The organism is Terribacillus sp. FSL K6-0262 (assembly GCF_037977385.1).
Taxonomy (GTDB): domain Bacteria; phylum Bacillota; class Bacilli; order Bacillales; family Amphibacillaceae; genus Terribacillus.
Window position 1 is genome coordinate 2820761 of record NZ_CP150277.1, and the last position, 461373, is coordinate 3282133.

Consider the following 461373-nt stretch of genomic DNA (forward strand, 5'->3'; position numbering starts at 1 on the left):
CCGCGATATTGCGGGAAAAGCTTCGGTCAATGTCTCCTTGATCAATTATTATTATAAAAGTAAGCAAGGGCTTCTGGAAGCATCCGTCGTGCTGTATTACGAAGAATATCTTGCTGTGCTGGAAAAAACGGCCCAAAAACGGGGGCAGGAATCTCCCAGTATCTATCTGAAACAATTAATTGAAGCAATTATACAATATAAACTCTCGCGGAATCAATTCACGGCTTTCATTCAAAGGGAGCTGATGCTGGATTCCGTATTCGTCAGGGAAATGGCTGTGACGTATTTGGCTAAGGAAAGCCATACACTGAAACAAGCCTTCAGGGACTACCTGGAGTCAAACGGGATCCGGGAACGGGAAGGGGTCTATTTATATATGCAGCTGTCGGGAATGCTGTCTGCCCCGTTCACCATGAGCAAGGAAATGAAAGGCATGCTGGTGACAGAAGAATCACGGCACTATTTCTGCAGCATGTATACTTCCAGTATCCATCATTGGATCGATACGCTTGCCACGGTTTCTCCGGCCTCATTAAGAGCGGTATCAGCCAATTGACGCACAATAGAGGGAAAATCATGGAAAATACCTGAGAAATTTGAAAAAATTTAGCCATATTTGCGGTTTACATGGTATCATATTAGTATTAAAAATAGATAACGATTATTAGGGTATTACTCCTTTTTCCCGAGTATTGGTTAGGAGGCTGGACATTGCTTTACATCGTCGGAGGAATTATTCTAATCATCGCCTTGATCATCTTGGGCCTGATTATGAGAAAGCGAGTTTATGATGAAGTGGACCGGCTTGAAAGCTGGAAAATGGATATAGCGAACCGCAATGTATCGGAAGAATTAGCGAAAGTGAAAGCGTTGAACCTATCTGGAGAAACACAGGAAAAATTCGAATCATGGAAGGAACGCTGGGATCATATCGTAACAAAAGAGCTTCCCGATACAGAAGAGGCTCTTTTTGATGCGGAGGAGGGTGCCGACCGCTACCGTTTCACGAAAGCCAAACAGCATCTGCAGCAAGTGGAAGTCACGCTCTCCCGGATAGAGGATAAGATTGAAGGCATGTTCCGTGAATTGGACGAACTGCTTGCTTCCGAAGAGGAAGCCCGTAAACAAGCCGAGGCACTGCAGCCTGCTTTGCAGGCACTCAAGCGCACCATTTCGCAGCATCGCCATCAATATGGCAAAGCGGATGTTCGTTTTGAGGCGGCAATAGCCGAGCAGAGCACGCAGCTTGCTGCTTATCATTCACTCATCGAATCCGGCAACTATTTCGAAGCTAACCAGCTGATCACGGATGTGAAAGCGAAGACGGAATCGCTGGAAGAGGAGATCGAAGCTTTCCCGCAGGCTTATAAGCAAGTGAAGCAGGAGCTTCCGGCACAGGTGGCGGATTTATTGGGCGGCATCCGTGAAATGAAGCAGGACGGCTATCGGATCCATCATCTTGGTTTCGAGGATGAACTGAAGGCAGAGAAGGAACGATTGAATCAGCTGGTCAAACAGCTGGAAGCAGGAGAGGCAGAAGAAATACAATTATACATTCCTGCGCTGGAAAATCGCATCAAAGAGATGTATCAGCTTCTTGAGAATGAAGCTGTTGCCAAGAATTATGTCGACTCAAAATTCGAGCAATATGTCCAAGCCGTCGAGAAAAAGACAGAGGCATATATGAAGACAAAAGAAGAAATCGATCTGCTTCGGGAATCCTATTTCTTTACGGATAATGATGTCGAATTTCATCTGAAGCTGGAGTCCAAGATTTCCAGGCTCGTCAAGCAGCTCGAGGCGCTGCAGCAAGAGATGGATGATGATCGTGTATCCCATACGAAGCTCAAAGAGGAATTGGAAACAGGATTCCGTGAATTGAGTGCCATTGAGGAAGAACATGAGGAAATTCGCGGTAAAATCAAGACATTGCGCAAAGATGAACTGGAAGCCAAAGAGAAAATTGCCGATATGCGCCAGAAGCTATACGATGTAAATCGAAAGCTGCAAAAGAGCAATATCCCAGGTGTACCGCAGGAAGTTTGGAAGATGGTCGAAGAGAGCCAGGAAAAAACGTCCCTTACGATGGAGGTGCTCGAAGCGCACCCGCTCGATATGGCTGAGGTGCGGACACATCTGCAGCAGGCAGAGGAAATCAGCAATGCCACTATCGAACAAATCGAACATTTGCTGGAGCAGGCTTATCTTGCAGAAGTGGTGATTCAGTATTCCAATCGCTATCGCAGTCAATATCCGATTCTTGCTGCAGAAATGGCGGAAGCAGAGAAGCTGTTCCGCGAATATCAGTACGAGCAAGCTTTGGAGCGGGCCGCCCGAGCTTTGCAGGATATAGAACCGAAGGCGCTGGAGCGCTTGGAGAAACATATCAAGATTCCCAGCTGATACATAAAGCAATCCCTTGCTACTTGCGAGGGATTGCTTTATTTTAGTAAAAGATAGTTTGAAGAGAGGGAGATGGACAAATGATATACTTTGATAATAGTGCAACAACCAAACCGCATCCTGACGTGCTTTCCAGCTACACGGAAGCAGCACAAACGTATTTCGCCAATCCATCATCCCTGCATCGTTTAGGGGGCAGTGCCGAACAGCTGCTGACAGCATGCCGTAAGCAGGCTGCCCAGCTTCTTCGCGTCGGGGAGGATGAGATTCTGTTTACTTCAGGCGGTACAGAGGGGAATAACCTTGCAATCAAAGGAACGGCTTATCGGAAGAAGCGATTGGGTAATCACATCATCACGACCGCCGTAGAGCATCCTTCCGTATTGGAGACTTGTGCGGAATTGGAGAACCAAGGGTTCAAGGTGACATATGTCGATGTGGATACTTTCGGCTATGTGACAGCTGAAAAAATTGAAGCAGCCATCACGGATGAAACCATCTTAGTCAGTGTGATGCATGTGAATAATGAACTTGGTACCATCCAGCCGATCAAGACTATCGGTCAGATGCTGACAGCATATCCTAAAATCACGTATCATGTGGACCATGTACAAGGGGCTGGAAAAGTGGCACTCGATATCAAGGGGAGCCATATCCATCTTTGTACGCTGTCTGCTCATAAATTCCATGGCGTAAAGGGCAGCGGCATCCTTTATAAGGATAGGAACACGCATATTGCAGCTCAGTTATCCGGAGGGGGCCAGGAACAGGCCTTGCGTTCCGGAACCGAAAATGTGCCTGGTATCACAGCCATGGTAAAGGCTCTGAGGCTGGCAATGGAAGAGCTGCAAAATCATCCTGCCAAGCTTTTCGAACTGAGGGAAAAGCTTTTTGGCGGCTTGGAGAAAATGGATGGAATCGTGCTGCATTCCCCGCCTGCAGGGGCTCCGCATATCGTGAATTTCTCGGTTCCGGGAGTGAAACCTGAGGTGCTGATCCATGCACTGGGCGAAAAAGATATCTATGTATCGACCAAATCGGCTTGTTCCTCGAAGAATAGTGATGCCAGCGCTGTCCTGCTCGCTTGCGGGTTGCCGGATGAACAGGCTGAATCTGCTATCAGGGTGAGCTTTTCCTATGAAAATACGCAGGAAGAAGTAAGTTATTTCCTGCAGGTTCTAAAAGAAACATTAACACATTTAAAGAAAGTGATGAGATAAGATATGCAGTATGACCATATATTGATTCGTTATGGGGAAATGGCCCTTAAGGGCAAGAATCGCAAGCATTTCACCAAGCAGCTTGAATATAACGTCAAGGATCAAATAAAACCTTACCCAAACGCCAAAGTCGAACGTACACGTGATCGGATGTATATCCACCTTCACGGGGAAGATCATGAACCGATTGTGGAAGCATGCCGTCATATATTCGGCATACACAGCTTCAGCCTGGCAATCCGGACCGAAAACGAGGAGCTGGCGATCAAACAAGCTGCCCTGCAGCTATTGCTCGATAATCCGGCAGGAACCAGTTTTAAAATATCCTGCCGCCGGCCGAATAAACGTTTTCCGATCGACTCGCAGGAAATGAATCAGCGTATCGGTGCATATGTGATGCAAAACAGCGAAGGTTACCCTGTCGATGTCCATCACCCAGGTGTAGAGATCACGGTGGAAATCCGCGAACGGGCGACATATGTGACAGGTCAGAAGATAAAGGGGCCGGGCGGTTTGCCGGCAGGAAGCTCAGGCAAGACATTGCTGATGCTTTCTGGCGGAATCGACAGCCCTGTTGCCGGTTATTTGGCGATGAAGCGCGGGGTCGAGATAGAAGCTATCCATTTCCATTCACCGCCTTATACAAATGAGCGTGCGAAACAGAAAGTGATTGATTTGGCGCAAACGTTGTCCAAGTTCGGTGCAAAAGTGAAAATCCATGTTGTGCCATTCACAGAACTGCAGGTGAAGATCCATCAGGAGATACCGTTTGGCTACAGCATGACAGTCATGCGCCGGATGATGCTGCGGATCAGTGAGCGAATCGCAGAAAAACATGGCATCTTGTCCCTGACTTCCGGTGAAAGCCTTGGCCAGGTGGCCAGTCAAACGATGGAAAGCATGCACACGATCAATGAAGTGACGAACTATCCTGTGCTGCGCCCGCTCATCACGATGGACAAGTCCGATATCATCGAAATCGCGAAACAGATCAATACCTATGAGATCTCGACACGCCCATATGATGACTGCTGCACCGTTTTTGTACCGGAAGCACCAAAAACAAAGCCGCGGCGTGAAAAGGTGCATTTGTATGAAGGGACAATCGATTTCTCTGCTGAATTCGAACGGGCCGTCGAAGGAACGGAGATTATCACGGCCTCTCCGTCGGAGGAAGCGCCGGCGCCATTCGCTGATTTGCTGTAAGAACTTCCCAAGTAAATAATCTGTATGTTCTCCTCCTTGTCGGCACATGCTACATGTACAAGGAGGTGACATCAAATGGCTAACAACAATTCAAGCAACCAGTTAGTAGTACCTCAAGCGCAACAAGCTCTAGATCAAATGAAATATGAGATCGCACAGGAATTCGGTGTACAGCTTGGCGGAAACGAAACTTCTCGTGCCAACGGTTCTGTTGGAGGAGAAATCACAAAGCGTCTTGTACGTACAGCACAAGAGCAATTAAGCAGATAATTTCATAAGTATGGCATAAAGGGGCAGCATCCGCTGCTCCTTTTCCGTGTAGAAACAAAAGGGAAAGTGCATCCTATCGAAGAAGGAGGAGAAGAAGGAATGTGGATAGCCATCAGTGTCATGATAGGGCTCTTACTATTGCTTCTAGTGGCAATTACGGCTAAAGTGACTTTTCATTTTCAGTATGATTCGTCTGATTGGTCCATCCAAATCCGCATTTTCGGCATCTGTGTACAAACATGGCGATTGGAGCAGCAATCTTCCATCGAGCCTGCTTCCTCTGAGGATTTGAATCAGCAGCTTGTCGATTTATTTGCCGATTTACAAAAAATCAGGGATTCTTTTCCTTATCTTCTCAGAATCACTCGAAATGCAGAGCTACGGCAATTACGCTGGCATACAAGGATCGGCATGTCCGATGCAGCTTCTGCCGGCACACTTGTTGGCTTGATTTGGACAGTCAAAGGAATTGTCAACCAAGTCATCCGTTCGAATTTCCGTATAGGGGAACCATTTGATATCCAGGTACAGCCGATTTTCAATAATTCGACTTTCCATACTAGCTTTCAATGCATAGTGTCCATCCGTACCGGGAAAGCTATGCATGCCATTATATCCAATGCCAGAGGAAGATAGGAGGAGCGAGCAGTATGGCAGATCACCCGATTCAAGGATTAATGAAAACCGCAATGGAAAACCTGAAGGAAATGATTGATGTCAATACGATAGTCGGCGATCCAGTGGAGACTCCGGATGGGAGTATCATTCTGACTGTATCCCGCGTAGGCTTTGGTTTTGCAGCCGGGGGAAGCGAATTCGATGCAGCTTCCCAAGGTAAGAGTGAGCAGACGGAGCTGCCATTTGGAGGAGGGAGCGGAGGCGGTGTATCCATAACCCCGATAGCTTTCCTCATTGTCGGTCATAAAGGAGTCAAGATGATCCACCTGGATGAACAAACCCATCTTTATGAAAAACTGATCGAAGCAGCGCCAGCTGCAGTGGAAAAAATCCAGGAAATGCTCAAACAGAATCCGAAGCAGAAAAAGCAGCAAAAATCGCAGCGATTCGATGATGAAACAATATATTGACTAAAAGCCGCCTGTTGGTGGTTTTTTTAGTTTATAATCGGACTTCATTCCGTTATAATTTAAGGATAATGAGCTTGAAACGACGAAAGCGAAAAGAGAGAAGGTTATATTTGAAACAGAAGATAAATCTGCGGACGCAGATGACAGCATTGGTATTCATTGTCGTTATTCTGGCGGTGACGACGACATTCGTCATGATCGGAATAGAGACGAGCAACAATATCAAATCCCAGGAAAGGGATCGCGTGCTGCAAACTGCCAAGCTGATAGCAGTCGACCCGGTCATTGTAAAGGCAACGGACGAGCAGGATTCCGACACACTTCAGCAATTTACCAAACAGGCTATGGGGATCACGGATGCAGACTATATCGTGGTGATGAACATGGACAGCATCCGGCTGAGCCACCCCGACCCGGATGAAATCGGCAAACGTTTCGCAGGAGGGGATGAAACGCCTGCGATACAAGGAAAAGAGTTCGTTTCAAAGGCAAAAGGAACGCTTGGATTGAGTTTGCGGGCATTTGCTCCCATTTATGATGAACAAGGTGAGCAGATCGGGGTTGTAGCTGTCGGTATCACGATGAATGAACTGAATGAGATCATTCGCAACAACCGCATTCCATTATACTTGGCCACTGTGCTGAGTCTGCTGATCGGTCTGATCGGTGCGGTCCTGCTTGCAAGGAAGATAAAACAAATCATGCACGGGATGGAGCCTGATGAAATTGCCGCCCTGTTGAGTGAACGGATTGCGATGCTGGAATCAATCAAGGACGGGATGTTAGCTGTGGATACCGCCGGAAAGATCCAGATGGTCAACAAAGAAGGGAAGAGACTGCTGGAAGAGATGGGGATCAAAGGAGAGCTGAAGAACCGGCATGTGGATGATGTGCTCCCGGTTACCAAGCTCCATCAAGTGATTGCCTGGAATAAACCGCTGATCGGGCGCCAAGTGGAGCATAATGGTTTGACGCTGGTCATGAACGAAATCCCAATCCAGATCAAAGGCAAGACAGAAGGAGCGATTGCAACTTTCCTTGACCGGACCGAATACAATCATCTCAACGAGAAGCTTACCGATACGATGCTTTATGCCGATGCTCTCCGGGCGCAGACACATGATTTCATGAACAAACTGCATGTGATCCTTGGTTTGCTGGAATTGGAGGATTATGATCAGCTGGAACGGTATGTGAAAAATGTGGCCGGTAAGGAGAGATCCGCGACCCTGGCCATGATCCATCAAGTGAAAAACCCCATTCTGGCCGGATTCCTGCTCGGCAAGAAGAGCTATATGGCTGAAAATGGTGTCCAGCTTGAGGTCAGCTGCCGGGATACCATACCGAATACATCGGAAAAAACAAATCAAATGCTGATCACCATACTCGGCAATCTCATGAACAATGCTGTGGATGCTGTCGAACAGCAGCCGGAAAAGCGTGTCCAGATTTCCATGAAGTACACGGATGGGCTGCTCTTTCTGGAACTTACTGATACTGGAAAAGGAATCAGCGAAGAACAGCAGGAGAAAATTTTCAAGCAAGGCTATTCCACAAAAGGAAACGACCGCGGTTTCGGCCTATACCAAGTGGAGGACTATGTGCAGAAGCTGGGGGGCTATCTTGTCTTGACAAGTGAGCCAGGTGAAGGGACTACCTTCAGTGTCCAGCTGCCGTATGATACACAGGAGGATGTAACAAATGATTAAAGTACTGATCGTGGAAGACGATCCGATGGTAAGCGAATTGAATAAACGCTATGTCAAACAAATGAGCGGTTTCACTGCTGTCGGTGCGGCCCAAAATTATAAAGAAGCCCTTGAATTCATTCAGCAGAATGAAGTGGACCTGCTTCTGTTGGATGTATATATGAAAGGGAAGAATGGAATAGAATTGCTGAAGGAGATTCGGAGACGCGATCAAAAAGTGGATGCAATCATCATTTCTGCTGCAAGCGAAAAACCGATGATCCGGGAAGCGCTGCAATACGGGGCTGTCGATTATTTGATCAAGCCGTTCGAATTCGATCGCTTCCAGCACGCTTTGAGCGGTTATCGCAAGCGCCAGCTCATCTTCAGCAATAAGGAAGAGATGACCCAGCAGGAATTGGATAGCCAGCTGCTGCAGCTTCCGGAGCAAGAACAGATGGTGCAGCTGCCGAAAGGTCTTACGCGAAGCACCTTGAAAGTTGTATGGAACAGCATCCTTACCTTCCGTTATAATTTTTTCACGACAGAGGATATAGCGAATGAAACAGAAATGTCACAAGTATCCGTGCGGAAATATCTGAAGTTCCTGGAGGATGTGCAGCTGCTCGAAGTGGAGATGCATTATGGCAGTATCGGGCGTCCGGTTTTCAAATACCGGGTCAATGCCAATACTTCCCATCATATCAGCCAGTACATTTAAAGAAGCCGAAACGGGCTTCTTTTTTTGTTTGGCATAAAAAGAGCGCTATTAAAAAATGATATGCCGGTTCTTATCGAAGGATAAAAGGAATCGTTTGTGATTTCAAGCTGGTTGCCGGGAAGCATCGAACTGTCGCTTCCGTGTATGTTTCCTGCTCTGAAGCCAATATTATTAACAGAGATCCACTGCACCTTTTTTAATTACAAAAGTTACAATTCATTTAGTTTAGTTAAAAAATAACACAATTAATTTTGGTTAAATTAGAATAGTCGTATCTACTTAGGGGGTGCATTATCTATGGAAATGAAATCGCATACAAGCGATCATCAATCCAACAATCAAAAGCCATCAGGCTTTGACAAAATCATGGAATGGAAAGTCGGTGTCATGCCGCTTCCGGTGTATATCGTATTAGCAATCATCGTTCTTATTGCTGCATATACCAACCAACTTCCTACCGACATGATCGGCGGCTTTGCTGTCATCATGATCCTGGGTGTGCTGCTAGGGGATATCGGTCAGCGCATTCCTTATTTCAACAGTATCGGAGGACCGGCGATCCTGTCATTATTCGTTCCATCCATGCTGGTTTTCTTTGACACATTAAGTACTTCAGCTTATGATGCTGTCGATCAGCTGATGACTTCCGATCATTCAAACTTCTTATACTTCTACATCGCTTGTCTTGTTGTGGGAAGTATCCTTGGTATGAACCGGACAGTCCTCATCCAGGGCTTCATCCGCATGTTCATCCCTTTGGTGACTGGTACGATTGCTGCAGTCACTGTCGGGACTTTAGTCGGTATGCTATTCGGCTATAGTGCTCATCATGCTTTCTTCTATATTGTTGTTCCGATCATCGCAGGCGGTATCGGAGAAGGAATCCTTCCATTGTCTGCTGGTTATGCAGGTGTCTTGGGCGGGGGAGCCGGGGAGTATGTTTCCCAGCTTGTACCAGCTGCCATCATCGGTAACGTATGTGCCATCATCATTGCAGGCTTGATGAAGAAATTGGGAGAAAAACGCCCGGACCTTGCAGGGCATGATAAGTTGGTTCGCTCGAACAAAGACGACAAAGTATTGGCAGCAGCAAAAGAAAACACAAATAAAGCAATCGACTTCAGCTTGATGGGAGCAGGCCTCCTCGTAGCGATGAGCTTGTTCGTCCTTGGACGAGTTGTCGAGCACTGGATTCATGTGGTTGCTGGCTTCACGTTGTCGGGTGCAATCATCATGATCATTGCTGCAACGATCATCAAATCCGGTAATTTGCTTCCGGAAAAACTGCAAACCGGTGCACAGCAGCTATACAAATTCGTTTCCACTGCTTTCACTTGGCCTTTGATGGTCGGTCTTGGTGTCGTATTCATCCCGCTTGAGGATGTTGCGAGCGTCTTCACGATCGGCTTTGCGATTACTTGCATGTCTGTCGTAATTGCGATGGCGGCAACTGGATTCTTTGTAGGTAAATTGATGAAGATGTATCCTGTTGAATCTTGTATCGTTACAGCATGTCACAGCGGACTTGGCGGTACTGGTGACGTTGCGATCCTATCTGCATCCGGCCGTATGGCGCTGATGCCGTTCGCGCAGATTTCCACTCGTCTTGGCGGTGCTGCCACTGTCATCGGTGCAACAGCATTGATGCACTTCTTTGCTTAAATTGGAAAGCTCAGCCTTGGCTGGGCTTTTTGCTTGCCGCGGTGCCTCTCCTCGCTTCTGTCCGCTGCTTTTGATACAATAAGGCAGATGTGAGAGAAATGGGAGGAAAAGATACGTGGAACAAAAGAATGTCGAAAAGGTATACCAAGCACTTGACCAAATGGCCGAAGCATTGGAAACACGTGAAAACATACCATATCTTGATGCACTAGGTGCAGCAATGGAATATATATTGGATCGCAGCGCGGAAGTGACGGAACAGCCATTATTGCAGCAGCAGCTGGATAAACATGCAGCTGTATTCGATAATCAGACATACCAGAAAGAAGAAATACGCAAAGGGATCCAGCTTGCCATCCTGAAAGGCATGAAAGGGGCAACCCAGCAGCAGCATATGCTTACACCGGATACTGTCGCCATGCTGATCGGTTATCTGACGAACAAGTTAGTCGGAAGCAATGAAAGCTTCCGTTTATTCGATCCGGCGGTGGGGACGGGTAACTTATTGACTGCGGTCCTGAATCAAGTGGGGCGGGAAGTGGACGCTTATGGAAGTGATGTCGATCCGACCTTGATCCAGCTTGCTGTCATGAATGCGAACATGCAGGAGAGACAGATAGAATTCTTCCATCAAGACAGCCTGCGCCCTTTTCTTCTGGAACCGGTCGATCTTGTCGTGAGTGACCTTCCGGTTGGCTATTATCCGGATGATAGCCAGGCTGCCCAATTCGAATTGAAGGCAGATGAGGGGCATTCTTATGCACATCATTTATTCATTGAACAAAGCCTTCATTATACGAAGGAAGGCGGTTATCTGTTATTCGTCGTGCCGAACTTCCTGTTTGAAAGCGATCAAGCACGTTCGCTTCATACATTCCTGCAGGAGCATGCCCATATCGTCGGATTGCTGCAGCTGCCGCAGAGCATGTTCAAGAATGAATCGCAAGCGAAAAGTGTTTTGATACTGCAGAAAAAGGGGACGCTAACTACAGCGCCGAAACAGGCATTGCTGGTGCAGCTGCCTTCATTCAAGAATCCGAATGCAATGGCAAATGTCTTGAAACAAATCAATGATTGGTTCGACAATGAGCTTCCCGATTTAAAAAACTAAAAAAATTAATGAAATCTTGAACAAGTCCTCGACATATCTTGCAATGAGCTTGTCGTCACAGGTAAAATAAAGAAGTACGTAAAAGTTTACAAGGGGCTGAACATGTTGAGTAATATTTTAGCAATCAATGCTGGTAGTTCTTCACTAAAATTCCAGCTAATCCGCATGCCTGAGGAAGAAGTAAAGGCAGTGGGACTAGTAGAACGTATCGGACTGAAGGATTCCATCTTCACTATCAAATTCAATGGTGAAAAAGATGAAACAACTAAAGATATTGAAAATCATGAAGAAGCAGTAAAAATGTTGCTTGAGAAGCTGACTTCCACAGGTGTCATTTCTTCTTTGGACGAAATCGATGGAGTGGGTCACCGTGTCGTACATGGCGGAGAAAAATTCAGTGATTCTGTCCTCATCACGGACCAAGTGATGGAAGAGATCGCAGAAGTATCCGAGCTTGCACCATTACACAACCCAGCAAACTTGACAGGAATCCGTGCATTCAAGGAAATTCTTCCTGGCATTCCGTCTGTTGCTGTTTTCGATACAGCTTTCCATCAGACAATGCCTCCGGAATCATATCTATACAGCTTGCCATATGAGTATTATGAAAAATATGGTATCCGTAAATACGGTTTCCACGGCACAAGCCATAAATATGTGTCACAGCGTGCAGCGGAATTGCTTGATCGTCCAATCGAACAGCTGCGCCTGATCTCCTGTCACCTTGGTAACGGGGCCAGCATCGCTGCAATCGATGGCGGAAAATCCGTCGATACATCCATGGGCTTCACTCCGCTTGCCGGTGTAACCATGGGTACGCGCTCCGGTAATATCGACCCTGCACTAATTCCATTCATCATGCGCAAAACAGGCAAGACTGCTGATGAAGTATTGCATGTTTTGAACAAAGAAAGCGGAATGCTTGCACTGTCTGGTTTCTCCAGCGACTTGCGTGACATCCAGGACAAAGCGGATGCTGGTGATGATCGTGCGGAGCTCGCACTTGATGTATTCGCTGAGCGCATTCATAAATACCTTGGTTCTTATGCAGCACGCATGAGCGGTGTGGATGCGATCATCTTCACAGCCGGTGTCGGTGAGAACAGCATCGCTGTGCGTGAGCGAGTGCTTAAAGGTTTGGAATTCATGGGTGTATATTATGATCCATCCTTGAACAATGTACGCGGCAAAGAACAATTCCTGACTTATCCTCATTCCCCGGTGAAGGTAATCGTTATCCCGACAAACGAAGAAGTCATGATTGCAAGAGACACTGTTCGCCTATCCGAAGCAGTGACGAAATAAACCTTGACTCCATGCGGTTTATAGGCTTTTGATTAGTCGGGGTCAGAAGCAGATCAAGTGGATTTTTACCTTGATTTGCTCTCTGACTAACCAAGACCTAAATTATATCAACCTTTCTCTAATTATTAATTAGGGGGAGGTTTTTTATTTGCAAAATAATCCTAAATACGAAAAACAAGGAAGCATACTCGTTTAAAAAATACTACGATTGACGATGCAAGAGAAATTGTAATCCAAACTAAAAGCTAAAAGGATTAAGCAAAAATACAATTGATAATTATGAAAAATTGTTTAATGATTTTGACCGCTTTTTCGGTGAAGAGAAAATCCTGAATGGACAAATTTCTGACGTAACTAAACAGCTTAATAGCTTTAAGTAAAGTAGAATCTGAGTTAAAAAGAACTCTACTTCAATTAGGATTTCCCCCAAACTTAGATCATCTATATACTAGGAACTATAGTGAACTACTAGACAAAATTAGGAGTTCACATACTGAAGATCAATTACTGAAAGAAATAAACGAATATATGTGTAATTTATTTAATGATGAGGTTGTTGACAAAATTTTTATAGAATGGGAAAGTTATCACTCAATTAACAGGAGACGAAAAATCTTACATGAAATTATAGAGTGTCACAAACAGGGATTTTATTTTACATCTATTCCGACAGGCCTTGCTCAGATTGAAGGGAGTGTGATGGATGCTTTTAAAATCACTGGTGAAACGAAAAATGGAGCCCATTATATTATGCTGGAAGAGCTTTTAGAAACTGATTTTGAAAAAGAGGTACATGTTTTTTATACAGATCATATTAAAGGAAGTTTTATTTTAGGTGAAGATTTAAGAAATTCTATAGGTAGAAATGCGATACTTCACGGTTATGATACTAATTATGGTACTGAACTAAGTTCGTTAAAAGTCATTTTATTCTTAGACTATCTATTCAAGAGAATAGAACTTCTAGGTGATAGCGATATAAAACCTTTTTTAGAGAGGAATAGAAGTAGAATATTTAAATAAGGAGTATATAATTTTGTGTTTTAGATTTATCATAGAAATCTTCGGAACAATTGATAAGCAAGAGGCTCTTCAGAATTCCTTCGATCCATATTCTAATGGTGAAATTTAAATAAAACCAGTCTCTAACTTAATTGATACAATGAAAAGAGAACCTTCTAGGCTCTCTTTTTTTCGATTTTATGTAGAATATTTATAATTTCAGCAAATCCTATAAAGATAAAACCAGATACAAAAGAAGCTAGGAACCATGTAAGGAAAATTGACCACTGAAAGTCTAATACATCGTCCGCCAGTATTGTGCCAACAACTGCGCCTGCAACAATTATACCTATTCCTATACACATCATAGTTATAGAAATCGGGTTTTGAGGTATTTCTTCGACCTTTTATTCAGCAGACTCTTGCTTCACCGAGTTGTCCATTAAATCCCTCCTATCCATTTTCCCTTATTATATACTAATAACCCAAATAATTACATAGATGTTAAGTGATTTATGGTAAATTAGTAGTGGTACTTTTGGATATTCAAATATAGTAAAAGGAGAATCTTTATGAATAAGAAAATTACTATTTCATCAATAGTAGCGATTACCTTAGTTGTAGTTTCAGTAACATGGTATACATATTCTAATTTGGCAAGTGCTAGAGCCCAATTAGAAGATCAACAAAATGCATTAGAACAGGATAAGGATGATTTTAAGAAAGAACAAGAAAAATTTCAGAAAGATTTAGATGAGTTTAAATCGGATAAAGAACAATTCGAAAAAGATAAGGAATCGCTAGCAAGTGAGCAAAAAGAGCTTAAAAAGAAGGAAGAGGATATGGCTGTTCTTCAAGAGAACTCTGATCAAACTAATATCAACGAAACCCCAACGACTGAACCAGATATAACTGAAGAACCAACAACTCAAACTGAGCCACAACCTGTAGAAGAATCCCAAACTATTGAAACACCACAAGCAACAGAGAGCGAATATATACCAGAAACTGAGCCAACTATCACCGAAGGTCAGGAAATATATAATCAAATTGCTGAAATCGAATTAGCTTTATCCCAATTAGAAAGTGAAAAAAATAATTACCCTGAATGGTCAGAAGAGTATAGGAATGTAATAAGAGAACAGTTGGAATTATTAGAGAAAAAGAAAGAACTACTTCAGTAGGTGGTAGGGTATAAAAATAAGGAGCAGGTTTTACTGAACCAAATCAGACTCCTCCATTGATCTAGAGCTTGTTGAGCTTGAGGTACTACTAACTGGTTGCTTGAGTTGTTGTTAGCCATTTTGTGTCACCTCCTTAAGTAGATTGTGCGGAAGTATGGCGATTATTTATAGGGAATAAAACAGACAACCGATAGATATCGATTGTCTGTTTTATAAAAATATGAAAAAAGGCTGTATTTATTTAACACTTTTGGACTTCTTTTTTAATGGATAAATAGCAATTCTGAAAACCCCTAAGCAAACAGCAGCAATAATAAAACCTGTAAATCTATGTTCGTCTGCCACGAAGAAAAACACCAAAATTAGGGCTAAAACGAAAAGTATATATCCAGTAATCCAAAGTGCTTTGTAATTCATGTTGTTAGCCTCCCCTTTAGACTTACACATTAAATAACGTGATTGTATTGTCTCCAAGCTTTAGAAGTTTTTGTAGATAATAGTGTTTTTCTGGATTTTTCCTTATACAGTTTAACAGTTCTCTTTCTCCAAACATAATGTGGATCTGTATCTAAAGCAGTTCCATCTCTAACTTTGAAGTAACCAGTTTTAAGATTGTATTGCAGCCAAACGTTTGCCAGTGCTCCAGCTGCTACACCTATTTTTGGTATAGCACTAAGTATTGCTTGAGTTATTACTTGTGCTGAAGCTTTTCCATTTGCTGTTACTGTAACGTTACGGTACCCTGACCATGCCCAACTACCCTTTATAGCATTTATTGAAAAACCTGCTTCCTCAGAAGCAATCACTTGATCTTCTACATTGATCTCAACATTTGAATAGTCGGTTTCTACTTGATTGATTTCTTCCTCAGTTAAGTAGTCACTCTCTACATCTGTCTCATTTGTATTTAGATCGGTTGTGAATTCTTGTGTACCCTTGTTATCAGTAAGGATAGTGTGTAGCTTTCCATCTTGTTCTGATGTTTGGACATTGATCGTTTCACCATCTTCTTCGATGGTAAATTCAGTTGTTTCTCGCAAGCCTGTGTTCGCTTTCTGATTGGATTCTGCATGAGAGACACTTGCTCCTAATGGAACACCGACTAATACTAAAGCCATAGTAACAACAAAGCTGCGAAAAATTAATTTCAATCGTTAAACTTCCTTTTACTTTTATATGTAAATGATAAGATAATTATGAAGTATTTGTAAATGTAGTTTCATAGTTTAAAGTAAAACGGTTCCAATGTCCTTAAATATATAAATAATATAATAAAATATGAAATTATATTATGTCTTTATCCTTAGGAAATCTTGTCGAAATATTCCATGTAAGCATATCAAACAATTATGACGTTCTCGAAAATTGTTTTTTTGCTCTCCTTCAATATAATTATAGATAATACTTGGACAAACCATAACCTAAATGGTAAAATTATATAAATTAATAAGAGAAACGTTGATATAATGCTGTTTCATTCCCCGGTGAAGGTAATCGTTATCCCGACAAACGAAGAAGTCATGATTGCAAGAGACACTGTTCGCCTATCCGAAGCAGTGACGAAATAAATTAAGAAAAAAGCCGGTCCCGAGTTTGATGGGACTGGCTTTTTTGCATTTTTCACAGCCGGATCAGTGGTATACTGAGGACGAAAGCTAGTCTTACATATGAAATGGAGGTAAGCAGAATGAAGATTGGTGTACCGAAGGAAATCAAGAATAATGAAAACCGCGTTGCCATGGCTCCATCCGGTGTGACGCTCTTGCATGAAGCGGGGCATGAGGTATTTATCGAAACTGGCGCGGGCCTTGGCTCGGGGTTCACGGATGAGCAATACGAACAAGCTGGTGCAATCATCGTACCGACTGCCTCGGATGCGTGGAACAAAGAGATGGTCATGAAAGTCAAGGAGCCGCTGCCGGAGGAATATGATTATTTCTATGAAGGTCTCATCCTGTTCACATATCTGCACCTCGCGGCGGAAGGTTCTTTGACGAATGCATTGATTGAAAAGAAAGTTGTGGGTATCGCTTATGAAACGGTCCAGCTTGATGATCGATCCCTGCCGCTTCTCACCCCGATGAGTGAGGTTGCCGGGCGCATGGCGTCACAGATAGGTGCACAATTCCTGGAGAAACCCTATGGGGGAAGCGGGATCCTGATGTCTGGCATACCAGGAGTGAAGCGAGGCAAGGTCACGATCATTGGCGGCGGTGTAGTCGGAACGAACGCAGCCAAGATTGCCATCGGACTTGGAGCGGATGTCACGATAGTTGATTTGAGCCCGCAGCGTCTCCGGGATCTTGACGATTTATTCGGCAGCTCGATCAATACCGTTGTATCCAATCCGCTGAATATAGCCGAATCGGTCAAAGAATCAGATCTTGTCATCGGTGCTGTCCTCATACCGGGTGCCAAAGCACCGAAGCTCGTTACGGAAGAGATGATAGCCAGCATGAAACCAGGATCTGTCGTCGTCGATGTCGCGATTGATCAGGGAGGTATTTTTGCAACCACGGATAAAATCACAACCCATGATAATCCGACTTATACGAAGCATGATGTGCTGCATTATGCCGTCGCCAATATGCCTGGCGCCGTTCCCCGCACTTCCACGATCGGCCTGACAAATGTGACGGTTCCTTATGCGCTGCAGCTTGCGAATAAAGGCTATAGGAAAGCGTGCCTGGATAATCCGGCGCTCACAAAAGGGATTAATACGCTAGAAGGCTTTGTGACCTATGAAGCTGTGGCGGATGCGCATGGGCTGGCTTATAAATCAGCTGCTGCACTGCTTTAGATATAAATCAAGAGCACCTGCTTTGGGCAGGTGCTCTTGTGTTTTTGTATCAACCAATGATTTGCAATTCGCGTGGATAAGCCGTCAGTACATCCGGTCCATTCTTCGTAAGGAAGATATCATCCTCTATTCGGACACCGCCGACTCCAGGTAAATAGATGCCAGGCTCGATGGTATAGCACATACCCTCCTGCATAGGCTGGGTATTGTTGCTCGACAAGGAAGGGAATTCATGTACGCCGATTCCCAAGCCATGCCCGACACGGTGTGTGAAATATTCCCCGTACCCAGCTTGTTCGATGTGCCCTCGCGCAGCTTTATCGATCTCGGCTATGGCTGTACCGACACGTGATGCTGCTGTGGCTTTTTCAAGGGCGATGCGTACAGTATCGTGGATGTGCTGCTGATCGGCAGTTGCATGCTTATAGGCAACCGTGCGGGTGATATCTGAGCAGTAACCCTCGTATATGACTCCTAAATCGAATAAGACAAGGTCGCCAGGTGCAATCTGTTTGCTGTCCGGAGTTCCGTGAGGGGAAGCTGTTTTTGCACCGGAAAGGACCGTGGTCGCAAATGACATGCTCGTCACACCTTCTTGCTTCAAGGCATATTCAAGCTCGGCCACAATCTGCAGTTCGCTTTTTCCGGCTGCAATCGCTTCAATGCCTTTCCTGACACCGAAATCTGCCAATACAGCTGCTTGCTTCAGCAGATTATATTCCTTTTTGTCTTTGATGTTCCGCAGGTTCTGCAGAAGCTCCGTTGCATTCGCGAATGTCGTATCCGGCAGTATCTGCTGCAGCATTTCCAATCGAATCACGGACATATGGTCCTTTTCGATTCCCATGGATGCAGGGGTCCTGCCTCGCTCCTTTAGGTAGTCCTTCAATAGCTGCCAGACATCCTCATGATCATGATATGTAAGCATCTCTTCCTTCCAGCCTGCTTGAAGGGCATCTTCTTTCTCCATTGCCGGCAATATGAGCAGCGGTGCATCCTTTTGATCTGCGAAGACGGCTACCAGCCGTTCATGCGGATCTGTATAATAATTGCTCACATAATACACGTTCTCCATGGAGGTGATGAACACGCTGTCGGTGCTGTCATCCTTTAGGTTCTGTAGTAACGTATCGATTCTGTGTTGCATGAAAAAACCTCCTTTATCCCAGTATAGCAAAAAACGTATCACGTTTCTTCCGTATACAACTGTGGTACACTAAATGCGAAAAAATGAAAAAGGGGTTGTAGACTTGAAAATATCATTCCATGGACAAGCTGTCGTACAGATTGTCACAGAAAAACATACGATTTTGATCGACCCATTCATCACTGGAAATGGTACATGTGATTTACATGCAGAAGATGTTAATCCAGATGTCATTCTCCTGACACACGGTCATAACGACCATGTGGGAGATACAGTTTCGATTGCCAAACGGACCGGCGCACTTGTCGTGGCACCGAACGAATTGGCGGTATACTTAGGGAACCAGGGATTGAAAACACATCCAATGGGAATCGGCGGAGCGCATGAATTCGAATTCGGACGTGTGAAACTGACACAGGCATTCCACAGCAGTGCCATTACAGACGAAGACGGCAATACCCACTATATGGGGATGCCGACGGGGATCCTGTTCACCGCAGAAGGCAAAACGATCTATCATGCTGGGGATACAGGTTTATTCTCTGATATGAAAATGATCGGAGAGATGAACGACATCGATGTGGCATTGCTCCCGATAGGGGATAATTTCACAATGGGACCTGAGGATGCACTGATTGCCGCTGAATGGGTCAAGGCAAAGAAAGTCATTCCGATCCATTACAATACGTTCCCGTTGATCGAACAGGACGGAGCGGCATTTGCTGAAAAAGTAAAACCTGGCCAAGGTATCCATCTGGAACCAGGACAATCGATCACTATCTAAAGAAAACAGCACCCTTTTGAAAGGGTGTTGTTTTTTTATCTGTTATAGTAAGTGAATTTGTATTTTGTCGTATTTTGCTAGGAGATTAGCTATTTTTCATCTGAAATTGAAACCTTTACGTAAAAACTGTACAATAACAATAGAAAAATAAAGACTAGTACAGATGAGAGCATGGTGAAGGAATGTCGACAAAACATGACCAGATAATTAAATATATTGAGAACCTCCCTGTGGGCGGGAAGATATCCGTACGGGCAATCGCCAAGGAATTGAATGTAAGTGAGGGGACGGCATACCGCGCCATCAAAGAAGCGGAGAATAAAGGACTTGTCAGTACGATAGAACGCGTAGGGACAGTAAGGATCGAGACTAAGATCAGGGATAATTTTGACCGCCTTTCTTTTGCGGAAATCATCGGTATCGTGGATGGTCAAGTGCTTGGAGGCCGAGGCGGCCTGCATAAGACTCTGAATAAATTCGTCATCGGTGCGATGGAGCTTGACGCTATGATGCGCTATACCCAAAAGGATGCCTTGCTGATTGTCGGGAATCGGATCGAAGCACATGAACTGGCCATCAAAGAAGGAGCGGCTGTCCTTATAACAGGAGGGTTTGACACCGATGATCGAATCAAGAGGCTGGCAGATGAAAAGGAATTGCCTGTCATATCGACGAGCTATGACACATTTACGGTAGCGGAACTGATCAACCGGGCCATTTACGATCAGATGATCAAAAAAGAGATCATCGTAGTGGAAGATATATATACGCCATTGCAGCATACATATTATTTACAGGAAACCGATACGCTCGAAAAATGGTATCGATTCAATGAAGAAACAACACATACACGCTATCCGGTGACAAATGGTGCAACAAAAGTGACGGGAATGGTCACATCAAAGGATATCATCAATAAAGACCGGCAGCAGTCAGTCGCAAAAGCAATGACGAAAAACCCGCTGACAGTCCAAAAGCATACCACGCTTGCATATGCGGCACATATGATGGTTTGGGAAGGTATCGAAATCATCCCTGTTGTCGATCAGCAGCATAAACTGCAGGGCTTGATCTCCAGACAGGACGTCCTTAAAGCGCTTCAGCAAATCCAGCTTCAGCCCCAAATCGGGGAAACGATCGAAGATTTGGTGACCAGGGAAATCGATTTGCTGGAGGATGAGGAGCAGGACATCGTATTTCAAGGGAAGGTGACGCCGCAAATGACGAATCAGCTGGGCAGCTTATCCACCGGAGTCCTGACAACGTTCGTCACCGAAGCGAGCAGGCGTTTTGTCCGGAAGATGAAAAAGGGGGATATGGTGGTGGATAACATATCCGTCTACTTTCTGCGTCCCATCCAGCTGGATAGTACGATCCTGATCAAACCCCGTATCCTGGAGGTTGGACGGAAGCTGGCAAAAATGGATGTGGAAGTGTATAGTAACAAGAAGACATTAGTTGCAAAGGCGCTGCTCATGGCACAGCTATTGGATCGCTGAGCATGCATGGAGGGGATATGATGCACGATAGAATCCTGGAAAGAATCAAAGCATACGACACAATCATCATTCAGCGGCACGTCCGGCCGGATCCGGATGCATACGGATCCCAGGGAGGCTTGGGTGAAATCATCAAGGCATCCTTTCCTGATAAGCAGGTTTGGATCGTAGGGGATGAGGACCCATCTTTGACTTTTTTGGCGGAGATGGATACGATTTCAGATAACGTATTTGAAGATGCGCTTGTCATTATCTGTGATGCTGCAAACCAGCCTCGTATTTCAGATCAAAGATACAAGCTTGCCAAGGAAATCATCAAAATCGATCATCATCCGGAAGTGGACCGCTATGGAGATATCCAATGGGTTGTTCCAACTGCGAGTTCAACAAGCGAAATGGTATACGAGCTGTATGCATCCCATCCTGAACTGAAGCTGACGACTCGGGGGGCGATGCTGTTATATGCAGGTATAGTCGGTGACACGGGTCGCTTTTTATTCCCATCGACGAGTGAGAAGACATTCCATTATGCAGGGGAATTGATCAAGTATCCATTCGACCGGACGAAATTATATGAAAGACTGTATGCGTCCCGTCAGGATGTCGCCAGACTGCAAGGTTATATCCTGCAGAACTTTACCTTGCATGAAACCGGTGTCTGTGCCATCCGCCTTACAAAAGATATCCTGGCATCCTACCGAGTGACTTCTTTGGAGACGAGTCAGCTTGTCGGTACGATTGCCAATATCGAAGGTGTGCTGGCCTGGCTCTTTTTTGTGGAAGAGGAAGATCAAATCCGGGTGCGCGTCCGCTCAAAAGGACCTGTGATCAATGGCTTGGCCGGTAAGTATAATGGCGGCGGCCACGTATTTGCTTCCGGTGCAACTGTTTACAGCTGGGATGAAGCTGCCAAGCTTGAGCGGGATTTGCAGGAAATCTGCCGTCATTTCGAGGTGAATTAAGCATCCGTCTCCACTGTCACTGTCAAGTAGAGGATCTCGGATATGATCAGCTGCTTGACAGCGACCTTGAACCGGAAACTGTCCACCTCATAAACCTTATTCTCGATTGCCCCCAGCAATAACGGGGTGCTTTGGATGGCGCCGTTTACACTGCGGCCGATCATATGCCGTGCCTCCTCCTTGATTGCTTCTTTCAGCTCGTGCTCAATCAGTTTGTCCAGCTCCAGGCTCTCATCCGTTTCCAAATCAACGGTGATTTCATCGATTAGAAGTCCTTCCTGCTGCAGTTCATTCATTTCTTCATTATTATCCTTCAATACTTCGATATCCCGTTCCAAGTCATGGATTGTCCCTTCCATTTCCACTTTTTCTTTCACCCAGTCTTCATAAAGGGTCCCGTACATGAATAAAAAGACAAAATAGGAAATGATACCGCCAAGGAAAAAGCCAACCAAGAACCGCTGCCAGCCGCTTTGCTTATAAATCGGCGGTATCCGCATCAGGAGATATCCTCCTGGATGAACCATCCTATGATCAATAGTGCCGTTTTAACGCCGCCCATGGCAGCGACAATGATCAGGATCTGTTTAATGACGTCAAAGGTTGCTCCCTGATATATCCCTTTTTCAAAATTACTGATAGCGTCGAATGTCCCTCCGATCGCAGCGATGATTGCCCAAATCCGGATGCCGTTGGAGATGCGTTTGATGGCGGTCAGCGGCGGTTCGCCGGTAGCGAAGGCTCCGATGCTGCCGATGAAGCACCCTCCGATCATTACACCGAGCGCGATGAAATAGCAGTGCATCATTGAAATGATTACGCGTTCTTCCATGCTGAGACTCCTTTTCATGTTCTTTTTCTACCCTATGGCAGCAGCGGACAAGTTATGTTAGTCATTTCAATGTATGTCGGAATTCGTATATAATGGAGAGAGTGTAAAAAAGGACGGTAATGATGTATGGCGTTTACGCATCTGCAAATCAGAAGCAGCTACAGCTTCTATCAAAGTACAATTAAAATTCCACAACTAGTAAAGAAGGCCAAAGAAGCAGGCTTTGACGCACTTGCACTGACGGATGACAGTGTCATGTATGGCGTTGTGCCGTTTTACCGAGCGTGCTTGGATGCCGGTATAAAGCCGATCATTGGTATCCATGCTCCTATCGAGGCAGAGGGGCAGGTGGTGAAAACACTCTTGCTGGCTGAAAATGATATCGGTTATCAGCATTTGGCGGAATTAAGTACATATCTTCAAACGAACGAAATCCCGCACTTGCCGCTTGCTTCCCTGCAAGCATATGCGAATGGAGTCATCGCCATCATCCCGACGCACACGATGATCCAATTGCAGGTGGAACCATGGCGATCCATATTCGGTGAGAGGCTGTATGCTGGTATCAGTCCGGATGAAGTGCGTTACCTCGATGATCGAATGCTGGCCGATTGGCAGCACGAACACGCACTTCGCTTTGCGGCTACTGGCGATGTCCGCTATTTGCAGGAAGAGGATATGGATGCCTATCATTGTCTGCTTGCAATAGAGGAGGGAGCAAGCTGGGAGCCGGCACAATCGTCTCAAGGATTGCTGCACCATTTGCGCACCCGTGAAGAAATGGAGCAGCTTTCCGATAGTGCTTTATGGAAAGAGGCGCTGCTCGAAGCGGGTTCCATAGCAGAGCGCTGTACAATCCAGCTGCAGTTCGACCAGCGTCATTTGCCGGCATATCCGGTTCCCCGCGGCAGGAATGCCGAGACCTATTTAAGGGAAATCTGCGAGCAGCGCCTAAAGGATTTATACAGGGATCGGCAGGATGCCAAAGAGAGACTGGATTATGAACTTGGCGTAATCAAGGATATGGGCTTCAGTGATTACTTCCTCATCGTTTGGGATTTTGTCCGCTATGCGAAGGAACACGGTATCCGGGTAGGGCCGGGAAGGGGATCGGCAGCGGGATCCCTCGTTGCCTATGTGCTTGGTATAACCGCGGTGGATCCGCTGGCCTATGATCTTTTGTTCGAGCGATTCCTGAACCCGGAAAGGATCTCCATGCCGGATATCGATATTGATTTCTCTGATTATCGCAGGGACGAGGTCATTCGTTATGTGCACAGCAAATATGGCTCGGATCATGTGGCGCAAATCATTACATTCGGCACCTTTGCCGCCCGATCTCTCCTCCGGGAGTTGATCAAGACGATGGAGATTCCGCAGGCAGATGCCGCCTATCTGCTTAAAATGATTCCGCATAATATATCCTCTTTATCTGCCGGTCTGCGTGCTTCGGAGGAACTCACAGCCTATGTCAGGGATTCCGAACAGCTGAAGCGGCTGTTCCGGATCGGTGTCAAACTGGAGGGGCTGCCGCGTCATGTATCGACACATGCTGCAGGTATCGTCATCAGCGCCGACCCGCTAGTGAAAACAGTCCCGCTTGCATCAGGGCACGATGAGGTGGCGCTGACCCAATTTGCCATGAAGGAATTGGAACAGCTTGGTTTGTTGAAGATGGATTTTCTCGGTCTACGTAATTTGACGCTGATGGATCATGTCCTCAATGGCTTGCCGAAGAAGCCGGATATGGATGCCGTCCCGCTTGATGATGAAGCAACCTTCCGCCTGTTCCGTGAAGGGCGCACGAATGGTGTGTTCCAATTTGAATCAAGCGGCATGAAGCAGGTGCTGCGGCAGCTGAAACCATCTGCATTCGAAGATATCGTTGCAGTCAACGCTTTGTACCGGCCGGGTCCGATGAGTTATATTCCCGTTTTCATCCGGCGGAAGCACGGACAGGAAACGATCAGTTATCCACACGCCAATCTGACCCCGATTTTGGAGAAAACATATGGTGTGCTCGTCTATCAAGAGCAAATTATGCAAATTGCCGCTTCCATGGCGGGCTATAAGCTGGGAGAGGCAGATTTGCTCCGTCGGGCAGTCAGTAAAAAAGATGCCGATGTATTGGCCAAAGAAGAAAACCGCTTCCTATCCGGCTGTATAGAAAATGGATACAGCGCCGATACTGCCAGGGAAGTATTTTCCTGGATCGTGAAGTTTGCCAACTATGGCTTCAATCGCAGCCATGCCGTCGCCTATAGCTTTCTTGCCTATCAGCTGGCATATTTGAAGGCGCATTTCCCTGCTAACTTTTTTGCTGAATTGATGAGCGGCGTTGCAAACCAGCCTGAGAAAATCCGTCAGTATATGCGGGAAGCTGCTGACAGCGGTATTAAGGTTTTGGGTCCGTCCATCAATAAAAGCTTCGGTAAATATACGGTAGAGAACAAGAACATCAGGATGGGCTTGCTGGCGATCAAGGGCATTGGGGCCCAAGTGGCCCGAGCTATCATACAGGCTCGAAAAGACGGTCCGTTCAAGCATCTCTTCGATTTCTGCATTCGGGTCTCCTTGAATAAATCGGCATTGGAGCAGCTCGTTTTAGCCGGTGCCTTCGATGATATGAATGATAACAGAGCTGCAGTCCTGGCTACGATAGACAATGCGATGGAGCAGGCGGAACTGTTCAAGGAATTGTACGAGCAGCCGTCGCTGTTGGGGGAAGTGGAATTCGAAGCTGCTTATGCCGAGCAGGAGCCCTTTTCGCCGATGAAGACATTAAGGCACGAAAAAGAAGTTCTGGGCTTGTATATTTCCAGCCATCCACTCGCAAGCTATCGGGGTGATCTCCGCAGCAGTGGTCATATTACAATACAGCAGCTTGAAACGCTGCCATTGAAAAAACAAGTGCGATTGGCTGCTGTCCTGCTTCACCAGCGGACCATCAGGACCAAAAAGGGACAGCCGATGGCGTTCCTCACTCTCGGTGACGAAACCGGTGAAATGGAAGCTGTTGTATTTCCGGATTTGCATCGGCAGGTCGGCCGTTTCCTGGAAGAAGAAGCACTGCTTGATTTGACCGGCAGGCTGGAGGAAAGAAATGGGGAAAGACAGCTGATTTTACAGGAAGGGCGGCAATTCCGGGAAGATATGCTTGAACATAGCAAGGAGCGGCTTTTCATCAGGTATGATGATATCGATGAAGAGGAAGTTCTTGAAATAGTCCGTGAATGCTCCAAGCAGCATCCAGGCAATGTTCCAGTCATTGTGGTCCACAAGGAGACGCGTAAAAGCTATCAGCTTTCCGAAGCATATCATCTTGAGCTGAATCAACGGACCCTGGGAGAGCTAAGGAAGCGTTTCGGCAAGGAGAATGTCGCTGTGTCGGGTCATGGATGATTCGCCTTCCTTTACAGAGCTGAAAGATGTCCCTATAATGAGTAAACGTCTGCACAGACCGTCATGTCATAAATTACACAAAGGATGATAAAATATGTCCAATCTACGAGAAGATGCATTGAAAATACACCGTGAAAACAAAGGGAAACTGACAATGAAGTCGAAGATCCCGGTTCGCAATGCGACGGATCTGAGCCTTGCTTATTCACCTGGTGTGGCGGAGCCTTGTAAGGAAATCCACCAAAACAAGGATGACGTCTACGAATATACAATGAAAGGCAACATGGTTGCGGTTGTCAGTGACGGCTCTGCCGTGCTTGGCCTTGGCAACATCGGTCCGGAAGCAGCGCTGCCGGTCATGGAAGGGAAATCCGTCCTTTTCCAAAGCTTCGCAGGCGTCGACAGCTTCCCGATCGTTTTGGATACAAACGACGTGGATGAAATCGTCCGCACCGTGAAATTGATGGCGCCGACATTCGGCGGTGTGAACCTGGAAGATATCTCCGCTCCGCGCTGCTTCGAAATCGAAGAACGTTTGAAAGCTGAAACGGATATCCCGGTATTCCACGATGATCAGCACGGTACTGCAATCGTAACGGTTGCTGGTTTGCTGAATGCATTGAAATTGGTCGGCAAAAGCTTTGATAACATCAAGGTCGTAGCCAACGGTGCCGGTGCTGCCGGTATCGCGATCATCGAGCTCCTTCACAGCCTTGGCGTGAACAACGTCATCATGTGTGATTCCAAAGGGATGATCTACGAAGGCCGTCCAGAGGGCATGAACAAAATGAAAGACCGTGTGGCGAAAATCACGAACCGCGACCGTCAGGCTGGCAGCCTGTCCGATGCGATCAAGGATGCGGATGTGTTCATCGGGGTATCTTTGGCCAACCTATTATCCAAGGATGATGTGCGCAGCATGGCAAAAGATCCGATCATCTTCGCGATGGCGAACCCGGATCCGGAAATCCTGCCTGATGATGCGAAAGCAGCAGGTGCCCGCGTCATCGGAACCGGCCGTTCCGACTTCCCGAACCAGGTGAACAATGTACTTGCCTTCCCTGGTATCTTCCGCGGTGCCTTGGATGTCCGCGCGACTGGCATCAACGAAGAAATGAAAATCGCCGCTGCCAAAGCGATTGCCGAATTGATCGATGAGAGCGACTTGAACGAAGATTACGTCATCCCGGCTCCATTCGATCCGCGCGTTGCACCGGCAGTAGCGAAAGCAGTGGCAAAAGCAGCGATGGATACCGGCGTCAACCGTATCACGGTCGATCCGGAAGAAGTGGCCGAAAAGACTCGTCAGCTTACAATCATCGACGAAGATTGATATCCAACCTGCGCAGGCAGACGTTTCCATAGTTGGAAATTGTCTGCTTTTTGCAGGTTATAAGAGTTTACATAGTTGAATTTTAACGCGCACGTACAAGGAAATGATGGTACAATAAATAGTTAGATGCGTTTGTTCAAAAGGAGGAATTACCTTGCTTAAAGATTTTTTTAGCAAGAAGAAACATGCTTCCAAGCCCAATGGAGAGGCGAAGCAGGATATTCCTGAAGGACTCATGCTCAAATGCTCGGACTGTGGAAAGATCTACTACCGAGAAGAGATGAGAAAGCAATTGTATGTGTGCCCGAACTGCGGCCACCATCATCAATTGCCTTCTGACGAGCGAATAAACAGCTTGTTCGATGAAGGTTCATTTATGGAATATGACACAGACTTAACAACCGGCAATCCGCTGGAATTCCCAAGCTATCTGCAAAAATTGGAGAAGGATCAGCTAAAAACCAGCTTAAAAGAAGCTGTTGTGACTGGTGAAGGAACAATCAATGGTTTTCGTACTGCCTTTGCGGTGATGGACTCACGATTCAGGATGGCCAGCATGGGGTCCGTAGTCGGGGAAAAAATCGCACGTGCAATCGAAAGAGCACGCGAGGCGAACATTCCATTCATCATCTTCACCGCATCCGGCGGAGCCAGAATGCAAGAAGGTGCCTTGAGTCTGATGCAGATGGCGAAGACGTCTGCTGCTGTGCAGCGTTTCCGCGACGCAGGCGGATTGATGATTTCTGTCATGACGAACCCTACATATGGGGGAGTATCTGCAAGCTTTGCCTCATTAGGCGATTACAACTTTGCAGAGCCTGGTGCGTTGATCGGGTTTGCCGGAAGACGTGTTGTAGAGGAAACGATTCGGGAGAAATTGCCGGAGGACTTCCAGACTGCGGAATTTCTATTGGAGCATGGGCAGCTTGATGCTGTCATCAATCGCCATGATATGAAAAAATACCTGACCACGATCCTCGATATCCATCAAGCAGGAGGAAACGTATCATGAAACAAATATTGGAATTCGAGAAGCCAGTCATCGCTCTGCGCGAGAAGATTGCGGAACTGAAGAAGTTCACGAAGGAAAGCGATCTTGACTTGACGGAAGAAATCGTCAAGCTGGAAACGCGGCTGGAAAAACTGGAAAACGATATTTATACGAATCTCAAGCCTTGGGATCGTGTCCAAATGGCAAGGCATGCAGAGCGTCCGACGACGCTTGATTATGTCGGGCACCTTTTCACGGATTTCCTGGAGTTCCATGGAGATCGCTATTATGGCGATGATGCAGCGATTGTCGCAGGAATCGCCAAATATAAAGGCCGCCCAGTCACGGTTGTCGGCCATCAGCGGGGCAAAACGACGAAAGAGAATATTCGCCGTAATTTCGGCATGCCTCATCCAGAAGGCTTCCGCAAAGCGGCTCGTCATATGCAGCAGGCTGCCAAATTCGGCCGTCCGATCATTTGCTTCATCGACACGAAGGGAGCTTTCCCGGGCCGTGCCGCAGAAGAACGCGGGCAAAGTGAAGCGATTGCCCGCAACCTGATGGAGATGGCCGGCTTCGAAGTACCGATCATTTGCATCGTTATCGGGGAAGGCGGCAGCGGCGGTGCATTGGCACTTGGTGTCGGCGATCGCCTGCTTATGCTGGAGAATTCCACATTCTCTGTCATTTCACCGGAAGGCGCAGCCTCCATCCTGTGGAAGGATGGCGGAAAAGCGAAGGAAGCTGCTGAAAAGCTCAAGATCACGGCCCCTGACCTTAAGGAGCTGGGAGTAATTGATGGCATCATCCCGGAAATCCGCGGCGGCGCCCATCGGGATCTCCAAGCGCAGGCTGAACTCGTGGATCAAGTGATTGCGGAGCAGCTTGCTGAATTGGAAAAGCTGGACAAGCAAGTATTACTGGAACAAAGATGGGAAAAATATAATAAAATCGGTTCGTATGCTGAATAAGCAGCCGGCCGATTGACTTCATCTTCCGCTTCTGTAAACGATTTACATAGGCTTTTTGCGGAATTCTTTTCTCTTACTTTTTTTAATAAGAAAATTATATGTTTTTATTTGATAATAAGTTGGATAAGGATTATCTTTGAGAGGGTATAAAAGTTCTATAATCGAAATTGTCTAGAGGTGAGCGCATGAAAAAGATAGGTGTTCTGACAAGCGGAGGGGACTCTCCAGGCATGAACGCGGCAATTCGTTCTGTCGTAAGGAAGGCTATTTATCATGATTTGGAAGTGTATGGCATATACAATGGCTACCAAGGGCTGATTGATGGAAATATCAAGCAGTTGGATCTTGGCTCTGTCGGTGATATCATCCAGCGCGGCGGAACGATGCTGCACACAGCACGCTGCGAACAATTCAAAACCGATGAAGGACAGGATAAAGGCATCGAACAGCTGAAACGCTTCGGCATCGAAGGGTTGGTGGTGATCGGCGGCGACGGTTCTTTCCGCGGAGCAGAGAAACTGACTAAAAAAGGTTATCCTTGCATCGGCGTGCCGGGAACGATCGACAACGATATCCCGGGTACCGATTTTACGATCGGTTTTGATACGGCATTGAATACTGTAATTGAAGCCATCGATAAAATCCGCGATACTGCCACAAGCCACGAGCGCACATATGTAGTCGAGGTCATGGGCCGCCATGCAGGGGATATTGCCCTGTGGGCAGGGCTTGCGGACGGTGCCGAAAGCATCCTGATCCCGGAACAGCCGACGGATTTCAATGACGTGATCGAACGTCTGAAGCGGGGTCAGGAACGGGGCAAGAAACATAGTATCATCATCGTTGCAGAAGGAGTCGGCAGTGGATTCGAGTTCGGCAAACGCATCGAAGAAGCAACGAATATGGATACAAGGGTCACTATTCTGGGGCATGTGCAAAGGGGCGGATCGCCTACTGCGAATGATCGGGTGCTTGCAAGCCGTCTTGGTGCAAAAGCTGTCGATCTTCTGCTCGAAGGCAAATCCGGACGCATGGTAGGAATCCAGAATAATAAACTTGTGGACCATGATATCCTGGAAATCTTAGACCGGAAACACGAAATCGACCTGGATATGTACAAGCTATCACAGGAATTATCGATCTAATAGTTGTTGCACTACTGAAGGAGGATTCTCAAAATGAGAAAGACAAAAATCGTATGTACAATCGGACCGGCGTCCGAGTCCGTAGAAACACTGGTTCAGCTAATCGAGGCAGGCATGAATGTCGCGCGCCTCAACTTCTCCCATGGGGATTTCGAGGAGCACGGCGCTCGCATCAAGAACATTCGCGAAGCTTCAAAACGCACTGGCAAAACAGTCGCTATCCTTTTGGATACAAAAGGTCCCGAGATTCGTACTGGTGTCCTGCAAGGCGGCGAAGCGAACATTGAAAAAGGCGACGAGATCTTTGTCAGCATGAACGAAATGGAAGGTTCCAAAGAGAGATTCTCTGTAACGTATCCAGGCTTGATCAATGATGTGCATGTCGGATCGAAGTTTCTATTGGATGATGGCTTGATCGAATTGGAAGTATTGGATATCGATAAAGCGAATAATGAAATCAAAACTAGAGCATTGAACTCCGGTTTGCTTAAAAACAAAAAAGGTGTCAATGTACCTGGTGTCAGTGTAAACCTTCCGGGTATCACAGAAAAGGATGCAAACGACATCGAGTTCGGAATCGAACAAGGCATCGATTTCATCGCTGCTTCCTTCGTAAGACGCCCATCCGATGTGCTGGAAATCCGTGAATTGCTTGAGAAGCATGAAGCTGGCCATATCCAAATCATTCCGAAAATCGAAAACCAAGAAGGCTTCGATAACCTGGATGCAATCCTTCAGGTGAGTGATGGTCTGATGGTTGCACGTGGCGACCTTGGTGTCGAAATCCCTGCTGAAGATGTACCTTTGGCACAAAAGGAAATGATCAAGCGCTGCAACATCGCTGGCAAACCAGTTATCACGGCTACCCAAATGCTTGACAGCATGCAGCGCAACCCGCGCCCGACACGTGCGGAAGCGTCCGACGTTGCCAATGCGATCTTCGATGGAACGGATGCAATCATGCTTTCCGGTGAAACAGCAGCCGGTAACTACCCTGTCGAAGCAGTACGTACGATGAATAATATTGCACGTAAAGCAGAAACTGCACTTGATCATAAAGCGATCCTTGACGAGCGCTCAAAAGCAAGTGATATGACGATTACAGACGCAATCAGCCAGTCTGTCGGCCATACTGCCATCAACTTGAGTGTCAGTGCAATCGTGACAGCTACTTCAAGCGGCTATACTGCGAAGATGATCTCCAAGTATCGTCCGAAAGCCCCAATCGTGGCGGTTACATTCGATGAAGCGACAAATCGCAGACTTTCCCTTGTTTGGGGTGTTCAAGCGATTACTGGTGAACGTGTGGAATCTACGGATGATATGCTGGATCTGGCAGTCGATACTGGTTTATCTACTGATTTGTTCAAACGCGGCGACCGCATCATCATCGCTGCAGGTGTACCGGTAGGTGAAACTGGAACGACCAACTTGATGAAAGTCCATGTAATCGGCGATATCCTTGCCAAAGGCCAAGGAATCGGAAAAGGCAGTGTCTACGGTAAAGCCGTCGTGGCGAAGGATGCTGATGAAGCACAGCGTCTTGTACAGCAAGGAGATATCCTTGTGACATACGGTACGGATAAAGACATGATGCCTGCCATCGAGAAAGCAGGCGGACTGATCGTGGAAGAAGGCGGCTTGACATCCCACGCAGCGGTTGTCGGTCTAAGCCTTGGCATTCCGGTCGTAGTAGGCGTGCCGGAAGCGACAACAAAGGTCACTGATGGCGCATTGGTAACAGTCGATGCAGCCAAAGGCGATATTTACGATGGACATGCCAGCGTCCTATAAGAGCTAAGTGTGAAGGAGAGGGTCTCGATACCCTCTCTTTTTTTATTTACCATAGGGCTGTGTTAAACTAAAGCTATTCTGACCAATGGAGCGTTGCGTATGAAAAAAGCGTTACTTTTCCTGTTTATTTTATTTCCAGCCATTGAAATAACATTTTTCATCTGGGCTGGTTTGAAAATCGGTTTTCTTTGGCTGTTCCTTCTTATCATAGCGACGGGTCTGCTTGGGGTGGCCCTGGCACGCCGCGAAGGAATCCAGACGTATAGAAGGGCCAGGGAGCAAATGCAGAACGGCCAGCCGCCGACGGAAGAACTGCTCAATGGAACATGTATACTCATTGGCGGATTTCTATTATTGCTGCCTGGTTTTTTCAGCGATCTGATTGGCCTTTTGTTTCTGCTGCCGTTTACCCGTAAAAGGCTTCGTTATTGGGTGCAGGCACTGCTCATGCGGCTGATTTCGAAAAATACCATCCGAGTATACCGCCGCTAATGCTGATTGCCGTATTTGATATACTTCCAGAGGATGCGCAAGACGCCGGTATGGTGCAGCGTGTGCAAGACTACCAGCAGCACTGGTCCGGCGAGAAGGCCGATAAAACCCAATAGCTGAAAGCCGGCAAAGACGGCAATCAGTGTTGCCAGCGGATGCAGCCCGATCTGGATGGACAATAGGTTTGGTTCCATGAGCTGCCGCTGCAGCACGATTACAAGGTACAGCACAGCTAGTCCTATCGTCAAAGAAAAGTTCCCCGACAGGAAGCTGTATAGGATCCAAGGGACGAAGACAATGCCAGTTCCCAAATAAGGCACGACATCGATCAGGGAAATAAAGAAGGCCGTAGCAATCGGGTGCTCGATACGAAGCACAGCAAAGCCTGAACACATGATGACGAATGTCAGGATCAGCAGCAGGGCTTGTGCTTTGAGGAAGCCTATACAAGCCCTCATCAAGCCTTTCCCTACTTGTCTGGTGGAGGTCAGCAGTAAGGCAGGGAGAAAACGATCAAGATATACCGTGATTTTCTCCCAATCCTTACAAATGAAAAAAGTCCCAAGCAAGGCAAAAATACAGACGCTTATATAAAGCGGAGCCTTGCCGATCAGCATCGGGACAGCTTCCAGTGCTGCTTGGATTCCTTCACCGAGAGTAGAGGAAAGATGCTGGATGACAGCTTGGAGATTCTCATCCAAAGCTTCTTGCTGGCCGGGATTCAAATCCTGCTGGAAAGACATCAGCCGCTCATAATAAGGAACAATATATAATTCCGCGAGTCTTTGTACATAGTTTACAAAATCGCTGAAATGAACGGGTACGGTCTTGGCTAGATAGGCAGCTCCTTGAGCGATTTCATTCACTGCCAATGCAAGTCCGCCAAGGCATAACCCCAAAAAAATTAGTAAGATAAGCCCGACAGCAGCCGTCCTGTTCAGGGCTGTCTTCCGTTCGATCAAGCGGACAGCTGGATTCATCAGGATGGCGAGGATGAGAGAGATGATAAATGGATATACATAAGGAGCGGCCAGCAGAATGATTGCAATACTGCCGGCAGTCGATCCCAGTACGATGCATAATCGCAGCAGCTGGTGAAGAGTTGTCATTTGCATGGGCCCACATCCTTTATCGTCGTATAGAAAGTTTGGAGGAATAAATTTTGTTAAATACATCATCATTATTTTTAGTAATCATACTTATCTTGGGAATCGTCGGTAAGAACCAATCCATTACAATCGCAGCATACATCCTGCTCGGTATCAAAGTCCTGCAGCTGGATGATAAACTGTTCCCCTTCCTTGCTTCGAAAGGATTGAGTATCGGGATAACCGTTCTTACGATTGCGGTGCTTGTCCCCATAGCAAACGGTGAAATCGGGTTCAAGGATTTATATGCGAGTGTGAAGTCATATTATGCATGGATAGCCTTGGCAGCAGGTATCCTGGTGGCGGTGCTCGGCAAATATGGCGTCAATCTGATGTCTACGGATCCGCAGGTGACAGTGGCGCTCGTCATCGGAACGATCCTTGCAGTGGTGCTATTGAACGGCGTGGCAGTAGGACCGCTGATCGGAGCGGGAATCGCTTATATGGTGCTTCAGATCATCGGACTATTTACAAAATGACAAAAATTTGATAATAATCAAATAATAAAGAAAACAAAAAAATTAAAACGTTTTCATTTCACAAACTCAAATATTATGTTTATAATGAAAGTGCTTCACTCAAATATCTAGCAACTTGAAGTTTTTATTACACATGTTAGCGTTTTGACTTTTACTAAAGGGGAGAGATTAACATGGCAGTAGTTAAGGGGCTTGAAGGTGTTGTTGCTGCAGAATCCAAGATCAGCTCGATCATTGACGATCAGTTGACTTATGCAGGCTATAGCATCGATGATCTTGCTAGTAATTCCAGTTTCGAGGAAGTAATTTATTTGTTATGGCATGATGAGCTGCCGACTGAGGAGCAGCTTGCCCAGCTAAGAGGGGAATTGGCTGCGCAGGCTAAGCTTCCTGAGCCGGTCATCGAACATTTGAGATCATGTGATTTGAAAGCGGTTCACCCGATGGCGGCACTCCGCACGGCTGTATCCCTGCTCGGTTTGTATGATGAAGATGCAGAAGTGAATACGCCGGAAGCGAATGCCAAAAAGGCAATCCGTCTTCAGGCGCAGATCGCGACACTGGTAGCGGCATTTTCCCGCCTGCGTTCCGGTCAGGAACCGGTGGCACCTAGGGAAGATTACAGCTACGCTGCGAATTTCTTGTATATGTTCAATGAGAAAGAGCCGAAGGACATCGAGGTCGAAGCGATGAATAAGGCGCTGGTGCTTCATGCAGACCATGAGCTGAATGCGTCTACATTCACAGCGCGCGTATGTGTGGGAACATTGTCCGATATGTATTCCGGCCTGACGGCTGCAATCGGTGCCTTGAAGGGTCCGCTCCATGGAGGCGCGAACGAGGCAGTGATGGAAATGCTGTTTGAAATCGGAGACATCGACAATGTGGAAGCCTTCCTTGAGAAGAAATTCGCCAACAAGGAAAAAATCATGGGCATGGGACATCGAGTCTATAAATCTGGTGATCCGCGTGCGAAATTCCTGAAAGAAATGTCCCGTGAACTGACGGAGATCACAGGTCAGACGAAATGGTACGAGATGAGCGTAAAAGTAGAGGATATCGTCAAGCGGGAAAAGAACCTCCCGGCTAACGTCGATTTCTATTCCGCTACTGTATATTACAGCTTGGGGATCGACCATGATCTTTATACACCTATTTTCACGGTAAGCCGTTTCTCCGGATGGATTGCACATATCCTGGAGCAGTATGCAGGCAACCGTCTGATCCGTCCGCGTGCGGAATACGTAGGGAAAACACATCGTGCGTATACACCGCTTGAAGAAAGAGTCTAATTTTTTTACAACCATAAAGGCCAATTTTTGCTAAACTTATAGAGTATCAGATTTTACCTTAGGAGGAATCGAACATGGCTGAAGCAAACAAAATCACAGTAACAAACGGAGCGTTGCAAGTACCAGACCGTCCGGTCATCCCTTTCATCGAAGGAGATGGAACAGGTCCTGATATTTGGGCTGCCGCTAGCCGTGTACTCGAGGCTGCAGTGGATAAGGCTTACAAAGGCGAGAAGTCGATTGAATGGAAAGAAGTCTATGCAGGGCAGAAAGCATTCGATAAAACAGGCGAATGGCTCCCGAACGAAACATTGGATGTAATCCGTGAATACAAGATTGCCATCAAAGGTCCATTGACGACACCGGTCGGCGGCGGTATCCGTTCATTGAACGTGGCGCTCAGACAAGAGCTTGATTTGTTTACTTGCTTGCGTCCGGTCCGTTACTTCAAGGGTGTTCCATCACCCGTGAAGCGACCAGAAGATACGGATATGGTGATCTTCCGTGAGAATACGGAGGATATCTATGCTGGTATCGAATGGCAGAAGGGTTCACCGGAAGTGAAGAAAGTCATCGATTTTCTTGAGAATGAAATGGGAGTACATAAAATTCGCTTCCCTGAAACATCTGGTATCGGCATCAAGCCTGTATCCGAAGAAGGTACGAAACGATTGGTACGCGCTGCGATTGACTACGCGATCCAAGAGAACAGAAAAAGTGTGACACTGGTCCATAAAGGCAACATCATGAAATTCACCGAGGGTGCCTTCAAGAACTGGGGTTACGAACTGGCCGAGGCTGAATACGGAGATAAGGTATTCACATGGCAGCAGTATGATAAAATCGCTGAAGACCAAGGCCGCGAAGCTGCTGACAAAGCACAGCAGGAAGCCGAAGCAGCCGGCAAGATCATCATCAAGGATGCCATTGCAGATATCTTCCTGCAGCAGATTCTGACTCGTCCTGCAGAGTTCGATGTAGTAGCTACGATGAACTTGAATGGAGATTACATTTCCGATGCACTTGCTGCACAAGTCGGCGGAATCGGGATCGCTCCAGGGGCGAATATCAACTATGAAACCGGTCATGCGATCTTCGAAGCGACTCATGGTACAGCTCCGAAATATGCTGGCTTGGACAAAGTGAATCCATCTTCCGTCATCCTTTCCGGTGTGCTGCTGCTTGAACACCTGGGCTGGAGGGAAGCGGCGGATTTGATCACGAAAGCTATGGATAAGACAATTGCATCCAAAGTTGTCACTTATGATTTCGCACGATTGATGGACGGTGCCACAGAAGTGAAGACGTCCGAGTTCGGTGATGAATTGATCAAAAATATGGACTAACGTGTCAAAGGAGGAATCATCATGGCAATCAAGCGCAGAAAAGTATCCGTAATCGGCAGTGGTTTCACAGGAGCTACAACAGCATTCCTGATCGCTCAAAAAGAACTGGCGGATGTCGTGTTAGTGGACATTCCGGACATGGAAGACCCAACGAAGGGTAAGGCATTGGATATGCTGGAAGCATCTCCGGTGCAAGGATTCGATGCACATGTGAAGGGGACTGCGGATTATGCGGACACACAGGATTCCGATGTGGTCGTCATCACTGCAGGTATCGCCCGCAAGCCGGGTATGAGCCGGGATGATCTAGTGAACACGAACAGCAAGATCATGAAATCCGTTACAGAACAAATTGTGAAGTATTCGCCGAACAGCATCATTGTCGTACTCACTAACCCGGTCGATGCGATGACATACACGGTGTACAAAACATCAGGCTTCCCGCGCAACCGTGTAATCGGTCAGTCCGGTGTGCTAGACACGGCACGTTTCCGCACATTCGTAGCGGAGGAGCTCAACCTGTCTGTCAAAGATATCACCGGCTTCGTCCTCGGCGGACATGGCGATGATATGGTGCCGCTCATCCGCTACTCCTATGCGGGAGGCATACCGCTTGAAACATTGATTCCCGAGGATCGCCTCCAAGCCATTGTCGAGCGCACACGCAAAGGCGGCGGTGAAATCGTCAACTTGCTTGGAAACGGAAGTGCTTATTATGCACCGGCAGCTTCCCTCCTCGTCATGGTGGAAGCAATCCTGAAAGATCAGCGGCGTGTCATTCCATCCATTGCATATTTGGAGGGTGAATATGGCTATAATGATCTATTCCTGGGAGTGCCGACGATCATCGGGGGCGATGGACTGGAAGATGTCATCCAGCTGGAGCTGACGGATGAAGAGAAAGCACAGCTTGATAAATCCGTTGAATCCGTACGCAAGGTCATGAGTGTTCTTCAATAAAATAGCAAAGCCTATCCAAAAAAGGATAGGCTTTTTTATATTTACAAATTCTTAACAGAGAAAGCGAAAACGTATGGTTCACTTTACAGTTGGAAAACGGTATGATGTTGCATAGAGGGGGCTAGTATCCATGGCACAAAAAGTACTTATTGTTGATGATGAAGAATCCATCGTAACTTTATTGCAATTCAATATAGAAAGAGCTGGATTTGAAACAGAAACGGCCTTCGATGGTCTGACTGGATTGCAGAAGGCATTGCAGAATACATACGATATGATTGTCCTTGATTTGATGCTGCCGGAATTGGACGGCACCGAAGTTTGCAAGCAGCTTCGGCAGAAACAGATTGACACGCCGATCCTCATGCTTACAGCGCGTGATGAGGAATTGGACAAGGTGCTGGGACTTGAGCTTGGTGCGGATGATTATCTTACGAAGCCATTCAGCCCGAAAGAGGTTGTTGCGCGGATCAAGGCCATCTTGCGCCGTACGAATAAGAATGATAATTATTTGGAAAGCGGAGAGATCAAGATTTCGGGATTATCCATATTCCCGGATCAATACGAAGCGTCCATTAATGGAGAATCCTTGAGTTTTACCCGCAAGGAATTTGAACTCTTGCTGTATCTTGCGAAAAACAAGGGCCGAGTCATGTCACGCGATCAGCTGTTAAGCTCCGTGTGGAATTATGATTTCGTCGGAGATACGCGAATCGTGGATGTGCATATCAGCCATCTGCGCGAAAAGATCGAACCTGATTCCAAACATCCTGTTTATATCAAGACCATCCGCGGCTTGGGCTATAAGATGGAGGAGCCGCAGTAATGCGTCGGAGCTCTTATGGGATTGCCGTTTATGGATCACTCATCTTGCTGGTCTTTGCGGCAATCGGTTTTATCCTTATGCAAATCACAAATGAGTGGTTTATTCTCTGGAGTGTCCTGCTGATTGGTGCAGCGCTGATCATTTCGGTATTGTACCGGCTGCAGGAACGCTATATCAAACCTGTTTCCGTGACTGCCGAAGTTGCGGAAGAACTGGTGAAAGGGAATTATAAGGCTAGGAATTATGAGAATTTTTACGGGGATGCCGGCAGACTGATCCGTTCCGTGAATCAAATCGCGCGCAATTTGCATGAGCTGGAGCTGCTGGAGAAGATGCAGGAGGATCAGCTGGAAACGGTGATCGATAATATGGAAAGTGGTTTGATGCTTGTTGATGAGCGTGGATATGTCCATTTGGTCAACAGGAAGTTCCTATCCGTTTTCGGAGGAAGGGACAAGGATTATATCGGCCACGTTTACCATGACACCATTTCGCAAAGCAATATCCACCATGTCGTTTCTGAGGCATTTCTTTATGAAGAAAAGGTGCGAGATGCTTTCACGCTTCAGCTGGAGAAGGAAAAGCGCTTCTTCGAAATTGTGGCGGCGCCGATTTTCAATGACTCGTATGATTTGAAGGGTGCTGTGCTTGTATTTTATGAGATCACGGATCTGAAACGAGTCGAAGAGATGCGAAAGGACTTCGTGGCCAATGTCTCGCATGAACTGAAAACACCCCTCACCTCCATACGCGGCTTTTCCGAAACGCTGCTGGAGGAAGGCGCACTGGATGATAAGGAACTCACCGAACGCTTCATTACGATCATCAATAAAGAAAGTCAGCGCCTGCAGGCTTTGGTAAAGGATTTGCTCGAGCTCTCGCGTTTGGAAAAAGATGAACTTCAGGTGAGGGTGGAGAGGCTCGATTTCAGTTCGATGATTGATACGATCATGCCGATGATTGAGCAGCATGCAGCAAGCAAGCAGATTGATGTGGAGTTGGAGCTTCCCGACAGCGTCATCATGCGCGGTGATGAGGATCGGCTGAAGCAGCTTGTGATCAACCTGATGAATAACGCAGTCAATTATACACCGCCGAACGGCAAGGTGAAGCTGAAGGTGACACAATCGAATGATGCAGTGTTTGCCGAGATTTCGGATACCGGAATCGGCATCCCAGAGGATTCGCTCGACCGTATCTTTGAGCGTTTTTATCGGGTAGACAAAGCCCGCAGCCGTAATACGGGCGGAACCGGACTGGGCCTTGCCATCGTTAAGCATGTGGTCGAGGCGCATGACGGAACGATCACGGTAAGCAGTGAAGTGAATAAAGGCACCACGTTCTCCATTCGCCTGCCAAAGGCGCTTGGCTAAGATCGTCCAGCTGGACGATCTTTTTTGTTTCGGCAGGGAAACATGGTAAACTATTGAGAAGAGACAGGAACGATGATAAAGGAGTTTGATGTATGACGAAAAAATTGGTTTTGATAGATGGAAACAGCATTGCTTACCGGGCATTTTTTGCCCTTCCATTGTTGAATAATGACAAGGGTATACATACAAATGCCATTTACGGTTTCACGACGATGCTGTTTAGAATATTGGAAAATGAAAATCCGACACATATGCTGGTCGCCTTCGATGCAGGGAAGACCACCTTCCGTCATGAAACATATAAAGAATACAAAGGCGGCCGTCAGAAAACACCGCCGGAATTATCGGAACAATTTCCGCTGCTGCGTGAATTGCTGGATGCTTTCTCGATCAAACATTATCAGCTGAATCAATATGAAGCGGATGATATCATCGGTACACTGGTTAAGCAGGCAGAGGCAGATGATTTTGAAATCAAAGTCATTTCCGGGGATAAGGACTTACTGCAGCTTGTAAGTGATAAGACAACGATTCAGCTTACGCGGAAGGGAATCAGCGAAATCGATTCCTATACACCGGATTTCCTGCTGGAGAACATGGAGGTCAAACCTGAGCAGATTGTCGACATGAAGGCGCTCATGGGTGACAGCTCCGATAATATACCTGGAGTTCCCGGAGTCGGACAAAAGACAGCGGTAAAACTGCTGAAACAGTTCCAGACACTTGATGGCATTTACGAGCAGCTGGATGCCGTATCAGGGAAGAGCATCAAGCAAAAGCTTACAGACAATAAGGAATCAGCGTTCATGAGCCGGGAGCTGGCGACGATCGAAACAGAGGCACCAATCGAAGTGAGCCTTGGCGACATCAACTACGATGGATATCAAAGTGCTGCTGTCAGTACGATTTTCAAGGATTTGGGCTTTCAGTCGCTGCTTGGGAGAATCGGGGACGAAGGGGCGCCGGAGGAAGAAGCGGAAGAGCTGACCCCGCTGGATGTCACGATCGTGGAAGAGATCACCGAGGATTTGTTCACCGGTGAGGATGCGCTTGTTGTCGAAATGCTGACGGATAACTACCATACAGCAAAAATTGAAGGCTTTGGTCTTGCCAATGCGAACGGTGCGTATTTCATTCCTTCGGATGTCGCATATAAATCCGATGTTTTTAAAGCTTGGGCAGAGGATGCTTCGAAAGCAAAATGGGTTTTTGATGTGAAGCGATCAGTCGTGGCATTGCTGCACCATGGTATAAGACTGGAGAACGCCGATTTTGATTTACTATTGGCATCTTACTTGATAAATCCATCCGAAAATCACCATGATATCCCGGCAATCGGGCATCGTCTTGGTGAGGGGGATGTTTTATATGATGAAGAGGTATACGGCAAAGGTGCAAAAATGAAAGTGCCGGATTTGGATGCTTTCAGCGAGCATCTTGGCAGGAAAGCAATGGTCATCTACAAACTCAAGCCAGAGGCGGAAGAAAAGCTGTCGGGCTACGAACAGCTTGACTTGTTCCGTAATCTGGAGATGCCGCTTGCTGCCATCCTAGGCGAGATGGAATATCTTGGTGTGCAGGTCGATGTGGATCGTATCAAGGAGATGAAGGAAGAACTTGGCGGCAGACTGGCTGAAATCGAACAAAAGGTGTATGCATTAGCCGGTGAGGAGTTCAATCTGAATTCCCCGAAACAACTCGGCCCGATTCTTTTCGAGAAACTCGGTCTGCCGGTCATCAAAAAGACGAAGACAGGTTATTCCACATCAGCAGATGTATTGGAACAGCTTGCTGATCAGCATGAAATCATTCAGCAGCTGCTATTGTACCGCCAGCTAGGCAAGCTTCAATCCACTTATATCGAAGGTCTGCTTAAGGTTGTGGATAAGGAAACGAATAAAATCCATACCCGGTTCAATCAAGCATTGACGCAAACCGGACGATTGAGCTCAACGGAGCCGAATCTGCAGAATATCCCGATCAGACTGGAAGAAGGACGCAAAATCAGACAAGCTTTCGTTCCATCAAAAGAGAAGTCCGTCATCTTTGCCGCCGATTATTCCCAGATCGAGCTGCGTGTGCTGGCACATATTGCAAAGGATGAAAAATTGATCGAGGCCTTCAATGCGGATATGGACATTCACAGCCGGACAGCAATGGATGTTTTCCATGTCGAAGAGAAGGATATCACGAGCAACATGCGCCGCCAGGCAAAGGCGGTCAATTTCGGCATCGTATATGGTATCAGCGATTATGGATTATCCCAAAGCCTGGGTATTACACGGAAGGAAGCACAGCGGTTCATCGATCGTTATCTCCAGAGCTTCCCAGGTGTGAAAACATATATGGAAGATATCGTCCAGGATGCCAAACAAAAAGGATTTGTCACAACCATCATGAACCGCAGGCGCTATTTGCCGGATTTGACCAGCCGGAACTTCAATGTGCGCAGCTTTGCCGAGCGTACGGCGATGAATACGCCGATCCAGGGCAGCGCAGCCGATATCATCAAGAAAGCGATGATTGATTTGGCAGCACGCTTGGAAGAAGAGCAGCTGGAGGCAAAGCTTCTCCTGCAAGTGCATGATGAATTGATTCTGGAAGCCCCGGAATCTGAAATCGAGAAATTGAAGGAAATCGTGCCGGATGTCATGGAGCACGCAGTGGAGCTCGATGTGCCGCTGAAAGTGGAATACGCATACGGAAAAACATGGTACGACGCGAAATAAGCACGGAAAGAAGGACAAGGAATGCCGGAATTACCAGAGGTGGAAACAGCCAGGAGGACATTGGAACAGCTTGTCGTCGATAAGACGATTGAAGATATCACCGTCCGCTGGCCTAAAATCATAAAATTCGATGAAGGGATGGATCGTTTCATAGAGCGGCTGAAAGGACAGACTTTCCGCTCTATTGGCCGAAAAGGAAAGTTTCTCATGTTCTATTTGGATGGAGATGTGATTGTGTCCCATTTGCGGATGGAAGGGAAGTTCTCCGTCAAACCGGAAACGGAGCCGGATGATAAGCATACCCATGTCATCTTCCATCTGAAGAATGGGGAACAGCTGCGATATAATGACGTACGGAAATTCGGTACGATGCATTTGTTCAAGGAAGGACAGGAGTATGACACACCGCCGCTCACCTTGGTTGGCCCAGAGCCCTTCGATGAATCCTTCACTTTGGAGTATTTCAAGGAAAAGGTGCAGCGAAGCAGCCGGATGATCAAAAATATTTTACTCGATCAGTCGGTGGTGGCTGGCTTGGGCAATATTTATGTGGATGAAACGCTCTTTAAGGCGGGGGTGCATCCGGAACGCCGCGGCTCGTCGATGGAGGACATAGAATTGGTCCGCATCCAGCAAGCGGCTGCTGAAACCTTGCTGGAAGCAGTTGAAAAGGGCGGCAGTACAATACGCAGTTATGTGAACAGCCAAGGGAAAATCGGGACGTTCCAGAAGCAATTGCTTGTATACAGCCAGCAAGGAACCCCATGCCCGAATTGCGGCAGGGAGATCATCAAAATCAAAGTCGGCGGGAGAGGCACTCATATCTGCACGGCCTGTCAGCGGTAAAGGAGGAAGGAACAAGCCATGGGCATTGTAATTGGACTTACAGGGGGCATTGCATCCGGAAAAAGTACCGTAAGCGATTTGTTCAGGGAATACGATATTCCGGTCATTGATGCAGATGTAGTCGCCCGGGAAGTCGTCGAGCCTGGGGAGCCTGCCTTGGCAGCCATTGTCGATGCGTTCGGAGCAGAGATCCTGCTTCCCGACGGGACGCTGGACCGGCCGAAGCTGGGCGGTATCATCTTCCGGGATCCACAGAAGCGGGAGGTGCTGAATGGTATCGTACATCCTGTCGTCAGGGAGAGGATGACTGCTGAGCGTGACCGTCTCAAGTCCAAGCATCCAGCAGTCGTTCTTGACATCCCGCTGCTGTTCGAAGGCAAGCAATTGCATCTAGTGGATAAAGTTGTCGTTGTATGCGTCGATCCCCAAGTGCAGCTGGAGAGACTGATGCTCCGTAATAGCTTGACGGAACAGGAAGCATTGGATCGAATCGGAAGCCAGATGCCTTTGGACGATAAAGCGGCCCGAGCCGATGCGATCATCGATAACAATGGTAGCAGGGAAGAAACGAAAGAACAGCTGAAGCAGCTCTTGATATCGTGGAACATTATAGGAGGAGCCCAATGAAAAGGGCTCTTTTTTTGTTCGCATTTTTATCTCAATATGTTATACTATTTTTAGATATTTACAATATAGTGTGACACATTAAGGAGGCAATATGATGACAACACGTATAGCGATTAATGGATTTGGCAGAATCGGCAGATTGGTTTGCAGACGAGCGATGGAAATGCCCGATTTGGAAATTGTGGCAGTGAATGCTTCCTATCCGGCAGAGACGCTGGCCCATCTTCTGCGTTATGACAGTGTACATGGTAATTTGGAGAATGATATTTCCGCAGAAGCAGGTGCAATCGTATATGACGGAAGAAAAATACGTGTCGTCGGGGAGCGTGACCCAAAGCTTTTGCCGTGGGGAGAGCTTGGAGTGGATGTCGTCATTGAAGCAACAGGGAAATTCTGCTCCCGGGAAGCAGCCTCTGCACACTTGGATGCAGGTGCAAAGAAGGTCGTCATTACAGCCCCGGGGAAAAACGTGGATGCTACGATTGTAATCGGAGTCAATGACCAGATTTATGAAAGCGAATTGCATCATGTTGTTTCCAATGCCTCTTGTACAACGAATTGCCTTGCGCCTGTCGTCAAAGTTTTGGATGAGCGATTCACCATCAGGAATGGTCTGATGACGACGGTTCATTCCTTCACGAATGACCAGAAGAATATTGATAATCCGCATAAAGATCTGCGCAGGGCCAGAGGCTGTACACAATCGATCATCCCGACGACGACAGGGGCAGCCAAAGCACTTGCAGAAGTGCTGCCCCATCTGAAGGGCAAGCTGCATGGCATGGCCTTGCGTGTTCCGACTCCGAATGTCTCGCTTGTCGATTTGGTCGTGGATGTGGAAGAGGATGTCACTGCAGAACAAGTCAATGATGCATTCCGCACGGCAGCAGAAACGGATATGCGGGGCATCATAACCTATAGTGAAGAACCGCTGGTTTCCATCGACTATACGACGACACCACAATCCGCTGCGATCGATGGCTTATCGACAATCGTCATGGAAGGGAAAAAGATAAAAATAATTGCCTGGTACGATAATGAGTGGGGTTATTCCTGCCGGGTGGTTGATTTGGCCCAGCTGGTCGGCAGCGGTATAGTCAAGGCCGAGCGGGCAGAAGTCATATAAGCTGAATTTCCCCTCTTTGTGTTATTTTTGAACGTATGCTTGCCAAACGGGTACAAACACTATATACTACTTTTTGCATGCATTCATTGCTGCACACAAGCATATTTTCAATAATGTTTTCCCGAAGGATTTATGCATTAAGTGACTGCTTAAAGGGTTAGGACCTCTTAGGACTAACTTTCCCCCGTGGCAACTCACGCATCTATTTTTTGGGTAAATATTCAAAGGGGGAAGTTTATATTGGATACAATGGGAAGACATGTAATAGCGGAATTATGGGATTGTAACGCGGAGAAATTGAACGACATGCAGCTGATCGAGCAAATCTTCGTTGATGCAGCTTTGAAATCAGGAGCTGAAGTGCGGGAGGTCGCTTTCCACAAATTTGCACCGCATGGTGTGAGCGGAGTGGTCATCATCTCTGAATCGCATTTGACAATCCACAGTTTTCCGGAACATGGCTATGCCAGCATTGATGTTTATACTTGTGGCAACATCATTGACCCGAACGTGGCAACAGATTATATCATTGATGCACTTGAAGCTAAGACATGTGAGAAAGCAGAGCTTCCGCGGGGCATGGGTCCTGTGGCAGTGCAGCCAAAATCACATTGATATGAGTACAACAACCCTGCTCTCTTTTGAGGCAGGGTTTTTTAATGTGCATATGGCGGGGTATCCGGATTGGGAAAATGGGGAACCTACATAAAGGCATGAATAGCTTTCGGTCGCTTTTTAATTTGACTTCCGATATAATAGCAGGTACTAATAGTTACTGCTAGAAAGAAGGTATATTCTTGAATAGACGTGTTGTAGTTACTGGATATGGTGCTGTCACACCGCTTGGAGCGGATGTAGAGAGCTTTTGGGATAATATCAAGGCTGGTAAGTCTGGCATCAAGAAGCTTGATCCGGAAAAGTTTGCTGGTATAGCTTCGCGAATCGGCGGAATAGTCAGCGGATTCAATCCGGAGCAATACCTTGATAAAAAGGAAATCGAACGTTTTGACCTCTACAGTCAGTTTGCTTATGGAGCAGCTGTCCAGGCGATGGAACAAGCGAATCTGTCAGCTGATACAGTGAATCCCGAACGAGTCGGCATCTATATCGGTTCTGGAATCGGCGGAGTGAATACCATTTTAGATAATCATCAGACGATGCTCGATAAAGGGCCGCGACGTGTGTCCCCATTCATGGTGCCGATGATGATCAGCAACATGGCATCGGGAATCGTTTCTATCAAAACGGGCTTCAGCGGACCCAGCTTTGCTCCTGTATCTGCTTGTGCGACTGGCAACCATGCCATCGGGGAAGCATTCCTGAATATCAAGCATGGCTATGCAGATGCCATCCTTGCCGGCGGAGCGGAGGCCTCCATCACGCCATTCGCTTATGCAGGCTTTACAAAGATGCGGGCGATGAGCACCCAAAATGATGCACCTGAGACTGCAAGTTCCCCATTCGATGCCAATCGAGATGGATTCGTCATGTCAGAAGGTGCAGGCATCCTTGTATTGGAAGAACTCGAGCATGCCCAAAAACGCGGTGCGACGATCCTAGGCGAAATAGTAGGCTATGGTTCGACTACTGATGCGCATCATATCACGGCGCCTAATTACCTTGGTCCTGCCCGTGCGATGAAACTGGCAATGCAAATGGCTGATATGGGGCTTGGGGACGTGGATTATATCAATGCACATGCCACAAGCACACCGGAAGGCGATAAAGTAGAGACAAAAGCAATCAAGGAAGTATTCGGGGATAAAGCAAGCGAATTGCTCATCAGCTCGACGAAATCGATGACAGGGCATTTGTTTGGTGCAGCCGGGGCGGTCGAGGCAATCATAACGCTCAAAGCACTGCAGGATGGCATTGTACCGCCAACGATCAACTATAGGGATGCTGATCCGGAATGCGACTTGTCTTATGTACCGAATGAAGCGGTGGAGCAGGAATTAACCGCTGCGCTGTCGAATGGCTTTGGTTTCGGCGGACATAATGCGGTGCTGGCACTGCGTAAATGGAAAGGGTAGCCCTTGGCTGCCTTTTTTTGTTGGCTGAAGAACGCTTCGATTTTTCACTTGAATCGTGGTAGAATAGGAAAAAGACGATACATAAGTGTCGCAAATGCACGAAGCCTGCCGTGGCTTCGCGGAAGTAATGGGGTGGATCGGCATGAGATGTCCAAACTGCCAATATAAAAGCACAAAAGTATTAGACTCCCGTCCCATCGAGGAAGGGCGTTCCATCCGGCGGCGCAGGGAATGTGAAGACTGCGGCTTTCGCTTCACCACGTTTGAACGTATCGAAGCAACTCCGCTGATTGTTGTGAAAAAGGAAGGGACGCGCGAAGAATTCAGTAAAGAAAAGCTCTTGCGCGGCTTGATCAAAGCATGTGAAAAACGCCCGGTTGCATTGGAGCAAATCGAATATATCGTAGCAGATGTGGAAAAGGAATTGCGTAACAGCGGTACATCCGAAGTTCAGAGTAAGGAAATCGGCGAAATGGTCATGGAACATTTGTCGGAAGTGGATGAAGTGGCCTATGTACGTTTTGCATCTGTTTACCGTCAGTTCAAGGATATCAGCGTCTTCCTGGAAGAGTTGAAGGACTTGATCAAAACCGATAAGAAAGAGTAAGACTTTGCCAGAAGGAAAGGACAGATTGTATGAACAGTCAGCATATCGGGAAGCTCCTGCCGGCTGATGGTTATATGATCCGGATGAAGTCAGCGCTCCCGGAGGAATACTCGGTGGCATTGACTCATCTGTATCAGCCGCTGCTCGGGATACGGGCGGTGACATTATATCAGACGCTAATCAATGAATATATCGTTCATCATGGCACATGTGAACCGAAGACGCATCATATGCTGATGACTTTGCTGGATATACCGATGGATCAATTATATGAGGCAAGGCTGCAGCTGGAGGCGATCGGACTCATCCGGACGTTCCAAAAGCAAGGGGAAGAGGATATATACATTTATGATTTGTACGCACCGTTTCCGCCAGAGGCCTTTTTCCGGGATGACATGCTGTCCCAGCTTTTGTATCACCAATTAGGGGAAAGCAGATTCAAGCAGATGCGCGATGTGCTTATCAGGGAGGAAGAGCTGCCTGAAGAGGCTGAAGAAATCACGGCATCGTTCGAGGCTGTTTTTTCGGCTGGAAAGCTGACGAAGCGTTCTGTCCAGCCGATGGTGACAGCATCAAATGCTGCTGATCAAAAGCGGGGACCTTCCATCGACAGTGATGTAGTCGATTATGACTGGCTGCGTCAATCGCTGAAGCAGCGGATGCTCGATCCGGAATTGATTCTTACACCGCGGAACCGGAAACTGATGGAGTCGATGACGGTCCTGTACAGCCTGACCTCTTTGGAGCTGGACAAGGCTTTGCTTTGGGCGGTTTCGGATAAGCATGAGCTGAATCCAGCAGAGTTCAAAGCAGCTTGTCACGATCTGTTTTTGGCCCGTCCTAAAACAGCCGAGCCAAAAGTCATGGAGCTCCCGCAAAAAGACACGAAACAGCAGCTGCACGCATCGACCAAACAAGAGCAGCTCATCCAGCTGCTGGAGACGATCTCTCCAAAGCAGCTGCTGGAGGACATATCCGGTAATGGAACAGCAGCAGCAGCCGACTTGAAGATCATTCGTGATGTGATGGCCGAGCAAGGCATGGCGCCTGGAATCATGAATGTGCTTGTTTATTATGTTCTGCTGAAGTCTGATATGAAGCTATCGAAAGCTTATATGGAGAAAATCGCGGCACATTGGGCACGTAAAAAAGTCAGCACTGTCCGGGAAGCGATGGAGCTAGCCAAGAGCAGCAACCAGCCGTGGAACACAGCGAGCAGCACGAATCAACCTGCAGCAAGGAGGAAGACAGCTGGTCGTGCGGAGGTTGTCCCGGAATGGTTCGACCAAAAAGACAAGGCAGAAGCACCTGCCGATACAGTCGTGCCGGATACGGATGTAGCAGAGATGCTCAAACAGTTCAATGCGAATAAGCATCGAGTTTGAGAGTTAGCAGGAAGGGGGTGCACGCATGGAACCCATTCAAGCATCCTTACGGAAATGGATGCAGGAAAACAGTAATTTCAAAGAGAATTTCGAGCGCATGCAGCAGCAGGTGAGGCGGGACCCAGAGGTGAAAGCTCTGTTGGAAGCAAATCCGCAGCTTACCGAACAGGATATCCAGCGGAATCTGATGCGCCTTTATGAATATACGACACAATCGAAGCAATGCCAGGACTGTCCATCGCTTGAGGAATGCCGGAATATACTGAATGGCTATACACCGACGCTGGAGGTGGAGGGGAATGTCATTCGTATCGCTTATGACAAATGCCACTCCCGCCTGCAGCATGAAGAGCGGCAAAAGCAGCAATCACGTATCAACAGTCTGTACATGCCGAAGGATATCCTGGAGGCGACGACTGAAATGCTTGATCATGGTGATCCGGAACGTCAGCAGGCCATCCTGAAGACGCTGCAGTTCCTACAGCAGACCGACGATGCCATCCCCGAGAAGGGTCTGTATTTTTATGGACCATTCGGAGTTGGTAAAACATATTTCCTTGGAGCCATCGCCAATTATCTGGCCGAAAGGAATATCTCCAGCATGCTCATATATATGCCGGAGTTTGTACGTGAAATGAAAGCATCCCTCAAGGATGACTCTGTCAATGAGAAAGTCGAGCTGTTCAAGAAGACACCTGTACTGATGCTGGATGATATCGGCGCTGAATCGCAGTCGGCTTGGTTCCGGGATGAGATACTCGGCTCCATCCTTCATTATCGGATGATGGAGCGGCTGCCGGTCTTCTTTACATCCAATTATTCCATTGCACAGCTGGAGCAGCAGATTGCCACGACCAATCGCGGTGATGTGGAGCGTGTGAAAGCAGGCAGGATCATGGAAAGGATCAAACGAGTCGCAACCGAAGTGCCGTTGTTCGGAAAAAATAGAAGGAACGATTGACCTAAAAAGACAAGCCAAAGCCGGCTTGTCTTTTTTTAGGCTCATATTTCCATTCTCCGCCCATATAATGTAACAGTTGATAGTGGCGAGGGTGGTTGATATTGCGTAAAGTGTTTATCAAATCAAAAAAAGAGATGGATACATTCTGTTCTTGCTTGGCCATGCTGGATGGGACGAAGCAGGTCTATGTGGATGAAGATGATCGCTGGGGCTATGTGGCGACAGTCCATGATGGCTATCATAGGCGGATTGCGATGGCCTTGGTTGAAACATTCCTGCATCATCGAGAGACGGAATGGATCAGACAAATTGCGAAGGAAGTCTATTATTATAAGGATGAAGAAGCGATAAAGCGTATAGCTGAATTGACACATACGATGATCGTCGGGGATAGGTATGAGGAGAAAAAAGAGCCGAGTGTATCCCGCCAGCAAATCACACAGACTTTTCAGGAGATCGCTGCCAAGCATATCAGGGTGTTTTTTGATGCCGTCATCCAATTTCGCAGCAATGGATACAGAGAAGCGCTGATTGAAATAGTCGGTGATGCGATAGAAGAATACAAGCGGGAAGAAGAATATCAAATGTATGTAGAATCGCTGCGTGAATATATCGGGAAAAAACCGATTGATTCCCTTGTGGTACATGTCATCCAAGGCCGTGATTTTTCTTTTTATAAAAATGACGGCACACGATTTTCCGACGATGAAATTGCTGCCTTTGCGGAGGAGGAGCCGCTATTCCTTGCTGGAATCGGCAAACAGGAAAAAAATATAACACCGCTGATTGCCATGTCTCCAAAAAAGATCTATTTATATGGTGAGCACCCTTCTGAACCCAAAACACTCACTATCATCAATATTTTTCAGGAAAGAGCCGCATACCTTCCCTTGCATCAATTTCCCTTCTCCTTGTTTTAGCATGTCCTTGCATTTTCCTGAAATAGCGCTTATACTTAATTTATATCAAGAAGCGACAATAAAGGACATGATGGCAAAATCATTTGCGCTCATAGAGAGGGAAGCCTAGGCTGGAAGCTTCCTGCACAAGTTTTGCTGTTACCGCCTTTTACAGCTCTGCCGGGGGACGAAAGGAAACCGGCGGCGTCTGATCTGCGTTACAGATCCTTGAGCCGGTGAACGTCACCGGGAATTAGGGTGGAACCACGAGACGAATGCTCGTCCCTTTGCATAGTATATATATGCAAAGGGACGGGCTTTTTTATATTTAGGAGGAAAGAACAATGGCAGAAGTATTAGAATTCATTTTCCCGGATGGAGCGAAAAAGGAATTTCCCGCTGGAACAACTGGCGAAGATATCGCCGGCTCCATCTCATCAGGCTTGAAAAAGCAGGCGATCGCAGTCAATGTCGACGGTGCTGCATTTGATTTGCGCACTCCGCTTCCAAACGGCGGTGCAATCGAAATCATCACACTCAAGCAGGAGCAAGGTGTGGAAATCATGCGCCACTCTGCTGCTCATTTGCTTGCACAAGCAGTGAAACGCCTGTATGGCAATGTTCAATTCGGGGTAGGACCGGTAATCGAGAATGGCTTCTATTATGATATGGACCTGGAGGTTTCCCTTACACCGGAAGACCTTCCGAAAATCGAAAAAGAAATGCAGCGGATCGTTGATGCGAACCTTCCGATTGTCCGCAAGGTTGTCAGCCGTGAAGAAGCAAAAGCAATGTTCCGTGAAATCGGTGATGAATTGAAACTGGAATTGATCGACGCCATTCCGGAAGATCAAGATGTAACCATCTATGAGCAAGGCGAATTCTTTGACCTGTGCCGCGGTATCCATGTTCCATCCACTGGCAAAATCAAAGTGTTCAAGCTGCTTAGCATTTCCGGTGCTTACTGGAGGGGCGACAGCAACAACAAAATGCTGCAGCGTATTTACGGTACTGCTTTCGAGAAGAAAAACGAGCTGGAGCATCACTTGAAAATGCTTGAGGAAGCGAAGGAACGCGATCATCGCAAACTAGGAAAAGAATTGGAATTGTTCACTGTCAATCAGAAAGTCGGACAAGGCTTGCCGCTATGGCTGCCAAAAGGTGCGACAATCCGCCGTACAATCGAGCGCTATATCGTCGATTTGGAAGAAAAGCTTGGCTATGACCACGTGTATACACCAGTGCTCGGCAGTGTGGATCTTTATAAAACAAGCGGACACTGGGATCATTACAAAGATGATATGTTCCCGCCGATGGAAATGGACAATGAGGACCTTGTGCTTCGTCCGATGAACTGCCCGCACCATATGATGGTGTACAAAAATGAATTGCACAGCTACCGCAGCCTGCCGATCCGTATAGCGGAGCTTGGCACGATGCACCGTCACGAAATGTCCGGGGCCCTTGCCGGCTTGCAGCGTGTACGCGCCATGACATTGAATGATGCGCATATTTTCGCGCGCCCGGATCAATTGAAAGATGAGTTCATCCGTGTCGTTCAACTTGTACAGGCTGTGTACAAAGACTTCGGTATCGAAAATTATTCCTTCCGTCTTTCTTACCGCGATCCGGAAGATAAAGAGAAATATGTCGATAATGATGCAATGTGGGATAAAGCACAAGCGATGCTCAAAGAAACAATGGAAGACCTTGAGCTTGATTATGTGGAAGCAGAAGGCGAAGCAGCATTCTACGGTCCGAAGCTTGATGTGCAGGTGAAGACAGCCCTTGGTAAAGATGAGACATTGTCCACTGTTCAGCTGGACTTCCACTTGCCGGAGCGTTTCGATCTGACTTACATCGGTGAAGATGGCAAAGAACACCGTCCAGTCGTGATCCACCGCGGTGTCGTATCGACAATGGAACGTTTCGTTGCCTTCTTGATTGAAGAATACAAAGGTGCCTTCCCAACATGGCTTGCACCAGTACAGGCGAAAATCATCCCGGTTTCACCAGAAGCACATTTGGCATACGCACGTCAAGTGGAAGATGCTCTTCGTATGGAAGGCATCCGTGTGCAAGTGGATGAGCGCGAAGAGAAGATCGGCTATAAGATCCGTGAAGCACAAGTACAGAAAATTCCATTCCAGATTATCGTCGGCGACCAGGAAGTGAGTGACCAAGCGGTGAACATCCGCCGTTACGGAGAAAAACAATCCGAAACGAAAGATCTGAAAGCATTCGTTGCGGATATTAAAGAAGAAGTAGAGAAACGCGTATTGCGTAAATAACTGGAAGAATCCTTTCATCGCTGCTTGCAGTGATGAAAGGATTTTTTTGTTTGGAAGGCTTTATGCGTGCTGAGGAAAGTGCAATGCCTATTAGGATGAGAAGCTCACTTTATTTTGCGCTGCTTCATCAGGCCTTCGACGATAGGATAAAAAACAGCAAGCAAGATGATGATCATCGTCCAGGCACGGCCATCATCTATCCAGCCTAAAGCAATCATACTGAATTCCACATCAATGAAGCTAAAAAGCACCAGAGTAATATTCTTCATCTTATTGAGCATTTTCCGGCTTTGCAGAAAAAATGCGGCCGCGTTTTCCTCATTCAGTCGTTTTGGGTAACTGTGTATATGGGGATATTTCCCCAATAGATGCAGGAGTGTAAACATAGGTATACTGATTGCTGGGAGAAGAAGCAGACTTTCTTTTGCCGCCCAGTCATCGACGTGTCCGGTCAGACCCATGTGGAGAGGCACCTGTTCAGGCAGCTGCCGCCAGATTATGATCAAGAAGATGACAGTAGCTAGATAACTTCCGATTCCGATAGTATCCCATACTTTTTCGCCGCGTGTTTTCGGTATGCTGAGCTGTTTCTGCATCTGAATATCACCCCTTTGTTCACTTACGGAATAGCTGGGGAATAGGTTCCGGCTATATTATTTTAAATCGACGGTTGTCAGTATCCAAAGAATGTGTTACATTAGTTGAGCAGGATTACTGGGCTTCAATATGATTGACAGCATACATCAGCTATGATAAGATTGTAAAAGTGAAATAAATATGTGATCTGAGACAAGCAGAAGTACCCACTTCTCACCTGATTGACGCCGTTTGGCAGTTGGCAGGTTTGATAAACAGTGTTTTAGGACTAGTGTGGGTGCCGTATGTGTACCGGCATTTTTTTTATGCTTTTTTACAACCATGTTTAACTGATAAACGGCGGATATCTTGTCCCCGATCATAAGTTTCCCAAAATATCCTGGAGGTGGATGATTATTAGCAAAGAAATGAACGTCAATGAGAAAATTCGCGCACGTGAGGTTCGACTCATTGATTCCAACGGTGACCAGCTTGGCGTTAAATCCCGTCAGGAAGCATTAGAAATCGCTCAGACGAGAAATCTTGATTTGGTGCTTGTGGCTGCGAATGCAAAACCACCAGTTTGCCGGATTATGGACTATGGTAAATACCGCTTCGAGCAACAGAAGAAAGAAAAAGAAGCGCGTAAGAACCAGAAAGTAATCAACGTGAAAGAAGTACGCTTGAGCCCCGGTATCGAGGATCATGACTTCAACACAAAACTTCGCAATGCGCGTAAGTTTCTTGAAAAAGGCGATAAAGTAAAGGCTTCTGTTCGTTTCCGCGGACGTGCCATTACGCATAAAGAATTAGGCCAACAGGTTCTCGAGAAGCTGGCTGAGGAATGCAAGGACATTGCAACGGTCGAAATGAAAGCGAAAATGGAAGGCCGCAGCATGTTCATGATGCTTGCCCCGACAGCAGAGAAGCAGTAAGCCGAAGGATATAAGGAGGAAATACGATGCCAAAAATGAAAACCCACAGCGGGTCTGCTAAACGTTTCAAAAAAACAGGTTCTGGAAAAGTAAGCCGTAACCACGGTTACACTAGCCACTTGGCTGCCAATAAATCCACTAAACAGAAACGCAAGCTTCGCAAAGATGCACTTGTTTCTGCTGGTGATCTTAAACGTATCAAACAAATGCTGCCTAAATAATAAAATCCAAGAATTTTTTGTCCTATAGGAGGGAATACAATGCCACGTGTAAAAGGTGGAACAGTAACGCGTCAGCGTCGCAAACGCGTTCTTAAGCTAGCTAAAGGTTATTACGGTGCGAAACATGCACTATTCAAAACTGCAAAACAACAAGTAATCAAATCCGGTCAGTATGCATACCGTGACCGCAGACAGAAAAAACGTGACTTCCGTAAACTATGGATTGCACGTATCAATGCTGCTGCACGTATGAACGATCTTTCTTACAGCCGTTTGATGCACGGTCTTAAACTTGCTGGTATCGAAGTAAACCGCAAAATGCTTTCCGAGCTTGCAATCTCTGACGAAAAAGCATTCGCGCAACTAGCTTCCAAAGCAAAAGAAGCATTGAAATAAGTCGAAAAAGCCGCTATCGATGGATAGCGGCTTTTTCTATAGTGAGGGATTCGAATGTGGCTGTTGATTAGTCTGTATCTGCTGGTTGTCAATATCCTGCTCTTCAGCTGGATGGGAATCGATAAACAAAGAGCAAGAACGCATGCGTGGCGTATCAGTGAACGCAGGCTCTGGATCACCGCTGTGATCGGGGGTGCACTCGGAGGCTGGGCGGGGATGCAAGCCTTCCGACATAAAACGAAGCATGCCGCGTTCGTTATCGGGTTTCCATGCCTTGTCGCCATGCATGTCCTGCTTATTCTCTATTTCTTGTAAGATAAATCCCGTGTGCTTGTCATAAAGGCTCGTCTCATGTCATATATATTAGGGACATCTTAGAGGGAGTGAGCAGCGATGGATCAGGTAGGTTCGGCAATGTTGACGGTCGTCGCAACAGGCGGATTGTTTGCACCACTCTTGTTCATCCTCCTGTATCTGCTTCGACCTGTTTTATTTCTGCCTGTCGTTTTCCTATGCATATCAGGGGGGATTCTATTCGGAGCAGTAGCAGGTACGATTCTGTCCATCATCGGCATTACAGCATCCAGTCTGCTATTCTATGCGATTGCCCAGCGTTTTCCGCAATCCGCCAATCGAATTCTCATGCTGAAACAGAAGCTGATCGGCAGGCATACGAGCTTTACGACGACACAAGTCGCACTGATGCGGCTGGTTCCGTTCATTCACTTCCACATCCTGAGTGTATGCTTGATGGAGACAAATCGCAACTGGAGGTCATATGGGAAAGCTTCATTCTTATCGAGCATCCCGCTTGCTGCGGCTTATTCTTTTGCAGGCACTTGGCTTCGCTACTTGCCGCCGGCAGCAATCGGGGGAGTCATGATCATCCTCCTGATCTGTATCTATCTGATGCGCAAGAAGGAATTCACGATCAAATGGGAAGAGTTTTTCAGGGAAAGTGCATAAAACACTGGTGCGCTATACAAGCTCCAGTGTTTTTTTAGATTTCTGTCAGGACGAGCTCCTTTATCGGCTGCTTCCATTCAATGGATGCATAAGGAAAATGGCTCAGGATGCATTCTTCCATTTTATAGAGATCATTCCGGGAAAAGCCGGATAGCTGATCGGGCTGCACTGCGTTCATCACCACCTTGGTCACCTCGATGCTGTCTTCCCTTGGGTGTAAATATTTCTTCCCGATCATCCGATAGCCGCGGTAGCTGAGGGTGAAATGATGATCATACTGATCACGGAACTCCACTTCGCCGGCATCCAGGCAGGAGGGGGCGTGGGTTGAGTTACTCCTTGCTTTCAGGAATGTGTAGGACAAAAGAATTGCTGCACCTGCCAGCAATAGGAGAAAAATAATCTTCATAGCGAGCAGGCCTCCTTTACTTTTTGTATAGATACGATTACGCTAAAGAAGAAGTTTCATCCGTTTTACTATACCCTCACTACATAGGAATAACGCAAGAAGGAGTCTTGACCATGGATTATGAATATCTTTTCAGTAAACAGCGTGAGCTGGATGCCTACATCGAAGACAAGCTGGAAATGGCAAACCGCAGCGATCTTTTCAGAAAGAAGATACTGGCATTGCAAGTGGAAATCGGGGAGCTGGCCAATGAGACCCGCTGTTTCAAATTCTGGAGCAGGAAAGGCCCAAGCGAACAGAACGTCATTTTGGAGGAATATGTGGATGGTCTGCATTTCATCTTATCGCTCGGACTTGATAAAGGTCTTACGTATGCGCCGGCTCCGCTGCCTGATGACCAACTTGATCAGACTGATGCCTTCCTTGAGCTGTATCGTACAATCGGTGCTTTTTATGCTGAACCGGTACAAACAACTTACGAAGCGCTTTTCCAAAGCTTCCTTGTCCTTGGTCGGATGCTTGGCTTCAGTGAAGTTTCGATAGTGGAGGCTTATAAGCAGAAAAATGAAGTGAATCATACAAGACAGGATCAAGGCTATTAATCGGGGAGGTCTGCATGATGAATGATAAATTGAAGATGTTGAAAAGTTTGACTGATGCACCAGGAGTTCCGGGAGATGAGGCAGGTATCCGCAAGGTGATGCGCGATTATATCACCCCATTTGCCGATGAGGTAACGACCGATAAGCTTGGCAGTCTGATTGCCGTCCAAAAAGGTGCCAGGGCAGACGGTCCGAAAGTCATGGTGGCCGGTCATCTCGATGAGATCGGATTCATGGTGACGCGTATCGATGCCAATGGCTTTTTGTACTTCCAGACGCTCGGTGGCTGGTGGAGTCAGGTCATGCTGGCGCAGCGTGTAACTGTCCATACGAAACAAGGGGAACTGGTTGGCATCATCGGCTCCAAGCCGCCGCATCTGCTTTCGCTCGAGAAACGGAAAAAGCCTGCTTCCGTAGAGGAGATGTTCATAGACATCGGAGCCGGCAGCAAGGAAGAAGCAGAGGCATTCGGTGTTCGTCCCGGAGATTCGGTTGTGCCATATTTCGAATTCACGAAGATGAAAAACGAGAAATTGCTTCTGGCAAAGGCTTGGGATAACCGCATTGGCTGTGCCGTGGCGATCGATGTCCTGAAGAATTTGCACGGCACTGACAAGGAAGCGACGGTTTATGGAGTCGGCACCGTCCAGGAGGAAGTCAGACGGCGCGGTGCGACTACTTCTGCCAATAAGATTGGTCCAGATATTGCGTTTGCTGTTGATACAGGGATTGCTGGCGATACTCCGGGTATCAGTGACAGGGAAGCGACAGGCAAGCTGGGCGCCGGCCCGCAGATCGTATTGTACGATGCTGCGCATATTGCACATGCAGGCCTGCGTGACTTGGTCATCCAGACAGCAGAAGAACTGGAAATCCCTTATCAATACGACACGATAAAAGGCGGGGCGACAGATGCAGGCAGCATCCATCTGACTGGTAACGGTGTTCCAAGCATAACGATCGGGATCCCGACGCGATACATTCATACACATGCGGCCATGCTCCATGAAGACGATTACGATAACACAGTGAAACTGCTCACTGCGGTCATCCGCAAATTGGATAAAGATACCGTCGAAAAAATCACTTATAATTAAGAAAAACCAGCTTCCAAATGGAAGCTGGTTTTTTATGCCAGGTAATTGCCCATGATTTTGCTGACATATTTCGTTGTTTCGCTGAATGGGGGAATGCCGTTATATTTATCGACATTTCCCGGTCCGGCATTATAAGCTGCCAACGCGAGGCTGGTATTGCCGTTATAGCGGTCCAGCATTTGTTTCAGGTATTTTGTGCCCGCCATGACATTCTGCTCCGGATCGAAGCTGTTTGTGACGCCGAGTCCAGCTGCCGTAACCGGCATCAGCTGCATCAAGCCCTGGGCGCCTGCAGCACTCTCTGCCAATGGATTGAAGTTCGATTCCGCTTGAATGACGGAACGGATGAGTTTTTCGTCTACTCCGTATCTGTCGGCTGCTTCCGAAATGATGGCATCGATCTTCTTATTGCCGGAACTTTCGAAGGTGCTGCCTGAACTGCTCTTCGAAACGGATTGCACAGCAGGCGTGCTTTGTGTCATTGTGTCCATTGTTACATATGGGTTCAGCCGAACCTGAGAACTTGCATTCATCATCATCGACTGTACAGCGGGTGTGCTTTCCGCCTGCATCGTGGTGCCCGCGGTTACATATGGGTTCAGCCGGACCGGTGAACCCGCCTTCATCGACTGTACGGCAGGCGTACTTTCCGCCTGCATCGTGGTACCCGCAGTTGCATATGGATTCAGCCGGACCGATGAACCCGCCTTCATCGTCTGCATGAGCGAGTCGCTGAAGGCCTGGCTGGAACCCTGGGACGATGAAAAGGCTGTTCGCTGCTGAGTGGTAGCAAGCGTTGTCGGATTAAGTGTGGAAAGCAGATAAGATGTATCCAAAAAACATATCTCCTGTCACATATTGTTAATCCAATTGTAGCTCAAACGTACCTGGGAGACAAGACCTATTTCACTCGCTCTTATGCCTGGGATTGGACACCCTTGGCTAGTGCATCGACCATTTCCTGCTTTTCCTGGTCGCTGGCATTTTTCCAAATAAGCTCGAATAATACACCCAGGCCAGGCAGCAGGACTTCTCTCCCGTCAATGGAATCCACAATTGTAGCCTCCAGCTGTTCTTCGCTATTATCCTTGATATTGGCATAGATGGCACTACGAATATTTATATCCATGCATGAGCACCTCCTCCACTTTTTTATAGTTTGACCGCTGCTTGTAAAACTATGTATGATAGAGGATATGTCAAGATAGAGGAAGTGAACGTGCGTTGATCACATCGACCCAAAATGCCCAGGTAAAACAATGGCAAAAATTGAAACGGAAAAAGGAACGGACAAAAACGAATACCTTCATGATAGAAGGCTTCCATCTTGCGGAGGAAGCAATCAAGTCCGGCTGGACGATCGGCCAGCTCATTTTGCGGGAGGAGACGGAGCTGCCGGAATGGGCCAAGCATCTGGAACCGATCCGTGTATCGGACCATGTCTTCAAATCGATCACGGAGACAGAGACACCGCAAGGAATCGCGGCTGTCGTACAAATGCAGGATAAGAAACCAAAACGGCATGATCGTATTTTGCTGCTTGATGCAGTGCAGGACCCTGGTAATTTAGGCACGATCATCCGCACTGCGGATGCAGCAGGCTATGACGCTGTCTATGTTGGGGAAGGTTCCGCTGATCGGTATAATGACAAGGTGATCCGTGCGACGCAAGGATCGATCTTCCATTTGCCGGTATTGACTGCCGATTTGGCTTTATTATTACCGGAGCTGCAGGAGAATGGCTATACGGTGTGGGCCGCTGCTTTGGAAGGGGCTGTCGATTACCGCGATTTGAAGGCACCGGAAAAAACAGCATTGCTTGTCGGGAACGAAGGAGCCGGCATCGACAAACGGCTGATCGCCCAAAGCGATATGGCTGTGAAAATCCCGATTTTCGGGAAGGCTGAATCCCTGAATGTGAGTATTGCGACTGGTATCCTGCTGTATCATACAGTGAAAAGATAAAACCAGGTTGCAAGTTGTCCCGGGATTTCCTATAATGAAACAAGATTCATATTGAGATGCGTGGAAAGAGCCAGTAATCCCTGCGGATCGCGAGCAACAGGAAGGCGTGCCTTGACTGAGAGCATGCTGGCAGCGGCAGCGGATGAACCTTCACTCTGGAGCAGGCACCGGGACCTTGTCATTGGGCAAGTAAAGGTGTATCCGGATTGCTAGATCCGTTATCAAGCTTCAAGTTGGGTATACATGTATACCAACAAGGGTGGTACCGCGAATGAAAGCTCGTCCCTTTTCAGAGGGAGGGGCTTTTTTTATGCTCAAAAATCATAGGAGGCAAAAGCATGAGAGAAAAGCTCGAAGCATTACAAGCAGAAGCCATCGAAAAAGTACAGCAAGCAGACAATCTGCAGAGTTTGCAGGATGTGCGTGTCGCATATTTAGGAAAGAAAGGTCCGATCACCGAGGTACTTCGCGGGATGGGGAAACTTTCTCCGGAAGAACGCCCTGTCATCGGGGAACTGGCAAATAAAGTCCGTGAGGCAATTGCAACGGCATTGGATAATAAGAAGAATCTTTTGGAAGAAGCAGCACTGAATGAGCAGCTGCAGAAAGAGGCGATCGATGTCACGCTGCCAGGACGACCAGTCAAAACAGGCGGCCCTCATCTATTGACCAGCATCATCGAAGAAGTGGAAGATCTTTTCCTTGGCATGGGATTCGAAATCAAAGAAGGACCGGAAGTGGAAACGGATTACTTCAACTTCGAAGCTTTGAACTTGCCGCAGGATCACCCGGCACGTGATATGCAGGATAGTTTCTATATTACCGATCATTTGCTATTGCGTACACAGACTTCGCCTGTGCAGGCTCGTACGATGCGCGAATACGATGGCAATAAAGCCATCAAAATGATTTGCCCGGGTATCGTGTACCGCCGTGATACAGACGATGCGACACATTCCCATCAGTTCACGCAGATCGAAGGCCTGCTGGTCGACAAGAATGTCCGCATGAGTGACTTGAAAGGCGTCCTGCTGGAATTCTCCCGCAAACTATTCGGAGCTGATAGGGAAATCCGCCTGCGTCCAAGCTTTTTCCCGTTCACGGAGCCCTCTGTCGAGGTGGACGTGACATGTAAGGTTTGTGACGGAAAAGGATGTAATGTATGCAAGCATACTGGATGGATCGAAATCCTTGGGGCCGGCATGGTGCATTCCAACGTCCTTCGTATGAGCGGCTATGATCCGGAAGAATACTCCGGCTTTGCATTCGGCATGGGGGTAGAACGTATCGCGATGCTCAAGTACGGTGTCGATGATATCCGTCACTTCTATACGAATGATGTACGATTCCTATCGCAATACCATAAGGCATAACGGGAGGCAAAAACATGTATGTATCTTTGAATTGGTTAAAACAATATGTAGATATAGATAATATTTCACCGGAGGAGCTGGCAGAAAAAATCACACGCTCCGGTATCGAAGTGGAAAGCATCGAGCGCGTGGCACCGGAAAGCACGAAGGTTGTCGTCGGGTATGTGGAGAGCTGTGAACAGCATCCGAATGCAGATAAATTGAATCTTTGCCAAATCAATGTCGGCGCAGAGACCTATCAGATCATTTGCGGCGCGCCGAATATCGCCCAAGGACAAAAAATCGCAGCTGCCCTGCCGGGAGCACGTCTTCCGGGCGGTGTGAAAATCAAGAAAGCGAAGCTGCGCGGCGTGGAATCGAACGGTATGGTCTGCTCACTGCAGGAGCTTGGCATCGACGAAAAATTCGTACCGAAGGAATTCGCAGAAGGCATCTTCGTATTCCCGGAAGACACGGAAGTCGGCACACCAGTGGCAGAATTGCTGAATTTGGATGATGTCATACTGGAGCTTGGCTTGACACCGAACCGTGCCGATGCGATGAGTATGCTTGGCGTTGCCTATGAAGTCGCAGCAATCCTTGACAAGGAAGTCAAATTGCCGGAGGAAACATATCCGACAAGCGGCAGCAAGGCGGCTGATCTTGTCCAGGTGAAAGTGGAAAACGGGGAACTGAATCCATATTACGGGGCATTCGTCATCGAAGACGTGACGATTGCGCCATCGCCGCTTTGGATGCGTAATTATTTGATGGCAGCAGGTATTCGTCCGATTAACAACGTTGTTGACATTACGAACTACGTGCTGCTAGTTTACGGACAGCCGCTGCACGCATTTGATTATGACAAAGTGGCCACGAAGGAAATCGTTGTGCGTCCTGCTAAGCAGGGCGAAAAAATCCAGACTTTGGATGACCAAGAGCGCACTCTAAAAGGTGATGAAATTGTCATTACAAACGGTAAAGAGCCGGTTGCTCTTGCAGGTGTGATGGGCGGAGCCAACTCTGAAGTTTCCGATGATACGAAAACAGTATTGCTGGAAGCTGCATACTTCGATGCACGTGCCATCCGGCGTGCGAGCAAGCATCATAATTTGCGCAGTGAAGCGAGCACACGCTATGAAAAAGGGATCGACCCGAATCGTGTGGAGCGAGCAGGAGCCTATGCAGCTCGTCTTCTTGCTGAGTATGCTGGCGGCAAGGTTGCACAAGGTATCGTGGCATTTGATGAGCTTGATCGTGAAGAAAAGAAAGTCAAGATCGATACAGCGAGTGTGAACGCCCGTTTAGGCACAACGATTTCTGATGAGGAAATTGCTTCCATCCTGACAAGATTGCAGTTCGGTTTTGAACAAGATAACAGCCAGTTCACTGTCTCCATTCCGACAAGACGCGGTGATATCAGCTTGTTTGAGGATATGCTGGAAGAAATCGCCCGCATTTATGGCTATGACAATATTCCATATACTTTGCCTGAAGGAGAAGCCTTCGCTGGTAAGCTGACGACAAAGCAATACTTGAAACGTCAGCTGAAGCAATATCTGCAAGGCGCTGGTTTGATGGAAACAATCACCTACTCGCTGACAAGCAAAGCTCGTACAGAAATGCTTGTCAGCCCGGATGTGAAGGAGCAAGAAGTGCATCCGGTCGCATTGAAGATGCCGATGAGCGAGGAACACAGCCATTTGCGGATCAGCCTGCTTCCAGAGCTTGTGGATACACTTTCCTATAATGTGGCGCGTAAGCAAGAGAACTTAGGCTATTTCGAATTTGGCCGCGTATTCCTTTCCAAAGAGGAACGGATAACGGAACAGCCGATGGAAACGGCACGACTTGCCGGTGCACTGACTGGAACCTGGGTGGAGCAGCCATGGCAGCAGGAGAAGAAGCCAGTGGATTTCTATGTGGCAAAAGGCATCGTGGAAGGCATCTTCGCACAGCTTGATCTGGAACCTGTCTTCCAGCAGGCACAGCTTGATGGATACCATCCGGGTCGTACGGCAGTTGTTTCCCATAACGGACGTGCAGTAGGTGTCGTCGGCCAGCTGCATCCGACCGTTCAAAAAGCATTCGATCTCAAGGAAACATATGTGTTCGATTTGGATATCGCTTATTTGATGGATCAATACGAAGAAGCACCAAGCTTCCGTACCATCCCGCGTCATCCGTCCGTTACACGGGATATCGCGCTTGTTGTGAATGAAGCAGCACATGCTGGTGACATCCAACGCACAATCCGGGAAGCAGGCGGAGAACTTGTTCAGCAGGTGCAAATCTTTGATGTATATCAAGGGGAGCACATGGAAGCTGGCAAGAAATCAATCGCGTACACAGTGCTTTACCAGGATCCGACTCGTACATTGACAGATGAAGAAGTGGAAGCATCTTATAACAGCATCATTCAAGCAGTGAAAGAAAAGCATGGTGCAGAATTGAGAAGTTAAAAGAAAAGGATGGCAGGGTCTTTGAGACTCCGTCATCCTTTTTTAGTACATGCAAAATCATAAGTGCCTCACCGAATTTCGATACGGTGAAATCGTGTCTGGCTCCTTTTATCAAATAAAAATGCCCTCCATCCGAGGCGGCGGTTTTGACTACTCCTCCGCTGGACAAATCGTGAATCACAATGACGCTGCATTGGACTTTTGAGGGGGCATTTGTCTTGTCTTAAGCGACCAAGCATGCAATAAGATCGATTCTATATGAGCGGTATTCATCGGTGCACTCCTTGCTTTATTCACTGAATTTTGGGATTATTTTCCGTGGATGACTATAACCGGAACATAATAAAATGGAGGGGAAAGTATGGAAATCATCAAAGCAGAAAGAGCGCATGCGGGAGAGATTGCACGTATTTGCGCCACGGGCTGGAGACAGACCGTGGAAGGGAAGCTTAGTGAAGAGGCACAGAAGCAAACTGTCGATGAATGGTATAACCTTATGTTGCCGTGGCAGCAGGAGAAGTGATCGGGGTTATCGGCGGCGGGATGACAGCGCCGGATACTGGTGAAGTGTTTGTGCTGTATGTAGATGAGGATCATCGCTATCGGGGTACGGGCACATTGCTGCTGGAGGCTTTAACCCATGAACAAAAGGAACGGGGTGCTGTCAGGCAATGGGTTTCCGTGAAGGAAGGGAATCGACGGGGCATCCCATTCTATGAAGCAAGAGGTTTCCGCTGTAGGGATCGAAGGACAAAGGTAATGGACACAGGAGAGACGCAAGTGTCGCTCCGCCATTATCGGGAATTGGAATGACAGACGTTAAAAGGCATGATTCCTGTCTATACTGGTAGGAAGAGAGGGGATGGGCTGGCAGGACAGCAAACAGGATGAAGCGAGCTCTGTCAAATGGATTGGGCCGCCTTGACAGAGCATCATCTAATCCCGAAAATATTGACGGCATATTCCAGGACACCGCTTGATCCCATGCCTTGAGCAAATCCATGTAAGGAGCCCGGAGACCTGCTGGTGCGGGACAGCCGCAAGCAGAGCAGGGATGTCAGACGTACTTCTCCGCTTTGGCGCTATTGGCAAAATGCATCTTCGTGAATGCAGGCAATGCTTGCCGGCCCTTTGTCCGGATGAGGCGTCCGGCTGCTTGATCGACAGCTGCACTGGCCCCTTTGGGAATCGTAAACCCTGCTTGCTTGGACAGTTTATCCATTTCTTTTATGAAGCTTGCCCTTGAAATGATCGATGCAGCAGCAACTGCAAGCGAATGGCTTTCTGCCTTTGTCATGAAGTAGGCATCCTGCTGCAGTCTTTCTCCTTCCGTTGCAAGATGCTTGATATAGGTTGCAGGCAGCTGAAATTGATCGATCAGTATCCCATCCGGCTTGGTTGGTGCAATTTTTGCCAGCAGCTTCTGGATGGCATGGTGATGCAGCATCGTTTTCATCTTCCCTTGGGACCAGCCCCGCTGCTGGAGCTGGTTGTATTTTTCATTGCGCAGCACAAGCAGGGAATAGGGAAGCCCGACATGCATCAAATCCTTGGCGATGCGCTGAATGCTGTCATCCTTGAGCAGTTTGGAGTCTTTGACACCAAGCTCCTTCAAAAGGGCGAACTGGCTATGATCGACATATACACTCGCCACTGTAATCGGTCCAAAGAAGTCGCCTGTCCCGGCTTCATCCGATCCGATATGGGAAGCGGTGAAAAGACCTGGGGCAGGAGCATACTTGTGCTCGTTGACGCTTGGTTTCGCCGCGGGGGACTTCTTCGGGGCCGAAGGTGCGCTTCCCCATTTATCCGCCTCTGCTTCCGGTGCTTTGCCCTGGAAAAGCACTTTTCCTGATTTGTAGGCAGTGATGGCGCAGCTTGGCGTCTTTGCTGAAAAGACCGCTCCCGGAGGCGCAGCTTTTTCAGCGTGGCTGTATGTTTCTTTCATTTGCTGGATGGTGTCCAGCGGCAATTGCAATACGATTTGTCCCACGTTCATCTCTCCAATCTGACAATTAGTATAGCATGCCGTTCGTCTATACAGAATAGTTTCCTAAATCGACACCTTCATGTTACTATTAAGACTAGTATTATAAGAGAAGTGAGGGGGGAGAACGTGTCCCAATCTGATAAAACACGTGTAACGGTGGAGATACATAACCGCTCCTATACAATCGTCGGACAGGAGCCGGCACATCGCATGCGGATGGTGGCGAGCCTTGTCGATCAGAAGATGTCGGAGATCCATGATGCGAATCCGAATCTTGATACTGCCAAACTGGCCGTCTTGACGGCTGTCAATACAACGAATGATTATTTGAAACTGAAAGAGGATTATGCACAATTGCTAGGCTCTATCACAAGGAAAGAGGCAAGAAAGGATAATGATTGATTTACTTATCATCGCCATGCTCCTGTTCGGCGTGCTCGTCGGCCTAAAGCGCGGCTTCATCATGCAGCTATTTCATTTGGCAAGCTTTATCGTGTCATTCATTGTCGCAGCTATTTATTATGATCAGCTTGCACCGAAGCTGGAATTATGGATTCCGTATCCGGATGTATCATCCGATAGCGCTTGGTCTGACATATTCGGAGCTGTGCCGCTGGATCAGGTTTTCTATAATGCAATCGCGTTCGCGATTTTGTTCTTCGCGACAAAGATCATTTTACACATCATCGGATCCATGCTCGATTTCATAGCGGACCTGCCGATATTACGCTCCGTGAATAAGCTTCTTGGCGGGGTGCTCGGATTCATCGAGATCTATCTGCTCGTATTCGTTATTCTTTATCTATCGGTATTGCTGCCGATCACGCCAATGCAGGAAGCGCTGGACAAGTCGATACTTGCGGCTTGGATCGTGGAGCATACACCATATATATCTGGTGAGATCAAGGATCTATGGCTGAATCATGTTGCAAATAAATTACCCACTGAATTGATGGGATGAAATGCTTAACCCTTGCGGCATCTTGCGCAAGGGTTTTCTACCTTGTTTTGGGAGGATGAGAATAATGGCAGTCAATAAAAAAGACGTCGTGAAATTGCTTGAGACAATCGCAATTTATCTTGAGCTAAAAGGGGAAAATACATTCAAGGTATCGGCATACCGGAAAGCTGCAGCAGCTCTGGAAGCCAATGACCAATCAATCGATGAGATCGAGGATTTCACATCCTTGAATGGAATAGGCAAGGGCACTGCCGCGGTAATCGAGGAATACATGCAAAATGAAGAATCCGATACATTGCGTCAGCTGCAGGAAGAGGTTCCGGAAGGATTGGTACCGCTGCTTGATCTGCCCGGTCTTGGCGGGAAGAAGCTGGCCAAGCTGTACCAGGAGCTCGGCGTGGTGGATGCATCTTCCTTGAAAGAGGCAGTCGAATCAGGTAAAGTCGCATCGTTAAGCGGATTCGGAAAGAAATCGGCGGAAAAGATCCTTGATGGCCTGGCCAATGTCGGATCCAGGCCAGAGCGGATCCCGATTGCGATGATGCTGCCGCTTGCCGAGAGAATCGAGACCTTCCTGGAGTCATTGGATGGAATCGAACAATACGCCCGGGCAGGGAGCCTGCGGCGGATGCAGGAAACGGTGAAGGATCTTGATTTCATCATTGCAACCAATGATCCGCAGAGTGTTCAGGAACAGCTGCTCACGATCGATAACTTGAAGGAAGTCATTGCCAAGGGAAACACAAAAGTGTCCGTCACATTGGAAGAAGGATATGACATCAATGTAGATTTCCGAATGATCGAACCAGCAGCCTTCGCAACGACGCTGCACCATTTCACCGGTTCTGCGGACCACAACGTCGCCTTGCGCCAGCTGGCGAAAAAGCGCGGGGAGCGCATCAGTGAATATGGTGTGGAGAATGTGGAAACGGGGGAGATGACAACGTTCGAATCCGAAAAGGACTTTTTCGGACACTTCGGTTTGTCCTTCATCCCTCCCGAAATCAGGGAAGCCCAAGGCGAACTCGATAGCTTCAAACAAGAAATGCCGCTCGTCCAGCTATCGGATATCCAAGGGGATTTGCATATGCACTCGACCTGGAGCGATGGAGCGCAATCAATCGAGCAGATGGCGAAACAGGTGATGGAGCTAGGCTATTCCTATATCGCTATCACGGATCACTCCAAGTATTTGAAAGTGGCCAATGGCTTGGACGAAAAGCGGCTGCGGAAACAGCGGGAAGAAATCGAACGCGTGAACGCACTATATCCTGATTTTCATATATTCGCAGGTGTCGAGATGGATATCCTGCCAGATGCTCGTTTGGATTTCGACGATGATTTCCTGAAAGAGATGGATTATGTCATCGGAGCGATCCATTCCAGTTTCTCGCAGTCCAAAGATCAAATCAAGGCGCGTCTGACAGCAGCGCTGGAGCACCCGAATGTCAATGTCATCGCCCATCCGACCGGCCGTCTGATCGGCAGGAGGGCCGGCTATGCAGCCGATCCGGAATGGCTCATTGAAAAAGCGGCGGAAACAGGTACAGTCATCGAGCTGAATGCCAACCCAAACCGGCTGGATCTATCGTGGACTTATTTGAAGAAGGCACAGGAGCTCGGTGTGAAGATTGCTGTCAATACCGATGCCCATAGCTACGCAACGCTTTCCTTCATGGAAGTCGGTGTGGCGATGGCGCGCAAGGGCTGGCTGAAACCGGAGACCGTCATCAACACATGGTCCAAGAGTCAGTTGATGGAGCTTTTTCAGCGCAAATAACAGCTAAAAAAGTGGGGGGAAAACATGAATAAACGAATATTCCGTGTACTGGAATTCGATAAAATCATACAAAAGCTGAGTGAACAGGCAGCATCGTCACTCGGTAAAAAAAGAGCCATGCAAATACAGCCGGCAACAGAGCTGGATGAGGTGCAGCGGCTGCAGGCGGAAACGGATGAAGCGGCTTCCATCATCCGGCTGCGAGGCGGCATACCGCTTGGCGGCATCCATGATATCCAGGCAAGTGTCAAGCGCGCCGTCATCGGCGGGATCTTGAATGCGAATGAATGTCTCGATATTGCAAGTACGATTTATGGCGGGAAGAATCTCAAGCATTTCATCGAAGAGCTGGAAGAACCGGAGCTGCCGATCATCAGGGGTCTCGTGGAACAGCTGGTATCCCTGAGTGATCTGGAGCGTCATATCAAGAATGCCATCGACGATCACGGCCGGGTCATGGACGGGGCGTCAGAACGCCTCCGCGGCATACGGTCCCGGATCCGTACGAATGAAAGTCGGGTCCGGGAGAAATTGGAATCGTATACCCGTTCCAAAAGTAAGATGCTGTCGGATTCCATCATCACAATCCGCAACGATCGTTACGTGCTGCCGGTCAAACAGGAATACCGCGGAGCGATCGGCGGGATTGTCCATGATCAATCTTCCTCTGGCCAGACATTGTTCATGGAGCCGCAGGCCGTCGTTGATTTGAATAACCAGCTGCAGGAAGCAAGAGCACAGGAAAAAGCGGAAATCGAAAGAATCCTGAAGGAAATCAGTATACGTGTTGCAGAGGATGAAGCGATCTTGCTGGCCAATATCGAGATTCTCGGGCAAATCGACTTTATTTCGGCCCGGGCGAAGCTGGGGGCAGCGATGCGCTGTTCGATGCCAAAAATGAATGACAAGGGCATCATTCATTTGAAACAGGCACGGCACCCGCTGATCGATCCGGGGCAAGTGGTGGCAAATGATATCGATCTTGGGGAGGATTATTCCACCATCGTCATCACTGGTCCGAATACCGGCGGTAAAACCGTTACAATCAAGACGATTGGCCTTTGTACACTGATGGCGCAGTCTGGTCTTCAAGTGCCTGCGCTTGACGGCGGGGAAATGGCAGTATTCACGAATGTGTTCGCTGACATTGGCGATGAGCAGTCCATCGAGCAGAGCTTGAGTACCTTCAGCTCGCATATGGTCAACATAGTCGATATCCTCCAGCAAGTCGATCATCAATCGCTTGTGCTGTTCGATGAGCTTGGTGCCGGAACGGATCCTCAGGAAGGGGCGGCGCTCGCCATGAGCATCCTCGACGAAACGATCAAACGCGGAGCGACTGTCGTGGCCACGACTCATTATCCGGAGCTGAAAGCGTACGGCTATAACCGCGACCGTGTGGTCAATGCCAGTGTGGAATTCGATGTGGAAACGCTCCAGCCGACATATCGTTTGCTGATTGGTGTCCCTGGACGCAGTAACGCTTTTGAGATTTCCCGGCGCCTCGGCTTGAAGGAATCGATCATCGATAGCGCCAAGGAATTGATCGGCACCGATTCAAAGAGTGTCGAGAATATGATAGCTTCCTTGGAAACGTCCCGCAGACAGGCAGAGCATGATCATGAAGCAGCACGGTCCCAGCTTGAAGAAGCTGAGGCTTTGAAGCGTGATTTGGAGAAACAATGGCAGGAATTCGATGCCAAGCGGGAGCGCTTGTACCAGAAAGCCGAAGAAAAAGCTGCCAAGGCAATCGAGCGGGCCAGGGAAGAAGCCGAAGAGATTGTTGCTTCCCTCCGTACGATGAAAAACCAAGCGAGCGTAAAAGAGCATGAAATCATCGAAGCCCGTAAACGGCTGGAAGATGCGTCACCGGAGCTTGCGAAAAAAGGTTCGAAGGCAGCGCCGAAAACGAAGGAATCCAAACAGCTCATGCCCGGGGATGAAGTTCTCCTGCTGACGCTGGGACAAAAGGGAACCGTCGTCGAGAAAGTCAGCGACAAAGAATATTTGCTCCAAATCGGAATAATGAAAATAAAAGCGAAACGAAAAGACATCGAATTCGTAAAGAGACAGGACGCATTAAAAGAAAAGCCAGTCGCAACCGTCAAAGGCTCCGCCTATCATGTGAGCACAGAACTGGATTTACGCGGGGAACGCTACGAGGATGCTTTGCGCCGCGTCGAGAAATATGTGGATGATGCGCTTTTGGCTGGATATCCGCAAGTATCGATCATCCACGGCAAGGGAACGGGTGCATTGCGCACAGGCGTACAGGAATTCGCCAAGCGCCACCGTGCTGTGAAAAACTATCGTTCCGGCGGCATGAGCGAAGGCGGGACCGGTGTGACTGTGCTTGAATTTCAGTAATCATCGGGGGAATTCGGGTTATGGAGTCATTTTGGGAAAATACGATCGTCCTGACAGCTGCGCGCTATAGCGTTGCTGTGCTTAGCATCATCGTTTTCATGGCTATTTTCGAGCTGGTGACTTCCTATAAGAATTGGGAAGAAATCCGCCGGGGCAATCTGTCTGTTGCCATGGCAACAGGAGGTAAGATGTTCGGTGTTGCGAATGTGCTGCGCTTTTCCTATGAGCATAATGATGGGATCCTGGAGAGCATCATGTGGAGCTCGATCGGTTTCGTACTGCTGCTGATCGGTTACTTTATTTTCGAGTTCCTGACACCGACATACAAAATCGACCGCGAAATAGCCAATGATAACCGGGCTGTCGGATTTATTTCGCTTGTTATTTCAGTAGGATTATCTTATGTTATAGGAGCAAGTATTTAGTGCGATGTTTAGGAATGGACGCTTCTAAGCAAACTAGTAGCGTTCCGGACTGCAGCAGTGCTATACTCGATGAAAGCTTTTATTTAGGAGGAATGTAACATGGCAATTGTAAATGCTACAGATGCAAGCTTCAATACAGAAACAAGCCAAGGACTTGTCCTTGCTGACTTTTGGGCAACTTGGTGCGGCCCATGTAAAATGATTGCACCAGTATTGGAAGAAATCGACGGTGAAATGAGCGATAAAGTCAAAATCGTAAAACTTGACGTCGATGAAAACCAAGCAACTGCCGGTAAATTCGGTGTGATGAGCATCCCGACACTGCTTCTTTTCAAAGATGGCGAAGTCGTGGATCAAGTGATCGGCTACCAGCCGAAAGAAGCACTTGTGGAGCTTGTCAACAAACACGCGTAAGTAAGAACTTGAGATCCCTTGTTACAATCCTGTAGCAAGGGTTCCTTTATGTAAAGCACTAGTAGAAGGGGAAAGCGAATGAACAAGACGATCACTGATAAACTCGCTGTTCTGCCGCCGCAGCCTGGCTGTTACTTGATGAAGGATAAAAATGGGACGGTCATTTATGTAGGGAAGTCCAAGCTCCTGCGCAACCGGGTCAGGTCCTATTTCACCGGGGCACACGACCGCAAGACCCAGAGGCTCGTTGCAGAGATCGTGGATTTCGAATATATTGTCACCTCCTCCGAAATCGAAGCACTCATCCTTGAAATGAATCTGATCAAGAAATATGATCCGAAATATAACATCCTGTTGAAGGATGATAAAACATATCCTTATTTGAAGATCACAGCAGAAGAACAGCCGCGCTTGCTGGTGACGCGAAAAGTGAAAAAAGATAAAGGCAAATACTTTGGTCCGTATCCGAACGTCATCGCAGCCAGGGAGACCAAGAAGCTGCTGGATAGACTGTACCCGCTGCGTAAATGCAATACGATGCCGGATAGAGTCTGTCTGTACTACCACATGCACCAATGCCTGGGACCGTGTGTCTATCCTGTCTCACAGGAAACAAACCGCAACATCGTGCAGAATATCACGACCTTCCTGAACGGCGGCCACCATCAGATCAAAAAGGACCTGCAGCAGAAGATGCAGGAAGCTGCCGAAGAGCTCGATTTTGAACGGGCCAAGGAGCTGCGCGATCAAATCCAGCATATCGAATCCGTCATGGAGCAGCAAAAGATGACAACGACGGATCAGACAGACCGTGATGTATTCGGCTTTGCCTATGACAAGGGCTGGATGTGTGTGCAGGTATTCTTCATCCGCCAAGGGAAGCTCATCGAACGCGATGTGAGCATGTTCCCGTTCTTCGATGAACCAGAGGAAACCTTCCTTACATTCGTCGGACGTTTTTATCTGCATCAAAACCACTTGCTGCCAAAGCAAGTGCTTGTACCGATAGGGACGAATGCGGAAGGCTTGCAGCAGCTCCTGGAAACGGATGTAGCCATTCCATACCGCGGCCGGAAAAAAGAGCTTGTGGAGCTTGCCGGAAAGAATGCCAAAATCGCAATCAAAGAGAAATTCTCCCTTATAGAGCGCGATGAGGATCGGACGATCAAAGCGGTTGAATCGCTGGGCGAGAAACTGAACATTGCGACACCGCACCGCATCGAAGCTTTTGACAATTCCAACATCCAAGGCACCGATCCGGTTTCGGCGATGATCGTCTTCACCGATGGCCGTCCGGACAAGAAGGAATACCGTAAGTACAAGATAAGGGATGTAAAAGGGCCGGATGACTACGATACGATGCGTGAAGTCATCCGCAGACGCTATAAGCGGGTGCTGCAGGATGATTTGCCGCTTCCAGATTTGATTGTCATCGATGGAGGCAAAGGGCAGATGAGTGCTGCCATTGAAGTTCTGGAAGACGAACTGGGACTGGATATACCGGTTTGCGGCCTTGCCAAGGATGACAAGCACCGGACCAGTGAGTTGCTGTACGGCGACCCGCCGGAAGTCGTCGATTTTGATCGGAATGCCCAGGATTTTTATCTGGTACAGCGCATCCAGGATGAAGTCCACCGCTTCGCCATCAGCTTCCACCGCCAGCTGCGCGGAAAGAGCGCAATCAAATCGAAGCTGGATGATATCCCGGGTGTGGGCGAGAAGCGCAGAAGTTTGCTCATGCGTCATTTTAAATCCGTCACTGCCATTCAAGAAGCATCGGTCGATGAAATCACCAAGCTCGGTATACCTGCACCTACGGCAGAAGTCATCTTGAACCATTTGAACAATCCTCCCGAAACGGAAGGTGAATAGGACTGGACCTTGGAAACAGGGTCTAGTTTCTTTTTGTTAAAAGGATTGCAAATACCTGATCCATCAGCAATAAAAAAGGCATCTGCTTCTGCAGATGCCTTTTTTCAATCTTCTTTGGCAAAATAGACATTGAATTGGACATATTCCTTCTTCGGCACGTTCTCATCCACGCATTCACAAAAAAGTTCCTTGATCTGCTCGATGCTGGCAGCGAGGAATCCAGCTTCCATCCGGTATTCCTGACCGAGACCGACTTCCCATCTATGTATGACTGGAGCTCCAGAGAGTTCGAATGTCATTTCGTGACGCTTTTGCTTGACAAGGTTCAAATTTCCCCAGCCCATCTGAATGAAAAAGTCCTCGACTTGTTCCAGCGATGCCGGCTTTACTTGCCGCGCCAGCTTCTTGCCCATCACATAAAGGATGGAGGAAGCGTCCTCACCTAATAAGTCTGGTATACTGACAAAACGCAATATATCATGGCCGGCTCCGTGGGTGATGAGCTGCTCCATATAATCCTTGTCGAATTGTTGCATTTTCTTTTGCATGCATGTCTTCCTTTCCCGCCTTGTTGCAATTACAAAGTATCTTTACTCACTTTAACACGAAAACCAGGTAAACTGCCAATGCTTTTAGCTGAATGGGCAATGTTTAGGAAACTGACAGGATTCGCTGTGAGCCGCACGGATTATAAAAAATAAAAAAATAGATTAGTAAATTTTTTAAAGCGTTTTCTTGACGCCTAATTTTGATAGTTATACAATAATATTGTTAATAACGGATTCGGTTTTCGATCGATTTTATTTTTAATCGGTTATGAAAACGCAATCATTCTGTTAATTCAGAGAGCTACTGAGGGGGTACGTATGAACGAGAATCGAGAGTTTTTCTACCGCAGGCTTCATTCGTTGTTGGGAGTGCTTCCAATCGGAATTTTCCTTATCCAGCATTTGGTGATCAACCATTTCGCTGCATATGGAAGCGGCAGCTTCAACACTGCTGCCAGTTTCATGCATAACCTGCCATTCCGCTTCGTGCTTGAATGGGTGGTCATCTACATACCGATCCTGTATCATGCCATTCTCGGTGTGTACATCGTGCTGACAAGCAAGAACAATACAAGGAGATTCGGATATTTCCGGAACGTGATGTTCCTGCTGCAGCGGATCACGGGTATCGTGACATTGATTTTCATTGCATGGCATGTTTATCAAACCCGGGTCATGACGATTTTTACCCAGGAAACGATTGATTTTGATTTCATGGAGGCCATCCTGACGCAGCCATTCTTCTTCTGGTTCTACTTGATCGGCGTCATTTCCACGACGTTCCATTTCGCGAACGGCTTATGGAGCTTCCTGGTTACTTGGGGAATCACGGTTTCTCCGCGTTCCCAGCGAATCGCGACATATGCGACGCTGCTTGTGTTCCTTGGCGTAACGTATTTGGGGGTGCGCTCACTGCTGGCATTCAGCATGGGAGTATAAGAAAGCAGCTTTAAGAGAGGGGACTTAAAGATATGAGTAAACGAAATATAGTTGTTGTCGGCGGGGGTCTGGCAGGCTTGATGGCGACCATCAAAGCAGCAGAAGCCGGCGTTCATGTAGATTTGTTATCCATCGTTCCGGTCAAACGCTCGCACTCCGTATGTGCCCAAGGGGGCATCAATGGAGCCGTGAATACAAAAGGGGAAGGGGATTCCACCTGGGAGCATTTCGATGATACGGTGTACGGCGGGGACTTCCTTGCCAACCAAGGACCCGTCAAAGGGATGTGTGAAGCAGCGCCAAGCATCATCCATATGCTCGACCGGATGGGCGTCATGTTCAACCGCACACCGGAGGGGCTGCTGGATTTCCGCCGATTCGGCGGCACGCAATATCACCGGACAGCTTATGCCGGTGCGACGACTGGTCAGCAGCTCTTATATGCGCTCGATGAGCAGGTGCGGCGTCATGAGACAGCCGGGCTTGTTACGAAATACGAGGGTTGGGAATTCGTCCACGCCATCATCGATGAAGAAGGTGTCGGACGCGGTATCCTGACCCAGAACATCCAATCCCATGAATTGCGCGCAATCAGGGCAGATGCCGTCATCATGGCGACAGGTGGTCCTGGTATCATCTTCGGTAAGTCGACAAACTCGATTATCAACACAGGCTCTGCGGCCGGTGCTTTATACGAGCAAGGTGCAATTTATGCGAATGGAGAGTTCATCCAGATCCACCCTACGGCCATCCCTGGTGACGATAAGCTACGTCTGATGAGTGAATCCGCCCGCGGGGAAGGCGGTCGTGTATGGACGTATAAGGATGGGGAGCCTTGGTACTTCCTTGAAGAGAAATATCCAGCATACGGCAACCTTGTGCCACGTGATATCGCGACAAGGGAAATCTTCGATGTCTGCGTGAATCAGAAGCTCGGCATCAATGGGGAGAACATGGTTTATCTCGACCTGTCCCATAAGGATCCGAAAGAGCTTGATATCAAACTGGGCGGAATCATCGAGATCTACGAAAAATTCGCGGGGGACGATCCGCGCAAGGTACCGATGAAAATCTTCCCGGCAGTGCATTATTCCATGGGCGGACTTTGGATCAGCGATGATCAGATGACGAATATACCAGGGATCTTTGCAGCCGGCGAATGTGATTATTCCCAGCATGGTGCCAACCGCCTCGGCGCAAACTCCCTTCTGTCGGCGATCTATGGCGGAATGGTTGCCGGACCGAATGCAATCAAATATATCGAGGGTCTGGATAAGCATGCAGATGATCTTTCCAGCAAGCTGTTCGATGATGCTCTTGCCAAAGAGCAGGCTGCATTCGATAAGATGATCAAAATGGACGGCAAGGAAAATGCGTACAAGCTGCACCGTGAGCTGGGGGAATGGATGACGGATAATGTGACCGTGGTCCGGGAAAATAGCAAACTGCTTAAAACGGATGATAAGCTGCAGGAGCTGCAGGAGCGCTGGAACAATATCAATATCCACGATACATCGCTATGGAGCAACCAAGGCGTCATGTTCACCCGCCAGCTGAAGAATATGCTGCACTTGGCCCGAGTGATGACGATCGGTGCATATCAGCGCAATGAGAGCCGCGGCGCCCATTATAAACCGGAATTCCCGGAACGGAATGACGAGGAGTTCTTGAAAACGACGATGGCCAGATATGACGAATCCTCCAATTCGCCAGATATCTATTACGAAGATGTCGATACTTCCTATATCAAGCCGAGAAAACGCGACTACAGCCAAGCGAAAGCGAAGGAGGCAAAAGCATAATGGAAGCGACGAAAACGAAGCAAGAGACGATTACACTGATTGTGACCCGTCAGGATGATCCGAGCAGCGCTCCTTATGAAGAAACGTTCAAGGTGCCATACCGGGAGAATATGAACGTCATCTCTGCATTGATGGAGATACGGAGAAACCCGGTGAATGCGGAAGGGAAGGAAACGACCCCGGTCTATTGGGATATGAACTGTCTGGAAGAGGTCTGTGGAGCATGTTCCATGGTCATCAATGGTAAACCAAGGCAATCCTGTGCAGCACTGATCGATAAATTGGAGCAGCCGATCCGTTTAGAGCCGATGTCCACGTTCCCGATCATCCGTGATTTGGCAGTCGACCGTTCCCAGATGTTCGACAGCTTGAAAAAAGTGAAGGCTTGGGTGCCGATTGACGGTACGTATGATCTTGGTCCTGGTCCGCGTATGCCAGAGAAGAAAAGGCAATGGGCCTATGAGCTTTCCAAGTGCATGACCTGCGGTGTGTGCCTGGAAGCTTGCCCGAACGTAAACGACAAATCCGATTTCATCGGACCGGCCCCGATTTCCCAAGTGCGCTTGTTCAACGCCCATCCGACTGGCGCGATGAATAAAGCAGAACGTCTGGAAGCACTGATGGGTGAGGGAGGCATCGGCAGCTGCGGTAACTCACAGAACTGTGTGCAGGTTTGCCCGAAAGGTATTCCATTGACCACATCCATCGCCGAAATGAACCGTGCGACAAATATCCAGTCGTTCAAGAACTTCTTCGGAAGCGATTCGAACTATTGAGAAATTATAATAACAAAACGGAACTCTTATATAGAGTTCCGTTTTTGCTTTGATCGGGCTTTTATATTGCAGTACGTTTCACGAAGAGTCAATCATGCTTCATGTTAATTTCAATCACTGAGAGTAGGCAAGCAAGACGATATTCAGAGTTTACTGCCCAGTCGGGATTCCCTGTCATCCAAAAATGCAACTTGGATCGGCTCCAATAACCAAGGGATTACGAGCTTAAACCGCGTTCGAATATATCAACCACTTCTTCAAGGGATGCTTCCAAGCCGACGTCCAGCTTAAATCCATCTCGATTAATCAAGTCGACGAATCCATGCAGCATACTTCTGAAGCCGCGGATTGCATGGATCTTTTTTTCATTTTCCAACTCATAAGATTGAAGGGCGGCTCCGACGAGTTGAACGAGAGCATTTGCATATTCCCCATTACCGCCTGGCAGGGAAGCAGCATACAACCCGGGATTGGTATTCGCGAAAGTCACATACGCCTTTGCGAGTGACAGCATTGGCTGTGCCGTCTGTTCTGTACCTTTCAAAGCCTCATACAGTTGCTTTTGGGAAGCTTCAGCCATTGCCTGCTTGATCTCCTCCAGGTTTTTGAAGTGGTTGTACAGGGAGGGCGGTTTGATTGTCAGGGATCGGGCAATGTTTGCCATGGTGACAGCTTCATAGCCGTGCTGCTCTGCTAAAGAAAGTGCGGCATCTAGAATGTCAGTTTTTGTGAGATGCATTTTAGGCATGACGTCTTGTCCCTTTGTCAGCAAGCAGGATTGCTTCGTTCATTTTGGCTGCCGGGCTGTGCAGTAGATCGCCATGTCCAATCGCCAGGATAGTAGGTTCTAAGTCTGCCAGCTTCCTGGCAGATTGAATCGCGCACTCCTTATTCCAAGTTGCCCAGCCAGGGAATGGGAATCGCCATCTGACATCCCCGGAGACTGCCATTCCTCCGCGGAGCTGAAAGGCATCTCCGGCAAGAAGCGCGCCATTCCGACGATCGACAAATGCCAGCATACCTGGTGAGTGCCCGGGGGAGGAAATGACTTCAAGTGAGCAGACTCGATCACCTTCGTTCAAGAGATCATCTGGTTTTGTCCTGATATCTTTTGGATAGCTGCCTTTGATCGGAAGCCCCTCTGCTGTTTTCTCTTTATTGTGGAGTATATCCCACTCCATCCCTGACAGCATGACCTTCACATCAGGCAAGGCAGCTTTCAAGCCGTCCAAAGCGCCGATATGGTCCGAATGTGCGTGTGTCAGCACGATCCTGGTAATCGGTTTTCCGATTGTACGGGCAGCTGAAAGAATGGATGATACGGAGGAAGGCAGGGCAGCATCAACCAATGTCAATTCGTTTTCTTCTTCAATTAAATAACAGTTCACTGGAAATAAACGAGGCATGAAAGTAAGCTGATATAAACTATCTTGTTTACGAATACGCATGAATCCCACTCCAAACTAATGATATTAGTTAAACTATAAACTAATGGCATTAGTTTAGCAAGGAATTATTTCCCATGAGTTGGATTTATGATAGGGTGAGCATAAGAAATTTCGACTAAGCAGGAGGGCTTCATTCGTATGCTGGGAGAAACAGACGCTGCGGATGGAGGATTTGAGCAGACGGCAGTGTGGAGATTCGGCTGGTCATTCGACGCCACTCACAGCTGCTGGTTTCGTTGTTTGCTTGCAGTTTATGCATATGGAGGAGGGGAGTTCAGTGAAACGGCAGGTCATTGCCCTTGGCGGCGGAGGATTTTCAATGGAGCCGGACAACTTGGCACTTGATCGATATATTCTTTCGCAAAGTGAGGAAAAAGAACCTAGAATTTGCTTCATTCCGACAGCCAGCGGCGATAAGCCGGAGTATATCCGGCGTTTTTATGAAGCATTCGGTCGGCTTACATGCAAACCTTGTCATCTGTCTTTATTTGAGCCGTTGTTTCAGAATCTGCATGATTTTGTGTTGGAACAGGATATTCTCTATGTCGGTGGAGGCAGTACGCGGAATTTGCTGGTATTGTGGCAGGAATGGGAGTTGGATGGGATAATAGCCGAAGCTTATCAAAATGGCGTGATCCTGGCGGGGATTAGTGCAGGGGCTAATTGCTGGTTTGAAGAAGGTGTGACAGATTCATTGAATGGACCTCTGTATGCAATAGAGGGGCTAGGTATGCTATCGGGCAGTATCTGTCCGCATTTTGATGGCGAGATAAAGCGGAGGCCGGCATATTTGGAGGCCATCGGGAAAGGGACCATGAAAGAAGGATACGGGGTGGATGAACAGTTGATTCATGTAATCTGTTCCAGGAGGAATACCCCCGCATATAAAATAAGCAGGCAAGGAGTTGGAACTTTTGAAGAGGCTATACCGGCTGCTTACCTGGATTAGATTCTCTATCACATTTGTATCCAACACAACATGCTGGCTGCCTTGGTCAGGCAGCAGAGATCATCCTTATTTCTCGAATGTATAGCGGTTTTTTGAAAAAATAAAAAGCAGCCTTGCAGCGATTGTCTGCAAGGCCGCTTTCTTAGCGGAAGAAAGGCAGGTCAGTTGCTCCGACCAGGCGAGCGTAAAGGAATAGCTGTCCTTTATGGTGCAGCTCATGATCATACATAGCCTGCAGATAGAGTTCTTTTTTGCCTTGCATACCGGGGATTTTTGCTTCATTTTGCAAAGCCAATTCTTCATCTGTGACCTTATCAAAGGCTTGTATGGTCTGATCCGTGAAATGCTGAACGGCTTTCTTCAGGTCGTCCATCGTATGGACTTCGGGAAGCTCCGGTGCCGTCATTGTTTCTGTTTTTACCATATTCACGAACATGTCATTCGATCCGACTATGTGAAGTACCAGGTCGCGAAGTGCCATCGCATCTTCCCATGGCTTGAAATCAAGATGGCCATCTTCGATTTGGTCCAGCAGGCTGATCAATACATTGCGGTGCTGCAGCCAGTTTTCTTTCCAATATGCTGTTTTGCTCATATGTACACTCCTTTTAGATTATTCATGTCCACTATAAATGATAGCAATCGGTATGTCATCCGTGGAAAACTGCGTGAATCGGATAAGTTGTACCAGTTTGATCGCAATCAGCGCTAGGATCAATCCTCATTCACAAGCATAGTCGTCCTTATCCCGGTCAAACTTGCGCTGATAAGCAGGGTGGGTGCTTGGTACACCATCAGGGTATGTTTTTCTCAATTCCGTGCAATTGGCAAAGTTCGCTGATTCATTTGAGTTGTCCTCATTTGATGCATCAGAGGTATCCTGATTGGTGGCACAGCCGTCAAAGCCGCGTTCCGTAGCATATCCGTCTTGCTTCCAAACTGCAGCACCTTTGTTTTTGGCAGATGCTTCGGCTTCCTCGAATGCATCAAGATATCGCGTATTTGGCGGATACACATAAGCCACCCGTGCCAATCCTTCCTCGAGCAAGGTCTGCTGGACGCTTACTCCATCTGCGTAAACATAAGCAAGCAGCCGTCCATATTTGTCCATTCTTTCCCCTACATCGAACTCCAGCTCCAGTTTATCTGCATTCGTCACCAATTCTTCGTTTCGTTTGGAAGCTTCTTTCCCGTAAGGCTGCACACATTTGTTTGGTGCCTTCGTCTCGGGGGTATCGATGAGTAAATAGCGGACTGTTTCTTCTTGACCATTGTAATTCACTTTGATGGTGTCCCCATCCACGATCCTTACCAGTGAAACTTCGGCTCTATCTGTCGTTCCGGACGTCGTCGTTGCCTGTGTCTTCGAATCCGGATGCTCATTTGAGGTATTGGCTGTTCCGCATGCACTGATCAAAAACAAGGAGATGATCAGCCAAATTGTACTATGTATCGTATTTTTCATGTTGTGAATGCTCCTTCATAGCTGTAGCTATCCTTATGATACGAAGGAAAACGCCGGCTAACAAGAGCAAAAAGCAGTGCATCTTTACCGGATGCACTGCTTTTTTCATTCTGGTATATATGGCAGATCCAACGTCTTTGGCATATTGATGACATGCGTTTCAGCATAGGCGAGAAGACCTTCTTTTCCATATTCGCGTCCGATTCCGGATTGCTTCACGCCACCGAACGGGAAGCGGACATCCAGTCCCTGGATGGCAGCTGTATTGATCATGGTCGTACCGGCTTGGATGTGTTTCGCTACTTCAACGGCATGCTCTTCCTTGCCCCATACCGAGCTGGTCAGCCCATAAATGCTGTTATTGGCAAGCTGAATGGCATGCTTGTCGTCCTTGAAGGGCAGGATGGGCACGGTAGGTCCGAACTGTTCCTGCGCCACGATTGGATCATCATAATCAGCACCCAGCACAAGCGTGGGCTGCATAAAGTAACCCTGCTGATATAATTCTTCATCCATTATCTTTCCAAGCTTGATGACTTCGGCGCCTTTTTGCTGGCTCTGATCGATCAGGCTCTGGACAAATTCCATTTGCTTTTTGTTATTGACAGGACCCACCGTGACTCTTTCATCAAATGGATCTCCGACTCGGATCCATTTATCGGCTGCTTCCCGGTATTTTTCGATAAACTGATCGAAAATGGATTCATGTACGTATACCCGCTTGGCAATCATACAAATCTGCCCGGCTGTCAGGAAATTCGAAATAACAAGCCGCCGCATCGCCTTTTCGTCATTCACATCAAAATCATCCAGCACGATGGCGGCATCATTACCGCCGAGTTCCAGTGTCATATGCTTGATCGTATCGGCTGCAGCTTTCATGATATGCTTCGCCGTTTCGGTTCCGCCTGTAAAAGCGATTTTGGCAACCTTCGGATTAGAGGTCAATTCTACGCCAACCTCGGCTTCGCCGTGCACCAGATTCAATACACCCGGCGGGAATTCATCGGCGATCAGCTCCGTTATTTTGCTGACCGCAAGAGGGGCCAGCGGGCTTGGTTTCAGCACCATCGTATTTCCGGCAAGCAGCGCCGGCGCAATTTTGATGGTGGAGAGCGAAATCGGATAGTTCCAAGGGGAAATGGCAGTGACGACGCCAACTGCATCATGGGCGATGATCGTTTTGCCGCCGCTATGCTCCTGTACCTCATTTTGGAGGGCCTCGGCGATATTATCGCAAGCAAATTCCATCCACATCAAGGAAACGCCAATCTCTCCTTCGGCATCATACAATGCCTTGCCGTGCTCCCGTGACAGAAGGGCTGCAATTTCCGGAGTCTTATCTTTGATTTTCTGGATGGCGCGTCTCATGCGGGCGATTCGATCATCGAAGGTTGTCTCTCGCCAGGTGGTGAAAGCTGCATCTGCTGCATCGATCGCTTGGATGGTTTCTTCTCTCGTATTCAATGGTGCGTACCCGACGATTTCCTCCGGATGTGCCGGATTCTCGCGGGGGGCTTGTTTCTCTGCTTTGTGTTTCTTGCCATCGATGATGGCATCGATGACGATAGGTTCGGTCGGCATAAAGCATCCCTCCGTTTTAGATTGAAAACATAGTAATAATCTACCCGGAAATCGGAGGTTATTAACCTATTTAGTAAAATATTTTTATAAAGAATGAAGCCCAGGAGGCTTAAATGTAACAGGGAGGGATCTTTGCACAGGCGTAAAAATGGAAAAAGAGCTGACCGGAGAACGATCAGCTTTTTTTCAATTTGCCGTACCCTAAAAGATGCAGCGCATTCTTGAGGCTGGATAATGTGGAGAGTGATTTGAAATCCAAACCGAGCGACACCATCGTCTGGGCGATCTCCGGTCGGATACCAGTGATGATCGTTTCGATACCGCTGATTTTAAGGGACTGGACAATTTGATAAATCTGGTCGGCCACCATCGTATCGATCATCACAACACCCGAAACATCCAAAACGAGATGATTCAGTTCCAGGGCATTTCCCTGTGTCAACGCTGTTTCCATGATCAGCTGGGCACGGTGCGTATCGATATCCCCGACAATAGGTATCACTGCCAATCCTTCAAAAATTGGAACGACCGGAACGGACAGTTCTTCCAGCGCACTGTACGCAATATTCATCATCTTCGTATTATGGCTCTCGAACTGCTTGCCAATCTCAAAGCTGACCATCTCCAGCATCGGGTCGATGATCTTCGATACGTCAAGCATCGTAATGGGAGCAAAATGGCGTTCCTCCAGTTCCTCTGTGAAAATGTTCCATATGACGCTCCGGAAGCTGGATACATACTGTAATGTGGCAGTCAAAGAGGTATTCATTTCAGTAGCGGTCTTTCCGGCCCTGGCTCCCCAGCAAAGGAAGTTCTGTTTTACTTCTTCCTTATTATCTTCCGCGAAAAGAATGGCACCGATGTTGAAAACAAGTTCTGCATTGAATTCGGATAACTCTTCTTTTGGAAGGGATAAAATGCGAAGCTCCTGGTTCAGCTTCGAATCGAGGTTCTGCAGGACAGAATCGGCTATGATGTCCTTGTTCTTCTGTATCTTCCGACCAATATATCTTAATTCGTCTTTCATTCTGATTCCCCTTTAAATGTACTGCTTTATGAACATACTTCTTCAATGATAATCCATGAGAATGGGTAAGGAAAGCTAAAAGGGATTGGAAAAGCCCCCCCTTATTTGTGAAACAAACAGCTTTCCGTACAAGTCTGCCTACTGTTATTCCCGATACGGCCCGTGATTAAACAAAGTCCATTTCTGGCAGGGAAGTGTTTGAAAAGTAAGAAGCGTATCCAAGTGATGGCTTGAATACGCTTTTTATAGTGTGATCTTGATAGGAACCAACTAAAAGGCTTTCCGTCGATAAATGAATGTAGTGATACCCCAGGAAGCTGTGTAAATGACTATGCCAAGAAGCAGGGCGCTCGTATAAAGGATTGGCATAGATAAACCGAGAAGGAAATCCGTTACGGATGTCAGCCTTTCTCCTAAGTAGGATACTATAGGAGGAACGATACCAGCCAAAACCAGGAAGCTGACCAATGCAAATGGGGAACTATAACCTGGTTTCATGATGTAAGTCATCGGCAGGTAAAAAGATAGCAGCAATAAGGCCAGACTGCTGCTTATGGCAATATCTGCGATTGAAAAAGGCCTATTGAAAACATACAATAAAACACTCGTCACCCCGATAGATAAAATGATGAAAACAATTGTCCCGAGAAAGCGGGAAGCAATGATTTCGAAGCGTGTATAAGGCATCGAATTCAATAAAATGTTTGTTTCCGGTTTTTCATCATAAGCAATCGTATTCACGGGCATTATGAGACTGGCAAGCAGAAAGATAAAAACTGAATCCTGTCTTCCCACTATGACAAAAAATAATATCAGTAATAGATAGAGCAGCAGTTGACGTTTCTGGATGATGAAGTCCCGCCTGATTAAATTAAACACGCTGCACACCGCCTTTCAAATGAAACATAATATCCTCAAGTGTGGCCCTTTCAATAACCACGCTGTCCCCAAAAATTTCTGCCACGGCATCCACATTTTCCGTCAGGGCTTCAAAGCCTGTTGACAAACGATTTAAGTGCACGAATGCCTTTTCTGTATCTTGATCCAGAAACTCTGTCCTTCCTTTGACAAGCGCATAATTTTCCGTTATGTCATGGATGGAATCATTAAAAATTAATTCCCCCCGATTTATGAAGGCTATGTAATCTGCGATGCGATTCAAATCTGTGGTGATATGGGTGGAGAAGAAGATGGTGCGGTTCCCATCCAGCATTATTTCCTGTAAAAGCCCGAGCAGCTCCCGTCTGAAAATAGGATCCAGGCCTGCTGTCGGCTCATCCATGATGATCAGCTCTGCATGATGGGACAAAGCGATCGCCAAGGATGCCTTCATTTGCATACCTTTCGAGAAATGTTTGATCGATTTATGGAGCGGAAGCTCAAACTGTTCCGCATATTGGGCAAATAATGCATCATCCCAATGTTTGTACGCTGGAGCTACAATACGTTTTATATCTTTTAAATGCAGACCTTCGAAATACACATTGTCATCGTAGACAAATCCAATTCGTTGCTTGATGGCTTTCTCATGTGTCTTGTAGTCCAACCCAAATACCTTCACTCCACCGGCATCCGGCTGCAGCAGATTCATCATCATCTTGATCGTCGTTGACTTACCAGCACCATTTGCACCGATAAAGCCATGCACAAAGCCGCGCTTCACTTGCAGATTCATGTCATTGATAGAGAAATCTTTGAAACTCTTTGACACATTGCTCAATTCCACTACATTCTCCATTTGCATCACTCCTCGTATAAAATCCTTAATAACTGCTGCAATTCATCCAGGGACAAACCAATTTCCCGACTATTTGCAATGACAGCATGCAGCTGCTCTTCAATGACTTTCAGTTTTTTCTCTTTGATAAAGTCTAAATCTTGTTCCGCAACAAAGGAGCCTTTGCCGACAATGGAGTAAATGAATCCTGCCTTTTCCAATTCCTCATAAGCCCGCTTCGTCGTTATAACGCTGATTTGTAAATCCTGTGCCAGCTTGCGCATGGAAGGTATGGCTGCACCCTCCGGCAGCTCCCCCGATAAAATGGACGATTTAATTTGATTTGTAATCTGTTCATAAATCGGCTCCTTTGAATTATTGGAAATAATGATTTGCATGCCGATCCCTCTTCTTCATTTTTTGGAGTTAAGTATTCTGTTCACATCCGCAATCGCCACAACTAGCAGTGCAAGGATGTGAACGGTCATTACCATATTGAAATATGGATAGGAGTATGGAGCGATCCATTCCGTGAAAAGCGCTGAATCCAAAATACTTCGGAACATCCTTAGGAGGAAGCTGTCGCCATCGTTGATATTCGGCTCCCAGGACGTACCATCGACCAGAAAGAAGACCAATTGGACAAGAAGAAAAATAACGAGGTAGGTTATCCAGCGCCTAGCCAGATGTAAAGTAGGGGCTTTTTCCGTACTATGCATTCCGATTACGCTCCTTTTACTCATGATAATATTGTATATGTACTATGTATACAATATATACAAAGGTGGAGAGATGTGCAACCATTTTTGTTAATAAAAGGAGAATTGATTCGGATTTGGATGCTGAATAAGGACAAAGAGAGAGCGCAATGTAGGCTTCTCTACAACCTAGGGCACTAATTTAACTATTATTCTGCATGAAAAATAGTGAACCAAATCCAGTTTCTGTTAAAATTTAGTTAGGGTGAAGAGGCTATAAAAGAATTTTTATCATTATGATGCATTTAGTAAAGAACGTAATAAGGGAAATCCGGCGGGAGTCGTGTTAAATGGAGACGAATTGACAGATTCTCAAATGCAGGAGGTCGCTTCGAAACTCGGCTTTAAAGAAACTGCATTTTGATGGAATCGTATAAAGCTGAATATCGAATACGGTTCTACACACAGTGAATGGATCTCCAAGCACTTTGGTGGTTGAGTGGTTTCAACTGATTTTCTGGAGGGAGAACAATGGATACACGCATAAAGGAGGCAATCTCATACTTAAGGCATACAAACGAAATTATGGAATTAAAGAAGGGCTTTTCTTATGATCAGAAGTATGTAATCGGTCGGAAATATCTTTTAAGATTATTTTCCATAGAAGAAGCAGCTGAAAGGGAGGCAGAATTTTTAACTCTGAACAGGCTTTGCGAGCTATCAGAATGCGTCCCGAAAGGATTGGAATTTGGATATGTAAAGGACCTCCGGAAAGCTTATATGGTTCTGTCCTATCTGCCAGGGATCGATGCAGAGGCTGGGTTAAGCAAGCTGACGAAAGAAGAACAATATGCCGCAGGAGTGTCGGCAGGAAGTGAACTAAAGAAGCTCCATGCATTATCCGCCCCATTACACCAGCCACCTTGGTATGACGTAAAATCGAATAAAATTAAAAATTATATGCTGGAGTTTGGAAAATTAAATCTGGACCAAAACATAATGGACATCCTTCAAATGTATATCGAAACCAACCTTCATCTTATGAAAGACAGGCCGAATATGTTTCAGCATGATGATTTTCATCCCTCCAATCTCTTAATACATAATAAAAGCTTCTCAGGGATAATTGATTTTCAGAGGATGGACTGGGGGGACCCGATACATGATCTGCAAAAGCTGGGCTTCTTTTCAAAGCGAGTGAGTACAGAGTTTACAAATGGTATATTGGATGGTTATCATGACGGACAGCTTATACAAGATTCATTCTGGGAACTATATTCTTTTTATAGTGCAACCCACATCGTATCAGCACTGGTATGGGGAAAGAAAAGGAGCCAAAGCCACTTTGATCTGCTTCTTGCTTATTCACTTGATGTCCTGAAAGATCATGATTACTTTAGCAGCATAATTCCTGAATGGTATAGCAGGAAGTGAGTTGTGATAAAGAGCTGCAATTAAGCACCTTTTTAAATAGACTGAGCGATATTTATAATCTCGTACCCTTGCTGAAGCCTGAATGAAGGGGGGACCCTCATCTCCCCAGTACGATCGATTTTTTGTTTTTAATAGGTATAGGAATGGTGCTGACAGCAGTAGAGAAGAAAACTAAGGGAGGATAAACGATGACTGGTAAAGAGAAAAGAGCACAAGCACCGTATTATGCAGTCATATTCACATCCCAAAGAACGGAAGGCGACAATGGATATGGACATATGGCACAAGTGATGGAAGATCTCGCATCGAAGCAAAAGGGCTTTTTAGGAATGGAGAGTGCACGGGATAGCGGGTTGGGAATAACGGTTTCGTATTGGGAATCGCTGCATGATATCAAGAGCTGGAAGGAAAACGCAGCCCATGTGGCGGCACAAGAAAAGGGGAAAGCGATATGGTATAAAAATTATAATGTCCGAATTTGTAAGGTGGAAAGAGAGTATTCTTTTGAGATGTAATGCCTGAGTCAGAGGGAGATCAAAGACATAAAATATATCATAAGCACCAGAGTGCATGACTGCCCTCTCCTTATGGCTATTAGAGAAAAAAAGCCCCAGGGGGCTTTTTTACTGTACTGTAACTGTAAATTCGACTGGCTCGGTTGTCAAATAGTCTGCAGATGTTACATCTCCAAGGATTAGTTTGATTTCTTTAACGGATGCTGGATCGATTGTTTTTCCGCCTAGGATATCGCCACTGATATCCCCATCTGTCATGACCATATTGGCATCTACTTGCATATCGCCAATAACGGCGGAATCCATGTCTGGATAAAAACTCACTGCGTCAGAATTGGTGTTTTCTACGTTGATACCAACTTGAATTTTATCTTCAAGAATTTTGATATCACCTAGACCGACCTTTAATCCGGCAGCAGTCATGGATTGATCAGATACGTCGATTTTCTTGGAAGTATCCTCGGATTCAGTTGTTTTCTCTTTTTCAGATGATTCAGCTTTAGCTGAGTCAGATCCTGTATATACATTTTCGGCAGAACCACAAGCTGCAAGAGCTAGCGTCAGTGCCAAAAGTAGACTAAGACCTAGTAACTTTCTCAAATTATAAACCCATTTTGTATGTATGGTTTTAAGCGGCTTGCTTTACGTTTTTGTTCTTTCTGAATACGCCCATTAAACCTGCGATAGCGATTAATACGGCAGAAATTAAATAGAAGAAAGAGATGCTGATTAGTCCTCCGACTGCCGAGATTAAAAGTAAAATACCGCCAAATTTTGGTTTTGATTTAACGACGATTGAACCAATGATAGCAAGAGTTGAGAATAAGAAGGCAAACCATCCCAACCCGGTAAGTGAACTTGTACCGGTTTCGCTAAAAGCAGCATCGACGCTGCCGATAAATAAAGCGAAAATTGCCCCGAAGAACCCTAGTATACCTCCGATTAGGCCTAATACGAATTCTGTAGTTCTGCTCATAAAGTTACTCCTTTCTTTGATAGTGAGTAAGTTAATATAACTAATCAAATGGAAGGAATATAGATCTATATTCATGAAAAGGAATAAAATAAATAGTTATATAAACTTACCAAAATGCATTATATACCATTAATAGATAAAACGCACTATATATATTATAAATTTGTATATTTATCTTTTTGTGGAATGTATGGAACGCAATATGTTTAAGTCACTATCGAGAATGACCTTTGCAGCATACATTCAGATTCTAAGTAAGGCTCCATAAGAAAAGTTAGCAGCATGATTAGCGCAAGGGAATACATCTTGGATTGGATGAAGAAAGAGCGTTGGTCAGAAAAGAGGGAAAGTAATTGGTTAAGTTTGACGAAGCTAATTTAGGTGGTGGGGAAGTGATACCTAATATGCAAATCCATTCAAAAGTGGTACTTGCTAATATCTTAGCAACGTTAGTTCCGTCACTTCTCCGTCAAACAATCGCGAACAATTCGCGAAATCCGTTCACCCTCCGGCGTCGGTTTACATAAGCTACATGGACTAAATAAATACCTGACGCAGCAACCCTGAAGAGAGCAAGGAGGGGTTAACTTTTGAAGGATAATGACTACAGGCCAAAACAATTACTCACCAAACGAGAAAAAGAAGTCTTTGAACTATTGGTTCAGGATAAGACAACCAAGGAAATCGCCCAAGAGCTGTTTATCTCAGAAAAAACAGTACGTAACCACATATCTAATACGATGCAGAAACTGGGAGTAAAGGGACGGTCTCAGGCTGTAGTGGAGCTCCTTCGCATGGGGGAACTGAAGCTCTGACAGGCATGGGCTCTGCCTGTCGACTGACATAGCTGTCTGTATGCATATAGAGAACAATGGTCTGCTGAGCAGCTAATTAAAACCGACTGTAATGGTCGGTTTTTGTTTGGTGTGATATGGTGTTTGTATGCTCTGCAGTATCATGGCTAGACAAAAATCCAGAACACGCTATTGAAAAATGAGCAGGTTTTGCTGTAACTGGGGTAACGCAATGATCGTTACTCTTAAAATTCATGGACTTCTAATCGCATATTTTTGGTATCTATACGTATCTCTCCTCCAATAGGCAAGGTCATTATTGGCTGTGTATGACCGAAATCCATATCATAAATAACGGGTATGTTTTTTAATTGCGGGTGTTTATCCAAAATAAAATGAAGCTGCTTTTCGGATACATTTGATTTCTTTTGAAAACGTCCTAACAAAAGTGCTTTTATGCTTTTGCTTGTTTGGAGCAAGGATGTTAAATCTCTAGCGAAAGTTTCAGGGGTAGTCAATTCATCGTCTTCTAAGAATAAGATACGTTCTTGGATATCGGGTATGTATTCGGTTCCTTGCAGCAGATTGAGAGTACAAAGGTTCCCTCCAATCAATGTTCCTGTTGTGCTTCCGCTTGCATAAACCTTCCATTCCGTTTCCTCATACGTGCGATCATCCTGATCCAGGAACCAAACATCATCACTCCATTCATTCGAAGGCTGCAGTTCAAAGGATTGCCCTTCCATCAGGCATTTCTTGAAATAAGCTGTTTGGTATGCTTGTAACCCATCCATTTGGAAACTTGAAAAGTGCGGTCCGGAATATGTAATGAAATTGCATTTTGCACTTATGGCATTTGCAAGTGCTGTAATATCACTAAATCCACATAATATTTTGGGATTTTCCGTTAGTAATGCATAATCTACATATGGCAATAACTCATTGCTATTGAATCCGCCAATTGCCGTTAGAATTGCTTTCACATTCTTGTCAGCAAAGGCTTCGTGCAAATCCTCCAAGCGTTGTTCAATGGAAGAAGAATCTTGTAAGTCACACACTTCGACATTTTTACCGAATGTGACATGAAAGCCTAAAGCTTGAAGCCGTTTGGCTGCTGTTTGAATGCCGTTCCCAGACAAGATTCTTAGAGAGCGGCTGGGTGCAATGATTCGGATTTCGTCACCTTTTTTTAGTTTGTTGGGAATGATCATCATCTACATCCTCACTTTTAAATTTATCCAATTATACACAAGCAGAGAAACGCTTAAAAGCAAATGAAATAGAGATGCTCAATTTTAAACACTTGTATTTTTACAGGTGTTTTTTGATCTAAAGAAGAAAAGAGCATGGAGATTCTTTAAAAAATGCTTCAAAAGGTACGGGGTGCAGTATGAAATTGCTCACCAGCGACAGAATACTTAGCCTATCTTGTTTTTACATGACGTGCAAGATAAAGCAGGCAGCGAGCAAGACACACTTGCTCCTGCTAAAAAGATTTTCGAATTGGATCCATGTAAGAAAGCTGCCAAGAGCTTCTTGGCAAATGGATAGCGCTGGTTCTATGTTATGCTGGAGGGGGTTTTTAATTTCGTTATTTACCATGGTGTCATACTATTTTATCCAGACAGGAAAACAGGCACCAATCAAAAAGTAAATCTGATAAAGATGGCGATGTTTCCTTATATACTTCGATGATGATGGTGGATTCCGAAAATGATGGCGGCCATAAGCGATATCATGATACAGATCTAAGCTCCCAATCCTATGATGCTGGTCCGAGCAGTCCTTCCTATGATGGCGGGGGTTCCGATGGCGGAGGCGGCGGAGAATAAATGCGTACTGTTTTCTTAGAACAGGCTTACAGGCCGTTTTTTTATAATGGCTGCAGGTGTTTTCTCTTTATTCGTCGAAACTGCACAAAGGATTGAACTGCAATAGGAGTAGTACATAATGCTGTTCGGTATAGGAATTAGAAGGAGGGAAACAGTGAATAAAAGCTGGATGGTCTTTCTTGCGAATGCATTTATAAGTGGTATTATTGCATATTTCATTGCCGAATTTTTTGCTGCAGGTACGATAGCTGAGAATTACACCGGTCAAAAGTATGTAGCACCAGAGTTTTTTATAATCATGGTATTTTGGGCCATTAGTTTCGTATATGGAATGATAGCTTTACTTAAATTCCCTTCCAAGCCAAACCGTATACTTGCGATTGTTTTTATGTGGATATCCATACCGCTGGGAATAGCAATTGGAATGGGATTAGCTATAATAGCAAATGAATCCAGTGTGGCACAAACTATTCAAGAAGTTTTGGTTAATCTATAGCATACAAGTTTTTGAAAAACGGTTTAAATGCCTATTTATTAAAAGCAGGTATCCCTCCAATTCTGTCGAAACTGTACAGAAAAGGAGGGTTTTCCATGGAAATTGTGAAAAGTCCGTCTGTCGCTCCTGTCATCGCGTCACTGCCTGCTTTGCAGCGGCAGCTTTACCAGGATGTCCGGGATGCTCTTGTTCAAGTCACGGAAGCGGGAGCGTATTATATGGCCGATGAAGATGATGTCATTGTCATGACGCCGATTGCCGAGAAGCATCATTTGACGCTTGCGGAAGTGGCTTCGCATTACAGCGATGTGGAATGCAGCATCGCGCAATTCCAGGCAGAACAGCTGGGAAGCTCTCCGCCGGAGGATTTTGAAAGGTGGGCGATGAAAAAGGGAAATACGATCGTCAGCAGATATGATGATGTGCAGAAATGCTTGGTGATCAGCATCAATGGATGCAGGGCCATTCCCTATCATGAATTGCCGCTATCATCCTTCTCGGAGTTATTTCGATCGTATACGCTCAGTCCTTTGTTTAAGTGAATAGAGCTGGGGGAAGGCCGACTCGGGTGAGTCGGTTTTTTGTATGAAAAGGTTCGGTCAGGGCGAAATACATGCAGTTGCGTGTTTTTAACGGTAAAATTGAGGATAGGATAAAGAAGTCAGAAATTGATCGACACCTTGTAGGGGGATGTACATGCATGATTATATGATTACCAATCAATTTATTTTTCTCTTCGCGCTGCTGCTTGTTGTAAGTGTCGTGGTGACGAAGTTTTCGACGAGGCTTGGTGTCCCGGCGCTTGTCTTGTTCATCGCGGTCGGGATGATCGTCGGGAGCGATGGCTTTGGTCTTGTTTATTTCGATAATGCCCATTTGGCGGAGGCAATCGGTATTTTTGCCCTGATTGTCATTTTATTCGAAGGCGGTCTCCACGCGAATTGGCATTCGATGAAGCCGGCACTTGCCCCTGCCATGACGATGGCAACGATCGGTGTATTGCTGACAGCGGCCATCGTCGCTGTGGCGGCTCATTATATCTTCGATCTGACATGGCTGGAATCCGTCCTCATTGGATCGATCGTCGGATCGACGGATGCAGCGGCAGTGTTTTCTGTCCTCAAGGGACAGAATGTCAAAGAAAAGCTTGCCGCGACACTGGAAGCAGAATCCGGCACGAATGATCCGATGGCGATGTTCCTGACGATCACCTGTATCGAGTTGATCAGCGGCCATGGTTCCAATGTGGTCAGCATGATCGGCAGCTTTATCTGGGAAATGGGAGCAGGTGCTGCGATGGGGCTGCTCATTGGATATATCGCCGTGACGGCAATCAATCGGATCAACTTGGATACGAGCGGCCTTTACCCGTTGTTTGCGCTTGCTTTCGCTTTGATAAGTTATGGATTTACGTCCATCATCCATGCTTCCGGATTATTGGCGGTATATGTGAGCGCGCTTTATATCGGGAATGCGGAAATTACATATCGCCGATCCATCATCCGCTTCAATGAGGGCTTCGGCTGGCTCATGCAGATCTGCATGTTCGTTTTGTTGGGATTGTTTGTGTTTCCGACGCAATTATTCACACCCAGCCTCATGATCAAAGGCTTCCTGCTGTCGCTTGTTTTGATATTCCTGGCTCGTCCGCTGGCAACCTTCCTGTCATTGATTCGCTTCAAATACACAGCAAAAGAGAAGCTGTTCATCTCGTGGGCCGGGCTTAAAGGGGCCGTACCGATTGTACTTGCACTCTTTCCGCTCATCGCCGGAATCGAGAACAGCCAGCTCATCTTCAATGCTGTCTTCTTCGTCGTCCTGTTATCGACTGTATTGCAGGGCTCGACTGTCACACCGCTTGCGGCGAAGCTGAAATTGGTGGAGCCGCCGACCACGAATGAGATAGAAACGCTTGAATTGATCAGCATGGGACGGAACAATCTCGAGATGGTAGAATATAAACCAACGGATTTGAATGAGATCACCGGCAAACGGCTGGAGGATCTCAATTTCCCGGAGACGACATTGATCAATGCCATCCTGCGCAGCGGTGAGATCATCTCGCCGAATGGACAGACAGTCATCAAAGCTGGCGACACGCTGTATATCATGGTCGCTTTGCCATATAAGAAACAACTCGCAAAATATTTACGCAGGAATAAACTAATATAAGCATAGCAGGAGGAATGTATGGTGCACGACACACTGACAGCGGAAAGAATTGCAGCAATCGAGAAGGAGCTGCGGCATATTTCTGCAATCATCAAGCAAAAAGGACGGGAGATCCTCCTGCAGTACCCGATTACTGCACCGCAGTTCGTCGCGCTGCAATGGCTGGCGGACAAAGGGGATATGACGACCGGCGAGCTTTCCCAGACAATCAGGCTTGCCATCAGCACGACGACCGATATCGTCGATCGCTTGGAAAAGAACGAGCTGGTAAAGCGGGTGCGTGATGAAAGGGATCGGCGTATCGTCCGGGTGCATATCCTTGAAAAGGGAGAGCAAATCATCGCAGAAGTGATCAAAAAGCGTCAAGCATATCTGAAAAAGCTGCTGGAAACTTTTTCTCCTGAAGAGGCTGACCAGCTGCAGTTGCTCTTACATAAGTTACACGGTAAAATGAATGATTACGAACAGCTAGAGGCTGAAACAGAGAAGAAAAAGAGGAGATAAACGTGGATTATCCGATTGGTGTCATTGATTCAGGAGTAGGCGGTCTGACCGTTGCGAGGGAGCTGATGCGTCAGCTGCCGAAGGAAAACCTCATCTATGTCGGCGATACATTGCGCTGCCCGTACGGTCCGAGACCGGAAGAGGAAATAGTGGAATATACGTGGGATATGGTGAACTTCCTCCTGGAAAAGAACATCAAAATGCTTGTGATTGCCTGCAATACAGCGACGGCTTATACGTTGGAAGAGCTGAAGCAGAAGCTTGATATACCGGTCGTGGGTGTCATCGAGCCAGGCGCGCGTGCAGCAATCAAGACAACGAAAACGAATCATATCGGTGTACTCGGTACGGAGGGGACGATCCGCAGTCATGCGTACCGGAAAGCGCTGAAAAATATAAATAGTGAGCTGGAAATCGAGGGGCTTGCCTGCCCGGCATTTGCCCCGATGGTGGAAAAGGGTGTTGTTTCGGGTCCATTGGCGCGCCAAGTCATTGAAGAGGCGCTGGTAGACTTGAAGGATTGGAAGGAAATGGACACCCTCATCCTTGGCTGCACGCATTATCCGATCATCAAGCCGGTGATCGAGGAAGTGGTCGGGGATGCTGTGGAAGTGATCAGTTCCGGAGATGAAACGGCACGGGAAGTGAGTGCCATCCTAGGCTTCAAACGGAAGCTCTATGAAGGGGATCGCCCCGTTTCCCATAAGTTTTATGCAACGGGGGATACAAAGCTTTTCATGAAAATCGCGAATATGTGGCTGAAGCAGCCGGTGACGGAAGTAGACAGGATACAGCTTGGCAGTGCGCAATCAATCTGAATAAAGATGGTCTAAAACCTTTGATGGCTCGTATACATGTTAGTACAAACCATCAAGGGGGAAGAAGTGCGTATGAATAAGAAAATAGCAGGTCTTTTCACTAGCGTAATAGGCCTTTCCATTTTATTGGCCGGATGCTCCTTGAAAGGAGAGCAGGCTGTCGATGAAGTCGACGTGCCGCAGGATACAACCTATGTGGACGAGCTGGAGGAAAATGCACTTGAACCGGGTGCAGCAGAAGGCGAAGCGCCGGCTGAAGGAGAGGCACCGGCAGAAGGCGATGAGGAGAAGCAGCCTGAAGAAGGTGCCAAGGAAGGCGAATCTGCCACTGCCAAGCGTCAGCTGTTCCTATTGGATGCCAATGGAATGGTGGTGCCGATGACCTTCGAACTGCCGCAGACAAATGAAGTAGCCAAAGAAACCTTGGAATACCTTGTGAAAGACGGTCCCGTGACGGACATGCTTCCGAATGGCTTCGAGGCAGTATTGCCGGCAGGTACGACCATCAATGGAATCGACGCCCAGAAAGATGGTACTTTGGTCGTCGACTTCTCGAAAGAGTTCAATGAATACGAAGCAGCAAACGAGAAAAAAATCCTCGAGTCCATCACGTACACGCTGACACAGTTTGAGAATGTGAAGGACGTAGCAATCCGTGTAGAGGGACAAGATTTGGCGAAAATGCCAGTGGATGGCACACCGATCGGGAAAAGCTATTCCCGTGCCGATGGCATCAACTTGATGGACAATGGCATCACGACTGTGGACAGCGAGTCTGTCACGCTTTACTTCCCGGCCGAGGCAGTCGATGGTACGCCTTATGAAGTGCCAGTGACAGAGCGGATGAACAGCAATGCCGACAACGACTATGAAGAAATCGTCAATGCACTGATCGACGGACCATCGATGGACAGCAATTTGTCCAATGTCTTCAACACAGGCTCCGCCCTCACATCCGAGCCAACATTGAAAGATGGCGTGCTCAACCTGGAATTCAACAAGGAAGTATTGAGTAATGTCGATGAAGCTGCCATCACAGACCAACTGATGGAAACACTTGTGATGAGCTTGACAGAACGTGAGGAAGTGGAAGCAGTCTCCGTCAAGGTGGAAGGCGTCGAAGAAGTGTTCAATGAACATGGGGAAGCCTATGCTGAACCTGTGACAAGAGAACAGTACGTTCCGGCTGAAAAACTATGATAGGAAGCCTGGTCATGTGACCAGGCTTTTTTCGTGCGTATATTGACAGCCTCCTATTTAAAGGTTATCGTAGACACGTAAAGTCTATGATTGGAGTGCGGCAAATGAAATTCACCAAAGCGACGAACTATGCTCTGCACACAATGCTTTATTTAGCCAAAGAAAGAGCGGATCAGCAGCCGATTGGGGTGCAGCAGCTTGCAGATCATCAGCAGGTTTCCCCGACGTATTTATCCAAGATTCTCACGAAGCTGGTAAAAGAAGGCCTGATTACCTCTTCTTCGGGAGCAAACGGCGGATACAGGCTCAGGAGTGGATGGCAGCAGCTCTCCTTTTTCGATATCATTCAAGCGATTGAGGGGAAAGCCTCCATCTTTGAATGCAGCTTGCATGACGAGCCGGCTTGTGTTGTGAAACGTGTAATGGAAAAAGCAGAAGTGCAAATGGAGAAGGAGCTTCGTCAGACAACGATAGCTTCTTTGCTGGAAGATAAAAGCAGCGAATGAATAGCTGTTTTTTCTTTCTTTCAATTGTAGATATTACGAGTCTTTTAAATCCGTTAAGGGGTGTTGGCAATGGGAAAATGGGATTGTGCGATAATCGGCGGCGGTGCGGCAGGGATGAGTGCAGCGCTGCAGCTTGCCAGGGCGCGAAAGCGTGTGGTTATTTTTGATGATGATACAAACCGAAACCGAGTAACACAGGAATCGCATGGGTTCTTGACAAGAGACGGCATCACCCCAGCGCAATTCAGGGAAGAAGCCAGACAGGATCTGGGTAAATATCCGACTGTCACATTTGTTGCAGCAGAAGTGACAGGCATCAAGAAGCAAACGACAATGGCTGATTTCCAAGTCCAAACGAATGACAGCAGCTATCTTGCAGACAAGGTTTTGCTGGCGACGGGTATCCGTGAATCATTCCCTGCCATTCCTTCCATAGCCTCCTTTTATGGAAGGAGTATTTTCTCCTGCCCTTATTGCGATGGCTATGAACGCAGAGAGGAGCCGCTGATCCTATTCGCGGAAGCGGAAGCAGGCATTCTCCATATGGGAAAATTGCTGCTTAACTGGACAGGAGATCTTGTCATCGCCTCCAATGGAAATATACTTGGTGAGGAGACATTTTCTTTATTCGAAAAGCATGGGGTGCGCGTGGAACAGGCAAAGATCACGAAGCTGATCGGGGAAAATGGCATGCTGCGGGAAGTCGTCTTTGAAAATGGGAAACGCATAAAACGATCAGGCGGCTTCGTCGTGCCGCAGTTTATCCGCAAAGACAGCTTGGCAGCCGATATGGGATGTACATTTGATGAAGAAGGAAAACTGATCACGGAAGCATCCGGACAAACGAGTGTGCCGCATGTCTATGCAGCAGGTGAATACGTCAATCAAGCTCCTTCCTCGCTTATACTGGCAGCGGCAGAAGGTGCGAAGGTCGCAGCAAGTATGAATTTGCATTTTGTTGAATCCCGCTTCAGCTGATTTTTGAATTACGACAAAAGGCAAGCTATACTGAAGTAGAGCTTGCCTTTTTTATTACATACTATTAAACAAGTTCCAACGAGGGTACAAGATACACAGAAGTTCGAATGGAGGGACTAGTAATGGATAAAATCATCATCGCAACAAAAAATGCCGGTAAACTGAAGGAATTCAAGGCCTTTTTCTCGGACTATGATATAACGGCTTATGGGCTCGACGATTTGGCAGAGCAATTCGATGATATCGAAGAAACGGGTACGACATTCGAGGAAAACGCTGCACTGAAGGCAGAAACAATCGCAGGCCACCTGCAGGTTCCCGTACTTGCAGATGATTCCGGGTTGGAGATCGATGCACTCGATGGCCGCCCAGGCGTCTACTCGGCACGTTATGCCGGTGAAGCCAAAAGTGACCAGGCGAATATGGATAAAGTGCTGACAGAGCTGCAGGATGTGCCGGAAGGGGAGCGCAGTGCCCGATTTGTATGTGTATTGGCTGTTTCCCAGCCTGGTAAAGAAACATTCTATGCCAGGGGACATGTGGATGGCTCCATTACCAAAGTGCCGCGCGGCGACCATGGCTTTGGCTATGATCCTGTTTTTCAGCCGGATGGCTACGAAAAAACAATGGCTGAACTAAAACCGGAAGAGAAGAACCAAATCAGCCACCGGAAGCAGGCAATGCTCCATCTGGAAAAATGGCTGAATGACCAGGCAAAGTGAGGGATACGGATGAAAATACTGATAACGAGTGACAGTCATGGGCTGACGAAAGAAGTGGCTATGCTGAAGCAGCGTCATGAAGATGATGTCATAGCGAGGATACATTGCGGCGATTCGGAGCTGCCTTTTGAGGCTCCTGAAATGGACGGCTACTATCGGGTTGCTGGAAACTGCGATTATGACAGGGCCTATCCGGACATCGAAGAGCTTTCGGTAGCCGAGCTGCCGATACTCATCACCCACGGGCATCTGTATGGGGTGAAATCGAGCCTGGGTCCGTTGGAGGAGCTGGCTGCAAAAAAAGACGCCAAGGTCGTCTGCTACGGTCATTCCCATGTGGCGAGGGCGGATGTGATGGACGGCAGGCTGTATATCAATCCTGTCAGCATCCGTCTGCCGAAGCAATCGCCGCATCCGACCTATGCCATCCTTACCTATGAAGATGGAATTGCGACGGTCCGCTTTTATACATTGGATGGCAATGAAGTGCCGGAACTGGAGAAATCTGTTTCGTTCAAATAGACCTGGACAAAAAATTGTAACGTTTTTATTGCCGAATCAGCTCATACTTACGTTATACTAGTGTTTGAATTGAGGTGATTCTGTATGAATGAAGCCGATTTCGGTTATAAACCAAATCATAAAAAACGCAATTATCGTCCGCTTGTTATCTGGCTGACCATCATCATCGATGGATTGGTTGTCGTACTGAGCGGCTTACCGCCTGTCGAAAATTTCGATCTGTTTGACGTACACATCCTGCCGATGCTGAATGCCATTTTCAACAGCTTTACGTTCATTTTCCTGCTGTTGGCCCTGATCTTCATCCTGAAGAAGAACATCATCTGGCATAAGCGCTTCATCTATTCGGCCTTTGTCACAACCACATTGTTCTTGATCTCCTACGTGGCGTATCACTATCTGGCAGGGGATACACCCTTCGGAGGCGAAGGCATCATCCGTCCAATCTATTTCTTTATCCTGATCACGCACATCGTGCTGGCAGCAGTCATCGTACCGCTGGCCCTCGCATCGATCACCCGTGCCTGGAACATGGACGTGCCCCGTCACCGCAAGATCGCCCGCTGGACCATGCCGCTATGGCTTTATGTCAGCCTGACAGGCGTCATCGTCTACTTGATGATCCGCCCGTATTATTGACACGATTGCTCCGGGAAACCGGGGCAATTTATTAATTTCAAAAAAACTATTGACTGTACGTGCAATTTCATGTAGAATAAATCTTGTCCTTAAGAGAGGGCAACATACATAAAAGCAACACGCGGGTGTAGTTTAGTGGTAAAACCTCAGCCTTCCAAGCTGATGTCGAGGGTTCGATTCCCTTCACCCGCTCCATGTCCCAGTAGCTCAGCTGGATAGAGCAACAGCCTTCTAAGCTGTGGGTCGGGAGTTCGAATCTCTCCTGGGACGCTGAATAAAAAGAGGGATCACTCGAAGCGTTGATATAACGATTTGAGCGATCCCTCTTTTTTTAATTTATTGCGGGATGGATATAAATCATCTCTTAATCTATTCAGGATATTTTCAAACATATGCTGCCATTCATGCATTCTGTGTTTCAAAGAAGAAATTAATTTATAATAATGATATCAGTATGGAAGGGGGAAAAGAGATTGGATAAATTGTATATAATCGATGGATATGGCGGGTCGCCTAAGCTTAATTGGCAAGCAGATATTAAGCAAAGCTACAGAGGTGAATTTGATATACATATTGTAAACTATACGGATGCCTCGTCAGCGGATGTGGAACAATGGGATAAGGATTTGGACAGAGCTGTCTTACAGCCGATTGGTGCCTATTTCATTTGTCATAGCTTAGGCTGTATCACGTTTCTGAGATATCTTCTTCGTCATGAAGTGCAAATCAAAGGAGTTATATTCGTATCCGGATTTGCAAGAAAGCTAGTGGAATTTCCTCAATTTGATGATTATATGGCAAATATAAACGTAGCTAAAGTAAAACACTTATTAGGTAAATCATTCCTTCTTGCATCCAGGACGGATAGGATCGTTGATTGGCAGATTTCAAATGAATTGGCGGCAGAATTAGATATACCTTTTATTTTATTGCCTGATGGAGGGCATTTTACAGCAGGAGAGGGTATTGTTACGATGCCGGCTGTAAAAGATATGGTAAAAACCTATTGGTTATGAAGATTTGAAAGTACTTATACAGGCTAGCTGAATGGTGGTCATTTGGCTGTCGCCGCATAAGACAGACTCCAAAATGTGCATGAAAAAGTACTTTGGAGTCTGTTTTATTTTTAGGAATGCAATTAAAGAAGTAGTTGGCTTATCTCTCCTTTTTAAACATTTACCTCTGTTTTCTATATACCTTCCATTCCCATTCTTTTGGTAAAATCAAAATGTAATCGCTTACATTAAGCCTGGGGGGACTGGATATGAGAAGAAAATCGCTTCTGTTGGTTTTGGGGATGATGATGGTTTTATTGCTTGCTGCCTGCAGCAATGAGGGGAGCAGTTCGGGATCGGATGATGGCAAAGTGAAGCTGCGGATTGCGTGGTGGGGCGATCAGCCGCGAAATGATTATACAACGAAAGTAATCGAGATGTATGAGGAACAGAATCCAGATGTGGAAATCGAGGCGGAGTATGCGAGCTGGGATGATTATTGGCAGAAGCTATCGCCGCAGGCAGCTGCAAATGAATTGCCGGATATCGTGCAGATGGACGTTTCTTATTTGGCGCAGTATGCCCAGGGGAATAAGCTGGCGGATTTGACGCCGTTTTTAGGGGAGCAAATCGACACGAGCAATATGACGGAGGATTACGTCAATGGCGGGAAGATCAATGATGGTATATATGGAATGAACACGGGTGTGAACGCGGTCGGGTTCCACTACGATCCGGAATTGTTGGAGGAGCTGGGTCTTGGAAGTGAAATTGCGGAAGGGTGGACCTGGGAAGATTATCGGAGTATGTCGGATAAAGCGGCTGCGCAAGGTGTCTATTTTGACACACATTTAAAGCCGGATGTTTTCTTTGATTATTATCTTCGTTCGAATGGTGCACGTTTGTATGCCGAAGATGGCAGCGGATTAGGCTATGAGGATGATCAGCTATTCGTGGAATTCTTTGGGATGATCGCAGAGCAAGTGGATAAAGGGGCGACGCCGACGCCTGATGTACTTGCCCAGGTGACGGGAATCGAGGATGATCCGGTTGTCAAAGGAGAGGGTGTCGGGATTTTTCAATGGTCCAATCAGTTCGTGGGATTGAAGCAGGTGGCCGGGAAGCCGCTGGAAATTGCGCCGATGCCTGGTCCAGGCACCTCCGAGGGACTGTATTTGAAGCCGAGTATGTTCTTCTCTGTATCCCAAAACTCCCAGCATAAAGAAGCTGCCGCTGATTTCCTGGATTTCTTCATGAATGATGTCGAAGCGAATAAATTGATTCTTGGCGACCGTGGTGTCCCTGGCTCTTCAGAAGTGAAGGATGCTTTGAAAAATGAAGTTTCCGAGGCGCAGCAGCAAGTATTTGAATATGTCGAATGGGCAGAAACGAATAGTTCCCCGATGGGTGCCCCGGATCCGGCCGGTGCAGGGGAAGTCATCGAATTGCTGGATACATTGGCAGAGCAAATCAGCTATGGTCAGCTTTCGCCTGAGGATGCTGCCAAAAGTTTCAGAAGCCAAGCGGAGGGCATGCTTGGGCAATAGCAAGAATGGGACCAGGACGACAGCCGATCAGCTGTCGTCTTGATTGCACCTGCCTGAAGAGAGGAGTGTAGTGATTGAATGCACGTGTAAGGAGCAATTTATGGGGATATTTTTTCATCGGTCCATTCATCATCGGCTTTTTAGCCTTTACCATCGTGCCGATGCTAGCTTCTTTGTATTTCTCATTTACCAGTTATGGATTATTCGATTCACCCAAATGGATCGGGTTTGAAAACTATATCAAAATGTTCACCGAAGATCCTCGCTATATCCAATCACTGAAGGTTACTTTCATTTATGTATTGGGCGGGGTACCGCTCAGGCTGGCATTTGCTTTGCTTGTTGCCATGCTGCTGAATGCCGGATCGCGGGCTGTCGGCTGGTATCGGACGCTGTATTATCTGCCCTCCCTGATTGGCGGCAGTGTTGCCGTCGCAATCATGTGGCGGAATATTTTCGGAGATGATGGAATCGTGAACTTGGCGTTGGAAAGTGTCGGATTGGATGCGATCCGCTGGTTTGGCGAACCGACAGCAGCTCTATGGATGCTGATTTTCCTATCCATCTGGCAGTTTGGATCTTCCATGCTGATTTTCCTGGCAGGCTTGAAATCCATTCCGGCCAGTTTCTATGAAGCGGCCAGTGTGGATGGCGCGAACTTCATCCAGAAATTCTTCCGTATCACCTTGCCGATGCTGAGCCCGGTTTTATTATTCAATATCATCATGCAGACGATCTCTGCATTCATGACGTTCGTACCTGCCTTCATCATTTCCAAGGGTACTGGCGGTCCGCTGGATGGTACGCTTCTCTATTCCTTGTACTTATTCAAGCAAGGATTCGAGTATTTCAATATGGGGTATGCCTCGGCCATGGCGTGGGTGATGCTGCTGATTGTGGCGGCTTTGACAGGAATCATCTTCTGGACATCCAAATACTGGGTTCACTATGAGTCGGAGGGGAAGTAAGATGACTAAAAAAGGACCTCGATATTATCTTTACCATATTCTTGTCGGCGGCTTTGCCATCCTGTTGCTTTATCCGGTCATTTGGCTGTTTGTCAGCTCGTTCAAAGAGAGCGGCGATATTTTTGTCACAGCTGGCTCGCTCATCCCCGATCCGTTCACTTTATTGAATTATACGCAAGGGTGGGAGGGCTTTGGCGGTTATGGATTTGGGACATTCATCAAGAATACGATTGTTTTCGTCATCTGGATGCTGGCCGGCCACCTGATTTCTTGTTCGCTGATTGCCTTTGGTTTTGCCAGGCTGAAGTTCGCCGGGAGAGGTTTTTGGTTCATGATCATGCTCGTGACATTGATGCTGCCTTATGAGGTTGTCATGATTCCGCAGTATATCATCTTCTCAGAGCTTGGCTGGCTGAATTCCCTGAAGCCGTTGGTCGTGCCCGCCTTTTTTGGCCATCCGTTCTTCATCTTTTTGCTGGTGCAATTCATCCGAACCATTCCAAGGGAGCTGGATGAAGCGGCGACAATAGATGGGGCAAATACATTCCAGATCTTTTATAAGGTGATTCTCCCGCTCATCGTCCCTGCCTTGGCGACAACGGCTATTTTCACCTTCTATTGGACTTGGGATAATTTGCTCGGACCTGTCCTGTATTTGAACAGTCCTGAAAAATACACGGTCTCGATGGCGCTTAATATGTTTTTGAGCAACGAAACCGTCTCGAACTGGGGAGCGATGTTCGCCATGTCGATTGTCACACTCGTGCCGGTGTTTGTCATTTTCTTCATCTTCCAGCGTTATGTGGTGGAAGGAATCAGCACGACTGGATTGAAAGGATAGATTTCAGAAAGGAGACGGCATTATGTCTGCAATCAATAAAGGGCTGGAATGGATCACCAGGATGGCGTATGTCAACATCCTTTGGCTCATTTTCCTGCTGCCGGGGCTGGTGGTCTTCGGGGTTTTTCCTGCGACGGCTGCCATGCTGACCATCATTCACCAATGGCTTCAAGGCAAGACGGATATTTCAATCTTTGGCACCTTCCTGGAAACGTATAAAAAGGAGTTCATCAACAGTAATAAGCTGGGGTATATGTTCGTTTTGCTGGGATATATCCTTTATTTGGACTTCCTATTCCTGACTGCGGCTCCAGACGCTGCCTTGTATTTGACCATTCCATTCCTTATCATCACTTCCTTTGCCTTTTCAGCGGGTTTGTACGCGTTTCCGATGCTGGTCCATTATGAGATGAAGCCGCTCCAAATCGTGAAACGAGCTTTCTTTATCATGATGCTGAATCCGTGCCAAACCTTCCTGATGCTGATCGGAACGATGGGAGCGGGGTCCATGTTATGGTATTTCCAAGGTCTGGCACTGTTTTTCAGCTTCAGCATCCTTGCTTTGATCATCATGATGCCAGCTGCCAGGGCATTTGAGAGAATGGAGAAGAAATCTGCAAATCTGCAAGCAAAGGAAAACCAATCAGTCCTGACAAAACAACAAAGAAAGGGAGGAGCCATGCTGTGAAAAAATATGCGCTTGTCGGAACAGGCGGCCGGGCGGAATTTTATTATGGGGCAATTGCCAGGGATTTCAAGGAGGCCTGTACACTTGCTGGTTTTTGTGACATAAACAAGGTCAGGATGCGTTATGCCAATCAGCTTTTGAAGGATAAGTATCAGCATCCTGCCATACCAATGTACCATGCGGCTGATTTTGATTGGATGATTCGAAAGGAAAAGCCGGATATTGTCATTGTCACGACCATCGACCGAACGCATCATTCATATATCATCAGGGCATTGGAGCTTGGCTGTGATGTGATCACGGAAAAACCGATGACGACGGATGAAGGAAAATGTCAGGAAATCCTGGATGCCATCCAAAGGACGGGGAAGGAAGTCCGAGTCACATTCAATTATCGATATGCCCCGCATAATACAAAAATAAAGGAATTGATCCGCTCAGGTGTCATTGGGAAAGTGAACTCCGTGCATTTTGAATGGGCGCTGGATACGAAGCATGGAGCGGATTATTTCCGCAGATGGCATCGAGATAAACGAAACAGCGGCGGCCTGCTCGTGCATAAGTCCACGCATCACTTTGACTTGGTGAACTTCTGGCTGGACTCGGCGCCCCAGCGTGTTTATGCGACAGGCGATCTGCTTTTCTATGGCAGGGAAAACGCTGAACAGAGGGGAGAAACGGCATTTTACCAGCGTGCTTATCAAAGCGAGCAGGCAAGGCACGACCCTTTCGCCCTTGATCTGGAGGGGAATGAACATTTGAAAGCGATGTACCTGGATGCGGAAAAAGAGGATGGCTATCAAAGGGATCAAAGTGTTTTCGGGGATGGCATAAGTATCGAGGATACTTTGGGAGTACTGGTGAACTATAAAAGTAAAGCTATCCTGACGTACAGCTTGAATGCCTATCTGCCATGGGAAGGTTTCATCGTTTCCTTCAATGGAACGAAAGGCAGAATCGACGCGCGGATCATAGAGAAGTCCTATGTGAACTCCGGCGGCGAAAAAGCCGAGGAAGGGCAGCTTGAACAATTATCCATCGTTGTACGTCCTATGTTCGATGCACCTTATGAGGTCGAAGTGGATGCGGGAATAGGAGGCCACGGCGGAGGCGATATGGCGATGCTGCAAGACTTATTCGGAAAGCCTGTGCCCGACCCTTTCAAACGCGCAGCCTCTCATGTGGATGGCGCCATGTCCATCATGACTGGCATCGCCGGCAACCATTCTTTGAGGTCGGGAAATGCAGTCAACATCAGTGAATTAATCAATCTATAGAACCAAATAGTCGAATGGAGGATGTTTTGGTGGAGAAAACGGCCATCATTTCCGGCGGAGCTTCCGGGATCGGCAAGGCTGCTGCGATGAAGCTAGCTGATGCAGGGTTTCGGGTTTGCCTGCTGGATGTGAATGATACGAAATTGTCCGAAGTTAAAAAGGAGATGCAAGAGAAAGCGTTCCAAGTCATGACCATCCCTTGTGATATCGCTGATTATGATCGAGTTGAAATGGCTGTCCAAAAAATGACGGATCATTGGGGCAGGATCGATGTAGTATTCGCAAACGCCGGGATTGTCGGCCAGGCTGCATCGATTGAGTCCATGAGCATTGATAATTGGAAAAACGTGCATGACATCAATTTAAATGGAACATTTTTCCTTGTGAAGGCAGCCATTCCCCATGTGAAAAAGCAGGGCGGGAGCATCATCATCACCAGTTCGGTCAGCGGAAATAGAGTCTTTTCCCAAGCCGGCTTCACCGCTTATTCCACGTCAAAGGCTGCACAAGCGGCTTTTGCTAAGATGGCAGCTCTGGAGCTGGCGAAATACCATATCCGGGTGAATGTCATCTGTCCTGGAGGGATTGAAACGGATTTCAGCAAATCAATCAAGAAATCCAAGAATCTGGATGAAATCAAAGTACCTGTTGAATTCCCTGAAGGAAGCAAACCGTTGGATGAACGTTCCGGCAAACCAGAGGAAGTGGCGAATTTAGTAAAGTTCCTGGCCACCGATGACTCGAGTCATATTACAGGTACCGAAATCTATATAGATGGGGCAGAGTCATTATTGATCGGATAGGGCGTCAGCTTCTTGGGAACAAACACCATGCAAAGTGTCATGGTGTTTTCGCTGGCCTTGGAATTAGCAAATCAAGCAGCCGCCCTGGCCGCAATGATTTGCTATCGAGCTCATCTGTCCGAAGCTCTTGACGACGCATGTTGTCTTTATAAATCAGGTGATGATAGAGGATATCATTTCCACCCCATAGAATTAGAGATTATATATGTCGCTTGGATGGGAACTCGGCTATGAGGGGAGGCATCATGAAAAGACTGAAAAACTTTGTCTCTAATTTAAAATTGAAATATAAATTGTTTTGTTTACTCTCCCTCGTCCTTGTATCCTTCAGCATAGGCGGGCTTGTCCTTTTGCAATATGCACTGGTTGCGTACAATGACGAGATTCATCGTCAGTCTGCCCAGTCACTGAAGGTATCATCGGCTTTGATAGAAAAGGAAATCGAAAAAATGAAAGGGTTTTCGTACAGGCTGTCGACGGATTCCTATTTACAGTCCTATTTATATGATTTGAAAGAAACGGAGGATGATTATAAGGCGTACCTGATCGGGGACGCAATAAAAAAAAGGCTCATCGACTTGGGGGCCTTTGAAGAATCAGTGGATTCCATTCAGCTGTACGACACTGCCGATAGGGGCTATAGCGCGGGAAATCGTGTGATCACGATCGAAAACGAGCGCTTGCTGCAATATAAACAAGAAACGAACCAAAAGGATGGCGGAGCAGCATGGTTTGCTCCTGGTGATCAGGATGACTCGTTTGTGGTGGCTCGGGAAGTGAATGCTTATCCCGATCTTTCCTTTGAAAGACTGGGTATCATCGTAGTGCGATTTGATATGAGAGATATCGTCTCTTCGTTCCAAAATAGTTTGGACAACAAAGAGATGCGGCTTTTGATTGCCAATTCGAATAAGGAAATCATTTTCCCGCAGGAAGCCTCAGAGAAGGATTCCTTTTTAATGGCCAGTGTCCAGGGGAGAGAAGGCTATCAAGTCGTGGATTATGAGGATGACCGCTATTTTGTGACGTATGCATCTGCAGCTTATACGAATTGGACCTATATGATAGCTTCTCCATACAGCCAATTGTTCCAGGCAGTGACTTTGGTGCAAAGAACCGTATTGATCATCCATCTTCTATTATTTGTGATGCTGCTGTTTCTGGGCATCCGCTTTATCAAAGGAATCATCAATCCGATCGAAGCATTGAATAGAAAGATGAAAAGAGTGCAAAAAGGGGAGGTCAAAGACTTTAAGGAAGAGAGTCATATTTTATTTTCCAAGGACGAAGCAGGCCAAATGCATGAAAACTTCACTAAAATGATGAACCAGATCCATTGGCTGATCGAAGAGAATTATAAGAAGCAGCTGGTGATCAAGGATGCTGAATTCAAAACACTCCAAGCACAAATCAACCCTCATTTCCTCTATAACACATTGGAATCCATCAATTGGTCAGCAAAGCTTGGGAAGACACAGGAAACCTCACGCATGGCGACATCCCTGGGATTTATTTTACGTTCCTCTTTGGAAACGAAGGACGCCCTGATTCCGCTTGCAGAAGAACTGGATATTGTAAAGCATTATATCATGATCCAATCTTATCGTTTTCAGGAGCGATTGGTTTTCCATGCTGATATTCCTGATGATCTTCTTTCCTGCAAGGTGCCCAAATTCAGCCTGCAGCCTTTGGTGGAAAATGCGATTAAGTATGGCCTGCAGGAGATCGTCGGGGTGTGTACGATTGGCATCGAGGCAGTGCAAGAAGGGGAAAACGTGAACATCTCGGTGAGCGATGACGGACCAGGCATGGAGCAGGAGCTCATTCATACATTATCCAGCGGGAATTATCGTCCCAAGGGAACGGGCTTGGGTATCCGGAATATCGATAACCGATTGAAAATATTATTCGGTCCGGCTTATGGCATTCAGGTGATAAGTGAACCGGCTGCTGGAACGAAGGTAATGCTGACAATTCCTTTTGAAGGAGGGGGCGATCTTGTTCAAAGTTCTGCTGGTAGATGATGAGCCGATGCTGCTTGAGGGGATATCTTCTATCGTAGAATGGGAGCAGCAAGGAACCGTCTTGCATGGCATAGCAAGGAATGGGCTAGAAGCCTTGGAATTCATCCGGGAACATGTCCCTGACATCGTCATTACAGACATTACCATGCCCGGCTTGGATGGGATGGGTTTGATTGAACAAGGAAGCAAAGTCTCTCCAGCAATCAAATGGATACTTTTATCCGGCTACAACGAATTCGAATATGCCCAGAAAGCCATGCGCTTTGGCGTGAAGCATTATTTGCTCAAGCCATCAAGTGAAGAGGACATTCATGAAGCTTTGACGGAAGTCGTTCAAGAACTGGCGGAAGAAAATAAAATGCGAATCCATCTGGCAAATGAGGATACGGAAGAACTGGCAAAGTACTCGTCCGTTGTCAATAAGATGATCATTGCGATAAAGGAAAATATTGAAAATCCCAGCCTGTCCTTGCAATGGATTGCAAACGAAGTGTTATATATGAACACCGATTACCTGGGCAAATTATTCAAAAAAGAAGTGGGAGAGAAATTTTCTGCTTATGTGGTGAAACGTAAAATAGATAAAGCAGTGGAAATCATGGGCAAACAGAAAGATATCAAGGTATTTGAGCTGGCAGAGCAATTAGGGTATGGAAATAATCCGCAATATTTCAGTAATATTTTCAAGAAACAAACAGGCTGCAGCCCGACGGAGTGGATAAAGAACAAGTAAGCGGATTGTAAAGGGAATGATTTTGAGGAGGACAGCAGATGGGTGAAAAATGGATTTTTATAGGAGACAGCATCACCGAATGCGGCAGATTCGAGGATCCCCGGGATATCGGGGACGGTTATGTGAAAATGATCGAAGATGAACTGTCTAAGAAAAAAGAAGTAGAAATCCTAAACAAGGGAGTGGGAGGAAACCGTATCACTGACTTGGCTGAGAGGTGGGAGGGAGATGTGCTTTCGCTGGCTCCAGATTTAGTATCGATTTCCATCGGGATCAATGATGTATGGAGACAATTGGATCAGCCGCAGATACAGCAGATTTATCCTGATGAATTCAGGAAAATCTATGACAAGCTCCTGTTTGGAGCAAGACAGATTGGTGCTGTGCTGTTTCTCATGGAGCCGACAATCATCGAGGAAAAAAACGATTCAAAAGGAAATAGAATGCTGATTCCCTATGTGGAGATCGTCCGTGAACTAGCTGACAAGCATGATGCGGCACTCGTTCGCACTCATACTGCCTTTTTGCAAACCACGAAGAAAACAAATCTGACCACAGATGGCGTCCATATGACCAGCGCCGGTAATCGCTTGATGGCCGACACTTGGCTGGAAGCATATTTTGCTGAAATGACTTGAATACAGAAAGGAAGCGTAAATGTAACTGACATAAGACGAAGCCCCTCTATAATACATTAAAAACAAGGTGAGTTTTTATACTGTGAGTGGGGTGATCAAATGGCAAGGGTCCAATACAATAGTTCAGACATTGATTTGATGGCCAGGATGATGCGGGCGGAAGCCGAAGGAGAAGGGCAGCTGGGAATGCTGTTTGTGGGGAATGTCATTGTAAACCGCGCTGTGGCTGACTGTTTGGATTTTGCGGATATACGAACGATCAATGATGTCATCTTCCAAGTGCAGGGCGGGAATTTTTCATTTGAAGCTGTCCAAAAAGGGAATGTCTTTTATCAGCGAGCACGTGAACAGGAAAGAAGATTGGCAGAAAGGAATTTGAAGTCCTGGAGACAACATCCTGCCGCGTATGCGCTTTGGTATTTCAATCCTTATGCACCATGCCCGCCGACATGGTATGGACAGCCGTTTGCGGGTCAGTTCAAGGATCACTGTTTTTATGAGCCGCAGGCTGGGACGTGTGATAGTGTGTATATGGGGTGAGAGTAAATGAAAAAGGATTCACCTTCTATAAGGTGGTTCTTTTTTTGATTTTATATGCCTTATCTTCTTTATTTCTTTATGGTACGATTATTTTACTGTAAGAATTATATAAATAATGGAGAAATTGCTACTTGAGAAGAGGCGGAACCAATTGCTGCAAAAGTTGTTAGGAAAATTATCTATACCGAGGAAATCAAATATAAAAACGGAAAAGCAAAAGAATGATTCGAAGGAAAAGAAACCAAAAATAGCCTCCACAAGGATTGGCGAACTCGGAGAGTATAAAATCAACATACAGCTCGATCAATTACCTAAGAATAGCAGATATCTGAGTGATGTATTGCTCCATAACCCTAGAGCTAAATCGGGTTATTCCCAAATTGATCATGTCATTTTCACCTCTTGGGCAATCTTCGTGGTTGAAACAAAGAATTATGCGGGAACAATTTATGGCGATCGAAATAGACATAAGTGGAGTGTGAATGGAAGGTTTCCGATGATAAATCCATTCCATCAGAATTTTGGCCATATACAAGCCCTGAAATCGATACTGTCAGATGTGGAAGATTCGAATGTTGTTTCCATGGTCTCCTTTACCAGAAGATGTACGCTCAAGGTCAATGAAGAACTTAGGAAAATACAGTCGAATGATTTAATTGTATATGATACGGAACTTACTGAATACATAAGTAGAAAAATGAATGTGTTAAGAGTGCAAGTCCAATCTCCTTGGTTTTCTGATGAAGATATTCTAAGAATGCATCGTAGATTAAGTGAAAATAACATAACCGATCCTAATCAGAGGCAGGAACATATTGATTCATTAAGAAATAATAGGAAAGAGAATGAAGCCCTTGTAGTAAAGTCTGCTACCAAGGCGAAGTGTTTTAGGTGTGATGTTGAAGTATCTAAGAAGGTGGAGGATTACTGCAAGGCTAATTATAAGCGCTTTGATGGCAGAGTCTATTGTTTTGAACACCAAAAAAGCAAGAAATAAGCAGTGTGGGAAGAGGGTTGTTGCAGGTAAAATTAATAAAGTAGTACTCAACATAAGAGTTGTATAAAATCTCTATTCACTAGTAGGATTCTTCTAAAGTGGAATTTCTTTGGTATTCCCACCTTAGTATGCGGATTTTGAAGCACCATCAACTAACAGAATATTCTCTCGTTCGAGAGGTGGAGGGACCGGCCTTTGGAAGCCTCAGCAGCAGACTGTGTCCACTGTGCTAATTCCAGACTAGGTAAGAACCGACCTGCATACAGGCAGCGAATCTCTACTTAATTTAGAAGGGGTTCTTTATGTCTGCAAAATTGATTCCATGAGGTGATCGTTCATGTCAAACGAGTTAAGCAAAGCATTGGAAGTACTAAGAGAGAAGGTATGGGTGGATCTCACCCATACCTTCGGGCCGGATTCCCCGTACTTCTCGGCTTTTTCCCCGGCAAAGTTCGAAACGCTGTTCTCCCATGATGATGGCTTCTTTGCCCAGAGCTTTACTTTCCCGGGACAGTACGGAACACATTTGGATGCCCCGATCCACTTTGTTCGTGATACGCGATATTTGGAAGAGCTTGAATTGAAGGAACTGGTATTGCCGCTCGTCGTGATCGATAAATCGAAAGAGGCGGCTGCCGATCATGATTACTCGCTGGCTGTGGAGGATATCCTTGCTTTCGAGGAGGAACACGGCAAAATCGAGCCAGGTACATTTGTGGCATTGCGCACTGACTGGAGCAAGCGCTGGCCGAATCAAGCGCAGATGGATAACAAAGACGGCGATGGTAACAGCCACTCCCCGGGCTGGTCATTGGAAGGACTGCAATTCCTATATGAAGAACGGCATATCAAGGCGGTGGGACACGAGACATTTGATACGGATGCAGCCGTCGATTTCCAAAAGAACGGTGCCTTGCTTGGTGAATATTATGTGCTGGAGCAGGACTCCTATCAAGTGGAATTGCTGACGAATCTCGATCAGCTGCCAGCGAAAGGAGCGTTCATCTTCAATATCGTACCGAAAGCAGGAAAAGCGTCAGGATTTCCGGTCCGTTCCTTTGCCGTACTTCCATAAAGTACCGCAGGTTATCGCTCTCTATTATAATCGAACGAAATCATATGCAGTATTGGCATCCATCCGAATGATGTCGATCCATGGAATGTAAGTTTTCTGTATATTATGGAGAAAATATGCAATATCGCTGCCGGGACATGCTACACTTTCTATGGAGGTGGCCTATGTATATAGATGAGACGAAGCGTTATCGATTCATTGGATCTGTGCCATTCGGAAAGCATTTCATGGTCCGTATCTACGATTTGGAACTGCAGCAGGAGTATACATTATCCGATAGGCTTCTCGGCCAGTATACGGATAAGCCATTGAAGGAGTTCTACCTTCAGATCAAGCGGGATATCTATGAATTGAACCATGAGGAAAAAACGCTGGCGGCGGAAATGGGCGAGATGCAGCGGCGGCTGCTTGATTTTCTGGATGAAGAAGATGATGAAGAATCAGCTCCCAGTATGGAAAATGTCATTCCTTTCAGAAGACGGAGCCCCGGGGACTAGCCAAAGAAGTAGCGGCTGCCTTTATATCAGGCTGTGAATGAATGGATTCACAGCTTTTTGTCATTTAAAAGTTTGCATTCTGCGTTTTCTTTGTTACATTTAAGGGTATAGCTGTTACCAGGTCTTGAACTGAAAATCTGATAAGGATGTTGCCGATGGATAAAGAGAATAATGTAGTCCTGTTCCCGGGTCTGAAGACGCGGCTGGAGCAGGAAGGGATGAAGGAGCTCCAGGAGAAGAATTACACAGATGCAATAGATAAGTTCGAACAGCTGTTGGAGTATGGCTTTCGTCAGCCGGAGATCCTGACTGGGCGGCTGATTTGCCTGATGGAGCTGGGCAGGCATGTAGAGGCCGAGGAGATGTCCTTGCAGCTGCTGGAAGCCAAGGATAAGGATTATCTGCAATACTTACATATTCATTTGACTTTGCTATTCCAGCTTGGGCGCTATGAAGAAGTGGTGGAAATGCTGGATGATGTGTATGAGAAAGAAGAAATTCCGGCGCCGCTTAAGGCATCATTCGACCAGCTGCAGAAGGTGAGCCGTAAAATGGCAGAGGATAAGAGCCAGACGACAGCGGATCAGCTTATACATAATTTCGATCAAGCAAGGAAGAATCAGGATGCTGCCCTTCAATGGCAGCTCATCCAGAAATGCCATTCACTCGATGTCAGTCCGCATGTGCAGAAGATGGAAGCTTTCCTTCTGGACGAGGAAGCCGATCCAGTCGTGCAGACAGCGGTATTGGAGTGGCTCATCAAACAAGAAATCGAATTCCCAGTCACCATACATAAAATGAAAGAAACGATTACCGTGATTCCGGAGAATGTGGCGTTAGTGGAAAAATCGGAAGGGATGGAACAGGTTCTGGGGCATTTGCATCTTCTCGAGCAGCAGAATCCATCACTTTACGACTTGGTGTATAAGTTATTGTACCGTTATATGTATGTGAGATATCCGATGACGCCCACTGCAGACGAATCGGCGGTACTGGCGGCTGCATTGCAGAAGCTGGCAAGCAGTTATCTGCAAATCGAGCAGCCCGCGGTTACCGATGAGGAAGCGCAGAAAATCGCGTCGATGATGGAAGAAATCATCACGTTCGAAGCAAAATATCTCACTGTCGCCGAGGAATGACAGACTTCGCATCGTAAGTGTTGAAAGCGACTATGAATATGTTATAATGAGATGGTTGTAAACCAGTACTAGTTAATAACTTATATTATGCTAGAATTGAGAACGATTAACAGGTAAGAAACGATAGATGTTGGAGGGAATATTATGTCAGCAAAATTCGAAAGAACAGAAGGCAAGAATGAGGGTGTCCTAACGATCACCCTATCTCCTGAGGAGTTGGATACAGCGCTTGACCAAGCGTTCCAAAAAGTTGTAAAACAAGTTCAGGTACCAGGTTTCCGTAAAGGAAGAGTACCTCGTAAAATCTTCGAACAACGCTTCGGTGTGGAATCCCTATACCAGGATGCGATCGATATCGTCCTTCCTCAAGCTTACATGAACGCGGTTGAAGAAACTGGCATCGAGCCTGTTGCACAGCCGGATGTAGATCTTGAGCAGATCGAAAAAGGCAAAGAGCTTATCTTCAAAGCTACTGTAACTGTCAAGCCTGAAGTGGAGCTTGGCGACTATAAAGGTCTTGAAGTGGAAGCAGAAGATACAACGGTAACCGACGAAGACGTGGAAAAAGAAATCGAAGCACTTCGCAACAGACAAGCTGAATTGGTTGTCAAAGAAGAAGGCACTGTAGAAGAAGGCGACACAGTCGTCATCGATTTCGAAGGTTTCACCGATGGGGAAGCATTCGAAGGCGGAAAAGCAGAAAACCATTCCTTGGAAATCGGTTCCGGCAGCTTCATCCCTGGATTCGAAGAACAGCTTGTTGGCAAAGAAGCTGGCAGTGAGTCCGATATCAGCGTGACATTCCCTGAAGAATACCATGCTGCGGAGCTTGCTGGTAAAGAAGCAGTCTTCAAAGTGAAAATCCACGAAATCAAAGCGAAGGAACTTCCGGAGCTTGATGATGAATTCGCAAAAGACGTAGACGAAGAAGTGGAATCCTTGGATGCGCTTCGTGAAAAAACGAAAAACCGCCTTCAAGAAGAAAAAACAAATGCAGCGGAAAACAACAAACGTGAGCAGCTGATCAACCAAGCTACGGATAATGCGAAAGTCGATATCCCTGAAGCGATGGTGGATACAGAGCTTGACCGCATGGTCCGTGAATTCGAGCAGCGCTTGCAAATGCAAGGTATGACGCTCGAAATGTACCAGCAGTTCTCTGGACAGGACGAAGCTGCGCTTCGCGAGCAAATGAAAGAAGATGCTGGCAAACGCGTAAAAACAAACCTTACACTTGAAGCGATCGCTAAAGCGGAAAACGTGGAAGTGACCGATGAGGATGTTGACGCAGAGCTTGAAAAAATGGCTGAAATGTACCAAACAGATAAAGAGCAGTTGACTGCAATGCTTGGCGGCAACACAGATGCTATCAAAGATGATCTGAAGTTCCAAAAAGCAATCGATGTTTTGGTTGATAACAGCAAAACTGCATAAGACATAACAGAAAACAAGGCAGCAGTCACTGTGCCTTGTTTTTCTCAAAAATAAACGTATTTTCCAGAGAGGGATTATCACCCCCTCTGTGGAATTACGTGCATGAACAGCTTTTTCGTTTACATATACTACATACATATGATTTGACTTTTACAAAAAAAACTCCATAATAAAACGTACCTCTTTTTCGAAATGCAGGATTTACCAATTGGGCGGAAGCGGAAATCTTCCATGGCAGGGTTTACCTGCGGGCATTTGGCTAATACTGTTGGAAAAAGTGTTTTGCTTTTTAATACTGCTGTTATCTGATATGATTGGCTAAAGGAAGGCTGGGCGCATCCAGAATGTGTTTGATCTTTCGAGATATCATATATAGATATTACATTCGAGGGGTGAAATGATGTTTAAATTTAATGAAGAAAAAGGGCAGCTTAAATGCTCTTTCTGCGGCAAAAGCCAAGATCAAGTACGTAAATTAGTAGCCGGACCAGGCGTCTATATATGTGATGAGTGCATCGACCTGTGCACAGAAATCGTGGAAGAGGAACTTGGGAACGAGGAAGAAGTTGAGTTCAAAGAAATTCCGAAACCACAGGAAATCCGCGATATTCTGAACGATTACGTCATCGGACAGGATAAAGCGAAGAAAAATCTTGCCGTTGCGGTATACAACCACTACAAACGCATCAATTCGGGCAAGAGTTCAGATGACGTTGAATTGTCTAAGAGTAATATCGCCATGATCGGACCGACTGGTAGCGGTAAGACATTACTCGCACAGACATTGGCGCGTATCCTGAACGTACCATTCGCGATAGCGGATGCGACTTCTTTGACAGAAGCAGGCTACGTAGGGGAAGACGTAGAAAACATCCTGCTTAAATTGATCCAGGCTGCTGACTACGATGTAGAGAAAGCCGAGAAAGGCATCATCTATATCGATGAGATCGATAAAGTGGCACGTAAATCCGAAAACCCGTCCATCACACGTGATGTTTCCGGTGAAGGTGTCCAGCAGGCGCTTCTTAAAATCCTGGAAGGTACTGTAGCCAGCGTTCCGCCACAAGGCGGCCGTAAGCATCCGCATCAGGAATTCATCCAGATCGATACGACGAATGTCCTGTTCATTTGCGGTGGTGCCTTTGATGGCATCGAACAGATCATCAAACGCCGTCTTGGCAATAAAGTCATCGGTTTCGGCGCCAACGAAGGCAGCCAGGCACTCGATAAAGGCGAATACCTTTCCAAAGTATTGCCGGAGGATCTGCTGAAATTCGGTTTGATTCCGGAATTCATCGGCCGTCTGCCAGTTATCGGCAGCCTGGAGCCGCTTGATGAGGACGCTTTGGTTGAGATTTTGACAAAACCTAAAAATGCTTTGGTGAAACAGTATCAGAAGCTCTTCCAAATGGATCAAGTGGAATTGGAAATCGAGGAAGAAGCACTTCGTGAGATCGCTAAATTGGCGATCGAGCGTAAAACCGGTGCACGTGGCCTGCGTTCCATCATGGAAGGCATCATGCTCGATATCATGTATGAATTGCCATCACGTGACGATATCAAAAAATGCATCATAACTAAAGATACAGTACTGCTTGAGAATGGCCGTCCGAAGTTTGTACTGCATGATGGTACCGTAACTGATGAGAATCAGCAGTCTCCGAAAGAGAGTGCATGATTTCTATCTGACAGGCAGATGATCATGTACAGCAAATCCCTTGTTACAGTTGGTGGCAAGGGATTTTTTTCTTGATTTTCACAAAGTATGGGTACAGTATGACGGTTGTGTATATACTTTAAGAAGAACTGATGAAGACAGACATTTGGAGGTGTCACGATGGAAAAAGAGAAGACACTGATAACGCCTCTCCTGCCCTTGAGGGGGCTGCTTATTTTTCCGACGATGGTCTTGCATTTAGATGTAGGCAGGGAAAAATCCGTCCATGCACTGGAACGGGCAATGATGGAAGGGGAAACGATCTTTCTGGCTGCCCAGAAGGAAGTGGATTTGGATGAACCGACAGAAGAGGAAATCCACCGCATAGGTACAGTGGCGAAAGTCAACCAGATGATGAAGCTGCCAAACGGTACGATGCGTGTGTTGGTGGAAGGTTTATACCGGGCTGAAATCATCCGCTTCTTGGAGGATGACAAGCAGTTCATGGTCGAGATCGAGGAAAGACCAGACAAGCATGGCACAAAAAATGAAGAAGAAGCATTGATGCGGGCGCTCTTGGAGCAGTTTGAGCAATACATAAAGGTTTCAAAGAAAATCGGTCAAGAGACGCTGGCAACATTGACTGATATCAAGGAGCCGGGACGCATGGCAGACCTGATCACTTCTCATTTGTCCTTGCGGCTCGATGATAAGCAGGAGATCCTGGAGATGCAGGATGTCAAGGAACGGCTGCGCCATATCATCATGATCATCACGAACGAGCGGGAAGTGCTTGATCTGGAAAAGAAAATCGGCCAGCGTGTCAAACAATCGGTCGAGAAGACGCAGAAGGAATATTATTTGCGTGAGCAGATGAAGGCGATCCAGAAGGAGCTTGGCGACCGTGACGGCAAGTCCGGTGAAATCGAACAGCTCCGGGCAGATATCGAAGCATCCGATATGACGGATCACATGAAGCAAGTTGCAGAAAAAGAATTGCAGCGCTATGAACGAGTTCCGCAAAGCTCGGCAGAAAGCTCTGTCATCCGCAACTACTTGGAGTGGCTGATTGCCCTGCCGTGGAAGAAGCAAACCGAGGATAATCTGGATATCCCCCATGCTGAAGCAACCTTGAATGAGGATCATTATGGCTTGGATAAGGTGAAGGAAAGGATCCTGGAATACTTGGCCGTCCAGAAGCTGACCAATTCGCTGAAAGGTCCGATTCTTTGTTTGGCTGGACCTCCCGGGGTCGGGAAGACATCATTGGCGACAAGCATTGCCAGAGCCATCAACCGTAAATTTGTCCGCATCTCATTGGGCGGTGTCCGGGATGAAGCCGAAATCCGCGGTCATCGGCGCACTTACGTCGGGGCCATGCCTGGACGGATCATGCAGGGCATGAGACGTGCCGGGACGACGAACCCGATCTTCCTGCTGGACGAAATCGATAAGATGTCCAATGATTTCCGCGGCGATCCGTCTTCTGCGATGCTCGAAGTGCTTGATCCGGAACAAAACAGTACGTTCAGCGATCATTTCATTGAAGAGGATTACGACCTTTCCAATGTGATGTTCATTGCGACGGCAAATAACCTGGCATCGATTCCGGGACCTTTGCTTGACCGGATGGAAATCATCAGCATAGCTGGATACACCGAGGTGGAGAAGCTCCACATTGCCAAGGAACATCTATTGCCGAAGCAAATCAAAGAGAATGGATTGAAAAAAAGCAATATCGTCATGAAGGATGAGGCACTCGAGCATATCGTCCGCCGTTATACAAGGGAAGCCGGTGTACGTGGATTGGAGCGGCAGCTGGCGGCAGTTTGCCGTAAGGTCGCACGGATCATCGTATCCGAAGATAAAAAGCGGGTCACTGTATCTGCGAAGAAAGTGGAAGAATTGCTTGGACGCCCGCGCTTCCGTTATGGTTTAATGGAAGAGGAGAATCAAGTTGGCGCAGCGACAGGTCTTGCTTATACGACTGCCGGCGGGGATACTTTATCCATTGAAGTTTCTTTATCCCCGGGTAAAGGAAAACTGACGCTCACTGGGAAACTTGGCGATGTGATGAAAGAATCTGCTCAAGCAGCATTCAGCTATATCCGCTCTAATGCGGAGGAGCTTGGTGTGGATCCGGCGTTTCATGAACAGTACGATATCCATATCCATGTACCAGAAGGGGCAACACCGAAGGACGGACCTTCAGCTGGTATTACGATAGCTACCGCTTTGACTAGTGCATTGACGGGCAGACCGGTACGGAAGGAAGTCGGGATGACCGGTGAAATCACGCTTCGCGGACGTGTGCTGCCGATCGGCGGCTTAAAGGAGAAATCCTTAAGTGCCCATCGAGCTGGAATTTCAACGATACTTTTCCCAGCTGATAATGATCGGGATCTGGAGGATATACCGGACACAATCAAGCAAGACATGACGTTTATCAAAGTCAGCCATCTTGATGAAGTATTAAAATACGCATTGGTGGAAGATAAACATGAAAGTAACTGAAGCAGAAATAGTGATCAGCGCTGTATCGAAAAAGCAATATCCGGAAACACATATGCCGGAGATTGCTTTGGCGGGGCGCTCGAATGTAGGGAAATCATCATTCATCAATAAGATGATCAATCGCAAGAATTTGGTCCGCACATCCCAAAAGCCAGGAAAGACGCAGACATTGAACTTTTATAAAATCAATGACCGCTTTCATTTCGTGGATGTGCCGGGCTATGGCTATGCAAAGGTTTCCAAGAAGGAACGGAATGCATGGGGTAAAATGCTGGAGGAGTATTTCACGGAACGTGAGAATCTGAAGGCGGTTGTCCTGCTCGTTGATATCCGTCATGAACCGACGAAGGATGACGTGACCATGTATGACTTCCTGAAGCATTATGAGCTTCCGGTTGTCGTTGTGGCAACCAAATTGGACAAGATCCCAAAAGGGAAACGGGTCCAGCATATCAAGCGTGCTGCTGATAAGCTGCAGCTTGAACAAGATGATATCATCCTTCCATTTTCTTCGGAAACAGGTGAAGGAAAAGAAGAAGCATGGGGAGTATTAAAACAATTCCTATGAAAAATAACCGTACAAGCGCAAGCTTGTACGGTTATTTTTTTCTGAAAAGCAGATAAGCACCTGCCAAGATAAGCAGAACAGGCCAAAAATCACTGATGATACCGGCTGTTCTGTCGAGCCAGCCGAACCAGGCAGGCTGTTTTGGCGCTGCAATGGCGAAGATACCAAGAGCCAGCAGCAATATAGCCCAAACGAAGCCTTTTTTTGTTTTTAATGCTGAGATGAATAAAGCAGCCCCGGCAAGCATCGGATAAACTCCCCAGCTATCGGTCCAAAAGCTGTAATGCTTCAGTCCATGGAAGTGCAGGCCAAGACCAAGTATGAAGTACCCAGCGAATAAGTTTTTATGATCTTTCGTAAGATAAGCATGCAATAGCAGTGCCGCACCGATGATGATCAATAATGTCGGCCAAGAATAAAAGTCGACAAACAAGGGAACACGTAACTGTCGCAGCAGGAAATAAGCACCGACACCTAGCAAGAGGAAGCCGGCAAATGCGTTTTTCTTCGACATAACATCTCTCCACATAATAATTATTATTAAATAAGATTAAATCGTTGATTATCATGACTATCTGTGTTAACTTGTTATATGTACTTATGAAATCATTCACAAACACACACTCTATCCTAACACAATTGTTTGCGATTCTGTTCACAAATTTGCATAGGACATTGATACCATAGTGTTATACTGGTATGAGCGAAAGGTTTTCAAGGGGGAAAAAGGGAATGTACATGTTAGTTGCAGGAATCAATCATCGCACAGCCCCGATTGAAATAAGAGAAAAACTAAGCTTCAAGGAAGAAGAGCTTGGCTTAGCGATGCAAGCACTCTCCAACCAGAAAAGCATGCTCGAGAATGTCATCATCTCGACATGCAACCGTACGGAGATTTATGCAGTGGTCGATCAAATGCATACTGGCCGCTATTATATAAAGAATTTCTTGTCCGAATGGTTCGGAATCGATAAAGACGAGATTGCATCTTATCTTACATTTCATGAGGATGAAAGAGCCATGGAGCATCTATTCCGTGTAGCAAGCGGATTGGATTCCATGGTTGTAGGGGAAACACAGATTCTTGGACAGCTGAAACGCTCGTTCCAAAAAGCGCAGGAGCTTCATACATCCGGAACGATTTATAATGAGCTGTTCAAGCAAGCTGTGACATTGGCTAAACGTGCGCATACAGAAACGGGAATCGGGGAAAATGCCGTTTCTGTAAGTTACGCAGCGGTGGAATTATCCAAGAAGATATTCGGGGATATTTCTTCCAAACGCATCGTCATCGTAGGCGCTGGTAAAATGGGGGAACTTGCAGCAAGAAATCTGCACGGTTCAGGCGTCAAAGATGTTACGGTGGTCAATCGCACGAAAGAAAAAGCTGAACAGCTGGCCGCTTTGTTCAATGGTACAGCAGCCGGATGGGATGAATTGGATACAGCTTTGCAAAATGCGGATATCGTCATCAGCTCCACAGGGGCTCCAGGATATGTGCTGGATAAGCAAATGCTGCAGCCGGTGCTGAAAGAACGGAAAGGTCAGCCTTTGTTCTTGGTCGATATTGCGGTACCGCGTGATATCAATCCGGATGTGGATGAATTGGACAGCACGTTCCTATATGACATCGATGATCTGCAGGATGTAGTCGATGCGAATTTGGCTGCCCGTCAGGAAGCAGTGGAGAAAATCGAAATCATGATCGAAGGCGGCATCGTCGATTTCAAAGTATGGCTGCAGACATTGGGTGTCGTGCCAGTCATCTCCGAGCTTCGCCGTAAAGCAGCCGCGATTCAAGCTGAAACGATGAAAAGCCTGGAACGCAAGCTGCCAGATCTTAGCGAACGTGATGTACGGGTGCTGAACAAGCATACGAAAAGTATCATCAATCAGCTGCTCAAACAGCCGATCATGCAGGCAAAAGAGCTTGCCGGCCGTGAAAACAGCGAAGAGCTCATCCGTCAATTCGCGGAGATTTTCGGAATCGACAAGACGGTCCTGGATAAACAAAATAATATTGTCAAACTGGAGCGCTCTGAATCCAAAGAGCTTCCGTCTGTACCAAGTGCTTCCACAACCAGATAAAAAGAAGGGCTTATAGATGCAGGTACCAGCTTATCTTTATGAAATCATTTTATTACTATATGCAGCCAGCATTTTTAGCTATTTCATCGATTTTATACAAAAGAATCGGAAGGCGAATGTTTTCGCCTTCCGTTTGCTTACATTGGTTTGGTTCTTCCAGAGCCTTTTTTTATTGCAGGAAATGATTGCGCATGCTGGACTGCCGGTCAAGGATGTCTATGAAGGGTTATACTTCTATGCTTGGGTCCTTGTATCGCTTTCTCTATTCATCAATCGCATCTACAAAGTCGATTTTCTCACCTTCTTCCTGAATGTGGTCGGCTTTTTTATGATGCTGTTATATATCGCAAGCTCAGCTTATGAGCGGGAATGGACGCAGACGATTCCATTCATGGATGAAGTGCTGATAGCACATGTGACACTGGCTATCGTGGCTTATGGATTCTTTACACTTTCCTTCGTCTTTTCTGGTATGTATTTGCTGCAATTCCAGCTGCTGAAGCGGAAAAAAGGGTATAGATGGTGGACGAGGCTTGGCGACTTGGGCAAGCTAGAGACATATACATTCATCTCCATTACGATCGGTACGCCTTTGCTGCTGCTATCCATCGTCATGGGGATCGTGTGGGCTTATACGACTGCGGCTGCCTTCTATTGGATTGATTGGAAGACAATCGGTTCGCTGACGGTATTGGCGGTATATGCAATCTATCTGTTCCTGCGTCTGGGAAGAGGGGTGAGAGGCAAAAGCTTGGCGTTCTACGCAATTGCTGCTTTCCTCATCTTGATCATCAATTTCTTCTTATTCAGCACGTACTCATCATTTCATTTCAATGGGTAAATCCCTAGTTTCTTAGGAGGTAGAGCAATGCGTAAAATTATCGTTGGTTCAAGAAAAAGCAATCTGGCGCTTACACAGACAAAATGGGTTATCGAGCAGCTGAAACGGGCTGGAGCGCCATATGATTTCGAAATCAAGAAAATAGAGACCAAGGGGGACAAAATCCTGGACGTCACCCTTTCAAAAGTTGGCGGAAAAGGGTTGTTCGTCAAGGAAATCGAGCAAGCTATGTATGACGAAGAAATCGATATGGCCGTACATAGTATGAAGGATATGCCATCAGAGCTTCCTGCTGGCTTGACGATTGCAAGTGTGCCGGTCAGGGAGGACTATCGGGATGCTTTGATCTCAAAAAATGGCATCCCGTTGAAGGAACTTCCCGAAGGAGCCGTTGTCGGGACGAGCAGTCTGCGCCGTGCAGCGCAGATACTCGCTGTCCGTCCTGATATCGAGATCAAACCGATTCGCGGAAATATCGACACCCGTCTGAAGAAACTGGAAAATGAAGATTTCGATGCGATCGTATTGGCTGCCGCTGGTTTGAAGCGTATGGGATGGGGCGATGATATCGTCACTGAATTCCTCGAAACAGATCTCTGCCTGCCAGCGATCGGACAAGGCGCTTTGGCAATCGAATGCCGCGATACCGACACGGAATTGGTGGAGCTTTTGACAAAGATCAATGATTCCTATACACAGCAGACAGTCGCTGCTGAACGGACATTCCTATATTTGATGAACGGCAGCTGCCAGGTACCGATTGCTGGCGTTGCCCATATGGAAGATGATGATGTCGTGCTGACGGCATTGATTGCTTCCGCTGACGGCAAACAAGTATTCAAGGAAGAAGTCCGCGGTGCTGATCCGCAGGAAGTCGGTAAACTTGCCGCGGAAAGAATGCAGCAGCAAGGTGCGCAAGAAATTGTCAATGAAGCGATCCGGGAGTCGGAATCCCAATGAGCCGGCTGCCGGCCGTGAAGGTGCTCGTAACGCGCCCGAAACAGCAGGCATTCCGCTTGGCAGAAAAGCTGGTTCAGGCAGGAGCTGAACCGATCATGGTTCCGCTCTTGAATTTTCAATCAAGATTTGATGATAAAAATGAGAAGCTCTGTCAGGAAGGCGAAAGATTCGATTGGCTTTTTTTCTCCAGTAAAAACGGAGTGGAGCATTTCCATGCATTGCTGCGCACCTATTCCAGCTTTGAGAAGTGGGGTCATTGCCGGATTGCAGCAGTCGGACAGAAGACAGCGGAAGCGATAACGAGACTTTTCGGCAGGGAAGTTGATTTGGTGCCGGATGCGTACACAGCGGATGCCCTGGCTGCTGCGTTTTCCGAAGCGCATGACCCTGCCAGCCGGATCCTGCTGATCCAGGGGAATTTATCACGTCCGGCATTGGCAAATGGATTGAAACAAAATGGCTTTGTATTTGAGAAAATGGTTGTCTATGATACGGTAGAGGAGAAAAGCAATCAAGAAATGCTTCTCGATGTCCTGAAACGGGAACAGCCGGAAGTGTTGACGTTTACGAGTCCATCGTCCATCGAGGTCTTCCTTGCTTTCATCGATGACGCTGAAATGGAACGGAACCAGCTTGATAAACTTTGTCTCGTCATCGGACCGACAACCGAGGAAGCTGCCAAGCGGCATGGTTTCCGTAATATCCTGCTGCCTGCTCAGTATACGGCAGAAGCAATGATTGATAGGTTAGTACATTTTTATGAACAAAGGACAGGTGAATGACAATGGCAGAATTCAAACGCCACCGCCGTTTGCGTACTTCAGCAAATATGCGGGCATTAGTAAGAGAAACAGAAGTGACAGTGGATGACTTGATTTATCCGGTTTTCGTTGTCGAGGGAGAAAATGTGCGCAATGAAGTTTCTTCCATGCCGGGTGTATTCCAGCTGTCTTTGGACAATTTGTCAGCTGAAATGAAGGAAGTAAGCGATTTGGGTATCAAATCCGTATTGTTCTTCGGTATTCCTGCTGAGAAGGATGAAGTCGGATCAGGTGCTTTCCATGATCACGGTATCGTACAGCGGGCAATCAGTCAGACAAAAGAGGAATTCCCTGAGCTTCTATTGATCGCAGATACTTGCCTCTGCGAATATACATCCCACGGTCATTGCGGTATCGTGCATGACGGAATAATCGATAATGATGAATCACTGGGCTATTTGGTAGACACTGCAGTGAGCCAGGCGAAAGCGGGAGCGGATATCATCGCCCCTTCCAATATGATGGACGGCTATGTGCAAGCAATCCGCAAAGGACTGGATGAAGCCGGTTTTACCAATATTCCGATTATGGCTTATTCTGTCAAATACGCGTCTGCCTTCTATGGTCCATTCCGCGAAGCGGCGGATGGCGCGCCGCAGTTCGGTGACCGCAAAACGTATCAGATGGATCCTTCCAACAGAAGGGAAGCCCTCCGCGAAGCGACATCCGATATCGAAGAGGATGCCGACTTCCTTATCGTGAAGCCAGCGCTTGCTTACTTGGATATCATCCGTGATGTCCGGAATCAATTCAACGCACCGATCGTTGCTTACAACGTCAGCGGGGAATACAGCATGGTGAAGGCTGCTGCTTTGAACGGCTGGATCGATGAGAAAGCGATCGTCATGGAGAAAATGATCGGCATGAAACGTGCCGGTGCGGATTTAATCATGACTTACTTTGCCAAAGACGTGGCAAGATGGCTGAAGGAAGATAATTGACTAGGGAGGAATTCTGATGAAAAGCTTTGAAAAATCGATAGCAGCATTCGAAGAAGCGAAGCAGCATATGCCCGGCGGGGTTAACTCCCCTGTCCGTGCGTTCCGATCCGTAGGGATGGATCCGATTTTCATGGATAGCGGAAAAGGCTCCAAAATCACGGATATCGATGGCAATACGTACATCGACTATGTGTTGAGCTGGGGACCCCTTATCCTGGGACATGCCGATGATCGGGTCGTGGAAGGTCTGAAAAAGATCACCGAAAAAGGGACGAGCTTCGGAGCGCCGACTGTGATTGAAAACAAGATGGCGGCATTGGTGAAAGAGCGTATCCCATCCATGGATATCGTCCGCATGGTGAACTCCGGAACGGAGGCGACCATGAGTGCGCTTCGTCTGGCGCGAGGCTATACCGGCCGCGATAAAATCCTGAAATTCGTCGGCAGCTATCACGGCCATGGGGACTCCCTTTTGATCAAGGCTGGTTCCGGGGTTGCAACACTTGGATTGCCGGATAGCCCTGGGGTACCGGAAACAATTGCACGTAATACGATCACGGTTCCGTATAATGACCTGGAAAGCGTGAAATATGCATTTGAACAGTTCGGTGATGATATAGCGGCTGTCATTGCAGAGCCGGTGTGCGGTAATATGGGCGTTGTTCCTCCTCAGCCAGGATTCCTTGAAGGACTCCGCGACATTACCAAACAGCATGGCACACTGCTGATTTTTGATGAAGTAATGACAGGATTCCGTGTCGGTTATCATTCTGCGCAAGGCCATTTCGGCGTGGAGCCCGATTTGACTTGCCTTGGCAAGATCATCGGCGGCGGACTTCCTGTCGGTGCTTATGGCGGCCGCAAGGAGATCATGGAACGTGTTGCTCCAGCAGGTGATATTTATCAAGCTGGTACGCTTTCTGGAAATCCGCTTGCGATGACAGCCGGCTATGAGACTCTGACAGCAATGGATAAGGCGGCATATGAACGTATCAATGCCCATGCCGACCGCCTTGCAGAAGGCTACAAAGCAGCTGCGGAGGAATTCGGTATCCCATTGCAAGTGAACCGCGCCGGTTCCATGGTTGGCGTCTTCTTTACGGATACGCCTGTCATTAACTTCGAGACGGCCCAAACATCCAATCTGGATCATTTCTCCATGTATTATCGGGAAATGATCGAAGCAGGCATCTTCCTGCCTCCTTCCCAATTCGAGGGACTATTCCTGTCGGCTGCCCATACGGATGAGGATATTGAAACGACAATCGAAGCAGCAAGACAAGCATTCAAAAAAATTGCAGCATCCTGACTGATGAGTCCAAGCTAACGCTTGGGCTTTTTTTCATGGGGACAAGAGGATTTTCCTTACATATGTGACTTGGCGTCCGCATAGGTTTTAATGATTAGGAACGCTTAAATCTTGGAAGGAGGATTCCACTTGTCTACGAATGAGACAACACCATTTATGTTTGATATACAAGAATCGCTCAGTTTCCGTGCCGACGCACAGCTGCAGGATTTGATCGGAATCGCATTGGAGCCGGATATCAGTATCCAGGAGTTTGAGCAAGAAATTTCTGTCCGAGGTGTGATCGAACTTACCGGGGAATACCATCCTGTTCAGGATGTCGTCGAAGGTACTGCCGTAGCAGTAAGTCCGGGGACGAGGGAGTTGGAGAAAGTCGAGAAGCTGGAGGGAGGGACAAATACATTTTATCATCGATTCCCTGTCGAGATTTCTGTTCCGAAATATCGGATCAAGCAGCTGAAAGATGTGTATGTAGCAATTGACAATTTTGATTATGATATTCCCGGCAGCAATGTGCTTGAATTGCAGGCAACTGTGGCAATCTACGGCGTACAGGAAGAGAGAAGGCAAGTAAGACCGGATTTGCCGGAACAGCCATTTTACCCGGATGCGGCCTTCCAGCAAGCAGAACCAGCACAATCCTATACAGAGGAGATTGCGGACCGGATCGAAGCGGAATCCCAAGAAGATCATCAAAGCAATCAGCAAGGCTATCAATTTTTCAAAGAGGAACAGGAGCAGGCGGAATCATTTGCAGATCCGGGTGATGCTCAACAAACCGGAGCTTATCAGTTCTCTCAAGAGGAATATGCAAAATCCGAAGAGATAGAAGCAGATTCGGAGGAAGCAGCTGAGGAAAATCGTGACAATGAGGCGTTGAAGGAGCAAGCTTATCAGTTTGTGCCTGAATATACAGAGCCGGCAGAAGACGAAGCTGCTGGTGAAGCACGGGAAGAGCAAGCGAACGAAGGAAATCAGATGATGGAAACAGATTATCAGTTGTCCGAGGAATATACTGAAGCAGAAGAAGGACTGGTTTATAAAGAAGGGCAGGACGAACAGGAGGAAGTCCCAGCCTCACCTAGAGTGAATATTCAATCGGAGAAGGCATCTGCTGATGCGGGTTATGAAGCAGAGGAGCTGCAGGACGAGACGCTTGACCCTGAGGCGGAATGGAATCAAGAGGAATTGTTTGTACTTCCTGATGAATTGGAGGATGCCTATCAAGCGGCCGACTTCCGTCAAGCGAACGATGAAGATGTCCAATACCTGGATCGGGAGCTGCCGCATGAAGAGCCGGCTGTCTCCCCTGACTTCACTTTCACCTATCAGGCAAAGCAAGCAGACGAAGCGCCGCGGGAGTCTGAGCAGGTCGATTTTGAGACTCCGCCGCTTTTGACACCTGAAGAGGATGATAGATGGAAATATAAAGAGACGAAGACATTCAGTGAATTCTTCGGCAGTAAGTCGGCGGAACCGACAGAGGTGCCGCAGGCTGATTTGACCACTGATGAAATGGATGAGGAAGACGCATATGAAGAGCAGGCACTCCCAGTGAACCAGGAGCTTCAGCCCGAGGATCTCGAAGTGTCGGAAGTGGCAGAGGAAGCAGAAGAGGCAGCGGAACGGAAGGACAGCGGCAATTTCCTAGTCAATATGTTCGGGACCAGGGAAGAGACATTTACAAAGGTCCGTGTCTGTATCGTCCAGGAGCGGGATACATTGGAAAAGATTGCGACGCGATATGATGTGCCGGTGAGCTCGATTGCCAGCTCCAATAATTTGGAGGAGGAGACAGTATCGGAGGGCCAGCTGCTGGTCATACCGCAGCGGCGGCAGAAGAAGAACTGATCAATATAATGAACGGGGTGTGCTAGATGGAAAATATCGACCGAATACTAGCTGCCTATGGCATCACGCCAGCCTCGGTTCACACCATTACCAGTCGCCTGTCTAAAGTGCAAACGCACCAGGCGGCTTTTGCTTTAAAAAGGTCATCCCTCCATCCGGAGCGGCTCGACCGCTGGCTGATGGTCGTCCAAGGCAAGCATAATTTCTACCGTGAAGGAGTTCCGCCGGTCTATCAGACATTGCAGGAGAACTTCTATGTAGTGGATGAAGGGGAAGTGTATTATTTGATGCCATGGCTTGAACGGCATCGTACAGATGAACCGGATCATCCTTATGAAATGCTGTTCTCCACACTCGGAAAAATCCATGCCTCCTCCAGCAAACGCTATCCAATCGATTATGAGGCTTATGCTTTGGCCATCCGAAAGCAAAAAGAAAAGCTCCAGCAGGACAGGGAGGAGCTTTTGGGCTTGGTGGAGCGGTTTGAATCCCAAACGTATATGGGCGTCGTGCCGCTGCTTGTCTGCACCCATTATAAGGATTTGGAGCATGTGTCCGCCATGCTGGATAAATGGTATGACCATTATGATGCGGATCTGAAGGAAGACCCCGAGATGGAGCACAGTGTGCTGCACGGTAATTTACGCCCTTCCCATGTGCAGGAGGGCAGTACGCTGCACTTACTTAATTGGGAAAAAACCAAGCTTGGCAATCCCAGCTTGGATCTTGCGGCCTATTATAAAGAAGAATGGCGTTTTGCCGACAGCAATGTGACGAGTCCGCCTTATTATCTGCACTCATATGAGGAATATCGGCAAATGAAGAAAAATGAAGAGAGCCTGCTCATGCTGCATCTGCTGCACCCGGGACGGTATTTGAAGCAAATCAGGCAGTATGTAAATGCACCGCAAAAGGCGAATACTCCTGCTGTCGTACAGGAATTGACCCAGACACATAGGCAGCTGACACAGGCCCTCCAAGTGCAATCCTATTTCCAGGATTTACGGAATCAGGAAAACCAAGAAGATGAAGAAGCTTGATCAGAATGATTTAGCCTGGAAGCTGAAGTAAAGAGCGATCAATCCCCCGAGCAATAAAATATCCAATATCGACGGGAACAGCAATGTACGGATGAACTGGAAGATGATCAGCGGGACCATCGCCTTTTCGGTGACATTGATCCAATACCGGAGAAAGCCAGGCATGTTGTTGCGGTTGATTTTACTCATTTTCATCCCTCCTGTAGAAAGTATATGAATGGGAAAAGCTAGGCGTTTACCCTTTTTTGAAAAAAATATGCGACTGCATTGACTTTTTTACGGTAAAGTGGATACAATAAGCTATACATGATATAAATGCTTTGACAGGGAAGAGTATAGTGTAAGGATCCATACTAGAGAGGGAAGCAATTGGTGGAAGTTTCCCGGAAACCTGCAGTAGAATGTCGCCCTGTATGCAGCGACCCTGAACACGGATGTCAGTAGGGGAAGCCGGTGAAGAGCCGTTATCTCCCTCGAGTGTGCGACACAGCTGTCTTGTGTTGGCAAATGAAGGTGGTACCACGGAAACTGACCCTTTTCGTCCTTTTGGATGAGAAGGGTTTTTATATGTCACCAAAAGCATTGAAGGAGGAACCAGGCATGACAACAGACAAATCACAAGAAACCAACTCCCTGCCGTCCAAATACGATCCTGCCAGCATCGAATCGGGCCGCTATCAGTTCTGGCTCGACGGCAAATATTTCGAGGCCACCGGAGATGAAAGCAAACAGCCATACTCCATCGTGATCCCGCCGCCGAACGTAACCGGAAAACTTCACCTCGGTCACGCTTGGGATACGACATTGCAGGATATCATCACCCGCATGAAGAGGATGCAAGGCTACGATGTGCTTTGGCTCCCGGGTATGGACCATGCCGGCATTGCGACACAGGCGAAAGTGGATGCCAAACTTCGTGAACAAGGCATCAGCCGTTATGATTTAGGGCGTGAAGGCTTCCTGGAGAAGAGCTGGGAATGGAAAGAAGAATATGCGAGCTTCATCCGCAAGCAATGGTCCAAGCTGGGACTTGGCCTTGATTATTCGCGTGAGCGTTTCACACTGGATGAGGGCCTTTCCGAGGCGGTGAAAGAAGTATTCGTCACGCTGTATGAAAAAGGCTTGCTGTACCGCGGCGAATATATCATCAACTGGGATCCAGTCGCCAAAACGGCGCTATCCGATATCGAGGTCATCCACAAAGATGTGCAAGGTCATTTCTACCATATGCGCTATCCTTTGGCAGATGGAACTGGACATATCGAGATTGCGACGACACGTCCGGAAACATTCCTTGGCGATACGGCAGTAGCTGTACACCCGGATGACGAGCGCTACCAGCACTTGATCGGCAAAACCGTCATCCTGCCGGAAGTAAACCGCGAGATCCCGATCGTGGCTGATGAGTATGTAGACATGGAATTCGGTTCCGGTGCGGTGAAAATCACCCCTGCCCATGATCCGAATGACTTTGAGGTAGGCAATCGCCATGATCTTGAGCGTATCCTTGTCATGCATGAGGATGGCACAATGAACGAAAATGCCGGTAAATATAATGGCTTGGATCGTTTCGAGGCGCGCAAGCAAATTGTCAAAGATCTGCAGGAGCAAGGTATCCTGTTCAAAATCGAAGAACATATGCACAGCGTCGGACATTCCGAACGAAGCGGTGCTGTAGTGGAACCATATCTATCCACGCAGTGGTTCGTAAACATGGAACCATTAGCCAAGCAAGCATTGGAATTGCAGGCTGGGGAAGACAAAATCAGCTTCGTGCCAGAGCGATTCGAAAGGACCTACACGTATTGGATGGAAAACATCCGTGACTGGTGTATTTCCCGTCAGCTCTGGTGGGGACATCGTATCCCGGCTTGGTACCATAAAGAAACAGGCGAGGTATACGTAGGCAAGGAAGCGCCGGCAGACATCGAGAACTGGGAACAAGATCAGGATGTACTGGATACATGGTTCTCATCCGCCCTATGGCCGTTCTCGACAATGGATTGGCCAAACACGGACGCAGCCGATTTCAAACGCTACTTCCCGACCGATGTACTTGTGACAGGCTATGATATCATCGCCTTCTGGGTAAGCCGGATGATCTTCCAATCCAAGGAATTCACTGGCAAGCGCCCATTCAAGGATGTATTGATCCATGGCCTTGTGCGGGATGGAGAAGGCCGTAAGATGAGTAAATCCCTTGGGAACGGTGTCGATCCGATGGATGTCATCGAGAAATATGGTGCCGACTCCTTGCGTTACTTCCTATCGACTGGCTCATCACCGGGTCAGGATTTGCGCTTCCAATGGGAAAAAGTTGAATCGACATGGAACTTTGCCAATAAGATATGGAATGCTTCCCGCTTCGCCTTGATGAACATGGAAGGCTTGAAATACGAAGACATCGATCTGTCCAAAGAGAAGAGTCTGGCCGATAAATGGATCCTTACCCGCTTGAACGAAACAATCGAAGCAGTGACATACAATGCCGAGAAGTATGAATTCGGTGAAGCCGGCCGTCATCTGTACAACTTCATCTGGGATGATGTGTGTGACTGGTATATCGAAATGGCGAAGCTGCCGCTTTACGGCGAAGATGAAGACGCGAAGCAGATGACACGTTCTGTCCTGGCCCATGTACTGGATCAGACAATGCGCATGCTGCACCCATTCATGCCATTCATCACAGAGGAAATCTGGCAGCAGCTGCCGCATGAAGGGGAGTCCATCACGATTGCTGCCTGGCCGACAGTCAACAAAGACCTGCATGATGAAAAAGCAGCAGAAGAAATGAAACGGCTTGTGAGCATCATCCGCTCTGTCCGCAACATCCGTGCAGAAGTGGATACACCGATGTCCAAGCAAATCCAGCTGCTCATCCAGGCAGAAGACAGCGAGATCGAAGCGGAGCTCAAAGCGCAGCAGCACTATATCGAACGTTTCTGTAACCCGAGTGAGCTGACGATTGCCACAGAAATCCAGGCACCGGATAAAGCAATGTCGGCAGTTCTCACCGGTGCAGAGCTTTATTTGCCGCTTGAAGGCTTGATCGACATCTCCAAAGAAATCGAGCGTCTTGAAAAAGAACTTGATAAATGGACGAAAGAAGTCGAGCGTGTCGAGAAGAAGCTTGCCAACCAAGGATTCATCAGCAAGGCACCACAAAAAATCGTCGACGAAGAACGTGCCAAGCAAGCAGACTATGAAGACAAACGCGCACGCGTACAGCAGCGCATCAACGAACTGAAAGGCTAAACACACAACAAGACGCACTAGAATTTTGCTAGTGCGTCTTTTTTTATTTAAGGAGAGATAAAAATGCTGCCATTCCAGAAGCTCGAAACCAAACGGATAATATTGGATGAAGTAAAAATGAACGATGCCCCATACGTATTTGCAGCCCTGTCCGACCCCAATGTAACGCAGTACTACGGCATGGAGCCGCTGCAGTCAATCGAAGAAGCAGAGCGAGTCATCTCCTCCTTCCGCTGCGGCCTGCAGGAAGGCCGCGTCATCCGCTGGGGCATGTTCTGCAAGGAAGAAGGACGCTTCCTGGGAACCATCGGCCTGCACCAAGTGAACCGCAGCAACCGGCGAGCCGAAATCGGTTATGAGCTGCATCCGGATCATTGGAAAAAAGGTTTTGCGAGTGAAGCGATGGAGGCTGTACTGGGCTACTGCTTCCATGAATTGGATCTGCTCCGCATCGGGGCGATGGTTTATCCGGAGAATGAAGCCTCTGCCGCACTCCTGGAGAAACACGGCTTCATGAAGGAAGGCTTATTGCACAGTTATTATTATCATGGGGGGAAAGCCCATGATGCAAATGTGTATGCGCTGCTGCGTGAGGGATGGAGGTAAGCAGGAATATAGGAATGGACCCTCTGAGAATTTTTGTAGGCACTCCATCATGCTGAAAAGAATCTTTTAATTGCAGGATTTGTATTGGCTTTGCAGCAAGTGAATGAGCTGCTAATGGCAGCTTCAGGAGATAATTGATTCACGCTCACACCTCCACCTGGAGCATCGAATAGACAAAGAGCATATTCGGAATCCAGGGGATTAAAGGTGTGAAGCGGGAAGAAATAAAAATCCAGATTCTTTACTTGCCTTTGCTTAGATTACTGCTTTATCATCCTTTTAGTCCAGATATATCATGCAGTCTTTTTACTTCGCGTGATGCAAGATACGGCTCGCTTGATTCCCTGTACTTCCGGTAGTGCTCGGTTTCAAGATGTGCTTGAAGTGCCGCTTCATCACTCCACTTTTCAAAGAATACAAAAGTACCATCGTGTTCCTCTGATTCATGTAAAGCGTAAAGTATGCAGCCTGCTTCGGCGCGTGAAGGGCCGACAACGTCCAATAAAACCTCTTTAAGCTCTTTTTGTTTATCTGCTTTCGCTGATAAGGTTGCTAGGATGGTGATCATGATATTACCTCGCTTACTTTGATTTACTATAGGCAATCGGAGAGGAGCCTGCTTCATATTATATACCAGATTGCCTCTTAACCAATACAAAGCGCTTTCCGTTCTTTGCATGATGTAGGGATGATTTTAAATCATTTTCTCCATTATCGGAAACTTTAATCCACCTTTTACAAGGAAACGGCTTGTCTCTTTTAAGCCGAACTTATGATAGAAATATGCTTTATCCTGACGCGCGTTGCACCATACTCTGCTGACACCGATGTTTTGGCATTTCCCTAATATGAATTTCAACAGCATACTGCCGTATCGCTTGCCCTGTTCTTCCGGCAGCGTGGCAAACTTCCTGAATTGGGCTTCATCTTCCTCAATGAATAGAGAGATGACGGAACTAATTTATCATTGATAAAAAGTCCATAATGTTGGCCGGCATCATCATGTTCCAATATGACATAATCAAGATGTTTATCTGGCCACAAAACAAGATGACGTATTTTCCAGGTCATTTCTTTTGGGATTGGTTTGATGATAGGCTTCATTCTTATTATCACCCCTTTGAAGTATAGTAGGGATCTGAGCGGAAAGCATATAACCTTATTATAAATGCATCAAATGAAAAAGGTATATGGTCACATAGGATTTATGGAAACGACAAAGGATATGTAAGCATCCGAAACAAGCAGGGGCGGATGCAATTTCAGATATTTTGCAGTATCTTTTCTGATCCGTCTTTCAATATGGAGTGTCAAAACAGCTTATAGACATTACGGAAGAGCAATGGAATTTTTCAAGTGAAACGAAAACATTATTTAACTGCTGAAAACAATAATGCTGGGGAAGCATCAGCCTTCTGAATATAAAGAAAAGGTAAAAGACCTCTATTGTTAATAGATCGGCTTTTACCTTTAGGATGATCCTTTGGTAAAACTAGTATTTTAGCTTGATGAAGCATGTTTCTGATTAGAAATTGTAGGCCTCTCCATCATTTGGGACTAGCACATTGGCATGGATTCCTTTATCATGAATGAAATCCTTTAGCTCTGCCCTCGATAATCCCCAGTGATTCACAGCTTCCATATGAACAGAGATTATTTTTGCGTTGGGAGCGGCTTTATGAACTTCATAAATATCGTCTTTCCCCATGACAAGGGAACCGCCTTCCAGGAATTGATTGTCTCCACCGTTAACGACGATAACTTCCGGGGCATGTTTATGGATTCCTTCTTTGACACCATCATACCAAACGGTATCTCCTGCTACGTATAATGTCTTTTCGCTTGGATGCTTGAAAACAACGCCGCATACTTGGCCTGCAGCTTCCAAGATTGGGCCTCTTCCATGTTCGCCCTTGGTTTTGATTAATTGAATTCCTTCAAAAGTCGTATCCTTCTGCAGTACCTCGACATTTTGGAATCCTGCATCTTTGATTTGTGCTTCATCTTCCTCATTCTGCGTAAATAGCTTTATATCTTTTGGGAGTGCTTCTTTTGCGGCATCGTCCCAATGGTCCAAGTGCAAGTGTGTGACAATAACTGCATCAACGCCATCAAGGATATCATCGATCGATATCGGCAAGTCGGCGAGGGGGTTATTCTGATCCTGCCGTGGTGAGTCAGGGAATGGAGGATAGGCGCCTTTGTCCGCTAACATCGGGTCGATCAAGAACCTTTTCCCTGCATAGCTCACCAGTATGGTTGCATTGCGAATTTGCTGTATCTGCATATTCAGTGGCTCCTTTACTAAAAGTTTTCTTTGTACAATGTATAGTCTATACTGGCTGTAATGGGAGTTACATAACGCAAATCAAGTATTTTGAAGGGTTTACTTGATTAATGAAAGGATTTTTAACATGTTGGATAATACGGACATTCGGATTTTGGAGGAGCTATCCAAGAACAGCCGCGTAACGATGAAGGAATTGGGGGAGAAGGTCCATTTGACTGGACAAGCCACTTCTGCCAGAGTAGCGAAGCTGGAAGATGGCGGTATCATTGAAGGATACACGATCAAAGTGAATCAAGCTGAATTAGGCTGTCATATACATGCTTTCATTACCATTATTACGCAGAGTTTACATCATCAGCCCTATCTTGCATTTATAAAAAAACAGGCGGAATATACGCTTCATCATTATAAAATCAGCGGGGATGGCTGTTATCTCCTTGAATGCAGATTTCCGTCAAATGAGGATTTGGATGAGTTCCTGACACAATTGAACAAGTATGCGAATTACAAATTGACCACTGTCATCAACACCATGGAGTGATCAGCAAACGAGGAAGTATATAAAATGAAGAGGTATCCTGATTGGAGTACCTCCTCATTTCATGTCTTATGATCTTACTTGAAAGCTGGCACATCTATCTTAAAACGATTTTTAACTAAATTTTTCACATCGACGGATGCCTGATCATATGAAATGTCCTTGATTACTTGTATCTCTTCAATCAAGAACTCTTCTGCATTCTTGAATATTTTTTTGTCAGATTGAGACAGACGGCCTTCCGAAGTATGGAAGTGCAGCAAATCTCTTAGTATCTGACTGATTTCTAAAGTGGTACCTGATTTCATCTTGTTGTCTAAGACTTTTGACCGTTCACTTACTGAAGAAGGCAAAGGAACACCATTTTCATAAAAATCCAATTTTACCAATTCTAGTTGCTCTGATGAAATGATGGGGCGCAGGCCATTCTGATTTTCGCTCTGACTTGGGATAAATACATGCAGCTTTTTGTAAGGGAAAAATATCTTGAAATACTCTTTATCCCTCATATATTCCTTCGACTCAATGGTTCCTGTTCCGTGAAATGGATAGAATACACTATCTCCGCCTTTTAGCAAATTAACAATCTCCCTTCAAAGATACCTCTATTATACCACAAAGGAGTTTTTCACTTTTCGTCTGCTCAACTGCTTGCGTTTCACGAATTGTCTTTGAAATATATGATATTGAACAAAATATAATAACAAAAACATATTGACTGTTTATCCTATTTCCTGTAGGATACTCATTATATTAATAAATGAGCGTTGAATGGATCGCAGTAGTGTATGTTCTCCCTGCCAAAAGAGAGCTGACGGATGGTGTAAGTCAGTGCAAAGAACAGCGCGAATTACAATCTGGGAGCTTTTCTTCTTCGAGGCCATGAGGTGAGGGGAAGACGGTTGACAGCCGTTATGAGGAATGAGAGATCGGCATATCGCATGTCGATAATCAGGGTGGTACCGCGATATATTCGTCCCTGCTGGATTATTTCAGCAGGGACTTTTTATATGTATTAGAAAACCCCTGGCTATGCCGGGGGTTCCAGAAAGCTTCAAGCGTGGTAATAAAAAAACCTCACTTCATGGTAGGATAAAGTTGGTTTCCCGACCACTTTATCTCGCCATAGAAGGAGGAGTGCCCTATGAAGGACATGAACAGTTTAGCACATACAACATGGAATTGTAAGTATCACGTAGTATTTGCGCCAAAGTACAGAAGGCAGGTTATTTACGGAAAATACAAAAAGAGTATCGGACAAATTATTAGGGATTTATGTGAACGGAAAGGTGTGATTATCCATGAAGCAAATGCTTGTCCGGATCACATTCATATGTTGATAAGTATCCCGCCGAAATTAAGTGTGTCACAATTTATGGGATACTTAAAAGGGAAAAGTAGTTTAATGATATTCGATCGTCATGCCAATTTAAAATATAGATATGGAAATCGAAAATTTTGGTGTCGAGGATTCTATGTTGATACAGTCGGGAGAAATAAGAAACAAATACAAGAATATATTAGGAATCAGCTAAAAGAGGACTATATGGGCGATCAATTGACATTATTCGAAGAGTACGATCCATTTACAGGAGAAAAAAATCGGAAGAAATAAAGAAATTCTTTAGAATTGGTGAGTAGATGTGGTGCAAGAGGGAACCCATTCAGCGGGCCTTTGAGGCCTAGGCCGGTAACAAAGGCTTTTAGCCGCAGAACAAACCACCAGTTCACACTGGTGGTTTTGATTGTTTTGATAAGCTAAATATTGGATAAGCGATGAATGGATTGAAGTAGTGCATGTTCTCCCTGATACAGAGAGCTGACGGATGGTGCGAGTCAGCGCAAAGAACAGCATGAATTACGATCCTGGAGCTTTTCTTCCTCGAAGCCAAGAGGTGAGGGGAAGACGGTTGACAGCCGTTATGAGGAATGAGAGATCGGCATATTGTATGTCGATAATCAGGGTGGTACCGCGATTATTTCGTCCCTGCTGAATGATTTCAGCAGGGACTTTTTGTTTTGGAAAATGAATAACAGATAAGTGATGAATGGATGATAGTAGTGCATGTTCTCCCTGAACCAGAGAGCTGACGGATGGTGCGAGTCAGTATAAAGAACAGCATGAATTACGATCCTGGAGCTTTCTTCCTCGAAGCCAAGAGGTGAGGGGAAGACGGTTGACAGCCGTTATGCAAATGAGGGATTGGCGTATTTTTATGTCAATAACTAGGGTGGTACCGCGATTATTTCGTCCCTGCTGAATGATTTCAGCAGGGATTTTTCGTTTCCTGATACTTGCTTAAAGGAGGTGGTCGGCCATGGACGATGATTATCACTATATGCAACTCATCACAACAAGATTTGATATAGAAAGAGGAGAAAAAAATGAGTCGAAATGGTTTGCGGAAAGAGCTTTTACCTAGACACGTCCAGTTTTTGGCATTGGCTGGTATGATCGGTACTGGTATTTTCAAAGGAAGCGGGGAGACATTGGGGATTGCCGGACCAGGTGTGGTCGTTTCCTACTTGCTTGGCGGTGCATTATTGCTGATTGTAATGGTTGCTTTGGCTGAAATGGCGGTTGTGTACCCCAATCATAATGTGCAGCATCTCGTGCATAAAGCGTTTGGATTCCATATATCCTTCATCGTTGGCTGGCTGTACTGGATCAACTGGACGCTCGTTACAGTGGTGGAGATCCTGGCAGCAGGTTCGTTTTTGCAGTTTTGGTTCACGGATACACCACTTTGGCTGTTGAGCGCCATTTGTGCAGCGGTTATCATAGGCATAAATAGTTTGCAGGTGAAATTCTATGGAGAGATGGAATTTTGGTTCGCTAGTATTAAAATCATTGCACTTGTATTATTTATCCTGCTGGGCGGGGCGGTCCTGCTTGGGTTGACGGATTTTGCACCAGATACACCGACCCAGCATCTGCTCGGACATGGCGGATTCTTCCCCAATGGCATGCAGGGTGTATTCGCGGCCTGTTTGATCGTCATGTTTTCATTTGGGGGATCAGAGCTTATCGGGGTTGCCATTTCGGAAACAAAAGATGTGAAAAAGGTGTTGCCTAAAGTGATCAAAGGCGTCGTATGGCGGGTATTGCTATTTTACATTTTACCTATCATCATCATTTCCGGGCTCATTCCTTGGAATGAAGTGGCCGGGACGGAAAGCCCGTTTGTTCAAGTGATGGATGCAATCGGTATTCCTGGGGTTGCCCATGTGATGAATTTCATTTTACTGACTGCTGTTTTGTCAGCTGCAAATTCAGGAATGTTTGCCACTTCCAGGACCATGTATTCCCTGGCTGAAAAAGGGGAGGCACCAAAGCTCCTGGCGAAAACCACCAAAGCGGGATCACCGATCAACGCCATCACCTTGAACGCTGTCCTATTATTGGTTGGGGCTGGGCTCGCATACTTTGCACCTGATAGCATCATTGGCACGATGATGACGATACCTGGATTCACCATGCTGCTGCTTTGGATCGGGATTTGTGCAGCACAGCTTAAGCTGCGTCCCGATTATGCAGAAATGCCCCATTTCAAAATGAAGCTGTTCCCAGCAACGACGATTATTGGGCTGGCAGGCCTTGTCATCATCTTGCTCGGATCATCGTTCAGCAAAGGCATTTCAGTGGGAACGGTAGTGTGCTTTACGGCTTTGGCGGTATTGATCATATTGGCTTTTATTTTGGGACGGGGCAGAAAACAAGTGGAAACAGAATGGAAAATGCACAATGATACGCACAATCCTTAAAAGGGTCACTTGACGTGACCCTTTTTCTGGATGCAGCATCAATGAAAGCCTGCTGATTACAAGTCTGACTTGTCCTTTTTAAGCAGCCTAGTATATGTAATGAACCGTGCATGCTATTTGTCATGACTTTAACTGTCCACGACTTTGTTTTTTATAGGCTAATGGTGTCATCCCAATGGATTTACGAAATTTAGCGATAAAATAACTGCTGCTATTAAATCCAATTTGATAAGCCACTTCTGTGACATTGGAATTCTGATTCTGAAGCAGGGGAAGGCTTTTTTGTATCCGATATTCGATTACGTAATTCATGGGGGATTGATTGACTATGCGCTTAAAATAACGGCAGCATTCAGCCCGGCTTAGCTGCCCGGCTTTCGCGATATCGGCCAAAGTGATTTTTTCATCAAAATGGAGGTGGATCCAATGGAGCATTCGTTTCATCCGCTGATTCCTAATCCTATCTGATTCGCTGTATTCCAGTTGCATACCATTCATGATCAAGTTCTGCCAGATAAGATTAAGGTGATTGACTATATCTATCTCGTAGAAAGGATCCTTTTGCTCGATCAATTGATGAATATCCAATATTGCTTTAAGGATGTTTCTTTCCCATTGATCCTTCCTGCCTATATGCAAGTGCGTTAAATTAGTTGCTTGGATATAAGGATATACGTACTTAGCGTGCAGTTCTTTGGATAGAAAAATTTCAGGGGAGGCGTTTAAACATATATAAATACAGCCTGAATTGTTGTAATCATCAGCCTTATGAAGACAGCCGCTATTGATAAAAATACCTTCGCCCTTGCTGACCTTCACTTTCTCTTCATTGATTTGGAATGCTGCACTACCGTTAATGATCAGCACGAATTGGATCTCATTATGCCAATGCAGCGGAATATGCCCATGTATATTTTCCTTGATTTTTGTTTCGTAGCAGGCTAGTGGTAATTCAACGGTTCTATGCTGGGTTAATTCCTCTAATTCCTGATTGATTAAAAAATCTTTGATCTGCATCTCTTACCTCAATATATTTATATTTTTATATACGATATTGCTATCAAATAGCAGTTTCTTTTTTTATCATGACATTATTGTAGCAGAGTAAGGAGGTTGAATTGTGGAAAACAAGCAAATAGCAGGTACTGCTTTGGTATTGTTGGGAGCTATCTTTTGGGGAGTCTCAGGAACGGTAGCCCAATTTTTGTTCCAAACGAAAGGGTTCAGTACGGAGTGGCTTACAGTAGTAAGATTATTGGCAGCTGGTGTTGCCTTATTGACAATTGCTCGCATGAAAGAGGGACGAAAGGTATGGGCTGTCTGGAAAAATAAGCAGGAAGCTATAAGTCTCATTCTTTTCGGTATTCTGGGAATGCTCGCTGTCCAATATACATATTTTGCCGCAATAGAACATGGAAATGCTGCAACAGCGACCATTCTCCAGTATTTAGCACCAGCTCTCATCACATGCTATCTGGCTATACGATCCAGGCGTTTGCCCTCATTCCCCATTAGTGTATCTTTAGTCATTGCCATTATAGGTACTTTCCTGCTTGTAACCGGTGGAAATCTGCAATCTCTCACCATATCCGGCTGGGCCATTTTCTGGGGTGTTGCCTCGGCTTTCGCTTTAAGCTTTTACACATTGCAGCCCTTGAAACTGCTGGCAAGCTGGGGTGCAAGAATTGTGGTGGGGTGGGGTATGCTGATCGGCGGGTTCTGCTTCAGTTTCATTCATCCCCCTTGGCAAATGGAGGGCGAATGGTCATTATCATCCTCAGCCGCCATTTTATTTGTCATCATCTTTGGTACCATCATCGCTTTTTATTTTTACTTGGAAAGTACAAAGTATATCGCAGCTTCCAAGGTAAGTATCCTGGCATCCGTCGAACCATTGTCTGCAACTTTTCTGTCCATACTGTGGTTTCAAATTCCATTCGGTCTGCCGGAGTGGGGTGGCGCAATCCTGATTCTAATTACGATAACAATCCTATCCATTATGAAAGGTGAAAGGTGATAAGCCTGTTCACTTTGTGTGGAGCCTTTTGTCTTTCCAGCGATGATCCTGGCTTGGTGTAATTTATGACTAAGAAAAATGCCACCCCATAAAGGGATGGCATTTTTCTTAGTTAGGTCCGACAACTGCATGCGGAACATAGGGTTCTTCGAGAAACGCGACTTCTTCATCTGTCAGCTTGACGGATAAAGAACCTACGGCATCCTCCAGATGCGAAATTTTCGTGGCACCGATGATAGGGGATGTCACCGTTTCTTTCGATAACAGCCAGGCGAGCGCGATATGGATGCGCGGCACACCATGTTTCTCAGCCACTTCCGCTACCCGTTCGACAACCACTCGATCAGCATCAGCAGTTGCATCATATTTGGATCTTTGGATCTGATCCGTCTTGGAACGCAGGGTTGTTTCCGACCAATCACGCGTCAATCTTCCTGAAGCGAGCGGACTGTACGGAGTCACACCGATTTTTTCTTCTTTGCAAAGAGGGAGCATTTCCCGCTCTTCTTCGCGGTAAATGAGGTTATAATGATTCTGCATCGATACAAAGCGTGTCCAATTATGTTTCTCTGCTACATGCAATGCTTTTTGGAACTGCCAAGCATACATGGCAGAAGCTCCGATATATCTAGCTTTTCCTGCCTTCACGATATCATGCAATGCTTCCATTGTCTCTTCGATCGGGGTGTTATAATCCCAGCGATGGATGATATAAAGGTCGATATAATCTGTACCCAGTCTCTTGAGGCTTTTATCTATCTCGCTCATGATAGCTTTGCGCGATAGACCGGCACCATTTGGACCTTCATGCATCCGCCCATGGATTTTGGTCGCCAGCACTATTTCGTCACGATTTGCATAATCCTTTAAGGCACGCCCAAGGAATTCTTCACTGGTTCCCATTGAATATACATTTGCCGTATCGAAAAAATTGATTCCCAGATCAAGTGCCTTTTTGATGATGGAACGACTTTGTTCCTCGTCAAGCACCCATTGATGTATCCATTTTTCAGCATCCCCAAAACTCATGCAGCCAAGACTGAACCTGGACACATCCAAACCTGTATTCCCTAGCTTTGTATACTCCATATATAGTCCTCCCTTAGCAGATTGACTTATGTATCCTCCTTCATTATGTCACAAACCTGGGCATGACCATAAACCCGATCATGGCAAGTTTTTGCCTGATCCTATCAAAGATCACTTTCCATATGCGTGCTTTCTGTGAATCTAATAATGGAGGGACGGTGGTTTCTTGGATAAATGCCAACCTGATTTCGGGCACTCATAGAGTGTCTTTTCTTTTGTTGGAGAGGATAAAGTATACGTTTACTGTTAAAATGATAGTATTCAAAATGATCAAAGTAGGTGGTTAATATGGCTGACCTCGTTCAAAAACTTCAATCGAATGCTTTTGATTTGACGGATGCGCAACGAAGGATTGCAGAATATATCATTCAAAATCCTATCGATGTTGCCTTTTTGACTGTGGATAAACTTGCTACAATCGTAGGGACAAGTACGGCAACGATAATGAGGTTTTCTGCTGCGGTAGGTTATTCAGGATTTTCGGAGCTGCAAAGGGAGCTCCAAGCGTCGATGAAGCACAAGGCTGCGCCGCAAACAAGGCTGGAGGCAAATCTAAAAAGTGCAAGTAAAAGCGAGCTCATGCATCAGCATGTGGAACAGCAATACAATAATATTCAATCGTCTTTGGATAGCATTTCGGCCGAGACCTTACAGGCAATAATCACTTTAATCGCTGAATCAGATCAGATATTATGTACGAGCGTGCGCAGCGGAAGGCCCGTAGGGGAATATCTTTCACTTGGGATCAATCGGATTTTGGGAAACAGCCGATATTTCAATGCGGATACGACTGATTGGATCGAGGACGCCGTTACATTTCATTCCTCCGATGTGGTCATAGCAGTCAGTTATCCGAGATATGCCAAACGGATCAGTCAACTTCTGCAAGTAGCAAAAGCAGCTGATACGAAAATAATTCTTATAACTGACAGCTATACTTCGCCTGTATCCAAATATGCGGATTACATATTACCGTGCCCGTCACCAAGTATCGGGTCACATAATTCCATTGTATCGGCTATCTTGATTGCCGACTATATCTTGAGTGCATTGGCAATCAATTATCCGGAGCGAACCAAGCCGCGATTAGACAAGATCAACTCCATTCTTACCGAAATGAGCTATCACACAAAATGAAATGTGTGATGGCTCATTTTATTTTTCTTTATGAAAGCGCTTTACAAAGGTAGGGAGCAATGGTATCATCACTTCATGAAAGTAATGGATATTACTTTTGTATAAAGTATAGTAACATTTATTACTAAGGGGGATGGGAGAGAAATGAAGGAAGCTTCTTTGTTGCCTGACGAGGTGATTGAGCTGGCCAAAAACTTGAATACTACACTTCTTGCTGATGTTATGGGATGTACGGGTGCGATGGATTACCGCATCAAACCAGTGAGCTCTGGTATGGGAATTGTAGGTACAGCTATGACTGTGAGCCTAAGACCCGGAGATAATTTATTTCTTCACCAAGCAATTTACTCAGCCAAGAAGGGCTATGTATTGGTCGTTGATGGAAAAGGACACACAAATAATGCCTATTTAGGGGAACTTATGGCTGGTTCTGCCAAAGCCATTGGTGTGGAAGGAATTGTGATCGATGGGCTGGTTAGGGACAAAAAAGCATTGGAAGAGCTGGATTTCCCGATTTACAGTAAGGGTTTCCACCCGAATGGGCCTTTTAAGGATGGTCCTGGTGAAGTGAACGAAGTCATCTCTTGCGGCGGAATTCGTGTTGCACCTGGGGATTTGGTCGTAGCAGATGATGATGGGGTGGTTGTCGTACCGGTCGATCGAATCGATGAAGTGCTTCATAAAGCATCGGAAAAATTGAAATATGAGGAAAAACGTCTGGAAACGATCGCACAATATGGTTCCCAGGAAGATCCCGATCCAATATCATTGGTGCCAAAATGGTTGGAAAGCAAAATCAAACAGTATCGAGCATAGGGGGATGAAAGATATGGAATTAGGTTTTGTCGGGTTTGGAGAAGCAGCTTTTGAGATGGCATCTGGATTGAATAGGGAAGGCATTGATCGATTTTACGCATATGATGCCCTTTTGGATAATCCGAATTTTTCTGATCGTATAAGGGAAAGAGCCTCTAAAGCAAATGTTTTGTTGCTGGAAAGCGCTGATGAAGTTTTAAAGGTTTGCAGCATTGTCATCGCCGCCGTTCCTGCCGATAAGACTTTGGAAGTGGCTCAATCACTGGCAGCCAGCTATAAAAAAGATTTGGTTTATGTGGACGTATCAGCCTCCACTCCGGAAATAAAGAAACAAGTGGCCAGTGTGGTCGAGGGGAGAGGGGCTTTATTTGTCGATGCGGCAATGCTTGGTCCATTACCTGTCTATCAGCATCGGGTACCGATTTCTGCGAGCGGAAGCGGCGCAGGCTCCTTTATAAAAACCATGACGGGATACGGGATGCAAATCACAAAAATAAGTGATCATCCTGGTGATGCTTCGGCTCTCAAGCTTATTAGGAGTATATATATGAAAGGTATCGCCGGTTTGATGGTTGAATTTTTGGAAGCAGCCAAGAAGTACGGTGTGGAAGAGGCGGCCATCAGTTCCATCGATGAAACCATGAATGCCAAAACCTTCGTGGAAACAATGAATCGGCTCGTGACAGGAAGTGCACTCCATGCGAAGAGACGTGCTGTCGAATTGGGTGGTTCTATCGAGATGCTGCAGGAATCGGATATAGATGCAAGCATTTCGATCGCTGCCCAGAAGAAGCTGGAGCGTCTTGCCCAGCTGGATATTCCAGAAAAATATAAAGGGAGTAAGCCAGACACCTGGGAAGAGATTCTTGACTTATTGATGGAAGGAAAGGAAGTTCATCACCGTTAAATGTAAGCGTTTTACTAGGATTGGAAGGGGAGGGAGAACGGATGACTGGTTTTATCGCGCTGGTAGTGTTCATCGCGGTCATTATTATATGGAATGTAGCAGTGAAGCGCAATATGGGGGAAGCGATGCTGCTGGGCTTCATTGCCACCGTATTGTTTGGCGGAACGGATGCCCCGGGATTATTTTGGGATGGTCTGGTATTTGCTTCCACTTATGAAGTATTATATGCTGCTGTGGCTTTTGTTTTCATGGCTTTCCTGGTTGATCAGCTCCATTTGATTCAAGCTCTTTTACGCATATTGAACTCACTTATTGGAAAGCTGCCAGGTGGTGCAGCTTACATGAGTACGCTGGGCTCCGCTATCCTAGGTGCTCTTTCTGGTTCTAATTCAGCAAATACAGCAACTACCGGATCGATTACAGCACAATGGATGATCAAATCAGGCTGGAGCCGTGAGACGACAGCGACTATCCTGGCTGGAAATGGCGGATTGGGAGCTGCATTACCACCGAACTCCTCGATGTTCATCATGCTGGGTTTTGCGCCGATCGGAGCGGTTGTTGCAGAGGGCGACCTTTACATTGCGCTTTTGATTGGGGGAGCTTATCAGGTCATTTACCGGCTTATACTAGTATTCTTTCTTGTGAAAAAGAACGGTATCAAGGCGCTTCCCTCTGAGGATTTAGTCGGATTCAGGGAAGCGCTGAAAATGGGCTGGAAGTCCATCTTCATTTTCTTCGGGGCATTGATTCCGATACTTGTCACCGTGGGGCCGATTGCCGAAGCTTTGAAGGATAATCCCAACATAGGCCCAGAAGCAATGGATGAAATTTCACTGATCACTTGGATACCGATCCTGATCATGATCATCAGCCTGATCATCGGCTGGAAACGGACACCAGGTTCGCTGTCGAATTGGTCCGAATTGCTATCATCTGCCATACCCCAATTCACGACAATCGGTGCGCTCATGCTATTTGCGGTGGCTGCCAGTGACGTTCTTTCGCAATTAGGGCTTGCAGATGACCTCAGTCAAATTACATCTTCACTTGATGTGCCGAAATGGCTGATGGTCCTCATGGTTGGCATATTAGTGACGCTGGTAGCTGGACCGCTGTCATCTACAGCCACTCTCACCGCCGTCGGCTTGGTTTCCTTCTCGGCACTGACCTCCGCTGGAGTGGATCCAATGGTAGCTGTCGTGGCAATACTGGCATTCTCATCAACCGAAGGAGCCTCACCACCAGCATCTGGATCCATATTCATCGCTTCTGGTCTGGCAGGTGCAAGACCAGAAAAAACGTTCATGCCGCTTATCGCCTACTACATGCTGCCGATAGTGGCAATCGGCTGGTTGATAGGAATGGAGATATTACCTGTATAAAGGGAAAGGTGTTGATATTCATGCGAAAAATCGCTGAGATATTGTTTAAAGTGCTTCTGGTGGCTTTTCTTACATGCGGCACACTGCTTGTGCTGGGGCAGATTCTAGGCATCATACTGCAAAAGGGAGAGCTTATCATTCTCAGCGCTGAATGGTTTAAAAATCCCACGATCATCCTGAGCGCATTATTCAGCCTTGTGGGCTTCTCACTGAATTATTTGCCAAAAAGGAACGATGCAAAGGAGCAAGATAGCAGTATGTATGGAGGTTGAATCTGGTGGCCGTGCTTTCGGGGACGTTCACAGGCACGGAATAAAGACCTGAGTCACTATCTCAGGTCTTTAAGCTGTCCAAAGAGGAGACTCATTTGTCTTATTTCCTTACAAGTACTTTATCGATGATGCCATATTCCCTCGCTTCTTCAGCAGTCATGAAATAATCGCGGTCCGTATCTGCAGCAACCTTTTCAATTGGCTGTCCAGTGGATGCGGCTATCAATTGATTGATATGCCGACGTTGTCTCGTGATCCTACTTGCAGTGATTGCAATATCTGCTGCCTGCCCCCTTACTCCCCCGAGCGGCTGATGAATCATTATTTCACTATTCGGCAGTGCATACCTCTTGCCCGGTGTCCCCGCCAGCAATAGGAGTGCGCCGAAAGATGCTGCCATCCCCGTGCAAATCGTCTGGACATCCGGTTTGATATACTGCATCGTGTCAAGGATGGAAAAACCTGCCGATATCGAACCTCCAGGGCTGTTGATGTATAGCGAGATATCTTTTTCCTGATCATCTGCTGCTAAGAATAACAGCTGCGCAACAATGGCGCTGGCCATCGCGTCGTTGATTTCTTCACTGACCATGATGATTCGGTCCTTTAACAGTCTTGAATAAATATCGTAGGATCGTTCTCCCATATTCGATTGCTCCACTACATAAGGTATCGTATTCATATTCCACACTCTCCTTTTCATTCTTCATCATTGGAACGGATTGAGAGGCAAATACGATACGGGTAAAAAAATTGCAGCACTTCAGGCTGCGGCCATACAGAGATTTGAATTTTTCCCGAAGCTTGAGCTTGGAGCGTGAAACAAATCGGGAATAATCCGGATGAGCACAGCGGGATCTTCTCTTTGAAGCGAGATTCCGACAAACTCCAATACATCCTCTTGATTCAAATTCTCCCAGGAGCTTTGAACGAGTGGGTGGATGGTGTTGGATTGGATATTCAAGCGAGCCCGGTGCAGCAGTGCTTTCACAGCTGAATCATTCAAGTCGAGCAAATCTGCTATCTCCATGGTTTGAAAATGAAATGCTTCCTTCAAAGCAAACACGATCAACTGCTTCGGTGTCAGTTTTTTCAGCTTCTCCAGCTGCTGTTCTGCGTCTTTCTTTTCATCTGAAGCTGTCTCCCTGATTTCCGATACAAGCTCTTCTTTCTTCTGTTTGCGTATCCGATCGATCCAGGCGTGATAGGCAATCTTTTTCAACAGGCTTACAGGCGGAGGGAAGGAGTCTTTATATTTAATCAAACTTCTCAATACAGCTTCCTGCGTGATTTCATCACTATCCCATTTATTCTTCGTCAAGTACATGCAATAGTGTGACAGCTTATCCATCGTTTCCGCTAATTGTGTTTGGCGATCAACTTGCTCATGCTGCTCCATTATGTCATCACCCCTTTCTCACTTAAACGCCGTGATGCTGTATTTCGATATGGGTTTCTTTCTTTTTTTGAATGGATGGCACAGATTATTTATTTTTGCGTTTCCCTTTAACCATACCATCACCTTGGCTAATAGCAAACAGTCTCATGAACGTAGCTGCTGGTCTGCGTGCAGTCTCGGTCTTAAGACGGAGATAATCCCATCCCACAGATTGTTTGCTGTGTATTTCCAATTACTTATACTGGAGGTGACAAACGGAAGAGGGAAGGTTGGTAGAATGGAAGTTTCATCAAATAAATTGCAATTATCTCGAAATCGCAATTTCAGGCTTGTTTTCATAAGTATGCTGTTTTCTGCACCTGGCTATTATGTTTATTTCATGGGTGCCATAACCTCATCCTGTTATTGTTTAGTATCACTGAACAACATTTTCCTGGCCATGAGCTGAAAATATGCTGAGACGTCCCTTGCCTTCGATAGGGGATATGAACTAGAAGGACGATCCCCAAGATTGGTGCATTAAAATGCACCAGATAGGAAAATGATGCGAACTCATATTGTATAATGAAGTATGCATATGACAGCCATCTGTAGTATTCTTTTTCTATGAATATTTAACCTTTGTGAATTTCAGTTTTTGACATCTTTCCATGGAGGTGGATCATGGAACACGAAATTTTTTCTGTATTCTTGGGGATTGTGTTCATCGTGTTAGCTTATTTGGTGAATGTCAAAAAGATGGTCGGCATTCTGAGAGGGTATAATCAGCAGCGGATCCGAGACAAACAAAAATTCATCGATCTCGTCAGTCCGTTCTACTTGGTCAGCGGAGCCATCTTGATTTTAGTGCCTTTTATTTTCTCACCGGAATGGAGTATGGTTGCCATCCATTTAGTCATCATGGCTAATTTAATCCTGTTGATTTATGTGAATGTGAAGATGGTGGACAAGTAACTTCTTTCTTATTTTCTATAGCCGCTGCACGTTATTTGAGTTTGCAGCTTCATATAGTCATACATCAGCCGTGCATGTCTGCCTTCTTGTGTACGGGGATCAAGCAATGGACGAAGACGGTTCATAAATGCTTGATCACATTCACAGCGATTTCCGTTCCTTCTGTAGCAGATATCATGCTGTCTGCAGGCAGCGTCCACTCTATTGACGGGCGCACCTGGACCGCTGCAGCCCGGTCCGCACCAGTTATATCCTGGGAAAATACAAAAACGCGGCATATCGTCCCTCCTTCCGGTTTGAAAGTACTGATGGTCCAGCATATACACAATCCATCCATTGTGTATATGCTGTTATCCTATCCGAGGGACCTTATTTCTTAAGAGAGACAATCCTAATTTGTTGAATGATGCCGCATAGGGGGCATATCTGATATATACACTAAAAACGGTCAGTGGCTTACGATGCCTCTGGCCGTTCCTATTATATTATGACCATTCTTGTCATTTATCTGATATAGACCCTGCTTGAAACCTTTTGCGCGATGCTAAATCCTTCTTTTATCGTTCCATCCTTATTTATTTGCCATCTGTACCCGTGATAGCAGAGGACGATCATTATCCCATAATACGTTTACCGGGATCCCGAAAAATTCGGAAAGCCGTTCACTCGATATCATATCAGTCGTATCTCCAGATGCGAACACCTTGCCTTCCTTAAGCAAAAGTGTCTTATCGAAGGCAGGTGAAATCTCTTCGATATGATGGGTCACATAGATGATGGTAGGTGCATCTGGTTTATCACTGATCCTTTCGATGGAGTCCAGCAATGCTTCGCGTGCCAAAAAATCCAATCCATTGGCAGGTTCGTCCAGTATGAGGAGAGGAGGGTCGGCCATCATGGCCCGTGCAATCAAGACCCGCTGCCTTTCTCCGAGCGACAGCATTTCATAGCGGCGGTTCGCGTATTCGAAACAGCCGAGATCATATAGCAGCTGTGCGGCCCTTTGCCTTTCATCATCGGTAGGTGTCTCATAAAGACCGATGGAAGCGTAAGCACCGCTGAGTACGACTTCGAAAGCATTATCACTTGCATCGATTTTTTGCTGAAGGGATGAAGATACGTAACCGATTTGGATCCGCAGTTTTTCGGCTAGATAAGTGCGGCCGAATTCCATGCCCAAAACGCTCATATTTCCAGCTGTCGGGAAGCTGTACGCATTCAATAGATTCAGCAAAGATGTTTTGCCAGAGCCATTGAGACCGAACAATACCCAATTCTGTCCTTTTTCTATCTTCCAATCGAGATCCTGCAAGATCCAGTTTCCGTCTTTTTTCAAAGACACATTTTCTAATTCTATGATCATGGCCATTCCCTCCAATGACAAGTTACCTCTGAAATAATTTAATCAGACAAACGCCGATTTTTCAAAACATTTCAATAATTCGGATGGGAAGGTGCGCATCTACTGCTTTTTAAAAGGATACGTCGTCCATTCTGCCACTTCATTTTCTGTGACTTGGATCAGTGCCAGACGTATCATAGTTGCCGTAAATGGATGCAGTCTATCCTTTGCCAGCTGCTGGACAGCTGCATATTGCGTTTGACTCAGATAATTTGCAAGCGTGATGTGCGGGATCCAATTATCTGGAGTATAGAGCGGAGCAGGCATATGCAGGGCTGAAATTTTCCGCTGCAGCTGCATCAATGAAGTGCTTGGATTCGGCAGCAGCAGAAATGCATCCTTGCCCATAAAACTCCCGAACAGCTGAAAGCTTAAAGGAAGCGGGTCGTATTGCTTTGTGATTTGTTCCATGCCATATATCAGCTGGTTGTCGGCTTCATGGAATGAAGCAAAGGTGAGATGCGGTCTGTGTCCCTTTCGCCGAAAAGCATAATCGGTAATATCTTTCTCCAGCAGTTCTTCCCATAATGCTGTGATCGATTTTTCGGTGGAAGCATCAAAAAAACCTGCCAATGCGTACAACGTCATCCCTCCATGTATTGCTGTATATGTTCCAAATAAAGCCGCACGATATTGATATCACTAACCTTACTGAGCGTCCTGCTGCCGACTACATCTTCGATTTCATTGAACAGGAAGCCGCCATTCCCGTCGAAAAGAAAATCGATACCGACAAAGCCGAAATCATAATGATTGATGATACGTTGAACAAGCTGCAGCTCCTGCGTATTCAAAGAATAAAAAGCTGCGTTACCGCCAAGTGAATAATTAGCTCGAAAATCCTGTTCGCTGCTGCGAAGGACAGCTGCTATGACGTTTTTGCCTATCACAAAAACACGTACATCCTTTCCGGAAGTGGGAGCCAGCTCCTGCATTACAATCGGATGATTGCCGTACTGCTGCTGTAATGCTTGGTACTGGTCTTCCGTTTCGACCAAGTGCACTTCTTTGCCCCCGCGCCCATGTGCTGATTTCCAGACAAAGGGGAATGCAAGCGGCGCCTGGAGTAGAGGAGTGTGTGTCTGAAAATACATGTCCACCATGGGGATTTCCAGTTTGGCAAGCTCCATATGTGTCTTGATCTTATCGTTTGCCAATGCGGCCGTCTCCGCATTATTGAAACAGACGATTCCAGCCTGCTCCAGCTGTGCAGTCAATAAAGGGTCGATTGTCCGTACTATGGCAAAGTCGGCGTTTTTCCTATGTATCCTTACTTGTCCTTGTTCAAGGCCCACTTGCAGCTCATCTGTGTAGACGAGCTGCAGGTCGATGGCGAGCCGCTTGCTTTCTGTAAGGAACCAATCAATGAAAGCGGCGTTTCGTTTCGCATCCGTACGATGATAAATCAGCCAGCCAATCATGACAGCACTTCCTTTATGTAGGAAATGATCGATGCAGATACATCCACACCAGTGCAGTCATAGATAGAACGGATATGTGCATTTGAATTCACTTCGCACACAAGCGGTTCTCCTTCCGGTCCAAATAAAAGATCCACCCCTGCAAAATCGGTTCCGACTGCAGCTGCAGCTGCAATAGCCAATTCGGACTCTTTTTTGGTTGGGGTATACTGCTCCATACTTCCCCCTCGGGATACATTTGCCCGAAAATCAGTTTCGGAGGAGCGAATCATCGAGGCAACAATCCGGCCGCCGACAACATTTATCCGAATATCCCTGCCGTGGCTTGTTTGGATATATTCCTGCAGGACGAACGGATCGGTTCCTATTTCGGTGATTTTCCGGTGCAATTGTTCTCTGTTTCGGATCAGATATACTTGTTCGCCGAATGAGCCGAAAGCTTCCTTGACAATCATCGGAAAGCCAAGCTCTGTAATGGCAGGATCGAACATCTCCAGCTGCATCGGCATTGTGCCTGGGAATATTTTCGGTGCGATTATCGTCTTGGGAATCCTTATCCCCGCCTCTGACAGGGCCTGGTACATAAGGATCTTATTGTCACAGACAGCAATCGATTTACTTGAGTTGAAAAGCGGGATTCCCATTGATTCAAACTGCTGGGCGAGCGGAATATCTTTGTCGCTGAATACGACGAAGTCCGGCAATGCTTGCTCATCTTTCAGCAGATTGCTGTCAGTTCCGACCATTGCCAGCAATGCATTATTTTTAATGATTTTCATTTCGATGGCGTGGGCATGGGCAGCACGTTGAATCCATTCAGCGAAATCGAGAAATTTCTTGCCGCCAAGATGACCGTTATAAATGACCCAGCCAAGTTTCGGTGTAGCCATAATCGAATTTCCTTTCCTTAGGTGATGCGCAACAAATGAAGAAATTATTTCTATAGTGGCAGCACAAACTAGTTTGATATAATTATCAATTATACATGGAAGGAGATGCTTTATGTTTGCAAACATGACACAAGCAGAAGCTTTTTTGGCAAGCCGCAGACATCTTGGCATCAAACCGGGACTGCATCGGGTGCAGCAGCTGCTGCAGGCATCAGGCAATCCCGAACGTCGGATGAAAAGCATACATATTGCCGGGACGAATGGAAAAGGATCGACATCCGCCTATCTTGCCCAGGCATTGACATATAACGGCTGGAAAACAGGGAGTTTCATTTCCCCGACTCCCGGAGGATTCCTGGAAAGCATCCAAGTGGATGGAAAATGGATGACAGAAGAGGAATTCATCGCTGCAGCAAATCGCCTTTTACCTGTGATAGCAGAGATGGACAAAGCAAAGGATCATCCGAGTGAGTTTGAAATTCACGTGTGTATCGCGTTTGGCCATCTTGCCGAGCACACAGATATTTCTGTGATCGAAGCCGGCATGGGAGGACGGGGGGATGCCACGAATGTCTTGCAGCCCATTCTTAGTATCATTACCAATATCGGACTTGACCATCAGCGCTTTTTGGGAGATACGATTACAGCCATTGCCGAGGAAAAGGCAGGCATCATCAAACCAGGAGCCCCAGTCATAAGCGCAGTAACCCAGGTGGAAGCAAGAGCAGTATTGGAGCGGCAAGCAGAAACCGCAGCTGTACCCATTACCTGGGTCGAGGAACAGGATGCTGATCAGTTGGAAATCAATCCGAAAATGATAGGATCTCATCAAAAGATAAATGCAGCGGTTGCAGTACAAGCCTGCCATGTACTTCAGGAACTGGGGATGAAGCTTGAAAACGGTAAAGTGAAGAAAGCAATCAGCCAAGCGCAGCTTCCGGGGCGGTTCGAGGTAATGGATGAGGACCCAAAAATCATCCTGGATGGGGCTCATAATGCAGAAGGGATGGCTGCATTCATCCAAACGGTTGAAGAAAACTACCCGGATGCCAACATTCAGGTTTTATTCAGCGCTTTTCGGGACAAGCCTTTTGAACAGATGATTCAACAGTTGAAAGAGATAACCATGAATATCTCCCTGACAACTTTTGAACATACGAGAGCCGTGGATATGGAGACTTTGATGAGGTCATTTCCGACAGTGCATACCATTCCTGATTGGAAGGAGTGGATGGACCAGGTATATCGGCATGGCCGATCCGATACGGTTTATTTTGTTACCGGCTCCTTGCATTTCATCTACCAAGTCAGAGAGTATATTGTGAAAAATAGAAAAACATGGTAGTTTAAATTATCTGAATCTTTTATGTGTACGGCAGATAGGAAGGAAGAAGCTAGATGGTGAACAGCAGCAAGAAACGATGGATATGGGCGGCTTGGGCCATCATTTGGCCTGCTTCCTTATACTTCCTCTATCAACGGGCGAATTTCGATGAGCTGAAATGGCTTGATCTAAGTGCTTTTACCGCCCTGGCAATCATTGTGGCGCTGTTTCCGATCATGGTCAACCAGATTCCCGTCTTTTTCTTGAATGGTATCGCGCTTGTCATCTATCTGAACTTTGGTTTGTTTGTGGAGCTGATCATCACGACATGCAGTGTGACCATTGTTTTGCTGCAAGTACGCATGACTCGGAAAGACTTGTTCCGCATCCCATTGAATTATTTGATGTTCCTCCTGATGAGCGTCTCGGCAGCAGGAGTATACAGACTGTTTGATCTGCCGGGAAGCGCTGCTCATGCCTTGGAGACGCCGATGCATATCGTTGGCGTCCTTCCATACTCATTGACACTCTTTATGATGAATCACCTTTTGATCACGCTGACCAGAAGATATATTTACGATAAGAGGGACAAGATATTCGAGCGAAGCTTTTTCTGGGAATTCATGACGACCTTTTACATACTGCCAGCTGCACTCCTCCTGCATTTGCTTTACCATCAGATTGGCTGGATTGCGGTTATTTTCATCGGCTTTTCGATAGCAAGTACGTCTTATATCTTACGGCTTTATTATGGAAGCCGCAGCATGAATGAACATTTGCGCCTTGTCAGTGAAATAGGGCATGAGCTGACGGGTCAGCTGAATGTGAAGGAAACGTTGGATCTTTTCATGAAACGGATCGTAGCACTTGTGCCGGTAGACCAAGCCTACTTGTATGACGTAACGGATAGCCGGAAGCTTAAGCTGATCCGGCTTTATGATCCGAAAAAGCGTTCCTTTTACCAGCAAGGAGATAGCAAGGAAATAGGAGAGGGTATTGCCGGTTCAGTCTGTATGAAAGGAAATGGCGTCCGTTATGGAAAACGGAAGCAGTGGATAGATAAATGGAATAGAACAGCACCCCCTCACAGTGAAAGCCTGATGTGCCTGCCGATTGAAAGGGACAATCAGATCATCGGCATCCTGGTCCTGCTTTCCGAGCAGCGCAATATCTATGAAAAATACCAATTCATGCTTGTCGATTTACTGGCAAACTTCATGGCTGCAAGCTTGCTGAATGCTTATCATTATGAACAGACCAAGGATAGCAGCGAACGATGTCCATTAACAGGCTTATATAATTACGGGTACTTTGACAATGCACTCAAAGGGCTTTTCCTGGGGAGCGGGCGGGCAAATCCGATATCCTTGATCATGATGGATTTGGATCATTTCAAGCAGATCAACGATACCTATGGACATGAAGCAGGGAATGATATCCTGCGGGGAGTGGCGGACAGATTACGCAAGATTGCGGGGGAGGAAGCGATACTGGCGCGGTATGGAGGAGAGGAATTTGCCGTCATCTTGCCTGATTGCGGTAGCTCCCAAGCAGCAGCAATCGCTGAGACCATACGTGAAAGTATCACGGCTCAGCCATTCGAAACGAAGCATACATTGGACAGTGGGCAGCAAGTGGCACTGAATGTGACAGTAAGCATTGGTGTCGCATCTTATCCGGAAAACAGTGAAGATGCCCTGGAACTTGTACGGCATGCCGACCGGGCCATGTATGTCGGTGCCAAACAGAAAGGCCGGAACCGTGTGAGTATTTACAATAAATTGAAACAGGCACCAGAAGACATTCCTTCGTAAAAGGAATGTTTTTTAATAAATAATTGCTTGACGTAACAAAGTGATTAATATATAGTTACTTACATAAAGTAACTTAATGATTAAACACCACTGAGGAGGAACAAACATGGCAGTTTTTAAATTGGATAAAGCACACAGCGGTATCTCATTCACAGTCAAACATATGATGGTTTCCAAAGCGAAGGGGAAATTCGAAGACTTCGATGTACAATTCAGCGGGGATTTGAATGATTTGGAAAATGCATCCGTGACAGTAACCATTCAATCCGCTACTGTCAACACTGGCAACGCAGATCGCGACGGTCACTTGCAATCCGGAGATTTCTTCGATGCAGCGAACCATCCTGCCATGACATTCAAAAGCAAATCCGTAAAAAAAGTATCCGATGATGAATTGGAAATCACTGGAGACTTCACGATCAAGGATGTAACTAAAGAAGAAACATTCAAAGTGGAATACAATGGCACATCCAAAAACCCAATGGATGGCAGCACAATTGCCGGCTTCGAAGTCGAAGGAAAAATCAACCGCGAAGCATACGGCCTGACTTACAATGCAGCCCTTGAAACAGGCGGTGTATTGATCGGGAAAGATGTCAAATTCACGGCTGACTTTGAGTTTGTGGTAGAGTAAGAAAGGAATATAGGAAGGGCCTGCCCTGGCTGTGGCAGGTCCTTTTTTGTATCTTCATCGTTATTGGAGGATCAAATAGGAGGTGGGTGGAAATTAACTTGCAAAATTTTGGTGTGTGGGGGAGAATAAAAGCATTCCGGTTGAAGGATCTCCGCTTCCGGATATCGAAATCTCGCAGAAATATTTCCTTGTGATAGATTTCTATATTTCCTTAAGTAAGGAGCTAATGTATGTCGATTTACCTGCTGCTTTATTTCCTCATACTAGGCAATGTTCTTGGATCGTTTTGCAATGTCATCGGAATGCGTGTCCCGGAAAAGAAAATGTTCCACTCGGAGCGTTCCTGCTGTCCGAACTGCAAGCATCGAATCAAGGCGTATGACCTGATTCCGGTTGTCTCCTACATGGTGCTGGGTGGGAAATGCCGTCATTGTCAGCAGAAGATTTCCTTGCTTTATCCATTCACAGAGCTTGTGACCGGGCTGTTATTCGGATACAGCTATTTGGTGATTGGACTGCAGTGGGAGTTGATCACAGCTTTTGTACTGATTTCAATGGCAGCAATCCTGTTCGTGACGGATATGCGTTTCATGCTCCTCCCCAATAAGATTTTGATGTTTTTCCTTCCCCTTTTCCTCATCTTCCGCATCATCACTCCATTAGAGCCATGGTGGGATCTGATCGTTGGATCCGTTTTGGCGTTTGTCCTGCTTTTTTTCGTCATTCTATTCAGCCGGGGCGGTATGGGAGGCGGGGATTTGAAGTTGTTTGTCCTGCTCGGTATGGTACTTGGCTGGAAGGGAGTATTGCTTACGTTCTTCCTCTCTACCATAATCGGAGCCGCTATCAGTCTGCTCTTGCTATCGGCGAAGATTCTGAAGCGGAAACAAGCAATCCCGTTTGGTCCGTACATTTTGTTGGGCGCTCTCATCACCTATTTCCACGGTGATGCAATGCTTGGCTGGTATACCGATTCATTCTTTTGAATGAGCCTGTCCAATAAGGAGGGTATATCACATAATCCTGCGATTACAAGGTGATGGCAAGATCCTGACAAAAGCCATGGAAAATAGCTATATTGCAACGATATCTTTACGGGTATTTTATAATCCTGCTTCTTAATTCGTAGAAAAGCGTGTTTGATGGGTCCTTCCTGTCGAACACTCTTTTTTTGTCTCGACACCATTTCTCTTACTTCTATTTCCGGCTGTGCTAGAGTTAGGCCTATCAATGATAAAAGAGGTGCCAGGATGGAAGAGAAAAAGCGACTTTCTGTCAAGATCGGCGGCAAGAAGCAGAAGAAGCAACACCAGCAGTCAAAAGAAGAGATGATTGGTGAGGGAAGCTACACACTTTATGACGAAGAAGCGGCTGCCACTGTCGAGAAGGATGTACCGGTACTGGATCAGCTGAATGAAAAGAAAAACGGGAAGAATGGAGTGACATTATCTCCTTTAGCCAAAAAGCTGGCAGCGGCTGCCCTTGGAGCAGCCTTGATCGGCATCGTACTGGGATTCTTGCTGCTCCGTTATACAGCTGGTATGGAATCGGGTACAAGTAGTGTGGCTGCTCCGGTGGCAACGAAGGAGGCTGCAGCCAATGCTGGGGCGTTTAATGATCTCACTGCTTATGTGGTGCAAGGCGGCGTTTATAATCAGGAGGATGTAGGCCAGGATGTGGTACAGAAATACACGGATGCCGGAATTCCAGCTGTACTGTGGGAAAAGAATGGTCAATTCTTCCTTTTGACGGGGATGGCTGGATCAAAAGAGGAGGCGGAAACACTTGGCACCCAGCTGCAGGCCCAAGGCTATGAAAGCTATGTAAAGCAATGGGATCCAGGTGTTGAGACAGGCAGCAGTGCTTGGCTGGACGAGCTTGCTGTACTGATTGCAGCGGGTGATAATCAGGATCCGGCTCTTTGGAAAGCTTGGCAGGAGAAAATCCCGGCAGAAGCAGCCAATGTCAAAACAGCATCGGATGAAGCTGTAGCCGCGATGGAGCAAGGTGCTTTCACCACCAGCATGCTGCTGCCCGTTTGGCATGAAGCCAGTCTTACTGCCGAGGGGCAATGAAAACTGACTAGCTTATCATTGTTTGGGAATTTGCATTATTCGACCTGATTTTTCCGTAATGTGAAGGGGAGTATCCATAAAATCATTATTTGCCAATTTGAATGGCAAGCCGTCTTCCGTTAAGCTTCTCATAACCTGTCGCCACACAGGAATCCGAGTCAGAAGGAAGGCGGTTTTTTATTGCAAACAGGAATGACGATAAAATCGGTGCCGAAGGAAGATCGACCTCGGGAAAGACTGCTGGAGCTTGGGGCTGCCCATTTGTCCAATGCGGAGTTATTTGCGATCCTGCTAGGGAGCGGGACAAGGGATGAGTCTGTCACGTTGCTTGCTCAGCGGCTTTTGATGCATTTTGAAGGTCTGCAGCTTCTGCGGGATGCGACAATCGAAGAGCTGACTGCCATTAAAGGAATAGGTACGGCCAAGGGAGTGCTGATTTTGGCTGCCATCGAACTCGGGCAGCGCCTGCATCGATACAAACCGGCAGAACGATATACTGTTCGAAGCCCCAAGGATGGAGCGGATTATGTAATGGAAGAAATGCGTAATCTGCGTCAGGAGCATTTTGTCGTACTATTCCTCAATACGAAGAATCATATCATCCACCGTCAGACAATCTTCATTGGCAGCCTCAACGCTTCCATCGTCCACCCCCGGGAGATATTCCGTGAAGCGGTCCGTCGCTCTGCTGCATCCATCATTTGTGCGCATAACCATCCGTCCGGTGATCCTTCTCCATCACAGGAAGATATCCTTGTCACCAAGCGCTTGCAGGAATGCGGCAAGATGATTGGCATCGAGCTTTTGGATCACCTTGTCATCGGTGACCGTAAGTTTATTTCCCTAAAGGAAAAAGGATACTTGTAATCACTATCTATTTTTTTAGTTTTCTCGTATAATTGATACTAGCTTTGTAGATAAGCGCCTAGCATGGTACAACTTACTAGCTGGCGCTTCTTCTGATGGTATGCTTTAATACCTTACTACTATGTCTGGTGGATAGGTTTCTGCTATGATAAAGTACAACATAATGAGACAATATATGAAAAGTATGCATTGCTGACAAGCAGCTTTGCTGAGACGAACGGACTCGGAAAAGGAGAATTAATTGTGGCGAAATTCAGTTTTTCACAAGACCTAGGTATCGACCTGGGTACAGCAAATACATTGGTTTTTGTAAAAGGAAAAGGCGTAGTCGTCCGTGAGCCTTCTGTCGTGGCGACAAATGTGGAAACTGGTCAGGTGGAAGCAGTAGGCGGCGACGCAAGAAATATGATCGGCAGGACACCGGGGAATATCCGTGTCATCCGTCCGATGAAGGATGGTGTCATCGCGGATTATGATACAACGGCAACGATGATGAAATATTATATCAAGCAGGCGCAGCGCAATCGTTCTTCGTTTGCGAAAAAGCCGAACGTCATGGTATGTGTGCCATCCGGCATCACGATGGTAGAGGAGCGTGCTGTCATCGATGCGACGAAACAGGCAGGGGCCAAGGATGCTTTCCCTATCGCCGAGCCTTTCGCGGCAGCTATCGGTGCCGGTCTGCCGGTATGGGAGCCGACAGGGAGTATGATCGTTGATATCGGCGGCGGTACGACAGAGGTTGCCATCATCAGTTTGGGCGGTATCGTAACGAGCCAGTCCATCCGGACAGCAGGGGATGATATGGATGAAGCGATCAGCCAATACATCCGTAAAACATACAATCTGATGATCGGGGAACGCTCCGCTGAACAATTGAAGATGGATCTGGGTCATGCTGGCATACCGGAAACGGACGAAGATACGGAAATTCGCGGCCGCGATCTGCTGACTGGACTGCCGAAGACCATCAGTGTGAGTGCGAAGGAGATTTCCGGGGCATTGCAGGATACAGTAAGTGCAATCGTGGATGCCGTGAAGCTCACATTGGAAAAAACACCGCCTGAGCTGGCCGCGGACATCATGGATCGCGGTATCGTCCTTTCTGGTGGAGGTGCACTGCTTCGCAATTTGGACAGCGTCATCAGTGAAGAAACGAAAATGCCGGTTTTCGTAGCGGAAAACCCGCTTGATAGTGTTGCCATCGGTACTGGTAAGTCACTGGAATTCATCGAGCATTTCCGTTCCCATCCACATGTATTTTCCAAAGCTACTAAAAATTGAGTTGGGTGAGTTATGAATTTCTTTAAGAAAAAACGGATGTTCCTGTTCCTGATTGCGATCATCATCCTGGTCGGATTGATCGGCTTTTCAACCAGGGATCGGAGCAGCCAGACATTACCAGAACAATTGATCAGCGATACCGTAGGGTTCGTGCAGAATATCTTCTCCAAGCCTGCACAGTTCACCTCTACGGTAATGACGAATATCAAAGACTTGAAGAATACTTACGAAGAAAATCAGGTGCTGAAATCGAAAGTGGACGATTATAAAGGCCTGCTCTTCCGTTATCAGGAATTGGAGAAGCAGTATGATGAATTGGAGAAATCCAATGAAGCCTTTAATCAATACACATCGATGGACTATGATCCGATTCCTGCCGATGTCATCGTGCGCAGTCCAGAAGGATGGTTCGATCAGCTCACGATCGATAAGGGTTCCGACGATGGTATCGAAGCGAATATGGCTGTCATGACAGCCAGCGGCATGGTCGGCAAGATTGAAGATGTCAGCCGCAGCACTGCTTCCGTACAATTATTGAGCGGATTCAATGAAACAAACCGGATTTCTGCCCAGATCTCCGGAGGGGAAAACAAAGACGGAGAAAAGCAAGATACGATTTTCGGTTTGATCGAAGGCTACGATGAAAAGGACGGCATGCTCCTGTTCACGGGCGTGAAGCCGGAATTGGAGATCAAAGAAGGCTCGCTTGTGACATCATCCGGACTTGGCGGTGTATTCCCTAAAGGCCTTCCGATCGGGGAAGTGGATTCCGTAGAGCTTGACCAATATGGCTTGTCGCAGACAGTCCACGTAAAACCGACAGCTGATCTGTATGATATCGATAAAGTCATCGTCGTCGATGCGGCGTCCGAGAAAGCCTCTTCCGGCAATGGAGATGAGGGGCTGTAATGAAAAAATTGTATCTGCCGCTCATCATGCTCCTGATCGTGTCGCTTGAGGGTGTGGCCACTGCTCTGCTGCCCAAGCAGTTCATTGGCGGTGACACATGGCTGATTCCGCATTGGAGTCTTTTATTCCTTGTGCTGATCGCGATGCTTTATGATTTGGATAACACGTATTACAGCTTGTTATATGCGATCATCTTCGGTTTGCTGAAGGATATCGTATATACGGATATGCTGGGTGTTTATATGTTCACTTATGGCTTCAGCATCTACTTGATACTGGAACTTCGCAGAGTGCTGCATGGCAATATCTTTGTGGCTGCACTGCTGGGGGTGCTATCGATCGTTTTTGCCGATGCCATCGGCTATCTTATCTATCATCTTATCGGCATCACACCGATCGGATTCGGTGCTTATTTAGTGCAGCGTCTTTTGCCGACGCTTGGTGCCAACCTTATCATGCTTGTAATCTTGTATCTGATTTTCCAAAAACCTCTGCAGAAATGGTCCGATTCGCAGCTCAGAAGAACGACTAGCTTATAGAGAAGAAAATCAGACGACGAACGGAGGTGACCATCTTGATTGGAAACAAACAGATCATCACGATCAAAGGTACCCGGGAAGGGCTGACCTTGCATATGGATGATGCCTGTTCTTTCGAGGAATTGCTGAAGGAATTGGAAGAGAAGCTTGAAGCAAATCGCATTGATTCTGCTGATCATCTTGTCAGTGTACATATTCAGTTAGGCAACAGATATCTGTACGAAGAGCAGGAGGAAACCCTCCGTCAGATGATTACCAGTAAACAGCGCCTTCGGGTCGAATCGATCCATTCTGATGTCATTACGAAGAAAAAGGCTAATGAATGGAAGGAAGAGGCTGAGGTGAAAGCGATCAGCCGCGTCGTCCGTTCCGGTCAGGTACTGGAAGTGAAGGGGGATTTGCTGCTGCTTGGCGATGTGAATCCAGGTGGCTGTGTGACAGCTACAGGGAATATTTTTGTCATGGGGAATCTGCTTGGAATTGCGCATGCTGGAAAGGATGGCAACGCTGATGCTGTCATCGCTGCTTCCTATATGAATCCGACGCAGCTTCGTATAGCGGATTATATCAGCCGTGCCCCTGATCATGAGACGGATGGTGTTTATATGGAATGCGGACACATCGATGAGGAAGAGAAAAAGATCATCATCGATCGTTTGCAGGCAGTGATTCGCAAACGTCCGGGCATCAGCAGTTTCGAGAGGAGAATGTTAAATGGGTGAAGCAATCGTTATTACATCCGGTAAGGGAGGAGTAGGGAAGACGACTACTTCGGCCAATCTGGGAACAGCGCTTGCACTGATGGAGAAAAAAGTCTGTTTGATTGATACGGATATCGGTCTTCGGAATCTGGATGTTGTGATGGGACTTGAAAATCGCATCATTTATGACATCATCGATGTAATTGTCGGCAGATGCTCGCTGAAGCAAGCATTGATCAAAGACAAGCGTTTCGATCATCTATACTTACTGCCAGCTGCCCAAACTAGTGATAAATCGGATTTGACACCAGAGGGAATGGAGAAAATCGTAGCCGAGCTGAAGCCGGAATTCGATTACATTCTTATCGACTGTCCAGCCGGTATCGAGCAGGGTTATAAGAATGCTGTAGCAGGAGCGGATAAAGCGATCGTCGTCACCACACCGGAGAAACCGAGTGTACGTGATGCAGATCGCATTATCGGCTTGCTGGAGCAGGAGGATATCGAATCGCCTAAACTGATCGTCAACCGGATCCGCAATCATATGGTACAGGAAGGCGACATGCTGGAAGTGGATGAAATAGTCCAAGTACTGTCGATCGACTTGCTTGGTATCGTGGCCGATGATGATGAAGTGATCAAAGCTTCCAATCACGGGGAACCAGTCGCTTTCCATCCAAATACCAAGGCAAGTATTGCGTATCGTAACATCGCGCGGCGGATTTTGGGAGAGTCGGTACCGCTTATGAGCTTTGAAAGTGAAAAAGGCATGTTCAGCCGATTGAAAAAGCTTTTTTCCAAAAGTAAATGAACTTATAATGAACTCGTAGCTCTTGTCGGAGTTGCGGGTTTTTTTTGTCATTACACACAAGGGGAATGTACAACATGACATGGGATATTTTCAGTATCATTGGCACAGCTGCTTTCGCCATCAGTGGTGCCCTCGTCGCCATGGATGAGAAATATGATGTATTCGGCGTTTATATTTTGGGTTTTGTGACAGCATTTGGCGGAGGGGCCATCCGTAATTTGCTGATTGGCTTGCCTGTCTCTTATTTATGGTCCCAAACGACATTATTCTATATATCTTTCCTATCGATTACCGTCATCCTGATTTTTCCTAAATGGGTCAGCTATTCATGGAAAAAGTCGGGCTTGTATGCCGATGCAATCGGCTTGGCGGCATTTGCCATCCAGGGCGCACTGCATGCTGCCAGTTTGAATCATAGTCTGCTGGCAATCATGGTTGCAGCCTTTTTGACCGGGAGCGGAGGCGGTATTTTGCGGGATGTGCTGGCTGGCAGGAAACCATATGTCTTCAAAGCCGAAATCTATGGAAGCTGGGCTGCGTTGGCCGGTCTTGTCATCGGCCTTGGTGCTGCCGATCATCCCATCTTGCTTTATGGATTGTTTGCAGTCATCATCTTCCTGCGTATCTATTCCTTCCACCGGAAATGGCAGCTGCCGGTACCGAAGATGCATTATCAATAAGGATCAGCATAAAGAACGGGTTTCTGCATGTCAGACAGCATCGTTTCCTATTGTCGGCAGTGCCGAAATGATGGAAGCCTCCCTTGATTCAAAGGGAGGCTTTTTTCGCTTGTTTTAATAACTTGTCCGCTTCCTTCATAGACTTGTACAAAGAAGGAGAGAGGGAGGGGTTCGTTATGGGAAAGAATCTGCATACGGTACGAAAAGGGATAGCTGAGCGTAAGCGGCGGAAGGGGGAACAGATCCAAAAAGGCATGGCGGATACAGTCAGATCATTTACAGTCGATGAGGAGGAATCACATGGATTCCCATCGAGTCCAAAATATGATCCGCCAAGTCCACAGGATAACTCGAAGTTCGCTTCCCGGTTCATGTTCAGGCTGATCCTCTCTGCAAGTCTGTTTTTTGGTACGGCTATTTATTTACAGGCGAACCATCCATTTATAGAGAAGACAAAGGGGACCGTGCTCACTGCTCTGACAGAGGAGTTTCCCTTCGCGACCGTCAATAGCTGGTATCAGGAACGTTTCGGTGATCCGGTGGCACTGAGCCCGGGTTCAGATGGCGATGCTGCAGCTGAGGGGCAGGCAATGCCGGTGAATGGGACTGTCGTGCAGCCGTTCGAAGAATCAAAGGAGGGTATCTTGATTGAATCGGAGCGGCAGACTGATGTAGTGGCAGTCGATGAAGGAATCGTCATTTTCGCAGGAAATGATAAAGAAACAGGAAAGACCATCATCCTGCAGCATGCGGATAAGAGCAAAAGTATCTATGGCCATCTGGATGCCATCGAGGTGAATCAATACCAGCGGATCGACACTAATGAAAAAATCGGTGAATTCGTGCCGAATGAGCAAAATGCCCAATCTGTCTATTTTGCAATCCAGCAGGGAAATAAGTATTTGAACCCGATGCAGGAGACACCAGTTGACGCGCCGTAACTGGCTCCCGCCTATTCACCTGCACCCGGTTTTCTGGGGATTTCTGCTCATTGGGGTATTTACCGGCATGCTCATGGAAGTGCTGGTTTTGTTCGTGATCGTCCTGCTGCATGAATTAGGGCATTTTTTGGCAGCGCGTCATTTTCGCTGGCGTATCCGCCGCATCATGTTATGGGTATTTGGCGGTGTGATGGAAACCGATGAACAAGGAAACCGGCGGGCCATGGAAGAGGCGGTCGTCATCCTGGCTGGACCGGCTGTTCATCTTGTTTTGTATGGCGTTATGTACGGGCTTACTGCCACATCCGTCCCTGAAGCTGTCCTGGAAACAGCCATGATGTACAATACGACCATATTGCTGTTCAACCTGCTGCCGATCTGGCCGCTGGATGGCGGCAAGCTGATCGGATTGATTCTTTCCATGCAGCTGCCCTACCGGAAGGCGCATACTGTCCTTATCCTCATCAGCTGGATGATCGGAGCAGCTGCACTTCTTTATGTTTGCATGGCAATGCCTTTTACATTGAGTACCGTCGGTCTTCTTTGTTTTCTAATGTGGGAAAATCGGCTAGAATGGAAACGACGTTATTATGTGTTTTTGCGTTTCCTGCTGCAGCGTGCTACTTACGGGCCGATAAGCGGAATCAGCACCCCGATTTTTGCAGCGTCGGACACGGCTCTTCTTGATGTGCTCTCCCAATACAGGAGGAACAGACGGCATTTGATAGTCGTGAAAGAGAAAAATGCTATCCTGGATGAACAGCAGTGCAGTGATATGTATTTCAAAAGGAAACATGCACATTGTACGGTGGGGGATATCCTGCGACAAAATAGACAGTGAGGAAAACGATGCTATCATTATATATACTATGTAAAGGGACAGAAAAAGTGGCTTTGACAGTGAAGCGCGGACAGGTGCAAGAGGTCTTTCTTGAGAGGCCAGGTATGGGTTCGAAAGTCGGGAGCATCTATAAAGGAATTGTCCGGCATGTCGATCAGGGATTGCAAGCGGCATTCGTCGACTTTGGAGACGAGCGGCAAGGGTTCCTGCAGCGGCAGGAAGTCCCGGCATGCAAACAAGATCCATCACTTCGCATCGAGCAGGCGGTTCGCGAAGGACAAACACTTTTTGTACAGGTTCAAAAAGATGCATTTGGGACAAAAGGGGCAAAGCTTTCAGCCAATATAACCATCCCCGGTGATGCGCTTGTTTATCTGCCGGACGGAAACTATGTGGCTGTCTCCAAAAAATTGCCGGAGGAGCAGGCGCGGAAATGGAAGGCGCAAATGCCGGGCCTGTTAATGCCAGGTGAAGGGGTCATCGTGCGGACGGAAGCAGATAGACTAACAGAAGAGGCATTATTGGAAGAACTGGAACATCTGCGGACAAAGTGGCATACGTTATCGGGTGATGATGCTCGGGCCCCTGCGGAAATCTTCCGTGATGCGCTTATTCCGGATCAGCTGCTCCGCCGGATGTCAGCCGGTGCTTTAAGTGAAATAGTGGTGGATGACGGTTTCCACGCGAGGCTGCTCCGAGGACAGTTTCCGGAATACGCCGGGAAAGTCAGATGGGAACGGGATGCTGCTGCGCTCCTTCCCCAGCCGCTGTCTTTGCTTTGGGAGCAGCTTATTTCACCGGTTGTCAGCATTGACAGAGGAATCACGCTGCATATCGATCAAACGGAAGCGATGACAGTCATCGATGTGAATAGTGCCGGTTATACAGGGCACTCGGATAAGCATCAAACAGCCGTCATGGTCAATCAGCTGGCAGCAAAGGCAATTGCCCGGGAAATTCGATTGCGCAACTTATCCGGGATCATCCTGATCGATTTTGTATCCATGAAAAGGCAGGATCAGCAGCGGGCTGTCCTGCAAACATTCCGTCAGGCACTCCAGCAGGATTCCCAGCGGACGGAGGTCCATGGATTCACGAAGCTGGGCATATTGGAAATGTCGAGGAAGCGAGAGCGCCCTTCCTTGATGGAGCAGCTGCAAGCTCCGATCAGCAGGAGCCTTTCCTTTGAGACACAATGCTTCCAGCTGGAGCGGGAAATCAGCAGCCTCTCAGCAGATAGGGCATATGTCCTCTCAGGCAAGAAGGAACATATCAAGCAATTCCTACACCTGACAAACTGCAGTCAGGCCCATGCAAATGTGTTTGCGAGATTTACGGATGCCGAGGGGCTATCCTTGACAGAATCAGACTGGGATTCTGTGAAAAGAGATGGGCTGCAGAGCCTTGACAATCTTTTTTGATGTATGATAACATCAGTATGTTACACGAGGTTAGCACCCGTGCTACAACCGCTCAGATCAGGTCAGAAGCCTATGGCGCCTGTGATGGCGAGTCTGAGTCATAGAGGAGGTGCGTTATGTACGCAATTATTGAAACTGGTGGTAAGCAAGTTAAAGTAACAGAAGGACAAACTATCTACGTTGAGAAATTGGACGCAGAAAACGGTGCGGAAGTTACTTTTGACAAAGTATTGGTAGTTGGCGGCGACGATGTGAAAATCGGTGCTCCATTCGTTGAAGGTGCGACGGTTACTGCAACTGTTGAAAAACAAGGCCGCGCTAAAAAGATCAACGTGATCAAATTCAAAGCGAAGAAAAACTACAAACGCAAACAAGGCCATCGTCAACCATACACTAAATTGACAATCGGCAAAATCAACGCGTAAGGCGAACCATGATTACTGTTACAATAAACCGTGTTGAGGAGGATATTCATAGTTTCGAGCTTAGCGGACATGCGGAAAGCGGCCCTTATGGCTACGATCTTGTATGTGCAGCTGTTTCGGCAGTTAGCTTCGGAGCGGTGAATGGCCTTTTCGTTCTCGGTGAGTTTGAGCCGGAAGTTGAGCAGGGCGGCGACGGAGGGTATCTGAAAGTGGTACTTCCCGATAACTTGTCCGAGGAGCAGCTTGATAAAGCGTCTCTTCTGCTGGAAGCTATGCTCGTCTCGCTCCAAACGATTGAACAGGACTATGGGAAGCATATAAGAATCATCGAACAATAAGGAGGTGCACCACTATGCTACGTCTAGATTTACAGTTTTTCGCATCCAAAAAGGGTGTTGGTAGCTCCAAAAACGGACGTGACTCTGAATCCAAGCGCCTAGGTGCTAAACGTGCCGACGGTCAGTTTGTTACTGGCGGATCTATCCTTTACCGTCAACGCGGTACAAAAATCTACCCAGGTACAAACGTTGGAAAAGGAGGCGACGACACTTTGTTCTCTAAAATCGACGGTGTTGTCAAATTCGAACGCTACGGCCGTAACCGTAAGAAGGTCAGCGTATATCCGGTAGCTCAAGAAGCTTAATGTTTGCCAGAGAGACTCTAGCCTTCGGGTTAGGGTCTTTTTTTCTAACCCACATCTAATTGCACCACATATTGTTTATGAAGAAGAGTTGCCCTCTCGACTGCTTCTTCTTAAAGGAGGAATACAGTTGGAATACCATGAAGTGATGACGCTGTTAGGATATACACGCCATGAATGGATGAATCGGCTCCAACTCCTACATAGCTATTCCAAATTAGGCAAGGATGAAAAGGTACAGGAAAAAATCGAGGAATCGATTCGTTTGGCGGATGAGGAACGTAAGCTCTCCAATTTGAATATCCCGGAGACTTTCGTTTGGATCCTTTCTTTCAATTGGACCTACACCCAGTTCCGGATTAAATTCCAAGTGGATGAGTCCATACCGAAGATTTGGGAATATGACAGGAAGATCCGAGAAAACTTAGAAGCAGTTGTGGATGCACTAAGCGACAGCGCGCAGAAGATGGAATTGTATGAAGGGTTGCTCCATGTCAAGACAAGGGAAGGCGAGCCAGTCATCGAGCTGACGTTTTCGGGGGCGTTCACAGGCTGGGATAATCTGCAGATGATCGGCCAGAAGGACTATGTACTGGAAGTGAAGATCGAATCATTACCAGAGAAGAAATCACGCTGTACCATCGTACTGACGTGTAATTGATGAGGTGAAACTATGTTTGTAGATCAGGTCAAGGTATTTGTGAAAGCAGGCGACGGAGGCAATGGCCTAGTCGCTTATCGTAGAGAGAAGTATGTTCCGCTCGGAGGTCCTGCAGGCGGCGACGGAGGTAATGGCGGGGATGTCATTTTCAAAGTCGACGAAGGTTTGAACACGTTGATGGATTTCCGCTATCAGCGTCACTTCAAAGCAAAACGCGGTGAAAATGGAATGAGTAAAGGGCAGCATGGGAAAAATGCAGAGCCGCTCATTTTGCCTGTGCCGCCGGGTACGCTGGTTCGCGATGAAGATAGCGGGGAATTGATAGCGGATTTGACGAAACACGGACAGGAAGCGGTCATTGCAAAAGGGGGCCGCGGAGGCCGCGGGAATTCACGCTTTGCCACACCGCGCAACCCTGCGCCCGACTTTGCGGAGAATGGCGAACCCGGCGTGGAGCGTAATTTGCAGATCGAGCTGAAATTGATTGCCGATGTCGGACTAGTCGGCTTCCCTAGTGTGGGGAAATCCACATTCATATCCGTTGTAAGTGCCGCCAAGCCAAAGATAGCGGATTATCACTTCACGACGCTTGCACCGAATCTGGGTGTGGTGGAGACGAAAGATCAGCGCAGCTTCGTATTGGCTGACTTACCAGGATTGATCGAGGGAGCGCATGAAGGAATCGGGCTTGGTCACCAGTTCCTGCGTCATGTCGAGCGGACTCGTGTCATTGTTCATGTGATTGACATGGCATCGACAGAAGGCCGGGATCCGTACGATGATTACGTGACGATCAATAAAGAGCTCCAGGAATATAATGAAGATCTGCCAGCGCGTCCGCAGATCATCATCGCCAACAAAATGGATATTCCGGAAGCGGAAGAGAATTTGGCTGTGTTCAAAGAGAAAATACCGGAGGGAATCGATGTATTTCCGATATCCGCCATCACCCGAGATGGACTTCAGGACGTATTATATGCCATTGCGGACAAGCTGGATGAGATACCAAAAATCGAAAAACCGGTAGAAGAACAAACAGAGCGTGTCGTCTATCGTTTCGAAGAATCAGAGAAGCCATTCGAAATCACGCGTGATCCAGATGGTGCATTCGTATTGTACGGAGAACCAATCGAGAAGCTATTCAAGATGACGGACTTCAACCGCGATGAGGCTGCCAGACGTTTTGCCAGACAGCTGCGCGGTATGGGCGTGGATGAAGCGCTGCGCAAGCGGGGAGCGAAAGATGGCGATACCATTCGCCTGCTGGAATACGAATTTGAATTTGTAGATTGATTTTGTATGAGCCAAGGTGGGGAGAGTATGGCAGAGAAGGAAGAGCAATTTTATCTTGTGCGCAGTGATGTACTGCCGGAATCGATGAAAAAGACATTGCAGGCAAAGGAGTTGCTGGAGCGCAAAAAGGTTGCTTCAGTTTTCGATGCTGTGCAGCAGGTCGATCTTTCCCGCAGTGTGTTCTATAAATATCGGGATGCGGTGTTCCCATTCCGGGCTATGGTGAAGCAGCGGATGATCACGCTCTTTTTCCATTTGGAGGACCGGACAGGGACGCTTTCAGAGCTATTGGCCATCGTGGCACGGTCAGGCGGCAATATCCTGACGATTCACCAGACGATTCCCTTGCAAGGAAGAGCCAATGTGACCATATCATTGAATACGTCGGGCATGCATACGGATATCCAGTCATTGCTGGATGAGCTTCGTGCATTGGAATACGTAGATAAAGTGGAGATTTTGAGTTCGGAAGCTTAGGCAAGGGAGCAGAGGAATATGAAGATCAGTTATCTAGGACCAAAGGGAACATTCACGAAAATGGCAGTCGATGCCTTGTTCCCTGATGAAGAAGCTTATAGCTATGCGACGATCCCGCAATGTATGGATGCTGTCGCAAATGGGGAAATGGATTATTGTGTCGTCCCAGTCGAAAATACGATCGAGGGTACAGTGCCGATTACAATGGATTATCTGATCCATCAAGTGCAATTGCCGATTATTGGGGAGATTGTCATCCCGATACGGCAGCATTTATTGACGAACAAGAAGCTGGAGCTTCGTGACATAGAAACAGTGTATTCTCATAGTCATGCGATTGCACAATGCCATCAGTTCCTGCATACACAGCTTCCACAAGCAGCAACCCATGCAACTTCTTCCACAGGGACCGCAGCTGAGATGGTTGCCGGTATGGAAGAGCCTGCAGCTGCCATCGGTAATGAACTGGCTGCCAAAGAATTCGGTCTGACGATTCTGCAAGAAGACATCCATGATTATGCAAATAATCATACACGCTTCTTCGTTTTGGCGAGGCCAGAAGCCAACATCCCAGAGACAATCAGTACTGGGAATCAAAGAAAAACATCTTTGTATGTAACGCTTCCTCACGACTACGCAGGAGCCCTGCATCAAGTATTGGCAGCTTTTGCGTGGCGGAAGATCAATATGTCGAAAATTGAATCCAGACCAATGAAAACCGGTCTTGGTAATTATTTCTTCATAATGGATGTGACTTGTGAAGCAGAAGATATTCTTTTCCAAGGCGTCCAGCAGGAAATTGCAGCATTAGGCTGCAGTCTTACGGTACTTGGAAGCTACCCGATTCATCAGTATAAGGAAAAAGCCGGCGCGAAATCATGACGTGCCGGCTTTTTCTATTTCAACCTTTTTGAATTTGATGCATAAGATGATGGAGTAATGCGTGAGTTCATGAAAGGGGAGTTTCAGATTTGAAGATTCATATTGTACAAAAAGGTGACACGATGTGGAGTATCGCAAACAAATATGGTGTCAGCTTTGATGAATTGCGGGAAATGAACGGGCATATTCGTGAACCGGAATTGGCAGTTCCGGGTATGAAGCTGAAGATACCGACAACAACCAAAGCAGTAGAAAAAGAAGAAGTTATCCGCTCGGAAGCTGGAACGGGAGCCTCTGGAAACACAGGGCAGCAATCACCAGCTCAAACGTTCCATGATACACCGGCAATCCAGGAGGATGATATGTCTGCTGCCCCATATCCCATCATGCCTCAAATGCCGCAGATGTCCGCGCCGGATCAAGGTGGCGGTGCATATCCGGGTATGCCGCAGCAGCAAGGTTATATGGGAGGATTGCCGCAGTCGATGACACATCAGCCAAGTACGGGTTGGGGACAGGGTCAGCAAATGCACGGCCAGCCTTCCTATCCGCAGTCAATGAATGGAAGCTGGCTGATACCGCAGTCGCCAGATGGAAGCATGCAGAATCAAGGTGGTGGAAGTATGCAGGGTGACTGGGGCCAGCAAGGAGGTCAGCCAGGCCAGCAGATGCAAGGAGGCTGGGGCCAGCCAGGGGGCCAGCCAGGCCAGCAGATGCAAGGATACTGGGGCCAGCAAGGAGGTCAGCCAGGCCAGCAGATGCAAGGAGGCTGGGGCCAGCAAGGAGGCCAATCAGGTCAGCAGATGCAAGGAGGCTGGGGCCAGCAAGGAGGCCAATCAGGTCAGCAGATGCAAGGAGGCTGGGGCCAGCAAGGAGGCCAGCCAGGTCAGCAGATGCAGGGTGACTGGAGCCAGCAAGGAGGTCAGCCAGGCCAGCAGATACAAGGATACTGGGACCAGCAAGGTCAACAGATGCAGGGCCGCCATTACCAAGCTCCTGCGGTAAATCAACCAATCCCTTACTTCTATCCGCAAACACCGATGCGCTCCTGCTGCGGTCCGGATATACCTTTTCCTGCAGCGCCGCCGTATCAGCAAGCTCAGCCTGAATACAGAAGAGATCCTTACGGCGTACAGCCACCTCTTTCCGATTTCTATGAACCTTCCCCTGCCCAGGATTTGCCAGGGGATGAACAGGATAATAAATGAAATGAAAAAAGCCCCTTCTTCCGTTGAAGGGGCTTTCATTTATAATATACCATGTTCCTCGAAAATCCGATGCATATCCTGGCGATACTTATCTTCCATAGCAAGTACTTCTGCTTTGGATAATCCGGCGTTCTGTATGTGATTTCTAAGTATCAGGGTCGCTTTTTCCTCGGAGAAAACGCTCGCCATATTTGCTTCGCTTTTCGCTTCCACGTAGCGGAGGTACTTTTGCTGCGCATCGTTCCTCACTATAACCATCCCGCCTTTGTCTATGACTTTCTAATTCTCTACCACATATAATCGAAAAGAAAACCTAAAAAGTGACGGTTAAATGAATTTTTTTTGAAAAAAATCGGATAAAGAACTGTTAATGGGAAAAAATGAAGAAAAAGAATCGGAATAGGGGTGGAAGGTCATGAGACGTTTTTCAGTCTTTTGCATGCTTTTCCTTTTAATCGTTCCAATCATGGCAGGGCAAGCAGCGGAACCGGTGGAAGTGAAGGTCGTATTGCAGCGTCAATATATTGATGGCAAGCAGACAGAGGTGACCCATCGGGAGAAAATATATGCGATGGAGGATTTTTGGTCAACCTACCATGACTGGCAGCTCGTTTCGCAGAAAGAGGGGGAAGTCGTTTTTAAACAAGAGGTGATGGATATCTCACCGGCATTGAAGAAGAACGGTTATTTCGGCATTTATAAAGGAAAGCTTACGATATTCGAAGGCCGGCCCATCGATCAGCAGGCCATCCAGTCCTTTTATCAGATAAATAAGGGCAAATTGGAAAGCCATCAAGCCAAACAGCTGGAGGATGGCATCCGGATTCAATCAAAAGAAGTCTATGAAGATGTCCTGGAGGCATTTCGTTCCAAAAATGATATCGAAGCACTGCCAAGCTAAAAGGATCTTTCCTGGGAAGGGAAGGTCCTTTTCCTGTTTTTCGCCTATAATCTTATACGAACATACGCTTGTGTGGTAAACTAGAAAGAAGTTATTGATTCAGGTAGGAGAGAAACAGCATGATAGCGTATGTCAAAGGCAAGATTACTGGAATTACAGATGAAGCGGTGCTTGTGGAAGCACATGGGGTAGGTTATGAGATCATATGCCCGAATCCCTTTCAATTCCAGATGGAAGAAGGAAAGGAAGCGCTCGTCCATACATACCATTATGTACGGGAGGATGCCCAGACTTTATTCGGGTTTAAAAATACAGAGGATAAGTTTTTATTTCAAAAGCTGCTTGGAGTTTCGGGGATAGGACCCAAAAACGCCTTGCAGATCCTTGCTGGTGTCAATGTCGAGGAATTCGTGGCTGCCATCGAAAGGGAAGATGATAAATTCCTGACAAGCTTTCAGGGTGTGGGTAAGAAGACGGCGCGACAGATGATACTCGATCTGAAGGGCAAGCTTGTCTATATGGTTTCGCTCACAGCCATCGAGGCATCGGCAGGAAGCCAGAGCAATACTGCAAAGAAACGCATTGCTCTGGAGGATGCAGAAGATGCGATGCGGGCGCTCGGTTACCAGGAGCGCGAGATCAAAGCTGTTTTGCCGCAACTTAAAAAGGAAGACAGCGACAGTGCTGATCATCTGATCAAGAAAGGTTTGGCTTTGTTAAGTCAAAAGAAATAAAGGAGTGCGAAGATGGAAGATCGCATGATTACGAACGAATTGAAGCAGGAAGACGAAGTGATCGAGCTCAGTTTGCGCCCGAGCACATTGAAACAATACATCGGTCAGCATAAGGCAAAGGAGAACCTGGCGATCTTCATCGAGGCAGCGAAGATGCGGGATGAGCCGCTTGACCATGTATTGCTTTACGGACCTCCTGGTTTAGGGAAGACGACGATGGCCTCGATCATCGCCAATGAAATGGGGGTGCAGTTCCGGGCAACGAGCGGGCCGGCAATCGAAAAAGCAGGGGACCTGGCAGCGATACTGAGTTCGCTGGAGGCAGGAGATGTGCTGTTCATCGATGAGATTCACCGTCTGCCCCGTGCAGTCGAAGAAATACTATATCCAGCCATGGAAGATTTCTGTCTGGATATTGTCATCGGGACCGGTCCCAGCGCCCGCAGTGTCCGTCTTGATTTGCCGCCATTTACATTGGTGGGCGCCACAACACGTGCTGGCTTATTATCCGCTCCCTTAAGGGACAGATTTGGCGTGTTGAGCCGCCTGGAATTTTATAACACGGAGGATCTGGCAAGCATCGTTGAGCGGACAGCACTTATTTTCGATGTCGAAATAGAGCCGTCGGCTGCCATCGAGGTCGCATTGCGATCAAGGGGGACACCGCGGATTGCCAACCGCCTTCTGAAACGGGTCCGTGATATTTCACAGGTCAAAGGAGAAGACTGCATCACACAGGACACGACCCATGCAGCGCTCAACCAGCTGCAGGTAGATGAAAAGGGCCTTGATCATATCGATCATAAGCTGTTGACGACCATCATGGATCAGTTCCGCGGCGGGCCGGTCGGGCTCGATACCATCAGTGCGACGATCGGGGAAGAGTCCCAGACGATAGAAGATGTGTATGAGCCATATTTGCTGCAGATCGGTTTCATCCAGCGGACGCCGCGCGGCCGGGTTGTCACTCCGCTTGCTTATGCCCATTTCAACCGGGAGGTGCCAGGTACTTGACCGGCATTGGAAAAATCTTTATCCTTATAGGCGTTGTATGTATAGTGATCGGCATCATCATGTCGTTCATTGGCAGACTGCCGGGAGATATCGTTTTTAAGAAAGGGAACACGACAGTATATTTTCCGATCGTAACATCGATTGTCGTCAGTATCGTACTGTCGCTTATCATGTTCCTATTCAACAAATTTCGCTGAAACAGACTAGGAGTTAACAGGTATGGATATAAAGGATTATGATTTTCATTTACCAGAAGAACTGATCGCCCAGACGCCGCTTCAGGACAGGACAGCATCGAGGCTGCTTGTATTGAATAGGGAAGCGCGTACGATGGAGCATCGCCATTTTGCCGATATCGGTGACTATTTGAAGCCAGGGGACTGCCTTGTCCTGAATGATACACGTGTCCTGCCTGCGCGGCTGTATGGCATCAAGAAAGACACGCAGGCGAAAGTGGAGATCCTCTTGCTCAAGCAAATGGAAGGGGATAGCTGGGAAGTTTTGGTCAAACCGGCCAAGAAGGTCAAAGTCGGCACGGAGCTATCCTTCGGCGATGGCAAGCTGACAGCGGTATGCAAGGAACTGCTGGAGCATGGCGGACGAATCATCGAATTCAAATATGATGGTATTTTCTATGAGGTATTGGAGGAGCTTGGTGAAATGCCGCTGCCTCCATATATCAAAGAGCAGCTTCCTGACCAAGAGCGCTACCAGACTGTGTATGCCAAGGAAAAAGGCTCTGCAGCCGCGCCGACAGCCGGTCTGCATTTCACTAAGGAATTGCTTGCGGATCTTCAGGAAAAAGGCGTTGAAATTGCATTCATCACCCTTCATGTTGGGTTGGGAACCTTCCGTCCCGTCAGTGTGGAATCCATCGAAGAACATGAAATGCATGCCGAGTTTTATCAAATGTCCCAGGAAACGGCAGATCAGCTGACTCGAATCCGTGAAAACGGAGGTCGGATCATTTCCGTCGGGACTACATCCACACGTACATTGGAAACAATCGCACGGGACCATGACGGAAAATTCGTCGCCGCAAGCGGATGGACGGATATCTTCATCTATCCTGGATTTACGTATCGAGCCATCGATGGCTTGATAACCAATTTCCATTTGCCAAAATCAACTTTGATCATGCTGGTCAGCGCATTTGCAGGACGGGATTTCATCCTGGATGCATACCGGACAGCAGTAGAGGAGCGTTATCGTTTCTTCAGCTTCGGTGATGCGATGCTGATTGTATAGATCGAGAATAGAAAGGGAACTACTATAATATGGCAATTCGTTATGAATTCATCAAACAAGATAAGCAAACAGGCGCAAGGCTCGGTATCGTACATACGCCCCACGGGAGCTTCGAAACGCCTACTTTCATGCCGGTAGGGACACTGGCAACGGTAAAGACGATGAGTCCGGAGGAATTAACCGAACTTAACGCGAATATCATTCTATCAAACACCTATCATTTATGGCTCCGTCCGGGACATGAGATTATCCGCGAAGCAGGCGGCCTGCATAAATTCATGAACTGGGATGGTGCCATCCTGACCGATTCAGGCGGCTTCCAGGTATTCAGTCTGAGCGATCTTCGTGATATCCGGGAAGAAGGCGTTCATTTCCGTAATCATATCAGCGGGGAAAAGCTTTTCCTTTCTCCGGAGAAAGCGATGGAAATCCAAAATGCCCTCGGCAGCGATATCATGATGGCCTTCGATGAATGTCCGCCGTACCCAGCGACATACGATTATATGAAGGCATCTGTAGAGCGGACAAGCCGTTGGGCGGAGCGCTGCTTGGCTGCGCATGCCCGTCCGGATGTACAAGGTCTCTTCGGGATAGTGCAAGGTGGGGAGTATGAAGATCTGCGGAAGCAGAGCGCTCAGGATCTTGTAAGCATGGACTTCCCTGGCTATGCAGTCGGAGGTCTGTCTGTCGGCGAACCGAAGGACGTCATGAACCGTGTATTGGAATTCACCACGCCATGGCTGCCGCAGGATAAGCCGCGATACTTGATGGGTGTAGGATCGCCGGATTCCTTGATTGATGGTGCGATCCGCGGTATCGATATGTTCGATTGTGTGCTTCCGACCCGGATCGCCCGCAATGGGACCTGCATGACATCCAATGGCCGTCTTGTTGTACGCAATGCGCAATATGCTCGTGATTTTGGTCCGATTGATGAGAATTGTGACTGTAAGGTATGCAAGAATTATTCACGCGCTTACATTCGTCATCTTATCAAATGTAACGAAACTTTCGGATTTAGACTTACTACTTACCATAACTTGCATTTTCTGATAGAATTGATGAGAAAAGTACGAGAGGCGATCAAAGAGGATCGGCTTGGCGATTTTCGAGACGAATTCTTCGAGAGTTATGGTTTCAACAAGCCGAATGCGAAGAATTTCTAGAAAGGGGGAGCAGTGAATGAATATTCAAAGTATAATACTTATCGTATTAATGTTTGTTATTTTCTACTTCCTGTTGATTCGTCCGCAGCAGAAGCGTCAGAAGCAGGTTAGAGAAATGCAGGCTAATTTGAAAAAGGGAGACAGCATCGTTACCATCGGTGGTTTACATGGGAAGGTGCATGCGATAGACGAGGCGTCTGTAGTCCTTACTACGGATGATGGCAGTAAGTTGACATTCGACCGCAATGCAATCCGTGACGTCAAACCTTCAGAAGCGTAAAGATAAAGACAGGAGATCCTTCTCCTGTCTTTTTATGTGCTCGTTTTAATGTTGACACCGATCATGCCGCCGACCAGGGCTGCTGCCAGGAACCCGCCATGCGTGAGCAGCTGTGTTCCTGAAAAGCCTACTTGATATCCAAGGTATTGATAGAGAAGGATGAATAGGGAAAAGCCTATCGCGGTCATGCCGCCAAGCAGCCAGCCTTTATCCTCACCCTTCACCCCGGCAATCAGCCCTCCGATGAATAGACTGAGGATGCCTGCGCCAAGTGTCGTCCAGTCCAGCATTCCTTCGCCAAGCTCCGTGAAACGCAATAGTAATGCCAATGTAAAGCTGATGAATAATAGAAGCGCGAAAACGGTGATCCAGCCATACAATATCGCTTGTACGTTTTTCTTCACAAAAATCCCCCCAGTATGTCTATATGGCTACTTTATGCATGTCCTTTCTGATTCAGAACGTATAGAACCTGTCTCCTGACACAAAATAATAAAATAAAAAGGAGGCGGGTGTTTTGTTCGATGCATTGGATTGGTCGCTTGTTGGAAGGACGATTCTTTCGTATATTGTCATCGTCATCATTTTCCGTCTCATGGGGAAACGGGAAATTGGTGAATTGAGCATCATAGATTTGGTCGTTTATTTGATGTTAGCCGAAATTGCAGTATTATCGATTGAGGATCCCAGCAGCGATTTGCTGCATTTTATCATTCCGATGGTAATACTTTTGATCATCCAGAGAAGTACTGCATTTTTATCCCTTAAATTTCCAAAGATGCGTGATTTCATGGAAGGAAAACCATCGATCATCATCAACAGAGGGCGGATAGACGAGCATGAGATGCGCAGACAGCGTTACAGCTTCTCCGACTTGCAGCAGCAGCTGCGCGAAAACGGAACAAAAAGCATACAGGATGTGGATTTTGCCATCCTGGAGACCTCGGGTGAGCTATCAGTGTTCGAGAAACGGGATACTGCTGAAGGCAGCAGCGGTTTTGTATCACCGCTAATCATCGATGGCAAGATCCAGCACGATGTATTGGATGAGCTTGGTAAGTCGGAATCTTGGCTCCGCGGTGAGATGAAACGGCACGGCCATCCTGATCTTGCTTCCATTTCATTTTGTACACTCGATCAGGATCATAGCTGGTTTATTGACCGCAAGGATGACCGCTGATCATTTTTTCCTTTTTGATAAAAATTGCTCTGCTTCTGCTCTCGTAATGAAACCGAGACTTAGCATGAACAAGAGGTAGAGAAAGAGAAGGATGAGCAGTACTAGCAGAAATGCCGGCAGCTCATAGAGTGAGCTTGAGAAAATACCCTTCAGCAGTTGTGCAGTAAAAGTTGTCAATCCCAACAAACCGAGCATTTGAGCAATTTCCTTCAGTGTCAGCCGAAAGCCGGCGACACGGGCCAATGAGATTAAATGCAGTAAAGTGATCAGAACCACTGTGACGATCATGCTGATAGCGACACCGATGATTCCGAATTTAGCATTGGAGGCCAAAGAGACAAGCAGGATGATTTTGACTCCTGCACCGATGATTGTATTCCACATTGCGGCTTTTGCTGCATCCAAAGCCTGCAATGCGGTGCTTAACGGCATCTGGATATACATCATGATATAAAAAGGTGCCATCAGCAGAATGAATCGCTCTGCGCTTTCGCTGCCGTACATATAATGCAGGATTGGCCCGGAAAATACTGTAAGAACTACCGTTGCAATCGCACCTGAAGCGAAGCTGAGCCGGATCGCTTGGTGAATCCGATAATGGACGAATTGGTGTCGGTTCTGTTCGTTTGCTTCACTGATGGATGGCAGCAGGGCAGTGGCCAACGAGTTGGTGATGAATGTCGGCAGAGCCAAAAGTGGCAGGGCATAGCCTGTCAGTTCCCCATACTGCCTGGTTGCCAGTGCCGTTCCAACTCCTGCCAGCGCCAGGCTCTGAGCTGTGAGTATCGGCTCCAGGAAATGTGTGCCGCTGGCAATGAGCCTGCTGCCTGTTGCAGGCAATGCTATTGAAAACAGGCGCTCCAAGGTCTGCTTGCCGCCTTTTAAGGCAGTGACGAATTGAGAGCGTATTTTCACGCTCTTCTTTCGCTTGAATTGGCGGAGCATATACAGCAAGGAAACGAACTCCCCGATAATGACGGATATCATCGCGCCTAGGGCAGCAAATTCAACTCCGTAGGGCAGGAAGAATTTAACGAGATAAACCGTACAGCTGATCCGGACAATCTGTTCGATCACCTGTGAGAAGCTCTGCGGCTTCATGTTCTGTTTGCCTTGAAAATAACCTCGCAGCACAGCGGCAACCGCCAATATCGGGATGATGGGCCCGATGGCCAGCATCGGGTAAATGACTCGCGCATCCTTCAGCAGCTTGTCCGCAAGAAATGGGGCTGCAAAATAAAGAAGGCCGACAAATACAATGCTGATGCTGAGAGTGACAGTCAGGGAAACAACAACGATTTTCTTGATTTGTTCGTTATCTCCTCGGACATCTGCCTCTGCCACTCTTTTCGAGATAGCGGTGGGCAGACCGAATTGGGTGATGGCAATGGCCAGGAATAATGTCGGCATCGCCATCATGTATAAGCCGATCCCCTCTTCTCCCATGACACGTGCAACGACAATCCGGTTCACGAATCCAAGGAAGCGAGTGATCAAGCTGGCAGCAATCAGGATGAGTGCCCCTTGTAGAAAAGTCTGCTTCGTCACATCGACAACCTGCCTTCTCAAATAATTGTTTTTCGGATACAATTAAATGTATGCATGAGATATGGCCAAGCATGACTAGCCTGTACAGAACTGAGGCAAGTTGGTTGAGGAGGTAGAAATGTGTACGAATCAAAGACAGTGAACGAATGGAAGTCGGAAGTGATGCCTGCCGTGATCAGCAAGAAGGAAGAATTCCATCTGCTGGGCTATGATAAAGCATCCGCTGCGGATATTTGGAGCTGTATGGAAAAAAAGGTGTGGAAGAAAGAGATAGACAAGCCGAAGCGATTATATGAAGTGGTAGCTGATATCATGCAGCTTAGTGTATCGGTGTATATGGGATATCTGACCATGTCCGTCTACGAGGAAGATGAGGATCTGATGGCGTCGATAGCGGCCATCAATGGTCAATCCTGATATAGGAAAAGTTGACAGTGCTGGCTTGTCTTTTCTATACTATGTGAGTATTTGACGGATGGGTACAGCATGTACATACAAGTAATTTTGCAGATGTTCATCTGCAGTATTTTAGGTTTCGTTTTGACGGAACATGGGAGGCAGTTGCATCATGGTGAAAAGAGGCAGAATCGTTGCCTTCTTTTTGATCGTCCTATTGCTTTTGGGAGGAATGGGCACGACGATTAAAGGAATAGCAAAGGATTTAAATTTAGGACTGGATTTGCAAGGCGGGTTCGAGGTCCTTTACGAAGTAAGCCCGCTGGAAGAAGGGGATAAGATAGATTCAGCGACCTTGAATGCCACGGCACAGGCATTGAACGAACGAGTCGATACCCTTGGCGTCAGTGAGACCAGCATCGACATTGAACAGCCGAATCGGATCCGCGTGCAGCTTGCCGGGGTGAAAGATCAGGACCAGGCTCGTGAAATGCTGTCGACGACTGCCAATCTATCATTCCGTGACACAGAAGATAAAGAATATCTGAATGGTACGGATATCGAGGCAGGCAGCGCCAAGCAGGCATTCGACCCGCAAACGAATCAGCCGCTGGTGACAGTGGAGATGAAGGATGCTTCCAAATTCGGTGAAGTGACAAGTGAACTTTCACAGCGTTCATTCCCGGATAACAGGCTGGTCATCTGGCTTGATTATGAGGATGGGGACTCGTATGAAGAGGAAGCGAAAAAGCCTGAGGATGAACAGAAATTCATATCCGCTCCGGCAGTATCCCAAGCCATCAATAGCAAATCGGTGCAAATTGAAGGTGATTTCACAGTCGAAAGTGCGCAGGAGCTTGCCGATCTATTGAACGCCGGTTCCCTTCCGGTGAAGATGGATGAAGTGTATTCCAACTCTGTCGGGGCTCAATTCGGTCAGGATGCACTGGATCAGACAATGCTTGCAGGGTACATCGCATTTGCCCTTATCCTGCTGTTCATGATCGTTTATTACAGACTGCCTGGTTTGATTGCGTCGATCACATTGGCACTATTCGCTTATTTGAACATTGTTGTCTTCGACCTGCTCCACGTAGTGCTGACATTGCCTGGGATAGCAGCCTTGATTCTCGGTATCGGGATGGCAGTGGATGCGAACATCATCACATATGAACGTATCAAGGATGAGCTGAAGGCAGGCAAATCTTTGAAGGCGGCTTATAAAGCTGGTAATAAGAATTCTTTGGCCACAATTACCGATGCCAACATCACAACGATGATTGCCGGTATCGTGTTATTCATCTTCGGTACCAGCTCCATCAAAGGATTTGCGACGACACTTATCATCAGTATCCTGCTCAGCTTCATCACCGCCGTCGTTGGTTCACGTGCATTGCTGAGCCTTATGGTGAAAAGCCGCGCCTTTGATAAGAGACCAGGCTGGTTTGGAGTATCCAAGAAAAACATCCGTAATCTGAGTGACAAAGAAGAACGAGATGTCACTTTTTATGGGATGAAGCTGAACCTTGTGAAGCATCGCAAAGCTTATTTCGCTTTCTCGATTGCACTCACCATTGCCGGCATCATCTGTCTGAGCATCTTCAAGCTTAATCTTGGCATCGACTTTACCAGCGGCTCACGTGTCGAATTTGATTCAGATCAAGCTGTCACGACCGAGCAGGTGGAGCAGCAGATCGAGGATATCGGCTTGACTGCCAAAGAAACGCAGCTATCGGCAGATGGCAAGCATGCCTCTGTCCGGCTGGAGGAAACATTGACCAAGGATCAGGAAACCGATGTTAAGGGTGAAATTCAAGAAGCTTATGGAGATGCTCCCAGCATAAGCACAGTATCTCCGGTCATCGGTAAGGAACTGGCGAAGAATGCCTTGTATGCAGTCATTTTCGCTTCGATCGGTATCGTCCTCTATGCGACTATCCGCTTCGAGTTCAAATTTGCCGTGGCGGCAATCATTTCCTTGCTGCATGACGCCTTCTTCATCCTGGCGATTTTCAGTATCACCAGATTGGAATTCGATGTCACTATCATTGCGGCCATCTTGACCATCATCGGTTATTCGATAAATGACACGATTGTGACGTTTGACCGGATCAAAGAGAATATCCGGATCAAACGGAAAGTCAAGACGTTTGATGAGCTTGCGAAAATCGTCAACGATAGCTTGCTGCAAACACTCGTACGCAGTGTGAACACAGTAGTGACGGTGATCGTAGCGGCAATCATCCTCTGGATATTTGGTGCTGCTTCGATCACGAACTTCTCGATCGCCCTTGTCATCGGTTTGGCGGCAGGAACATATTCTTCCCTCTTCATCGCTGCACAGCTGTGGCTCGTCTGGCGAGGAAGGAATATCGACCAAAAGCCGATCGTCCACGAGGAGAAGAAGAAAGTCGAAGGACCACAGGTTTGATGACATGACCCCCGTATGAAAAACGGGGGTTAATTTTTGGATAATGGGGAATGTATAAGTAGCCGCATTGGAAAGGAGTCAGCAAATGAAAGCACAATGGTATATCATTCTAGCAGTCATTTTTGCAGTACTTATTGCAATATTCGCAGTTATCAACGTAGATAGTGTGCAGGTGGACTATTTATTCGGTACAGGTTCAGCTCCGCTGATCCTGATCATTCTGTTCTCCGTTTTGATGGGCGTCCTGATTACAGCATCTGTAGGAGGGTTGCGTGTGTTCAAGCTGACAAGGGAAGTACGCGCTTTACGCAAGGAGAATGATAAAAAGGCTGCAGAAATCACGGAACTGCAGGAAAAACGTGCAGAACAGGGGCATGAGAAGCCGGAACGGACAACGACGAATATTTCCGATCCGACAACGAATACGTACCCTACTTCCGAAAGAATGAGAGATGAATACAGGCAATAATCGATTGCCCCCTTGACCAGGCTCTAGTATAATGGCTTGGTTAGGGGGTCTTTTTTTATGTTGAAAAGCAGAATGAGATGGAAGGATAATAGCAGCAGCCCTTCAGCTCACGCGCCGGCGGGCTTCGGTGTTTCCCCGCTTGTGGAGCAGCTGCTCATACAGCGCGGAATAACAACGGCAGAGGCTGCAAGACGGTTCCTTCATCCGTCTCTGGAGGACCTACATAGCCCGGAACGGTTACATGATATAGATGCTGCAGCTGAACGGATACATGCAGCTGTGGAGCAGAACGAAAAGATCCTGGTATTCGGAGATTATGATGCGGACGGAGTTTCTTCCACGGTTGTCCTGCTGGAAGCATTGCGGGAACTGGGAGCCGACTGTGATTACTATATACCGAATCGGTTCACCGAAGGGTATGGGCCGAATGAAGCTGCATTTCGAGCTGCCAAGGACAATGGATACCATTTGATCGTGACTGTCGATACTGGTATCGCTGCACACCACGAAGCAGAGGTGGCAAAGCAGATCGGAATCGATCTTATCATCACCGATCACCATGAAGTGCAGGAAACAGTCCCGGATTGCTTGGCGGTTGTCCATCCCAAATGCTCTCCGGACTATCCTTTCCATGAACTGGCTGGGGTAGGCGTCGCTTTCAAACTGGCCCATCATTTGCTTGGTTATTTCCCGAAGCAGCTGCTTGATCTCGTCGTCATCGGTACGATTGCTGATTTGGTTCCGCTGGTTGATGAAAACAGGGTCCTGGCTGCAGAGGGTTTGAAGGCGATCACATCGTCCGCGCGGCCGGGCATACGAGCGTTGAAGGACAGCTGCGGGCTGGACGGAGTAGTGACCGAGGAAGACATAGGCTTCAAAATAGGGCCTCGGATCAATGCTGTCGGCCGATTGCAAGATGCTGACCTTGCCGTCGAGCTGCTTCTGGCCGCTTCGTACGAAGAAGCTATGGAGATGGCGGAAGAGATTCAGTCACTGAACACGGAACGGCAGAATATCGTTGCCAAAATTGCAAAAGAAGCGGAAGCGATGGTCATGGAACAGCCGGAAGAAGAAAGCAGCCATGTCATCGTGGTGGCGAAGGAAGGCTGGAATGAAGGTGTCCTGGGAATTGTGGCCTCTAAACTGGTGAGGACATTTGACCGGCCGGCAATCGTGCTGGCCATCCACCCGGAAAAAGGCACCGCAAAAGGCTCGGCCCGGAGCATTGACGCCTTTGATCTATTCCACCATTGTATGCAGGTACGCGATCATTTCTTGGCCTTTGGCGGACATGCACAGGCAGCCGGCATGACATTGGAGCTGGAACAGGTGGACACGCTCCGGCGGGCATTGAATCGAATGGCGGCAGAAAGCCTTACGGAGGAAGATTTCAAACAAACGCTGGCCATCGACTTGTCGCTGCGTGTCGGTGATGTATCGATCGACTTGATACGCGACATCGCCCAGCTATCACCATTTGGAATGCAAAATCCGAAGCCGCTCGTCAAACTTACCGCCCCGATGCGGGAAGTGAAGCTCATCGGAGCGAATAAAAATCATCTGAAATTCGTTTTTGCCGAGGACGCTGTGCAGTTGGACGGTGTATGCTTCGGGCAGGGGGATCTTTATCCGTTCCTGACACCGATGGATGAAATGGAAGCTGTCGGGGAGCTATCGATCAATGAATGGAATGGCAGACAAAAGCCTCAGATACTGATTGAAGATGTGGCGATCCGCGGATGGCAGCTGCTTGATCACAGAGGAAGCAAGCAGCTGCAGAAAGGGATCCGCATCAAGGAAGAAGAAGAGGAAGAGGCGGCTGTTGTACGTTTCCGGCCGGATACGGAGCTCGGCTGGCTGTCCGACCGGATTCGTATCCTAGATTATGAAACAGAAGGGCTGACAAATGCAGCTGGCAATATAAAGGCAGTCATATTGGCGGATCTTCCCAGGCGCTTGGAGGATATATCTTTTGTCCTCAGGAATCTGCAGCCGGATTTGATTTATGCCTGTTATGATGTGAAGGAGAATGCCTATCTGCAAGGATTTCCGGATCGTGAGCAATTCAAGCTGTTCTACGCGATTCTGTTGAAGCAAAAGACGATTGGCTGCCAGCAGCTCGAGGAATATTTGAAAAACAGCCGGGGCTGGAGTCCGGAAAGGACGAAGTTCATTTCCAGCGTGTTTTTTGAGCTCGAATTTGTTAAAATAGATAAGGATCAAATTTCAATCAACCCAAATCCTTCCAAACGCGATTTGGCTGACTCCAAAGTCTACCAGGGATTGCGGGAAGCGATGGAAGTGGAGAAGATCTTATATTATTCCAGTTATAAGGAATTGAAAGCATGGCTGGAACGCGTACTGGAACGCGGGGAAGTTATCGAGGAGGAAGCAGTAAATGGATTATAAACAATATATAACAGTCGTTGAGGACTGGCCGAAACCAGGGATCAAATTCAAGGATATCACTACCTTGATGGATAATGGCCCGGCTTATAAATCAGCGGTGAATGAAATCGTGGAATTCGCTAAAGATAAGAATGTGGACCTGATTGTTGGTCCGGAAGCCCGCGGTTTCATCGTCGGCTGCCCGGTATCATATGCGCTGGACATCGGTTTTGCCCCTGTCCGCAAAGAAGGGAAGCTTCCTCGTGAAGTAATCAAGGTGGCTTACGGACTTGAATACGGCGAGAATGTGCTGACGATCCATAAAGATGCAATCAAACCGGGACAGCGTGTCCTTATCACGGATGACCTGCTCGCAACAGGCGGTACGATCGAAGCGACAATCAAGCTTGTTGAACAGCTGGGCGGTATCGTGGTCGGTTGCGCGTTCTTTGTTGAACTTGCATATCTTGACGGCAGAGAAAAGCTGGATGGCTATGAAGTGCTGACACTTACAAGCTACGAATAATATCGGACGGAAATCAGAGTGCCTCAATTGAGGCACTCTTTGTTTCATTTTAATTACAGATACTTGTCGAATAGATTGGATATTTGTTAAGCTAATAAAAATAACATGTGACAGTTCAGAACCCTCGTCGCTTTTGCAGACGATGAGAAGGAGTTTAGCTAAAGAGATGCCAAAGGAAAAAGTTCTAACGGCCGAAGAGGTCATTCAAGAAGCAGCCCGCTATCTATCGGACGAGCATGTTGCTTTTATCCGGAAAGCTTATGAGTTCGCCGAAAAAGCGCATGAAGGGCAATTCCGCCGATCTGGTGAAGCCTACATCATCCATCCTGTGCAGGTAGCTGGGATCCTTGTCCACTTGGAACTCGATGCGGAGACGATTGCAGGCGGCTTCCTGCACGATGTGGTGGAGGATACACCTGTTACGGTCGAGGAATTGGAAGAGGCCTTCAATGCCGAAGTCGCGATGCTTGTAGATGGGGTGTCCAAGCTCGGTAAAATCAAATATAAATCAAAACAGGCCCAGCAGGCCGAAAATCACCGGAAAATGTTCGTTGCAATGGCGAAGGACATCCGGGTCATCCTGATCAAGCTGGCTGACCGTCTGCATAATATGCGTACGCTGAAACATCTTTCCCCGGAGAAGCAGCGCCGGATTTCCAATGAAACACTTGAAATCTTCGCGCCGCTTGCCCACAGACTCGGAATCAGTACAATCAAATGGGAACTCGAAGATACAGCACTCCGTTATATGAATCCGCAGCAGTACTACCGGATCGTCCACTTGATGAAGCAAAAGCGTGAAGAACGGGAAAGCTATATCGGTGACGTAATGGATCAAATCCGCAGCCAGCTCAGTGAAATCAATATCGAAGCGGATATATTCGGACGGCCGAAGCACTTATACAGTATTTATCGCAAGATGGAACATCAGCATAAGCAGTTCAATGAAATTTATGATCTTCTTGCGGTGCGTGTCATCGTAAAAAGCATCAAGGACTGCTATGCCGTCCTGGGCGTCATTCATACCTGCTGGAAGCCTATGCCTGGCAGATTCAAGGATTATATTGCCATGCCGAAGCTCAATCTGTATCAATCCTTGCATACGACGGTCATCGGACCGAAGGGTGATCCGCTTGAGGTGCAGATCCGGACCGAGGAGATGCATGAGATCGCCGAGTATGGAATCGCGGCTCATTGGGCATATAAAGAAGGCAAACAGCTCAGCGCAAACAGCCCAAAGAAATCTTTCGAGGAAAAATTGACTTGGTTCCGTGAAATCCTCGATTTCCAGAATGAATCCGAAAACGCAGAGGAATTCATGGAATCTCTGAAACTCGATTTGTTCAGCGATATGGTTTATGTTTTCACACCAAAAGGGGATGTCATCGAACTTCCATCTGGTTCCGTACCGATTGATTTTGCTTATCGTGTTCATACCGAAGTAGGGAATCATACGGTAGGGGCGAAGATAAACGGTAAAATGGAGCCGCTGGAGTATAAACTGAAGAATGGCGATATCGTGGAAATGATGACGTCGAAGCATTCCTATGGACCTTCCCAGGACTGGATCAAGCTGGCACAGACTACCCATGCCAGGAATAAAATCAAGCAGTTCTTCAAGAAACAGCGCCGGGAAGAGAATGTTGCCAAGGGTAAGGAGCTTGTGGAAGAGGAAGTGAAACAGTCCGGCTTCGATCCGAAACTCGTGTTCACACCGGAAAATCTTCGCAAGGCTGTCGAGAAATTCAATTTTACTTCCGAAGAAGATATGTATGCGGCTGTCGGTTATCAAGGGATCACGGCTGCACAGATCACAACCAGGCTGACGGAAAGCCTGCGACGTCAGCATGAAAAAGAAGAAGCGATGGAAAAGACGATCGAAACGGCGAAGATGGCGAATGCGTCCAAGTTCGCTGCCACCAGCCGCAAACGGGATTCTGGTGTACGCGTCGAGGGCGTGGATAATATGCTCGTTCGGCTTTCGAAATGCTGCAATCCAGTGCCGGGGGATGAAATTGTCGGTTACATCACCAAAGGAAGAGGCGTTTCCGTCCATCGCACCGACTGTCCGAATATGCAGACGGAGGAAGCCCAGACCCGTAAGCTGCATGTGGACTGGGAGAACAGTGCGACAAGCGCCAAGCAGTACCATGTCGATTTGGAAATCACTGCCTTTGACAGACACGGCTTGATGAATGAAGTACTGCAGGCAGTTAATGAAACACGTACACAGATCACCGCTGTCGATGGCAAGTCGGATAGAAATAAGCTGGCGACGATCCATCTGACAATCTTGATCCACAATATCGGTCATCTTCGCAAGATCGTAGAACGGATCAAACAAATCAAGGATATTTATACTGTCACTAGAAAGCTGCAATAGAAATGAGGCCTTTGAGATGAAAGTAGTAGCCCAGCTTGCCAAAGAAGCTTCCGTCACTGTCCGGGAAGAGGTCATCGGGAAAATCGGCAAAGGATTCATGCTGCTTGTCGGTATCACGCACGGCGATACCGAGGCAGATCTTGATTATATTGTGAATAAGCTGATACATCTTCGTGTATTCGAAGATGCAGACGGCAAAATGAATGAATCTCTCTTGCAAACCGGAGGGGAGATTCTGTCCATTTCGCAGTTCACTCTATATGCGGACACGCGGAAGGGACGCCGGCCAAGTTTTACAGATGCGGCTAAACCTGATGCCGCCAAAAAGCTCTATGAAAGATTCAATCAGAAGCTCAGGGAGGCTGGCATCCATGTGGAAACCGGGGAATTCGGTGCTCATATGGATGTACAGCTCATCAATGAAGGACCGGTTACCATCATTTTGGATAGTTCGGATCGACCAAACAAGGAAGCGTGAAGCTTTCTTGTTGTTTAGAAATCGTGCGGAATGTGAATACTAGTTGAGAAAAAACAACAAAAGGTGTGATCGGCTTGCGAGGCAGTGACGCACAGCAGCATGTTTTCGCAGCATCCCGGCTGGATGCAATCCGGCTCAGGGGTGAACCTGCTTCCCTTGAGGAAGACTTGCTGATACCGCATATGGGTGAATTGCCAGAAGGCACGGAACGAAAAAAATTACAAGAACGGCTAAAACAATCTTGACAATCTTTCTTACAAACAGGTACTATTATTACAATCTAAAGAAACCGGAAATCCATCGAGGGAAAGAGTAAGTCGAAATCACTGTGGACAGAGACCAGGCGTCCTAGGCTGCAAGCGCCCGGCACAGCTTCGAACTGAAAGACATTCCTTAGGAGCACTGTCGAACAATGCAGTAGGCAGTGACGTAGCAGGCGTTAACTGACCAAGGTGGGGTACAGGGCTGTATCCAACTAGGGTGGCAACGCGGGAAGAACTCCCGTCCCTTGAATGAAGGGACGGGGGTTCTTTGTCGTTATTTTTAGGAATCCGGGGATTGGGTCATTAGTCGAGGAGGTTATGAAATGGAGATGAAAGCGCCAAGAGGTACGCAGGATATTTTGCCTGGTACATCTGAAAAATGGCAGTATGCCGAACAAGTCCTGACGGATCTGGCAAGCAGATTCAACTACAAGGAAATAAGGGTGCCGATTTTTGAACATACAGAGTTGTTCCTTCGCGGTGTGGGGGAAACAACGGATATCGTGCAGAAGGAAATGTACACATTCAAGGATAAAGGGGACCGCAGCCTGACGCTGAGACCGGAAGGAACGGCGTCCGTCGTTCGCGCTTATGTACAGAATAAGCTGTATGGTCTGCCTGAGCAGCCGACGAAGCTGTTTTATCATGGGCCAATGTTCCGTTATGAACGGCCGCAGCAGGGACGGATGCGTCAATTCGTTCAATTCGGTGTCGAAGCGCTGGGGAGTGAGGATCCGGCGATCGATGCGGAAGTGATCAGCCTGGCGATGAGTGGTTACCAGCAGCTTGGCTTGAAGTCCTTGAAACTTATCATCAATACGCTTGGAGATAAAGAAAGCCGTGATGCACATCGCACAGCTTTGATCGATCATTTCACACCTGTCAAAGAAGAACTATGCAGCGACTGCCAGACCCGTCTGGAAAAGAATCCGCTGCGTATACTCGATTGTAAAAAAGACCGTGAGCACCCGAAAGTGAAAAGTGCACCATCCATACATGATTATCTTAACGAAGGATCCAGAGCGTACTTTGACGCTGTAAAAGAAAACCTGGATGCGATCGGAATCGCTTATGAGGTTGATCCGAATCTGGTAAGGGGCTTGGATTACTACAACCATACAGCATTCGAAATCATGAGTGACGCAGAAGGTTTCGGTGCCCTGACAACACTTACTGGCGGCGGCCGTTATAACGGGCTTGTCGAAGAAGTCGGGGGCCCATCGACTCCAGGTATCGGTTTTGCACTGAGTATCGAGCGTCTGTTATTTGCCCTTGAAGCAGAAGGTGTGGAACTTCCTGTCAAAACGGGAACAGACGTGTATGTCGTGGCACTTGGGGAAGAAGCTGTCCAAAAAGAAGCGGTGAGACTGACCTATCAGCTGCGCTTGGCGGGCGTGACCGCGGATAAAGATTATTTAGGCAAGAAAATGAAGGGCCAATTCAAAGCTGCTGATCGGCAGCAAGCAAAATTTGTTGTCGTACTCGGTGAAGACGAGCTGCAAAAAGGTGTCATTTCCTTGCGTAATATGCAGGATGGACAGCAAACCGAGGTGGCAATCACCGAAGCTGTCGATGCGATCAAAGAACAGTTGGATGGAGGAAAAGCAGATGAGTGAAAGACAAAAGGCAGGTCTGCTGCGAACGAGTCATGCAGGCGAGACGGTGACTATCAAAGGATGGGTGCAGAAACGGCGTGATTTGGGCGGATTGATCTTTGCTGATATCCGGGACCGTTCCGGAATCGTGCAGGTCGTTTTCAATCCTGATGTATCGAAGGAAGCATTGGAAATCGCAGAGCAAATCCGTTCCGAATTCGTTGTCAGTGTGACAGGTGAAGTTGTGGAAAGGGAAGAAGCAACGAAGAACCCGAACATGGCGACTGGTGATATCGAAATCGCTGCCGGGGAGATAGTCATCCTGAATAAGGCGAAAAGTCCGGCATTCCAAATCGAGGATGAGGTGGATGCATCCGAGGATGTGCGTTTGAAGTACCGCTATCTTGATTTGCGCAGAAAGCCTCTTCAGGAAACATTCCGCCTTCGTCATCAGGCGACACAGGCTATCCGCAACTTCCTTAATGAAGAGGAATTTTATGAAATGGAAACACCGATGCTGACGAAAAGCACCCCGGAAGGAGCACGTGACTATCTTGTACCGAGCCGTGTGCATCCAGGGGAGTTCTACGCCCTTCCGCAGTCACCGCAGCTCTTCAAACAGCTGCTGATGATTTCGGGCTTCGAGAAATATTATCAGATTGCCCGCTGCTTCCGTGACGAAGACCTGCGTGCGGACCGTCAGCCTGAATTCACTCAAATCGACATCGAAACCAGCTTCATGTCCACAGAAGATATCATCGACATGACAGAGCGGATGATGCAACGTGTCATGAAAGAAGTGAAGGATGTGGATATTCAAGTGCCATTCCCGCGGCTGCCTTATGCAGAAGCAATGGAACGATTCGGCTCCGATAAGCCGGATACACGTTTCGGCCTTGAGCTTGTCGATGTGAGGGAAGCGGTGAAATCTGCTGAATTCAAAGTGTTCCAGGATGCCATCCAAAATGGCGGCCGTGTCAGCGCGATCAATGTAAAAGGCCAGGCTGCGAATTTCTCGCGCAAGGATATCGATGCCTTGACTGAATTTGTCAAAATTTACGGGGCAAAAGGACTTGCTTGGGTCAAGGTCGAGGAAGACGGCTCCTTGAAAGGACCGATTGCCAAATTCCTAGATGATTCCGTCCAAGGACAGTTGAAGGAAGTACTTTCCGCAGAAGCCGGGGATTTGCTTGTATTTGTTGCCGATAAGACGAAAGTGGTCTTCGATAGCCTGGGAGCATTGAGAAGCAAGCTTGGCCGCGATCTTGGTCTGATCGACGAATCGCTGTTCAACTTCCTTTGGGTGACGGATTGGCCGCTATTCGAATATGACGAAGAGGAAGGTCGCTATTACGCTGCCCATCACCCATTCACCATGCCGGCTGCGGCAGATATCGATAAGCTGGAAACAGATCCAGCCTCCGTCAAAGCGGAAGCATATGATATCGTCCTGAATGGTTATGAGCTTGGAGGCGGTTCTCAGCGTATTTACCAGATGGATCTGCAAAATCGGATGTTCGAGGTGCTGGGATTCACGAAGGAAGAAGCACAGGAGCAGTTCGGCTTCCTATTGGACGCCCTGGAATCCGGTGCGCCTCCACACGGCGGTATTGCATTGGGTTATGATCGTTTCATCATGCTTTTATCCGGCAGCACAAACCTTCGGGACACCATCTTGTTCCCGAAAACAGCGTCGGCGACGGATCCATTGACGGATGCGCCTGATCCAGTGAGCAAGAAGCAGCTTGATGAGCTTCACTTGGATATCCAGAAAAAAACGGCAGGACAGGAAGCGCAGTAGATAGACTTTCCAGTTGAAAACTCGTTCCATCCATGCTAATATAGTTGCATAGTCAAATAGCAATCCTGATGTGTACGTTCTTCATATGTTTTGACCGAACACGATGAAGTACGGGAGCCCGATCGTCTTCACGCGGCATGCAAGCCTCCATGGAGTGGACGCATAAAGTGTGAATCAGGGCACCCACCTGCCGAGAGCGGGTTCAAAACTTCAATAGGACGGCACGATCGGGATTGCTATTTTCCGTTAAAATGAACAAAGCAGCACACACCCTCCATGGGCATGTGCTGCTTTTTATTTAGCCACTTGTTCCAAGTTGCCGTTTTTGTCCATTCTGAAAGCAGGGGATGCGAAAGTGTCCTTATCATCAAAGATGACCATCTTCCGTGCCCGGTCCATGATTTGGATGAGCACTTGATAATCTTCTTTCATGGTTTTCAGCTGATTTTTCAGGCTTTCGCATTCTTCCTTGAGCTGCTCGTTTTCTTGACGGAGATGATGGCTCTCGGCTTCCAGATGATGAATGGTCTGCCGGTTCGTTTCACTAGTTTGATAACCTTGCTCCAATGTTTGGAGATAGCTGATGACTTGAGACAGGTTCAGCGCATCCGGCTGCTTGCCCGAGTCAGTGTCTGTTTTGGTATGTTCACCGACAATGAATGTTTCTTGTGCTATCTCCGCTTCGAATCGAGCGGTCTCTTCATCCATTGTAATCGGGAATGCTTGTTGTCTTTCAGCAGCGTTCATTACTGGCGTTTTTGGCTGCACTTGTGCAGAAGCTGTTTTTTGAGATCTTTGTTCTGCGCGCTTTTTTTCTTTTCGCTGGCGTTTGGCAATCGCAACGGCTTGTTCGTAACGGCTGCGGATTTCAGCATTCCAGCGGAAGCCGCAAGCTGCCGACGTGCGGTTCAGTTTGTCGCCGACTTCATCAAAAGCTTTCAGCTGTGTGCTGCCTTCCCGGATATGCCGCAGGACGGTCTCGGCCAGCAATAAGTCGTCTTCATGACTCCATGCGTCTTGTCTTACTTTAACCATTGGGACTAACACTCCATTTCTTATCTGTTAATCTACAAACATAGATAGTGATGAAAACTGTTAGCCCCATTGTTGCCGTTGAATGCCGGGTATATACATGCAACGTCATTTTCTTTTTGATACGCGTTCATAGACTTGTTTGAGTGCTTGTTCGAATTTGCCCGTGTCGATTGGCTCATAATATCGTCTGTTCTTCAATAAATCAGGCAGGTACTGCTGTTCCACCCATGCTCCTGGATAATCATGGGGGTATCGATAGCCGACACCGCGTCCAAGATGCTTTGCACCTTGATAATGGGCATCCTTCAAGTGCGCGGGTACTTCGCCGACCTTGCCGGAACGGATATCCGACAGGGCGGCATTGATGCCTTTATATGCGCTGTTCGATTTCGGGGATAGACAAAGCTCTACGATGGCATTCGCCAAAGGAATGCGAGCTTCCGGAAAGCCGACTCGTTCAGCGGCTTCCACAGCAGCCAATGTCCGCGGCCCTGCTTGCGGGTTAGCCAGACCGATATCTTCATAGGCACACACGATCATCCGGCGTCCGATGCTATCCAGGTCGCCGGCTTCAATCAAACGCGCCAGATAATGCAGGGCTGCATTCACGTCGCTGCCGCGTATCGACTTCTGAAATGCACTCAGCACGTCATAATGGGCATCCCCATCTTTATCATGGGAAAAGCTCTTTTTTTGCATGCAGGCTTCTGCCACTCCCAAATCGATCTGGACAATATCATCCTTTGCTGGCGTGGAATAAGCAGCAAGCTCCAAACCGTTCAGCGCTGCCCGCAAATCCCCGCCTGATGCACTTGCGAAATGATCCAGTGCCTCAGTCGTGATGTCGAGCTGCATGCCGCCCAGCCCTTGGCCGGGATCGAGCACCGCTCGCTGGAGCGCTTCTTTTACATCGGAAGGTTCCAGGCTGTGAAGCTCGAACAAATGACATCGGCTCCGGATCGCCGGATTTATAGAATGATAGGGATTGCTTGTCGTACAGCCGATCAAGGTAATCAAATTACTCTCGACATGGGGCAGGAGGAAGTCCTGCTTTGCTTTGTCCAGTCGATGGACCTCATCCAGTATAAGGACAAGCTGACCGCTCATCTTCGCTTCTTCCACGGCGATTTCCATGTCCTTTTTCTTATCCACCACTGCATTCAGCAGCTTGTACCGGATTTGGACGCTGGAGGCAAGCGCAATTGCCATCGACGTTTTTCCTGTGCCCGGCGGACCGTACAGGATCATCGAGCTCAATCGGTCTGCCTCCACCATCCGGCGGATCATCTTGCCTTCCCCGACGAGATGCTTCTGTCCGATGATTTGGCTGATATCCTTTGGCCGCATACGGTATGCTAATGGTTGTCTGACCATAATAATTCCTCCATCCTGTTTCTGCTTGTCTTAGCGTATCCAGCCATCGGGGAAAATGCAAGCCACTTGCTATCCATGTTATAATATTTTCTGGTATAATAATCGTTATTGTTTTGGAAACCGAACATTACAGAGGCAGTTATGAGGAGTTTTAAGAGATGAAGATATCGACTAAAGGACGATATGGATTGACTATCATGATCGCATTGGGAAAGCATTATGGAGAAGGACCAGTCTCTTTGAAGACCATTGCGACAGAAAATAAATTGTCCGAGCATTATTTGGAGCAGCTTGCTGCACCCCTGCGTAATGCCTGTCTGGTGAAAAGCATACGCGGCGCCAAGGGCGGCTATATGCTGGCATCGCCGCCGTCGGATATCACGGCCGGTGATATCATCCGGACGCTCGAGGGGCCGATTACGCCAGTCGAGGGGATCGAAGAAGAGGAGCCGGCGAAGCAGCAGCTTTGGCTGCGCATCAGGGATGCAGTGAGGGACGTATTGGATACGACGACTTTAGAGGATCTTTGCCGTCATGGGGATGACGAAAACAAAGATCCATATATGTTCTATATTTAATGGAGGCAAGCAGTTATGAAACCAATCTATCTTGATCACGCGGCAACATCACCGATGCATCCAGACGTCATCCAGGCCATGATCCCGGTGATGGAGGGCACATTCGGCAACCCATCCAGTGTCCATGCATTCGGCAGGGAAGCACGTCACATCGTGGATGTAGCGCGTGAGAAGGTTGCAGCAAGCATTGGTGCAACGGATAAACAGATCATCTTCACAAGTGGAGGCACCGAAGCGGATAATATGGCACTTATCGGTGTGGCGAACGCCTGCCGTGAACAAGGCAAGCATATTATTACAACTGCAATCGAGCATCATGCTACACTACATGCAGCCAACTATCTGGAAAGCCAAGGCTTCGAGGTTACGTATTTGCCGGCAGATGCATCGGGAGCGATCAAGCTGGCCGACCTGCAAGCGGCACTGCGTCCGGACACGATACTTGTATCCGTGATGATGATCAATAATGAAACAGGTGTCATGCAGCCGATTCAGGCGATCGGTGACTTGCTGCAATCACACCCTGCCTATTTCCATACAGATGCGGTCCAAGCCTATGGCACGGAAGAGATCGATGTCGATGCATTGGGTGTTGATCTTTTAAGCATGTCTGCTCATAAGATCAATGGTCCTAAAGGAATCGGAGCTTTGTATGTGAGGGATGGGGTGCGCATCAAACCGATCACCTATGGCGGTGAGCAGGAGCGCAAACGCCGGGCAGGTACAGAGAATGTCGCTTCCATTGCGGGCTTCGGCAAGGCTGCCGAATTGGCTGTGCAAAAGCGGGCAGAAAGAAGGGCTTCTTATCAGCAGCTTCAGGATGCGTTCGTTTCCGAGCTTCAGCTTGCAGGTATCGATTTTTCGATCAATGGCGGGGCATCTCAGCGATCTGCTGGGATAGTCAACATCAGTTTTCCGGGAACGAATGTCGAGTCTTTGCTGATGAATTTCGATTTGTCCGGTGTGACGGCATCCAGCGGCAGTGCCTGCACAGCAGGTTCTGTTGATCCATCGCATGTCTTGAAGACGATGTACGGCGAGGATGAGCGTGTCACGAACAGTATCCGCTTCAGCTTCGGATACGGCAATACAGTTGAATCTGTCGCAGAGGCTGCCCAGACAGTCGCTGCTATCATAAAACGTCTGACAAAAGGAAAGGAGTGACAAATGATGAAAGAAAACAAAGATATCCGGGTCGTCGTCGGTATGAGCGGCGGTGTCGATTCTTCCGTTGCAGCCCTATTGCTAAAACAGCAAGGCTATGACGTAGTCGGCATCTTCATGAAAAACTGGGATGATACGGATGAGAATGGCTTCTGTACCGCTACAGAAGATTTCGAAGATGTTAAAAAAGTTGCCAATCAAATCGGTATTCCATACTACGGGGTGAACTTCGAAAAGCAGTACTGGGACAAAGTATTCACCTACTTCCTCGATGAATACAAAGCCGGGCGCACCCCGAATCCCGATGTGATGTGCAATAAAGAAATCAAATTCAAAGCTTTCATGGATCACGCCATGTCCCTCGGAGCCGACTATTTGGCAACGGGACATTATGCACAAGTCGAAAAGCGTGACGGCAAGACGGTCATGCTTCGCGGCTTGGATGAAAACAAGGATCAAACGTATTTCTTGAACCAATTGACGGAATCCACTCTTTCCAAGGTCATGTTCCCGCTTGGCGGCATGGATAAGAAAGAAGTGCGCCGCATTGCAGCAGAGCATAATCTGGCTACTGCAACGAAAAAGGATTCCACTGGTATCTGCTTCATCGGGGAGCGCAACTTCAAGAGCTTCCTGAGTGAATACCTGCCGGCACAGCCAGGTGTCATGTCCACATTGGACGGTGTCGTGAAAGGGAAGCATGACGGTCTTATGTACTATACGATCGGGCAGCGCCAAGGCCTTGGAATCGGCGGGGAAGGCGAACCATGGTTCGTTGTCGGGAAAAACCTGAAAGAAAACATCCTGTACGTGGAACAAGGTTTCAATCATGATAGTCTGTTTTCCGATGCACTGATCGCCAGTGATGTCAGCTGGGTTTCTGAAACAGAGCTGGCTGAGCCGATTACGGTGACAGCCAAATTCCGTTACCGTCAAAAAGACAGCAAAGTGACGGTGACACCGGTCGGAGACAGGAAAGTGCGTGTCGATTTCCATGAGCCGCAGCGTGCGATCACACCTGGACAAGCAGTCGTTTTCTATGATGGCGATGTATGTCTTGGCGGCGGAACGATCGATGATATCATCAAGAACGAACAACAGCTTGAATACGTTGGTTAAAGCAGAAACCCTTGTCTTATGGCAAGGGTTTCCCTTACATAGAGGAGTGGAACAATGGATCATATCAAATTAGGAATCGAGGCTTTGCAGCAGCAGGATCTCGAGGGTGCTGCCAAGCATTTCAATGCAGCGATAGAGGAACGGCCCAACGATCCTGTCGGCTATATCAATTTTGGCAATCTGCTGATGCGGATGAATGAACTGGAGAAGGCAGAGCGATTTTTCCAGCGTGCCATCGAATTGGATGAAAAAGCTGCAACAGCCTATTACGGGCTGGGAAGTTTGTATTATACTGGTGAGATGTACGAAAAAGCGATCCAGCAGCTGATGGAAGCAGTGAAGCTTGGGTTGGATGAAGGAGATGTCCATTATTTGCTGGGTATGTCCCTGCAGCAGACTGGCAAGGAGAAACTGGCATTGCCTTATCTCCAGCGAGCGGCGGAGCTCGAAGAACGGGATGCTGCCATCGTCTTTCAATATGGTTTGGCACTGGCGAACGGAGGAGAGGTCGATACCGCTCAAAAAGTTTTGCTCGATCTGCTGGAATGGAGTCCGAACCACAGTGATGCCCTTTATAATGTAGGGGTTGCTTATTTGTATCAGCAGCAGCTTGAAAAAGCACTTGAATACATGGAAAAAGCGCTGCAAGCGCAGCCGGACCATGAGATGGCCATGCATGGCAAGGCACAGATTGAATTGATCATGGAGCAAATCGAGAACGAAGAGTAAGGAGCACAGGCGCATGGAATATGGGGAGACGGCTGAAAGCCCTAGAGGCTTTGTGAAAGGTGAATTATTGCATACGATTTTTCGCAAAGAGGAAGAGCAATTTTCCATCGTCCGCATCAAGGTATTGGAAACCAATGAGACGTTCGATGAGAAGGATATCGTCGTCAAAGGATACATTGGTGAACTGGACCAAGGCGAGCCTTATTTGTTTTATGGTTCGATGGTCCATCATAAACGCTTTGGTGAACAATATGAAGTGACGGAATACAAGCGGTATGTACCAGAAACGAAGGATGGACTGATTCAGTACCTTTCCAGTGACTTGTTCTATGGAATCGGAAAGCGGATTGCCGAGCGTATTGTAGCGAAGCTGGGCGAGAATGCAATAGCGGATATTCTGTCCAATGCTGATTTACTGGATGGCATCCAAGGGCTGAACGATGAGAAGAAGGAAAGATTCCTTCATGATCTTCGTACCCATCAAGGCTTTGACCATGTGATGGTGCATCTGTCCAAATATGGCATAGGTTTGAAGCTGGCACAGAAGATCTATAAAGTGTATCGTGATGAGGCCATTCAAGTATTGGAGAAGGACCCATATCAATATGTATTCGATATCGAAGGATTCGGGTTCCATCGAGCGGATGAAGCTGCCCGTAAGAATAACCTCCCGATGGACCATGGCAGCAGGCTGCAGGCAGCCTGTCTGATGGTGCTGCAAGACAGCATGCAGGCGGGTCATGTTTATTTGCCGAACGAAGAGGTGCTGAAACAGGCAGCTGTCTTATTGCGCAGTGCCCAATACGGTATTAGTGCGGACCAGATCGAAGAACAGCTGGGCGTACTGCATGCTCAGAAAAAAGTTGTCAAAGAAGAGGAGCGGATCTATCATCCGATGCTTTACTTCGCTGAAACTGGATTCTGCAAGCATTTGCAGCGTTTGAATGAACAAGGCACCCAAACGGAGATCGTGCAAGCAGAACTGCTCAAGATCATCGGGAAGCTCGAGGAAAAAGAGACGATCAGCTACGGGAAAGAGCAGTTCGAGGCAATCGAGCAAGCATTGCAATCCAAGGTGATGATCCTGACCGGAGGACCGGGAACCGGTAAGACGACGGTCATCAAAGGTTTCATCAAAGCATATGCGGAAATACATGAGCTATCCCTTGATCCAAAGGACTATAAAGATAAGGATGAAAGGTATCCTTTCGTCTTGACGGCACCAACCGGAAGGGCCGCCAAACGGATGAGCGAATCGACAGGCATCCCTGCCAGCACCATCCACCGATTATTGGGATGGGATGGCACCGAATCCTTCGAGCGTGACGAAGATAATCCGCTTGCCGGGAAGCTGCTTATCGTCGATGAGTTTTCAATGGTCGATATTTGGCTGGCAAACCGATTGTTCAAAGCGATCCCGGATGATATGCAGGTGCTGCTTGTCGGGGATGAGGATCAATTGCCATCCGTCGGTCCTGGGCAGGTGCTTTCTGATTTGCTTCGTACCGAAGCTGTTCCGCGAGTGATGCTGAAGGATGTCTATCGACAAAAAGAAGGCTCGAAAATCATCACGATTGCCCATGCCATCAAAAATGGCACCTTGTCGCAGGACGAACTGGAAAAGGACAAAGATTTTAATTTCATCCCTTGCCGCGAGCATCAGGTAGTCGACGTCATCACTCAGATCGTTGGCCGTGCCGTCGAAAAAGGCTGGGATCTGCGCGATGTACAGCTGCTTGCCCCTATGTATCGTTCGCAGGCCGGTATCCATGCGTTGAACCGCCAGCTTCAGCAGCTTGTCAATCCAAAGGATAAGCAAAAACGGGAAATGGCAGCAAAAGACGTAATCTTCCGAAAAGGCGATAAGGTCATCCAGCTTGTCAATGACCCGGAAGAAGGTGTTTTCAATGGCGATATCGGGGAAGTGGTTGCCTTGTTCCGGGAGGAAGAGAATGTCGAGCAAAAGGAGCAGCTTGTCGTTGCCTTCGATGAAAAAGAAGTCGTCTATGAGAGCAAGGATTTATCTAATTTGATGCATGCTTACTGCATCTCCATCCATAAATCCCAAGGGAGTGAATTTCCAATCGTCATCATGCCGGTCGTGCCGGGCTACCGCCGCATGCTCCGTAAAAATTTGCTGTATACCGGCATTACGAGGGCGCAGCGCTCCCTCATACTTGTCGGGGAGAAACAGGCGTTTTTGCAGGGGATCCAAACAGAGGATACGAATACGCGCTACACTTCTTTGGTGGAGCATCTTGGTTTCAGTGAAGCAGAAGGAGATGACATCGACCGGATGCTGCGGGAGGCCGAGGCTGAGCAAGAGGACATTTCCCCTTACGATTTCATGTAGTATATACAAGGAAATAATTGGACATTCTAACATGTAAAAAGGATTTGGAGTGATCCGGCATGTTGAAATGTCCGAATTGCGGCAGCAAGGATATCGGGAAAATCGGACCGGAGCAGTATTACTGCTGGGGCTGTTTTATCGAACTGTCCTATAAAGATGAGATGCTTTCATTGCATCAAGTCGAAGAAGATGGCTCATTGAGTTCCCTTGATGATTTGTTCACGGATGAGGAGCGGAAATGCGACGGCGCATCATTCTAGGAAAATGAAAGAAGCATCCCGCCTTTACCGTGTCCTCTTATGGATGGTGACGATCGTTGTCGCTTTGCTGCTATGCTTCCTGCTGATCAAGCTGTACCCTTTTTACCGTTCGTTTTTACTGTTCCTGGGCGGACTTTTCCTGCCTTTCATCGTCGCAGCTTTGATTGCTTATTTGCTGCATCCGGTGATTGATTTCCTTGCCGCGTGGCGTTTGCCGCGTTGGCTGTCGATCCTTATTATCTATACACTGTTTTTTGGCGTATCCGGTTTCCTGGTGTACAAAGGATTCCCGGTGCTGATCAGTCAGGTGAAAGAGTTCAGCCATAATCTGCCCGCGTTGATCCAGCGTTATGATCATTATGTCCGATTCTTATATGAACGGACGGCATTCTTGCCGGAAACGGTGCATGACCAGATGGATGCCGTGCTGCATGGCTTGGAGCAGCGTGCCGAAGGATTTTTGAAAAAACTTCTGCATGCTTGGAACAAGCTGCCGCAAGTGATCATCTTCCTGGTGGTTACACCGGTCATTGTCTTTTATATGCTGAAAGATACGGATAAAATCGGTCATGCAGGCCTTATGCTCCTGCCGCGCCGTTACCGCAGCAAGGTCAAGAGCTTGGTGCTGAGGATCGATAATAATCTGGGTCATTACATCAGGGGGGTACTGCTTGTCAGCTGCATCATCAGCCTTTTGACCTGGACTGCTTTCACACTGATCAAGCTGCCATATTCCCTGATACTGGCTTTGCTGGTCGGGACGACCAATATCATCCCTTATTTCGGTCCGATCATCGGAGCGGTGCCAGCTGTATTGGTAGGACTAACAATCAGTCCGAAAACAGCCCTGCTTGCTGGTATCACGGTGTTCATCATCCAATTGATCGAAGGGAACCTGCTTTCTCCTTTCATTGTCGGCAAAAGCATCCATATCCATCCGCTGCTGATCATTTTCGCCTTGCTTGTCGGCGGTGAACTAGGGGGTATTATCGGTATGATCGCTGCTGTGCCTGTCCTGACCATTTTGAAAGCATGCGTGGATACGGCAAAGGAGCCGGATGTTTGACAAAATCCGCTTTTTTCTCTATACTTACGCTTAGATTTATAGTGAAAAGCGATGAAGGTACCAGTACATGACGTCCTTTTATCAAGAGAAGAGATTCCTTGGCTGCGAGAATCTCCATAAAAGCGTGATGGAAAGCTATACCGGAGCTCTGAGTTAATCCTTATCGGATGCGCACCGTTATCTGCGCTTAAAGGTGATAGGCCGTTTTTTGGCTTATAATCAGGGTGGTACCGCGATCATACTCTCGTCCCTGCAAATGGCAGGCACGGGAGTTTTTTGTATGTTTACATAATAAAGGAGGCTTTTTCATGGAAAAATTAACGTCTGCTGAAGTAAGACAGAAATTCCTCGATTTCTTCAAGGAGAAAGGACACAGCATCGAGCCGAGTGCTTCATTGGTACCGGTCGATGATCCGTCCTTGCTATGGATCAACAGCGGAGTTGCAACACTGAAGAAATATTTTGACGGACGGGTCGTGCCCGAGAATCCGCGCATCGTCAATGCACAGAAAAGCATCCGTACAAATGATATCGAAAATGTCGGCTTCACTGCACGCCATCATACGTTCTTTGAAATGCTTGGGAACTTCTCGATCGGTGACTATTTCAAGAAGGAAGCAATCCTGTGGGCATGGGAGTTCCTGACTGATAAAAAGTGGATCGGCTTTGATCCGGAGCGTCTATCCGTTACCGTTCACCCGGAAGACGAGGAAGCTTATCAGATGTGGCGTGACCTTGTCGGTCTTCCAGAGGAGCGGATCATCCGCACGGAAGAGAACTTCTGGGATATCGGCGAAGGTCCAAGTGGTCCCAATTCGGAGATTTTCTATGACCGCGGCGAAGAATATGGCAATGATCCATCTGATCCCGAGCTTTACCCAGGCGGTGAAAACGAGCGTTATCTGGAAATATGGAACCTTGTTTTCAGTCAATTCAACCATAACCCGGATCACACGTACACACCGCTTCCAAAACAGAACATCGATACCGGTATGGGCCTGGAGAGGATGGTATGTGTCATCCAGGATACAAAAACGAATTTCGAAACAGACTTATTCATGCCGATCATCGAGAAAACGTCAGAATTTGCAAAAGTCAAATATGGCCATACCCCTGCAGATGATACGGCGTTCAAGGTCATTGCCGATCATATCCGTACTGTTTCCTTTGCAATCAGTGATGGTGCGCTTCCTTCCAACGAAGGCCGCGGCTATGTACTGCGCCGCTTGATCCGCCGGGCGGTGCGCTATGCGAAGAATATCGGAATAGAGAAACCGTTCATGAAGGAACTTGTCCCTGTCGTTGGTGACATCATGGATGCTTTCTATCCGCAAATCCTGGAAAAACGCGAATTCATCGAAACTGTCATCCAGACAGAGGAAGAAAGATTCCATGAAACACTTGCTGATGGTTTGAACATCCTCAATCGTATCGTCGCGGAAGAAAAGGAGAAGGGAAGCAACGTCTTCCCTGGCACAGAAGTATTCCGTCTGTATGACACATATGGCTTCCCGAAAGAATTGACGGAGGAATATGTCAGTGAAGAGGGCTTCACTATCGATGAAGCCGGTTTTGAAGAAGAGATGAAACAGCAGCGGGAACGTGCCCGTGAAGCTCGTCAGAAAGTGAACAGCATGCATGTACAGGACAGTGTCCTGCAGGAAGTGGAAGCCGAAAGCACATTTATCGGTTATGACCGTACGGAAACAGATGCAGCCATTTTGGCCATCGTCAAGGACAAGCAGCTGGCTGACGTGGCAATGGAGGGTGATGAAATCTTCTTCATCCTGGAAGAAACGCCATTTTATGCTGAAAGCGGCGGGCAGGTAGCCGATGAAGGCTGGGTGACGACAGAAACAGCGACCGTATTCGTACAAGCTGTCAAAAAAGCACCGAAAGGGCAGAACCTTCACCAAGGTGTCGTAAAGCAAGGCCAGATCAAAGTAAAGGAAATCGTCCATGCGAAAGTCGATACAAGCAGACGTCAGCATATCGTCAAAAACCATACAGCGACGCATCTGCTGCATCAGGCTTTGAAGGATGTATTAGGTACACATGTCAACCAGGCTGGTTCCCTGGTCGCTCCTGACCGTCTTCGATTCGATTTCTCCCACTTCCATGCAGTGACGAAAGAAGAATTGGAAAAAATCGAGGAGATCGTCAATGAAAAAATCTGGGATGAGCTTGCTGTCAGCACATCCTACCAAAGCTTGAGTGACGCAAAGGAAATGGGCGCGATGGCGCTGTTCGGTGAAAAATACGGCGATGTCGTCCGCGTTGTCCAAATCGGTGATTACAGCCTTGAGCTTTGCGGAGGGGTGCATGTACGCAACACTTCCCAAATCGGTCTGTTCAAGATTGTTTCCGAAAGCGGCATAGGTGCAGGAACACGCCGTATCGAAGCAGTGACTTCCAAGGAAGCATATCGATTCACGATGCAGCAGCAGCATATCCTTTCTGAAGCTGCGGCAGAACTGAAAACAGCAAACGATCAAGTACCTTCCCGAATCGAGGCGGTATTTGCCGAACTGAAGGAAGTACAGCGGGAGCGTGACAGCCTGCGCGGCAAACTGTCCCAGCTGGAAGCAGGCAATATCCTTGATAAAGTGAAAGAAGTGAAAGGTGTCAACGTGCTGGCAGAGCAAGTGGACGCAGCCGATATGAATCAGCTCCGCGACATGGTCGATGATCTGAAGCAGAAACTTGAAAGCGGCGTTATCCTGCTTGCTGCAACGGCTGAAGGCAAGGTGCAGCTGGCAGCCGGCGTATCCAAGGATCTGATCGGACGCGGCCTTCATGCGGGCAACCTGATCAAAGAAACAGCAAAACGCTGTGGAGGCGGCGGGGGCGGCCGTCCGGATATGGCCCAGGCTGGCGGTAAGAATCCGGAGCAGGTGCCACAAGCTCTTGCATATGCAGCCGTATATGTCGAAGAACAACTTTGATTTTCCAAATCCGACAGAAAAGTATATACTGTAAAAAAAGACTGGCAATAAAAGCGAGGTGGCTGCTTTGAGTTCGATGGATAAAACAATGAAATTCAACTTCCCTGAGGAACCGATGGACGAGAATGTCCGAGAAGTGCTGATGTCCGTGTTTGAAGCATTGCGGGAAAAAGGATACAATCCTATCAATCAGATCGTGGGCTATCTGCTGTCCGGGGATCCGGCTTATATTCCCCGGCACAAAGATGCCAGGAATCTTATCCGCCGCATGGAGCGGGATGAGATCGTGGAACAACTGGTAAAATTTTATTTGGAACATAACCATCATGACTGACATACTAAAAACGATCGGACTGGATGTCGGCTCCAAAACGATCGGCGTGGCGATCAGCGATGGACTGGGCTGGACTGCCCAGGGCCTGACAACGATCCATTGGAATGAACCGGATTATGGAACAGCCAGGAATGAATTGCAGCAAATCATTCAGCAGCATGAAGTCGGAAGGGCTGTCATTGGCATGCCGAAGAACATGAATGGTACAATCGGTCCAAGGGGAGAAGCATCACAGGCTTTTTCCCATTGGATCAAAGAAGAGTTCGCTATTGAAACGGTGCTCTGGGACGAGCGTATGACAACGATGGCAGCTGAACGTGTGCTGCTTGAAGCGGATCTCAGCCGGAAGAAACGCAAGAAAGTAATCGATAAGATGGCAGCAGTCATGATCCTGCAAGGCTATCTGGATTCGAAACAATAAGGAGTGTAGCCGTATGGCATTGGAAGAAAAAGAACGTATCATCATCCCGGATGAAAATGGGGAGGAGCATTTATTCGAGGTTTTGTTCAACTTTGACGTCGATGAAACCGGAAACTCCTATATCGCAGTCGTCCCTGCGGAACAAGCTGATGCAGATGACGAAGTAGAGGTGTTTGCTTTCCGTTATGAAGAGAAAGGCGACGACAAGGACCTGACATTGTTCCAGATCGATACAGAGGAAGAATGGGAAATGGTCGAAGAAATGCTGAATACACTAACTGATGAGGAAGACGGCATCTAATCTTGGAATAGGCAGTCCTCTCTTTCCGATAAGGCAGAGAGGATTTTTTCTTGCAGCTTTATCCGCATAATTTGTCGTGCGGGTGGTGAGCCCCCTGACGTTTATTGTATAATAGGGCGGATAAAGGAGGAAAGATAGCTTGACTGCCTCGAATGATGATCTTTTTCAACAGAATCGGGACAGAAGAATGGAGGAAGCAAGCGTCGTGCGGAAAATAGTATTGATGATCATATCCGTAATAATCGTACTTCTATTGATTGGTGCACTCGGGACCTTTATCTACGTTAATGCCAGTATGAAAGCTGTCGATTCAGACAATGATACAACACAGGTTGTCGAAGTTCCCATGGGAGCTACTGCTTCCTCGATCGGTCAATCCTTGGAGGAGCAGGGTCTGATTAAGAATGCCTTCATTTTCAGGCTGTATGTGAAGTTTTCCGGTGAGGCCAACTTCCGCGCGGGGAATTATGAGCTCTCCCCATCCATGTCCATGCAGCAGGTCGTCGATGAACTGAACGACCCAGAGGCGGGGAATACCCCGTCTGCATCTGCTGCTGTTCCTGAAGGATCTGATATCGAGGAAATAAGCGTCATCCTTTCTGAGTCATTGGGCATAGATAAGCAGGCTTTCCTGGATAAGATGAAAGATAAGGCCTATATCAAACAATTGATCAGTGAATATCCGGATATCCTGACGGAGGATATCCTGAATGAAGATATACGTTATCCGCTTGAAGGCTACTTATTTGCGGCTACTTATAACTTTACATCCAAGGATGATATTACGATCGATAAGGTGGTCCATATGATGCTGGACAAGTCACAGCAGATCATCACACCTTATTTGGATGGATTCAAGCAGAAGGACTTGACTGTGAACGAGGCACTCACATTCGCTTCACTTGTCGAGAATGAAGCGAGGAATGAGGATGAACGCAAGATGATTGCGGGCATTTTCTATAACCGTCTGGAAGAGGATATGAAACTGCAGACAGATCCAACTGTGCTTTATGCATTGGGAGAGCATAAGCCGCGGGTGTATTACAAGGACTTGGAAGTGGATTCCCCTTACAATACATACAGAATAAAAGGACTTCCTGTCGGTCCGATCAGCAACTTCTCAGAGGATGCACTTGAAGCAGTCGTGAATCCGGAGAATTCGGATTACTTGTATTTCCTGGCCGGGGATGATGGAGAAATCTATTATGCGCGGACCTTCGACGAGCATGAAGAACTGATCGAAAAACATATGCATTTGGATGAGTAAGCAGGTAAAGTGAGGAAATGATATGTTACAAGCAATAATGGATTACTTGGAGGAGCATGTGGAGCCTTCACCGGAATGGGCCAGAAAATTGGAAGAGCTTGCTGCAGGGGATCGTGTCCCGATCATGGAGCCGCTCGGCATCCAATTTTTGATGCAGATTATCCGGCTCCATCAGCCGGCCAAGATTTTGGAAATCGGTACGGCAATCGGATATTCCGCCCTTATGATGCGCCATGCGAAATCCGGCGTGCGCATCGTGACTGTCGAGCGGGATGAAATCCGTTATGAACAAGCGATCACACATATCCGGGAACAAGGTGCCCAGGAGGATATCCTGGTTCTAAAAGGCGATGCATTCGATTTGGAAGAGACGATCCGAGCGCATGCTCCTTATGATTTCGTTTTTATCGATGCAGCAAAAGGGCAATACCAGCGTTTCTTCGAGGCATATAGTGAGATGCTGAGTGAGCGCGGGGTGATCGTCAGTGATAATGTCTTATTCAAAGGCTATGTAGCGGATGACAGCGATGCAACACCGCGCAAAGCAAATATTGCAAAGAAGATTCGTAAATATAACGAATGGTTATTCGGGCATGAAGCTTTCCATACTACTATTTTGCCAGTGGGTGATGGAGTAGCCATCAGTGTGAAGAAATGAATGAGGAAGCAGGAAGAGGAGCAGAAATAATGGCAAAGAAACCTATCATTATCGGTGTTGCAGGAGGATCGGGTTCAGGAAAGACTTCTGTCACAAGATCCATCTACAAACGGTTTACGGACAAGACGATCCTGGTAATCGAACAAGATTCCTATTATAAGGATCAATCCCATCTTCCGTTCGAGAAGCGTCTGAACACAAACTATGATCATCCTTTTGCATTTGATAATGAGCTGCTGATGCAGCATTTGCAGCAACTTGGAGAACAAAAACCAATCGAGAAACCGATTTATGATTATAAAATCCATACACGTTCCGAAGAAACGATACCAGTGGAGCCGAAGGATGTCATCATCCTGGAAGGCATCCTTATCTTGGAGGATGAACGGCTGCGGGATATGATGGATATCAAAGTATTCGTCGATACCGATGCCGATCTTCGCATCATCCGCCGGCTGCTGCGGGATATCAAGGAACGGGGCCGTACGATTGATTCTGTCATCGAACAGTATGTGAATGTCGTCCGTCCGATGCATCTGCAATTCATCGAGCCAACGAAGCGATATGCAGATATCATCATACCGGAGGGCGGCGAAAACCATGTAGCCATCGATTTGATGGCTGCAAAAATCGAGACGATCCTTTCTGGCCGCACGACATGACTTGTACAGATAAGTATTGAATTTTCGGCGGGAATCTGCCATAGTATGGAATATGCATGAAAACGCTATAGAAGCAAGGCAAAGGGAAAGAATCTTTTAGAGCTCAAGGGGTGGTTGAATTGGCTACAGAAAAACAATATTACATGACTAAAGAAGGTTTGACGAAGCTTGAAGAGGAATTGGAATATCTGAAGACAACTCGTCGCCAGGAAGTCGTCGAGCGCATCAAGATTGCTCGCGGCTTTGGTGACCTGTCGGAGAACTCCGAATATGATGCGGCGAAAGACGAACAGGCTTTCGTCGAATCCAAAATCGCTACAACGGAAAATATGATCCGAAATGCTGTCATCATTGAAAGTGATACAGATAATCCAGATATGGTAGGCATGGGTAAAACGGTTACCTTCATCGAACTGCCGGATGGTGAAGAAGAGAGCTATACAATCGTTGGAAGCGCGGAAGCAGATCCGTTTGAAGGTAAAATTTCAAACGATTCCCCGATTGCCAAGAGCTTGATCGGACATGAAGTCGGCGAAGAAGTGACTGTCACGACTCCAGGCGGAGATATTCAGGTCAAAATTACCAAAGTGGAATAGACATAAAACAAAAGCTGCTTCCGAATTATATGGAAGCAGCTTGTTTTATTGAAACTGAATGACTAACTTGTTCGGAAGATTTCTCAAAAGGAAAAAAGGGTATGAGCTTTTGCAGGATAAAACTTTCTTTGTCGAGTGCAAGCAGAAAAGAAAAGACGACTTGTTCCTTCACACTGGTAAAAGACAGACAGCATCCTTCCGGTAAGAAGATAGAGAAGATCTCGGCTTCCTTATCGTAGCCGACATACTCGAACGATTCGTGGCCCCAAAGGTTCGTATCCATTCTTGTCACTTTCATCATGCTTATCTTCCTCTCCTTCCACAGGAACCATGATGACTGACGATGCAGTTACACCTGCTTTTATTGTTTATATAGTTAGATATATATGCACAGAATCCTTCCGCTATGTCAAAATTAGATTTGCTTCAACAAAATCATCAAATGAAAACAGCTTATGATATGACTTTGGCTTCGCACTAGTTCATAGTATAATAGAGAACAATGAGGAGGGAAGAAGCATGGCGAATGATAATCAGGATTATTCCAGATTGAATAATAGAAACAAACGCAGAAAACCCAGGAAGTGGCTGAGTGTCGTCCTGGCAATCGCGGGTGTCGCTTTGGTCGTCGTGCTGCTCGCAGCAGTTTTGAACGATAAGCCGACAATGGATGACCAGGCCAATGCCAATGACGAACAAAGCAATAAAACCATTGCAGAACAACTTCAAGGCAGCGATGATTCCAGCAGTGAAGAAAAAGATACAGAACAAAGTGACAAAGAGAAGCAGGATAAGGAAAAAGAGAAAAAAGAAAAACAAGAGGCTGAGCCATCAGATGATAATGTAAAGGAAGCGTACACGAAGGATTGGGATCCAGTGGGCACGGAGCAGTCCGGAACGCATACGACAACCTTCGAGAAAGGCACGCAGGACTGGAATGAGCTGATGCAGGCTGTCGGTGGCGCTGTAGGGCTGGATCCAGCATCCATGACGGTATGGTGGGTCGAGAATAACGGCAATGGAGGCAATGATGTAATTGCGACGGTCTCCGCCCCTGATTCAGAAGAGACATTCCGCGTATTCGCAAGCTGGGTCGATGGAGAAGGCTGGCAGGCGAAAAAAGTGGAAGTGCTAAAAGAAAACGATAAGAATTAAAGGAGCAGACAGAATGACAATCGGCATTATTGGAGCAATGGATGAAGAAGTAGCATTACTGAAAGAAACGATGGCAGACAAAAAGGAAATTATCGCAGCAGGATATGAAATCATAGAAGGCACATTATCCGATAAGCAGGTTGTCCTCTTAAAATCAGGTATTGGCAAGGTGAATGCCGCGCTTGCTGCCGCGATGCTGATCGAGCGTTACGCACCGAAAGCCATTATCAATACTGGTTCAGCCGGAGGATTTGCAGAGAATCTGGAAGTCGGGGATGTGGTCATATCGGATTCTGTCGTGCATCATGATGTTGACGTGACAGCATTTGATTATGCTTACGGACAAGTACCGCAGATGCCGCCCGCTTACCAGGCGGACGGCGAGCTGATTCAGCTTGCCAAGGATGTAATCGATCAATTCCCGGACACGAAAGCAGAAATCGGTCTTATTGCAACAGGTGACAGTTTCATGTCTGATCCGGAGCGTGTTGCTTTTGTCAGGGAGAAGTTCCCTGCCATGCTAGCAGCAGAGATGGAGGCAGCGGCAGTGGCTCAGGTTGCCTACCACTATGGGACTCCTTTCGTCATCGTACGGGCATTATCTGACATTGCCGGTAAGGAATCTCCCGTATCATTCGATGCATTCCTTGATCAAGCTGCCCGAAATGCAGCAACAATGATCATGAAAATGGTCGAGCGTTACTGAATATCCATGACAGCAATTACCAGGTAATTGCTGTCTTTTTTTATGTTACAATGTTGCTAGTTTGGAAGAGGAGGCGACATGATGAATAGAAGACAGCAGCTGCTGCTTGATAAAATCGCAGATTACCGTCGTTTTGCATTGGCGCTTCTGATTCTTGGCATTTATTTATACCTTGGATCGGTGATCAATGTTTATTTGACACCTTCAGATAAAGCAGATATCCTGTTCGCTATGACTGGCGGGTGTGTTGTTACAAGCATCCTGATCTGGTTTGCCATTGAACGATGGAAAAAATTATTGGAAAGCTAAAAACTCCGGCATTATGACCGGAGTTTTTTTAATCGATAGTTTGTCAATCTAAATGCGACAGTTCCTCCTGGAAAGCCTCGTAAGGAGTTTTCCATCCTAATATTTTTCGCGGGCGATGATTAATTAGGTATAGTGCTTGGTGGATTTCATCTTCTGAAACAGAGGCTAAGTCTGTTTTCTTTGGGAAGAACTCCCGAAGCAGCCCGTTACTGTTTTCATTGGTTCCTCGCTGCCATGGGGCATACGGATCGGCAAAGTAAACCGAGATATCCATTTCATTTTCGATTTCTTGATAACAAGCAAATTCTTTCCCTCGATCTGTGGTCGCTGTCTTAAATATTTCCTTAGGCATAGAAGCTGCCACTTGTGAGATAGCTTCCTTCATAGAGCGTGCACTTCGATCGTTCATTTTAACTGCGAGAAAGAAACGCGTTTTGCGTTCGGCAAACGTTCCGAAGCATCCTTTACTTTTTCCACGGCTTGATACTACTGTATCTAGTTCCCAATGGCCTGCCGATTTTCGGTCCTTCACATCTTTTGGACGCTCCTTTATCGACGTACCAATATTGAATCGACCTCTCGTTTCCCGGGGTTTTTGCCTTTTTCCTTTTTGACGGAAGACCTGATGATCGACAGAGAATCGTCTTTGATTCATCCAACGATAGATGGTTTTGAAGCTGATGATACCCAGCCTTCCTTGAATTTGTTCAGGTGACCAAGTGAGCTTTAATTTCTCCTCAATAACCACTCTAAGCTCTTCTTTCCATTTACCTTTAGGAATACAAAATTCCCGTCGTTTTTGATACATTCTGTCAGCAGAGTCAGCTTTATAGCTGCCCTCACTGTTACGCTCCAATTCTCTGGAAATAGTCGAATGGTGTCTCCCTAACTCCTTTGCGATACGACGTGCAGACCAGCCAAGCTTGTATAGTGTTTCTAGTTTTCCTCGTTCAATTGTAGTAAGATGGGAATAGCTCATGTTTTCCTCCGTTTAAGATTAGGTATGGTAACTTCATCTTACACGAGGAAACATGGGCTTTTCTATTTTCAAAAGGTGTCGCACTTAATATTACAATTCATCATCCCAAATATTCTCCCAAGCATAAGCTCCGCCAATGAAAAGCAGTACAAGGAAGGCGGCAATGAGTACGCCCGTACTGGTCCGCTGCTTGCAGTGGCTGAAGGAAGGGGATTTGGCATACATAGTGATTACCTCCTTTTCAGCACTTATGTCCTGTGCTGTCGGTAGTATTCATGGAAAATCTTCATCAGGGCACGTTTTTCGATTCGGGAAACATAACTGCGGGATATATTCAATTTCTTCGCAATTTCGCGCTGTGTCATATCTTCTTCGTTATTGAGCCCATAGCGGCTTATGATCACTTCTTTTTCACGTCCATCCAATATATCGATATACTCTTTGATTTTCTCTACTTCCATATTCAGCTGGATATATTCGATGATATCTTCATTATCCGCTTGGAGTATGTCAATAAGGCTGATTTCGTTCCCTTCCTTATCCTGACCGATTGGATCATGCAGGGATATATCTTTCTTGGTCTTCTTCAAGGCTCGCAGATGCATGAGGATTTCGTTTTCGATACATCTAGCTGCATATGTAGCAAGTTTTGTACCTTTATCACTCGAATAACTTTCAATTCCTTTGATCAGTCCGATCGTGCCGATGGAAATAAGATCCTCTGCGTCTTCTCCTGTGTTCTCGAACTTTTTCACGATATGCGCGACGAGACGCAGATTATGTTCAATCAACTTGTTGCGGCTCTCTTCATCCCCTTGCTGCATCTTTTCAATATGCAGTGCTTCTTCCTCGGGAGGGAGCGGTTGAGGGAATGCGTGGTTCTTGACGTAGGAAACGAAGAACATCGCTTCTTTCAGCAGAAGTCCGATTGCACCGATGATACTCATTTCATTGCACCTCCTGTACACTTTCAAAGATTGCCTATACACTCACTGTATGTGCTGGGCAAGCCGATCGTGTCTGTCCACCAGAAAAAGAAAAAGTGAATGCCTCGATAGCATTCACTTTGATTTCTTTTGTTGTTTTTGTCTTCGTTTCTCTGCATCAATCGCTTCCTGATACTGATCCTTTAATGTTCCATATGGTTTTGCACCGCGATGATGTGCCGCTCTGGATATCAGATGGCTGGCAACTGGGGCAGTCAGCATGATAAACAATACACCAAGAATCAGTTTTCCGCTAATGATCCCATACTCTGTGTAATGGAAAATAAAAGCGCCGATGAGTATGCCGGCTACACCAAGCGTGGAGCCTTTACTGGCTGCGTGAAGCCTTGTATAAATATCAGGAAAACGCAGTACACCGACGGAAGCTGTGAACATAATGAAAGCACCGCCTCCCAAGAAGAGGATGACAAGCAAGTCCAGGATGATTTCAATCATTTTCTGTATCAATCAAATCACCCTTTTCCAAATAGATTGCAATTGCCACTGTACCAATGAATAAGAGGATACCGATCAACAGCACGATATCATTGAAGTTCGGTGTGATCAGGATGATGGCAAGCAAGGCGGCAAACGCCATGATATTGACACCAATGGCATCCAATGCAACTGCACGGTCAGCATTCGTCGGTCCCTTCATCACCCGGATGATCAGCAAGAGGATGGAAACACTCAATGCAATCAAACTAATGATGGATACGATTTGGATGATGTCAGCTAAATTATCTTGCAGGACACTCATCTTGTCACCTCCATGATGTGTTTCTCAAAGCTGTCTTTGATTGAATGGACAGCCTCCTTCATGTCCACGATGTCCATGGCGTGGATATAAAGCATCTTCTTATCAGGTGAAACGGCCACTGTGACTGTACCGGGAGTCAATGTGATAAGAGTTGCCAATAACGTGATTTCCCAATCGGACTCCAATTCCGTTTCCAAAGTGAATATGCCAGGATTGATGTCCAGTCGTTTTGCGTAAACAAGTTTTGTGATTTCTAAATTTGAAAGCAGGAGCTCCTTGATGAAAATCAGTGCCAAAGCCAAAATCTTGTATACACGTCTTAAATAGAACGGACCTTTCAGGAAGCGGCGCAGCAGGAATAATAGAGCGATACCTACAAAATAACCGGTAACGAAGCCTGCGATGCTGTACGATTCACCGAGGAATACCCACATGAATGCAATCAGCAGATTAATGCATATTTGAAAAGCCATCTAGCGCCCCTCCTTTAACACAAGTTCCATATATGCCTGCGGATTGAGAAGATAATCCGCAATGTGCTGGACAGTCGGCAGGACAGCTTCTGCCCCGATACCGAGAAAGACGGTGAACAGCATCAGGAATCCAGCTGGTAAAATGCCGCGGAGATACTTTCGTTTTTGTTCTTTTCCTGTTTCTCCTTCTCCCCAGAACACGCGGATGAAAGCTCTCACGATGGAAAGCAGGATGAGCAAGCTTGTCAGCAGCATGATGATGACTGTGACAGTTTCCCCTTTCTCAAACGCCCCGCGCACGAGGAGCAGCTTGCCGATGAAACCGCTGAAAGGCGGTACACCTGCCAGGACAAGTCCTGCAAGGAAAAACAGCCAGCCGAGAAGAGGGTGGGAGCGAATCATGCCGCCCATCTTATTGATATCGGAAGTACCTGCCAGAGCCGCGATAATACCGGCCAGCAGGAAGAGGGCTGCCTTCACAATCATATCCTGCAGAAGGTAGTAGATGCTGCCGCTCAATCCGTCATGATTGAAAATACCGATGCCGACAAGCATGAAACCGATGGCAGGAATGATGTTGTACGCAACAATCAATTTTATGTTTCGTGATGCCAAAGCACCAATCACACCGAATAGCATGGTCAGGTTGCCGACCCAGATGAAGAGCTGATCCATGATTTCGGGCTGCTGATGGAAAATCAGTGTAAAGGTGCGAATCAGGGAATATACCCCGACCTTGGTCAAAAGAGCGCCGAATAAAGCTGAGACAACAGGATTCGGTACAATATATGAGCGCGGCAGCCAATAATAGAGCGGGAATGCGGCGCCTTTCGTTGCAAAGACGAAGAAGAGCAAAATGGCTACTGTCGTTATGATTCCCGGCTGCTCAGCAGCTGCTGCCCGTTCTGCCAGCTGTGCCATATTCACAGTGCCTAAAACGGCGTATATGTATGAAATGGCTGTAACGAACAGCATCGAAGAAAACAGATTGATCAAAACATACTTGATGGATTCACGAAGCTGTACTTTTTGTCCGCCATGGGTGATCAAGGCATAGGAAGCCATCAAAAGCACTTCGAAGAATACGAATAAGTTAAATAAATCTCCAGTGACAAAGGCACCGGATACTCCTGTCACCAACAAGAAAATGAATGAGTAAAAATAGAAACTTTCTTGTTCCCGGGATACAGAAGCTGGTGCATACCAGACTGCAGCCAGCAGAATGATGGATGTAGTCGACACCAGCAGCACACTCAATGGATCGAGCACGAGTATGATGCCGTATGGTGCCATCCAGTCCCCGGTTTCCAAGACGATGCTTCCTTCGGTGAGGACTTGGATGAGCAAGAACCCCATTGCAGCAACGTGGATTACCGCAAAGACAAGTGCCAAACGTCTGGTAAGCAGGATGCGATTATGGGTGAATGCCAGCAAGATGCCGGCAAGGAATGGGATCAGTATCGGTAAAATAGCAAGATTAGTCATGATCATTACCTCTTAATTCTTCCATATTATCAGTGCCATTCGTTTTGACGGTACGGTAGGCAAGCACGAGAAGCAGGCTGGTTACACCAAAACTGATGACGATGGATGTCAGGATCAGTGCTTGCGGCAGCGGATCGGTATAATTTTCGGTTCCGTCTGTCAATACAGGGGACGCTCCGCGCTTCAATTTACCCATCGTCAGGATGAACAAATGCGCTGCATGTGACAGCAGGGCTGTACCGATGATGATACGCAGCAGCTGCTTTTGCAAAATATTATAAATGGCGAACCCGAAGAGGATGCCGGCAAGTACAATCATGATGATTTCCATTAGCGATCCCCTCCTTTTTGACGCAATTTGATAAGAGAATAGATTCCCAAAGCGGCAATTGCCAATACCGTGATTTCGAATAATGTATCCAGTCCCCGGAAATCGACAAGGATGACGTTGACGATATTATCCCCGCCGCCTAGCTTATAGGCATACTCGACAAAGTAATCCGAAATAGCCGGGAATGGACGCTGGCTGTATGCAGCCAATCCGACGAGCGTCATCATGAGGCCGCAGAGCGAGGCAATGATGATATTGGTTATCTTCTTCGAAAGTTTTTCTTTTCTTTCCTTTTTGAATTCCGGCAGATGTCGGAAGCAGAGCAAGAACAAGACAACGGTAATCGTTTCAATACTCAATTGCGTCAAGGCAAGGTCCGGTGCCCGGAACAGAACAAACAGAATGGACAGCCCGTATCCGACTACCCCTAAGATGATGACCGCCGTCAGCTTCTTCTTGGAGACAGTGCTTCCAAAAGCTGCAGCGATCATGATGATTGCCACAGCCAATTCGGGCAGGCTCTGCGGAAGCGATACTGGCGATGTATCGATATTGGAAAGATCGAACGAGTTCGTCCCAAAAAGAATCAGCAGTGTCAAAATCGAGATGACACTGATAATGATCGCATTGTACTGGCGGAGGGAGCCGCTGACGATATGATCATTGAGTCTCTTGGTCTGCTTTTCACTGGCAGTAAGGAAGGCCGAATAGACGGTATTTCCCGATAACTTCCCTGGCAGTACCTTATAAAGTCCAGTCCAATATTTCCGGGTGATATAAATTACGATTCCGAAAACGACAACGATAAGGGACATGAACAAAGCAGGAACGAAGCCATGCCAGAAATGAATGCTTTTATTTTCCAGTGCTTCGCCATAAACGGCATTCGCTGCCGGCTGCAGTAAATGCCGGGTGAACCAGTTTGGAAAAATACTGATAAGAACAACACCAGACACTAGTAATACTGGAGAAAGCAGCATGCCAACCTTCGGATCATGTGCTTTTTCAGCAGCTGATGTCTCTGATTTCCCCGTGAATGTACGGAAAAAGAAATACATACTGTACACGAATGTGAAGATACTGCCAGCGACAGCTGCATATGGAACGATATCGGCTAGTACCGAAGCGAAACCGGTTCCGAATGCACGATCGGCTGACAAATCCCAAGAGCTGGAGAAAAATTCTTCTTTACTATAAAAACCATTTAAGATTGGCAGCGGAACGCCAGCCATCGAAAAGGAAGCAAGCACACTGATGATCCCGGTGACCGGCATCAGTTTCCAGAGACCGCCCAGCCTGCGTATATCCCGTGTACCCGTTTCGTGGTCGATGATACCGACAGCCATGAATAAGCTACCCTTGAATGTTGCATGGTTGAGGATATGGAACATAGCAGCAAAGATGGCCGCTTCGGTTCCATAACCGATCATTGCCATGATCATACCAAGCTGACTGATGGTGGAAAAGGCTAGTATCCCCTTGAGATCTGTCTGCCTGACTGCCATATAGGATCCCCAGAATAAGGTCAGCAGGCCGATTATGGAGACTGCTATGAAAAATGCTTCACTTTCCCGGAATACGGGAGTGAAACGGAGCAGCAGGAAGAGTCCGGCTTTGACCATGGTAGCCGAATGCAAATATGCACTGACTGGTGTCGGAGCCTCCATTGCATCCGGAAGCCAGATATGGAAAGGAAACTGGGCAGATTTCGTGCAGGCTGCCAGAAGGAGCAGCACAACGATCAGCGGAAACCAATCACTGCCAAGGATCAAGTCTCCTTTTGTTAATATCTCGCGGATGCTTGCTGTCCCTGTTACCAGATGAAGAAGCACCAATCCCCCGAGTAACGCAAATCCCCCGAGGAAGGTTATCAGCATGGACTTGAGAGCGCCATCCGTGGAAGCTTTCCTGGTGAACCAGAAACTGATCAATAAGAAAGAAGATACAGAGGTGAGCTCCCAGAAAGTATAGAGTGCGTATATATTATCTGACGTAACAATACCGAGCATGGCTCCCATGAATAACAGCAGATAGACATAGAAAGAGCCCAGCCTTTCCCCGCGGTCCAGATAATAAATGGAATAAAATGCGACGAGCACACCTATCCCGCTTATCAGCAGCGCAAAGAACAGGGCCAGTCCATCTGTATGGAATGTCAAGTCCAATCCGAGTGAGGGTATCCAGCTGTAACGGTATAATATGTCGGTTTCCCCATTGATGAGGAGTGTGAGAAAGTAAATGAAAATCGATAGCGATGCAGCAAGCGCCGCATAGCCGGTATGTATCCTGTATTTGAATTTAGCGATGAATGGAATGCAGATGGCCATAATGAATGGCATCAGTATAGCAATGATCATGTTGTGGCAGTCCTCCTCTTTCAGCAAGATAGTCCTTTCATTATAAATGATAACTAAAATAGTACTATACCCAATTCTAAAGGACTTCACGCCTTTACTGCAACTGACGCAGTTCCGGCTTAGAAAAAAACCCTGCCAGGCCGGCAAGGTTTAACGGAGACGATGTTCAGCTAGTGTAACGGATTTTATGTGATAAGCCCCGTGATTGGATTTCTTTCTCGATTAGATGAATAAACTCTTGGCTCAGGTGGAGTTCGTTCGCTTTGTGGTAAGATTCGATCAGCAATTCATCAGACAGATGTTCCATCTTGCATTCCTCCTGATTGGAGATAACTTACTATCTTGCAGATCTTCTGTACGTAAGTTGGGGAGTTGATAAGTTATTAATAATGTATCATGAAAGAAAAAGAGGAACAAGGTGATAGTTATCTACAGAAAACTGTTCATAACCTGTAGATAAAGTGTTTATAAATGTGCAAAATTGTTCTCTGTAGCTGTTGATAATGTGGACATAGTTATCCACAATGAGGAGTGTGTAGAGATTTGTCGAACGGTTTTACTTCTGAATTTGACTCTGCAGCATAGAGAATAGTCGAAAAAAAGCAGAACGATGAAAGATTTTTTTGAAACCGTCGTAAAAATGCCTTATGATGGGTAAGTAACTGTTGAAGTGCATGAGATCGGAGGAAATCCATAATGCTGAAGAAGTTTTTGCCCAATGAGCATGTAAAGAGCATTTTTGATATAAAGCCAGAAAAATTGAAAGCGCAGGGAATCAAGGGTATCATTACAGATCTGGATAATACGCTGGTGGCGTGGGATGTTGCCGATGCCACACCGGAAGTGATAGATTGGTTCAAGGAAATGCGTGCCCATGATATTAAAATCACCATTATATCCAATAATAATGAACAGCGAGTGAAAGTATTCTCCGAGCCTTTGGAGATACCTTTTGTCTATAGTGCAAGAAAACCCCTTGGGCGGGCCTTCAAACAGGCCGTGAAGCAAATGAACCTGGAGAAGGATGAGATTGTCATGATCGGCGATCAGCTCCTGACAGATGTATTAGGGGGGAATTTGGCTGGCTTCTACACGATCGTTGTCGTACCAATCGTGAGAACGGATGGGAAGATCACCAAAATCAATCGGATGATTGAACGACGGATATTGAACTACTTCAGAAGAAAAGGAAAGATCACATGGGAGGAATGAATGTGGAAGAATTGATTTGCCAGGGATGCGGCGCACCGATTCAGACAGAAGACGCATCTTTGCCAGGTTATATCCCAGCATCGGCATTAGGGAAAAACGATGAGGTCATCTGTAAGCGCTGCTTCCGGCTCAAGCATTACAATGAGGTCCAGGATGTCGCAGTGACGGACGATGACTTCTTTACATTGATAAGTGAAATCAGTAACAAGGAAGGAATTGTCATCAAGCTGGTGGATATTTTCGATTTCAACGGAAGTTTCATCGGCAGCATCAAACGACTTGTGGGGGACAAACCAATCATATTGGTCGGTAATAAAGTGGACTTGCTCCCTAAATCGACAAATCATGATCGCGTCAAGCAATGGCTGCGGGGGGCGGCTAAAGAATATGGCATCCAAGTGGCCGATGTACATCTTATTTCGGCGAAACGGGGAATCGGGATGCCTGAGCTTGAGGACAGCATCCAGGAATTGCGCGATGGAAAAGACGTCTATGTGGTCGGCAGTACAAATGTAGGAAAATCTACATTCATCAACGCCTTGATCAAACATTCCACAGGAATAAACGATGCAATCACGACTTCTTATTATCCTGGTACGACGCTTGGGTTCATCGATATCCCACTCGATGACAGAAGCTCTTTGTTTGACACGCCTGGTATCGTGAATCGCCAGCAAATCGCCCATTATGTGACCGACAAGGACTTGAAGACCATAACGCCGAACAAAGAGATCAAAGCTCGGATTTATCAATTGAATGACAGGCAGACATTGTTCATCGGAGGATTGGCTCGGATCGATTTCGAAAAGGGAAGCAGGCAGCCATTCGTATGCTATTTCTCCAATGCGCTCGACATCCATCGAACAAAGCTTGAGAATGCGGATGCACTTTATGAACGTCAGAAGGGGGAATTGCTCGCACCGCCGCGTGATGAGCAGCTTGAGCATTTTCCGCCTTTCCAAAAGACGACTTTCAAGATAAAAGAACAGAAAACGGATATTGTCATTCCTGGTTTGGGTTGGATAACACTGTCGGGTGAACCAGCATCGGTGACTGTCCATACACCAGAGGGCGTCCCGGCAACTATCCGCAGGTCATTAATCTAAAGGGGAGCGAGAAAATGAAAATATTGAAGTTGGGCCTGATCGGCCATCCAGTGGAGCATTCTTTATCACCATGGATCCATGCACAATTCATGGAACAGGCCGGTATCGACGGAGAATACAAACTATATCCGATCGAACCAGATGTTTTTGATAAAAAAATCACGGCATTATTGCAAAGCGGGATAGATGGCTTCAATATTACGGTTCCTTATAAGCAGCGCATCATTCCATTCCTGGATGAGCTCGATCCGGATGCGGCCAGAATCGGAGCTGTGAATACGGCTGTCCGGAAGAACGGCAGGTGGATAGGGTATAATACGGATGGATCGGGCTATGTACGAGCATTGAAACAGGTCCTTCCCCCGAAGGATTCCTTGCATGTACTCATGCTGGGGGCCGGAGGGGCTGCCCGGGGGATATATCGGGCGCTGGTAACGCATGGATTCCAGTATGTCGATATTGCCAATCGCACCGTCTCCAAAGCAGAACAGCTGCTGCAATTGCAGGAGCCGGAAACGATTACCGACATCCTGACCTTCCAGGAAGCACAGGAGCGATTGGCGGACTATGATGTCATCATCCATACGACAAGTGTCGGAATGAGCCCGAATACAGGAGAGCAAATCATTCCGTTAACGAATTTGCAGCCCGGGGCAGTGGTCAGTGATATTGTCTACAAACCGATCGAAACGCAGCTGCTGCATGCAGCCAAGCAGCAGGGGGCACTTATTCATCATGGACATGCCATGCTTTTATATCAAGCACAATACGCATTTGAAATCTGGTCTGGCCAGGAGGTCATGATCGGTGATCTATTGAATCAGCTGGAACAAAGATTAACGGAGGCATAATATGTTAACTGGTAAACAAAAAAGATATTTACGTGCACAAGCACATCATTTGAAACCGATTTTCCAGGTGGGGAAAATCGGCGTGAACGACAATATGCTCGTCCAGATTGGCGAGGCATTGGAAAAACGGGAATTGATCAAAGTGAGCCTGCTGCAAAACTGTTTGGACGAGAAAGAGGATGTTGCAGCAGCTATCGAAGAGGGTACAGGTGCTTCTGTCGTCCAAATCATCGGCAGCACAATCATCCTTTATAGAGAATCGGAAGAGCATAAACAGATCAAGCTGCCATGAAGGAGCGGGTCATGAAAAAAGTCGGATTATTAGGCGGGACATTCGATCCGCCCCATCTCGGGCACTTATTCATTGCCCAGGAAGTCCAGTACAGACTGGGATTGGATGAAGTTTGGTTCCTTCCTGCCCACGAAGCACCGCATAAAAAGAAATCCCGAACAGATGCGGTTCTGCGTCTCGAAATGGTGCAGGCAGCAATCGAAGATAATCCATACTTCCGCATGGAACCCATCGAGGTGGATCGTTTAGGCAAATCATACACATTTGATACAATGGAATTGTTACAGGAAATGCATCCCGATACAGCATTCCATTTCATCATCGGCGCTGATTTGGTGGAGACTTTGCACACATGGCATCGTATCGATGAATTGGTCGGCATGCTGACATTTGTAGGTGTCGGCAGGCCTGGATATGAATTGAAGACAGCCTATCCGGTTACGTACGTGGATATCCCGGAGCTTGAGATTTCCTCGAGCATGATCCGGGAACGCGTCGGACAGGGGGCTCCTGTCCATTATCTTGTTTCGGGTGCAGTGTTCGATATCATAAAGGAGCAAAAGCTGTATGCAGAGAGATAAGGCATTGGCGATCGTTGAGAAACAATTAAAGAAACCGCGGTATGAACATACTATCCGTGTAATGGATACGAGCATCAAATTGGCAAAACAATATGGTGCCGATGCGAAGAAGGCAGAGCTTGCTGCCATTTTTCACGATTATGCAAAATATCGTCCGCTTGAGGAAATGAAACGCTGGATCATAGCGGAAAAGCTGCCGAAGGACTTGCTGGATTATCATCATGAACTATGGCATGGACCGGTGGGGGCGCTTATGGTCAAACGGGAAGCAGGCATCAGCGATCCGGAAATACTGCATAGCATCGCTGTACACACAACAGGATGCGTTGGTATGTCGTTACTTGATAAGGTCGTATTTCTTGCGGACTATATCGAACCTGGGCGTGCTTTTCCCGGTGTGGATGAAGTACGCAAAGTAAGTGAGGACGATTTGGATAAGGCTTGCTGGATGGCTTCGCGTAATACCATCAATATGCTCGTCTCCTTGAACCGCAAAGTTTATCCGGACACGTTCCATGCTTATAATGATTTATTAAACTCTACTGGAGGTAACACTTAATGGAAAGTATTGAATTGGCACAATTAGCAGCAAATGCCGCAGATGCGGTAAGAGGGGAAGATGTCGTCCTGCTGGAAATGAAGGAGGTCTCCTTGATTGCTGATTACTTCATGATTTGTCATGGAACGAGCGAAAGGCAAGTGCAGGCCATCGCCAGACGAATCAAAGAAAAAGCGGAGGAAAATGGCGCCGAAGTGAAACGGCTCGAAGGATTGGAGCAATCCAGATGGGTGCTCGTCGATCTGGGAGATGTCGTTTGCCATGTATTCCATATCGATGAACGCCGATATTATAATTTGGAACGCCTATGGGGAGATGCACCGCAAGTCGAACCGGTATTCTCCCAAGAAAGCTGATGGCAGCTTACGAACGGCTTGCTGCCGTATATGAACGTCTGATGCAGGATGCACCTTATGCACCTTGGCAGCAGTTCATGCAGCAAATATTCCAGGAACATGCCCGTATCGATATCAAGGAGATAGCCGATTTGGGCTGCGGCACTGGATTTGTCACCAGGAAGCTGGCAAAGGCCGGCTACCGAATGACGGGCATCGATCAATCCGAGAACATGCTTGCCTATGCAGCTTCCAGGGATACAGATCAGCAAGTCCGCTGGATTCAGCAGGATCTGAGGGGATTGGAGACAATCAAAGCGGATGCCGCTATCAGCATGTTTGATGTCATGAACTATATAACGTCTCCGGCAGATGTGAAGCAAGCATTCTCAAGGATATGGGATATGCTTGCTCCCGGCGGCGTCTTCCTGTTCGATGTCCATAGTATGAGGCATATCGAACAGGATTTGGCTGGTCAGGTTTTTGCAGAAATCTACGATGATCTTTCCTATACTTGGTTCTGCGAAGCCGGAGAGGAACAAGGGGAGGTATTTCATGACCTTACCTTTTTCACAAAAGAACCGGACTCTGAGAAATATGACCGATTTGACGAATATCACCATCAGCGTACATATTCCATCGATACGTATGTATCATGGCTTGAGGGAGCGGGGTTCCAAGTGTCTGGCGTATATGGCGACTTCGATATGGAACATACGGAGAATCTGGAAGAAGCGGATCGGCTATTCTTTGCATGTTTGAAAAACCAGGAGGCATGATGCAGCCTGGTTTTTTTTGCAGGAAAAGCTGGTCGTGCGTCGAATCCCTAATTGTACAGTCCTCTCTTGATAGCATCCTTCTCTTCATGGTACTTATGATGTGTCGCCTGGAACAGCATCGGGAAAAGATCAGTCGTCCCTTTTTCCAATACTGCAATTCCTTCACCGGTTATGCCGCCTTTCACACACACCTTCCTGATCAATTCTTCCAGGGTATAATGCCCATCTTCCAATAACTTTCCAAGCCCGATCAGCATTTCGGCAGTCAGATGAGTGGCTTGCTCTTTTGAAATAGCTGTTTCAGTCACAGCTCCATCGATGAATCGCTGTGCGAGATAGCCGAAGAAAGCAGGTCCGCAGGAAACGATATCCGAAGAAACACGGGTTATTTCTTCCGGAATATAGACAGGATCCGAATAGCTGCTTATAAGATCGATAAGGCGGGCCTTATTCCGATTGGTCAAGCTGGTTCCAAAAGTAAGCAAGGTAGCGCCGGATGCAGCTCTATTCGTGATACTGGGTATCGCGCGTGCCACCTGGCAAGGGACGAGTGCTTCCAGTTCTTCTGTGGAGAAAGGGCTTGTGATCGAGACAAGTACTTGATCCTCTTTTAATAAGGGCCGGAGTTCATGGCATACCCCCTGCAGATGCGGCGGACGCACGCAAAGAAATAATATATCGGCATGATCAGCCAGCTGGCTGATCGAGTCTGCTATGCGGATAGATGGGAAAGATTGTTTCCAATGCAAAGACTTTTCAGCAGAACGATTCAGGATCATGATATCCTCCTGAGAAATTGCCCCGGAGTTCACCCATGTCTCCAGCAACATGCCACCCATATTGCCAACTCCGATTATTCCCCACTTCGTCATTCCAAATTCCTCCTCTGCTCATATACTGCCTGTTTCCATTTTACGCTGTTATCGATTATATGCTTTCAGCCATTGGAATATGAAAGGAGATGTCGCATGCAGCTACTCAAACAATACAGCTGGCTGCTGCTGTTGGCAGTCATCATTTTCCTTGTATTCGCCATGCGGATCAAAGGGCCTGATCCGGATGCGGCGATCCAGCCGCTCGATAAAGAGGCGGATGCAGCAAAGGGTTTGCTGCAGGAGGGATCGGATGCCGCAGCAAAAAATCAGACTGCAGAAAATACCAAAGTAATGGTGGATATAAAAGGGGAGGTGCACGACCCGGGCGTTTACGAGCTCGAGGCTGACAGCAGGGTGGAACAGGCAATTGAAGCAGCTGGCGGACTGACAGAGAAGGCCGAGGGGAGAAGCATCAATCTTGCCCAGCGCATAGCCGATGAACAGGTGATATACGTAGCAGCTGCCGGGGAAGCAGAAGCAGCGGTACAAACAGCTGGTCCAAGCGATTCGAAGGACAAGATCAATATCAATCAAGCAGATGCCGAAGCATTGACAGAACTCAATGGCGTCGGCGAAGCGAAGGCTCAAGCCATCATTGCCTTCCGCGAGGAAAACGGTCCATTCACCTCCATCGACCAGCTCACCGAGGTACCAGGTATCGGAGAGAAATCACTGGAAAATATGAAGGATCAAATCAGCTTATAAGGTTGGTTGACGGATGCGGAGGAGGATTGTACACTTACTCTAGAAAAGGAAAGGTGGCGAAGTGTCATGGAAAGAATAGCATGGAATCAATACTTTATGGCGCAAAGCCACTTATTGGCATTGCGCAGTACATGCCAGAGACTGATGGTCGGTGCGACGATTGTCCGGGATAAGCGGATCATAGCCGGCGGGTACAATGGCAGCGTCACCGGCAGCAAGCACTGCGTCGATGAGGGCTGTTATGTCATCGATGGCCATTGTGTGCGGACGGTGCATGCAGAAATGAACGCTCTTTTACAATGTGCAAAATTCGGAGTTCCGACAGAAGGCGCGGAAATCTACGTGACACATTTTCCATGTCTGCAATGCTGCAAAGCGTTGATACAGGCAGGAATCAAAACGGTCTATTATGCAAGTGACTATAAAAATCACCCTTATGCAGTCGAACTTTTCGCTGAAGCAGGTGTCAGGACGGAGCACGTAGCGCTCGATGCGGTGGTGGTGGATACAAAACCGCAAGAAACACGTGATTTGATGGAAAGGGTCGTGGACAAGCTCAAGCAGACCGGTGATGCTGAAAGTCAGCGGCTTGCCGATGAAGCTGTGTCTCGCTATCAGCTTCCATATAAAGAACGAATATGATCGGAAGATGGCATATTGTTGCGCTGGCAGCCCTTGGGGGCATGCTGGCGCATTCCTTATCCATTGTCTTGCTGCCTGCAGTCATGATATGGCTGTCCCTCCTGTATTGTACAAAGCGGCTCCCCCTGCAGGCATTCCTCCTATCCAATATCGCCGCGCTGTTATTTTACGGCAACAGCACCCTCGGACAGCCAATTCCACATGAGCTGCCCCTGGATGAATCAATCCTGCTCACTTCCTCCATATCCGGCCTTTCTGAAACGAATGAAATGATCCGTTTCCTGGCCGAAGATCCTTCCGGTTCAGCATCGATACAAGTGACATATTTCAAACAAGACGATCAAGAAAGACTGCCTGGCTTGACAACAGGTGCGATATGTACGATGAAGGGAAGTCCCGCGCATCCCGATGCTGCCACTAATCCCGGGCAATTCGATCATCGGCATTATTTAAAGCAGCAAGGGGTCTTTTATGAGCTGGAGCTTCAAAACCTGGAGGATATCACCTGTACTGGATCTTCTCCATTCAGCCAGCTGTCAAAGGCTCGAGCCGCGTTTTTGCACGAAGCAGGGGAGCGTCTCGATCCGGAAACCGCAGCATGGGTGCAGGCAATGATCGCCGGTGAAGACAGTAATTTAAATGAGGAAACGATCAATCTTTTTAACCGCTGGAGCCTGTCGCATATCCTGGCCATCAGCGGCATGCATATTGCATTATTTTCTGCCATTCTTCATTTTGTGCTGACGAAGCTTCAAATCCTGACGGTAGAGAAGTCCTTTTGGTTTTTGTTCATTTTCCTGGGTATATATCCAGTTTTTGCCGGAGGCGAGCCATCCGTATGGCGTTCGGCTCTGATGGTGATGCTGATCATGGTGCTGCTGCGTTTTTCGATACGGCTGCCGATCATTGACAGCATCAGTATCGTTTTTCTGCTTTTGCTTGTCCTCGATCCGCGATATTTATTTCATATCGGTTTTCAATTTTCGTTTCTGGTCAGCTTGGCGCTGCTTCTGTCTGCCCGGATTTATACTGGTTCCTTCATCAGTGCCCTGCTGGAAACAAGTTTGTTAAGCCAGCTTGTCATCCTGCCCCTGCAGGTCTCTCAATTCTACTTCCTCAATCCGCTCTCCGTTCTGATGAACCTTTTTGCCATTCCATTTTACACATTCGTCGCTATACCGCTTCTGCTTTTGATCAGTATCCTGCTCTTTCCCTGGCCGCAGGCTGCAGCTCTTCTGGGAGGGGTTTTTCGCTTTCTGAATGATATGGTGATTCGAATCATCCAATCGATAGATAGTGTGGCCTTTTATCCCTGGGTGACTGGAAAGCTGCCGATAGGACTCTCTTTGCTTTATTTTGCGGTGCTTATTTTATTCTGTTCTGCATGGGAGAAGCGCAGACGGAGAAAAGCCGTTGGGTATGGCGCCATACTTACTGCTATCCCGCTGGCAGCGGTGCTCCTGCCGTATACAAGCAGCACCGGGTATGTAACGATGCTCGATATCGGTCAAGGAGACGCATTCGTCATCGAATTGCCGTATCGGAAAGGTATATACTTCATAGATGCAGCTGGCAGTGTCGGCATGGATTTTAAACCAACGGATAAAAATTTCGAGCGAGTGATCAAGCCGTTTCTCTATGAGAGGGGCATTGCACAAGTGGATGGCATTTTCGCCAGCCATGCGGATCATGATCATATCGGCAGCATCGGCAAACTGACAAGAGAATTCCATGTGGATTGGGTGCGGACCTCGGTCTATTTTGAAAAATCCAAGATGGATGACTGGAATACAGATACAGACATAATTCCTTGGCGCTCCGGAGAACTCCTGAGGCTTCCGGGCTGGGAGGTTCAGCTGCTGGCACCTGCCAGGGATAAGGGAGATCCGAATCGAAATTCGCTTGTCATGTATACAAGGCTTGGGGGAAAGAGCTGGCTTTTTACCGGGGATATAGGCAAGGAGGAAGAAATGGAGCTCATCAGGAGTTATCCATCGTTACAGGCAGATGTACTGAAAGTCGGGCATCATGGCAGCAATACATCGACTGATCCGGATTTCCTTGCGTTTATAAAGCCAGAAACGGCTTTAATATCGGCTGGCCGCAACAATCGTTATGGTCATCCTTCCCCGGAGGTGATACAAGCTTTGGAACAGCAAAACATCCGTATCTGGCGAACAGATACGGATGGGGCTGTCGTCTATGCCTTCTCGGGGAAGACAGGCACATTTAGCCCGTTCCTCCCATAGAATACGGTAGTTATAAAAGAGGCATATGAACTTACCTCCTTGCAGCAGGTACTTACCTGGATTAGCAAGAGTTGTCACCTATAACTTGCGGGCTGACAGGTTAACCTAGAGGTAAGAAAAACACCGCTTCGTGTTACAGCCTCCGGAGCTGGCTAACAAGGGCGTTCATATAGATAAGGGGGGACATTGGGTTGTTCCCCTCTGTTTCCATCTTGCGTTTATCTCTGTTTGTCGATACGATAAACAATAGGATTACGTAGGAGTGAGAACATGTCGTATACTGACGCTTTAAAAGCAATCAAGAAAAAGGATTTTTCCCCTATATACTTACTATATGGCACGGAGTCCTATTTCATGCAGGATATAAAGGAAAAATTAGAGAAACAATTCGCCCTTTCCGATGGAACGAATGTTTCTGTTTATGACTTGGAGGAAACCCCCATCCAGGAAGTGATAGCGGATGCGGAAGAATATCCTTTCTTCAGCGAACAAAAATTGATTTTCGCTTACCATCCCTTCTTCCTGAAAGCGAAGCCGGATAAGTCGGCTGTGGATCATCGATTGGAAAGTTTGGAGCAGTATGCACAAAATCCGGCCGCTTGGACGACACTCGTTTTGCTTGCTTCCTATGAAAAGATTGACGAACGGAAGAAAATCGTCAAGCTCATCAAGAAGACGGGACAAGCTGTCGCCTGCCAGCCAGTAAAGGAATGGGATCTATCGGAGTGGATCGGTACATTAAGCAAGGAGTATAACATCGGGCTGGAGGATACAGTGGCGGATTTGCTCATACAGGAAGCCGGCACGGATCTTGCCCTGCTGCGGGGTGAAATCGAAAAACTTGCCCTTTATGCAGGGGAGGGTAGCACCATAACCTTGGAGATGGCAGAAAAACTGGTATCCCATCAGCAGACCAGCTCGGGCTTGAAGCTAGTCGATGCCCTGATGGCAGGTGACTTGGCGAAAGCAATCTATATTTTCCACGATTTAATCAAGCTGAAGGAAGAGCCGATTGCCTTGGTAGCGCTGCTTGCTTCCCAATTCAGGACGATTCTGCATGTGAAGCTCCTGAAGCAAAAGGGTTACAATCAAGCAAAGATGGCGGAAGTGACGAAGGTCCATCCATTCGTAATCAAGCTGGCGCTGAAGCGGGAAGCTCATTTCGCCGAGGAAGAATTGAAGCATATCCTCTTCTTGGCCGCTGAAACGGATGCTGATTTGAAGCAGGGGCGTATGGAAAAGAATCTTGCCTTTGAGCTTTTGCTGCAGCAAATTGCAACTATACGGAAGAAAGCCCGGATGGTTTGATGAACCTGCCGGGCTTTTCCTATTAAAAAAACGATTCCGTATAAGGAATCGTTTTTCTTAGCATATTATGCGCCAAGAGCGTTAACTTTTTTAGTCAAGCTAGACTTCTGACGGTTTGCTTTGTTGCGGTGGATGACACCACTTTGTGCAGCTTTATCAATTTTGCTGGAAGCTGTTAGAAGCGCTTTTTTAGCAGTTTCAGCATCGTTGTTGGAAACAGCAGTTTCCACGTGTTTCACTGCAGTACGCAAGTCGCTTTTCAAAGCTTGGTTTCTTAGACGGCTATCGTTGTTTACACGAACGCGTTTAATCGCTGATTTAATATTTGCCATGTTTGTTTCACCTCCGGCACAATTCATCTTACAACAAAAGCCATTGTACCAAAGCAGAGCGATGTTTTCAACAATTCTTTTTGCTGAAGCTGTCACTTTTCGTATGATTTGCGGACAATCTGCTTATGCTAAACCTGACTTTTGTGAAAAGTGGAGGGATGGTTTTGATCAAGCAGCTGCAAGTACGGACGGATTTGGCTATCGAAGCAAAGGATATCTATACATCAAGTGAACAAAAACAGGGAACGGCAGCAGGCATTTCGGTGACGGAGAAAAAAACGGAAGGCATCACCGTCAATTATGTACAGGTGAACGAAGAAGGCGCAAAGCAGATCGGGAAGAAACCTGGCATCTATATTACGATCCATACGGAAGCAATCAAGAATCAAGATACGAAACAAGAAGAAGAAACAGCACTTGTGCTTGCCAAAGAGCTTGAACAAATGCTGGCTGAAAACAATATACCAACGGACGCGACAGGTTTGATTGTCGGACTGGGGAACTGGAATGTCACGCCGGATGCCCTTGGACCCGAAGTGATCGAGAAGATCATGGTCACCAATCATCTATTCGAGCTGCAGCCTGAATCGGTGGCGGATGGATATCGGCCCGTTTCCGCTGTATCGCCGGGGGTCATGGGAACGACAGGTATCGAGACGAGTACGCTGATCCACGGTATCATCGAGAAAACGAAGCCGGATTTCGTCATAGCGGTGGATGCTCTGGCAGCTCGTTCTGTCAGCCGGGTAAACAGTACGATCCAGCTATCCGACACTGGCATTCATCCAGGGTCCGGCGTTGGGAATAAACGGAAGGAGCTTAGCAAGGAAACATTGGGCATTCCGGTTTTCAGTATAGGTGTCCCTACTGTGGTCGATGCAGTTACGATAACGAGTGATACGATCGACTATCTTTTCAAACATTTCGGCAGGGAGTGGAAAGAAAAGGATAAACCTTCAAAAGCGCTGGTCCCTGGAGGGATGCGTTTTGGCAAAAAGGAACTGACGGAAGAGGACTTGCCGGGCGATGAACAGCGTCAGGCCATATTCGGTATGGTAGGGGGGCTTACGGAAGGGGAAAAACGCCAGCTGATTCATGAGGTGCTGACACCGCTTGGACATAATCTCATGGTGACACCAAAAGAAGTGGATGGTTTCATTGCGGATATGGCCCATGTCATTGCCGGCGGCATCAATGGAGCCTTGCACGAAAAGGTCGACCCGGCGAATCTCTCCGATTACACACGCTGATTTTTTACGGAGGTTCTACTTCAAGCTCTTCTCTCATAGATTCTAGTAGAGATCAACTAGATTCAAAAAGAGAGGAGCTTCTTTCGTGGGCAAAAAAAGGAGCGGCTATCAGCGAAAGCATTCAGGCGTACTGTTCATCTATAAGCGGACAATCATCCTCATCGGATCTGTCCTTTTCCTATTGACCGGCATAGCGGCGCTCACTACTGCCGGACCTGCATATCGGCTGTCCTCTCAGGCATTGACGGATTGGACAAGGCAGCTTGACAGCACGGTTTATTTGGACATACTAGGCAGTGAAAACAAGGTTTTCCGAAGTGTCCGGCCCGAAGAAGCTCCGCCGATCCAGCTATCCACTGTTTTCCTTCAGATGCTGACAACGATCAAACCGGATGATCCACGGACGCTCCTCGGCTCCGAGATTCCAGGTTTTTCTCTATATGAGAACCAGATAATCATTGCCGGAGAAGGGACAAACTATACCAACTTGCCGATTGAATCCGGACAGCCGGAGCACATCATAGAGGAAGAACCTGCCCAAGAGCAAGAAGAAGAAACACCGGCCGAAGAGGAACAAAAACCAGCAGAAGATGGTAAGGAAACGGAGCCTGCACCTTCGACGGGCGAAAAAGATGTTGTCTATATCTATTATACGCACAACCAGGAGTCGTACTTGCCCTCCCTTGATGCACAGCAGCAAGAAAATGCTTATAACAAAAATGCCAATGTAACGCATGCCGGCGGGGCATTGGCAAAAAGATTGGAAGAGCTCGGCATAGGGACGATTTCGGATGAGACGGATATCGGAGCGATCCTCAATGAAAAAGGAATGGCATATCATCAGTCCTATGAAGCTTCACGGGAAGTGGTGGAGGCGGCCGTTGCGGAGCATAAAGATATTTCTTTCGTATTTGATATCCACCGGGACAGTTTGAAAAGGAAGGATACAACCAAGGAAATCGACGGTGAAACATATGCAAAAATCGTCTTTGTCGTCGGCGCGGAAAATAAAGACTATGAAAAGAATTTGAAGCTGGCAACGGATTTGCACAAAAAGATCGAAGAGGAATACCCAGGCTTGAGTCGGGGGGTCATCACCAAACAAGGGGCAGGGGTAGATGGAGTCTATAACCAGGATGTTTCGGATAAGGCAGCCCTTCTGGAAATAGGTGGCGCGGAAAATACATTGGAAGAAGCGACACGTACGGCGGAATTGTTTGCGAATATATTTGCCGACTATTACTGGGAAGCAGAAAAAGTCCAAGGGGGACAAGCGGAATGAAATATGTAGTGATTGTACTGACGATGCTGACCTTGTTTTTTGGCGGGATTCTGATCGGCATGGAGAAAGAGGATGTACAACGGGCTGATCTGCCGCCAGCAGCAGGGCAGCAGCCAGCCCCAGAACAGCAAGAAGGAGAACTGACTGCCTCGTCGACATTCGATGGTACAGGCAATGCAGCTGTAATGGAAAAAACGGCACCTGTGACGGATGAAGGCGCGGATGGATCGTTCGTGCAGCGGCTGGCCAGCGGCCTGGGAAGTATCTTCAGCGGTATCTGTTCCGGTTTCATCACAGCTGTCGAACAGCTTTCCAATGCATTGTTCGGCTGAGGCTAAGCGCTTAAAAACATTGAATAAACAAGGCGCAATTGCTATAATCAATGCTAGTTATTGTTACGGCTGCCTCCAAGTGGGCAGCTTCGGACAATTTAGGAGTGATTTTGATTGGTAGAGACGAACAGACGAAATCAGCAGCATGTGCGGAATTTCTCGATCATTGCCCACATCGATCACGGGAAGTCGACACTGGCTGACCGTATTCTGGAAAAGACGAAAGCTCTTACTGCGCGCGAGATGAAGGCGCAGTATTTGGATGCAATGGATCTGGAAAGGGAGCGCGGCATCACGATCAAGCTGAATGCGGTGCAGCTTCAGTATGAACGGGAAAATGGCGAGACATATATATTCCATTTGATAGATACACCAGGGCATGTCGATTTTACATATGAGGTATCCCGGAGCTTGGCAGCCTGCGAGGGAGCAATCCTGGTAGTGGATGCTGCCCAGGGAATCGAAGCTCAGACATTGGCCAATGTCTATTTGGCAATGGATAATGACCTGGAAATCATCCCGGTCATCAATAAGATCGATTTACCGAGTGCCGATCCCGAGAGGGTCAAGCAGGAAATCGAGGATGTCATCGGTATCGATGCAAGTGATGCAATTTTGGCATCCGCCAAAGCCGGAATAGGTATAGAAGAAATCCTTGAGGCGATCGTGGATCGTATCCCGCCGCCAAAAGGTGATGCGGAAGAACCGTTGAAAGCATTGATTTTCGACTCTTTGTATGATTCTTACCGCGGAGTCGTGGCTTATACTTGTATCAAGGAAGGCTCGGTCAAAGTAGGCGATAAAATCCGCATGATGGCGACAGGAAAAGAATTCGAAGTCAATGAAGTCGGTGTCTTCAATCCGGCACCGGTCAAAAAGGACGAGCTGGTCGTCGGGGACGTCGGTTATTTGACGGCTTCCATCAAAAATGTAAGTGATACGCGGGTCGGGGATACCATCACATTGGCTGATAATCCTGCCAGTGAGGCACTGCCGGGATATCGCCGATTGAATCCGATGGTTTATTGCGGTTTATTCCCGGTCGATGCGAACAAATACAATGACTTGAGGGAAGCACTCGAACGTCTCGAGCTGAATGACAGTTCGTTGCAATACGAAGCGGAGACATCCCAGGCGCTGGGCTTTGGATTCCGCTGTGGTTTCCTTGGTCTGCTGCATATGGAAATCATCCAGGAGCGGATCGAACGTGAATTCAATATCGATTTGATCACGACAGCACCAAGTGTTATCTACAACGTCGTCATGAATGACGGCAGCGAGATCCGAGTCGACAACCCTGCAGCTTTACCGGATGCGCAATCACGTGCGGAAGTGCAGGAGCCATACGTCAAAGCTACGATCATGGTACCGAATGATTATGTCGGTACGGTCATGGAGCTATGCCAGAAGAAACGCGGCGATTTCCAGGACATGCAGTATTTGGACGATGTCCGTGTGAATGTCGTCTACGAAATTCCGCTTTCCGAAATCGTGTACGACTTCTTCGATCAGCTGAAATCCCAAACCAAAGGGTATGCAAGCTTCGATTATGAGCTGGTAGGCTATAAGGCATCCGACCTGCAGAAAATGGATATCCTTCTGAATGGCGACACGATAGATGCATTATCCTTCATCGTACACCGTGATTTTGCTTTCGAACGCGGTAAAGCGATTGTTGAAAAGCTGAAGACACTTATACCTCGTCAGCAGTTCGAAGTACCGGTACAGGCTGCAATCGGAAATAAGATCATTGCCCGGTCCAATATCAAAGCGATGAGAAAAAACGTCCTGTCCAAATGTTATGGCGGGGACATTTCGCGTAAACGTAAATTGCTTGAGAAACAAAAAGAAGGTAAGAAGCGCATGAAGATGGTCGGTTCCGTGGAAGTGCCGCAGGAAGCATTCATGGCCATCCTGCAGATGGACGACGAATAAAAAAACAGACAACCCTTGTCCTTATCCGGCAAGGGTTTGTCATTGCGGAAGGAGGCTGCATGATGAACGAAGTGAAATCCGCGTATATCCATATACCGTTTTGTGAACAGCTCTGCCACTATTGTGATTTTACGAAGTTTTTTTACCGGGAAGATAGTGCAGATGAATATGTGGAAGCCTTGAGGAAAGAAATAGAGCACTACATCCCGAGCAGACAGCAAATGAATACGATATTTGTCGGTGGGGGCACGCCGACTGCCCTTAACATGCGGCAGCTTGAGCATGTCTTGAAAAGTGTCGACCGAGCGTTTGATGTACATGCATCCAAGGAATATACTTTTGAGGCCAATCCTGGCGATCTGACATTGGAGAAAGCGAAGCTGCTGAGAGCGTATGGTGTGGATCGCATCTCCCTTGGTGTCCAGGTGTTTGATGATCGATTGTTAGAGGCAATCGGCAGGGTCCATCGGGTGAAGCATGTATATGAAAGCCTTGACCTGCTTAAACAGGCTGGTTTTGACAATATCAGCATCGACTTGATTTATGCGCTCCCAGGACAGACTTTGGAGCAATTTGGACATACTGTGGAAGAGGCTTTGCAATTCGATTTGCCGCATTATTCCTCTTACTCGCTGCAAATCGAGCCAAAGACGGTCTTTTATCAGCGTTACAAAAAAGGGACACTGAAGAAAGCACCGGAAGAATTGGAAGCCAGCATGTACAACCTGCTGCGTGACCAAATGAAGGCGCATGGCAGACAGCAGTACGAGGTAAGCAATTTTGCGTTTCCAGGCAAGGAAAGCCAGCATAATCTGGCGTATTGGAATAATGACTTTTATTACGGCCTTGGCGCTGGGGCGCATGGCTATTTGCCAGGCCGTCGTATCATCAACATCCGCCCGCTGCCTGCTTATTTGAAGCAAGCTAATGAAAATGGCATACCTGTGCTGCATGAGGAGCCTATCGGCCGCAAAGAGCGTATCGAGGAAGAGCTATTCCTTGGCTTGCGGAAAAAATCAGGGGTGAGTAAAGCTGCATTCCTTCAAAAATTCGGTGTGGAGCTTGCCGATGTGTACCGAAAGCCGCTCGATTTGTTGATTGCCAAAGGATGGCTGATAGAAGATGACGCTCATGTTGCCATGACGGAAGATGGTTTCTTATTTGGAAATGATGTATTCCAGGAGTTCCTTTTGGACGAAGAACCAGCAAGCATTTCGAATTGACAATTTTAATAGGCTTTGTTACCTTATATGTATATTTAGCACTCGCCAAACAAGAGTGCTAATCGAGGTGATGATCATGCTGACAGAAAGACAGCTGCGTATCCTTCAGGTCATAGTCGATGATTTCATTGAAACAGCGCAGCCAATCGGCTCGCGTGCTATCTCCAATAAGCAGGATGTTGCCTATAGTGCGGCGACGATCCGTAATGATATGGCTGAACTGGAGCAGCTTGGCTTGATTGAAAAGACGCATACCTCCTCTGGAAGGGTTCCTTCCGAACGAGGCTATCGTTTCTACGTGGATCATCTACTGACACCATTTCATTTGACGCAAGAGGATACGACAGCAATCAAACAGACATTCTCTGCGAATATTCGGGAGATGGAGGAAATCGTCCAGCAGTCTGCAGCACTGTTATCGGAGCTGACCAACTATACGAGTATCATACTCGGACCCGAAATGCTGGAGACGAAGCTGAAGCATATCCAGATTCTGACTTTATCGGATTTCAGTGCGGTGATGATCCTTGTGACAGACACTGGGCATGTGGAACACAAATCTTTCCGTATACCAGATGGAATGGATCATGGCGAAATGGAAAAGGTAGTGAATATCCTCAACGACCGCTTGGCCGGTGTGCCGCTTATGATGGTGCCCGGCAGGCTGAAGGCGGAAGTGCAGGATTTGCTCAAACGGCATACTGTGCATTATGAGACTATCTTTGCTTATCTGCGTTCCTTCATGGAAACAGAGCAGCCGCTCAAACTTTATTTCGGCGGAAAGACGAATATCCTGATGCAGCCTGATTTTCAGGACTTGAATAAGCTGCGTACCCTTTATACGATGATTGAAGAAGAAGGTGAAATGATAGCCGATCTTCTCAAGGGGGAGCAAGATGGCCTGCATGTTTCCATCGGAACGGAAAACAAGCTGGATGCGCTGCAGGATTGCAGCTTTGTGACAGCGAGTTATACAGCTGATGGCACGCATATGGGGACTGTGGCCCTGCTGGGACCCACCAGGATGGAATATTCCCGTGTGATGTCGCTGATGCATGTTTTATCGAAGAAACTGACAAGTGCATATCAGGACTGGCAGAAATGAGTTGAATATGGCTTGCTCTTTCGGCAAGCCTTTCATATAAGAGATGTTTTTCAGGAGGTGACCATCATGGCGAATGAAGAAAAAGAAAAAGTGAATGAAACCGAAGAGCAGGAAGCTGTCGAGGCAGAAGTGATCGATCAAGCTCCGGCTGAGGAATCCGAAACCAACGATGAAGGCAGTGAAAAACTAGTCCAGCTCGAACAGGAGAAAAACGAAATTTATGAGCGTCTTCTTCGTGTGCAGGCTGAGTATGACAATTTCCGCAAGCGTACGCAGAAGGAAAAAGAAGCTGCCAGCAAATATAGATCCCAAGATTTGGCGGAAGCCTTGCTTCCGGTTGTCGATAATTTGGATCGCGCCCTTCAGACTGTCCAGGATGAAGAGGCGAATAAAGGTTTTGTCGATGGTATCCGCATGGTACATCGCCAGCTATTAGAAGCTTTCGACAAACAAGGCATTGAAACAATCGAAACAGTCGGACAGCCTTTCGATCCGCATTTGCACCAAGCAGTCATGCAGGTGGAAAATGACGAATACGAACCGAATACGGTCGTACAGGAACTGCAAAAGGGCTATAAGCTGAAAGACCGTGTCATCCGGCCGGCTATGGTTCAAGTGAATCAATAAAGCACTACATATGCTTTGAAGGAGGAAAAATACAAAATGGGTAAAATCATTGGTATTGACTTAGGTACAACAAACTCTTGTGTATCCGTAATGGAAGGGGGAGAAGCGCGCGTCATCCCGAATCCGGAAGGCAACCGTACAACTCCATCCGTCGTAGCTTTCAAAAATGGGGAAAGACAAATCGGTGAAGTGGCGAAGCGTCAGGCAATCACGAACCCGAACACGATCCAATCCATCAAACGTCATATGGGTACGGATTACAAAGTGGAAATCGAGGGTAAAGCCTACACACCTCAAGAAATTTCTGCAATCATCCTGCAGTACATCAAATCCTTCGCTGAAGATTATCTAGGCGAAACTGTGGATAAAGCAGTCATCACGGTTCCTGCATACTTCAACGATGCAGAGCGCCAAGCAACGAAAGATGCTGGTAAGATTGCCGGTCTTGAAGTGGAACGTATCATCAACGAGCCGACAGCGGCAGCACTTGCATATGGTATCAATACAGAAGAAGATCAAACAATCCTTGTTTATGACCTTGGTGGGGGTACTTTCGACGTTTCCATCCTGGATATCGGCGATGGCACATTCGAAGTGGTTTCCACTGCTGGTGACAACCGTCTTGGCGGTGATGACTTCGACCAAGTGATCATCGATCATCTTGTGGCTGAATTCAAGAAAGAAAACGGCATCGACCTTTCCAAAGATAAAATGGCAATGCAGCGTTTGAAAGATGCAGCAGAAAAAGCGAAGAAGGATCTTTCCGGTGTCACGCAGACACAGATTTCCCTTCCGTTCATCACTGCCGGTGCAGAAGGTCCGCTTCACTTGGAGCTTTCTCTATCCCGTGCGAAATTCGATGAGCTTTCAGCTGATTTGGTAGAACGTACAATGGGACCTACTCGTCAAGCACTTCGCGATGCTGATCTTTCTGCCAGCGAAATTGACAAAGTCATCCTGGTCGGTGGTTCCACTCGTATTCCGGCTGTTGTGGAAGCAATCAAAAAAGAAACTGGCAAAGAGCCTTCTAAAGGCGTCAACCCGGATGAAGTGGTTGCACTTGGTGCTGCAATCCAGGGCGGTGTCTTGCAGGGTGATGTCAAAGACGTCGTGCTTCTTGACGTAACACCGCTTTCCTTGGGTATCGAAACAATGGGCGGCGTGTTCACGAAATTGATCGAACGCAACACGACAATCCCGACAAGCGCATCCCAAGTATTCTCTACAGCTGCTGACAATCAGCCTTCTGTAGACATCCACGTACTTCAAGGGGAACGTGAGATGGCAGCGGACAACAAAACGCTCGGCCGCTTCCAATTGTCCGATATTCCGCCGGCACCACGCGGTGTACCGCAAATCGAAGTAAGCTTCGATATCGACTCGAACGGTATCGTAAACGTACGTGCAAAAGATCTTGGCACAAACAAAGAGCAATCCATCACAATCAAATCTTCCTCAGGTCTTTCTGACGAAGAAGTGGAAAAAATGGTTAAAGAAGCGGAAGAAAACGCAGAAGAAGATAAAAAACGCCGCGAAGAAGTAGATCTTCGCAATGAAGCAGATCAGCTTATCTTCCAAACAGACAAAACGCTGAAAGACTTGGCTGACAATGTCTCCGAAGAAGATAAACAAAAAGCTGAAACAGCAAAAGAAGAACTGAAAAAAGCATTGGAAGGTTCCGACATCGAAGATATCAAAGCGAAGAAGGACGCACTTTCCGAGCAAGTTCAAGCTTTGTCTGTAAAATTGTATGAGCAAGCAGCACAGGCTCAGCAAGCACAAGGCGCAGAAAAAGCGGACGATGATGTCGTGGATGCTGATTTCTCAGAAGTGAACGACGACGATAAAAAATAAGCTTATATGCAATAATTAGTGACACCCGACAAGTCAAAGCCTGCTCTCCAGCGGCTTTGACTTGTTACATGTTAAGAGCATTTGATGCCTGTACGGCTTAATGGTATGATAAAATTTATGTAAAAGAGAGAGTCGGGAGAGTGATTGTCAGTGAGTAAGCGGGATTACTACGATGTGCTCGGTGTCGGAAAAGACGCTTCCAAGGAAGAAATCAAAAAAGCATATCGTAAACTTGCGCGCAAATACCACCCAGATGTGAACAAGGCTGAAGATGCAGCCGATAAGTTCAAGGAAGCAAAAGAAGCATATGAAGTGCTCGGAAATGAACAAAAGCGTGCCCAGTACGATCAATTCGGCCATGCTGGTCCGCAGAGCCAGGGCTTCGGTGGTGCCGGAGCACAGGATTTTGGCGGATTTGGCGACATTTTCGATATGTTCTTTGGCGGTGGTGCGCGGCGCCAGGATCCGAATGCACCCCGTCAAGGTGCGGATTTGCAATATACCATGACGCTTAAGTTTGAAGAAGCGATCTTTGGGAAAGAAACAGATATCGAGATACCGAAGGAAGAAGAATGTGATACATGCCATGGTTCAGGGGCAAAGCCAGGCACCCAGCCGAAAACTTGTACACACTGTAACGGAAGCGGCCAGCTCAATGTGGAACAGAACACACCGTTCGGCCGCGTAGTGAATCGACGTGTATGTAATACATGTAACGGAACAGGTAAGATCATTCCGGATAAATGTAATACATGCGGTGGGTCCGGCCGAGTGCGCAAACGCAATAAAATCCACATCAAAATCCCTGCAGGTATTGACGATGGCCAGCAGATCCGTGTGTCAGGAAAAGGGGAAGCCGGTGTCAACGGAGGGCCTCCGGGAGATTTGTATGTAGTCATCCAAGTGCGCAGCCATGAGTTCTTTGACCGCGATGGCGACAATATTTATTGTGAAATGCCGATAACGTTCGCTCAGGCTGCGCTCGGGGATGAATTGGAAGTACCGACAGTCCACGGGGCAGTGAAGCTTAAAATCCCTGCCGGCACCCAGACTGGCCGGACATTCCGTCTCAAGGGCAAGGGTTCGCCGAATGTTCGCGGATATGGTCAAGGGGATCAGCATGTCAAAATCCGCGTCGTGACACCGACGAACTTGACCGACCGCCAGAAGGAGCTCCTGCGCGAATTGAACGATATCAGCGGGAACGACCCGGCTGATGAGCAGCATGACAACATCTTTACACGTATGAAACGTGCGTTCAAGGGTGAGTTTTAATAAAAGGAGTGAACGAGTGCGTGAAATGGGCAGAGCTGTGTATCCATACGACAAATGAAGCGATCGAGCCGATTTCGAATATCCTGCATGAAGCAGGGGCTAGCGGTGTCGTGATCCAGGACCCGGAGGATCTGGTAAAAGATCATAAAACGACATTTGGTGAAATCTACGAACTGAACCCGGACGATTATCCGGCAGAAGGCATTTTCATCAAGGCATATTTGCCTTTGAACAGTTTCCTGAATGAATCGGTGAATGAAATCAAGGCTGCAATATCCAATCTGAGCGAATACCAGATTGATATAGGTGCCAATGAAGTATCAGTCAGTGAAGTGGATGAAGAAGATTGGTCCACTGCCTGGAAAAAATATTACAAGCCTGTGAAGATCTCAGAAAAGTTCACTATCATCCCGACATGGGAAGATTATACACCGGTTGCAAGTGATGAAGTGATCATGGAACTCGACCCTGGGATGGCTTTTGGGACGGGAACACATCCGACGACTGTATTGAGTGTCCAGGCGATCGAACGTTTTGTGAAAAAAGGCGACATCGTCATCGATGTGGGATCTGGTTCCGGGGTCCTTAGCATTGCTGCAGTTCTGCTTGGTGCAGAGCATGTACATGCATTCGATCTGGATGAAGTCGCGGTGAACAGTACGAAAATCAATGCAGAACTCAACCAAGCTGCCGACCGCATCACTGCCCGGCCGAATAACTTGCTTGAAGGCGTGGAGGTGGAAGCGGATGTCATCGTCTCGAATATCCTGGCTGAAATCATCCTGAAATTCACAGATGATGCTTATAAATTGATCAAACCAGGCGGTCTGTTCATTACAAGCGGCATTATCAGCCAAAAGAAAAATGAAGTGAAAGAGGCCTTGACAGCTTCGGGTTTTGATATTGTCGAAGTAAATGAAATGGAAGATTGGGTCGCCATCATTGCAAAGAAGAAATAAGGCAGAGGTGAAAGGATGCAGCGCTATTTCGTAGAAGCTGCCAATTGGCAGGATGACCGGATTATGCTGGACGGACAGGATGCGCATCATATCAATCGCGTGATGCGGATGAAGCCAGGCGATGAAATCATCTGTGTCGATCCAAAGGGGCGTGCAGCAATATGCAAGATCGCTGAGCTGTCATCGGAACATGTCACTGTCTGCGTTTCTGAAAATGTCGACAATGATACGGAAATGCCGGTAACAGTAACAATTGCCCAGGGTCTGCCAAAAGGCGATAAACTGGAATGGATCGTGCAGAAGGGAACGGAATTGGGAGCGGCTGGATTCATTCCTTTCCAAGCTGCCAGGTCCGTTGTAAAATGGGATGAGAAAAAGAAAGACAAAAAGCGGATCAGGCTTGAAAAAATAGCCAAAGAAGCAGCGGAGCAGTCCAGTCGCCTGAGCATTCCGGCAGTCGAAGATGTGCAATCCTTTCAAGAGCTGCTTGACAGCAGCGATACATATAAGCATAAATTGTTCGCTTATGAGGAAGCGGCAAAAGGATTGAAGGCAGAACCGCTTCGTTCCGTATTTGAGCGTATTTCGCCATCAGACAATGTGCTTGTCGTAATTGGGCCAGAGGGCGGATTCAGTGATTCAGAAGCAGATGCGCTTCGGAACGCAGGTTTTGCACCTATAAGGCTTGGGCCTCGTATTTTGCGCACCGAAACCGCTCCCTTGTATATGTTGGCTAGTCTATCGTACCATTTTGAAGAATGAGGTGTTTTTTCATGCCTACAGTGGCATTCCATACATTAGGTTGTAAAGTGAACCATTATGAGACGGAAGGTATTTGGCAGAAGTTCAAGGCCCAAGGCTATGAGCGGGTCGATTTTGACCATCAGTCCGATGTTTATGTCATCAATACGTGTACCGTCACCAATACAGGTGATAAAAAAAGCCGCCAGATCATCCGGCGGGCAGTACGTAAAAATCCTGACGGGGTCATTTGCGTCACAGGCTGTTATGCGCAGACTTCACCTGGTGAAATCATGGAGATTCCGGGAGTCGACATCGTGGTAGGCACGCAAGGCCGTGATAAGATGATCGAGCATATCGAGGAGTTCAAGAAGACCAAGGAACCGATCAATGGCGTTTCCAACATCATGAAGAATCGCGTCTTCGAGGAAATGGATGTGCCCGCTTTCACCGATCGCACCCGTGCGTCCTTGAAGATACAAGAAGGCTGCAATAATTTCTGTACCTTCTGTATCATTCCTTGGTCCCGTGGGCTTCTGCGTTCCCGTAAGCCGGAGGACGTGATGAAGCAAGCACAGCAGCTGGTGGACGCCGGCTATAAGGAAATCGTCCTTACCGGGATCCATACAGCAGGCTATGGGGAAGACATGCAGGATTACAATTTCGCAAAATTGCTTCGCGAATTGGAAACGAATGTCCGCGGACTGAAAAGGATCCGGATTTCATCCATTGAAGCAAGTCAGATTACGGATGAGGTCATCCAAGTGCTGGATGAATCGGAAAAGATAGTCCGTCATCTGCATATACCGCTCCAGTCCGGTTCGGATTCCGTCTTGAAACGGATGCGCCGTAAATACTCAACTGACTTTTACCGCAGCAAGATCGAAAAAGTCAAGAAAGCTTTACCTGACCTTGCCATTACCAGTGACGTGATCGTAGGCTTCCCAGGAGAGACAGAAGAGGAATTCATGGAAACGTACCGTTTCATACAGGAAATCGGCTATAGCGAACTCCATGTCTTCCCTTATTCGAAGCGTACCGGGACACCTGCTGCGCGTATGGCTGATCAAGTCGATGAAGAAATCAAGAATGAGCGTGTGCACCGCTTGATCACGCTTTCCGATCAGCAAGCAAAAGAATATGCATCACGCTTCGAGAATGAAGTGCTCGAAGTCATTCCGGAAGAACTGTATGATGAAAAAGAATCCGATTCTTTGTATGTCGGATATACGGATAACTATTTGAAGGTGAAATTCGAGGCAACACCGGATATGATCGGGAAGATCGTGCGTGTGAAATTGACAAAAGCCGGCTATCCGTATAACGAAGGTCAATTCGTCCGTGTCATGGATGACGCAGAAGCAAGTGTCACTATCTAAATTGATTACAAAAGGAGTCATCTCTCTTGGAAAATATCGCAGCATATATTGATCACACATTATTAAAGCCGGATGCAACAAAGGAACAGATCGATGTGATCGTCAAGGAAGCGGCCACGCATAAATTTGCTTCTGTCTGTGTTAATCCGTACTGGGTATCTCATTGCGCACAGCAGCTTAAAGATACGGGTGTGAAGGTTTGCACCGTCATCGGATTCCCGCTTGGTGCATCCACAACTGCAGTCAAAGCTTTGGAAACAAAGGATGCGATTGAGAAAGGTGCAGGGGAGATCGATATGGTCATCAACATCGGCGCTTTGAAGTCAGGCGATTTGGCGACTGTGGAGGAGGATATCCGTGCAGTAGTCCAAGCAGCTGCAGGAGTATTGACAAAAGTGATCATCGAAACCTCCTTGCTTACCGAGGAAGAAAAAGTGACTGCATGTGAACTTGCAGTCAAAGCCGGAGCCGATTTCGTCAAAACCTCAACCGGTTTTTCCGGCGGCGGTGCAACAGTGGAAGATATCCGTCTGATGCGCAAGACTGTCGGACCTGAAATCGGAGTGAAGGCTTCCGGCGGTGTACGCGACCGGGAAGCGACACTTGCCATGATCGAAGCAGGTGCTACCCGTATCGGTGCAAGTGCCGGTGTCCAGATCATCAAGGGACAGGCAGGCAGCAGCGATTATTGATTAAGTTATTTGTGAAAGGTGCAGGTTTCTGCACCTTTCTATTGACCAGGTTTTAGCATTATATTATAATGAGCAAAGACATATGCAGCAGTGCATATGAGATAGCACATTGTTGTATGCTTCGGAGGGAGGGAAATTAGCATGTCAAACACTACTCGCGTTCGCAAAAACGAGTCTCTTGAAGATGCTCTTCGTCGCTTTAAGCGCACAGTTTCTAAAAGCGGTACTCTATCTGAATACCGTAAGCGTGAATTTTACGAAAAACCTAGTGTACGTCGCAAGAAAAAATCTGAGGCGGCTAGAAAGCGTAAGTAAGCAAAGAGGGTGCAAAGAGATATGTCATTAACAGAACGTCTGAACCAGGATATGAAGACTGCGATGAAAGCAAAGGATAAGGAGACGCTCAGCGTCATCCGTATGGTGAAAGCCGCCCTGCAGAATGAAGCAATTCGTACTGGTAATGACACGCTGTCAGAAGATGAAGAACTTACCGTTTTATCCCGTGAGGTAAAACAACGAAAAGATTCCCTCCAAGAATTCCAAGAAGCTGGACGCGATGATCTTGTTCAGAAGCTTGAAGCGGAGCTTCAGGTTCTGAATGATTATTTGCCGGAACAGCTTTCGGAAGAAGAACTTGAAGACATTATTAAACAGACCATCGCGGAAGTAGGCGCTACTTCCAAGAAAGATATGGGCTCAGTGATGGGCGCTGTCATGCCGAAAGTAAAAGGCAAAACCGATGGATCTTTAGTTAATAAAATCGTGAATAAGCACTTGTCTTAACTGATAGTCATATGAATATCTGAAGCGAAAATCCCAATCATCATCTGATTGGGATTTTCGCTTTTTTATTGATATATAATAATAAAATGAAACCTTTTCTGTAATCAGGCGTATAGGTTACTGTACATAACAACTTAGACGAAATCAGTTGGTCAGGAGGATTCACATGCTGCACTATATCACGCTCCCGAGCCTTCAAACGGCAGTGCATGCCTTCAGCGATACCATGCAAGCGTGGATCACTTCCCCAGTCGTCGTAACCCTCCTTCTTTGTATAGCCTTTGCTGGTTTGGCGGTCGAGATGTTCACTCCTGGCTTTGGGGCGGGCGGAATACTCGGTATCGCTGCCGGAGGTATTTTTCTATATGGCCACATTGCAGGAGGGCTGGCAACAGGTACGGACATCCTGCTACTGACGGCCGCCATCCTTTTACTTGTCCTGGAATTATTCGTACCCGGCGGGATAATGGGCATACTGGGGATGATCGGGCTGCTTTGGGCTTTATTCCGCATGGCAGCTGACAGGACCGATATGATGCTCAGCGTCAGTATCGCATTTGTGGTTACCATATTGGCCCTCATCTATGTCATTCGCATTGTAGGCTTCGAAAAAGGCATGTTCAAGCCAATGATCCTCCAAGAAACACTCCATTCTGATACGCTCCCGAATGTGCCTGCCTTTATCGGTCAGCGTGGTCTGGCTAAAACGCCGCTGCGTCCAACCGGAATGGCCGAAATCAAGGGCATGGAAATGGATGTGATCACGGAGGGAAGGTATGTTGCCAAAGGATCGGAAATAGTTGTTATCCGTACAGAAGGCAGAAAAATCGTCGTCGCTTCCGTGACGAATGAGGAGGAAAAAGAATGAGTCAAGATATTCTTGTACCGATTATCATTGCTGCAGTCATTTTGATCGCATTGATTATCCTATTTACTTTCGTACCAGTGGCTTTATGGATCAGTGCCCTGGCAGCTGGTGTGCGCATCAGCATCTTCACATTGGTCGGGATGCGTTTGAGACGTGTTATCCCATCCCGTGTCATCAGTCCTTTGATCAAGGCTCATAAAGCTGGTCTCCAGGTTGATACAAACCAGCTGGAAAGCCACTATCTGGCTGGCGGTAATGTTGACCGTGTCGTCAATGCGCTGATTGCGGCCCATCGCGCCAATATCGAATTATCATTCGAACGCGCAGCGGCAATCGACCTTGCTGGCCGGGATGTGCTGGAAGCCGTGCAAATGAGTGTCAACCCGAAAGTAATCGAGACGCCTTTCATCTCTGGTGTGGCGATCGATGGTATCGAGGTGAAGGCAAAAGCCCGAATCACAGTACGTGCCAACATCGACCGCTTGGTCGGTGGTGCCGGAGAAGATACAATCATCGCCCGTGTCGGCGAGGGGATCGTCAGTACCATCGGTAGTTCCGAAAACCATAGCAATGTACTGGAGAATCCAGATAAGATATCCCATAACGTGTTAGAGCGCGGATTGGATTCCGGGACTGCGTTCGAGATACTTTCCATCGATATTGCCGATATTGATATCGGTAAAAACATCGGTGCGATCCTTCAGACGGATCAAGCCGAGGCAGATAAGAATATCGCCCAGGCAAAAGCCGAAGAACGACGCGCCATGGCCGTTGCGCAGGAGCAGGAGAACCTAGCGCGCGTACAGGAAATGCGGGCCAAGGTAGTGGAAGCGGAAGCGGATGTACCGCTGGCGCTCGCAGAAGCGCTGCGTTCCGGAAACATGGGTGTGATGGATTATATGAACTATCAGAATATCAATGCTGATACGACAATGCGTGACAGCATCGGCGGCATCTCGCAAGGCGATAAAGATGAGGATGAGCTTTAAGTTCTAGAAAGGTGGCAGGAGCATGTTTGACATTCTGCAATTTCTCGTACCATTAGCAGTCGCTGCCATTGCTTTCTTCATTAATGCAGCCGGAAAAAAAGGCGGAAATGAAAAGGATCCAAGACGGACGCAGCCCCCAGTGAAAAATTGGCGGGAGAAGCAGCCGCGCAAGAGCCCTCGTCCGCAGCAGAAGCAGCAGGCGAAGGCTCCAGAGCTGGCCAAATCGGATCAGAAAGTGGATGACTTGAGGGACCAAGTCAAAGAGGCGATGGAACAAGTGGTCGCAGTGCAGGGCGCCTCTTCCGCCCGTCAGCAGGAGAAAGACCAATCGAAGGCCGAACCGATCAAGCTGAAACGGCCGACAAGCAGACAATTGGCCGAACAAGTGGTATGGTCGGAAATACTGGGAGAACCACGCGCAAAAAAACCGCATCGCATTTATAGTAAGCGAGTCCGTTGATGGACTCGCTTTTTTTTTCGTTCAATGGACTGTTCTTACTTTCTGCCCTTCCACATAGAATGTGCAGAGGGGAGCTGATGGGAATGAAAAAATGGCAGCAGCGAATTGGAAATTGGTTCACTGAGCATTTGGATATGCCTGCTGATGTAGTGCTTGAACTCCCTCGTATTACGACGATTGGCCATTTCCATGCCTATATCGAGAATCACAGGGGACTAGTGCTCTTTTCTGATAATGAACTAAGGCTGCGGCTCAATAAAGGCTTCCTGCGGATAACAGGGGAGTCCTTTGTGCTGAAAGTCATGCTGCCGGAAGAAATCTTGCTCGAGGGCAAAATGAAAGAATTCAAATTCATTGATTCATAAGGCAAGCAGATCGGGGAGGTACGTATGAAGAAGCACACACAGGATATTTATTTTACCGGATATGTGACCGTACTGATAAAAGGGGATAGGCCGGAGCTGTTTTTCAATCAGCTGGTCCAGGAAAAAATACTGGTCTGGGATATCATCAAAAAAGACAGTCAGACATGTGAAGCGAAAATCCGGAAACAGGACATCGGCAGGCTTCGCACGCAGCGAAGAGGGACAGGCTACAAAATACATTTCCGCAGCAAGCATGGATTTCCTTTCCTCTTCACTGCATTGCTTCATAAAAAACCATTGATACTCGGTATTGCTATCAGCATACTGTGTATTTTCTTTCTTTCGAACACTGTCTGGAAAATTGAAATAAAAGGTGTAAGTCCCGAATTGGAGCATCAAATTGAAACCCAGCTGGAAGAGTACGGTGTGCGTCTGGGTGCATTCAAGCTGACGCTTGGTGCTCCAGTCGACATCCAGCAGCGTCTTCTCCAGGATATTCCGGAGCTGCTCTGGATAGGAGTACAAGAAAAAGGGACAACCTATTCATTGGAAGGCGTACCGAAAACCATCGTGAAAGAAGGGGAAAAACCTGGACCCCGTCATCTTGTGGCCAAGAAAAAAGGTGTCATCGTCGACATGTTCGTTTCCGAAGGAGTACCGCAAGTCAGTGTCCATGACTACGTGGAGCCAGGGGACATCCTTGTTTCAGGTATGATCGGCAGCGAGCCTCCTCCTGTATCGGAGGATCAAGAGGATGGGGAAAAGCCGAAAGATACAAGGAAACCAGTTGCTGCGACTGGCAGCGTCATCGCACGGACGTGGTATAATGTGTCGGCAGCGGTTCCCCTGGAAGAAACATATACCGTTCTCAGCGGTAAGCAGGATAGTGATTATGCCATTCGGTTTGGTGATAGTTTCCATTTGCCTATATGGGGTTTTGGGGAATCTGAATTCAAGGATTCACAGGAACAGACCTCTGTGCGCTATCTCCGCTTTCTGCGCTGGGAGCTGCCGATCGCCATCACCAAGACATCGGAATATGAGCGCATCACGAAAGAAGTGAAACGTACGAATGAGGAAGCCAAGGCACAGGCTGAGAAGATAGCCAAGCAGGATTTACAGCTCCAGATCGGTCCGGATGCTGACATTATTTCTCAAAAAATTTTACATGAGACTGTCGAGAATGGTAAAGTAAAACTAATCTTATACTTTCAAGTAAATGAAGATATCGCAACATCTCAACCTATATCTCAAGGAGATTGATTATGCCCGAAGACGTAAAACGTGTGAATTTGCAATTAAAAGATACGAATGAAACATTGGCTCTGTTCGGTACGGAGGATCGGCATCTCAAGCAGATCGAGGAGCAATTCCGTGTATCCATTGTCACACGGGGAGAAGAAGTCCGTGTGACGGGCACAGAAGAGGATGTCCGGACTGCAGAAGAGCTGCTGCAAGCACTGGCTGCTGTTATCCGGCGCGGTATACCGATAGGCGAGCGTGATGTAGTATACGCAATAGAATTAGCTAAAAAAGACAATCTGGATCAATTTGAAACATTATTTGATGATGAAATAACCAAAAACGCAAAGGGTAAATCCATTCGTGTGAAAACGCTTGGTCAACGGAATTATATCAATGGCATCAAGTCCAATGATTTAGTCTTTGGAATTGGTCCTGCTGGTACCGGGAAAACTTATCTTGCTGTCGTAATGGCTGTCAATGCCCTGAAAAAAGGCATCGTCAAACGCATCATCCTGACACGCCCAGCGGTGGAAGCAGGCGAAAGCCTCGGATTCCTGCCGGGGGATTTAAAGGAAAAGGTGGATCCGTATCTGCGGCCGCTATACGATGCATTGCATGATGTGCTCGGATTGGAGCAGACGACACGATTGATCGAACGCGGTACGATTGAAATCGCTCCGCTTGCATATATGCGCGGCCGTACGCTTGATGATGCGTTCGTCATCCTGGATGAGGCACAGAATACGACAAATGCACAAATGAAGATGTTCCTGACTCGGCTTGGATTCGGTTCCAAGATGGTCATCACCGGCGACCTGACGCAGATTGACTTGCCAAAAGGCGTCGCTTCCGGTCTGCGTTCCGTCGAGACAAAATTAAGCAATGTGAAAGGTATCTATTTTACCTACTTGAAACAGACCGACGTCGTGCGTCATCCGCTTGTGCAGCGGATCATCGAAGCATACGAGTCAGAGTAAAAAGGCCCGGCTCCGGGTCTTTTTCGGTTCAGGTGGATAGGAGGGCAGAGCGTGGCTAGAATAAGGTTAAAGGAGCTGTTCAAAAAGAAGTCGAAGGCTGGTGAACAGGCATTCATCCTGATCGGGGCGTTGCTGCTGGGATGCTTTTTCTTTGTTATGACAGCTTCCAATGTGACGACGAAGGATTATGATGTCCAGGTTTACGATACTGCAAGCGAAACGATCCGATCACCGATCACAATCGAGAATGAAGCGCAGACAGAAAGGCACAGGCAGGAAGCCAGCCAGCAGATTGACGACCGATATACTGTATCTTCCGAAATCACAGAAGCCAAAACCGATGCTGTCAAGGAGATATTCTCTGCCATTGGTCAAGCAGATGAAGAAGATCGTTCCATCGATCAGAGGATGGATATCGTCAAGAACCTGCTTTCGGAATCTGTCAAAGAAGATTTGACAGACCGCCAGCTCGAGCAGCTTTTGGCAATACCGATCGATGAAAGGGAGGTCAGTGAAAAAGTATTCATAGATGCCATCACTGGCTTCTTGGAGGATGGTGTGAAACGTGATGAGGTGCAAAAGACGCGGGAGGAAATGGGAGAACGTATCGATTATGCGGATGTATCCAGTGAAACCAAGCAAGCACTTCGTTCGCTGATAAGCTTTGCCATCGTTCAAAACGCTTCTTTTGATGCGCAGGAGACAGCTTCGGCCAGGGCGGAAGCGCAGCAAAATGTGGCACCTGTCATGATTCGTGCAGGCGAAATCATCGTGCAGGAGGGCCAAACGATCACAAATGATATATACGAAGAGCTTCAGCTTGTCGGCTTGCTGAATAATACAAGGAATGTGCTGCCGCTTGTCGGTCTTGCTTTGTTCATGGCATTATTAACCGGAATATTGACTTACGAAACGATACATACATTGACAAGGCAGACGGGGACGAGTAAGTCTGTCCTATTGTTTATGTTCCTGCTTACTGGTGTATCCGTCCTGTTTTTGAAACTGTTCGGTGTTCTTGGAACAGCAGATCAGCATTATTATTTATTGCTGCCTGCTGCATTTGCGGCAGTCCTATTCCGCCACCTGCTAAGCGAGCGGTTTGCCATCGGCTATGCGATCGTCTACAGTATACTGGCAGGCATCATCCTGAATGATGAAATACCAGGCTCCTTGAATATGGAAGCGGCGCTTTATTATTTATTCGCCCAGCTTGCAGCTGTTTATGCAATCAGAAATGTAAAAGACAGGGCAGCGATGACAAAAGCATTCCTTATACTTGTAAGTGTACAGGTAATCAGTGTATTGTTATTCTTATTCTTTGCTTTTGAAAAGTATGTCTTGGAATCCGTATTGCTGTATATCGGTTTTGCCGTCTTGTCAGCCATCTTGACATTGATATTGGTGGCTGGTGTACTGCCGTTTGTGGAAGCGGGATTCGGTGTGCTTTCGGAGACAAAGCTTTTGGCATTATCGAAACCTAACCATCCATTGCTGAAAAAGATCCTTACCGATGCACCTGGTACTTATCACCACAGCATCATGGTGGCCAATTTGTGCGAAGCGGCGTGTGAAGCCATCGGAGCAGACGGTCTGCTTGCCAGGGTCGGGGCTTATTATCACGATCTCGGCAAAACGCGGCAGCCGCAGCTCTTCATCGAAAACCAAATGGGACGGAAGAATCCGCATGACTCGCTATCTCCGCGGCAAAGTGCTGAAATCATCATACGTCACCCATATGACGGTGCTCAGATGCTGAAAGACAATCGCTTTCCAAAAGAGATCGTCGATATGGCAAAGCAGCATCACGGAACATCGCTGTTGAAGTTTTTCTATTATAAGGAAAAGGAATATAATAAGGACGTCAAGGAAGAGGCATATCGTTATCCAGGTCCAAGACCATCGACAAAGGAGACCGCTGTCTTATCGATTTGCGACTCTGTGGAAGCGGCGGTTCGCTCGATGAAAGAGCCTACGCAGGAAAAGATCCACAGTCTTGTAGACAGCATCATCAAGGATAAGCTGATGGATGGCCAGCTGGATTGCGCGCCGCTGACACTGCAGGAACTGCAAGTGATCAAAGATGCAATTTGTCAGGCGCTTACCGGAATATTCCATTCCCGTATCGAATATCCGGCTGATGAAAAAGTGAAGGAGGCATAACTAATGCAGATTGATTTTCATGATAAAACGAATTCCGTGACAGAAGATTATATCGATCTGATCGATCGGCTGATCCAATACGCAGCGGATGCAGAGAAGATAACCGAGGAAGCGGAGATGTCCATTACATTTGTGGACAATGCGGAGATACAGGTGATAAACCGTAATTATCGTCAAAAGGACGCGCCTACGGATGTCATTTCCTTCGCGATGCAAGAAGAGGGCGAAGGTGAGCAGCAAATCCTTGGGGAAGAAATCCCGATTGTATTCGGCGATATCATCATCTCGGTCGACAAAGCCAAAGAACAGGCAGAAGACTATGGTCACAGTGTGGAGCGGGAACTGGGTTTCCTCGCCCTTCATGGGTTCCTGCATCTATTGGGATATGATCATATGAATGAAGCGGATGAGAAGAAGATGTTCGGCCGACAAGAGGAGATTTTGAATGGCTTCGGACTCAAACGGGAAGAAAACTAAAACTGGCATCGGTTTCCGTTATGCCTGGAATGGGATCCGGTGGACTTTCCTCAGGGAAAGGAATTTTCGGATCCATACAATTGCAGCGGTCATGGCACTGCTCGCAGGTTTCGTTTTCCGAATCGGAACAGCCCAATGGGCCGCTATCCTTTTGAGCATCGGCTTTGTCATCGCGACGGAAATGATCAATACAGTTGTGGAACTGGCGATGGATCATCTGTCACCTGAGCAGAGCCGGACAGTGGGCCTAATCAAGGATATTGCGGCTGGAGCTGTCCTCATTGCAGCGATGACAGCCATTTTTGTCGGGTTGGTCGTTTTCGTTCCGGAAATCATTTCGGCAATGTGAGAAAAACCGTCCATATCACTGGACGGTTTTCGTATGTAGTGAAGTTAATTTGCTGGAAGCGGGGAAAATATTAGCTGGAGCGTTCTAAGCGGATGCTTTCGCTTTTGTTTCGGCTAGCTGTGAGAGCCAGGGACTGAGCCGTAAGCGATAAATCCCTGCGTAAGGAAAGAACACCTTCCTCCGGGCTTTCTCACTTACTTCTCCGTCCCTGATCGGCTCTTTCCGCTTTTGTTTTTATCGGCTAGCTGTGAGAGCCAGGGACTGCGCCGTAAGCGATAAATCCCTGCGTAAGGAAAGAACACCTTCCTCCGGGCTTTCTCACTTACTTCTCCGTCCCTGATCGGCTCTTTCCGCTTTTGTTTTTATCGGCTAGCTGCGAGAGCCAGGGACTGCGCCGTAAGCGATAAGTCCCTGCGGAAGGAATACCACCTCCCTCCGGACCTTCTCACTTACCACTCCGTTTCTTACCGGTCTTCTCCGCTTTTGGTTTGTCGTCTAGCTCCGAAGACCAGAAACTGCGTTGTAAGCGATAAGTCCCTGCGGAAGGAATACCACCTCCCTCCGGGCCTTCTCACTTACCACTCCGTTTCTTACCGGTCTTCTCCGCTTTTGGTTTTTTTTAACCCCTTTTGTCGAATGGGTGAAGTGGCGGGGGATTTGTAGTAAGATAGAGATACAACATTTTAATAGTACTTGAGGTTTTTGTCGTACTAGTACTTGGAGGATTAATACAGCATGCAGAAAGAATTTCGTTCTGGTTTCATTTCCATCATCGGGCGGCCGAATGTTGGGAAATCAACTTTATTGAATCGTTTTGTCGGTCAAAAGATCGCTATCATGAGTGATAAGCCGCAGACGACTCGCAATCGGATCCAAGGGGTGCTCACTCAGGATGATGCACAGTTCATCTTTATCGATACGCCTGGTATCCACAAACCGAAGCATAAACTTGGTGATTTCATGGTCAAGACTGCAGAGAACACGATGAATGAGGTGGATGCTGTCATGTTCATGATCAATGCCGAGGAAGGCTATGGCCGAGGCGATCAATTTATCCTGGAAAGGCTGCAGAAGGTCAATAATCCTGTCTTTCTTGTAGTGAATAAAATTGATAAAGTCCATCCCGATAAGCTGCTCGAACTCATCGAGCTGTATAAGGACAAGTTGGACTTCGCTGAAATCGTTCCGATCAGTGCATTGGAAGGTAATAATACAGCGCATTTACTTGAAACTTTAAAAGGTTATCTGCCAGAAGGCCCCCAATATTATCCAGAGGATCAAGTCACGGATCATCCGGAGCGATTTGTCATCAGTGAGCTTATTCGGGAAAAGGTTTTGCATCTGACACGTGAAGAAGTCCCGCATTCGATTGCGGTTGTCATCGAAGCGATTGAGAATCGGCACAGTACAACTGAAAAGGTATTCATCCAAGCGACGATCGTCACAGAACGAAAATCCCAAAAAGGGATCATTATCGGCAAACAGGGCAGTATGCTCAAACAAGTAGGGAAACTTGCGCGTAGAGATATAGAGATGCTGCTTGGCAGTAAGGTATTCCTGGAGCTTTGGGTCAAAGTGCAGCCTGATTGGCGGAACAAGCAAGCTCAGCTTAATGATTACGGTTTCAGCCGTGAGGAGTATTGATAGCTGGTAATATTTGAAGCACATGGATTCGAAGGTAAGGTGTCATCCTAATTAGGAGTAATTGTTTTGTATGTTCATTTCTTAAAAATACAAAGAAAGGTGGACTTCCTGTGATTGATTTCCATTGGAAAATCTTCAGCAAGACCGGGAGTATCGAAACCTACTTATTGATGAAAGAAATCGAAACGATGTACAATTCACTAATGCCTCCGGAGCAAGATAACATCATCGAGCTCCCGAATTATAACCGCCTTCAATCGAAAATGTAAGCAACAGGAGTGGGAGAGCGTTGCTCCAAAATGTAGAAGGAATCATCCTGCGCACGCAGGATTATGGGGAAACACATAAAATCATCACGATCTTCACCGAGGATCGCGGGAAAATAGCTGTCATGGCCAGGGGAGCCAAAAAACCGAAGAGCAGGATGGCTGCGATTGCGCAGCCATTCATTTTTGGTTCATTCCTGGTGCAGCTTGGATCTGGTATGGGAGCAATGCAGCAGGGGGAGCCTCTGCAAAGCTTCCGATCGATCCGTGAAGATATCGTAAAAACAGCTTATGCATCTTATATAGCGGAAATGACTGATAAGCTGACAGATAATAATAAGCCTGATCCTGATCTATTCCGGCAGCTGCTGCAAGTACTGGAATGGATCAATGATGGCAAAGATGCGGATGTCTTGCGTATCATCTATGAATTGAAGATGTTCCGCCGCGGCGGCTTTGCGCCGACCGTCCACCAATGTGTCAATTGCGGCAGCACGGAAATGCCTTTTAGATTTTCCGTACCTGAAGGCGGTATGCTTTGCCGCCGGTGCATGCATCTTGATCCCGATGCTTATGCGTTATCGGAAAAGGTCACAAAGCTCCTGCAGCTTTTTTCCAGCATCGATATTTCCAGGATCGGCAATATTTCAGTGAAACCGGAAACCAAACGGCTTTTGAACGAGTTGCTTGATGCTTATTATGAACGGTACGGAGGCTATTTCCTGAAAAGCAAGAAATTCCTTGCTCAATTGGATAAACTACAATAAAGCTTTGTTGACAATCAGTATGTCATTTTAGTATGATTAAAAAAAATCGACGGCTTGCGTTGAAGAAGAGTAGTATCCGTCCGGTTCTTTGCAAAGCGAATCTGGGATAGTGGGAGCCAGAACAAAGGCAGACGGGGAAGGCGCTTCGGAGCAAAGGAAAAAGAGTGGCTTCCGTTTGGGAGCAAATAGGGTGGAACCGCGGTAATCCCGTCCCTATGCTGTACATGCAGCATAGGGACGGGGTTTTTCTTGTTCCGCCTTGACGTTGATGAATATAAGATGGAGGGAATCCGATGAATATCCAAAATATGATTTTGACGTTACAGAAGCATTGGTCAGACCAGGGCTGTCTATTGATGCAGGCGTATGATGTAGAAAAAGGGGCCGGTACGATGAGTCCGATGACATTATTGCGCAGCCTGGGTCCGGAGCCATGGAACGTGGCTTACGTAGAGCCATCCAGACGCCCGGCTGATGGCCGCTATGGCGAAAACCCGAACCGTCTATACCAGCACCATCAATTCCAGGTGATCATGAAGCCTTCACCAGACAATATCCAGGAGCTATACTTGGACTCCTTGCGCAAATTGGGTATCGATCCTTTGGAGCACGATATCCGCTTTGTCGAAGATAACTGGGAAAACCCGACGCTTGGAGCCGCTGGTCTTGGCTGGGAAGTGTGGCTTGACGGTATGGAGATCACCCAATTCACCTACTTCCAGCAAATCGGCGGCCTCGAAGCCAAGCCTGTTTCTGTTGAGATTACATATGGTCTGGAACGTCTGGCTTCCTACATCCAGGATAAAGAGAATGTTTTCGATTTGGAATGGACGGATGGAGTGACGGTGGCAGATATCTTCAAACAGCCTGAATTCGAGCATTCCACTTATACTTTTAAAGAATCTGATACAGACATGCTGTTCCAGCTGTTTGATATGTATGAAAAAGAAGCAAAACGGATCATGGACCAAGGTCTTGTCTTCCCGGCCTATGATTATGTACTGAAATGTTCCCACACATTCAACTTGCTGGATGCAAAAGGGGCCATTTCGGTTACCGAGCGTACCGGTTATATCGGCAGAGTCCGGAACTTGGCGAGATCCATTGCGAAGAGCTATGTAGCGGAACGGGAACGACTTGGCTTCCCGATGCTGAAAGAAGGAGCGGATGAGCATGCAGAATAAAGATGTACTTTTTGAAATCGGTTTGGAGGAAATGCCTGCCCGTTTCCTGCCCGGCACGATCGAGCAGCTTGAAACGAAAACGGCAGCTTGGCTGGATGAGTTGGGTCTTTCCTATGACAAAGTGACGGTACAAGGAACGCCGCGGCGTATCGCTGTTACAATCCAGTCGCTTTCGGATAAGCAGCCTGATATCGAAGAAGAGGTCAAAGGACCGGCACTGCGTATCGCAAAAGATGAAGCGGGGGAATGGACAAAAGCAGCACAAGGTTTCACACGGGGGCAGGGTGCTTCCGTCGAGGATATTTACACAAAAGATGTGGATGGGACAGAATATATCTTCGTGAAGAAATTTGTCAAAGGACAGCTTGCGGCTGAATTGCTGCCATCCTTTAAAGATGTGCTGCTCAGCTTGCATTTCCCTAAAAATATGCGCTGGGGCTCCGGCAGCCTGCGCTATGCTCGACCTATCCGCTGGATCGCAGCATTATACGGCGATTCCATCATCCCGATGGAGATAGCTGGAATTGAATCATCGAATCTTACTTATGGACATCGCTTCCTGGGAAGCACAGCGACCATCGATAATCCTGGCGCATATGCTTCTGTGCTTGAGAAGCAATTCGTCATCGTGGATCAAAAGCAGCGCAAGCAAATGATCATCGATGGCATCCGTCAGTTGGAGACTGCAAACGGATGGCGGATTCCAATCGATGAAGAACTGCTTGAAGAAGTGCTGTATCTTGTCGAATATCCAACCGTGTTCCACGGTGACTTTGCCGAAGGCTTCCTTGATTTGCCGCAAGAGGTGCTGATCACCAGCATGAAAGAGCATCAGCGCTATTTCCCTGTGACGGATGCATCCGGCAAGCTGCTGGCACATTTCATCGGTGTCCGTAACGGAAACAGCGACCATTTGGAAAAGGTAGCCCGCGGAAACGAGAAGGTGTTGCGTGCTAGACTGCAGGATGCTGAGTTCTTCTATGCGGAAGATAAAGCACAGCCGATCGAGAAATCACTGGAGAAACTATCCAAGATGGTCTATCAAGTGGAGCTCGGTACTTTGCAGGATAAAGTGGATCGTGTGACGAAGATTGCAAAAATGATCAGTGAAGCTGTCGGAGTGGATCAGGAAACCGCAGATCGGACACAGCGAGCTGCCAGCATCGCTAAATTCGACCTCGTGACCAATATGGTGAATGAATTCACTGAATTACAAGGTATCATGGGCGAAAAGTATGCACGCCACTTCGGAGAAGACGAACGTGTTGCCCAAGCGATCCGTGAACAGTATATGCCGACTTCATCCCACGGGGAGCTTCCTGAGTCAGTGGAAGGTACGATTGTCAGCATTGCGGACAAACTGGATACGATCGTTGGAAGCATGGTCATCGGAAATGTTCCGACTGGCTCACAGGATCCATACGGCTTGCGTCGTCAAGCTGCCGGTATCATCCAGATGCTTGCGAAAACAGACTGGCAGATTACCATTGAGGATATCGTCGAACGTACAGTGGCTTTATTCGAAGAGAATTCGCTGCCGACAGTCGAAAAAGATGTGTATACAGAGGATATTCGCAGCTTCTTCCACCAGCGTGCTTCGCAATTGCTGAAAGAAGAAGGCATCTCTTATGACGTGATCGAGGCGGTTCTGGCTATTCAAATCGGCAACTATCCGTATACCCTTGCTAAGGCGAAGGTATTGCAGGCATTGCGTCATGATGAGGATTTCAAACCAGTTCAAGAAGCATTGGGACGTGTCATCAACCTGGCTAAAAAAGGTACAGACCAAGGCGTGGACGAATCATTGTTCGAAAACGAACAGGAAAAGCAGCTGTATGGTATGCTTGAACAAAACAAAACCATCTATTTGAATGCTGCCTCCAAACGGCAGGCGGGAGAGGCTTTGGATACATTGGCTGCGTTCGCTGACAGCATCCATGCATTTTTCGACCATACGATGGTCATGGCAGAGGATGAAAAATTAAAAATGAACCGCTTATCATTATTGAACCAATTGGCTGCACTGATCCTTAGCTACGCGGATGTGACAAAAGTACAGTGGAAGCAGGTCCAATGAGGGCAGTTCTTGGATAGAGGTGATGAACATGGATTTGTCTAAACGACAACAGCAGATTATCGCGATTGTGAAAGAGGCGGGTCCGATAACAGGTGAACAGATCGCCGAACGGCTGAATCTGACGCGGGCGACATTGCGTCCGGATTTGGCCATACTGACAATGGTTGGTTTCCTTGATGCAAGACCTCGTGTTGGTTACTTCTATACAGGTAAGACAGGTTCAGAAATCATCACGGAAAAACTGATGAAATATAAAGTGGAAAATTTTCAGTCGATGCCGATCAGCGTCAAAGAAGATGATTCTGCTTATGATGCCATCAGCGCAATGTTCCTAAGCGATGTCGGTACGCTCTTTGCAGTCGATCAAGACAATAATCTCGTTGGTGTTGTTTCCCGGAAGGATTTGCTGCGGGCAAGCATCGGCAATCAGGTGCTGCAGGATATCCCGGTTCACATCATCATGACGAGGATGCCGAATGTAGCCGTTTGTTATCCGGATGAGCTGCTGGTCGAAGCGGCCAATCGATTGATTGAAAAACAAATCGACAGCCTGCCTGTCCTAGAAAGATCGAATGAGGATGGAGCAAAAGTTGTTGGGCGTATTACCAAGACGACGATCACGAGGGCTTTTGTCGAACTCGCTCGAAATGAACTAATGTAAAAGAATCCAGGAGGGGAACCGATGGAGAAACCAATCGTCTTCGTTGTATCAGATTCTGTAGGAGAAACAGCAGAGCTTGTTGTGAAAGCAGCGCTCAGCCAGTTCAATTTGGACGAACCGTTCGCTTTGCAGCGCGTTCCGTATGTAGAGAATACTTCCATCTTGGAAGAAACGATAAAGCAAGCCAACGAATGTCCTTCGATCATTGCGTTTACGATGGTCAATCCGGATTTCCGGGCTTACCTGTCCAATGAGGCCAAGCGGCATGGCATACCTTGCATCGATCTCATGGGTCCGCTGATGGATGAAATGGAAAATATGTTCCATCAGAAGCCGAAGCTGCAGCCTGGCCTTGTACATCGGCTTGATGAAGATTATTTCCGCAGAATCGAAGCGATCGAATTCGCGGTGCGCTATGATGATGGCCGGGATCCGCGCGGCATTACACGGGCCGATATTGTACTCATTGGTGTCTCACGTACTTCCAAAACGCCATTATCCCAGTATTTGGCGCATAAACGCCTGAAAGTTGCCAATGTACCGATCGTTCCCGAGGTCGAGCCGCCCCGGGAGCTTTTCCAGGTGGATCCTGCCAAATGCATCGGTCTTCGCATCAGTCCGGAAAAGCTTAATAATATCCGCAAGGAACGTCTGAAAGCACTGGGGCTTGGAGACCAAGCGAGCTATGCCAATATCGACCGGATCAATCATGAGCTGGAGCATTTTGATAAGATTGTCGAACGAATCGGCTGTCGTGTCATCGATGTTTCCAATAAAGCAGTGGAAGAAACGGCGAACAGTATCCTTACCGTGCGTAACCAACAGGATTAATTTAATTCAAAGTTAGTGTTAAGATTCTGTTTAACTGTTGACGGTATTCCGGTGGAATCTTTACGATAACAATAGAAGAGGTGACGGCAGACAATCTGTTGTTGCCTCTTCTATTTCGTAAATCGAATCCGGCGAGGAGACCTGACTCAAATGAAAAAACAGCAGCAGATTCAATCCATCTATCTTATGCGGCTTTTGGCAATGTCACTTGTCGTACTCGTCCATGTAACGGGCGCCTATGCCACCGTTTTGCCTTTTGCAAGCGATGCATATGAAAAATATCATTTCCTGAATCGGATCATCCGGATCGAAGCCGGTATCTTCATTGCCATCACCGGTCTGGTTTTCTTTTATCAATACAAAAATAAAAAACTGACAAAAAACTTGTGGAAGGATTATTACAGGAAACGAGTCACCTTCATATTGGTTCCTTACATCATATGGGCGCTGGTGTATGAATTGCACAAAGCGGTGCTTGGGTTCGGTGATTTGCAGCCAGCAGCCATTCTGAAGCGTATCATTTTCGGTGAAAGCTATTATCAGCTGCATTTCATCTTTCTCATTGTCCAGGTCTATTTGGTGCTTCCATTGCTGATATGGCTGGATCACAGCTCGGCTTTCTTCAGGAGATACATGTTCATCTTCGGGGGACTGCTTCAGCTTGGTTATATAGCGCTGCAGACGTTCCTGCCGCCAAGTCCGTTTCCGTTATTCCTGCAGCTTATGGGGACCTTACTGCTTGGTGGCTGGATCGGCGTCCATTATGACAGGGAAAAAGCAAAAAGCAACCACTGGTCTACATGGATCTGGCTGCTTATCAGTGCCATTGCCGGCTCGGCGATTGCAATTTATTATTACGCTGCCGGTACACTGGGGAATTTGGAATGGAATAATATCCTATATGAGAGCGTCAATTATATCTTCCTTATCACGGGCTGTTATGCAATCTTCAGGATCGCTGAATCGGCGACGGACAAACTATCCGCTTCCGCACTCGCCAAATTACAGCAAATTGCGAGTTATTCATTCGGGTATTATCTGCTCCATCCGCTTGTGCTTGATTATGTGACAAGAACGATACCTGCATACAGCAACTATTTGTTTCATATCCAGATATTGCTGCGCTATCTGACAGTGATGGGGGTTTGCTTCGCAGTCATTTATCTATTCCATCGTTATGTGCCTTTTGCCTCCGTCCTATTTGGAAAATTACCGCGGAGAAGCGGCAAGCTGCAGCGGTCAAAGGCTTCCTGATCAAGGTCAAGAGGATTGTTTTCCCTAGAGTGAAATGATTATCGTATTAAAACTAAAATGATGGCTTTTTCAATTACTTTGTATTATAATTAGTTTTTGTGAAAAAATGTTGTTAGTATGATTTATGTATAAATGGCAACCCTTGAGGTAAAAAGCTTTATAAAAATTTTACGAAAAAGGAAGGATTCCGCATTTTATTGTAGAATAAGTGAGACATGAAATCACATAACTCCATTGTATATGTGGATGCAGATAGCAGTCCTGTAAAGCAGGAGATCATTTCTGCATGTGCAGCGCATCACGTTCCTGTGCGTTTCATCACCACCATCAATCATCTGAGCAGTGATTCGGATGCTTCATGGGTGGTGCTTGATCCTGTAGATCAAGCGGTGGATTGGTATATTCTGAATCATATCAGCCCCGGAGATTGTGTCGTTACGCAAGACCTGGCATTGGCAACTTTGCTGACGGCAAAGGATGTAACTGTCATCACACCTCGCGGGGAACTGATCACGGAGGCTGATGCAGATGAAATCCTCCTAAGAAAGCACATGCGGATCCAAAATCAACGACAGGGCAAACGAATAAAGGGACCTTCCAAGCTGACAGCTGCTGATCGAAGAAGATTCCTTACTATTTTTTCGTCTTTTTGTCGAAAAATGCAGGAATCAGACGGAAGCTGTTGAATTATATAGGTTGGTGATGTGGAATGGCTGGTGGAATACCAGAAGAAGTGGTCGATGAAGTTCGTAAATCGAATGATATTGTGGATGTCATCGGGGAGCATGTCCAATTAAAGAAACAAGGGCGGAATTATTTCGGACTTTGTCCTTTCCATGGGGAGAAATCCCCATCGTTCTCCGTAACGCAGGAAAAGCAGATTTTCCACTGTTTTGGCTGCGGTAAGGGAGGGAATGTATTCACTTTCCTGATGGAGCTGGAAGGTCTTTCTTTCTCCCAGGCTGTCCAGCAGCTCGCCAAAAGAAGCGGGACGGACTTGCCTGCACATGTAACGGAGCAGCAGGACCGCGCACAATCCAGGGAAGAGCAGACAGCACTTGAGGCGAATGAGTGGGTCGTCAAGCTTTATCACAACCTGCTGCGCAATACGAAAGAAGGCAAGACTGGGTATGAATATCTCCTTGGCCGCGGTCTGACCGATGAGACGATTGATACATTCCAGCTTGGTTTTGCCCCGAACAGCAGGGACTTTACCGTGAAATTCCTCGAAGGAAAAGGGTACAAGCCGCAGGAACTGCTTCATACTGGTTTATTTTCGACCGATAAAGAAAATAAACCCCAGGATCGCTTCCGCGGCCGGGTGATTTTTCCGATCCGGAATCACCTCGGTAAGACGGTCGGCTTTGGCGGACGTACATTAGGCGGTGATCAGGAGCCGAAATATCTGAACAGTTCCGAAAGCGAGCTCTTCCAGAAAGGAAGGATGCTGTTCAACTTCGACCTGGCCAGGGGTGAAATCCGCAAAACGGCTCAGGTGGTCGTGTTCGAAGGGTATAATGATGTGATTGCAGCCTATCAGGCCGGAGTCCGGAATGGGGTTGCGACTCTTGGAACTTCCCTGACAGAGACGCAGGCGCGGCTTTTGAAGCGTTACGCAGAACAGGTCGTCATATGTTATGACGGTGACAAGGCAGGATTCGAAGCTTCTTACCGTGCCTTGCAAGTGCTGCGGAAGGCCGGCAATCATGTACGTGTCGCCATGCTCAGGGACGGTCTGGATCCAGATGATTTCATTCGTGAGCATGGAGCGGAAAAATTCAAGCGTTCCATCATTGATGCCGCCCTGACGGATATGTCCTTCATGATGCATTACTTAAAGCAGGACTTCAATCTTTCCATTGAAGGAGATCGCCTGCAATATGTAGAAAAAGTGTTGGATGAGATTGCACAGATTGAAAGCTCTGTAGAAAGGGAACACTATCTGCGGGAGCTGTCAAATGCAATGGATCTTTCCGTTGATACACTTGCCTCCGATCTTGAGCCAAGACTCCGGAAAAAGGAAAATAGGAGAGCTGCAGGCAATCCGGCAAAACCGCAGGTTCCAAAACAGCAATCCCGTCATTATGAAAAAAAAATACCAACTGCATATCAGACAGCAGAAAAACAACTGCTTGCGCATATGCTTAGAACAGCGGCTATAGCGGATAAGGTCCGGGAAGAAATCGGCGCTTCCTTCATAACCGAACAGATGCAGGTGATTGCCACCCATCTCTATGCGTTTTATGAGGAGGGACATGACGCGGATGTCAGCCAATTCGTGTCATCACTGGAGGATCCGTCCTTGCAGCAGCTGGTCATTCAAACGGCGATGCTTCCGGTGGTCGAGGATATCAGCGATCAGGAAATCGGTGATTACATCCGGACGATCAAGAACGAGCAAGTGAATAAGACGGACATTAACCAGCTGCTGGCCGAGCAGCGGCAAGCCGAACAGGAGAATGATCCGATACGCGCAGCACAGATAGCCATGAAGATCATGGAAATACGTAGAACTTTAAAAAGTTCTCTGTAACAATAGATAGCTTGATGTTTTGGAAGGAGGAGGACTTATGGCGGAAAATAAGCCAGCAGGTTCTAAAGTGAATGATACTGAAATGACATTGGAGCAAGCAAAAGATCTCCTTGTTGAAATGGGTAAGAAGCGCGGAGTCCTTGCTTACGAAGAGGTAAGCGAGCGTCTTGCGAATTTCGAATTGGATTCCGATCAAATGGATGAAATCTATGAGCACTTGAACGAACAAGGTGTGGAAGTGATTGGTGAATCCGATCAGGACCCTAATATGAAGGAAATTGCAAAAGAAGAGGAATTTGACTTGAATGATTTGAGTGTGCCGCTCGGCATCAAGATCAATGACCCTGTCCGTATGTACTTGAAAGAAATCGGACGTGTCGATTTATTGTCTGCAAAAGAGGAAATCGAACTTGCAGAACGAATCGAAGCCGGCGATGAAGTAGCGAAACGGAGATTGGCGGAAGCGAACCTTCGACTTGTTGTCAGCATTGCGAAACGCTATGTCGGACGCGGTATGTTATTCCTTGATTTGATCCAGGAAGGTAATATGGGTCTCATCAAAGCAGTAGAGAAATTCGATTACCGCAAAGGTTTCAAATTCAGTACGTATGCAACTTGGTGGATCCGTCAGGCAATCACACGTGCGATCGCCGACCAAGCACGTACGATCCGTATCCCGGTGCATATGGTCGAAACAATCAATAAGTTGATCCGTGTGCAGCGTCAGCTCCTGCAGGATTTAGGGCGTGAACCGTCTCCTGAGGAAATCGGTGAAGAAATGGATCTTACACCGGAAAAAGTACGGGAAATCCTGAAGATTGCACAAGAACCAGTATCCCTTGAAACACCAATCGGGGAAGAAGATGATTCCCATCTTGGAGATTTCATTGAGGACCAGGAAGCAACCTCCCCATCTGATCATGCAGCATATGAATTGCTGAAAGAACAGCTGGAGGATGTATTGGATACATTGACTGACCGGGAAGAAAATGTCCTTCGTCTGCGTTTTGGACTTGATGACGGCAGAACGAGAACACTGGAAGAAGTCGGCCGTGTATTCGGCGTCACCAGGGAGCGTATCCGTCAAATCGAAGCCAAAGCATTGCGTAAGCTTCGCCATCCAAGCCGGAGCAAACGCTTGAAGGATTTCCTGGAATAAGAAGGCTGCGCTCAGCTATCATGCGTGTACCGCATATGGCTGGGCTTTCTTATTGCCTTTAGGAATACATACATTTTACAAAAACTGAGAGGCGAATGCAAATTCTCCTGGCAAAAAGTATGGGAGGATATTTTACAAAAAACACGTATATTTGACAGAGGAGTTGGATATAATGAACGTTTTATCATTATCAAAGCGGCTTTCGGCAGTTGCTGCCCATCTGCCTGAATCCGCTCATTTCGTCGATGTCGGATCAGATCATGCTTATCTTCCTTGTTATGTATGTCTGAACGATCCTTCGAGCCTGGCGGTAGCAGGGGAAATCAATGAAGGCCCTTTCCGCAGTGCGCAAAAGCAGGTGAAACTGCAAGGATTGGAAGACCGTATCGATGTCCGGAAAGGAGACGGACTGGCAGTGGTGGAAAAGGATGAAGTGCAACAGGTCATCATTGCCGGGATGGGAGGCCCGCTGATTGCCTCGATTTTGGAACAAGGGAAGGATAAGCTTGGCCGTGTCGAACAGCTTATCGTCCAGCCGAATATCGATGCCAGGGTTCTTCGGAAATGGTTCCAAGCTAATGGGTTCGTCCTGCAAAAAGAGCAGATCCTGGAAGAAGCTGGACATGTTTATGAAGTGTTGGTCGCTGTCAGGCAGGGTAAGGATATTTATCATGAGGATGCAGCCATCCGCGAAAAGGAGCTTTTGCTCGGCCCGATATTAGTGAAGGAGAAAAATCAAGCCTTTCGTATGAAATGGCTGGATTACAAGCGGAAGCTTGAGCGGAATGTAGCGAATATGCAGCAAGCGCAGCATGTCGATGAGATAAAGCTGGCAGCTTTTAAGAAAGAACTGGCATGGCTTGAGGAGGAATTGGATGACTGAACAAATACGGATTGCTGACGTTATCGAGTATTTCGAATCTTGGTGCCCGTCATCGCTTGCATATGATTGGGATAATGTCGGTCTGCAGGTAGGGACGCTTGATAACCTGGTGACTGGTATCATGACAACACTGGATGTAACCGAAGCTGTTGTGGATGAGGCGATACGGAACAGGGTGAATTTGATCATTGCCCATCACCCTTTATTGTTTGCCCCGCCAAAAAAACTGGATACGGATACACCGAAAGGACGCATCATCCAGAAGCTGCTGAAACATGACATCACCGTATATGCAGCCCATACGAATCTGGACCTGGTCGAAGGCGGTGTCAATGATATGCTGGCGGATGCTTTGGAATTGATGCAAAAAAGGGTCTTTCTGCCGGAAGGGAATCAGACTTTCAAGAAACTGATTGTCTTTGTCCCGAAGACACATGAGCAAAGAGTGAAGGATGCCTTGCATGCAGGAGGAGCTGGTAATATAGGGAATTATGAGAAAGTCAGCTTTGTTTCCCAAGGCAGCGGATACTTCCAGCCTATGGACGATGCACAGCCTTTCATTGGTCAGGCAGGGGTGCTGGAGCAAGTGGAAGAGGTTCGAATCGAAGTGCTGGTACCTAGTGAGAAGGTAAGACAAGCGGTGGATGCAATGATTAAAGCCCATCCGTATGAAGAAGTGGCATACGATATTTATCCGGTTGAGCAGACAGGGAAAGTTTATGGCTTGGGCCGAATCGGTAAACTGCCGTCACCGATGACATTGCGTGAACTGGCTGAAAAGGTAAGACAGCGGTATGATGTGCAGCATGTACGTTTTATCGGGGATGCATCTGCTTCGGTAGAAACAGTCGCTGTACTCGGAGGAAGCGGCAGGGACTATATCAACCAAGCCCTCAAACAGGCTGATGTCTATATCACCGGGGATTTAACATTCCATGAAACACAGGATGCAATGGAAGCAGGACTGAAACTGATCGATCCAGGCCATTATGCTGAACAGATCATGAAGGAAAAGGTAGCGGATTATTTGCAAGCTGCATTCAAAGAAGTGCCTGTATTTATATCTCAAGTGAATACGGATCCGTTCCGTGCCATATGAAAAAACCGAGTCCGTCATGGACTCGGTTTCCTTATGCTTTTTTGACTTTGACTTTCGGAAGGATTTTCTTCGGATCCACATTGAATTCCAGCTTCACATCTTCCTTGGATGCCGGATCGAATTTCTCGATGAAATTGATGACTTCCTTCGTCACAGGAGTGGGAGTGGAGGCGCCGGCAGTGATAGCCACCGTTTCAACACCTTCCAGCCATTCCAGCTTCAGCTGGGAAAGATCTTCGATGCGGTATGCCTTTGTACCAGCGATTTCTTCTGATACCTGTGCAAGGCGGTTGGAGTTGTTGCTGCGCGGATCGCCGACAACCAATGTCAAATCAGCATCCTTTGCTTGTTCAGCGACAGCTTCCTGGCGTACTTGTGTTGCCATGCAGATTTCCTGTATCATCTCTGTCTGTGGGAATTTCTCTTTTACAAGCTGCATGACATCGTAGACATCCCACTGGCTCATCGTCGTCTGGTTCGTCACGATCAGCTTCTCAGCATCCAATTCGAGTGCTTGTACGTCTTCTTCCGTCTGGACGAGATGAACCTTACCGGGAGCGACACCCATCGCACCTTCTGGCTCTGGATGGCCTTTTTTCCCGATATAGACCACTTCATAGCCCTCAGCCACTTTTTCACGGATCAAGTCGTGGGTGCGGGTCACATCCGGGCAGGTTGCATCAAGGACTGTCAGGCCTTTTTCATGAGCTCGCTGTTTTACTTCAGGTGATACACCATGTGCGGTGAATACTACGGTACCGCTGTCTATTTGTTCTAAAAGCTCCATTCGGTTCGAACCATCGAGTGTGATGACACCTTCCGTTTCGAATGCATTGGTTACATGCGCATTATGCACGATCATGCCGAGAATGTAGATCGGCCGGGGCAGGTTCTCATCCCTTACGGCATTCTGCGCTATCACCATGGCATCCACCACACCGTAGCAGTAACCTCGCGGCGCTATTTTGATTACGTTCATTCGCTGTGTTTCCCCCTTCTCCGTTTACACGGGACATCTATTTCTGGGTCTTCTCCATTATAAAGGCTATTAGGGAATATGACAAAGATTGTTTATTATCCGCATGCAATCGTGCAAAATATGACAAAGTCCTCTATAATGTAAAAAGTAAGAGAATGACCAAAAGGAGTTACACATGAAAAATCATCAATTCAAACAATATGCGCTTCAGCCGACAGTCAATGAAGCGATTGATAAACTTGGCTTTGCCAAACCAACACCGATCCAGGAAAAAGTCATCCCGGCTGTTCTGCGCGGGGAAAGCGTCATTGGGCAGTCCCATACCGGATCTGGTAAAACGCATTCCTATTTGATTCCATTGTTCAGCAAGTTGAAGGAAGGCGAACAGAACGCACAGTTCGTCGTCACGGCACCAACTCGGGAACTGGCCATCCAGATTTATGAGGAAGCCCGCCACTTCATCAAACTCGCCGGTAAAGAGCACGAATGGCATACCAAGCTGTTCATTGGCGGCACAGACAAAAAGAGATCGATCGAGAAATTGAAGACACAGCCGCAGATCGTCATCGGTACACCGGGCCGAATCCTCGATTTGATGGAGGAGCAGGCTTTGGATCTGTATCCTGCTGCGAGCTTCGTCGTCGATGAGGCAGATTTGATGCTGGACCTTGGTTTCATCAAAGAAGTGGATCAGATTTTGTCCCGGATGCGCCAGGATGTACAGCTGCTTGTATTCTCAGCGACAATTCCGGAGCGGCTGCAGCCATTCCTCAAAAAATACCTGGAGAATCCGAAGCACTTCGAAATCGGCGGTCATCTATCTCCTGAGACGATGGAACACCGCCTGATCCCGATGCGCCACCGCAGTGAAGCGGAGATGATCATGAAGATAGCTGGTGTCATCCAGCCCTATATGGCGATCATTTTTGTAAACGGAAAAGATGCCGCCAATGCCCTGGCAGCCGAATTGACGGATAAAGGGCTGCAGGTGGGCTTATTGCACGGCGGACTCACGCCAAGGGAACGAAAGCGTGTATTGCGGGATATCCAGGAGCTGCGGTTCCAATACCTGGTTGCAACCGACTTGGCAGCACGCGGCATCGACATCAAGGGTGTCAGCCATGTCATCAATGCGCAGCTGCCAAAAGAGGAGCCTTTCTATGTACACCGCGTCGGACGGACTGCGCGTGCAGGATTGGAAGGTACTGCAATCAGCTTGTATCATGATCATGACCTGGAGCTGATCCAGAAGCTCGACAAAAAGGGTCTTGCCTTCACGACCTATGACATTGCAGGTGGAGAGTGGAAGGAACTAAAAGCTTGGAATGAGCGGGTTACGCGGAAAAAGACGGAATCCGATAATGAATCCCAAGCATGGAAGCAAGTGCGGAAGCCGAAGAAAGTAAAACCGGGCTATAAGCGTAAAATGAAATATCAAAAAGATAAAATCAAGAAAAAGCTGGACCGAAAAGATCGTTTTAAGCGGAAGTAAGGAGAAAGAGATATATGATAATCGGATCACATGTCAGTATGAGCGGGAAGAAAATGCTATTGGGTTCCAGTGAGGAAGCGTATTCCTATGGCGCCAATGCGATGATGATTTATACTGGGGCACCACAGAACACAAGAAGAAAGGCGATCGAAGAGCTGAACATCGAAGCAGGACGTGCGCATATGAAAGAGCACGGAATCACTGACATCGTCGTGCATGCTCCTTATATCATCAATATCGGAAATACAATCAAGCCGGAGACTTTCGAGCTCGGTGTCAATTTCCTTCGCAGTGAAATCGAACGGACAGAAGCTATCGGGGCGGAACAGATCGTGCTTCATCCCGGTGCGCATGTCGGGGAAGGAGTCCCGGCTGCTATCCAGAAAATCATTGAAGGTCTGAACGAAGTGCTGGAAAAAGAACAGAATGTCCAGATCGCATTGGAAACGATGGCTGGAAAAGGATCTGAGGTTGGATCGAACTTTGAAGAACTTGCGCGCATCATCGATGGCGTTACGTATAATGACAAGCTATCCATTTGCTTCGATACTTGCCACACACATGATGCAGGCTATGATATCGTCAACGATTTCGATGGAGTATTGGATCATTTTGACAGGGTGATTGGCCTGGACAGGTTGAAAGTGATCCATGTCAATGACAGCAAGAATGAACGCGGAGCACGAAAAGACCGGCACGAAAACATTGGTTTTGGCCATATCGGCTACGATGCGCTGCGTTATATCGTCCATCACGATCAGCTGCAGCATTTGCCTAAGATTTTGGAAACACCTTATGTCGGGGAAGACAAGAAGAACAAAAAAGCACCTTATGCACATGAAATCGATATGCTGATGGCAAATAGTTTCAATCCGAACTTAAAAGAACATATCATGGCGTAAAAAAACACCCCGGAAGCAGCGATTGCTTCCGGGGTGTTTCTCTACAGCTGGATGCCGTGTTCCTTCGCCAGCTGCAGGAATATTTGGTGGGTTTTTTGAGCGGTTTGTGTATCGGTGATTTGGGCGAGAGCCTTCAGCATCTGAAGCCGATCATTTTCTTTGAATGGATCTAATCTGTTCTGACGCAGAAATTGGACGATTTGGGATGCCTGTGAGGGCGTAAGGGGTACTTGATATGCTCGGCTTTGCTCCAGGATCTCATCTACAGTCAAATTCTTCAGCTTATTAAGGACGAGTTTATGGACGATGAAATTCATTGGAAACCTCCAGCTCTAAGGTGTGGATGAAGCATAGGAATTCCTTTATCTACCTGGTTAGTTTATGCCCAAATGACACAAAATAGAACCATACCTTACCCCAGATAAGGAGGTTTCACATGGATAAGGAGCAATTCGATCAAGATGTAAAGACAAAGCGTGATATGGAAACATCAGCAGAGATATCTCCTGCGCAGGATGGCTACCGGCGTTCTGAAAAAGAAGAAGGAAACCATGCGACTGATTCTGGCAAGGTATTCGGCTATATCGCCTTGATCTTATCTGTTGCAGCTTTCTTTTTCGCACCGATCCTTGTCGGGGCAGCTGGTATCGTCTTCGGCGTATTGGCGAAGAGAAGAGGCGCAGATACGCTAGGAAACATCGCCTTGATTGTGAGCATTTTAGCAATTGTCATATCGCTATTCACAGCACCATATGTATAAAAAAAGCTGACTCCATCCGGAGTCAGCTTTCTTATGCTTCAGCTGCTTCTTTTTCTTTTGCTTGTTTTGCAAAATATTCTTCAGCAAGCTTATCGATTTCGACTTTCAATTCCTCGACCATTGTTTCTTCAGGTACTTTCCGAATGATTTCACCGTGGCGGAACAGCAATCCTTCTCCGCGGGCACCGGCGATGCCGATATCCGCTTCGCGTGCTTCACCAGGGCCGTTGACCGCACATCCGAGTACGGCGACTTTGATAGGTGCCTTGATCGTGCTGATATACTCTTCCACTTCATTCGCAATGCTGATCAAGTCGATTTCGATGCGTCCGCATGTAGGGCAGGAAATCAATGTCGCTGCATTGGAAGATAAATTGAATATTTTGAGCAGCTCGCGTGCCACTTTTACTTCTTCCACTGGATCCGCGCTAAGGGAAATCCGCATGGTGCTTCCGATTCCTTTACTTAGGATGGCGCCCAGACCGGCAGCACTTTTTACTGTACCGGCAAACAGTGTTCCTGATTCAGTGATACCAAGGTGAAGCGGGTAAGGGATCACTTCTGCCGCTTTTTCATATGCTTCGATGGCCAAGGATACATCGGATGCCTTAAGGGATACGATGATGTCATGGAAATCGAGTTCTTCCAAGATCTTGATATGATGCAAGGCACTCTCTACCATGCCATCTGCAGTCGGATAACCGTATTTTTCAAGGATGTGACGCTCCAATGAACCAGCGTTTACACCGATACGAATCGGAATGCCTTTTGCTTTGGCTGCGTTGACGACCGCCTCAACCTTTTCCCGTTTACCGATGTTGCCTGGGTTGATCCGGATTTTGTCCGCTCCGCCTTCGATCGCTTTCAGAGCCAATTTATAGTTGAAATGAATATCTACAACCAGCGGAATGTTTATACGTTTCTTGATTTCAGGAATCGCCTCGGCTGCACGCTGGTCAGGGCATGCAACTCGCACGACTTGACAGCCTGCTTCCTCAAGACGCAGTATTTCCGCTACCGTAGCTTCCACGTCATGTGTCTTTGTTGTTGTCATGGACTGAATGACAACCTCGTTTTTACCGCCGATCGTAATGTCCCCGACTTTGACCGGACGGGTGTCTTTTCTGTGTATTAATGCCATTTATATATCGCTCCTTTGATTATCGCGAGGAAAACAGGGATATATCCTTATATTTTCCCATTATAATGCTAATCCTGTTAAATTAGAAGTAACTAGGCTCAAGTTTAATAAAATCTTCATTTAAGATAATGGGGAAAATAATAGGCGGATCCTGCATCCAGTGCATACGGATCCTTTCCCGGATTCAGTTCCTCGAAATCCCGGATCACCTGTTCCATCGTAACGCGCAAGTCATTATTGTTCAACTCATTTGCTACGGATAGAAGCGTATCGCCTTGTTTTACCTGCAGCAGCACGGGCTGAAACGTCTCCTGGTGCGTTCCTTGATTTTCATCGGCTCCGGGTTCTTCTGTTTTTGTTTCTGCCTGTTTGGGGACAGCAGGTATCGGACTTCCGATCGTCAGATCCTTCCATATACTCATGAATAAAGCACAGCAAAATAGAAAGATGCCCATCCGTTTCCACATAAGACCTTCCTCCGATCCAGGACTATTATGATAAGTATTAGGCAGAGGGAGGGAAATACCTTTTATAGTGAAACAAAAAGTCGATTTGAACGTATAAAGATAGTAGAAGAAAGGAGTATGGACATGCTGGATTACAATTGGATCCCAGTTTTTATGACAGGTCTTGGGACAATGTTTCTTATCGGGGAGATCCTCGTTAAAGCCAAAGGAATCTTTTTCTTGTTGGGGGCAGGCTTCATCAGTACTTACTTTATCAGTTATCTGGATCCATCGAGCTTATGGTATATGCTTCCGCTCTATTTTATCGGCATGCTGCTGATTGTCATTGACGGGAAATTGCTTAATGACGGGACACTCAGCGTAATTGGCCTATTGACGATGCTGCTTACTGTCGGATTCACAGCACCGAATTGGACAGCGGGAATCTATGCGATCATCGGAGTGATAGTCGGAGCGGCGGGATCCATGATTTTTCTCAAAGCGTTCCCGAAAAGGGATATGTGGGGCAAGATAGCCTTGCTTGATACGCTAAGTTCCGACAAAGGATATAATTCCATGAATGAGACATATGCTGCGCTCGTGGGACAGGAAGGGGAAACGGTGACACCGATGCGCCCATCTGGCACGGTCCGTGTCGATGGCCGTGAATTAAGTGCTGTCACAGATGGAAAGTGGCTGGATAGGGGCAGCCGTATCAAAGTGACGAATGTCAGCGGTGCTCGGATCATGGTGGAGCAAGCGGAAGAAAATAAAGAATAGAGAAAGAATTCTATTAAATAAATTGTAAATTTCTATACAAGACCTTTACAAGCCTCCTGACACAATCAATAATTGGATTAGGGAACACAGAAAGGGAAGGAAGGCTTGCATTGTCTAATTGGGAATTTATCATCTTTGAATTTATCGGAGGTTTGGGCCTGTTTCTCTTTTCGATCCGTTATTTGGGGGATGGATTGCAGCGGGCATATGGCAGGCAGCTGCAGCTTGCCATGCATCGCTTTACGGTTCATCCGCTGATCGGAGTATTATCAGGTCTTATCGTAACAGTCCTCATTCAAAGCAGCACCGCAACAAGCATACTCATTGTCGGACTGGTGAACGCAGGTTATCTAACATTGAGACAGGCAGTTTCTGTCCTGATGGGGGCCAATATCGGGACGACATTGACCGCATTTTTCATTGGTATCAATCTGATTCAATTCGGACTGCCGATCATGGCTCTGGGCGCATTCCTGATTTATTTCTTCGTCAATCAGCGAGCGCAGCAAATCGGAAAGGTCTTATTCGGGGCCGGAGGTATTTTTTATGGACTTACTCTGATCGGAAAGGGACTGCATCCAATCCTGGATATGGAGGCCTTCCAGTCTTTGGCTGCGAGCATGCACAGCAATCCGATAGCCGGTGCCGCCATCGGGACTTTCACGACCATCGTGGTGCAAAGCAGTGGCGCGACAGTCGCTATCCTGCAAGAACTATACGCGCAGAATGGTATTGATCTTACCGGAGCCATGCCGGTTTTACTTGGAGACAATCTAGGCACGACCTTGACAGCAATGCTTGCAGCAATCGGTACTACCGTACAGGCAAAGCGGGCGGCGCTGAGTCATGTGATGTTCAATGCTATCGGAATGATCGTTTTTTTGTTGATTCTTCCATTATTTGTCGATATCGTAGCATGGATGCAGCACACATTCGAGCTGAATGACAAACTGACTATTGCCAGCGCGCATGGCTTTTATAATATAGCCAATACATTATTGGTGCTGCCGTTTCTAAGTCTGTTCGTCTGGTTCATAACAAAAATGATACCAGGTGAAGAAGAAAAGCCGATGGCACTGACCAATCATCTTGATCCATTATTCATCCAGCAATCCCCGGTCGTCGCATTGGAGCAAGCGAAGCTGGAAGTTCTCCATATGGGCAGGCTGGCAGTGGATGGATTGGAGCAAGCCAGTACATATGCAAATAATCACGAAAGGCAATTTGCGGATTTGTCGATGCAGCTGGAGAAGGAAGTAAATAGGAAGGATCGGGAAATCACCGATTATTTATCTAAAATCTCCACAAATACGCTGTCAGAGGAAGAAAGATCTAGGCACGCAGCGCTCCTGGATGCCATCAGGGATATCGAGCGAATCGGAGATCATTTCGAAAATATCGTCGAGTTCGTGGATTTTCAAATTTCAAGCAATATCAAACTGACGAAGGAAGCGCAGCAGGAATTGAATAGTATGTTCGATTTGACAATCATGACAGTAAGACAGGCCATAGAAGCATTGGACAAGCAGGATCGTGAAACCGCACTTGCAGTCCTGCAAAAGGAAGATAAAATCGACAATATGGAACGAACTTTCAGGAAGTCGCACCTCATCCGGCTCAATGAAGGAAAGTGTACCGGTTCTGCGGGAATCGTATTCGTTGATATCATAAGTAATTTGGAACGTGTAGGCGATCATGCCGTGAATATTGCGCAGCTTATACTGGTGGAATAGACAGGAAGATATCTCCCTGTCTATTTTTTTCTTGCCAAGCTGTCCGCAGACATGCTATAGTATTCCTGTCAGTTAACGAGTTCAAAAAAACATAATAAAAATTTATGTTAAAACGATTGACAAGTTATCGGGAGCATGGTAAATTATATATCGTCGCTAATACATAACTTACTTATTAACATTATTCCACAGTAGCTCAGTGGTAGAGCTATCGGCTGTTAACCGATCGGTCGCAGGTTCGAATCCTGCCTGTGGAGCCATGGCGGTGTAGCTCAGCTGGCTAGAGCGTACGGTTCATACCCGTGAGGTCGGGGGTTCGATTCCCTCCGCCGCTACCATATATATTTTAGCCCGTGGCGGTTGTGGCGAAGTGGTTAACGCACCGGATTGTGGCTCCGGCATTCGTGGGTTCGATCCCCATCAATCGCCCTTTAAACATCACTGGACCCTTAGCTCAGTTGGTTAGAGCTATCGGCTCATAACCGATCGGTCGCAGGTTCGAGTCCTGCAGGGTCCACCATTTGAAGAATTTCATATGCAATGCGGAGGAATACCCAAGTTTGGCTGAAGGGATCGGTCTTGAAAACCGACAGGGGCTTAACGGCTCGCGGGGGTTCGAATCCCTCTTCCTCCGCCATAAAATGGCTCGGTAGCTCAGTCGGTAGAGCAACGGACTGAAAATCCGTGTGTCGGCGGTTCGATTCCGTCCCGAGCCACTCTGAAAACAGCAGTTCATCAGAACTGCTGTTTTTTTATGTTTTAAAAGCAGAAGGCCGGGGAGAATATACAGGGGCTTAAAGCAAAATGCTTGCCGTTTCTGACAAGCTTTGGTACGCTTTACGAAAAGGTAATCACCTTTGGACTACATATCATTCAAGGAGGAATAATCATGGCTAAATTTGAACTACCGGAATTGCCTTACGCATATGACGCACTTGAGCCTCATATCGATAAGGAAACAATGAACATCCACCACACAAAACATCACAACACATACGTGACAAAGCTTAACGACGCTATCGCTGGAAAAGCTGACTTGGAAAGCAAATCCTTGGAAGAGCTTGTTGCAGGTGTTAACGAACTTCCTTCCGATGTACAGACAGCTGTACGCAACAATGGTGGCGGTCACTATAACCACAGCCTATTCTGGAAGCTTCTTTCCCCGAATGGCGGCGGCGAACCAACTGGAGAAGTTGCTAGCGCCATTGCAAACAAATACGGTACATTCGATAAATTCAAAGAAGAATTTGCAGCAGCTGCAGCTGGCCGTTTCGGTTCTGGCTGGGCATGGCTGGTAGTGGAAAACGGTGAAGTTGATATTGTTTCCACACCTAACCAAGATAACCCTGTCATGGAAGGTAAAACACCGATTCTTGGCCTTGACGTATGGGAGCATGCTTACTACTTGAAATACCAAAACAAACGTCCGGATTACATCAGTGCTTTCTGGAACGTTGTAAATTGGGATGAAGTGGAGCGTCTTTACAGAGAAGCTAAATAAGGCATCATTATAAAGAGGGACATCAGCTTTTTAGCTGGTGTCTTTTTTTGTGCATATCTCTTTTTTGTAAGCAGATACTAAGTAGCAGTAAAAGGAGGCGGGCAATATGAAGCCGAATTTATTTACCGCGGATTCTGCCAAGAAAGAGCTGCATATGCTGCTTTTGATCGGGGCCCTTTACTCCCTCGGTATCTTTCTGTCGAATACGTTTGTCAATATTTACTTATGGAAACAAACGAATGATTTGATTAATATCGCCATGTATAATTTGGCGATCTACATTGCACAAACCATTCTATTCACGTTGTCAGGCGGTTGGGCGAAACGGATCGATCGGGTGATCATCCTTCGAATAGGGGTTTTCTTCCTGAGTCTGTTTTTCCTGCTTGTCCTTTTCACGGGAGAGCAGGCAGCTTCTTACAATCTTCTCCTGGGTGCAGTGCTTGGAATAGGGTATGGCATGTACTGGCTGGCTTATTCTGTGCTGACATTTGAAGTGACCGAACCAGAAACGCGTGATTTTTTCAACGGGGTTTCTGGATTGCTGCAATCCCTGACGGGTATGATCGGTCCATTCGTAGCCGGGTATATCATCACAAGGATGAACAATTCCCATGGTTATACGCTGATATTCGCTGTCTCCTTCTTTCTTTTCCTGATGGCTGTCATCTGTACGGCAGGTATCAAAAGAAGGCCAGCGGAAGGGAAATTCGGCTTGAAGCAGCCGTGGAAGGAAATCAGACGTAATGCAGCATGGAAGAATACCATGTTGGCACATGTATTTCAAGGTGTGCGGGAAGGCATTTATACTTTCATCATTTCTGTCTGGGTCTTCATCGTGACCAATAGCGAGCTTTCCCTTGGGACATTCAATCTTGTCTATTCCGCTTTTTCGTTTATCTTCTATTATATAGCGACGAGATACATCAAAAGCCGTCAGCGGAAGATGGCCATCTTCCTTAGCGGAATTGCACTTTCCCTAAGTGTGCTGCTTCTGCTCATCGAGCTCAATTTTTCTACCTTGCTGATTTATGCGGCAATCATCGGTGTTTTTTATCCGATATTGTACGTACCATATTTGTCCCTCTCCTATGATGTGATTGGTAAAGCCAGGGATGCTGCTATGCTCCGGGTGGAATACATCGTGCTGAGTGATGCGGCCACGAATATAGGAAGGATCATTTCTGTCACGGCATTGCTTGCAGGTATCGGGATATGGTCAGAGGCATCGATTCCGTATCTGATGTTCATTCTTGGGGCAGGGCCGTTCTTCATCTATTTCTTTACTCGTCATATCACAAGCTTTGCACCAGCCGCTTCAGTGAAGAAGCTTCCCAAGAATGAAATTGCAGGGGACGACAACCGCTGACATATATTTAGTAGAAGCAGAGGGTGGTTGATGATATAATGGGAGCAGTATGTAAGAATGGGGGAACATTATGTCTAAAAAAAGGAAGAAAAAGCGTGCACTGCTTCCTTTCCGTCTCAATGTTTTGTTTGCGATTGTCTTCCTGCTGTTCTCTGCTTTGGTTTTGCAGCTGGGCGTTGTGCAAATCATAAACGGGGAAGAACACCAGGCAGTATTGGAAGAGACGACAAATGATATCGCTGAAATTTCTGTTCCGCGCGGGATGATATATGATAGCGAAGGGAATGTGATCGTAGGGAATGAACCGGTATATTCGATCACGTACACCCCTCCAAAGAATGGGGACTCTGCCGAGAAGCGGCTGGAGATAGCTACCAAGCTTGCGGACATCATAAAGATGAATGATAAAGCCATCGATAAAATCACCGAGCGGGAGTACAAAGAATATTGGTATCTATTGCACACAAAAGAAGCGGACAGCCGGCTGACTGCTTCTGAAAAAGAGTCATTAGATGATTCCGAAGTGTACGAAGCCACCCTTGACAAGATTACAGAGGATGATTACAAAGAGCTGGAGAATGATGAGAAGGCGAAACAAATCATTGCCATCAAGCGAGAGCTGGACAGTGCGACCGAGCTTGTCCCGCATGTAATCAAAAATGAAGGCGTGACCGAAGAGGAATATGCGACGATTGCCGAAAACATGGGAGAACTGTCCGGAATCAATGTCGCCACCGACTGGGAGCGGTATTATCCTTATGACGGTTCCCTTCAAGGTATCCTCGGCGGTATCAAGACAGGTATCCCCGAAGGAGAAGAGGATTATTATAAATCCCGCAACTATCAGTTGAACGACCGGATAGGCACCAGCGGCCTGGAGAAGGAATATGAAAGCATCCTGAAAGGCGATAAAAAACGTGTCCGATATGTAACGGACAATAATAACAACATCGTCTCCCAGGAGGTCATTTCAGAAGGGCAGCGCGGTCAGGACCTTCAACTGTCCATCAATATGGACTTCCAGAAAGAGCTTGACAAGATCGTCAGGGAAGAGCTGAAAGCTGCAATAAACAAGCATCCGGGTGCGAACCGTTATCTGGAGGATGCCATGGCCGTGATGCTCAACCCGAACACAGGTGAAATTTATGCTGCCAGCGGACAGCATTATGACCGGGAAAACAAAAAGTATGAATCTGCCGACATGAATACTGTCTTCAGTGCCAACGCCGTTGGTTCCACCGTCAAAGGCGCGACACTGCTTGCCGGGTATCAGGAAGGCGTCGTGGAAATGGGACAGACATTCTATGATACGCCGATGAAAATTGCAGGTACCCCGCTGAAAAGCTCCTATAAGAATATGGGTACAATCAATGATCTGCAGGCACTTCAAATGTCATCCAACGTGTATATGTTCAACGTGGCATTAAGACTCGGTGGAGAATATAACTATAAGTATAATCAAAGTGTTTCATTTGATCATGATGCTTTCAGGAAGCTTCGGAACTATTATAATCAAGTGGGGCTCGGAGTCGAAACAGGTGTCGACCTGCCTTCAGAATCCACTGGTTACGTAGGCACCACGGGTCAGGCCGGTAACCTGCTTGACTTTTCCATTGGACAGTTTGATACGTACACGACCATGCAATTGGCGCAATATATATCTACCATCGCAAACGGGGGATACAGAATCAAACCGCATTTCGTCAGCGAAATACATGAACCATCCAATGAGCAAGATAAGCTTGGACCTCTTGCGGAAACGAAGGCGCCGGAAGTCTTGAATAAGATCACAGCTACAGACGAACAGATCGACCGAATCAAGCAAGGTTTCAAGATGGTATTCCAGACACCGAAAGGCACTGCATACAGTCATTTGAGCGCAAAAGCGAAAACGTATAATATTGCCGGGAAAACAGGTACTGCCCAGACGAGCATCAACGGCACGGAACTGGAGAACTGGACCTTGATCGGCTATGCCGATGACGAGACTCCGGATATTGCATTCGCCATCATGGTACCGAACCTCGGCATCATCAATGGCGGTTCACAGTACCCTATCACATACAACATCGCCAATCGCGCACTCGAGTATTATTATGAGCATACAGCACCAGACGATGAAGACAAAGCTGAAACTGAATAAGCAATATTACCCAAAGAACCACCCGAAAATATGGGGTGGTTCTTTTTTTTTCAACAAATTCATACTCAGATTTACAAAACCTTTACATTCCGTTTATTTTTCCTTAATGATGACAAGCTAATATTGTACTTGTAAGGCAAAGGAACTAATTGAATCACGTAGGGGGAAAATCAAACATGAAGAAGATGAAACTATCTGTATTGCTTGCAATGTTTGCACTAGTTATTGGTGTACTTGCAGCATGCGGCGGCAACGCTGGCGGCGAGGAATCAGAAGGAGACACAAGCGGGAACAGCAACAGCGGCGGCGGAGAAGCTTCCGAAACTTCCATTGTTGTAGCAGGTTCCAGCGCAATGCAGCCACTAGTAGCAGCTGCTGCTGAACAGTACAAGAGCGAGAATCCTGACGCAGACATTCAGGTGCAAGCAGGTGGTTCCGGAGCTGGCCTAAGCCAAGTCCAAGAGGGTTCAATCGCCATTGGTAACTCCGATGTGTTCGCCGAAGAGAAAGAAGGCATCGATGCTGAGGCACTTGTGGATCACAAAGTCGCAGTTGTCGGCATGACAGCGGCAATCAACCCTAAAGCAGGTGTGGATGATCTTACAAAACAGCAGCTTATCGATATCTTCACAGGCAAAGTGACTAACTGGTCTGAAGTAGGCGGAGAAGACATGGAAATCACACTTGTTAACCGTCCTGACTCTTCTGGTACCCGTGCTACATTCGTTAAGTACGCGCTTGATGGCGAAACACCAGCTGAAGGTATCACTGAGGATTCCTCCAACACTGTTAAGCAAATCGTTGCAGATACAGACGGAGCAATCGGTTACCTTGCGCTTTCCTACTTCGATGATGACTCAATCGTGAAAGCTAAAATCGATGGTGTTGAGGCTACAAATGAAACTATCGGATCTGGCGAATTCCCAATCTGGGCTTATCAGCACTCTTATACAAACGGAGAGCCTGAAGGTCTTGCGAAAGAATTCCTTGATTACATGCTAAGCGACGAAGTTCAATCTTCAATCGTACCTGAACAAGGCTACGTTCCAATGACTGAAATGAAAGTTGAACGTGACGCTGAGGGCAACATCACTGAAAAATAATATGTAAAAACCACAGGGTAGATGCAGTGCTTCACTGCATTTACCTTACTGTGGTTATAAAATAGCTATTACAGACAGCGGGATGCCTTATTTGTAAGGTATTCCTTTCCGCTGTTTTCAAGAGGAGTTGTACAAGTTGGCAAAAGCATCAGTAACCCCTTCAGCTGAAGAAAGGCTGATACTGACAAAGAAAAATAGACGATGGGATGAAGTACGCGGACGTTCCCTCGTTACTATATGTGCAGTGATTATGATTGTTGCAACGATTGCTGTGACTATTTTCCTGGCCCAAAAAGGCCTGCAGTCTTTCACAGTGAATAATATTAATCCCATTGCATATCTTACAAGCACGAATTGGAATCCCACAGGCGGCGAGAATGCATCCTTTGGTATCTTTCCATTTATTTTCGGCTCATTAGCGGTTACTTTTTTATCTGCATTGATTGCAGCACCGCTTGGTATCGGTGCTGCAATATTCATGTCCGAAATCGCACCTAAATTTGGGAAGAGAGTACTTCAGCCGGTTATCGAACTACTGGTGGGGATTCCTTCTGTCGTTTATGGTTTCATCGGACTTGTGGTACTGGTTCCATTATTACGGGATAATTTACCTGGAATCGGGTTTAGTTTGTTGGCAGGTGTCATCGTTTTGACTGTAATGATTCTCCCTACGGTTACTACTATAGCAACAGATGCCATGCGCTCATTGCCGAACAGTCTGCGGCAAGGTTCGCTTGCTTTGGGTGCCACACGCTGGCAGACAATCCGGAAAGTATTGATTCCAGCAGCATTGCCATCCCTATTGACAGCTATCGTGCTCGGAATGGCCCGGGCATTTGGGGAAGCACTGGCTGTACAGATGGTAATTGGTAACACACGTGATTTGCCTGGAAGTATTTTCGATACTTCCGCAACTTTAACAACTATCGTTACACTGAACATCGGACATACGACGTACGGCAGCATCGAGAACAATACGTTATGGTCAATGGGTCTCATATTGCTAGTTATCTCATTCGTCTTTATCTTCATCGTCCGTTACTTGTCCGGTAGGAGGAAAATTTAATGAACAGCAGAATTACAGATCGTATCGCAACAGGCGTTTTCTATGTAATAGCAGCAATCATGGTAGCATTACTGCTTTATCTATTCTATTTCATTCTATCTAATGGTGTACCGCAGATAACTTGGGATTTCCTTACGTCTGCATCCAGCTCCTATCAAGCTGGCGGTGGTATACGTGATCAGTTATTCAACTCCTTGTATATCCTTGTGATAACAATGATCATCACTGTGCCGCTCGGTGTATGCGGCGGTGTTTATATGGCTGAGTATGCGAAGCCGGGCAGAGTCACCAATTTCATCCGTACGTGTATTGAAATGCTGGCATCCCTGCCTTCCATCGTTGTTGGTTTGTTCGGTCTTTTGGTATTCGTCAATACGACAGGCTGGGGCTATACAATCATCGGCGGTGCGTTGGCTTTGACAATTTTTAATATTCCGGTCATGGTCCGGGTAACGGAAGATGCAATCAGAAGTGTACCGAAAGAGCAAAAGGAAGCAAGCTTGGCCTTAGGGATCACAAGATGGCATACGATCAAAACGGTTTTGCTTCCTTACGCTTTTCCGGGAATTTTAACTGGTGCAATTCTTGCTTCAGGGCGTGTTTTTGGCGAGGCAGCTGCATTATTGTACACAGCGGGTCTTTCCACACCGACACTTGACTACGGAAATTGGAATCCATTTTCGGAGAATTCCCCGTTGAATATTTTCCGCCCAGCGGAAACTTTGGCCGTCCATATTTGGTCTGTTAACACACAAGGCTTGATTCCGGACGTACGTGAAGTAGCCAACGGTGCCTCAGCGGTCCTGGTTATTGCTGTACTGGTGTTCAATATCCTCGCTCGATGGCTGGGCAGTGTCATCCATAAGAAACTAACAGCAGGTAAATGATGAAGAGAGGAGTTCGCGACATGAACTATACAGCAGACAGACCGAGTGAGACGAAATCAGATAACACGAAAATGACATCAAATACAACATCCAATAAGGAAGTAGTTCTGGATGTGAAAGATCTCAGTATTTTCTACGGCAGCAATGAAGCTGTAAAAAAGGCAAACATGGGAATTGAGAAAAATGCGGTGACGGCATTGATTGGTCCGTCAGGGTGTGGCAAGTCCACATTTCTTCGTTCGATCAATCGGATGAATGACTTGATTCCTTCAAGCCGTGCGGAAGGCGAAATCATTTATGAAGGCATCAATATCCTTCGGGATGATATCAATGTTGTTGCCTTACGTGCTGAAATCGGCATGGTGTTCCAGAAACCGAACCCATTCCCTAAATCGATTTACAATAATATTACCCATGCTTTGAAATACAATGGGCAGAAAGATAAAAAAGTCCTGGATGAAATCGTGGAGCAAAGCTTGCGTAAAGCGGCGTTATGGGATGAAGTGAAGGATCGTTTGCATCAGTCGGCCCTATCCTTATCCGGAGGGCAGCAGCAGCGTCTTTGTATAGCTCGTACCTTGGCGATGGAGCCGCAAATCCTCCTGTTGGATGAGCCGGCTTCGGCACTTGATCCGGTATCGAATTCCAAAATTGAAGAGTTGATTCTTCAGCTGAAAGAGGATTATTCCATTGTCATTGTGACACATAATATGGGGCAGGCCTCCCGTGTGTCAGATAAAACAGCATTCTTCCTAAGCGGTGATGTTGTGGAATACGATGATACGAAAAAGATCTTCACAAATCCTTCTGAAACGAGAACAGAAGAATATATTTCCGGAAGATTCGGGTAGGAGGCAACGGTCATGCAAGTAGCAGCTGAGAAAGAGACAATTTTCCAGGTCAATGATTTGAACTTATGGTACGATGATTTCCATGCTTTGAAGGATGTAAATTTACAAGCATTGAATAATGAAATTTACGCCATTATCGGCCCATCGGGCTGCGGTAAATCCACTTTCATCAAAACGCTCAATTTGATGATCAATATGGAGCCGGGGGTACGTATGACTGGCGAAATCAATTACAAGAATCAGAACTTGCTCGATTCCAGGGTGGATCTTGTTGATTTGCGCCGTAAAGTGGGTATGATTTTCCAAAAAGGCAACCCATTCCCGCAATCCATTTACGATAATATTGTCTATGGCCCCAAAATCCACGGTATCAAGAAAAAGAGTGAATTGGATGAAATCGTGGAAACGACGTTGAAGGATGTTGCACTTTGGGATGAAGTGAAGGATCGTCTCAAGTCCTCTGCGATGGGACTTTCTGGCGGACAGCAGCAGCGTCTCTGCATTGCACGGGCGCTTGCCACAAAACCAGATGTAATATTGATGGACGAACCGACATCTGCTTTGGATCCGATTTCCACTTTGAAAATCGAAGAGCTTATGACGGAGCTGAAGAAAAAATATTGTATCGTCATCGTCACGCACAATATGCAGCAGGCTTCCCGTATCTCTGATAAGACAGCCTTCTTCCTGCATGGCCGTGTTGTGGAGACTGCAGAGACGGGTAAGATATTCTCTAACCCGGAAGATAAGCGGACAGAAGATTATATTAGCGGACGTTTCGGTTAATTACGTATTGGAGGAGAACGTATGGTAGCAAGAGAGCAATTCTCAGCAGATTTGGAAGCAATTCAGCAATCTATTATTTCTTTTGCGCATGAAGTGGACACAGCTTTGAAGCAAGCAATTGATGCATTATATGAGCGGGACAGCGATCTTGCTTATAAAGTGATCGAAAATGATGATCTATTGAATGAACGTGACCAGGAGATTAATGAAGCGACTATCCAACTGATTGCCATGCAGCAGCCTGTGGCCACGGATTTGCGCAGGCTGGTTGCTTTCCTTCGTGTATCCTCTGATTTGGAACGCATGGGTGACCATGCCAAAAATATCGCAAAAAGCGTAAATCGACTGAATGTATTAAGTCCCTATGATATCCCTCCAGCTATCCGGGATATGCAGGAAGTTGTCAGCAAAATGATTCATAGTGCTGTGCAGGCTTTCGAAGAGGAGGATGTCAGCAAAGCAAAGAAACTGGCTGATTTGGATAATGTCGTGGATAGTATGTATGGTGAATTATTCCGCGATATGCTGGATGAACGAAAAGCGCAAACAGGCAAGCATCAACAGACAATGCAGCTTGTCTTCGTCGGACGTTTTGTCGAGCGTGTAGGAGATCATATTACCAATATTGGCGAAAGCATTCTTTATCTTGTAAAAGGGACTTCTGTTGATTTAAATAAATAAGAAGCAGCGGCAGTTGCCGCTGCTTCTTATTTTGTCATTAATTCAACGATTTCTTTATAGTCCATGTCGGAATCCAGATCATACTTACCGACTTGGAGTGATTGGCTAGCCTCTGTAACATCCAGGTATGTACGGAAAGCAGCTCCATCTTCGATGATTCCCGCTTTCTCAAGCGAGGATGCTACTTCTCCACTGGTCATCCCGTTTTCCAGCTTTAAGGTATACGTTTTTTTCTGCTGCTCAGGTTCCGATTTTGCAGCATTCCCTGTCTGTTTCCCTGTCAGTTGATTGTATTCCTTGTCATCCAGTACATGATAGCCTTGGCCTTCCAGCTCCTGTTTCATTTCGTCATTATCCGGTTTTACCATTTGGGGCTCGGCGGAAGCTGCTTGTTCGGTCTTTGCTGCTTCCGTGTAATGAAAATAAAGCATAATCGCTCCTGCAAGCAGGAGGGCGGTTGCAAATCCTTGTATCACTTGCTTCATAATGGAACTCCCGCCTGTTTTGCGATGCGGTATACATCATCTTCTGTCATATTTGTATGATTGGCTATTTCCCTGATGGAATAGCCTTGCTGATGCAGGCGAAGAACCTGTTGGAAAATAGCTGGCTTCTGTGAGGCCTTATTCGGTTTTGGCTCACGCTGTACAGCTGGAAGGAGCTCTTCTTCAAGAATTTTGACTTTTTTATTCAACGTATATGTTTCTTGCATGTTGGATAGGGTAAGCTGTTCAATTTGCTGATCCAATTGTTTGAATTTATCTTGCATGAAGAACGAGAATATCCATAATATGATACCGGCTGCAAGAAAAGTGATAGCAGCAATTAGCATGTTTGTCTGAACCTCCTACATATTGCTAACTTAGTTATACCATACCAAACAGCTTGCGGATATATCGTTTTCGACAATTTTCACTTTTCTTCTGAAATAGTTATGGATAACGGTTGATTACCTAACATAATTCTGCTATTATTAGATGGTCTGAAGATCGTTAAGTTTTCATACACTTTATTTAAGATTGTTGGGAGGGATTATACATGCGTGTAAATATTACTCTCGCCTGCACAGAAACAGGAGATCGTAACTACATTACAACAAAAAACAAGCGTAAACATCCAGAACGCATGGAGCTTAGAAAATATAGCCCACGCTTGAAAAAGTATACGCTGCACCGCGAAACAAAATAAGCTTGATTAAAAAAACTCCCTCCTATATTTGGCGGGAGTTTTTTTACATAACAAGGGGGGCGGGATGGATGGAAGATAAAGACTTGCTTCGACAAGAGGCGCTCCAGCTGCTGAAGGAGATGCCGCAGACAGATAAGCTTCGAGTCGAGCAAAAGCTGGCGGGATTTCTATTTGGTTCCGCAGTTTGGCAAGAAGCATCCAGCGTGGGTCTTACGATGGCTCTTTCACATGAATGGGATACAACTAGGCTGATCCAGCAAGCTTGGCTGGAAGAGAAGAAAGTATGTGTTCCGCTCACGACCAAAAACAGAGGTATGCAGTTTTTTTATATAGAAAGCTATGACCAGCTCACAAATGGTGCTTTCCATATCAAAGAACCGGTTCCGGAACTATGTCTACCCGCTTCAAAGGATGAAATCGACCTTCTGATTGTTCCTGGTCTGCTTTTTACAGAATCAGGTTATAGGATTGGTTATGGAGGGGGCTACTATGATCGCTATTTAACCGATTTTAAAAATACGACATTGTCGCTGGCAAGTACACAGCAAATCAGAAGATCATTGCCCATAGCTCCTTTTGATCTGCCAGTCGATCATCTTTTGACAGATGATGGTTTTCTGTTTTGACCGAATAGGAGTATTCTCCTTCGGGTTACACTATGGTTATCCCGAAGGAAAGGAAGGGTGCTGATGTGGAAAACCCTTATCACGACGCTGACACTGGCAGCAAGTGTCGTATTTTTAGTTCGGGAGCGGTACCGGGTGCTGAATGCACTGTTAGCAGTAACGGTCCTGCGTAAAGGGCTTATCCGGCTTTCAATGGGATTTGAGCCCCTGCGTTCCCGGATGCTGCCGATTTTATTCAAACGCTCAGTGTAAACTGGGCGTTTTTCCATGATTTTTTTGATAAACTGTAGGCAGAGGGGGAGAGGTATGACCTACAACGAAGAAACGGCGTATTACAGAATGATCAATCGTCTGCTTGCCGTTCACGATTTCACATTTATAAGGGCTGAGGATGACCTGCGTGTCGCTTGGCTGGAGAAGAAGCAGGATGGAATAACCTATATCGTGAAACTTTCGCTCAAGACGTTTACTTGGGCAAATCATCTCAAACAGGATATTTTGAAAACCGCCAACCAAATTCAAAATATGAATAAAGGATTATTTTCCAAAAAGACAAGGATACATAATGTCTATTTTGGCGAACAGGAACCTGCTGATGATTGGTCAAAGCTTAAGAAACCCATGATTATCAAAAGCAGACGCCCGATCCCGATGCAGCTTTATTATTTGGATCGCGAGTCGAATGAGACAGAGATGGAGAAACTCTTTCGGCATTTGAAGCTGGAAGATACCTTGTCTTTGACATCGGCCGATGAACAGGAAATCGAGATGGAGAAGGGGAGGCTGCGGAGTTTGCTGATTCAGCAGCAGCAGGCTGAACAAGCTGTTTTCCATCGAAAGAAACCGCTTCTGGTCTATGCATTCATCGGAATTTGCCTGTTGATGTTCCTAATGGAAACATTGCTTGGCGGTTCTACGAATTCCGCGGTGCTTATCGAGCTTGGGGCAAAGTATAATCCTCTTATCCTGTCAGAAAATGAATGGTGGCGTATCGCTTCCTCGATGTTTCTGCACATCGGCGCGCTGCATCTTTTAACGAATATGCTGTCGCTGTATTATCTCGGAACATTGACGGAGCAGGTTTTTGGTCATCGGCGTTTCTTTTTGATTTATCTTTTAGGCGGTGTCATTGGGGGATTGGCGAGCTTCGCTTTCTCCGACAACCTGAGTGCGGGCGCATCAGGTGCTATTTTTGGGCTGTTTGGTGCTTTGCTTTATTTTGGAGTTGTATATCCAAAGCTGTTCTGGCGGACGATCGGGAACGGGCTGATTGTCATTCTCCTTATCAACTTGGTGATCAGCTTCTCTGCGAGTCACGTCATCGATGTATTCGCTCATTTAGGCGGTTTGGTCGGCGGCTTTGCGGTTTCGTTCCTGGTCGGACTGCCGGGTAAGAAGAATAAGGGTGCCCGACTTGGCGGACTTCTTATGACTGTCCTATTGATTGTCGGCCTTCTTTGGTATGGATTGGCTGGTCCTGTCAATGAATCGGTACGTCAGATGGTGCAAGTGGAAGAGGCTGCCGAACAAATGGATTATGATGCCATCATCGAGCATACGTCAGCGGCGCTCGATGACGGGGATACCGCTTATGAGCCTGCGCTGCTGTTTTACCGAGGAGCAGCTTATTACGATACAGGAGATGTCGATAAAAGTATCGCTGATTATGAACGCCTTGTTGAGCTGCAGCCCGATAATGATTCTGCTCATTATCTGCTGGCTGCAGCGTTACATGCGCAGGGAAATGACGATGAAGCCAGGAAGCATGTGAAAAAGGCAACCGAACTCGATCCGGATAATCAGGAATACAAGCAGCTTCAGCAAGAGATCTCTCAGTAATATTGCAGCAGCTCTCTATGCCGGCCTGTTTCATCCTGATACAGCACCCGCAGATGCTTACCGGATTTATCGAAAAGCAGCAATGGAACGTATGTGCTCACTGTGCCTTCCTCCACGGCTGGACCGATTGGCACGATATAATTACGGTAAAGACCTTCCCAGAGCCGGCTGATGACCTCCTGCCTTTTTTTATCTTCCGAAAGGCCGTTGATAGTTGATAAATCGGCATTTGGCAGCGCGGTGAGCGGTACTTCGATATATTGATCGGCAGGGATGGATAACTGTTGTTTTGCATCTGCCCACACTCGTTTCAGCACTTGGGAGGTATCGGTTATGGCGACGGAGCGGGATTGTATTTCTTTTTCGTTCTTGGGGAAGGAAAACAGTTCAAACGAATTGGACGTATAGGAACGAATCCCGGACAGCTTGAATGTGCTTGTGATTTCGTTATCATGCAGCTCCGCAAAATGAAAAGATACGGCATCCAGCTGCTTGTTTGGCTGAAGGATAAGCGTTTTTTCCTGTATCAAGCTGCGACCAGGATGCATCCATTTATTCATCACGCCTGCCAATTTTCCGTTTTCAAACAGCAGTCCGACGTCCTGACGCAAATATGCTTCTCTGTCAAGTAAGCTTTCGATACGCCAATGGACTCTCCGGAAATCCACTTTTTTCAAGGATGTGGATGTATCGGCGAAAGCGGCAGCATCATCGATCGGGAAGTGCTGGATCACTGGCTGAGGCTGCTGGGTGCGAATGAAATAAATGGTACTAAGGATAACGGAGAAAAGGATACATCCAATTACAAGCATTTTTCGCATTCATTGTCCTCCTCATTGGACAAACTCTCGCTTATTGATACTATGTAATAGACCTACATATTATGAAAGAAGGGATAGCCATGCAAAGAATAGACCGTATTGCTGAAACGTTGGAAAAGCTTGTACATATACCCAGTCCTTCGGGGTATACGGAGCAGGCAATTGATTTTTGCCGCAGTTTTGCCGATTCCCTGGGACTCTCCGCCAGGGTGACCAATAAAGGAGCTTTGCTGATCACGGTGCCAGGTAAAGATACAGCTCACCATCGTCTATTGACTGCACATGTTGATACCTTGGGAGCGATGGTAAAAGAAATAAAAGCGGATGGAACTTTGTCATTGGCAATGGTTGGCGGTTTTCGCTGGAACAGTGTCGAAGGAGAATACTGTACGATACATAGCAAGGAAAAAGCCTTCAGCGGGACTATCCTGATGCATCAGACCTCCGTGCATGTTTACCGTAACGCAGGGGAGGCGAAAAGGGATGAGAAAAACATCGAAGTACGGATCGATGAGCTGACGGCATCCCGCGAAGAAACAGAGGCACTGGGAATCCGCGTCGGGGATTTCGTCTCATTCGATCCGCGCTTTGAACGTACAAATTCCGGATTCATCAAATCCAGGCATTTGGATGATAAAGCCAGTGTCGCCATCCTGCTTGAGCTGCTTCGGGATTTGAAGGAAGAAGGGCGGCAGCTGCCGTATACCACGCATGTGTTCATCTCTAATAATGAAGAAATTGGTTATGGGGGCAATTCGAACATACCTGCAGAAGTGGTGGAATATATCGCGGTCGATATGGGAGCGATCGGGGACGGTCAAGCAACGACCGAATTTGATGTATCGATCTGTGTGAAAGATTCAAGCGGTCCTTATCATCATGGGTTAAGGGAGCAGCTGGCTGAGCTCGCGCAATCAAACGAGTTGCCGTATAAGCTGGATATTTATCCTTATTACTCATCAGACGCTTCCGCAGCAATACGAGCAGGATATGATATCCGGCATGGTCTGATCGGACCTGGCATAGCTGCATCCCATGCCTTCGAGCGGACTCATGAAAAGGCCCTGGCAGCAACCTATTCCTTGCTGGAAGCTTATCTTCAAAGTCACATGTCATAATTGTAAAGATATGACCTGAAGTCAATTGATTTCAGGTTATTTTTTTTACAATAAGGCATATTGTTAAGAAGGTGTGAACGTATTCTTAAATCATTTTCAATTTTAGGTGAAGGTTGTTATAATATGTTAGGTGATATGTATGAAAACGGTTTATGATGTAATGCAGTTATTGAAGACGTATGGAATTTTTGTATACATTGGAGACCGCAAGCTCGATTTGAGCATGATGCAGGAAGAGCTGCGGGAGCTGTATGAAAATAAACTATTGTCTTTACAGGAATATGGACAAGCAAATTTGATTTTAAGAAAAGAGATAAGTGCTTTGTCGGATAGTCGAGAAGGAGCGGGAAACAATGAGTAAGGATGGATTATTGATCGGTGTCGATATCGGGGGCACGACAATCAAGCTCGCCATCATCGATGAAACGAGCGAAATCATTGAAAAATGGGAAATCAAGACGGATAAATACGAGCAGGGTCTGCACATTCCGAAGCAGATCTGGGAAACGATCCAGGCGAAGCTTGAGGAACTCGGCATCGCGAAGGAAAGGATCCAAGGCATTGGAGTCGGAGCCCCGGGTTTCGTTGTCCCGCGTAATGGTGTCATTGCAGAAGCAGTCAATGTCGGCTGGCGCGATTTCCCTCTCTCGGCTGAGCTGGGTGTATTATCCGGGCTTCCTGTATTCATCGATAATGATGCCAACCTGGCAGCATTGGGCGAAGTATGGAAAGGTGCTGGAGCCCAGCAGGATAATATCATCGCCATCACTCTGGGAACTGGCGTAGGAGCAGGCTTGATTGCGAATGGACATATCATCAATGGCATCAATGGTACAGCAGGGGAAATCGGCCATGTCACGGTCGAAGAAAATGGTGCCCCATGCAATTGCGGGCGCAAGGGCTGTTTGGAAACAATCTCATCTGCTACCGGTATCAGCCGCCTGGCAACCGAAGCAGCAGCTGAGGATCCCGATAGCGGTTTGGGCAAGCGCCTTGCAGACAACGGCGCCGTTTCTTCCAAAGATGTCTTCGAGCTGGCTGCCAAAGGGGATGAACAAGCGAACAGGATCGTGGAAAAAGCAACCACTGTCCTGGCGCATGTCTTATCCAATGCGGCTATCCTTACCAATCCCTCCCGAATCATCATCGGGGGCGGCGTTTCAAAAGCAGGGGAGGCCTTGATCGGTCCGATCAAGGAAGCCTTCAAAAAAGCAGCGCTGCCGCGCACAACATATGATTGCGAAATCGTGCCGGCACAGCTCGGCAATGACGCAGGTGTCTACGGTGCTGCTTACCTGGTGAAACAGCACTTGGAGGAGGCTGCAAAATAATTAAAGAAAAAATGCGTGCATGGCAGCAGCACAAGTTGCTGCCATCTGTTTTACGCTCTGTTCTATAATGAGGAGGATTTTTACTTGAAACGAACATTCACTGCACCATTATATATTTTGGCGACAGTTTTGTTTGGACTGAAAACGTATATCATTTATCGTTTCCTATTCAATATCAGTTTGGATAATGCCATGCAGGAGTTCATCCTGCTGCTGAATCCGTTTGTAAGTGCCTTTCTGGCTTTTGGCCTCAGCGTATTATTCTCACGTAAATGGCAGATACGGTATATCCGGTTCATCAGCCTCGTGGGTTCTATCATCTTGTACATCAACTTGATTTTTTACCGTCACTTCAGTGATTTCCTCACAGTGCCGGTCCTCATGCAAGGAAGCAATGCCGCAGATCTTGGCGGCAGTATTCTCAGCCTTATCTATCCGCAGGACATCCTGCTGTTCTTGGATTTGGCCATCATCTGGTTCCTCAGCTACCGTTATAAAGAGACCATGACGGTCGATTACCTTCGCAGAAAGAAAGTTTCAACCATGGCGGCCATTGCTGCTTTCGTCGTATTGAACGTAGGCTTGGCTGAAGCGGAACGTCCGCAGCTGTTCACCCGCGGCTTCGACCGGGAATATTTGGTCAAAAACATCGGTTTATTCAATTTCCACATTTACGATGCTGTCATGCAATCGAAGACAGAAGCACAGCGTGTATTTGCCGACGGGAATGAACTTCCGGAAATCACTTCTTATGTAAATGAAGAAGTGGAGACCGGGAAGTCGGAAAAATTCGGCCAGGCAAAAGGGAAGAATGTCATCTTCATTTCCCTGGAGTCCATGCAAAGCTTCCTGATCAATAATGAATTGAATGGGGAAGAAGTCACTCCATTCCTGAATAGCCTGACAAAGGATAAAGATACGTATTATTTCGAGAATTTCTATCATCAGACAGAACAGGGGAAGACCTCTGATTCCGAATTCCTGGTTGAAAACTCCCTGTATCCGCTGCCGCGCGGTGCCGTGTTTTTCACACATGGGCAGAATGAATACAACGGAACACCGGAAATTCTCGGACAGCATGATTACACGACTGCAGTCTTCCATTCAAACAACTCCAGCTTCTGGAACCGTGACGTCATGTATGACAGCCTTGGCTACGATACATTCTATGATGAAAATAGCTACGACGTCATCACAGAAGGAGAGGATCGAAATACAGTCGGATGGGGCTTGATGGATAAGCCATTCTTTGAACAGTCGACTCCTTATTTGCAGGAATTGGAAGATCCATATTATACGAAGTTCATCACCTTGACGAATCACCATCCATTCGATTTGCCGGAAGAGGAAGCAACGATTGATCAATTTGACTCCAATTCCCAGACATTAAATAAGTATTTCCAAACAGCGCGCTATACAGACGAGGCTGTGCAGCAATTCTTCGAGCAGCTGAAAGAATCCGGTGAGTATGAGGATTCCATCATCGTCATGATGGGCGATCATTATGGCATCAGTGAATATCACAATAAGGCGATGAGCCAGTACCTGGGCAAGGATATAACGCCATATCAGCAAATACAGAATCAGCGCGTACCGTTCTTCATCCATATTCCCGGTGACGGGAATGGACAGGTGATGGAAAAGGTAGCCGGGCAGATCGATGTGAAGCCGACTATCCTGAGTCTGTTGGGAATTGAGTCCGAGCACGACATCCAATTCGGTAATGATGTGTTTGCCAAAGACCGTAAGGAATACATCGCCTTGCGAAATGGCGATTTCATCAGTGACGATTATGTGTTCACCAATGATATGTGCTATGACAGGCTGACAGGTGAACCAGCAGATGATCAAGAAGGTGAAGAAGCCGAGATATCCGGAGAAACCGGTGAACAGATTGAAAGTGTATGTGAACCGATAAGGGAACAAGTAACAAAGGAACTGAATTACTCCGACCGGATCATCTATGGCGACTTACTTCGATTTTATGACTTTGAAGAAGGAAAAGAAAAAGCAAGTTGACAAAAGGATCGCTGTTATGCAGCGATCCTTTTGCAATAGGCCTATAAAAGTCTGTTATGGAAACAGCGACGATGAATGCAGTCACATTAATAAATGCAAGCAAGAATGTGAGGATGGATTAAGATCACTTGCTTACCCTCCTATGAGCAAATTTGTTGGTTTCCTGCTATACTTGTGTTAAATGAAGCTTGGCAAATACCTTCCATAAAGTAGTGCACACATATATACTTGTCGAGCTTTTGAACATTATTTGGAAAGGAGCAGATGAGCGAAATGAAAATACATACATTAGGTCTAGGACCGATGGGAACAAATTGTTACATACTTGAATCAAAGAATGACTGCCTGATTGTCGACCCGGGCGGAGATAGCGTCAAATTGATCGAATGGATCAAGCAGAAGGAACTTCGGCCGCAGGCAATCCTGCTGACACATGCACATTTTGATCATATCGGGGCAGTCGATGACGCCAGGGATATATATCATATACCGGTATATCTGCATGAGGAAGAAGCCGATTGGCTTGGCGACCCGGGTAAGAATGGGTCAAAAATGTTCCCGGTCAAGCAAATAACGGCAAGGGATGCTGATGAGAGCCTGAAGCCTGGTGAAATGAAGATCGGGCAGTTTGTTTTTGAAATCCGTCATACGCCTGGTCACTCCCCTGGAAGTATCACCTTGGTCTTCCATGAAGCGAAAAGCGCAATCGTTGGAGATGCATTATTCCAGCGCGGTATCGGCCGGACAGATTTATACCGGGGAGATTTGCCGACTTTGATGCACAGCATAACGAATCAATTATTGTCTTTGCCGGATGACTATGAGGTATATCCTGGACATGGGCCTAAGACGACGATAGGGGAAGAGCAAGCGAAGAATCCATTCCTCATATAAAAGAAGATCCCGCCTATATGGTGGGATCTTTTTACTGGGCTAGCTGGATTCGAACCAACGATAACGGGACCAAAACCCGCTGCCTTACCGCTTGGCTATAGCCCATCGTACAAAGCTTAGTCTGTGTGATTACGATGATTTTATTCATTTGGAATGATATTTTTTATAAAAAATTATCGGTTTATCCGTATAATCGGTTTTGATTACATAATGTGCTAGAATCTGATCATCATCGATGCTGACCGTGACATCAGCTTCCACAGCTTCATTCCGGATTTTATATGTTTCTTCTTCAGCATCCAGATTGGGAAGATAATGGTTTTCAATGACGTTGGTCGCAATAGACGCAGCTTGTTCCAATTTGTACTGCTCGAACAGCAGGTCGGTTGATTGTACACGGATAGTGAGAAGCAAGCTGCCGGATGTGATCAAAAGCAGGAAAAAAGCTGTAAGGAAAAGGAGGAAAGGATGGACAAAGCCTTTTTCATTCCAACGCAATATGCTTCTCAAACGATTCCCCCTCTTTTCCTTTAATTATTGCAATGATTGTGCTCCCATCCAAATGGAATTCCAGTTTCTCGATATGATGAAGATAAATTTCATGACCTTTGCCATTAACTCGTCTCCGAATCATGTCCTTATATTGTTCAAAGACAGCTATTCTTCCTTGCTGGTCTTCAATGAAAAGTCTATCATCCTCTATCCTTACAAAATTTCCTTTGTGTACTTCCATTGAAATGAAATGCAGGGCTTGTCTGACTGACAATGACTCTGGTTCTGTATTTTGTACCAAGGGTGCGAGGAGGGGAGGAATGGATGAGAGGATCAGGACCAATATACCCAGTGCAATCAATGCTTCCAGAAGCGTGAAGCCCTTATCACTCGAGGTATCCATACAGGCAGTTCCTCTCCTCTCTTCCGCTCTCGTTTAATTCCAGGCATCCTTTTTTCAAACCATCTTCGGTGCTGAATTTCAACTCTGCAGCAAGCTTCCCTTCTTGCAGCTTTTGGTTTTGGGGATCGGGCTTCGCCAGTTCATTTTGCAGCAGACTATAGTACTCCGCCTTTGTTTCCTGAAGGAGCAGTTCCTTTCTCAAATCAATCCACAAGGGCAGCAGAAGGGTACATAAAAGTAAGAACATACCGAAGCTGAATAAGGCATCCAATATAAGAAACCCTTCTTGTCTAGTAGGTTTACTCATAGTATCCTCTTCCTTTGCCGAGCGGAAACACTAGTCTGTCGGTTCCCATAGGGGTGTGTATGGTCATACTGCCTGGTTGCAGGGCTGTTCCTGATTGGCTGAAGGCAAATGACCTGGAATCAGGATGAATTTTGATTGCATAACCTTCAGGAATTTGCCGGACTAATACATCTTCTTGCAACTTGGCGGAGTATATCTCATATTTATCATTTTCCAGGTAAAGCTTTGCTGTCCTGTCGAATTGAGTGTATTGCTGGAGATAAAGAAGGTCTTGTTCCAGCCGCTGTTTGAATTGGTTCACTTCCGCTTTGGTAAGAAGATGATGATAAAAACCTGTTCCGATTGCAATCAAAAAGGAAGACAAACCAAGTACGATCATCAATTCAAGTAAACTAAAGCCCCCTTCCTTATGATCCGGATGCATCTGTCAATGAAACTCCGCCATCAGGACTGATGACCAATATGCGTTTCCCGCCCTGGCATGTCGTCTCTGTCAAATAACCGTTTTGAAGCTGTGAGAGAGTGGGAACTGTGCCATGATCGATTTTATACGTCTGAACCTGGCTCTCGGCTAATTTTACCAGTGCTTCGCAGCCCTGTGATTGGACACGGTCGTTCTTATCGGCCAGATTCGGCACGATAAGGATCATCAAAACGGAAATGACGAGTAAGACAATAAGCATTTCGACCAATGTGAATCCCTTTTCGTTTCGCATTAGATCACCTCTTCCTATAATGTATGGACCATCTGGAACATGGGAAGCAGCAAAGATAAATAAACGATGATGATGCATATTGCCATGATACCAAGCAGAATGGGCTGCAGGAGATGAAGAAAAGTCTTCGTTCGTTCCTCCATTTTGGAAGTCATGATTTCCGCATACATCAAAAGATCCTTCGCTTGAGAAGATACATCGGCTTGATTTAAAAGGATGCCCTGAAGCTGCCGATCAAGCAGCGTGAAGCTAGGCAGACACTCGTCCATCGTCCGGCCGGAAGACAGGTGGGCCAGCAAAGTGCTGCTATACAGCCGCAGCATGTCATGATATTGCTGCTTAGACAGCAGCTGGAGACTTTCATATAGTGAAAGTCCTGCTGTAAGGAGGTTGCCAAGCTGGATGGCAAACTGAAAGCTTATCCGTGTACGGGCAATGCGATGCATACCAGGCACGTTTTCCAGATAATAACGTTTCTTTTCTGATGGTAATCGTTTTCGGAGGTGATCTTGGGAGAGGAATAGACAGATCCCGATCGCTCCTAAGGCTAGGCTTCCATACAAGAATACATTCACCAAACTGGAAAAGAAGCCAAGAAGGTTCGCAGACTCGGTTGAATAAGCGAAGAGGGAGAGAAAAGATGGATAGACGTAAAGCTTCACGAATAACAGAAGCAATAGGATACTGATTAGGAGAAAAACTGGATAACGAGTGACTTTTTTGAACTTCGCCAGCTGCTGCATCTGTTTCTGTAAAGTGGTGTAGCTTCTTTCCAATGCATTTTCCAGGTTCCCATCGTGATGGGCCACGTAAATATGGATGACGATGAAAGGTGAAAAGCGAGCATGGGAGAAGGCTTCATCCAGCCGCAGACCTTGCTGTAAACCTTCACGTAATTTTTGAGTCACTGATTGCCATTGCGGCTGCCAGTGCAGGAAATCAAGTGAATGGGCCATATCATAGCCTTTCAATCGCATTCGATGAAGCTGTTGAAGGAAGTGCGTCTGCTGTTCAAGGGACAGCAGTCTGTCTCCCTTCCTGAATCTGATAAGTTTCTTTCGTGATAAAGCCATATGCATAGGCTTTCCTCCTAAGTTCAGCAAATGTCAGGAAAGAGGTATTGTACGATTTCAGCAAGCAGCCGATTTGAGCAGAGTCTGCCAGCTCCATGATGGCAGCACGGGAAGGGTGGGGCACAGTGATGGGGAGAAGCTCCAGTGAAGCTACACCGATCAAGGTATGGTGTAAATCCGCTTCTGGTAGGCCCATTTCTCTTAAACGATGAATGGCGCCCGCCGCATCTTTTGCATGCAGGGTGCTGATGACCAAGTGCCCTGTCCTTGCTGTTTCAAATGCAAAACTTGCGGTGGATTCATCCCTGATTTCCCCGATCATCAGCACATCAGGATCATGACGCAGAGCCGCTTTCAACCCTGCCTGGTAGGTAAGGCCTGCCTTTTCATTCACTTGCACTTGCAGCATATTCTCCATTCTTTTTTCAATCGGGTCCTCCAAAGTGATAGCCTGATATGCTTTCATTTGCAATAAATCCTGAAGCAGGGCATACATTGTCGTCGTCTTGCCGCTGCCGGTGGGTCCGGTGAACAATAGTATTCCGGTATTTTCCATCAACAGCTGCCGCAGCTTATGGATTTGAAAAGGGAATAACAACAGCTGGTCGAGCAGAGGGGCTTCACTTTGGGGGAGGATCCTTATGGCCAGGCTTTCTGTTTTCTTAAGCGGCAAGGTGGATAGCCGGAGGGAATATTGCTGTTGGCCTTTATAGGAAAATGGCATCGCGCCGTCCTGAGGTTTTTGCATTTCTCCGATATCCATGCCGCTGACAAATTTGTAGTATGCAATCAATTTGCGAAAATGCATGGTCGATAGACGGCTGTGAAGGATGCGTTTTCCATGGATGCGTATATAAACGCTAGTTTCATTCGCCTCCGGCGTAAAGTGGATGTCGGAGGCTTGCTGCTGTATCGCTTCCTCCATCAGATTTTCTGCATAATGCGAAGGACTATCCTGCACGTATGTCACCTCCTTGGCTGATACATTACTACAAGGTCAAAAGAGCCGTCATATCGTGAAAATGCAGTAATCCTCCATGTGAGCAAGCTTAAAAAAGATATATCCTTGAAAAATTCAAGCATCTTTTTTCATGCTGTATGGAAAGAATTGAAATTGGTCACGCTACAAGTAAAAAGTAAGGAGGGATGGGATTTGTCATCAAATGATTATTTCCGATTCGTCACGCAGGAGCTGGTGAAAAAGATGGATGCACCGAAGCAGGAAAAGAAACCGAAGGATAAGGAAAAGCATCAGCTGCATGGAAAGTGGTTCGGCGTCCTGCCTTTCGCTTTCAAGCTATTGTTCCGTCGTAAACGATAAGAGGCCCGGACAAGGTTCAGGCCTCTTTTTTTTGTAGAAGTTTTTGGGTCGTCTCTTCCGAAAGATAAAAAATGCCGGCATTGATCGTTTCCATTCGGATGGAGGGGATGAGTCGTTTGTGCAGGGCGTCCAGCTCGTTTTGGTACAAGGCTGCTCTTTCTTCCTGCATTTCCTCTTCCATTTCTCCTTGATTGCTTTGGTCAAAGAAATGCTGAAGCAAAGCTTCTTCCTGTTTGAGTGTGTCTGCGGTTTCCTTTATCCATCCATCATCAAGTGCATCCAAATACGTATGCATATAGCTGCTGATCCGCTGGTAGCCGCTTTGGTATCGGATGATGGGGGAGAGGCAATAGCATTGATCGCTGATCTGCTGCTTGAATTCCACCTGGGAGAAGTTCTCCATCCAATTCGTGACAAGCTGCCCATTCAAGAGCTGCAAGCCTACCGAGTGCGTTTCGGTTCGTTTGCGCTTACCGGAAAAATGAACGCTTATGTTCCGGATGAGCCACGGGTACAATGGTGTCCGGGAAGCTGAATCAACTTTTTCGTACAGACGTGCCACTTGGGCAGATTCCCGGATCAGCCGGAAAATCTTATGCAGGCGCGGGCTGCCGAAATGGATATGCTCGGCTTTCTCGGCTGATTGATTCGGATCGGTCAGAAGTGTCAGCTCCATCGGTTCGCCTTCCTGGCCGAGCCGTTTCTTGTAACGCCAATAGAATGGCCGATTCATCAATTCTTCATCCAACTCCGGGGTAAGCAGGAAACGAAGCAGTCCGTCCTTCTCCTCCAGCAGCTGACAGCCATTCGATACAAAAAATTTTCGCAGGAATCGATGAAGTGTTTGTCTATCCATGTAATTTCTCCCTTTCCAGCTGGTGTCCCGTTTCGGTGATGACCGCAGTCAGATTGTCGAGCTTGACTTTGACTTCACCATCCGAATGGGAATCAGCGAAGATCCTTTTGATTTCCTTTTCCATATCGGATAGCTGGAGTTCGGCAAGGATATGGTCGAGATTGCCGATCACGCGTTCGAATAAATTGATTTTCTTATAAAGCAATTCAAGTATGTGTGCTTCCAATGTGTCACGTACTGCAAAATTATAAATTTGCACATCTTTTTGCTGACCGAAACGATGGATCCTGCCGATTCGCTGTTCCAGCCGCATCGGATTCCAAGGCAGGTCATAATTGATCATATTGCTGCAAAATTGAAGGTTGATTCCTTCGCCGCCAGCTTCGGTCGCAATCAGGACCTGGGCGTGCTTTTCGAACAGCTCACGCATCCAGTCCTTTTTGCCGGCTTTGAAGCCTCCCCGGAAGGGCACGGAGGATATGTCGTGCTGCTTCAGTGTCCATTGCAAATAAAATTGCGTTGCCCGATATTCGGTAAAGATGATGAATTTCTCCCCGGGCGGGGCGGCCTTGATCAGCTCGACAACCTTTAACGCCTTGCTATGCTGAGGCAGCTGTTCGATTTCTTTCATGAGCGGCAGATAGGCAGTGCCGGATTCCGGATTTTCCTCGACCATTTTCTTCATGGACAAATATGCAGCTTCCCTGGAGCTGCATAGCTCCCGGAGCAGGGTGATTTTTGCGAAAGTCGCTGCGGCGCTGGTGGAATCCTGCATATTCTCATACACCCGGCGCTCTGCCTCGGTGAAATCGATCCAAATGGTCTCGACTTTCCGCTTCGTCCATTGCAGTCCCGTTTCCTCCCGGCGGTTGCGGACCATCACTTTACGGATGAGTTCTTTCAGATAATGATGCTCTTCTGCATCTTTGCGATCATCTCCATATGTATCTTTGAATTGCTTGTAGCTGCCAAGGTAGCCAGGCTTCAGCAAGGATACGAGATTATAAATATCGCTCAGTCTATTTTGGACAGGCGTTGCTGTCAGCAGCAGGCAATATTTCTTTTTTAACGACTGGATGAAGGCATAATTCTTTGTTCGGCTGTTCTTCAGTTTGTGTGCTTCATCGACAAGTACGAAATCATAGTCTTGCTCCAAGATGATCTCACGGTGGGGTGAGCGTTTTGCCAAGTCGATAGAGGACACGATCACATCATAATGCTCCCACACATATTGCTTTCGCTGGGATGCGGCAGGTATATGGAACTTGGAATTCAATTCGTTCACCCACTGATTGACCAGGGATGCTGGCACAAGCAGCAGCACTTTTTTCACCAACCCGCGTATCATCAATTCCTTCAATACCAGACCCGCTTCGATCGTCTTACCAAGCCCCACTTCATCTGCAAGGATGGCGCGCCCATTCATCTCTTCGACTACCCGCCGGCTTGCTTCCAGCTGGTGCGGGTGGAAGGTCATGTGAGGCAGATAGCCGGGCGCGACCAAGCCGGTGAATGTATCGATATTCGTTTCTTTGGCAGCTGTATAGGCCATTTGGAAATGCTCCCAGGATGCTGTTTCTCCTTCTTTCTGCAGTACCTCATCCATCATATTGATGAAGTGTTCATCGTCGTGTATTTCCGCTTGCATGGTGAACTCATCTCCTTATTCTTCGGAGTTTCATGAAAAAAGCATAAAAAAGATAGACACAATCAAAAATTGTTATGTTATAATTGGGCTGAAACCAAACATTATCAATATTTTTTGTTAGAATGTTTGGATTTTGCTTTTTTATAGGTTGATTGTCTGTTAGTATGCCCGCGATTTACAATTTCATAAACCGCGAGTGAATGTTGGAGGAGAGACCGCAGCAAGCGGCGCCGAAGGAGCAAATATTGAGTGAATCTCTCAGGCAAAAGAACTCCAGCACGACGCAACTCTGGAGAGTGCTTCCGTAATGGGAGCCACCCAAGAAGCAATTATGGTCCAAGGACGATAAGAAACTTTCTGGTAAATGGACAGAGCCCCTCAAAGTTTTTTCGAGGTGGCTCTGTTTTTCGTTGCGAGGTACATAAGAGAGGAGAAGGATGATGAGCGAGTTGAAAAGAACACCGATTTATCCTGCTTATCAGGCAAACAGCAAGACGATCGATTTCGGCGGATGGGAGCTTCCGGTCCATTTCACCAGCATCCAGGAAGAGCATCATGCCGTGCGGCAGGCTGCCGGCTTATTCGATGTTTCCCATATGGGAGAGATCCTGGTTCATGGGCCGGCGAGTAAGGATTTCCTGCAGTATGTCCTGACGAATGACTTGGAACTGCTTGTTCCAAACAAAGCGCAATACAGCGTCATGTGTTATGAGGATGGCGGAACGGTGGACGATCTGATTGTTTATATGCTGGACAATGATCGTTATCTTTTGGTTGTCAATGCTGCCAATATCGAAAAGGATTTCGAATGGCTGCTTACCCATAAGCGTGATGGCGTGGAGATCGAAAATCAGTCAGGGGCTTATATGCAGATTGCCCTCCAAGGACCCAAGGCAGAGCAAATCCTTCAGCAGCTGACAGGAACGGAATTGTCTGAAATTTCGTTTTTCCGGTTTGCTTATCCTGTGAATCTGGAGGGGATAGACGGGGATTTCCTGATTTCGCGCACTGGCTATACGGGCGAAGATGGTTTTGAAATCTATGGACCGTCTGCAAGCGGCCAGGCTGTCTGGGAACTGCTGTTAAAAAAAGGCGGGCAATATGATCTTCAGCCAATCGGTCTGGGTGCGAGGGACACATTGCGTTTCGAAGCGAATTTGCCTTTATACGGCAATGAATTGACAAAAGAAATCACACCGGTCGAAGCAGGCATCGGCTTTGCGGTGAAAACGAATAAGTCCGCCGACTTCATCGGCAAAGAAGTCTTGAAAAAGCAAAAAGAGAACGGAACGGAGCGAAAGTTGGCCGGTATCGAGATGCTGGATAAAGGAATCCCTCGTCATGGATATCCGATTTTTAAAGGCGATGTACAGATTGGTGAAGTAACAACAGGCACCAAATCACCTACGCTGGATAAATCAATCGGTCTTGCCCTCCTGCAAGCGGATGCTTGTGAAGAAGGAAATATTGTGGAGGTGCAAATCCGAAAAAAAAGATTGCAGGCCAAGGTTGTCGCAATACCATTCTATAAGCGGAAATAGGGGGATACGCCATGGATTTCAGGTACTTACCAATGACAGACCAAGATAAAGAAGAAATGCTGCAAGTGATAGGTGTGCAGGATACGGAGGAGCTTTTCTCCGATATTCCGGAGGAGGTCCGGCTCAAAGAGCCTCTTCGGATAAAGGAACCGAAGAGTGAAGGGGAATTGAAAGAGGAGCTTGCCGCTTTGGCCAATCGAAATGTCACGATGAAAACACATGCTTCCTTCCTTGGAGCAGGTGTGTACGATCATTACATTCCTTCCATCGTCGATCATGTCATTTCGAGATCTGAGTTTTATACAGCTTACACGCCATATCAGCCTGAAATTTCCCAAGGGGAGCTGCAAGCCATTTTTGAATTTCAGACCATGATTGCCGAGCTGACAGGGATGGATGTAGCCAATAGTTCCATGTACGATGGCGGAACAGCACTTGCGGAGGCAGCGACATTAAGCGCGGGTCATACGAGAAAGAGAAAAATCATTGTATCCGAAGCAGTCCACCCCGAATCACGGCAAGTGATCGATTCCTATGGAAGAGGGCAGCACTTGGAGATTGTCACCATTCCGCTCAAGGACGGATTGACTGATTTGCAAGCGCTGGAAGAAGCGGTGGATGAAGATACAGCTAGTGTCATCATCCAATATCCGAATTTCTTCGGCCAGGTCGAACCGCTTGCTGACATTCGAAAAATCATCGATGCACAGCCAAAAGCGATGATGGTCGTTTCCAGCAATCCATTAGCTTTAGGTTTCCTGACACCGCCGGGAAGCTTCGGGGCCGATATCGTCGTTGGTGATACGCAAGTGTTCGGTATCCCGGCACAATATGGCGGCCCGCATTGCGGATATTTTGCGAGCTCTGCCAAGCTGATGCGCAAATTGCCCGGAAGACTTGTCGGACAGACAAAGGATGAGGAAGGCAGAAGGGGTTTCGTCCTGACACTCCAAGCCCGGGAGCAGCATATCCGCCGGGACAAGGCGACATCGAATATTTGTTCCAATCAGGCGCTGAATGCGCTGGCTTCATCTGTGGCAATGAGCGCCTTGGGGAAAAAAGGCGTTGCGGAGATGGCACACTTGAATGTACAGAAAGCTTTGTACATGAAGCAGCAGCTGGAAGCATATGGTCTCGAAGTTGTGTTTAAAGGCGCGTTCTTCAATGAATTGGTCATCAAGGTGGAAACGGATTTTGATGCATTGCAGGATCATCTGATTGCACAAGGGTTTATGGGGGGGTATCACTTGGGACGGATGGATGATCGATGGAAGGACCATATGCTTATTGCTGTGACGGAGCAGCGTACGAAGGAACAGATTGATACATTCGTTAGAGAGGTGGCGGCATTCCATGCAAAATAATACTGATTTCCCATTGCTGTTCGAGCTATCGAAGACAGGAAGGACAGGATACAGCCTGCCGCCGCTTGATGTGCCGGAAACCGATATCAATGAAGTCTTTGATCCGGCTTACATCCGTACCGACCCGGCTGCACTGCCCGAGCTGAGCGAGCTTCAGATCATCCGGCACTATACAGCATTGTCCCGGAGGAATTATGGTGTTGATTCCGGATTCTATCCGCTTGGTTCCTGCACGATGAAGTACAATCCGAAGATCAATGAAGATGTCATCCGGATGGAAGGCTTCAGCCACGTACATCCATATCAGGATCCCAAAACGGCACAAGGTGCACTGGAGCTCATGTTTGACCTTCAGGAGCAGCTGAAAGAAATCACCGGCATGCATGAGGTCTCCCTGCAGCCAGCTGCAGGAGCACATGGGGAATGGACTGGGCTGATGATGATTAGGGCGCTGCATGAGAAAAACGGAGAGACGCAGAGGACCAAGGTCATCGTACCGGATTCCGCCCATGGTACGAATCCCGCTTCGGCAACAGTGGCAGGATTTGAATCCGTCACGGTCAAATCCAATGAACAGGGACTGGTCGATTTGGAAGATTTGCGTCGTGTCGTCGGAGAAGATACAGCGGCACTGATGCTCACAAACCCGAATACACTGGGTTTATTCGAAAAGGATATCCTGGAAATGGCCAAGATCGTCCATGAAGCAGGCGGTAAACTGTATTATGATGGTGCCAACCTGAATGCCATCATGGGCTATACACGCCCGGGTGATATGGGCTTCGATGTCGTGCATTTGAATCTGCATAAAACGTTCACCGGTCCCCATGGCGGCGGCGGTCCAGGTTCCGGACCAGTCGGGGTTTCTGAAGAGCTTGCGGCCTTTTTGCCAAAGCCGGTCGTTCGCAGGCAAGGGGAAGAAATCATCCTTGACGAAAATCGCCCGGATTCCATCGGACGCGTGAAGCCTTATTACGGCAACTTCGGTATCAATGTCCGTGCGTATACGTATATCCGGACAATGGGACCGGAAGGGTTGAAGCGGGTGAGTGAATACGCTGTGCTGAATGCAAATTATATGATGCGCCGCTTGAGTGAAGCATTTGATTTGCCATATACGCAGCATTGCAAGCATGAATTCGTGCTTTCCGGACGCAGACAGAAAAAACTGGGTGTCCGCACACTCGATATTGCGAAACGACTGCTTGATTTTGGGTACCATCCTCCGACCATCTACTTCCCGCTCAACGTCGAAGAAGCACTGATGATCGAGCCGACCGAGACGGAAGCAAAGGAAACATTGGATGGTTTCATTGATACGATGCTGGAAATTGCTGCAGATGCAGAGCATGATCCTGAAATCGTCCAGGAGGCGCCGCATACGACAGTCGTGAGCAGAATGGATGAAACGACTGCTGCGAGAAAGCCTATCCTGCGCTATATCCCAGAATGAAAAAAGAGCTTTGCACACAATGTGCAAAGCTCTCAGGCTGTCGAGAAAGTCTCGACAGCCTTTTTATTTTGAGTTCACTTCTTTTTCTTACTTTTTTATAATAGAAGAAACGACTAAAAGGCGGTGCCAAGATGTTAAATTCCAGAGAGAATGACCAAACAGCTCTTGAAATCGTAACTATAGAAGAACTTGTCCCTGAAAACCACCTATTGCGTAAGATAGAAACCCACATAGATTTCTCCTTCATCCGTGAAAAAGTTCGTCCTTATTATTCGGCGGACAATGGCCGTCCTTCCCTAGATCCTCTTGTCCTCTTTAAAATGATCTTTATCGGCTACCTTTTCGGTATCCGTTCCGAAAGGCAATTAGAGAAAGAAATCCAGACAAACATTGCTTACCGTTGGTTTTTAGGACTTAAACTCACGGACCCAGTCCCTCACCACTCTACAATAAGCTGGAATCGTTGTAATCGATTCAAGGGCACAGATATCTTCCAACAAATCTTTGATGAAATTGTAGAACAGGCAATGAAGCATCGTATGGTTGGAGGACGCGTCTTATTCACTGATTCCACCCACTTAAAAGCCAATGCGAATAAAAGAAAGTTCATCAAGAAGGAAGTACAGGAAGCTACTCGTTCATATCAGGAAGAATTGGATAAAGCAATCCAAGAAGAACGTACAAAACAAGGAAAAAAGCTTTAAAGTCACGAGAGGAGGTGACAGAAACGAAAGTAGTGAAAGAAAGCACGACTGATCCAGAGAGTGGCTATATGTATCGAGAAGGAAAGCCTGAAGGCTTTTTCTACTTAGATCATAGAACTACGGATATGAAATATAATATTATTACCGATGTCCATGTCACGGCCGGAAATGTGCACGATTCACGGCCTTATTTGGAGCGCCTTGAACGACAGAAGGAACGCTTTAATTTTGATGTGGAAGCTGTCGCTCTGGACTCCGGTTATCTCACTACGCCAATCTGTCACGCCTTGAATGAACAGAATATTTTCGCTGTCATCGGTCACCGACGTTTTCATCCTACTAAAGGATTAATGCCTAAATGGAAGTTCAAGTATGTCCCAGAGAAAGATCATTATGTTTGTCCAAACGGACAAACATTACCTCTGCGAACAACAAATCGAGAAGGGTATAAAGAATACGCATCTGACCCTAAACAATGTACTGCTTGCCCACTGTTGGCCACATGTACGAAATCAAGAAATCATCGAAAAGTTATCACAAGGCATGTTTGGGAAGGTAGTAAAGATTGGGTGCGGGAAAATCGCCTGAGCCACTCAGGAAAGTTATTATATAAATTGCGAAAAGAAACGATAGAGCGAAGCTTTGCGGATGCGAAACAACTCCACGGGCTTCGCTATTGTAGGTTACGAGGAAGAGAAAAAGTGCAGGAACAGGCGCTGATGACAGCGACCTGTCAGAACATAAAAAAGATAGCCAACCACCTAGCAAAGCTAGGATAGGTAGGTGGCTGGCTATCTTTTTTATAAAACAGCCCTTTAAAGAAAGCAGAAGAGTATCGAATAAAAAAAGATTGTAGAGAAACTGGGATTTCTCTACAATCTGAGAGCTTTGCACACAATGTGCAAAGCTCTTTTCAATCGCCTTTACGTTTGATTTTACCGCTCCAGGCTTTGAAACCGCCTTTAAGCTGATTAAGATCCTGACATCCTTTTTTATGCAGCATTGCTGCAGCTCGGACAGTGCGTGTACCGTTTTGATCATATAAGTAAACTGGCTTGTCCTTACGGATCTCAGCCATACGGTAGCGAAGCTGTGTCAGCGGGATATTACGGGCACCCAGGATATGTCCGCCATCGAACTCTTTTGGTTCACGGACATCAATCAGCTGTGCTTTACGGTAGCCAGCTTTGAATTCTTCCTCTGTAAGAGTCTTTAAATGTCTCTTCTGAATGAAATAACGGATTACACTATAAAGAATGAATACAACGAGTGCAATGCCGATAACCAGTACTGCTTCCATGTCATTTCCCCCATCTGCTGATACTCCAGCTTATATTATAGCAATCATGTACTTATTTTCAAAGAATTTTTACAGCCGTTTAAGTAAGTGTAACACTTTTGTCCTGATTCAACTTTGTTGGCTTGTTTGTCTGATGGAAAAGGTGTATCATGTAAAGATGTAAAAGCCGCAGTGGTTTGAATGGAGGAGTTTTATGCCTACACCCAGCATGGAGGACTATATTGAACAAATTTACATATTGATGGAGCAAAAAGGATACGCTCGTGTCTCGGATATAGCCGAGAATCTGCAGGTCCATCCTTCTTCTGTCACGAAAATGGTGCAGAAGCTGGATAAAGATGAATATCTGAAATATGAAAAATATCGGGGATTGATACTTACAGATAAAGGGGAGAGGGTCGGCAAGCGCCTGGTTTACCGGCATGAACTCTTGGAGGATTTTCTTCGGATCATTGGTGTCGAGGAAGAAAATATCTACCATGATGTAGAAGGGATCGAGCATCACTTGAGTTGGAATTCCATCGAACGGATCGGCAATCTTGTTCAATTCTTCCAGGAAGATAAAGGACGTCAAGAAGCATTAATCAAAGTTCAGCAAGACCAAAAGTCTTAACAGCCATCCAATTCGGATGGTTTTTTTTGTTCTAAATGACCGGCTCCTTGATTAGGTATAGTAAAAAGTCATCATGGAGCGTGCTCAATGAAAATAGACGGCGTTTTTTCGGGTGGCGGTGTGAAGGCGTTCGCATTCATTGGTGCCATTCAGGCGGTGGAGAAGGAGAAATACGAGTTCGAGAATGTTGCAGGCACTTCTGCCGGTGCGATTGTTGCTGGTTTGCTGGCAGCTGGTTATGACGGGGAAGAATTGGAGGCCTTGCTGCAGGAAACGGATATCAGCAAATTCACAGATCCCATCAAGCTGACGAAGTTCATCCCGTTCGCCAACTGGCTGACACTGTATTTCAAGATGGGGTTGTACAAGGGCAATGCCTTGGAAAGATGGCTATACGAAGCCCTGGCCAAAAAGCAGGTATACACATTCCAGGATTTGAAGCAAAAGACACTGAAAGTGATTGCAGCCGATGTCACGCTCGGGCGATTGATCGTGTTCCCGGATGATCTGGCGGGGACATATGGAATCGACGGGGGCAGTTTTCCGGTGGCGCGGGCAATTCGGATGAGTGCTGGTATTCCGTACATTTTCATGCCGGCAAGACTGATATATAGGAATCGGAAAAAAAGCCTGCTGCTGGATGGCGGGCTGCTGAGCAATTTTCCGCTTTGGACCTTGGAGGGCGATGACCGGCTCTTGAGACGGCCGATCCTGGGGATGAAGCTGAGTGAATCTGTACAGAAAATCCCAGTGCAGAAGGTCCACCAATCCTTTGATTTATTTTACGCGCTTTTCAAGACGATGAAGGTTGCGCATGATATGCGGCATATCAATCAGGACACCGCAAAAGATATCATTTTCATTCCGGTGGAGGGCATCGGAATGGCCGATTTCCATATCTCTGCCGCTGAAAAGGAAAAGCTGATAGCAGTCGGCAGGGACAAGGCGGAGCAGTTTCTGAAACGCTGGCCATAAAAAAAGTCGGGCATCAGATGCTCGACTTTTTCCGTTTCTGTTTGTTGCCTTCAATGACACGGAGCTGCGGACCGCGGGACCGATCTTTGATGGATCGTTTTCTTTTTGAGGCAGATGCTTTTTTAATGCTGGCAGCAGATTTTGCTGGCTTATTGACAGGACGGGCTTTCGGCTGCTTGTATTTTTGTTTTGACTGCTTCACTGCCTTTTTATATTTCTGCATATCGCTGCTGCTGCCGCCAGCTGGGCCGCGGCCGCGCATGCGTGTAAGAATGAAATAAAGCACTGCACCGAAAAGGACGGCACCTCCAATCCAAACGAGCACATTCTGGAAGAATGCTCCTGGATTCGTCACGAGCTGCATGACGACGCCGATGGCAGCAAGCCCAATCAAAACAAAAACGATGATGGAAGACCCAGATCTACGCAACCCATTTTCCTCCTTTCCATGCCTTGGTGGAGACATGGTTTCGTTATCTTACTATCTTTATACCACTATTCACCGGTACAGAATCATTTTCCAGCACTTTTTTGAAAGAAGCGAGCGCAACCTCCACTTGGTCATCCTTTGGCTCTTTTGTCGTAAGCAGCTGGAGCCATAAACCGGGATATCCAAGGAAGCGAAGGACAGGGACATTCCTGACCTTATTCGTGAGCTGCAGCACTTCGAAGGATAGTCCGATGACAACCGGCAGGAGCAGGATCCTGTTTACCATGCGCCACCATAGCGGATCCGTTGCAACGAACATATATACAATCACACCAACTATGACGGTGAACAGCATGAAACTGGATCCGCACCGATAATGCAGGCGGGATTGCTTCTGTACATTTTCGACAGTGAGCGGCAGTCCGTTTTCATAACAATTGATCACTTTATGTTCGGCGCCATGATATTGGAATACACGTTTAATTATTGGTGTCAATGACACAAGATAAACGTATGCAAGAAGCAGAATCAGCTTCAGGAATCCTTCCAGTGCAACTTGTTCAAAGCGGGAAGGGAGCCATTTCTCGAAGAAATCCGCGACTAATGCAGGGGTGAGTGTGAAAATCAGTTTTCCGAAAATGAAGGATAGCACACCCACCGCACCGATCCCGATGATCATTGCCAGTCTGGATTTCTTCTCCTCAGGCACGATATCTGCATCATCTTCGGGATTGACACCATAACGCTCCGAAGAAAAATTCAAATGCTTCGTTCCATTGGCGCTGGCCTGTACGATGGCTGCAAGTCCCCGCAATATAGGTATTTTTTTCAATTTGGATAGTTTCGGGTTATCTTTCCGTTCGACGGTTAAGTAATCAATGCTGTCGTCATTTCTGCGAACGGCAGTAACGAAGCTGTTTTTTCCCGCAAACATGACACCTTCAACGACGGCTTGCCCGCCATAGGTATTGGTTTGTTTATCTGACATAATTTCACCAGCCTCGTTTCGATTTCCTTCTATTTTACTAAAAAAATACAGAGAACACTAGATGGCAGCCATGATTAAAATTGTATATTCAAGGCATGCTACGTAATGAGGTGAGGAATATGCAGCAAAATCGGAAAACCGCATCCCGTTTCAACCGAAGTGCGGTCGTGACCGGATTCGTCGGGGGTGTGCTCTGGTCAGCGGTTGCCTGGGTAGCTTACTTTTTTCATTTTACCGATTTATCGGTGGCGGATTTCGTCCTGCGCTCATGGGTATGGATGCCGTGGGCCGAGACATGGGTCGGAGAACTGATCAGCATAATCCTGGTCGGTTTCCTTTCGGTTCTCATTGCTTTTCTGTATTTCCTATTTTTGAAGCAGCAGAAAGGAATCATGCCTAGCTTGATCTTCGGCGTGGTACTATGGGTCCTTGTCCAGCTTGTGCTGGCGCCGATCATCCATGGAGTGGATAGTGCCCTTCAAGCCGATCGCGATACAAATATAACGACAATGTGCCTGTATTTGCTTTATGCTGTATTCATCGGATACAGTATCAGCTTTGAATACCAGCAAAGTGAGGCATATCAGGAGAAGGGATGAGCATTTCGAATTTTCAATCACAAAATCTTCGTCTTATGTTACACTATGTGAAAGTTAAAATAATGTAACCAAAGGATGAAGAAAGTGAATCGCTTAATGCTAATCAATGGACCCAATTTGAACTTACTCGGCACGAGGGAACCTGGTATTTATGGAAGTCATACATTGTCGGACGTGGTGGCGGAGGTCAAGAAGGTAACGGACAGTTTTGATTACGAGCTGGAAGACTTTCAGTCGAACCACGAAGGGGCGATGGTGGATAAGATACAGGAAGCGGGACGCACGTGCAGCGGAATCATCCTCAATGCAGCTGCTTATACACATACGAGCATTGCCATCAGGGATGCGATTGCCAGTATCCCGATTCCGGTGATAGAAGTCCATATTTCCAATATCCATACCCGGGAGGAGTTCAGGCATCATTCGATGCTGGCATCCGTGTGTAAAGCGCAGATCGTCGGCCTGGGTATCAAGGGCTATCGATATGCAGCTATGGCACTGCTGGAGAAATAAGAAGGGGAGAGGAAGAAACAAATGCAGAAACTCGAGAAATTACGTGCTTTGATGGAAAAAAAGGATTTGGATGCACTGATCGTGACGAGTGGGCAGAACCGCCGATACATATCAGGCTTTACCGGAAGTGCGGGACTTCTTGTCATAACCAAAGCCAAACAGCTGTTCATCACCGATTTTCGCTATATCGAGCAGGCAGCCGAGCAAGCGCCTGATTTTGAAATCATCGAGCATAAACAGTCCATCGTCCTCGAAACTGCCGCCCAGCTGCTGAAAGAAGGTGCGCAGCAGGTCGGGTTTGAGCACGAAGATGTCACTTTCGCACTGTATCAGCAGTTCCGGGATGCAGTCAAAGCAGATCTCATCCCGGCTTCGGGGTTGATCGAGGAATTGCGTCTGATCAAATCAGAAGCAGAGCTGCAGATCATGAAAACCGCTGCGGAGATTGCGGATGCTGCCTATACACATATCCTGACTTTCGTTAAACCGGGTATGAAGGAGATCGAGGTTTCCAATGAGCTGGAGTTCTTCATGCGCAAACAGGGCGCGACTCAATCCAGCTTCGATACGATTGTCGCGTCAGGCTATCGTTCCGCTTTGCCACATGGTGTGGCTTCTGAAAAAGAGATTCAAAAGGGTGAATTGGTCACACTCGATTATGGGGCTCTTTACAATGGATATTGCTCGGATATTACCAGAACTTTCGCAGTAGGCGAGATAAGTGACAAATTACGAGAGATTTATGATATAGTACTAGAGGCGAATCTTCGAGGAGTAGCAGGGGTGAAACCAGGCATTACTGGTAAGGAAGCCGATGCACTGACACGGGATTACATCAGCGAAAAAGGCTATGGCCAATACTTCGGGCATTCAACCGGACATGGACTCGGTATGGATGTGCACGAATCGCCAGCTTTATCCTTCCGCTCAGACACGGTGCTGAAGCCGGGTATGGTCGTGACGGTGGAACCGGGGATCTACATACCTGAAGTAGGCGGATGCCGTATCGAAGATGATCTTGTGCTGACAGCGGATGGCAGCGAACGCCTGACGTTCTCCACCAAAGATTTAATTACTTTGTAACAGCCGTTTTCGAAGGAGGAAAACAATGATTTCAGTTAACGATTTTCGTACGGGCCTTACAATCGAAGTAGACAATGGCCTGTGGCAGGTACTTGATTTCCAGCACGTAAAACCTGGTAAAGGTGCGGCTTTCGTCCGTTCCAAGCTGCGCAACCTGCGCAATGGCAACATCCAGGAGAAAACATTCCGTGCCGGAGAAAAAGTTTCCCGGGCGCATATCGAACACAAAAAAATGCAGTACCTTTATTCTGCTGGTGATACGCATACTTTCATGGATAATGAGTCTTTCGAGCAGCTGGAGCTTCAAACAGCGCAGATCGAATACGAACTTAAATTCCTGAAAGAAAACATGGAAATCAGCGTGATGACATATGGCGGCGAAACACTTGGTGTGGATCTGCCGAACAACGTGGAATTGAAAGTTGTGGAAACTGAACCTGGCATCAAAGGGGATACAGCGAGCGGCGGTACGAAGCCAGCTGTCCTGGAAACAGGTTTGAGCGTCCAAGTTCCTTTCTTCATCAATGAAGGGGATGTACTGATCATCAGCACATCCGATGGTAAATACGTATCACGTGCATAAGCAAACGTGAAAGAGTCTCTTCCCAACCTTGGGGAGGGGCTCTTTTTTGTGCATAAACAAATAAGAGGCACATACATTACAGTATGGACAACATGTCCAATCGAAGCCAGAGGTGAACAACTTATGAAGGAAATCCAAAACTTGTTTCGACCGCCTTTACAAGCGCTGTTAACAGAAAAAATCGGGGATCGATGGAATAAGCTGCAGGAAATACGATGCCGGACGAATCAACAGCTTGAGTTATGCTTCGATGACACGACCGAGTGGATAGAAACATCGTTCATGAATGCGGATGATGCTCGTTTCATGCTGAATCAACTAAGTGATTTCTCTTTATATGCACTTGAAAATGAATTACGGGAGGGATATATCACCATTGCAGGCGGACATCGTATCGGACTGAGCGGTCAAGTGAACACAGAAGGCGGAATGGTCAAAGCGCTAAAGCATATATCTTCTTTCAATATAAGAATCGCGAAGGCAAAACCGGGTGCAGCGAATAAAATCATGCCATCCTTATACCATTTCAATGGCTCCTGCCGTCACACGCTTGTCATAGGCCCGCCCAAGTCCGGGAAAACGACCATTCTGCGCGATATTGTCCGTACCCTATCCACCGGCTGGCAGCAATACCCGGCGTTGAAAACAGCAGTCGTCGATGAACGGTCCGAAATCGGGGGGAGTATCAACGGCGTTCCGCAGCATGACCTGGGAAGGAGAACCGATATCATGGATGCGTGCCCAAAGGCTGATGGATTGATGATGCTTATACGGTCGATGTCCCCGGATGTGATTGTGGCAGATGAGATCGGAAGCGAACGGGATGTGCAAGCATTGATGGAGGCATTGCATGCAGGTGTGACGATTGTTTGCAGTGTCCATGGGGACAGCTTGGAATCCATCCGTCACAGGCCATCCCTGCGACCGCTGTTTGAACATAAGGTCTTTGAACGCATCGTGATATTGAAGAAAGGCACCTCACCTGGAGTGGTACAAGCTTTGCTCGACACAGCAAGTCCGGCAGGTGTAAACGGATGAAGCTGATAGGGGCGATCCTTGTGCTCATAGCAGCAACCTGGGCGGGGTTTGAACTATCCCGCAAACTGCAGCAGCGACCGAAGCAAATCCGTCAGCTCATCAGCAGCCTGCAAGTCATGGAGGCAGAAATCTTATACAGTCAGACAAGCATCATCGAAACCAGTGATAATTTGGCTAAGCAAATTCCGCAGCCTGCAGCTTCTTTTTTCCGCTCTCTTTCGGATAAGCTGCAGCTGCACCCGGCTGGATTGTATGACTGCTGGGAGGAGACAACAGAAAATTGGATAGGAACCACTGCCTTGAAACCTGCTGAGAAGGATATCTGGCTGCAATTCGGCCGTACGCTCGGGCAGCATGATTTTGAGCAGCAGCAAAAACATATCCAGTTGGCCAGAACCCATTTGGAACGCGAGCTGGAGGAATCGGAAGAAGCAAACCAGCGATATGGGAAAATGTTTCGCAACCTTGGCTTCCTGACGGGACTGCTTATCGTGCTGCTGCTTATTTGAACGAGTTAGGAAAGGAGTCCGTTATGCTCTCAGAAGCAATGATTCTATTTCAAATTGCAGGTATCGGGATGATCGTTGCCATCATCCATACAGTGCTGAAGCAAATGGGGAAGGAAGAGATTGCACAATTTACGACACTGATGGGATTCATCCTTGTGCTGCTCATCGTCCTGGGCAAGTTGTCAGAGTTATTCCAGCAGATCAAGTCGGTGTTCTTATTCCAGGGATGAGGCGATCGAAATGGATATCATCATAATCGTATCCATTGGTATTGTGGCAAGCTTGCTTGCCTTGATTGTAAAGGAACAGAATTCCTCCATTGCATTCTTTGTTGTCGTGGTGACGGGTATCATCATTTTCCTGTTCATCCTGCAAAAAATCGCTGGCATCCTGCTCCTGATCGAGCAGCTGGGTGAAAGGGCGAATGTGGAGGGGCTTTATATCAAAACGATTTTGAAAATCATCGGCATTGCCTACATCACGGAATTCGGGGCGCATTTGACCCGGGATGCCGGCTTGTCAGCCATTGCCGCAAAGATAGAGCTTGCCGGAAAAATCATCATCATCACGGTGGCCATCCCGATTCTGACAGCAGTCATCGAAACAATAATCAGTTTCATGCCGGGCGGATAAGGAGCTGGATATGTTGAAACGCTGCTTGGTCATTCTTTTCGCTTTAAGCGCTTTACTTGTATATCCGTCAGCAGCTTTCGGGGAGACGAATCAGTCAGAAGAAGTGGAAGCGGCAGTAACAGCCTTTGAAGGCCTGCCGACAGAGGAAATCAACGGGTACTGGGAGCTTTTATCCGATAAATATGGACAATATATCCCGGAATTGGAGAAAGGCTCCTTACTGGAATTCATCCAGCAGCAAGGGGATATTTCCATCGAATCATGGCTGAAGGGGCTTTTTGAATATTTGCTGTATGAACTGCTACTCAATGGCAAGCTGCTCGGGATATTAATCCTCCTGACGCTTTTCAGCAGCATCCTGCAGACGATCCAGACTGCCTTTAATAAAGGCTCCATCAGTAAAGTAGCCTATTTGATCGTCTGTATGGTACTGCTGACACTTCTTTTGAATAGCTTCCGTTTATCGGTTAGCTATACGATGGAAGCCATCGATGGCATGAGTGATTTCATGCTCGCCTTGATACCGCTCCTCCTTGGGCTGATGGCATCATTCGGAAGTCTTTCGGCTGTCGCTTTCTTTCATCCGATCATCGTGTTCCTCATCCATGCCAGTGGGTTACTGATCTCCAAAGTCATCATTCCGTTATTCCTCATGAGTGCACTTTTACATCTGGTCAGTACGATCAACAAAGAATATCCTGTCACACAGCTTGCTGACTTACTGAAAAATGTCGGATTGTGGCTTTTGGGTATTTTCTTTTCCGTCTTTCTTGGTGTCATTTCCGTACAGGGTGCCGTCACGGCCGTTCAGGATGGGGTGGCGATGAAGACAGCCAAATTCATCACCGGCAACTTCATCCCGGTGATCGGCCGTATGTTCACCGATGCAACGGATACGGTGCTGAGTGCTTCGCTCCTCTTGAAGAATGCCATCGGAATCGTCGGGGTACTGATCGTCTTGGCTATCGCCCTGTTCCCGGCAATCAAGATTCTTGCCATCGCCCTGATTTACAAGATAGCCGCCGCTCTGCTGCAGCCGCTGGGTGACGGTCCGATAATCAAATCCATGCAGGTGATGAGTAAGTACATCCTGTATATCTTCGCTTGCTTGCTCGTTGTCGCATTCATGTTCTTTATTGCCATCGTCATCATTGTCGCTTCGAGCAATGTCACATTAATGCTGAGATAGGAGCTGATCACTTGGAAACATTGCAATCCTGGGTGATGCAGATCATTCTGTTCATCCTCCTTGCTTTTGTTTTGGATATGGTGCTGCCGGATACAGACATCCGCAAATACGTCAAATTGGTGATGGGGCTGATGCTGCTGCTGTTATTCCTTAAACCTGTCTTTGCCTTGTTCCAAGTCGATTCCACCAGGGCGGTACAGGAAGCGATGGCCGGCTTTGCTGCTTTGACAGATGCCCCATCCATGGAAAATTCGATCGAACAAAAGAAAAGTGAAATAGATTCCGTACAGCGTGCATATATTGAGGAACAGATGGCTGTCCAATTAAAGGACCAAGCAAATCCAACGCTGCAAGAGAAATTTCATATGCAAATCACGGACATCGCAGTCGCCTTTAAGGAGGGAGAGGATGAGGAAACGGCCGAAGCAATCGATTCCATCCATGTAACGGTGCAGGATACCGAGCAGGACTTACCGGAAGGAGAAATCCGCGACGTAGTCATCGACAGTTCCCATCCGATTGAAGCAAATGAGCAGACGGAGGAACTGGAGAGAGTGAAATCCCATCTTGCTGACATTTGGGAGCTCGAGGATCTGCCGCTTGAGGTCACCCAAAAAGGGGGGACAGGATGAAAAAGTTATTAGATAAGCTTTCGGAACAATGGAAGCTGAAGGATTCCCAGAACAGGAAACCGACAAAGCTTGGTTATTTGGTCATCATCGGGCTGCTTGGCGCTTTGCTTTTGCTCGTAAGCGGCCTATTCACAGAACAGAAGGAGCCGGATGGACAAACACCGCAGCAGGATCAGCATACAGCACAGGAGGATACAGAAGAGACTTTTGCCAAAAAAGAAAATGACACTTCCTCTTCTTCAGCTGATTTGGAAGCAGCATATGAACAAGATCTAGTCGGGCTGCTGGAAAAGATCAAAGGTGTTTCGGAAGTGGAAGTCATGGTCAATCTGAACAGCACGCACCAAAAAATCTACGAAAAAAACTTGATCATCGGCCGGCAGACCTCTGAAGAGACAGATCAAAACGGCGGTGAACGAGTCGTGGAAGATGAAAACGAGGAGCAGCAGGTCGTGCTCGTCAGACAGGGTGACCAAGAGGTGCCGCTGCTGGTGGAAACGAGAAAGCCGGAAGTAAGAGGTGTGCTTGTCGTTGCGAAAGGGGCCGAACAAGCAACTGTACAGGAATGGGTTGTGGAAGCAGTATCAAGAGTGCTGGATGTACCGACACATCGTATTTCGGTCATGCCGAAAAATTGAGGGGGAATTGGGATGTTGAAGAAACAAACAGTGTGGCTATTGACGATGCTGAGCTTGCTGATCGTGTTGAGTGTCTATTATATGACTTCTCCTAACGGGGATGAACTGGCTTTCATCAATGATAATACAGAAGAAAATGGGACAAGCACGACTGCTGGGGACTCAGGTGACTCAGGAGGATCAGGGGATTCCGAGTCAGGTGAGGAAGGGCAAGAAGGCGAAAAGGATGTGACGACTGAACCAGCCAATGTCGATGAACTTTTTGCCAGCATCCGGATGCAGACGATGGATCAGCGAAGCGAGGCCAAAACCAGACTTGAAGAAATCGTTGCCAGCTCTTCGACAAGCACAGAAGAAAAGAATGAAGCAGTCAATCAGATTGAACTGATGGAGCAATACGCATCGAAGGAATCCATCCTGGAAGAATCGATCATTGCTGAAAAAGGCTATGAGGAAGTGCTTGTCAGGGCAGAAGAAGGACATGTGCAAATAACGGTGAAAGCAGATGAAATGACTGCTCAAGAAGCTAACAGCATCATGCAGATGGCGGCAGATGAATTCGCCGGTGCAAATGTGGATGTCAAATATATACCGCAGAAATAAAGGTGGGGAGCATTCAGCGAATGCTCCTTTTTCCATTGGAAGTCGTTCTATACGGTTTTGTTTCAAGTGGTGGTATGCTAGGGTATGATTAGCAGCAGGCTATACATATGCAGGGGGAAGGCGTAAGCAGTGAAGACATTATTCAGTTATCTTAAACCTTATTGGCTCATCATCATCACTTCGTTGATTTTTATCCTGATGGAGCTTTCCGTGGAACTGGTGCAGCCATTCCTATTGCAAAAGCTGATCGATGACGGGATTGCCGCTGGTGATGATGGACTGGTGATCGAGCTGGGGCTGGGGATGGCGGCCATTGCGATAATAGGCTTCGGGGCAGGCATCATCAATATATTCTTTGCCGATCACCTTGGTCAGAGTGTGGGAAAAGAGCTGCGCGATCACATGTATGAGCGCCTGCAGCAGGCTGGATTGCAGGATATCCAGCGCTTTGGCACGAGTACACTCCTCACGCGGCTTACAAATGACGTCAACCAGATCCAATTGACACTTGTCATGTTCTTCCGATTCATGATCAGGGCTCCTTTCCTGATCATCGGGGGGACGGTCATGGCTTTTGTCGTCAACGCGAAGATAGCACTCATTTTATTGATCGTCATCCCGATTCTCTTGATGGTGCTCCGATTCATCATGAAGCGCGGCATCCGTTATTTCGGTGTTGTGCAGCGGAGCGTGGACAAGGTGAACCATGTGATGCGGGAAAATCTTGTCGGTCTTCGTCTGATCAGGATTTTCGTCAGGGAGGAGCAGGAACAGAAGCGTTTTGAAAATACGAGCAATGAACTGCGGCAAAACATGCTTCGGGCCTTTCGATATACGGAGCTGTCGGTACCGCTGCTCACTTTGGTGATGAATATCGCTATTTTGGGGATTCTTTATATTGGCGGGATCCAGCAGCGAACGAATGTCGGGGATATTGTAGCAATCGTGAACTATGCAACAAGGATCACGGGGGCATTGAGTGTCGTCGGTATGCTGATCACCTTCTATGCCAGGGCAAAAGCGTCCGGTGAACGGATCGGCGATGTTCTTGAATTGGATATTATGACAGGCAAAGGCATGATGACCTCTGAGGATTTTCGCGGCGGCATAGACATGCAGCACGTGACATATCGATATCCAAATGGCAAAATTGCCGTCATCGAAGATTTCTCGATGCAAATCAAACCTGGAGAAAGGGTCGCCATACTAGGTGAAACAGGCTCTGGAAAATCGACCTTGCTGCAGCTGATGATTGGTTTATTCGAACCCGATCACGGACAAGTGCTGGCCGATGGCATACCGTTAGCCGATTTGGATATCAAGTCTTTCAGGAAGCAGGTAGGTTTTGTCTCTCAGGATGTACAGCTGTTTTCCGGCACGATCCGGGAGAATATCGCTTGGGGCATTCCAGATGCCAGCGATGAAGCCATCACCCGCGCTGCAAAGGATGCCCAGATTTACGATACGATTGCCAAGCTGCCTGATAAGCTTGATACGGAACTCGGGCAAAATGGCATCAATCTTTCCGGCGGACAGAAGCAGCGGCTGACGATTGCCAGGGCTTTGCTGTTGGATCCATCTCTATTGCTGCTTGACGATAGTACCAGTGCACTGGATTTGCAGACGGAACGCAAATTATTGGATGCGCTCAAACGATATGAGTGTACGACAGTGCTGGTGACACAAAAACTCAGCACAGCCATGCAATGCGATCGGATCCTCATTGTGGAAGACGGAAAACGAACAGCGTATGGCACTGCGGAGGAACTTCTCGATCAATCAGCGTTATTCCGCGCAATCCAGGCTTCGCAGAAGCAGAGGGAGGCGACGTCATGAAAAAGCTATCAGCAGCGTTTCGGTACAAACGGCCGGTATATTCGGCCGGTTCCCGTAAACAAAAAGCGAAGGTAGACAATCCAAAAGAGACACTCCTAAGGATCTGGCGTTATATGCTCCTGGAAAAGCGGCTGCTTTTCAGTACACTTGGCATGATAGTTGTCAGCTCTGTCTTAGCACTGATCGGACCTGTCATCCTTGGTCATGTCGTCGACCATTTTGTCAGCGGGGATTATACGGCAGGATATTTGCTGAGGCAGCTGGGCTGGCTGCTGCTCGTTTATACAGCTGTTGCTGTGATGACATTTTTGCAGGGGTATTGGATGATCACCATCTCCCAGACAGCTGTATACACAATCAGGAAGGATTTGTTTATGCATCTGCAGAAGCTGAAGCTTTCCTTCTTTGATAAACGGCAGCATGGAGAGCTGATGAGCCGCATGACCAATGATGTGGATAATATCTCGACGACGCTGAATACGTCGATGGTCCAGGTCGTTTCCAGCATCATCACCTTTATCGGCATACTGGGAGTCATGTTGAGCTTGAGCCCGATTCTCACGATCATTACCCTGCTGGTTGTGCCGATCATGTTCATCGGAATCAAATGGATCACCAACCGCACTCGTCATGCCTTCCGGATACAGCAGCAGGCTGTCAGCAGCGTGAACGGTTTTGCAGAGGAAAGCATTTCCGGTCAAGCCGTCATCAAAGCCTATGCCCAGGAATCCAGAGTGATCGGTGCTTTCCGTGATAGGACAAAGCAGCTGCAGCAAGCCGGTTTCTGGGCCCAAACATTCTCAGGTTTCATCCCCAAGTGGATGAATATGCTGAATAACATCAGCTTTGCGGTCATTGCCGGTGTCGGCGCCCTTTTGATTGGAAATGGATGGGCCGGTATAACAATCGGAACGATCGTTATCTTCCTGGAATATTCAAGGCAGTTCACACGTCCGCTGAACGACTTGGCAAACCAATTCAATTCGTTGTTCTCGGCACTTGCCGGTGCTGAACGGGTTTTTGGAATTTTGGATGAGCAGGAAGAACATGAGGAAACGGCGAAACAAACAGTACCGCGGCTTAAAGGAAATATTCGGTTCGAGAATGTGACCTTCGCTTATGAAGGGGAGCCGGCGCTGAAAGATATCAGCTTTTCTGTCCGATCGGGGCAGACAGCCGCTTTTGTCGGACCGACGGGTTCGGGCAAGACGACGATCATGAATTTGATCGCAGGATTCTACCAGCCTGACAGCGGTCAGATCACGATGGATGGCATGCCGCTGTCCAAGCTGGACTTGGGCAGCTACCGAAATCGGATAGGGGTGGTCTTACAGCAGGATTTCCTATTCAAGGGAACCATCATGGATAATATTCGCTATGGCAGATTGGATGCCACGGATGACCAAGTGATCGAGGCAGCCAAAGCGGCCAATGCACATCGGTTCATCACCCGGCTTCCCGATGGTTATAATACTTTAATCGGTCAGGACGGCGGCGGACTCAGTCACGGTCAGCGCCAGCTTCTCTCCATTGCCAAAGCATTGCTGCGGGATCCGGATATCCTCTTGCTGGATGAGGCGACCTCCAGTATCGATACAATAACGGAGCATAGGATTCAGCAAGCGATGCAGGTTTTGATGGAAGGTCGTACAAGTATTGTGGTGGCGCACCGGCTCAATACAATCGAACAGGCTGATACTATTTTTGTGCTGCAGGATGGTGAGTTGATCGAGCAGGGAAACCATCAGGAGCTCATGAAGCAAAAAGGTTTTTATGCAGCGCTGCAGAACGAGAAAAAGCAGCATGCTTCCACCAGCTGAGACCGTCGTGAATCGTTAGATGTTGCGATTTTTTTTACCTTTGCGTAAAATATGTTAGTGATAATCATGTCTGAATCATTATGCAGGACCATTGTAAAGGAGTGCCAATATGCTTAAATTAGAAGAACTGAAAGAACTTATCACCTTGATTGACCAATCTTCGATAGATGAATTCGATTATGAAACCGAAGGGGAAAAAGTCTCCCTTCGCAAAAAAAATGAGGTTGTACAAGTCGCAGCTGCGCCAGCACCAATCCAGCCGGCGGCAAGCGCTCCGCAAGCTCCTGCAGCTGCAGCACAGCCGGAACCGGCAGTGCAAGCTCCAGAAGCCGCTGCGAAAAATTATGATCACGAAATCACTTCACTCATGGTCGGAACGTTCTACAGCAAACCGAACCCAGATTCCGATGTCTTCGTCAAAGTAGGCGATCGAGTGGAAAAAGACACAGTCGTATGCATCGTGGAAGCGATGAAATTATTCAATGAAATCACTGCAGATGTATCTGGTGAAATCGTCGAAGTGCTTGTGGAAAACGGAGAGCTTGTTGAATATGGACAACCTCTGTTCAGAGTGAAAGCTAACTAAGGGGTTGACTCGTTGTGATTAAGAAATTATTGATTGCCAACCGAGGAGAGATTGCTGTCCGGATTATCCGTGCCTGTAAGGAACTGGGCATCGAGACAGTGGCCATCTACTCGGAAGCAGATAAAGAAGCATTGCATGTACAGCTGGCGGACGAAGCATATTGCGTGGGTCCGGCAGCAAGTAAGGACAGTTACTTGAATTTCTCGAATATCATCAGTGTAGCGACATTGACTGGTGTCGATGCCATCCATCCAGGTTATGGTTTCCTGGCGGAGAATCCTGATTTTGCAGAGCTGTGTGCCGAATGCAACATCACGTTCGTCGGTCCAAGCGCTTATGCCATCAATAAAATGGGGACCAAGGACGTTGCGCGTGAAACGATGCGCGAAGCTGGTGTCCCAGTCGTACCAGGATCCAACGGTATCGTTGCAGACGCTGAAGAAGGCAAGCAGGTTGCCCGGGAAATCGGTTATCCGGTCATCATCAAAGCAACAGCCGGCGGAGGCGGCAAGGGTATCCGAATCGCCCGCACCGAGGAAGAGCTTGTAAAAGGTATCAGTGTCACCCAGCAGGAAGCAGCTACAGCTTTCGGAAACCCTGGTGTCTACTTAGAGAAATACATAGAAGATTTCCGTCATGTGGAGATCCAGGTGCTTGCTGATAATCACGGGAATGCCATCCATTTAGGTGAACGTGATTGTACAATACAGCGTCGTATGCAGAAGCTGATCGAAGAATCTCCTTCACCTGCCCTTACCCCGGAAATCCGTGAGAAAATGGGGGAAGCAGCTGTCAAAGCGGCGCTCGCTGTTGATTATTCCGGTGCTGGTACGATTGAATTCATCTTCGATCGCAGAGATCAAACATTCTACTTCATGGAGATGAACACACGTATCCAGGTGGAACATCCAGTGACGGAGCTTGTTACTGGTGTCGACTTGATCAAGGAACAAATTCATATCGCCAACAACGAAACCTTGCGTTATACACAAGAGGACATCACTTTTGAGGGCTGGGCCATCGAGTGCCGGATCAATGCAGAGAATCCGTTCAAAAACTTCATGCCTTCACCAGGTAAAATCGATCTTTACCTTGCTCCTGGCGGCTATGGTGTCCGTGTGGACGGTGCGGCCTATCCGGGGTATGCAATCCCGCCGTTCTATGACAGTATGGTTGCGAAGCTGATTGCATTTGGTAAAACACGCGATGAAGCCGTGGCTCGGATGAAACGGGCATTGGGTGAATTCGTCATTGAAGGTGTCCATACGACAATCCCGTTCCATGCCCGCATGATGGAGCATCCGGTATTCGTTGAAGGGGATTTCAATACGAATTTCCTTGAGAATTATACAATCATGGAGTAAAAAACCTAAAGGATGTGAGATCTTTGCAAGAGCAATCTTTCGTATCGATCGGTCATAAAGGCGAGCTTGGCAATGTCATGGTATCGCCTGCCGTCATCGAGGTGATAGCAGGAATTGCAGCAAGTGAAGTGAAAGGTGTCATATCGATGCGCGGCGGGTTTGCTACGGGAGTCGCAGAAAAGCTGGGCAAGAAGGCGCATGGGAAAGGCATCAAAGTAGAACTGACGGAGCAAGGAGTCGCCATCGACGTCTTTGTCACCGTCAGTGCCGACTGCAGGATGCCTGAAGTTGCAAAAAACGTCCAGCAGAACATCCGCCAGGCTTTACAGACGATGACGGCACTTGCGACGAAAGAGATCAATGTCCATATTGTAGGTATACAACTCGAACAAAAAGCGGACACTGTCGAATAGACCGTATTCGCTGGAAAAGACCTTGGCTGGTTCCGCCCCGAGGTCTTTTCTTTTGTTCAAAGATAGATTTAACCCTATATATCATGTTATGATTTGATGAGATAAGTTAAAAGGAGATAGAATATGAAACGACGTACGGCACGGGAAACTGCCTTCCAGGTCCTCTTTCAATTGGACATGAACGATATTCAGCCGGAAGAGGCTGTGGAAAATGTATTAGGAGAGCCGCTTGAGAATGCTTTTTTGGCAAGCCTCATCAACGGTGTATTGGAGCATAAAGCTGCAATCGATGCGAAAATTGCCGAGCATTTGGAGAATTGGTCATTCGATCGGCTTGCCAGTGTGGAGAAGACGGCATTGCGTATAGCCGTATATGAGCTGCTTCATCACACAGATGTACCGCAAGGCGTAGTCATCAACGAAGCCATTGAGATATCCAACTTGTTCGGGGATGAAAAATCCGGTAAATTCGTTAATGGAGTACTATCCAGAATCATTAAAAACTAAGGGAGCGGATGAGCATGACAGCAGAATTGATCTATGGTAAAGAACTCGCAGCAACTATTCGGGAAGAACTGAAACAAGAAGCAGCAGCATTGAAAAAACAAGATATTCTGCCTCATCTGACCGTTGTTCTAGTCGGAGACGATCCTGCCTCCAGATCTTATGTGAAAGGAAAAGAGAAGGCATCCGCAGAAATCGGGATCAGCTCAGAGCTGATCGAGCTGCCAAGCTCGACGACACAGACGGAATTACTGGATCTCATACAGCGTCTGAACTCGGATAAGGACGTGAATGGAATCCTGGTCCAATTACCTCTTCCAGCCCATATCGATGAACAAGCTGTCATCGACAGCATCGATCCGGAGAAGGATGTAGATGGGTTCCATCCTGCCAATGTAGGGAAAATGATGCTCGGGGAAGATACATATTATCCATGCACACCTTATGGCATCATTCAGATGCTCAAATCGAAAAATGTTGATATTGCAGGCAAGACTGCTGTCATCGTCGGACGCAGCAATATTGTCGGCAAGCCAGTCGGACAGCTTTTGCTCAATGAGCATGCGACTGTCATCCATACCCATTCACGCACGCCGGACCTCAGAAGCTTTACGAAGCAAGCAGATATCCTTGTCGTAGCAGTCGGCCGTGAACATATGATCAAGGCGGAGGATATCAAGGAAGGTGCCATCGTGATCGACGTCGGTGTCAATCGAAATGCAGCCGGTAAGCTGACAGGTGATGTCGATTTCGAACACGCGAAAGAAGTGGCTTCGATCATCACACCGGTACCAGGCGGTGTAGGACCGATGACCATCACCATGCTGATGCACAATACGATAAAAGCAGCCAGACGCCAGGCAGCGGCAGTCGTATAAGGAGCAAATCCAGCATGAGTGATGATCGTTATTTGACCGTGACCGCCCTGACCCGTTACATGAAGCGGAAGCTGGAAACGGACAAGCATTTGAAGGATATCTGGCTCAGGGCGGAGATATCCAACTTCAAGCATCACAGCCGCGGCCATATGTATATGACATTGAAAGATGACGGAGCCAGGATCCAGTCCGTCATGTTTGCCGGACAAAATAAAGGCCTGAAATTCGTCCCGGAGAACGGCATGACCGTCCTTATCCGCGGTGAGATTGGCTTATATGAGCCCCAGGGTCAATATCAGCTTTATATCCAGCATATGGAGCCGGATGGAGTTGGGGCACTTTACCAGGCCTATGAACAGCTGAAAGAGAAGCTGGAAAAGGAAGGGCTGTTTTCTGCTGATCATAAAAAAGCCCTTCCTGCTTATCCCGAGCATATCGGCGTCATTACATCCCCGACCGGAGCAGCTGTCAGGGATATCCTGACAACGATCAAACGGCGCTATCCGATTGTCAGAGTGACGGTGCTTCCTGTTTCCGTGCAAGGTGATCGTTCCGCTCCGTCGCTTGTCCATGCGCTGTCTTATGCAGAAGAGCATGATTTCGATGTCCTGATCATCGGACGTGGCGGCGGCTCGATCGAAGAGCTTTGGAGCTTCAACGAAGAGATGGTCGCCCGTGCCATCCACCGTGTAAGCATACCGATCATCTCGGCTGTCGGGCACGAGACGGATTTCACGATCAGTGATTTCGTAGCCGATGTCCGGGCCGCTACCCCGACCGGAGCCGCTGAATTGGCTGTTCCGGCACGGGAGGAGCTGCAGCACCGCATAGCGCAGCTCACCAATAGGATGCAGTACGTTGTAAGTCAATCTTATCGGCAGGAAGCAAACAGGCTAGCCAAGCTTCGGGGATCATATGCCTTCCGCTATCCTGAACAGCTGTTAAGGCAGAAGGAAATAGAACTGGATAAGCTTTCCGATCGGCTGGGCAGGGCAGGGGCGTCTGCTGTTTCAGCAAGGAGGCAGCACTTTACGGCACTGATGAATCGCCTTGCCCTTGTACATCCGGGCAAGCAGGCGCAGCATCATGGACAGCAGCTGGCAGTATTGCAAAACAGGCTGCAGCAGGCTATGCAAAAGAGACATGAAGGAGAGCGGCAGAAGTTCCTTCATCAAATCAATAAGCTATCCTTATTGAACCCATTGGAGACGATGAAACGGGGATATAGCATCTCCTATAAAGAGGAAACCCTTTTGAAGAGCGTGGATCAGGTTACCGAAGGCGATGATGTGCAAATCCATCTTGCAGATGGCACGATAGATTGTATCGTCAAGGAAGTAAAGGAGGATACAAATGGCTGAGGAGAAAAAACAAAGCTTCGAGGAAGCGATGCAGCAGCTGGAGGAGATTGTGAGCAAGCTCGAGCAAGGTGATGTACCGCTTGAGCAGGCAATCGGCTATTACCAGGAAGGTATGAAGCTCTCCAAGATTTGCGGCGATAAACTGGAGCAAGTCGAGAAGCAAATGGTGGAAATCGTGAATAATGCCGGTGAAACCGAGCCATTCACTGTACAGGAGGAAGACTGAGTGAGTGAATCGTTGCAGGATTATTTGAAGACGGAGCAGCATCGCATCAATATGTATATGATCGGTTTGCTCGAAAAGGATAAGATGCTTCCGGCTGCTCTATCGGAATCCGTCCTTTACAGCATGCGGGCTGGGGGAAAACGCCTCCGCCCGATTTTGATGCAGGCAGCATTCGAATCCTTCGGCGGTCAAGGCGATAGGGTTCTGCCGGCAGCTGCCGCACTTGAAATGGTGCATACTTACTCCTTGATCCATGATGATCTGCCGGCAATGGACGATGATGATTATCGCCGCGGACAGCTGACGAATCACAAGAAGTTCGGGGAGGCTACAGCCATTTTGGCAGGCGATGCACTATTGACAAGAAGTTTTTCCGTCATCGGGCAAGCGGACGATTTGAGGCCCGATGAGAAGGTATTTCTTATGTCCTATCTGTCGGAAGCAGCCGGTGCGACGGGCATGATTGCCGGCCAAGCTCTTGATATGGAAGCAGAAGGAAAAGAGAGCCTGCTGCATGAATTAGAGCAAATACATATTCTGAAAACGGGCAAGTTATTAACATATGCGATCGTTGCCGGTGCCTTTTTGGCTGGAGCCAAGCAGGAAACACTGGAGCTGATGAAGCAGTTCGGTATGTATATCGGCCTGATCTTCCAAATACAAGATGATATCCTGGATGTGACCGGTGATGAATCCGTGATCGGAAAGCCGGTCGGCAGTGATGAAGCGAACAAAAAAAGTACGTATCCAAAACTGCTTGGTCTTGAAGGAGCAAAAGAACAAATGGAGAAGTATGTCGACCTTGCCCATCAATGCCTGGAGCAAGCGATTATCAAGTCATCCAGACTGCATGAGCTGACTGTCTATTTGAGCAGGAGGACGAGCTGACTGTTATTGATTGTAAGCTTGAGGCCAACTGTGATATATTGCTACTAGGAATATAGGACAGAACTGATACGTACGAACATAGAAAACGCCGTTATCACATATGTGCTAGCGGCTATTTTTAAATAGGCTCCTGCACGGCCGAAAGTGCAGAAATTGTCTGGATATGATGTAGGCAGGAAAAAACAGGGTAAAGGCCTACAGGAATAAATTCTTCGTCCGGCGCAGAAATGTACCTATTTATACTATGCTGTCTGGCTGATCAGGCTGATGACAAAAGGGGAAGGTAATATGGATTTAACAGCAATTAAGAATCCGGCATTCTTGAAGGAAATGTCCAATGAGGAGCTTCGTGAGCTTGCAGCTTCCATCCGGACATTCCTGATCGAAAAGCTGTCCATCACAGGAGGGCACCTGGGAGCGAATCTGGGTGTTGTGGAACTTACACTCGCTTTGCATAAAGCATACAACAGTCCGCAGGATAAATTCATTTGGGATGTGGGGCATCAGGCATATATCCATAAGATATTGACCGGCAGAACAGCTGACTTCGATACATTGCGGCAATACAAAGGGTTGTGCGGCTTCCCGAAGCGAATCGAGAGCGAACATGATGTGTGGGAAACAGGACATAGTTCCACATCGCTTTCTGCTGCAATGGGAATGGCAGCGGCAAGGGATATGATGGACGAGGATTATGAGGTAGTGCCTATCATTGGGGATGGTGCGCTGACAGGCGGTATGGCCTTGGAAGCACTGAACAATATCGGGGATGAAAAAAAGAATATCACCGTCATACTGAATGACAATGAGATGTCGATAGCGAATAATGTCGGTGCCCTGCATCATGTGCTTGGCAGAATGCGCAGTGCCGGTAAGTACAGGCGTGCAAAGGATGAAATGGAAACGCTGCTCAAAAAAATCCCTGCTGTCGGCGGCAAGCTGGCTACTGCCGCAGAGCGTATGAAGGATAGCATGAAATATTTCATGGTTCCCGGCATGTTCTTTGAAGAGCTGGGCTTTACTTATTTCGGGCCTGTTGACGGGCATGACTTCCGGGACCTGGAAGAGGCGATAAGCTATGCCAAAAAGACAAAAGGACCAAAAATCATTCATGTTGTCACCCAGAAAGGGAAAGGCTATCAACCTGCCGAAACAGATACGACAGATAATTGGCACGGTGTCGGCCCCTATAAGATCGAATCCGGTGAAAAGATCAAAAGCTCTGCCACTGCACCAGCCTGGAGCAAGGTGATCAGTGAAGCAGTACTGGAAAAGGCACGTATGGATAAACGGATTGCAGTCATCACACCCGCAATGATCCTCGGATCGAAGCTGGATAATTTCAAAAAAGAAATGCCGGATCGGCTTTTCGACGTCGGAATCGCTGAGCAGCATGCCACAACCATGGCTGCCGGCATGGCGACTCAAGGTGTGAAACCCTTCCTGGCCATTTACTCCACTTTCCTGCAGCGAGCTTATGATCAGCTGCTTCATGACATTGCCAGACAAAATCTCAATGTTTTTGTCGGTATCGATCGGGCAGGCTTTGTCGGCGCAGACGGAGAGACGCATCAGGGTGTATTCGACATTTCATTCCTGCGTGCGCTGCCGAATTTCACGATCATGATGCCGAAGGATGAAAATGAAGCGCAGCATATGGTGCATACAGCATTGGCGCATGAAGAAGGACCGATCGCATTGCGTTATCCGCGCGGTAATGCGCTTGGTATTCCAGTGGATGATACCACGCATGCATTGCCGATCGGCAGCTGGGAAGTGCTGAGAGAAGGAACGGATGCTGTCATATTGACATTCGGGACAACGATTCCGCTGGCCTTGGATGCGAGCGAGTCACTTGCAGCTGATGGTATTTCTGTCCGTGTCGTGAATGCCCGGTTCATCAAACCAATGGACGAAGCAATGCTGCATGGGATTTTTGCCTCAGGACTGCCGATTTTGACTATTGAGGAAGCCGTTCTCAAAGGCGGCTTCGGCAGCGGCGTGATGGAATTCGCCGAAGAGAATGACTATGATGCATCTACTGTCAGGAGAATGGGTGTGCCTGACTACTTCGTTGAGCACGGAAGCGTACCGGAACAGATGGAGGAAGTTGGATTGACGAAGGAAAATGCAGCTGACAAACTCCGGAAAATAGTACGAATGAATGAACAGCAAAGGGCTTGAGTGAATGGCTAAAGTGAGATTGGATGTTCTTCTCGTCGAGAGGGGACTAATTGAAACAAGGGAAAAAGCAAAACGGACAATCATGGCAGGACTCGTATATTCCGGCCAGGACCGTCTGGATAAACCAGGCATGAAAGTTGATGATACCGCTGACTTGACTGTAAAAGGCAAGGTCATCCCTTATGTTGGGCGGGGCGGTCTCAAACTGGAAAAGGCTTTGGACTATTTCGGCATCGATGTTACGGGAAGGACGATGGTTGATATCGGTTCCTCGACGGGGGGATTCACCGATTGCGCCTTGCAGCGTGGTGCTGCACGCAGCTATGCCATCGATGTCGGCTACAATCAGCTTGATTGGAAACTGCGCAACGATCCGCGTGTAGTGGTAATGGAAAGGACCAATTTTCGTTATGTCACACCGGATATGCTGACGGAAGGATTGCCGGATTTCGCATCGATCGATGTATCTTTCATATCCCTTCGTTTGATTTTACCTGCATTGAAGGACATCCTTGCTTCAGGGAGTGATGTGGTGGCGCTCATCAAACCGCAATTCGAAGCAGGACGTGAACAGGTCGGTAAAAAAGGGATCGTTCGTGATCGCAGCGTACACATGGAAGTATTGGAAGATACCCTGAAATTCGGTCAATCTCTTGGTTTTCAGTTTGAAGGACTGACTTTTTCGCCAATAACCGGCGGGGACGGAAATATCGAATTCCTGGCACACTTGGCTTGGGATAAAGATAATGCAGGTGACTTCCCTGATACAGAGGCAATCAAATCAGTCGTCGAGGATGCGCATCAGCAGCTATCTGCGAAAAAAGGCGTATCAAGGGAAGCGATGGAGGAAGACAATGAGTAAAATTCAACGGCATATCAAAATTCGCGAATTGATTACACATAATGATATCGAGACGCAGGATGAATTGGTCGAACATTTGAAAGATCTCGGGTTCAATGTGACCCAGGCGACCGTTTCCCGTGATATCAAGGAATTGCATCTTGTCAAGGTTCCGACATTGGAGGGGTCTTACAAGTACAGCTTGCCGGCGGATAATCGATTCAATCCGCTTGAAAAACTGAAACGGCTTATCATGGATGCTTTTGTCAGCATTGATACGACGAGCCATTTCATTGTGCTTAAGACGCTGCCGGGTAATGGGAATGCACTGGCCGTCCTTTTGGATAACTTGGATTGGGAAGAGATCCTAGGTACAATCAGCGGGGATGACACGATTCTGATCATTTGCCGTACTGAGGCAGATACGGAACTTATCAAAGATAAACTGCTGTCCATGCTGTAAACGGAAGTGAAATGAGGGGATATTATGCTTACAGAGCTTTCGATCAAGGATTTTGCGATCATCGACCATATAAGGATCCATTTCAAAGAAGGGCTTACTGTGCTGACCGGAGAGACTGGTGCAGGTAAGTCCATTGTCATTGATGCAGTCCAGCTGTTAAGCGGCGGAAGGGGTTCCGTGGAATTTATCCGCCATGGTCAGAAGAAAGCCGAGCTGGAAGGGTTATTCATCATTGATTCGCCTGATCATCCGATATATGCCATCGGAGAACAATTCGGTGTCGATATCGATGATGGGATGATCGTGCTGGAGAGGACGATGACAACCAGCGGAAAAAGCATTTGCCGTGTCAATGGCAAGCTGGTGACTTTGGCGATTTTGCGTGAATTCGGGAAATCATTGATTGATATCCATACCCAGCATGAAACGCAATCCTTGATGGATGCGGATAAGCATATCGAGTTGCTTGATTTATACGATGCCGATGCAATCAGCAAAGCAAAAGAGGCTTATACGCTTCAATTCAAAGAGCTTCAGAAATTGAAAAAACGATATAAGGAATGGAATACAAATGAACAGGAAATGGCGCAGCGTCTTGACTTGCTTCAATTTCAATATAATGAATTGAAAGAAGCTGCACTTCAGCCGGGTGAGGATGAGCAGCTTACAGAAGAGCGGACGAAGCTGATGAACTTTGAACGGATATATCAATCGCTCCATGATGCCTATCATGCACTTTACGGGGAACAAAAAGGCTTGGACTGGGTAGGGCATGCTTTAGCCAGCCTTGAATCGGCGAGTTCCTATGATGACGATATCCAGAAGCATCATCAAATGATCAGCGAGCAATACTACTTGCTGGAGGATCTCACTTTCCAGCTGAGCAGCCAGCTGGACGCACTCTCGTATGATCCGGAACGATTGAACGAAATTGAAATGCGATTGAATGAAATAAACCGATTGAAAAAGAAATACGGGCAATCAGTCGAAGAAATCCTGGAATATGCAGCCAGTATAGAGGATGAAATCGATCGTATTCAGAACCGTGATTCCCATATCCACCAGCTGGAGCAGCAAATTGCGGAACTCAGCGAAGATACTTTGCTGGAGGCAAGGCAGCTGCATGATTTGCGTGTACAAGCTGCTAGCCAGCTTACGGATGCGATCCATGAGGAACTGAAGGATCTGTACTTGGAGAAAGCCCGTTTCCATGTCGATGTGCAGTACAAAGCCGGGAAGCCTGGCGATCCCGAAATCGACGGGATGCCTGTCCAATTAACGGCAGACGGTTTTGATGCGATTACATTCCATATCTCCACAAACCCGGGAGAACCGCTGAAAGAGCTGCACAAAGTTGCTTCAGGAGGGGAATTATCCCGTATCATGCTGGCACTGAAGCGTATTTTCTCGCGACATCAAGGGGTGACGAGTGTCATTTTTGATGAAGTGGATACTGGTGTCAGCGGCCGTGTTGCACAAGCGATAGGAGAGAAGATTTACGGTATCTCTGTCGGATCTCAAGTATTATGCATCACACATCTGCCGCAGGTGGCATCAATGGCTGATACGCATCTGCTGATCGAAAAACATGTGGAAAATGATAGCACGCATACTTCCGTCACCGAGCTCGGACAGGAAGCTGCTGTGGAGGAAATCAGCAGAATGATGACCGGAACGGTGCTGACGGAAAAGACAAAAGAGCATGCAAAGGAACTTATAACGCTTGCCGGCCAATACAAACAAACATGATCCTGCCTGATATCGGCAGGATCTTTGTTTTATACATAGGAAAAGATAGGCGCTTTTTCTGATGTTTTCTGGGTTTAAAATGCTCTCGTGAAAGTCAAACTAGAAGTACATAAACAAGCTTGAACTGCTGAGGGATAGGACTTCTAGGAGATGAGAAAATGAAGAAAAGGATAGACGCACTGCGCTTCGCCATTGGTCTTTGCCTGCTTGCTTTGCTGGTAGCGGCGCCATTGACCCAACCTGTACAGTCCTTTCTGAGCATACCCAAAACATTGACCTTGTTTTCAAATAATGATCTTTCCGAAGCTCTTCCGGTTTTTGGTGACGGAAAAGCTGTAGAAGCACTTGATCAGGAGGCTTTCCGCGGTCAATCGACTGGTAAGCAAGACCTTGTCTATACATTGGGCAGCATACCTGTCAAAAAGGTTGCTGTAAACGTCATTCCCGATATACGGATCGTCCCGGGCGGTCATTCCGTCGGGGTGAAGCTCCATACACTGGGTGTTCTTGTTGTCGGCCATCATCAAGTGCGGACTGCGGTGGAAACTGTTTCGCCTGGCGAGGATGCTGCCATTTATACCGGGGATATCCTTTTGGAAATAGACGGTCAGGAAATCCGCAAAATGGAAGAAGTGGCTCCGCTGATCGAAAAAGCTGGCAAGGCAGGGAAACCAGTCAGCATTAAAGTGAAACGCGGCAATCAGACATTGACAACCGAATTGAATCCGGCACTCGATGAAAAAGACAAGCAATACCGGATGGGTCTCTATATCAGGGATTCAGCCGCAGGTATCGGGACCATGACTTTCTATGATCCAGAATCGAAAAACTATGGTGCTTTGGGCCATGTCATTTCGGATATGGATACACAAAAGCCAATTGAAATTCATGACGGGACAATCGTCAGATCAAATGTGACGAGCATCCAAAAAGGAAACAATGGCAAACCAGGGGAAAAACTCGCTGAATTCAGCATGAACCGCAATTATATCGGAACCATCACGAAAAATAGCCCTTTTGGTATTTTTGGCAAATTGGAAAGTGATATGCGTCAAAAGGAAGAAGCAAAAGCACTGCCCATTGCATTGAGTGAGGAAGTGAAGAAAGGACCGGCAGTCATCCGGACAGTGGTGGATGGAGAAAAGATTGAAGAATTCGATGTGGAAATCGTCAACAGTGTACCACAGGATCACCCGGCAACAAAGGGAATGATCATCAAGGTGACAGACAAGCGTCTGCTTGCCAAGACCGGCGGAATCGTCCAAGGAATGAGCGGAAGCCCGATCATCCAGGATGGTAAATTGATCGGTGCCGTGACACATGTATTCGTTAATGATCCGACATCCGGCTACGGTGTGCATATCGAATGGATGCTGCAGGAAGCAGGTATCGACATTTATAAAAGCGATAAAAAAGCTAGCTGAAAAAGGCAATTCCTGTTCGTTCACGAATGGGATTGTCTTTTTCTTTTTCAAGTCATACGTTATACTGTAAAGACAAGAAACATCTGTTCGGAACACACTGCGTCGGATGCTGTCGAATGATGGGCAGAATTTCATCCGCTGGAAATAAAAGCGAGGTTTTTTTCAATTTGGCAGGAATTGACCTTGATGTGTCGAAACTATAACGTGGAATCATAAGGGATATTAAGGGAGGAAGCTGGGAATGGAAAAGATTAAAGCAGTTTTGGTCGATGACAATCGAGAGCTTGTGCAGCTTATGGAGGAATATTTCGAAGACCAATCCGATATAGAGGTAATTGGCACTGCTTATAATGGAAAAGATTGTTTAGATATGCTGGAAGATCTCCAGCCGGATGTCGTCGTCCTTGACATCATCATGCCGCATGTCGATGGTCTGGCGGTTCTCCGCACACTGCGGGAGAGAACATCCGCACCGATGCCGCATGTGATCATGCTGACAGCCTTTGGCCAGGAAGAAGTGACAAAGAAGGCTGTCGATCTAGGCGCTGCTTATTTTATCCTTAAACCTTTCGATTTGGAGAACCTGGCAGCTCAGATCCGTCAAGTGAGCGGGCATGGCGGAAGCTACGAAGCAAGTCCGATCCGAGTGACAAAAGAGAAGAAACGGGATAAGAAACCGAATCTGGAAGCAAGCATCACGAACATCATCCATGAAATCGGTGTGCCTGCACATATCAAAGGCTATATGTACCTGCGTGAGGCCATCACGATGGTCTACAATGATATCGACTTGCTTGGCTCCATAACCAAAGTGCTTTATCCGGATATCGCCAAAACATATAATACCACTGCTTCCCGTGTGGAAAGGGCAATCCGCCATGCCATCGAAGTAGCTTGGAACCGCGGCAATATGGATTCCATCTCTTCCTTGTTCGGGTACACGGTAAGCATCTCCAAAGCAAAGCCGACCAATTCCGAGTTCATTGCGATGGTGGCGGACCGTTTGCGGCTGGAGCACCGTGCCTCCTAAGCCGTTCTTCTTATGTGATTCTTACATTAAACTCTGCGGAAATATACCGATAAACTCCTATCGGCAATGTATAAATAAATATTCGAAAATGTATGAGCGTCCTAATTTATCGGGTCTGTCCGGTAAAGGAGGGCGTTTTTTGCTGTGTGGACATTTTTTGATTAGACTGAAAAAATCAGCGCACGTGACATACGATACTTTGCTTCATCGAATTAAACGATAGTCACCAGGACCTTCTGTCTTACATAGGCTATGGCACATGATGAGATGAAGGAGGAACCCGCTTGACCGAATTGACGATGGCCCATTGGATGTATCTGGCAGGAACACTTTTGATTATTTTAACGATGCTTATTCGGCAGAATGTGTTGGTTCCATCATTATTGATGACCTTCTTGGTAGGGTGGATGTACACAGGGACGCTTGTAGAAGGATTGCAGGCAACCTTCAGTGCAAGTCTCACAGCTGCCTCGGAATTATTCAATATTTTCTTGATCATTACCGTCATGACTGCACTGCTGCAGTCTTTAAAAGCATTGCGGGCAGATGAACGGATGATTCGCCCTTTTGGTTATATTATGACGAACGGCCATACTTCCTTTTGGGTATTGGCATTCATTACGTATTGTATTTCCCTGTTCTTTTGGCCTACACCTGCCGTGCCGCTCGTGGGTGCAATCCTGCTCCCTGTCGCTATCAGAGCCGGTCTGCCGCCATTGGCAACTGGTGTGGCGATGGCGATTTCCGGTCAGGGCATGGCGCTTTCTGCCGACTATATCATTAAAATTGCTCCGATGCTGAGTGCTTCCGCAGCTGGCACAGATACTGCTGCGGTGGCAGACAAAGCGCTTATTTTATCTCTTATCACAGGTATCACAGCCTTGCTGCTGGCATACTTCCGTACCCGGAAAAAAATCTCTTCCCCTTCCATTGTGCACCTGGAAAGATGGAACGGGAACGATGCGCCCAGTGCAGCTCATCCAGCTGAAAAATCAAGGTTGAGTATCTTGTTTGCAATTCTGGTGCCCGCAGCCTTTCTTGTCGTCGTTATCTACATGGCCTATGCTGCCTTCAGCAATACGGCTTCCCTTGAGGGCGGAGCTGGCGCTGCTTTGATCGGAGGTGCTGCTATCCTGCTCATGATTGCCGCAGCGATTGCTTGCAATTGGAAACAATCTTTGCATAACGTAAGTGAACACTTGGTAGATGGCTTTACATTTGCTTTTCGGGCAATGGGACCGGTCATTCCGATTGCAGGTTTCTTCTTTTTAGGGAGCGGAGAGATATCTGCCAGGATATTCGGACTGGAAGATGCTGCGCAGGCTCCTTCGTTTCTTTTTGATTTAGTAGAGGCTGGACAGCATCATATTCCCGAGAATCCAATTTTCGCCGGATTCGGTTTGCTGGTAGTCGGCATGGTAACCGGCTTGGACGGTTCAGGCTTTTCCGGTCTTCCTCTTGTCGGGGCCCTTTCTGGCGCCCTGGCACCGGCAGTCGGCATGGATGCTTCTACCCTTGCTGCAATCGGGCAAATGGGCGCGATTTGGGTTGGCGGCGGCACGCTGATTGCCTGGTCCTCCATCGTAGCGATCGCTGGATTCGCACGGGTGCCGGTGATGGAAGTAGTGCGGCAATGTTTTATACCGGTCGTTACCGGACTTTTACTTTCTACCATCATCGGAATTTGGTTGCTGTAGTTCAAATGGGTATCAATATAAATGATGATAAGGCTAAAGGCTTGTTCAAGCGGACAATAAAAATCGACACAGGCTTCATTCTTCGGCAAACGCTGCCTAATGACCACTAAAGATACTGGTGGCTATTCTTCTGCAAATGTTTAAATGAATAAGGGTTTTCTCCTTTTTACATGTGTTGCGCTCCTTTTATCCGTTGCCGATAAAAGGAGCGTTTCATCATGGAGCTGATTAGATTGACTTAGTTGACTTACAGCTACATAAGAGGTATAAAATAAGTTCATCATCTAAGAGAGGAAGAGATAAACGAGGAAGGATCACTATGATTCATTGTCATACACTTAATGTATCATAACGATGAAGTTATAGATGAAATTATCTTTAGGGAGTTATGTTTATGATTACTGCATTGATAGGTATTTTAATTGGTACGGGGCTGTCCATTCAAACAGCTGTTAATTCGCAGCTGAGGAAGTTTGTCATCTCCCCATACTTGGCATCCATGATCTCATTCGTGATTGGTGCACTCTTTTTGACTGTCATATCCTTGGTGATTGGTTCACCGCTGGGAATATCATGGAAGCTTATCGGAAATGAGCCAGCTTGGATTTGGCTTGGGGGAGTTCTGGGGGTCATTTTCCTCACGGTCAATATTTTGTTATTCCCTAAGCTTGGAAGTGTGCAGACGGCCATCATGCCAATCCTGGGTCAAATCATCATGGGGATGCTGATTGATAATTTTGGATGGTTCCATTCCATGCGGAAAGCTTTCGATAGTTATCGTTTAATCGGAATATGTTTAGTTTTGGTGGGGGTATTTTTTGCTATTGCCATACAGGAAGTAAGGCATCGGCAGGAAAAAAATAAGGGGAATGACTTATATTTATGGATCTGGCGTATCATCGGGGTCGTATCTGGAATGCTGATGTCGATGCAAGTAGCAATCAATGGGCAGCTTGGTGTTGTGCTGGATTCCTCCATACAAGCAGCTTTTGTCTCCTTTGTGGTCGGAGCGCTCACATTGATCATTGTCGTAGGCGTAAAAGAACGCTCCTTTGTCAAAGTCAGCAATCCAATAAAACAAAAAGCACCTTGGTGGGTCTGGCTGGGAGGATTTTTGGGAGCTGCATATGTTCTGATCAACATTTATTTAGTAGGGCAAGTCGGGACGGGTCAAACTGTTGTATTGGTTTTATTCGGACAAATTGCGGGAAGTTTGCTCATACAGCGTTTTGGATGGATGGGTTCCCAAAAAACGCAGGTTGACTGGATCCAGATTATCGGTTTGATCATGATTTTGGCAGGAGTGATTTTGATAAGAATGTTTTGATACATAAGGGCTTATCATGTATTGACTCTGATACGCTTGGTGATAGGAGTATTCTGTTATGGACTGCCTGTACTATCAGTGAATGGATAGTACAGGTTTTTTGTTTACTATAATAAAATTATGTAAACTAAAATATTTGAGTGAATAGACTCGAAATAAAAATAAACAAAAATAAATTGACACAAACAAAACAAAATATTGTATAATCCATCATAAAGCTATATGTAAGCGCTTTAAAAATGAAAATACAGGAGGGGGAAGAAAATTGGCAGCAAAGCAAGGAAGTTTGAAGGCGACCATCACGGTGGCAATGTCCAATTACCTGGAGGCGGGTTCGATTGTTGCCGGTGCTGGCGGTCTTACATTATGGATGGAGTATTTGAATCTCAATGATGCAAAGCTCGGGCTGCTGGGGGCGTTGAGTGCCAATGGTTTCGGCTCGGCGATAGGTGCATTTCTTGGCGGTATCCTGGTGGATAGGTTCGGCAGGAAGTTCATCTATAAATATGACCTGCTTGTATATATGCTGGGTATTCTGCTCATTACATTTGCATTCCATTTCCCGATGCTGTTGATCGGTTATGTTGTAACGGGAATTGCAGTCGGTGCGGCAATACCCGCTGCCTGGACATACATAGCGGAAGAGGCTCCGAAGCGAGAGAGGGCTGCCCGCGTAGGCTGGGGCCAGTTCGCTTGGTCGATCGGACCGGCAATCACGCTGTTCCTATCCGTATTGCTGGCTCCTTTGGGTTTGCTTGGCAGCCGTATCATTTTTGCCCAGCTCTTCGTCGTCGCACTCATTACGTGGGTTCTCCAGCAGCAAATCAATGAATCGGCGATTTGGACAGAAGAGAAAAGCCGCCAAGCTGCAGGATCACAAGATGTGTCATGGAAGCAGCTCTTTACGGTGAAAGCCAATCTAAAGGCAATCGTGCTGCTGGTTGGAATCTATGTATTCTGGAATCTGGTTGCGGGTGTAATGGGCTATTTCATGCCATATATTTATGAAACAGTAGGCGGTCTATCGGCTTCGCAGGCGAATTTGCTGCAAGGTTTCCTTTGGACTTTGACGGTGGCGGGAACCTATTTCGTCTTTATCAAACTCGGTGACAGGGTGAATCGCAAGCTGCTTTATGGAATAGGGGCCGCCATGGGTATCGCTGCTTGGCTTGTTCTTACGTTTGGCGGTATGGGGATGTTTGAATTGTTTACATTTGTGGTTCTTTGGGGGATTGCTGCTGGCTTTGGTGCGCAGGCTTTCTATGGTTTGTGGGCGGGGGAATTGTTCCATACCCGTTATCGGGCCAAGGCGCAAGGATTCATATTTGCTTTGGCGCGGATAGCTGTAGGGCTGATTTCCCTTGTTGTTCCGGTGATGATCAGTTCACTGGGGTTCCGGACAGCGGGTTTGATCATGATAGGATTTCTGCTCATCGCTGCTGTCGTGGGTCTGACAATGGCACCGGAAACTCGAGGCAAGTCATTGGAAGAGATCCAGGAAGAGCGTTATGGGGGAAAGCCGGAAGCTGCTCGCCAAGCAAGGAATTAACAAAACAAAAATAAACAAATAAAAATAAAGATAAATACACAAAAAGGTTTTCGTTTATTGTATAATGAGTTTAAATATTGAAAGCGCTTCATCAAATGCGGAAGGAGTGTTAGAATTGGTACAAAATAAGTGGAATGAATCAGATGCAAGGAAATTTGAAGGATTGGGGGAGCTGGTGTACCGTTCCAATTTGATCGGAAGCGACCGTTCCGTTTGCAACTGGGGCGGCGGGAATACATCGATGAAAACGACTGTTGAGGATTTTCGCGGGCGTCCGGTCGAAGTGATGTATGTCAAAGGCAGCGGATCAGACCTTGCCACCATGGGAGAGCATAATTTCACGGGCTTGCGAATGGATGATATCCGGCCGCTTATCGAGAGGGAATCGATGACTGATGAAGAGATGGTTGCCTACTTAAGCCAATGCATGATCGATGCAAGCCATCCGCGTGCTTCGATTGAAACATTACTGCATGCGTTCCTACCGTTTAAGCATGTCGACCACACACATCCCGACAGCATCATCAGTCTGTGCTGTGCGGACAATGGACAGGAAATCGCCAAGGAGATTTTCGGAAGCAGGTTCGTATGGGTGCCCTATATCCGTCCTGGGTTCACACTTTCCAAGATGATAGCTGAAGCAGTGGCTGCGAATCCGGAGGCTGAGCTTGTATTGATGGAAAAGCATGGATTGGTTGTCTGGGGAGATACAGCAAAGGAGAGCTATGATCGCACGATTGCTGTCATCAATGAAGCGGAAAGCCATATCAGTCAGAAACAATCCGGGGCCAAAGCCTTCGGCGGGGAAAAGGTTTCCGCTTTGAATAAGGAAGAACGGCATAAGCTGATCACGAAGGTGATGCCAGCTATCAGAGGAGCCGTGAGCGGAGAAAAGAAAATGATCCTCAGCTTCGATGACAGTGATGATGTGCTGGAATTCGTGAACAGTGAACAGGCACAGCAGCTGAGCCAGGTAGGTGCTGCTTGCCCGGATCACCTTGTGCATACAAAGCGGACGCCTTTGTATATTGAATTCGATCCAACTGCGGACAATGCGGATGACCTGCTGCAGAAAGTGGAAACAGGCATCCGGGGCTTTGCCGATGATTATCAAGAGTATTTCAAGCGCCATGCATCAGAGGGGGATGTCATGTTCGAGCCTGTGCCAAGAGTCGTCCTGATTCCTGGCGTCGGAATGGTCACGACAGGCAAGGACAAAAAGGCCGCTGATATAAGTGCAGCCTTGTATCATCGCGCCATTGCCGTAATGAAGGGAGCTGCTGCACTGGGTGACTTCGTGTCACTGTCCGAATCGGAATCGTTCCAGGTGGAATATTGGCCATTGGAGCTGTATAAGCTGTCCCTGGCTCCGCCGGAGGCAAGATTCAGCCGCTCTGTCGTTCTTGTCACTGGCGGAGCAGGCGGCATCGGCAGTGCAACATTGCGTGTTTTCCTCGAAGGCGGCGCCCATGCTGTTGTGACGGATATCAATATCGAAGGAGCAGAAAAGGTTGCCCGGGAGCTTAACGATACCTACGGTGCAGGACGTGCGATTGCCGTCAAAATGGATGTGACCGATGAAGCAGCGATCGCAGAAGCATTCAAGACGGCTGTACTTCAGTATGGAGGAATCGACCATATCGTCAATAATGCAGGGCTTGCAACGAGCAGTCCTTTCGATGAAACGACATTAAAAGAATGGCAGCTAAATATGGATGTATTGGGTACAGGGTATTTCCTGGTTGCCCGTGAAGCCTTCCGCTTGATGAAGCAGCAAGGAATCGGCGGCAGCATGGTGTTCGTAGGGTCGAAAAACTCCGTCTATGCAGGGAAGAATGCTGCGGCTTACAGTGCGGTGAAGGCGATGGAAATGCATTTGGCCAGATGTATTGCTGCAGAAGGCGGCAGCTATGGCATTCGGGTAAACGGTGTCCTGCCTGATGCCGTGCTGCAAGGCTCGGCGATTTGGGGATCCAAATGGCGTGAAGAGCGAGCCGCTGCTTATAATATTTCTCCAGATGATCTGGAGGAGCATTATCGTAAACGGACGACATTGGGTGTCAATATTTATCCAAAGGATATTGCGGAATCAATTGCTTTCTTTGCCTCGGATGCAGCATCGAAGACGACTGGCTGCATGATTACGGTCGATGGCGGCGTGCCGGCTGCCTTTACTAGATAGGGGGCTATCAGATGCATATTGCAGTCGATATTGGAGCATCAAGCGGCCGGCTGGTCACTGGCGAACTGACAGAGGGGAAGCTCGTCATACAAGAGATTCACCGGTTTGCGAATGGCTATCAGAAACAAGGAGCTTATCAATGCTGGGATATTGATCATCTCGAGGAACAGATTTTGCGTGGTTTACAAATTGCCAAACAGAATGGCATCCATTCCTGCACGCTAGGGATCGATACATGGGCAGTGGACTACGTGCTGCTTGGGAAGGATGGTGAGCGATTGCGTGAGATGATCGCTTACCGGGATTCCCGGACGGATGAAGTGATGGAACAAGTGTGGAAAAGGGTGCCAAAGCGAGATGTCTACCGCAAAACTGGCATCCAATTCCAGCCCTTCAATACAATCTATCAGCTGTTTACGGAAAGCGAGGAGCTGATCGGGAAGACCGAAACTGTGCTGCTTGTGCCGGATTATCTCCATTACCGGCTGACCGGCGAAAAGGTGATGGAAGCGACCAATGCTTCCACGATGCAATTATTGAATCCGCTTACACGTGATTTCGATGAAGATTTGCTTGCTTTGACCGGTTTTCAACCAGATCAGTTTGCACCGCTGATTGAAGCTGGTACCGTCATCGGGGAAATCAAGGAGACCCTGCGAACGCAATATGACCTGCCCGCATGCACTGTCATCGCTGTCGCAACCCATGATACGGCATCTGCCATTGCTGGTGTGCCTGCAGCCGGACAGGACTGGGCCTATCTTAGCAGCGGCACCTGGTCCTTGATCGGGACAGAGAGAAGCGAGCCTATCTTAGGCGACAGCAGCTTGGATAAGAATTTCACGAATGAGTGGGGAATAAACAAAACTTACAGATATTTAAAAAATATCATCGGCATGTGGATGGTTCAGGAGATAAGAAGGCTATATCCGGTGGATTATAATTTTGGTGAGATGGTCGAGGAAGCGAGCCGGACGGACTTGGAGCAGGTGCCTTCCGTAGATCTGAATGACAAAAGGTTCTTGAAGCCGGATAATATGATCGAGGAACTGCAGGACTACTGCCGTGAAACGAATCAATATGTGCCAAGCACCATCGGAGAGCTGAGTTTTACGGTTTATCATAACCTGGCCATGCTTTACAGGGAAGCTTTGGAGGAGCTGGAGCTGCTGACAGGAACAAGCATACACACATTGCACATAGTCGGAGGCGGTTCCCGGAATCAGGTGCTCAATCAGCTGACAGCCGATTACAGCGGCTTGCAGGTAATCGCCGGTCCTACAGAAGCGACAGCGCTCGGTAATCTGATCGTCCAAATGATAGCCGCAGGGGAGCTGGATTCCTTGGAAGCAGGCAGGCGGCTTATCCGTGCCTCCTTCCCTGTGGAAACCTATCTGCCGGATAAGAAAAGGAGGAAGGTCCATGATTCGAAAAGCTAGTGTGATGTATGTGTATCGGGATAAATTCGATGAGTATAAAAAACGCCATGATAAGCTATGGCCGGAGATGGAGCAAGTGCTGAAGGGGCATGGCGTCAGCAACTACAGCATTTTTCTGCACGAACCGACTGCGATGCTGTTTGCCTATCTGGAAGCGGAATCCGAGGAAATGCATGCGAAAATTGCAGAGACGGAAGCCTGTCGCCGATGGTGGGCATACATGCAGGATATCATGCAGACAAATCCCGATGATAGTCCGGTCAGCGAGACGATGAAAGAGGTATTCCATTTAGATTAAGGGGGAAGACAGATGACAGTGATCAAAGCGTTTGAAATGGCAAAATCAGTATACGAATCAGCAGGTGTCGATGTCGAAGCAGCATTGGCAAAATTGAAAACGATACCAATAAGCATTCACTGCTGGCAGGGTGACGATATCGGCGGTTTTGAAGTGCAGCAGAATGAACTGTCAGGCGGTATCGATGTAACTGGAAATTATCCAGGGAAAGCGACGACACCCGAAGAGCTGCGCTCCGATCTTGAAATGGCGCTTCGCCTCATTCCGGGTAAGCATCGCATTAACCTGCACGCCATCTATGCAGAGACAGATGGCCAGCATGTCGAGCGTAATGAAATAAAGCCCGAGCATTTCCGCAATTGGGTAGAGTGGGCGAAGCAGCATGAGCTGGGGCTGGATTTCAATCCAACTGTCTTCTCGCATGAAAAAGCTGCCGACGGTCTGACACTTGCCCACCCAAATGAAGAAATCCGACAATTCTGGATCGAGCATTGTATCGCTTCACGCAGGATCGGGGAATATTTCGGCAAAGAACTAGGTACGGCAAGTCTTACAAATATCTGGGTCCCTGATGGATATAAGGATGTGCCGAGTGACCGCCTGACGCCAAGGGAACGTCTGAAACGCTCACTCGATCAAATATTTGCTGTCGAAATCGATGAAAAATATAATATCGATGCTGTGGAAAGCAAATTATTCGGCATTGGCTCCGAGTCCTATGTCGTCGGATCCCATGAATTTTATATGGGTTATGCGCTGACTCGAGGCAAGCATCTGCTGATGGACACCGGGCATTATCATCCGACAGAAATGGTTTCCAACAAGATCAGTGGCATGCTGCCATTTACCGATAAAATTGCCTTGCATGTTTCCCGGCCGGTCCGCTGGGACAGTGACCATGTGGTGACGTTCGATGATGAGCTGAAGGAAATTGCACTTGAGCTAGTCCGGAACCGAGTACTTGATAATATCCGCATCGGGCTTGATTTCTTTGATGCCAGCATCAATCGCGTTGCTGCTTGGGTGATCGGGACACGCAATATGCAAAAGGCACTGCTGTATGCACTTCTCACGCCTCATGAAGAGCTGAAGGACTATCAGGAGAAAGGGCAATTCACGGAAAGGCTCATGCTGATGGAAGAACTGAAAAGCTACCCATTCGGCGCAATTTGGGATTACTTCTGTCAGGAAATGCAAGTACCCCACGGAACTGCCTGGTGGCAGCATGTCAAAGAGTATGAAAGAAATGAAATGGCACGCCGGTAACACGCCAGATTATGCTACACTATAATCAAAACGTGGTAAAGGCAGGAAAAGGTATGTTAGTTGCAGAAAGACAAAGGAAGATCGTCGAGCTGGTCAACGAACGGGCAAGCGTCCGGGTCACCGAGCTTAGCTCCCTCTTCCATGTGACCGAGGAGACGATACGGCGCGACCTCGAGAAGCTGGAAAAGGAGCAGCTGCTCCATCGCAGTCATGGCGGAGCTGTGCGGATCGAAGAAGGGGCAACGGAGATTGCGCATGAAGCACGCGAAGTAATGCATATGCAGGAAAAGCAAGCGATTGCCAAAGCGGCAGTCTCCGATATCCACACCGGGGAACGAATCATTCTCGATGCCAGCACGACAGCATGGTATATGGCAAAAGAATTGCCGAATATGCCGCTGACGATCATAACCAACAGTATCAAAGTGGCACTTGCCTGCAGTACAAAGGATCAGATCCGTGTCATTTCGCTCGGCGGACAGCTGCTGTCAAAATCATTATCCTATGTCGGACCGCTGACGGAGAGATCATTGACGACCTATTATGTAGATAAAACTTTCCTTTCGTGCAAGAGTGTCCATCTCGAGCATGGTTTGAGTGACTCGAATGAACAGCAGGCGATCGTGAAGAAGCAAATGATCGAGATAGCGGAACAAACAATCCTCCTGGCCGATTCCAGTAAATTCGGCAAGCGTGCTTTCGCCACAATCACCGGTCTGGATAGGATTTCGAAGGTCTACACAGATACAGGGATAGATTCCATCACAAGCAACCATTTTGAAAAACAGAACATCGAGTTCCAAGCCGTGAACTAATCACCGACCCCGCAGGATTAAGCTTGCGGGGTCGCTAAGCATGGTATGAGGAATAAAATAGCATTTATCCCTCTGAACTCGTTGATTTTTGTAAGCGCTTGAATTGCTGAAATCCTAACCGGATCTGAAAGCGGTTATTGCATCAGCGACCCTCGGAGGATAAGAAGCCTCCGCTTATGGATTCTCTGCTTTCGACGTCCATCTTGAAAGGTTGTCCTTAATGGACAGCCTTTTTGGTTTGCAAACAAATCCCTATCTTATCCACTGCCTATCGATATCCCTTCGAAAGTATAATATAACCATGGGATTTTTGTTGATAAAGCAATACGAATCCTGTATTCTCTTATTTATTGTGACAAAAAAATCGATTTTTTCTTCTTATTAAGAGAGATGGAGGGACTGGCCCGATGAAATCTCGGCAGCGGAACTTTATGATGAAGTTGCTGTGCCAACTCCAGCAAGCCGAGGCTTGATAGATAAGAAAAGTGCCAGGATGCCTCTTCTTGCTTGTCAAGATGGGGCCTTTTTTGAGAGGAAAAACGGACAAGACTTGTCGCTTTTATTTTTGGAGGTGGAATGATGAAGAAAGGAAATCCATGGGCGCTGATCCCATTTGTTGTTTTTTTGATTTTATTCATTGGTTCAGGGGTCATTACAGGTGACTTTTATGCGTTTCCTGTCTTAGTGGCGATTGTCATTGCAGGTGCTGTCGCTCTTGCTATGAATCGGAAAGAATCATTTTCGCGGAAGGTTGACATCTTTTGTCAAGGAGCAGGGAACTCCAATGTCATGCTGATGGTCATTATCTTTCTTTTGGCTGGTGCCTTTTCAGGGGTGGCAGAGGGCATGGGTGCAGTAGACTCCACTGTAAACTTTGCGTTAGCATTTGTACCGCAAAACCTGCTTGTCGTGGGCTTATTCATCATAGCCTGCTTTATCTCCCTGGCAATGGGTACCTCGGTGGGTACGATTGTTGCGCTGGCTCCAATCGGAGTGGGGATAAGCGAACATACCGATCTTTCGATGGCGCTGGTAATGGCTGCGATCATTGGCGGTTCCATGTTTGGTGATAATTTATCCTTTATCTCGGATACAACCATTACTGCCGTACGATCACAAGGTGTTCAAATGAAGGATAAATTCAAGGTGAACTTTTGGATTGTCCTGCCGGCAGCTATTGTAACGAGCATCATCTTAGGCATTATGACAATGGGTGAGACGGCTCAAGTGGATCATGGAAGCTATAGCTGGGTAAAAATACTTCCTTACATTCTGGTTATTGTCTTTGCATTATCTGGAATGAATGTTTTCCTTGTTCTGGCGTCTGGTGTTGTTTTAGCTGGAGCAGTTGGCTTGGTTGATGGCAGCTATCATGTAATGGATCTTGTGCAGACGATGGGCGGAGGAATGGCAGATATGTATGAGATTGCTTTCCTTGCAATACTGATAGCAGGAATGGTAGAGGTCATTAAATATAACGGCGGAATCGATTACCTGCTTCACCTTTCAACACGGAGGATTAAATCGAAAAAAGGTGCTGAATTCAGCATTGCCGGTCTGGTTGGAGTTACTGATTTATCTACGGCCAATAATACAATTTCTATATTGATCGTAGGTCCGCTCGCTAAAAACATTGCGGATCAATACGGGATCGATCGGCGAAAGACCGCAAGTATATTGGATATTTTCTCCTGTGCGATTCAAGGTCTTTTGCCATATGGCGGCCAATTACTGGCGGTTGCCGGTGTGGCTGGTATATCACCAGTCAGCATTTTGCAATACTCCTTCTATCCTATCCTCATCGGTGTCTGCGGAATCATCGCTATCCTTATCGGATACCCGAAGAAGAACAGCTGAAAAAGTGGACCGCACAGCAGCAAGGCTGTGCGGTTTTTTATGCAAGGAATTTCGGATTGAAAAGAAGGCTGGAATGGTGACGGGAATGGATGGAATGAGTGGATCTGGGTGCAATCAGTTGTCATCCGATCGGATTTCTGGTTTGCAGGTACGGCATTTATCGGACAGCCGAAAACGCCTTTTATTAACCATAATTTTATTATGTAAACCATCTTTGTCGATTTTTTCTCAAAATTATGTCTTTCATATAGCCAGCAGAAGAAACTCTGTGATACTATTTTACTTATGTAAAGAAAAAGCGTAATGGAGAGAGACAGATGAAGGTAGCAAAATTTGGTGGTAGTTCAGTAGCAAGTGCGGAGCAGCTCCGCAAAGTAGCACAAATCGTGAAAGCCGATCAAGAGCGGAAGTTCATCGTCGTTTCTGCACCGGGTAAACGGGATAAAGCAGATACGAAGGTGACGGACTTGCTGATTGCAATAGGCGAGGCGCACAACAAAGGGGAAGACGTCAGTACACAGGTGGAAAAAGTACTATCGCGTTTCCGATCCATCGTCGAGGAATTGGAGCTTGATGATAACCTTATCGGACAGATAGCCGATCATCTGGATGGAATCCTGTCCGATGCAATCCCTGCCGTGAACAAGATGGATGCATTGAAGGCGGCGGGGGAAGATTCCCTTGCAAAAGTATTCAGTGCATATCTTCAGAAATTAGGTGTCGAAGCTGCCTATGTGAACCCTCAAGAAGCAGGTTTGCTTGTGAGGGAGGAATTGGGAGGAGCAAGGATACTTGATGAGAGCTTCGAGCTTTTATATAAACTTCGTGATCGGGAAGGGGTGCTTGTCATCCCTGGTTTCTTTGGCTATACGAAGGAGGGGAAACTTGCCACTTTCCCTAGAGGCGGTTCGGATATCACCGGCTCCATCGTGAGTGCAGGCGTGAAGGCTTCCTTGTATGAAAACTTTACAGACGTGGATAGTGTTTATAGTGTGAATCCGAATATCGTGGAGAATCCTAAAGAAATCCACACATTGACGTATCGCGAAATGCGGGAGTTATCTTATGCAGGCTTCTCTGTCTTCCATGACGAAGCACTGATTCCGGCATTCCAAGCTAAAATACCGGTATGTGTGAAAAATACGAACAATCCTTCCGCACCCGGAACGATGATAGTTGCGGAAAGGGAAGTATCGGGAAATCCCGTCATAGGCATTGCGAGTGATACAGGCTTCTTGAGCATCTATATCAGCAAATACTTGATGAACCGGGAGCTTGGTTTCGGCCGGAAGCTATTGCAGATTCTCGAGGAAGAAAACATTTCCTTTGAGCATGCTCCATCCGGTATCGATGATATGAGTGTCATCCTCAGGGAAAGCCAGCTGCCGCCGGATAAAGAAGCAGTGGTCGTCCGCCGTCTCAAAGAGGAACTGAAAGCCGATCAGGTGTCCATCGACCGCGATCTTGCGATGATCATGATCGTCGGGGAAGGGATGATCGAAACAATCGGTGTTTCCAGTACAGCCACAAAGGCTTTTACCGATGCGAATGTGAATATCGAAATGATCAACCAAGGTTCCTCTGAAGTATCTTTGATGTTCGGTGTCAAAGCCCATCAGATCAATGAGGCTGTACAATCATTGTACAAAGCATTTTTCCAGGATTAAAGAATCCGGACAGCGCCTAAAATGGCGTTGTCCGGATTTTCCTTTTTATTTTTCCCAGCGGGAGCTGAAGCCCGGCATAATCCTTGATGCCTTTTTCGGATACGAGCTTCAATAAGTGCGCGAAAATCTCAGCGGTCATCTTCGCATCTGCCAGTGCGTGATGGCGCTCCAGCTGCTGGACTTGGAAGCGGCTGATCAAGCTGTCCAGACGGCTTTGCCTTTTTTTGAAAAACATCCGCGCCAGCATCTGCGAATCAAGTGTGTAACAGGACAATGGCGGAAGCTTATACAGCTTCAGCATCGTCTGGATGAACCGGATATCGAAAGAAGCTGGATGGGCAACAAGGATGGTATCCTTGCTGTAATCCAGGAAACGCTCCATTGCCTCGGGGAATGATGGTGCTTCTTCTATCTTGTCGGGATCCAGCTTGGTCAGCTTGATGATTTTCTTTGGTGTCTTCAGCAGCGGCTTTGTCATTTGATAGAATTCATCCTCTGATTGAATGACATTTCCCTTCATGCGAACTGCTCCGATCGAGAGGATTTCATGTCCCAGATCAGGGAACAGTCCAGTCGTTTCCAGGTCAAAGACGGTAAAATCCTGTTCTTCGAAAGGTACATTCCGAAGAGAAGGAGCCGGACGATAATCAGTGAGCTTTTCATACAGCCGCTGGTGGATGCGGGTATTGATATGCGCTTTTCTTTTTACGTGCATGGTAACTTTTCCATAGAGTATATAACGGAAAAGCTGTAAGTCGATCATCATCCGTTCACCCTATTTCTATTAAGTCTCAGCTCGAGCCCCTGCTGCATTCCTTTGGCAGCAGCTAAAGCATTTTTCAGCGTTTGTTTCTCTGACTTATCCAAATCCTTCACGGAAATGCGCGTGGAAAGCGGCTCGCCGGCCTCGAGCTGCTGCAGGTTCAGCTTCAATCGGAAAAGAAGCAGTTCATGCAGTGCCTGAGCGGCAGTGGCGCTGTCATTTTTGGACATATGATGATTGGAAGTCAGGGCATGAAGCCGGCGTATCGTGTGCACATCTTCGACTCCATAGCCTACTGCGTATATCCTTACAGCGTTCACGATCTGCATCATGGCGGATTGTTTCAGATTCAGATGCCGATTCCTCGTGCTGGTGGAAATACGGCCGAAAGCTTGCAAAGGGACGCGAATTTGGAGCGTATCACGAATCAGCATCGGCTGTAATCTGGATGCATGCTGCATGGCAAGGGTCAATTTCCTGCGCAGTTTGAAAGCTAGATCGAAGTCCCCGTAAACAGGACGGAAATCGATGAATATAGTGAAATCACGTACCTCCTGGGCATCCAGATTTCGCAGCCAATCATCGATCGTTTCAAACCATTGGGAGAGGGAATGCCGCCATTTCTGTTCCTTGGCCATGATCCCTCCGCTGCAAAGAGGGAAACCGCAGGCATCCAGCATATGGTTGATTTTTTCTGTCAATCTTTCGAAATAGACTTCTATTTCTTCTTTATGCTTCAATTCCTTGTAATCATCAAGAATGATCCCGTTGTCTTGGTCTGTGCTGAAACCTTGTTCCTTCCTGCCCTCGCTCCCCATGACAATGAAGCAATAGTTGATTTTTGGACGGCCATAGCCTTCCATGACCATTTCCCTTTCTGCCAGCTGGATAATCTGACGATGCAGGCGATCGTTATAGCTGGAAATCAGTTCGGCGATATCATAGCCATACATCCGCTCGTCCACAAGCTGCCGAATGAATGATTGGAATTGTTTATTGTTCACTGGGCTCAGGCTGGCCAATGTTTCAATTGAATCCGCATTGGCAACCCTGTAAGTGAGCTCGAAATAAACACTGTTCGAGACGCTCAATAAAGAGGATTGCCTGATAAAGCCGACGACCCGGTTCCGGTGCAGGACAGGTATGGCGGCGGCAGGGTGATGTTTCAGATACGATAGGGCATCATAAATGAAGTCATGTTCCTGGACGAAAAAATAGTCCTTGTTCATGATTTGCTCCACCGGCGCATCCAATCTGCCATTTTTCAAAGCATCGAATATTTGACGGTAGCCGATCATCCCTTCGATTTCCTGCTTGTCGCGGCTTACGGCAATTCCTTCTGTTTCGGCATTTTTCAGGAGTTCCGCTGCTGCGTAGACTGTTTCTTCCGGGTGGATGAAAACAGGACGCTCCATGAAGCTGGATACCCTTTTCTTATAAAGGGCAGGTTCCGTTCGATCAGTCAAATCGCTTGTCTTGTATTTCACTTCCTCATATAAGCTTTTCATCAATTGACTGATTCTCTCCAGGATTGCTTGGGAAAAGCGAGAGTCCTGCTGCATCGTCTGCTGGAAGCTGGCCTTGGGAAAGACAATCGATTTTGTTTTTTCGGATGCCTGAACGGCGATTTGCATCTCGCCCTCGGTCAATAATGTCAAAAGACCTGCGAAGTCACCTGGATAATCATAGCGGACGGCTACTTGCTTCCCGTTGGCCTGATAAATGAAATTTTTTGCAACTCCTGCTACAAAATAGTGCACGTTGGTATGGGCGGTATCTTCATCCGCGCTGATGATGTATTCATTTATTTGGAATTCCTTTATTTCTGCCTGATCAAATAGACGGATTCTTTCTTGATCATCCAAAAGGGAGAAGGGCAGGGTATTGGCGTATAATTGAGCTAATTCTTTCAAGAATAAGTCACTCCTTGCATGTCAAAAATCTTATTATTGCTAATTTCTGCAGGGTGTTATAAGCTATATATGTGCAAAACTTTGCAGGATGTGATCATAGATGAAACAAATACTCATTATTGGTGCCGGAGAGGAAACAGTTCAATTAATCAAACTGTTCCAGCGGTCAGAGTCTTTCCGGATAGCCGGTATGGCCGTTAAAAGCCCGACCCCGATTATAAAATATCAAGCGGAACGACTGAATATCCCACTTTGGAAAGACCTGACGGCAGAATCGCTCGAGCAGGTCGACTTTGTGCTGGAAACCTCAGAAAGATTGTCAGATTATCTTGATCCGACAAACTGCAAGGCAGAGATCATATCTGGTCAAAGTGCACAACTGATGCTTGCATTCGCATCTAAAGAAGATACAGAGAAAACTTCTACATATAATAACCAGCAATTTCGCACCAAGACGCTGGAGTACTTGCATGAGGGGGTCCTGTGCATCGATCGCCAGGACGAGATTATGTATGTGAACGAAGCAGCTGAAAAACTGCTTGGCAGCAAGAAACCCCAGCTGATAGGGAAACCCATAGAAAATCTACTACCCGGTTCGAGGCTTCCTGAAACCATCCGGACAAGGGAGCGTTTTGTGGATGAACAGCTCATGCTTCCTTCCGGGATACAGATTGTCTATACCTGTGCCCCGCTTGAAAATGATCAGGGGGCAGTGACAGGAGCTTTCATCGTAATGAAGAAAACAATCGACATCGTTGCATTGGCGGAAAAACTCACCGATGTCCGGGAAGTGAAATCGATGCTGGAAGCCATCATCGATTCCTCGCAGGAGGCAATCAGCGTCGTCGATGAAAATGGCATCGGTTTGATCGTCAACCCTGCATACACGCGGCTCACCGGCTATACACCTGAGCAGATTGTCGGAAAACCCGCGGTGACGGACATCATGGAAGGGGAGAGCTTGCATATGCAGGTTCTCCGGACACGCAGACCGGCTGCAGGGGCCAGGATGCGGGTGGGGAAGCACGGCAAGGAAATGATGGTCAATGCAGCACCGATCATTGTGGACGGGAAACTGCGCGGCAGTGTCGGCGTCCTGCATGATATTTCGGAGCTGCATGAACTGCAGGATGAAGTGCAGCGCGCCCGCAAAATCATCCGCAGCCTGGAAAACAAATACACGCTTAAAGATGTGGTTGCCGATTCGGATAGCATGCAGGTGACACTCGAGCAGGTCAAATTCGCTGTCAGCGCGGACGCGCCTTGTCTGTTGCGCGGAGATGCCGGTGTGGGGAAAGGCATGTTTGCTGCCATCATACATAATGAGAGCAAAAGACGCCATCGGCCGTTCATCCGAATCGATTGTACAATCAGCGAAGAAGAGGCTTTGGAAAAACAGCTGTTTGGCTCCCTGCGCGGCAGTCACGCGATCGGGATGATCGAAAAAAGCGATGGCGGGACGCTTTTCCTTGACGATGTCGATAGGATGCCGCTCCGTATCCAGCAAAAGGTCTCCGACTTCATGGATACAGGAAAGCTGGAGCTTCCTTCCGGTAAATCGAAACAGGTGGACGTAAGGATCATTGTCAGCGCCCGTCATCCATTGGAAAGGGCAGTCTTCGAGAAAAGATTCCATGAGCCATTCTTCGAGAAACTGAAGCGGATCACGATTTACATTCCAAGCCTGGCAGAGCGGATGGAGGACTTTGACGGATTGTTATCCACAATTGTCCACAAGCAAAACCACTTGCTTCAGTCCTCGGTTCAATCCGTTTCTGCATCTTCAATCGATGTATTGAAAGAAAAGAAATGGACCCATAATGTTAAAGAATTGGAGGCGGTGATCGTTCGCGCGATGACGTTCATGGAGAAGACGGAGCATATCATGCAGCCAAAACATCTGCAGATTCCTTCATGCGATCCGCAATCAGGGGAAGGAACGCTGCAGGAGCAAGTGGAGATTCTGGAGAAACAGCTGATCGAATCTGCCTTGCGAGCGAACGATTACAATAAGAAAGCGACTGCCGATCAGCTTGGAGTGTCGATACGGAATCTTTACTATAAGATGGATAAATATAATTTTGATAGAAGTGGCATGCAAGATTTTTCATAACGGGGAAGGAAGAATGCAATGCATAAATTTACCGCTCTTGAAAAAATGGCAGCTGTAAAGCGAGGAAGTACGATAGCGATTGCGGCTGCCGATGACCCATCCATTCTTAAGGCAGTGAAGAAGGCGGCCGATCAGCAATTGGCATCATTTTTGCTATATGGGGATATAGATCGATTAAAACGCTTCATGCAGGAAGAAGCACTGGCAGAGGATAAAATCACCTGCGTACATGCTTCTACTGCTGACAGGGCCGCGGATATGGCGATCGAAGCATGGAAATCGGGCAAGGCCGATTTGCTGATGAAAGGCATTGTCAGTACGGACGTGCTGGCCGGCAAAATATTGAAGGACAAATCAATGTTCAAGTCCGGAAGCATCCTGTCCCAGCTGGCCATCTTCGATATTCCGTCTTATCATAAGCTGCTTTTCCTGACTGATGCGGGAATCAATATCGCGCCATCCTTAGAGGTGAAGCAAAAGATATTGAACAACGCCGTGACTATTTTCATGAAGATGCACCAATCAGAACCGAAAGTCGCTGCGCTTGCCGCCACCGAGAAGGTGAACCCGGCTATGCCGGCGACGACGGATGCCGCGCTGCTTTGTGGCATGCAGCAGCGCGGCCAGCTTCAAAATTGCCAAATAGATGGTCCGCTCGCACTGGACGTTGCCTTATCTGCCCAGGCTGCAGCTACCAAGAAAATCGATTCATTGGTTGCCGGAGATGCCGATATTCTATTGGTCCCGGAAATCGAGAGCGGAAATATGCTGTATAAATCATTCACCTACGCAGCAGGGGCAGTGAGTGCCTCCTTGCTCGTCGGAACAAAAACACCTGTCATCCTTACTTCCCGTGCGGACGACAGCACCAGTAAATATTATGCAATATGCTTCGCGCTAGCGGCAGCATCCCTTGCCTAGGAGGAACTTTAGATGAAAATCTTTGAAACATTGGAACAATATGATTATGAACAGCTAGTCCTTTGTCAGGACAAAGAATCCGGTTTGAAAGCAATCATCGCAATCCACGATACAACACTCGGTCCGGCTCTTGGCGGTACGCGGATGTGGACATACGCAACGGAAGAAGATGCAATCGTCGATGCACTGAGACTGGCAAAAGGCATGACGTATAAAAATGCTGCCGCAGGCCTGAATCTTGGCGGCGGAAAAACAGTCATTATCGGTGACCCGAAAAAAGATAAAAATGAAGCGATGTTCCGTGCATTCGGCCGTTATGTACAATCCTTGAATGGGCGCTACATCACAGCAGAGGATGTCGGTACGACAGTGGAGGATATGGAGCTGATCCATACGGAAACGGATTTCGTAACTGGAATCTCCGCTGAATCCGGATCATCAGGCAACCCGTCTCCGGTGACAGCTTATGGCGTTTACAAAGGAATCAAAGCATCTGCCAAAGAAGCCTTTGGTGATGATAGCTTGGAAGGAAAAACAATTGCTGTCCAAGGTATCGGGAATGTGGCATATGCTTTGTGTGAGCATCTGCATGCAGAAGGTGCCAAGCTGATTGTAACGGACATCAACAAGGAAGCTGTCCAGAAAGCTGTCGAAGCATTCGGGGCGACTGCAGCGGATCCGGATGACATTTACGGCGTGGAATGTGATATCTTTGCACCTTGTGCACTTGGTGCAGTAATCAATGATGATACATTGAAAGTGTTGAAAGCGAAAGTGGTTGCCGGAGCAGCAAACAATCAGCTGAAAGACGAACAGCACGGACAGATCCTGTTCGAGCGCGGCATCGTGTACGCACCTGACTATGTGATCAATTCCGGCGGTGTCATCAATGTCGAGGATGAATTACATGGCTATAACAGAGAGCGTGCACTCCGCAAGGTGGAAACCATCTATGACAGCCTTCAGCGTGTATTCGAAATCGCAAAGCGTGATAACATCCCGACCAGCCTGGCAGCTGACAGAATGGCTGAGGAAAGAATCGAAACGATGCGCAGATCCAGAAGCCAATTCCTGCGTAACGGCCATCATACATTAAGCAGAAGATAATGACGAGGGGGAAACCGCGTGCGGACAGCAGAAAACCGTATCCTAGCGATCAATCCAGGTTCTACTTCCACGAAAATTGGTGTGTTTGATGATGAGCATAACATTTTTGAACGAGTGATCCGCCATGATTTGGAAGATATCGGCGGCTATGAGAAAGTAATGGATCAGTATCAATTTCGGAAACAAATCATTTTGGATGCATTGGACTTCGAAGGTATCAATGTGTCCAAGCTGACTGCCGTCTGTGCACGCGGCGGACTGCTCCGGCCGCTTGAAGGCGGTACATACCGCGTGAACGAAGCGATGCTGGCCGATCTCAAGGCAGGCTATAATGGCGAGCATGCTTCCAACCTTGGAGGACTCATTGCGTATGAAATCGCAAGCAGCCTTCATATCCCAGCCTTCATCACCGATCCTGTCGTAGTCGATGAACTTGATCCGCTCGCACGGCTTTCCGGATTGCCTGGTGTGGAACGAAAAAGCATCTTCCACGCTTTAAATCATAAAGCAATCGCACGCAAAGCTGCAGCGGTGAAGGATAAGAGCTACGAGGAAGCAAATATAGTCGTCGTGCATCTTGGCGGGGGCATTACTGTCGGTGCACATCATCATGGCCGCGTCATCGATGTGAACAATGGCTTGAGCGGAGAAGGGCCATACACTCCTGAACGCGCCGGCACAGTTCCGGCAGGTGATTTGATCGAGCTGGCTTTAAGCGGAGAATATACAAAAGATGAATTGATGAAGATGCTCACGACCAAAGGCGGATTCATGGGTTATCTTGGCACAAACGATGGCCGGCTCATTGCCGACCGGATCAAGAAAGGTGACCAGGAAGCTAGGCACATCTTCGAAGGCATGGTTTATCAGACCGCAAAGGAAGTCGGCGCCATGGGCGTTGTCCTTTCAGGCGATGTCGATGCGATTGCAGTGACTGGCGGACTTGCGTATGATGATCTATTCATTTCGCTGCTGAAGGACAGGGTCAGCTGGATCGCGGATGTGCTGGTATATCCAGGTGAGAATGAGCTCCGCGCTTTGACAGAGGGTGCGCTTCGTGTCATGCGGAAAGAAGAAGCGGCAAAGGTATATGCCGTATAGGAGGCAGTAACAATGGTAAGAGAATATGACATTGTCATCTTAGGGGGCGGTACGGGTGGATACGTTGCCGCCATCCGTGCTTCCCAGCTGGGCTTGAAGACGGCGATCGTGGAAAAAGCAGAGCTCGGCGGGACATGCTTGCATCGTGGATGCATACCATCCAAGGCATTGCTGCGGTCAGCTGAAGTTTACCGGCAAACGAAGGAAGCAGCAGCTTTTGGCATACATACATCCGATGTAAGCCTGGATTTTGCAGGCGTACAGCAACGGAAACAAGCAATCATCGATCAGCTGCATAGAGGGGTGCAGCATTTGATGAAAAAAGGGAAAATCGATGTTTTCCAAGGATACGGCAGAATCCTCGGTCCATCCATTTTCTCTCCAACGGCAGGCACCATTTCCGTTGAATTTGCCGATGGAAGTGAAAATGAAATATTGCTTCCCAAGAATGTGGTCATAGCAACAGGTTCCTCGCCGCGATCGTTACCGGGCATCGATTTTGACGAGTCCAGGATCCTCAGCTCTGAAGGGGCATTGGCAATGGAAGAGCTTCCCGAAAGCATGACGATCATTGGCGGGGGTGTCATCGGTATCGAGTGGGCATCCATGCTTCATGATCTCGGCACCAAGGTGACCGTGCTGGAATACCAGGAGCGCATCCTGCCGACGGAGGACGAACAAATCAGCAAAGAAATGGTCAAGCAGCTCAAAAAGCGCGGCATTTCCATCCATACGAATGTGCAAGTGGAGGGTGCGGCAGCTGATGCCAGCCAAGTGACGGTCAAAGCGCGCATGAATGGGGAGGAGCAGGAATTCATCTCTGACAAAATCCTTGTCTCTGTGGGCCGTTCGGCGAATGTCGGGGATATCGGATTGAAAAATACAGATATCCAACTGACAGAGCAAGGCTTTATCCAGACGAATGATTTTTATCAGACGAATGAATCTCACATTTATGCGATCGGCGATTGTATCGGTGGTATGCAGCTGGCCCATGTTGCTTCCAGGGAAGGCATCATTGCGGTGGAGCATATTGCGGGTGAAAAGACGGAGGCTTTGGATTACAGCATGGTTCCTGCTTGTGTCTATAGCTATCCCGAAACAGCAAGTGTCGGGTTGACAGAGGCACAAGCGAAGGCGGAGGGCTATACAGTCAAGACTGGGAAAATGAGCTTCCAGGCGATCGGGAAAGCCTTGGTATACGGTGAGACAGAAGGATTCGTGAAGATCATCGCCGATGGGAAGACAAACGATTTGCTTGGGGTTCATATGATCGGTCCGCATGTGACGGATATGATCTCCGAAGCCGCGCTTGCCAAGCTGCTGGATGCAACGCCATGGGAAATCGGCCAGAGTATCCACCCGCATCCGACATTATCGGAAATCATCGGGGAAGCGGCACTTGCCGTCGATGGAAATCAAATTCATGGCTGAGATATTGAAGAAAGGGGGAGCGGCGATGTCAGAAACAAGACATGCTTCTCTTGGATTATCGGACGAAAAAGTATTGGAAATGTATAGATGGATGCTCCTGGCACGGAGAGTGGATGAACGGATGTGGCTCTTGAACAGAGCCGGCAAGATTCCGTTCGTCGTCTCCTGCCAAGGACAGGAGGCAGCACAAGTTGGTGCTGCGATGGCATTGGATAAGGATGTCGATTATCTTTTGCCTTACTACCGTGATTTAGGGCTGGTCATGCCATTCGGGATGACCGCGAAGGATCTTATGCTTTCGGCCTTTGCTAAAGCAGAGGATCCGAACTCAGGCGGGCGGCAGATGCCGGGCCATTTTGGGAAAAAATCCTCCCGCATCGTCACGGGATCCTCACCGGTTACAACACAGGTGCCGCATGCTGTCGGTTTTGCCCTGGCTGCAAAAATGGAAAAGAAACAGCTTGTCAGCTTCGTGACTTTAGGGGAAGGATCCTCCAACCAAGGTGATTTCCATGAAGGATTGAACTTCGCCGGCGTCCATAAACTGCCGGTGATCACAATGGTACAAAACAATAAATACGCCATCAGTGTGCCGCAGGAAAAACAGCTGGGCTGCGTCAATGTATCCGATCGGGCACAAGGATACGGTATGCCAGGCTTCACCATTGACGGTAATGATCCGCTGGCAGTGTATCAGACGGTCAAAGAAGCAAGGCAACGTGCATTGAACGGCGATGGCCCAACGCTCATCGAGGCAGTCGGATATCGCCTAACGCCTCATTCCAGTGATGACGACGATATGACTTATCGTGAAAAACAAGAAGTCGAGGAAGCACGCAAGAAGGATGGCGTGCTGACATTCGGGGCATATTTGCGTGAAACGGGTGTCTTGACGGAGGAATTGGAAAACAAAATGGAAGAAGAAATCAAACAAATCGTAAATGAAGCAACAGACTATGCTGAGCATGCCAAAGATCCGGAACCGGAATCCGCACTGCTTCATGTGTATGCCGATTAAGGAGGAAAAACGATGCCAGTAATGTCCTATATCCAGGCAATCACGCAGGCGATGCGTGAAGAAATGGAAGCAGATGAAAAAGTATTCGTATTAGGGGAAGACGTCGGGAAAAGAGGCGGTGTATTCCGGGCTACCGATGGACTGTATGATACATTCGGAGCGGAACGTACGCTTGACACACCGCTGGCGGAATCTGCGATTGCGGGAGTGGCAGTGGGTGCTGCCATGTACGGCTTGAAGCCGATTGCTGAAATGCAATTCGCTGATTTCATCATGCCGGCAGTGAACCAAATCATTTCAGAAGCGGCGAAGATCCGTTATCGTTCCAATAACGACTGGACTTGCCCGGTTACCATCCGTGCGCCTTATGGCGGCGGTGTGCATGGCGCCTTGTATCATTCTCAATCTGTGGAAGCGGTGTTCGCGAACCAGCCAGGCCTTAAAATCGTCATGCCGTCCACACCTTATGATGCAAAAGGCCTTTTGAAAGCAGCCATACAGGATCCGGATCCTGTATTGTTCTTCGAGCATAAAAGAGCTTATCGCCTCATCAAAGGTGAAGTGCCTTCTGAATCCTATACGCTGCCGATCGGTAAAGCGGATGTGAAGCGCGAGGGTTCTGATATCACCGTGATCACCTACGGATTATGTGTGCATTTTGCCCTGCAGGCAGCAGAGAAGCTTGCCGCTGAAGGAATCGAAGCGCATATCCTCGATTTGCGTACCGTTTATCCGCTTGATAAGGAAGCAATCATCGAGGCAGCCTCGAAGACAGGCAAAGTCCTGCTTATCACAGAAGACAATAAAGAAGGCTCCATCATCGGAGAAGTAGCAGCGATAATCGGTGAAAACTGCCTCTTCGATCTGGATGCGCCTATCCAGCGATTGGCTGCACCGGATGTGCCAGCGATGCCTTATGCGCCTAGTACAGAAAAATACTTCATGGTCAATCCAGCCAAAGTGGAAGCTGCCATGCGCGAATTAGCGGAATTCTAAACGAGGTGTAATGATGATGGAAAAAATAACGATGCCGAAACTCGGCGAGAGTGTAACGGAAGGCACAATCAGCACATGGCTCGTCAAACCAGGCGATCAAGTCAGCAAATACGATGCCATCGCGGAAGTGATGACAGATAAAGTCAATGCCGAAATCCCCAGCTCCTTCACGGGTGTGATCAAAGAATTGGTTGCAGCAGAAGGTGACACAGTCGAAGTAGGGGAACTGATCTGTACGATCGAAACAGAAGCATCACCAGAGAAGCAAGAAGCGGCTGATGCTTCACCTGCTCCGATGGAAACAGAATCAGACAATAGCAGTCCGGCTGCCGAAACAACGATGAAATCGCGTTACTCCCCTGCAGTCATGCGCCTTGCACAGGAGCATGATCTTGATTTGTCAACGATCACAGGCACCGGGAAAGGCGGGCGGATCACCCGCAAGGATGTCGAAGCGATCATCGCATCCGGTGAAAGACCGCAAAAGCAAGCAGAATCTGTGCAAACCGCAGCTGCAGTCCAATCTGCTGAACCGCAGAAGGCAAATGCAGCAGCTGAACGTACACAGACAGAAGCATCTGGCAATGCCATACCCGTTACTGGTGTCAGAAAAGCCATAGCCAATAATATGGTGAAAGCAGCAACGGAAATCCCGCATGCTTGGATGATGGTGGAGGTGGATGTCACCGATTTGGTTGCTTATCGCAATAAAGTGAAGGATTCCTTCAAGGAAAAAGAAGGCTATCCGCTGACATTCTTTGCTTTCTTTGTCAAAGCCGTCGCGCAGGCACTGAAGGAATTCCCGCAGCTGAACAGCTCTTGGGCGGGAGATAAGATCATCCAGCATGATGAAGTCAATATCTCGATTGCGGTTGCAAAAGAGCAGGAGCTATTTGTACCGGTCATCCAATCTGCAGATGATCTGAGTGTCAAAGGCATTGCTAAGCAGATTACGAACCTTGCGAAAAAGGCCCGCACCGGCAAACTGACGGCAGCTGATATGCAAGGCGGTACATTCACCGTCAATAACACAGGGTCATTCGGTTCGGTTCAGAGCATGGGTATCATCAACTATCCCCAAGCAGCCATTTTGCAGGTGGAATCGATCGTAAAACGGCCAGTCATCATCAATGATATGTTCGCAGCCCGTGATATGGTCAATCTATGCCTCAGCCTTGATCACCGTGTGCTGGACGGATTGATTTGCGGTCAGTTCATGGCAAGGGTGAAAGAGATTCTCGAGAACGTATCTGAATCGACAATGCCGATTTACTGAAGTTATAGAAATTGAAAGAGCCTGGAATTGCTGATACACTTGGAGTAGTGTAAAAGGAGGAATACCGATGGCAGATTTCAGAATGTTTATGAACGATATCGTAACGACTGCTAGGAAGGATCTTACCGAGGCTGGCTATACGGAATTGACAACACCGGAGGAAGTGGATGCCACATTCAAAAAACCCGGCACGACGCTTGTCATGATCAACAGTGTCTGCGGCTGTGCCGGCGGAATTGCTCGTCCGGCAGCTGCTCATAGTCTGCATTATGACAAACGCCCGGATCAGCTGGTGACGGTTTTTGCCGGACAGGATAAAGAAGCAACGGAAAGAGCAAGGGAGTACTTCACTGGCTTCCCGCCAAGCTCTCCGTCATTTGCCTTTTTGAAAGACGGCGAGATCGTTACGATGATCGAACGTCATGACATCGAAGGCCACGAGCCGATGGAAGTAGTCAACCGACTGCAATCTTTATTCGATGAACATTGTAAAGAAGTTTGAATGGATAGGTCCCCATCCTTTTGGATGAGGGACTATTCTGTATTGTGACCAAAATTAAACGAGGAGCACCATTGTGAAAATAGGTTATCGGACGATCAAGACAGCGGCAGGCACCCCGCTGGCGATATGGATAGCGGAGCTTTTGCAGCTGGATAATAGTGTGTCGGCAGGTATCCTGACGATTCTCTGCACCCAGGTGACGAGAAAGAAATCCTTTCTGGCCGCATGGCATCGAGTGGCTGCCTGCCTGCTGGCAATCATTTTGTCCTTCCTGCTATTTGAGACAATCGGGTTTCACCCGATCAGTATCGGAATATTGCTGCTGATCTTCATTCCCATCACGGTGATGCTCGGGGTATCGCCAGGAATTGTATCGAGTGCTGTCATCATTTTGCATTTATATAACTCGCATGACATTACGCTGGATTTGATCGTTAATGAAATCATCCTTATTTCAGTCGGAATAGGGGTCGCACTCATCGTGAACTTATATATGCCCAGCCTGGAAGCGACAATCCGGCGAAAGCAGATCGTACTGGAACGGAACTTCACCAAGATACTGAAAGAAATTGCGCTGTATCTCCGGGAAGGGGATCAATCATGGTCCGGGGAAGAAATCACACAGACCGAAATGATCCTGAAGGAAGCGAAGCAGCTTGTGGGCAGGGATGTGGAGAATCATGTGCTGAGATCGGAGCATCCGTATTATGATTACTTCGAGATGCGCACGGAGCAATTCGCCATCTTGAAACGGATCCTGCCGCTTGTCAGCAGGCTTCCAGAGACATCCTATTCACAGTGCGAGCAGCTTGCCCATTTCTTTTCAGGTCTTGCCGATTCGGTCCATCCAGGGAATACGGCTGTTTTATTCCTGGAAGAGCTGAATGCTTTGCGGCAGTCCTTCGATGAAGATCCCCTTCCGAAGACGAGGGAGGAATTCGAGACCCGCGCTCATTTGTTTCAGCTATTGTATGAAATGGAGAATTATCTGGAATTGAAGCAATCGTTCAAAGAAAGCGATGTGCATCATAGAAATAGGAAGAAGGAGCAACAATAAGAACATCATCATGTAAAAGAGGGATGTTCTTATGCGTTCGCTTCTCATTGCATTTACTTGCCTATCCATTTTATCCCCATTATGGCCATTCGGTGAGAATCCAATGCCAGGACGGCCGCTCATCATCGTCAATAAAACGACGAATCAGCTCGCATTCGTGGATGAAGGGAGGGTGGTCAAGGTTTATCCGGTAGCGACAGGCAAGAAGCCTGAATCGACACCTGAAGGGATATTCCTTACACTGTTCAAAACAGAATACCCGGGTTATTCACGGAAAGGCATCGCCGGGGGAGATAAAGATAACCCGCTCGGCAGCAGATGGATCGGGTTCAATGCCAACGATACCCAAGGGCGCACATATGGTATCCATGGTACAAACAGGCCGGAGTCGATCGGCACCCGGGTTTCTGCAGGATGCATCCGCATGCGCAACAGCGATGTGGAGGATTTATATGAACGCGTACCGGTAGGGACAAAGGTGCGAATCATGACAGGCTGGAAGTCATTTGAGGAAATTGGGAAAGAAGATGGAGCTATTCTGTCTCCTAAAAGACAAAATAGCTCAGGCTGATTGCCAATGTGGAAATAAGCATTGTGAAAATCATCAAGTAAACCATGAAAGTCATGGCAACGCTTTGCTTGGATCTTTTTTTCTTTTGTTTAGCCAATGTTGAGGAGCCCCCTTATCTATTTATGTCCATTGTACAGGGAAGCAGGTAAGGGGACAAGGAGAAACCAATAGATAGAATAGGAGTACATAATCATGATCAAAATCAATGAAGATCGTTTAGTGGAACAGTTCGTGGAATTGGTTCAAGTAGACTCGGAAACAGGTGATGAAAAGGAAATAGCCGAAGTGCTGAAGAAGAAATTCACCGAACTGGGTGTCGAAGTCCGGGAAGATGATTCGATGAAAGAAACAGGTCATGGCGCAAATAATCTTGTTTGTACGTGGAAGGGGGATGTCGATTCCGCTGAAACGATCTATTTCACATCCCATATGGATACAGTCGTACCTGGTAAAGGAATTAAACCTCAAATAAAAGACGGGTACATTACAAGTGATGGTACGACGATCCTTGGTGCGGACGATAAAGCGGGACTGGCGGCGATCCTTGAGACGATCAAAGTTTATAACGAACAGGAATTGCCGCATGGCACAGTCCAGTTCGTCATCACGGCAGGTGAGGAATCCGGACTCGTCGGCAGCCGGGCACTCGATTCATCCTTACTGACTGCCGCATTCGGATATGCGATAGACAGTGACGGCCCTGTAGGTGATATAGTTGTATCTGCTCCGACACGTTCAACTGTACTTGCAAAAGTATACGGCAAGACAGCACATGCAGGCGTGGCGCCGGAAAAAGGGGTGTCGGCAATCACTGTGGCAGCCAAGGCAATTTCAAAAATGCCGTTAGGCAGGATCGATGAAGAGACTACTGCAAATATCGGCAGTTTTGCCGGAGGAAAACAGACGAATATTGTCTGTGATTATGTCGAAATCCTGGCAGAAGCGAGATCGCTTGAAGCAAGTAAGATGGAAGCGCAGGTGCAGAAGATGAAGCAGGCATTCGAACAGACTGCTGAAAGTATGGGTGCGCGTGCCGAAGTGGAAATCAAAGTGGAATATCCAGGCTACAAACAAAAAGCGGGCGACCGTGTTGTCGAGGTGGCCCGTGCCGCAGCGAAAACGATCGGGCGCGACAGTAAGCTGACAAGCAGCGGTGGCGGCAGTGATGCCAATGTGATTGCCGGCTTTGGAATCCCGACTGTCAACCTGTCTGTCGGTTATGAAGAGATCCATACGACCAATGAACGGATCCCGGTCGGTGAATTGGTCAAAACAGCGGAACTGGTCGCAGCCATCATCCGTGAGGTTGCGAAAGGATGATCGAAGGAGGCGCAAGCCTCCTATTTCTTTTACAGACATGATATAATAAGAACGACAGTTCGCATCGGAAGGAGGGACAGCATGTCAAAAGGAAGGGCGATTTTCCATGTGGATATGAATAGCTTCTATGCTTCCGTCGAGATGGCCTTCGATCCATCACTGCGCGGGAAACCATTGGCCATCTGCGGGAATCCTGCCGAGCGTAAAGGCATCGTCGTGACTAGCAGTTATGAAGCGAGGAAGAAGGGTGTCCGGACAACGATGACTTTGTGGGAAGCTCGGCGCTTATGTCCCGAATTGCTTGTGCTGCGCCCGAACTTCGATCGATATCGGAAAGCTTCCAGTGAGATGTTCAAGATCCTGCATGAAGTGACACCGATCATTCAGCCAGTATCGATAGATGAAGGATATATGGATGTGACAGATTGTGCCCACTTAGGTTCTTCCTTGGAAATAGCGCAGATGATCCAGCAGCGCATCCTGAAGGAATTGGATTTGCCTTGCAGCATCGGCGTCGCCCCGAACAAGTTCCTCGCCAAGATGGCTTCGGATATGAAAAAACCGCTGGGCATAACGGTGTTACGGAAGCGGGATATCCCGGAATTACTCTGGCCGCTGCCGATTGAAGAGATGTACGGAGTCGGCGAGAAAACGGCACAAAAGATGCGGTCGCTTGGCATCAAGACAATCGGGGACCTGGCCCATAAGGACATATACCAGCTGAAACGCGTTTTTGGTGTGAACGGTGAAAGGCTTGCCAATCGAGCTAATGGAATCGATGACAGGCCTGTCGATCCGGAAGCGGTGAACAGCTTTAAAAGCATTGGGAGTTCACAGACACTGCCTCAGGATACCACCGATGATAAGGAATTGGATAAACTGCTCCGGGATTTATCCAAAAGTGTGGAGAAGCGCATGCACCGGAAGGAAGCCATTGCAAAGGGTATTCAGTTGATGATTCGCTACCACGATCGCAAAACGATCACACGCAGCATGAAGCTGCAGCATTTTCTCGAGTCGGCAGATGATATATTCGACCATGCGCAGTCTTTGCTGCAAAAGCACTGGAACGGAGAGCCGATTCGCCTTTTGGGCATCAGTGTTTTTGATGTGGCCGAGAAGAAGGAAGTCGGTAAACAGCTTGACTTGTTCACATATGAAAAAGAGGCATCGAAAGAAGGCTTATACGAAGCGATCGATCAGCTTACAACCAAATTCGGTAAAAATCCTTTCCGCAGATTGCATGCAGGAGCATCTGACCATGTAAGGACGAGCTTTCAGAAGGATTTTCTTGACGACTATAAAAAATAGCAGCGATTCTCAGGAATCGCTGCTATTTTTGTGTATCTGGAAGACGCACATATCTGCTGCCAGCTCGGTTTCTGGGAATACCCTGCGGGCTTGTTCTGTGAGTATGTTTGCTTCATCCTGATGATAACGGGCGGAAATATGCGTCAAAATCAATTTTTTCACCTTGGCATCCCTGGCTAAGCTTGCTGCCTGTACCGCCGTTGAATGCCCGTATGCTTTCGCCATTTCCGGTTCATCGGCGGAAAAAGTCGCTTCATGCACGAGAATATCTGCATTCTCTACAGCGCTCTGAAGCTCTGGCAGATAGGTCGTGTCACCTAGAATGACTATTTTCCTGCCGGGCTTGTCAGGTCCGACTACATCCGATCTTCTGATCTTTTGTCCATCCGGCAGTTCCGTCACTTCCTGATTCTTGATCTGGCGGTATATCGGACCGGGAGGAATGCCCATCTGTCTGAGCTTTTCCACCTTCAGTTCACCAAGAACAGCTTTTTCTTCCACGATATAACCGAAGCAGGGGATGCCATGGGATAGCTGCACCGCTTCGACAGTCCAGCCCTCATCCTCATAGATGCATCCAGGTCCGATTTCGTGGATGATAAGGGAATCAGCCACGTGGCTCCCGCTGACACGCAGCGAGATCTCGATGAATTCCTTGATTCCATGCGGACCGTAAATTTCCAGCTGCAAATCGGATTGCTGAAAAGAGCGGGTGGACAACAGACCCGGCAGCCCATATATATGATCCCCATGCAGATGCGTGATGAAGATTTTTTCAATCTTGCCGGGCTTGAGCGGGGAATAGAGCAGCTGATGCTGCGTTGCCTCGCCGCAGTCGAACATCCAGACAGCTTGCCGTTCCTGCGGCATCGACAGGCAGATGCTCGTCACGTTCCGGTCTTTGGATGGGAGCCCGGCACCTGTCCCAAGAAAATGTAATTCCATAATAAAAGCCTCCTGCGGTCACCAGCCTCGCTTGTACGGGACCGGTGCTTCCAATCTATAGTTCAGCTGTTCGGCTGCTTCGAGCGGCCAATACGGGTTCCGCAGCATGGCGCGTGCGATGAAGACAAGATCGGCACGTTCATTTTGCAGGATTTCCTCAGCCATTTGGCCATTCGTAATCAAGCCTACAGCTGCCGTATCGACAAGGGCATGCTTTCGGATCCTCTCCGCATGGACCACCTGGTAGCCAGGGTAGACAGCGGACGGCCCTTGGGGAACGACACCGCCTGTACTGCAGTCGATCAAATCGACCCCTTGCCGCTTCATTTCAATGCTGAAATAAATGAAATCGTTGATGCTATTGCCGCCCTCGGCATATTCTTCTGCCGAAATACGGACAAATAATGGACCGTCCCACACTTCTTTCACTGCATCAAGTACTTCCCGCAGGAAGCGATAGCGGTTTTCACGTGCACCGCCATAGGAATCGATCCGCTTATTAGTCAGCGGGGAGAGGAATTGATTGATCAGATAGCCATGAGCGGCGTGGATTTCGATCACGTCGAATCCTGCTTGCTTGGCCCGTGCTGCTGCTTTGCGATATGCATCGACCAAATCGTTTATTTTATTTACGGTCAGCGCCTCCGGAGCGGCAGATTCCTCATCCCACGGCAAATTGCTCGGTGCAACGATTGGATCCGCCGCTTTTGATTTCCTGCCGGCGTGACCGAGCTGGATGCCGCTTTTTGCACCGTGGGCCTGAATCCTGCTGCTGATCGTCCGGAGACCTTCCACTTGTTCATCGGACCAAATGCCAAGATCCTGATCGGAAATCCGTCCTTCCGGTGTCACTGCAGTAGATTCCACAAACACGAGCCCGGCTTGTCCGATTGCCCTGCTCTCGTAATGGGTGATATGGAAAGGCGTGGCTTTACCGTCTTTTTCTTCGACGGCATACATGCACATTGGCGAGACGACAATGCGATTTTTCAAGGTGCAGTTCTTATATGTGATAGGTTGAAATAATTTAGGTGTAGCCATTGTAGGACCTCCGATTGTTTGATTAACTAGTGTTATAACCCTTTTGCAATTCCAGGGCCCGATCCGGCACATCCGAAATGATCACATCACAATCGGCTTCCAGAGCCCGCAGTATATAAACAGGCTGATTGACTGTATATACCCGGATCGGAACCTGATGCTGCAGGCAATCCTGAATCAGCTTTTTGTTAAGCAAACGGTATTTCGGATGCAAAGCCTTTGCTCCGATTGCATCCATCAAGGAAAAGAGCTGACGCGGCCGTCTGGATGTAAGAAAGCCTGTATCCATTTCGGGATCAAGCTTGGCGATACGGCGGATGGTATCGGCATGAAAACTCGAAATGGTCGTCCTTTCTTTCATTCCATGCTCCGTCAGCCGGTTTAAGACAATTTCCTCTATTCCAGGGTAAGGATACTTATTTGTCTTCAGCTCCAGGTTGAGAAGCATGGGAGTCTTTTTGAACCATTCGAGAAAATCATCCAATGACATGATCTTTTCGCCGGCATAGTCACGCGAAAACCAGGCGCCTGCATCCGCTTGGCGCAATTCTTCGTATGTAAGCTTCCGCACCAATCCGCGTTTATTGGTCGTACGATTGATGCTCTCATCATGAATGATGACAGGTACTTGGTCTTTCGTCAGCTGCACATCGGTTTCGATGCCATCAGCCTGCATCAGTTCTGCCAGCCGGAAAGCGGCCATCGTATTTTCCGGAGCATATTTGCTGGCACCTCGATGTGCAAAAATTTTGGTAGACATGGTTTCACCCCGAACTTGGACGTATAGTTGAATTGTGCGAGAAAATCACTCAAAAGTCAATTTGAAAGGGCGTGCATGCATGAAACAATGGCAAACGAAGGATGAATTGCTCGCATTGCTGACAGAGCTTGTCGAAATCGAGAGTATCACGGGCTCTCCTGAAGAAATCCGCTTTCCGGAACATATTCATGCACTCCTCGAACATAAGTCCTACTTCCAGCGCCATCCGGATCACCTGCAGCTTCATCCATTGAAGGACGGTCGCCAGCTCCTTACAGCACTTGTAAAGAAAACTGACAAAAAGGATACCATCATCCTGCTTAGTCATTTTGATGTTGTCGGGACGGAGGATTTCGGTACGTTCAAACATCTCGCCACCAAGGTGCAGGAGCTGACTGCTGCTTATCGGAAGGGGGAAGTGGAACTGCCTGCCGCGGTCAAAACCGAAATCCAGCAGGGAGAATGGGTTTTCGGCAGGGGGACGATGGATATGAAAGCTGGTTTGGCTATCCATCTTTCCATGCTCGAACGTGCGATGGATGATGCATTCGACGGCAATATCCTCTTGCTGACCGTACCGGATGAAGAAGTGAATTCAGCTGGTATGCTGCGTGCCCTCGAAATACTGCAGCAGCTGCAGAGAGCGGAAGACCTAGTATTTAAATTATGCTTGAACGGGGAACCTGTGTTCAGCAAATACCCAGGGGATACCGGTAACTATCTGTACAGCGGATCCATCGGCAAAGTACTGCCCGGTTTTTTCTGCTATGGCAAAGAAACACATGTCGGGGAACCTTTTGGCGGTCTCAATGCCAACTTGATGATCAGTTATTTATCGCAGGAGCTGGAATTGCAGGAATCCTTCATCGAAGAAGTGGATGGGGAAGTGACGCCGCCTCCGGTGAGCCTCATGCTGCGGGACCTGAAGGAGACGTATTCTGTGCAGACTCCCGTTTCTGCAGTGACCATGTACAACGTCTTATTCCTGGAGCAGTCGATCCAGGAAATCAATCTCAAATTGAAACAAGCAATGGAGCGGGCGGCCCGGAAAATTGAAAGTCATTATCAGCATAAAGCCAGTCTGTCTGCTGCAAGATCGAATAATTTTCAGCCTGCAGCCTTTCAAATAAAGACGATGTCTTATGAAGAGCTTTATGCGTATGCCGTCAATCGCTTCGGCAGGGCCGAGGTGGAGCGGAGACAGAATCGGCTCGTGACGACGAGGAAGGAAGGAGACCGGGATTTCTCCACCAAGCTAGTCAAGGAGCTGGTTAGCATGTGTCACGAGCTTGCGCCAGTCATTGTCCTGTTTTACAGCCCGCCGTTCTATCCGGCCGTCTCTTCCAAAAACGACCCTTATGTACGCCGATTGATTGCTGCCATCCAGTCTGAAGCAAAGTCCAGCATTGCTGCGGAATTGACAGAAGTGCAGTTCTTCCCGGGTCTGTCAGATTCCAGCTTCATCGGCAAGCCGACTTCCCAGACGGCAATACAGGACCTGATACAGAATATGCCGCTGCAGCAGAAAGGTTTTACTTTGCCGGCCGACTTGATGGAAGGGCTGCAGATGCCGGTTTTGCATTTGGGACCATATGGAAAGGATGCGCATCAGTGGACAGAACGCCTGGAAGTGACCTATAGTTTTGGCAAACTGCCCGACTTGATGGAAAAAGCCATCCGGTATGCGCTCCGTGCTTAGCCAGCGCTAATAGATGGGTAAACAGAAAGAGGTGCAGCATATGGAAGCAGACAATAAAACCATGTTGATCACCGGGGCTTCAAGCGGGCTTGGGCGGGAATTGGCTGCCCAAGCCGCTGCTTGCGGCTATCGCTTGCTTTTGACCGCAAGATCCGAAGAAAGGCTGAAGCAGCTGGCTGCCGAGCTTAATGATCGATTTCACATCGATGTAACTGTCTATCCTGCGGACTTGAGTGATCCTGACAATTGGCGGGCTGCCCTTCAGCGCATGCTGCGGGAGAATCGACGTATCGATGTATTGATCAACAATGCAGGTGTCGGTTATTTCAGGCATTTTACTGATACAGATGCCATGCAGATGGAAACGACGATGCGTGTCAATTCCATGGCAGCTATGGAGGCCGCAGCAGCTATCCTCCCGGCAATGCTGGAGCGGGGGAGCGGCCATTTGATCATGATTGGTTCGATGGCTGGAAAAGTAGCCACTCCGAAAGCTAGCGTCTATGGAGCGAGTAAACATGCCATCATCGGCTTCAGCAATGGACTGCGGCAGGAGCTGAGGCCGAATGGGATCAAAGTGACAACGGTGAATCTGGGGCCGATGGATACGAACTTCTTTGATACCGCCGACCCAAGCGGACGCTACCGTGAAGCGAGTGCCCATTATATGCTGCAGCCCGAAAAAGTAGCACGTAAAGTGATTGCTTATGTTGGGAAAAACAAGCGTGAGATCAATATGCCAGGCTGGATGGGCATCGGCAGCAAGCTGTACCAGCTTATGCCTGGATTGGCCGAGAAACTGCTTGGCGGTCAGTTCGGCAAGAAATGAGGGAGGAATAATTGGATGAAACTGACAATCACTGAAGCTGCTTTGGAAAAAATACAAGCATTGCAGGATGAGGCGCATCGGTATATCGTTTTGTATTATGATACAGTCGGAGTCGGCTGCAAGGTTAATGGAATACCGACGGTGCGGCTTGCGGAACAACCGCGTGCGCATGATATCGTGGTGGAAAGCGGGACGATTCCTGCATTGGTGGACGAGCAGCAGGAAGTATATTTTGCGGAAGAAGTGAAACTTGATTTCAGCAATAATGTGTTCCGTCTATCCAGTAAAGAAGGGTACTTGAATGCTTTGATACCGCAAGCGCATTTGACACATACCGATTTTCTCGATAGAAATGCGGAAGCTGGCAGGGGAGATTCCTGCTGACTTCCGCTTTTCCTTTATCGATGATCGGTATATCGAATCTGCCGCGTAAATCCCTGAAGCTTTTCATATAGTGCTTCCGGAAGTCGATCTGTATGGAGTGCGGCATTTTGCTTCACTTGCTCCAAAGAGCTTGCACCCATCACGGCACTGGCCAAAGCCGGATGCTGCAGCACATAACGCACAGCTAACGAGGTGGCGGAAGTCTGCTCCTGATCAGCCAAGACACCAAGCTTTTCACTGGCTTCCAGCAGCTCTTCATAGGAGTGGGTCAAATAGCCATCCGCCCCTTTTTGCTTTACTTTCTCGCTTGCCCTGTCACTCAGCATGCCTTTGGCAACGCTTCCTCGTGCAAATACACTGATATTGTTCCCTTCCAGCAGGTCAAGTGCCTGCTCCTCGGGTCTTCGGTCCAGCAGGCTGTACTGCATCATGACGCTGACGATATTGGAGCGCTTTACGTATTCACGTATGACATTCGGCCGGATGGACGAGATGCCATAGTAGCGGATCAAACCTTCTTTTTTCAATGTTTCGAAGGCATCTATCGTTTCATCGATATTATCTTCCATCGTTCCGCCATGGAGCTGATAGAGATCCAGATAATCTGTTTGCAGTCTGCGAAGACTCGTCTTGACCTGGGATATGATATATTCCTTGCTGGCATCCCAATGCCAAGACTCTCCGCCGGGATCCAGCCTGTTGCCGACTTTGCTGGCGAGGATCACCTTATCTCTCCGGCCCTTGAAAGCTTTTCCGACAATTTCTTCATTTTTTCCTCGATCATATAAATCGGCCGTATCGAAATAATTGATGCCAAGATCCTGTGCTTCATGCAGCAGCCGGATTCCTTGCTGCTCATCTGTTCCGATGCTCATTGTCCCGAGGGATATTTCGGAAACATAAAGATCGGAAGTACCTACACGTCTTTTCTGCATGCTGAAATTCCACCTTCCTTTTCATTCTACCTTTTCAGTGTAAGCGTAAGCGGAGCGACAGACAACTTATGTGTCCTTTGCAAACCTATGGTAAGATGGAAGAAGCGGAATGAAGAAGCGAAATGAAGGAGTGTACATAATGAAGAAATTCGAAGAAAAAACGATCGAGACATCTTCCATATATGAGGGCAAGGTCATTTCCTTGAGTGTGGATACAGTTTCCTTGCCGGACGGTAATACATCCAAGCGGGAATTGATCAAGCATCCCGGGGCGGTTGCAATCATCCCGGTAACGAAGGAGGGGAAAATCATATTTGTCGAGCAATACCGGAAAGCACTCGAGAAATCGATCATCGAAATCCCTGCAGGTAAACTGGAGCCTGGCGAAGCACCGGAAGTGACCGCTGTCAGGGAGCTTGAGGAGGAGACAGGCTATACTGCCAAAAAGCTGAAGAAGCTCGGTTCTTTCTACACCTCCCCAGGTTTTGCCGATGAATTGCTCCATGTATACGAAGCAGATGATATCGAACTTTTGCCTGAGAGGGTCGCCGGTGATGAGGACGAATTCGTCGAACTGATGGAATTGTCATTGGAGGAAGCGGAAGCACTCGCAGCCGAAGAGCGGATCCATGATGCGAAAACGATGTACGCCCTGCTTCACCTGCGTCTGAAACGCGCAGGAAAGTAATGGTTCTAGCAGACGAGCTGCCGACATAGATTCTAGTAACTAGACTAGAATCGGAGGAAGATAAGATGAAGCAGCGGGAGTTTATTCTTATTCATCATCTGAAACAGCATGCGACAAGCTACTTATTCATGCTGGTATTATTCCTGATCGGTATCATTTTTGGGGCAGTCATCGTCAACAGCATGAATTTCACACAGAAGGAAGACCTTTTTTACTACTTGGAACGTTTTTTCGCCCAGCTACAGCAAGGCCAAGCAATCAGCAAACAGGAGATTCTCCAGTCGAGTTTCCTCGCCCATCTCAAGTTCCTGCTGTTCCTATATGTTCTCGGTCTGTCCATCATCGGCATCCCCATCATTTGGATGCTGCTGTTCAGCAAGGGGCTGATGATGGGCTTCAGTGTAGGCTTCCTCGTCAACCAGCTGGGGTGGAAAGGCCTTATGCTGGCAGCTGCTGCTGTAGCTCCGCAAAATCTTGTGATCATACCGCTATATCTGATTGCCGGGACAAGTGCGATGCTGTTTTCTGTGACATTGTTGCGCAAGCTGATCGCCAAGCGGTCACCATTATCATTAAGGCGCTATTTTTTCCAATACAGTATCATCTTCCTCTTGCTTATTATCGGTTCGACTGCAGCGGCGATGATGGAAACTTTTGTTGCCAACCCGCTTCTTTCCATGCTTGTGAACGATTTGCTGTAATTTTTTTATTAATAATGATTATAATTAGCTATTTATAATAATTATAATTTGACACTTTTTTCGCAATCGGTATATAATGAGTGTGGGATTACGAGGGAGGAATTCACTTGGAACACCGCATTGAACGCATAAAGAAGCAATTACATGCGCAGAGCTACAAGCTTACACCGCAGCGGGAAGCGACGGTACGTGTGCTGCTGGAGCGAGAAGAGGATCATTTAAGCGCTGAAGACGTCTACCTCCTCGTAAAGGAAAAAGCACCTGAAATCGGCTTGGCTACTGTTTATCGGACACTGGAATTATTATCGGAATTGAAAATCGTTGATAAAATAAACTTCGGGGACGGCGTTTCACGTTACGACCTCCGCAAAGAAGGCGCCACGCATTTCCATCACCATCTTGTCTGCATGGAATGCGGATCGGTGGAGGAGATTGACGAGGACTTGCTGGAGGATGTCGAAAAGATCGTCCAGAGTGATTGGGGATTCAAGGTGAAGGATCACCGTCTCACATTCCATGGCATCTGCCGGGTCTGTCAGGCCAGTGAGAAGGTAGGGGAACTTGAAGCAGCTGCAGTTCAGGTGAATCGGACATCATAAGTAAACGAAGCCTTTCCAGACAGATGGAAAAGGCTTTCTTTCGTTTCATTAACCATTTTACAAAACAACGGGAATGAGGTAACGTTATCCTGTACGTATAATTTCCGCTTTCTTTGGCATAGTCTGTTACAAAGACAAGTCAGAGAAAGGAGAAGTGTACATGAAACGATTCATCTTCGACACGTGCAAGCTGCTTGTCGTGTTTGTCGCTTGCTCTGCATTTTTTTATTTCGGTCTGCGGTTCATCCATAGTGAATACGAGAGCTATCACCGTTATGATCCGCCAGAGGGCAATGCAGTGAAAGTGGCAGCCATGGAGCAGGAAAGCCTAGTGGATAGGATGACGTTATTTTTCCGGTTAGGGGAGTAGAATAATGCAGGAAGCACTGGATGACTTTATCCATTATTTGCAGATTGAACGGGGCCTTTCGGAGAATACACTTCAATCCTACGCCCGGGATCTGCGTACATATGCAAGATATCTCCAGGAAAATGAGGTGCGGGAATGGGCCCATGTCACTCGTGCCAAATTGACTGCCTATTTGCGCTGGCTGCATGATGACGGGAAGTCTGCTGCCACGATCGCCCGGACACTGTCCAGCATCCGTCTTTTCCATCAGTTCCTGCTGCGGGAATATGGACTGAAGGAAGATCCGACCATACATATCGATACACCGAAGAAAGAACGCAAGCTGCCGAAGATCCTCTCTTCCGATGAAGTGGACAAGCTGCTGACTTGCCCGGGTACGGACATTCTGGCGATCCGGAATCGTGCCATGCTGGAAACATTGTATGCAACAGGATTGCGTGTATCCGAACTCTTGGCATTGGAAATGGATGATCTTCATTTGGAAATGGGCTTTGTCCGCTGCTTCGGGAAAGGATCGAAGGAGCGCATCGTCCCGCTAGGGGATATGGCAAGGGCGCGGCTTGAGGACTATATGAACAGGTCCCGCAAACAGCTGCTGAAGTCCAAAGCCAGTGATATCTTATTCGTGAACCATCATGGGAACCAGCTATCACGCCAAGGCTTTTGGAAGGTATTGAAACAAATAGCCCGCGATGCCGGGATACAAAAGGAAATAACCCCTCACACATTGCGTCATTCATTTGCGACGCATCTGCTGGAGAATGGGGCTGATTTGCGTGCTGTTCAGGAAATGCTCGGCCATGCGGATATCAGCACGACCCAGATTTACACACATGTGACCAAAACAAGACTGAAGGATATTTACAAGACACATCATCCTCGGGCTTAGGCAATAGATTAGGAGGCTGTAAAGTTGGATTTCAAACGCGTATTTCTTATAGTAATGGATTCTGTCGGCATTGGGGAAGCCCCCGATGCGGAAGCTTTTGGCGATAAAGGGGCCGATACCCTGGGGCACATCGCTGCTTATCGAAAAGGGCTGAAAATGCCGAATATGGCATCTTTGGGGCTAGGCAACATCAGGGAAGTGGAAGGTATACAGGCTGCAGCCCAGCCGAAAGCTTTTTACACAAAAATGCAGGAAGCATCGAATGGTAAAGATACCATGACAGGGCACTGGGAGATCATGGGCCTGCGTATCGATCAGCCTTTCCGCACGTTCCCGGACGGGTTCCCGGATGCACTGCTCGATGAATTGAAGCAGCGGACCGGACGCGGCATCATCGGAAATAAACCAGCCTCCGGTACGGAAATATTGGATGAGCTTGGAGAAAAGCATATGGAATCCGGCGATATGATCGTTTATACATCAGCTGATTCCGTGCTTCAGATCGCAGCTCATGAAGACATCATCCCGCTTGATGAATTGTATGAGATCTGTGAAATCGCCCGCGAGCTGACATTGGATGATCCTTATATGGTGGGGCGTATCATCGCTCGTCCATTCATCGGTGAACCAGGAGCATTCGAACGTACATCGAACCGTCATGATTATGCATTGAAGCCTTTCGGCAGAACGACGATGAACAGCTTGCAGAATGCAAACTTCGATGTCATCGCATTAGGGAAAATTTCCGATATCTATGACGGTGAAGGTGTGACGAAAGCGATTCGCACGAAGGATAATGAAGATGGTATGACCAAGATTGTGGAAAGCATGGAAGAGGACTTCACAGGTATCAGTTTCTTGAACCTGGTCGATTTCGATGCGAAATACGGACATCGGCGCGATCCAGAAGGATATGCACAGGCGCTGGAGGATTTCGACAAACGGCTTCCGGAAGTATTGGATAGGCTCAAGGAAGATGATTTGTTGATCATAACCGCAGACCATGGTAATGACCCTGTTCATCATGGGACGGATCATACTCGTGAGTATGTACCATTGATCGTTTATCATACTGGCAGCGAGCAAGGGGAAGAACTTCCTTTGCGGAATACCTTTGCCGATATCGCAGCAACGATTGCGGATAATTTCGGTATCGAGAAACCAGAGCACGGAACGAGCTTTTTACAAGCATTGAAAAAGGGGAAATGAATATGCAGGCAGAAGCTATCAAACAGGCAGCAGACTATATCAAGGGGAAATTGACTGCCGAACCGAAGATTGGTTTGATCCTGGGATCGGGCCTGGGGGTATTGGCCGATGAGATTACAGAGACGACCATTGTGCCCTACGGGGATATCCCGGGTTTTCCGATATCGACGGTCAGCGGTCATAAAGGACAGCTAGTCATCGGCATGCTGGAAGGACAGCAAGTGATTGCCATGCAAGGACGTTTTCATTTTTATGAAGGATATCCGATGGAGCTTGTGACATTGCCCGTCCGCGTCATGAAAGCACTTGGCGTACAGAAGCTGATTGTCACCAATGCGGCTGGCGGTATCAATGAAAGCTTCGAGCCTGGCGACTTGATGCTGATCACCGACCATATCAATAATATGGGCACAAATCCGCTGATCGGTCCAAACGATGAAGAATTGGGAGCGCGTTTCCCGGATATGTCTTCTGTCTACAGCAAAGAGCTTCTTGGACACGCTCGAGATGTAGCAGCAAAAATCGGTTTGGATGTAAAAGAAGGAGTTTATGTGGGCAATACAGGTCCTTCCTATGAAACAGGTGCCGAAGTCCGGATGCTTCGTATCTGGGGAGGGGACGCAGTCGGCATGTCAACCGTTCCGGAGGTCATCGTGGCCAGTCATGCTAAAATGGACGTTTTGGGAATTTCCTGTATTTCCAACATGGCAGCCGGCATCCTTGATCAGCCGCTGACACATGCTGAAGTGATGGAAACGACAAGCAAGGTTCGGGAAGATTTTCTCCGTTTCGTAAAAGAAATCGTCAGACAGCTTCCGATGGACTGAAGCAGGAGGGGCACGGAATTCACTGCCATGCTCATCTTACGGCGTCACAATACAGACAAAAATCCGCATCCATTGGAAGAATATCCAGCTTTTGATGGAACGCAATTTTGACCGTATCCTTGATGGGAATGGCTTGGATAGGAGTCATTTTAGTAAGGAATACGAATCAGGAGTCAGTGCAGGGAGTATACTCCCTGCACTGACCGACATGATAGAATGAGGGCGATTTAACATGCTAATGAAAGACATAATTGAGAAAAAAAGAGATAAGCAAGAATTGACCGAAGAAGAAATCAGATTCTTTATCGACGGATACACGAATAAAAAGATTCCTGATTACCAAGCTTCTGCCCTTTTGATGGCTATGTTCTTGAATGATCTTACACCTGACGAAATCGCAGCATTGACCGCTGCAATGATCGACTCCGGAGAAACAATCGATCTATCCTCCATCGAGGGCCTTAAAATCGATAAGCACTCGACAGGAGGAGTGGGAGATAAGGTCAGCTTGATAATTGCTCCGATTGTAGCTTCTCTTGGTGTGCCGGTAGCGAAAATGTCAGGACGCGGACTGGGACATACGGGAGGCACATTGGATAAGCTTGAGTCGATTCCTGGTTTTGATATCAATTTATCGAAAGAAGAGTTTGTCGATACAGTAAACAAAAACAAAATTGCCCTGATTGGACAAACGGGTAATTTGGTTCCAGCTGATAAGATGTTATATGCCCTTCGGGACGTCACTGGCACTGTGAACTCTATTGGCTTGATTGCCAGCTCCATCATGAGTAAGAAACTGGCAACAGGTGCAGATGGGATTGTCCTCGATGTGAAGACAGGCTATGGAGCATTCATGGAAAGATATGAAGATGCCGAGAAGCTTGCCGAGACCATGGTGGATATTGGGAAAAAGCTTGGCAAGAATGTCACTGCCCTGATTACAGATATGAATCAGCCATTGGGCGCTGAAGTAGGAAATGCAAATGAGATTAAAGAAGTAGTTCAAATCCTGAAGGGTGAATCTGAGAACGAACTGCTTGAACTGTCCAAGCAAGTTGCCGTTGAGATGCTGCTGGCAAGCGAGACTTATAAAGATAAGGATGCAGCTTTGCGCGCCGTGGAAGAAGTGCTGGCAAATGGACAAGCTATCGAAAAGCTGAAACAATTTGTTACCACACAAAAGGGTGACGCAAGCTTTATTGATGACTATAGCAAGCTGCCTCAGCCGGAACATTTTTACGAGCTGAAAGCGGAACAAGATGGTTATGTCAATGCCCTGTATGCACAAAAAGTAGGTAAGAGTGCAATGCTGCTGGGTGCTGGCCGCGCATCCAAAGAAGATGACATCGATCACAGCGCCGGTATCACGCTTAAGAAAAAAGTCGGCACCCAAGTGCAATCAGGGGAAACACTGGCTGTATTGTTCAGCAGATCCGAGATTGGGCAAGAAGCCATAGATGAGCTGAAGGGGGCTTATGTGATTTCTGATGTCAAATCGGAAGTCCCGACTTTGATTAAGGGAAAACTATCATCTAAATAGACCTATAAAAGCAAAATATTGATTTATAAATTGGATGAATCGATCTTTTTATTTTGAATCCAAGCATATAAAGTTTCCGAGCGATGAGTTCGCTGCCATCGCGTTAGCGAAACAAAAATTGCATATGGATTGAGTAAGTGTACCACAGCAACAGAAATCAACATAAAATCCCCTGTCTTCAAATCAGAAGGAGGGGATTTTTATTATTTTGGGTGTATGCACATTTTTCGTATTTCATCATAAGCTAAATCCAGATTGCAGTAAATAAAGGTGGGATACGTATGCTCTATTTCACGGGGTTATTCCTCTTGGTCGTTGCCGTCAGCTTGGATGGTTTTGGTGTGGGTGTTACTTATGGTATGAGACAAATCCGCATTTCTTTCCTGGCATTAATGATCATCATGTTATGTACAGGAGTTATGGTTTTGACATCGATGACAATCGGGAGTTTATTAAGTGACTTCATTCCCTCTAGTGCTGCAGGAATATTCGGGAGCTTGATTTTAATTTCGATAGGATTATTTAGTTTATATAATGGCCTTGTATCAAAAAAGAGCACATTTGCGGAAGAAGATTCCATTACGGAAAATAAATTCGAAGAAAAGGAATGGAAGCTTGAGATAAAAGGATTAGGTCTGTTGATAACAGTACTTAAAAAACCACATATGGCAGATGTAGACAAATCAGGTACAATTTCAGCAAAAGAATCCTTATTACTAGGTTTCGCGCTGTCTCTTGATGCATTCGGTGCCGGGATCGGTGCGAATATGGTCAGTGCTTATCCCCCCATTCTAACGGGTGCATCAGCAGCTGCGATGAGCGGATTATTTATATTCTTCGGCATTAAATCAGGCTATATTTTAGCAAAAATAAAATGGATGCAGCGATTGGTGCTTTTACCCCCATGCCTATTGATCGCTCTCGGCCTTTTAAAAATGCTATAAGGACTTCCCTCCTTCTCGGGTGTTCATTTTCCGTATGGCGATACAGCTATTGCCGGAAAACCGAAACCTATTCACAGACCAGGGAGAAACGATTGCCATCCTGCATGCACAGGCTGCAGAATCCTTGAATTAAGTCTTGGCAAGCCATACATTCGATCGATGCTGTCCAGCCGGAAATATTGCAGATGATTTACGACGTCCTTTCCTGATACGGAAGCAGTCCTTTAAAAGGGCTGTTTTTTTATATGCAAATTTATAAATAAATCGACTCATTTGGGAGATTCTAACTGTATTACCGTAAACGGAGGAAACTTACAATGAGAAAAATGAGTCTATTCAGTTTGCTGATTGTTTTTATGATCAGTTTTGGAGTGGTGCCATCACAAGCGTTTGCTGAAAAACAGGAGGGGAAGACGGCTAAATCATCGATATTAATCGAACGGGATACAGGCCGCGTCCTGGCAGGGGAGAATATGGAAGAACAACTTCCCCCGGCGAGCATGACAAAAATCATGACGATGCTTTTGATCATGGAAGAAATCGACGCTGGCAGACTGCAATATGATGAAAGAGTCAGAGCCAGTGAGTATGCGGCAAGCATGGGAGGGTCGCAAATCTTCCTTGAACCCGGGGAAGAAATGACAGTGAAGGATTTGCTGAAAGGAATAGCAGTCGCATCGGGCAATGATGCAAGTGTGGCATTGGCCGAGAAGATTGCCGGAACAGAAGATGCTTTCGTGAAAAAGATGAATGAGAAGGCAAGGGAACTTGGCCTCTCCCATACAAAATTCCAAAATGCAACGGGTTTGCCGGCAGCGGATCACTATTCGACTGCCAAGGACATGGCGCTGATGGCAAGAGCATTGCTGGAGTATGAAGAAATCACCGAATTCACCAGCATTTATGAGGATTATCTGCGCAAGGATTCAGATGATCCATTCTGGCTTGTCAATACAAATAAGCTGGTAAAATTCTATCCTGGCGTCGATGGATTGAAAACCGGGTTTACAAAAGAAGCGAGATATTGTCTGACGGCAACTGCCAAGAAAGATGGTATGCGCGTGATTGCTGTCGTAATGGGAGCTGAAACACCTAAGCAGCGGAACAATGAAGTGTCGCGCCTGCTTGATTATGGTTTTAACCAATATACAATAAAACAGCTTTATAAACAGGAGCAGACTGTGGCCAAGCTTGATATGCTGAAGGCTCGCAGTGAAGATATTCCAGTCGTTACCGCCGAGCCTGTGTCCCTGCTTGTCAAAAAAGGGGAGAAGCTGGGTGAATTGTCGACGAAAGTCAGCTATCAGCCAGACCTGTCCCTGCCGCTCAAAGCCGGCGAACAAGTAGGCGTTCTGGAAGTGAAAGCGGATGGCAAGCTGATTTCCTCCACACCGCTAATCATGAAAGAGGATGTTCCGATGGCCAGCTATTGGCTGCTGATCAAACGCAGCTTCGACGATATGGTGAAATTCCGCTGATATTGCCTAAGACTTGCGAGTTTCTTCTATTTTTGTCACCCACAAGGTATTCGCCTTTTTCTGCAGAATTCTATAGACAGATAAAGGAGGAGAAAGCTATGGGATTGACAGTCGATTATGAATTGAAGGAATCCATCTTGCTGGCACGTCTCAATGGGGAACTCGACCATCATACAGCGAGCGAATTGAAGGAAAGCTGGCAGCTTGCCCTGCAGCAGCCAGGCATCAAGCATATGGTCCTGAACCTGGAATCTCTTTCATTTATGGATAGCTCGGGTCTGGGTGTCATTCTTGGCAGATATAAGGAACTGAAAGCAGAGGGACGGGAAATGGTCGTCTGCAGTCTGACACCGGCTGTGGAGAGGCTGTTTCAATTATCCGGTCTTTTCAAGATTATCCGGTTTGAAGAAAATGAGCGCTATGCGCTGGAAACTTTCGGGGTGGTATTATCATGAACACGAATATGATGCGGTTTTCCTTTTCTAGTCAGAGTCGAAACGAAGCGTTTGCCCGGGTGACAGTAGCGTCATTTGTCTCACAGCTTGATCCGACCATGGACGAGCTGACTGAAATCAAGACGGTTGTATCCGAAGCAGTGACCAATGCCATCATCCATGGCTATAATTCGGATCCCGACCAGATGATCACGATTATCTGCACACTCTCGGATGACGAAGTCGAGCTGATCATCCGGGATGAAGGCGTCGGCATCCCGGATGTGGAGCAGGCCATGGAGCCGCTGTTCACCTCCAAGCCGGATATGGAACGATCGGGCATGGGCTTCACGATCATGGAAAATTTCATGGATCATGTGTATGTGCATTCAGCAGAAGGGGAAGGCACGACGGTGACGATGAATAAGCAGTTCAATTCAAGCAAAGCCATGAGTCAGTAGGTGGGGCTGATGGATGTATATTTGAAACAGCAAAAGGCAAAGGAACAATTGACCGATAAGCAAGTGAAAACATACATCCAGTTAAGTCAGAATGGAGATAAAGAAGCACGGGATATACTTGTCGAAAGGAATGTACGACTCGTTTGGTCGGTCGTACAGCGTTTCATCAACCGCGGATATGAACCGGATGACCTGTTCCAGATCGGCTGTATAGGCTTGATCAAGTCGATCGATAAATTCGATCTGGCTTATGATGTCCGCTTCTCCACTTATGCAGTACCGATGATCATCGGTGAAATCCAGCGTTTCATCCGGGACGATGGCAGCTTGAAGGTCAGCCGATCGCTGAAAGAGACGGCCAACAAAGTAAGGAAGAAAAAAGAAGAAATGACCAAGGTGCTGAATCGAGTCCCTACCATTCAGGAAATCGCCAAGGAACTCGAGCTGTCCCCGGAGGAAATAATCCATGCGGAGGAGGCTGCCAAACTGCCGCACTCCATCCATGAGACGGTTTTCGAAAATGATGGTGATCCGATAACGCTGCTTGATCAGATTGCGGAACAGGATAATAACTGGTTCGATAAGCTGGCCTTGCAGGAAGCGATCCAGTCCCTTGGAGAAAGGGAACGGCTTATTGTGTATTTGCGGTTTTATAAGGATCAGACACAATCCGAAGTTTCCGAGCGTCTTGGCATCTCCCAAGTCCAGGTGTCCCGGCTCGAAAAAAAAATATTGGCTGCCATCAAGGAGCAATTGGAGAAGTAGCTTTTGCACATCGTGCAGAAGCTTTTTTTGTTGCCTGGAATTACCAGCATGTTTTCTGGTGCTTTTCCCATACTAAGGACAGAAACCCTTCTTCATAGGAGAGGTGTATATGCCAGCTATAGTATATATCCGATTCATTCGGAAAATCAAAACCGCTCCAAAGTCTGTCATCAAACTGAAGGACATCGCCTACATCGCGAATGCAGGAGAGCATAAGGAGCGCATGCTCGACACCGTCATTTACAGAATCGGCGAAAAAGACAGCAATATCGTTGTCCTGGATTGCTTTTCGGTGTTTCAGCAGCTGATGAAGCTGTTCCCCGATCACGAGCTTCAGCTGATTGGTGCGGAGCAGACGATCGTTCATGTCCAGCATTCGGCAAAACGCACAGTCTGGCCGCTAGTCATTCTTATTTGGCTGCTTTTGTTCATCGGATCTGCCATGACGATCATGAATTTTCATTTTGATGTTGCGATGGAGCCGGTGCAGCAGCAAATCCATTTTCTTTTGACGGGTGAAAAGCTATTGCATCCGCTTTGGCTGCAAATTCCATACAGCATCGGCATCGGAGTGGGGATGATCCTCTTTTTCAACCATGTATTCAAGAAAAGGCTGAATGAGGAGCCGAGCCCGCTGGAAGTGGAAATGCACAAATACCAGCGTGATATGGATGTTTATGTGGCTTATCACGAAAATGAATTGGAACAGCAGCATGTGGACCGCCATAGCTGAAGTGCTGATCGGGCTGAGTGCAGGACTTGCAACCGGAGCTGGATTTGTTGCTTTCCTCACGGTGCTTGGCATCATCCCAAGGCTTGTGCAGCTGAGCAAGACGCATGGGTTCCTGCTTACTTATGAAGCAGGGGTCACTGCCGGTGCTTGTGGCGGAACGATTCTTTCCTTCCATTATTTTCACTTCCATGCGCCGATTCTCTTGATTGTTTTTTGGGGTCTCTTGCATGGCATATTTGTCGGGATGCTTGCTGCAGCTTTGACGGAAGTGCTGAATGTATTCCCGATCCTGACCCGGCGTATCGGAATGGATGGCAGCATAATCTGGTTCTTCATGGCAATCGTCCTGGGGAAGATCACCGGCTCTTTATTCCAATGGCTTTTATTTTCCTATTAATCAAAGAGGTGACATCATGGATTCCAAGTTCAGAAAAGAAAATTATACCGACACAGCAAAAACGTATTACCCAAAAGTACCATACGTCAGAAACTGCCTGAAGGCCTTCTTTGTCGGCGGATTCATCTGCCTTATCGGCGAACTGCTGACCAAGTTTTATATGCAAGTATTCGATATGACACAGCAGGAGGCTGGTACGCCGACTGTCACGACACTGATCCTGCTTTCTGCCCTTTTGACCGGGATAGGGGTTTACGACCGCATCGCGCAATTTGCCGGAGCGGGATCGGCAGTACCGGTGACTGGCTTCGCCAATGCGGTGACCAGTGCTGCACTGGAATACAAATCTGAAGGATATGTACTCGGGGTAGGCTCCAATATGTTCAAACTAGCTGGGAGTGTCATTGTATTCGGGGTTACGTCGGCCTATATTGTCGGCATCATCCGGTATGTATTCAGCCAGCTGATCGGAGGATGAGAAAATGGTGAAAATAGGGAAGCAATCCTGGACGTTGAATCAGCCTGTTTATATCCAGGAAACTGGTACCAGTGTGGGACCGAAAGAAGCCAATGGCCCCTTGGGCAGTTTGTTCGATAAATCCTACGACAACCTGTACTGCGGGGAAGATAATTGGGAAATGGCGGAAAGGAAACTATTGCAGGATTCGATACAGATAACGTTGGAAAAAGCTGGTCTTAAGCCGCAGCATATCGATATGTTCATTGCAGGGGATCTGCTGAATCAGAATGTGAGCGCCAATTATACTGCACGTGATCTGGATATGTCCTATCTCGGGATGTTCGGTGCCTGCTCCACCAGCATGGAAACATTGGCTATCGCTTCCCATCTGGTCGATTCCGGAGCCGCAGATCGAATTTTGACAGCGGTCTGCAGTCATAATGCCACAGCCGAGCGGCAATTCCGGTTCCCGACGGAATATGGGAACCAAAAACCGGCTACAGCGACCAGTACCGCCACAGGTGCAGGATGCGCACTTGTCAGCAGGGAAAAAAGCCAGATCCGCATCGAAGGAGCGACGATCGGCAAGGTAGTCGATTTTGGTGCCACTAATGCCTTTGATCTTGGGAGTGCTATGGTTCCGGCTGCTTACGACACGATCAAACGGCACTTGAGTGATTTTGGCCGTACGCCTTCTGATTACGATTTGATCGTTACAGGTGATTTGTCGAGTGTCGGTTCGCCGATTCTTAAGGATATGCTCCGCAGTGACGGAATCAACATCGATGCCGTACATAAAGATTGCGGCAATTTGCTTTACAACCAGGATCAAGGAATGCTTGCCGGCGGCAGCGGAACAGCCTGTTCCGCTATCGTGACATACTCCCATCTGCTGGATGAGATGCGCAAGGGTGCCTATAAACGAATATTGGTCACTGCGACGGGTGCCTTGATGAACCCGACAGTCATTCGGCAAAAGGAATCCATTCCAGCGATTGCGCATGGTGTAGTGCTGGTAAGGGAGGAGGGATGAGCATGGATTATTTCTGGGCATTTGTCATCGGAGGCCTGATCTGTGTCGTCGGTCAGCTGCTTCTGGATATTGCGAAACTGGATGCAGGACATGTCATGAGTACATTCGTTGTAGCTGGTTGCGTGCTTGACGGGTTCGACCTATATGATAATTTGATTGCCTTTGCCGGCGCCGGTGCTTCGGTGCCGATCACAAGTTTTGGTCATTCCTTGCTTCACGGTGCCATGGCGGAAGCGGATAAGCATGGCTTTTGGGGAATCGCACTCGGCATGTTCCAGCTGACATCCGCAGGTATCGCTGCAGCCATTCTTTTTGGATTCCTAGTGTCGGTATTCTTTAAACCAAAGGGATGAACCCTGCATGAAGAAAGTCATTCTGATTACAGACGGTGACGCTTATGCCAAGCGGACAATTGATTACCTTGCCAAAAAGCTTGGCGGGACATCTTTATCCCATTTAGCGGATAATCCGATGACAATCGATGCTGATGTGATGAAAAATGCCATCCACTCTGCTGATGATGAACCGGTTTATGTCCTCCTTGATGACGGCGGTGTACCAGGCATCGGCAAGGGGGAAAAGCTGCTGAAGGCGATAAACGATGACCCGGGAATCGAAGTGATCGGTGCCTTGGCAGTTGCATCACATACACAAAATCAAGAATGGAGCAGAGTCAGCTTCTCGATCGATCAAGACGGGGAGCTGCTGCCATACGGAGTGGACAAGGAAGGTGTCATCACCGAGGAATTAGGCCGTATCAATGGGGATACTGTTTACTTATTGGATCAGTTGGATCTTCCGTTAGTCATTGCCATCGGGGATATTGGCAAGATGCACGGAAAGGACGCGATCGAACTTGGCTCCCCGATCACCGAACAAGCACTACGCATCATCCTTGAAAGGGAGGGAAGCCGAAATGGCTAAAGAACAGAAAACGCCTATACCATCAAAGATAGATGAAGTGAACGACTTCATGAAAGAGCGTGTGGGTGTCGGCGTATCATTCGACGTCGGTCATCGTACCTTGATCATTCTCAAAAAACGCGTTGAAATCTATTATACAACCGGTCTTGCGGATGCTGAAATCGTCCAGCGTGTGCTATCGAAATTGATGAGTATCAATGATGATGAAAGAAATGTAAACAAAGTTCCTGAAATCATCGAAAACCGTTTGGTGCACATGCAAGTAAGACGGACCGAAAGCCTTGATGATACTGTCGATCAATATCTGTCCGGATTGATTGTCGTTTTCATCGATGGCTACGATTTTGCCTTCGTCGTCGATACAAGATCCTATCCGGGCAGACAGCCGGAAGAGCCGGATACAGAGAAGGTCATTCGCGGTCCGCGTGATGGGTATACGGAAAATATCATCATCAACACCGCCCTGACGCGCAGGAGGATCCGGGATGAGCGGCTTCGGTTGGAAATGATGCAAGTAGGGGAAAGATCGAAGACTGATATTTGCATTGCGTATATAGAAGATGTCGCCGACCCTAATTTAGTGAAGCTCATCAAAAAGGAATTGCGGGAGATCGAAATCGATGGATTGCCGATGTCTGATAAATCAGTGGAAGAGTTCATCGTAAAACAAGGCAACAGGCCTTTTCCGCTTGTCAGGTACACCGAAAGGCCCGACATAGGAGCTATTCACCTTTTTGAGGGTCATGTGCTGATCATTGTCGATACTTCACCTAGTGTCATCATCACGCCGACGACCTATTTTTCCCATTTGCAGCATGCCGAGGAATATCGGGAGTCGCCAGGACCTGGTTCATTCATACGCTGGGTCCGGCTGGTGGGGATATTTGTATCCTTGTTTCTTTTGCCTTTTTGGTATCTTATAACGGTTCATCCAGAACTGCTGCCGGAGACCATCGACTTTATCGGCCCGAACAAGGGAGGAGGACATATCCCTTTATTCCTCCAGATCCTTTTAGCCGATTTGGGAATTGAATTCCTCCGGTTGGCCGCGATCCATACGCCTACGCCGCTATCGACGGCAATGGGTCTTATCGCTGCTGTCCTGATTGGTGAAATCGCCATAAATGTAGGGCTGTTCACGCCAGAGGTCATCCTTTATGTTGCAGTTTCCGCTGTCGGCTCCTTTGTCACACCAAGCTTCGAGCTTAGTGTCTCGAATAAAATTACAAGGTTATTCTTCTTGATTGCAACTGCCATATTCGGGGTCCCTGGATTTGTCATAAGCATCACGCTGGCGATCTTGTTCCTGGTCGGAACCAGATCACTCAATACACCGTATATGTGGCCGTTCATCCCTTTCAATTTGAGGGCGCTTTTACAAGTGGTCTATCGGACCCCGGTTCCATTGTCCAAATATCGTCCAACTATCACGAATTCCCCTGATAAAACGAGGATGCCGAATTCATAGTTGCTAGAAAAATGAGAATATGGTACGTTTACTCTATCTATTTTTTATGAAAATTCGGGTAGTGCGGCGTTTGATGCGAAAGCTCATCTTCTTCCTATGCGGAAAGATGGGCTTTTGCTTATGCCGGACCGATGAAGACGTTGTTTGGAGGTAATAGTTTATGCAGCACCCATTTGTGATAAATGATCAGCATGTATTGGAAATCGGCGGTGTGGATGCCGTCACACTTGCTGATAAATATGGAACACCGCTATTCGTGTATGATGTCGGTATCATCCGGAAGAATGCCAAGGCATTTGTCGAAGCATTCGAGACTTTGGGAGTAAAGGCGCAAGTCGCATACGCCAGCAAGGCTTTTTCTTCCGTTGCCATGCTGCAAGTGGCCAAGCAGGAGAAACTATCCTTGGATGTCGTTTCGCAAGGAGAGCTGCATACTGCTTTGAAAGCAGGATTTCCGACGGAAAAGATTCATCTGCATGGCAATAATAAGAGTTATGAAGAACTTTCCATGGCTGTGAGACACGATATCGGCTGTGTGGTTGTGGATAACTTCCATGAAATTGCTTTATTGGAAGCGGTGCTGAAAGATCAAGGAAAGCAAATGGATGTCCTTCTGCGCGTCACTCCTGGTATCGAAGCACATACACATGACTATATTTTGACAGGGAATGAAGATTCCAAGTTCGGCTTCGATATTGCGAACGGTCAAGCAGAGGAAGCGTTCCTGAAGGTGAAGGACAGTGAAGTGATCAATATGAAAGGGCTGCATTGCCATATCGGTTCGCAGATTTTCGAGACGGACGGATTCCTGATGGCAGTGGACAGACTGTTCGAGCTGATCAAATCGTGGCAAACGAATTACGGCTTTGCACCGGCTGTGCTTAATGTGGGGGGCGGATTTGGGATTCGCTATACGGAAAGTGATGAACCGCTTCCGTTGTCTGATTATATTTATGCATTGGTGGAGCGGATCAAAGCCGAAGCAGAAAAAGCAGCAATCGAAATGCCGGAGATTTGGATCGAACCGGGCAGATCAATCGTGGGTAACGCAGCTGTCACCTTATATACGATCGGTTCTGTAAAGGAAATTCCAGGAGTGCGCAAATATGTTGCTGTGGATGGCGGGATGACGGATAATCTTCGTCCGGCACTTTACAATGCCGTTTATGAAGCAAAAATCGCCAATCGCGCGGATGAGCCGCCGGTCGAGACAGTCTCCATCGCCGGGAAGTGCTGTGAATCCGGCGATATGCTGATCTGGGATATCGATTTGCCGAAAGTGGAGGCAGGGGACTTGCTTGCCGTATTCAGTACCGGCGCCTATGGCTATGCCATGGCAAATAATTATAATCGCTTCGGCAGACCCGCTGTCGTCTTTGTCGAAAATGGGGAAGACAAACTTGTGGTAAGACGGGAAGAAGCAGAGGAATTGACAAGGCTGGACTTATCCTACGAATGAAAAAATCCTGTATGCACGCTGCATACAGGATTTTTTTCATTCCTCATCGAAAACTTTTACAGTTTCCATTGTGTCGCCATTTCTCATATTGCGAGCGACTTCCAGTCCTGATGTCACTTTACCGAAGACAGTGTGGACACCATCCAAGTGAGGCTGCGGCTCATGCACGATGAAGAATTGGCTGGAGCCGGTATCTTTTCCTGCGTGTGCCATGGAAAGGCTGCCTGCTTCATGTTTGTGGGGGTTTCCTTCTGTTTCGCATTTGATCGTCTTTCCGCTTCCGCCCATGCCGGTACCTGTCGGGTCGCCGCCTTGGCTTACGAAGCCAGGGATGACACGGTGGAAAATGACGCCATCATAAAAACCGGAGTTTGCGAGCTGTTCAAAGTTCGCTACTGTGTTCGGTGCTTCCTCCGGATAGAGTTCGAATTCGATTTTATCGCCATCCAGCATCAGGATGTAACCTTTTTTTGCCATTTGCTTGTCCTCCTAAAATTGAAAAGAGTATGTACTCCTTGATGATGATACCACATAAACGATTATCCTCGCCATATTCTGCTTATGTCCATTGTATGGGGCTTGAAATACAGGGAAAACTAGCAAGGAATTTCCTTGCCGAAGTCCTGCAGGGAATATATGGATGAAAAGAGAATGTAAAGTTGACAAAAAACGTAGATAGGTTTTAAATAAGACTACGTAAGGCAGGAGCTGAAACACAGTTGCAGGATAGTGACAAACAAGAGAAGGTGCTTTTCTGGATCATGATGGGAGTGAGTGTCCTGTTTCTTCTGTCTATGATCAGAAGGTTATTTTCTTAATGAGGGGTTATTATGCTAATACGTTACAAGAAGTCAATGGAAAAAATCGCAATGGGACTTTTATCTTTCATGCCCAATGTAAAAGAAGTGAAAAAACTGCAGGGAACGATCCAGGAATACAATGACAACCCAAATTGGCACTTGTTTCTTTGGAAAGATGAAGATGATATCCTTGGTGCGATAGGTGTCGTAATCGATGAGGATAAAGCCATCGTGCAGCATATTTCGGTTGACCCTTCCCACCGGGGGAATGGCATCGGCAAACAAATGGTTTGCGAGCTGCGGAATATGTACGCGCCGATGCATCAAGTCATGGCGACGGATGAAACAAAGAATTTCCTTGAGAAATGCGAAACAGAAGCTTAAAATAAAAACCAGCCTCCTATCGAAGGCTGGTTTTCTTTGTACTATCGGCTTAGAGCCAAGCAGCACCTACGATGATTAGAAGAATGAAAAGCACAACGATCAAAGCAAATCCTCCGCCGTAGCTACCCATGGTGGAATTCCTCCTTTGTATGATAAGACTCAGATAAATGCCGGGATAACCGAACATTTATCTTACGGTATAAGGTATGACAGGAGGAAAGCCGGGGTTTGGGCGGTTGTGAACTTTTTTCGGAAGGAGGAGATACTGTGCAAGGATACAGTGTGAAATTGGATGGATTCGAAGGACCGCTCGATCTGCTCCTGCATTTGATCAATCAATATGAAATCGATATTTATGATATTCCGGTGGCTGTGATCACCGAGCAATATATGCATTATATACATACGATGCAGCAATTGGAACTGAATATTGCCAGTGAGTATCTGGTCATGGCGGCAACGCTGCTTGCCATGAAGAGCCAGCTGCTGCTGCCCAATCAGGCAGCACTCGATGAAGATGCACTGATGGAGGAGGAAGATCCCCGGGATGAGCTGATGCACCGTTTGATTGAGTATCGCAAATTCAAGGAAGCTGCCGAGGAGCTGAAGGCGAAAGAACTGTCAGCAGACAAGCTTTATACCAGACCGCCGGCCCCGCTTCCTGATAAGCCGGAATTGAAGCCGCTGGAGCCAGGTGAAGTGACTGTCTATGATATGGTGGCCGCTCTGCAGCGAGTCTTTCGCAGGAGGGAATGGAGCCGGCCGCTCGATACGAAGATACAGCGGGCCGAAATCGTGCTGGAAGATCGGATGGGCGAAGTGCTTCAAACTGTCAGGAATAAAAAAAATGGAGTAGATTTCTTCGAGCTCTTCCCGGAACGGACGAAGCAGCATATCGTGGTTACTTTCATGGCGATATTGGAATTGATGAAGAAACAGCAGGTTTTCTGCAGACAAAAACAGCATTTTGATGAGCTAATCGTATTTGAAATGGGGATACACGATGGAAGTACCGTATAACAGTATTTTGGAAGGGCTGTTGTTTGCAGCCGGCGATGAAGGATTAACAAAGAAACAGCTCATGCATGCATTGGATTTAGGGGAAGAAGAAGTGGAGAAGGAACTGGCTGCGCTGAAAGAGGCATACGACTCTCCGACCCGCGGATTATCCATCATGGAGATGAAAGGTGCCTATCATCTGACAACGAAGCAAGAGCATGCAGTTTATCATCGCAAACTCCTCGAATCGCCGCAGAGCAGCAAGCTGTCACAGGCTGCACTGGAGACGCTGGCGATCATTGCCTATAAACAGCCGATTACCAGAGTCGAGGTCGAGGAAGTGCGCGGTGTGAAAAGTGAGCGGCCGATCCAGACGCTCGTAGCCAGGGGGTTCATCGAAGAGAGCGGCCGTAAGGAAGGCATCGGGAGACCGATCCTTTATGTTACGACACTTGCATTCCTTGCTTATTTCGGCCTGCATTCCCTCGATGATCTGCCTCCGCTGCCGGAGGATGTCGACGATCCGGAAAATGAAGCGGATTTGTTCTTTGAAGATTTCCCAGCAGAAACAGAGTGACAAGATTCCCCTCGCCATCTGGGTACATATGCTAGGGCGAGGTGAGCGATCTTGAACAATAGAAATTACCTGGAAGCATTGCTGGAATGGAGCAATGCCATGGAAGTATATGCAGGCAAGTCCCATGAAGGGGACTGGGCAGCCGATCTCAGGGAGCTTCGGCAGAACTTGCAGCATGTCCTATCGTCCGACACAGTTTCCCGGGAAGCGATCCATCAGTTCAGGCAGGATGCAGAAAGAATTGCAGCCAGGGCCGAACAGTCATCCCGGCAGAACAGCATCCGCTGGGGGCAGCACCGTCTGCCGCCGCTTCCCTATCGATTCGATGCATTGGAGCCGTATATCAGCAGGGAAATCATGGAGCTGCACTATACGAAGCATCATCAATCCTATGTCGATGGACTGAACAAAGCAGAGGAAATGCTCTATCTGAATCGCAAGGATAAAACGAGCTCGGATTATAAGCATTATTTCAGGGAGCAATCCTTCCATGGCTCAGGGCATTTTCTTCATACGATCTTTTGGTACAATATGTCGCCTAATGGAGGTGGAGAGCCAAGTGGTCAGCTGGCTCAGCAAATCCGCAAAGATTTTGGCTCCTTCAGCAGATTCAAGGAGATGTTCTCAGCCGCAGCAGACAGTGTCGAAGGAGTCGGCTGGGCCATCCTGGTCTGGGAACCGAGATCACACCACCTGGCAATCCAGACACTGGAGAAGCATCAGTTCTTCAGCCTGCTTGATACGATACCTTTGCTTGTATTGGACATGTGGGAGCATGCTTATTATCTCCAATACAAGACTGAGAAAAAGCAGTATATCGAAAACTGGTGGAATGTTGTCAATTGGGTGAATGTGACACAAAGATTCCAGGCAGCCAAACAAGTGAAATGGGCTCCGTTTTGAGCATCGACCCCTATCCGGATATGGATAGGGGTTTTTCACTTGTTCATAAGCTTGTCTCTGGTGCATACACTGATGATAGATGACCAAGGGAGGTTCGAAACATGTTAAAGCGCATGCTGATTGTCATGACTGCCATTATCCTATGTGTTACATTCCTGCCGGGACAAGCTGCCGCCAAACCTGGAGTATCAGCTGATGCGGCTATCTTGATGGAGCTCTCCACAGGCAGGATCCTATATGAGAAAAATGCAACCGATCCGAAACGGATTGCCAGTATCACAAAAATCATGACAGCGATCATCGCCATTGAATCCGGCAAGATGGATGAGGAAGTCACTGTCAGCAAAAATGCGGTGTATACCGAGGGTTCTTCCATTTATCTGAAGGAAGGTGAAAAGATACAGCTGAAAGACTTGGTATATGGGCTGATGCTTCGATCCGGCAATGACGCAGCCGTAGCCATCGCCGAGCATGTCGGCGGCAGCGAGGAAGGTTTCACGCATCTGATGAATGAAAAAGCGGCATGGCTTGGAATGCAGGATTCCCATTTTGATAATCCGCATGGGCTGGATACAGAGACACATCACAGTTCAGCGTATGACATGGCATTATTGACGAGATACGCCATGCAGAATGATACCTTCCGAAAAATCAGTGCTACGAAAACATACAGAGCAGACTCCAAGAAATATGCCTGGGGCAATAAGAATAAGATGCTGACACGCTACTATGAATATTCCACCGGCGGGAAAACAGGCTATACGAAGAAAGCGGGCAGAACACTGGTGAGCACGGCGGAGAAGGATGGCATGGAGCTGGTTGTCGTCACGATCGATGATCCGGATGACTGGCGCGATCATATGAATCTTTTTGATTGGGGCTTTGAGGAATATAAGCTCACCAAATTGAAACAGTCCGAGACGGGCACTTCGATCATATACCCTGTCTCCAAACAAGAGAAGCACCAGGCACAAACGAAGACATATCTCCTGCATCCGGATAAACAAGAAAAGAAACAGCAGGTAGGTACGGATGTTTATTACCTGAATGATAAAAAGATCGGCACCGTCCCGATTTATTCGATCCCGCAAAAACCGACCCTGGCCGGTACGGCCAAAAAAGTCTTTGATGAACTGGCAGGTGTCCGCCTATGGTGAATTATATCTGGGCAGCGATGGCGATCGGAGGCATCATTTACGCCATGATAAACGGCACGATGGACGAAGTGAATAAAGCAATCTTCAAAAGCGCGGATGATGCAGTGGTGCTGGCGATCAGTTTGATAAGTGTGATGGTGTTTTGGCTTGGTATCACAAAAATAGCGGAAGCAGCAGGCCTGTTGAATGGGCTGGTCAAGATGGCAAAGCCATTCATCGCCAGATTGTTTCCGGATATCCCAAAGGACCATCCCGCCATGGGATATATCTTATCCAATTTGACGGCCAACTTCTTCGGGCTCGGCAATGCCGCGACGCCAATGGGGATCAAGGCGATGGAGGAGATGAAGAAGCTCAGTGATAGTCCGAAGGCGAGTCGTTCGATGATCACCTTCCTGGCTGTCAATACTTCCAGTCTGACACTCATCCCGACTACAGTGCTTGCGGTCAGGATGAAATATGAATCCCAGTCACCAACCGAAATCGTCAGTGCCACCTTGCTGGCTTCCATCATTTCATTCATTGGGGCAATCTTGATCGATCGGATTTTCTATGAGATCCGGAGGCGGAAGGAGCGGCATGTATGAGCCTTTTTACTACAGCCAGTATATGGATCATTCCCTGTCTGATCCTCGTGGTATTGGCGATCGCGACAGCCAAAAAGCTGCCGACATATGAGCTGTTTGTGGATGGCGGGAAGGAAGGAATCAGTCTGGCCATCTCCATTCTTCCCTTTTTGCTTGGGATGCTGGTTTCCATTTCCATTCTCCGTGCATCCGGGGCATTAGATGCGCTTATCGGTCTGATTACACCTTTCTTGAGTTTTCTCGGAATGCCCGCTGATATCGTCCCGCTGGCGCTCGTCAGACCGATCAGCGGGACAGCCGCTTTAGGCATGACAACGGAACTGATTGCGACCCACGGCCCCGACTCTTTCATCGGCCGGCTCGCTTCTGTCCTGCAAGGGAGCACGGATACGACCTTCTATGTGCTGACAGTGTATTTTGGCGCAGTCGGTATCCGTAAAATGGGAGATGCATTAAAAGTTGGACTGTTGGCTGATGTTATTGGTATAATGGCTTCAATCATTGTAGTAACGATTATATTCGGAGCATGAGAAGCGTTGACAATCGTTAACGCTCTTTCTTTGTTCCTGATGATAAAGGTGAGGATCAGTACATGGATAAACAAGCAGAACGCCTGCAGAAAGTCATCGCCCATAGCGGCATTACGTCAAGAAGGAAAGCCGAGACGATGATCCTGGAAGGCAAAGTCAAGGTCAATGGCAAGGTCGTGAAGGAACTCGGCGTAAAAGTAACCGATAAGGATACGGTGGAAGTGAATGGTATACCGCTTGAAAGGGAGAAGTTGGTCTATTATATGCTGTACAAGCCTCGCGGCGTCATTTCCAGCGTGCAGGATGAGAAGGATAGGAAAGTCGTGCTGGATTTAATGCCGGAAGTGACGGAGAGGGTCTATCCGATCGGCCGGCTTGATTATGATACTTCTGGTTTGCTGCTTTTGACGAACGATGGGGAGTTCGCCAATATGCTGATGCACCCCAGCCAGAAAATCGATAAAGTATACGTGGCAAAAGTCAAAGGCATACCGAGTCAGGAAGATTTGAAGCAATTGAAACGGGGTGTCATGATCGATGGGCACAAATGCAAAGCAGTCTACACGAAGCTGATGAGTGCCGACAGGAAGAAAAATACAAGTCTTATCCAGATCATCCTGCATGAAGGGCGCAACCGCCAGGTAAGAAAGATGATGGAAAGAATCCAATTCCCTGTCCAGAAGCTCAAGCGGGAAAGGTACGGATTCCTGACGCTTGAAGGATTGCAGCCGGGCTCCTATCGGAAGCTCACGCCGGAGGAAGTGCACCGTTTCAAACAGGAATACAAAGAAAAACGTAAATAATTTGTCAAACTTGGCAAGTGGCCGACATGCTATACTTGGCTAAGAGGTGAGTATATTTGACATCCACTCGCAAACGGCGTTTTTACGTACGCGTGACTGTCCTTGCCGTCCTGGCTGGCATGGTTTTGACAGCAGGATGGCAGCTGCTTCATGAGGGAAGGTCCAAAAAAGTGGAACCCGGGGAGGGAGCTCCGGATTTCATGCTCACGGATATCCGGACAGGTGAAGAGTTCAGGCTGTCCGATATGCAAGGCAAGGGTGTCCTTGTCAATTTTTGGGCAACCTATTGTGAACCATGCAAGCAGGAAATGCCTTTGTTTGAAGAGGCATCCAATACATATGAAAACCAAAACGTCATCTTTGCTGCCATCAGCGAGGATGAAAGTACGCTCGTGATCGATCGCTTCCGGGAAAAATACAAGCTCTCTTTTCCGATCATGCAGGATAATGGACAGGTGATGGAAGCATATGGAGTAGATGCACTGCCGGCTACATTCTTCGTTCGTGCCGACGGAACCGTCAGCAGGACAATCTATGGTCCATTGCAGACTGATCGCCTGGAAGATTATTTGGATGAGATAGTGCCTTGAGAAAAGAGGCGATGTATATGCAGGAATGTGCTTATTGCAAGGATGTAAACAAGCTGGAGGATGGCCGATGTCCAAGCTGCGGCCGACGCTCGGCCAAAAAAATGGATATGCGCTACGAAGGGGCTGTGCGCCGGTCGCAGATGCGTGATCGGACCTTGATCGATAAAGTATGGCGCTTTTTCTCCTCTGTACGGAATGGGATGTATCTATTGATCCTGACAATACTGGCGACTGCCATCGGGACCATCCTGCCGCAGCGGGCTTACATACCAATCGGAAGGATGCCGGGGGAATTTTATGCAGCTGAATACGGTGCATTCGGCAGACTGTATCATTACTTAGGTCTCGATCAGCTGTACAGCTCATGGTGGTATATGACTTTGCTCGGATTGCTTGGCGCCAGCATCTTGATTGCCAGCATCGATCGATTCTTCCCTCTGTATCGTGCATTGAAAATGCAGCCTGTGCAGCGCAAGGATCATTTTTTGAAGCGTCAGATGTATGTCAAAGATGATGTCATACTTGATCCGGGTCGATTGATGAAGGAAATCAGGGCGAAGCGCTATCATGTCCGGCAGGACGGGGAAAGCTATTTGGCAGAGAAGAATAGGTTCGCAAGATGGGGACCTTATGTAAACCATATTGGACTGCTGCTCGTTCTGCTGGGTGCTTTCTTGCGGCTTTTCCCTTTCTTCTACCAGGATGAATTCGTTTGGATAAGAGAAGGAGAAACGGCGGTCGTACCCGACACGGACCAGTCGCTGTTCATCAAGAATGAGCGATTCAGTGTGGATACATACGATGCGGACGATCCCAAATTCGAAGCTGCGATCGAACAAGAAGGCAGGGCGATACCAAAAAGCTTCATGACAGATATCACGGTCTATGGGGCAGAGGAACATATCGCAGGTGATGTACCGGATTTGAAACCGCTGAAACAAATGCAGGTTTCCGTGAATCATCCAGTACACGCAGCAGGGTTTACGATCTATCAATCAGGTTATCAGCTGAACGAGTTCAGCAGCCTGACCTTCCGTGCCGAGAATCAGGACGGCAGTACAGCGGATTTCCGCGTCGATACTGAGAATCCCCAACCAAGTTATGAACTCGATAACGGGCTGCATGCAGAATTGATCGATTATTATCCTGATTACCGGCTGGAAGAGGATAAAGTGATCACGAAAACAAAATACCCGCGTAATCCAGCTTTTGTTTTCGATATCTCGGATGGGGATGGACATAAGGAAAGACTGTTCGTGACACTTGATGATGCTGTGCCGGCGACAGGGACGGACAATTACAGCGTTCGCGCAGTCGATTATGATACCCATCATGTAAGCGGGTTATCGGTGAAACGAGATTGGACATTGCCGGTATTTTTGCTCGGGGGTGTCATCTTCATGATCGGTCTCATTCAAGGGCTATATTGGCAGCATCGTCGAATTTGGATCAAAAGACAGACCGATGGCTCGTATTTGATTGCCGGACATACGAATAAACATGCATCCTCCTTCGAAAGAGAATTGGATCTTATTTGGGATAGCTATGAAAAAGGGGGGAGCAGCTGATGGAAAATCTGTCTATCATAAGCGGGCATCTGCTCGAAGCTGCTTTTATCAGTTATTTGTTAGGTGTGATCCTGTTTACATGGTCTGCGGTCAGGAAACAGCAGCGCTGGCCTGCACGCTTCGCTTGGATGATCACCGCTGCGGGATGGCTTGCACAGCTTGGCTTTTTCATCCTTCGATGGGTGTACAGCGGACATGCACCTGTAAGCAATCTATTTGAATTCATGACCTTCTTCGGTATGATGCTCATCCTGGTGACGTTGATCATGTATCGTTCCTATCGCTATCCATTGCTGGCCGTGATGGCTTTGATGATCAGCATCCTGCTCATTGGCTGTGCTGCTATGTTTCCGCGTGAAGTGGCACCGCTTGTACCCTCCCTGCAAAGTCACTGGCTGTATATCCATGTGACGACAGCTGCACTTGGCGAAGCGGTGCTCTCCGTCAGCTTTTTTGCAGGGTTTTTATATATCCTGCATGAAACGGATCAGGAGAAACAGCATAAAAGGGCAAGGGTGATCGAAGGCTTTCTCGTTCTCATCCTATCCGTGGCAGGCTATGTGCTGCTTGCATTTTTGTTCCGGATGTTCGATTACACCGCTAATGTGATAGGAACGGAAGCAAGCATCATCTATCAGCTTCCGCCTATTTTTGTTCCAGACGGCACTGTATCCTCGCCATTTGGGATCCAGATCATCGTACCGGATTGGCTCCGCGGCGAAAATGCGGCTCAAAAGCTGAATACCATCATCTTATCCTTGATCGCAGGCTGCCTCCTTTACCTAATCATCCGCATCTTTACTAGGAAGAGGATTGGAGCAGCGTTGCAGCCGCTGGTACGGAAATTGCCGAAGGATGCCTTGGATGATATCGGCTATCGATCTGTCGCAGTCGGGTTCCCTATCTTCACGCTCGGTGCCCTCATCTTCGCGATGATTTGGGCCCAGCAGGCATGGGACCGTTTCTGGGGCTGGGATCCCAAGGAAGTGTGGGCACTGGTCACTTGGCTTTTCTATGCCGCTTATCTGCATATCCGTATGCTGAGAGGCTGGCGGGGCATCCGTTCCGCCTGGCTTGCCGTAATCGGCTTTTGTGTGATCATGTTCAATTTGCTGGCAGTAAACTTGCTTATCGTAGGTTTGCACGCGTATGCTTAACATAAAAAAGAGAAAAGGGGAAGGATCATGGAAACAGACGCACATATTCTTGTAGTAGACGATGAAGAAAGGATCCGCAGACTCGTACGCATGTACTTGGAAAAGGAAGGCTACACGCTTGATGAGGCTGCTGATGGGGAGCAAGGACTGCAAATGGCACTCGAGACAGATTATGATGCCATCCTGCTGGATGTCATGATGCCAGGCAAGGACGGAATCGAGGTTTGCCAGGAAATACGCAAGGAAAAAGGTACCCCGATCATCATGCTTACAGCCAAAGGGGAAGAAGCTGACCGTGTGGAAGGATTCGAAGTCGGTGCAGATGATTATATTGTGAAGCCGTTCAGTCCCCGGGAAGTCGTTCTTCGTGTCAAAGCTCTTTTGAGAAGATCTTCGACGACAAAATACCTGCATACAGATGCAAAAGCGAAAGACTTGCTTGTATTCCCCCATCTTACCATCGATAAGGATGCCCACCGGGTGACAGCCGATAACCAGGAAGTGACTTTGACACCGAAGGAATACGAACTGCTCCACTTCCTTGCGTCCACGCCGGATAAGGTTTACGGACGGGAAGAGCTGTTGAAGCAGGTCTGGAAATATGAATTTTTCGGTGATTTGCGGACGGTCGATACACATGTGAAAAGACTCCGTGAAAAACTAAGCAAGGTTTCAGAAGAGGCAGCTTCCATGATTGTGACAGTATGGGGTGTCGGTTACAAATTCGAAGCTGATAAAAGCTGATGCTTTGGGGCAGTGTTGTCAACAAGCTATGGCTGACCATCTTGCTGCTTGTGTCAGTCGTCCTTGGCCTGCTGACTTTTCTTTTACTGGAATTCTTCGGTAATTTTCATATTGAAGAGGCCGAAGAAAGTCTGATGCAAACAGCGACGAAGGTTTCTATCTTGATGGAAGAAATAGACGATAAGGATACGGTATATGATACGGCGGAGCGGGTGCAGGATCCGAATTCGCGCATTGCCATCCTCCAAGATGACGAACTTTGGCTATCGGGGACCGATGAGCAGTCGGAGCCTTTGCCGGGCGTGGACAAAGATTGGCTGCTGGCAGATCCGGAATTGAAAAAGGCTGCTGTGAATGGGAAAGATGTTTCCAAGCAGCTTATCCTTCCTGACTCCGACAGAAGTGTGATTGCGGTCGGGACGCCGCTCCAGGACGGTTCGGGTGCGGTTTATGTCTATCAATCACTCGCTGTCGTGAAGGAGACCGGCAACCAAACGACGCAAATCATCCTGCTGGGGGCAGGCATTGCCTTTATCCTGACGACTGTGTTTGCATTCTTCCTGTCATCCAGGATCACCAAACCGCTGATCAAGATGCAGGATGCGGCATTGAATGTCGCCCGGGGCCAATTCGGGACGGAAGTGCCTGTTGTCACACATGATGAAATCGGGATGCTGGCTATGGCCTTCAACAAGATGGGAAAACAGCTGGAATTCAATATAAATGCACTCAGTCAGGAAAAAGAACATCTTTCCCGTGTCGTCAATGCCATGGTGGATGGTGTCGTCATGATCAACCGGCAGGGCGAGCTTACGGTGACGAATCCGCCTGCCGAAGCATTCATTCATGATTGGCAATTCGAGAATGGGGAAACCTTCCATGAAGTGCCTGGCGTCTGGCTGGAAATCATGGAAAGTGTCGTCGCGACTGCCTCTGAAGTAACACGCGAAGTGACGATCCAAGGCAGGGAATGGGTGATCATCGCGACGCCGCTGTATGATGATGCGACCATTCGCGGGGCGGTAGCAGTCGTGCGGGATATGACGCAAGAACGCAGGCTGAATAAACTGCGTGAGGATTTCATCACCAATATAACCCATGAATTGCGGACGCCCATCTCCTTGCTGCAAGGTTATAGTGAGGCGATCATTGATGATATCGCTGATACAGTGGAAGCAAAAAATGAATTGGCACAGATCATCCATGACGAATCTTTGCGGATAGGGAGGCTTGTCAATCAGCTGCTCGACCTTGCCCGCATGGAAGCAGGAGATACGAATCTGGTAATGGAGGATGTGGAGATCAATCCATTCCTGGAACGAATTGTGCGCAAGTTCCAAGGATTGGCCGATGAACGGGAAATCAAGCTCGGACTCGTCAATACGGTTGAGAGGAGCACCTACCATTTTGCACCCGATGCAATCGAACAGGTGCTGACGAATTTGATAGATAACGCGATTACCCATACGGAAAATGCCGGAGCAGTCCAGGTACTCGTTTCGGACGAAAAAGAAGAGCTCGTGATGATCGTCAAAGATTCCGGCAGCGGCATACCGGAAGAAGACCTGCCTTTTGTTTTTGAACGGTTTTACAAGGCTGATAAATCAAGGACCAGAAAAACTGCAAAAACAGGAAATGGCTTAGGACTGGCTATCGCAAAGAACATCGTCCAGGCCCACAATGGGACAATCAAAGTAACGAGTAAGCTTCATGAGGGGACAACATTCACTATCCGTCTCCCGCAGGATACAAACCTGACATAATATGATAAAATAAGCTGGATTCAAAGCATGCAAGGTGTCGAAAGACTTGATAGGGAATACGGTGTGACTCCGTGACTGTCCTCGCAGCTGTAATTACCGCCGGACAGAGCAAAACCACTGTCTTTTATGATGGGAAGGGCTCTTAGTAGATGAAGGTATCAGTCAGCAGACCTGCCCTGTATGCTTCTGTTTCACCGCTTCGAGGACTGAGCGGGTGAAGCGGCAGCTTCTGATGCTCTTTCCTTTACAAAAAGGGAGGATTTTTTTATGAAGAAAACATGGCATATGCTATCCGCTTTGCTGCTGGCAGCAGGTATACTGGCAGGCTGCGGGACGGCGGAAGAGTCCAAGCAGCAGGATCAGCAGGCGGAGCAGCAGACCGAACAGCAGGTCACGGTTACATTGACCGAGGATGGCAAGGAGATTTCCTCTAAGGAAGTCAGCTTTGAGGAAGGAGACAGCTTGATGGATGTGATGAAGGAGAACTTCGATGTGGAAGAGGATGCCGGTATGATCACTTCCATTGATGGTCATAGTCAGGATGAAGATGAGAATAAATACTGGCTGTATACAGTCAACGGTGAAATGGCACAGGTCGGGGCAGCGGACCTGGAATTATCGGACGGTGACGACGTGGCCTTCAATCTGCAAGCTGCTTGATGTTCTCCACTCGTAAACTGACACTGTTGGCAATGCTAACAGCCCTGGCAGCAGCAGGGAGGATATATGCAAATGTGCTGTTCCCTTTCCTGCCGAATATGCAGCCGATGACCAGTGTCATCATCATTTGTTCGCTATTGCTCGGGCCGATTGCCGGTGTAACTATCGCTGTCTTATCTACCCTTTTATCCAATATGATACTTGGAATGGGAATATGGACGGTGTGGCAAATGCTTGCTTGGGGAATGATCGGTCTGTCATTCGGCATGGCGGGAAAGCTTTGGCGTACTCCGCCGCTGATACCGATGACCATTGCCAGCATTCTGACAGGGTATGCGTATGGATTTTTGGTTTCCTTGCCGAATATATTCATCATGGAACATTTCTGGGCCTATTACATAGCCGGATTAAGCTTTGACACAATGCATGCAATCGGAAATGGGATTTTCTTTTTCATCCTGTATCCGGTCCTTCGCAGGGTATTCGGCAGGTGGATATCGGCTTCATGAAAAGAACCACTTCCATTTGATAAGGAAGTGGTTCTTCATATATGGGATAATGCTTCTTTTCCGATGACAAAATCACTTAATTTGATCGACTCGGTTGGACAGCCTTCATAGGCCTCTGTTACATCCTCCTGCAATTCCTCCGGTACAGCAAAGGTACCAGTGTTGCGGTCAAGCAGGACGAATGCGAGACCTTCATCATCATAATCGTATACATCAGGCGCGACAGCTCCGCATGTACCGCAGGCAATGCAAGTATCCTGATCGACATATGTATACATTGCCATCTGCGCTTTTCCCCCTTCCGCTTTCAACAAAGCTGCTTCTTGCTTTATACTAAGTGTATCGCTTACCGAAACGGAATACAAGCATACAGAAAGGTTTGATTGCCATGCTACTGGCATCCATCATCATTCATGCCGGCCGGACCATCCGCCAGGAACGGAGTGCGGCGTCCATTTACCATCTGCTGCAAGGCAAGCGCTCTGCCCAGACGCTGCAGGATGCCCATATGTACGGTCTCACCCATTTGTTCGGTATTTACCCGAAGCTGTCCAGACCGCTGTTCGACCAGGTGGCAGCCAATGCAATGAATGAAGCGGAGCGCTTTGAAAATAATGAAATCCCGTATTTTAAAGGCATGGCCTTTCAAACGCAAACAGAGCCATTCCTATATCGCTTGCTGCTGCTCATTCAGCTGCTTTCCAATCATGTAAGGAGGGAGAAGTATTATATCCCAGTAACCGATGACCCGGCTATCCAGCATTGGATAAAACAATGGTATCGTCAGGAGCAGCACCGATGGGAGGACTGGCGTAATGGTATATATAAGGAGCTCTATGAATTGCTTGAAAACTTGCCTTCACTGCAGGCAGATTTATTTGTCGATCGTTTGACTGGATATCGGCATATCGGTTTGACGACCGAACAGCTGGCAGAAAAATACAATGTCCATGAAGTGGACGTGCCATTGTATCAAACATCGACAGTTCATCATCTTCTCCAGCATGCCGAGGCGGAAGAGGCGGATTTTCCGCATCTTGCTGCACTAGTGGAAAAACCGGAGCATAAGACTCGTACCATCACATCCACCGCCCAGAAGACACGGACGATGCTCGAACGAGGCTTGTCGCTGGAACAGATTGCGGCAGTCAGGGGCTTGACGGAAAATACGATCAAGGATCATATTGTGGAGATGACCTGGCTGGATGGGGAAGAGCTTTCCAGCAGATTCCTCCCCGAGGCCGATGCCCGGATCATCCTGGAATGTGCGGCTCAGGCAGGTACGAAAAAACTCAAACAAATACATGCTTTATTGGAAGGGAAATATGACTATTTCCAAATCAGATTGGCGTTGGCCCTGCAGAGAGGGCAGGAGGTGCAGGCATGAGGACAAAGCTGCAGCAGGCATTGAAGACGTATTATGGATATGATTCTTTCCGGACTGGTCAGGAGGAAATCCTGGAGAGTGTCATGCAGGGGCACCATGCTTTGGGTGTTTTACCAACGGGTACAGGCAAGTCCGTTTGCTACCAGCTGCCGGCTTTCATGCGCAGCGGACAAGTCATCGTGGTTTCCCCATTGCTGTCACTGATGGAAGATCAAGTGAAGCAATTGCGGGCCAGGGGATTCAAGCGGGTAGCTGCACTCAATAGTTTCCTTGATTTTGAAGATAAGCAGCGGGTGATGCGAAATCTGCGCAATTATGATCTGCTGTATGTTTCACCGGAGATGCTGCAAAATGAATTTTTGATCACGCAATTGCAGCAGCTGCAGATTCAATTGTTTGTCGTCGATGAAGCCCATTGTATCTCCCAATGGGGACAGGAATTCAGGACGGATTATCTGCGCCTGGCAGAAGTGATCCGGAAACTTGGCACTCCTCCGGTGCTTGCTTTGACCGGGACAGCCACCCCGGAAGTCCAAAAGGATATCCAGCATTTGCTCGGTGATTTGGATATGGATGAGCATATTTATCCGATGGATCGGGAAAATATCTCTTACTTTGTACAGGAAGTGCAGGATCAGCAGGAAAAGAATGAAACGATGCTTGCACTGCTTCATAAAATACAAGCACCGACCATCATCTATTTTTCCAGCCGCAATATGGCGGAAAGTGCTGCCGCCATCATCCGGGCAAACATGCCGGAGATGCCTTGCGCATACTATCATGGCGGTATGGAAAATGAGGATAGGATCCTGATCCAGCAGCAGTTTTTAGCCGGTCAGCTGCAGATCATCTGCTGTACAAGTGCCTTCGGTATGGGGGTGGATAAAGAGGATGTACGACTGATCATCCATTACCATTTGCCCAGGGACAAGGAATCCTTCATCCAGGAGGTCGGCAGAGCCGGAAGGGACGGGAAGGAAAGCGTCAGTGTCGTGCTTTACAGTCCTGGGGATTGGCAAATCCCGATCCATCTGATCGAGCAAGACCTGCCCGAAACATCTTCGATCCAGCAGCTGATGCGTTTTCTTTATCAGCGGGTAAAAGCACAACGAATCGAATTGCCTGCTTATGAATCAGTCATCCAGCATATTCCGATAAGTGAGACGCAATGGCGATTTTTACTTTATCAAATGGAGAAACATGATATAGTAAAGGGAAATCATCTGCAATATGCGGCAAAAGCTTGGAAGGATTTCCTGGACAGAATAGAGAAGTTTGTTGGGGACAGGAAAAAATACAAACTTAAGCAGCTGCAGCGGATGAAGGAATGGGTCTATACAGAATCTTGCAGGCGCCAGGAACTTTTTGCGGAATTCCAGCACACTGTGCGCCAAGCAAAGGACCGATGCTGTGACAATTGCGGCGATACGCTTGCTGGATGGCAGGCAAGCTTCGTGGAGGGACAGCCGCAGCTTATCGGCTGGCGCGCGCAGCTGCATCATCTCCTGTATCAGTGAAAACGGAAATGGAAGGATGGACACTTCATGGCAAAGACAGAAGAGAAGGACCGGAATCTTGAGGAACTGGTAGCGTCTGTGACACAGTATCCTGACGACAAGGAATCACAACCTGAACAAGTGGAATCGGAAACTGAAGTCCAGCGCATAGACATTCTTAATTTACCGCCGCGCCGTACGGTTCATGACGGGCAGCGTACAAGCTTTCGTCTGCATTGGAATGGCAGTCTCGCCAGGTTCATCCTCCTGACGGTCATCGTATTGGCGGTGATTGCTTTCATCCTGGTCTATACGGATGTGCCGCTGTCGATTCCGGCCTTGTTCTAGACCATTTCCAGTTTGGACAACAAGGGTATTTTTAACACGAAGATTAATATACTAATTATACGTACAAATCCTTTCTGTTCGAAGACTTGAGCGTATTCTTGAAATGGACGCAGCCATCTGGGGTTGTGCCGCGTACAAAACATAAAGCGAATCATATGCTATCTATATCTAGAATGGCATCCAAGGGGGAAAAGTGATGAAGTTAGAGCGCGTATCATTAAATCAATTCAAGATCTTTCTTACCTTCGACGATTTAATCGAGAGAGGCTTGACTAAAGAAGATCTCTGGCATGATCTTCCAGGCGTTCATCAGCTTTTTCACGATATGATGTATGAAGCAAGCGATGAATTGGGCTTTGAATTGGAAGGTACACTTCTTGTTCAAGTGCATATTCTGCAAGCGCAAGGGATGCAAATCATTGTTACACAGTATCCACAGACGGAAGACTTCGAAGAAGAAGAGGATTATATCGAAATGAAAGTGACACTGGATGAAAGCAGGGAGCTTATTTTCTCATTTGCTGATTTTGAGGATATCATCAGTGTTTCGCGTCAGCTGGACCAAATTGGCATCGAAGACGCCACTGTCTACTTCATGAATGATCTATATTATATGGAGATCCGGACATTGCTTCATCCGTCCGCAAGGGAAAATCTGATTGCGGTCATGTCGGAATTCGCCAACCCGAGTATCGTCACCTCGGTTCGGCTTAATGAATACGGCAAGAAGATTTTTGAAAAGGATGCAATACGGCAGATATGTGCGTATTTTGCATAGATTGATGAAGATACCGGTGCATCTGCCGGTATCTTTTTAATTTCGGACAAAAAATCGGTTCTCATTATCCATATTTCTGCTTTTTTGTTAGAATGGATGTGGAGATTAGAAGAGGTAATATCGCAATACAAGATGGGGAATCATATAGGAGGTACAAAACAGTGGCCGACAAAGCTGCGGAATCTACCAACAACAAGCATAGGGACTTATTAGAATCGACACAGAGAGTCGTACAATCGGCTTTGAAGAAACTTGGCTATCCGGAGGAAGTATATGAATTACTGAAGGAACCTGTCCGATTGATGACAGTCCGTATACCAGTACGGATGGATGATGGCAGTACGAAGATTTTCACCGGGTACCGGGCACAGCATAATGATGCAGTTGGCCCCACCAAGGGCGGGGTGCGCTTCCACCCGGAAGTCAGTGAAAATGAAGTGAAGGCATTATCTATTTGGATGAGTCTGAAAGCAGGTATCGTCGACTTGCCTTATGGCGGCGGTAAGGGCGGCATCATTTGCGATCCCCGCGAAATGAGTTTCCGTGAGCTTGAAGGGGTAAGCCGTGGATATGTACGGGCCATCAGTCAGATTGTAGGCCCGACGAAAGATATACCAGCACCCGATGTGATGACCAATTCCCAGATCATGGCATGGATGATGGATGAGTACAGCAGGATGGATGAATTCAACAACCCCGGTTTCATCACCGGAAAGCCGATAGTGCTCGGCGGTTCGCAGGGCAGGGAAACAGCTACCGCCAAGGGCGTTACAATCTGCTTAAGGGAAGCTGCCAAGCAAAAAGGCATCAGCATCGAAGGAGCACGGGTCGTCATCCAGGGTTTCGGGAATGCGGGCAGCTATTTGGCCAAGTTCATGCATGAAGCAGGGGCCAAGGTGATCGGTATCTCGGATGCTTATGGTGCGCTCTATGATCCGGATGGCTTGGATATCGATTATTTGCTTGATCGGCGTGACAGTTTTGGAACGGTGACCAATTTGTTCAAGTCCACCATCACCAATACGGAGTTATTGGAGCTTGATTGCGATATACTGGTGCCGGCAGCGGTGGAAAACCAGATCACCAAGGATAATGCACATAACATCAAAGCCCAAATCGTCATTGAAGCTGCGAATGGGCCGACCACGTTCGAAGCCACCGAAATATTGACCGAACGCGGCATCCTGTTAGTTCCGGATGTGCTTGCATCTGCAGGGGGCGTTACCGTCTCCTATTTCGAATGGGTGCAGAACAATCAAGGTTACTATTGGACAGAGCAGGAAGTGGAAGAAAGATTAGAGAAAGTCATGCTGAAAGGATTCCAAAATGTTTATCAGACCGCACAGACAAGGCGGGTCGATATGCGCTTGGCCGCTTATATGGTCGGTGTAAGGAAAATGGCGGAAGCTTCCAGATTCAGAGGCTGGATCTAATCCATGTAAACATGCTCTTATCCTGAAACACAAAGGATAAGAGTTTTCTCTTTTATTCAGGAAGAGATGGAAAGGGGCAGTACAATGCAAAAAGAGCAAGTGATAATAATAGGAGCAGGACCATGCGGTCTTTCCGCAGCAATCGAGCTGCAAAAAATCGGAATCGAACCGCTTCTTATCGAGAAGGGCAATGTCGTTAATTCCATTTATCGATATCCTACCCATCAGACATTTTTCAGCTCAAGCGAACGGCTGGAAATAGGCGGCATCGCCTTTGTGACCGAAATGAAGAAGCCAGTCAGGAATCAAGCGCTTGCCTATTACAGGACAGTGGCACAGCGGTGTGATTTGCGAATACATACATTCGAGCGAGTGATGCAGGTATCCGGGACCAAAGGGGATTTCACGGTAACGGCCAAGACAATCAGGGAAGAAGAGAAGCAGTACAAAGCAGATTATGTCATCGTTGCGACGGGGTACTACGATCAACCCTATCTAATGCAGGTTCCTGGTGAAGATCAGCCTCATGTATTCCATTATTTCAAGGAAGCTCATCCGTATTTCGGCAAGAATGTGACAGTGATCGGCGGGAAGAATTCCGCTGTCGATGCCGTGCTTGAACTGCATAAAGCCGGTGCCAATATCACCGCTCTATACCGCGGCAGCACGTATTCCAAAAGCGTGAAGCCGTGGATCCTGCCGGAATATGAATCGCTGGTCCGTAATGGATACATCGATCATAAATTCAATGCACATATTAAAGAGATCACAAAAACACAGGTCATTTATGAAGTGCAAGGCAAGACGCATACAGTGGATGCTGATTTCGTGTTTGCGATGACAGGCTATCGTCCGGATTTGAAGCTGCTGCAAAGCATGGGCATCTTTATCCATCCTGAGACAGGCAAGCCTGACTATGATCCGGAAACGATGGAGTCCAACGTGCCTGGTATATTCATTGCCGGCGTCATCGCAGCCGGGAATAATAACAATGAAGTATTCATCGAGAATGGTCGTTTCCATGGCGGACAGATAGCCAAAGCGATTTTCTCAAGCAACTGAAGAAAGGAAGCTGCATATGAAAGGGAAAGTCGTATTGGTAACTACAGGCGGGACGATCGCCAGTGTACCGAATGAAGAAAGCGGGAAGCTCGCTTCCGGAGAAATGACAGGTGATCAGCTGCGAAGCCAGATCGACCTGCCGAATCACATCGAAGTGAAAGTCGTGAATGCTTTGCAGAAACCCAGTATGCATATAACATTCGATGATCTGCTTACTTTAAAAGAAATCATTGACAAGCAACTGGAGGATCCGGAAGTCAAAGGTATTGTAGTCACGCATGGAACCGATTCTTTGGAAGAAACGGCTTATTTTCTTGATTTGACCATCCAGGATGCCCGGCCTGTCATCGTTACTGGTTCTCAGCGGGCCATCCATGAACTCGGATCGGATGTTTACATCAATTTGCGTCATGCCGTGCTTGCAGCCTATGATGATCAGCTGCTCGATTGCGGCACGGTGGTCGTTTTCAATGAGCGTATCTTCCCTGCAAAATATGTAAAGAAAGAACATGCCTCCAATATTCAGGGCTTCAATGCTTTTGGATTCGGTTATTTGGGCATCATCGATAACGATAAAGTATATCTTTACCAAAGACCGGTCAAACGGTATACCTATGAGCTGAAGAGGAAGCTGCCGGAAGTGGATATCATAAAGTGCTATTTACAAGCGGACGGAAAATTCATCAAAGCAGCACGTGAAGCAGGTGTGCAGGGTATCGTGCTGGAGGGCGTGGGAAGAGGGCAAGTTGCACCGAAAATGAAAGAAGAGATTCTCCTTGCCCTGCAAGATGGCATCAAAATCATCTTGACGACGGCATCGGAAGAAGGAAATGTCTATACTACCTATGATTATGAGGGAAGTGCTTATGATCTGTATAAGGCTGGTGTTCTCTTAGGTAAAGATCAGGACAGCAAGAAGGCGCGTATCGAGCTTGCTGTTGCACTTGCATCCGATCAAATGGACAGACTTCTATAGACCTCAGGACCTATTTCCTGTTTCTTTCCAGTAATATATTCCAAAAGGATTGAGCACATGGTACGATAAAGGCAGATTGTTAGTTGGAAGAGGTGCTATCATGCTTACCATCCTTTCCGCTGCGATTGCCCCAGCACTCGCGCTGCTTACCTTCTTCTATTTGAAGGATCGTTTGGAGCCCGAGCCGCTAGGCATGGTATTGCGGACTTTTCTATATGGCGCTCTGCTCGTATTTCCGATCATGTTCATTCAATATGCACTGAAAGCAGAAGGAGTCAGCACGCATCCGCTTGTTTATTCTTTCTTCACCGTCGGTTTCATGGAGGAATTCTTCAAATGGTTCATCTTCCTGTACACCGCTTTCCGGCATACGGAAATGGACTCGGTTTATGACGGCATCATATATGGTGTCAGCATAAGCTTAGGGTTTGCCACGGTGGAAAATGTTCTTTATCTATTTGCACATGGAGTTGATTATGCTTTTACACGTGCCCTTTTCCCAGTATCATCCCATGCGCTTTTCGGCGTTTTGATGGGATATTATCTCGGCCGGGCGAAATTCGGGAGCCGGCATCCCCGTCTGCGTGTGTTTGCAGCTATGGTGATACCTTTTTTACTGCATGGATTGTACGATTACATCCTGCTGGCGGTGACATTCAATTGGGTTTATATCCAGGCACCTTTCATGATCATTCTATGGATCATCGGTCTGCATAAAGTACGAGCGGCAACTCGCCATCCTATCGAACACATCCAAATGAAAGAGTCAGGCAGTTAAACTGCCGGGCTCTTTTTTTATTGCATAATATGCTCGCTCCGGAAGAAAGCTATCGGTAGTAAGATCATAGTTAGGTTGGAGGAAATGAACAATGGAATTCAGGAAGTTTCGGCTTTGTAAATTGTTTTGTGCCGCTCTGATCCTATCAGGTATCATCCTGGCGGCACCGATGCAGTCCAGTGCCTTTTCCGAACAGGTGATCCAGCACGGAGCGACAGGGGATGACGTGGTGGAACTGCAGGCCCGCTTACAATATGCAGGATTCTATAACAAAAAAATAGACGGAGTTTTCGGATGGAGTACGTATTGGGCTCTGCGCAACTTCCAATATGAGTTCGGAATGGAAGTCGACGGAGTCGCAGGGAAGCAGGCAAAGGATAAATTGGTATCCATCACCAAATATGATAAAGCCTTTGTCATGCGTCAAATCCAGGAAGGAAACACATTTACCTATTATGGAGGCACACCGCAGGAGCAGCAAGTGAAAAAGCGCGGTAACGGAGGGAATGGCGGCAATGGCGGCAATGCTAATCCGTCCAATACATCAGCGGTGAATGTTCCGAATGGGTATTCCCAGAATGATATCAAGCTGATGGCCAATGCTGTACATGGAGAAGCGAGAGGAGAGCCATACGAAGGACAGGTTGCAGTCGCAGCGGTGATCCTGAACAGGGTGGAGGATCCATCATTCCCGAACACGATTTCCGGTGTCATCTTCGAGCCAAGAGCTTTTACCGCCGTTGCAGATGGCCAAATTTGGCTGACGCCGGATGAAACAGCCGAGCAGGCGGTGATCGATGCAATCAATGGCTGGGATCCTTCCGGCGGGGCGATTTATTATTTCAATCCGAATACAGCCACGTCACCTTGGATTTGGTCGAGACCTCAGATCAAAACGATAGGTGAGCATATTTTCTGTATGTAGAAAGGAGAGCGAAGAATGTATAAATGGGTGATAATCGGCGTTCTTGCTTTGGCACTAACAGGGACAGCCATTTGGGGAATGAACGAACGCCAGGAAAAGAATGACATCAGGATGCAGGCAGAAAACAACTATCAGCGTTCCTTCCACGAGCTGACTTACCGGATCGATACGCTGCATGATAAAATCGGAGCGACGCTGGCGATGAATTCAAGGGATTCCCTGTCACCGCAATTGGCGGAGATTTGGCGGTTATCCTCAGAGGCACATACGGATGTGGGTCAGCTTCCGCTAGCACTGCTGCCGTTTGAAAAAACAGAGAAATTCTTGACCAATATCGGGGATTTTACGTATAAAACGGCCGTAAGGGATTTGGACAAGGAGCCTTTGTCCGAGGAAGAAATGCAGCGGTTGGAGAAGCTGCATGATAATGCGGGACAAATCAAGGATGAGCTCCGGAATGTCCAAAATACCGTCCTGGGCAATAATCTGCAGTGGACCGATGTAGAAATGGCGCTGTCGGATGATGAACCGGATCACTCGGATAACGCCATCATCTCAAGTTTCGAGACTGTGGAGAACAGCTCGGGCGGATTCAATGAAGAGAAGGACTTTAACAATGGGGCTTTGCCTGCCTCCAACGAAGAGCATAAATTCGAGGGAGTCACCGGTGAGCGAATCAACCAGAAACAAGCGAAAACAATAGCAGCCAAGGCCTTTGATTTAAACACAATCAGTGGTATCAGCGCCGGAAAATCAGGCAAGGGGTCGGATGTACCGCTTTACAGCCTTTCCTACCAAAAGGACGGTGAGAGCGGCTATGCTGATATCAGTCAAAAAGGGGGCCATATCCTCACTTTGATGATGCAGCGGGATCGGGAAGAACCGAAACTGGGTTTGCATGATGCGCAGCAAAAAGCGGAGGATTTCCTTCAAAAACAGAAATTGACGGATATGGAAATGGTCCAGAGCAGCCAGTATGACTCCGTCGGAATTTTCTTCTTTGTGCCAGTCCAAAACGATGTGCGCATTTATCCGGATATCGTCCAGGTCAAGGTTGCGCTCGATAATGGCGATATTCTGGGATATAATGCCCGTGACTATTTCATGAATCATCACGAGCGTGAAATAGGGAAACCGAAGCTGACGGAGGAACAAGCGACAGAGAAACTCAACCAGAACGTCCAAGTCCAGGAAACCCATCTTGCTTTGATCGAGAACGATACACATGAAGAAACCCTTGTTTATGAAATCATGGGGACACGCAATGACGAAACGTACCGTATCTATGTAAATGCCGATACAGGCCGGGAAGAAGAAATCGAGAAACAAACGACGACAGAAGCACGTTTCTTGCAAAGTACGTAAAGGGGAATGGCGAACAGCCTTCCCCTTTTTGATTATTTTTGCAATAATAGGAAGAAAGAACGATTATAGGGAAGAGGAGAGGCGTTTGCTGAAAATCGGTAGTACTTTAGCATTAGAAAAAACGGATATTTCAACTAATGGGAATCGCCTGCGTTACCGGGCCAAAGTAATCGACTTGGCTGAAGATACGATTTATATCGACTACCCGGTCAATGAAGAGACAAACCGGACAGATATCTTTCCGATTGGAACGGCATTCAAGGCCTTATATGTAACGGAAAAAGACGAAGCCTATACATTCGGAACGATGCTGAAGGGCAGGGAAACGCTGAAAGTGCCTGCCTTGAAGCTATCGATGCCAAAGGAAGAAGAAATCAGTAAAATACAGCGTCGTCAATATGTACGGATATCTGTAAGCACGGATGTGGCAATCCATGGTGAAGAATCGGATATCCCCCCTGTCTCCTCCATCACGCTTGATATTAGCGGAGGCGGTTTATCCATGCTGCTGCCCGAAAATCACGGGTTCCGAGAAAAAATGAAGGTGAAGCTGTATATCGCCTATACCTTGCAAAAAGAAGGGCCTGCTTTCTTGACTGTCCCCGGGCAGATTGTCCGCATCGTCCGGAATGAAAAATCCGGCAAGGTCATTGCCAGTATTCAGTTCGATGATATCCAGGAAAGGGACAGACAAGCAATCATTCGTTTTTGCTTCGAGCGTCAGCGGGAGCAGCGCAAAAAAGGACTGCGGATGAGGTAGAGTTCAAATAGACCAAGCCGCCATCCTATGTTATGCTTTATTAGGTTTTATTTCCGATTACGAAGAGAAAAAGGATTGAATTGAATGAAGTCAAAAAATATCGCTATCGCAATTGATGGACCTGCTGCTGCAGGCAAGAGCACCGTATCCAAGCTTGTTGCCAAGAAATTGCAATTTGTCTATGTGGATACGGGTGCCATGTACCGCGCACTTACACTGACAGCGCTCGAAGCGGGAGCTGACTTGGAATCAGAGGATGCACTGCTATCCTTGCTGCAAGGGATAGATATCGTCCTGATGCAGCATGAAGACGGTCAGAAAGTGCTTGTGAACAATAATGATGTGACAGAAGCAATCCGCACGAACGAAGTGACCAATAATGTATCCATCGTCGCCAAACACCCGCTTGTAAGGGAAGAAATGGTGAAACGCCAGCAAAATCTCGCGGCTGATACCGGCATCGTCATGGACGGCCGTGACATCGGGACCCGCGTCCTCCCGAATGCCGAAGTGAAGATTTTTATGATCGCATCGGTAGAGGAGCGAGCGGAGCGTCGTTATAAAGAAAATATCGCCAAAGGTTTCGAGGCGGACCTGGAGAAGCTGAAGGAAGAAATAAGGCTGCGGGACAAGCTCGACTCCGAGAGGGAAGCATCCCCGCTTGTAAAAGCGGAAGACGCTGTTGAAATCGATACGACTTCCTTATCGATCGAGGGAGTTGTCGATAAGATCCTCGAAACTGTTTACGATGTGATTGGAAGATAAGGAGAGGGGATTATGTCATTATATTCCATTGGTAAAGTGATTGTAAGTGCGGTCCTCTATCCGATTTTTCGTATAAAGGTATATGGTAAGGAGCATGTTCCAAAGGAAGGTCCGGTACTGGTCTGTTCCAACCATATCTCCAATTTCGATCCGCCCGTCTTGGGGGTCACTTGTCCAAGGGAAATTGCCTTCATGGGAAAAAGTGAGCTATTCAAATTCAAGCCGCTCGGGTTCCTTTTGAAACACTTGAATGTTTTCCCGGTAAAACGAGGCATGCAGGATCGGGGTGCGCTGCGTGCGGGCTTGGATATCCTGGCAGAAGGCAAGACGATGGGATTATTTCCAGAGGGCACCCGAAGCAAGGATGGCAAACTCGGTAAGCCGCTTCCGGGAATCGGATTCTTTGCGATGCGTTCGGAAGCGAAAATCGTCCCTTGTGCGATTATCGGCTCCTACAAAGGGGTAAAAGCATTGAAAGTCGTCTATGGTCCGCCTATCGAAATGGAAGAACTGCGCGAAAGAAAAGCATCAGCGAAAGAAGTGTCGCAGGTGATCATGGACGAAATCCAGCTTCTGATAAACAAGCATGTCGGATAGATGCCCTATCACTTGACAAATATCTTCAAATGTTAGAAGTTAGAAAAAAGGACATTTTTATGTTTTTTTACTTATGTTTTGTCTCGTAAACTGAAGGAGGTCTCTTTGATGGATGAAATGAATGAGCAAGCTACGGATTTCAAGGAATTGTCTGTAGGCGATACTGTAACCGGCAAAGTGGTGAAAGTAGAAGATAAACAAGCTTTGGTAGACATCGGCTACAAAGTGGAAGGTATCCTGCCAATCAGCGAATTATCCAGTCTTCACGTTGAGCGCGCTGCTGACGCAGTAAGCGAAGGTGAAGAGTTGACACTAAAAGTGAAAAAAGTGGATGACGAGGAAGTTGTCCTTTCCAAGCGTGCAGTTACAGCTGAACTTGCTTGGGAGGACCTGGAAGCGAAATTCGAATCCGGTGAAGTCTTCGAAGCAGAAGTCAAGGAAGTCGTCAAAGGCGGCCTTGTAGTGGATGTCGGCCTTCGCGGATTCATCCCTGCCTCACTCGTGGAAACATACTTTGTCGAAGAGTTCGAAGGGTACAAAGGCCAGCCGCTTACGCTGAAAGTGGTCGAGCTTGACCGTGAACAGAACCGTGTCATCCTTTCCCACCGTGCAGTGGTGGAGGAAGAAGAAGCTTCCAAGAAGCAGGAAGTGCTTGACAGCCTGGAAGCTGGCCAGGTGATCGACGGAACAGTCCAGCGTCTGACTGACTTTGGTGTCTTCGTCAGCATCGGCGGCGGGATCGATGGCCTTGTACACATTTCCCAGCTTTCCCACGAACACGTGGAAAAAGCTTCTGATGTTGTTACAGAAGGCCAGGAAATCAAAGTCAAAGTGCTTAGTGTCGACAAAGACAGCGAGCGCATCAGCCTATCCCTGAAAGAGACACTCCCTGGACCATGGGAAAACATCAGTGACCGTGCACAAGCAGGTGACGTGCTGGAAGGTGAAGTGAAACGTCTGGTAAGCTTCGGTGCATTCGTCGAAGTATTCCCGGGTGTCGAAGGCCTTGTCCATATTTCCCAAATCGCCAACCGTCATATCGGTACGCCGCAGGAAGTGCTTGAGCCAGGACAAAAGGTACAAGTGAAAGTCCTTGATGTAAATGAAGCTGAAAAGCGCATGAGCCTGAGCATCAAGGAATTGGAACAAGATGAAAATGATGCTGTCATCAAAGAATATGAAAAAGAAGAGGAGCATTCCGGCTTCCAGCTTGGAGATATTCTAGGTGATAAATTGAACAAGTATAAGCAATAAGATAAAAGACCAAGTTTGCTCCAGGGCAGCCTTGGTCTTTTTTTGTGCCCAACGTATAGTTTTCCCTTTCTCTTGTCATAATGCAGATAAAAGGAGGGGGAATCATGGATGGGTTTTACTTTTATTGGGCAGCTTGGATCAGCTGGGTCCTGGTGACTTTCTTTATGAGGCATTCGATGGCAAGGACATTGTTCGGATTTGCCATTTTGCTGACGATTTCATTATCTGGTTTCTCTTTTGATTTTGCTGGTCATCGTATCTTTGCAACCGTTTTTTTGCTTGCAGTCATCGGCTATTTATTCATTTTTGCCAGTAAACGAGTGGGACGCGGCACCTTCGGAAGTATTTGCCTGGGGATCGGTTATACGGGCATGCTGCTTTGGGAACTGACAAATCCGGCCGCACTGCTGATACCGCGCATCCTATTATTCGCTCTGGCTTTATTCGCGCTCGTCCTCTATCTGACCAGGGATTTTTACCTGCAGCTTGGCATCATTTGCTTAGGCTTTGCCATCGGGGAAGTGACCTATCTATTTCTATTGGATATCTATGGACTCCACCAGGAAGCAGGCGGCTTCAAAGCAATGGATGTGCTGGGCATCGTTTTATTATTGCTGATATTCACAAAGCTTGCGGGGCAGCTGCGCACTCATCTGCGGAATAAATCGAAATGGACAGCCAAACGTACTTGATGTCGAAAAATATTGTTTCCCTAGGTCGCTTTTGCTAGAATAAAACAGTTAGGTTGCAACAGAAGGACCAGCATATAAAGGAAAGTAGGAAAGGATGTTCCTTTCATGAGGAAATCAGTAGTTGCCATCGTAGGCAGACCAAACGTAGGTAAATCGACCATATTCAACCGTCTTGCCGGGGAAAGGATCTCGATCGTCGAAGATACTCCTGGTGTGACACGTGACAGGATTTATACGGAAGCAGAGTGGCTGAACCAGCCATTTAACATAATCGACACTGGCGGCATCGAAATCGGGGATGCTCCATTCCTGGTGGAAATACGCGAGCAAGCGGAGCTTGCCATTGAAGAAGCAGATGTCATCATTTTCATGGTGAATGGACGTGAAGGCATCACAGGGGCGGATGAAGAAGTGGCAAAGATTTTATTCCGTTCGAATAAGCCAGTCGTCCTAGCCGTCAATAAAGTGGATAACCCCGAGATGCGTGATCAGATTTATGAATTCTACAGCCTTGGCTTCGGCGAACCGTTCCCGATATCCGGCACCCATGGTCTGGGTCTTGGTGATTTGCTGGATGCGGTCGTGCAGCATTTCCCTGAACGTGCGGAAATGCAGGAAGACGAAGAGACGATCCATTTCAGCTTGATCGGAAGACCGAATGTCGGTAAATCTTCCTTGGTGAATGCACTGCTCAACCAAGAACGAGTCATCGTCAGTGATGTTGCGGGAACGACGCGCGATGCAGTCGATTCGACCTTCACCAGGGAAGGACAGGATTTCGTCATCATCGATACCGCTGGGATGCGCAAACGCGGGAAAGTGTATGAAACGACAGAGAAATACAGTATCCTCAGGGCTTTGAAAGCGATTGAACGATCCGATGTCGTCCTTGTTTTGATCAATGCCGAGGAAGGTATCATCGAGCAGGATAAGAAAATTGCCGGATATGCCCACGATGCGGGTAAAGCAATCGTCATCGTCGTGAACAAATGGGATACAGTTGAATCGGATGAGAAGAAGATGAAAGAATTCGAAGATGAAATCCGGGCTCATTTCCTCTATCTGGATTATGCGCCGATCGTCTTTTTGTCTGCCAAGACGAAAAAGCGGATCCATACACTTCTTCCTGCAATCCTGACGGCGAGTGAGAATCATTCGAAACGCATCCAGACAAATGTCTTGAACGATGTGATCATGGATGCCCTTGCGATGAATCCGGCTCCGACATATAAGGGGCAGCGCTTGAAAGTGCTTTATGCCACTCAGGTGGCTGTCAAGCCGCCAGCTTTTGCGGTATTCGTCAATGATCCCGAACTGATGCACTTCTCTTATGTCCGATTCTTGGAGAATCGCATCAGGGAGGCCTTCGGATTCACTGGTACACCAATCAAGATTTTCCCTAGAAGAAGATCATAAACAGGGACGAGGAGGATTTATATGACACAACGAATAACAGCAGTACTCGGTGCCGGCAGTTGGGGAACCGCCCTTGCCATGGTTTTGGCGGATAATGGACATGAGGTCAGGATCTGGTCGCATAATCCAGCGCAGGTAGCTGCCATCAATGAGACACGGGGGAACGAGAAATATCTGCCCGGAGTGACACTTCCTGCATCCATCACTGCATATGCAGCCATGGAAGATACTGTGAAAGATGCGGATGCTGTCATACTCGTCGTACCGGCAAAAGCCACCCGTGAGGTCGCATCGAAGCTGGCAGCGCATCTTCCAGCGGATGCTGTCATCGCTCACGCTACGAAAGGCATCGAGCCGAAAACAAGCAAGCGGGTTTCCGAGATGATCGAGGAAGAGCTAAAAGCTGTCGATCATCGTCCTGTCGTTGTTTTATCCGGTCCAAGCCATGCAGAAGAAGTAGCAAAAAGACAGCCGACGACACTGAGTGCTTCTTCTGTCGAGATGGAGGAAGCCAAGAAGGTCCAAGAGCTGTTCATGAATGAGAATTTCCGTGTCTATACGATCACGGATATGGTCGGTGTTGAACTTGGCGGATCGTTGAAGAATATCATCGCTCTTGGTGCAGGTATTTCGGATGGTCTCGGATATGGTGATAATGCAAAAGCGGCCTTGATAACAAGGGGGCTCGCGGAGATTGCCCGTCTCGGGACGAAACTTGGGGCGAATCCGCTGACGTTCATCGGCTTATCCGGAATGGGAGACCTTATTGTGACATGCACGAGTGTGCATAGCCGCAATTGGCGCACTGGCAATATGCTTGGAAAAGGCATGAGCCTGGAAGAAGCACTTGCGCAGATGGGCATGGCTGTCGAGGGCGTCCGTACGACAGAGGCCGTCGCAGAGCTTGCTGACAAAGCTGGCGTCGAGATGCCGATCACCAAGGGCATCAATCAAATCCTTTTCCATGGCGCAAAAGCAAAGGATATCGTTGATCAGCTGATGACGCGAATGCCGAAGCATGAAATGGAGGATCTTCAGGATGTGCTGAATGCCCGCTAACATTTTTTCACTCTTTGCATATACTGTTTCGTAGCTATACTGCAAGGAGGAATGAATGTGGCAGACTTTCAGAAAAACCTGATTGACCAGATTCAGAAGAAATCGAATGTAAAGGCTGAAGATATCTACAAGGTGGCCAATTCTGTAAAAAGTGCAAACTTCCAAGATGAGGCTACAGTCCGCGGTTTGGTGAAGCAATTGGCTGCCATGGCAGGCAAGCCGCTTTCACAAGAAAAAGAAGATAAAATCGTCAAAGCGATCATTGGCAACAACATGCCTGCAGATATGAATACGCTGAGCAAATTATTCAAAAACTAACAGCGGCAATTGGGCAGAACAACTTACCAACCCTTGCCCTTTACGCATAAACTAACTCGCACCAGCATATTTTTCTAGGTTGCCTTGGGTATATTTAGTCTATTTCAAGAAGAAGCGAAAGCTTCTTCTTTTTTTATTGGTATGAACCGCAGTGGGTGCGCATAGATTATCGGCAGAGGGCAATATGCTGTTCGTCCTTTCCTGCAAATCCGCCCTTTGATGCCAGCAGGCAAGGAATCCATTATTTCTAGCATATTTGGATAGGACAACATCATAAACTGCTAGTGTATGTAGCTAAGACTGTCCATGCATCGAAAGTAGATCGGGAGGGGATCTTTTGGAAAGAGTAGATATTTTTAAAGATATCTCGAAACGGACAAACGGCGATATCTACCTCGGGGTGGTAGGGGCTGTCCGTACTGGGAAATCGACTTTTATCAAGAAGTTCATGGAACTGGTTGTCCTGCCTAACATGGAGGATGAAGCCGAGCGGGCCCGAGCCCAGGATGAATTGCCGCAAAGTGCCGCAGGCAGGACAATCATGACGACGGAACCGAAATTCGTCCCGAACAACGCCGTCTCCCTTCAAGTGGACGAAGGTCTGGAAGTAAGTGTCCGGGTCGTCGACTGTGTAGGATATACAGTGGAAGGCGCGAAAGGTTTCGAGGATGAAAATGGACCGCGTATGATAAATACGCCATGGTATGAAGAGCCTATTCCTTTCCATGATGCGGCCGAAATCGGTACTCGCAAGGTCATACAGGAACACAGCACCATCGGTGTCGTCGTGACGACGGATGGATCCATCGGTGAAATTCCCCGCAGTGACTACGTGGAACCGGAAGAGCGTGTCGTATCCGAGCTGAAGGAAGTCGGCAAGCCATTCATCATGGTAATCAACTCTGTCACACCGCATAATCAAAACACAGAGCTGCTCCGCCAGGAATTGAGTGAGAAATATGATATACCTGTCATCGCGATGAGTGTGGAAAGCATGACAGAGCATGATGTGTATAATGTGCTTCGCGAGTCTTTGTATGAGTTCCCGGTCCTGGAAGTGAATGTCAACCTGCCAAGCTGGGTCATGGTGCTCAAGGAAGACCATTGGCTCCGTTCCAATTACCAGACAGCCATCCAGGAAACCGTGAAGGACATCAAGCGTCTCCGTGATGTGGATCGCGTGGTGGGATACTTTGATGAATACGATTATATCGAAAGAGCCAATCTGGCAGGGATGGAGCTTGGAGAAGGGGTAGCCGAAATCGATTTGCATGCTCCTGATGCCTTGTACGATCAAGTACTGAAGGAAATCGTCGGTGAAGAAATACGAGGCAAGGATCATCTGCTGCAGCTTATGCAGGATTTCTCACATGCCAAACGGGAATACGATCAAGTATCCGATGCACTGCATATGGTGAAACAGACAGGTTATGGCATCGCTGCACCAAGTTTGCAGGACATGGCCTTGGATGAACCAGAGATCATCAGGCAAGGCTCACGTTTCGGTGTGCGTCTGAAGGCGGTGGCGCCTAGCATCCACATGATCAAAGTGGATGTGCATTCCGAATTTGCACCGATCATCGGAACCGAGAAACAAAGCGAAGAGCTGGTCCGTTACTTGATGCAGGACTTCGAGGAAGATCCGCTATCCATTTGGGATTCGGATATCTTCGGACGCTCGCTCAATAGCATCGTGCGGGAAGGGATCCAAGGAAAGATAAGCTTGATGCCGGAGAATGCCAGATACAAATTGAAGGAAACATTGGAAAGGATCATCAACGAAGGATCGGGCGGTTTGATAGCGATCATTCTATGAGCGGCAATCAAGCCGCTTTATTTTTTTGTCCGAAATAAGCAGGAAATGAGATTAATTTAAGGTTTTATAGCGTTTTGTGTTGAATTATGCTGCTAAGTCGTATATTATAAGCGTTGATATCGCAACACAAGCGGTATTTTTTAGGTATAAAACCTATCTTTATGGTGAACAAATGATAGCAAATGCTATTATCTTACTGTTCAAGGTAATGTCAGGGAGGTGTAAACATGAATAAAACAGAACTAATCAATACTGTTGCTGAGAAAAGCGATCTTTCCAAAAAGGATGCTACGAAAGCTGTGGATGCGGTTTTCGATTCAATCATGGATTCTTTGAAACAAGGTGACAAAGTACAATTGATCGGCTTCGGTAACTTCGAAGTACGCGAGCGTGCTGCACGTAAAGGCCGCAACCCGCAGACTGGGAACGAAATCGAAATCCCGGCGAGCAAAGTTCCAGCGTTCAAAGCCGGAAAAGCCCTGAAAGATAGTGTGAAATAATTACATATGGGCGAAGATAAGGGATGCCTGAATCTATCAGGTGTCCCTTTTTATTTGACGAGCTTGCAGACAAGACGAATCGGGACATGCTGTGCTATAATGATTTTTATACAGTTTGAAATACGAAAAGGGCGCAGGTGATTGTTTTGTCCTATGCATCCATGGAAGAGCTACATACATTACGAAATAAAATAGAGAAGCGCATGCAGCAGGCTTATCTGGACGAGAATACGGAAGCACCATTCTTGGATGAGAACAAGCTGCTGTTATTGCAGACGCTATTTGGTCAAACGAACCTGCCCGATAAGCAGCAGACAGACTATACGATTACGATCATGCTGATTCAAATGGCTTTGGATACGCATGATAAAGTAATCAGGTTCACCAAGGCCGACGAGACCGATGAGGAGCGGAAGAACAGGCAGCTGACGGTGCTGGCAGGCAATTATTATAGCGCGCTCTATTATCAAATACTCGCGGGATTGGGAGAAATTGATATGGTGGCGCTGCTGGCAACCAGCATCAAGGAAATCAATGAACAGAAAATGTCGCTTTATTATGATGCGGCAACAAGTGAAGCGTTCTTCGGAAAGCTCGGGCGGCTGGAAGGCAACTTATTCCGGACAGCTGCTTCCCGCTACATGGATACGGCAAGTCTTGAACCCCTCGATGACTATTTCTTGATCAGCAAGCTGAAGCAGGAAGCAAGGGGGGACCAGCAGGGCCCCTTATCCCTGAAGCTTGCTGCAATCCTTGAGAGTCAGGAGAGCGGCATGACGGTACCGGAAGCGATACACCAGGAGATGGAAGCTGCCAAAGCCAGGCTCCTTGCAAAGCTGGACATACTGCCGCCAGCTTTTGCGAAGCTTTCCCGCAAGCTGCTGCTTCAGGGGAATAGGCAGAAAGAGTTATATCTGGAAGAAGGGTAATTATGGCACAAGAAACGAAAGAACAGCGTGTACATCACGTTTTCGAAAAGATATATGACCGCTATGATTTTATGAATTCCGTCATCTCATTCAGGCGTCATCGTGCCTGGAGACGAAGTGTGATGAAGAAAATGCAGGTACAGCCTGGCGATAAAGCATTGGATGTATGCTGCGGGACTGGGGATTGGTCCTTTTCCCTTGCGAAGGCCGTCGGCCCAAAAGGACAAGTGACAGGTCTTGATTTCAGCAAAAATATGTTATCTGTAGCCGAAAAGAAAAATAAGGAAAATCCGCATGAGCAGCTATCATTTATCTGGGGTAATGCAATGGAACTGCCCTTTGAGGATGATTCCTTTGATTTCGTGACCATCGGTTTTGGCTTGCGGAATGTCCCGGACTATCTCCAGGTATTGAAGGAGATGCACCGGGTGGTGAAGCCTGGAGGCAAGGTCGTGTGTTTGGAAACATCACAGCCTACGATGGCCGGATTTAAACAGATGTATTATTTTTATTTCAAGCGGATCATGCCAGTGCTTGGTAAGCTTTTGGCGAAAAGTTATGATGAATACAGCTGGCTGCAGGAGTCTGCAAAGGACTTCCCGGGTAAGAAGGAGCTCCGTGCATTATTCCAGCAGGCAGGACTGACGAACGTGAAGATTAAGACATATACCGGCGGTGTAGCGGCTATGCACATGGGAGAGAAGCCTGCGGTAAGGAGCTGACTGGTGTTATGTCTGGACGGATGAAGGTGACATGAATGAAACTACCGATGATCTACTCATATTTAAAGAAGGACTTGGACAAGATCGAGGATGCGATGACCAAGACGATTCGGGCAGAGCATCCCGTCCTGGAGGATGCGTCGGTACAGCTTCTCCGTGCCGGAGGGAAACGGATTCGGCCGGTTTTCGTTTTACTGAGCGGGAAGTTCGGTACATATGAGCTTCCTCGGATCCAAACAGTTGCGGTCGCACTAGAATTGATTCATATGGCATCACTGGTCCACGATGATGTCATCGATGACGCTGAACTCCGTCGGGGAAAACCGACAGTGAAAGCTCAATGGGATAATAAAGTGGCCATGTATGCAGGGGATTATATCTTCGCCCGTTCCCTGGAATATCTCTCGAAGCTAGAAGAACCGAGGGCGCATAAAATCCTTGCGCATACAATAGTGGAGCTTTGCATCGGAGAAGTGGAACAAATCAGGGATAAATATCGGATTGAGCAGCATCTGAAGGATTACCTCCGGCGTATCCGCAGGAAGACGGCAATCCTCATCGCTGCAAGTGCACGCCTTGGTGCGATTGCCTCTGGAGCCCCGCTGGGCTATGAGCGCGCATTGTACCGATACGGCTATTATGTAGGGATGAGCTATCAAATCATCGATGATGTGCTCGATTTTACAGCATCCGAGGCTGAACTGGGCAAACCGGCCGGGGGCGATTTGCTGCAGGGCAATATGACGCTTCCTGCCCTCATTGCTTGCGAGGAGGATCGCTTCTTCAAGGAACGGCTCACACAGGCTTTCCGTGAGCCGGAAGCACTCGATAGGGAAGCCCTGAAGCCATTTATCGAGCATATCAAAGCGTCCGATGCCATCGACAGGTCCCTTGCCATCAGTGACCGTTATTTGGAGAAGGCATACCGGGAATTGGATAAATTGCCGCCGACAAGAGACCGGAATACACTGAAACAAATAGCCAGGCATATAGGTAAGCGCAGCTCCTGATTGTAAACCGCTTACATATTTGCTATTATAATTGTGAAAATGATAACAAAGGGAGCTGTAATGAAAATGGAAAAAACATTTTTGATGGTGAAACCGGATGGCGTACAGCGCGGGCTGATTGGCGAAATCGTTACAAGATTCGAAAAGAAGGGCTTAAAGCTCCTGGCGGGGAAGATGATGGTTGTGTCGGAGGAACAGGCTAAGACGCATTACATAGAACATGAAAGCAAGCCCTTTTTCGACTCACTGATAAGCTACATTACATCCGGTCCCGTATTTGCGATGGTCTGGGAAGGCAAGGATGCTATTAAGCTGACCCGGAGTATGATCGGGGCAACGAAACCAACCGAAGCAGCACCTGGTACGATCAGAGGCGATTATGCAGTCGAAATGAGCCGCAACCTTATCCATGGCTCTGACAGTGCAGAAAGCGCTGAACGTGAAATAGCGAATATGTTCGAACCAAATGAACTGATCCAATACGAGCAAGTAATGGCTGAATACTTATATGAATGAGGAAAGCAGGCAGAAATGCCTGCTTTTTTATTATTTTTTGCTACCACCAATCATTTATATGCAGTAAAATAGAACCAGATACATATAGACAGGAGAACATGACGTGGCAGCAGATTATGAATATTTTGTAGAGCAGATTAAAGCAAATACAGGCATTGATTTAGCCCAATATAAAGAAGCACAGATGCTGAGGCGTCTGACCACGCTTCGGGAAAAAAGAGGCTACAAGGATTTCAAGGCATACTTCCAGGCAATCCGCAGTGATGAAGCGCTCATGGATGAGTTCCTGGATCGCATGACCATCAATGTGTCTGAATTTTACCGTAATTATCAGCGGTGGGAAGTTCTGGAGCGACGCATTCTCCCTGAGCTGCTTAAAAAGAAGAAGCCGCTGAAAATCTGGAGTGCAGCTTGTTCCACTGGAGAGGAGCCTTATACATTGGCCATCCTGCTTGATCGATATGCCAAAGGAACAGCTTTCACGATCCATGCAACCGATCTGGATCAACGAGTCCTGGAAAAGGCGAAAATCGGAAAATACAATGAAAGGGCATTGAAAGAAATGCCAGCGGCAATCAAATCGGCTTATTTCACCCAAGAGGGCCCCATATTCCAAATCAAGGAAGAATTGAAACAGCATATTCAATTCAAACAGCATAATCTGCTTGCGGATGCCTACGATACCAATTATGATCTTATCATCTGTCGGAATGTCCTCATTTACTTTACAGAAGAGGCGAAGGCAGATATTTATCACAAGTTCAGCAAGTCATTGGCGCACAGGGGCTATTTATTCGTTGGGAGTACCGAGCAGATATTCAATCCGAATAATTACGGACTGGGTGCAGTGGACACATTCTTCTATCAAAAGCAAAAAGCAGACTAGGCATATATGCATGGTCTGTTTTTTATTAATCCTCGATCTTAACTTGAAACATGATGATTTACGAATGTCAGCAGGAAGAAGGAAATGGAAAACACCGCAGGAAGCCAATGATGCAGGATTTGATCAAATGGCATAGGAACCTGGATCGACAGCTGTGAGGGTGAAAGAAATGATGCTGTCATGATCGTCGCAATGACAATACGGAAAAGGATGCGGTGATTTTTTCGTTTACAAGCTTGTTCGTGCTGTTTTTGTAACTAATCTCCGATATTTTTATGTAATCTTCATAAGTTGTCAAATATGCATTATAACGTATAATGGGCTTACATCGACAAAAGGAGTGGAGGCAGTGGATGAAATAGATTATGGATTGCTGAAGCAAATGGCAGTGACGATAGGGGAAGCATCCAAAATAAGTGATATCCCGATTCGCAAGCTGCGCTATTGGGAAGAAAAAGGCTATATTGACAGCGCGGAAGAAAAAACGAATGCAACGAGAAGATTCGATTATTATGCAATCAAGAAAATCATCCTGATGAAAGAATTGATCGAAGATGGGTATACAGTCGAAGCTGCTTCCCAAAAAGCAGAAACCCGTATGAAGAAGCTTCGGGAAGTATTTGGATGAACGAAACAGAAAATAATGGCAAGTTGGTTCGTGTTCGGAAATATTGTCAGAATTGTTCCCACTTAAGAAACAAGTTATGTTATAGTATATAAAATTACAAAGATACAGAAATGACGGAGGAATATACATGCGCTACTTAACTGCAGGTGAATCACATGGCAAACAGCTTACAACCATCGTAGAAGGTGTTCCTTCCTATTTACCATTGACTGCAGCGGATATCAATGCATCCCTGCTGGAAAGACAGAAGGGGCATGGCCGGGGCAAACGGATGCAGATCGAAAAAGACTTGGTCGATATTGTCGGCGGTGTCCGTCATGGCTACACCCTGGGATCACCGATTGCAATGGTTATACATAATGACGATTTCAAGCACTGGATAGATGTGATGGGGGAAGACCCTGTGGAAGATCCCCAGGCGGTCCGGCGGATTGTCACACGCCCAAGACCCGGGCACGCAGATTTGAACGGTGCCTTGAAATATGGCCACCGGGATATGAGGAATGTATTGGAGCGATCCTCGGCACGGGAGACTGCCGCGCGTGTGGCAGCCGGTGCAGTTGCCAAGAAGCTTCTGGCTGAACTGGATATCCATATTGTCGGATACACGAAGGAGATTGCCGGCATCAAGGCAGCCGAGTTCCCGGAATATACATATGAAGAAAGAGACAGTATTTCAAAAGCTTCTTCCGTCCGCTGCCTTGATCCACAGGCTTCCCAGAAGATGACAGAAGCAATCGATCAGGCGAAAAAGGATGGGGACTCCATCGGCGGTGTCGTGGAGGTTTATGTAGAAGGCTTGCCGGCGGGCATCGGCTCATACGTCCATTATGACCGTAAGCTTGATGGCCGCATTGCAGGTGCAGTGGCAAGCATCAATGCCTTCAAAGGTGTGGAATTCGGCATCGGGTTCGAAGCTGCCAGACTGCCAGGCAGCCAGGTGCACGATGAAATTGCCTGGGATAAAGAAAAAGGCTATTACCGCAAAACGAACAGGCTCGGAGGTTTGGAAGGCGGTATGACAACAGGGATGCCGCTCATCGTCAAAGGTGTCATGAAACCGATCCCGACACTTTATAAGCCATTGCAGAGTGTGGATATAGAAACGAAAGAACCGTTCAATGCCAGCATCGAACGTTCGGACAGCTGTGCAGTACCGGCAGCAGCACTGGTAATGGAGCATGTTGTCGCTTTCGAGATTGCCAAAGCGATTTTGGAGCAGTTCCCGAATGACCAGTTCCCCAAGCTCAAGGAAGCAATCAAAAACTATCGGGAAGAAATCAGGGTGTTCTGATGGAACAGATTACAGTCAAAGCCAGTCAATCAAGTTATCAGGTTTCTGTTGGAGCCGGAATCAGGCATAAATTGGCTGAATTCCTTCCCAAGTCTTATCAAAATGTATTCATTGTGTCGGATACGAGCATTGCTCCGCATTATCTGGATGATTATATCGCTTCCCTTCTGCCGACTGCGAAAGTGACGAAGAAAATCATCGAACCAGGCGAAGCGGCGAAAAGCAAGGATATGTATTTCGATATATTGGATAGCATGTTTGAAGCGCAGCTTGATCGGAAAGCGCTGGTCCTTGCTCTCGGAGGAGGGGTCATCGGGGACCTGGCCGGATTTGTCGCAAGCACATATATGAGGGGGATTGATTTCATCCAGCTCCCGACGACGATACTTGCACATGATTCAAGTGTCGGCGGTAAAGTCGCGATCAATCATGAGACCGGCAAAAATCTGATCGGAAGCTTCTATCCTCCAGTGGCTGTTGTCTATGATGTCGATACCATCAAGACTCTTCCGGAAAAGGAAGTGCGGAGCGGCTATGCGGAACTGATCAAAGAAGCATATATCGGGGATGCTGCATTCCTGGACCAGCTGTTTGCACGAGAGAAGCTTGATAAGGAAAACGAGGATCAGCTTATAAAGGATTTGTCACTGGGCATCAAGGTGAAAACGAAAATCGTTGAAGCCGACGAAAAAGAGAATGACCTGCGCAAATTCTTGAATCTCGGACATACACTTGGCCATGCGATTGAAGCCGAGGCAGGCTATGGCACGTTTACGCATGGGGAAGCTGTCGCGATCGGCATGCTGTTCGCCCTTGAATTAAGTGAAAAAAGATTCGGTGCAGATTTGCGATTGAATGAATTCCGCAGCTGGCTGGAGCGCAATCAGTATCCTTTGCATGTACCTGATTTTCCTGCGGAGAGGCTCATCAAAAGGATGCAGATGGATAAGAAATCGGAAAATGGGGAAGTCCATATGGTCCTGCTGCAGGAAATCGGATATCCGGTGACGGAAAAGATCGATCATGGTCAACTTCACGAGGCTGTCACATCTTTCCTGGAGAGGATGAGCAGCGTATGATCCGAGGGTTCAGGGGAGCCACGACTGTGGCGGAAAATGAAGAAAACCAAATCATCGAAGCTACCGCAGCGATGCTGGATGAGATGGTCACGAAGAATGCCATCGAGCCTGAGGATGTCGTTCAAGTGCTCATTTCAGCGACGCCTGATCTGACCAAGGCTTTCCCAGCAAAAGCAATGCGTGTCTTCCGTGATGATTGGACTTATGTACCTGTCATGTGCATGCAGGAGCTGGCAATCGAAGGTGGTCTGCCGAAATGCATCAGGGTGATGCTGACGGCACGCACGGACTTGGCTCAGCAGGAGATCCGGCATGTCTATCATAACCAAGCTATCCTATTACGTCCCGATTTGAAGGAGGAGCATCAATGAAAGCAAAACAGATTTTGAATGAGCTGACGGCTTACAAACCAGGTAAACCGATGGAGGAGGTTCGGAAGGAATTCGGATTGGACCGGATCGTGAAACTTGCATCCAATGAAAATCCATATGGTTTTTCCCCGAAAGTGAAAGAGGCTTTGCCGACATTTGCCGATGATCAGGAAATCTATCCGGACGGATACGGTACTGCATTGAAAGAGAAATTGGCAGAGCATTTCGGTGTGGGAGTGGACCAAATCGTACTTGGAGCAGGCTCTGATGAAATCATCATGATGCTCTGCCGGACATTCCTGGCTCCTGGTTTGAATACGGTAATGGCGCACCCATCCTTCTCCCAATACCCGCATCATGCTTTGATAGAAGGAGCGGAGGTACGATCCATTGAAACAAAGGATGGATTCCACGATCTTCCTGCCATGCTGGAAGCAATCGACGAAAAGACAGGAATCGTTTGGCTCTGCACACCTAATAATCCTACTGGCAATCATATTGCCAAAGCAGAATTCGAAAACTTCCTCCGTCAGGTTCCGAAAGAAGTATTGGTGGTGGCTGATGAAGCATATATCGAGTTCCTGGAAACGGATGACTACTTCGATACCCTTGCTGCATTGGACGAATACCCCAACCTGATAACGCTGAGGACATTTTCCAAAGCATACGGGCTTGCCGCGCTCCGTGTAGGGTATGGCATCGGCCATCCGGAAGTGATCCATAAAATCAATGTGGTCAGAAGCCCATTCAATAATACGACGATTGCACAGAAAGCTGCTATTGTAGCCCTGGATGATCAGGATTTCATCAAGGAGTCGATCGCGAAGAACAATCAAGTCAAGCATACCTTCCTGGCTTTCTGTGATGCGCACCAAATCAAATATTACGAATCACACACAAACTTCGTACTTATTTATGATTTGCCTGTAAGCGGCGATGCTGTCTTCCAGCATATGCTTTCCAAAGGATTCATCGTCCGTTCCGGCGATGCGCTCGGTATGCCGAACAGTGTCCGCATCTCACTCGGTAATGCACAGGATATGGCTGAATTCACTGTTTTGCTTGAGCAATTCCTGGCAAGTGTGAAAGAAAGCTGATATGGAAACAGTTGTTATCGCGGGACTCGGCTTGATAGGCGGCTCGCTTGCCCGTAATATCCGGCAGCATAAAGAGGTGCATCTGATCGGGGTGGATCACAAGGAAAGTACATTGAAATATGCTCTTCAGCATGGGATTATCGATGAAGCATCGGCCTCTTTTCAAGCGGCTGTCCAAAAGGCTGATATCATTTTGCTTGCTGCCCCCGTTTCCAAGTCAGTCGAGCTCCTCCAAGAGCTTGATGATATGAAATTGGAAAAGGAAGTGCTTGTCACGGATGTATCTTCCGTCAAAGGACCGATTTTCCGCCAAGCGGCTTCCTTGCGTTCGGATAAAATCGTCTTCGTCGGTGGTCATCCGATGGCTGGTTCCCACAAACATGGGATCGAGGCGTCCAAAGCACATCTTTTCGAGAACGCCATCTATGTCCTGACACCGGTGAAGCGCGCTGAAGAAAGCGATCTCGATCGGCTGAAGGATCTCTTGGATGGTACCAAAAGCACCTTCATCACTTTGACTGCCGAGGAACACGATGAAATGACAGGAGTCGTCTCCCATTTCCCGCATCTGATTGCATCGGCATTGGTGCAGCAGGCTAAGAAATGGGAAACGAAGCATAGCTTTCTGCCAAAATTGGCAGCAGGCGGATTCAGGGACATCACGCGCATCGCTTCCAGCAATCCAGGCATGTGGCAGGATATCTTCTTTCAGAATAAAGAAAAGATGGCGCTCCTGCTTGATGATTGGATCGAGGAAATGCAAAAATTCCGGAAGCTTCTGCTGGAGGATCATAAACAAGAAATACATACCTATCTGGAAGAAGCGAAGCATTACCGGGATGGTTTGGAACCTCGGAAAAAAGGTGCGATTCCAGGCTACTATGATCTATACGTCGATATCACCGACCAGCCAGGCGCCCTGCAAAAGGTACTGACCATTATTGCCGACGCTGGATTGAGTATCGTCAATATTCAGATACTCGAGCTTCGGGAAGGCCTGACAGGTGTCCTTCGACTCAGTTTCGCCGAACAGAAAATTCAGCTCAAGGCGAAGGGTGTACTGGAAGTATTCGGTTATGAAGTGAAGATAGAAGATTGAAGGTGAAAACAGTGACAGATATTCGATTGCAGCCGACAGGGAAAGGGTTATCGGGTTCCATTACCGTCCCCGGGGATAAATCCATTTCCCATCGGAGCATCATTTTTGGTTCTTTAGCCAAGGGGAAAACGACTGTCCGGCATTTCCTGAGCGGTGAGGATTGCCTTCGGACAATCGATGCCTTCCGGGCGTTAGGCGTTTCGATTGAGCAGGATGGCGATACCGTCATCATTGAGAGTGAAGGGAAGGACAGCTTCCAGGAACCATTGCAGCCGATTTACTTCGGTAATTCAGGAACAACGGCACGTCTTCTGCTTGGGGTTTTCGCTGCCTTGCCATTCCATATCACAGCATATGGGGATGCGTCCTTGACGAAGCGGCCAATGGACCGTGTCGTCCTGCCGCTCCGTCAAATGGGTGCGAAAATCAACGGGCGCGAACAAGGCAAGTATTTACCGTTGGCAGTTGACGGACAGAAGCTGTCGGAGCTTACATATCATACACCTGTCAAAAGCGCGCAGGTAAAATCCGCTTTGCTGCTGGCTGGTCTCTTAGCCGAGGGTGAAACCAGGATTTCAGAAGATGTCAAAACAAGGGACCATACCGAGCAGATGCTGAAAAGCTTCGGGGCAAACATCGATGTGAACGGGACGAGTGTCACGGTTCAAGGCGGACAGCAGCTCATCGGCACCGATGTGTATGTGCCGGGGGATATTTCTTCGGCGGCGTTTTTCCTTGCTGCCGCCAGCATGGTACCGGGCAGCGATATCACCTTGACCAATACCGGACTCAACGAGACACGCACCGGCATCCTGGATGTACTGCAAGACATGGGTGCCGATATGGAAATCAGGGAGCATAAGATCGAAGCTGGTGAGCGGATCGGGGATATCAGGATCCGGTATCGTCCATTGAAAGGAATCGAGATCGGCGGTGATATCATTCCGCGGCTTATCGATGAATTGCCTATCTTGGCCTTGCTCGCTACCCAAGCCGATGGAGATACGATTATCAAAGATGCCGAAGAACTCCGGTTCAAGGAAACCGATCGAATTGAAGCCATTGCAGCTACACTGTCAAGCTTTGGGGCGGCAGTGGAAACGACGCCTGATGGCATGCGGATTCCGGGGAGCCAATCCCTGCAAGGTGCATCAGCGGATTCCTTTGGTGATCATCGTATCGGAATGATGATTGCCATTGCCAGTTTGATTGCCCGGGGAGAAACTGTCCTTACTGATGCAGACAGCATCAATATCTCTTATCCATCATTTTTTGCGGATCTGCGGGCGCTGCAAAATTGAATATGTCTGGTTCCCAGCAGGGAATCAGGCTTTTTTACTGTTCTAAAGCCCTGGCTTTAGGTTACACTGAAGAAAGACTTAAAAAGCTAAAGAAGCGCGTAAATAGAAGGAAGTGTCAGAAATGGAAGAATTGCAAAAAGCGATAACATATATGGAGAACGACCAGCCCAAGGAAGCGGTGGATACATTGGAGGCATATTTGCCGCGCGCCAATGAAGAAGAGAAATTTACCATTGCCGAATTGTATATGCAATGGGGCCTGCATGAACAAGCAAAAGCCGTCCTTCTTCAGCTGGAGCAGATGTTCCCGGATGAAATGGAGCTTAAAATGATGCTGGCCGAGCTTCATATCGATTTGAATGAAGACCAAGAAGCAATCGATAAGCTTGATCAGATTGTCGAGGATGAGGACTATTTTGTACCGGCTCAAATTCAGCTTGCTGATTTATATCAAGCTCAAGGATTATTCGAAGTGGCAGAACAGAAATTACTTGCCGCCAAACGTTTCGATCCATCTGAATCAGTCATCGATCTGGCATTGGGTGAACTGTCGCTATCAACCGGCTCTTATTTGAAGGCGATCACGTATTACGAAAAAATTTATGAAAAAGAGACCGTAATGGGGGATATCGATATTGCCCTTCGTTTAGCCGAAGCTTATGCAGCAACGGGTGAATTCGAAAAAGCATTGACTTATTACCAGGAAACGGATGTCGAGGACGTGGAGCAGCTATTCAGCTATGGTTTCACTGCGTTCAAGCTATCCAGATACGACATTGCCATCAACATTTGGGAAAAGCTTCTCAAAGAAGAAGCTGATTATCTGTCTGTCTATGAGTATCTGGCCAAAGCCTATGAAGAAGAGGGTTTGATCGAGAAAGCTTTTGAAACGGCGGAAAAAGGTTTGGCGCTGGATGAATATAACCAAAAGCTTTATTTCACTGCGGGCCGTCTTGCCAGACAGCTGGGAAGGAATGACCGCAGCTACTTCCTGATCCGTCATGCAATCGCGCTCGATCCGGGCTACAAAGAAGCAATTCTATATTTGATCGAGAATTTCAAGCTTGATGAAGATCATGAGGCAATCATCGAGTTATTGACACATATCCTGGAGACAGATGAAGAAGATGCAGCGTACCGCTGGGAGCTGGCACGTGCCTATAATGAAACGGAAAACTTCGATGAGGCATTAAACGCATACAGGGAAGCATATACTAACTTCAAAGATGATAGCGATTTTCTAAAAGAATACGGATATTTCCTATTGGAAGAAGGGAGGATGCAAGAGGCTGTCGAAATACTTAAAGAGTATCTTCGCCTGGAGCCATCGGATATCGAAGTAGAAGAGAATATCAACCGGCTCTTGTCTCAATAAATGCATTGAATTGAAATCATTTCGCTTTCTGGGAGGGGGCACATATGAATATTTCCGTTACCATGCAAGATAAGAAAACGTTCATTCGCTGGTTTTTGGATAATTACCAATTGAAGCGCAGGGAAAGTGTCTGGATCTTGAACTACTTGATCAATCATGATTCGTTTCTTGATAATGTACATTTCATCCGCGAAGCAAGATTCAGTCCCAGAGGAATCATCATATCCGCCCATTGTTCAGATGAAGTGCCGTTTCGTTTTTATAAGGACAATATCGTTACGACCGATGCGGAAAAATCATTCCATGATATCCGCATGAACAAGAAAGATCCTGTCTATATTCAACTCAATTTCAAGAATTCCCATCAGAGCATGGAATACGTTGCAGTGCTTGAGGATAATCCATTCCTGCCGGAGGATCATTATGTCACAAAAGAAGACCGGCAGCTGGCAGCGAAACTTCTCGACGCATCGCATTATCAATACAAGAAGAAAAAACTGCAAGAAGCAATTGATTTGGCTCTTGATAAGAGGGATGAAGATAAATTTCGCTTATTAAGCAAGGCGATGCGTCAATTGAAAGAAGAGGCGGAAGATAAAATTGAACATATTTAAATAGATGCGCCGTAACGGCGCATCTATTTTTTTCTTTCTTGTTTAAAGTGCCGGGACAGATGCGTCAATTGAAAGAAGAGGCGGAAGATAAAATTGAACATATTTAAATAGATGCGCCGTAACGGCGCATCTATTTTTTTCTTTCTTGTTTAAAGTGCCGGGACAAAAGATATTCTGCTAAAATAAAGTGACTGCCCATCGCAGGGCAGGGGAATACATAATCGAAATGAAAGGACAAGCACATCATGTATCGTCTTCTTTTCCATCGTTATAGTATCTTGTTATTATTCATCATCAATCTTTTTGGAACGATTTATGGATATATCTGGTACGGCTGGCAGCTTAAAATCACGCCGGCGATTTTCCTTCCCTTTGTGCCGGATAGTCCGACGGCCAGCCTCTTTTTTACGATATTCCTAGGTTTATTGTTAATCGGGAAACAGAACGGTTATATCGAAGCTCTGGCAGTCGTCTCTTTGTTCAAGTACGGCATATGGGCCGTCGTGATGAATCTTTTGACGCTGGCAGTCGCCGGAACACTTTCCTGGCAGGGATATATGCTCATAGCTTCCCATTTCGCCATGGCTGTCCAGGGTATTCTGTATGCCCCGCTTTATCGCGTGAAATTGCGTCATCTGGCATTGGCTGCCATTGTCGTCCTGCATAATGATATCATTGACTATGTTTTCGGTATGATGCCGATATATGGCAATTTGACGGATTACAGTGATGTGATTGGGTATTTCACCTTCTGGCTTAGCATCGTTTCCATTTTCGTCGGTTATATCGTCACACAGCGGAAATCATCACGCAATCCAAATAAATGAGGCGGATACCGACATATCCAGGGGCTTTCCAGCATAGGCTGTAGGAACATCTAAAAAAGAGGGGATGCTTATGAAAAAGCTGCTTCTCGTCATCGTCCTGACAGCCTCTTTTTTTGTACTTGCCAACATTGCCGATATCATGCTGCAGCCGCAAACAGAGGCGCTATCGTCATCTTCCGACAAAATGCTTCAAACGTTTGATCAACAATTCCATACACTTCCTGCATACTTGTATAGCGTTGCAGTACCTGATAAAAGCAGTTATGGAACGGGGCGTTTCTGGGGAATACTTGGTATTAGTGCAAGCATAGTAGGGACGCTTATTTATGTCGGCTATAAGAAGTATCGAGCCGAAAATGACAAAAGTGTGAACAAGGATCCCAATAGTTGATTTTTTTTGAATTCTTGACTAAAATTGACCTTAATAAGTTCCAAATATTTTTATGGAGGAATGTATATGTCACTAGGTGCTTATATTATCTATATAGCACTTCTTCTGATTATCCCGTTATGGGCTCAATCGAAGGTTAAAAGTACGTACAAAAAATATTCGAAAGTAGAAACGTCTTCTCTGATGACTGGTGCACAGGTTGCGAGAAAGATCCTTGATGATAACGGCATTTATGATGTGCAGATCGAGGAAACACGTGGTATGCTGTCCGACCACTATGATCCTCGCCATAAAGTTGTCCGTCTGTCCACTGATAACTATCATGGCCACTCCATGGCAGCAGCGGCTGTCTCTGCCCACGAAGTAGGACACGCAATCCAGGACGCAGAAGGGTACGGCTTCCTGAAATTCCGTACAGCGCTTGCTCCGGCAGCTGCTTGGGGGAATAACCTTTCCTTCCTGCTTATCATTGCAGGTGCGATCTTTGGAGCTCTGAGTCTGGTGGGATGGGGTATCGCGCTATTCAGTATCGCGGTATTGTTCCAGCTTGTCACCTTGCCGGTCGAGTTCAATGCATCGAACCGCGCGATGGCTCAGCTGGTTTCCACCGGAATCATCCGGAATGATGAAGAACGCTCTACGAAGAAAGTGTTGAATGCGGCAGCGATGACTTATGTTGCAGCAGCTCTGGTAGCAGTTGCCGAGCTTGTACGCTTCATCCTCATGTTCTTTGTAGGCAATAGCGAAGAATAAGAATAGGCATCCCGCGGGATGCCTTTTTTTATTGGGTCTGTATGACCTTGATCAGTTCCCGGAGATAGTCGGGCAAATCAGGCGGACGGCGGCTGCTCACGATATGGCCATCGACGACGACTGCTTCATCATGCCAGATGGCGCCGGCATTCGTCATGTCATCTTTGATTCCGGGGGTGCTCGTCACGTTCACACCTTTCAGTATACCGGCAGAGATCAACACCCAGCCCGCATGGCATATTTGCCCGATCGGTTTTTTGTGGCTGTGAAAATGACGGGTGATTTCCAAAACACTATGGAAACGGCGCAGTTTATCCGGCGACCAGCCTCCTGGTACGAGCAATGCATCATACTCATCCGGAATGACTTCCTCGAACGCTGCATCCGACGTGGCCGGAACACCATATTTCCCTTTGTACACCATATTGGCAGCTTCCCCTGCCAAACGGACTTCCGCACCAGCCTCGCGCAGTCTCAGGACGGGATACCATAACTCCAAATCTTCAAAATCATCACTTACAAAAGAAAGTATCTTTTTACCGGTAAGCTCCATCATCACACCTCTTTCGTTTATTCCTCTCCACTTTATCAATACATTCGCATGAATGCATGCAAAAAGCTAATCTGTGTGATAGGGCTTTTTATTTTCATCGAGTGTAAAACCTTCGCCCATCACATCGTGCACCTCACTGAGTGCCACAAAAGCATGCGGGTCGACCGAGGTGATGATTGCTTTGAGTTTGACGATTTCGTTCCGGGCGACGACACAATAGAGGACATCCCTCTTTTCACCGGTGAAACTGCCCCTGCCGTCAAGGACGGTGACACCCCGGTCCATCTGTTTTAAAATTTGATTGGCGATGGCGGCGCTTTGCGTGGAGATGATGGTCGCACCTCTTGCCGAGTAGGCGCCTTCCTGGATGAAATCGATGACTCTGGCGCCGACAAAGACAGCGACCAGAGTATACATACCCCGAATCAGATCAAGATAGGTGAGTACGGAGGTGACGATGACGATTGCATCGAACATGAACATCGTCCGCCCCATCGTCCAGCCGGCATACTTATTGGCCAGCCGGGCAATGATGTCGACTCCGCCCGTGGTACCGCCATAACGGAAAATGATCCCGAGCCCGACACCGATGAATACCCCGGCTAATAGCGAGGCAATCAGCAAATCATTCCCTAAATCAATATGGAGGGAATACGTTTGGAATAAGCGGAGGAAGAGGGAAACAGCCACTGTCCCGATGATCGTATAAGCAAATGTCGTCCGGCCGAGGAATTTCCAGCCGATCAAAAACAGCGGGATGTTCAGCACCAGGTTCGTAATAGCCGGATCCCAGTCAAATTCGAATAGTAAAATGAGCGTAATCCCGGTGAATCCGCCTTCCCCGAGTTTATTCGCAATATTGAAATGGACAATGCCGAATGAAAAGATGGCTGCACCCAACAGGATGAACAGGATGTTCTTCAAACGCAGTCTTAACATGGTCTACCTCCTAAAATGACAATTCCTTCTATATTATAGACAACAAAGACCTTCTCTACAAATATGCCTCATAGGTAAAAACATTTGTCAAACGCCTTATTTTTAGGCTAACATGGTAATGATACAGTGAAAGGAAGAAAGCGCATGAGTACAGTATATACGACCAAGGAAATACAAGAGCGGGTCGACGCTTATATTTCCCAATTCAAAGAAGGTTATTTCTCACCGCTCAGCATGCTTGCCCGCATGACCGAAGAAGTGGGGGAGCTGGCCAGGGAAGTGAATCATACATATGGCGAAAAGCCAAAGAAAGCAAGTGAAGCGGACAATACGGTGACGGATGAACTCGGAGATATCATCTTTGTACTGACCAGCTTTGCCAACTCCCTTGATATCGACCTGTCTGAAGCATTCGAGAAATCGATGACGAAGTTCGAAACAAGGGACAAAGACAGATGGACGAAGAAGACACAGGAGGATTTACAGAATGACTAAAGATACTATTAGGATCATCGTGGCTGGACCAAGAGGCCGGATGGGCTCGGAAGCATTGCAGCTTATAGAGCGGACGGCTCATTTTGAGCTTGTCGGAGCTATCGACCGAAGAAATGGAGGCAAGCGCATTGCCGATATCGACGGTTTGACAGCAAGCGATGCCGTCATCTATGAGGATGCTGCGGCGTGCCTGCGTGAGGTCGATGCGGATGTGCTGATCGACTTGACTGTACCGGAGACAGGCTACAAACATATGAAGCTTGCCATCGAACATGGCGTACGTCCCGTAGTCGGTACTTCCGGGTTCACCGAAGGACAAGTGCAAGAGCTGCAGCAGCTAAGTGAAGAGAAGGGGATCGGAGCGATCATCGCACCTAACTTTGCAATCGGAGCAGTGCTCATGATGCAATTTGCCAAGCAGGCAGCCAAATACTTCCCGACAGTGGAAATCATCGAAAAGCATCATGACCAGAAGCTTGACGCACCGAGCGGCACCGCAGTGAAAACGGCACAGCTCATTCAGGAAGTACGGAAACCGGCCAAACAAGGACATCCGGATGAGAAAGAGACGATCCCTGGGGCACGGGGGGCGGATATCGATGGCATGCGGATCCATAGTGTACGTCTTCCAGGACTTGTTGCACACCAGGAAGTCATTTTCGGTGCACCTGGGGAGCAATTCACTGTCAAGCATGATTCTTTCAACCGTGCGTCGTTTATGTCTGGTGTAGAGCTTGCGGTGGAGCGTGTCATGAAGATGGACATACTGGCATACGGTTTAGAAAATATACTGGAATGAGGCGGTAGACATGCATATTGCTTTAATTGCCCACGACAAGAAAAAACCTGAAATGGTCCGATTCACGATTGCATATAAGGAAATGCTGAAAAAACACACCCTGTATGCTACAGGGACAACCGGCACACGCATCAAGGAAGCCACAGGCTTACCGGTGGAATTGTTCCAGTCCGGCCCGCTTGGAGGGGATCAGCAGATCGGTGCCCGTATTGCAACGAATCAAATGGATCTGATCATCTTCTTCCGGGATCCGCTGACAGCACAGCCGCATGAACCTGATGTAAGTGCGCTTATGAGATTATGTGATGTGCATCGCATTCCGCTTGCCACCAATCTGGCAGCAGCCGAAATATTCATCCGCGGATTGGACCGGGGCGATTTCGATTGGCGCCAGATCATCCGGGACCGTGAGCCGGAACTATGAAAAAGCTGAAAATCGGAATCACATGTTATCCGACGCTTGGCGGTTCAGGCGTGATTGCGACAGAGCTCGGCAAGAAGCTGGCCAAAAAGGGACACGACATTCATTTCATTACATCCAGTGTCCCTTTCCGGCTCGATATGCTGCTTCCAAATGTATTTTTCCATGAAGTGGAGATGAGTCATTACCCTGTCTTCCAGTACCCGCCATATGACCTTGTATTGGCTAATAAGATGGCAGAGGTAATCGATGAAGAAAAATTGGATGTCTTGCATGTCCATTACGCCGTTCCCCACGCAATTTGCGCGATCTTGGCCAAAGCCATCGCCAAGCATGATGTCAAAATCGTGACGACCTTGCATGGTACGGATATCACAGTACTCGGAATTGATAATGGCTTGCGCAAAATGATCATCCATGCGATCGAGGAAAGCGATGTCGTCACTGCCGTCTCGGAGAGTCTTGTGAAACAGACCAGGGAAATGCTTGACGTGGCAAGTCCGATCGATGTCGTTTATAATTTTGTGGATGAAGAAGTGTACCGGCCGGCTGATGTGGGCGAAGTGAGGGAGCAGTTCGGCATCACAGAAGACGAGAAAGTACTCGTACATATAAGCAATTTCCGTAAAGTCAAGCGTGTACAGGATGTTGTACAGGTTTTTTCGTATGTACAAGAAAAACTGCCCGCAAAATTGCTGCTGATCGGGGACGGCCCCGAGTACTCCGATATTCTGCGGGATGTGCAGCAGCGCGGGCTGGAGGATCAGGTTCTGTTCCTGGGCAAACGTAATAACGTGGCTGCCCTTTTAAATATGGCAGATATCATGCTGCTCCCTTCTGAAAAGGAGAGTTTCGGATTGGTTCTTTTGGAAGCGATGGCTTGCGGTGTACCTTGCATCGGAACGGATGTCGGGGGTATACCTGAGGTGATCGTGCATGGGAAGAACGGCTTTACGGCACAGCTGGGGGATGTGGAGCAAATGGGAGACTTTGCGATGGATCTGTTGACGGATGAAAGGCTTTGGCAGCAGTTTTCCGAAGCATCGATCCAGCATGCAGCCGAAGCCTTCCATTCGGATAAGATTGTTGCGCAATACGAAGCAATTTATGAAGAGGTTTTACAATGAAAATATTCGAAAAAGCATTCCGGGTCATGGAGCAGCTTGAGAACCATGGCTATGAAGCATATCTGGTCGGAGGCGCGGTGCGCGATCATCTCATCGGAAAACAGGTCGGGGACTTGGATATTGCAACATCGGCTACACCCAGCCAGGTGATGCAAGTCTTCGATAAAGTCATCCCGATTGGTATCGAACACGGAACCGTACTCGTTCGATTTGAGAAGGAGAGTTTTGAAATCACGACTTTCCGGACAGAGGGTGCATATTCCGATCATCGTCATCCCGACAATGTGAACTTCGTTGAGGATGTCACAGCGGATCTTGCACGGCGTGATTATACGGTCAATGCAATTGCGATGAACAAAGACGGAGAATTGGTGGATCCATTTGATGGAAGGAGCGCTATCGGGAATAAAGAGCTGATCACTGTCGGCAACGCCTTCGACCGTTTTCAGGAGGATCCTTTGCGGATGATGCGCGGGGTGCGATTTGTTTCCCAGCTGGGGTACAGGCTGGATGACGACGCCCGCAAAGTAATGGAGGAGCAGCGTTTGTGGCTGTCACGCATAGCGATCGAGCGTGTGGCGATCGAGATGGATAAATTATGCGCCGGTAAACATGTGAAAACGGCGGTACAGCTCCTCGAATCAACCAATTTATGGGAAGCAATGCCGATCTTCCATGATCATCCTGACCTGATGGGCAAAGTGGCGTCAAGGATCAAGCCTCTGGGAAGTCTGGCAGAATGGATAGCCCTTTGTTCTTTTTTGAGCGGCAGGTCCGTCATGGATTGGGTGAAAGAATGGAAGCTCTCCAACAGCATCAAACAAGATGCTCAAAACCTCGTACAGATGATTCAGGGCGATTTCGATGCATGGTCTGTTTACCAGCTGCCGGCGCATCTTGATGCCGGCTTTTGCCGTTTAATGGAGATCTGCAAGGATAGAGATGTGCAGGATGAACTTTCTTTCCTCAGGAGAAAGCTGCCTATCCGTCATACCTCGGAGCTTGCTATATCCGGCGGGGATTTGATCAGCTGGTTCCCTGATAGGAAAAAAGGAAGCTGGATCCGTGATCTATTGCATGCTTGTGAAAAAGCAGTGGTGGAGAATCGGATCGAAAATGAAAAAGAACGGCTGAAGGAGTGGATCATCCGTGAACACGACGCGTAATCGGCTCATCAGAATCCTTCAGGAACATAGGACTTCGTATGTCTCCGGTCAGTACTTATCCGAACAGCTTGGCATATCCAGGGCTGCTGTATGGAAGCATATGAAAGCATTGGAGGCGGATGGATATGCGATAGATGCCATCCCGCGCAAGGGCTACCAGGTACGGCAATCACCAGATAAGCTAAGTAAAAATACGCTTAACTGGCAGCTTGATACCAAATGGATCGGTCGCAAGATCATATTTGAAGAACAGCTTGAATCGACTCAAATCCTGGCAAAATCATTGGCCGATCAAGGTGCAGTCCATGGTACGGTTGTGATAGCCGACCAACAGACCGGCGGTAAGGGTACGAAGGGGCGCAGCTGGCATTCTCCTGCAGGTACCGGCATTTGGATGAGTTTGATCATCCGGCCGGAATTCGGACCGCGAGAGGCTGCACAGCTTACGCTGGCTGCTGCAGTGGCCATTGCGCGTGCATTCCGTAAGAATGGCATCGATGCGGCCATCAAATGGCCGAATGACATTTACCTGGGTGGTAAAAAGCTTGCCGGGATTTTGACTGAAATGCAGGCAGAGCAGGATTATATTCAGCATATCGTACTCGGTATCGGCATCAATATAAACCAGACCGCGACGGAAATTGCACCGGATATCCGGCATAAAGCAACTTCCTTGCGTATCGAAACGGATAAGGAATGGAACAGGCAGGAACTGGTTCATCTTATTTGGAAAGAGTTTGAGGAAGTCTATTCGCTCTATACAAAAAGAGGTTTTCAAGTCATCCGGGACGAATGGATGCAGTATGCGCTGCGTCTCGGACATCGAGTAAAAGCAACTGCCCCGTCCGCTGTGTTTGAAGCGGTTTTCAAAGGTATCGGGGAGGACGGCGAGCTTTTGTTGGAAAATGACGATGGCAGTCTAGAGAGACTGTTTTCTGCCGAATTGGAATGGAAAGAGGAGTAGTACAATGAAAACGAGACTCGATTTTCAAAAAATGAAAGAAACTAATGAGAAGATCACCATGGTCACGGCTTATGATTACCCAACAGCAAAACTGGCGCAGCAGGCTGGCATCGACATGCTTTTAGTCGGGGATTCACTCGGAATGGTCGTCCTCGGCTATGATAGCACCATCCCTGTCACCGTCGAGGATATGATCCATCATGGAAAAGCCGTCACAAGAGGCGGAAATGATACGTTTGTCGTGGTGGATATGCCGTTTATGACCTATCACGTATCAGTGGAGGCGACTGTACCGCAAGCAAAACGTATCTTCCAGGAAACCGGGGCACAGGCTCTAAAGCTCGAAGGAGCTGATCAGGTCATCCTGGACAGCATAAAAGCACTGGCGACAGGAGGGATTCCTGTTGTCGGTCATCTTGGTTTGACACCTCAATCCGTTCACATGCTGGGCGGCTATAAAGTACAGGGAAAAAGCGAGCAGACGGCAAAACAGCTGCTTGAAGATGCACGAAAAGTGGAGGCTGCCGGCGCCATCGCACTTGTTTTGGAATGTGTCCCGAAACAATTGGCCGCACTCATAACGAAAGAGGTTTCCATTCCAGTCATCGGCATCGGTGCAGGAGTGGAGGTGGATGGACAAGTGCTTGTCTTCCATGATCTAAGCAGATTCGGTGTCGACCGTTTGCCGAAATTCGCCGTGAGCTATGCTGACTTGAACGAAACCGTCACGAACGTGTTCACCACTTATCGCGAAAATGTAAAACACGGTATCTTCCCGAATGACGAGCAGAGTTTTACAATGGACGAAGCAGCATTGCCGAAAGCAGGTGAACGGCAATGAAGATCATTACGACATTAGAAGCGCTGCAGCAGGAGAGAAAGCAGCTTGCCAAAGAGCAGAAATCCGTGGGGTATGTAGCGACGATGGGCTTTTTGCATGAAGGCCATCAAGCCTTGATGAAACGCTCCAAGGCAGAAAATGATATCACTGTATTGAGTATATTCGTCAATCCGCTCCAATTCGGCGAAGGGGAGGATTTTGACACCTATCCGCGTGATGCCGAGCGTGATCGGCTAATCGCCGAACAGGAAGGCGTCGATATCGTCTTCATGCCCGAAGCTGCAGCCATGTATCCAGGGAATAGCACGATCAAGCTTCAAGTCACAGATCGTGTCGATGTGCTGTGCGGTAAATCCAGACCAGGTCATTTCGATGGTGTTGTCACCGTATTGGCGAAGCTTTTCCACTTGATCCAGCCGGATCGAGCGTACTTCGGGCTGAAGGATGCACAGCAAGTCGCAGTTGTCCAAGCATTGGTCCATGATCTTAATTTCCCGCTTGAAGTCGTGCCGGTGCCGACTGTCCGGGAAGCCGACGGATTAGCGAAAAGCAGCCGGAATGTTTATTTATCGGAGCAGGAGCGGCAAGCAGCACCAGCGATTTACCGTGCATTGCAGCAAGCGAAGCAAAGCATCGAAGACGGGGAGGATGATGCTGATAAAATCGTGTCTGCAGTAAAAGAATTTATAAACAGCGAGACAAATGGTAGAATAGACTACGTTGAAATTTTGTCTTATCCGGCACTGAAGCCAGTGAGCAGGATTGAATCACGTATCATCATCGCAGCGGCTGTCTTTTTCGATAAGGCGAGATTGATCGACAATTTGGTATTGGAAGCGGACGGATCTGTCATGGACCGTTTTTGACATAGGAGGAAAAAAGATGTTTCGCACAATGATGAAAGCGAAAATACATCGCGCCCGGGTCACGGAAGCGAACCTTAATTACGTTGGCAGTATAACGATAGACACGCACATACTCGAACAGGTAGGCATACTGCCTCATGAAAAAGTCCAAATCGTGAACAATAATAATGGAGCCCGTCTCGAAACATATGTGATTCCTGGTGAGCGGCATAGCGGTGTCATCTGCCTTAATGGGGCTGCTGCACGTCTTGTGCAAAGAGATGATGTAGTGATCATCGTTTCTTATGCCATGCTTTCCGATGAGGAACTGGCTGATTTCAAGCCGAAGATTGCCTTGATGAATGAAGATAACACAGTGAAAGAAATCATCGAGGAGGAACCGCCGCTTACAGTGATGTTGTAATGGCGGAGAGAATCGGACGATAAGACTCTTATCACAGATAAGAGTCTTTCTTTTCTAAGCAGTATGGAGGGTGGAGTATGGATAAATTTGTAGTGGTGGATCTAGAAACAACAGGACATGCGCCGTCGAATGGCGATAAAATCATAGAGGTCGGGATTGTCGTCATCCAAGGACGTGTGATCACGGATCAATTTCAGACGATGCTGGATCCCGGTATGCCGATTCCACCTTTCATTTCCCAGCTGACAGGTATCACCGATGAAGATGTAGCTGGCGCTCCGCAATTCGAGGATGTAGCAGATGAGATTTCGGCCTTTTTCAAAGACAGCTATGTGGTTGCGCATAATGCAAACTTCGATCTTCGGTTTTTGAATAGTGCATTGGAAATGGCAGGATTTACGCCGATAAACCGCCCTGTCCTCGATACGGTGGAGCTGGCACGCATCCTGCTGCCGACAGCTCCAAGCTATAAGCTGAGTGTGCTCAGTGAGCATCTATCCTTCGAGCATGATCGGCCGCATAGGGCGCTGTCCGATACGCTTGTAACGGCAGAACTTTTGCTTTCTTTGCTGAAAGAGCTGGGAAGATTGCCATATGAGACGGTTTCCCACCTCCTGACACTTGAAAGAGCCTTGAAAAGTGATTTGCGAAGCTTGCTTGAGGATCGTCTGGAAGAGCTGGCCTTCGAGGATACAGAGGATGACGAGCTGGAGGTTTTCCGCGGACTGGCCATTCGAAAAGTTCCCCAGGAGCAGGCTGAGGCTTCGGCTGTCACACAGTCCTTCGGGGAGATAGCCGATCAGCTGTATCAAAAAGACGGCTGGCTTGCAGAAGGAATGACCGGCTATGAACCGAGGAAAAGCCAGGTAGAGATGAGTGAGCAGATATTCGATGTCTTTCAATCGGGGAAGCACGCACTTTTGGAAGCTGAAACAGGGACTGGTAAATCACTCGCATATCTTTTGCCTGCTGTTTATACAGCGGTCAAGGAGAGCAGCAGGGTGATCATCAGCACCCATCTGACTCAATTGCAGGCACAGCTGATGGATAAGGAGATCCCGCTTCTGCAAGGTATTTTGCCGTTTTCGTTCAAGGCCGCCTTGCTGAAAGGGAAGCAGCATTATTTAAGCTTGAGCCGATTTGAATCCGAACTGCAGCAAACAGCAAATGACAATTATGATATTGCGCTTACCAAGGCGATTTTGCTTGTCTGGCTGACAATGACCGAAACCGGGGATATTGATGAAGTGAACCTGCCTTCCAGCGGCAAGCGATTTTTCCTGCATATGTCTGCCGATGCAGAAGACACACAAGATCCATTTTCGCCTTGGTTTTCACGCTCTTTTTATCAAAGGGCGAAGAAGGCAGCATGGCAGGCGGACGTGATCGTGACCAATCATGCTTTGCTTTGCAGTGATATGCAGGAAGAATATCAGCTGCTGCCTTCGTATCAGCGTGTCATCATCGATGAAGCGCATCATTTTGAAGCAACGGCAGCAAAGCATTTCGGCTTGGCATTGGATTATGTGTCGATTCACCATATGCTTTCCCATGCAAATACAGTGTATGAGAAGGCGACGGATGAGCTTCCCAATACACAGGCAGAGATGCTGATTTGGTCAAGCTTATGGGATCAAACCAAAGTGGAAGCGGACGATATGTTCCGATATATCCATGACTTCGTTTTATCCCAGCACAAAAAGAAGCTGGGCACCAATGATATCGGACGGCTCCAGCTGCGGCTTGAAGAAGTCCGGGATACAAAACAGATGCAAGTCATCGCGGAAATGAGCAGCAGATTATCATTCAGCGTACGGGACTGCATCCATCATCTTCTGCAGCTGACAAAGACGGCAGATAAGCAAGGGGACAAAAAGATTTCGGATTCCTTGCGCAATACAGTCGATCAGCTGCAGACCATCATCGATGACATTGAGCGGATGTTCCTGGTGTATGGTGACGAGGAAGTGAAGTGGATCGAGGTCGATATGTATGGGGCGCGCAATGCAGTGTACCTTTACAGTGAACCGTTGGATATCGCCGATTTATTGCTGGAGCATTTTTTTGCCGAAAAGAAAAGTATCGTGCTGACGAGTGCGACCTTGACGATGAAGCAGTCATTTGCTTTCATTCAGGAGCAGCTGGGATTGGACGATTTGACTGTCACCAGGCGGTTCGATTCTCCTTATTCCTATAAAGACCAAGTGCAGCTGCTGGTCCCGAATGACTTTCCAGATGTAAGGGGCAAGGATAATTATCCTTTCATCTATGCGGTTTGCGAAGCGATCCTCAGCCTGGCTTCCATCACGGAAGGCCGGATGCTGGTGTTATTCACTTCTTATGATATGCTGAAAAAAGCTTATGGACTCTTGAAGGAGCTGACCGAGGATCAGGATTATTCCCTCATAGCCCAAGGCATTACGAGCGGCAGCCGTGACAGGTTGAAGAAAAATTTCCAAAGCAATAAAAAGGCCATCCTCTTTGGAACGAGTTCATTCTGGGAAGGCGTGGACATACCGGGGGATGATTTGAGCTGTCTTGTCATTGCGCGCCTGCCATTCCAGCCGCCGGATCATCCGATATATGAAGCGAAAGCTGCCAAATTGAAGGCTGAGGGAAAGAATGCCTTCATGGAGCTTGCCTTGCCGAATGCCGTCATCCGCTTCAAGCAGGGATTCGGCCGGCTGATCCGTTCTTCAAGCGACAGGGGCATCGTTTTCGTATGTGATGACAGGATGATGAAGACAAGATATGGAAGCTACTTCACGGATTCCATCCCGGCAGTGCCTACACATTATAAGAGCACATCCGAGCTTTTGGAGCTGGCGGAGGATTGGTTATAAAAAAAGTGCGTCACTAGGACGCACAACTGCTGGGGAGAAGGAAGAATTTTGTTGAAAAAACTTGGAACTCGTCTTAGAATTACACCAGGACTACTGGTATAATAAGAATTGGATTGCTTCTCAACATACATTAGTTTGCTGCAGAAAGCCATCTCTATGAGTAACAAATCATGTAAATGGATTGCTCGGAGGTAACAAGGATGGAAAATAACAAGATGGAAACATTGTCCACCGTTCGTGTGCAATACAGCAGCGACCTGTACAAGCTGGTCGATTCCCTGAACCGCACACTGAAGGAAAAGGACTTGATGTTCGGATTAGCATTGGATGAGGAAAATCATGATACGGCGATATTCACGATTTACCGTACCTAAATGGGCCAAGATCACACTGTTCAGTGCTTTGGCTGTTCTGCTGATCGTCCTCGGCTGCGGGATATACGTGTATAGCACGGCTCAGCATGCTCGTACAGACGGCTTCGAAGCTTCAGAGAAGTTCGCGCTCGAGAATACGGAGCTGGAGAACGTCGATGAAGTGACACGCTTCAATGGCGAGCATGTATATCATGTCGTGAGAGGCAAGCAGTCTGACGGAACAGATGCCATCGCCTTTATCAGGAAGGGCGAGAAAGATGCGGACAAAATCATTTATACGACCGACTCAGCTGATGAAGAGCAAGTCGAGAGCAGCTGGAAATCAGCGTGCGGAGCGGACTGTGATATGGACGATGTCCGGCTGGGATTATATGATGGCTCGCCCGCTTGGGAAGTGACCTATCGGGATGGACAGGATCGCCTCGGCTACAGCTATTACACATTAGATGGTACAGAGCAGCTGGAAAACTTTGCTTTATCAAACCAATATCAATAACACAACTACATATGTAGGACAGACAATGGAGGGTTCTTTTTGAAGACAACGATCGCTAAGCTTAGTGAACATGTAGGAGAAGAAGTGACAATCGGGGCATGGCTCCGCAATAAACGATCAAGCGGGAAGATCGCATTCCTGCAGCTGCGTGACGGAACCGGGTTCGTTCAAGGAGTCGTCGTGAAGAATGACGTATCGGAGGAAGTGTTCCAGACGGCAAAGAACATGACGCAGGAAACATCCCTTTATGTTACAGGTAAAGTAGTGGAGGACAGCCGTTCTTCCTTCGGATATGAGATTCAAGTGGCAGACTTGGAAGTTATCCACACTTCCACGGATTATCCGATTACACCAAAGGAACATGGTACGGAATTCCTGATGGATAACCGTCATCTATGGCTCCGCTCCCAAAAACAGCATGCGGTGATGAAAATCCGTAATGAAATCATCCGCGCGACCTATGAATACTTCCATGAAAATGGCTATACAAAAATCGACCCGCCGATCCTGACGGGATCTTCTGCAGAAGGCACAACGGAATTGTTCCATACAAAATACTTCGATGAAGAAGCATACCTTTCCCAAAGCGGACAGCTTTACATGGAAGCTGCAGCAATGGCATTCAACAAAGTATTCTCCTTCGGTCCTACATTCCGGGCAGAAAAATCCAAAACCAGACGCCATTTGATCGAATTCTGGATGATCGAGCCGGAGATGGCATTCGTCGAGCATGAGGAAAGCTTGGAAATCCAGGAGAACTACATCAGCCATCTTGTCGCTTCTGTGCTCAAGAACTGCAAACTGGACCTTGAAATCCTTGGACGTGATACGGAGAAACTGGCTAAAGTCACGGCGCCATTCCCGCGCATCACATATGATGAAGCAATCGAATTGCTGAAAGAAAAAGGATTCGATGATATCGAGTGGGGAGAAGATTTCGGAGCTCCGCATGAAACTGCAATTGCAGAAAGCTTTGATAAACCAGTGTTCATCACGCATTATCCAGCGGCGATCAAAGCATTCTACATGAAGCCAGATCCAAATCGGGAAGAAGTCGTATTATGCGCCGACTTGATTGCACCGGAAGGCTACGGAGAAATCATCGGCGGATCCCAGCGCATCGATGACCTTGAGTTAATGGAAAAACGCTATGAGGAACATAATCTGACTGGCG

General features: G+C 47.4%; 486 protein-coding genes, 9 tRNA genes, 1 other RNA gene, 1 pseudogene, 3 riboswitches and 8 other annotated features (2 of these 508 only partly in view). Of the genes and pseudogenes, 407 read left to right on the plus strand and 90 right to left on the minus strand.

The window, feature by feature from the left end:
• From refZ to MHI54_RS14465, 14 genes are all read left to right on the plus strand, one after another.
• On the plus strand, nt 1–556 hold the 3' portion of the coding sequence (gene refZ, locus MHI54_RS14400) for a forespore capture DNA-binding protein RefZ (protein ID WP_095217232.1). Its footprint begins 83 nt before the window's first position; only the last 556 of its 639 coding nucleotides appear in the window; its start codon lies off the left edge, out of view; its stop codon occupies nt 554–556.
• 155 nt (nt 557–711) lie between these two features.
• Nucleotides 712–2403 carry a septation ring formation regulator EzrA gene (gene ezrA / locus MHI54_RS14405; protein ID WP_095217233.1) on the plus strand — a complete coding sequence of 564 codons (1692 nt, stop codon included), beginning with the start codon at nt 712–714 and terminating at the stop codon, nt 2401–2403.
• A gap of 80 nt (nt 2404–2483) precedes the next feature.
• Nucleotides 2484–3623 carry a cysteine desulfurase family protein gene (locus tag MHI54_RS14410; protein WP_095217234.1) on the plus strand — a complete coding sequence of 380 codons (1140 nt, stop codon included), beginning with the start codon at nt 2484–2486 and terminating at the stop codon, nt 3621–3623.
• A gap of 3 nt (nt 3624–3626) precedes the next feature.
• Complete coding sequence (thiI, locus tag MHI54_RS14415; protein ID WP_095217235.1) at nt 3627–4829, plus strand: tRNA uracil 4-sulfurtransferase ThiI; 1203 nt, start codon at nt 3627–3629, stop codon at nt 4827–4829.
• 75 nt (nt 4830–4904) lie between these two features.
• Nucleotides 4905–5099, plus strand: a complete 195-nt coding sequence (locus tag MHI54_RS14420) for an alpha/beta-type small acid-soluble spore protein (protein WP_095217236.1) — start codon at nt 4905–4907, stop codon at nt 5097–5099.
• Nucleotides 5100–5198: 99 nt separating this feature from the next.
• Nucleotides 5199–5735, plus strand: a complete 537-nt coding sequence (locus tag MHI54_RS14425; protein WP_095217237.1) for a DUF2953 domain-containing protein — start codon at nt 5199–5201, stop codon at nt 5733–5735.
• A gap of 14 nt (nt 5736–5749) precedes the next feature.
• Nucleotides 5750–6187, plus strand: coding sequence for a GerW family sporulation protein (ytfJ, locus tag MHI54_RS14430; protein ID WP_095217238.1), 438 nt, complete (start codon nt 5750–5752; stop codon nt 6185–6187).
• Nucleotides 6188–6297: 110 nt separating this feature from the next.
• Nucleotides 6298–7896, plus strand: a complete 1599-nt coding sequence (gene dcuS, locus MHI54_RS14435; RefSeq protein WP_233135191.1) for a DcuS/MalK family sensor histidine kinase — start codon at nt 6298–6300, stop codon at nt 7894–7896.
• Entirely contained in the window at nt 7889–8596 is a 708-nt protein-coding gene (locus MHI54_RS14440; RefSeq protein ID WP_095217240.1) for a response regulator, read from the plus strand. The genes dcuS and MHI54_RS14440 overlap by 8 nt, the downstream gene beginning before the upstream one ends.
• Nucleotides 8597–8899: 303 nt before the next feature.
• The gene (locus MHI54_RS14445; protein ID WP_304442503.1) at nt 8900–10258 is read left to right on the plus strand and encodes a 2-hydroxycarboxylate transporter family protein; all 1359 of its coding nucleotides are present in this window, start codon (nt 8900–8902) and stop codon (nt 10256–10258) included.
• Between the two features lie 115 nt (nt 10259–10373).
• Nucleotides 10374–11369, plus strand: a complete 996-nt coding sequence (locus MHI54_RS14450) for a class I SAM-dependent methyltransferase (protein ID WP_095217242.1) — start codon at nt 10374–10376, stop codon at nt 11367–11369.
• 105 nt (nt 11370–11474) lie between these two features.
• On the plus strand, nt 11475–12674 hold the full coding sequence (locus MHI54_RS14455; RefSeq protein ID WP_340082962.1) for an acetate kinase: 1200 nt from the start codon (nt 11475–11477) through the stop codon (nt 12672–12674).
• A gap of 528 nt (nt 12675–13202) precedes the next feature.
• Entirely contained in the window at nt 13203–13697 is a 495-nt protein-coding gene (locus tag MHI54_RS14460; RefSeq protein WP_340081947.1) for a hypothetical protein, read from the plus strand.
• 551 nt (nt 13698–14248) lie between these two features.
• On the plus strand, nt 14249–14860 hold the full coding sequence (locus tag MHI54_RS14465) for a hypothetical protein (RefSeq protein ID WP_340081948.1): 612 nt from the start codon (nt 14249–14251) through the stop codon (nt 14858–14860).
• Between the two features lie 237 nt (nt 14861–15097).
• Here the strand turns inward: MHI54_RS14465 and MHI54_RS14470 are convergent, their stop codons facing one another.
• Both MHI54_RS14470 and MHI54_RS14475 read right to left on the minus strand, forming a co-directional pair.
• The gene (locus MHI54_RS14470) at nt 15098–15277 is read right to left on the minus strand and encodes a hypothetical protein (protein WP_340081949.1); all 180 of its coding nucleotides are present in this window, start codon (nt 15275–15277) and stop codon (nt 15098–15100) included.
• Nucleotides 15278–15306: 29 nt separating this feature from the next.
• Entirely contained in the window at nt 15307–16011 is a 705-nt protein-coding gene (locus MHI54_RS14475) for a hypothetical protein (RefSeq protein ID WP_340081950.1), read from the minus strand.
• Nucleotides 16012–16547: 536 nt separating this feature from the next.
• On the opposite strand from MHI54_RS14475, the gene ald reads away from it, so the two are divergent.
• Nucleotides 16548–17660 carry an alanine dehydrogenase gene (gene ald, locus MHI54_RS14480; protein WP_340081951.1) on the plus strand — a complete coding sequence of 371 codons (1113 nt, stop codon included), beginning with the start codon at nt 16548–16550 and terminating at the stop codon, nt 17658–17660.
• A gap of 49 nt (nt 17661–17709) precedes the next feature.
• On the opposite strand, the gene MHI54_RS14485 is transcribed toward ald, so the two are convergent.
• A complete protein-coding gene (locus MHI54_RS14485; RefSeq protein ID WP_095217295.1) occupies nt 17710–18807 on the minus strand; it encodes a Xaa-Pro peptidase family protein in 1098 nt (365 codons plus the stop codon).
• A gap of 103 nt (nt 18808–18910) precedes the next feature.
• On the opposite strand from MHI54_RS14485, the gene MHI54_RS14490 reads away from it, so the two are divergent.
• From MHI54_RS14490 to MHI54_RS14500, 3 genes are all read left to right on the plus strand, one after another.
• Nucleotides 18911–19591: a metal-dependent hydrolase gene (locus MHI54_RS14490; RefSeq protein WP_095217294.1), complete on the plus strand. Its 681-nt coding sequence runs from the start codon at nt 18911–18913 to the stop codon at nt 19589–19591.
• 182 nt (nt 19592–19773) lie between these two features.
• Nucleotides 19774–21090, plus strand: coding sequence for a DRTGG domain-containing protein (locus tag MHI54_RS14495; RefSeq protein WP_095217293.1), 1317 nt, complete (start codon nt 19774–19776; stop codon nt 21088–21090).
• Between the two features lie 20 nt (nt 21091–21110).
• Nucleotides 21111–22052, plus strand: coding sequence for a bifunctional oligoribonuclease/PAP phosphatase NrnA (locus tag MHI54_RS14500; protein ID WP_095217292.1), 942 nt, complete (start codon nt 21111–21113; stop codon nt 22050–22052).
• Here the strand turns inward: MHI54_RS14500 and ytrI are convergent.
• Both ytrI and MHI54_RS14510 read right to left on the minus strand, forming a co-directional pair.
• Complete coding sequence (gene ytrI, locus MHI54_RS14505) at nt 22049–22552, minus strand: sporulation membrane protein YtrI (protein ID WP_095217291.1); 504 nt, start codon at nt 22550–22552, stop codon at nt 22049–22051. The two genes, MHI54_RS14500 and ytrI, sit on opposite strands and share 4 nt — an antisense overlap.
• A complete protein-coding gene (locus MHI54_RS14510; RefSeq protein WP_093728189.1) occupies nt 22552–22884 on the minus strand; it encodes a YtrH family sporulation protein in 333 nt (110 codons plus the stop codon). Before MHI54_RS14510 ends, ytrI begins: the two co-directional genes overlap by 1 nt.
• A 126-nt stretch (nt 22885–23010) precedes the next feature.
• Here MHI54_RS14510 and dnaE point away from each other — a divergent pair, with 126 nt between their 5' ends.
• The 7 genes from dnaE to MHI54_RS14545 all read left to right on the plus strand — a co-directional run bounded on the left by dnaE (nt 23011) and on the right by MHI54_RS14545 (nt 33012).
• Nucleotides 23011–26286, plus strand: coding sequence for a DNA polymerase III subunit alpha (gene dnaE, locus MHI54_RS14515; RefSeq protein WP_340081952.1), 3276 nt, complete (start codon nt 23011–23013; stop codon nt 26284–26286).
• Nucleotides 26287–26380: 94 nt separating this feature from the next.
• Complete coding sequence (locus tag MHI54_RS14520; protein ID WP_340081953.1) at nt 26381–27619, plus strand: malic enzyme-like NAD(P)-binding protein; 1239 nt, start codon at nt 26381–26383, stop codon at nt 27617–27619.
• 154 nt (nt 27620–27773) lie between these two features.
• Nucleotides 27774–28631 (plus strand): acetyl-CoA carboxylase, carboxyltransferase subunit beta, encoded by an 858-nt coding sequence (gene accD / locus MHI54_RS14525; protein ID WP_340081954.1) that lies wholly within the window; start codon nt 27774–27776, stop codon nt 28629–28631.
• Nucleotides 28628–29581: an acetyl-CoA carboxylase carboxyl transferase subunit alpha gene (gene accA / locus MHI54_RS14530; RefSeq protein WP_340081955.1), complete on the plus strand. Its 954-nt coding sequence runs from the start codon at nt 28628–28630 to the stop codon at nt 29579–29581. Before accD ends, accA begins: the two co-directional genes overlap by 4 nt.
• Nucleotides 29582–29766: 185 nt before the next feature.
• Complete coding sequence (gene pfkA, locus MHI54_RS14535) at nt 29767–30726, plus strand: 6-phosphofructokinase (protein WP_095215677.1); 960 nt, start codon at nt 29767–29769, stop codon at nt 30724–30726.
• Nucleotides 30727–30759: 33 nt separating this feature from the next.
• The gene (gene pyk / locus MHI54_RS14540; protein WP_095215676.1) at nt 30760–32520 is read left to right on the plus strand and encodes a pyruvate kinase; all 1761 of its coding nucleotides are present in this window, start codon (nt 30760–30762) and stop codon (nt 32518–32520) included.
• A 99-nt stretch (nt 32521–32619) separates the two neighbouring features.
• Nucleotides 32620–33012, plus strand: a complete 393-nt coding sequence (locus MHI54_RS14545) for an FxsA family protein (protein WP_095215675.1) — start codon at nt 32620–32622, stop codon at nt 33010–33012.
• On the opposite strand, the gene ytvI is transcribed toward MHI54_RS14545, so the two are convergent.
• Complete coding sequence (gene ytvI, locus MHI54_RS14550; RefSeq protein WP_340081956.1) at nt 33009–34127, minus strand: sporulation integral membrane protein YtvI; 1119 nt, start codon at nt 34125–34127, stop codon at nt 33009–33011. The genes MHI54_RS14545 and ytvI overlap by 4 nt on opposite strands.
• A 47-nt stretch (nt 34128–34174) precedes the next feature.
• Here ytvI and MHI54_RS14555 point away from each other — a divergent pair, with 47 nt between their 5' ends.
• From MHI54_RS14555 to thrS, 17 genes are all read left to right on the plus strand, one after another.
• The gene (locus MHI54_RS14555) at nt 34175–34639 is read left to right on the plus strand and encodes a DUF441 domain-containing protein (protein ID WP_340081957.1); all 465 of its coding nucleotides are present in this window, start codon (nt 34175–34177) and stop codon (nt 34637–34639) included.
• A 173-nt stretch (nt 34640–34812) separates the two neighbouring features.
• On the plus strand, nt 34813–35931 hold the full coding sequence (gene citZ / locus MHI54_RS14560) for a citrate synthase (RefSeq protein ID WP_340081958.1): 1119 nt from the start codon (nt 34813–34815) through the stop codon (nt 35929–35931).
• 74 nt (nt 35932–36005) lie between these two features.
• The gene (icd, locus tag MHI54_RS14565) at nt 36006–37277 is read left to right on the plus strand and encodes an NADP-dependent isocitrate dehydrogenase (protein WP_095215671.1); all 1272 of its coding nucleotides are present in this window, start codon (nt 36006–36008) and stop codon (nt 37275–37277) included.
• Nucleotides 37278–37298: 21 nt separating this feature from the next.
• Entirely contained in the window at nt 37299–38237 is a 939-nt protein-coding gene (gene mdh, locus MHI54_RS14570) for a malate dehydrogenase (RefSeq protein ID WP_340081959.1), read from the plus strand.
• Nucleotides 38238–38367: 130 nt separating this feature from the next.
• Nucleotides 38368–39063, plus strand: coding sequence for a response regulator transcription factor (locus tag MHI54_RS14575; protein ID WP_095215669.1), 696 nt, complete (start codon nt 38368–38370; stop codon nt 39061–39063).
• Nucleotides 39063–40436 (plus strand): ATP-binding protein, encoded by a 1374-nt coding sequence (locus MHI54_RS14580; protein ID WP_095215668.1) that lies wholly within the window; start codon nt 39063–39065, stop codon nt 40434–40436. The genes MHI54_RS14575 and MHI54_RS14580 overlap by 1 nt, the downstream gene beginning before the upstream one ends.
• 92 nt (nt 40437–40528) lie before the next feature.
• Complete coding sequence (gene polA / locus MHI54_RS14585) at nt 40529–43165, plus strand: DNA polymerase I (protein WP_095215667.1); 2637 nt, start codon at nt 40529–40531, stop codon at nt 43163–43165.
• Between the two features lie 21 nt (nt 43166–43186).
• Entirely contained in the window at nt 43187–44011 is an 825-nt protein-coding gene (gene mutM / locus MHI54_RS14590; RefSeq protein ID WP_095215666.1) for a DNA-formamidopyrimidine glycosylase, read from the plus strand.
• A gap of 18 nt (nt 44012–44029) precedes the next feature.
• Nucleotides 44030–44638, plus strand: a complete 609-nt coding sequence (gene coaE, locus MHI54_RS14595; protein ID WP_095215665.1) for a dephospho-CoA kinase — start codon at nt 44030–44032, stop codon at nt 44636–44638.
• A gap of 94 nt (nt 44639–44732) precedes the next feature.
• Nucleotides 44733–45764, plus strand: coding sequence for a glyceraldehyde-3-phosphate dehydrogenase (locus tag MHI54_RS14600; protein ID WP_095215664.1), 1032 nt, complete (start codon nt 44733–44735; stop codon nt 45762–45764).
• Between the two features lie 240 nt (nt 45765–46004).
• Complete coding sequence (gene speD / locus MHI54_RS14605; protein WP_095215663.1) at nt 46005–46379, plus strand: adenosylmethionine decarboxylase; 375 nt, start codon at nt 46005–46007, stop codon at nt 46377–46379.
• A 182-nt stretch (nt 46380–46561) separates the two neighbouring features.
• A complete protein-coding gene (gene fabF / locus MHI54_RS14610; RefSeq protein ID WP_095215662.1) occupies nt 46562–47797 on the plus strand; it encodes a beta-ketoacyl-ACP synthase II in 1236 nt (411 codons plus the stop codon).
• 142 nt (nt 47798–47939) lie between these two features.
• Complete coding sequence (gene nrdR / locus MHI54_RS14615) at nt 47940–48404, plus strand: transcriptional regulator NrdR (protein ID WP_095215661.1); 465 nt, start codon at nt 47940–47942, stop codon at nt 48402–48404.
• A gap of 29 nt (nt 48405–48433) precedes the next feature.
• Entirely contained in the window at nt 48434–49789 is a 1356-nt protein-coding gene (locus MHI54_RS14620) for a DnaD domain protein (RefSeq protein ID WP_095215660.1), read from the plus strand.
• A 25-nt stretch (nt 49790–49814) separates the two neighbouring features.
• The gene (dnaI, locus tag MHI54_RS14625; protein ID WP_095215659.1) at nt 49815–50750 is read left to right on the plus strand and encodes a primosomal protein DnaI; all 936 of its coding nucleotides are present in this window, start codon (nt 49815–49817) and stop codon (nt 50748–50750) included.
• Nucleotides 50751–50860: 110 nt separating this feature from the next.
• Entirely contained in the window at nt 50861–51670 is an 810-nt protein-coding gene (gene ytxC / locus MHI54_RS14630; protein ID WP_233134953.1) for a sporulation protein YtxC, read from the plus strand.
• Between the two features lie 323 nt (nt 51671–51993).
• Entirely contained in the window at nt 51994–53940 is a 1947-nt protein-coding gene (gene thrS / locus MHI54_RS14635; RefSeq protein ID WP_340081960.1) for a threonine--tRNA ligase, read from the plus strand.
• Between the two features lie 104 nt (nt 53941–54044).
• Here thrS and MHI54_RS14640 read toward each other — a convergent pair whose 3' ends face one another.
• On the minus strand, nt 54045–54536 hold the full coding sequence (locus tag MHI54_RS14640; protein WP_340081961.1) for a DUF1648 domain-containing protein: 492 nt from the start codon (nt 54534–54536) through the stop codon (nt 54045–54047).
• A 189-nt stretch (nt 54537–54725) separates the two neighbouring features.
• Nucleotides 54726–54847: a sequence feature (ribosomal protein L20 leader region), on the plus strand.
• Between the two features lie 97 nt (nt 54848–54944).
• On the opposite strand from MHI54_RS14640, the gene infC reads away from it, so the two are divergent.
• The 5 genes from infC to MHI54_RS14665 all read left to right on the plus strand — a co-directional run bounded on the left by infC (nt 54945) and on the right by MHI54_RS14665 (nt 57034).
• The gene (gene infC / locus MHI54_RS14645; protein ID WP_143594482.1) at nt 54945–55451 is read left to right on the plus strand and encodes a translation initiation factor IF-3; all 507 of its coding nucleotides are present in this window, start codon (nt 54945–54947) and stop codon (nt 55449–55451) included.
• Between the two features lie 26 nt (nt 55452–55477).
• Complete coding sequence (gene rpmI, locus MHI54_RS14650; protein WP_093728217.1) at nt 55478–55672, plus strand: 50S ribosomal protein L35; 195 nt, start codon at nt 55478–55480, stop codon at nt 55670–55672.
• 39 nt (nt 55673–55711) lie between these two features.
• Nucleotides 55712–56068, plus strand: coding sequence for a 50S ribosomal protein L20 (gene rplT, locus MHI54_RS14655; RefSeq protein WP_095215654.1), 357 nt, complete (start codon nt 55712–55714; stop codon nt 56066–56068).
• A 60-nt stretch (nt 56069–56128) separates the two neighbouring features.
• Nucleotides 56129–56383 (plus strand): DUF1294 domain-containing protein, encoded by a 255-nt coding sequence (locus MHI54_RS14660; RefSeq protein WP_198946035.1) that lies wholly within the window; start codon nt 56129–56131, stop codon nt 56381–56383.
• Nucleotides 56384–56461: 78 nt separating this feature from the next.
• Nucleotides 56462–57034, plus strand: coding sequence for a VTT domain-containing protein (locus tag MHI54_RS14665; protein WP_095215652.1), 573 nt, complete (start codon nt 56462–56464; stop codon nt 57032–57034).
• A 34-nt stretch (nt 57035–57068) separates the two neighbouring features.
• Here MHI54_RS14665 and MHI54_RS14670 read toward each other — a convergent pair whose 3' ends face one another.
• The gene (locus tag MHI54_RS14670; protein WP_340081962.1) at nt 57069–57443 is read right to left on the minus strand and encodes a hypothetical protein; all 375 of its coding nucleotides are present in this window, start codon (nt 57441–57443) and stop codon (nt 57069–57071) included.
• 113 nt (nt 57444–57556) lie between these two features.
• Between MHI54_RS14670 and MHI54_RS14675 the strand changes: the two genes are divergently transcribed.
• A complete protein-coding gene (locus MHI54_RS14675) occupies nt 57557–58045 on the plus strand; it encodes a dUTP diphosphatase (RefSeq protein WP_095215650.1) in 489 nt (162 codons plus the stop codon).
• A 17-nt stretch (nt 58046–58062) separates the two neighbouring features.
• Nucleotides 58063–59142 carry a M42 family metallopeptidase gene (locus MHI54_RS14680; RefSeq protein ID WP_095215649.1) on the plus strand — a complete coding sequence of 360 codons (1080 nt, stop codon included), beginning with the start codon at nt 58063–58065 and terminating at the stop codon, nt 59140–59142.
• A 32-nt stretch (nt 59143–59174) separates the two neighbouring features.
• Here the strand turns inward: MHI54_RS14680 and MHI54_RS14685 are convergent, their stop codons facing one another.
• Nucleotides 59175–59978: a lytic transglycosylase domain-containing protein gene (locus MHI54_RS14685; RefSeq protein WP_340081963.1), complete on the minus strand. Its 804-nt coding sequence runs from the start codon at nt 59976–59978 to the stop codon at nt 59175–59177.
• Between the two features lie 80 nt (nt 59979–60058).
• On the minus strand, nt 60059–60271 hold the full coding sequence (gene sspI / locus MHI54_RS14690) for a small acid-soluble spore protein SspI (RefSeq protein ID WP_095215648.1): 213 nt from the start codon (nt 60269–60271) through the stop codon (nt 60059–60061).
• Nucleotides 60272–60366: 95 nt separating this feature from the next.
• Here sspI and MHI54_RS14695 point away from each other — a divergent pair, with 95 nt between their 5' ends.
• The 5 genes from MHI54_RS14695 (at nt 60367) to MHI54_RS14715 (ending at nt 65734) form a co-directional block, all read left to right on the plus strand.
• Entirely contained in the window at nt 60367–61107 is a 741-nt protein-coding gene (locus MHI54_RS14695) for an RNA methyltransferase (protein WP_095215647.1), read from the plus strand.
• Nucleotides 61108–61445: 338 nt separating this feature from the next.
• Entirely contained in the window at nt 61446–62480 is a 1035-nt protein-coding gene (gene pheS, locus MHI54_RS14700; RefSeq protein ID WP_095215646.1) for a phenylalanine--tRNA ligase subunit alpha, read from the plus strand.
• 14 nt (nt 62481–62494) lie between these two features.
• The gene (gene pheT / locus MHI54_RS14705) at nt 62495–64921 is read left to right on the plus strand and encodes a phenylalanine--tRNA ligase subunit beta (protein WP_095215645.1); all 2427 of its coding nucleotides are present in this window, start codon (nt 62495–62497) and stop codon (nt 64919–64921) included.
• A 361-nt stretch (nt 64922–65282) separates the two neighbouring features.
• A complete protein-coding gene (locus MHI54_RS14710) occupies nt 65283–65444 on the plus strand; it encodes a hypothetical protein (RefSeq protein WP_340081964.1) in 162 nt (53 codons plus the stop codon).
• Nucleotides 65441–65734, plus strand: a complete 294-nt coding sequence (locus tag MHI54_RS14715; protein WP_233134944.1) for a GNAT family N-acetyltransferase — start codon at nt 65441–65443, stop codon at nt 65732–65734. The genes MHI54_RS14710 and MHI54_RS14715 overlap by 4 nt, the downstream gene beginning before the upstream one ends.
• Before the next feature lie 244 nt (nt 65735–65978).
• Here the strand turns inward: MHI54_RS14715 and rnhC are convergent, their stop codons facing one another.
• Complete coding sequence (rnhC, locus tag MHI54_RS14720) at nt 65979–66914, minus strand: ribonuclease HIII (RefSeq protein ID WP_095215644.1); 936 nt, start codon at nt 66912–66914, stop codon at nt 65979–65981.
• Between the two features lie 123 nt (nt 66915–67037).
• Here rnhC and zapA point away from each other — a divergent pair, with 123 nt between their 5' ends.
• The 7 genes from zapA (at nt 67038) to uvrC (ending at nt 74730) form a co-directional block, all read left to right on the plus strand.
• Entirely contained in the window at nt 67038–67313 is a 276-nt protein-coding gene (zapA, locus tag MHI54_RS14725; protein WP_095215643.1) for a cell division protein ZapA, read from the plus strand.
• Nucleotides 67306–67872 carry a CvpA family protein gene (locus MHI54_RS14730; RefSeq protein WP_095215642.1) on the plus strand — a complete coding sequence of 189 codons (567 nt, stop codon included), beginning with the start codon at nt 67306–67308 and terminating at the stop codon, nt 67870–67872. Before zapA ends, MHI54_RS14730 begins: the two co-directional genes overlap by 8 nt.
• A 64-nt stretch (nt 67873–67936) precedes the next feature.
• Nucleotides 67937–69652 (plus strand): DNA polymerase/3'-5' exonuclease PolX, encoded by a 1716-nt coding sequence (gene polX, locus MHI54_RS14735; RefSeq protein ID WP_340081965.1) that lies wholly within the window; start codon nt 67937–67939, stop codon nt 69650–69652.
• Between the two features lie 24 nt (nt 69653–69676).
• Entirely contained in the window at nt 69677–72019 is a 2343-nt protein-coding gene (locus MHI54_RS14740; RefSeq protein ID WP_095215640.1) for an endonuclease MutS2, read from the plus strand.
• Nucleotides 72020–72039: 20 nt separating this feature from the next.
• The gene (locus MHI54_RS14745; RefSeq protein WP_095215639.1) at nt 72040–72444 is read left to right on the plus strand and encodes a DUF350 domain-containing protein; all 405 of its coding nucleotides are present in this window, start codon (nt 72040–72042) and stop codon (nt 72442–72444) included.
• 99 nt (nt 72445–72543) lie between these two features.
• Nucleotides 72544–72858 carry a thioredoxin gene (trxA, locus tag MHI54_RS14750; RefSeq protein WP_095215638.1) on the plus strand — a complete coding sequence of 105 codons (315 nt, stop codon included), beginning with the start codon at nt 72544–72546 and terminating at the stop codon, nt 72856–72858.
• A gap of 78 nt (nt 72859–72936) precedes the next feature.
• Nucleotides 72937–74730 carry an excinuclease ABC subunit UvrC gene (gene uvrC, locus MHI54_RS14755; protein WP_340081966.1) on the plus strand — a complete coding sequence of 598 codons (1794 nt, stop codon included), beginning with the start codon at nt 72937–72939 and terminating at the stop codon, nt 74728–74730.
• A gap of 104 nt (nt 74731–74834) precedes the next feature.
• Here the strand turns inward: uvrC and MHI54_RS14760 are convergent, their stop codons facing one another.
• A complete protein-coding gene (locus MHI54_RS14760; protein WP_095215636.1) occupies nt 74835–75278 on the minus strand; it encodes a DUF2507 domain-containing protein in 444 nt (147 codons plus the stop codon).
• Nucleotides 75279–75596: 318 nt separating this feature from the next.
• On the opposite strand from MHI54_RS14760, the gene MHI54_RS14765 reads away from it, so the two are divergent.
• Genes MHI54_RS14765 through sdhB form a run of 3 tightly spaced genes read left to right on the plus strand, consistent with a single transcriptional unit; the run spans nt 75597 to nt 78795 of the window.
• Nucleotides 75597–76217 (plus strand): succinate dehydrogenase cytochrome b558 subunit, encoded by a 621-nt coding sequence (locus MHI54_RS14765; protein ID WP_095215635.1) that lies wholly within the window; start codon nt 75597–75599, stop codon nt 76215–76217.
• Nucleotides 76218–76249: 32 nt separating this feature from the next.
• Nucleotides 76250–78019 (plus strand): succinate dehydrogenase flavoprotein subunit, encoded by a 1770-nt coding sequence (sdhA, locus tag MHI54_RS14770; RefSeq protein ID WP_095215634.1) that lies wholly within the window; start codon nt 76250–76252, stop codon nt 78017–78019.
• A complete protein-coding gene (gene sdhB, locus MHI54_RS14775; RefSeq protein ID WP_095215633.1) occupies nt 78019–78795 on the plus strand; it encodes a succinate dehydrogenase iron-sulfur subunit in 777 nt (258 codons plus the stop codon). Before sdhA ends, sdhB begins: the two co-directional genes overlap by 1 nt.
• 217 nt (nt 78796–79012) lie before the next feature.
• On the opposite strand, the gene MHI54_RS14780 is transcribed toward sdhB, so the two are convergent.
• Together MHI54_RS14780 and MHI54_RS14785 are read right to left on the minus strand one after the other, a co-directional pair.
• A complete protein-coding gene (locus tag MHI54_RS14780) occupies nt 79013–79543 on the minus strand; it encodes a TetR/AcrR family transcriptional regulator (protein ID WP_095215632.1) in 531 nt (176 codons plus the stop codon).
• The gene (locus tag MHI54_RS14785) at nt 79536–80243 is read right to left on the minus strand and encodes an MBL fold metallo-hydrolase (RefSeq protein ID WP_095215631.1); all 708 of its coding nucleotides are present in this window, start codon (nt 80241–80243) and stop codon (nt 79536–79538) included. The genes MHI54_RS14780 and MHI54_RS14785 overlap by 8 nt, the downstream gene beginning before the upstream one ends.
• A 277-nt stretch (nt 80244–80520) precedes the next feature.
• Between MHI54_RS14785 and MHI54_RS14790 the strand changes: the two genes are divergently transcribed.
• Nucleotides 80521–81192 (plus strand): peptidase E, encoded by a 672-nt coding sequence (locus MHI54_RS14790; RefSeq protein WP_340081967.1) that lies wholly within the window; start codon nt 80521–80523, stop codon nt 81190–81192.
• A gap of 142 nt (nt 81193–81334) precedes the next feature.
• Here MHI54_RS14790 and MHI54_RS14795 read toward each other — a convergent pair whose 3' ends face one another.
• The 8 genes from MHI54_RS14795 to MHI54_RS14830 all read right to left on the minus strand — a co-directional run bounded on the left by MHI54_RS14795 (nt 81335) and on the right by MHI54_RS14830 (nt 87704).
• A complete protein-coding gene (locus MHI54_RS14795; RefSeq protein ID WP_340081968.1) occupies nt 81335–81787 on the minus strand; it encodes a DinB family protein in 453 nt (150 codons plus the stop codon).
• A 126-nt stretch (nt 81788–81913) separates the two neighbouring features.
• The gene (locus tag MHI54_RS14800) at nt 81914–82657 is read right to left on the minus strand and encodes a thermonuclease family protein (RefSeq protein ID WP_340081969.1); all 744 of its coding nucleotides are present in this window, start codon (nt 82655–82657) and stop codon (nt 81914–81916) included.
• Between the two features lie 105 nt (nt 82658–82762).
• Entirely contained in the window at nt 82763–84241 is a 1479-nt protein-coding gene (locus MHI54_RS14805; protein ID WP_095215628.1) for an aldehyde dehydrogenase family protein, read from the minus strand.
• Between the two features lie 175 nt (nt 84242–84416).
• The gene (locus tag MHI54_RS14810; protein WP_340081970.1) at nt 84417–85268 is read right to left on the minus strand and encodes an STAS domain-containing protein; all 852 of its coding nucleotides are present in this window, start codon (nt 85266–85268) and stop codon (nt 84417–84419) included.
• 270 nt (nt 85269–85538) lie between these two features.
• Nucleotides 85539–86147, minus strand: a complete 609-nt coding sequence (locus MHI54_RS14815) for an ABC-2 transporter permease (protein WP_340081971.1) — start codon at nt 86145–86147, stop codon at nt 85539–85541.
• A complete protein-coding gene (locus MHI54_RS14820) occupies nt 86140–87006 on the minus strand; it encodes an ABC transporter ATP-binding protein (RefSeq protein ID WP_340081972.1) in 867 nt (288 codons plus the stop codon). Before MHI54_RS14820 ends, MHI54_RS14815 begins: the two co-directional genes overlap by 8 nt.
• Before the next feature lie 5 nt (nt 87007–87011).
• Nucleotides 87012–87383, minus strand: coding sequence for a GntR family transcriptional regulator (locus MHI54_RS14825; protein WP_095215624.1), 372 nt, complete (start codon nt 87381–87383; stop codon nt 87012–87014).
• 15 nt (nt 87384–87398) lie between these two features.
• Nucleotides 87399–87704 carry a YfzA family protein gene (locus MHI54_RS14830; RefSeq protein ID WP_095215623.1) on the minus strand — a complete coding sequence of 102 codons (306 nt, stop codon included), beginning with the start codon at nt 87702–87704 and terminating at the stop codon, nt 87399–87401.
• Nucleotides 87705–87972: 268 nt separating this feature from the next.
• On the opposite strand from MHI54_RS14830, the pseudogene MHI54_RS14835 reads away from it, so the two are divergent.
• The 3 genes and pseudogenes from MHI54_RS14835 to MHI54_RS14845 all read left to right on the plus strand — a co-directional run.
• Nucleotides 87973–88148 (plus strand): annotated as a pseudogene (locus MHI54_RS14835) (PhzF family phenazine biosynthesis protein); the annotation flags it as partial.
• Nucleotides 88149–88214: 66 nt separating this feature from the next.
• The gene (locus MHI54_RS14840; protein ID WP_340081973.1) at nt 88215–89117 is read left to right on the plus strand and encodes an aminoglycoside phosphotransferase family protein; all 903 of its coding nucleotides are present in this window, start codon (nt 88215–88217) and stop codon (nt 89115–89117) included.
• Nucleotides 89118–89305: 188 nt separating this feature from the next.
• Nucleotides 89306–89632: an antibiotic biosynthesis monooxygenase gene (locus MHI54_RS14845; RefSeq protein ID WP_340081974.1), complete on the plus strand. Its 327-nt coding sequence runs from the start codon at nt 89306–89308 to the stop codon at nt 89630–89632.
• Nucleotides 89633–89740: 108 nt separating this feature from the next.
• On the opposite strand, the gene MHI54_RS14850 is transcribed toward MHI54_RS14845, so the two are convergent.
• Together MHI54_RS14850 and MHI54_RS14855 are read right to left on the minus strand one after the other, a co-directional pair.
• Complete coding sequence (locus tag MHI54_RS14850; protein ID WP_340081975.1) at nt 89741–90232, minus strand: hypothetical protein; 492 nt, start codon at nt 90230–90232, stop codon at nt 89741–89743.
• 28 nt (nt 90233–90260) lie between these two features.
• On the minus strand, nt 90261–90608 hold the full coding sequence (locus MHI54_RS14855) for a DUF4064 domain-containing protein (protein ID WP_095215619.1): 348 nt from the start codon (nt 90606–90608) through the stop codon (nt 90261–90263).
• Between the two features lie 590 nt (nt 90609–91198).
• Here MHI54_RS14855 and MHI54_RS14860 point away from each other — a divergent pair.
• Complete coding sequence (locus tag MHI54_RS14860) at nt 91199–91423, plus strand: response regulator transcription factor (protein WP_038562019.1); 225 nt, start codon at nt 91199–91201, stop codon at nt 91421–91423.
• A 224-nt stretch (nt 91424–91647) separates the two neighbouring features.
• Here the strand turns inward: MHI54_RS14860 and MHI54_RS14865 are convergent, their stop codons facing one another.
• Entirely contained in the window at nt 91648–92613 is a 966-nt protein-coding gene (locus tag MHI54_RS14865) for a S66 peptidase family protein (RefSeq protein ID WP_340082965.1), read from the minus strand.
• A gap of 486 nt (nt 92614–93099) precedes the next feature.
• Here MHI54_RS14865 and MHI54_RS14870 point away from each other — a divergent pair, with 486 nt between their 5' ends.
• The 33 genes from MHI54_RS14870 (at nt 93100) to yihA (ending at nt 122726) form a co-directional block, all read left to right on the plus strand.
• Nucleotides 93100–93234 (plus strand): hypothetical protein, encoded by a 135-nt coding sequence (locus MHI54_RS14870; RefSeq protein WP_340081976.1) that lies wholly within the window; start codon nt 93100–93102, stop codon nt 93232–93234.
• Nucleotides 93235–93388: 154 nt separating this feature from the next.
• Nucleotides 93389–93730, plus strand: coding sequence for a hypothetical protein (locus MHI54_RS14875; protein WP_340081977.1), 342 nt, complete (start codon nt 93389–93391; stop codon nt 93728–93730).
• Between the two features lie 95 nt (nt 93731–93825).
• Nucleotides 93826–94272: a hypothetical protein gene (locus tag MHI54_RS14880; protein ID WP_340081978.1), complete on the plus strand. Its 447-nt coding sequence runs from the start codon at nt 93826–93828 to the stop codon at nt 94270–94272.
• Between the two features lie 154 nt (nt 94273–94426).
• A complete protein-coding gene (locus tag MHI54_RS14885) occupies nt 94427–95902 on the plus strand; it encodes a potassium/proton antiporter (protein WP_095215615.1) in 1476 nt (491 codons plus the stop codon).
• Nucleotides 95903–95920: 18 nt separating this feature from the next.
• Nucleotides 95921–96406 carry a MarR family transcriptional regulator gene (locus tag MHI54_RS14890; RefSeq protein WP_095215614.1) on the plus strand — a complete coding sequence of 162 codons (486 nt, stop codon included), beginning with the start codon at nt 95921–95923 and terminating at the stop codon, nt 96404–96406.
• Between the two features lie 2 nt (nt 96407–96408).
• Nucleotides 96409–97224: a glutamate racemase gene (racE, locus tag MHI54_RS14895; protein ID WP_095215613.1), complete on the plus strand. Its 816-nt coding sequence runs from the start codon at nt 96409–96411 to the stop codon at nt 97222–97224.
• Nucleotides 97225–97296: 72 nt separating this feature from the next.
• Nucleotides 97297–98424, plus strand: a complete 1128-nt coding sequence (locus tag MHI54_RS14900) for a GerMN domain-containing protein (RefSeq protein WP_095215612.1) — start codon at nt 97297–97299, stop codon at nt 98422–98424.
• 104 nt (nt 98425–98528) lie between these two features.
• Nucleotides 98529–98930: an Rrf2 family transcriptional regulator gene (locus MHI54_RS14905; protein ID WP_095215611.1), complete on the plus strand. Its 402-nt coding sequence runs from the start codon at nt 98529–98531 to the stop codon at nt 98928–98930.
• A gap of 69 nt (nt 98931–98999) precedes the next feature.
• On the plus strand, nt 99000–99908 hold the full coding sequence (locus MHI54_RS14910; RefSeq protein ID WP_095215610.1) for an NAD(P)/FAD-dependent oxidoreductase: 909 nt from the start codon (nt 99000–99002) through the stop codon (nt 99906–99908).
• A gap of 122 nt (nt 99909–100030) precedes the next feature.
• Complete coding sequence (locus MHI54_RS14915; RefSeq protein WP_095215609.1) at nt 100031–100630, plus strand: XTP/dITP diphosphatase; 600 nt, start codon at nt 100031–100033, stop codon at nt 100628–100630.
• 9 nt (nt 100631–100639) lie between these two features.
• On the plus strand, nt 100640–101152 hold the full coding sequence (locus MHI54_RS14920; protein ID WP_340081979.1) for a metallophosphoesterase: 513 nt from the start codon (nt 100640–100642) through the stop codon (nt 101150–101152).
• Nucleotides 101153–101236: 84 nt separating this feature from the next.
• The gene (locus MHI54_RS14925; protein WP_095215607.1) at nt 101237–101791 is read left to right on the plus strand and encodes a DUF420 domain-containing protein; all 555 of its coding nucleotides are present in this window, start codon (nt 101237–101239) and stop codon (nt 101789–101791) included.
• 121 nt (nt 101792–101912) lie between these two features.
• Nucleotides 101913–101986 (plus strand) — tRNA-Gly (locus tag MHI54_RS14930).
• A 1-nt stretch (nt 101987) separates the two neighbouring features.
• Nucleotides 101988–102061 (plus strand) — tRNA-Arg (locus tag MHI54_RS14935).
• A 203-nt stretch (nt 102062–102264) separates the two neighbouring features.
• Nucleotides 102265–102807 carry an alpha/beta hydrolase gene (locus MHI54_RS14940; protein WP_340081980.1) on the plus strand — a complete coding sequence of 181 codons (543 nt, stop codon included), beginning with the start codon at nt 102265–102267 and terminating at the stop codon, nt 102805–102807.
• A 248-nt stretch (nt 102808–103055) separates the two neighbouring features.
• Nucleotides 103056–104333: an extracellular solute-binding protein gene (locus MHI54_RS14945; RefSeq protein ID WP_095215602.1), complete on the plus strand. Its 1278-nt coding sequence runs from the start codon at nt 103056–103058 to the stop codon at nt 104331–104333.
• Nucleotides 104334–104407: 74 nt separating this feature from the next.
• Entirely contained in the window at nt 104408–105301 is an 894-nt protein-coding gene (locus tag MHI54_RS14950) for a sugar ABC transporter permease (protein WP_095215601.1), read from the plus strand.
• A 1-nt stretch (nt 105302) separates the two neighbouring features.
• The gene (locus tag MHI54_RS14955) at nt 105303–106142 is read left to right on the plus strand and encodes a carbohydrate ABC transporter permease (RefSeq protein ID WP_095215600.1); all 840 of its coding nucleotides are present in this window, start codon (nt 105303–105305) and stop codon (nt 106140–106142) included.
• Nucleotides 106143–106164: 22 nt separating this feature from the next.
• Entirely contained in the window at nt 106165–106830 is a 666-nt protein-coding gene (locus MHI54_RS14960) for a YesL family protein (RefSeq protein ID WP_095215599.1), read from the plus strand.
• Complete coding sequence (locus tag MHI54_RS14965; RefSeq protein WP_095215598.1) at nt 106827–108107, plus strand: Gfo/Idh/MocA family oxidoreductase; 1281 nt, start codon at nt 106827–106829, stop codon at nt 108105–108107. Before MHI54_RS14960 ends, MHI54_RS14965 begins: the two co-directional genes overlap by 4 nt.
• Nucleotides 108108–108121: 14 nt before the next feature.
• Nucleotides 108122–108910 carry an SDR family NAD(P)-dependent oxidoreductase gene (locus MHI54_RS14970; protein WP_095215597.1) on the plus strand — a complete coding sequence of 263 codons (789 nt, stop codon included), beginning with the start codon at nt 108122–108124 and terminating at the stop codon, nt 108908–108910.
• 245 nt (nt 108911–109155) lie between these two features.
• Complete coding sequence (locus MHI54_RS14975) at nt 109156–110934, plus strand: sensor histidine kinase (RefSeq protein ID WP_158221511.1); 1779 nt, start codon at nt 109156–109158, stop codon at nt 110932–110934.
• A complete protein-coding gene (locus tag MHI54_RS14980; protein WP_095215594.1) occupies nt 110909–111667 on the plus strand; it encodes a response regulator in 759 nt (252 codons plus the stop codon). Before MHI54_RS14975 ends, MHI54_RS14980 begins: the two co-directional genes overlap by 26 nt.
• A 38-nt stretch (nt 111668–111705) precedes the next feature.
• Nucleotides 111706–112305, plus strand: coding sequence for an SGNH/GDSL hydrolase family protein (locus MHI54_RS14985; RefSeq protein ID WP_095215593.1), 600 nt, complete (start codon nt 111706–111708; stop codon nt 112303–112305).
• A 99-nt stretch (nt 112306–112404) separates the two neighbouring features.
• The gene (locus MHI54_RS14990; RefSeq protein ID WP_095215592.1) at nt 112405–112845 is read left to right on the plus strand and encodes a cell wall hydrolase; all 441 of its coding nucleotides are present in this window, start codon (nt 112405–112407) and stop codon (nt 112843–112845) included.
• Nucleotides 112846–112996: 151 nt separating this feature from the next.
• Complete coding sequence (locus MHI54_RS14995; protein ID WP_095215606.1) at nt 112997–113842, plus strand: nuclease-related domain-containing protein; 846 nt, start codon at nt 112997–112999, stop codon at nt 113840–113842.
• A gap of 337 nt (nt 113843–114179) precedes the next feature.
• The gene (locus MHI54_RS15000; RefSeq protein ID WP_095215591.1) at nt 114180–114917 is read left to right on the plus strand and encodes a cyclase family protein; all 738 of its coding nucleotides are present in this window, start codon (nt 114180–114182) and stop codon (nt 114915–114917) included.
• Nucleotides 114918–115081: 164 nt separating this feature from the next.
• On the plus strand, nt 115082–115414 hold the full coding sequence (locus tag MHI54_RS15005) for a hypothetical protein (RefSeq protein ID WP_095215590.1): 333 nt from the start codon (nt 115082–115084) through the stop codon (nt 115412–115414).
• A 155-nt stretch (nt 115415–115569) separates the two neighbouring features.
• Nucleotides 115570–116553 carry a DUF3196 family protein gene (locus MHI54_RS15010; protein ID WP_095215589.1) on the plus strand — a complete coding sequence of 328 codons (984 nt, stop codon included), beginning with the start codon at nt 115570–115572 and terminating at the stop codon, nt 116551–116553.
• A gap of 144 nt (nt 116554–116697) precedes the next feature.
• Nucleotides 116698–117987: a trigger factor gene (gene tig / locus MHI54_RS15015; protein ID WP_340081981.1), complete on the plus strand. Its 1290-nt coding sequence runs from the start codon at nt 116698–116700 to the stop codon at nt 117985–117987.
• A gap of 400 nt (nt 117988–118387) precedes the next feature.
• Nucleotides 118388–119665 carry an ATP-dependent protease ATP-binding subunit ClpX gene (gene clpX, locus MHI54_RS15020; protein ID WP_095215587.1) on the plus strand — a complete coding sequence of 426 codons (1278 nt, stop codon included), beginning with the start codon at nt 118388–118390 and terminating at the stop codon, nt 119663–119665.
• Nucleotides 119666–119824: 159 nt separating this feature from the next.
• On the plus strand, nt 119825–122158 hold the full coding sequence (lon, locus tag MHI54_RS15025; protein WP_340081982.1) for an endopeptidase La: 2334 nt from the start codon (nt 119825–119827) through the stop codon (nt 122156–122158).
• Nucleotides 122145–122726: a ribosome biogenesis GTP-binding protein YihA/YsxC gene (gene yihA / locus MHI54_RS15030; RefSeq protein ID WP_095215585.1), complete on the plus strand. Its 582-nt coding sequence runs from the start codon at nt 122145–122147 to the stop codon at nt 122724–122726. Before lon ends, yihA begins: the two co-directional genes overlap by 14 nt.
• A 31-nt stretch (nt 122727–122757) precedes the next feature.
• On the opposite strand, the gene MHI54_RS15035 is transcribed toward yihA, so the two are convergent.
• Nucleotides 122758–123240 carry a DUF5668 domain-containing protein gene (locus MHI54_RS15035; RefSeq protein ID WP_095215584.1) on the minus strand — a complete coding sequence of 161 codons (483 nt, stop codon included), beginning with the start codon at nt 123238–123240 and terminating at the stop codon, nt 122758–122760.
• Between the two features lie 218 nt (nt 123241–123458).
• Here MHI54_RS15035 and hemA point away from each other — a divergent pair, with 218 nt between their 5' ends.
• From hemA to MHI54_RS15075, 8 genes are all read left to right on the plus strand, one after another.
• Nucleotides 123459–124814, plus strand: a complete 1356-nt coding sequence (gene hemA, locus MHI54_RS15040; protein WP_340081983.1) for a glutamyl-tRNA reductase — start codon at nt 123459–123461, stop codon at nt 124812–124814.
• A gap of 16 nt (nt 124815–124830) precedes the next feature.
• Nucleotides 124831–125655 carry a cytochrome c biogenesis protein CcsA gene (ccsA, locus tag MHI54_RS15045; RefSeq protein ID WP_095215582.1) on the plus strand — a complete coding sequence of 275 codons (825 nt, stop codon included), beginning with the start codon at nt 124831–124833 and terminating at the stop codon, nt 125653–125655.
• A gap of 27 nt (nt 125656–125682) precedes the next feature.
• Nucleotides 125683–126615: a hydroxymethylbilane synthase gene (gene hemC, locus MHI54_RS15050; RefSeq protein WP_340081984.1), complete on the plus strand. Its 933-nt coding sequence runs from the start codon at nt 125683–125685 to the stop codon at nt 126613–126615.
• The gene (locus tag MHI54_RS15055) at nt 126612–127397 is read left to right on the plus strand and encodes a uroporphyrinogen-III synthase (protein ID WP_095215580.1); all 786 of its coding nucleotides are present in this window, start codon (nt 126612–126614) and stop codon (nt 127395–127397) included. Before hemC ends, MHI54_RS15055 begins: the two co-directional genes overlap by 4 nt.
• Complete coding sequence (gene hemB / locus MHI54_RS15060; protein ID WP_095215579.1) at nt 127394–128377, plus strand: porphobilinogen synthase; 984 nt, start codon at nt 127394–127396, stop codon at nt 128375–128377. The genes MHI54_RS15055 and hemB overlap by 4 nt, the downstream gene beginning before the upstream one ends.
• Before the next feature lie 16 nt (nt 128378–128393).
• On the plus strand, nt 128394–129686 hold the full coding sequence (gene hemL, locus MHI54_RS15065; protein WP_095215578.1) for a glutamate-1-semialdehyde 2,1-aminomutase: 1293 nt from the start codon (nt 128394–128396) through the stop codon (nt 129684–129686).
• Nucleotides 129687–129815: 129 nt separating this feature from the next.
• Nucleotides 129816–131537: a LysM peptidoglycan-binding domain-containing protein gene (locus MHI54_RS15070; RefSeq protein WP_340081985.1), complete on the plus strand. Its 1722-nt coding sequence runs from the start codon at nt 129816–129818 to the stop codon at nt 131535–131537.
• A 26-nt stretch (nt 131538–131563) separates the two neighbouring features.
• A complete protein-coding gene (locus MHI54_RS15075) occupies nt 131564–132577 on the plus strand; it encodes a hypothetical protein (RefSeq protein WP_095215576.1) in 1014 nt (337 codons plus the stop codon).
• Here MHI54_RS15075 and MHI54_RS15080 read toward each other — a convergent pair whose 3' ends face one another.
• Complete coding sequence (locus MHI54_RS15080) at nt 132578–132766, minus strand: hypothetical protein (protein WP_095215575.1); 189 nt, start codon at nt 132764–132766, stop codon at nt 132578–132580.
• Between the two features lie 122 nt (nt 132767–132888).
• Nucleotides 132889–133126 (plus strand) — a binding site (T-box leader).
• Nucleotides 133127–133177: 51 nt separating this feature from the next.
• Here MHI54_RS15080 and MHI54_RS15085 point away from each other — a divergent pair.
• Both MHI54_RS15085 and MHI54_RS15090 read left to right on the plus strand, forming a co-directional pair.
• Entirely contained in the window at nt 133178–135832 is a 2655-nt protein-coding gene (locus MHI54_RS15085) for a valine--tRNA ligase (protein ID WP_095215605.1), read from the plus strand.
• A 63-nt stretch (nt 135833–135895) separates the two neighbouring features.
• Nucleotides 135896–136438, plus strand: a complete 543-nt coding sequence (locus MHI54_RS15090; protein ID WP_095215574.1) for a GNAT family protein — start codon at nt 135896–135898, stop codon at nt 136436–136438.
• A gap of 271 nt (nt 136439–136709) precedes the next feature.
• On the opposite strand, the gene MHI54_RS15095 is transcribed toward MHI54_RS15090, so the two are convergent.
• From MHI54_RS15095 to MHI54_RS15110, 4 genes are all read right to left on the minus strand, one after another.
• The gene (locus MHI54_RS15095; RefSeq protein ID WP_095215604.1) at nt 136710–137006 is read right to left on the minus strand and encodes a putative quinol monooxygenase; all 297 of its coding nucleotides are present in this window, start codon (nt 137004–137006) and stop codon (nt 136710–136712) included.
• Nucleotides 137007–137132: 126 nt separating this feature from the next.
• Nucleotides 137133–137399 (minus strand): GNAT family N-acetyltransferase, encoded by a 267-nt coding sequence (locus MHI54_RS15100; RefSeq protein ID WP_340082967.1) that lies wholly within the window; start codon nt 137397–137399, stop codon nt 137133–137135.
• Nucleotides 137294–137542 carry a hypothetical protein gene (locus MHI54_RS15105; RefSeq protein ID WP_340081986.1) on the minus strand — a complete coding sequence of 83 codons (249 nt, stop codon included), beginning with the start codon at nt 137540–137542 and terminating at the stop codon, nt 137294–137296. The genes MHI54_RS15100 and MHI54_RS15105 overlap by 106 nt, the downstream gene beginning before the upstream one ends.
• Nucleotides 137543–137963: 421 nt before the next feature.
• On the minus strand, nt 137964–138725 hold the full coding sequence (locus tag MHI54_RS15110; protein ID WP_095215573.1) for an MBL fold metallo-hydrolase: 762 nt from the start codon (nt 138723–138725) through the stop codon (nt 137964–137966).
• Nucleotides 138726–138852: 127 nt separating this feature from the next.
• Between MHI54_RS15110 and MHI54_RS15115 the strand changes: the two genes are divergently transcribed.
• The gene (locus tag MHI54_RS15115) at nt 138853–139269 is read left to right on the plus strand and encodes an Lrp/AsnC family transcriptional regulator (RefSeq protein WP_095215572.1); all 417 of its coding nucleotides are present in this window, start codon (nt 138853–138855) and stop codon (nt 139267–139269) included.
• Between the two features lie 74 nt (nt 139270–139343).
• Here the strand turns inward: MHI54_RS15115 and MHI54_RS15120 are convergent, their stop codons facing one another.
• Nucleotides 139344–139844 (minus strand): CarD family transcriptional regulator, encoded by a 501-nt coding sequence (locus tag MHI54_RS15120; RefSeq protein WP_158221510.1) that lies wholly within the window; start codon nt 139842–139844, stop codon nt 139344–139346.
• 180 nt (nt 139845–140024) lie between these two features.
• Nucleotides 140025–140250 (plus strand) — a binding site (T-box leader).
• Between the two features lie 160 nt (nt 140251–140410).
• On the opposite strand from MHI54_RS15120, the gene tnpA reads away from it, so the two are divergent.
• Together tnpA and MHI54_RS15130 are read left to right on the plus strand one after the other, a co-directional pair.
• Nucleotides 140411–140881 carry an IS200/IS605 family transposase gene (gene tnpA, locus MHI54_RS15125; protein WP_093727170.1) on the plus strand — a complete coding sequence of 157 codons (471 nt, stop codon included), beginning with the start codon at nt 140411–140413 and terminating at the stop codon, nt 140879–140881.
• Between the two features lie 152 nt (nt 140882–141033).
• Nucleotides 141034–141258 (plus strand) — a binding site (T-box leader).
• A 43-nt stretch (nt 141259–141301) separates the two neighbouring features.
• Nucleotides 141302–141525 (plus strand) — a binding site (T-box leader).
• 126 nt (nt 141526–141651) lie between these two features.
• Nucleotides 141652–143031: an amino acid permease gene (locus MHI54_RS15130; RefSeq protein WP_095215562.1), complete on the plus strand. Its 1380-nt coding sequence runs from the start codon at nt 141652–141654 to the stop codon at nt 143029–143031.
• A gap of 120 nt (nt 143032–143151) precedes the next feature.
• Here MHI54_RS15130 and MHI54_RS15135 read toward each other — a convergent pair whose 3' ends face one another.
• Nucleotides 143152–144048 carry an AraC family transcriptional regulator gene (locus MHI54_RS15135; protein WP_095215561.1) on the minus strand — a complete coding sequence of 299 codons (897 nt, stop codon included), beginning with the start codon at nt 144046–144048 and terminating at the stop codon, nt 143152–143154.
• 103 nt (nt 144049–144151) lie between these two features.
• Here MHI54_RS15135 and MHI54_RS15140 point away from each other — a divergent pair, with 103 nt between their 5' ends.
• Nucleotides 144152–145048 carry an EamA family transporter gene (locus tag MHI54_RS15140; RefSeq protein WP_233134937.1) on the plus strand — a complete coding sequence of 299 codons (897 nt, stop codon included), beginning with the start codon at nt 144152–144154 and terminating at the stop codon, nt 145046–145048.
• A 108-nt stretch (nt 145049–145156) separates the two neighbouring features.
• Here MHI54_RS15140 and MHI54_RS15145 read toward each other — a convergent pair whose 3' ends face one another.
• A complete protein-coding gene (locus tag MHI54_RS15145; RefSeq protein ID WP_095215559.1) occupies nt 145157–146137 on the minus strand; it encodes an aldo/keto reductase in 981 nt (326 codons plus the stop codon).
• Nucleotides 146138–146425: 288 nt separating this feature from the next.
• On the opposite strand from MHI54_RS15145, the gene MHI54_RS15150 reads away from it, so the two are divergent.
• The 5 genes from MHI54_RS15150 (at nt 146426) to MHI54_RS15170 (ending at nt 150654) form a co-directional block, all read left to right on the plus strand.
• A complete protein-coding gene (locus tag MHI54_RS15150; RefSeq protein WP_095215558.1) occupies nt 146426–147274 on the plus strand; it encodes a MurR/RpiR family transcriptional regulator in 849 nt (282 codons plus the stop codon).
• 144 nt (nt 147275–147418) lie between these two features.
• Nucleotides 147419–148090 carry an RraA family protein gene (locus MHI54_RS15155; RefSeq protein ID WP_095215557.1) on the plus strand — a complete coding sequence of 224 codons (672 nt, stop codon included), beginning with the start codon at nt 147419–147421 and terminating at the stop codon, nt 148088–148090.
• 13 nt (nt 148091–148103) lie between these two features.
• The gene (locus MHI54_RS15160; protein WP_095215556.1) at nt 148104–148997 is read left to right on the plus strand and encodes a DUF1932 domain-containing protein; all 894 of its coding nucleotides are present in this window, start codon (nt 148104–148106) and stop codon (nt 148995–148997) included.
• Between the two features lie 41 nt (nt 148998–149038).
• Nucleotides 149039–150382, plus strand: coding sequence for a TRAP transporter large permease subunit (locus MHI54_RS15165; protein WP_095215555.1), 1344 nt, complete (start codon nt 149039–149041; stop codon nt 150380–150382).
• Between the two features lie 20 nt (nt 150383–150402).
• A complete protein-coding gene (locus tag MHI54_RS15170; RefSeq protein WP_095215554.1) occupies nt 150403–150654 on the plus strand; it encodes a hypothetical protein in 252 nt (83 codons plus the stop codon).
• A 100-nt stretch (nt 150655–150754) separates the two neighbouring features.
• Here MHI54_RS15170 and clpP read toward each other — a convergent pair whose 3' ends face one another.
• Complete coding sequence (gene clpP / locus MHI54_RS15175) at nt 150755–151336, minus strand: ATP-dependent Clp endopeptidase proteolytic subunit ClpP (protein WP_095215553.1); 582 nt, start codon at nt 151334–151336, stop codon at nt 150755–150757.
• A gap of 81 nt (nt 151337–151417) precedes the next feature.
• Nucleotides 151418–152053, minus strand: coding sequence for a sigma factor-like helix-turn-helix DNA-binding protein (locus tag MHI54_RS15180; protein ID WP_095215552.1), 636 nt, complete (start codon nt 152051–152053; stop codon nt 151418–151420).
• 663 nt (nt 152054–152716) lie between these two features.
• Here MHI54_RS15180 and MHI54_RS15185 point away from each other — a divergent pair.
• A complete protein-coding gene (locus tag MHI54_RS15185) occupies nt 152717–153007 on the plus strand; it encodes a DUF3784 domain-containing protein (RefSeq protein WP_095215551.1) in 291 nt (96 codons plus the stop codon).
• 8 nt (nt 153008–153015) lie between these two features.
• Here the strand turns inward: MHI54_RS15185 and MHI54_RS15190 are convergent, their stop codons facing one another.
• From MHI54_RS15190 to MHI54_RS15210, 5 genes are all read right to left on the minus strand, one after another.
• Entirely contained in the window at nt 153016–153285 is a 270-nt protein-coding gene (locus MHI54_RS15190; RefSeq protein WP_095215550.1) for a phospholipase, read from the minus strand.
• Between the two features lie 293 nt (nt 153286–153578).
• On the minus strand, nt 153579–154370 hold the full coding sequence (locus tag MHI54_RS15195; RefSeq protein WP_340081987.1) for an ABC transporter ATP-binding protein: 792 nt from the start codon (nt 154368–154370) through the stop codon (nt 153579–153581).
• Between the two features lie 99 nt (nt 154371–154469).
• Nucleotides 154470–154991 carry a 2'-5' RNA ligase family protein gene (locus MHI54_RS15200; protein WP_340081988.1) on the minus strand — a complete coding sequence of 174 codons (522 nt, stop codon included), beginning with the start codon at nt 154989–154991 and terminating at the stop codon, nt 154470–154472.
• 2 nt (nt 154992–154993) lie between these two features.
• Nucleotides 154994–155830: an ATP-grasp domain-containing protein gene (locus MHI54_RS15205; RefSeq protein WP_340081989.1), complete on the minus strand. Its 837-nt coding sequence runs from the start codon at nt 155828–155830 to the stop codon at nt 154994–154996.
• Nucleotides 155827–156720, minus strand: coding sequence for a RimK family alpha-L-glutamate ligase (locus MHI54_RS15210; protein ID WP_340081990.1), 894 nt, complete (start codon nt 156718–156720; stop codon nt 155827–155829). The genes MHI54_RS15205 and MHI54_RS15210 overlap by 4 nt, the downstream gene beginning before the upstream one ends.
• A gap of 112 nt (nt 156721–156832) precedes the next feature.
• Here MHI54_RS15210 and MHI54_RS15215 point away from each other — a divergent pair, with 112 nt between their 5' ends.
• From MHI54_RS15215 to safA, 23 genes are all read left to right on the plus strand, one after another.
• Nucleotides 156833–158065 carry a folylpolyglutamate synthase/dihydrofolate synthase family protein gene (locus tag MHI54_RS15215; RefSeq protein WP_095215545.1) on the plus strand — a complete coding sequence of 411 codons (1233 nt, stop codon included), beginning with the start codon at nt 156833–156835 and terminating at the stop codon, nt 158063–158065.
• Nucleotides 158066–158118: 53 nt separating this feature from the next.
• Nucleotides 158119–159858 carry a sensor domain-containing diguanylate cyclase gene (locus MHI54_RS15220; RefSeq protein WP_340081991.1) on the plus strand — a complete coding sequence of 580 codons (1740 nt, stop codon included), beginning with the start codon at nt 158119–158121 and terminating at the stop codon, nt 159856–159858.
• Nucleotides 159859–159964: 106 nt separating this feature from the next.
• On the plus strand, nt 159965–160492 hold the full coding sequence (locus MHI54_RS15225) for a YceI family protein (RefSeq protein WP_095215543.1): 528 nt from the start codon (nt 159965–159967) through the stop codon (nt 160490–160492).
• A 230-nt stretch (nt 160493–160722) separates the two neighbouring features.
• Nucleotides 160723–161478, plus strand: a complete 756-nt coding sequence (locus MHI54_RS15230; protein ID WP_340081992.1) for an A24 family peptidase — start codon at nt 160723–160725, stop codon at nt 161476–161478.
• Between the two features lie 264 nt (nt 161479–161742).
• Nucleotides 161743–162567, plus strand: coding sequence for a hypothetical protein (locus MHI54_RS15235; protein WP_340081993.1), 825 nt, complete (start codon nt 161743–161745; stop codon nt 162565–162567).
• Nucleotides 162568–162759: 192 nt separating this feature from the next.
• Nucleotides 162760–163434 carry a DNA repair protein RadC gene (radC, locus tag MHI54_RS15240; RefSeq protein ID WP_095215570.1) on the plus strand — a complete coding sequence of 225 codons (675 nt, stop codon included), beginning with the start codon at nt 162760–162762 and terminating at the stop codon, nt 163432–163434.
• Nucleotides 163435–163677: 243 nt separating this feature from the next.
• The gene (locus tag MHI54_RS15245; RefSeq protein WP_095215540.1) at nt 163678–164718 is read left to right on the plus strand and encodes a rod shape-determining protein; all 1041 of its coding nucleotides are present in this window, start codon (nt 163678–163680) and stop codon (nt 164716–164718) included.
• A gap of 12 nt (nt 164719–164730) precedes the next feature.
• Nucleotides 164731–165627 carry a rod shape-determining protein MreC gene (gene mreC / locus MHI54_RS15250; protein ID WP_095215539.1) on the plus strand — a complete coding sequence of 299 codons (897 nt, stop codon included), beginning with the start codon at nt 164731–164733 and terminating at the stop codon, nt 165625–165627.
• Nucleotides 165627–166166: a rod shape-determining protein MreD gene (mreD, locus tag MHI54_RS15255; protein ID WP_095215538.1), complete on the plus strand. Its 540-nt coding sequence runs from the start codon at nt 165627–165629 to the stop codon at nt 166164–166166. The genes mreC and mreD overlap by 1 nt, the downstream gene beginning before the upstream one ends.
• A 35-nt stretch (nt 166167–166201) precedes the next feature.
• A complete protein-coding gene (gene minC, locus MHI54_RS15260; protein WP_095215537.1) occupies nt 166202–166888 on the plus strand; it encodes a septum site-determining protein MinC in 687 nt (228 codons plus the stop codon).
• Complete coding sequence (minD, locus tag MHI54_RS15265) at nt 166881–167678, plus strand: septum site-determining protein MinD (protein ID WP_095215536.1); 798 nt, start codon at nt 166881–166883, stop codon at nt 167676–167678. The genes minC and minD overlap by 8 nt, the downstream gene beginning before the upstream one ends.
• A gap of 74 nt (nt 167679–167752) precedes the next feature.
• Nucleotides 167753–168358: a trimeric intracellular cation channel family protein gene (locus MHI54_RS15270; RefSeq protein ID WP_095215535.1), complete on the plus strand. Its 606-nt coding sequence runs from the start codon at nt 167753–167755 to the stop codon at nt 168356–168358.
• A 176-nt stretch (nt 168359–168534) separates the two neighbouring features.
• Complete coding sequence (locus MHI54_RS15275) at nt 168535–169299, plus strand: M23 family metallopeptidase (protein ID WP_340081994.1); 765 nt, start codon at nt 168535–168537, stop codon at nt 169297–169299.
• Nucleotides 169286–170140: a site-2 protease family protein gene (locus MHI54_RS15280; RefSeq protein WP_095215533.1), complete on the plus strand. Its 855-nt coding sequence runs from the start codon at nt 169286–169288 to the stop codon at nt 170138–170140. The genes MHI54_RS15275 and MHI54_RS15280 overlap by 14 nt, the downstream gene beginning before the upstream one ends.
• A gap of 8 nt (nt 170141–170148) precedes the next feature.
• Entirely contained in the window at nt 170149–171561 is a 1413-nt protein-coding gene (locus MHI54_RS15285) for a ribonuclease E/G (RefSeq protein WP_340081995.1), read from the plus strand.
• Nucleotides 171562–171597: 36 nt separating this feature from the next.
• Nucleotides 171598–171666, plus strand: a sequence feature (ribosomal protein L21 leader region).
• 11 nt (nt 171667–171677) lie between these two features.
• Nucleotides 171678–171986, plus strand: a complete 309-nt coding sequence (rplU, locus tag MHI54_RS15290; RefSeq protein ID WP_095215531.1) for a 50S ribosomal protein L21 — start codon at nt 171678–171680, stop codon at nt 171984–171986.
• An 8-nt stretch (nt 171987–171994) separates the two neighbouring features.
• Nucleotides 171995–172324 (plus strand): ribosomal-processing cysteine protease Prp, encoded by a 330-nt coding sequence (locus MHI54_RS15295; RefSeq protein ID WP_095215530.1) that lies wholly within the window; start codon nt 171995–171997, stop codon nt 172322–172324.
• A 14-nt stretch (nt 172325–172338) separates the two neighbouring features.
• Nucleotides 172339–172629, plus strand: coding sequence for a 50S ribosomal protein L27 (gene rpmA / locus MHI54_RS15300; protein WP_038561650.1), 291 nt, complete (start codon nt 172339–172341; stop codon nt 172627–172629).
• 127 nt (nt 172630–172756) lie between these two features.
• A complete protein-coding gene (locus MHI54_RS15305) occupies nt 172757–173287 on the plus strand; it encodes a Spo0B domain-containing protein (RefSeq protein ID WP_340081996.1) in 531 nt (176 codons plus the stop codon).
• Between the two features lie 12 nt (nt 173288–173299).
• Nucleotides 173300–174580 carry a GTPase ObgE gene (gene obgE / locus MHI54_RS15310; RefSeq protein ID WP_095215528.1) on the plus strand — a complete coding sequence of 427 codons (1281 nt, stop codon included), beginning with the start codon at nt 173300–173302 and terminating at the stop codon, nt 174578–174580.
• A gap of 27 nt (nt 174581–174607) precedes the next feature.
• Nucleotides 174608–175057, plus strand: a complete 450-nt coding sequence (locus MHI54_RS15315) for an ACT domain-containing protein (RefSeq protein WP_095215527.1) — start codon at nt 174608–174610, stop codon at nt 175055–175057.
• 18 nt (nt 175058–175075) lie between these two features.
• The gene (gene pheA, locus MHI54_RS15320) at nt 175076–175939 is read left to right on the plus strand and encodes a prephenate dehydratase (RefSeq protein WP_095215526.1); all 864 of its coding nucleotides are present in this window, start codon (nt 175076–175078) and stop codon (nt 175937–175939) included.
• 89 nt (nt 175940–176028) lie between these two features.
• A complete protein-coding gene (safA, locus tag MHI54_RS15325) occupies nt 176029–177147 on the plus strand; it encodes a SafA/ExsA family spore coat assembly protein (RefSeq protein WP_340081997.1) in 1119 nt (372 codons plus the stop codon).
• Between the two features lie 39 nt (nt 177148–177186).
• Here the strand turns inward: safA and MHI54_RS15330 are convergent, their stop codons facing one another.
• A complete protein-coding gene (locus MHI54_RS15330) occupies nt 177187–177396 on the minus strand; it encodes a hypothetical protein (RefSeq protein ID WP_095215525.1) in 210 nt (69 codons plus the stop codon).
• A 166-nt stretch (nt 177397–177562) separates the two neighbouring features.
• On the opposite strand from MHI54_RS15330, the gene MHI54_RS15335 reads away from it, so the two are divergent.
• The 7 genes from MHI54_RS15335 to yajC all read left to right on the plus strand — a co-directional run bounded on the left by MHI54_RS15335 (nt 177563) and on the right by yajC (nt 182490).
• Nucleotides 177563–178048 carry a BofC C-terminal domain-containing protein gene (locus MHI54_RS15335; RefSeq protein WP_095215524.1) on the plus strand — a complete coding sequence of 162 codons (486 nt, stop codon included), beginning with the start codon at nt 177563–177565 and terminating at the stop codon, nt 178046–178048.
• A 119-nt stretch (nt 178049–178167) separates the two neighbouring features.
• A complete protein-coding gene (gene ruvA / locus MHI54_RS15340; protein WP_095215523.1) occupies nt 178168–178782 on the plus strand; it encodes a Holliday junction branch migration protein RuvA in 615 nt (204 codons plus the stop codon).
• A gap of 12 nt (nt 178783–178794) precedes the next feature.
• Nucleotides 178795–179796, plus strand: a complete 1002-nt coding sequence (ruvB, locus tag MHI54_RS15345; protein ID WP_095215522.1) for a Holliday junction branch migration DNA helicase RuvB — start codon at nt 178795–178797, stop codon at nt 179794–179796.
• Complete coding sequence (locus tag MHI54_RS15350; RefSeq protein ID WP_095215521.1) at nt 179793–179993, plus strand: DUF2905 domain-containing protein; 201 nt, start codon at nt 179793–179795, stop codon at nt 179991–179993. Before ruvB ends, MHI54_RS15350 begins: the two co-directional genes overlap by 4 nt.
• A gap of 22 nt (nt 179994–180015) precedes the next feature.
• Nucleotides 180016–181044 carry a tRNA preQ1(34) S-adenosylmethionine ribosyltransferase-isomerase QueA gene (gene queA / locus MHI54_RS15355; protein ID WP_095215520.1) on the plus strand — a complete coding sequence of 343 codons (1029 nt, stop codon included), beginning with the start codon at nt 180016–180018 and terminating at the stop codon, nt 181042–181044.
• 29 nt (nt 181045–181073) lie between these two features.
• Entirely contained in the window at nt 181074–182210 is a 1137-nt protein-coding gene (gene tgt / locus MHI54_RS15360; protein ID WP_095215519.1) for a tRNA guanosine(34) transglycosylase Tgt, read from the plus strand.
• Between the two features lie 16 nt (nt 182211–182226).
• Nucleotides 182227–182490, plus strand: coding sequence for a preprotein translocase subunit YajC (yajC, locus tag MHI54_RS15365; RefSeq protein ID WP_095215518.1), 264 nt, complete (start codon nt 182227–182229; stop codon nt 182488–182490).
• Nucleotides 182491–182522: 32 nt separating this feature from the next.
• On the opposite strand, the gene MHI54_RS15370 is transcribed toward yajC, so the two are convergent.
• Nucleotides 182523–182894, minus strand: a complete 372-nt coding sequence (locus MHI54_RS15370; protein ID WP_095215517.1) for a TIGR04086 family membrane protein — start codon at nt 182892–182894, stop codon at nt 182523–182525.
• A 113-nt stretch (nt 182895–183007) separates the two neighbouring features.
• Here MHI54_RS15370 and MHI54_RS15375 point away from each other — a divergent pair, with 113 nt between their 5' ends.
• Nucleotides 183008–183670 carry a DUF421 domain-containing protein gene (locus MHI54_RS15375; RefSeq protein ID WP_233134936.1) on the plus strand — a complete coding sequence of 221 codons (663 nt, stop codon included), beginning with the start codon at nt 183008–183010 and terminating at the stop codon, nt 183668–183670.
• Here MHI54_RS15375 and spoVB read toward each other — a convergent pair whose 3' ends face one another.
• Nucleotides 183671–185218: a stage V sporulation protein B gene (spoVB, locus tag MHI54_RS15380; protein ID WP_095215516.1), complete on the minus strand. Its 1548-nt coding sequence runs from the start codon at nt 185216–185218 to the stop codon at nt 183671–183673.
• A gap of 120 nt (nt 185219–185338) precedes the next feature.
• Here spoVB and MHI54_RS15385 point away from each other — a divergent pair, with 120 nt between their 5' ends.
• The 11 genes from MHI54_RS15385 (at nt 185339) to ssrS (ending at nt 198186) form a co-directional block, all read left to right on the plus strand.
• Entirely contained in the window at nt 185339–185635 is a 297-nt protein-coding gene (locus tag MHI54_RS15385) for a post-transcriptional regulator (protein ID WP_095215515.1), read from the plus strand.
• A 151-nt stretch (nt 185636–185786) separates the two neighbouring features.
• The gene (gene secDF / locus MHI54_RS15390; protein WP_340081998.1) at nt 185787–188045 is read left to right on the plus strand and encodes a protein translocase subunit SecDF; all 2259 of its coding nucleotides are present in this window, start codon (nt 185787–185789) and stop codon (nt 188043–188045) included.
• Nucleotides 188046–188130: 85 nt separating this feature from the next.
• On the plus strand, nt 188131–188514 hold the full coding sequence (locus MHI54_RS15395) for a lipopolysaccharide assembly LapA domain-containing protein (RefSeq protein WP_095215513.1): 384 nt from the start codon (nt 188131–188133) through the stop codon (nt 188512–188514).
• A 57-nt stretch (nt 188515–188571) separates the two neighbouring features.
• Nucleotides 188572–190923 carry a single-stranded-DNA-specific exonuclease RecJ gene (gene recJ / locus MHI54_RS15400; RefSeq protein ID WP_095215512.1) on the plus strand — a complete coding sequence of 784 codons (2352 nt, stop codon included), beginning with the start codon at nt 188572–188574 and terminating at the stop codon, nt 190921–190923.
• Nucleotides 190913–191428, plus strand: coding sequence for an adenine phosphoribosyltransferase (locus MHI54_RS15405; RefSeq protein ID WP_095215511.1), 516 nt, complete (start codon nt 190913–190915; stop codon nt 191426–191428). The genes recJ and MHI54_RS15405 overlap by 11 nt, the downstream gene beginning before the upstream one ends.
• 166 nt (nt 191429–191594) lie before the next feature.
• Nucleotides 191595–193811, plus strand: coding sequence for a bifunctional (p)ppGpp synthetase/guanosine-3',5'-bis(diphosphate) 3'-pyrophosphohydrolase (locus tag MHI54_RS15410; protein ID WP_095215510.1), 2217 nt, complete (start codon nt 191595–191597; stop codon nt 193809–193811).
• Between the two features lie 16 nt (nt 193812–193827).
• Nucleotides 193828–194289 carry a D-aminoacyl-tRNA deacylase gene (gene dtd, locus MHI54_RS15415; protein WP_095215509.1) on the plus strand — a complete coding sequence of 154 codons (462 nt, stop codon included), beginning with the start codon at nt 193828–193830 and terminating at the stop codon, nt 194287–194289.
• Between the two features lie 74 nt (nt 194290–194363).
• Nucleotides 194364–194534, plus strand: a complete 171-nt coding sequence (locus MHI54_RS15420; protein ID WP_158221508.1) for a hypothetical protein — start codon at nt 194364–194366, stop codon at nt 194532–194534.
• Nucleotides 194535–194580: 46 nt separating this feature from the next.
• Nucleotides 194581–194801, plus strand: a binding site (T-box leader).
• A 74-nt stretch (nt 194802–194875) separates the two neighbouring features.
• Nucleotides 194876–196168, plus strand: coding sequence for a histidine--tRNA ligase (gene hisS / locus MHI54_RS15425; RefSeq protein ID WP_095215508.1), 1293 nt, complete (start codon nt 194876–194878; stop codon nt 196166–196168).
• A complete protein-coding gene (gene aspS / locus MHI54_RS15430) occupies nt 196161–197948 on the plus strand; it encodes an aspartate--tRNA ligase (RefSeq protein WP_095215507.1) in 1788 nt (595 codons plus the stop codon). Before hisS ends, aspS begins: the two co-directional genes overlap by 8 nt.
• Nucleotides 197949–198007: 59 nt before the next feature.
• A non-coding RNA gene (ssrS, locus tag MHI54_RS15435) (6S RNA) lies at nt 198008–198186 on the plus strand.
• A 56-nt stretch (nt 198187–198242) separates the two neighbouring features.
• Here ssrS and MHI54_RS15440 read toward each other — a convergent pair.
• Both MHI54_RS15440 and MHI54_RS15445 read right to left on the minus strand, forming a co-directional pair.
• Nucleotides 198243–198983 carry an RsfA family transcriptional regulator gene (locus MHI54_RS15440; RefSeq protein WP_340081999.1) on the minus strand — a complete coding sequence of 247 codons (741 nt, stop codon included), beginning with the start codon at nt 198981–198983 and terminating at the stop codon, nt 198243–198245.
• A 105-nt stretch (nt 198984–199088) separates the two neighbouring features.
• Nucleotides 199089–200357, minus strand: coding sequence for a replication-associated recombination protein A (locus MHI54_RS15445; protein WP_340082000.1), 1269 nt, complete (start codon nt 200355–200357; stop codon nt 199089–199091).
• Nucleotides 200358–200515: 158 nt separating this feature from the next.
• Between MHI54_RS15445 and MHI54_RS15450 the strand changes: the two genes are divergently transcribed.
• From MHI54_RS15450 to greA, 15 genes are all read left to right on the plus strand, one after another.
• Complete coding sequence (locus tag MHI54_RS15450; RefSeq protein ID WP_095215504.1) at nt 200516–200935, plus strand: Rrf2 family transcriptional regulator; 420 nt, start codon at nt 200516–200518, stop codon at nt 200933–200935.
• 15 nt (nt 200936–200950) lie between these two features.
• Nucleotides 200951–202099 carry a cysteine desulfurase family protein gene (locus MHI54_RS15455; protein ID WP_095215503.1) on the plus strand — a complete coding sequence of 383 codons (1149 nt, stop codon included), beginning with the start codon at nt 200951–200953 and terminating at the stop codon, nt 202097–202099.
• Nucleotides 202100–202105: 6 nt separating this feature from the next.
• Nucleotides 202106–203218: a tRNA 2-thiouridine(34) synthase MnmA gene (mnmA, locus tag MHI54_RS15460; RefSeq protein ID WP_095215502.1), complete on the plus strand. Its 1113-nt coding sequence runs from the start codon at nt 202106–202108 to the stop codon at nt 203216–203218.
• 54 nt (nt 203219–203272) lie between these two features.
• Nucleotides 203273–203947 (plus strand): tetratricopeptide repeat protein, encoded by a 675-nt coding sequence (locus tag MHI54_RS15465; protein WP_095215501.1) that lies wholly within the window; start codon nt 203273–203275, stop codon nt 203945–203947.
• 13 nt (nt 203948–203960) lie between these two features.
• On the plus strand, nt 203961–206300 hold the full coding sequence (locus MHI54_RS15470) for an ATP-dependent RecD-like DNA helicase (protein WP_095215500.1): 2340 nt from the start codon (nt 203961–203963) through the stop codon (nt 206298–206300).
• Nucleotides 206301–206359: 59 nt separating this feature from the next.
• Nucleotides 206360–206560, plus strand: coding sequence for a hypothetical protein (locus MHI54_RS15475; protein WP_198946030.1), 201 nt, complete (start codon nt 206360–206362; stop codon nt 206558–206560).
• A gap of 4 nt (nt 206561–206564) precedes the next feature.
• Nucleotides 206565–207626 (plus strand): AI-2E family transporter, encoded by a 1062-nt coding sequence (locus MHI54_RS15480; RefSeq protein WP_158221507.1) that lies wholly within the window; start codon nt 206565–206567, stop codon nt 207624–207626.
• 42 nt (nt 207627–207668) lie between these two features.
• Nucleotides 207669–207881: a binding site (T-box leader), on the plus strand.
• 53 nt (nt 207882–207934) lie between these two features.
• Nucleotides 207935–210571, plus strand: coding sequence for an alanine--tRNA ligase (gene alaS, locus MHI54_RS15485; protein ID WP_340082001.1), 2637 nt, complete (start codon nt 207935–207937; stop codon nt 210569–210571).
• A gap of 67 nt (nt 210572–210638) precedes the next feature.
• Entirely contained in the window at nt 210639–210905 is a 267-nt protein-coding gene (locus MHI54_RS15490) for an IreB family regulatory phosphoprotein (protein WP_095215497.1), read from the plus strand.
• Nucleotides 210898–211326 carry a Holliday junction resolvase RuvX gene (ruvX, locus tag MHI54_RS15495; protein ID WP_095215496.1) on the plus strand — a complete coding sequence of 143 codons (429 nt, stop codon included), beginning with the start codon at nt 210898–210900 and terminating at the stop codon, nt 211324–211326. The genes MHI54_RS15490 and ruvX overlap by 8 nt, the downstream gene beginning before the upstream one ends.
• Before the next feature lie 13 nt (nt 211327–211339).
• The gene (locus MHI54_RS15500; protein WP_095215495.1) at nt 211340–211627 is read left to right on the plus strand and encodes a DUF1292 domain-containing protein; all 288 of its coding nucleotides are present in this window, start codon (nt 211340–211342) and stop codon (nt 211625–211627) included.
• A gap of 139 nt (nt 211628–211766) precedes the next feature.
• Complete coding sequence (gene mltG / locus MHI54_RS15505; protein WP_340082002.1) at nt 211767–212894, plus strand: endolytic transglycosylase MltG; 1128 nt, start codon at nt 211767–211769, stop codon at nt 212892–212894.
• A gap of 22 nt (nt 212895–212916) precedes the next feature.
• Nucleotides 212917–213552, plus strand: a complete 636-nt coding sequence (locus tag MHI54_RS15510; RefSeq protein ID WP_340082003.1) for an O-methyltransferase — start codon at nt 212917–212919, stop codon at nt 213550–213552.
• A gap of 29 nt (nt 213553–213581) precedes the next feature.
• Nucleotides 213582–214214, plus strand: coding sequence for a uridine kinase (udk, locus tag MHI54_RS15515; RefSeq protein ID WP_095215493.1), 633 nt, complete (start codon nt 213582–213584; stop codon nt 214212–214214).
• Nucleotides 214215–214333: 119 nt separating this feature from the next.
• On the plus strand, nt 214334–214810 hold the full coding sequence (gene greA / locus MHI54_RS15520; RefSeq protein WP_095215492.1) for a transcription elongation factor GreA: 477 nt from the start codon (nt 214334–214336) through the stop codon (nt 214808–214810).
• A 25-nt stretch (nt 214811–214835) separates the two neighbouring features.
• Here greA and MHI54_RS15525 read toward each other — a convergent pair whose 3' ends face one another.
• Nucleotides 214836–215111, minus strand: a complete 276-nt coding sequence (locus MHI54_RS15525) for a hypothetical protein (protein WP_095215491.1) — start codon at nt 215109–215111, stop codon at nt 214836–214838.
• A 218-nt stretch (nt 215112–215329) separates the two neighbouring features.
• Here MHI54_RS15525 and MHI54_RS15530 point away from each other — a divergent pair, with 218 nt between their 5' ends.
• From MHI54_RS15530 to MHI54_RS15540, 3 genes are all read left to right on the plus strand, one after another.
• A complete protein-coding gene (locus MHI54_RS15530; RefSeq protein WP_095215490.1) occupies nt 215330–215965 on the plus strand; it encodes a YrrS family protein in 636 nt (211 codons plus the stop codon).
• Nucleotides 215966–215978: 13 nt separating this feature from the next.
• Nucleotides 215979–216671 (plus strand): 5'-methylthioadenosine/S-adenosylhomocysteine nucleosidase, encoded by a 693-nt coding sequence (gene mtnN / locus MHI54_RS15535; RefSeq protein ID WP_095215489.1) that lies wholly within the window; start codon nt 215979–215981, stop codon nt 216669–216671.
• A 78-nt stretch (nt 216672–216749) separates the two neighbouring features.
• Complete coding sequence (locus tag MHI54_RS15540) at nt 216750–216980, plus strand: YrhC family protein (protein WP_095215488.1); 231 nt, start codon at nt 216750–216752, stop codon at nt 216978–216980.
• A 43-nt stretch (nt 216981–217023) separates the two neighbouring features.
• On the opposite strand, the gene MHI54_RS15545 is transcribed toward MHI54_RS15540, so the two are convergent.
• The 10 genes from MHI54_RS15545 to MHI54_RS15590 all read right to left on the minus strand — a co-directional run bounded on the left by MHI54_RS15545 (nt 217024) and on the right by MHI54_RS15590 (nt 224658).
• On the minus strand, nt 217024–217959 hold the full coding sequence (locus MHI54_RS15545; protein WP_340081424.1) for an IS30 family transposase: 936 nt from the start codon (nt 217957–217959) through the stop codon (nt 217024–217026).
• A 90-nt stretch (nt 217960–218049) separates the two neighbouring features.
• Nucleotides 218050–218184, minus strand: coding sequence for a hypothetical protein (locus MHI54_RS15550; RefSeq protein WP_340082004.1), 135 nt, complete (start codon nt 218182–218184; stop codon nt 218050–218052).
• 23 nt (nt 218185–218207) lie between these two features.
• Nucleotides 218208–218906, minus strand: a complete 699-nt coding sequence (sigK, locus tag MHI54_RS15555; RefSeq protein ID WP_095215487.1) for an RNA polymerase sporulation sigma factor SigK — start codon at nt 218904–218906, stop codon at nt 218208–218210.
• 114 nt (nt 218907–219020) lie between these two features.
• A complete protein-coding gene (gene mnhG, locus MHI54_RS15560; protein ID WP_233134933.1) occupies nt 219021–219413 on the minus strand; it encodes a monovalent cation/H(+) antiporter subunit G in 393 nt (130 codons plus the stop codon).
• Nucleotides 219394–219705 carry a Na(+)/H(+) antiporter subunit F1 gene (locus tag MHI54_RS15565; protein ID WP_095215486.1) on the minus strand — a complete coding sequence of 104 codons (312 nt, stop codon included), beginning with the start codon at nt 219703–219705 and terminating at the stop codon, nt 219394–219396. Before MHI54_RS15565 ends, mnhG begins: the two co-directional genes overlap by 20 nt.
• On the minus strand, nt 219702–220178 hold the full coding sequence (locus MHI54_RS15570; protein WP_095215485.1) for a Na+/H+ antiporter subunit E: 477 nt from the start codon (nt 220176–220178) through the stop codon (nt 219702–219704). Before MHI54_RS15570 ends, MHI54_RS15565 begins: the two co-directional genes overlap by 4 nt.
• Nucleotides 220179–221663 (minus strand): Na+/H+ antiporter subunit D, encoded by a 1485-nt coding sequence (locus tag MHI54_RS15575; RefSeq protein WP_095215484.1) that lies wholly within the window; start codon nt 221661–221663, stop codon nt 220179–220181. It lies immediately after the preceding gene.
• On the minus strand, nt 221656–221994 hold the full coding sequence (locus MHI54_RS15580) for a Na(+)/H(+) antiporter subunit C (RefSeq protein WP_095215483.1): 339 nt from the start codon (nt 221992–221994) through the stop codon (nt 221656–221658). Before MHI54_RS15580 ends, MHI54_RS15575 begins: the two co-directional genes overlap by 8 nt.
• Nucleotides 221994–224351, minus strand: coding sequence for a hydrogen gas-evolving membrane-bound hydrogenase subunit E (gene mbhE / locus MHI54_RS15585; RefSeq protein WP_095215482.1), 2358 nt, complete (start codon nt 224349–224351; stop codon nt 221994–221996). Before mbhE ends, MHI54_RS15580 begins: the two co-directional genes overlap by 1 nt.
• Before the next feature lie 166 nt (nt 224352–224517).
• Nucleotides 224518–224658, minus strand: coding sequence for a sporulation histidine kinase inhibitor Sda (locus tag MHI54_RS15590; RefSeq protein WP_038561505.1), 141 nt, complete (start codon nt 224656–224658; stop codon nt 224518–224520).
• Nucleotides 224659–225047: 389 nt separating this feature from the next.
• Between MHI54_RS15590 and MHI54_RS15595 the strand changes: the two genes are divergently transcribed.
• From MHI54_RS15595 to MHI54_RS15630, 8 genes are read left to right on the plus strand one after another with little or no spacing between them, the layout of a single operon-like run.
• Nucleotides 225048–225563, plus strand: coding sequence for a YqeG family HAD IIIA-type phosphatase (locus MHI54_RS15595; RefSeq protein ID WP_095215481.1), 516 nt, complete (start codon nt 225048–225050; stop codon nt 225561–225563).
• Between the two features lie 2 nt (nt 225564–225565).
• A complete protein-coding gene (yqeH, locus tag MHI54_RS15600; protein WP_095215565.1) occupies nt 225566–226669 on the plus strand; it encodes a ribosome biogenesis GTPase YqeH in 1104 nt (367 codons plus the stop codon).
• Nucleotides 226670–226683: 14 nt separating this feature from the next.
• Nucleotides 226684–227520 (plus strand): shikimate dehydrogenase, encoded by an 837-nt coding sequence (gene aroE / locus MHI54_RS15605; protein ID WP_095215480.1) that lies wholly within the window; start codon nt 226684–226686, stop codon nt 227518–227520.
• A 1-nt stretch (nt 227521) separates the two neighbouring features.
• Nucleotides 227522–227812 carry a ribosome assembly RNA-binding protein YhbY gene (gene yhbY, locus MHI54_RS15610; protein WP_095215479.1) on the plus strand — a complete coding sequence of 97 codons (291 nt, stop codon included), beginning with the start codon at nt 227522–227524 and terminating at the stop codon, nt 227810–227812.
• An 11-nt stretch (nt 227813–227823) separates the two neighbouring features.
• Nucleotides 227824–228393: a nicotinate-nucleotide adenylyltransferase gene (locus MHI54_RS15615; RefSeq protein WP_095215478.1), complete on the plus strand. Its 570-nt coding sequence runs from the start codon at nt 227824–227826 to the stop codon at nt 228391–228393.
• On the plus strand, nt 228380–228952 hold the full coding sequence (gene yqeK, locus MHI54_RS15620) for a bis(5'-nucleosyl)-tetraphosphatase (symmetrical) YqeK (RefSeq protein WP_095215477.1): 573 nt from the start codon (nt 228380–228382) through the stop codon (nt 228950–228952). The genes MHI54_RS15615 and yqeK overlap by 14 nt, the downstream gene beginning before the upstream one ends.
• Complete coding sequence (gene rsfS / locus MHI54_RS15625) at nt 228952–229308, plus strand: ribosome silencing factor (protein WP_095215476.1); 357 nt, start codon at nt 228952–228954, stop codon at nt 229306–229308. The genes yqeK and rsfS overlap by 1 nt, the downstream gene beginning before the upstream one ends.
• Nucleotides 229308–230066, plus strand: a complete 759-nt coding sequence (locus MHI54_RS15630; protein WP_095215475.1) for a class I SAM-dependent methyltransferase — start codon at nt 229308–229310, stop codon at nt 230064–230066. The genes rsfS and MHI54_RS15630 overlap by 1 nt, the downstream gene beginning before the upstream one ends.
• A gap of 47 nt (nt 230067–230113) precedes the next feature.
• Here the strand turns inward: MHI54_RS15630 and comER are convergent, their stop codons facing one another.
• A complete protein-coding gene (gene comER, locus MHI54_RS15635; RefSeq protein ID WP_095215474.1) occupies nt 230114–230938 on the minus strand; it encodes a late competence protein ComER in 825 nt (274 codons plus the stop codon).
• Between the two features lie 96 nt (nt 230939–231034).
• On the opposite strand from comER, the gene MHI54_RS15640 reads away from it, so the two are divergent.
• From MHI54_RS15640 to holA, 4 genes are all read left to right on the plus strand, one after another.
• Nucleotides 231035–231646: a ComEA family DNA-binding protein gene (locus tag MHI54_RS15640; protein ID WP_095215473.1), complete on the plus strand. Its 612-nt coding sequence runs from the start codon at nt 231035–231037 to the stop codon at nt 231644–231646.
• A gap of 66 nt (nt 231647–231712) precedes the next feature.
• Nucleotides 231713–232288: a ComE operon protein 2 gene (locus MHI54_RS15645; protein ID WP_095215472.1), complete on the plus strand. Its 576-nt coding sequence runs from the start codon at nt 231713–231715 to the stop codon at nt 232286–232288.
• A complete protein-coding gene (locus tag MHI54_RS15650) occupies nt 232285–234537 on the plus strand; it encodes a DNA internalization-related competence protein ComEC/Rec2 (protein WP_095215471.1) in 2253 nt (750 codons plus the stop codon). Before MHI54_RS15645 ends, MHI54_RS15650 begins: the two co-directional genes overlap by 4 nt.
• Nucleotides 234538–234807: 270 nt before the next feature.
• A complete protein-coding gene (gene holA / locus MHI54_RS15655; RefSeq protein ID WP_340082005.1) occupies nt 234808–235845 on the plus strand; it encodes a DNA polymerase III subunit delta in 1038 nt (345 codons plus the stop codon).
• 65 nt (nt 235846–235910) lie between these two features.
• Here the strand turns inward: holA and rpsT are convergent, their stop codons facing one another.
• On the minus strand, nt 235911–236177 hold the full coding sequence (gene rpsT / locus MHI54_RS15660; protein ID WP_095215469.1) for a 30S ribosomal protein S20: 267 nt from the start codon (nt 236175–236177) through the stop codon (nt 235911–235913).
• A gap of 158 nt (nt 236178–236335) precedes the next feature.
• On the opposite strand from rpsT, the gene gpr reads away from it, so the two are divergent.
• The 37 genes from gpr (at nt 236336) to MHI54_RS15845 (ending at nt 273865) form a co-directional block, all read left to right on the plus strand.
• Nucleotides 236336–237427, plus strand: a complete 1092-nt coding sequence (gpr, locus tag MHI54_RS15665) for a GPR endopeptidase (RefSeq protein WP_095215468.1) — start codon at nt 236336–236338, stop codon at nt 237425–237427.
• An 85-nt stretch (nt 237428–237512) separates the two neighbouring features.
• Nucleotides 237513–238709, plus strand: coding sequence for a stage II sporulation protein P (locus MHI54_RS15670; protein WP_340082006.1), 1197 nt, complete (start codon nt 237513–237515; stop codon nt 238707–238709).
• Nucleotides 238706–239041, plus strand: coding sequence for a hypothetical protein (locus MHI54_RS15675; RefSeq protein WP_095215467.1), 336 nt, complete (start codon nt 238706–238708; stop codon nt 239039–239041). Before MHI54_RS15670 ends, MHI54_RS15675 begins: the two co-directional genes overlap by 4 nt.
• 114 nt (nt 239042–239155) lie before the next feature.
• On the plus strand, nt 239156–240976 hold the full coding sequence (lepA, locus tag MHI54_RS15680) for a translation elongation factor 4 (RefSeq protein WP_095215466.1): 1821 nt from the start codon (nt 239156–239158) through the stop codon (nt 240974–240976).
• Between the two features lie 62 nt (nt 240977–241038).
• Nucleotides 241039–242199, plus strand: a complete 1161-nt coding sequence (gene hemW / locus MHI54_RS15685; RefSeq protein WP_340082007.1) for a radical SAM family heme chaperone HemW — start codon at nt 241039–241041, stop codon at nt 242197–242199.
• Nucleotides 242200–242275: 76 nt separating this feature from the next.
• The gene (hrcA, locus tag MHI54_RS15690) at nt 242276–243304 is read left to right on the plus strand and encodes a heat-inducible transcriptional repressor HrcA (protein WP_095215563.1); all 1029 of its coding nucleotides are present in this window, start codon (nt 242276–242278) and stop codon (nt 243302–243304) included.
• 66 nt (nt 243305–243370) lie between these two features.
• A complete protein-coding gene (grpE, locus tag MHI54_RS15695) occupies nt 243371–243931 on the plus strand; it encodes a nucleotide exchange factor GrpE (RefSeq protein ID WP_095215464.1) in 561 nt (186 codons plus the stop codon).
• A gap of 36 nt (nt 243932–243967) precedes the next feature.
• Nucleotides 243968–245785, plus strand: a complete 1818-nt coding sequence (gene dnaK / locus MHI54_RS15700; protein WP_095215463.1) for a molecular chaperone DnaK — start codon at nt 243968–243970, stop codon at nt 245783–245785.
• Nucleotides 245786–245935: 150 nt separating this feature from the next.
• Nucleotides 245936–247060 carry a molecular chaperone DnaJ gene (gene dnaJ, locus MHI54_RS15705; RefSeq protein ID WP_340082008.1) on the plus strand — a complete coding sequence of 375 codons (1125 nt, stop codon included), beginning with the start codon at nt 245936–245938 and terminating at the stop codon, nt 247058–247060.
• 20 nt (nt 247061–247080) lie between these two features.
• Complete coding sequence (gene prmA, locus MHI54_RS15710) at nt 247081–248019, plus strand: 50S ribosomal protein L11 methyltransferase (RefSeq protein ID WP_095215461.1); 939 nt, start codon at nt 247081–247083, stop codon at nt 248017–248019.
• A gap of 15 nt (nt 248020–248034) precedes the next feature.
• Entirely contained in the window at nt 248035–248781 is a 747-nt protein-coding gene (locus MHI54_RS15715; protein ID WP_095215460.1) for a 16S rRNA (uracil(1498)-N(3))-methyltransferase, read from the plus strand.
• Nucleotides 248782–248792: 11 nt separating this feature from the next.
• Nucleotides 248793–250139: a tRNA (N(6)-L-threonylcarbamoyladenosine(37)-C(2))-methylthiotransferase MtaB gene (mtaB, locus tag MHI54_RS15720; protein WP_095215459.1), complete on the plus strand. Its 1347-nt coding sequence runs from the start codon at nt 248793–248795 to the stop codon at nt 250137–250139.
• Between the two features lie 26 nt (nt 250140–250165).
• Nucleotides 250166–250831 (plus strand): deoxyribose-phosphate aldolase, encoded by a 666-nt coding sequence (gene deoC, locus MHI54_RS15725; protein ID WP_340082009.1) that lies wholly within the window; start codon nt 250166–250168, stop codon nt 250829–250831.
• A gap of 141 nt (nt 250832–250972) precedes the next feature.
• The gene (gene rpsU / locus MHI54_RS15730) at nt 250973–251146 is read left to right on the plus strand and encodes a 30S ribosomal protein S21 (RefSeq protein WP_077308578.1); all 174 of its coding nucleotides are present in this window, start codon (nt 250973–250975) and stop codon (nt 251144–251146) included.
• A 21-nt stretch (nt 251147–251167) separates the two neighbouring features.
• Nucleotides 251168–251614: a GatB/YqeY domain-containing protein gene (locus tag MHI54_RS15735; protein WP_095215457.1), complete on the plus strand. Its 447-nt coding sequence runs from the start codon at nt 251168–251170 to the stop codon at nt 251612–251614.
• Between the two features lie 166 nt (nt 251615–251780).
• On the plus strand, nt 251781–252482 hold the full coding sequence (locus MHI54_RS15740) for an NfeD family protein (protein WP_095215456.1): 702 nt from the start codon (nt 251781–251783) through the stop codon (nt 252480–252482).
• Nucleotides 252479–253471: a flotillin-like protein FloA gene (floA, locus tag MHI54_RS15745; RefSeq protein ID WP_095215455.1), complete on the plus strand. Its 993-nt coding sequence runs from the start codon at nt 252479–252481 to the stop codon at nt 253469–253471. Before MHI54_RS15740 ends, floA begins: the two co-directional genes overlap by 4 nt.
• A gap of 22 nt (nt 253472–253493) precedes the next feature.
• Nucleotides 253494–253931: a hypothetical protein gene (locus MHI54_RS15750; protein ID WP_095215454.1), complete on the plus strand. Its 438-nt coding sequence runs from the start codon at nt 253494–253496 to the stop codon at nt 253929–253931.
• A gap of 83 nt (nt 253932–254014) precedes the next feature.
• Nucleotides 254015–254296 carry a sporulation protein YqfC gene (gene yqfC, locus MHI54_RS15755; protein ID WP_170829697.1) on the plus strand — a complete coding sequence of 94 codons (282 nt, stop codon included), beginning with the start codon at nt 254015–254017 and terminating at the stop codon, nt 254294–254296.
• 24 nt (nt 254297–254320) lie between these two features.
• Nucleotides 254321–255559 carry a sporulation protein YqfD gene (yqfD, locus tag MHI54_RS15760; protein WP_095215453.1) on the plus strand — a complete coding sequence of 413 codons (1239 nt, stop codon included), beginning with the start codon at nt 254321–254323 and terminating at the stop codon, nt 255557–255559.
• A 2-nt stretch (nt 255560–255561) separates the two neighbouring features.
• Nucleotides 255562–256518, plus strand: a complete 957-nt coding sequence (locus tag MHI54_RS15765) for a PhoH family protein (protein WP_095215452.1) — start codon at nt 255562–255564, stop codon at nt 256516–256518.
• 51 nt (nt 256519–256569) lie between these two features.
• Nucleotides 256570–258681, plus strand: a complete 2112-nt coding sequence (locus MHI54_RS15770) for an HDIG domain-containing metalloprotein (protein WP_340082010.1) — start codon at nt 256570–256572, stop codon at nt 258679–258681.
• Between the two features lie 3 nt (nt 258682–258684).
• Nucleotides 258685–259158: an rRNA maturation RNase YbeY gene (ybeY, locus tag MHI54_RS15775; protein WP_095215450.1), complete on the plus strand. Its 474-nt coding sequence runs from the start codon at nt 258685–258687 to the stop codon at nt 259156–259158.
• The gene (locus MHI54_RS15780) at nt 259127–259507 is read left to right on the plus strand and encodes a diacylglycerol kinase family protein (RefSeq protein ID WP_095215449.1); all 381 of its coding nucleotides are present in this window, start codon (nt 259127–259129) and stop codon (nt 259505–259507) included. The genes ybeY and MHI54_RS15780 overlap by 32 nt, the downstream gene beginning before the upstream one ends.
• A 735-nt stretch (nt 259508–260242) precedes the next feature.
• Nucleotides 260243–261151, plus strand: coding sequence for a GTPase Era (gene era, locus MHI54_RS15785; RefSeq protein WP_095215448.1), 909 nt, complete (start codon nt 260243–260245; stop codon nt 261149–261151).
• 110 nt (nt 261152–261261) lie between these two features.
• Nucleotides 261262–261420, plus strand: a complete 159-nt coding sequence (locus MHI54_RS15790; protein ID WP_143594479.1) for a YqzL family protein — start codon at nt 261262–261264, stop codon at nt 261418–261420.
• Nucleotides 261421–261440: 20 nt separating this feature from the next.
• Nucleotides 261441–262184 (plus strand): DNA repair protein RecO, encoded by a 744-nt coding sequence (gene recO, locus MHI54_RS15795; protein WP_095215446.1) that lies wholly within the window; start codon nt 261441–261443, stop codon nt 262182–262184.
• A 293-nt stretch (nt 262185–262477) separates the two neighbouring features.
• Complete coding sequence (glyQ, locus tag MHI54_RS15800) at nt 262478–263368, plus strand: glycine--tRNA ligase subunit alpha (RefSeq protein WP_095215445.1); 891 nt, start codon at nt 262478–262480, stop codon at nt 263366–263368.
• Nucleotides 263358–265445 (plus strand): glycine--tRNA ligase subunit beta, encoded by a 2088-nt coding sequence (gene glyS / locus MHI54_RS15805; protein ID WP_095215444.1) that lies wholly within the window; start codon nt 263358–263360, stop codon nt 265443–265445. Before glyQ ends, glyS begins: the two co-directional genes overlap by 11 nt.
• Nucleotides 265446–265473: 28 nt before the next feature.
• On the plus strand, nt 265474–266106 hold the full coding sequence (locus MHI54_RS15810; protein WP_095215443.1) for a helix-turn-helix transcriptional regulator: 633 nt from the start codon (nt 265474–265476) through the stop codon (nt 266104–266106).
• A gap of 21 nt (nt 266107–266127) precedes the next feature.
• Nucleotides 266128–266937: a pyruvate, water dikinase regulatory protein gene (locus tag MHI54_RS15815; RefSeq protein ID WP_095215442.1), complete on the plus strand. Its 810-nt coding sequence runs from the start codon at nt 266128–266130 to the stop codon at nt 266935–266937.
• Between the two features lie 150 nt (nt 266938–267087).
• On the plus strand, nt 267088–268191 hold the full coding sequence (locus tag MHI54_RS15820) for an acyltransferase (RefSeq protein WP_095215441.1): 1104 nt from the start codon (nt 267088–267090) through the stop codon (nt 268189–268191).
• Nucleotides 268192–268406: 215 nt separating this feature from the next.
• Nucleotides 268407–268877 (plus strand): DUF188 domain-containing protein, encoded by a 471-nt coding sequence (locus MHI54_RS15825; protein ID WP_340082011.1) that lies wholly within the window; start codon nt 268407–268409, stop codon nt 268875–268877.
• Nucleotides 268878–268900: 23 nt separating this feature from the next.
• The gene (gene dnaG / locus MHI54_RS15830) at nt 268901–270724 is read left to right on the plus strand and encodes a DNA primase (RefSeq protein ID WP_095215439.1); all 1824 of its coding nucleotides are present in this window, start codon (nt 268901–268903) and stop codon (nt 270722–270724) included.
• 37 nt (nt 270725–270761) lie between these two features.
• Nucleotides 270762–271883 carry an RNA polymerase sigma factor RpoD gene (rpoD, locus tag MHI54_RS15835; RefSeq protein ID WP_095215438.1) on the plus strand — a complete coding sequence of 374 codons (1122 nt, stop codon included), beginning with the start codon at nt 270762–270764 and terminating at the stop codon, nt 271881–271883.
• Nucleotides 271884–272055: 172 nt separating this feature from the next.
• Nucleotides 272056–272766, plus strand: a complete 711-nt coding sequence (locus tag MHI54_RS15840; protein ID WP_095215437.1) for a tRNA (adenine(22)-N(1))-methyltransferase TrmK — start codon at nt 272056–272058, stop codon at nt 272764–272766.
• The gene (locus MHI54_RS15845) at nt 272759–273865 is read left to right on the plus strand and encodes a Nif3-like dinuclear metal center hexameric protein (protein ID WP_095215436.1); all 1107 of its coding nucleotides are present in this window, start codon (nt 272759–272761) and stop codon (nt 273863–273865) included. The genes MHI54_RS15840 and MHI54_RS15845 overlap by 8 nt, the downstream gene beginning before the upstream one ends.
• A gap of 31 nt (nt 273866–273896) precedes the next feature.
• On the opposite strand, the gene MHI54_RS15850 is transcribed toward MHI54_RS15845, so the two are convergent.
• Nucleotides 273897–274844 carry a 4-hydroxy-3-methylbut-2-enyl diphosphate reductase gene (locus MHI54_RS15850; protein WP_095215435.1) on the minus strand — a complete coding sequence of 316 codons (948 nt, stop codon included), beginning with the start codon at nt 274842–274844 and terminating at the stop codon, nt 273897–273899.
• Nucleotides 274845–275019: 175 nt separating this feature from the next.
• On the opposite strand from MHI54_RS15850, the gene MHI54_RS15855 reads away from it, so the two are divergent.
• On the plus strand, nt 275020–276336 hold the full coding sequence (locus MHI54_RS15855; protein ID WP_095215434.1) for a DEAD/DEAH box helicase: 1317 nt from the start codon (nt 275020–275022) through the stop codon (nt 276334–276336).
• A gap of 14 nt (nt 276337–276350) precedes the next feature.
• Entirely contained in the window at nt 276351–277238 is an 888-nt protein-coding gene (locus tag MHI54_RS15860; RefSeq protein ID WP_095215433.1) for a deoxyribonuclease IV, read from the plus strand.
• 41 nt (nt 277239–277279) lie between these two features.
• Here the strand turns inward: MHI54_RS15860 and MHI54_RS15865 are convergent, their stop codons facing one another.
• Nucleotides 277280–277555: a DUF2624 domain-containing protein gene (locus MHI54_RS15865; RefSeq protein WP_095215432.1), complete on the minus strand. Its 276-nt coding sequence runs from the start codon at nt 277553–277555 to the stop codon at nt 277280–277282.
• 119 nt (nt 277556–277674) lie between these two features.
• On the opposite strand from MHI54_RS15865, the gene MHI54_RS15870 reads away from it, so the two are divergent.
• A complete protein-coding gene (locus MHI54_RS15870; protein WP_095215431.1) occupies nt 277675–277998 on the plus strand; it encodes a hypothetical protein in 324 nt (107 codons plus the stop codon).
• 31 nt (nt 277999–278029) lie between these two features.
• Here MHI54_RS15870 and ispG read toward each other — a convergent pair whose 3' ends face one another.
• Together ispG and MHI54_RS15880 are read right to left on the minus strand one after the other, a co-directional pair.
• Nucleotides 278030–279139 (minus strand): flavodoxin-dependent (E)-4-hydroxy-3-methylbut-2-enyl-diphosphate synthase, encoded by a 1110-nt coding sequence (ispG, locus tag MHI54_RS15875; protein WP_095215430.1) that lies wholly within the window; start codon nt 279137–279139, stop codon nt 278030–278032.
• 116 nt (nt 279140–279255) lie between these two features.
• Nucleotides 279256–279606 (minus strand): LysM domain-containing protein, encoded by a 351-nt coding sequence (locus tag MHI54_RS15880; RefSeq protein ID WP_095215429.1) that lies wholly within the window; start codon nt 279604–279606, stop codon nt 279256–279258.
• Between the two features lie 123 nt (nt 279607–279729).
• Between MHI54_RS15880 and MHI54_RS15885 the strand changes: the two genes are divergently transcribed.
• The 17 genes from MHI54_RS15885 (at nt 279730) to phoU (ending at nt 292485) form a co-directional block, all read left to right on the plus strand.
• Nucleotides 279730–280365 carry an NfeD family protein gene (locus tag MHI54_RS15885; protein WP_340082012.1) on the plus strand — a complete coding sequence of 212 codons (636 nt, stop codon included), beginning with the start codon at nt 279730–279732 and terminating at the stop codon, nt 280363–280365.
• A gap of 110 nt (nt 280366–280475) precedes the next feature.
• Nucleotides 280476–282098, plus strand: coding sequence for a Na/Pi cotransporter family protein (locus tag MHI54_RS15890; RefSeq protein ID WP_095215427.1), 1623 nt, complete (start codon nt 280476–280478; stop codon nt 282096–282098).
• A 185-nt stretch (nt 282099–282283) separates the two neighbouring features.
• Nucleotides 282284–282358, plus strand: a tRNA-Asn gene (locus MHI54_RS15895).
• A 1-nt stretch (nt 282359) separates the two neighbouring features.
• Nucleotides 282360–282436: transfer RNA gene (locus MHI54_RS15900), tRNA-Met, on the plus strand.
• Nucleotides 282437–282454: 18 nt separating this feature from the next.
• Nucleotides 282455–282527 (plus strand) — tRNA-His (locus tag MHI54_RS15905).
• 14 nt (nt 282528–282541) lie between these two features.
• Nucleotides 282542–282618, plus strand: a tRNA-Ile gene (locus tag MHI54_RS15910).
• 24 nt (nt 282619–282642) lie between these two features.
• A tRNA-Ser gene (locus MHI54_RS15915) sits at nt 282643–282735 on the plus strand.
• 6 nt (nt 282736–282741) lie between these two features.
• Nucleotides 282742–282814, plus strand: a tRNA-Phe gene (locus tag MHI54_RS15920).
• Between the two features lie 173 nt (nt 282815–282987).
• Nucleotides 282988–283599, plus strand: coding sequence for a superoxide dismutase (locus MHI54_RS15925; RefSeq protein WP_095215424.1), 612 nt, complete (start codon nt 282988–282990; stop codon nt 283597–283599).
• A 106-nt stretch (nt 283600–283705) separates the two neighbouring features.
• Nucleotides 283706–284968, plus strand: coding sequence for an MFS transporter (locus MHI54_RS15930; RefSeq protein ID WP_095215423.1), 1263 nt, complete (start codon nt 283706–283708; stop codon nt 284966–284968).
• Between the two features lie 70 nt (nt 284969–285038).
• Nucleotides 285039–287111 (plus strand): penicillin-binding protein 2, encoded by a 2073-nt coding sequence (locus MHI54_RS15935; RefSeq protein ID WP_095215422.1) that lies wholly within the window; start codon nt 285039–285041, stop codon nt 287109–287111.
• A 176-nt stretch (nt 287112–287287) separates the two neighbouring features.
• Complete coding sequence (locus MHI54_RS15940) at nt 287288–288214, plus strand: phosphate ABC transporter substrate-binding protein PstS family protein (RefSeq protein ID WP_095215421.1); 927 nt, start codon at nt 287288–287290, stop codon at nt 288212–288214.
• Between the two features lie 136 nt (nt 288215–288350).
• Nucleotides 288351–289280, plus strand: a complete 930-nt coding sequence (pstC, locus tag MHI54_RS15945; protein ID WP_095215420.1) for a phosphate ABC transporter permease subunit PstC — start codon at nt 288351–288353, stop codon at nt 289278–289280.
• Nucleotides 289280–290167, plus strand: a complete 888-nt coding sequence (gene pstA / locus MHI54_RS15950; RefSeq protein WP_095215419.1) for a phosphate ABC transporter permease PstA — start codon at nt 289280–289282, stop codon at nt 290165–290167. The genes pstC and pstA overlap by 1 nt, the downstream gene beginning before the upstream one ends.
• 71 nt (nt 290168–290238) lie before the next feature.
• Nucleotides 290239–291018 (plus strand): phosphate ABC transporter ATP-binding protein PstB, encoded by a 780-nt coding sequence (gene pstB / locus MHI54_RS15955; RefSeq protein ID WP_340082969.1) that lies wholly within the window; start codon nt 290239–290241, stop codon nt 291016–291018.
• A 12-nt stretch (nt 291019–291030) separates the two neighbouring features.
• Nucleotides 291031–291804 carry a phosphate ABC transporter ATP-binding protein PstB gene (gene pstB, locus MHI54_RS15960; protein ID WP_095215417.1) on the plus strand — a complete coding sequence of 258 codons (774 nt, stop codon included), beginning with the start codon at nt 291031–291033 and terminating at the stop codon, nt 291802–291804.
• Between the two features lie 21 nt (nt 291805–291825).
• The gene (phoU, locus tag MHI54_RS15965; RefSeq protein WP_340082013.1) at nt 291826–292485 is read left to right on the plus strand and encodes a phosphate signaling complex protein PhoU; all 660 of its coding nucleotides are present in this window, start codon (nt 291826–291828) and stop codon (nt 292483–292485) included.
• Nucleotides 292486–292511: 26 nt separating this feature from the next.
• On the opposite strand, the gene MHI54_RS15970 is transcribed toward phoU, so the two are convergent.
• Nucleotides 292512–292970 (minus strand): endolytic transglycosylase MltG, encoded by a 459-nt coding sequence (locus MHI54_RS15970; RefSeq protein WP_095215415.1) that lies wholly within the window; start codon nt 292968–292970, stop codon nt 292512–292514.
• Entirely contained in the window at nt 292967–293317 is a 351-nt protein-coding gene (locus MHI54_RS15975) for a helix-turn-helix domain-containing protein (RefSeq protein WP_095215414.1), read from the minus strand. Before MHI54_RS15975 ends, MHI54_RS15970 begins: the two co-directional genes overlap by 4 nt.
• 206 nt (nt 293318–293523) lie before the next feature.
• Here MHI54_RS15975 and rpmG point away from each other — a divergent pair, with 206 nt between their 5' ends.
• The 4 genes from rpmG to MHI54_RS15995 all read left to right on the plus strand — a co-directional run bounded on the left by rpmG (nt 293524) and on the right by MHI54_RS15995 (nt 296138).
• Entirely contained in the window at nt 293524–293673 is a 150-nt protein-coding gene (gene rpmG / locus MHI54_RS15980; RefSeq protein ID WP_038561326.1) for a 50S ribosomal protein L33, read from the plus strand.
• A gap of 68 nt (nt 293674–293741) precedes the next feature.
• Nucleotides 293742–294299: a 5-formyltetrahydrofolate cyclo-ligase gene (locus tag MHI54_RS15985; protein WP_095215413.1), complete on the plus strand. Its 558-nt coding sequence runs from the start codon at nt 293742–293744 to the stop codon at nt 294297–294299.
• Nucleotides 294300–294362: 63 nt separating this feature from the next.
• On the plus strand, nt 294363–294551 hold the full coding sequence (locus MHI54_RS15990) for a hypothetical protein (protein ID WP_095215412.1): 189 nt from the start codon (nt 294363–294365) through the stop codon (nt 294549–294551).
• Nucleotides 294552–294605: 54 nt separating this feature from the next.
• Nucleotides 294606–296138 carry a rhomboid family intramembrane serine protease gene (locus MHI54_RS15995; protein WP_158221506.1) on the plus strand — a complete coding sequence of 511 codons (1533 nt, stop codon included), beginning with the start codon at nt 294606–294608 and terminating at the stop codon, nt 296136–296138.
• Here MHI54_RS15995 and MHI54_RS16000 read toward each other — a convergent pair.
• The gene (locus tag MHI54_RS16000) at nt 296132–296959 is read right to left on the minus strand and encodes a hypothetical protein (RefSeq protein ID WP_095215410.1); all 828 of its coding nucleotides are present in this window, start codon (nt 296957–296959) and stop codon (nt 296132–296134) included. The genes MHI54_RS15995 and MHI54_RS16000 overlap by 7 nt on opposite strands.
• An 80-nt stretch (nt 296960–297039) precedes the next feature.
• Between MHI54_RS16000 and MHI54_RS16005 the strand changes: the two genes are divergently transcribed.
• The 5 genes from MHI54_RS16005 (at nt 297040) to MHI54_RS16025 (ending at nt 302321) form a co-directional block, all read left to right on the plus strand.
• The gene (locus MHI54_RS16005) at nt 297040–298077 is read left to right on the plus strand and encodes a M42 family metallopeptidase (RefSeq protein ID WP_095215409.1); all 1038 of its coding nucleotides are present in this window, start codon (nt 297040–297042) and stop codon (nt 298075–298077) included.
• Between the two features lie 139 nt (nt 298078–298216).
• Nucleotides 298217–298438, plus strand: a complete 222-nt coding sequence (locus tag MHI54_RS16010) for a YqgQ family protein (RefSeq protein ID WP_095215408.1) — start codon at nt 298217–298219, stop codon at nt 298436–298438.
• Nucleotides 298431–299408 carry an ROK family glucokinase gene (locus MHI54_RS16015; protein ID WP_095215407.1) on the plus strand — a complete coding sequence of 326 codons (978 nt, stop codon included), beginning with the start codon at nt 298431–298433 and terminating at the stop codon, nt 299406–299408. The genes MHI54_RS16010 and MHI54_RS16015 overlap by 8 nt, the downstream gene beginning before the upstream one ends.
• A gap of 84 nt (nt 299409–299492) precedes the next feature.
• Nucleotides 299493–301427, plus strand: a complete 1935-nt coding sequence (locus tag MHI54_RS16020) for an LTA synthase family protein (RefSeq protein WP_233134925.1) — start codon at nt 299493–299495, stop codon at nt 301425–301427.
• Nucleotides 301428–301700: 273 nt separating this feature from the next.
• Nucleotides 301701–302321, plus strand: a complete 621-nt coding sequence (locus tag MHI54_RS16025; protein ID WP_340082014.1) for an MBL fold metallo-hydrolase — start codon at nt 301701–301703, stop codon at nt 302319–302321.
• Between the two features lie 34 nt (nt 302322–302355).
• Here MHI54_RS16025 and MHI54_RS16030 read toward each other — a convergent pair.
• The 8 genes from MHI54_RS16030 to comGA all read right to left on the minus strand — a co-directional run bounded on the left by MHI54_RS16030 (nt 302356) and on the right by comGA (nt 306273).
• Nucleotides 302356–302426: transfer RNA gene (locus tag MHI54_RS16030), tRNA-Gln, on the minus strand.
• A 39-nt stretch (nt 302427–302465) separates the two neighbouring features.
• A complete protein-coding gene (locus MHI54_RS16035; RefSeq protein WP_095215406.1) occupies nt 302466–302831 on the minus strand; it encodes a hypothetical protein in 366 nt (121 codons plus the stop codon).
• Nucleotides 302806–303216 carry a competence type IV pilus minor pilin ComGF gene (gene comGF, locus MHI54_RS16040; protein ID WP_340082015.1) on the minus strand — a complete coding sequence of 137 codons (411 nt, stop codon included), beginning with the start codon at nt 303214–303216 and terminating at the stop codon, nt 302806–302808. The genes MHI54_RS16035 and comGF overlap by 26 nt, the downstream gene beginning before the upstream one ends.
• Nucleotides 303200–303523 carry a hypothetical protein gene (locus MHI54_RS16045; protein WP_340082016.1) on the minus strand — a complete coding sequence of 108 codons (324 nt, stop codon included), beginning with the start codon at nt 303521–303523 and terminating at the stop codon, nt 303200–303202. The genes comGF and MHI54_RS16045 overlap by 17 nt, the downstream gene beginning before the upstream one ends.
• Complete coding sequence (locus tag MHI54_RS16050; RefSeq protein WP_095215404.1) at nt 303516–303947, minus strand: type II secretion system protein; 432 nt, start codon at nt 303945–303947, stop codon at nt 303516–303518. The genes MHI54_RS16045 and MHI54_RS16050 overlap by 8 nt, the downstream gene beginning before the upstream one ends.
• The gene (gene comGC / locus MHI54_RS16055; RefSeq protein ID WP_340082017.1) at nt 303931–304239 is read right to left on the minus strand and encodes a competence type IV pilus major pilin ComGC; all 309 of its coding nucleotides are present in this window, start codon (nt 304237–304239) and stop codon (nt 303931–303933) included. Before comGC ends, MHI54_RS16050 begins: the two co-directional genes overlap by 17 nt.
• Nucleotides 304240–304253: 14 nt before the next feature.
• Nucleotides 304254–305318, minus strand: coding sequence for a type II secretion system F family protein (locus MHI54_RS16060; protein WP_095215383.1), 1065 nt, complete (start codon nt 305316–305318; stop codon nt 304254–304256).
• On the minus strand, nt 305251–306273 hold the full coding sequence (gene comGA, locus MHI54_RS16065) for a competence type IV pilus ATPase ComGA (RefSeq protein ID WP_340082018.1): 1023 nt from the start codon (nt 306271–306273) through the stop codon (nt 305251–305253). Before comGA ends, MHI54_RS16060 begins: the two co-directional genes overlap by 68 nt.
• Nucleotides 306274–306465: 192 nt before the next feature.
• Here comGA and MHI54_RS16070 point away from each other — a divergent pair, with 192 nt between their 5' ends.
• A complete protein-coding gene (locus MHI54_RS16070; protein ID WP_340082019.1) occupies nt 306466–306633 on the plus strand; it encodes a YqzE family protein in 168 nt (55 codons plus the stop codon).
• Nucleotides 306634–306649: 16 nt separating this feature from the next.
• Here MHI54_RS16070 and MHI54_RS16075 read toward each other — a convergent pair whose 3' ends face one another.
• Complete coding sequence (locus MHI54_RS16075; RefSeq protein ID WP_095215382.1) at nt 306650–307489, minus strand: YqhG family protein; 840 nt, start codon at nt 307487–307489, stop codon at nt 306650–306652.
• Complete coding sequence (locus MHI54_RS16080; RefSeq protein WP_095215381.1) at nt 307482–309137, minus strand: SNF2-related protein; 1656 nt, start codon at nt 309135–309137, stop codon at nt 307482–307484. The genes MHI54_RS16075 and MHI54_RS16080 overlap by 8 nt, the downstream gene beginning before the upstream one ends.
• A 196-nt stretch (nt 309138–309333) precedes the next feature.
• Nucleotides 309334–309421: riboswitch (glycine riboswitch) on the plus strand.
• Between the two features lie 156 nt (nt 309422–309577).
• Between MHI54_RS16080 and gcvT the strand changes: the two genes are divergently transcribed.
• From gcvT to MHI54_RS16100, 4 genes are all read left to right on the plus strand, one after another.
• Nucleotides 309578–310678 (plus strand): glycine cleavage system aminomethyltransferase GcvT, encoded by a 1101-nt coding sequence (gene gcvT / locus MHI54_RS16085; RefSeq protein ID WP_340082971.1) that lies wholly within the window; start codon nt 309578–309580, stop codon nt 310676–310678.
• Between the two features lie 11 nt (nt 310679–310689).
• Entirely contained in the window at nt 310690–312042 is a 1353-nt protein-coding gene (gene gcvPA / locus MHI54_RS16090; RefSeq protein ID WP_340082020.1) for an aminomethyl-transferring glycine dehydrogenase subunit GcvPA, read from the plus strand.
• Nucleotides 312032–313495: an aminomethyl-transferring glycine dehydrogenase subunit GcvPB gene (gene gcvPB / locus MHI54_RS16095; RefSeq protein ID WP_340082021.1), complete on the plus strand. Its 1464-nt coding sequence runs from the start codon at nt 312032–312034 to the stop codon at nt 313493–313495. Before gcvPA ends, gcvPB begins: the two co-directional genes overlap by 11 nt.
• Before the next feature lie 131 nt (nt 313496–313626).
• A protein-coding gene (locus MHI54_RS16100; protein ID WP_340081544.1) for an IS1182 family transposase occupies nt 313627–314978 on the plus strand; the annotation gives its coding sequence in 2 pieces (ribosomal slippage) (nt 313627–314194 and nt 314194–314978; 1353 coding nt in all).
• Between the two features lie 134 nt (nt 314979–315112).
• On the opposite strand, the gene MHI54_RS16105 is transcribed toward MHI54_RS16100, so the two are convergent.
• Complete coding sequence (locus tag MHI54_RS16105) at nt 315113–315499, minus strand: rhodanese-like domain-containing protein (protein WP_095215377.1); 387 nt, start codon at nt 315497–315499, stop codon at nt 315113–315115.
• A gap of 193 nt (nt 315500–315692) precedes the next feature.
• On the opposite strand from MHI54_RS16105, the gene mntR reads away from it, so the two are divergent.
• Both mntR and MHI54_RS16115 read left to right on the plus strand, forming a co-directional pair.
• Nucleotides 315693–316112, plus strand: coding sequence for a transcriptional regulator MntR (gene mntR / locus MHI54_RS16110; RefSeq protein WP_095215376.1), 420 nt, complete (start codon nt 315693–315695; stop codon nt 316110–316112).
• Nucleotides 316113–316199: 87 nt separating this feature from the next.
• Nucleotides 316200–317087, plus strand: a complete 888-nt coding sequence (locus MHI54_RS16115) for a patatin-like phospholipase family protein (protein ID WP_095215375.1) — start codon at nt 316200–316202, stop codon at nt 317085–317087.
• Between the two features lie 13 nt (nt 317088–317100).
• Here the strand turns inward: MHI54_RS16115 and MHI54_RS16120 are convergent, their stop codons facing one another.
• Nucleotides 317101–317517 (minus strand): SA1362 family protein, encoded by a 417-nt coding sequence (locus MHI54_RS16120; protein ID WP_233134890.1) that lies wholly within the window; start codon nt 317515–317517, stop codon nt 317101–317103.
• Nucleotides 317518–317560: 43 nt separating this feature from the next.
• Nucleotides 317561–318505 (minus strand): DUF1385 domain-containing protein, encoded by a 945-nt coding sequence (locus MHI54_RS16125; protein WP_095215373.1) that lies wholly within the window; start codon nt 318503–318505, stop codon nt 317561–317563.
• Between the two features lie 119 nt (nt 318506–318624).
• On the opposite strand from MHI54_RS16125, the gene MHI54_RS16130 reads away from it, so the two are divergent.
• The 38 genes from MHI54_RS16130 to MHI54_RS16315 all read left to right on the plus strand — a co-directional run bounded on the left by MHI54_RS16130 (nt 318625) and on the right by MHI54_RS16315 (nt 358189).
• Nucleotides 318625–319104 (plus strand): YqhR family membrane protein, encoded by a 480-nt coding sequence (locus MHI54_RS16130; protein WP_158221504.1) that lies wholly within the window; start codon nt 318625–318627, stop codon nt 319102–319104.
• 84 nt (nt 319105–319188) lie between these two features.
• The gene (aroQ, locus tag MHI54_RS16135) at nt 319189–319617 is read left to right on the plus strand and encodes a type II 3-dehydroquinate dehydratase (protein ID WP_143594475.1); all 429 of its coding nucleotides are present in this window, start codon (nt 319189–319191) and stop codon (nt 319615–319617) included.
• 21 nt (nt 319618–319638) lie between these two features.
• Complete coding sequence (locus MHI54_RS16140; RefSeq protein ID WP_095215370.1) at nt 319639–320700, plus strand: Xaa-Pro peptidase family protein; 1062 nt, start codon at nt 319639–319641, stop codon at nt 320698–320700.
• A 25-nt stretch (nt 320701–320725) separates the two neighbouring features.
• Entirely contained in the window at nt 320726–321283 is a 558-nt protein-coding gene (gene efp / locus MHI54_RS16145) for an elongation factor P (protein ID WP_095215369.1), read from the plus strand.
• A 123-nt stretch (nt 321284–321406) separates the two neighbouring features.
• Entirely contained in the window at nt 321407–322321 is a 915-nt protein-coding gene (spoIIIAA, locus tag MHI54_RS16150) for a stage III sporulation protein AA (RefSeq protein ID WP_095215368.1), read from the plus strand.
• The gene (spoIIIAB, locus tag MHI54_RS16155; protein WP_095215367.1) at nt 322318–322830 is read left to right on the plus strand and encodes a stage III sporulation protein SpoIIIAB; all 513 of its coding nucleotides are present in this window, start codon (nt 322318–322320) and stop codon (nt 322828–322830) included. Before spoIIIAA ends, spoIIIAB begins: the two co-directional genes overlap by 4 nt.
• Before the next feature lie 23 nt (nt 322831–322853).
• Nucleotides 322854–323060, plus strand: coding sequence for a stage III sporulation protein AC (gene spoIIIAC, locus MHI54_RS16160; protein WP_093728496.1), 207 nt, complete (start codon nt 322854–322856; stop codon nt 323058–323060).
• A gap of 10 nt (nt 323061–323070) precedes the next feature.
• Nucleotides 323071–323463: a stage III sporulation protein AD gene (spoIIIAD, locus tag MHI54_RS16165; RefSeq protein ID WP_093728497.1), complete on the plus strand. Its 393-nt coding sequence runs from the start codon at nt 323071–323073 to the stop codon at nt 323461–323463.
• Nucleotides 323464–323473: 10 nt separating this feature from the next.
• Nucleotides 323474–324652, plus strand: coding sequence for a stage III sporulation protein AE (spoIIIAE, locus tag MHI54_RS16170; RefSeq protein ID WP_095215366.1), 1179 nt, complete (start codon nt 323474–323476; stop codon nt 324650–324652).
• Nucleotides 324653–324663: 11 nt separating this feature from the next.
• Entirely contained in the window at nt 324664–325284 is a 621-nt protein-coding gene (gene spoIIIAF, locus MHI54_RS16175; protein ID WP_095215365.1) for a stage III sporulation protein AF, read from the plus strand.
• Nucleotides 325281–325922, plus strand: coding sequence for a stage III sporulation protein AG (spoIIIAG, locus tag MHI54_RS16180; protein WP_095215364.1), 642 nt, complete (start codon nt 325281–325283; stop codon nt 325920–325922). Before spoIIIAF ends, spoIIIAG begins: the two co-directional genes overlap by 4 nt.
• Before the next feature lie 12 nt (nt 325923–325934).
• Nucleotides 325935–326525 (plus strand): SpoIIIAH-like family protein, encoded by a 591-nt coding sequence (locus MHI54_RS16185; RefSeq protein WP_095215363.1) that lies wholly within the window; start codon nt 325935–325937, stop codon nt 326523–326525.
• A 129-nt stretch (nt 326526–326654) separates the two neighbouring features.
• On the plus strand, nt 326655–328361 hold the full coding sequence (locus MHI54_RS16190; RefSeq protein ID WP_340082022.1) for an ABC transporter ATP-binding protein: 1707 nt from the start codon (nt 326655–326657) through the stop codon (nt 328359–328361).
• Nucleotides 328358–330181 (plus strand): ABC transporter ATP-binding protein, encoded by a 1824-nt coding sequence (locus tag MHI54_RS16195; protein ID WP_340082023.1) that lies wholly within the window; start codon nt 328358–328360, stop codon nt 330179–330181. The genes MHI54_RS16190 and MHI54_RS16195 overlap by 4 nt, the downstream gene beginning before the upstream one ends.
• Nucleotides 330182–330290: 109 nt before the next feature.
• Nucleotides 330291–330767: an acetyl-CoA carboxylase biotin carboxyl carrier protein gene (accB, locus tag MHI54_RS16200; protein ID WP_340082024.1), complete on the plus strand. Its 477-nt coding sequence runs from the start codon at nt 330291–330293 to the stop codon at nt 330765–330767.
• A 14-nt stretch (nt 330768–330781) separates the two neighbouring features.
• Nucleotides 330782–332131 carry an acetyl-CoA carboxylase biotin carboxylase subunit gene (gene accC, locus MHI54_RS16205; RefSeq protein ID WP_095215359.1) on the plus strand — a complete coding sequence of 450 codons (1350 nt, stop codon included), beginning with the start codon at nt 330782–330784 and terminating at the stop codon, nt 332129–332131.
• Between the two features lie 23 nt (nt 332132–332154).
• A complete protein-coding gene (locus MHI54_RS16210; RefSeq protein WP_158221503.1) occupies nt 332155–332544 on the plus strand; it encodes an Asp23/Gls24 family envelope stress response protein in 390 nt (129 codons plus the stop codon).
• 123 nt (nt 332545–332667) lie between these two features.
• Entirely contained in the window at nt 332668–333051 is a 384-nt protein-coding gene (gene nusB, locus MHI54_RS16215) for a transcription antitermination factor NusB (RefSeq protein WP_095215358.1), read from the plus strand.
• A 14-nt stretch (nt 333052–333065) separates the two neighbouring features.
• Nucleotides 333066–333926, plus strand: coding sequence for a bifunctional methylenetetrahydrofolate dehydrogenase/methenyltetrahydrofolate cyclohydrolase FolD (gene folD / locus MHI54_RS16220; RefSeq protein WP_095215357.1), 861 nt, complete (start codon nt 333066–333068; stop codon nt 333924–333926).
• Nucleotides 333927–333940: 14 nt separating this feature from the next.
• Nucleotides 333941–335287, plus strand: coding sequence for an exodeoxyribonuclease VII large subunit (xseA, locus tag MHI54_RS16225; protein WP_095215356.1), 1347 nt, complete (start codon nt 333941–333943; stop codon nt 335285–335287).
• A complete protein-coding gene (locus tag MHI54_RS16230; protein ID WP_093728508.1) occupies nt 335280–335513 on the plus strand; it encodes an exodeoxyribonuclease VII small subunit in 234 nt (77 codons plus the stop codon). Before xseA ends, MHI54_RS16230 begins: the two co-directional genes overlap by 8 nt.
• Nucleotides 335514–336401: a polyprenyl synthetase family protein gene (locus MHI54_RS16235; protein WP_340082025.1), complete on the plus strand. Its 888-nt coding sequence runs from the start codon at nt 335514–335516 to the stop codon at nt 336399–336401. It abuts the gene before it with no gap.
• A gap of 288 nt (nt 336402–336689) precedes the next feature.
• Nucleotides 336690–338585 (plus strand): 1-deoxy-D-xylulose-5-phosphate synthase, encoded by a 1896-nt coding sequence (gene dxs, locus MHI54_RS16240; RefSeq protein WP_340082026.1) that lies wholly within the window; start codon nt 336690–336692, stop codon nt 338583–338585.
• 4 nt (nt 338586–338589) lie between these two features.
• Nucleotides 338590–339447: a TlyA family RNA methyltransferase gene (locus tag MHI54_RS16245; RefSeq protein ID WP_095215354.1), complete on the plus strand. Its 858-nt coding sequence runs from the start codon at nt 338590–338592 to the stop codon at nt 339445–339447.
• A complete protein-coding gene (gene argR, locus MHI54_RS16250; protein WP_095215353.1) occupies nt 339440–339889 on the plus strand; it encodes a transcriptional regulator ArgR in 450 nt (149 codons plus the stop codon). The genes MHI54_RS16245 and argR overlap by 8 nt, the downstream gene beginning before the upstream one ends.
• 24 nt (nt 339890–339913) lie before the next feature.
• Nucleotides 339914–341638: a DNA repair protein RecN gene (gene recN / locus MHI54_RS16255; RefSeq protein ID WP_340082027.1), complete on the plus strand. Its 1725-nt coding sequence runs from the start codon at nt 339914–339916 to the stop codon at nt 341636–341638.
• Between the two features lie 158 nt (nt 341639–341796).
• Nucleotides 341797–343062 (plus strand): SpoIVB peptidase, encoded by a 1266-nt coding sequence (spoIVB, locus tag MHI54_RS16260; protein ID WP_095215351.1) that lies wholly within the window; start codon nt 341797–341799, stop codon nt 343060–343062.
• A 241-nt stretch (nt 343063–343303) separates the two neighbouring features.
• Nucleotides 343304–344092: a sporulation transcription factor Spo0A gene (spo0A, locus tag MHI54_RS16265; RefSeq protein WP_095215350.1), complete on the plus strand. Its 789-nt coding sequence runs from the start codon at nt 343304–343306 to the stop codon at nt 344090–344092.
• Between the two features lie 284 nt (nt 344093–344376).
• Nucleotides 344377–345789, plus strand: a complete 1413-nt coding sequence (locus tag MHI54_RS16270) for a hypothetical protein (RefSeq protein ID WP_233134887.1) — start codon at nt 344377–344379, stop codon at nt 345787–345789.
• A 394-nt stretch (nt 345790–346183) separates the two neighbouring features.
• Nucleotides 346184–347116 (plus strand): DMT family transporter, encoded by a 933-nt coding sequence (locus tag MHI54_RS16275; RefSeq protein ID WP_095215349.1) that lies wholly within the window; start codon nt 346184–346186, stop codon nt 347114–347116.
• A gap of 310 nt (nt 347117–347426) precedes the next feature.
• Entirely contained in the window at nt 347427–348665 is a 1239-nt protein-coding gene (locus MHI54_RS16280) for an MFS transporter (protein WP_095215398.1), read from the plus strand.
• A gap of 115 nt (nt 348666–348780) precedes the next feature.
• Nucleotides 348781–350847: a bifunctional aldolase/short-chain dehydrogenase gene (locus MHI54_RS16285; RefSeq protein ID WP_340082028.1), complete on the plus strand. Its 2067-nt coding sequence runs from the start codon at nt 348781–348783 to the stop codon at nt 350845–350847.
• Nucleotides 350848–350858: 11 nt separating this feature from the next.
• Nucleotides 350859–352286 carry a rhamnulokinase gene (rhaB, locus tag MHI54_RS16290; RefSeq protein ID WP_340082029.1) on the plus strand — a complete coding sequence of 476 codons (1428 nt, stop codon included), beginning with the start codon at nt 350859–350861 and terminating at the stop codon, nt 352284–352286.
• On the plus strand, nt 352270–352584 hold the full coding sequence (gene rhaM / locus MHI54_RS16295) for an L-rhamnose mutarotase (RefSeq protein ID WP_095215346.1): 315 nt from the start codon (nt 352270–352272) through the stop codon (nt 352582–352584). The genes rhaB and rhaM overlap by 17 nt, the downstream gene beginning before the upstream one ends.
• A 12-nt stretch (nt 352585–352596) precedes the next feature.
• Nucleotides 352597–353850: an L-rhamnose isomerase gene (gene rhaA / locus MHI54_RS16300; protein WP_340082030.1), complete on the plus strand. Its 1254-nt coding sequence runs from the start codon at nt 352597–352599 to the stop codon at nt 353848–353850.
• 53 nt (nt 353851–353903) lie between these two features.
• On the plus strand, nt 353904–354665 hold the full coding sequence (locus MHI54_RS16305) for a DeoR/GlpR family DNA-binding transcription regulator (protein ID WP_095215344.1): 762 nt from the start codon (nt 353904–353906) through the stop codon (nt 354663–354665).
• A gap of 375 nt (nt 354666–355040) precedes the next feature.
• A riboswitch (SAM riboswitch) is annotated at nt 355041–355148 on the plus strand.
• Between the two features lie 96 nt (nt 355149–355244).
• Complete coding sequence (locus MHI54_RS16310) at nt 355245–356522, plus strand: Na+/H+ antiporter NhaC family protein (protein ID WP_095215343.1); 1278 nt, start codon at nt 355245–355247, stop codon at nt 356520–356522.
• Between the two features lie 317 nt (nt 356523–356839).
• Nucleotides 356840–358189, plus strand: coding sequence for an aspartate kinase (locus MHI54_RS16315; RefSeq protein ID WP_095215342.1), 1350 nt, complete (start codon nt 356840–356842; stop codon nt 358187–358189).
• A gap of 16 nt (nt 358190–358205) precedes the next feature.
• Here MHI54_RS16315 and MHI54_RS16320 read toward each other — a convergent pair whose 3' ends face one another.
• Entirely contained in the window at nt 358206–358955 is a 750-nt protein-coding gene (locus MHI54_RS16320; protein WP_340082031.1) for a 3'-5' exonuclease, read from the minus strand.
• Nucleotides 358952–360865, minus strand: coding sequence for a DUF294 nucleotidyltransferase-like domain-containing protein (locus tag MHI54_RS16325; RefSeq protein ID WP_340082032.1), 1914 nt, complete (start codon nt 360863–360865; stop codon nt 358952–358954). Before MHI54_RS16325 ends, MHI54_RS16320 begins: the two co-directional genes overlap by 4 nt.
• Nucleotides 360866–360965: 100 nt before the next feature.
• On the opposite strand from MHI54_RS16325, the gene MHI54_RS16330 reads away from it, so the two are divergent.
• The 13 genes from MHI54_RS16330 (at nt 360966) to MHI54_RS16390 (ending at nt 375592) form a co-directional block, all read left to right on the plus strand.
• A complete protein-coding gene (locus tag MHI54_RS16330; RefSeq protein WP_340082033.1) occupies nt 360966–362978 on the plus strand; it encodes a sigma 54-interacting transcriptional regulator in 2013 nt (670 codons plus the stop codon).
• An 18-nt stretch (nt 362979–362996) separates the two neighbouring features.
• On the plus strand, nt 362997–363899 hold the full coding sequence (locus MHI54_RS16335; protein ID WP_340082034.1) for a phosphate acyltransferase: 903 nt from the start codon (nt 362997–362999) through the stop codon (nt 363897–363899).
• Nucleotides 363900–363911: 12 nt separating this feature from the next.
• Nucleotides 363912–365006 (plus strand): Glu/Leu/Phe/Val dehydrogenase, encoded by a 1095-nt coding sequence (locus MHI54_RS16340; protein WP_340082035.1) that lies wholly within the window; start codon nt 363912–363914, stop codon nt 365004–365006.
• Between the two features lie 18 nt (nt 365007–365024).
• A complete protein-coding gene (gene buk / locus MHI54_RS16345) occupies nt 365025–366107 on the plus strand; it encodes a butyrate kinase (RefSeq protein WP_340082036.1) in 1083 nt (360 codons plus the stop codon).
• A gap of 12 nt (nt 366108–366119) precedes the next feature.
• Entirely contained in the window at nt 366120–367541 is a 1422-nt protein-coding gene (gene lpdA / locus MHI54_RS16350; RefSeq protein ID WP_095215335.1) for a dihydrolipoyl dehydrogenase, read from the plus strand.
• A 25-nt stretch (nt 367542–367566) separates the two neighbouring features.
• The gene (locus MHI54_RS16355) at nt 367567–368559 is read left to right on the plus strand and encodes a thiamine pyrophosphate-dependent dehydrogenase E1 component subunit alpha (RefSeq protein ID WP_095215397.1); all 993 of its coding nucleotides are present in this window, start codon (nt 367567–367569) and stop codon (nt 368557–368559) included.
• A 12-nt stretch (nt 368560–368571) separates the two neighbouring features.
• On the plus strand, nt 368572–369555 hold the full coding sequence (locus MHI54_RS16360) for an alpha-ketoacid dehydrogenase subunit beta (RefSeq protein ID WP_095215334.1): 984 nt from the start codon (nt 368572–368574) through the stop codon (nt 369553–369555).
• A gap of 10 nt (nt 369556–369565) precedes the next feature.
• Nucleotides 369566–370831: a dihydrolipoamide acetyltransferase family protein gene (locus MHI54_RS16365; RefSeq protein WP_340082037.1), complete on the plus strand. Its 1266-nt coding sequence runs from the start codon at nt 369566–369568 to the stop codon at nt 370829–370831.
• Between the two features lie 67 nt (nt 370832–370898).
• Nucleotides 370899–371333 carry a BrxA/BrxB family bacilliredoxin gene (locus MHI54_RS16370; protein ID WP_095215332.1) on the plus strand — a complete coding sequence of 145 codons (435 nt, stop codon included), beginning with the start codon at nt 370899–370901 and terminating at the stop codon, nt 371331–371333.
• Nucleotides 371334–371403: 70 nt separating this feature from the next.
• Nucleotides 371404–372390: an aromatic acid exporter family protein gene (locus MHI54_RS16375; RefSeq protein ID WP_095215331.1), complete on the plus strand. Its 987-nt coding sequence runs from the start codon at nt 371404–371406 to the stop codon at nt 372388–372390.
• Between the two features lie 31 nt (nt 372391–372421).
• Nucleotides 372422–372961 carry a L,D-transpeptidase gene (locus tag MHI54_RS16380; protein WP_340082038.1) on the plus strand — a complete coding sequence of 180 codons (540 nt, stop codon included), beginning with the start codon at nt 372422–372424 and terminating at the stop codon, nt 372959–372961.
• A 192-nt stretch (nt 372962–373153) separates the two neighbouring features.
• Nucleotides 373154–374281: a M20/M25/M40 family metallo-hydrolase gene (locus MHI54_RS16385; protein WP_340082039.1), complete on the plus strand. Its 1128-nt coding sequence runs from the start codon at nt 373154–373156 to the stop codon at nt 374279–374281.
• Nucleotides 374282–374362: 81 nt separating this feature from the next.
• Nucleotides 374363–375592, plus strand: a complete 1230-nt coding sequence (locus MHI54_RS16390; RefSeq protein ID WP_095215327.1) for a DNA polymerase IV — start codon at nt 374363–374365, stop codon at nt 375590–375592.
• A 9-nt stretch (nt 375593–375601) separates the two neighbouring features.
• Here the strand turns inward: MHI54_RS16390 and rnz are convergent, their stop codons facing one another.
• From rnz to MHI54_RS16405, 3 genes are read right to left on the minus strand one after another with little or no spacing between them, the layout of a single operon-like run.
• Complete coding sequence (gene rnz, locus MHI54_RS16395) at nt 375602–376537, minus strand: ribonuclease Z (protein WP_095215326.1); 936 nt, start codon at nt 376535–376537, stop codon at nt 375602–375604.
• An 18-nt stretch (nt 376538–376555) separates the two neighbouring features.
• Nucleotides 376556–377578, minus strand: a complete 1023-nt coding sequence (gene namA / locus MHI54_RS16400; protein WP_095215325.1) for an NADPH dehydrogenase NamA — start codon at nt 377576–377578, stop codon at nt 376556–376558.
• Between the two features lie 22 nt (nt 377579–377600).
• A complete protein-coding gene (locus MHI54_RS16405) occupies nt 377601–378338 on the minus strand; it encodes a glycerophosphodiester phosphodiesterase (RefSeq protein ID WP_095215324.1) in 738 nt (245 codons plus the stop codon).
• Between the two features lie 79 nt (nt 378339–378417).
• Here MHI54_RS16405 and MHI54_RS16410 point away from each other — a divergent pair, with 79 nt between their 5' ends.
• Genes MHI54_RS16410 through MHI54_RS16420 form a run of 3 tightly spaced genes read left to right on the plus strand, consistent with a single transcriptional unit; the run spans nt 378418 to nt 381250 of the window.
• Nucleotides 378418–380037, plus strand: coding sequence for a M20/M25/M40 family metallo-hydrolase (locus tag MHI54_RS16410; protein ID WP_340082040.1), 1620 nt, complete (start codon nt 378418–378420; stop codon nt 380035–380037).
• Nucleotides 380038–380077: 40 nt separating this feature from the next.
• Complete coding sequence (locus tag MHI54_RS16415; RefSeq protein WP_095215322.1) at nt 380078–380866, plus strand: SDR family oxidoreductase; 789 nt, start codon at nt 380078–380080, stop codon at nt 380864–380866.
• Between the two features lie 15 nt (nt 380867–380881).
• On the plus strand, nt 380882–381250 hold the full coding sequence (locus MHI54_RS16420) for an iron-sulfur cluster biosynthesis family protein (RefSeq protein WP_095215321.1): 369 nt from the start codon (nt 380882–380884) through the stop codon (nt 381248–381250).
• A gap of 14 nt (nt 381251–381264) precedes the next feature.
• Here the strand turns inward: MHI54_RS16420 and MHI54_RS16425 are convergent, their stop codons facing one another.
• Nucleotides 381265–382185 (minus strand): aldo/keto reductase, encoded by a 921-nt coding sequence (locus tag MHI54_RS16425; protein WP_095215320.1) that lies wholly within the window; start codon nt 382183–382185, stop codon nt 381265–381267.
• 139 nt (nt 382186–382324) lie between these two features.
• Here MHI54_RS16425 and MHI54_RS16430 point away from each other — a divergent pair, with 139 nt between their 5' ends.
• The 21 genes from MHI54_RS16430 (at nt 382325) to lysA (ending at nt 399564) form a co-directional block, all read left to right on the plus strand.
• Entirely contained in the window at nt 382325–382873 is a 549-nt protein-coding gene (locus MHI54_RS16430; protein ID WP_340082041.1) for an NUDIX hydrolase, read from the plus strand.
• Nucleotides 382874–382938: 65 nt separating this feature from the next.
• Nucleotides 382939–383574 carry a stage II sporulation protein M gene (gene spoIIM / locus MHI54_RS16435; RefSeq protein WP_095215318.1) on the plus strand — a complete coding sequence of 212 codons (636 nt, stop codon included), beginning with the start codon at nt 382939–382941 and terminating at the stop codon, nt 383572–383574.
• Nucleotides 383575–383681: 107 nt separating this feature from the next.
• On the plus strand, nt 383682–384173 hold the full coding sequence (locus MHI54_RS16440) for a Fur family transcriptional regulator (protein WP_095215317.1): 492 nt from the start codon (nt 383682–383684) through the stop codon (nt 384171–384173).
• Between the two features lie 160 nt (nt 384174–384333).
• Complete coding sequence (locus MHI54_RS16445) at nt 384334–384543, plus strand: DUF4227 family protein (protein ID WP_095215316.1); 210 nt, start codon at nt 384334–384336, stop codon at nt 384541–384543.
• Between the two features lie 4 nt (nt 384544–384547).
• On the plus strand, nt 384548–385432 hold the full coding sequence (gene xerD, locus MHI54_RS16450; protein ID WP_340082042.1) for a site-specific tyrosine recombinase XerD: 885 nt from the start codon (nt 384548–384550) through the stop codon (nt 385430–385432).
• Nucleotides 385433–385456: 24 nt separating this feature from the next.
• Nucleotides 385457–386641: a phosphopentomutase gene (gene deoB, locus MHI54_RS16455; RefSeq protein WP_340082043.1), complete on the plus strand. Its 1185-nt coding sequence runs from the start codon at nt 385457–385459 to the stop codon at nt 386639–386641.
• Nucleotides 386642–386643: 2 nt separating this feature from the next.
• Nucleotides 386644–387468, plus strand: a complete 825-nt coding sequence (locus MHI54_RS16460) for a purine-nucleoside phosphorylase (protein WP_095215313.1) — start codon at nt 386644–386646, stop codon at nt 387466–387468.
• 232 nt (nt 387469–387700) lie between these two features.
• Nucleotides 387701–389008, plus strand: a complete 1308-nt coding sequence (locus MHI54_RS16465) for a pyrimidine-nucleoside phosphorylase (RefSeq protein ID WP_340082044.1) — start codon at nt 387701–387703, stop codon at nt 389006–389008.
• A gap of 281 nt (nt 389009–389289) precedes the next feature.
• Nucleotides 389290–389952, plus strand: a complete 663-nt coding sequence (ytaF, locus tag MHI54_RS16470) for a sporulation membrane protein YtaF (protein ID WP_340082045.1) — start codon at nt 389290–389292, stop codon at nt 389950–389952.
• Between the two features lie 317 nt (nt 389953–390269).
• On the plus strand, nt 390270–391430 hold the full coding sequence (locus MHI54_RS16475) for a D-alanyl-D-alanine carboxypeptidase family protein (protein WP_095215310.1): 1161 nt from the start codon (nt 390270–390272) through the stop codon (nt 391428–391430).
• A 98-nt stretch (nt 391431–391528) separates the two neighbouring features.
• The gene (gene spoIIAA / locus MHI54_RS16480; RefSeq protein ID WP_095215309.1) at nt 391529–391885 is read left to right on the plus strand and encodes an anti-sigma F factor antagonist; all 357 of its coding nucleotides are present in this window, start codon (nt 391529–391531) and stop codon (nt 391883–391885) included.
• On the plus strand, nt 391882–392325 hold the full coding sequence (spoIIAB, locus tag MHI54_RS16485; protein ID WP_095215308.1) for an anti-sigma F factor: 444 nt from the start codon (nt 391882–391884) through the stop codon (nt 392323–392325). Before spoIIAA ends, spoIIAB begins: the two co-directional genes overlap by 4 nt.
• Before the next feature lie 9 nt (nt 392326–392334).
• The gene (sigF, locus tag MHI54_RS16490) at nt 392335–393090 is read left to right on the plus strand and encodes an RNA polymerase sporulation sigma factor SigF (RefSeq protein ID WP_095215307.1); all 756 of its coding nucleotides are present in this window, start codon (nt 392335–392337) and stop codon (nt 393088–393090) included.
• 109 nt (nt 393091–393199) lie between these two features.
• Nucleotides 393200–393823, plus strand: coding sequence for a stage V sporulation protein AA (locus tag MHI54_RS16495; RefSeq protein ID WP_095215306.1), 624 nt, complete (start codon nt 393200–393202; stop codon nt 393821–393823).
• Nucleotides 393804–394220, plus strand: a complete 417-nt coding sequence (locus MHI54_RS16500; protein WP_095215305.1) for a stage V sporulation protein AB — start codon at nt 393804–393806, stop codon at nt 394218–394220. The genes MHI54_RS16495 and MHI54_RS16500 overlap by 20 nt, the downstream gene beginning before the upstream one ends.
• 16 nt (nt 394221–394236) lie before the next feature.
• Complete coding sequence (spoVAC, locus tag MHI54_RS16505; RefSeq protein WP_095215304.1) at nt 394237–394698, plus strand: stage V sporulation protein AC; 462 nt, start codon at nt 394237–394239, stop codon at nt 394696–394698.
• Nucleotides 394699–394702: 4 nt separating this feature from the next.
• On the plus strand, nt 394703–395713 hold the full coding sequence (spoVAD, locus tag MHI54_RS16510) for a stage V sporulation protein AD (RefSeq protein ID WP_340082046.1): 1011 nt from the start codon (nt 394703–394705) through the stop codon (nt 395711–395713).
• A gap of 2 nt (nt 395714–395715) precedes the next feature.
• On the plus strand, nt 395716–396066 hold the full coding sequence (spoVAE, locus tag MHI54_RS16515; RefSeq protein WP_095215302.1) for a stage V sporulation protein AE: 351 nt from the start codon (nt 395716–395718) through the stop codon (nt 396064–396066).
• 7 nt (nt 396067–396073) lie between these two features.
• Nucleotides 396074–396637 (plus strand): stage V sporulation protein AE, encoded by a 564-nt coding sequence (locus MHI54_RS16520; RefSeq protein WP_095215301.1) that lies wholly within the window; start codon nt 396074–396076, stop codon nt 396635–396637.
• A complete protein-coding gene (locus tag MHI54_RS16525; protein ID WP_340082047.1) occupies nt 396630–398105 on the plus strand; it encodes a spore germination protein in 1476 nt (491 codons plus the stop codon). Before MHI54_RS16520 ends, MHI54_RS16525 begins: the two co-directional genes overlap by 8 nt.
• A gap of 160 nt (nt 398106–398265) precedes the next feature.
• On the plus strand, nt 398266–399564 hold the full coding sequence (gene lysA / locus MHI54_RS16530) for a diaminopimelate decarboxylase (protein ID WP_095215299.1): 1299 nt from the start codon (nt 398266–398268) through the stop codon (nt 399562–399564).
• Nucleotides 399565–399600: 36 nt separating this feature from the next.
• Here lysA and MHI54_RS16535 read toward each other — a convergent pair whose 3' ends face one another.
• Nucleotides 399601–400041 (minus strand): peptidylprolyl isomerase, encoded by a 441-nt coding sequence (locus tag MHI54_RS16535; protein WP_095215298.1) that lies wholly within the window; start codon nt 400039–400041, stop codon nt 399601–399603.
• Nucleotides 400042–400394: 353 nt separating this feature from the next.
• On the opposite strand from MHI54_RS16535, the gene MHI54_RS16540 reads away from it, so the two are divergent.
• Nucleotides 400395–400748, plus strand: coding sequence for a GNAT family N-acetyltransferase (locus MHI54_RS16540; protein ID WP_095215297.1), 354 nt, complete (start codon nt 400395–400397; stop codon nt 400746–400748).
• Between the two features lie 49 nt (nt 400749–400797).
• Here MHI54_RS16540 and MHI54_RS16545 read toward each other — a convergent pair whose 3' ends face one another.
• Nucleotides 400798–400878 carry a YjcZ family sporulation protein gene (locus MHI54_RS16545; protein ID WP_038561009.1) on the minus strand — a complete coding sequence of 27 codons (81 nt, stop codon included), beginning with the start codon at nt 400876–400878 and terminating at the stop codon, nt 400798–400800.
• 137 nt (nt 400879–401015) lie between these two features.
• Between MHI54_RS16545 and MHI54_RS16550 the strand changes: the two genes are divergently transcribed.
• The 14 genes from MHI54_RS16550 to MHI54_RS16615 all read left to right on the plus strand — a co-directional run bounded on the left by MHI54_RS16550 (nt 401016) and on the right by MHI54_RS16615 (nt 413295).
• The gene (locus MHI54_RS16550) at nt 401016–401768 is read left to right on the plus strand and encodes a segregation/condensation protein A (RefSeq protein WP_095215396.1); all 753 of its coding nucleotides are present in this window, start codon (nt 401016–401018) and stop codon (nt 401766–401768) included.
• On the plus strand, nt 401752–402324 hold the full coding sequence (scpB, locus tag MHI54_RS16555; RefSeq protein ID WP_095215295.1) for an SMC-Scp complex subunit ScpB: 573 nt from the start codon (nt 401752–401754) through the stop codon (nt 402322–402324). The genes MHI54_RS16550 and scpB overlap by 17 nt, the downstream gene beginning before the upstream one ends.
• 51 nt (nt 402325–402375) lie before the next feature.
• Nucleotides 402376–403227, plus strand: coding sequence for a superoxide dismutase (locus MHI54_RS16560; protein WP_340082048.1), 852 nt, complete (start codon nt 402376–402378; stop codon nt 403225–403227).
• 101 nt (nt 403228–403328) lie between these two features.
• A complete protein-coding gene (locus MHI54_RS16565; protein WP_340082049.1) occupies nt 403329–404384 on the plus strand; it encodes a D-alanyl-D-alanine carboxypeptidase family protein in 1056 nt (351 codons plus the stop codon).
• Complete coding sequence (locus MHI54_RS16570; protein ID WP_095215293.1) at nt 404378–404971, plus strand: nucleoside recognition domain-containing protein; 594 nt, start codon at nt 404378–404380, stop codon at nt 404969–404971. The genes MHI54_RS16565 and MHI54_RS16570 overlap by 7 nt, the downstream gene beginning before the upstream one ends.
• Nucleotides 404968–405501: a spore maturation protein gene (locus MHI54_RS16575; RefSeq protein WP_095215292.1), complete on the plus strand. Its 534-nt coding sequence runs from the start codon at nt 404968–404970 to the stop codon at nt 405499–405501. The genes MHI54_RS16570 and MHI54_RS16575 overlap by 4 nt, the downstream gene beginning before the upstream one ends.
• A 62-nt stretch (nt 405502–405563) precedes the next feature.
• Nucleotides 405564–406304, plus strand: a complete 741-nt coding sequence (locus MHI54_RS16580; RefSeq protein WP_095215291.1) for a pseudouridine synthase — start codon at nt 405564–405566, stop codon at nt 406302–406304.
• Between the two features lie 56 nt (nt 406305–406360).
• The gene (locus MHI54_RS16585) at nt 406361–406894 is read left to right on the plus strand and encodes a redoxin domain-containing protein (protein WP_095215290.1); all 534 of its coding nucleotides are present in this window, start codon (nt 406361–406363) and stop codon (nt 406892–406894) included.
• Between the two features lie 17 nt (nt 406895–406911).
• Nucleotides 406912–408462, plus strand: a complete 1551-nt coding sequence (locus tag MHI54_RS16590; protein WP_158221502.1) for a cytochrome c biogenesis protein ResB — start codon at nt 406912–406914, stop codon at nt 408460–408462.
• Nucleotides 408462–409619, plus strand: coding sequence for a c-type cytochrome biogenesis protein CcsB (gene ccsB, locus MHI54_RS16595; RefSeq protein ID WP_095215288.1), 1158 nt, complete (start codon nt 408462–408464; stop codon nt 409617–409619). The genes MHI54_RS16590 and ccsB overlap by 1 nt, the downstream gene beginning before the upstream one ends.
• Before the next feature lie 27 nt (nt 409620–409646).
• Complete coding sequence (locus MHI54_RS16600; RefSeq protein WP_095215287.1) at nt 409647–410363, plus strand: response regulator transcription factor; 717 nt, start codon at nt 409647–409649, stop codon at nt 410361–410363.
• Nucleotides 410363–412126, plus strand: a complete 1764-nt coding sequence (locus MHI54_RS16605; protein ID WP_198946027.1) for an ATP-binding protein — start codon at nt 410363–410365, stop codon at nt 412124–412126. The genes MHI54_RS16600 and MHI54_RS16605 overlap by 1 nt, the downstream gene beginning before the upstream one ends.
• 15 nt (nt 412127–412141) lie before the next feature.
• Nucleotides 412142–412320, plus strand: a riboswitch (cobalamin riboswitch).
• Between the two features lie 73 nt (nt 412321–412393).
• Entirely contained in the window at nt 412394–412786 is a 393-nt protein-coding gene (locus MHI54_RS16610; RefSeq protein ID WP_095215285.1) for a DUF4430 domain-containing protein, read from the plus strand.
• Nucleotides 412786–413295, plus strand: a complete 510-nt coding sequence (locus MHI54_RS16615; protein ID WP_095215284.1) for an ECF transporter S component — start codon at nt 412786–412788, stop codon at nt 413293–413295. Before MHI54_RS16610 ends, MHI54_RS16615 begins: the two co-directional genes overlap by 1 nt.
• Nucleotides 413296–413330: 35 nt before the next feature.
• Here the strand turns inward: MHI54_RS16615 and MHI54_RS16620 are convergent, their stop codons facing one another.
• On the minus strand, nt 413331–413579 hold the full coding sequence (locus MHI54_RS16620) for a ferredoxin (RefSeq protein WP_340082050.1): 249 nt from the start codon (nt 413577–413579) through the stop codon (nt 413331–413333).
• Between the two features lie 104 nt (nt 413580–413683).
• Here MHI54_RS16620 and MHI54_RS16625 point away from each other — a divergent pair, with 104 nt between their 5' ends.
• The 37 genes from MHI54_RS16625 (at nt 413684) to MHI54_RS16805 (ending at nt 447912) form a co-directional block, all read left to right on the plus strand.
• Nucleotides 413684–414682, plus strand: coding sequence for a helix-turn-helix domain-containing protein (locus MHI54_RS16625; protein ID WP_340082051.1), 999 nt, complete (start codon nt 413684–413686; stop codon nt 414680–414682).
• Entirely contained in the window at nt 414679–416199 is a 1521-nt protein-coding gene (locus MHI54_RS16630; protein ID WP_095215282.1) for an ATP-dependent DNA helicase RecQ, read from the plus strand. Before MHI54_RS16625 ends, MHI54_RS16630 begins: the two co-directional genes overlap by 4 nt.
• Before the next feature lie 27 nt (nt 416200–416226).
• Complete coding sequence (locus MHI54_RS16635; RefSeq protein ID WP_095215281.1) at nt 416227–416526, plus strand: hypothetical protein; 300 nt, start codon at nt 416227–416229, stop codon at nt 416524–416526.
• 196 nt (nt 416527–416722) lie between these two features.
• On the plus strand, nt 416723–417304 hold the full coding sequence (locus MHI54_RS16640) for a genetic competence negative regulator (RefSeq protein WP_095215280.1): 582 nt from the start codon (nt 416723–416725) through the stop codon (nt 417302–417304).
• A 161-nt stretch (nt 417305–417465) separates the two neighbouring features.
• Complete coding sequence (locus tag MHI54_RS16645; protein ID WP_233134882.1) at nt 417466–418737, plus strand: Glu/Leu/Phe/Val dehydrogenase; 1272 nt, start codon at nt 417466–417468, stop codon at nt 418735–418737.
• 84 nt (nt 418738–418821) lie between these two features.
• On the plus strand, nt 418822–419799 hold the full coding sequence (locus MHI54_RS16650) for a YpdA family putative bacillithiol disulfide reductase (protein WP_095215278.1): 978 nt from the start codon (nt 418822–418824) through the stop codon (nt 419797–419799).
• 16 nt (nt 419800–419815) lie between these two features.
• On the plus strand, nt 419816–420775 hold the full coding sequence (locus tag MHI54_RS16655) for an asparaginase (protein WP_340082052.1): 960 nt from the start codon (nt 419816–419818) through the stop codon (nt 420773–420775).
• A 100-nt stretch (nt 420776–420875) separates the two neighbouring features.
• The gene (gene prsW / locus MHI54_RS16660) at nt 420876–421553 is read left to right on the plus strand and encodes a glutamic-type intramembrane protease PrsW (protein WP_095215276.1); all 678 of its coding nucleotides are present in this window, start codon (nt 420876–420878) and stop codon (nt 421551–421553) included.
• A gap of 169 nt (nt 421554–421722) precedes the next feature.
• The gene (gene sleB, locus MHI54_RS16665) at nt 421723–422478 is read left to right on the plus strand and encodes a spore cortex-lytic enzyme (RefSeq protein ID WP_233134913.1); all 756 of its coding nucleotides are present in this window, start codon (nt 421723–421725) and stop codon (nt 422476–422478) included.
• Nucleotides 422479–422493: 15 nt separating this feature from the next.
• Nucleotides 422494–423843, plus strand: a complete 1350-nt coding sequence (gene ypeB, locus MHI54_RS16670; RefSeq protein ID WP_095215274.1) for a germination protein YpeB — start codon at nt 422494–422496, stop codon at nt 423841–423843.
• 85 nt (nt 423844–423928) lie between these two features.
• Complete coding sequence (locus MHI54_RS16675; protein WP_158221501.1) at nt 423929–424603, plus strand: PilZ domain-containing protein; 675 nt, start codon at nt 423929–423931, stop codon at nt 424601–424603.
• 84 nt (nt 424604–424687) lie between these two features.
• Nucleotides 424688–425368, plus strand: coding sequence for a (d)CMP kinase (gene cmk, locus MHI54_RS16680; protein ID WP_095215272.1), 681 nt, complete (start codon nt 424688–424690; stop codon nt 425366–425368).
• 12 nt (nt 425369–425380) lie between these two features.
• Nucleotides 425381–425965: a lysophospholipid acyltransferase family protein gene (locus MHI54_RS16685; protein WP_095215271.1), complete on the plus strand. Its 585-nt coding sequence runs from the start codon at nt 425381–425383 to the stop codon at nt 425963–425965.
• Nucleotides 425966–426073: 108 nt separating this feature from the next.
• Nucleotides 426074–427219: a 30S ribosomal protein S1 gene (rpsA, locus tag MHI54_RS16690; protein ID WP_095215270.1), complete on the plus strand. Its 1146-nt coding sequence runs from the start codon at nt 426074–426076 to the stop codon at nt 427217–427219.
• A gap of 104 nt (nt 427220–427323) precedes the next feature.
• Nucleotides 427324–427911, plus strand: a complete 588-nt coding sequence (locus tag MHI54_RS16695) for a hypothetical protein (RefSeq protein WP_095215269.1) — start codon at nt 427324–427326, stop codon at nt 427909–427911.
• 105 nt (nt 427912–428016) lie between these two features.
• Nucleotides 428017–429327: a ribosome biogenesis GTPase Der gene (der, locus tag MHI54_RS16700; protein ID WP_095215268.1), complete on the plus strand. Its 1311-nt coding sequence runs from the start codon at nt 428017–428019 to the stop codon at nt 429325–429327.
• Nucleotides 429328–429348: 21 nt separating this feature from the next.
• Nucleotides 429349–430386 carry an NAD(P)H-dependent glycerol-3-phosphate dehydrogenase gene (locus MHI54_RS16705; protein ID WP_340082053.1) on the plus strand — a complete coding sequence of 346 codons (1038 nt, stop codon included), beginning with the start codon at nt 429349–429351 and terminating at the stop codon, nt 430384–430386.
• 57 nt (nt 430387–430443) lie between these two features.
• Complete coding sequence (locus MHI54_RS16710) at nt 430444–430704, plus strand: stage VI sporulation protein F (RefSeq protein ID WP_095215266.1); 261 nt, start codon at nt 430444–430446, stop codon at nt 430702–430704.
• A gap of 337 nt (nt 430705–431041) precedes the next feature.
• Complete coding sequence (gene spoIVA / locus MHI54_RS16715; protein ID WP_095215265.1) at nt 431042–432520, plus strand: stage IV sporulation protein A; 1479 nt, start codon at nt 431042–431044, stop codon at nt 432518–432520.
• A gap of 227 nt (nt 432521–432747) precedes the next feature.
• Nucleotides 432748–433020 (plus strand): HU family DNA-binding protein, encoded by a 273-nt coding sequence (locus tag MHI54_RS16720; protein WP_095215264.1) that lies wholly within the window; start codon nt 432748–432750, stop codon nt 433018–433020.
• 146 nt (nt 433021–433166) lie between these two features.
• Nucleotides 433167–433949 (plus strand): heptaprenyl diphosphate synthase component 1, encoded by a 783-nt coding sequence (locus MHI54_RS16725; RefSeq protein WP_095215263.1) that lies wholly within the window; start codon nt 433167–433169, stop codon nt 433947–433949.
• Nucleotides 433950–433951: 2 nt separating this feature from the next.
• Nucleotides 433952–434671, plus strand: coding sequence for a demethylmenaquinone methyltransferase (gene menG, locus MHI54_RS16730; protein WP_095215262.1), 720 nt, complete (start codon nt 433952–433954; stop codon nt 434669–434671).
• 35 nt (nt 434672–434706) lie between these two features.
• A complete protein-coding gene (gene hepT / locus MHI54_RS16735) occupies nt 434707–435681 on the plus strand; it encodes a heptaprenyl diphosphate synthase component II (RefSeq protein WP_095215261.1) in 975 nt (324 codons plus the stop codon).
• Between the two features lie 66 nt (nt 435682–435747).
• A complete protein-coding gene (ndk, locus tag MHI54_RS16740; RefSeq protein ID WP_095215393.1) occupies nt 435748–436197 on the plus strand; it encodes a nucleoside-diphosphate kinase in 450 nt (149 codons plus the stop codon).
• A 103-nt stretch (nt 436198–436300) separates the two neighbouring features.
• Nucleotides 436301–437083 (plus strand): protein-glutamate O-methyltransferase CheR, encoded by a 783-nt coding sequence (locus tag MHI54_RS16745; protein ID WP_095215260.1) that lies wholly within the window; start codon nt 436301–436303, stop codon nt 437081–437083.
• A gap of 349 nt (nt 437084–437432) precedes the next feature.
• The gene (locus MHI54_RS16750; RefSeq protein WP_340082054.1) at nt 437433–437711 is read left to right on the plus strand and encodes a MerR family transcriptional regulator; all 279 of its coding nucleotides are present in this window, start codon (nt 437433–437435) and stop codon (nt 437709–437711) included.
• Nucleotides 437712–437838: 127 nt separating this feature from the next.
• Complete coding sequence (gene aroC / locus MHI54_RS16755; RefSeq protein WP_340082055.1) at nt 437839–439005, plus strand: chorismate synthase; 1167 nt, start codon at nt 437839–437841, stop codon at nt 439003–439005.
• Entirely contained in the window at nt 439005–440084 is a 1080-nt protein-coding gene (gene aroB, locus MHI54_RS16760; protein ID WP_095215258.1) for a 3-dehydroquinate synthase, read from the plus strand. Before aroC ends, aroB begins: the two co-directional genes overlap by 1 nt.
• Nucleotides 440081–440455, plus strand: coding sequence for a chorismate mutase (gene aroH / locus MHI54_RS16765; protein WP_095215257.1), 375 nt, complete (start codon nt 440081–440083; stop codon nt 440453–440455). The genes aroB and aroH overlap by 4 nt, the downstream gene beginning before the upstream one ends.
• Entirely contained in the window at nt 440452–441552 is a 1101-nt protein-coding gene (gene hisC, locus MHI54_RS16770) for a histidinol-phosphate transaminase (RefSeq protein ID WP_095215256.1), read from the plus strand. Before aroH ends, hisC begins: the two co-directional genes overlap by 4 nt.
• Before the next feature lies 1 nt (nt 441553).
• On the plus strand, nt 441554–442651 hold the full coding sequence (locus MHI54_RS16775) for a prephenate dehydrogenase (RefSeq protein WP_340082056.1): 1098 nt from the start codon (nt 441554–441556) through the stop codon (nt 442649–442651).
• An 11-nt stretch (nt 442652–442662) separates the two neighbouring features.
• Nucleotides 442663–443952, plus strand: coding sequence for a 3-phosphoshikimate 1-carboxyvinyltransferase (aroA, locus tag MHI54_RS16780; RefSeq protein ID WP_095215391.1), 1290 nt, complete (start codon nt 442663–442665; stop codon nt 443950–443952).
• Between the two features lie 121 nt (nt 443953–444073).
• The gene (locus tag MHI54_RS16785; protein WP_095215254.1) at nt 444074–445327 is read left to right on the plus strand and encodes a tetratricopeptide repeat protein; all 1254 of its coding nucleotides are present in this window, start codon (nt 444074–444076) and stop codon (nt 445325–445327) included.
• 44 nt (nt 445328–445371) lie between these two features.
• A complete protein-coding gene (locus MHI54_RS16790) occupies nt 445372–445941 on the plus strand; it encodes a ReoY family proteolytic degradation factor (RefSeq protein ID WP_095215253.1) in 570 nt (189 codons plus the stop codon).
• A gap of 245 nt (nt 445942–446186) precedes the next feature.
• On the plus strand, nt 446187–446768 hold the full coding sequence (locus tag MHI54_RS16795) for a DUF1405 domain-containing protein (protein WP_095215252.1): 582 nt from the start codon (nt 446187–446189) through the stop codon (nt 446766–446768).
• A 70-nt stretch (nt 446769–446838) separates the two neighbouring features.
• Entirely contained in the window at nt 446839–447159 is a 321-nt protein-coding gene (locus MHI54_RS16800; protein WP_095215251.1) for a sporulation protein YpjB, read from the plus strand.
• A gap of 66 nt (nt 447160–447225) precedes the next feature.
• A complete protein-coding gene (locus MHI54_RS16805) occupies nt 447226–447912 on the plus strand; it encodes a zinc metallopeptidase (RefSeq protein ID WP_095215250.1) in 687 nt (228 codons plus the stop codon).
• Between the two features lie 28 nt (nt 447913–447940).
• On the opposite strand, the gene MHI54_RS16810 is transcribed toward MHI54_RS16805, so the two are convergent.
• Together MHI54_RS16810 and MHI54_RS16815 are read right to left on the minus strand one after the other, a co-directional pair.
• Complete coding sequence (locus MHI54_RS16810; RefSeq protein ID WP_095215249.1) at nt 447941–448465, minus strand: type 1 glutamine amidotransferase domain-containing protein; 525 nt, start codon at nt 448463–448465, stop codon at nt 447941–447943.
• A 66-nt stretch (nt 448466–448531) separates the two neighbouring features.
• Nucleotides 448532–449404, minus strand: a complete 873-nt coding sequence (locus tag MHI54_RS16815) for a YitT family protein (protein WP_095215248.1) — start codon at nt 449402–449404, stop codon at nt 448532–448534.
• Nucleotides 449405–449548: 144 nt separating this feature from the next.
• Here MHI54_RS16815 and MHI54_RS16820 point away from each other — a divergent pair, with 144 nt between their 5' ends.
• The 13 genes from MHI54_RS16820 to asnS form a co-directional block, all read left to right on the plus strand.
• Nucleotides 449549–449899 carry a nucleotide pyrophosphohydrolase gene (locus MHI54_RS16820; protein WP_095215247.1) on the plus strand — a complete coding sequence of 117 codons (351 nt, stop codon included), beginning with the start codon at nt 449549–449551 and terminating at the stop codon, nt 449897–449899.
• Nucleotides 449892–450698 (plus strand): 4-hydroxy-tetrahydrodipicolinate reductase, encoded by an 807-nt coding sequence (dapB, locus tag MHI54_RS16825; RefSeq protein WP_095215246.1) that lies wholly within the window; start codon nt 449892–449894, stop codon nt 450696–450698. The genes MHI54_RS16820 and dapB overlap by 8 nt, the downstream gene beginning before the upstream one ends.
• A gap of 10 nt (nt 450699–450708) precedes the next feature.
• Complete coding sequence (mgsA, locus tag MHI54_RS16830) at nt 450709–451122, plus strand: methylglyoxal synthase (protein WP_095215245.1); 414 nt, start codon at nt 450709–450711, stop codon at nt 451120–451122.
• Entirely contained in the window at nt 451119–452246 is a 1128-nt protein-coding gene (bshA, locus tag MHI54_RS16835; RefSeq protein WP_095215244.1) for an N-acetyl-alpha-D-glucosaminyl L-malate synthase BshA, read from the plus strand. The genes mgsA and bshA overlap by 4 nt, the downstream gene beginning before the upstream one ends.
• A complete protein-coding gene (locus MHI54_RS16840; RefSeq protein WP_340082057.1) occupies nt 452243–453412 on the plus strand; it encodes a CCA tRNA nucleotidyltransferase in 1170 nt (389 codons plus the stop codon). Before bshA ends, MHI54_RS16840 begins: the two co-directional genes overlap by 4 nt.
• Complete coding sequence (locus tag MHI54_RS16845; protein WP_095215242.1) at nt 453396–454376, plus strand: biotin--[acetyl-CoA-carboxylase] ligase; 981 nt, start codon at nt 453396–453398, stop codon at nt 454374–454376. Before MHI54_RS16840 ends, MHI54_RS16845 begins: the two co-directional genes overlap by 17 nt.
• 4 nt (nt 454377–454380) lie before the next feature.
• Nucleotides 454381–455217 carry a 3-methyl-2-oxobutanoate hydroxymethyltransferase gene (panB, locus tag MHI54_RS16850; protein ID WP_095215241.1) on the plus strand — a complete coding sequence of 279 codons (837 nt, stop codon included), beginning with the start codon at nt 454381–454383 and terminating at the stop codon, nt 455215–455217.
• Nucleotides 455214–456083: a pantoate--beta-alanine ligase gene (panC, locus tag MHI54_RS16855; protein ID WP_095215240.1), complete on the plus strand. Its 870-nt coding sequence runs from the start codon at nt 455214–455216 to the stop codon at nt 456081–456083. Before panB ends, panC begins: the two co-directional genes overlap by 4 nt.
• 16 nt (nt 456084–456099) lie before the next feature.
• Nucleotides 456100–456486: an aspartate 1-decarboxylase gene (gene panD / locus MHI54_RS16860; protein WP_340082058.1), complete on the plus strand. Its 387-nt coding sequence runs from the start codon at nt 456100–456102 to the stop codon at nt 456484–456486.
• Nucleotides 456487–456563: 77 nt separating this feature from the next.
• A complete protein-coding gene (gene dinG / locus MHI54_RS16865) occupies nt 456564–459329 on the plus strand; it encodes an ATP-dependent DNA helicase DinG (RefSeq protein WP_340082059.1) in 2766 nt (921 codons plus the stop codon).
• A gap of 200 nt (nt 459330–459529) precedes the next feature.
• On the plus strand, nt 459530–459703 hold the full coding sequence (locus MHI54_RS16870) for a YpmA family protein (protein WP_095215237.1): 174 nt from the start codon (nt 459530–459532) through the stop codon (nt 459701–459703).
• Nucleotides 459669–460199: a DUF5590 domain-containing protein gene (locus MHI54_RS16875; RefSeq protein ID WP_095215236.1), complete on the plus strand. Its 531-nt coding sequence runs from the start codon at nt 459669–459671 to the stop codon at nt 460197–460199. Before MHI54_RS16870 ends, MHI54_RS16875 begins: the two co-directional genes overlap by 35 nt.
• 39 nt (nt 460200–460238) lie before the next feature.
• Nucleotides 460239–461373, plus strand: the 5' portion of a protein-coding gene (gene asnS / locus MHI54_RS16880) for an asparagine--tRNA ligase (protein ID WP_095215235.1). 158 nt of this gene lie beyond the right edge of the window; 1135 of the gene's 1293 nt are visible here — the first part of the coding sequence; the start codon lies at nt 460239–460241; the stop codon falls past the right edge of the window.

Coding starts and splice junctions, on each gene's coding strand:
- MHI54_RS16620 (WP_340082050.1), bottom strand. CDS start 413,579: ATGGCAATGTATACATATGTCGATCAGGATACTTGCATTGCCTGCGGT.
- dnaK (WP_095215463.1), top strand. CDS start 243,968: ATGGGTAAAATCATTGGTATTGACTTAGGTACAACAAACTCTTGTGTA.
- MHI54_RS16000 (WP_095215410.1), bottom strand. CDS start 296,959: ATGCGAAAAATGCTTGTAATTGGATGTATCCTTTTCTCCGTTATCCTT.
- MHI54_RS16230 (WP_093728508.1), top strand. CDS start 335,280: ATGGCTGAGGAGAAAAAACAAAGCTTCGAGGAAGCGATGCAGCAGCTG.
- MHI54_RS16535 (WP_095215298.1), bottom strand. CDS start 400,041: ATGGCAAAAAAAGGTTACATCCTGATGCTGGATGGCGATAAAATCGAA.
- polA (WP_095215667.1), top strand. CDS start 40,529: ATGACGAAAAAATTGGTTTTGATAGATGGAAACAGCATTGCTTACCGG.
- rpsU (WP_077308578.1), top strand. CDS start 250,973: ATGTCAAACACTACTCGCGTTCGCAAAAACGAGTCTCTTGAAGATGCT.
- MHI54_RS16610 (WP_095215285.1), top strand. CDS start 412,394: ATGAAGAAAACATGGCATATGCTATCCGCTTTGCTGCTGGCAGCAGGT.
- MHI54_RS14810 (WP_340081970.1), bottom strand. CDS start 85,268: ATGAAAGACGAATTAAGATATATTGGTCGGAAGATACAGAAGAACAAG.
- MHI54_RS15940 (WP_095215421.1), top strand. CDS start 287,288: ATGAAGAAGATGAAACTATCTGTATTGCTTGCAATGTTTGCACTAGTT.
- MHI54_RS16575 (WP_095215292.1), top strand. CDS start 404,968: ATGAGCCTTTTTACTACAGCCAGTATATGGATCATTCCCTGTCTGATC.
- MHI54_RS16080 (WP_095215381.1), bottom strand. CDS start 309,137: ATGCAAGCGGAAATACACGACGATGAACACTTCATCAATATGATGGAT.
- MHI54_RS16275 (WP_095215349.1), top strand. CDS start 346,184: ATGATTACTGCATTGATAGGTATTTTAATTGGTACGGGGCTGTCCATT.
- MHI54_RS16060 (WP_095215383.1), bottom strand. CDS start 305,318: ATGCATATGGCTTTATCACGAAAGAAACTTATCAGATTCAGGAAGGGA.
- MHI54_RS14880 (WP_340081978.1), top strand. CDS start 93,826: ATGGAAATTGTGAAAAGTCCGTCTGTCGCTCCTGTCATCGCGTCACTG.
- MHI54_RS14670 (WP_340081962.1), bottom strand. CDS start 57,443: ATGAAGATTATTTTTCTCCTATTGCTGGCAGGTGCAGCAATTCTTTTG.
- aroB (WP_095215258.1), top strand. CDS start 439,005: ATGGAACAGATTACAGTCAAAGCCAGTCAATCAAGTTATCAGGTTTCT.
- glyS (WP_095215444.1), top strand. CDS start 263,358: ATGCAGAATAAAGATGTACTTTTTGAAATCGGTTTGGAGGAAATGCCT.
- thrS (WP_340081960.1), top strand. CDS start 51,994: ATGGCAGAAGTATTAGAATTCATTTTCCCGGATGGAGCGAAAAAGGAA.
- mntR (WP_095215376.1), top strand. CDS start 315,693: ATGCCTACACCCAGCATGGAGGACTATATTGAACAAATTTACATATTG.
- MHI54_RS14620 (WP_095215660.1), top strand. CDS start 48,434: ATGAACAGTCAGCATATCGGGAAGCTCCTGCCGGCTGATGGTTATATG.
- recJ (WP_095215512.1), top strand. CDS start 188,572: ATGTTGAAAAGCAGAATGAGATGGAAGGATAATAGCAGCAGCCCTTCA.
- rpsT (WP_095215469.1), bottom strand. CDS start 236,177: ATGGCAAATATTAAATCAGCGATTAAACGCGTTCGTGTAAACAACGAT.
- rpoD (WP_095215438.1), top strand. CDS start 270,762: ATGGCGGAAAATAAGCCAGCAGGTTCTAAAGTGAATGATACTGAAATG.
- MHI54_RS16385 (WP_340082039.1), top strand. CDS start 373,154: ATGATCAAAATCAATGAAGATCGTTTAGTGGAACAGTTCGTGGAATTG.
- rhaM (WP_095215346.1), top strand. CDS start 352,270: ATGATTCGAAAAGCTAGTGTGATGTATGTGTATCGGGATAAATTCGAT.
- MHI54_RS16705 (WP_340082053.1), top strand. CDS start 429,349: ATGACACAACGAATAACAGCAGTACTCGGTGCCGGCAGTTGGGGAACC.
- mnmA (WP_095215502.1), top strand. CDS start 202,106: ATGAAAGAAAACAAAGATATCCGGGTCGTCGTCGGTATGAGCGGCGGT.
- MHI54_RS16790 (WP_095215253.1), top strand. CDS start 445,372: ATGAATATTTCCGTTACCATGCAAGATAAGAAAACGTTCATTCGCTGG.
- MHI54_RS15095 (WP_095215604.1), bottom strand. CDS start 137,006: ATGATCACCATCCTAGCAACCTTATCAGCGAAAGCAGATAAACAAAAA.
- prsW (WP_095215276.1), top strand. CDS start 420,876: ATGCTTACCATCCTTTCCGCTGCGATTGCCCCAGCACTCGCGCTGCTT.
- MHI54_RS16795 (WP_095215252.1), top strand. CDS start 446,187: ATGTATCGTCTTCTTTTCCATCGTTATAGTATCTTGTTATTATTCATC.
- MHI54_RS15135 (WP_095215561.1), bottom strand. CDS start 144,048: ATGCAGATCAAAGATTTTTTAATCAATCAGGAATTAGAGGAATTAACC.
- hemA (WP_340081983.1), top strand. CDS start 123,459: ATGTACATGTTAGTTGCAGGAATCAATCATCGCACAGCCCCGATTGAA.
- polX (WP_340081965.1), top strand. CDS start 67,937: ATGGCAGTCAATAAAAAAGACGTCGTGAAATTGCTTGAGACAATCGCA.
- MHI54_RS15530 (WP_095215490.1), top strand. CDS start 215,330: ATGGCGAATGATAATCAGGATTATTCCAGATTGAATAATAGAAACAAA.
- MHI54_RS16465 (WP_340082044.1), top strand. CDS start 387,701: ATGCTAATGAAAGACATAATTGAGAAAAAAAGAGATAAGCAAGAATTG.
- spoVAE (WP_095215302.1), top strand. CDS start 395,716: ATGGATTATTTCTGGGCATTTGTCATCGGAGGCCTGATCTGTGTCGTC.
- pfkA (WP_095215677.1), top strand. CDS start 29,767: ATGAAAAAGATAGGTGTTCTGACAAGCGGAGGGGACTCTCCAGGCATG.
- MHI54_RS16625 (WP_340082051.1), top strand. CDS start 413,684: ATGCTACTGGCATCCATCATCATTCATGCCGGCCGGACCATCCGCCAG.
- MHI54_RS15510 (WP_340082003.1), top strand. CDS start 212,917: ATGTTACAAGCAATAATGGATTACTTGGAGGAGCATGTGGAGCCTTCA.
- MHI54_RS15170 (WP_095215554.1), top strand. CDS start 150,403: ATGCGAAAAATCGCTGAGATATTGTTTAAAGTGCTTCTGGTGGCTTTT.
- MHI54_RS14425 (WP_095217237.1), top strand. CDS start 5,199: ATGTGGATAGCCATCAGTGTCATGATAGGGCTCTTACTATTGCTTCTA.
- MHI54_RS14905 (WP_095215611.1), top strand. CDS start 98,529: ATGAAATTCACCAAAGCGACGAACTATGCTCTGCACACAATGCTTTAT.
- efp (WP_095215369.1), top strand. CDS start 320,726: ATGATTTCAGTTAACGATTTTCGTACGGGCCTTACAATCGAAGTAGAC.
- spoIIIAB (WP_095215367.1), top strand. CDS start 322,318: ATGAAGCTGATAGGGGCGATCCTTGTGCTCATAGCAGCAACCTGGGCG.
- thiI (WP_095217235.1), top strand. CDS start 3,627: ATGCAGTATGACCATATATTGATTCGTTATGGGGAAATGGCCCTTAAG.
- MHI54_RS15075 (WP_095215576.1), top strand. CDS start 131,564: ATGGAAAATATCGACCGAATACTAGCTGCCTATGGCATCACGCCAGCC.
- MHI54_RS15930 (WP_095215423.1), top strand. CDS start 283,706: ATGAAGCCGAATTTATTTACCGCGGATTCTGCCAAGAAAGAGCTGCAT.
- MHI54_RS14890 (WP_095215614.1), top strand. CDS start 95,921: ATGGTGCACGACACACTGACAGCGGAAAGAATTGCAGCAATCGAGAAG.
- MHI54_RS16315 (WP_095215342.1), top strand. CDS start 356,840: ATGAAGGTAGCAAAATTTGGTGGTAGTTCAGTAGCAAGTGCGGAGCAG.
- hrcA (WP_095215563.1), top strand. CDS start 242,276: ATGCTGACAGAAAGACAGCTGCGTATCCTTCAGGTCATAGTCGATGAT.
- MHI54_RS16580 (WP_095215291.1), top strand. CDS start 405,564: ATGGATAAACAAGCAGAACGCCTGCAGAAAGTCATCGCCCATAGCGGC.
- MHI54_RS15865 (WP_095215432.1), bottom strand. CDS start 277,555: ATGAATTTCATCGTCCATAAACTCGTCCTTAATAAGCTGAAGAATTTG.
- MHI54_RS15640 (WP_095215473.1), top strand. CDS start 231,035: ATGCAGCTACTCAAACAATACAGCTGGCTGCTGCTGTTGGCAGTCATC.
- clpP (WP_095215553.1), bottom strand. CDS start 151,336: ATGAATACGATACCTTATGTAGTGGAGCAATCGAATATGGGAGAACGA.
- MHI54_RS16875 (WP_095215236.1), top strand. CDS start 459,669: ATGATACGGCGATATTCACGATTTACCGTACCTAAATGGGCCAAGATC.
- MHI54_RS15445 (WP_340082000.1), bottom strand. CDS start 200,357: ATGGTCAGACAACCATTAGCATACCGTATGCGGCCAAAGGATATCAGC.
- MHI54_RS16130 (WP_158221504.1), top strand. CDS start 318,625: ATGCAGCAAAATCGGAAAACCGCATCCCGTTTCAACCGAAGTGCGGTC.
- icd (WP_095215671.1), top strand. CDS start 36,006: ATGGCTGAAGCAAACAAAATCACAGTAACAAACGGAGCGTTGCAAGTA.
- ybeY (WP_095215450.1), top strand. CDS start 258,685: ATGCAGATTGATTTTCATGATAAAACGAATTCCGTGACAGAAGATTAT.
- ald (WP_340081951.1), top strand. CDS start 16,548: ATGAAGATTGGTGTACCGAAGGAAATCAAGAATAATGAAAACCGCGTT.
- spoIIAB (WP_095215308.1), top strand. CDS start 391,882: ATGAACACGAATATGATGCGGTTTTCCTTTTCTAGTCAGAGTCGAAAC.
- MHI54_RS16420 (WP_095215321.1), top strand. CDS start 380,882: ATGAAACTGACAATCACTGAAGCTGCTTTGGAAAAAATACAAGCATTG.
- MHI54_RS15480 (WP_158221507.1), top strand. CDS start 206,565: ATGAAAGAAGCATCCCGCCTTTACCGTGTCCTCTTATGGATGGTGACG.
- MHI54_RS16430 (WP_340082041.1), top strand. CDS start 382,325: ATGAAGAAATTCGAAGAAAAAACGATCGAGACATCTTCCATATATGAG.
- MHI54_RS16815 (WP_095215248.1), bottom strand. CDS start 449,404: ATGTTAAGACTGCGTTTGAAGAACATCCTGTTCATCCTGTTGGGTGCA.
- MHI54_RS14460 (WP_340081947.1), top strand. CDS start 13,203: ATGTGTAATTTATTTAATGATGAGGTTGTTGACAAAATTTTTATAGAA.
- MHI54_RS14920 (WP_340081979.1), top strand. CDS start 100,640: ATGAAAATACTGATAACGAGTGACAGTCATGGGCTGACGAAAGAAGTG.
- MHI54_RS15195 (WP_340081987.1), bottom strand. CDS start 154,370: ATGATCATAGAATTAGAAAATGTGTCTTTGAAAAAAGACGGAAACTGG.
- MHI54_RS16415 (WP_095215322.1), top strand. CDS start 380,078: ATGGAAGCAGACAATAAAACCATGTTGATCACCGGGGCTTCAAGCGGG.
- MHI54_RS15545 (WP_340081424.1), bottom strand. CDS start 217,959: ATGAGCTATTCCCATCTTACTACAATTGAACGAGGAAAACTAGAAACA.
- rpmI (WP_093728217.1), top strand. CDS start 55,478: ATGCCAAAAATGAAAACCCACAGCGGGTCTGCTAAACGTTTCAAAAAA.
- ccsA (WP_095215582.1), top strand. CDS start 124,831: ATGCAGGTACCAGCTTATCTTTATGAAATCATTTTATTACTATATGCA.
- MHI54_RS16280 (WP_095215398.1), top strand. CDS start 347,427: ATGTCCAATTACCTGGAGGCGGGTTCGATTGTTGCCGGTGCTGGCGGT.
- MHI54_RS15990 (WP_095215412.1), top strand. CDS start 294,363: ATGTGGAAAACCCTTATCACGACGCTGACACTGGCAGCAAGTGTCGTA.
- MHI54_RS15190 (WP_095215550.1), bottom strand. CDS start 153,285: ATGCCGCGTTTTTGTATTTTCCCAGGATATAACTGGTGCGGACCGGGC.
- MHI54_RS16370 (WP_095215332.1), top strand. CDS start 370,899: ATGGCAGATTTCAGAATGTTTATGAACGATATCGTAACGACTGCTAGG.
- MHI54_RS14420 (WP_095217236.1), top strand. CDS start 4,905: ATGGCTAACAACAATTCAAGCAACCAGTTAGTAGTACCTCAAGCGCAA.
- MHI54_RS14740 (WP_095215640.1), top strand. CDS start 69,677: ATGAATAAACGAATATTCCGTGTACTGGAATTCGATAAAATCATACAA.
- clpX (WP_095215587.1), top strand. CDS start 118,388: ATGTTTAAATTTAATGAAGAAAAAGGGCAGCTTAAATGCTCTTTCTGC.
- MHI54_RS15740 (WP_095215456.1), top strand. CDS start 251,781: ATGCTGCACTATATCACGCTCCCGAGCCTTCAAACGGCAGTGCATGCC.
- menG (WP_095215262.1), top strand. CDS start 433,952: ATGGCACAAGAAACGAAAGAACAGCGTGTACATCACGTTTTCGAAAAG.
- argR (WP_095215353.1), top strand. CDS start 339,440: ATGAGTAAAATTCAACGGCATATCAAAATTCGCGAATTGATTACACAT.
- MHI54_RS15630 (WP_095215475.1), top strand. CDS start 229,308: ATGGCAGCTTACGAACGGCTTGCTGCCGTATATGAACGTCTGATGCAG.
- MHI54_RS16185 (WP_095215363.1), top strand. CDS start 325,935: ATGTTGAAGAAACAAACAGTGTGGCTATTGACGATGCTGAGCTTGCTG.
- MHI54_RS15180 (WP_095215552.1), bottom strand. CDS start 152,053: ATGGAGCAGCATGAGCAAGTTGATCGCCAAACACAATTAGCGGAAACG.
- dxs (WP_340082026.1), top strand. CDS start 336,690: ATGGATTTAACAGCAATTAAGAATCCGGCATTCTTGAAGGAAATGTCC.
- MHI54_RS16105 (WP_095215377.1), bottom strand. CDS start 315,499: ATGGAAGCAGTACTGGTTATCGGCATTGCACTCGTTGTATTCATTCTT.
- pheS (WP_095215646.1), top strand. CDS start 61,446: ATGAGAGAAAAGCTCGAAGCATTACAAGCAGAAGCCATCGAAAAAGTA.
- MHI54_RS16380 (WP_340082038.1), top strand. CDS start 372,422: ATGCGTTCGCTTCTCATTGCATTTACTTGCCTATCCATTTTATCCCCA.
- mtaB (WP_095215459.1), top strand. CDS start 248,793: ATGCCTACAGTGGCATTCCATACATTAGGTTGTAAAGTGAACCATTAT.
- MHI54_RS16495 (WP_095215306.1), top strand. CDS start 393,200: ATGCCAGCTATAGTATATATCCGATTCATTCGGAAAATCAAAACCGCT.
- MHI54_RS14825 (WP_095215624.1), bottom strand. CDS start 87,383: ATGCAAATCATTATTTCCAATAATTCAAAGGAGCCGATTTATGAACAG.
- MHI54_RS16800 (WP_095215251.1), top strand. CDS start 446,839: ATGAAAAAGCTGCTTCTCGTCATCGTCCTGACAGCCTCTTTTTTTGTA.
- MHI54_RS16630 (WP_095215282.1), top strand. CDS start 414,679: ATGAGGACAAAGCTGCAGCAGGCATTGAAGACGTATTATGGATATGAT.
- MHI54_RS14985 (WP_095215593.1), top strand. CDS start 111,706: ATGGGTGAAAAATGGATTTTTATAGGAGACAGCATCACCGAATGCGGC.
- MHI54_RS15590 (WP_038561505.1), bottom strand. CDS start 224,658: ATGGAACATCTGTCTGATGAATTGCTGATCGAATCTTACCACAAAGCG.
- yqfC (WP_170829697.1), top strand. CDS start 254,015: ATGAAAAAATGGCAGCAGCGAATTGGAAATTGGTTCACTGAGCATTTG.
- alaS (WP_340082001.1), top strand. CDS start 207,935: ATGGAAAAATTAACGTCTGCTGAAGTAAGACAGAAATTCCTCGATTTC.
- MHI54_RS15860 (WP_095215433.1), top strand. CDS start 276,351: ATGATAATCGGATCACATGTCAGTATGAGCGGGAAGAAAATGCTATTG.
- ypeB (WP_095215274.1), top strand. CDS start 422,494: ATGTATAAATGGGTGATAATCGGCGTTCTTGCTTTGGCACTAACAGGG.
- MHI54_RS15275 (WP_340081994.1), top strand. CDS start 168,535: ATGGGAAAGAATCTGCATACGGTACGAAAAGGGATAGCTGAGCGTAAG.
- spoIIIAD (WP_093728497.1), top strand. CDS start 323,071: ATGGATATCATCATAATCGTATCCATTGGTATTGTGGCAAGCTTGCTT.
- MHI54_RS14955 (WP_095215600.1), top strand. CDS start 105,303: ATGACTAAAAAAGGACCTCGATATTATCTTTACCATATTCTTGTCGGC.
- MHI54_RS14925 (WP_095215607.1), top strand. CDS start 101,237: ATGAATGAAGCCGATTTCGGTTATAAACCAAATCATAAAAAACGCAAT.
- MHI54_RS16045 (WP_340082016.1), bottom strand. CDS start 303,523: ATGAGTAAACCTACTAGACAAGAAGGGTTTCTTATATTGGATGCCTTA.
- dnaI (WP_095215659.1), top strand. CDS start 49,815: ATGGAACCCATTCAAGCATCCTTACGGAAATGGATGCAGGAAAACAGT.
- spoIIM (WP_095215318.1), top strand. CDS start 382,939: ATGAAGCAGCGGGAGTTTATTCTTATTCATCATCTGAAACAGCATGCG.
- pstB (WP_340082969.1), top strand. CDS start 290,239: ATGACATCAAATACAACATCCAATAAGGAAGTAGTTCTGGATGTGAAA.
- MHI54_RS16360 (WP_095215334.1), top strand. CDS start 368,572: ATGCCAGTAATGTCCTATATCCAGGCAATCACGCAGGCGATGCGTGAA.
- mutM (WP_095215666.1), top strand. CDS start 43,187: ATGCCGGAATTACCAGAGGTGGAAACAGCCAGGAGGACATTGGAACAG.
- MHI54_RS15285 (WP_340081995.1), top strand. CDS start 170,149: ATGCTATCATTATATATACTATGTAAAGGGACAGAAAAAGTGGCTTTG.
- folD (WP_095215357.1), top strand. CDS start 333,066: ATGACAGCAGAATTGATCTATGGTAAAGAACTCGCAGCAACTATTCGG.
- MHI54_RS14680 (WP_095215649.1), top strand. CDS start 58,063: ATGAATGATAAATTGAAGATGTTGAAAAGTTTGACTGATGCACCAGGA.
- MHI54_RS15780 (WP_095215449.1), top strand. CDS start 259,127: ATGGCTTCGGACTCAAACGGGAAGAAAACTAAAACTGGCATCGGTTTC.
- rpsA (WP_095215270.1), top strand. CDS start 426,074: ATGGATGAAATGAATGAGCAAGCTACGGATTTCAAGGAATTGTCTGTA.
- MHI54_RS16520 (WP_095215301.1), top strand. CDS start 396,074: ATGAAGAAAGTCATTCTGATTACAGACGGTGACGCTTATGCCAAGCGG.
- MHI54_RS15845 (WP_095215436.1), top strand. CDS start 272,759: ATGACTGAACAAATACGGATTGCTGACGTTATCGAGTATTTCGAATCT.
- rsfS (WP_095215476.1), top strand. CDS start 228,952: ATGGAAAGTATTGAATTGGCACAATTAGCAGCAAATGCCGCAGATGCG.
- hemW (WP_340082007.1), top strand. CDS start 241,039: ATGAACGAAGTGAAATCCGCGTATATCCATATACCGTTTTGTGAACAG.
- grpE (WP_095215464.1), top strand. CDS start 243,371: ATGGCGAATGAAGAAAAAGAAAAAGTGAATGAAACCGAAGAGCAGGAA.
- scpB (WP_095215295.1), top strand. CDS start 401,752: ATGGAAGTACCGTATAACAGTATTTTGGAAGGGCTGTTGTTTGCAGCC.
- MHI54_RS16365 (WP_340082037.1), top strand. CDS start 369,566: ATGATGATGGAAAAAATAACGATGCCGAAACTCGGCGAGAGTGTAACG.
- MHI54_RS16805 (WP_095215250.1), top strand. CDS start 447,226: ATGTCACTAGGTGCTTATATTATCTATATAGCACTTCTTCTGATTATC.
- MHI54_RS16125 (WP_095215373.1), bottom strand. CDS start 318,505: ATGTCAGATAAACAAACCAATACCTATGGCGGGCAAGCCGTCGTTGAA.
- MHI54_RS16635 (WP_095215281.1), top strand. CDS start 416,227: ATGGCAAAGACAGAAGAGAAGGACCGGAATCTTGAGGAACTGGTAGCG.
- MHI54_RS16010 (WP_095215408.1), top strand. CDS start 298,217: ATGAAAACGGTTTATGATGTAATGCAGTTATTGAAGACGTATGGAATT.
- comER (WP_095215474.1), bottom strand. CDS start 230,938: ATGACGAAGTGGGGAATAATCGGAGTTGGCAATATGGGTGGCATGTTG.
- ndk (WP_095215393.1), top strand. CDS start 435,748: ATGGAAAAAACATTTTTGATGGTGAAACCGGATGGCGTACAGCGCGGG.
- MHI54_RS16785 (WP_095215254.1), top strand. CDS start 444,074: ATGGAAGAATTGCAAAAAGCGATAACATATATGGAGAACGACCAGCCC.
- MHI54_RS14665 (WP_095215652.1), top strand. CDS start 56,462: ATGGATCAGGTAGGTTCGGCAATGTTGACGGTCGTCGCAACAGGCGGA.
- MHI54_RS15995 (WP_158221506.1), top strand. CDS start 294,606: ATGACCTACAACGAAGAAACGGCGTATTACAGAATGATCAATCGTCTG.
- MHI54_RS16355 (WP_095215397.1), top strand. CDS start 367,567: ATGTCAGAAACAAGACATGCTTCTCTTGGATTATCGGACGAAAAAGTA.
- aspS (WP_095215507.1), top strand. CDS start 196,161: ATGAGTGAAAGACAAAAGGCAGGTCTGCTGCGAACGAGTCATGCAGGC.
- infC (WP_143594482.1), top strand. CDS start 54,945: ATGAACGTCAATGAGAAAATTCGCGCACGTGAGGTTCGACTCATTGAT.
- MHI54_RS14865 (WP_340082965.1), bottom strand. CDS start 92,613: ATGATCATTCCCAACAAACTAAAAAAAGGTGACGAAATCCGAATCATT.
- MHI54_RS15850 (WP_095215435.1), bottom strand. CDS start 274,844: ATGAACGTAATCAAAATAGCGCCGCGAGGTTACTGCTACGGTGTGGTG.
- MHI54_RS16525 (WP_340082047.1), top strand. CDS start 396,630: ATGGCTAAAGAACAGAAAACGCCTATACCATCAAAGATAGATGAAGTG.
- MHI54_RS15575 (WP_095215484.1), bottom strand. CDS start 221,663: ATGACTAATCTTGCTATTTTACCGATACTGATCCCATTCCTTGCCGGC.
- MHI54_RS15295 (WP_095215530.1), top strand. CDS start 171,995: ATGATTACTGTTACAATAAACCGTGTTGAGGAGGATATTCATAGTTTC.
- tnpA (WP_093727170.1), top strand. CDS start 140,411: ATGAAGGACATGAACAGTTTAGCACATACAACATGGAATTGTAAGTAT.
- MHI54_RS16695 (WP_095215269.1), top strand. CDS start 427,324: ATGGATGGGTTTTACTTTTATTGGGCAGCTTGGATCAGCTGGGTCCTG.
- MHI54_RS15540 (WP_095215488.1), top strand. CDS start 216,750: ATGATGAATAGAAGACAGCAGCTGCTGCTTGATAAAATCGCAGATTAC.
- MHI54_RS16820 (WP_095215247.1), top strand. CDS start 449,549: ATGAGTACAGTATATACGACCAAGGAAATACAAGAGCGGGTCGACGCT.
- MHI54_RS14600 (WP_095215664.1), top strand. CDS start 44,733: ATGACAACACGTATAGCGATTAATGGATTTGGCAGAATCGGCAGATTG.
- recN (WP_340082027.1), top strand. CDS start 339,914: ATGCTTACAGAGCTTTCGATCAAGGATTTTGCGATCATCGACCATATA.
- MHI54_RS15675 (WP_095215467.1), top strand. CDS start 238,706: ATGAAATATGTAGTGATTGTACTGACGATGCTGACCTTGTTTTTTGGC.
- xseA (WP_095215356.1), top strand. CDS start 333,941: ATGAGTGATGATCGTTATTTGACCGTGACCGCCCTGACCCGTTACATG.
- dtd (WP_095215509.1), top strand. CDS start 193,828: ATGAAAGTAGTAGCCCAGCTTGCCAAAGAAGCTTCCGTCACTGTCCGG.
- MHI54_RS14485 (WP_095217295.1), bottom strand. CDS start 18,807: ATGCAACACAGAATCGATACGTTACTACAGAACCTAAAGGATGACAGC.
- lpdA (WP_095215335.1), top strand. CDS start 366,120: ATGGTAAGAGAATATGACATTGTCATCTTAGGGGGCGGTACGGGTGGA.
- spoIIIAA (WP_095215368.1), top strand. CDS start 321,407: ATGAAGGAAATCCAAAACTTGTTTCGACCGCCTTTACAAGCGCTGTTA.
- rpmA (WP_038561650.1), top strand. CDS start 172,339: ATGCTACGTCTAGATTTACAGTTTTTCGCATCCAAAAAGGGTGTTGGT.
- MHI54_RS15570 (WP_095215485.1), bottom strand. CDS start 220,178: ATGGCTTTTCAAATATGCATTAATCTGCTGATTGCATTCATGTGGGTA.
- MHI54_RS14970 (WP_095215597.1), top strand. CDS start 108,122: ATGGAGGATGTTTTGGTGGAGAAAACGGCCATCATTTCCGGCGGAGCT.
- MHI54_RS15935 (WP_095215422.1), top strand. CDS start 285,039: ATGTCTAAAAAAAGGAAGAAAAAGCGTGCACTGCTTCCTTTCCGTCTC.
- MHI54_RS16320 (WP_340082031.1), bottom strand. CDS start 358,955: ATGATGATCGACTTACAGCTTTTCCGTTATATACTCTATGGAAAAGTT.
- MHI54_RS16305 (WP_095215344.1), top strand. CDS start 353,904: ATGTTAGTTGCAGAAAGACAAAGGAAGATCGTCGAGCTGGTCAACGAA.
- MHI54_RS15315 (WP_095215527.1), top strand. CDS start 174,608: ATGGCAGAGAAGGAAGAGCAATTTTATCTTGTGCGCAGTGATGTACTG.
- MHI54_RS15035 (WP_095215584.1), bottom strand. CDS start 123,240: ATGTCGAAGAAAAACGCATTTGCCGGCTTCCTCTTGCTAGGTGTCGGT.
- mreC (WP_095215539.1), top strand. CDS start 164,731: ATGAATTTCTTTAAGAAAAAACGGATGTTCCTGTTCCTGATTGCGATC.
- MHI54_RS16015 (WP_095215407.1), top strand. CDS start 298,431: ATGAGTAAGGATGGATTATTGATCGGTGTCGATATCGGGGGCACGACA.
- MHI54_RS15055 (WP_095215580.1), top strand. CDS start 126,612: ATGAGCCGGCTGCCGGCCGTGAAGGTGCTCGTAACGCGCCCGAAACAG.
- MHI54_RS16655 (WP_340082052.1), top strand. CDS start 419,816: ATGAAAGGGAAAGTCGTATTGGTAACTACAGGCGGGACGATCGCCAGT.
- MHI54_RS15130 (WP_095215562.1), top strand. CDS start 141,652: ATGAGTCGAAATGGTTTGCGGAAAGAGCTTTTACCTAGACACGTCCAG.
- ccsB (WP_095215288.1), top strand. CDS start 408,462: ATGGAAAATCTGTCTATCATAAGCGGGCATCTGCTCGAAGCTGCTTTT.
- cmk (WP_095215272.1), top strand. CDS start 424,688: ATGAAGTCAAAAAATATCGCTATCGCAATTGATGGACCTGCTGCTGCA.
- dinG (WP_340082059.1), top strand. CDS start 456,564: ATGGATAAATTTGTAGTGGTGGATCTAGAAACAACAGGACATGCGCCG.
- MHI54_RS15450 (WP_095215504.1), top strand. CDS start 200,516: ATGAAGATATCGACTAAAGGACGATATGGATTGACTATCATGATCGCA.
- MHI54_RS16870 (WP_095215237.1), top strand. CDS start 459,530: ATGGAAAATAACAAGATGGAAACATTGTCCACCGTTCGTGTGCAATAC.
- MHI54_RS15110 (WP_095215573.1), bottom strand. CDS start 138,725: ATGCAGATACAGCAAATTCGCAATGCAACCATACTGGTGAGCTATGCA.
- MHI54_RS14795 (WP_340081968.1), bottom strand. CDS start 81,787: ATGAGCAAAACAGCATATTGGAAAGAAAACTGGCTGCAGCACCGCAAT.
- rplT (WP_095215654.1), top strand. CDS start 55,712: ATGCCACGTGTAAAAGGTGGAACAGTAACGCGTCAGCGTCGCAAACGC.
- yhbY (WP_095215479.1), top strand. CDS start 227,522: ATGTTAACTGGTAAACAAAAAAGATATTTACGTGCACAAGCACATCAT.
- MHI54_RS15005 (WP_095215590.1), top strand. CDS start 115,082: ATGTATATAGATGAGACGAAGCGTTATCGATTCATTGGATCTGTGCCA.
- MHI54_RS16405 (WP_095215324.1), bottom strand. CDS start 378,338: ATGTCTACCAAAATTTTTGCACATCGAGGTGCCAGCAAATATGCTCCG.
- MHI54_RS15185 (WP_095215551.1), top strand. CDS start 152,717: ATGGAACACGAAATTTTTTCTGTATTCTTGGGGATTGTGTTCATCGTG.
- mdh (WP_340081959.1), top strand. CDS start 37,299: ATGGCAATCAAGCGCAGAAAAGTATCCGTAATCGGCAGTGGTTTCACA.
- coaE (WP_095215665.1), top strand. CDS start 44,030: ATGGGCATTGTAATTGGACTTACAGGGGGCATTGCATCCGGAAAAAGT.
- rhaB (WP_340082029.1), top strand. CDS start 350,859: ATGCATATTGCAGTCGATATTGGAGCATCAAGCGGCCGGCTGGTCACT.
- spoIIIAG (WP_095215364.1), top strand. CDS start 325,281: ATGAAAAAGTTATTAGATAAGCTTTCGGAACAATGGAAGCTGAAGGAT.
- MHI54_RS14675 (WP_095215650.1), top strand. CDS start 57,557: ATGGATTATGAATATCTTTTCAGTAAACAGCGTGAGCTGGATGCCTAC.
- hemL (WP_095215578.1), top strand. CDS start 128,394: ATGAAAAGCTTTGAAAAATCGATAGCAGCATTCGAAGAAGCGAAGCAG.
- MHI54_RS15090 (WP_095215574.1), top strand. CDS start 135,896: ATGCTGCCATTCCAGAAGCTCGAAACCAAACGGATAATATTGGATGAA.
- dnaG (WP_095215439.1), top strand. CDS start 268,901: ATGGCTGGTGGAATACCAGAAGAAGTGGTCGATGAAGTTCGTAAATCG.
- ytaF (WP_340082045.1), top strand. CDS start 389,290: ATGCTCTATTTCACGGGGTTATTCCTCTTGGTCGTTGCCGTCAGCTTG.
- MHI54_RS16115 (WP_095215375.1), top strand. CDS start 316,200: ATGAAAATAGACGGCGTTTTTTCGGGTGGCGGTGTGAAGGCGTTCGCA.
- der (WP_095215268.1), top strand. CDS start 428,017: ATGAGGAAATCAGTAGTTGCCATCGTAGGCAGACCAAACGTAGGTAAA.
- tig (WP_340081981.1), top strand. CDS start 116,698: ATGTCAGCAAAATTCGAAAGAACAGAAGGCAAGAATGAGGGTGTCCTA.
- secDF (WP_340081998.1), top strand. CDS start 185,787: ATGGTGAAAAGAGGCAGAATCGTTGCCTTCTTTTTGATCGTCCTATTG.
- MHI54_RS15550 (WP_340082004.1), bottom strand. CDS start 218,184: ATGTATGCCAAATCCCCTTCCTTCAGCCACTGCAAGCAGCGGACCAGT.
- MHI54_RS15580 (WP_095215483.1), bottom strand. CDS start 221,994: ATGGAAATCATCATGATTGTACTTGCCGGCATCCTCTTCGGGTTCGCC.
- sdhA (WP_095215634.1), top strand. CDS start 76,250: ATGAGTAAACGAAATATAGTTGTTGTCGGCGGGGGTCTGGCAGGCTTG.
- MHI54_RS15595 (WP_095215481.1), top strand. CDS start 225,048: ATGCTGAAGAAGTTTTTGCCCAATGAGCATGTAAAGAGCATTTTTGAT.
- MHI54_RS14990 (WP_095215592.1), top strand. CDS start 112,405: ATGGCAAGGGTCCAATACAATAGTTCAGACATTGATTTGATGGCCAGG.
- MHI54_RS14765 (WP_095215635.1), top strand. CDS start 75,597: ATGAACGAGAATCGAGAGTTTTTCTACCGCAGGCTTCATTCGTTGTTG.
- MHI54_RS16140 (WP_095215370.1), top strand. CDS start 319,639: ATGCAGAAACTCGAGAAATTACGTGCTTTGATGGAAAAAAAGGATTTG.
- MHI54_RS14845 (WP_340081974.1), top strand. CDS start 89,306: ATGACTGGTAAAGAGAAAAGAGCACAAGCACCGTATTATGCAGTCATA.
- MHI54_RS15765 (WP_095215452.1), top strand. CDS start 255,562: ATGCCCGAAGACGTAAAACGTGTGAATTTGCAATTAAAAGATACGAAT.
- comGC (WP_340082017.1), bottom strand. CDS start 304,239: ATGCGAAACGAAAAGGGATTCACATTGGTCGAAATGCTTATTGTCTTA.
- MHI54_RS15475 (WP_198946030.1), top strand. CDS start 206,360: ATGTTGAAATGTCCGAATTGCGGCAGCAAGGATATCGGGAAAATCGGA.
- pheA (WP_095215526.1), top strand. CDS start 175,076: ATGAAGATCAGTTATCTAGGACCAAAGGGAACATTCACGAAAATGGCA.
- sigF (WP_095215307.1), top strand. CDS start 392,335: ATGGATGTATATTTGAAACAGCAAAAGGCAAAGGAACAATTGACCGAT.
- MHI54_RS16775 (WP_340082056.1), top strand. CDS start 441,554: ATGGAAACAGTTGTTATCGCGGGACTCGGCTTGATAGGCGGCTCGCTT.
- tgt (WP_095215519.1), top strand. CDS start 181,074: ATGGCAATTCGTTATGAATTCATCAAACAAGATAAGCAAACAGGCGCA.
- MHI54_RS16840 (WP_340082057.1), top strand. CDS start 452,243: ATGAAAATATTCGAAAAAGCATTCCGGGTCATGGAGCAGCTTGAGAAC.
- floA (WP_095215455.1), top strand. CDS start 252,479: ATGAGTCAAGATATTCTTGTACCGATTATCATTGCTGCAGTCATTTTG.
- sigK (WP_095215487.1), bottom strand. CDS start 218,906: ATGAGTATCATCGGTGCAATCGGACTTCTGCTGAAAGAAGCGATGTTC.
- MHI54_RS15410 (WP_095215510.1), top strand. CDS start 191,595: ATGCCAAAGGAAAAAGTTCTAACGGCCGAAGAGGTCATTCAAGAAGCA.
- MHI54_RS16810 (WP_095215249.1), bottom strand. CDS start 448,465: ATGGAGCTTACCGGTAAAAAGATACTTTCTTTTGTAAGTGATGATTTT.
- MHI54_RS15470 (WP_095215500.1), top strand. CDS start 203,961: ATGGAATATGGGGAGACGGCTGAAAGCCCTAGAGGCTTTGTGAAAGGT.
- holA (WP_340082005.1), top strand. CDS start 234,808: ATGTCGTATACTGACGCTTTAAAAGCAATCAAGAAAAAGGATTTTTCC.
- MHI54_RS16640 (WP_095215280.1), top strand. CDS start 416,723: ATGAAGTTAGAGCGCGTATCATTAAATCAATTCAAGATCTTTCTTACC.
- MHI54_RS15735 (WP_095215457.1), top strand. CDS start 251,168: ATGTCATTAACAGAACGTCTGAACCAGGATATGAAGACTGCGATGAAA.
- MHI54_RS15525 (WP_095215491.1), bottom strand. CDS start 215,111: ATGATGAAAGTGACAAGAATGGATACGAACCTTTGGGGCCACGAATCG.
- MHI54_RS16390 (WP_095215327.1), top strand. CDS start 374,363: ATGTCAAAAGGAAGGGCGATTTTCCATGTGGATATGAATAGCTTCTAT.
- MHI54_RS16615 (WP_095215284.1), top strand. CDS start 412,786: ATGTTCTCCACTCGTAAACTGACACTGTTGGCAATGCTAACAGCCCTG.
- MHI54_RS14900 (WP_095215612.1), top strand. CDS start 97,297: ATGAATAAGAAAATAGCAGGTCTTTTCACTAGCGTAATAGGCCTTTCC.
- spoIIIAE (WP_095215366.1), top strand. CDS start 323,474: ATGTTGAAACGCTGCTTGGTCATTCTTTTCGCTTTAAGCGCTTTACTT.
- MHI54_RS15455 (WP_095215503.1), top strand. CDS start 200,951: ATGAAACCAATCTATCTTGATCACGCGGCAACATCACCGATGCATCCA.
- MHI54_RS14410 (WP_095217234.1), top strand. CDS start 2,484: ATGATATACTTTGATAATAGTGCAACAACCAAACCGCATCCTGACGTG.
- nrdR (WP_095215661.1), top strand. CDS start 47,940: ATGAGATGTCCAAACTGCCAATATAAAAGCACAAAAGTATTAGACTCC.
- lon (WP_340081982.1), top strand. CDS start 119,825: ATGGAAAAAGAGAAGACACTGATAACGCCTCTCCTGCCCTTGAGGGGG.
- ytvI (WP_340081956.1), bottom strand. CDS start 34,127: ATGCAAATGACAACTCTTCACCAGCTGCTGCGATTATGCATCGTACTG.
- MHI54_RS15565 (WP_095215486.1), bottom strand. CDS start 219,705: ATGAGTGTCCTGCAAGATAATTTAGCTGACATCATCCAAATCGTATCC.
- aroH (WP_095215257.1), top strand. CDS start 440,081: ATGATCCGAGGGTTCAGGGGAGCCACGACTGTGGCGGAAAATGAAGAA.
- MHI54_RS14575 (WP_095215669.1), top strand. CDS start 38,368: ATGGCACAAAAAGTACTTATTGTTGATGATGAAGAATCCATCGTAACT.
- ytfJ (WP_095217238.1), top strand. CDS start 5,750: ATGGCAGATCACCCGATTCAAGGATTAATGAAAACCGCAATGGAAAAC.
- udk (WP_095215493.1), top strand. CDS start 213,582: ATGGCAAAGAAACCTATCATTATCGGTGTTGCAGGAGGATCGGGTTCA.
- aroC (WP_340082055.1), top strand. CDS start 437,839: ATGCGCTACTTAACTGCAGGTGAATCACATGGCAAACAGCTTACAACC.
- hemC (WP_340081984.1), top strand. CDS start 125,683: ATGCGTAAAATTATCGTTGGTTCAAGAAAAAGCAATCTGGCGCTTACA.
- rpmG (WP_038561326.1), top strand. CDS start 293,524: ATGCGTGTAAATATTACTCTCGCCTGCACAGAAACAGGAGATCGTAAC.
- panB (WP_095215241.1), top strand. CDS start 454,381: ATGAAAACGAGACTCGATTTTCAAAAAATGAAAGAAACTAATGAGAAG.
- MHI54_RS15820 (WP_095215441.1), top strand. CDS start 267,088: ATGAAAAAACAGCAGCAGATTCAATCCATCTATCTTATGCGGCTTTTG.
- MHI54_RS16075 (WP_095215382.1), bottom strand. CDS start 307,489: ATGGATAGACAAACACTTCATCGATTCCTGCGAAAATTTTTTGTATCG.
- comGF (WP_340082015.1), bottom strand. CDS start 303,216: ATGGATACCTCGAGTGATAAGGGCTTCACGCTTCTGGAAGCATTGATT.
- MHI54_RS14800 (WP_340081969.1), bottom strand. CDS start 82,657: ATGAAAAATACGATACATAGTACAATTTGGCTGATCATCTCCTTGTTT.
- hemB (WP_095215579.1), top strand. CDS start 127,394: ATGACAATGGCAGAATTCAAACGCCACCGCCGTTTGCGTACTTCAGCA.
- MHI54_RS14730 (WP_095215642.1), top strand. CDS start 67,306: ATGATTGATTTACTTATCATCGCCATGCTCCTGTTCGGCGTGCTCGTC.
- MHI54_RS15650 (WP_095215471.1), top strand. CDS start 232,285: ATGATCGGAAGATGGCATATTGTTGCGCTGGCAGCCCTTGGGGGCATG.
- lysA (WP_095215299.1), top strand. CDS start 398,266: ATGCAGCACCCATTTGTGATAAATGATCAGCATGTATTGGAAATCGGC.
- nusB (WP_095215358.1), top strand. CDS start 332,668: ATGAAACGACGTACGGCACGGGAAACTGCCTTCCAGGTCCTCTTTCAA.
- MHI54_RS15500 (WP_095215495.1), top strand. CDS start 211,340: ATGGCATTGGAAGAAAAAGAACGTATCATCATCCCGGATGAAAATGGG.
- MHI54_RS14910 (WP_095215610.1), top strand. CDS start 99,000: ATGGGAAAATGGGATTGTGCGATAATCGGCGGCGGTGCGGCAGGGATG.
- pstA (WP_095215419.1), top strand. CDS start 289,280: ATGAACAGCAGAATTACAGATCGTATCGCAACAGGCGTTTTCTATGTA.
- MHI54_RS15465 (WP_095215501.1), top strand. CDS start 203,273: ATGGATCATATCAAATTAGGAATCGAGGCTTTGCAGCAGCAGGATCTC.
- MHI54_RS15975 (WP_095215414.1), bottom strand. CDS start 293,317: ATGCTAATTGCTGCTATCACTTTTCTTGCAGCCGGTATCATATTATGG.
- MHI54_RS15155 (WP_095215557.1), top strand. CDS start 147,419: ATGAAGGAAGCTTCTTTGTTGCCTGACGAGGTGATTGAGCTGGCCAAA.
- spoIIAA (WP_095215309.1), top strand. CDS start 391,529: ATGGGATTGACAGTCGATTATGAATTGAAGGAATCCATCTTGCTGGCA.
- MHI54_RS14510 (WP_093728189.1), bottom strand. CDS start 22,884: ATGGAAGAACGCGTAATCATTTCAATGATGCACTGCTATTTCATCGCG.
- mbhE (WP_095215482.1), bottom strand. CDS start 224,351: ATGATCATTGCTATACTGATGCCATTCATTATGGCCATCTGCATTCCA.
- MHI54_RS15150 (WP_095215558.1), top strand. CDS start 146,426: ATGGCTGACCTCGTTCAAAAACTTCAATCGAATGCTTTTGATTTGACG.
- mtnN (WP_095215489.1), top strand. CDS start 215,979: ATGACAATCGGCATTATTGGAGCAATGGATGAAGAAGTAGCATTACTG.
- MHI54_RS16475 (WP_095215310.1), top strand. CDS start 390,270: ATGAGAAAAATGAGTCTATTCAGTTTGCTGATTGTTTTTATGATCAGT.
- MHI54_RS14760 (WP_095215636.1), bottom strand. CDS start 75,278: ATGCAAAAGAAAATGCAACAATTCGACAAGGATTATATGGAGCAGCTC.
- hepT (WP_095215261.1), top strand. CDS start 434,707: ATGAAACTACCGATGATCTACTCATATTTAAAGAAGGACTTGGACAAG.
- MHI54_RS14960 (WP_095215599.1), top strand. CDS start 106,165: ATGTCTGCAATCAATAAAGGGCTGGAATGGATCACCAGGATGGCGTAT.
- MHI54_RS14820 (WP_340081972.1), bottom strand. CDS start 87,006: ATGGAGAATGTAGTGGAATTGAGCAATGTGTCAAAGAGTTTCAAAGAT.
- MHI54_RS16330 (WP_340082033.1), top strand. CDS start 360,966: ATGAAACAAATACTCATTATTGGTGCCGGAGAGGAAACAGTTCAATTA.
- MHI54_RS15405 (WP_095215511.1), top strand. CDS start 190,913: ATGGATTATAAACAATATATAACAGTCGTTGAGGACTGGCCGAAACCA.
- yqeK (WP_095215477.1), top strand. CDS start 228,380: ATGCAGAGAGATAAGGCATTGGCGATCGTTGAGAAACAATTAAAGAAA.
- accB (WP_340082024.1), top strand. CDS start 330,291: ATGCTTAAATTAGAAGAACTGAAAGAACTTATCACCTTGATTGACCAA.
- MHI54_RS16410 (WP_340082040.1), top strand. CDS start 378,418: ATGAAACAATGGCAAACGAAGGATGAATTGCTCGCATTGCTGACAGAG.
- yihA (WP_095215585.1), top strand. CDS start 122,145: ATGAAAGTAACTGAAGCAGAAATAGTGATCAGCGCTGTATCGAAAAAG.
- minD (WP_095215536.1), top strand. CDS start 166,881: ATGGGTGAAGCAATCGTTATTACATCCGGTAAGGGAGGAGTAGGGAAG.
- ispG (WP_095215430.1), bottom strand. CDS start 279,139: ATGGCATTAATACACAGAAAAGACACCCGTCCGGTCAAAGTCGGGGAC.
- MHI54_RS15645 (WP_095215472.1), top strand. CDS start 231,713: ATGGAAAGAATAGCATGGAATCAATACTTTATGGCGCAAAGCCACTTA.
- MHI54_RS15010 (WP_095215589.1), top strand. CDS start 115,570: ATGGATAAAGAGAATAATGTAGTCCTGTTCCCGGGTCTGAAGACGCGG.
- MHI54_RS16500 (WP_095215305.1), top strand. CDS start 393,804: ATGTGGACCGCCATAGCTGAAGTGCTGATCGGGCTGAGTGCAGGACTT.
- pyk (WP_095215676.1), top strand. CDS start 30,760: ATGAGAAAGACAAAAATCGTATGTACAATCGGACCGGCGTCCGAGTCC.
- MHI54_RS15715 (WP_095215460.1), top strand. CDS start 248,035: ATGCAGCGCTATTTCGTAGAAGCTGCCAATTGGCAGGATGACCGGATT.
- MHI54_RS16540 (WP_095215297.1), top strand. CDS start 400,395: ATGCTAATACGTTACAAGAAGTCAATGGAAAAAATCGCAATGGGACTT.
- MHI54_RS15855 (WP_095215434.1), top strand. CDS start 275,020: ATGAAAAATCATCAATTCAAACAATATGCGCTTCAGCCGACAGTCAAT.
- MHI54_RS14500 (WP_095217292.1), top strand. CDS start 21,111: ATGCACGATAGAATCCTGGAAAGAATCAAAGCATACGACACAATCATC.
- dapB (WP_095215246.1), top strand. CDS start 449,892: ATGACTAAAGATACTATTAGGATCATCGTGGCTGGACCAAGAGGCCGG.
- MHI54_RS15105 (WP_340081986.1), bottom strand. CDS start 137,542: ATGAAGCCTATCATCAAACCAATCCCAAAAGAAATGACCTGGAAAATA.
- MHI54_RS16310 (WP_095215343.1), top strand. CDS start 355,245: ATGAAGAAAGGAAATCCATGGGCGCTGATCCCATTTGTTGTTTTTTTG.
- MHI54_RS16720 (WP_095215264.1), top strand. CDS start 432,748: ATGAATAAAACAGAACTAATCAATACTGTTGCTGAGAAAAGCGATCTT.
- rhaA (WP_340082030.1), top strand. CDS start 352,597: ATGACAGTGATCAAAGCGTTTGAAATGGCAAAATCAGTATACGAATCA.
- MHI54_RS15270 (WP_095215535.1), top strand. CDS start 167,753: ATGACATGGGATATTTTCAGTATCATTGGCACAGCTGCTTTCGCCATC.
- sdhB (WP_095215633.1), top strand. CDS start 78,019: ATGGAAGCGACGAAAACGAAGCAAGAGACGATTACACTGATTGTGACC.
- MHI54_RS15160 (WP_095215556.1), top strand. CDS start 148,104: ATGGAATTAGGTTTTGTCGGGTTTGGAGAAGCAGCTTTTGAGATGGCA.
- MHI54_RS16245 (WP_095215354.1), top strand. CDS start 338,590: ATGGCTAAAGTGAGATTGGATGTTCTTCTCGTCGAGAGGGGACTAATT.
- MHI54_RS14440 (WP_095217240.1), top strand. CDS start 7,889: ATGATTAAAGTACTGATCGTGGAAGACGATCCGATGGTAAGCGAATTG.
- spoIVB (WP_095215351.1), top strand. CDS start 341,797: ATGAAGAAAAGGATAGACGCACTGCGCTTCGCCATTGGTCTTTGCCTG.
- MHI54_RS15230 (WP_340081992.1), top strand. CDS start 160,723: ATGTCGATTTACCTGCTGCTTTATTTCCTCATACTAGGCAATGTTCTT.
- MHI54_RS15825 (WP_340082011.1), top strand. CDS start 268,407: ATGAAATCACATAACTCCATTGTATATGTGGATGCAGATAGCAGTCCT.
- bshA (WP_095215244.1), top strand. CDS start 451,119: ATGAAAAAGCTGAAAATCGGAATCACATGTTATCCGACGCTTGGCGGT.
- MHI54_RS15750 (WP_095215454.1), top strand. CDS start 253,494: ATGTTTGACATTCTGCAATTTCTCGTACCATTAGCAGTCGCTGCCATT.
- ruvX (WP_095215496.1), top strand. CDS start 210,898: ATGACTGACATACTAAAAACGATCGGACTGGATGTCGGCTCCAAAACG.
- MHI54_RS16195 (WP_340082023.1), top strand. CDS start 328,358: ATGAAAAAGCTATCAGCAGCGTTTCGGTACAAACGGCCGGTATATTCG.
- gcvT (WP_340082971.1), top strand. CDS start 309,578: ATGAGCGAGTTGAAAAGAACACCGATTTATCCTGCTTATCAGGCAAAC.
- phoU (WP_340082013.1), top strand. CDS start 291,826: ATGGTAGCAAGAGAGCAATTCTCAGCAGATTTGGAAGCAATTCAGCAA.
- ruvA (WP_095215523.1), top strand. CDS start 178,168: ATGATAGCGTATGTCAAAGGCAAGATTACTGGAATTACAGATGAAGCG.
- MHI54_RS14745 (WP_095215639.1), top strand. CDS start 72,040: ATGGAGTCATTTTGGGAAAATACGATCGTCCTGACAGCTGCGCGCTAT.
- MHI54_RS14785 (WP_095215631.1), bottom strand. CDS start 80,243: ATGCGTATTCGTAAACAAGATAGTTTATATCAGCTTACTTTCATGCCT.
- queA (WP_095215520.1), top strand. CDS start 180,016: ATGGATATAAAGGATTATGATTTTCATTTACCAGAAGAACTGATCGCC.
- MHI54_RS16605 (WP_198946027.1), top strand. CDS start 410,363: ATGCTTTGGGGCAGTGTTGTCAACAAGCTATGGCTGACCATCTTGCTG.
- hisC (WP_095215256.1), top strand. CDS start 440,452: ATGAAAGCAAAACAGATTTTGAATGAGCTGACGGCTTACAAACCAGGT.
- spoVAD (WP_340082046.1), top strand. CDS start 394,703: ATGGTGAAAATAGGGAAGCAATCCTGGACGTTGAATCAGCCTGTTTAT.
- glyQ (WP_095215445.1), top strand. CDS start 262,478: ATGAATATCCAAAATATGATTTTGACGTTACAGAAGCATTGGTCAGAC.
- dnaE (WP_340081952.1), top strand. CDS start 23,011: ATGGCGTTTACGCATCTGCAAATCAGAAGCAGCTACAGCTTCTATCAA.
- spoIIIAC (WP_093728496.1), top strand. CDS start 322,854: ATGCTCTCAGAAGCAATGATTCTATTTCAAATTGCAGGTATCGGGATG.
- MHI54_RS15080 (WP_095215575.1), bottom strand. CDS start 132,766: ATGAGTAAAATCAACCGCAACAACATGCCTGGCTTTCTCCGGTATTGG.
- yajC (WP_095215518.1), top strand. CDS start 182,227: ATGAATATTCAAAGTATAATACTTATCGTATTAATGTTTGTTATTTTC.
- MHI54_RS14915 (WP_095215609.1), top strand. CDS start 100,031: ATGGATAAAATCATCATCGCAACAAAAAATGCCGGTAAACTGAAGGAA.
- MHI54_RS15235 (WP_340081993.1), top strand. CDS start 161,743: ATGGAAGAGAAAAAGCGACTTTCTGTCAAGATCGGCGGCAAGAAGCAG.
- MHI54_RS15205 (WP_340081989.1), bottom strand. CDS start 155,830: ATGATTGGCTGGCTGATTTATCATCGTACGGATGCGAAACGAAACGCC.
- ytrI (WP_095217291.1), bottom strand. CDS start 22,552: ATGCGGATACCGCCGATTTATAAGCAAAGCGGCTGGCAGCGGTTCTTG.
- MHI54_RS14855 (WP_095215619.1), bottom strand. CDS start 90,608: ATGAGCAGAACTACAGAATTCGTATTAGGCCTAATCGGAGGTATACTA.
- spo0A (WP_095215350.1), top strand. CDS start 343,304: ATGGAAAAGATTAAAGCAGTTTTGGTCGATGACAATCGAGAGCTTGTG.
- MHI54_RS15225 (WP_095215543.1), top strand. CDS start 159,965: ATGGCAGTTTTTAAATTGGATAAAGCACACAGCGGTATCTCATTCACA.
- MHI54_RS15815 (WP_095215442.1), top strand. CDS start 266,128: ATGGAGAAACCAATCGTCTTCGTTGTATCAGATTCTGTAGGAGAAACA.
- MHI54_RS16570 (WP_095215293.1), top strand. CDS start 404,378: ATGGTGAATTATATCTGGGCAGCGATGGCGATCGGAGGCATCATTTAC.
- MHI54_RS16600 (WP_095215287.1), top strand. CDS start 409,647: ATGGAAACAGACGCACATATTCTTGTAGTAGACGATGAAGAAAGGATC.
- MHI54_RS15000 (WP_095215591.1), top strand. CDS start 114,180: ATGTCAAACGAGTTAAGCAAAGCATTGGAAGTACTAAGAGAGAAGGTA.
- pheT (WP_095215645.1), top strand. CDS start 62,495: ATGTATGTATCTTTGAATTGGTTAAAACAATATGTAGATATAGATAAT.
- gcvPA (WP_340082020.1), top strand. CDS start 310,690: ATGGATTTCAGGTACTTACCAATGACAGACCAAGATAAAGAAGAAATG.
- MHI54_RS14545 (WP_095215675.1), top strand. CDS start 32,620: ATGAAAAAAGCGTTACTTTTCCTGTTTATTTTATTTCCAGCCATTGAA.
- MHI54_RS16050 (WP_095215404.1), bottom strand. CDS start 303,947: ATGCATCCGGATCATAAGGAAGGGGGCTTTAGTTTACTTGAATTGATG.
- MHI54_RS16445 (WP_095215316.1), top strand. CDS start 384,334: ATGAAACGATTCATCTTCGACACGTGCAAGCTGCTTGTCGTGTTTGTC.
- pstB (WP_095215417.1), top strand. CDS start 291,031: ATGCAAGTAGCAGCTGAGAAAGAGACAATTTTCCAGGTCAATGATTTG.
- MHI54_RS16460 (WP_095215313.1), top strand. CDS start 386,644: ATGCAGGCAGAAGCTATCAAACAGGCAGCAGACTATATCAAGGGGAAA.
- ruvB (WP_095215522.1), top strand. CDS start 178,795: ATGGAAGATCGCATGATTACGAACGAATTGAAGCAGGAAGACGAAGTG.
- MHI54_RS16425 (WP_095215320.1), bottom strand. CDS start 382,185: ATGCAGAAAAGACGTGTAGGTACTTCCGATCTTTATGTTTCCGAAATA.
- MHI54_RS15885 (WP_340082012.1), top strand. CDS start 279,730: ATGCTGGATTACAATTGGATCCCAGTTTTTATGACAGGTCTTGGGACA.
- MHI54_RS14805 (WP_095215628.1), bottom strand. CDS start 84,241: ATGCCGACCGAACCTATCGTCATCGATGCCATCATCGATGGCAAGAAA.
- gcvPB (WP_340082021.1), top strand. CDS start 312,032: ATGCAAAATAATACTGATTTCCCATTGCTGTTCGAGCTATCGAAGACA.
- mreD (WP_095215538.1), top strand. CDS start 165,627: ATGAAAAAATTGTATCTGCCGCTCATCATGCTCCTGATCGTGTCGCTT.
- obgE (WP_095215528.1), top strand. CDS start 173,300: ATGTTTGTAGATCAGGTCAAGGTATTTGTGAAAGCAGGCGACGGAGGC.
- MHI54_RS15165 (WP_095215555.1), top strand. CDS start 149,039: ATGACTGGTTTTATCGCGCTGGTAGTGTTCATCGCGGTCATTATTATA.
- MHI54_RS14975 (WP_158221511.1), top strand. CDS start 109,156: ATGAAAAGACTGAAAAACTTTGTCTCTAATTTAAAATTGAAATATAAA.
- MHI54_RS16685 (WP_095215271.1), top strand. CDS start 425,381: ATGTCATTATATTCCATTGGTAAAGTGATTGTAAGTGCGGTCCTCTAT.
- MHI54_RS14780 (WP_095215632.1), bottom strand. CDS start 79,543: ATGCCTAAAATGCATCTCACAAAAACTGACATTCTAGATGCCGCACTT.
- MHI54_RS15220 (WP_340081991.1), top strand. CDS start 158,119: ATGGTGAACAGCAGCAAGAAACGATGGATATGGGCGGCTTGGGCCATC.
- sleB (WP_233134913.1), top strand. CDS start 421,723: ATGCAGTCCAGTGCCTTTTCCGAACAGGTGATCCAGCACGGAGCGACA.
- MHI54_RS15215 (WP_095215545.1), top strand. CDS start 156,833: ATGTTTGCAAACATGACACAAGCAGAAGCTTTTTTGGCAAGCCGCAGA.
- MHI54_RS14945 (WP_095215602.1), top strand. CDS start 103,056: ATGAGAAGAAAATCGCTTCTGTTGGTTTTGGGGATGATGATGGTTTTA.
- MHI54_RS16590 (WP_158221502.1), top strand. CDS start 406,912: ATGCAGGAATGTGCTTATTGCAAGGATGTAAACAAGCTGGAGGATGGC.
- MHI54_RS15145 (WP_095215559.1), bottom strand. CDS start 146,137: ATGGAGTATACAAAGCTAGGGAATACAGGTTTGGATGTGTCCAGGTTC.
- MHI54_RS14495 (WP_095217293.1), top strand. CDS start 19,774: ATGTCGACAAAACATGACCAGATAATTAAATATATTGAGAACCTCCCT.
- MHI54_RS16005 (WP_095215409.1), top strand. CDS start 297,040: ATGCAAAGAATAGACCGTATTGCTGAAACGTTGGAAAAGCTTGTACAT.
- MHI54_RS15395 (WP_095215513.1), top strand. CDS start 188,131: ATGAAAGCACAATGGTATATCATTCTAGCAGTCATTTTTGCAGTACTT.
- spoVAC (WP_095215304.1), top strand. CDS start 394,237: ATGGATTCCAAGTTCAGAAAAGAAAATTATACCGACACAGCAAAAACG.
- MHI54_RS16025 (WP_340082014.1), top strand. CDS start 301,701: ATGAAAATACATACATTAGGTCTAGGACCGATGGGAACAAATTGTTAC.
- MHI54_RS14710 (WP_340081964.1), top strand. CDS start 65,283: ATGGAAATCATCAAAGCAGAAAGAGCGCATGCGGGAGAGATTGCACGT.
- era (WP_095215448.1), top strand. CDS start 260,243: ATGCAGAAAGAATTTCGTTCTGGTTTCATTTCCATCATCGGGCGGCCG.
- MHI54_RS14885 (WP_095215615.1), top strand. CDS start 94,427: ATGCATGATTATATGATTACCAATCAATTTATTTTTCTCTTCGCGCTG.
- MHI54_RS15810 (WP_095215443.1), top strand. CDS start 265,474: ATGGATTTGTCTAAACGACAACAGCAGATTATCGCGATTGTGAAAGAG.
- MHI54_RS15925 (WP_095215424.1), top strand. CDS start 282,988: ATGGCTAAATTTGAACTACCGGAATTGCCTTACGCATATGACGCACTT.
- MHI54_RS14870 (WP_340081976.1), top strand. CDS start 93,100: ATGGTGGATTCCGAAAATGATGGCGGCCATAAGCGATATCATGATACA.
- MHI54_RS14840 (WP_340081973.1), top strand. CDS start 88,215: ATGGATACACGCATAAAGGAGGCAATCTCATACTTAAGGCATACAAAC.
- MHI54_RS16340 (WP_340082035.1), top strand. CDS start 363,912: ATGAAAATCTTTGAAACATTGGAACAATATGATTATGAACAGCTAGTC.
- MHI54_RS15870 (WP_095215431.1), top strand. CDS start 277,675: ATGGATAAGGAGCAATTCGATCAAGATGTAAAGACAAAGCGTGATATG.
- xerD (WP_340082042.1), top strand. CDS start 384,548: ATGCAGGAAGCACTGGATGACTTTATCCATTATTTGCAGATTGAACGG.
- MHI54_RS14830 (WP_095215623.1), bottom strand. CDS start 87,704: ATGCATAGTACGGAAAAAGCCCCTACTTTACATCTGGCTAGGCGCTGG.
- MHI54_RS14640 (WP_340081961.1), bottom strand. CDS start 54,536: ATGCAGAAACAGCTCAGCATACCGAAAACACGCGGCGAAAAAGTATGG.
- rnz (WP_095215326.1), bottom strand. CDS start 376,537: ATGGAATTACATTTTCTTGGGACAGGTGCCGGGCTCCCATCCAAAGAC.
- MHI54_RS15985 (WP_095215413.1), top strand. CDS start 293,742: ATGGAAGATAAAGACTTGCTTCGACAAGAGGCGCTCCAGCTGCTGAAG.
- MHI54_RS15970 (WP_095215415.1), bottom strand. CDS start 292,970: ATGAAGCAAGTGATACAAGGATTTGCAACCGCCCTCCTGCTTGCAGGA.
- panC (WP_095215240.1), top strand. CDS start 455,214: ATGAAGATCATTACGACATTAGAAGCGCTGCAGCAGGAGAGAAAGCAG.
- hisS (WP_095215508.1), top strand. CDS start 194,876: ATGGAGATGAAAGCGCCAAGAGGTACGCAGGATATTTTGCCTGGTACA.
- accA (WP_340081955.1), top strand. CDS start 28,628: ATGAAACAAATATTGGAATTCGAGAAGCCAGTCATCGCTCTGCGCGAG.
- namA (WP_095215325.1), bottom strand. CDS start 377,578: ATGGCTACACCTAAATTATTTCAACCTATCACATATAAGAACTGCACC.
- sspI (WP_095215648.1), bottom strand. CDS start 60,271: ATGGATATAAATATTCGTAGTGCCATCTATGCCAATATCAAGGATAAT.
- citZ (WP_340081958.1), top strand. CDS start 34,813: ATGGCAGTAGTTAAGGGGCTTGAAGGTGTTGTTGCTGCAGAATCCAAG.
- MHI54_RS16545 (WP_038561009.1), bottom strand. CDS start 400,878: ATGGGTAGCTACGGCGGAGGATTTGCTTTGATCGTTGTGCTTTTCATT.
- MHI54_RS14520 (WP_340081953.1), top strand. CDS start 26,381: ATGTCCAATCTACGAGAAGATGCATTGAAAATACACCGTGAAAACAAA.
- MHI54_RS16335 (WP_340082034.1), top strand. CDS start 362,997: ATGCATAAATTTACCGCTCTTGAAAAAATGGCAGCTGTAAAGCGAGGA.
- gpr (WP_095215468.1), top strand. CDS start 236,336: ATGGTTTTGATCAAGCAGCTGCAAGTACGGACGGATTTGGCTATCGAA.
- MHI54_RS16565 (WP_340082049.1), top strand. CDS start 403,329: ATGTTAAAGCGCATGCTGATTGTCATGACTGCCATTATCCTATGTGTT.
- MHI54_RS15210 (WP_340081990.1), bottom strand. CDS start 156,720: ATGGCTACACCGAAACTTGGCTGGGTCATTTATAACGGTCATCTTGGC.
- mgsA (WP_095215245.1), top strand. CDS start 450,709: ATGCATATTGCTTTAATTGCCCACGACAAGAAAAAACCTGAAATGGTC.
- aroE (WP_095215480.1), top strand. CDS start 226,684: ATGAAAATATTGAAGTTGGGCCTGATCGGCCATCCAGTGGAGCATTCT.
- MHI54_RS15840 (WP_095215437.1), top strand. CDS start 272,056: ATGAACGTTTTATCATTATCAAAGCGGCTTTCGGCAGTTGCTGCCCAT.
- MHI54_RS14465 (WP_340081948.1), top strand. CDS start 14,249: ATGAATAAGAAAATTACTATTTCATCAATAGTAGCGATTACCTTAGTT.
- MHI54_RS16650 (WP_095215278.1), top strand. CDS start 418,822: ATGCAAAAAGAGCAAGTGATAATAATAGGAGCAGGACCATGCGGTCTT.
- MHI54_RS15440 (WP_340081999.1), bottom strand. CDS start 198,983: ATGGTTAAAGTAAGACAAGACGCATGGAGTCATGAAGACGACTTATTG.
- trxA (WP_095215638.1), top strand. CDS start 72,544: ATGGCAATTGTAAATGCTACAGATGCAAGCTTCAATACAGAAACAAGC.
- MHI54_RS15335 (WP_095215524.1), top strand. CDS start 177,563: ATGAGACGTTTTTCAGTCTTTTGCATGCTTTTCCTTTTAATCGTTCCA.
- yqfD (WP_095215453.1), top strand. CDS start 254,321: ATGAAGAAGCACACACAGGATATTTATTTTACCGGATATGTGACCGTA.
- panD (WP_340082058.1), top strand. CDS start 456,100: ATGTTTCGCACAATGATGAAAGCGAAAATACATCGCGCCCGGGTCACG.
- MHI54_RS14445 (WP_304442503.1), top strand. CDS start 8,900: ATGAAATCGCATACAAGCGATCATCAATCCAACAATCAAAAGCCATCA.
- MHI54_RS15880 (WP_095215429.1), bottom strand. CDS start 279,606: ATGTGGAAACGGATGGGCATCTTTCTATTTTGCTGTGCTTTATTCATG.
- uvrC (WP_340081966.1), top strand. CDS start 72,937: ATGAACAAGACGATCACTGATAAACTCGCTGTTCTGCCGCCGCAGCCT.
- MHI54_RS14470 (WP_340081949.1), bottom strand. CDS start 15,277: ATGAATTACAAAGCACTTTGGATTACTGGATATATACTTTTCGTTTTA.
- rplU (WP_095215531.1), top strand. CDS start 171,678: ATGTACGCAATTATTGAAACTGGTGGTAAGCAAGTTAAAGTAACAGAA.
- radC (WP_095215570.1), top strand. CDS start 162,760: ATGACGATAAAATCGGTGCCGAAGGAAGATCGACCTCGGGAAAGACTG.
- MHI54_RS14580 (WP_095215668.1), top strand. CDS start 39,063: ATGCGTCGGAGCTCTTATGGGATTGCCGTTTATGGATCACTCATCTTG.
- MHI54_RS15615 (WP_095215478.1), top strand. CDS start 227,824: ATGAAAAAAGTCGGATTATTAGGCGGGACATTCGATCCGCCCCATCTC.
- MHI54_RS15085 (WP_095215605.1), top strand. CDS start 133,178: ATGACAACAGACAAATCACAAGAAACCAACTCCCTGCCGTCCAAATAC.
- MHI54_RS15115 (WP_095215572.1), top strand. CDS start 138,853: ATGTTGGATAATACGGACATTCGGATTTTGGAGGAGCTATCCAAGAAC.